Below are 449,718 nucleotides of genomic sequence, written 5' to 3'. Positions count from 1 at the left end.
TGCCTTCAAGGGCGCGCCGCACACCCATATCGCGACGCTGACGGAAGCCGGCGGCGACGCGGCCGGCGACGGCAAGATCATCAAGCAGGTTGCCGACGCCTATCCGATGGTGACGAGCGTGCGCGTGCGCGAGGTGATGGAGACGGTCGGTGCGGTCGTGACCAATCTGGCGCTTGCGATCCGCGGCGCCAGCGCCGTGACGTTGATTTCCGCGATCCTGGTGCTGGGCGGTGCGCTTGCCGCCGGTCACCGCCACCGGGTCTATGACGCGGTGATCCTGAAGACGCTGGGCGCGACGCGGCTGCGGCTGCTCGGCGCCTATGCGCTCGAATACCTGCTGATCGGGCTCGCCACCGCGGTGTTCGGCGTGATCGCCGGCAGCATCGCCGCCTGGATGATCGTGACGCGGCTGATGACGCTGTCATTCGTCTGGCAGGCCGGCAGCGCGGCCGGCGTCGTTGCGGCCGCCCTGGTCGTCACCGTCGGGCTCGGGCTCGCCGGCACGCTGCTGGCATTGAACAAAAAGCCCGCCACAGTGTTGCGCAATTTGTGACAAAAGGTAGCGGGTGGCGTTGTGGGAGCCAAATCGCACGCTTCCTGCGATTAACCACGTCGGCTCGTCAGGTTCTCGTCAGGATTGCGTGCCCGGGGCGACATTCAGCCGCGCGTGGACGGTTGCAGGGAATGTGTTAGTTTCCCACATATCGGATGGGTTCGGAGTCCCGATCGTTAGCCAAATTTAATGTCGGCCGACATCGGTATCCGAGATAGAATTGACGAACCGGCGGCATGGCGACCCCTCATGCCGGACCGGGCAACCAACGGGAATTCGACCATGTCGGACCTAGACCGCAATTACGCTTCTCCTTTCGGCAGGGCCGCCGGGCGTGTTGACGCCGCGACGGTCGACGCCGGCCTGCGCGCCTACATGCTGCGCATCTACAATTACATGAGCATTGGCCTCGCCATCACCGGCTTGGCCGCGCTCGGTGTCTACATGGCTGCCGTGACCGACGTCCCGACGGCCGAGGCCATCCGCGTCGGCAAGATGTTCCTGACGCCGTTCGGCTACGCGATGTTCGTGAGCCCGCTGAAATATCTGTTCATGCTGGCGCCGCTCGCCATGGTGTTCGTGATCTCGGCCGGCATCAACCGTCTTGCCCCCTCGACCGCTCAGATCCTGTTCTGGGTGTTCTCCGCGCTGATGGGCATCTCGCTGTCCTCGATCTTCCTGGTGTACACCCACACCTCGATCGTGCGGGTGTTCTTCATCACCGCGGCCACCTTCGGTGCGCTCAGCCTCTACGGCTACACCACCAAGCGTGACATGAGCGGCATGGGCTCGTTCCTGTTCATGGGCCTGATCGGCATCATCATCGCGAGCCTGGTGAATTTGTTCCTGGCGAGTTCGGTGCTGCAGTTCGTCGTATCGGTGGTCGGCGTGCTGGTGTTCGCGGGCCTCACCGCCTGGGACACCCAGCGGCTGAAGAACGACTACATCTACGGCTACGCCTCGGCCGGCGGTGACATCGCCGAGCGTGCGGCGATCTCCGGTGCGCTGTCGCTGTACTTGAACTTCATCAACCTGTTCACGCTGCTGCTGCAGCTCCTCGGCCAGCGCGACTAAGCGTTCGATCCGAGAGAACGGACACGAACCCCGGCCGAGAGGCCGGGGTTTTTGTTTGGCAATGAATGCCTCGTAGCCCGGATGGAGCGGAGCGCAATCCCAGGACTCATCTCCCCTTCCAGCGCTCGCGGGAAGGCTCTAATCTCGCCCCATGTCAGCACCCGAAATCAGGCTCACCACCGAGGCCGACCTTCCCGCCATCACCGCCATCTATCAGCAGGCCGTCCGCGAGGGCACCGCGACGTTCGAGCTGGAGCCGCCCGACCTCACGGAGATGACGCGCCGCTATCGCGCGCTGGTCGACGGCGGCTATCCCTATTTCGTCGCCCTCATCGACGGCCGCGTCGCCGGATACGCCTATGCCGGCGCCTACCGGCCCCGCCCCGCCTATCGCTTCACGGTCGAGAACTCGATCTATCTCGATCCCGCCTTCCACCGCCGCGGCATCGGCTCGCTGCTGCTGGAGCGGCTGATCAGCGAGTGCGAAGCGCGGGGCTACCGCCAGATGATCGCGGTGATCGGTGATTCCGCCAATGCCGGCTCGATCGGCGTGCACACCAGAGGCGGCTTCAAGATGATCGGTACGCATCCCAATGTCGGCCTGAAATTCGGCCGCTGGCTCGATACGGTAATGATGCAGCGCGACCTCGGCGAGGGCGCGAGCACGTTGCCGGGGACGTAAAACCTTGTAGCCGGGATGGAGCGCAGCGCAATCCAGGACAGGTTCATCCGCTGATACGACCGCCCCGGATTGCGCTGCGCTCCATCGGGCTACGAAGCGTCAGACCACCGCCAGTTTCCTATCGATCACCAGCAGCACCCGGTCGAGCTCATGGCCGCGGCGCAGGATCAGACCAGTCGCCGAGATCACGCTGTACATGCCCTGCTTGCGCGCGAGCCGGGGATCCTTCTCGATGCGATAGATCGGCACTTCGGAGGCGCGGCGGAAGACCGAGAACACTGCGCGGTCCTTCAGGAAGTCGATGGCATAGTCGCGCCACTCTCCGTCCGCGACCATGCGGCCGTAGAGATTGAGAATTCGGTTCAGCTCGAGCCGATTGAATGTCACCCGGCTCAGTTGGGTATTCGCAGCGGCGGAGCGCGCCCCTGCGCGCTGCTCGCTCGGATCGGCGTCCTCCGGCGTCAAACTCATGCAGCACCTCATGTCGCTCCAGCATGACCCTCCGTCAGCGAAGACCGTCCCCGGAGCTGCGGATCATGACAATTGCATGATCGCGCCAACTGTTCCCCGCTGCAAGAGGCTCTTAAGAGCCCTTGAACGGTCCTGACTCACCCGCTGAGTCGGTCACGACTCATGACACACGCAACGGTGGAACTTCTCAGCGGCAAACCGTCACGGGATCGTTAGCAGGAATCATAGTATCGCCGCTTTTCCGCCCACCGCCTGCCGCCCTGCATTGCCAAAAGAATTGTGTGCGTTGACCCGGTCCTTTCGGTTCCGGATTCCTCAGCCCCCAGCCCCCCGGGGTCGTTAGGATCGGGTCTGTACGCACGACAAGGAGGGCCAACGCGAGTTGGTCCTTTTTTGTTTGTGGCGGGATCTTTCTGTTTGTCGTCATTCCGGGGCGCGCGAAGTGCGAACCCGGAATCCATCGAACCCAATCCAAATCGCGAAATGGATTCCGGGCCCGCGCCAAGAGGCGCGTCCCTGAATGACGGAGACCAAATTTCCTGAGACGATCTTCGCCCGCTTCAGTGCAGCGACGTGTACGCCGCGCCGAGCATCGGGCCGGGCTTCTCGCGGCTGCCGTCCTGGACGTAGACCACCGCGCCATCGACGCCATCGCGCGTGAGGTTCTCGATCGGCACCGTCCAGCTTTCCGGACGTCCGTTCCAGTCGCCGACCTTGAGCAAATTGCGCACGACGTTGTGGTAGGTGATCTGCTGCCCGCGATTCTCGCCGCGGCTGATCTCGATCGGCACCGATTTCGCGATCGAGCAGATCCAAACCTCGCCATGCGAGACCGCCGGCTCCTTGCTCGCGGCCACCGACACGTTGATCTGCTTGCCTGCGAGCGACATCGTCACCGGCACGCTCATCACGCCCGTGCCCTTGTCGGTTTTACCGATCGCACTTTCGATGCCGGCGCGATCACTGCCAATGACATGCGCAGAACCGTTGACGACGACCTGCGGCGTATAGACCTCGCGATCGCCGCGCATGCGTGAATAAGCGCGCTGCCGCGCCGAGAAGCGGGAATCCGCCAGCGTGTCCTTCCAGCCGAGATAATCCCAATAGTCGATCGGCATGCTCAGCGCGATGACCGAAGGATCGTTGGCGAGATCGCCGATAATCTTGTCGGCCGGCGGGCAGGACGAGCAGCCCTGGGAGGTGAAGAGTTCGACCACGGCGCGGGGATCGGCCTCGGCCGGACGGATGACGGCGACGATCGCACAAATGCCGAGTGCTCCCGACCAGAGTGCCCCGGACCAGCGCGAAACGAGATTAGAAGCCATCATTCCAGTCATATCGAACGTCACACTAGGTCATTCGTTGAGGGGGATCTTATCGCCTGATGGTCACCGTAGTCTTGCGGGCGCAGCACATTCAACCGTCCGAGCAAACGCCAAAGCAACATCCAAGGCGCGCTTCTGCCGGACGGGCCCATCCAAAGCGTGTCGTAACGCAGAAAGGCGGCCTTGTGATAGGCCGCCTTTGTTTAACCTTCTACTCACGTCGCAGTGAGCCACCGTTCACAAATTCGCGCTTAGGCCGCGAGCTTGCGCAGCACATAGTGCAGAATGCCGCCGTTGCGGTAGTAATCGAGCTCGTCCAGCGTATCGATGCGGCAAAGCAGCGAAACGCGCTGCAACGAACCGTCGCCGGAGACGATTTCCGCGGTCAGCTTCTGGCGGGGCTTCAGATCACCGACGAGGCCACGCAGCGTGACCTTCTCGTCGCCCTTCAGACCGAGCGACGACCAGGAGGTGCCGTCCTCGAAGGTCAGCGGCAGCACGCCCATGCCGACCAGGTTGGAGCGGTGGATGCGTTCGAAGCTCTGGCAGATCACGGCGCGCACGCCGAGCAGGCGGGTGCCCTTCGCAGCCCAGTCGCGCGAGGAGCCGTTGCCGTATTCGGCGCCGGCGAACACCACCAGCGGTACCTGCTCCTGCTGGTACTTCATCGCGGCGTCGTAGATCGACATCTGCTCGCCGTCGGGCCAGTGCTTGGTGAGACCACCTTCAGGGATATTTCCATCCGCGCCCTTGAGCATGAAGTTCTTGATGCGGATGTTGGCGAAGGTGCCGCGCATCATCACTTCATGGTTGCCGCGACGCGTGCCGTACTGGTTGAAGTCGGCAGGACGCACCTGGTGCTCGCTGAGATATTTGCCAGCGGGCGAGGTGAGCTTGATCGACCCGGCCGGGGAGATGTGGTCGGTGGTGATCTTGTCGCCGAACATGGCGAGGATGCGCGCCTCGACGATGTCGGTGACCGGCTCCGGCTCCTTCTTCATGCCGTCGAAATAGGGCGGGTTCTGCACATAGGTCGAGCTCATGTTCCAGCGATAGGTCTCGCTCTCGACCGTCTTGATCTTGCGCCAGTTGGTGTCGCCCTTGAACACGTCGGCATACTTCTTCTTGAAGATCGCCGCGGTCACGAACTTCTTCATGAAGGCGTTGATTTCCTTCGTCGTCGGCCAGATGTCCTTCAGGTACACCGGCTTGCCATCCTTGCCTTCGCCGAGCGGCTCGACGGCGAGGTTCTTGGTCACGCTGCCGGCGAGCGCATGCGCGACGACCAGCGGCGGCGAAGCGAGATAGTTCGCCTGCACGTCCGGGGATACGCGGCCTTCGAAGTTGCGGTTACCGGACAGCACGGCCGCGGCGACGATGCCGTTGTCGTTGATCGACTTCGAGATCTCTTCCGGCAGCGGACCGGAATTGCCGATGCAGGTGGTGCAGCCGAAGCCGACCAGGTTGAAGCCGACCTTGTCGAGATCGGCCTGGAGACCGGAATCGGCGAGATAGCCCGCAACCACCTGGCTGCCCGGCGCGAGCGAGGTCTTCACCCACGGTTTTGCCTTCAGGCCCTTCGCAGCAGCGTTACGGGCAAGGAGCCCGGCGCCGATCAGAACGCTCGGGTTCGAGGTGTTGGTGCAGGAGGTGATGGCGGCGATGACGACGTCGCCATGACCGATCTCGAAGTTCTTGCCTTCGACGGCAAAACGCTTCGTCGGCGCCTCGGTCTTCTTGTACTCGGTGCCGAGCGCAAGCGAGAAGCCTTCGGCGACCGACGGCAGCGCGATACGGCCTTCGGGACGCTTCGGACCGGCCATCGACGGCACGACGTCGGCGAGGTCGAGCGTCAGCGTTTCCGTGAACACGGGATCAGCCGATTTGGCCGTGCGGAACAGGCCCTGCGCCTTGGCATAGGCCGCCACCAGCGCGACGCGGTGGGCCTTGCGGCCTGACGTCTTCAGATAGTCGATAGTGGCCGCATCGACTGGAAAGAAGCCGCAGGTCGCGCCGTATTCGGGCGCCATGTTGCCGATGGTCGCCTTGTCCGCGACCGAGAGATTGTCGAGGCCGGGGCCGAAGAACTCGACGAACTTGCCGACCACGCCGAGCTTGCGCAGCATCTGCGTCACGGTCAGCACGAGGTCGGTGGCGGTGACGCCTTCCTTGAGCTGGCCCTTCAGCTTGAAGCCGACGACGGTGGGCAGCAGCATGGACAGCGGCTGGCCGAGCATGCAGGCTTCCGCCTCGATGCCGCCGACTCCCCAGCCGAGCACGGCCAGACCGTTGACCATGGTGGTGTGGGAATCGGTGCCGACGAGCGAGTCGGGATAGGCGACCTCGAAGGTGCCGGTCTTCTTGCCGACCGTCATCTTCTCCTTCTTGGTCCAGACCGTCTGGGAGAGATATTCGAGATTGACCTGATGGCAGATGCCGGTGCCGGGCGGCACGACGGAGAAATTCGAGAACGCCTTCTGGCCCCACTTCAGGAACTCGTAGCGCTCCTGGTTCTGCTTGTACTCTTCGGTGACGTTCTTGCCGAAGGCCTTGTTGTCACCGAAGAAGTTCACGATCACGGAGTGGTCGATGACGAGATCGACGGGGACCAGCGGGTTGATCTTCTCGGCATCGCCGCCGAGCTTCTGCATGGCGTTGCGCATCGCGGCGAGATCGACCACGGCCGGCACGCCGGTAAAATCCTGCATCAGCACGCGCGCCGGGCGGAACGCGATCTCATGTTCCAGCGACCTCTTGCGCAGCCATTTCGACACTGCGACGATGTCTTCCTTCTTGACCGTGCGGCCGTCCTCGTTGCGGAGAAGGTTCTCGAGCAGGACCTTCATCGAATAGGGAAGTTTCGAAATTCCCTTCAGACCATTCTTCTCGGCCGTGGGCAGGCTGTAATAGACATAGGTCTTGGCGCCGACCTTGAGGGTCTTTTTGCATTTGAAGCTGTCGAGCGAGGTCATGTAGGAAATCCCAATTGTTAGTTATACCCGGCAAGGGGTATTTTAACACCGTCAGCGTAGCAGGCTGGGTCGCTTGCAGGGGCAGGTTGAGTTGCTGCATCAAGTAGTTCCGGGCTTATAGAAGCTTTCTAACCGCGCCGCCACAGCCACAATCGAACCCAGCAAGTCGCGAGCCAAAAATTCTGATGCGCTACCCCAAGAATTCCTGAGGCCCGGCTTTGAACGGGTTGGACCGAGGTCAGATGCAGCTGTGCGGACGCGGGGTGATTTGCGTGCGGGGCGGCCGCGAGGTGTTTTCCGGGCTCGATTTCGAGGCAGCCTCCGGCGAAGCCGTGGCGGTCGTGGGGCGCAACGGATCGGGCAAGACCTCGCTGCTGCGGCTGGTCGCAGGTCTGCTCATTCCGGCTGGCGGCACAATCGCGCTCGACGGGGGCGATGCCGAGCTGACGCTGCCCGAGCAATGCCACTATCTCGGCCACCGCGATGCGCTGAAACCGGCGCTGAGCGTGGCGGAAAACCTGTCATTCTGGGCCAATTTTCTGGGCGGAGAGCGTTTTGACGCGGTGGCAAGCCTCGCGGCCGTCGGCCTCGACCACGCCACCGATCTTCCCGCGGCCTTCCTGTCCGCCGGCCAGCGCCGCCGGCTGTCGCTGGCCCGGCTGCTGACGGTTCGCCGCCCGGTCTGGCTGCTGGACGAGCCAACCAATGCGCTGGATGTGGCCGGTCAGGACATGTTCGGCGCGCTGATGCGCGACCATCTGGCGCGCGGCGGCCTGATCATGGCCGCCACCCACATGCCGCTCGGGATCGAATCGCGAGAGCTGCGGATCGGGGGGACAGCATGAAGTGGATGGACCCTCAGTTTTCCAATCGGCCGGGCGCCGCCTTCGCGCCTGTCGGAGCCGCCCCATGACCGCCTGGTCCGCCCTCATCCGCCGGGACATCCGGATCGCGCTCCGCGTCGGCGGCGGGGCGCTGATCGGGGTGCTGTTTTTTCTGACCGTGGTGGTGCTGATGCCGTTCGCGGTGGGACCGGACCTGGCGCAGCTCGCGCGATTGGGGCCGGCGATCCTGTGGCTCGGCGCGCTGCTGGCCAGCCTGCTGACGCTGGACCGGCTGTTCATGGCCGATCATGAGGACGGCTCGCTCGACCTGATCACGATGAGCCGGACGCCGCTGGAACTGGCCTGCGCCGCCAAGGCGCTGGCGCATTGGCTGGCCGCGGGCCTGCCGCTGATCGTCGCAACCCCCGTGCTCGGCCTGCTGCTCAACCTCGACATGGTCGCCACGGCTGCGGTGGCGCTGACGCTGCTCGCCGGCACCCCCGCCCTGACCTTCACCGGCATGATCGGCGCCGCGCTGGCGGTGACCCTTCACCGGGGCGGACTGCTGATGGCGGTGCTGGTGCTGCCGTTGTCGATCCCCGTGCTGATTTTCGGGGTTGCGGCCTCGCAGGCCGCGATCACGGAGCCGTCGTCATTCGGCGCGCCGTTCTCGATCCTTTGCGCGCTGTCGCTGGTCAGCATGGTGATCGGCCCGTTCGCGGCGGCGGCGAGCCTGAAACATGGACTGGACTGAAATGGGCCGGCTGCCTTGACCCCGATCAACTTTCGCTGCGCGCTTTCATGCTGATTGCGTGAGCGCTGAGCTGTGATTATCAGGATACCATGACGCTGATCGACCTCGCCAACCCCACAAGGTTCCTTGCGTTGAGCGCGCGGGTGCTGCCGTGGCTTGCGGCTGCGACCGTCATCCTGCTCACGATCGGCCTCTATCAATCCGCGTACGCGCCCGACGATTATCAGCAGGGCGCGACGGTGAAGATCATGTTCATCCACGTGCCCAATGCCTGGCTGTCGATGTTCGTCTGGGGCGTGATGAGCATCGCCTCGCTCGGCACGCTGGTGTGGCGGCATCCGCTCGCCGACGTCGCCGCCAAGGCGGCCGCACCGATCGGCGCAGCCTTCACCTTCCTGGCGCTGCTCACGGGCTCGCTGTGGGGCCGGCCGATGTGGGGCACCTATTGGGAATGGGACGCGCGCCTGACCTCGGTGCTGATCCTTTTCCTGATGTATCTCGGCCTGATGGCGCTGTGGCGCGCGGTCGAGGATCCCTCGCGCGCGGCGCGCGCCGCCGCGGTGCTGACGCTGGTCGGCGCGATCAATCTGCCGATCATCAAATTCTCCGTCGATTGGTGGAACACGCTGCACCAACCGGCCTCGGTGATGCGCATGGGCGGATCGACGCTCGATAAGGCGTTCCTGATTCCGCTGCTGGTGATGGCGGTCGCATTCACGCTGCTGTTCGTCACGCTGCACATCGCGGCGATGCGCAACGAGATTTTGCGCCGGCGCGTGCGCTCGCTGCAAATGATGCAGGCGAGCCGCGTCGCGTTTTCGAGCGAAGTGGGTACCGGTTCGCGTCAAGAAAACGCGTCAAAAGGAACCGCATGATCATGTCGCTCGGTCCTTATGCATCCTTCATCGTGACATCTTACGTTGCAGTAGCCATCGTGGTCGCGCTCCTGATCGGCTGGGTGATCGTCGATTATCGCAACCAGACGGAGCGTTTGCGCGAGCTCGAGCGCAGCGGCGTCACCCGCCGCTCGGGCCGCAGTGCCGTGGACACACCATGAGCGATCAATCGACCTCCGCGACCCCGCAGCGCCGCACCTTCCTGATGGTACTGCCGCTGCTCGCCTTCATCGGACTGGCCGTGCTGTTCTGGTTCCGGCTCGGTAGCGGCGATCCCTCGCGGATTCCCTCCGCGCTGATCGGCCGGCCCGCGCCGCAAACCACGCTGCCGCCGCTCGAAGGATTGCAGGCCGACAGCGCACAAATCCCGGGCCTCGACCCGGCTGCCTTCAAGGGCAAGGTCAGCCTCGTCAACGTCTGGGCCTCCTGGTGCGTGCCGTGTCACGACGAGGCGCCGCTGCTGACGGAGCTCGCCAAGGACAAGCGTTTCCAGCTCGTCGGCATCAATTACAAGGATGCGCCCGACAACGCCCGCCGCTTCCTGGGGCGCTACGGCAACCCGTTCGGTCGCGTCGGCCTGGATGCCAACGGCCGCGCCTCGATCGAGTGGGGTGTCTATGGCGTGCCGGAGACGTTTGTCGTCGACCGCGAAGGCACCATCGTCTACAAGCTGGTCGGCCCGATCACGCCAGATAATTACCGGAGCGTGCTGCTGCCGGAGATGGAGAAGGCGTTGAAGTGATCCTCGTCATTGCGAGGAGCCCTTGCGACGAAGCAATCCAGAATCCGTCCGCTGAGACAGCTTGGATTGCTTCGCTTCGCTCGCAATGACGAACTGAGAAAAATCAGCCCTTCCGCACGTCCCCCGCCTCGGCCTCGCTGGTCTCCAGCGACACCGGCTCGACACCATAGCGCTTGGTCAGCGGCATCTGGGCGATGGCGAAGATCATGGTCAGCGGCGTCACGCCGAACACCTTGAAGTTCACCCAGAAATCCGTGCTCTGGGTGCGCCAGACGATCTCGTTCAGCACCGCCATGCCAGCGAAGAACAGCGCCCAGCGCAGCGTCAGGATGCGCCAGCCCTGCGGGGTCAGATTGAACATCTGGTCGAACATGACGGCGATGAAGGAGCGGCCGAACAACAGGCCGCCGCCGAGAATCGCGGCGAACAGGCCGTAGATGATGGTCGGCTTGACCTTGATGAAGGTCTCGTCGTGCAGAACCAGGGTCAGCGTGCCGAACACCAGCACGATGACGCCGGTCACGATCGCCATGATCGGGATGTGGCGCGTCACCACATAGGAGGCGATCATCGCCGCCACGATCGCGACCATGAAGGCGCCGGTCGCGGCGAACAGATTGAACTTCGCATTCACGAAGAAGAACACGAGCAGTGGACCGAGTTCGGTTGCAAGCTTGAACAGCGGGTGCGGCTGGGTCTTGTCCATACTCAACTTTCGATTCCGGCAATCGCGCGGGCGAAGTCGCGCGCGGTGAAGGGCGCGAGATCGTCGACGCCTTCGCCGACGCCGATGAAATGCACCGGCAGTTTGAATTTCTCCGCGAGCGCCACCAGGATGCCGCCGCGGGCGGTGCCGTCGAGCTTGGTCATCACGAGGCCGGTGACCCCTGCGGTGCGATGAAAGGCCTCGACCTGCGACAGGGCGTTCTGGCCGACGGTGGCGTCGAGCACGAGTAACACCGCGTGCGGCGCCGAAACGTCCACCTTTCGGATCACGCGCACGACCTTCTCGAGCTCGTTCATCAGCTCGGCCTTGTTCTGCAGCCGGCCGGCGGTGTCGATCAGGAGCACGTCGATGGCCTGCTCTTTCGCCGCCGTCAGCGCGTTGAAAGCAAGGCTCGCCGAGTCGGACCCCTGCGTGCCGGCGATCACCGGCGTCTTCGTGCGCTCGCCCCAGACCTTGAGCTGCTCGATGGCCGCTGCGCGAAACGTGTCGCCGGCCGCCAGCATCACCTTGCGGCCTTCTGAGGCGAATTTTTGCGAGAGCTTGCCGATGGTGGTGGTCTTGCCGGAGCCGTTGACCCCGACCACGAGGATGACGAACGGCTTATGAGCGGCGTCGATCTCGAGCGGCTTCGCGACCGGCGCCAGCACCTTCTCGACCTCGGTCGCGACCACGTGCTTGACCTCGTCAGCCGAGATCGCCTTGTCATAGCGTCCCGTGCCGACGGCGTCGGCGATCCGCACCGCGACCGAGGTACCGAGATCGGCACGCAGCAGCACATCCTCGATGTCGTCGAGCATGGCGCGGTCGAGCTTGCGCTTGGTGACGAGGTCGGCGACCGCAGTCCCGAGCGAGGACGAGGTACGCTTCAGCCCGTTGGACAGCCGGCGCCACCAGCTCAGCTTGGGGGTCTCGGAGGTGGTATCGTTCATGATGGCGGTGTGTTAGCCGTTCCGGCCCGTAAACGAAAGTCTTGAACGAAAGTCTTGCAATTGCTCGATGTTCCCGAATTGACCGCCGAGGAGATCCAGTCGCGCGTGCTTCATCGCGACGGGCTGATGCTGATCATCGACAAGCCGTGCGGCCTGCCGGTGCATCGCGGCCCCAAGGGAGGCGCCAATCTGGAAACCTCGTTCGACGCGCTCTGCTTCGGCCTGCCGCGGCCGCCGGTGCTGGCCCACCGGCTGGACAAGGACACCTCCGGCTGCCTCGTGCTCGGCCGCCATCGGAAAGCCACCGCCTCGCTCGGCCTCCTCTTCAAGCATGGCAAGATCGGCAAGACCTACTGGACCGTGGTCGAGGGCGGCCCGGCCGAGGACGAAGGCACCATCGACATGCCGCTCGGCCGGCTCAACGCCGAACGCGGCTGGTGGCAGAAGCCCGACCCGGAGGGGCAAAAGGCGATCACCAACTGGAAGGTGATGGGCCGGGGCGACGGGCTGACCTGGCTGGCCATGGAACCGGTGACCGGCCGGACCCATCAATTGCGGGTGCATTCGTCAGCGACGGGATGGCCGATTTTCGGCGATAACATTTACGGCAACGGGCCGCGCTTCGGCGAACCGCGGTTGCACCTGCATTCCCGCGAGATCGTGGTGCCGATCTCTCGGAACAAGGAGCCGATCCGCGTGGTGGCGCCGGCCCCGCTCCACATGCACGAGAAGCTCCGCGCCTGCGGCTGGAATGGGGAATAGGTGCCGCTGTCGTTCACCTCTCCCGCTCGCGGGAGCGGTCGCGCCGAAGGCGCTGCCGCAATTGAACCTGATCTCAACACGCTCAGGGCCATAGTTTACGAAACCTTCAGTGCTCGTCTCTAATGATAGCGGTTGCTTAGAACAAGCCTCCCATCCGCTCAGGACGAGCAACGCGTCATGTCCACGGCCGAACTATCGATTATCGACGAGGTCGAATCCGCCATTCGGATAGGCTCGGCGGAAAAGGGCCTCGAAACGGCCCGGCGCGTCACCGACCTGTTCCTGTCCTCGGCCGGAAGTTTTGACGACGAGCAGATCGCGCTGTTCGACGACGTGCTCGAGCGCCTGATCGGCACCATCGAGCTGCGCGCCATCGCCGACATGGGTGCGCGCGTCGCACTGGCCGAAATCAGCGCCCAGCTCGCACCGATCGCGCAAGCACCGCCCTCCGTGATCCGCCGCCTCGCCAACAATGACGAGATCCGCATCGCCGGTCCCGTGCTGCAGGAATCCGCCCGCCTCGACGAGGGCGAACTGGTAAAGATCGCCTCGACCAAGGGCGAGCCGCATCTGCTTGCGGTCGCGGGCCGCTGGTGGCTGAAGGAAATTGTCACCGACGCGTTGCTGGCGCGCCGCTATCCCAGCGTCAGCCGCCGCCTTGCCGGCAATCCCGGCGCGCGCCTCTCGGGTAACGGATTTGCCGTCATTGTCGGGCAGGCCGAGTCCGATCCCGAACTCGCGGTCAGCGTGGGCGTTCGCCTCGACCTCCCATCGGAGCTGCGCCGGCAATTGCTGCGCTCGGCGACGGATGTGGTTCGCACGCGGCTGTTGTCGCGCGCGCCACCGGATCTGTTCGAGGAGATCCACAGCGCGATCGCCGCTGTCACCGTCGGCGTCGAGCGCGAGATGTCGGGCGTCCGCGATTTCGAGGGCGCCAAGCGGGCGATCGCAAATCTCAAGGCATCCGGCCAGCTCAACGAGGCGACGCTGCTCGGCTTCGCCAGGCAGCGGCGTTATGAGGAGTCCGTGGCCGCCTTGGCGGCGTTATCCGGCTCAACGGTCGAAGTCATTCGCCCGCTGATGCAGAGCCTGCGCGAAGACGGCTTGCTGGTGCCCTGCAAGGCGGCACAGCTGAGATGGGAAACCACGGCCGCGGTGCTCGAAAGCCGCTTTGCGACCGGCGCGATGAAGCCGGCCGATCTTGTCCGGGCGCAAAGCAATTTTGCGCGCATGACGCCGGAGAATGCGCGGCGCACGCTGCGGTTCTGGCAGGTGCGGGCGTCGTAGCGGCGGATTATGTCGTTAGCCGTTCGCCATCGTTGCCGGCGATCCTGAGCGGCACGATGCTGCCGACGCTCGCGCCCGCAACCGCCACCGGCAGATAGTGCTCCGTGCGCCCCTGCCCCTCGCTCTCGATCAGCACATCGCGCGTCACGCCGATCTCGGCTTGCAGCCGCTGGCGCAACGCTGCCTCGCCCGCCGCGCGCAGCCGCTTCGCGCGCTCCTTGATCGCACCGCCCGCGACCTGCGGCATCCGCGCGGCCGGCGTGCCGGGGCGTGGAGAATACGGGAAGACGTGCAGAAACGTCAGGCCGCATTCCTCGACCAGATCGAGCGAGCGCGAGAACATCTCTTCCGTTTCGGTCGGAAAGCCCGCGATGATGTCGGCGCCAAAGGCGATGTCGGGACGCAGGCGGCGTACCTGGTCGCACAATGCGATCGCATCCTGTCGCGAATGCCGCCGCTTCATCCGCTTCAAGATCATGTCGTCGCCGGATTGCAGCGACAGGTGCAGATGCGGCATCAGCCGCGCATCGTCGGCGATGGCATCGAGCAGATCGGCATCCGCCTCGATCGAATCGATCGAGGAGATGCGCAGCCGCCTCAACTCCGGCACATGCCGCAAAATCTGCCTGGTCAACATCCCGAGCTTTGGCGCACCCGGCAGATCGGCGCCGTAGCTGGTGAGATCGACGCCGGTCAGCACGATTTCGGCATGGCCGCGGGCGACCAGCGTCCGCACCTGATCGACCACCGCGCCCATCGGCACCGAGCGCGAATTGCCGCGGCCGTAAGGGATGATGCAGAAGGTGCAGCGATGGTCGCAGCCGTTCTGCACCTGCACGAACACGCGCGGCAAACCACTTGCGTAGCCGGCGATGAGATGCGGCGCCATCTCCTTCACGGCCATGATGTCGCTCACCGCGATCTTCTCGCTGGCGCCGAGATCGAAGGCGTCGCGCGCCTGGCGCCACGCATCACCGCGCATTTTATCGTCGTTGCCGACGACGCGATCGACCTCAGTCATGTCGGCGAACATGCCACTTTGCGTCTGCGCCGCGCAGCCGGTGACGACGATGCGCGCACTTGGCCGCTCACGCTTCAACTTGCGGATCGACTGCCGCGCCTGCGCCACCGCCTCGTTGGTGACGGCGCAGCTGTTGACGACGATGGTGTCGGAGAGTCCCGCCCCCTCCGCCTCACGGCGGATCACCTCGGCCTCGAAGGAGTTGAGGCGGCAGCCGAAGGTGACGATGTCGACGGCCATCAGCCGACCGGCGCGAACAGCGCCGGATCGAAATTGCCTTCATACTCGAAGGTCGCCGTGCCCGTCATCAGCACGTGGTCGTCGCGCTCGCGCCATTCGATGCCGAGCTTGCCGCCGGGTAGCGTCATCTCGACCTTGCGCTCGGTGCGCTTCAAGCGCGCCGCCGCAACCGCGGTCGCACAGGCCGCCGAGCCGCACGCCCTGGTCAGCCCGGCGCCGCGCTCCCAGGTGCGCATCGTGATGTGGTCGCGATCGACGATATGGGCGAGCGTGATGTTAGCGCGGTCAGGGAAGATCGGATGATTTTCCAGCAGCGGACCAAAGCGCTCGAGATCATAGGCGTTGACGTCATCGACCCAGAAGATCGCGTGCGGATTGCCCATGCTGACCACGGAGGGCGAATGCAGGATCGGCTTGTCGATCGGCCCGATCTGCAATTCGATGTAGCGGGTGTCGCGGAATTCCTGGTCGAGCGGAATGTCCTTCCAGCCGAACTTCGGCGCGCCCATGTCGACGGTGTAGAGGTCGGGTGCCGGACCCTGCCAGGCATTGAGCAGGCCGGCTCGAGTCTCGAAGGTCACCGTGGTCTGCCCGCTCTTCTCGAAGATGCGCCGCACCACGCAGCGCATGCCGTTGCCGCAGGCGCCGGCTTCCGAGCCGTCACTGTTGTAGATGCTGATGAACGCTTCGGTGCCGTCGAGCCGCGGCTTCTGCAGCACCATGAGCTGGTCATAGGGCACGCCGCCCTCGGCCGACGCCACCGCGCGCGCATCGCCCGGCGTCACCGGGCCCGCGGAATCGCGCATGTCGACAACGACGATCTCGTTGCCGATGCCGTTCATCTTGGCAAATGCGTGGTTGGCCAGCGCGCTCATGAAAATTCCCGAATTTCGCCCGTGTTATATGGCGATCCTTGGCGGCTTGGCCAGTGATTTGGCGCCGGCAGCCAACGTGGACCCATGACGCATCTGTCATGGGACGAATTCGGCGCTCGCGTGTTAGAACGGCGCGGGACGCGCGAACCGGGACGCGCGGTCGGATTAAGGCCTTGGTGGATCAGGGCCTCGGGGAGAATAGATAGAATGAATCACTTTTGCCGTCTCGCTCTGGCCGCGCTGATCCCGACAGCGGTCTTGTCGTTTGGCCTGTCCGGCGCTCTGGCGCAGACGACGAGCCCGGCGCCCGCCGCGTCGGCAAGTCCTTCTCCGACAAGTCCTTCTCCGACAAGTCCCGCGCCGGCGCCTTCAGCCTCCCCGGCCGCGGGCGCTTCGCCCGCACCGGCGGCAACGCCGTCTCCGGCGGCCAGTGCCTCGCCCTTACCTGCAGCATCGCCATCCCCCGCAGCCAATGCCTCACCCAGCCCGGCGGTCCCGCCGCCCGCTGCTGCCGCCACGCCCGCCCCGGTGCAGAGCGCCGATCCCTTTGGCCTGGAGACCACGCTCGAGGCCAAGAAGGTCGTGATGATCAAGGGTACCGCCAATTGGGACTCGGCCTTCGACACCCTGGTCGACGCCTTCAAGACGCTGAACGCGCTGCTCGACAAGCAGGGCATCAAGCACGCGGGCAATCCGATGATCGTCTACACCTCCACGGACGACACCGGCTTCACCTTCCTCGCCGAAATCCCGGTCGAGCAGGATCCGAAGAACCTGACCAAGGACATGAGCATCGGCAAATCGCCCGAGGGCAAGGCGCTGAAATTCGTCCATCGCGGCTCCTACGACAACATGGACAACACCTATGAGGCGATCACCAATCACCTCGACGACAAGAAGCTCGAAGCCAAGGACACCTTCATCGAGGAGTACCTCACCGATCCCCTCAAGACGGCCGAGGACAAGCTCGTGATCAACGTGTTCGTACCGCTGAAGTGAGACCGATGAAAAAGCCTGTCGCCGTCGCCGCTATCCTCGCTGCCGCCACCCTGCTGGCAGCGCCCGCACTCGCCGATGATTTCCCCTCCGCCATCTCCGTGAGCGGCGAGGCGACCGTTTTGGCGGCGCCCGACCTCGCGCAGATCGATGCCGGCGTCGCCAACGACGCCAAGACGGCGAAGGAAGCATCCGACGCCAACAACGCCGCGATGGGCAAGGTGCTGCTGGCTCTCAAGGGCATCGGCATTGCCGAGAAGGACTACCAGACCTCGCGGCTGTCGCTTCAGCCGCAATACGGCCAGAACAAATCCACCGGTGCCTCGCCCGTGGTCGGCTTCCGCGCCTCCAACCGCGTCACCGTCAAAATTCGCGACGTGACCAAGGTCGCCGGCATCATCGACACGCTGGTCGGCGCCGGCGCGAACGACATCGGCAACATCTCCTTCGAAGTAACGCAGGCCTCAAAGCTGCTCGACGACGCGCGCGAGCAGGCGGTGGTGGACGCGCGTCGCAAAGCCGAGATCTACGCCAAGGCCACCGGCGTCACCTTGGGCGCGCCGCTCAGCGTTGTCGAAGGCGGGGCTCCGATGCCGTTGTTCAAGGGCCGCATGGCCGCTGCGCCGATGGCCGCACCCGCTGCCGTCGCACCCGGCGAGGAAACGCTGTCGGTGACGGTGAATGTGAGCTGGGCGATCAAGGCAAAAGAGCAATAGCTCTCTTGTCCCGGACGCGCTGCAGCGTGAAACGCTGCTGCGCTGAGCCGGGACCCAGAAAGCAACACTGCACTATACGGCGACATGGGCCCCGGCTCTGCATCGCACCGTCGTAGAGACGCTGCGATGCGTCCGGGGCACGAGCAGTTTGCCAGGACGCTAAATCTCCACCACCTGCCCCGGCTTCATCGCCACGAACCGCTCCTGCGAAATCTCGGCGGCATCGAGCGCCTCGACCAGCGCCTTGGCCGGCGCATCGATCGCTTCATCCGTCAGCTGGAACGTCCCGTGATGGTGCCCGAGCGCGGCTTGCGCGCCGCAATCGGCGAGCGCCTTCACGGCATCCTCCGGATTCATGTGCTGGTCGCGCATGAACCAGCGCGGTTCGTAGGCGCCGATGGGAAGGATCGCGAGCCGCAACGGCCCGTGCTGCTCGGCGACGCGACGGAAATGCCCGCCGTCGCCATAGCCGGAATCGCAGACCACGTAGATTTTCCCGGCCGGCGTCTCCAGCACGAAGCTCGCCCACAGCGCCTTGTTGCGATCGAACATGCCGCGTGCCGTCCAGTGCCGGGTCGGCACCAGCGTCACGGCCACGCCACCACCGAGCTCGACGCGATCGTGCCAGTCGAAGGCTTCCGCCTTGATCGCGGAATCAGCGCTGCGCATGGTGACGTCGTTGCCGAGCGGGGTAACCACGCGCGGTGCAAAATTCTTGGCGAGCCGCGCCAGTGTCGCGACGTCGAGATGATCGTAATGCCCGTGCGAGACCAGCACGACATCGATCTTCGGCAAATGATCGAAGGCAATACCGGGATCGTTGTGCCGCTTCGGCCCGGCCCACCCCACCGGCGAGACCCGCATTGACCAGACGGGATCGACAAGGATGTTGAGGCCGCCGGTCTGGATCAGCCAGCTGGCATGGCCGACAAAGGAAAGCCGCACCCTGTCGCCATCGACGCGTTCCGGCGGGGTGTCGGCATGGGAGTTCGGCACCCAATCCGGCCACGTCTCGCGCTTCCGCCCACCGCCGAACTGCCAGCGGAACACCTCGCCGAGCGATCTCGGCGGCGCGCCGTCCGGGTCAAAGAAGTGCAGGCCGTTGAAGTGGTCGGAGACGGGTCCGTCGTAGGTTTTCATGCGGGAGATCCAAGGGGATGGCACACCAACCATTGCTGCGCCCCGGCGAGCAGTAGCGGGTGACCGGCGCGGGGCGGACTTAGGGATGGTTAAGGCGGTAAGACATCACCGCCTATATGGGCGGAGCCAGCAGAAAAGGAACCCATCGCCAAAACGGTCATATTTTCAGGCTCTTGCCCTACCGGACGGCCCCCGGCACCCTAACTTTCCTTGACTTTTGGGCGTGAGCGGCGTTTAACCCCGCCACTTTCTCGGAAAGGCTTTCTTTTCGACCCGCCGACTGGCCCTGGAGGCCAGCGGTCAACGCCCGACAGCGCTATGCGCCCTCGGGCGCAAAAGTGTTTGGATTTTCTGCTCCCTCGCTCCGCTCTTGCGGGGAGAGGTTAAAAAGGACAACGGCATTGTTCGACAATCTGTCGGAACGGCTTGGCGGCATTCTCGATCGTCTGACGGGGCGCGGTGCGCTGACCGAAAAGGACGTCGACGCCGCGATGCGCGAGGTGCGCCGGGCGCTGCTGGAAGCCGACGTCGCGCTCGAAGTGGTACGCAGCTTCACTGAACGCGTCCGCGAGCAGGCGATCGGCGCCACCGTCGTCAAGTCGGTCACGCCCGGCCAGATGGTGGTCAAAATCGTCCACGACGAGCTGATCAACACGCTCGGCGCCGAAAGCCAGACCATCGACGTCAATTCCGTGCCGCCGGTGCCGATCATGATGGTCGGTCTGCAAGGCTCGGGTAAAACCACCACCACCGCAAAACTCGCCCGCCGCATGGTCCAGCGCGACAAGCGCAAGGTGCTGATGGCCTCGCTCGACATCTATCGGCCGGCGGCGATGGAACAGCTGGCCGTGCTCGGCCGCGACCTCGACATTCCGACCCTGCCGATCGTGGCGGGACAACAGCCGGCGCAGATCGCCAAGCGCGCGCTGGAAGCCGGCAAGCTCGGCGGCTACGACATCGTGCTGCTCGACACCGCCGGCCGCACCACACTCGACGAAGAGATGATGGCGGAAGCAGCAAGCATCAAGGCTGCCGCCAATCCGCATGAAGTGCTGCTGGTCGCCGACAGCCTCACCGGCCAGGACGCCGTCAATCTTGCCCGCGCGTTCGACGAGCGCGTCGGCCTCACCGGCATCGTGCTGACGCGCGTCGACGGCGACGGCCGCGGCGGCGCCGCGCTGTCGATGCGCGCGGTCACCGGCAAGCCGATCAAGCTGATCGGCACCGGCGAAAAGACCGATGCGCTGGAAGATTTTCATCCCGATCGTATCGCCGGCCGCATCCTCGGCATGGGCGACGTGGTGTCGCTGGTTGAACGTGCCGCCGCCAACATCGACGCCGAAAAGGCCGCGCGCACCGCCGAGCGCATGCGCAAGGGTCAGTTCGACCTCAACGACATGCGCGAGCAGCTCTCGCAGATGGCAAACATGGGCGGCATCAGCGGGCTGATGGGCATGATGCCCGGCATCGCCAAGATGAAGAACCAGATCGCGGCCGCCGGCATCGACGACAAGATTTTGAAGCGCCAGGTCGCGGTGATCGATTCGATGACGCGCGACGAGCGCCGTCATCCGGACCTCCTGAAGGCGAGCCGCAAGAAGCGCATTGCCGCAGGCAGCGGCCAGAGCGTCGAGCAAGTCAACAAGCTGCTGAAGATGCACCGGAACATGGCCGACATGATGAAGGCCATGGGCTCGGGCAAGCGCGGCCCGCTCGCCGGCATCGCGCAGGCGATGGGCTTTGGCGGCGGCATGAAGCCGCCTTCGCCGGAAGAGATGAAGGCTCTTCAGGAAAAGATGCAAGGCGGCGGACAGGGTTTGCCCAGCCTGCCGAAGGATTTGCCGGCCGGTCTGCGTACCGGCCTGCCGAACGTTCCTGGACTGACCGGGCTGAGCGGCAAGCCGACCTTGCCGGGTCTCGGCGGTTTTCCAGGCAAGAAGAAATGAGGAATTCGTCGCGCGGGATCGATAAGCGTCCCGCGCAACGCGGAATACCAATCAACCGAACAGACTGTACTTTAAAGGAGAACCAAATGTCCGTCGTTATCCGCCTCGCCCGCGCAGGCACCAAGAAGCGTCCCGTCTATCACGTCGTCGTCGCCGACTCGCGCTTCCCCCGCGATGGCCGCTTCATCGAGCGTCTCGGCTATTTCAACCCGCTGCTGCCGAAGGACAACGAGACCCGGCTGAAGCTCGACATGGACAAGGTCAAGGCCTGGCTCGCCAAGGGCGCGCAGCCCTCGGACCGCGTCTCGCGCTTCCTCGACGCCGCCGGCGTCAAGAAGCGCGAAGCGCGCAGCAACCCGGAGAAGGCCGTGCCGCGCAAGGAGCGCAAGGCGCAGGCCGAAGCCGCCGCGAAGAGTTAAGGTTCGATCATGTCGGCGCTGATCTGCGTCGCGCGGATCGGCGCCGCGCATGGGGTGCGCGGTGCGGTCAAATTGTGGACTTTTACGGAAGATCCCTTTGCCGTACGCAGCTACGGGCCGCTTGTTTCCAAGGACGGCAAGCGCCAGTTCGAACTGGCGCAGGCTCGCGAAGCCAAGGATCATCTGGTCGCGACGTTCAAGGGCGTCACGACCCGCGATGACGCCGAGCGTCTCAACGGAATCGAACTCTATGTCGCGCGCGAAAAACTGCCGGCGACGGATGAGGACGAATATTACCACGCCGATCTGATCGGGCTCGACGCCGTCACCACGGATGGCGATGCGCTCGGCCGCGTGCTGGCGATCCATAATTTCGGTGCCGGCGACATCATCGAGATCGCGCCGCTCAAGGGCGCGACGATGTTGTTGCCGTTCACCAACGCAGTTGTGCCGGAGGTCGACATCGCCGGCGGCCGCGTCGTGATCGCGCTGCCGCAGGAGATCGAGGGCGACAAGGACGGAGACGAAGACCTTTCCCCGAGTCGTCCCGGCGAAGGCCGGGACCCATAACCACAGGCCGTGGTTTTTGGCTAAGCTGGTGGCTCCGATCATCGCAAAATTGCCTGCGGTGGCTATGGGTCGCGGCCTTCGCCGGACGACGAGACGTTTTGGATACGATGACAACGCCCTGGCGCGCGACGGTGCTGACGCTGTTTCCGGAGATGTTTCCGGGGCCACTCGGCGTGAGCCTGGCCGGCCGGGCGCTGGCCACCGGGCTGTGGGAGATCGAGGCCTGCGACATCCGGGCTTCCGCGACCGACCGCCACCGCAGCGTCGATGACACCCCGGCAGGCGGCGGCCCGGGCATGGTGCTACGGGCGGATGTCTTGGCGGCCGCGATCGATGTCGCTGATATTCGGCCCGACCGGCCCCGCCTGCTGATGAGCCCGCGCGGTCGGCCATTGACCCAGGCCCGCGTCGTGGAGCTTGCCCAGGGACCTGGCCCCCTGATCGTCTGTGGGCGGTTCGAGGGGATCGACCAGCGGGTGATTGACGGGCGCGGCCTGGAGGAGGTCTCGATCGGCGACTACGTGCTCTCCGGGGGCGAAATCGCCGCTTTGGCCCTGATCGACGCCTGCGTGCGGCTGCTGCCGGGCGTCATGGGCAAGGAGGCCTCGGGAACCGAGGAGAGTTTTTCGGACGGCCTGCTCGAATATCCCCAATACACCCGTCCGCAGCTGTTCGAAGGGGTTCCGATCCCGGAGATCCTGACCTCCGGCGACCATGCCAAGGTCGCGGCTTGGCGGCGGGCCGAATCCGAGGCTCTGACGGCCGCCCGGCGGCCGGATCTGTGGGCCCAAATCCCGGCCAAAGCCCCGAATCGGCCCGGACGCCAAAAAACGCCAAAAAACAAGACAGACGGGTGACAAACGCTCCGGCTTGCCTTATAGGAGCGGCCACATCCGCAATGGCTGGATAAACGAATTTCGCGCGGCCCCCGTTTCGCAAGGCTGGGCGCGCCGATGGAGATTACCCCATGAACCTGATCCAACAGCTCGAAAAAGAGCAATTCGACAAGCTGTCCGCCGGCAAGGTCATTCCGGAGTTCGGTCCCGGCGATACCGTGATCGTCAACGTGAAGGTCGTCGAAGGCGACCGCACCCGCGTGCAGGCCTATGAAGGCGTCTGCATCGGCCGTTCCGGCGGTGGCCTCAACGAGAGCTTCACCGTCCGCAAGATCTCCTATGGCGAGGGCGTGGAGCGCGTGTTCCCGGTGATGTCGCCGATGATTGATTCGATCAAGGTGGTGCGTCGCGGCAAGGTGCGTCGCGCCAAGCTCTATTACCTCCGCAATCTCCGCGGCAAGTCGGCCCGCATCGTCGAGAAGACTGAGCACGCCAAGGCCGTCAACGAGTAAGCTTCGCTACCAGGCAAGTTTCTAGAAAGCGCGGGGCCAAACACCCCGCGCTTTTTTGTTGCCTCAGCCGTGCGCGTCAAAGCCCTCGCGCTTCCAAATCTCCCTGCTATATATTCCTGGAATGTTTCCAGATCCGACCAGCTTCGTAACCCCCCAGCGCGTCGTCATCGACGATCGCTCGCGGCTGCCTGGCCGGTTCTTCGGGCGCTTCGCGACCTCGGCAACGTCAGAGCTTAGTCCCGCAGCTTAAAGGCTGCGCTGAAGACGATTTTGTTGCCCCGCGCGCCACCCGCGCTCATCGCTGACACACATTGTTCGGAGCCTAAGCTCATGTCCAAGCCGACCACATTGTACGACAAGATCTGGAACGACCATCTGGTGCATGAAGCCGACGACGGCACCTGCCTGCTCTATATCGACCGCCATCTGGTGCACGAGGTGACCTCGCCGCAGGCGTTCGAAGGCCTGCGCGCCACGGGCCGCAAGGTGCATGCGCCCGAGAAGACGCTCGCCGTGGTCGACCACAACGTGCCGACCACCGATCGCAGCAAGCCCAATCCCGATCCGGAGAGCATCGAGCAGATCAAGGCGCTAGCCGACAACGCCAAGGAATTCGGCATCGAATATTACAACGAGTTCGACAAGCGCCAGGGCATCGTCCACGTCATCGGTCCCGAACAGGGCTTTACGCTGCCCGGCACCACCATCGTCTGTGGTGACAGCCACACCTCGACGCATGGGGCGTTCGGCGCGCTCGCGCACGGCATCGGCACCAGCGAGGTCGAGCATGTGCTGGCGACGCAGACGCTGATCCAGAAGAAGGCCAAGAACATGCGCGTCAGCGTCGACGGCAAATTGCCGGACGGCGTGACGGGCAAGGACATCATCCTGGCCATCATCGGCGAGATCGGCACCGCGGGCGGCACCGGCTACGTGCTGGAATATGCCGGCGACGCCATCCGCGCGCTGTCGATGGAAGGCCGCATGACGGTCTGCAACATGTCGATCGAAGGCGGCGCGCGCGCCGGTCTGGTCGCACCGGACCAGAAGGCGTTCGACTTCCTGCGTGATCGGCCGAAATCGCCGAAGGGCGCGGCCTGGGACGCGGCGATGCGCTATTGGGAAAAACTGCGTTCCGACGAAGGCGCGCATTTCGATCACGAGCTGCGCCTCGATGCCGCCAAGCTGCCGCCGATCGTGACCTGGGGCACGAGCCCTGAGGACGTGATCTCGGTGACCGGCTTCGTGCCCGATCCGGACAAGATCGCGGACGAGGCCAAGCGTCTCTCCAAGCATCGCGCCCTGAAATATATGGGCCTGACGGCGGGAACGAAGATCACCGACATCAAGCTCGACCGTATCTTCATCGGCTCCTGCACCAACGGCCGCATCGAAGACTTACGCGCCGCCGCCAAGATTGCGGAAGGCAAGCAGGTCGCAGGCACCGTCAACGCCATGGTCGTGCCCGGCTCCGGCATCGTGAAGGAGCAGGCGGAGGCTGAAGGCCTGGACAAGATCTTCATCAAGGCCGGCTTCGAATGGCGCGAGCCGGGCTGCTCGATGTGCCTCGCGATGAACCCGGACAAACTGAAGCCGGAGGAGCGCTGCGCCTCGACCTCGAACCGCAACTTCGAGGGACGCCAGGGTTTTAAGGGCCGCACGCATCTGGTGTCGCCGGCTATGGCGGCGGCGGCTGCGATCGCGGGTCACTTCGTCGACGTCCGGGAGTGGCGCTAAGCCGCTCCCTGCAATTTGACCTAAAGCGACAAACGGCCGTTAAGCCGCTTCGCCCACATTGCATCCTCGCGGCGGTTTCGCGGGGACGCATCTCATGGCCAACAAGCCCGACTATGTCGATCTGATCAGCGATGCGACCCGCCAGCACCGGCGGCGTACAACGCCGCTGCGCATCGTCGCCAAGCCCGAGGTCGAGGAGACGTCAAGGCTCAGCCGCTGGCCGCCCGCGATCTTCAGGCAGTGGAAGATCGAGAATCTGATGCCGTGGAAATCTGCGTCGCGGAAGCTGAAGGATTGGCTCTAAGCCGCGGGATGAACAAAGGGCGCCGCTGGGGCGCCCTTTTCATGTCGACCGTACTTACCAATAGCGATACGGATGGTGCCAGCGGTGCCAATGGTGCCAGTGGCAGATGCGGCGCGGGCCGTAATAGGTCCAGATGATCCGGCAGCGACGCGGATGGTGGTAGTAGGGATAGTAGCCACCGTAATAGCGCCGGTGGAAATGGCGATAGCCATAATGGGGCCGATAGACTCCAAAGCGGTGATATCCGCCATAGCGATGGAAGCCGCCGTAGCGATAGCCGCCACCATGGAAGGCCGGCGCGGCGCGGAAGCCGCCGCCATGAAAACCACCACCACGAAAGCCACCACCATGGAAGCCGCCAACGTGTCCTCCACCACCGTGGAAGCCACCGCCACCGCCGTGGAAACCTCCACCTCCACCATGTCCTCCGCCACCTCCGCCGCCGCCATGACGGACCTGCGTGATCATGTCGTCGCCCGCAGCCTTCGCTGCCGGCAACGCCGTCGGGTTGATCGGCGTCATCGCTTCAGCGCGACGCGCAGTCCCGGCCGCCATCATCAGCGTGGCAACGGCCGCAAGCCCGAGCAAGCGCAACGGGCTTGTCCCGGGATTCAACATCCTCAGCATGGAATTTCTCCCTGAATGTGAACAGCGACATTGCGGCGCAGCGTCGCGCGCCATCGCTGTTCATTGCGGTCGCTCCCGGGATTAAACTAGGAACAGCGAGTTGAACGTCCCATGAATGAACGCGTTCCTCGCGTCACCACCACGGTCCGTAGCCGAACACGAACGGCGCGGGCACGCCGTAAGGATAGGGACGATAATAGATGGGCCGTGCATAATAGTGCGGATCAGGACGCGGAGAGTACCGGGTCATGTCGCCGTCACGCACATGACGTCGCGCATCGAACACCGCGCGCCCGGCCGATGCATCGGGCAGCTTCGTCACCCTCTGCCTCGCGGACACATGCGGCAGGCTGGCGGCAAGCCCGACAATAACAGCCAATGCGATCCATCTCGTCATGACGACCTCCGCCCGACACTGTGCGCTCATCGTCGGCGCCGGACTGATCGGCGCGCTACCCGGACATGAGAGCGCGTCAGCCGCGACGCCAATAGCAGCTCATATGCGGCGTGATCACGGTGCCACTCGGCCTGTGTTCCTGCACATAGGCGACGTTGCACTCACGGACCGCGTCCGGGCCTGGGTTGTAGCGCGGATAGACGCCGTCCGGCGTGTAGTAGGGCGTGACGCGCAGACGCGTCTGGGGCCGCCTGCGTGGCGGCGGGACGTCGTCGGACGAGGCGGCCTGGGCGACACGGAGTTCTGTGCCAGCCGTCTGCGCTTGGGCACTACTCACGCCCAACTGCGAAAACAACCCCATGCACAGTAGCGTCAGTGCTGTTTTTGCTCGCATTTTACTGCCCACCTGAACCGTTCCCCATCGAGGCCCCAAGCTCCCCGTTTTGGCGGCGCCCGTCAACCTCACGCGCTTATAAAGCCGGATGCATCGGCGCGGAACCCGCGCTAAGACAAGCGCATGTGGACGGACCTGAAAGCGCCCTCGCTGGCCGAGATGGAAGTGACGGCGCACGACATTTTCGAGCGCCTGCCGGCGGAATTTCGCGGCCTCTGTGAGGGCCTGATCATCCGCGTCGAAGACTTCCCGACCGAGGAGGTCCTGGATGAGATGGAATGCGAGAGCGAGTTCGACCTGCTCGGCCTGTTCCAGGGCGTCGGCCTGCCCCAGCAAAGTCTTGGCGATGTGGCACGGCTGCCCAACATGGTCTGGCTCTACCGCCGGCCGATCCTGGATTACTGGGCCGAGCACGACGAAAGCCTCGGCCACATCGTCCGCCACGTCCTGATCCACGAGATCGGCCACCATTTCGGCCTCTCGGACGACGATATGGCTGATATTGAGGCTCAAGCAGAGTAGATCTGCCGAAATCGGCCTAGGATTCGGGCCCCGATCGCGATAAATACGCGGTCCCTAACCATTCCCGGGAAGCGCAACCATGGACAAGTTCACCACGCTGGAAGGCGTCGCGGCGCCGCTGAAGATCATCAATGTCGACACCGACATGATCATTCCGAAGCAGTACCTCAAGACCATCAAGCGCACCGGCCTCGGCAAGGGGCTCTTCTCCGAGCAGCGCTACAAGGACGACGGCAGCGAGAACCCGGATTTCGTGCTGAACCAGCCGGCCTATCGCAACACCAAGGTGCTGGTCGCCGGCGACAATTTCGGCTGCGGCTCGAGCCGCGAGCACGCGCCCTGGGCGCTGCTCGACTTCGGCATCCGCTGCGTGATCTCGACCTCTTTCGGCGACATCTTCTACAACAACTGCTTCAAGAACGGCATTCTGCCGATCCGCGTCAGCCAGGAAGACCTCGACAAGCTGTTCGACGATGCCGAGCGCGGCGCCAACGCGACGCTGACGATCGACCTGCCGAACCAGGAGATCCGCGGTCCCGACGGTGGCAAGGTCAAGTTCGAGATCGATCCGTTCCGCAAGCACTGCCTGATCAACGGCCTCGACGACATCGGTCTGACGATGGAGAAGAAGTCCTCGATCGATACGTATGAAGCGAAGCTCAAGACCGAACGCGCCTGGGCCTGAGATCGCTTTCTGTTTCGAGCCCCGGTGCGCGACGCGCGCCGGGGCTTTTTCTTTGCCCCGATTATCCCGTATAGCTCCCGCCCATGCTGCCCGAGATTGTCACCTTCTGGCATGGCCCGATGGACGCGCTGCGCCAGACCTGTCTGCGCTCGCAGCTGGCGGCCGGCCACAAGGTCACGGTCTATAGCTTCGACGCCATTCCAGGCCTTCCCGCCGGCGTCGGCAATGCGGACGCCGAAGCGATCCTGCCGCACGCCTTCTCCGAACGGTTGCGGCCGCCGCAGCCGGACGGCAGCTGGCGCGACTGGACCACGCTCCAGTTCAGCGACTTCTTCCGCATGAAGCTGATGGCGAAGGGTCTTGGCCTCTGGCTCGATGCCGATGTGCTGCTGCTCAGGCCCGCCACAATCGATCCGGCAAAGCCCTATTTCGCCTGGGAGCGGCCGCGCCAGCTCGGCAACTCCGTGATTTATCTGCCGCCACAGCACGGCATCGTCACGGCGTTCGAAGAGCTGATGGAGCAGGAGGAGCTGACGCCGGATTGGCTGTCGCTGCGCCATCGCATCGCCTTTGCGATGCGCCGCCTGCGCGGCGGCTCGAACCGCCTCTCTGATATTCGCGTCGCGATCTTCGGGCCCGCCGCGCTCAGCGCGCTCGCCCGCCGCACCGGTGAGTTGCAAAATGCGCTGCCGAAGCAGTCGTTCTACGCCGTGCACGCCGAGCCAAAACTGTTCTTCGATCCCTCGAGCTATCTTGGCCTCGTCACCAACCCCGACATCATCGGCCTGCACATCTCGCCCAAGGGGCGAGGCGGCGAGAAGCCGATCCCGGGGAGTTTGTATGCGTGGGCGACGGAGCGGTTCGCGTAGCACGACGCGCAGGCGGTGCGCCCCCTCTCTCGCTCGCGGGAGAGGGCGGGGGAGAGGGTGTCTCCACGTCGGGACAATCCCCTAGAGGAGAGAACCCTCACCCGCGCCTTCGGCGCGACCTCTCCCGCAAGCGGGAGAGGTGCAGCGGAGACCGCGGCCTCATTCTCAATTTGATCCAGCGCAACGCGCGTCTGCACCATTGTGCCTAGTGTCGCTCCAATTCCACGACCCGAATGGAGCCTCGCATGAGCACCGCAAGCAGGCCTTATCCCATCGTCCAGGACCTCATCGAATCCTTCGCGAACTGGCTCAAGCATCGCCGCGAGCTGAGCGAGTTGCGGCAGCTTGATCGCTCCGATTTCGACCGGATCGCCAACGATCTCAGGATCGCACCTGATGATCTTGAGGAACTGGTCCGCCACGGAAAGCACTCTGCCGACGAGCTGCCGAAAATGCTGGAGCAACTCGGCATCAGCACAGAGCGCCTCGGGCAAGCGCAGCCGCTGTTGCTGCGCGACATGGAGCGGGTCTGCTCGCTCTGCAGCCACAAGGCACAATGCGACCGCGATCTCGCCCACGGCACCGCCGTGGAAAACTACCACGGCTATTGCGGCAACGCCTCGACCCTGGAGTCGCTCGACCGCGCTGACGTGGCGCCGCGCTGAGGCGGCTCGCAGCTGCTCAGGTTCCTCAGCAGGGTCACCGATCCTGACGGTTTACAAGGTTAAGCACGGCTGTGGAGCAGCACACTCGGGGGTGCATTGACGCTTGCCCGAAGCGGCAGCCTTTTTCGCCTGACACCCAGCGCCTTGTTACGGTGCCTCGAAAAGCAAAGATTCTTAAGAACCAACGCTGAGCCACGCGGTTACACAGCAAACCCGCGAGGTGAACTCATGCGTCGATCAGACTTAGCAGCCATCCTGTTCCTAGCTTCCGGGTTCATTCCCGTCAGCGCGTCTGCTCAGCAGATGACGCCGGACACTAACCAATCTTCAAGTCAAATTGGCCCCGAGCGCACCCAACAACAGTCAGGCCAATCCCAAACCCAAAACACCCCAACTCAGCCGGAACGCACCCCGCAGCAGTCGGACCAAACCCGCGACCGAGACCGCCGCAGCGCCGAAGACACGCGGATCAATCGAGATTGGACGACGCGGCAGCGTGGCGAGGACCGCATGGACACGGATCGCATGCGTCAGCGCCAGATGGGGCGCATGATGGACCAGGATGAGGACCATCAGACCACCGGCCGAAATTGGCGGCGCGACGATGATGATATGGATCGCGGCCGCCGATATGGCTCTATGGACCGGAGCGAGGGCCGCTATTCCTATGAGCTCCCGCCTCGTGCTCGCGTAAAGACGTGTATCGAATACGAGAACGGGGACGAGTTCTGCCGGTACCGCGATTAGCTGATGGAGTCCGCCCTCAGCCCTTCCCCATCGCGGCAATCGCATCCGCGATCTCGATCGTGCGCCTTGCCATGTCGGCATGCAGGCGCTCCACCATCGCGCCGTCGAGGCGGATCGCGCCGCGCGACACGTTTTCCGGCAGCTCGAACGCCGCGATGATTTTTCGCGCGCGCGCGACGTCTTCTTCGGGCGGGGTGAAGATGGCGTTGCAGGCATCGATCTGCGACGGATGGATCAGCGTCTTGCCGTCGAAGCCGAGGTCTCGGCCTTGCGCGCATTCGGTGGCGAAGCCATCGGGGTTGGCGATGTCACTGTAGGGACCGTCGAGGATCTCGAGGCCATGGGCGCGCGTCGCCAGGATGCAATGGGTGATCATCGGGATCATCGCGGCGCGGCCGGGCAGCATCTTGATCCGTGTCTCGCGTGAGATGTCATTCGGGCCGAACACGAAACCGGAGAGGCGCGTCTTGGGATCGCGACCGGCCTCGGCCAGCTCCTCGGCATGCAGCACGGCGCGCGCGGTCTCGATCATGGCCCAGACCTTCACTGATGGCGCCGCGCCGAGCTCCGCAAGGCGGCTGCCGATCGCCTGAAGATCCTCGATGCTTGAAACTTTCGGAACCAGGATTCCATCCGGCGACGCCTTGGCCGCCATCGCGACGTCATCGGCCCACCATTGCGTATCGAGAGCGTTGGTCCGGATCAGGATCTCGCGTTTGCCGAACCCCTTGTCCGCGATCGCGGCGGCGATGCCGTCGCGCGCCACCGTCTTGGCGTCGGGGGCGACGGAATCTTCGAGGTCCAGGATCAGGCCGTCGGCGGCGAGATTCCGCGCCTTCTCCAGCGCGCGCGGGTTGGAGCCCGGCATGAACAGATGGCTGCGGCGGGGGCGGGTCATGCTACGTTCCTTCCGGTTTCCTCGTCTCCATGATGACCGAAGCCGATAGCATCTGGGCTGCCTATTCGAAAGGCTTGTTCGCACCAGCGGTATATGATTAGGCATAGGCCATGATGACATTCCCGAAGCAATTGCTGGACGGCTACAAGGCCTTCGCCACGCAGCGGCTGCCGACCGAGCAGAGCCGCTACCGCGAGCTGTCGGTGAAGGGGCAGTTCCCGGAAGTGATGGTGATCGGCTGCTGCGATTCCCGCGTCTCGCCCGAGGTGATCTTCGACGTCGGGCCCGGCGAGTTGTTCGTGATGCGCAACATCGCCAATTTGGTGCCGGTGTATCAGCCCGATGCCAATGCGCATGGCGTTTCGGCTGCGCTCGAATATGCGGTGACCGTGCTCAAGGTAAAGCACATCGTGGTGCTCGGGCACGCGCAATGCGGTGGCATCCGCGCCTTCGTCGACAAGATCGAGCCGCTCACGCCGGGCGACTTTATCGGCAAATGGATGCAGATGTTCATCAAGCCGGGCGAAGTGGTCGAGCAGCGCGACCACGAGACCATGGCGCAATTCGTCGAGCGCATCGAGAAGGCCGCGGTGTTCCGCAGCCTGGAAAACCTGATGACGTTCCCGTTCGTGCAGAAAGCGGTCGACAGCGGCCAGATGCAGACCCACGGCGCCTATTTCGGCGTCGCGGAGGGATCGCTGTTCGTGCTGGACAAGGACGCGAAGGAATTTCGCAGCGTCAGGGACGCGGCATAGCTCGGCTGCGTAGGGTGGGTTAGCCGAAGGCGTAACCCACCTCTTTAATCTCCGCGGTCGCAGAAGTGGTGGGTTACGCCGAGCGGTCTGCGCTTCGCGCAGTCCGCAGGGCTAACCCACCCTACGAGACCTTCTTTACGCCGCCTTCTTCTTCGCGGCTATCAGCTTGCGGTTGATCAGCACTTCCGCGATCTGAATCGCGTTGAGGGCGGCGCCCTTGCGCAGATTGTCGGACACGCACCAGAGAACGAGGCCGTTCTCCACCGTCGCGTCCTCCCGGATACGGCTGATATAGGTCGCGTCCTCGCCGGCCGCCTCATACGGCGTGGCGTAGCCGCCGGGTTCGTGCTTGTCGATGACGAGACAGCCGGGCGCCTTGCGCAGGATGTCGCGCGCTTCGTCGGCGCTGATCGGGTCCTCGAACTCGATGTTGACGGCTTCGGAGTGGCCGACGAACACCGGCACGCGTACGCAGGTCGCGGAGAGCTTGATCTTGGGATCAAGAATCTTCTTGGTCTCCATCATCATCTTCCACTCTTCCTTGGTGTAGCCGTCCTCCATGAAGACGTCGATCTGGGGGATGACGTTGAAGGCGATGCGCGCGGGGAATTTCTTGTTGACCAGTTCCTGGTTGGTGTAGACGGCCTTGGTCTGCGAGAACAATTCGTCCATCGCATCCTTGCCGGCACCCGACACCGATTGATAGGTCGAGACCACGACGCGCTTGATGGTCGCCTTGTCGTGCAGCGGCTTCAGCGCGACCACGAGCTGCGCGGTCGAGCAGTTCGGGTTGGCGATGATGTTCTTCTTCTTGAAGCCGGCGGTCGCATCCGCGTTCACTTCCGGCACGATCAGCGGGACGTCCGGATCCATGCGGAAGGCCGAGGAATTATCGATCACGACCGCGCCGGCGGCGCCGATCTTCGGCGACCATTCCTTCGACACTTCGCCGCCCGCCGACATCAGGCAGATGTCGACATCGGAGAAATCATAGTGCTCGAGCGCCTTGCACTTCAGGGTGCGGTCGCCATAGGAGACCTCGACGCCGACGCTGCGGCGCGACGCCAGCGCCACGACCTCGTCCGCGGGGAATTTGCGCTCATCGAGGATGCCCAGCATTTCCCGTCCGACATTGCCGGTCGCGCCGACGACTGCGACTTTGTAACCCATCGTTCACTCTCCGATGAAAAAGGCCTTCCCTCGAGCTGACGCTTAAACAGGAAGAGCAGCGCTTCTATGCGAGAACCGGCCTCAAGACAACGTTGGACCATGCGTGAAGGCCGTGGATGCAGTCGCCTGAGGCCGGCACGGCCGCAACTTCCACCCAGATCCATCTGGCGCTCGCCAATTTCGCCGACGAAATCGTCGGCACGCTGGCGCACCTGTTTGCCTATGTGGGGGCGCTGGTCCTGTTTGCCATCCTCGCGCTCGCGGGTCTCGACCAGCTACCGGATTTGCGCGACGATGAGTCCGTTTCGAGGCCGGGCTGGGCCGAGGCCTCCCGCTCGCATCCGGCCTTCGCCCTCAGTCGGCCTGAATCATCAGAAAAAACAGCGCCTTACACGATCTTCCGGCATCCCGAAGGAGGCCGCCGCGACGTGATGCGCTGGACCGGCGACGCCGACAAGCCGGTGGCTGAGCTCGAAATCTACCGGGAAGGCAGCGAGTTCGACGTGACGCGTCCGGCGACCGCAGACCTGGCTGTCCGGATGCGCCTCGACCCGACCGCCTCGCTCGAACAGGCCGGCATGATCGACACCAAATTTGGCCCCGTCGCCCTGTTCCGGCCGACCGGCACGGCAGAGGGGACACTGGCCTGCCTCGGCTACCTCAAGCGCAACGAGGAGCCCGGCTTGCAGATCTCCGGCTTCTCCTGCCAGAGCGACACCATGCCGGCCCGGCGTGCGGCGATCGCCTGCACGCTGAACCGGCTGACGCTGCTGACGTCCGGCAACGAGCCGAAGCTGGCGGAATTCTTCGCCCATGCGGAGCTGAAGCGCCGCTCCTGCGACGCAGGCGGCTCGGCGGACTGGCTGCTGGGCGCCGCGAACGCGCAATTGCGCGGCGCGCTTTGAGGCGCATCAAGCTCAAGTGGCTGGTATTCATGCAACTTTTGCCGGCGCACACGATTATTCCGGGCTGGTGTGACTGAATTGACCTAGTTGCGGCTGCCCCGTCCGGGCTAGTATGGGGTCGAAATCGACTGGCGGCTTGCCGCCTGAAGGGGACGTGATGACGAAATTCTCTGCCGCGAACACATTGGCTGCCTGGGTTGCGGCGGGCGCCGTGGTTGCTGTGGCCTTCGCTGCGCCGGCTTCGGCCGACACCAAGACCAAGCCACGCTATGATGATCGCGGCCGGCACTATTACGGCCCGAGCGGCCCCAATGCGGTCTACCAGCAGGGACGAACCCGTATCTATGTGAGCAAGCGCTCGTGGCTCGATGGCGGCACGGAGGTCAATCCGGGCGATCGCAAGTTCACCGACTACGCCTTCCCGCCGGCCGTCGGCTATCCATCCTTCGCGCGCGAGAACAACAACCGCCCGATCGATCGCCAGCCGCTCGCCACGCCGGCCGATGTCGGCGGCTATCCGCAGAATTTCCCGCTGTACTGAGGCGGACGGTATCGACCGAATCAAAGGCCGGGCTCACGCCCGGCCTTTTTGCTTGTGCGAGGTGTCGTAGGGTGGGTTAGCCGAAGGCGTAACCCACCACTTTCGTTTCCGCGGAGATAGAAGAGGTGGGTTACGCCAAGCGGTCTGCGCTTCGCGCAACCCGCATGGCTAACCCACCCTACGATTCAGCGGCCCGCCGCAAAAGCCGGGTCATAGCGCCTGCAAAAGTCCTCGATCGCCTCGGAGCGAAAATCGGCGAGGCGCTCGAAGATGAGCTCATCCGACCAATCCCACCAGGCGATGCGGCGCAGGCTTTCCGTGACGGACTCATCGAAGCGCTTGCGGATGGCGCGCGCGGGAACGCCGCCGACGATGGTGTAGGGCTCGACATCGCGGCTGACGACCGCGCCCGCGGCGATCACCGCGCCGTCGCCGACGGTGACGCCCGGCAGCAGGATGGCGGCGTGGCCGATCCAGACGTCATTGCCGACGACGACGCGATCACCACGGCGATCGGCGAAGAAATCGCGGTCGCGGCTCGCCGTCGCGTCGTAATATTCGGGGACATAGGTGAAGCGATGCTGCGACGGCCGGCCCATCGGATGGTTCGGCGCGCCAATCCGCACCGAATTGGCGATGGCGGTGAACTTGCCAATGACGGCGTCGGCGACGTCGCAGTTCTCACCGAGATAGGAGTAGTCGCCGAGCGAGGCATATTCGATGCGGGTATGGCCGAGGATCTCGCAGCGGCGCCCGATCTGCGCCTCGCGCCGGCGCACCGTCTCATGGATGATGGTTTCCGCGATCTTGGGGCGGGGTGAGGTGTCCATGGAGCGGCTCCTGAGATTTCGTAGGGTGGGTTAGCCGAAGGCGTAACCCACCACTTTAATTTCCGCGGAGACAGAAGAGGTGGGTTACGCCGAGCAGATGCGCTTCGCGCATCTGCAGGGCTAACCCACCCCACGATGGCGGTGCTTGCCGTTACGCGTGCAGCTTCTGCAATTCCTTCAGAATCGCTTCGCCCATCCGCGTGGTCGAGGCGGCCGTGGCGCCTTCCGACTTGATGTCGGCGGTGCGCAGGCCACTGGCGAGCACCGCGGCGATCGCGGCGTCGACCTTGTCGGCGAGCGCGCCCATGTCGAAGGAATAACGCAGCGCCATGCCGAAGGACGAGATCATCGCGATCGGATTGGCGAGGCCCTGGCCTGCGATATCAGGCGCCGAGCCGTGCACGGGCTCATAGAGCGCCTTGCGCTTCTTGCTCTTGACGTCGACCTCGCCGAGCGAGGCCGAGGGCAGCATGCCGAGCGATCCGGTCAGCATCGCCGCGATGTCGGACAGCATGTCGCCGAACAGATTGTCGGTGACGATGACGTCGAACTGCTTCGGCGCCTTCACCAGCATCATGCCGCCGGAATCGGCAAGCTGATGCTCAAGCGTGACGTCGGGATATTCGCGCTTGTGGATTTGGGTCATCACCTCGTTCCAAAGCACGCCCGACTTCATGACGTTGCGCTTCTCCATCGACGTCACCTTGTTCTTGCGCTTTCGGGCCAGCTCGAAGGCGACGCGGCCGATGCGTTCGATCTCATAGGTGTCGTAGACCTGGGTATCGATGGCGCGCTTCTGGCCGTTGCCGAGATCGGTGATGGTCTTGGGCTCGCCGAAATAGACGCCGCCGGTGAGCTCGCGCACGATGACGATGTCGAGCCCCTCGACCGCTTCGCGCTTCAGGCTGGAGGCATCCGCGAGCGCCGGATAGCAGACGGCGGGGCGGAGGTTGGCGAACAAAGCGAGATCCTTGCGCAGGCGCAGCAGACCGGCTTCGGGGCGCACCTCGTAGGGCACTGCATCCCACTTCGGGCCGCCGACCGCGCCGAAGATGATGGCGTCAGCTTCCATCGCCTTGGCCATGTCGCCCTCGGAGATCGAGACCTTGTGGGCGTCATAGGCCGAGCCGCCGACCAGGCCGGTGTCGGTCTCGAATTTGGCGATCCCGGCCGAATTGAGCCAATCGATCAGCCGCTTCACCTCGCCCATCACCTCGGGGCCGATACCGTCGCCGGGGAGCAGCAGCAATTTGTGGGTCGCCATGGTCGTTCTTCCTCCATTCGTCATGGCCGGCATAGCCGGCCAAAGGACGGCGTCGCTGCCGCTCGCCTATGTCCCGGCCATCCACGTTTCGCCTCACTCGCGCAAAAGACGTGGATGCCCGGCACAAGGCCGGGCATGACGGCATCTCGTGAATTTCGCCGGAGTGCTAGAGCGGCGTTGCGCGCTTGGCAAGACACCATTGCCGCGCCGCGGCTGTGCAAGGCGGGCGGGGCCTGCCACACTGCGGCCCGCCGGAGTACCCCTTTGCTCGCCCCAGACCGTCCCCCGTTAGAGGCCCATCCCGCGCGGCTGATCCTGACCCTGTCGCTGGCGGCGACCGTCGGGCTCGGCATCGGCCGTTTTGCCTACGCGCTGGTGCTGCCTGATATGCGCGAGGACCTCGGCTGGTCCTACTCGGCCGCCGGTTTCATGAACACCATCAACGCCGTCGGCTACCTCGTGGGCGCGCTTGTCGCATCCCGGCTGATCCAGCGCGTCGGCTGGTCGGCGGCGATCCGCGGCGGAACCGTGGCCTGCCTCGCCGCGCTCGCGACCTGCGCGCTGACCGGGAATTTCGTCGCGCTCAGCCTCGCACGCCTGGTGCTCGGCCTGGGTGCCGCAGCCGGCTTCGTCGCCGGCGGCGCGCTGGCTGCAACCATCGCGCAGTCGCGCCCGGACCGCGCCAATTTCCTGCTCAGCCTGTTCTATGCCGGTCCCGGCGTCGGCATTCTCGCATCCGGATTGATCGCGCCGTTCACGCTGCAGCATTTCGGGCCGGGCTCGTGGTGGATCGTGTGGTGGGCGTTGACGCTGCTCTCGGCCGTGATGACCGTGCCGCTGTTCCTGGTCCGCATCGAGAGCGAGGCGCGCTTCACCGAAGCCAGCCATGCTTCCTTCGCGCTTCGCCCCGTGCTGATTTATCTCGCGAGCTACTTCCTGTTCGGCGCCGGCTACATCGCCTACATGACCTTCATGATTGCCTATGTGCGCGACAGCGGCGGCGGAGCCGCGGCGCAGGCGGGTTTCTGGGGCTTGATCGGCATGAGTGCCTTCGTGACGCCCTGGGTCTGGCGTCGCGTGCTCGCGCTCGATCGCGGCGGCCTCGCCACCGCGATCATCCTCGGCACCAACGCGATCGGCGCCGGCTTGCCGATGCTGGGACATTCGACCGCATGGCTTGCGACCTCGGCAGTGGTGTTCGGCGTCGCCTTCTTCGCCGTGGTCGGCTCGACCACCGCCTTCGTCCGCTTCAATTATCCGCCCGAGACCTGGCCGCGCGCGATCGCGGCGATGACGATCTCGTTCGGCGTCGGGCAGACGCTGGGGCCGATCGTGGTCGGCGCCATCACGGATGCGCTGGGGAGTTTGAGTTACGCGCTCAATGTGTCGGCGGGGTTGTTGGCGCTAGGGGCAGTGCTGGCGCTGTGCCAGCGGAAGGTGGGGCCGAAGAACTCGGTGCCGTAGGGTGGGTTAGCCCTGCAGATGCGCGAAGCGCATCTGTTCGGCGTAACCCACCGCTTCTCGTGCGGTGACAAAGGTGGTGGGTTACGCCGTGCGAACTGCGCTTCGCGCAGTCGCAGGGCTAACCCACCCTACGAGTTCGGAGTTAGCTCCCGCTGAACGAATTATAGCCCTGGTCTTCCCAATAGCCGCCCTTGTACTCGTTGGTGACTTCCATCGAGACCACGTATTTCGGGTTCTTGAAGCCGAGCTTGGTCGGCACGCGGATCTTCATCGGGAAGCCGTAGGCGCGCGGCAACGTTTCGTTGGCGTATTTGAACGTCATCTGGGTCTGCGGATGCAGCGCGGTGCGCATGTCCAAAGGCGAGTTGTAGCCGTCCTTGTCGGCGCACTGGAACCAGACGTATTTCGCGCGCGTGTCAGCGCCGATCAGCTTGAGGAAATCGCGGAGCGGAGTGCCGGTCCAGCTGCCGATCGCGCTCCAGCCTTCGACGCAGATATGGCGGGTCACTTGCGTAAACTGCGGCAGCTTGGTGAGCTCGGGCAACGTCCACGACTTCTTGTTGTCGACGAGGCCGCGCACCTCGAGCTTCCAGTTGTCGCCATCGACTTCCGGCGCGTCGTCGAGATCATAATAGGCGTTGAACGGAAATGGCTTTGTAATCGCGCTCTCGGGGAAGGTCGGCGCCAGCGCATCGGGATTGAAAATGAAATCCTGCACCGCGTCGTTGAATTTCGAGACCTTCGCCAGCAAATTGTCGGCCGAGGACGAGTCGATCACGTCGCAGCCGGCGAGCAGCGTCAATGCGCCGAGACTGGCGCCGCCCGCGATGAAGCGGCGGCGGGCGATATCCGGCATCACCTTGATGGAGTCCTTGATCAGCAACCGCTTGTCGACGCCGGGGATCAGGAATGAACGCTTGGCCATGATAATCCTCCCTCAGCGACCGATGATCATCGCGCGCAGGCTCTTCGGCACCAGCAGCGCAAGCAGGACGTGGATGACGAGGAACGCGCAGATCGCCGCCATGCAGAAGAAATGGATGTAGCGCGCCGTCGGATAATCGCCGAACAGCGTCACCAGCCAATGCAGCTGCACCGGCTTCCACATCGACAGGCCGGACAGTACGATGAGCACACCGACCAATATGATGCCGGCATAGAGCGTGCGCTGCACGTAATTGTAGACGCTGAGGTCGTCGTGGCCGAGCTTGAAGGTCAGCGCCGCCCTGACGTCGTGGAGCACGCCTGACGGCGTGATCGGCAGCAGTTTTTTCCGGAAGCGACCGGTCGCAAAACCGGTGACGAGATAAGCGAGGCCGTTGATCATCAACAGCCACATCGCCGCGAAATGCCAGAGCAGCGCGCCGCCGAGCCAGCCGCCGAGCGTGATGTCGTGCGAGAAACGGAAATCGAACAGCGGCGAGGCGTTGTAGATCTGCCAGCCCGACATGATCATCAGGATCATGGCGACGGCGTTGGTCCAGTGCATGACCCTGACCCAGGCCGGCTGGATCACTTTGGCCGGGGTGGCGATCTGATCGTCGGTTACGGTGAGGCTCGACATCGTGGTTCCGTCCTGGGGATCGTGTGTCGATGATTATACGCGGATGCTTCCGCTTTCGTTACGCCCTCCCGGCCATCGAATCGATGCCCGTGGGCTATCCTGCTCACAATAATGCGAGCCGGGGGGCCCCGGCTCGCCGCTCCGCGCATCCTGTCAGGGGGATGAAACAGGGTTTGCGTGGTGTTACGTCGCCGGCATCAGCACGGTGTCGACCACATGGATCACGCCGTTGGACTGGTTGACGTTGGCAATCGTCACCATCGAGGTGCCGCCCTTGGCGTCGACGATCCAGGTCTTGCCGTCCTGCTTCTTGACGGTCAGTTCCTCACCCTCGACGGTCTTGAGCTTCTTGCCGTCGGTGAGGTCGGAGGCTTCGAGCTTGCCGGCCACAACATGGTAGGTGAGGATCTTGGTCAGGGTCGCCTTGTTCTCGGGCTTGACCAGGGTGTCGACGGTGCCGGCCGGCAGCTTGCCGAAGGCGGCATTGGTCGGCGCGAACACCGTGAACGGGCCCTTGCCTTCCAGCGTCGGCACCAGACCGGCGGCCTTCACCGCCGCCACCAGCGTGGTGTGATCCTTCGAATTGACCGCGTTCTGGACGATGTTCTTCGACGGGAACATCGCGGCGCCGCCGACCATGACGGTCTTCTCTTCGGCACAGGCGGGCGCAACGACGGTCGCGGTGATTGCCAGGGCACTGAAGGCTGCGGCGGTGAGATAGGCAATGCGCTTCGACATGGAGAGACTCCCGATTGGATTGTGACCGGCGATCACCGGTGATTAACCTGAGCAACAACGGCGGCTGCGACAGTTTGACGTGCGGCAGCAGTGACGTCGTTGGCCCGAGCTACGGGAGGCTCGGCGAAGTGGTTTCGAACAATAATTTATCGTGATGCGTGAAACTATGTGCGGGAGCGTTCGTGCGAGGGATGATTTCGTCGCAATCTCCGCTCGTCGTCCCGGCCAAGTGCGCAATTGCGCACGGGGCCGGACGACCGCCGAGTGTTACCCCGCCCGCTGCTTCTCATATGCCTTCAGATGCGTGTACGCGATGCGCAGCTTCGGCACCGGGACCTTGGCCGCGTCGCCGCGCGCGATGAGGTCGCCGATGACGTGATCGGCCTCGACCGGGAAGCCCGCCTTGACGTCGCGGAACATCGAGGCCGTCATCGGTGAGCCCTCGGTGGTGAGCATGCCTTTGACGCGCTCGAAGAACGGTCCGCCCGGCGTATAGCCCGACGCGGTGGCGATCGCGCTGGTCTCGTCCAATATGCCGAGCAAAAAGTCCCGCCCGCCGGGAGCGGCAAGGATGTTGCCGACCGAGGTGCGCATCAGGCTGGTGGAGGCCGCGAGCGAGGACAGGAACACCCATTTCTCCCACATGTCCTGCATGATGTTCTGGCTGGCGGTGGCCCCAACGATACCGCTCTTGAAGGCCTCGTCGATCGCCTTGACCCGGTCCGACAGCTTGCCGTCGCGCTCGCCGTAATTGATCGACTGCATCGGCTGCAGCTGCACCACCTCGCGCTTCTCGTTCAAGGTCGCGGCGATGGCGCAGAGACCACCGAGCACGCGCTCCTTGCCGAACTTGGCATCCAGCGTATCGAGATGCTTCATGCCGTTGAGCATCGGGATGATCGCGGTGTTCGGGCCGACTGCAGGGGCGAACGATTTGATGGCATCGTCGAGGTCGAACGCCTTGCAGCTGAGCAGCACGACGTCGACTTTTTCCGCGAGCTTGTCCGCTTGCACGGTCGGCGGATTCTCCAAGGTCACATCGCCATTCGGGCTCTTGATGACGAGACCTGCGCTTGCGAGCTCGCTGGCGCGGCGCGGCCGGACCAGGAAAGTGACGTCGCGGCCGGCCTGCAACAGCCTGCCACCGAAATAGCCGCCGATGGCGCCGGCGCCTACCACGAGGATACGCATGGGATCTTCCTTGTTATTGCTATTGGCCGTCTATCTATAGTCGTCATTGCGCGCGAAGCGAAGCAATCCAGAATGTTGCCGCGATCACATTCTGTCGCCCGAGAATGACGGGACTATTCGCCCGACACCATCTCCTCGACCTCGCGCAGCTGCTCCTTGCCGAAGAACATCTCGTTGCCGACGAAGAAGGTCGGCGAGCCGAAGGCGCCGCGGGCGACCGCCTCCTCGGTGTTCTTGATCAGCTTGCCCTTCACCTCGGGCTCCTGGGCGCGGGCGAACAGTTTTTGGGCATCGAGCCCGGAGGATGCCAGCGCCTTCGCCGCGACCTCGGGGTCGTCCATCTTCTTTGGCTCGCGCCACATGTGGTGAAAGGCGGCATCGACATACTTCTCGAACACGCCTTCGAGCTGCGCCGCGATTGCTGTGCGCATCAGGTTCAGCGTATTGACGGGGAAATTGGGATTGAAGACGTAGGGCTGGACCTTGAAGCGCTTGACGAAGCGCTCGGTCTCGACCTGGTGGAATTCGCGCTTGTTCCTGACGCCGGCCAGCGTCTCGGCCGGCGACTTGTTGTTGGTCGACTTGAAGATGCCGCCGAGCAGGATCGGCACATACTCGAATTTGACGCCGATGCGCTGTTCGATCGCCGGGATCGCGAGATGGCTGAGATAGGCGTTCGGGCTGCCGAAATCGAACAGGAATTGCGGGGCTGTGCGGGTCAAATTCATTCTCCCTGACCTGACTTTTGACCTGGCTTTTCATCCATTGTGGCGCAGGGCGCGCCACAGGTCCACCGTTTAATGACGGTCATAATATCTTGATCATCCCCTCAGATCAGACGCCGGATCGCACGCTTGCGCCACACCAGAAGGAAATAGCCCGCCTGCAAAATAAACATGGCGCAGAACACGATCGGATAGGCGGCCCACACGCCCTTCAGGCCGACGATGCGGCTTAGGATCACCGCGGACGGCAGCTCGATCGCGACAATGGCGAAGATCGACAGCAGCATTGGCATCAACGCCACGCCGGCTGCGCGCATCGCGCCGGAGAACACCGTGGCTAGCCCGAACGGCACCGAGCTCCACAAGGCGATGAAGAGCAGTCCGTTCGCCAGGTCGAGCACGGAGCCATCGGTGATGAAAATGCCGAGCGCGGCACGCGGCACCAGATAGATCAACGCCACCAGTCCGCCGGTCAGCACGAGGTTGAACGCGAGACCGGTGCGGACGATGCCATCGAGTCGCGCGCGATCGCCGCCGCCGATGGCTTGCGCGCCGAGGATCGAAACCGCGATCGAGATCGATATCGCCGTGAACTGGGTGTAGCCCATCACCTGGTTGACGGCGCCATAGGCGGCGGTCGCATCCGATCCAAAGCCATTGACGAGGCCGAGCAGCACAAGCTCGGCGATCGCCATCACCACCATGCCGATCGCACTTGGTAAGCCTATGCCGAGGATCTTTCCCAGTACCGCACGGTTGAGCCGCAGATGATGTAGCAGCGCGGCGTCCGGTGCCAGTGCATGCTTCTTCCGTCGCAGATAGGCACCCAGCGCGACCAGCGTGAGCGCATTGGCAATCGCAGCCGCCCAGGCCGGGCTGGTGATGCCGGCCGCCGGCAGGCCGAGCGCGCCGCGGATCAGCATCGGCGTCAGGATCAAACCGATCGTGGTCGACAACGCCAGCGCCAGTAGCGGCGTCAGCGCGTCGCCGACGCCGCGGATCATCGCCGTCATCAGCAGGAAGACGAAGCCAAGCGGCATGGTGAGCAGCATGACGCGCGCGTAAGCGCTGGCCTGGTCGAGAATGTCTGTGGGCGTGGCGAGAGCCATCATCAATTGCCGGCTGAACAGACCGCCAACCAGCGCCACCGATATCGAAAGCAGCAGGCCAACCGCGAGTGTCGTGCCGACAACGATCTTGATTCTGCCGGACTCGCCAGCGCCAAAGGCCTGCCCGATCAGCACGGTGGCGCCGGTGCTCAGGCCCATGACGAAGGCGAACAGGAAGAACATCACCGGGAAGAACACCGAGACCGCCGCGAGCGCGTCGACGCCGATCATCTGGCCGAGATAGACATTGCTGACGGTGCCGAACAGCGATTGCAGCGCGTTGCTCAGCAAGAGCGGTGCGAGGAAGCGCAGGAAATTGAGCCAGAGTGGCTTGGCAGCAGACATGGATGTACCTTTCATCAGGACGTGCGAAGCCGTTGCCGCGCAATGCGCGGCTCGACCGTTGATGGGGTTGTGAGAAGTTCTGCGCCTAGGCGCGGTCGCTATAGGCGAGCTTGACGATGTGGTCGCGGATGTCAGCCGGCCAGTCGGCGATCAGTCCGGCGAAGCGTCGCCGGTCATCCGCAAACAGCGCGCGCGAGGCCTCCTCGAACTGCGGCAGATTGCCGGCCATGGTCGACATGAAGTGATAGGCCGCGTCGCGTGCCTGCCGTTCGCGGTCCTTGTCGCCGCTCGCGCGCCGCGCCTCGTCGACGAGTTTCCGCAGCGCGACCGAGGCGCCGCCGGGTTGCGCATTGAGCCACTCCCAGTGCCGCGGCAGCAGCGTCACCTCGCGCGCGACCACGCCGAGCTTTGGCCGCCCGCGACCGCGCGGCTCGGGTGGTGGTGCGGTCTCCTCAACCGGAGGCGGGATGAGCTTCGCCAACCGCGCCAACACCTCGCGATCCCCGCCGCGCAGATCGAAGTCGATCGATCGGCCCGTGGCGTCCTCGAAGATGATGATGGGCTCGTCCGGCCTTGTCGCGATCCGCTTGACGACCAACGCGATCTCTCCCGCCGGGCCCGATGCCAGGCGGCATTGACCCTGGAAGGCCGTAAAAGTTCGCTGCATTGGAATCATTGCCATAATTGATGACGTTGGGGCATTTAATACCCGGGTAAATTATCGACGTCAATATACCCGGATGAAAATATCCATCCGGATGGCTCGACATTGCGATCCCGGGCTGGCAGGTACGCGGCCGACAGATCACGCCTAGCCTGGGGATTTCGCGATGCTGACCGTCCATCACCTCAACAATTCCCGATCGCAACGGGTGCTGTGGCTGCTCGAGGAGTTGGGCGTGCCCTACGAGATCGTGCGCTACGAGCGCCAGCCCGACATGCGGGCACCGAAAGAGCTGCGCGCGATTCATCCGCTCGGCAAATCGCCCGTCATCACCGACAACGGCAACACCATCGCCGAGTCCGGCGCGATCATCGAATATCTGATCGCGACCTACGGCAACGGCCGGCTGATCCCGCCGCCGAACACCCCGGAGCGGCTGCGCTTCACCTATTGGCTTCACTATGCCGAGGGGTCCGCGATGTCGCCGTTGCTGTTGAAGCTGCTGTTCACGCTGATGCCGAAGCGCGCACCGGCGCTGCTTCGCCCGTTGGTGCGCAAGGTCTCGAACCAGGCCCTCACCGCGCTGGTCAATCCGCAGCTCAAGCAGCACATGGATTATTGGGAAGGCGAGCTCGGCAAGAGCGAATGGTTCGCAGGCAATGAGTTCACCGCAGCCGACATCCAGATGAGCTTTCCGCTCGAAGCCGCGCAAGCGCGCGGTGGACTGGAGCAGGGCCATCCCAAGGCGATAGCGCTCCTGGAGCGCATCCACGCGCGGCCGGCCTATGCGCGCGCGCTGGAGAAGGGCGGACCGTATCAGGTGGGGCGGTAAGTTTTCTCACCGCCCCGGATGATGGGGGCCGCTAGTCCGCATGCAGCACGCGGCCGCGCGTCTCCGGCAACGCGAACGCAGCGATGAAGAACAGCGCGTAAGCCACGACCGCGAAGATGGCGATCGCATTCGCAAGCGACGTCGATGCCGACAGCGCACCGACGAGGAACGGAAACAGCGCACCGATGCCGCGGCCGAAATTGTAGCAGAAGCCCTGGCCGGAGCCACGCAGCCGCGTCGGATAGAGTTCGGTCAGGAACGCGCCGACCCCTGAGAAATAGCCCGAGGCGAAGAAGCCGAGCGGAAATCCCAGCACCCACAGGATTTCGTTGGTCAGCGGCAGCTGCGTGTAGAGCAGCACCACCGCGATGGCGCCGATGGAGAAGGTCAGGAATAGATTGCGTCGTCCGATCCGGTCGGCGAGCCAGGCGCCGACGAGATAGCCGATGAAGGAGCCGATGATCAGCGTCGAGAGATAGCCGGTCGAGCCGACGATCGACAGATGCCGCTCCTTGGTCAGAAACTGCGGCACCCAGAAGGTGATGGCGTAGTAGCCGCCCTGGCAACCCGTCGCGGCGAGTGACGCGAGAATCGTGGTCTTCAGGATCGGGCCCGAGAAGATTTCCCAGAGCGCCGGACGATCACCGCTGGCGGCCTGCTTCGCGCGGGCCTCGGCAGCGATCTCCGGCTCGGTGACGGAGCGGCGGATGTAGAACACCAGGAGCGCCGGCACCGCGCCGATCACGAACATCCAGCGCCACGCCGTCTCCGCCGGCATCAGCGAAAACAGAATCGCCTGCGACAGCACAGCGAGGCCCCAACCGACGGCCCAGCCCGATTGCACCGAGCCGACCGCGCGTCCGCGATATTGCGGCCGGATCGCCTCGCCCATCAGCACGGCGCCTGCGGCCCACTCGCCGCCGAAGCCGAGGCCCAGCACGGCGCGCGCGATCAGGAGCTGTTCGAAATTCTGCACCACGGCGCAGACCAGCGAGAAGATGGAGAACCAGATGATGGTGATCTGGAGTGTCCTGACCCGGCCGATATGATCGGAGAGATAACCGCCGAGCCAGCCGCCGATGGCGGATGCCAGCAGCGTCACCGTGCCGGCAAGACCGGCCGACGCCGCATCGACCTTCCACAGTGCGACAATGGTTCCGATCACCAGCGGATAGATCATGAAGTCCATGCCGTCGAGCGCCCAGCCCGCCGCGCAGGCCCAGAACGTCCGCCGCTCCGGTGCATTCATGTCACGGTAGAAGGCGAGAAGGCTGGTGTCCTCGATCTCGGCGCGCTCGATGCGCTGGAGCGGATCGGCTGCGGTCATGTGCGTTTCCCCGGCATTTTCTTCTGGCCGGGCGGTGGTAGCACGCGCGACGGCCGGCGCAAGCCGGGGCGTGCGGTCGCGCCATGCAAGGGCTGGGTTACTGTCCTGCTGCTTCCGCACCGCGCGTGCGTGGATCAGGCGCACCAAGCGGCCCGTTCGGCGTCACGAGAATCGAATTGGCCGAGGTCTGTCCCATCGGCTCGACGATGAGATGGTCCATCGCCTTCAGTTCGAACAGCACGTCGTTGGGAAAACCGCGCTCAACGCGCACCTCGTCCGGCAGCCATTGATGATGCAGCCGCGGCGCGGCTACGGCTGCCGCCACGTCCATTTTGTAGTCGAGCACGTTCACGATCACCTGGAGCACGGTGGAGATGATGCGGCTGCCGCCGGGCGAGCCCGTCACCAGCACCGGTTTGCCATCCTTCAGCACGATGGTCGGCGACATCGAGGACAGCGGCCGCTTGCCGGGCCCAGGCAAATTGGCCTCGTAGCCGACCAGGCCATAGGCATTGGAGGCGCCGACTGCCGCGGTGAAATCGTCGAGCTCGTTGTTCAGCAGCACGCCGGTGCCGTCGGCGACGAGGCCGACGCCGTAGCTGAAGTTCAGCGTATAGGTGTTGCTGACGGCGTTGCCGCGGCTGTCGACGACGGAATAATGCGTCGTGTTGCTGCCCTCGCGCGGCGAGCTCGCGTTGGAAACGAGATCCTTGGACGGCGTGGCGCGATCGGTGGAGATGCCGGCGCGCAGTTTGGCGGCGTAGTCCTTCGCAATGAGGGTTTCGATCGGTGCGTTGACGAAGGCGGGATCGCCGAGATAGCGCGCCCGGTCGGCATACGCGCGCTTCATCGCTTCGATAAGGAGATGCAGCGAGGCCGGCGAGCCCTGCTTCAGGTCTGCGAGCTGAAAGCCTTCGAGGATGTTGAGCGTCTCCACCAGCACCACGCCGCCGGAGGACGGCAGCGGCATCGAAACGACGTCGTAGCCACGATAGGTGCCGCGCACCGGTGCGCGGATCACGGCCCGATAGGCTTTCAGATCGGCCGGCGTCATGATGCCGCCAGCGTCGGACACCGCCTTGGCGAGCTTCTCCGCGACCGGACCCTCATAGAAGCCACGCGGTCCCTGCGCCGCGACGCTCGCCAGCGTGTCGGCGAGATCGCTCTGCACCAGCCGGTCGCCTTCGCCGAACGGCGTGCCATTGGGCTTCGCGAAAATTTTTGCCGAAGATGGCCAGTGCGCCAGCCGCGGATATAAGCCCGGAAGCGTGTCGGCGATGTCGTCCGTGACGATAAACCCGTCACGGGCAAGCGCGATTGCCGGCTCGAGCAATTGCGCCAGCGTGAACTGGCCCGAGCCGTATTTCTCGAGCGCCAGCGCGAGGCCTGCGACCGTGCCGGGCACGCCGATGCCAAGTCCGGAATCGCGCGACTTGGCGGCATCAGGCTTGCCATCGGGCCCAAGGAATATCTGCGCGGTCGTCGCCGCCGGCGCGGTCTCGCGATAATCAATCGCGATGTCCTCCTTGCGTTCGGCGGCGTGGATCACCATGAAGCCGCCGCCGCCGATATTGCCGGCACGCGGATAGGTCACGGCCATGGCAAAGCCGGTTGCGACCGCGGCATCGACGGCATTGCCGCCGCGCCGCAGGATGTCGGCGCCGACTTGCGCAGCGATCTTCTCCTGCGCCACCACCATGCCGTGCTCGGCAGGAACAGCGTGCACTGTGTCGAGCGCAGGCGGGACATAGAGCCGCCGCGCATCCTGCGCGGTTGCGGATGCAAGACCAAACGCCAGAGTGGCGATGAGTGCGAAAAAAGTCCGCCGTGTCGAAAATGACGCCATCATCAAATTGCCGCCGAGGCTTCAGCCCAGTTCAAACGCGTCGCTGTAATGCTATACGGTTTGCGCTAAGAGAGGCAAAACTGTTTGTGATGAGGACCGCGTGATGACGACGATCGCCCCGGATGTGCGCATGGCCGGCGCGCAGCGGACCTATCCGCCGCGCGCCGCCGTCATCAGCTGGATCTTCTTCGACTGGGCTGCGCAGCCGTATTTCACGCTGATCACGACCTTCGTGTTCGCGCCCTATTTCGCCACCAGCATCGCGCCAGATGCTGCCACCGGCCAATCGCTGTGGGGCTTTGCGATGGCAGCTGCGGGCCTGGCGATCGCGCTGCTGTCGCCGGTGCTAGGGGCCATCGCGGATGCCTCCGGCCGGCGAAAGCCCTGGATCGCCGCATTCGGTGCGCTCCTGGTGGTGGCCTCCTGCGCATTGTGGATCGGCAAGCCCGGCGACCACGCCATCATTCCGCCGCTGCTCACCGCGGTCGCGCTCGCCAGCGTCGGCGCGGAGTTCGCCACCGTCTTCAATAATGCGATGATGCCGACCCTGGTGCCGCCGGAGCGGATTGGCCGGCTCTCCGGCACCGGCTGGGCCACGGGTTACATCGGCGGCATCGTCAGCCTGATCATCGTGCTCGGCTTCCTCGCCGCCAATCCCGAGACCGGCCGCACACTGCTCGGCTTCACGCCGCTGTTCGGGCTCGATCCCGCAACCCATCAGGGTGACCGTGCGGCCGGGCCGTTGACCGGGCTGTGGTTCATCATCTTCGTGACGCCGATGTTCCTGTTCACGCCGGATTATCCAGCGAAGCTACCGGTGCGCGAGGCGTTGCATGAAGGCCTGGCCGACCTGAAGCAATCGCTGAAGGACCTGCCGCAGCAGAAATCGCTGGCGGCGTTTCTGCTCGCCAACATGATCTACACGGACGGCCTGGTGTCGCTGTTTGCGTTCGGTGGCATCTATGCCGCCGGCACCTTTGGCTGGCACACGATCCAGATCGGCACGTTCGGAATCATCCTCGCCATCGCTGGTACCTTCGGCGCGTGGATCGGCGGCAAGCTCGATGATTTCCTCGGGCCAAAGCGCGTCATCGCCGGCAGCATGCTGATCCTGCTGCTCTCGGTGGCGGCCATCCTGCTCGTCGACAAGGACAGCGTGCTGTTCGTCAAGGTCGCGCCGCCGGTGCCGGGGGGCCCGATGTTCGCTGCCGCCGCCGAGCGTGCCTATGTCGTGTTGGGCTGCCTGATCGGCGCGGCCGGTGGCCCGCTCCAGGCCGCCTCGCGCACGCTGCTGATCCACCTCGCGCCGAAGGATCGCATCGCGCAGTATTTTGGCTTGTTCGCGCTGACCGGAAAGGTGACGTCCTTCATCGGTCCGCTTCTGATAGGTGTTATCACCGCGGTAACCGCCAGCCAGAAGGCCGGCATGGCCGTGCTGGTGGTGTTCTTCGTCGCGGGGCTCGCGCTGCTGATGAGGGTGCGGGACTGACCGCGCTTGCACCTTGATGGATTAACACGGATCGATCGACCGCCATGGCCCAGACGCATCTGTTAAATTGGTCAAGAATCGTCCCCACAATACCTAGGCTTCTGGTGGCGGGCATCTATGTGGGTTCGATCTGGCTTGCTTCGGCAGCCTACTCGCAGTTTGCCCCTACCGATATTCCATCCGACGTGTTGGAACTCGTTGGTCGAAGCTATGCATGCGCCGAGTGGTCGAAAAGAGCATTCGATCCCGAACGCAAGGCTCAGCTCGCGGACATCGGGAGCATTTTGCAATCTCTGCATTGCGGCGAAGTCACGAACAGCGAGAGATCACTGCGTGGGAAATACGCAGGCGATCCAGGCATCTTGCGGGTGCTAGATTTGGCTTGGGTCAAGGTTGTGCAACGCGTGCCCCTGCAGATGCCTGTTTTGCCTGACGCGAATCGCTAGCTAGTGCCTGAAATGCCGCCTCCCCGTGAACACCATGGCGATGCCGTGCTCGTCGGCGGCCTTGATCACTTCGTCGTCGCGCATCGAGCCGCCGGGCTGCACCACGGCGGTGGCGCCGGCTTCGATGCAGGCGAGCATGCCATCGGCGAACGGGAAGAACGCATCCGACGCCACCACCGAGCCCTTGGTCAGTGGCTCCGCGAGCTTCAGTTCATTGGCTGCATCCTGGGCTTTCCGCGCCGCGATGCGGGCTGAATCCACCCGGCTCATCTGACCGGCGCCGATGCCGACGGTGGCGAGATCCTTGGCGTAGATGATGGTGTTGGACTTGACGTGTTTTGCCACGCGGAAGGCGAACTTCAGGTCGCGCATCTCGGAATCATCGGGTGCGCGCTTGGTGACAATCTTGAACGTCATGTCGTCGACGACGGCATTGTCGCGGCTCTGCACGAGGAGGCCACCGGCCACCGTCTTGGCGGTGAGGCCCGGTGCGCGCGGATCGGGCAGGCTGCCGGCGAGCAGCAGGCGCAGATTCTTGCGCGCGCCGATGATGGCGATCGCCTCTTCGCTGGCGCCGGGTGCGATGATCACCTCGGTGAAGATTTTCGTGATCTCGCGCGCGGTGTCGGCGTCGAGCGCGCGGTTCATCGCGATGATGCCGCCATAGGCCGAGGTCGAATCGCAGGCGAGTGCCTTGCGATAGGCCTCGACGAGGTTCGAGCCTTCTGCGACGCCGCAGGGATTGGCATGCTTGACGATGACGCAGGCCGCGGTGCGCGAAGTATCGAATTCGCCGATGCATTCATAGGCCGCATCGGTGTCGTTGATGTTGTTGTAGGAGAGCTCCTTGCCCTGCAGCTGTCGCGCAGTCGAGACGCCCGGACGCTTGTCGGGCGTGGCGTAGAACGCGGCGGTCTGGTGCGGGTTCTCGCCGTAGCGCAGCGACTGAATCAATCTGCCGCCGAAGGCGCGGAAATCGGGTGCGTCGATTTCGAGCTGCCGGTTGAACCAGTTCGAGATCGCAGCGTCATAGGCCGCGGTGCGTGCATAGGCCTTTGCGGCCAACCGCCGGCGCAGCTTGAGCGTGGTCGCGCCGTTGTTGGCGGCGAGCTCGTCGAGCACGGCCTTGTAGTCGTCCGCCTCGACCACGACGGCGACGTCGTCATGGTTCTTCGCGGCGGCGCGGATCATCGCGGGGCCGCCGATGTCGATGTTCTCGATGCAGTCTTCGAAGCCCGCGCCGTTCTCGACCGTCGCCTCGAACGGATAGAGGTTGACGACGAGAAGGTCGATCGGCGCAATGCCGTGCGCCTTCATCGCGTCCGCATGGTCCTTGTTGTCGCGGATCGCGAGCAGGCCGCCATGCACCTTGGGATGCAGCGTCTTGACGCGGCCGTCCATCATCTCAGGGAAGCCGGTCAGCTCGGAGACGTCTTTCACCTTGAGGCCGGCGCTCGCGATCGCCTTGGCGGTGCCGCCGGTCGAGACCAGCTCGACGCCATGGGTGGCAAGCGCCTTCGCGAACTCGATCAGGCCGGTTTTGTCGGAGACGGAAAGCAGGGCGCGGGTGACGCGGCGGGGATGGTCAGTCATGAGCAAGATCCTCTGTCTTAAGGAGTGTCTATGCCCAGGCGCGCGGCTCATATGTCTCGCGCTTCCCGATGGTGCTCCATCCAAGGTCGCCAGTCGCGCGAACGAGCGCTCGATAGCAGTTTTCAACGCCCTTCACAACGATCAGATAGGGCCGAATCGCAGCTCTTTACAGCGGCAGTTCCGGCTCGCGCCGCGCATTTCGGCGAGCATTGGTGACCGCAGGTGAGGCCGAGGAACGCACAAAACTCCAGCGGATCGAGGGCGCCTGGCGGGCATCCTGGCGAATCACGATCTGGGCGGTGCGCCGGGGGCCGTCATTGCCGGCCAGGAACACGCTGTCCTCGAGGTCGACCTTGTCGTCGAGCGCTTCGAAGGTCCAGACGTCGCGGTTCGGCAGCACCAGCATCACGCCGCGGGCATCCGACAGCCGGCTCGCCTTCACTGCGGGATGCAGATGAAAGCGCAACGCGAAATCGGCGTCAGCGCCCTTGAGCCGCGCCCCCTGCGGCGGCGACAACGTGTCCTCGCCGTCGATACGTCCGCCGTCATTGGCGATCATCAGCACGCGGCGATGAACGACGCCGAATTTGGCGAGATAGCCGTCATGCGAGGTCGTGAGCAGCGTGCCGTCCTGCACGATCTCGCGATAGCTCTCGACCTCGACCGGGCCGCTGATGATCGGCGCGCCGCGCAGCAATCGTTTCATCGCCGACATCTCGACGAACTGGCAGGTCGACGTGTCGTGATAGGTCAACGTCGAATGCGCCGCCGTCCCGCGCGCAAACGGCCGCCAATTGTCGCGCCCCGTGGTCGGCATGCCGCAATTGGTGACGATACGGCTGATGCCGGAGGACAGCTCGAACGACAGGCAGCCGGCATGCGCGTCATGGCTGACGCCGGGCGGCGGCGGCGGTCCGGTGTCGATGATCAGGGTGGTCGGGCCGGCATCGAGGCGCTGGAATCCGGTGTGCGGCATGTTCGCCATCGGCGCGCCATGGGCGTCGTCATAGGCGAGCAGCGTGGCGAGCAGGTCCGACGACGTCGCGCTCATGCCGTTGAACAGCGCGAAATTGCCGTCGCCGTGCCGAAAGAAGCGCAGCATCGGCATCATGCGATCGATCGCATTGAGCAGCGCCGGCGGCGGCGCGATGTTGCGCGCGGCAAAGGTCTGCCGCAGCGGCAACAGGTCGATCAGGAGCTCGATCAGCGCGCCTGGGTTGCGCGAGATGTGGCCGCCGTCGGGGAGAATCTGCCGCTGCAACTCGTCGGAGAGTTTTTTCGATGCGCTGCGGATATGACTTGCCTGGTTGGCGAGGCAGAGCGTCGTGTAGCACACCGCGATCAGCACCTGGAGCTTCGGCACTCCGTCGGGAATGTTGACCATGGTGTAGCGCAGGAAGCGGATCTCGCGTGCCAGCGCGCGCAAGTATCGTCGGTAGAATTTGTTATCGGTGTCGTTGAGCACCAGCGGCGCCTGCGACAGCAGCGAGATCACGCGCCGCGCCAGCACGTCGGCACGGCGGGCGACAGGCCGGCGCTTGTTGGCGGGGTTGCTGATCCAGTCCTCGACCAATGCGCGCGCATTCGCCCGGGTCAGCGCCGTGTCGGCGGCGCGCAGGTGTCGCAGCCAGCCGAAGCCGAGCAGTGCGACCTCCCAGTCCTCTGACGGCGGATCGAGATCGAAAATCGAGCGGCCGTGGCAGTTGACGATCTTGCCGGCGAAGACGAAGCGCCCGGCATAGATTTCGGCGGCGCGGGTCGCGTCCGCCGTGCGCAGATCATGCGGCGCAATGATCAGCCGGTCGGTACGGCCGGGCCAGACCCGCGACAGCGCAACGGAACCCCCGCTCGCGCGCGCGAGCATGTTCCGCGCGAAGCGGTTCATCACCAGCGTCGAGATACGTCTGCGTTGAGCGACCGACACGCCTTGCCTTGAAGGGGGAGAGGATTCCGACGAATCCTTATTAATCCCAAAATCGGCCTTCTGACACCACCTTGAAAGCCCCCGAATCAGTCCAGTGGTAGCAAAATCCGGTGCAAAATCAGGATTTAACGAGCCGGGCGGCGAAAAATCCGTCGAGCCCGCCGAGCTTCGGGTCGGCGTGCGGCAGGTGGCTCGGCAGGGTCCGGAGGTCGCCGTCGGTGGTGATGATCTCGCTCAGTCCGAAAACCTCACTGGCCTCGATCGGCACGCGGCGAAGCGCGGGCTCTGCGGAGAGCAGCGCGGCGACGGCCTGCTCGCCCTCCTCGGGTTCCAGCGAACAGGTGCAGTAGACCAGCATCCCGCCGGGCTTGAGCAGCGAGACGGATTTGCGCAGCAGCCGTTGCTGGAGGACGGTCATCGCGGCAACGTCGGAATCCTGCCGCAACCACGCGACGTCGGGGTGGCGGCGGATCGTCCCGGTCGAGGTGCAGGGCGCGTCGATCAGAATACCCTCGAAGCCGTCCGCCGGACCCGCCCATTCCACGGCGTCGGCGACGACAGTCTCGGCCTGGAGCGACAGCCGGCTGAGATTTTCGCGCAGGCGCGCGACCCGCGCGGGTGAGCGGTCGATCGCCGTGACATGCGCGCCGGCCTGCGCCAATTGCGCGGTCTTGCCGCCGGGCGCCGCACAGAGATCGGCGATGGATTTGCCGGCAATATCGCCGAACAGACGGACCGGCAGTGCGGCGGCGGCGTCCTGCACCCACCATTGTCCTTCGGCGAAACCGGGCAGCATGGTCACCGCACCGTGCAGGACCGTGCGGACCGATCCGGTCGGCAACACTTCCCCATGCAGCCGGCTCGCCCATTGCGCGGCGTCGGATTTCACGGTCAGGTCGAGCGAGGGTTCGTGGCCGAGCGCGAGCGCCATGTCCCGTGCGGTCGCCTCGCCGTAATGCGCGCTCCAGCGCGCCAGCAGCCAAGGCGGCAGGTCCAGCGATTGCGCGGCGACCTCCTCGACCAGCGCCTGGCCCTCGCGCGCGCAGCGGCGCAGCACGGCGTTGACGAGGCCGGCATAGCGCGCAGCGCGCCGGTCGGATTGCACCAGGCGAACGGAGAGATCGACCGCAGCGTGATCGGGCACGTCCATCCAGAGGATCTGGGCGGCGCCGATCAGCAGCGCGCTCTGCGCGCGCGGCGCGTCGGAGGGAATGCCCTTGTCGAGCAGGCGCGACAGCACATGGCCGAGCGTGCCGAGGCGGCGCAAAATGGTTGCCACCAGGCGCCGCATCAGCGCGCGGTCACGGTCGGCGAGCGTCTTCAGTCCGGGATGGGCGCCGGAGCCATCGAGCTGGTCGTCGAGCGTGCGGTGCTTGTGCAGGACACCGTCGACGATGTCGGCAGCGATCCGCCGCGCCGCGAGACCGGGCACTTCGGATGGAGGGGCGAAACGTTGAGATGGCATGCGAAAGTAAGGTTCTGAGCGAGCGGCAGTTCCGCCGATATGGGCGCATGCCTTGAGAGCCGCAGCTGTGGCATGCGAATATGCCAAATGTAAGAATGACCTCTGGCCATTTCAGCCCGTCGCGGCCATTTCAGCAATGCGTTATTGGACGTCGCGCGGCGTTTGATCCTGCGCTAGGACGCTCGACGATGAGTGACCAGACCACCGTTCCCGATCGCAAACCGCTGTCGCCGGCCGCCCAGCGCGCGCTGGCCGAGGCCGAGGCGCGCCGGCAAGCCGCCGCGGCCAATGCCAAAGCGAGGCCGAAAGAGCTTCAGGGACCGAAGGGGCTCGAGCCCACCCGCTACGGCGATTGGGAGACCAAGGGCATCGCCTCGGACTTTTGAGGCCGGTGGCCTCTCCAGGGTACTCCACCACCAGCCCTTACAGATAATGATGCTCCCGCAAGTAGCGGATGATGCGCTCGCAGGCCGCCTCCGTCGTCAATTCCGAGGTGTCGACCGTGATCTCGGGCGCCTGCGGCGTCTCGTAGGGATGGTCGATGCCGGTGAAGGCCGGCAGCTCGCCGGCGCGCGCCTTGCGATAGAGGCCCTTGGGATCGCGCCGTTCGCATTCGGCGAGCGGGGTTGCGACATGGATCTCGATGAACTCGCCCGCCTCGACCCGGTGCCGCGCCATGTCGCGCTCGCTGCGGAACGGTGAGATCAGAGCGACCAGCGCGATGATGCCGGCATTGACGAACAGCGCCGCGATCTCGGCGACGCGCCGGACGTTCTCCATCCTGTCCGCGCTGGAAAAGCCGAGGTCGCGGTTGATGCCGTGACGGAGATTGTCGCCGTCGAGCAGCGCGGCATGGCGTCCGAGTTCGGCAAGCCGCCGGTCGACCAGATCGGCGATCGTCGATTTGCCCGCGCCGCTCAGCCCCGTGAACCAGAGCACGCAGGGCCGCTGCTGCTTGAGCCGCGCGCGCATGGATTTGTCGACGGCAAGCTGTTGCCAGTGAATGTTGGTGGCGCGGCGCAGTGACAGGTCGATCATTCCCGCTGCGGCCGTGCGATGGCTGATCGGGTCGACCAGAATGAAGCTGCCCATCTCGCGATCGTCGCGGTAGGCCTCGAACACCAGCGCGCGGTCGAGGCTGAGATGGACGTAGCCGATCTGGTTGGCGTCGAGTGTGGTGGCGCTCTCCCGTGCCATGGTGTCGATGGCAATATTGTGCTCGAGCGTCGTGATCACCGCGCCGGTCGAGAAGGTGCCGCATTTGAGCGCGTAACGCCGGCCTGGGACCATGGCCTCGTCATCGAACCAGACCAGATGTGCCGCCAGCTGATCCGAGACAAGCGGTGCAGATCCTGATGTCAGCACGTCGCCCCGGCTGACGTCGATCTCGTCGGACAATATCAGCGTCACGGATTCGCCTGCCGCAGCCCGGTCGCGCTCGCCCCCCGGCGTGAGAATGCGCGCGATCTGGGTACGACGGCCCGACGGCTGCACGGTGATGGCCTCACCGGCTGCGATCGTTCCGCTCGTGATCCGTCCGCAGAAGCCGCGAAACTCCGCATGCGGCCGGTTGACCCACTGCACCGGCAGCCGGAACGGCCGTTGTGAGATGTCACCGGCGACGTCGACCGTTTCCAGATAGGCCGTGACCGTTGGCCCCGTGTACCAGGGCATACGCGCGCTGGCGACGGCGATGTTGTCGCCGTCGGGCGCCACGACCGGAATGCATTGGACCTGGGAGATTCCGAGCTGGCCGGCCAGAGTCAGATATTCGGCGGTGATGGCCGCGAATCGGTCGCCGTCGAAGCCGACCAGATCCATCTTGTTCACGGCGAGCACGACGTGGCGGATGCCGAGCAGCGACAGGATGTGGCTGTGGCGCCGGGTCTGCGTGATCACGCCCTTGCGGGCATCGACCAGCACCACGGCGAGTTCGGCATTGGAGGCGCCGGTGGCCATGTTGCGCGTATACTGCGTGTGTCCCGGCGTGTCGGCGACGACGTAGCGGCGCAGCTTCGTTGCGAAAAACCGGTAGGCGACGTCGATCGTGATGCCCTGCTCGCGCTCGGCCTGCAAACCGTCGACCAGCAGCGCGAAATCGAGATCGCCGCCGGTGGTGCCGACCGCCTTGCTCTCCGACGCCAGCGCGTCGAGCTGGTCGTCGAGCAGCGTCTTGGAATCGTAGAGCAGGCGGCCGACCAGCGTGCTCTTGCCGTCATCGACGCTGCCGCAGGTGACGAAGCGCAGCGTCGGGCGATCGTCCTGGCCGAGCCGCGGCGCATCGGCGGCAGCAATCGCGGGGGCCTCGTGATAGGACATCAGAAATACCCTTCCGCCTTCTTGCGCTCCATCGACGCGGGACTGTCGCGGTCGATCATGCGTCCCTGTCGCTCGGACGTGCGTGACGCCATCATCTCCCGGACGATCTCGGGCAGCGTTACCGCCGTCGAGACCGTTGCGCCGCTGAGGGGATAGCAGCCGAGGGTGCGAAACCTGACGGAGCGCCGACGCGGCTCTTCACCCGAATGCAGGGGCATACGCTCATCGTCGACCATGATCAGCGCGCCGTCGCGCTCGATCACCGGGCGCGGGGCTGCGAGATAGAGCGGGACGATCGGGATGTTCTCGAGCAGGATGTAGTCCCAGACGTCGAGCTCGGTCCAGTTCGACAGCGGAAACACCCGCATGCTCTCGCCGGGCGCAAGCATCGTGTTGTACAGGCCCCATAGTTCCGGCCGCTGGTTCTTCGGATCCCAGCGATGCGCCGCACTCCGGTGCGAGAACACGCGCTCCTTGGCGCGCGATTTCTCCTCGTCGCGCCGCGCACCGCCGATTGCGGCGTCGAAACCGTGCAGGTCCAGCGCCTGACGCAACGCCTGCGTCTTCATGACGTCGGTGTAGCGGGCCGAGCCGTGGGTGAAGGGAGTGATGCCCTGGTTCAGGCCGTCATGGTTGGTGTGGACGATCAGATCGAGGCCGAGTTCACGCGCACGGCGGTCGCGAAACGCGATCATCTCCCGGAACTTCCAGGTCGTGTCGACGTGCAGCAGCGGAAACGGGGGCTTGCCGGGATGAAACGCCTTCATCGTCAGATGCAGCAGGACCGACGAATCCTTGCCGATGGAATAGAGCAACACCGGTTTGCGGAATTCGGCGGCCGTCTCGCGCAGGATGTGGATGCTCTCCGCTTCCAGGCGCCGGAGATGGCTGGTGGCGCCGTGGTGCACCGGGGCCTCGTCCGGCGCATTGCGCGCCGGCGAGGCCTCCACGACGAGCTGGATCTTTGCGGTCATGCGGCTGTGCCCAGGCAATCGCCGAACAAGTGGGCGGCGGTGTCGGTATCCAGCGAGAGATCGCGCATGCAGGCCGCGACCGAGGCGCGGTACATGTCGTCGATGCCATAGCGCTCGATGACCTCCAGCTGCGCATCGGTCAGCGACGTCGTCTTGCGGCTGCGGTAGCGGTAGGCGGTGTCCGATCCGTGAAGACCGGTAACGGTGTAGATCTTGGGCTCGCTGAGGAAGGTGACGCCCGAGCTTTTCGATTCGATGTGCCCGCGTTCATTCCAGTCGGTGACTGCGCTTTCCGTGAAGCGTGCGCCAAGGCCGAGCCGGTCGAACAGCTTTCGCACCGAGCCGGTCGCATCCTTGCTGGCTTCGTAGACGTAACGGGTCACCGGTACGCCGTGCCGCCTTGCATAGCCCTCGACGCGAAGGGCGTTGAGTGTGGAGATGACGTAGTTCTGGATCAGCCGGTCCTCGGGAACGCGGTCCGACCATTTCTCGAGCCACGATGCGAGCGAGCACGCGGGATCGCGGTCGAGCATGATCATGTGGAGCTTGTCGGCAGGCCAACCAGCTTCGATCAGCGGCTCCAGCGGCAGGAACAGGCTCTCGGCCAGCACGTAAGGCCCCGCCATTTCCTTGCTGAAGATATGCGGCTGCTCCGACGCCTGCGGCACGGCCCAGGGTTCGCCTGCATGTCCGACCAGGCGATGGCGCAGGACCACCTTCACCGGCTGGAAGTAGGAGGGCATACCGGCGACGCCGAACAGATTGGTGAGTGCGGTCGAGCCGACGCGGCAGCGCCCCCATGCGCAATAGAGTGTCGGGAAGTCTTCAGGCGCCCGGTTCCGGAATGCCTCGCCGACGCAGTCCCTCACCTCCCACATCAATTCGTCCAGCGCTGCCGGCCTGGTCTGATATTTGCCGTCCGCTGCGAGTACCATCGTGTCGAGTGAGGGATGGTCGCGGCGCACGAGATCGGCGAGGCGGTCGGTTTCATCGATGGACGTCGTGATGGTGCTCATCTGCGAACCTTTCGGGTTGAGGATCGAATCGATCACGGCCTGGGCGCGGTGCATGTTGATGTCGACGGCGGCGGCGTAGAAGTGCGCGCCCTTGGTGGGACCGCCGACCGCATAGACGTTCGGATAGGGGGTGCCGTGCCGGTCGTGGACGCGGCTGTCGTCGTAGCCGCAGCGAACGCCCCCAAGCGCGTCGAGCGTCACCAGTCCCTGCCGCTGCATGTCGACATAGAGCGGGCTGGCGTCCAGCCGGTAGGATGGCCCCGTCGCGTCGATGACGTAGTCGATCTCGCGATGTCGACCTCCGCCCAGGATCACGCGAAACCGGCCGTCGATCTCGGTCACGTTGCGCAGCCTGCCGCAGGCCGACAGCCTCCCCGATCGCATCAGGTCGCGAATCCGTATTGCGTTGTCGCGGGGCATCGCTGACCGGTTGCGAAGCCAGCCGGAATTGTAGACCGCCATGAACCGCGTCTTTTCGACGTCGCTCATCCGGCTCCAGGCGTCGCACATGACGTTGATGACGCTGACGAGGTAAGAGTAGACGTTGGGCCCGCCGGTCTCGGCCTGCGCGATGTTGCGCTCGAGATCGGTCAGCGCATCGCGCTCGATGTCATGGCACGATAAATCGCAGCGAATGCCGGTGACCTCCAGCAGCAATTCGGAGAGGCGGGCGGCAAAGGCGTCCGCCTCGACCCGTTGCCGACCGATCACATAGCGATGCAGAGCGTCGCGAAAGTTGTTCGAGATTGCGGGAGCGGTGACCGGCTGAACCGTGGGGAACAGGCCGCTTCTGGAGAAGCAGGTCATCCTCACCGCCCGGTGGGTCTTGGCCAGCGCGGTCGCGGTGTCGACCGCGCTCAGTCCGCTTCCGAGGATGCCGACCGCCATGTCGTCGCGGTCCGCGAAGGAGAACGTGCCGTAAGGATCGCGAATGTAATTTGGACAGCCGTCAAGGCCGTAGTGATCATCGGGCGCATTGTGGCCGGTACAGAGGATCAGCACGGACGAGATATGCGTGACGTTGCGGTCGGTCGTCAGCAGCACGTCGCGATCCGGCGAGAACCGCATGCGGACCACCTCGGCATGTTCGACATGAACCGGCACTCCGGCGCTGTAGCATCGGGCGATCGCTGCCGACCGTATGGCGTCGAGATAGTCCCGATAGACCATGCGTGGCAGATGATCGTGGGCGCGGCAGTTGAGACCGCGGGCCTGGGCCCAGCGCAGAAATTCCTCCGCATCGCCCGGGCGGATCGACATCGTCGACGCCTTCATGTTGAGCAGATGACGGTCGCTCTGCGTGCGGTAGGCGACGCCCCCGTCGAAGCCGGATTTATCGAAGAGCTGGATGCCGCTGATGGCGCCTTGGTAGCGCTCTGATGCGATGAGCTCCGCCAGATGACGCAATGCCGTGATGCCGGTGGCGCCGCCGCCGACAATGCTGATGATCATCGCTCCACTCCCTGTTCGACCCAGGCGCGTGCAAGGGCTCGGCATGGGGGGCGTCCCCAAGCCGTTGTTGAATTCGAAGCATCAGAAAGAAGGCTTGCGGCCGGCCTCAGGTCGGCCGCACGAGGCGCGGCGCGTCAGGCGGCCCGCACCGTATCGAGGAATTTCGCGACCTCGTTCTTGAGGCGGCCACTCTCGGTCGAGAGTGAACGCGCGGATGCCAGCACCTGCGTCGAAGCCGAGCCGGTGGCGCTGGCGCCGTGACTGACCTGGGCGATCTTGTCTGCGACTTCGACCGTGCCCTTGGCGGCTTCACTGACGTTACGTGCGATCTCGGCGGTCGCGGTGCCCTGCTCCTCGATGGTGGCCGCAATCGTGGTCGAGATGTCTGAAATCCTGGCGATGGTCGCGCCGATCTCCTTGATCGCGCCGACGGAATCTTCAGTCGCAGTCTGCATGCCGGCGATCTGTGCACTGATCTCGTCGGTCGCCCGCGCGGTTTGGGCCGCGAGCGCCTTGACCTCGCTCGCCACCACGGCGAATCCGCGACCGGACTCGCCGGCGCGCGCCGCTTCGATGGTGGCGTTCAACGCCAGCAGGTTGGTCTGCTCCGCAATCGCGGTGATCAATTTGACGACGTCGCCGATCCGGCCCGCAGCCTTGAGCAACTCGTTGATCCGGACGTCGGTACGTTCGGCCTGCATCACCGCCTCGCCGGCGATGCGGCTGGAATCGTGGACCTGGCGGCCGATCTCGACGACCGACGCGCTCATTTCCTCAGCGGCGGATGCCACGGCTCCGACATTGGCGGACGCCTCCTCGGAGGCTGCGGCCACCATTCCGGAGAGCTGCTCGGTCTCCTCTGCGGTCCCCGACAGCGTGCCGGCGGCGGATTCGAGCTGCTGGGAGGCCGACGAAACCGAGTTGATAATGCCGCCAACCGCGTCCTCGAACGCGCCGGCGAGCTGCATCATCTCCTGCTTGCGCCGCGCGGCGGCTGCGGCCTCCTGATCCTTCTGCTCGGCTTCCATCTGCTCGATGCGGATCAGATTGTCCCGGAAGGTGCGGGCCGCGCGGGCATTGTCGCCGACCTCGTCGCCGCGCGCGGTGTAGGGAATCTCGACGGCCTTGTTGCCGCCGGCGAGTTGCAGCAGCACTTCGCCGATGCGCCGGATCGGCCGGGCGATGCTCAGCACCGAAAACAACGCGGAGCCGGCCAGAACCAGGATGACGAGGACGCCGACGGCCAGGCTGATCTGGGTCGCCTGTTCCAGCGCGGCCATGAGCTGACTCTGCCGCAGCGCCGTGTATTCGTTGTTGGCTGAGACCAGCTTGTCGATGCGCGTAGTGATTTCCTTGGCGGCCGGAAGCACCCGCTCGTCGAGAATGCGTCTCTTGGTTTCCTCCGCCTTCACGGCTGCGCCGGTTGCCGACTTGTAGCGTCCGGCGAGTGCGGCGAGCGCGTCGATACCGTCCGCGATGTCCTTGTCGCCGGCGGACTGACGGACCTGTTTCAAGACGCGGATCGTGGCGTCGGCGCGTCCGAAGACACGGTCCTTCTGCTCGACGTCGCCCGTTGCCGTGAAACGCCAATCGGCAGCGCTGACCGCCTTGAATAACGCGTCGGCTTCGCGCAACTCGACCCCGATGTTGAGCCGGTTCTGCGATGCGGCGATTGCGGGCGACGCCAGCAGTTTCTCGAGCGTTTTGTTCCAGGCCTCCTCGATCTGGCTTGCCGCGGCGAACTCGGCGACGGCGGTACCACGAGCCTCACCAAGATCGCTGCCGGCCTTCAGAGAGGCGTCGAGCAGGACCTTGACCTCGCGACAGAGCTCTTTGGCCTCGGCGCGCTTGGACCGCTCCAATGCGGCGCTTATTTCGGTCATGGCGCCGGCGATGGAGCTGCGCAGCACGACGAGATGTTTGGCGAGGCCGTCGGCGGAGAATGCAGATCCGATTTCCGCCATGGCCAGGCGTGCACGCGTCACTGCGAGCTCGGCGCCCTGGGCATTGGCCTTGTTGGCGGTGTTGATGACCACCAGTCGGCTCAGGTCCGCGATCTGCTCGTTGCGAACGAGCTGGTTGGCGAGCATGCCGCCGACGAGAAGGACCCCCGCACTCGCGGTCAGTCCCAACTTTGTACCGATGCGAAACCTGAACGAAGCCATGCTTACCGCCCCCACACGCAAACCGAGTACGCCGTACTATTACTAAATACCGCGTGAATATCAAACCCCGTACAACTACAGGAGGTATCGAATGGAGAGTGTCTGGAACGGCGTGCAGCGCATAGCTGCGATTTTCCGGTGCCTGTCCCCGCCTTGCCGAGTTCCCCGACTCAGTCCTAGCCTGACTTGATGCGCTTCCAGGATCGTCCCAACGCCTATCGGCCGCAGTTCGGCGGCGCGCCGTTTGGCCGCCGCTTCTCCGGATTGCTGCCGTGGATTTTCGTGGTCGGCGTCATGGTGGTGGTCGTGCTGGTCTTCCGGCACGGGACAAACTGGCCCATCCCGCACGCGGCTGATAGTCAATCGCGAGATGCCGAGATTATCCTCCAGCAGTCTGGCAATCCCGCCAGCCGCCAGCCGGTCGATGTCATTCGCACCATTGACGGCGACACCTTCCTCGCCCGTGTGCATCAGCGCGATGGACGCGATCTTGTCGCGCGGGTCCGCCTGCGCGGCATCGACGCGCCTGAGATGAAGGCGTCCTGTCAGCAGGAGCTGGACAAGGCGGAAGCGGCCACCGAAGCGCTGCGCAATCTGCTCGGCCAGGGCGGCGTCACGATCTACAATCTCGGCTCGGAAAAATATGGACGTGTCCTCGCCGATGTCGCGACCAGGCGCACGCCCAACGTGTCGGCGGTGATGCTCGCGGGCGGTTACGCGCGCAGCTACAACGGCGGTCATCGCGACGGCTGGTGCGCGCGGGGCTGGCGCTTCTGGTAACAAAAAGCCGCGTCGAGCGACGCGGCTTCGCCGTCCTCTTCGGATCTCGACGATCAGCGCGTCACGACCACCGTGGTGCCGACCGAGACGCGGCTGTAGAGATCGGTGATGTCGTCGTTGAGCATGCGGATGCAGCCGTAGGAGACGAAGCCGCCGACCGAGCCCGGCACGTTGGTGCCATGGATTGCGTATTCGCCGCCGGCCAGCGTCATCGCCGCGACGCCCATCGGATTGCGCGGAGAGCCGCCCGGAATGACGTCCGGTATGCTCGGCTTGTCGCGCTTCACTTCCGCGGGCGGCGACCAGGCGGGATTGCGATACTTGCCGTCAATGCGGGTGGTGCCGGCCCACTGCTTGCCGGACTTGCCGACGCCGACTGGATAGCGCACGGCGTGGCCGTCATCGAGAATGAGATAGAGCCGGCGCTCGTTGGTTTTGACCACGATGGTCCCCGGCGAATAGTCGGCCAGGTGCGCCCCGACCATTTCCGGCCTTGCCTCGGCGGTTCCCGACATCAAGACCCCGGCTCCGAAGGTGGCTGCCAGCGCCAGTGCAATCTTCATCGACATCGATGCTTCCCCTTGCCCCAAACGGATCGTCCAAAATTCACGCAGCACCGGCAATCGCCGGCTCGCCCAGAGATTCTTAACCGCACCCGTTAACCGGATGGTTTCCACGCGCGGCCGGCAAGGGCCAGCCAGCAGGGGAAGCAAAGGAAATGTTCGAAATAAAGTAAATGACCTGAAAACAACACTCGCCGGGAAAGATGCGGGCGTGGCGGGGTGCGCCCCTGACAAGTGCGTGAGGAGTGTGAACGGCGGTTGTTTCAGGAGGGGCAGATTGTCTCCGTGTCCCGGACGAGCTGCAGCGCGCACAAGCGCGTTCACGCGCGTCTTCGATACGCTATGGCGCTGCTGCGCAGAGCCGGGATCCAGGAGGTTACGCGTTCTGACGTTGTATGGACCCCGGCTCTGCAGCGCACCGCGAAGTGCGCGCTGCGCTGCGTCCGGGGGACGAGATTTGTGGCTTACGCCGACTTCTTGTTCTGCCGGTTGTTCACGAGATCATCGACCACGGCGGGATCGGCAAGAGTCGAAGTGTCGCCCAGGCTGCCCGGCTCGTCCTCGGCGATCTTGCGGAGGATGCGGCGCATGATCTTGCCCGAGCGGGTCTTGGGCAGGCCGGGCGAGAACTGGATCTGGTCGGGCGCAGCGATCGGGCCGATCTCCTTGCGCACCCAGGTGACGAGTTCCTTGCGCAGCTCGTCGCTCGGCTCGACGCCGGCCATCAGCGTCACATAGGCATAGATGCCCTGGCCTTTGATGTCGTGCGGGTAACCGACCACGGCGGCTTCCGACACCTTCTCATGCGCCACCAGCGCGCTCTCGACTTCCGCCGTGCCCATGCGATGACCGGAGACGTTGATGACGTCGTCGACGCGGCCGGTGATCCAGTAATAGCCGTCGGCGTCGCGGCGGCAGCCGTCGCCGGTGAAGTACTTGCCCTTGTAGGTCGAGAAATAGGTCTGCTCGAAGCGGGCATGGTCGCCATAGACCGTGCGCATCTGGCCGGGCCATGACCGGGTCAGACAGAGATTGCCCGATGTCTCGCCCTCCAGCACCTTGCCGTCGGCATCGACGATCTCGGGCACAACGCCGAAGAAGGGTTGTGTCGCCGAACCCGGCTTGAGTTTTGTCGCGCCCGGCAGCGGCGTGATCAAGATGCCGCCGGTCTCGGTCTGCCACCAGGTGTCGACGATCGGGCAGCGATCGCCACCGACGACCCGGTGATACCATTCCCAGGCTTCCGGATTGATGGGCTCGCCGACCGAACCGAGCAGGCGGAGCGAAGCGCGCGAGGTCTTGGTTACGGGCTCGTCGCCGGACTGCATCAGTGCGCGGATCGCGGTCGGCGCGGTGTAGAAGATGTTGACCTTGTGCTTGTCGATGACGTTCCAGAACCGCGAATTGTCCGGATAATTCGGCACGCCCTCGAACATCAGCGTGGTCGCGCCGTTCGCCAGTGGTCCATACAGAATGTAGCTGTGGCCAGTGACCCAGCCAACGTCGGCGGTGCACCAGTAGATATCGCCGTCGTGATAGTCGAAGACGTATTGATGCGTCATCGCCGCGAACACGAGATAGCCGGCTGATGTGTGCAGCACCCCCTTGGGCTGGCCGGTCGAACCTGAGGTGTAGAGGATGAACAGCGGATCCTCGGCGTGCATGTGCTCGACCGGGCATTCCGTCGTCACCATCGCAGCCGCCTCGTGATACCAGAGGTCGCGGGTCGGATTCATGTCGATCTTGCCGCCGGTGCGCTTGACCACGACGACCCAGTCGATGTCGTCGGCCTTGGCGAGCGCGGCGTCGACGTTGGCCTTCAGCGGCACCTTCTTGCCGCCGCGCAGGCCTTCATCCGCGGTAATGATGACCTTGGATTTGCAGTCGTTGATGCGCTGGGCGAGTGAGTCAGGCGAGAAGCCGGCGAACACCACGGAGTGGATCGCGCCGATCCTCGCGCAGGCCAGCATCGCGTAAGCCGCTTCCGGAATCATCGGCAGGTAGATGGTGACGCGGTCGCCCTTCTTGACGTTGCGGGTGCGCAGGATGTTGGCCATCCGACAGACCTCGTCGTGCAGCTCCTTGTAGGTGATGTGCCTGGACTGCGCGGGATCGTCGCCTTCCCAGATGATTGCGGTCTGGTTGGCACGCTTGGCGAGATGCCGGTCGATGCAGTTATGGGCGACGTTGAGGATTCCGTCCTCGAACCATTTGATCGAGATGTTGCCGGGTGCGAACGAGACGTTTTCGATTCTAGTCGGCGCGTGCATCCAGTCGATGCGCTTGGCCTGCTCGGCCCAGAAGGCGTTCGGGTCCGCGATCGAGCGAGCGTACATGTCCTTGTACTTGGCCTGGTCGACCCAGGCGCGCTTGGACCATTCCGCGGGGACGTCGTAGATCTTCTCGGGCATGTTTCCCTCCACATACGGCCAGCCCAGCCTAAGCGATGAGGCGAGCCGACTTGATCATTGGACCGATTATGCGTCGGGCTAACCGGGCCCGACAAGGTGCACAAGCTGGACCTTCGGTGGTTGGCCGGCCATGCGAAGGATCAAGCCGCGTCGGCGGGCTGTCGCAAATCTGAAACAGGCCGAGGTGCGGCCTTCGGGGGTCTTTACCCAAATCTTCGGAATGGGCCCGCGCAGGGCGCCCATGCGTCGCAAGCGGTATTTAGAAACCGTTTTTCACTGATTCGGGACTCGCAATGCGGTTCGGAACACCCTAAGTGGCTAACCCGGGTCCCAAGAGACCTTCCAAGCGACGCTTGGAACAAAAATCAGAACAGCGGCATTGAGCGATAACAGGCAGGCCAAGGCATAACACTATGATGGATCAGCAGAATCTCGGGACGATACGGCCCGCTTCGGCCGATCCTGCTGCCGTCGCCTTGGCCAAAGCCCTCGGACAATGGCCGAAGCCGGCCGTTTCCGGACGTCCCAGCCCGAAAAAAATGTTCGACACGGCGCCCGCGGCGACGGTCGAGGCCCTCGCCAGGGAGCTGGGCCTGCGGCTTGGCGACCAGAACGAGCTGACCATCCGCCGCATCAAGCGCGGCAAGGGCTATTCCTTCGTTCGCCCCAATGGCGCGCATATCCGCGACGCCCGCACCATCCGCCGGCTGCACGCCATGGCGGTGCCACCGGCCTATCGCGACGTGCGCTACTCGGCCGATCCGAGCACGCATCTCCAGGCGGTGGGTCGCGATGCTGCGGGCCGACTGCAATATCGCTATCACGCCGATTGGGAAAAGGTCCGCGAGCACCGCAAGGCGCATCGGCTGGAAAAGCTCGTCGGCGCGCTGCCAAAGATCCGTCGCAAGGTCTCGGCGTTCCTGTCGGGCGACGAGCCGACGCGCGAATTCGCACTCTCGGCGGTGATCGAATTGATCGCGCGCACCGCGATCCGTCCGGGCAATGAATCCTACGCCCGCCTCAACGGCACCCGTGGCGCCACCACGCTGCTGAAGTCGAACGTCACGCTGGAAGACGATTGCTTCGTGCTGACCTTCAAAGCCAAGGGCGGCAAGGCGGTGCGGAAGGAATGCGACGCAGCCAAGCTGGTGCGTGCCATCGGCATTTTGCAGAGTGTTCCGGGTAAGCGCATGTTCCAGTATCGCGACGCCTACGGCATCGTGCGCGCCGTCAGCACCACGCAGGTGAACGCGTTTCTGCGCGAGATCGCCGGCATCAAGATTTCGCTGAAGGATTTCCGCACGCTGATGGCCTCGGCCGTCGTCGTGGAATCGCTGTCGCGGATCACGCCGGCGAGCAGCCAGCGCGGCCGCAAGAAGCAGGTGCTGGACGCGATCCGCGCCGCGGCCGACAAGCTCTCCAATACGCCGGCGATTTGCCGCAAGAGCTATGTCCACGACACCATCGTCACCGCCTTCGAGGACGGCATCCTCGAGCGTTTTGCGGCGACCATGAAGGGACAGCGTTCGCAGGCCCGACGCGAGCAGCTCTTGCAGCAGGTGGTGGCGACCGCAGCCGTTTGACCGGCCACATCGCTACATTAGTTTGAAACACCCTTGTCGGGACCGGGATCGGCGCCAGCAGCTGCGGTCGTGAGCCGACCCAGATAATGCGCCCACCCTTTCGCGTGCGCAGCCATCTGTTCCTCCGTCGGCAGCCCACTATGAGTCATGCGCAGCAGCGTGCCGCCGTCGCGTTCGATCAGGTCGATTTCGATCAGGCTCGATCCTGGCGGCACTTCCTGGCCGCCATCCCAGCCAAAGGTATAGGCCAGACGATGCACCGGCACGACCTCGCGGAAGGCGCCGCGGGCGACACCGCCACGTGGACCGATGCCCTTGAGCAGATAGAGCCCGCCGGGATGCGGCTCGGTGGTCGCATCCGAGCCCATCCAGCTCAGGATTTTCTCGGGATCGGTCAAATAGGCGAAGACGGTGGCGCGCGGGGCTGCAATTTGGGTCTCGCGTCGCAATACGAATGGCTCGGTCATCGGCGATCATCCCTGGGCTGATACTGGCACATGGCGGCGCCAAAGCAGCCCGTCAAGGATTGCCCGTGACAAGGACGGTCCTCCTTCGCCATCATCGGATCATGCAACTCTCTCCGACCCTCGCCTGGCTTGTCGATGCCGCCTCAGATAGTCCCGGCGCCGATCGCCTGCTCGCGGAACTCGGCGCACGTCTGGTCGCCGACGGCGTGCCGCTCGCGGCCGGCGCCCTGACGCTGGAGGTGCCGCATCCCCTGATCGCGAAGCGGACCTGGCTGTGGCGTGCGGAGAACGGCCGGGTGATCGAAGCGCTCGGCTTTGCACCGGGAGGACTGGCGCCAGATCCGCCGAACGATGCCGGTCGGCGCTGGCTGCGTGACATCGCCGGCGGCGAGGTGCACGAGGATATCGTCGGAAGGCCCGATGGGCCACTGCTCGGCTGGATCGGACCGCGTCCGTTCACTGCCGGTGAAATTGCACAATTGCGCCAGGCCGCGCGTTTTGCCGCGACACCCCTTGCCCTGCTCGCGGCACGCGCGACGTTGCGGGCGACGCTGGATGCTTATCTCGGCAAGCGCAGCGCGGAGCGGGTACTGGCGGCGCCGTTACGGCGCGATCTCGGCGAGACCATTCAGGCCGCGCTGCTCTATGCGGATCTGCGCAATTTCACGTCTCTGTCGGAAACCAGTCCAGCGGCCGACGTCATCGCGGCGCTCGACGCCTGGTTCGATCGCATCGCCGGCGCCGTTCACGCATTCGGTGGCGAGGTGCTCAAATTCATCGGCGACGGCGTGCTCGCGATCTTTCCGGTTGTCGAGGCATCGCCGCGCCGCGCATGCGAAGCTGCTCTGCGGGCCGCCGGTGCGGCCGAAGCCGGGATGGCGTATCTCAACGCGGAGCGTGGTGCTCAAGGGTTGCCACCACTCGCGTTCGGTGCTGCGCTTCATCTCGGCGAGATGCTCTGGGGCAATATCGGCGCCGCCAACCGGCTGGACTTCACGGCGATCGGTCCCGCGGTCAATCTTGCCAGCAGGCTCGAAGGATTGTGCAAGCCGCTCGGCAGGACCGTGCTGGTGTCTGGTGCGCTCGCCGCTGAGACGAACATGCCTCTGGTCGCGCTCGGACAGCATTCGTTGCGCGGCATCGCCGCACCATGCGAGGTTTTCGCGCTGCCGGAGGCGTAGGCCCGAATCGTAGCCCGGATGGAGCGAAGCGTAATCCGGGGTCGTGCCCCAATCGAGACTTTCCCGGATTGCGCTTCGCTCCATCCAGGCTACGGCACCGGAGCCTAGACCCCGCCCATCTTGCAGACCAGCTTCCACTCCTCGGCCGTGACCGGCTGCACCGACAGGCGCGAATATTTCACCAGCGCCATGTCGGCGAGCTTCTTGTCGGCCTTGATCGCCGCCATCGTCACCGGTGTCTTCAGGGGCTTGTCGGCCTTGATGTCGACGCAGACGAACTTCTCGGTCTTGTCGGTCGGATCCCGATAGGCCTCCTTGATGATCTCCGCGATGCCGACGATCTCCTTGCCCTCGTTGGAATGATAGAAGAACGCCTTGTCGCCCTTCTTCATGTTCACGAGGTTCTGGCGCGCGGTGAAATTGCGCACGCCGGTCCAGGCCTCGCCCTTGGCGCCTTTCGCGACCTGCTGGTCCCAGGACCACACCGATGGTTCGGATTTCACCAGCCAGTACGCCATGTTCATTCCTCTGCCTTGAAGGGGCGCGTCAACAGCCCCGAGATCGCGGCGTCGACCGTGCTCCTGCCGCTCAGGATCGCCGCGACGGCTTCTGATACGGGCATCTCGATGTTTTGCGAAGCTGCGAGCTCAATCAGCACCGGCGCGGTGAACTCGCCCTCGGCGAGTTTGCCGGACGGTGGCTGCTCGCCGCGCCCGAGCGCAAGGCCGAGTGCAAAATTGCGTGACTGTAGACTTGAGCACGTCAGGATCAGATCACCGAGGCCTGAAAGGCCGGCGAGCGTCTCGCCGCGTGCGCCGAGCGCACGGCCCAGGCGTGTCAACTCGGCAAAGCCGCGGGTCGTGAGCGCCGCCTGGGCGGACGCGCCGAGCTTACGTCCGACCGCGATGCCAACCGCAATCGCCAGCACGTTCTTGGCTGCGCCGCCGATCTCGACGCCACGGACATCCGTGGTGTGATACGGCCGGAAGGTCGCCGAGCCCAGCGCCTGCACCAGGTGGCTCGCCAGCGCCTCGTCCTTTGCCGCCAACGTCACCGCCGTCGGCAGGCCGCGCGCGACGTCGTCGGCGAAGCTCGGGCCCGACAGGATCGCCGGTTGCGCGTGCGGCGCGGCCTCGGCGATCACATCGGTCATGAATTTGTGGGTGCCGTGCTCGATACCCTTGGCGCAGGCGATGATCGGCACGGGCGTCGTGACGTGCGAGGCCAGCATGTTGACCGCGCCGCGCAGATGCTGCGCCGGCGTTGCGATCAGCAGCATGTCGGCACGCGCGGCGAGCGACAGCTCGCTCGTTACCACGATCTCCGGCGCGAGCCGCACGCCGGGCAGCCGCGGATTGTCGCGGGTCGATGCGATCCGCGCGGCATGGTCGGCGTTGCGCGCCCACAGCGTTACGTTCCGACCGGCGCGCGCGGCCACCGTCGCCAGCGCCGTGCCCCAGGCGCCGGCCCCGATCACCGCGACGGATCGAAACGTGGTCATCGCGTGCTCTCTCCACTCCCTCTCCCCGCTTGCGGGGAGAGGGTTGGGGTGAGGGGGAGTCTCCTCAAGGGCGGTGACAGAGAGGCTCGCGGAGAGTCCCCCTCACCCGAATTCGATCTGCGATCGAATTCGACCTCTCCCCGCAAGCGGGGCGAGGTGAAGGGAAGCTCGTGGCGACGTTTCTGCATTCAGAACCCCGCTCGCGTCTTGCCGTAGCCCGCCGGCGCGGCCGCGTTGGCGTCGAGCAGCCAGCGCGCGCGCGGCTGCGCCTCCATCGTATCGGTGAGGCCGAGCGCGAGGCGTTCGGCGCCGGCCCAGGCGATCATCGCGCCATTGTCGGTGCAGAGCGCGGGCGGCGGCAAGATCAGCTGCGTCTGCGCCTGCCTGGCAACGTCATCCAGCGCGCCGCGGATCGTCTGATTGGCGGCGACGCCGCCGGCCGCGACCAGCGCGCGCGGCGCGCCGAACTGTTCGCGGAAAAGTCGGAGGCCGACGCTCAGCCGGTCGGCCGTCGAGTCCAGCACGGCGGCCTGAAAGCTCGCGCAGAGATCGCTCAAATCCTGCGGCGTGATCTCGGTGAGCCGGCTCGCTTCGGTGCGAACCGCGGTCTTCAATCCCGACAGCGAGAAATTTGCGTCGGGGCGTCCCTGCATCGGCCGCGGGAAAGCGAAGCGCGTGGCGTCGCCGCTTTCTGCCGCGCGCTCGACCTGGGGTCCGCCCGGATAGGGCAGGCCCAGCATCTTCGCGACCTTGTCGAAGGCCTCGCCGATCGCGTCGTCGACGGTGGTGCCGAGCCGTACATACTGGCCGACGCCGGTCACAGCGACGATTTGGGTGTGGCCGCCGGAGGCGAGGAACAGGCAATAGGGAAATTCGATGCCGTCGGTCAGGCGCGGGGTCAGCGCATGGGCCTCGAGATGGTTCACAGCGACCAGCGGCGTGTCGTGCACCATCGCGATCGCCTTCGCGGTGGTGAGCCCGACGATGACGCCGCCGATCAAGCCGGGCCCCGCGGCGGCCGCGACACCGTTGAGCTGGGCATAGTCAATGCCGGCCCCGTGCATGGCCTGGTCGATGATCCCGTCCAGCACGTCGACGTGGGCGCGCGCGGCAATCTCCGGAACGACGCCGCCGAAGCGGGCATGTTCCTCGACCTGCGACCGCACGATATTGGACAGGATCTTGCCGCTGCCGTCAGGCGCGCGCTCGATCACGGCCGCTGCGGTCTCATCGCAGGTGGTCTCGATGCCCAGTACCAGCATTGGCGAATTGTTATCCAATTTGCGCCCTTGCGCTCATTCGTAAAGCAGAGTTCTGGTACGTCCGGTAGCATTCCGAGCTCGGCTTGCGCAATCGTCACGCGCCGTCATCCCTGTCAATGCGTCACCGCCACGTGGTCCGGGAACACAAGCGATGTCCATTCTTGTCACACGGCCGCATCCCGACAATGAGGCGACGGCAAAAAATTTGCGTGCGCGGGGGCATGTGGTGCTGCTCGCGCCGGTGCTCAAGTTCGAGCCGGTCGCTTTTCATGATGAGAGCGAGGCGGGCTACAGCGCCATCATCGTCACATCCGCCAATGCGATCCGCGCCGTCGCACCGCTGCTGCCGGACCTCGGCCTGTTGAGGTTGCCGCTGTTTGCAGTCGGCGAGCATACCGCGGCTGCCGCGCGCGATACCGGGTTCACTGAGGTGATCGTCGCCGGCGGCGATGCCGCGGCCTTGCGCGATAAAGTGGTGCAGAGTGCGCGCGACAAGGTACTGAAGAAGAAAAGTACGCTGCTTTATCTTGCGGGTGCGGATCTGTCGCGGGACCTCGGCGGTGAACTCGGCGCACAAGGGTTTAGCGTGGTCACGCAGACGACCTATCGCATGGCTCCGGTCACGATCCTCCCGCGCGACGTCTGCGAGGGCTTTGCCGCGCATGGCATCGAGGCGGTGCTGCATTACTCCCGGCGCAGCGCGCGAGCCTTCCTGGATGCTGCGCGGGACGAAGGCGTCGAAATCTCGGCGCTGGCGATTCCGCAATGCTGCCTGTCCGAGACGGTCGCTTCCGTGCTGCGCGATGCCGGCGCGTCGCAGGTTCTGGTGGCCGCGACCCCGGACGAAAATGCCCTATTTGACGCCTTGGAGCGTGCTTTGCGGACCCGTTTGGCGTAAGAGGACGGGCCGAATCCGACGCAATCGGGCTCGTCTCTGGTATGAAAGTGTGAGGAACCGTCACGATGGCCGACGACAAGCCTGAAGACGCGGGATTGGCCCCCGAGTCCGGCCGTGCCAACCGCACCCCGCCGACCATCGACCTCGAGGCAACCGAAGTCTCCACCCAGCCGCAGGATTTGGCGGGTGAGCCCGAGGCGCAGCCATCGGCCGAGCAGGCAAACTCCGGGCAGGCCAGTACCGAAGAAGCCAAGATCGAGACAGCCGAGGCTGAAACTGCCAAGGCCGAGCCGGAGCATAGCGAGGCGCAGGCCGCCGTTGCATCGGCCGCCATTTCGCCTTGGGTCATCGCGCCATTTTCCGGTGCTGTCGCAGCCGCGGTCGTGATCGCGGTCGGCTGGGTACTGGGCTGGCCCGCGGTGCAGGCGCCGCCGGCCCCACCGCAAGTGACGAGCGCGACAGTCGATGCGCTGAGCGGTCGCCTCGCCGCGGTCGAAGCCAAGGCGGCCAAGCCCGCCGCCGATGCGGCCATGGTCGCGCGGCTCGATGCGCTGGAGAAATCTGTCGGCACATTACGCGGCGACATCGCCAATTTGCGCGCGCAGTCCGACAAGACCGCGAGCGCGTTGAATGATGTGAAATCCACGCCGCGCGATGGAGCGGCCTCGCCCGGCCTCGCCGCCCTCGACGACCGTATCTCCCAACTCGAGCGCGCCAGCACGACCGCCCGCGCCGAGCTCGCGCAACAGGGCGAAAAGATCGCCGATGCCAAGGTGCTGGACGACAAGCCGTTGCGCTATGTGGTGGTCGCCACCCTGCTCGACGTTGCCGTTCGCCATAATGATCCCTATGAGGCACAGCTCGCCGCCGCGCGGTCGCTCGCAGCCAAGCCCGAAGTGCTGAAACCGCTCGATATGTTCGCTGCCGGCGGCATTCCGACGCCGGTCGCGTTGAGCCGCGAGCTCCTCAATATCGTGCCGAAGCTGTCGCCGCCGCCGGAAGCACTGAGCAGCGATGCCGGCATCGTCGAGCGCCTTCAGGCGGGAGCGTCAAAGCTCGTCCGCATCGAACGCACCGACGGGGTCGGCAGCGACCGCGGCGCTATTGTCACGCGGGTCACGGCAGCGGCGCTGCGCAACGATTTCGTCGAGGCGCGGCGCGAGTTGAAGACGCTGTCCGAGGCCGATCGCGCGCCTGCGCAGGCCTGGCTCGACAAGGCCGACGCCCGCGATGCCGCGCTCGCGGCCTCCCGCAGATTAGCCGATGATGCCATGGCTGGTCTTGCCAAGTCCGATCCAGCCAAGCCTGCTCCAGCCAAGCCTGCTCAATAAGATTCGCGCAACAATCTGCGCGTATAGGGATTGCCATGCTTCGCATCATCCTCTTCCTCGTTCTGATTGCGCTCGCAGGCGCCGGCGCGGCCTGGGTTGCCGATCAGCCCGGCGATGTCGTGATGACCTGGGGCGGTTTTCGCGCCTCACCGAGCATTCCGGTGTTCGTGCTCTGCCTTGGCATGTTTGCGGTCCTGATCGTGTTGCTCTGGAGCGTCCTGACCGTGATCTGGCGCACGCCCGGACGGATGCGCCGCCGCCGGCATGAGAAGCGTCATGCCCGCGGCCGCCACGCCATCACCCACGGCCTGCTCGCGATCGGCCATGGCGATACGGCCCTCGCCCGCCGGCATGCGGAAGCGGCACGGCGCCATGCGCCCGACGATCCGCTCGCGCTTCTCTTGCATGCGCAGTCGGCGCAGCTCGACGGCAATCGCGACGAGGCGCAGCGCGCCTTCCGCGCCATGGCCGAGCGCGAGGATACGCGGCTGCTTGGTCTGCGCGGCCTGTTCATCGAGGCGCAACGCGCCGACGACGCAGTCGGTGCCGTGATGATCGCGGAGGAGGCGATCAAGCTGTCGCCGTCCTCGACCTGGGCCTCGCATGCGGTGCTCGGCTTCCGCTGCGCGCGCGGCGATTGGAGCGGTGCGCTCGCAATCCTCGATTCGAATCTGTCCGCGGGCCTGATCGACAAACAGGGCTACCGCCGGCAGCGTGGCGTGCTGCTCACGGCGCGCGCGCTGGAATTGGAGACGATGGACCGCGACGTCGCGCGCGAGAGTGTGATGGAAGCCGTCAAGCTCGCGCCGACTTTGGTGCCGGCCGCCGTGCTCGCCGCGAAATTCGAGAGCGAGGCGCATCAGGTGCGCCGCGCCATGAAGCTCGTTGAAGCCGCCTGGCTCGCCAACCCGCATCCCGATCTTGCCGACGCCTATGCGCATGTGAAGCTCGGCGATTCCGCGCGGCAGCGCTTGCAGCGGATCGAGACGCTCGCGGCCAAGACGCCCGCCGACAAGGCCGGTTATGTCGAGGGCCAGCTTGCGATCGCGCGCGCCGCGATCGACGCCTCCGAATTCGCCCGTGCGCGCGAGGTGCTCGCAGCTTACGTCAACGATCCGACCCAGCGCGTCGCGCTGCTGATGGCCGATCTCGAGCGCACCGAGCATGGCGATGGCGGCCGTGCCCGCGCCTGGACCTTGCGGGCGGTGCGCGCCCGCCACGATCCGGCCTGGACCGCGGACGGCTATGTCAGCGACCGCTGGCGTCCGATTTCCCCGGTCACTGGCCGTCTCGACGCCTTCCAGTGGCAGACGCCGGTGGCGAGCCTGCCCTCGGACAAGGGTACCACGATCGAGTCCTCGGCCTTCGAGGAAGCCATGCTCGCCGCCCCGCCGCCGAAGCGGGTGACGATGGCAAGCGACCCGCCGGCGGAACCAGTCGTGATCGCCCCCGCCCCGGCCGCGCAGGACAACGCACCCCCGGCGGCCAAGGAAGAGCTGGTGGTGACGCCCGCTGAGCCGGTCAAACCGGCCTCGGAGGCGTCCGAATCATCGCCGGTGCCAGCAACTCCGGTGTTCCGGACCCGTGCCGACGGCAAGCCGGTGCCGTCCCCGATTCCAGCCGTCATCCCGATCATCCGCGCTCCGGACGATCCCGGGATCGACGACGACGGGCCCAGCGATGAATTTACGGAACAAATCGGCACGTCCAGGGACCAAACAAGAGCCCAGGCCGGCGGTTGGCGTGGATTCTGGTCCCGCTGGGGCGCCTGAGCCACATTTCCAATCCCGCTTGTCCTTGCCAATTCGGGCCATGCCCGATATCAGAAGCGCGCATATCGGGGCCGGCATCGCCCAGGCCTCCGGCAGGGTTCGCCGCAATAGCTCAGTTGGTAGAGCACGTCATTCGTAATGACGGGGTCGGGGGTTCGAGTCCCTCTTGCGGCACCAGCGCCCCGATCCATCAGCTCATCACAAGCTAACTTCTTTCCTCAGGAAACCGGCAGGCGCGCGCGTTGCGCTCCGCGCGTGTGTCACTAGGATGCGCGGCCGAGACAGCTGCGTGACGGGGCAAGTGGTGGGTGCGGAGAGTAAGGCCGGGACGGATCAGAACGCATGGTTGCGACTCTCGGCTCTCGTCGTTCTTGCCGCGTGCGTCACCATCATCGTCGCCTCGCGATCGATTGAAGTCTCACGGCTGCACAGCCGGTTGTCGGTTCCGCCGCTCTACGACGACATCTCCTATTTCCTCGACGCCGCGCGGTGGATGAACGCCGCACGGGATCAAAGCATCTTCGCCAGCCTCTGGGATCTGCTGCGTCAGCATGCGCCGTTCTCGACTCTCGTGGCGATCATCGGGCTCGGGCTTTTTCCGGGCAGCTTCATCGGGCCCTATCTCGTCCACGCCGTGGTCGTTTTTGCTTTCCTGCTCGGAATCATCTGGCTGGTCTGGCGGCGGCCTGTGCTCGAGATCGCGGCGTGCTTGCTTGTGGTGCCCTGCGTGCCGGTGGTGTGGCACACGGTCACCGAAGCGCGACCGGATCTGCCCTCCGGACTTGCCATTGGTCTTGCCGCGGGAGCCATCGTTCACCGCGGCGTGCTCGCCCGCAGCGCGCGTGCCTTGGCCGCTCTGGGTGTTGCCTGTGCGCTGGCCGTCAGCATCAAGCCGACATCGTTTCCGGCCGCGCTGGCCCTGATTGGCGGTGCATTTGCGATTAGGCTGTTGGTCGATTGCATCGAAGCCGGCGGATTGCGCAATTCGATCGGCTCGGCACCGAGCGCGCTCCTGTGGTTCGTGCTGCCGCTGATCGCGACGACGGCCGCGCTGATTGGACCCGCCTTGGTCGAGACCATCACCTACATCCTGAATGTGTTCGTCGGCCAGCGCGATCTCTGGACCACAGGCGAAAGCTTTTGGGTCGGCTTTCTGCGCTTCTCGATCGGATGGGATGGACAGTTCGGCCTGCATTACTGGTTCGCCGTCGGCGTGGCCTTGATGTTGCTGCGCATCGTGCTTGCTGCAATTCACGGCACGGCTGCGTTGCTGGATGCCGTCGTTCTGCTCGCCGCCGTGTTGATCGCCTACACGATTCCGTCCGTCGCGGAGATCAAGACCTACTATTTCGGAGCGATGTTCTATGGCCTCTTCATCGTTGGGATGGTGTTGAATGGTTGCGCCAGCCTGGAGCTCATTCCGGCGCTGCTTGCTCGCTACGGTCTGGGCGCCGACACCCGCCGCCATGTGCTGACCGCAGGCCGGGTGCTTGCATTCGCACTTGTCGTTCAGCTGTTCGTCAGGGACGTCGTCACCGGCCAGATCAGCACGGCGACACCGCTGAGTGCGCAGCAGCAGGAAAGCATCCGCGTTGCGACCGAGCGGCTCTGGTCACTCTTGCGCGACATCAAGCCGGCGGAGCCCGGCCCTCTCATCGTCGCCTTCTCGAGCCCCTATCCGGTGACCTCGGCGACCATCCAACTCTACGCCGAGCAGGCGCGGATCAATCTCGTCGTGCGCAACGAGCTGTTTCACCGCACCGCGCAGGCAACGGGCGACGCGCTGCTGAAGTCGGAGATCCTCGTGCTGTCGAGTTCGATCCCGCATACGCTGGTCGGGCCGCGCGCCGGCGACGAGCTCATCGCCCGCATGGACGCGGAAAAGGGCCTCTGCCCGCTCGAAACCCAGACATTCCCCGACGTGACGCTGCGGGTCTACCGACGCGGATGCTGATCGCGGCCAGCCTGGTTTGAGACAGCGGGGCCGTCTACGTGACCTCGATCACACAACCTTGCGCGCGGCTCCCCTAGTGTCCCGGTCACGCAAACACGGGGAGATGTCACATGCGCAAGATCGTTCTGGTTGCCGCCATGGTTCTGGTCTCTGCATCCGCCCATGCAGGTGGCCGCGGACTGTCGCTGTCCACTGCAACGGCCGCTCCGCAAATCGCCGCGGCCACCACCCCGACGACGCAAATGAGCGAAGTCGCGCCAGCGGTCGAAGCGCCGAAATATGTCGACCGCCCGCCGGCGATCCCGGCTCCCGCCGTGACCGCGACAACGGCGACCTCAGGGCCGGTCACGACGGTCAAGCCTGCCACCAAGACCACGGCCAAGGCGGACAGGTCCAGGCACAAGCGCACCTGGACCGAAGCCCGCATCATCAGCGAGCTGCACCGCCACGGCGTTTATTGGTAAGCAGCGGCATGAAGCTCCCAAAATGGAAATGGCCGGGCTGAGCCCGGCCATCATGCTTGTCGAAACCTGACGCGCTCAGCGCTGCGAGACCGTCTGCACCACGCTCGAAACCGGGCGCGTGTTCGTCGCACTGGACGCGGGCACCTTCAGCTCCTTGAGCACCGCTTCGTCATACTCGGGCAGCGACTCGAACGTCGTCTTCGCCTTGATCTGCACAACCTTGTAGCCACCGGCTTTGAGGCGCGCGAGCAGCGTCGGCAGCGCTTCGCCGGTGCGCTTCTGGAAGTCGTGCATCAGGATGATGCCCTTGCCGAGCTTGTCGAGCTTGGTCATCACATTGCTGATGATCTTGTCCGGCGTGCTCTCCTTGCGGAAGTCGAAGGAGTCGAGGTCGGTCGAGAAGACCCCGACGTTGCGGCTGCCGAGATAGCTCACCAGCGCCGGATTCTGCTGAAGTTGCGGGAAGCGGAAGAACGGCGACGGATTGGTTCCGAGGGCCCATTTCACCGCGCTGAAGCCTTTCTCGATCTCGTCCTTGGCCTGCTGCTCCGTCATCTTCTTGCCGTTGAGATTGACGTGCGACCAGGTGTGCGCGCCCACCGTGTGGCCCTGGGCCAGAACCTGGCGCAGGATCTCCGGGTGCCAGCTGGCGTGCTTGCCGATCGAGAAGAACAGGCCCTTGGTGCATTCGTCGGCCAGTGCCTTCAGCACGGCCGGCGTGTTGTGCGGCCAAGGGCCGTCATCGAAGGTCAGCACGACCTCCTTGTCGGCGAGGAAATCAAACTGCTTGTACTGCTCGAAGCCGAAGCCCGGGCCGCCGGTCGTGTCGATCTCGACCACGCGCGAGACGCCCAATGCATTCGGATTGGTGCAGGTCGTCGTCTGCTGAACCGGTGCGGCTGCTGGCGCGGGGGCCGGAGCGGGCGCTACGGCAGGAGCGGCGGGCTTGCCCGCGAGCGCCGCAGTGGTCTCGACGTCGTCCTTGGCGGCGAGCTTCGCCGGCGCCGGTAGAGGATCGGCGGCACGGGCGGCTGTTGTCTTGGGGGCGCCCTGGTCGGCGCGCGAGGAATAAAAGTACCAACCTCCGGCGATCACGACCGCCGCAAGGACACTGGCCAGCATCAGGCCCAACGCATTACGCATCGCTGCTCTTTCCAAATACGCAACCAAACCAGCGGAATTTCCCGCGTCGCGAGCCATTAATGCGAAGGAAGAGTTAACGTGACACCAACACGACAGCGGTTGCGAAGGAATTTCAGGCAGGTGCGCCAAAGTGACCGATGTCACAGTTGGGGCGCGGCCTGTGACCGTCATCACTGTAGAAAGGTCTTTGCTGGAGCATCGTCATTCCCATTAACAACGGGCCCGTCTCGGCGGTGCCAATGGGAGCTTCAAATGACCAAGTCTTTCTCTGCCAAGTCTGTCTCCGCGAAGTCTTTCTCTGCCAAAATCCGCGATACCAGCCTGGCGCTGGGCTTTGCCGCCATCGTCTCGATCGTTTCGACGACCTCGAGCTTCGCCTTCTCGTCCGAGGCGCAGCAGCAGTGCACCGGCGACGCCTTCCGCCTGTGCTCGTCGGAAATCCCCAACATCCCGAAAATCACGGCGTGCATGGTGAAGCATCGCTCCGACCTGAGCGCCGGCTGCCGCGCGGTGATGGACAAGGACCTCGCCAAGGGCACGTCACACAAGGTCGCTGACGCCCAGGACGGACAGTAAGAGCGCGCGACGATCGCGTCGTTGCGTCGGTTAGCTCCCCTCGCGATGTGCCCCGGCGTCAAGCCGGGGCCCCCGCGGCGGCGCCAATCTGCCGACAAAGTCCTGCCAACAAAGCCGTTGCGGCTCAGGGACCGTCGCACTAGCTTCGCCCGCAAATCTTCCGGGTACGAGGCACTACGCGATGACCAGATTTCTTTTTATCATTTCCTTGATCCTGTGCGCATCGGGCGCATCCGCGCAGCAGCCCGGCCACGACGCCTGCGCGCGCGACGTTACGCGCTTCTGCCGCTCGGTGATGAACAATGGCGATAGCGCCGTGCTCGCCTGCCTGAAAGAGCACCGCGCCCGACTGACCAAGGCCTGCGACAAGGTGCTGACGGATCACGGACAGTAAGATGGTGGTGTCGTAGCCCCGATGGAGCGAAGCGAAATCCGGGGCCTATCCGCGCGGTGAGATCAACCCGGATTGCGCTTCGCTCCATCCGGGCTACGAAACAAGACCTACGTGCTGCTCCCCGCCGCGGTCGCGACCACCGGCAGCACTTCGGCACTGGCGCGGTCCGGGGTTGCCTCGTTCCAGCGCACCGATCCGAACGGCCGCTCCAGCATACGGCGGATTCGCACCGGCTCGGGGCCGATGTGAAAATCGATTGCCTGCTGATGCAGCGCGCGTTCGGACTGGGTCGAGCGGTTGCGCTGGCGCAGATAATCGAACCAGGTCGGGCAGTGATAGCGCTCGGTCCACAATTCGGGATCGGCGATGTCGCGCGCGATCGACCAGCCATAGGCGCCGTTGCGCTGCCTCGAGAGCTGCACGTCCTGCATCACGTTGTGGAACGGGCGGGCATTCTCCTGCGACACCCGATATTCGATCTCGACCACCAGCGGTCCACTGCGTCCCGTCAGCGACAGCTTGACCTCGGGATCGGCGAGCACGTCGGCATCCTCGTTGCGGGCGCCGACGCGCGGCATCGCAAGCCAGATTCCCAGCAGCGGTGAAATCAGCATCAGACCGGCGGCCGTCAGCAGCGCGACCTCGACGCCGGCATAGTCGGTGAGATGACCCCAGCCCCAGGCGCCGATGGCGATGCCGCCGGAAATCGAGGCCTGGAACGCGGCGAGCGATCGTCCGGCGACCCAGCGCGGCGCCGAGAGCTGCACGCCGATATTGAACAGCGCGACGGAGGCCATCCAGACCGCGCCGGCCAGCACCAGCGCGGCCGCGGTCAGCACCGGTTCGCTGGAGAGCGCCAGCGCCGCCATTGCGAACGCCATCGAGACGGTGCAGGCGCGGATCGCGGCCTCGCCGCTCATGCGCTTGCGCAGCTCGTGGATGTTGAGCGCGCCGACGACGGCGCCCATGCCGAAAGCGCCCAGCATGATGCCGTAGGTCTGCGCCCCGCCATGCAGCAGATCGCGCGCGACCAGCGGCATCAGCGCCATCACGGCGCCGCCAATCAGGCCCATCACCAGCGTGCGCAGCAGCACGATCTTGATCGGCGGCGAGTTGGTGATGTAGCGGAAGCCCGACACCATGGCCCGGTTGAGCTTCTCCCGCGGCAGCCGCGAGGGCTCGGTGGTCCGCCGCCAGAGCAGCAGCACCACCAGCAACGGCAGATAGAGGGTCGCATTGCAGGCAAACGCGGCTACCGCGCCGAGCGAGGCGACAATCACGCCGCCGACCGCAGGACCGAAGCTGCGCGCGATGTTGTAGCTGATGCCGTTCAGCGCGACGGCCGAAGGCAGCGCCTCGGGCGGCACCTGTTCGCTGACCGAAGACTGCCAGGCGGGCCCGAACAGTGCGTTGCCGCTGCCGACGACGAAGCAGAAGGCCAGCAGCGTTTCAGGGGTGATGAGGTTGAGCCCCGCCAGGATCGTGAGAGCGGACGCGCCGGCCAGCGCAATCATGAGCGCGATCAAGGTCACGATACGGCGGTCATACATGTCGGCTATGGCGCCGGCCGGCATCGAGATCAGCATGATCGGCAGCATCAACGCGGTCTGCACCAGCGCCACCTTGTCGGCGGAGGCCGCCATTTGCGTCATCGCCCAGGCCGCGCCCACGCCCTGGATCAGGAGGCCGAGATTGGAGAGCAGGCTGGCGAGCCAGATGCGCCGGAATACGGTGTACCGTAATGGTGCCGTGATGCCGTCGGTGGAACGCCTCTGACGGTTCGTCTGCTCGGTCATATCCTCTTCCAAATCGTCTGGCAGAAATGGCTTTAATGATTCCGGCAGGCTCAGTGATGCCCGCGAAAGTCCTTCGCTGTCCAGTGGTTAGGCCGGTATAAGCGGTGCAAAGACATGGTTTTACCGGGGAGGACCAGATGAAGCTGTCACGACGGACGATCCTGCAAGGTGCGGGTGGCCTGGCTTTCGCGGTTGCGAGCTTCCGGATCGAGGCGCTGGCGCAAACTCCGTCCGCGGCTCCGAGTTCGGATAAAAGCTCCGAGGTGCCGCCGATCCTGTTCGTCCATGGCAATGGCGATTACGACGCGCTCTGGATGACGACGCTGTGGCGGATGGAATCCAACGGCATCGCTCACGACCGCATGATGGCGATCAATTTCACCAATCCCACGGCGCGCACCGACGATACGGTCGAGCAGGCCAGCCGCTCCTCGACCGAGGATCAGCGGCGCGAGCTCTCTGCTGCCATCGCCGAGTTGAAACGCCGCACGGGTGCGGCGCGTGTGGCGCTGGTCGGCAATTCGCGCGGTGGCAATTCCATCCGCGACGTCATCAAGAACGGCGGCGCCGGCGATGTCAGCCATGCGGTCCTGTGCGGTACGCCCAATCACGGCGTGTTTGCGCTCGATGATCTGCTCGGCAGCGAGTTCAACGGACGCGGGCCCTTCCTGCGCGGCTTGAACGACGGCGATAGCGAGGTGACGCCGGGCACGGCTTTCCTCACCCTGCGCAGCGACGGCATGGACAAATATGCGCAACCCGATGGCCGCTTCATGGGCAAGCCCGGCGTGCCGACCAATGTCACCGCCGAGGGACCGGAGCTGAAGGGCGCGACCAATCTCGTCCTCGGCGCAATCGATCATCGCGAGACGGCCTATCACCCGCGCGCTTTCCGTGAGATCTACAAATTCATCGCCGGCCACGAGCCGACGCGTATCGCGATCACGCCGGAGCGGACCGTCCGCCTCGGCGGGTTGGTCACGGGCATGGCGGATGGCGTGCCGACCAACCGCCCCGTGGCCGGCGCGGTGGTGGAGATCCACCATGTCGACCGCGAGAGCGGGGAACGCAGGGGCGATATCGTGCATCGCTCGACGACGGGTGCTGACGGTCGTTGGGGCCCGGCCGAAGTCGAGTCCACCTGGCCGCTCGAAATCGTCCTGACCTCATCGGACGCGCCGACGACGCATTTCTATCGCTCGCCCTTCCCGCGCTCCTCCGATGTCGTGCATTTGCGCGCTGCGCGCCCGTTCATTCCAGCGGACAGGGATGCTGGCGCGGTGCTAATCATGTCGCGCCCACGCGGCTATTTCGGCCTGCCGCGCGACACCGTCCTGTTCGACGGCCAGGAGCCCGCCGACGTCCATCCGGGCGTGCCCACGGATGCGGCAGCGACCCTGCGCCTTCCGGCCAGCGAGGTCGGTCGCAGCGTCGTGGCAGAGTTCAACGAGGAACGAATTGTGGCACGCGCCTGGCCTGCCTCCGAGAACAGGATTGCGGTTGCCGAACTGACTTACTAGCTATTTGCCCTGCGCCAGATCTGCGGGAGAAAGCCATGAACATCGCCAGCGTGCGTCGGCCCGTCATCCCCCCGACCCCGCCGCGCGCGCCGGACAACATGTCGTTCTTCGGCCGGCTTGCGGTGATCAGGCAGAACATGATCGCCACTTGGGGGCAGCGCGCCTATGAGGAAGAGATCATCCAGGGTCGCTTCTTCCTGCACAAGAGCCTCATCCTGAACCAGCCGGACGCGATCCGGCACGTGCTGCTCAGCAATTACGAAAACTACACGCGGACGCCGGCGGGCATTCGCATGCTGCGTCCCGTGCTCGGCGAAGGTCTCCTGCTCGCCGAAGGCCACGCCTGGACGCATCAGCGCCGGACGCTCGCACCCGCCTTCACGCCGCGCGCCACCGCCAATCTCGTGCCGCACATGACGGCGGTGCTCGACGAGACCATTGCGAAGCTGGATGCACGCAGAAACGAGCCGGTCGATCTGCGCGAGATCATGCAGCGCATGACGCTGGAGATCGCCGGGCGCACGATGTTCTCGTTCGGCATGGACCGGCACGGCCCGACCCTGCGCAACTTCGTCATGGAATATGGCGAGCGGCTCGGACGCCCCTACTTTCTCGACATGGTGCTGCCGGTATCCTGGCCGACACCGATGGATCGTGCTCGCGCGCGCTTTCGCACCCGCTGGACCGAATTCGTCGCGATGCTGATCGCCGAGCGGCGTGCGGCGGGAAAGAAGGACGGTGCGCCGCCGAGCGATCTGTTCGATCTTATGGATAAGGCGCGCGACCCCGAGACCGGCAAGGGTTTTTCCGACGAGCAGCTCGTCGACGAAGTCGCAACCATGATTCTCGCAGGTCACGAGACCACGGCGACCGCGCTGTTCTGGGCGCTCTATCTGCTCGCACTCGATCCGGACGCGCAGGAGGAGGTGGCCTCCGAGACCCACGGCGAGCATCTCGACGGCATTGCCGATATCGACCGGCAGAAATTCACCCGCGCCGTGATCGAGGAGACCATGCGGCTCTATCCGCCGGCCTTCCTGATCGCGCGGGCGGCGCGCGACAAGGACAATGTGGCCGGAGCAGGGGTCAGCAAGGGCGACATCATCATGATCGCGCCCTGGCTGCTGCACCGGCACGAGAAGCTCTGGGATCAGCCGAACGCGTTCATTCCCAAGCGCTTCATGTCGAAAGAGCCGCCCGACCGTTTCGCTTATCTGCCGTTCGGCGCCGGCCCGCGCGTCTGCGTCGGCGCGCCATTCGCGCAGGCCGAATCGGTGTTGGCGCTGGCGCGACTGATCGGTGCGTTCCGCGTCGAGCTGGCAGACGCGATGCCGGTCATTCCGTGTGGCGTCGTCACGACCCAACCGGATCATTCACCCATGTTCCGCATCACGCGCCGGTGATAGGCATTCGTCTGGCCACTGGCGTGATCCGCCCTAGATAGAGTTGCGCCATGAGCGACATCCAGGCCCAGTTTTCCGTTCTGAAGCAGACCGCCGATGCCAAGGCGGTCGACGCGATTGCACGCCTGATCGAGGACGGCGAGGATCACGAGCTCAACCGCGTCAACGTCCTCGACTTCTCCAGGCAGCATGGCCTCGACGAGGAGCGGGCGATCTCGGCCTTCCTGCATTCGGCGCGTCTCGGCCTGTTCGATCTCGGCTGGAACGTGCTGTGCCCGGGATGCGGCGGCGTGCTTGGCGCGCATTCGACCCTGAAGGCGCTCAAGCCGGATGACTATCACTGCGCGCTCTGTGCCTGCGGGTACAAGGCGTCCGTCGACGATCAGGTCGAGGTCTCCTTCACGGTGAATCCGCGCGTCCGGCGCATCGCCGCACACGACCCCGACACACTTTCGGTGTGGGACTATTTCAGGCAGGTGTTCTGGAGTTCGGGCGTCGACTTCAACAAGGAATCGTTTGCGACCCTCGCCAACGAGGTCACGCTGGATACGATGGAGCTGCCGGCCGGCGAGAAGGCGACCATGTCGCTGCAACTGCCGAACGACTTCATCATCATCTTCGAGCCGGTGACGCACGCCGCCCACTTCATCGACGTGCAGGGCGAGCCGACCAAGGACCGCCAGCAGCTCGCTATCATGTACAATAGAGTGCAGGCCCCGACCGGGACCACCACGATGCGGCCCGGTCCGCTGCGGCTGTCGCTGGAGAACCAGGCCGGCGTGCGCGTACTGCCGTCGGTGTTCATCGCGGCCGAGGCGCTTCATCATCTCATCGGCAAGCGCAAGCCGTTCCTCACCGCCAAGCGGATGCTGTCGAACCAGACGTTTCGCGATGTCTTCAAGGCGGACAATCTCAGTCTCGACCAGCGGCTCCAGATCACGTCGCTGACCTTCCTGTTCACCGATCTCAAGGGCTCGACCGCGCTCTATGAGCGCGTCGGCGATCTCGCGGCGTTCGATCTCGTGCGCGCGCATTTCCATGCGCTGCTCGAAATCATCTCGTCGGAGAAGGGCGCCGTGGTGAAGACGATCGGCGATGCCGTGATGGCGACTTTCGTGCGTCCCGAGCACGCGATCGTCGCGGGCCTACGGATGCGTGCGGCGATGGACGAGCTCAACAAGCAGCGCGGCACCGCCGATCTCATCGTCAAGATCGGCATCCATGAAGGCCCGTGTCTCGCGGTGATGCTGAACGAGCGCCAGGATTATTTCGGCCAGACCGTCAACATCGCCGCCCGCGTGCAGAGCCTCTCGACCGCGCAGGAGATCCACATCACAGGCCCGGTGCTCGATGCGCCCGCGGTCGCCGAAGTCCTCAAGCAGCACGAGATCAGGCCGATCCAGAAGCAGGCGGCGCTACGTGGCATCGCCGACAAGATGGTGGTGTACGAGATACCGTAGTCTCATCTGACGCCAGATTGCCGAAACGTAATCAGCGCGCGGAACTGACGCACGTTGCGCCGGTTGGGTTTACCGCTCATATAATGCTGGTAACGGCCGCGCCCCGCGGCTTCATCGATTTCGGTAGGACTTCATGCTGGACGGCCTGCGCCAATTCATCGCCGAGATTGTGGCACCTCATGCCGGGGATCGCGCCTTCGGCGACAGCGACTATCGGCTGGCGGCGACCGCGCTGCTTGTCCACGTGATCTCGCTGGATGGCCAGCCGACGCAGGCCGAACAGGGCAAGCTGCATAGCCTCATCGAAAACCATTTCGGGCTCGATCGGGGAACCGCAGACCGGCTGATCGCAGATGCCACCCATGTCGAAGGCGAGGCGGTCGATCTCTATCATTTCACCAGCGTCATCATGCGCTCGCTCGACGAAGAAGGTCGCAAGCGCATTGTGCAGATGATGTGGGAGCTGGTCTATGCCGACGGCCAGGTGACCGAGTTCGAGGACAACGTGGTCTGGCGTGCCTCCGACCTGCTCGGAATTTCCCAGCGCGACCGGATCGACCTCAAGCACGCGGTTGCGGACCGTGCCGGCGGTCAGGTCAAGGACAGCGCCGTCGGTGGCTGAGCTATCGCCAGCGCGGCATGATTTCCGGTTGTACCGATCACATAACAAAACTTTAATGTAGCCCCCCGACCTCCCGGTTCCGGATTCCGCTGTAAATCCGCGGTTTTCCTGCCCTCCCTGTCGCCCCGTCAGGCAGCCATGCTGCCAGCGCCGCTTGCTTGTCGCGCGCGGCCTATGCTCTCGTTCCGGCATTGACGGCCAAAAACTTCAATTCGAGAGACTTCAATTCAAGTGACTTGGATCCAGAGACTGGGATCGTGACTGAGCGGGTGACGTTGATCACTGGTGCCTCGGCGGGCATCGGCACGGAGCTGGCGCGTGTGTTTGCCGCGAACGGACACCGGCTTGCGCTGACGGCGCGACGTGTCGACCGACTCGAGGCGCTTGCGAACGAGCTCACCGCCACGTGCGGCAAGAAGCCGATCGTGATCGCCTGCGATCTCCAGGAAGCTGATGCTGGCGAAAAGATCGCCGCCGCGCTCGCTGCCGAAGATGTCGAGCTCGATCATCTCGTCAACAATGCCGGCTTCGGCGTGTTCGGCGATGCCATCGAGCGTGACCGCGACGAACAGGTCGGCATCGTCGACGTCAACGTCCGGGCGCTGACCGATCTGTCGCTGCGCTTCGCCGATCAGCTCATCAGGAACAAGGGCGGCCTTCTCAACGTCGGCTCCGTTGCGGGCTTCCTGCCGGGTCCCGGCATGGCCGTCTATTACGCGTCCAAGGCCTATGTGATTTCGCTTACCGAGGCGTTGCGGGCGGAGCTCGCGCCGCGCGGCGTTCGCGTCACCGTGCTGTGCCCCGGTCCGGTGCCGACCGAATTCCAGGCGCGCGCCGGTGTTGGCTCAGGGCATGATACGGCCTTTCTCAACGTCTCGGCCGCCGATGTCGCACGGCAGGGCTATGGTGGCCTGATGGCGAACAAACGGGCAGTGCTGCCGGGTCTTGGCATCAAGATTGTGCCATTCGCGCTGCGATTCTTTCCGCGCGGTTTCATCCTGTTCGCCACCAGCCGGTTCCAGCGGCAGAGGCGCTAAGCAAGGCCCTCAGCGACCGTAATGGCCCGGAGCTTGCTCTGCTAACAGGCGCGTGTGTGCGCGAACTCACACGATGTTAACCATCGCTTAGCTATGCTGGCGACTTGAACCGATAGCACTCGCAGAGGCCATGTCGTTTCGGACGGACAGGTTTGGTGGCGCAGAAGTGGTGCCCTTCCCCGGAAGGACGCCAAGCGCGGCCGCCTCCGAACCTCGCCTGCCGGTTCTGATCGTCTTGCACCAGGAATCCTCGACGCCCGGCCGCGTCGGCAATGCGCTCCGCGCGCTCGGCCATCGCCTCGACATCCGCAGGCCACGTTTCGGCGACTCGCTGCCCGATACGCTCGACCGGCATGCCGGCGCCGTGGTCTTCGGCGGCCCGATGAGCGCCAACGATCCCGACGACTACATCCGCCGCGAGATCGATTGGATCGAAATTCCCCTCCGCGAACAGCGGCCGTTCCTCGGCATCTGCTTAGGCGCGCAGATGTTGGCGATGCAGCTCGGCGCACGGGTCGCGCCGCATGCGCAGGCGCTGACTCAGATCGGCTATTATCCGATCCGCCCGACGGCGGCAGGCCACGCGCTCAGCCCGGATTGGCCGGCGCAGGTGTATCACTGGCATCGCGAAGGCTTTGAGCTGCCGGTCGGTGCTGAGCTGCTCGCCGAAGGCGATGATTTTCCGATCCAGGCTTTCCGCGCCGGCAACGCGTTCGGCGTGCAGTTCCATCCTGACGTGACCTACGCGATGATGCATTGCTGGACCACGCGCGGTTATGACGGGCTCAGCGCGCCCGGCGCGCGCGAGCGGCATCACCATTTCGCGGATCGCGCCATCTACGATGCCGCGGAACGCGCCTGGCTCGATCATTTCATCGATGGCTGGCTGGCGCGCCGGCCGCTGCTGGCACAAGCCGCCGAGTAATCGCGCCTTTACGCAAGTTCCTTGGCGCAAAGTCCTTGGCGCAAGTCCTTGCCTCATCCCTGGATATGCTAGGCTCCTTGCCAACGAGCGCGCGCGAACGCGTGCCGGCAAGCAAAGGGAGAGCGCGATGGCCTATGAACACATTCTCTACGAGGTGAGTGACAAGATCGCGACCATCACGCTCAATCGCCCCGATCGCATGAACGCGTGGACGCCGACCATGGAGCGCGACGTGCGCCACGCGATGGAAGCATCGAGCGCCGACGACAATGTCCGCGTCATCGTGCTCACCGGCGCGGGCCGCGCCTTCTGCGCCGGCGCGGACATGGATGCGCTGAAAGGCCTCGATCCCAATGACGTCAGGCGCGCCTCGAACCTGCCGCCCTTCGACATGAACCGCCGGCCGGACTGGCAGACCCGCTACGGCTTCTATCCGTCGATTGGCAAGCCCGTCATTGCGATGCTCAACGGCGCGACCGCCGGCATCGGCCTTGTGCACGCGCTCTATTGCGACCTGCGCTTTGCTGCGGACAATACGGTGTTCACGACGGCCTTCGCGCGGCGCGGGCTGATCGCCGAGCACGGCATCAGCTGGATGCTGCCGCGCATCGTCGGCCACGCCCATGCGATGGACCTGCTGCTTTCGGCGCGACGCGTGGGAAGCGACGAGGCGTTGCGGATCGGGCTGGTCAACCGGCTTTGCCCGCCCGAGAAGCTGCGCGAGGAGACTTACGCCTATGCGCGCGACCTCGCCGATTTCGTCTCGCCGAGCGCCATGGCCGTGATCAAGCGGCAGCTCTACGAGGTGCCGTTCCAGACGCTTGGCGAGGCGACGATCGAGGCCAACCGGGAGATGATGGTAGCGCTGAATGGCAACGACTTCCGGGAGGGGGTCGCGAGCTTCATGGAGAAGCGGCCGCCAAGGTTTACGGGGAAGTAGGGGGGATCTTCCGGAGACGGTCCGTCTTCGCCCTGCGGGCTTCGCCGGACACCACGCTTCACCCTTCAGGCTTCTCGTGGCTGCGCCACGCGTAGCCTGAAGGGCGAAGCGTGGTGGAGCCAGGCGGGATCGAACCGCCGACCTCGTCATTGCGAACGACGCGCTCTCCCAGCTGAGCTATGGCCCCTTTTGCTGCCGCTCTGGTAAACGCGGCCGACAACCGGGCGCCATTTAAGTCCCCGCCAAGGTCAAGTCAAGGACGGGTGTAACCCGGTTTTAGCCATCCGGACGCCGACTTCCCTTGTTTGGGTCGGGGGGAACCGATATCTAGCCATGACCGCCCCAAACACTGCCCCAATGCCACAGGCCCAGAGAGTGTTTCGCTGATGCGCCCGATAGTCTTCATTCTGATCCAGATCATCAATCTCTACATCTACCTGCTGATCGCATCGGCAATTCTGTCCTGGTTGATCGCGTTCAATGTCGTGAACACCCGCAACCAGTTCGTCGGCGCGGTCTGGGAATTTCTCTATCGGATTACCGAACCGGTCCTCGGCCCGATCCGGCGGAGGCTGCCCGCCATGGGCGGGCTCGATCTGTCTCCGATCGTCGCCTTCTTCGTGCTCTGGTTGATCCAGCTCTATCTCGCCGAGTACGTCTATCCGAACGTGCCGTAGGCCCTGCGGAACCGTGACGGAGCCTTGATGGTCCCTTGACCGAACCTTGGCGCACATCCACCACGGGTGTCAGCATCGCATTGCGGGTGACGCCGCGTGGCGGACGTGACGGCATCGACGGGATCGAGCAACTCTCGGACGGCCGCAGCGTGTTGAAGGTGCGCGTGCGTGCCATCGCCGATGCCGGCGAGGCCAATCGGGCAGTGTTAGTGCTGCTGGCGAAATCGCTTCGTGTGCCCCAGGCCAGCGTCAGTCTCCTCTCGGGGGCGACGTCGCGGCTGAAGCAGGTCGCCGTCGAGGGGGATCCGGCACGGCTAACGCAAGCGTTGCGTGAGATCGCTTCAGCCAAATTGAAAGACTAAGGGAACCGACATGACGGCCAAGATCATCGACGGAAAAGTCATTGCCGCGGAACTTCGCGCCCGCGTTGCCAATGAGGTCGCCCGTGTCAAGCGCGAGCACAATCTGGTGCCGGGCCTCGCGGTTGTCCTGGTCGGCGCTGATCCCGCCAGCGAAGTCTATGTCCGCTCCAAGCATACGCAGACGCAAGCCGCCGGCATGACCTCGTTCGAGCACAGACTGCCCGCGGATGTCTCGCGAGCGGACCTGCTGGCGGTCGTCACAAAGCTCAACCGCGATCCCGCCGTGCACGGCATTCTGGTGCAATTGCCCCTGCCCAAGGGCCTGGACACCGAAGCCGTGATCAATGCCCTCGATCCCGCCAAGGATGTCGACGGTCTGCATCCGAACAATGCCGGCCGGCTTGCCGGCGGCTTCGAGGCGCTGTCGCCCTGCACGCCGCTCGGCTGCATCATCCTGACCAAGAGCGTGCACCCTTCCCTCGAAGGCATGAACGCCATCGTCATCGGCCGCTCCAATCTGGTCGGCCGTCCGCTGGTGCAATTGCTGTTGAACGAGAACGCCACGGTGACGATCGCGCATTCGCGCTCGCGCGACCTGCCCCGGCTCGTGAGGCAGGCCGACCTCGTCTATGCCGCGGTCGGCCGATCCGAGATGGTGCGCGGCGACTGGCTGAAGCCGGGTGCGACCGTGATCGATGTCGGCATCAACCGCATTCCGAAGGACGACGGCAAGACGAGGCTCGTCGGCGATGTCGCCTATCAGGAAGCGCTCGGGGTTGCCGGCGCGATCACGCCGGTGCCCGGCGGCGTCGGCCAGATGACGGTCGCCTGCCTGCTCGTGAACACGCTGCGGGCGGCTTGCGCGATTGCGGGTCTGCCGAAGCCGGCGGTGTAGCTCACGCTTTCGTGCCCTGGACGCAAGGCAGCGTGAAACGATGCGCTGCTGAGCCGGGATGCGAAAACCTACACCCTCTTCTTTTTCTCGCGCTCGATGCCTTCGAGGATCAGCTTCTGCGCGTCTTCCGGGCCACCCCAGCGCAGGATCTTCACCCACTTGCCCGGCTCGAGATCCTTGTAGTGCTCGAAGAAGTGCTGGATCTGCTGCAGCGTGATATCCGGCAGGTCGGCATACGACGTCACCTTGTCGTAACGCTGCGTCAGCTTTGACGAGGGCACCGCCAGGATCTTCTCGTCACCGCCGGCTTCGTCCTCCATGAACAGCACGCCGACCGGGCGCACGCTCATGACGGCACCGGGAATGATGGCGCGCGTATTGATGATCAGCACGTCGCAGGGGTCGCCGTCATCCGACAGCGTATGCGGGATGAAGCCGTAGTTACCGGGGTAACGCATCGGCGTGTAGAGGAAGCGGTCGACCACCAATGTGCCGGCTTCCTTGTCCATCTCGTATTTGATCGGCTCGCCGCCCACGGGGACTTCGATGACGACGTTGACGTCGTGGGGTACGTTTTTTCCGATCGAGATCGCATCGATACGCATTAAAAGGCTCCGTTATGGCCGACGTTAAATTTCGCCCGGCAGCGATTTTGGCGCTGTCATACGCGGGCTTGGCCCGCTGATCCATCGTGTTTGTGCGAAATAATGAATCCAGCGATCACCGGCTCGAAAGGCGACGGTATCGACGGATGGGAAACGCTGCCGATCAAGGTTTCAGCAGCTCAGTTGGTCCAGTCTTAGTTGGTCCAGGCGAAGGCAACTTTATCGAGCGCCTTCGGCCCGAACCGCTCCGACGAGCGCGCCACCATGCGGCCGCCCAGCGCCCGATAGAACTCGGTCGCCGGATCGTTGTCCGAGAGCGCCCACACCACCATGCTCTTCAGATTGCTCTGCATGAGGTCGCGGCGGGCGGCGGTGAACAGGCGGCGGCCGAAGCCGAGGCCTTGAAACTCGGGGCGCAGGTACAGCTCGTAGATCTCGCCGTCGAAATGCAGGCTGCGGGCGCGGTTGCGGCCGTAATTGGCGTAGCCTGCGATCTTGTCGCCGAACACCAGCACGCTGACGCGGCTGCCCTTGCGGATCGCGCTGTCCCACCACTGCGGACCGCGGCGGTTGATCAGCTTCTCCAGCTCGGCGCCGGGAATGATGCCCTGATAGGCTGAACGCCAGGCTTCGTCATGGGTGGACGCCACCGCAGTTGCATCTGCAGCTTTGGCCGGCCGGACCTCGATCAGGGTTGTGCTCATGGACGCGATCAAACCAAGTCGCCGCGCTGGCGGCAAGACCTATCGTTAATTATCGGTTAACCTGTGGACTTTCTGCATCAGTATTTTAACCATGTTGTACCGAAAAAAGACAAGGCGCCATTTTGAACGGCAGTGGTCTGCCGTGCGCCGGTGCAAAACTCCGGTGCGGCAACGAATGAACCGCGATGGCAACGCAGAAAGTCCGCCGAGAATGATTCGTTCCGACTAGTCTTGCGGCGCCATTCGCGCTCGCCCTCGGCAATTCATGCGGCTCCTCGACACCCTTGTTCTTCTTCCTTTGCTGTCCCTGCTGACGGCGTCGCCTCTGTGCGCTCAGGTCACGTTTGGGTCATCGGGCGCAGAAAGCGAGCCGTTCCGCCGCCAGGAATGGCGCGTGCCGTCGCCGGATACCGGCATCGCCGCGCGCGCGCTGCTGTTCCGCCCGCTCAGTGCCGGACCGTTCCGGCTTGCGGTGATTGCACATGCTTCGACGGAGAACGTGTTGCGTCGTGCACAAATGCCACAGCCGGACTATCGCGCCCTCACCGCATTTCTCGTCGCGCGCGGTTTTGCCGTGCTGGTGCCGGAGCGGCTCGGCCATGGTGCGACGGGCGGTCGCTATGTCGAGGATCAGGGCGGCTGTGACGAAGCGGACTACGCGCGCGCGGGCCGCGCGACCGCGGAGGAAATTTCGCTCGCACTGGATTATCTGCGCAAGCAGGATTTTGTTCGCAAGGATGCCGCAATCGTGCTCGGCCACTCTGCGGGTGGCTGGGGTGCGCTCGCGCTTGCCAATGCCGATCCGAAAGAGATCTCCGCGATCATCGCGTTTGCGCCCGGGCGCGGCGGCCACGCCAATGATGAGTCGAACAAGATCTGTGCTCCACATACGCTCGTCGCGGCAGCGAAGGAGTTCGGCAAGGCCGCGCGCATTCCCGTCACATGGCTTGTTGCGAGCAATGACAGCTATTTCGCGCCCGCGTTCTCGAAGGCATTGGCAGACGCGTTTCGTGGCGGCGGCGATAGAGTTGATTTTCGCGCGTTGCCCGCCATCGGCAGCGAGGGCCATTGGATGATCGAGACCGAGGCTGGCGTCAAAGCTGCAAGCAGCGAGCTCGATCGTGCGCTGAAGCCTGTGACGGCGAAGAAGCCATGACGGTGTATTTCCTAGTCAAATATCTGCACGTGCTCGGCGCCATCGTCATCCTCGGCACCGGAACCGGCATCGCCTTCTTCATGCTGATGGCACATCGCAGTGATAATGCCGAGTTCATCGCGCGCACCGCCTCGGTGGTCGTGATTGCAGATGCGATCTTCACGCTGTCGGCCGTGATCCTGCAGCCGGTCACGGGCGGCCTGCTGATGATGCTCTCGGCCACGGCGATCACCGCGCGCTGGATCCTCGCCTCGCTCGCGCTCTATGCCGTCGCCGGCGCGTTCTGGATCCCCGTCGTCTTCATGCAGATCGAGATGCGCGACCTCGCGCGCAAGGCCGCCCAGCAGCACGTCGCGCTGCCGGAGCGCTACTTCGTCCTGTTCCGCCGCTGGTTCGCGTTCGGCTTCCCCGGCTTCGGCGCCACGATGCTGATCCTCTGGCTGATGATCGCTAAGCCGTTCTGAGGGAGCCGATGAACCAGCGAACCATTTTGGTGCTCGGCGCCTCCGGCCTGATTGGCCGTTTCGTCACCGACGATCTGCGCGCGCGGGGTTTTCGTGTTGTCGGCGCTGCGCGCCGCCTGTCGCCGGCGCAGAAGATGAGCGCGCTCGATATCGAGCTGCCGATCCTGTGGCTCGATGCCGCCGCGCTGACACGCTTGCTGAGCGAGCATGCGGTGGGTGTTGCCGTGAACTGCCTCGGCGTGCTCCAGGACGGCCCCGGCAGCGACACCAACGCGGTGCATCGTGATTTCGTCAGCCGTCTGCTTCAAGCCATCGCCGGCAGCGGCCGTGCGATCCGGCTGGTGCACATCTCGATCCCCGGAACCGCCGAGACGGATCGGACCGCGTTCGCCACGACCAAGCGCGAGGCGGAGCGGCTGATTGGGGCCTCTGGCATTCCCCACGCGATCCTGCGGCCCGGCTTCGTGGTGGCGCCATCGGCTTATGGCGGCAGCGCCATGCTGCGCGCGCTCGCCGCCTTTCCGATCGAGCTGCCGATGGCGGAGATGGCAACGCCGTTCCAGCCCGTTGCGGTCGAAGATGTTTCGGCGACCATCGCCTGGCTCGCCGCGCGCGACATCAAGGATGCGTCCGTGAACGCAGTGAGCTGGGACCTGATGCGATCCGAGCCGATCACGATGGCCGGCGTCATCAAGCAGTTCCGGCACGCGTTCGGTACGGCCGGCTGGCCGCGGATCGCGATGCCGTCCTTCATGCTCGATCTCGGTGCAAGAATCGGCGATCTCGTTAATCATCTCGGCTGGATGCCGCCGATGCGCTCCACCGCTATCGCCGAGCTGCGCCGCGGCGTGAGCGGCGATCCCTCAGCGTGGATCGCTGCAACCGGCATTGCGCCGAAAACGCTGACGGATGCGATCGGACGCCACCCCGCCACCACCCAGGACAAATGGTTCGCGCGGCTGTTCATGGTCAAGGCGCTGATTGTCGCGAGCCTGGTCGCGTTCTGGCTCGTCTCCGGGTTCATCGCGCTGTTCGTGTCCTACCGCGCCGCCGCCGGCATCTTGTCCGCGCACGGCTTTCCGCCGGCGCTGGTCGCTCCCATCACTATCGGCACCAGCTTGATGGACATGAGCATCGGCGGGCTGATCGCCTTCCGCCGCACGGCAGCGGTCGGACTCGTTGCAGGCATCGTCGTCTCGCTCGGCTACATGTTCGGTGCTGCGATCCTGACGCCCGACCTCTGGATCGAGCCGCTCGGCGCGCTGGTGAAGACCGGGCCGGCGATCGTGCTGATGCTGGTTGCGCTCTTGATGTTGGACAATCGCTGATGCCCAAATGGCCCGATGACGACGTAATCCTGTTTGACGGTGTCTGCATCTTTTGCTCGCGCTGGATCCGCTTTGTCGCAAAACGCGACACGGCGAAGCGGTTTCGCTTCACGCCGATCCAATCGGATTACGGTGCGAGACTCGCGCGCACCTTCGGCATTGATCCGGATGATCCCGACACCAATGCAGTGGTTCACGATGGTGAGGTATTCATGAAATCCGACGCGGCGCTGACAGTGCTGTCGCATTTGCCGGGCTGGGCCTGGACCCGCGCGTTGTTCGCTATGCCAAAGCCACTGCGCAATGCGGTCTACAGCCTGATCGCGCACAACCGCTATCGCATCTTCGGCAAGTACGATGCGTGCTTCATACCCGATGCCGATTTGCGCGCACGGGTAATCGAGTGACGCGATAGCATCGCCTCAAAATCGGTGTCGTCCCGGCGAAGGCCGGGACCCATAGCCACAGGGCGAGGTTTTGCGAAGACTGGCAGTTTAGGAATCGCCGCCTGGTACTGATACTTCACTTCACCGATAGATCACGCGGTATGGGTCCCGGCCTTCGCCGGGATGACGCCGGAGGATGATGCGACAGCGATGGCGTTCGCTACGACTTGCTTAGAACCGCGAGCACTTCCTTCGCCGCCCGCTCTCCACTGTCTCTCGCCCCATGCGCCGTCGTGAAGAAATTCGGCGAGGTCGCTTCCCCTGCGAAGAACAATCGCCCATCCACCGGCGCGGCCAGCACGGCACGATCGCCCGCGTGGCCGGGCAGCGCGTGCGAATAGGAGCCCCGGGCAAATGGATCGTGTGCCCAGCGGGACTCGTACAGCGGCTTCAGCTTGCGCCTGATATCGTTGCCGAGAAAGCCGGCGATCTCGTCGATGCTCTGCGCGGCGAACGCGCCCTCGCCGGCATCTTCCAGCGCGCGGGCAAAGCTGCCGCCAAAGAAGCCTTCGATGCAGGGCTGGCCGAACGGGCGGATGTGGTAGGTGCCCATCTCGGTGCGCATGGTGGCGCCGCGCAGATTGCCCTCCTTCGGGAAGGCTTCGGTATCCTCCAGCGCCAGCGTCACCTTGTCGTCGACGCCGAGCGGCAGCCCGGCCGCCGCATCGACCTTGGCGGGGAGCCTTGGCGAGAAGCGGATTGCGTCGTCGGCGATCAGATTGGTCGGCACGGTGACGATCACCTTGTCCGCAGTTAGCGTGCCCTGTGACGTCTCGAGGCGGACACGCTTGCCGGAATGATCGATCAGCGTGACGTTGCAGTTCAGTGCCACCGGGCAGGGCGCGCCATAGACCGCGACCAGCGCGCCGTAGCCGCGGCGGACGCGCCAGTTGAGCTCGCTGTCCTCATAGGCGTCCCAGTCGAGCGTCGACATGTCCTTGAGTTCGCAGCCGTTGATGTAGGTCGAGATCGCGTCGATCATCGGATTCCAGCGATTGCCGGGCTCGAGGCTCCGGCTTGCGGGCTCATCCTTGCCCTTCTGCGCGGCCTTCCAGAGCCGCTCGTAGAACGCGTCCATCGCGCGCGTGAAATCGTCGCGCTCGATTTGCGGAAACGCGTTGCCGAAGACGCGCTCGCGCCAGGGCGGCAGATCCTTGTTGAGCTCGAAATCGAGCTGCCGCGCGATTGCGACAAAGGAGTTCTTGTCGGCGGAGTGCAGCCAGCCGCAGCCCACGTCGAAGGTGACGTGAGGAGAGGCCTGCACCGTCCAGGCGCGGCCGCCGACCCGGTCGCGCGCTTCCAGCACGATCATGGAGAGGTCGGAGCCACGCAGCGCGTGCGCCGCGCCGAGGCCAGCGGCACCAGCGCCGATGATCGCGATGTCGGCGGAGGAAGGGAGGGGAGCCATCTGCGGGCTCTAGCACGTTCGTGGAGCGTGCTGAAGCCATCACGCGCACAGGTGTCATCACCCGCGAAAGCGGGTGATCCAGTATTCCAGAGACGGTAGTGATCTACTGAGAAGCCGCGGCGTACTGGATGCCCCGCCTTCGCGGGACATGACAGCGAGACCGGTGGCCTTTACGCCACCACTTCCTTGGTCTTTTCCGCGCGCTTGCGCTCGTTCGGGTCGAGGTGCCGCTTGCGCAGGCGGATCGACTTCGGCGTGATCTCGACCAGCTCGTCGTCCTCGATATAGGCGAGCGCCTTTTCGAGCGTCATCCGGATCGGCGGGGTCAGGCGCACCGCTTCGTCCTTCGACGTCGTGCGGATGTTGGTGAGCTGCTTGCCCTTGAGCACGTTGATCTCGAGATCGTTGTCGCGGGTGTGCTCGCCGACGATCATGCCCTTGTAGACCTTCCAGCCCGGCTCGATCATCATCGGACCGCGGTCTTCCAGCTTGAACATGGCGTAGGCGACCGCGTCGCCCTGGTCGTTGGAGATCAGGACGCCGTTGCGGCGGCCCTGGATCTCGCCCTTGTAGGGCGCGTAGCCGTGGAACAGACGGTTCATGATCGCGGTGCCACGGGTGTCGGTGAGCAGTTCGCCCTGATAGCCGATCAGGCCGCGGGTCGGCGCGTAGAACACCAGCCGGAGGCGGTTGCCGCCAGACGGCTTCATCTCGATCAGCTCGGACTTGCGCTCGCTCATCTTCTGCACGACGACGCCGGAATGCTCCTCGTCGACGTCGATCACGACTTCCTCGATCGGCTCCAGGGTGGCGCCGGTGGCCTCGTCCTTCTGCAGCACGACGCGCGGACGCGACACCGAGAGCTCGAAGCCTTCGCGGCGCATGGTCTCGATCAGGATCGCGAGCTGCAATTCGCCGCGGCCGGAGACTTCCATCGCGTCCTTGTCCGACGCCTCGACGACCCGCAGCGCGACGTTGCCCTCGGACTCGCGCAGCAGGCGGTCGCGGATCATGCGGCTCGTCACCTTGTCGCCTTCGGTGCCGGCGAGCGGCGAGTTGTTGACGATGAAGGACATCGACACGGTCGGCGGGTCGATCGGCTGCGCCACCAGCGGGGTCTCGACGCTGGGATCGCAGAAGGTGTCGGCGACGGTGCCCTTGGTCAGGCCGGCGATCGCGACGATGTCGCCCGCGTCGGCTTCGTCGAGCGGGGTGCGCTCGATGCCGCGGAAGGCGAGGATCTTGGTGATGCGGCCCTGCTCGATCGTCTTGCCATCGGCGCCCAGCACCTTCACGGCCTGGTTCGGCTTGATCGAGCCTGAGGTGATGCGGCCGGTGATGATGCGGCCGAGATAGGGGTTGGCTTCGAGAATGGTGCCGATCATGCGGAACGGGCCTTCCTCGACGGTCGGCGGCGCGACATGGCGCACGATCAGGTCGAACAGCGGCTGCATGCCGGCCTCGTGCGATCCATCCGGGCTATCAGCCATCCAGCCCTGCTTGGCCGATCCGTACAGGATTGGGAAGTCGAGCTGCTCCTCGCTGGCGTCGAGCGCAGCGAACAGGTCGAACACCTCGTTGATGACTTCGGTCGCCCGCGCGTCGGGACGATCGACCTTGTTGATGACGACGATCGGCTTCAGGCCGACCTTGAGCGCCTTGGAGACCACGAACTTGGTCTGCGGCAGCGGGCCTTCGGCCGCATCCACCAGCACCAGCGCACCGTCCACCATGTTCAGGATGCGCTCGACCTCACCGCCGAAATCGGCGTGGCCGGGGGTATCGACGATGTTGATGCGGGTATCTTTCCACTGCACCGAGGCCGCTTTGGCCAGAATGGTGATGCCGCGCTCGCGCTCCAGATCGTTGGAGTCCATGGCGCGCTCGGTCACCTTCTGGTTCTCGCGATAGGTGCCGGATTGCTGGAGGAGGCGGTCGACGAGAGTCGTCTTGCCGTGGTCGACGTGGGCGATGATGGCGATGTTGCGAAGGTTCATGAGTGAGCTTCTTTGCGGTCGAACAATGGGTTAAGCGCGATCTCGCCGGTCAAGCCGGGACCTCTTCACGGACAACGCTGAAACGTGGAAAACGGGGCCTATTACGCCCAAAAGGGCCGCCCGGCTAGATCGACCGGGCACCCTGTGCGTTTGCAGCGCAATATATGCAGAAACCGCCAAAAAACAATGCGTTCTTTCGGGGTTGGTTGATTGAATTTTGTCCGGGAATTCCCGGGGGTTAGGGCCGGTTTCCGGCCAAATCGGCGCAATCCCGTACCCTCGACGTTCCGATCAGCCCCGCGCCGACCTGAGATCGACCTCCTCGGTCGGATAGACCCCGCGCAGCACCTCCTCGAAGTGCAGCTTCACGGCGTCGTTGCAGAGGCAGGCGCGCATGCGCAGGCCGTCATGGTTGCGGACCAGGATCGAGCCGCGGCGCGTGTCGAGCACGCCTTCGGCCTTGAACGACTGCAGCACGCGGCTCGCATAGCTGCGGCCGACGCCGAGCAACGTGGCGAGCTGTTCATGCGTCAGCGGCACGCTGCTCTCGTCCCCGGTGCGCTCCATCGCTGCCAGGATCCATTTTGCCGTGCGCTGCTCGATCGAGTGGATGGCGTTGCAGGCCGTGGACTGGAAGATCTGCGCCAGCAGGCAATCGGCATAGCGGGCAAAGATGTTGCGCAGCGACGGCGCGCGCAGCTTGGCCGCTTCCAGCTTGGCGACATTGATGCGCGCAAACGGTCCGCCGAATTTCACGCAGATGCGGGTGTAGGCCGGCAGAAATCCCTCGCTGACGATGCCGCCTACCGCGCCTTCGCGGCCGACCAGAATGGTTTCGACATCGCGGCCGTCCTCGTTGGGGACCAGAAACGTCGCCAGCGCCGGTCCACAGGGAAAGTGCACGACCTGAACGTTGTCGCCGGGGCTGTAGAGCAGATCGTTCGCGGCAGCGTCATCGACCGCGACATGAGGTGCGAGCAGCGCGTAGTCCGCCTGGTTCAGGCGCCGCAACAGATTGTTGGCGGGTCGGCTGTTGATCTCGGTTGCCGTGCCGGTGCGCGCGTCCATCGTGAACTCCCCATCCTCCGCGCCACATTAGCGAGTTCCGTCCACTGACTGTGTGCACATGTGGACAGACGTCAAAACTGTTCTGTGGTGAGTTTCGTTCCGGGAACCCTCTGATGCGCTGGGCGCAGGCGTCGTATGGGCTGTCCGGATCGGAAAAATACATGCAGCCCTCAACAGCCAGGATCATGATACCTGCCTCCCCGAATGGTTCGGCCGACGTCCCTGCCGACGTCCTGATCGTCGAGGACGATCCGATCATCGCCATCGATTTCGAGGATCGTCTGCTCGGATTTGGCGTGACGAGCGTGCGCACCGTGGGTTCGGTGGCACAGGCGCTGAACGTAATCGCGGCACGCGCACCCGACTTCGCGCTGCTCGACGTCGAGCTGATCCGTGAGAAGAGCTTTGCGATTGCCGAGCGGCTGGCGGCGCTGGACATTCCCTTCGTCTTCGTCACCGGCTACGGCGCGGAGACCAGCATTCCCCCGCAATTTGCCGCACGGCCGCGGCTACAAAAGCCATGCTCCAGCGACGCGCTGGAGGCAGCGTTGCAGGCGCGTGGCGCCTGACGGCGCTTTAGCTCAGGCGAGTTTCGGATCGAGCGTGGTCGACCACAGTGCGACGTCGGCGCGGTCGCGCAACGTCACCGTCATCTGGCCGGAGGCGCCGTCGATCTTGACGTGACCGAAGAACTGCATGCCGGCGGACGGCGGCAAGTTCTGCTTGTCGAGGCCGGGTGCCTTGATGAAGCGGACGTCGGGGCCGAACGTGTTGTCGAGCTCGTTCGGGCCGAACGTGCCGGCGTGCAGCGGTCCGGAGACGAATTCCCAGAACGGTTCGAAATCCTGGAATTGCGCCTTGTTCGGATCGTAATAATGCGCGGCGGCGTAGTGCACGTCCGCCGTCAGCCACACCGTATTTCTGATCGGCGCCATCTTGATGAAGCGCAGGATGTCGGCGATCTCGAGCTCGCGGCCGCGCGCCGGGCCGTCGCCTTGCGCGAAGGCTTCCGAGCCCTTCTTGTTGGCGCCATCGTCATAGACGATCAGGCTGAGCGGCATGTCGGAGGCGATGACCTTCCAGGTCGCGCGCGAATTGAGCAGGCCGCGCTTGAGCCAGGCCATCTGCTCCGGCCCGAGGAAGTAACTGGCAGGGCCGTAATCCGTATCGAGGTTGGCGCCGTTCGGGCCGCGATAGCTGCGCTCGTCGAGCACGAACACGTCGAGATGCGGACCGTAGGAGATCTGGCGATAGACCCGGCCCGGCTCGATGATACTTTCGCGCATCGGATACATCTCGTGGAAGGCGCGACCCGCGCGGGCCGCGAGCAGCGAGATGTCACGCACCTTGTAGGTCGCCGGCAGATCCTTCGACAGCGACCAGTTGTTGGTGACCTCGTGATCGTCCCACTGCACGAAGATCGGCACTTCGGCGTTGAAGGCGCGGACGTTGTCGTCGGTGAAATTGTATTTGTGCGCGGCGCGGTACTCGTCCAGCGTCTCGGCGACCTTGGCCTTCTCGGGAATCGTGACGTTCTTCCAGGTCTTGCCGTCGGCAAGCTTCACCTCGGCGGGGATCACGCCGTCGGCATAGATGGTGTCGCCCGAATGCAGCAGGAAATCCGGCCGGTGCTTGCGCATGGTGGAGAAGGTGAACATGCCGCCGTCATCGCGGTTGATGCCCCAGCCCTGGCCGGCGACATCGCCGCCCCAGACGAAGCTGACGTCGCGACGGTCGGCGGGCGCGGTGCGGAAGCGGCCGACCACCGGCTCGCCTTCGATCGCGGTGTGGGACAGATCGCGGAAGCGGACGCGGTAAAAGATGTCCTGGCTCGCTGGAAGATTCTCGATCAGCATTTTGGCGGTGAAGTCGCTCTCGGGCAGCGCTGCGATCGGCGGCAGCGCGCGGGCGTCCTTGAAGGATTCCGTCGTCGCCACCTCGACCAGCATCTGTGAAGGCCGGTCGGCGCGCGCCCAGACCACGCCGCCATCGACAGTGACGTCGCCGGATTGCACGCCATGGGTGACCGCAGGCCGGTCGGCTGCGCGCGAGAGATGCGGCATTGCAATCGCGCCGAGTGCACCGGCGCTGGTGGTGAGAAAATTGCGGCGGGAGAATTTGATCTTCATGGCGATGCTCTCGATATCGCGCGGCGCGCCGCCGCAGCGGTCGTCGCCAGGATGAAGACCGACGCTATATTGAGACAATGTGACGCGCCAATTACGCGCAGGCGCTTACGCGTTGCCGGCGGCCCGGAATTGCGCGCCCGCCCGTTGCAGGTTCTGCGGCATGCTGAACAGCACCGCCTTGCGATCGGCGACCGCGGCGTGGAACTGGTCGAGCACGATGTTGAAGGCGGTCAGCGCGCCCTCCTCGATCGCGCCGTGATCGAAGCAGCGCAGCGTGTCGCGCAAGATCTCGTCGGCCTCGGCCTGCATCTGATCGAGATCCTCGGTCGTCTCGCTTTTGCGTGCCGCGGCGAGCATGTCGAACAGGCGTTCGCGCAGATAGCTGTTGTTGTCGCGCTCGTCCTTCTTCAGATAGCCCGCGAACCAGGCGCCGATCGAGCCCGTGGCCGAGAGCGCCATCAGAGTCCACCAGATGTAATCGCTGTACTTGTCGAGGAAGGTCTTCTCCTCGCCGTCGACGAAGGCGGCAGCGCCCGGATGCACCGGGATCACCGCGTCCTTGTCGGTATCGGGCGTTTCGATCTTCGCCGCCTGCGGGAACTCGGTCAGCAATTGCTGGCGCACGGCGAAGAGCTGCCGGGTGAAGGCTGCAACCGTGGTTTCGGACAGGCCTTTACGCGCCACGACGTGATGCGAGAAGCTGATCGTCTTGACCTCGTCGTCAGGACGATCCGGCGAGCCGCCGTAAGTGCCGGCCGGAATGTCGGCCGATTCATAGACCGGATGGTTCTGCGCGATCGCGTCCGCCGAATCGATCGCGAGGAAGGTCAGCGCGCCGCCGTCCTTGGCGGAGGCGGCAATCGCGTCCGACGTGATCTTGCTGTTGACGGGGCCGGCCGCGAGATAGACGTCGGCCTTCTGTGCCTTGATCGCTTCAGCCGCTTCGTTGGCCGGGAATTGCACGATCTCGACCTTGGCGGGATCGACGCCGTATTGCTGCAGGATCACCTTGAGCAGATTGACGTTGGCCTGCGTCTTGCCCACCACGCCGACACGGTGGCCGGCGAGCTGCGCGATCTTGGTGATCTTCGCGCCCTTCTTCTTGCCCTTGCCGGGCACCGACCACAGCACGACAACGTTCTTGCGCAGTGTCGCGACGGCCTGTGCGTTCTTGGGCACGTCGAGGTCGCCTCGCACAATGGCGAGATCAGCCTTGCCCTCGGCGAGCAGATTCGCGCTGGCAGTGGCGCCGTCGGTCTGGATCGGGCGCAGCCGCACAAAGCCTTTGCTCTGCGCGAAGGCCTGCGTCAGCGCCTGCACCACTTTGACGTCGTCGCTGTTGGCGGGGCCGACCGCGACCTTCAGCGTCACCGGTCGCATCGCGAAATAATAGCCGCCAGCCAGCGCGCCGATGATTGCGAGCACCAGCGCCAGAGATACGAGCGCCGTCTTCCGCGCCGCGGATCGCGGCGAAGGCGGAGAGGGCGCTTCGGCCAGGTCCAATCCCCCGGTCATCGATCTCCCAAACAGGCGCTTCAGGCTCAGTTTCATCTTGGCCGGCGATCTACACCCGCAACTGTAGCAAATTTCTTGCGCCGCACGGGTTACATCTCCGTCATGGTTAGCGGATCGACGAAATCCCGTATGAACCCGGGCGGAAGCACGGTGTTAGGGTAAAGTTCCCCTGAAAACGGAGGCCATCATGGCAGAGCTTCTATCGGCGGATTCACGCAAGCAGGCGCTGGGCGGTATCCCGGGCTGGACCGAAACCCAGGGGCGCGACGCCATCAGGAAAACCTTTGTCTTCAAGGATTTCAACGAGGCCTTCGGCTTCATGACCCGGGCGGCGCTGGTCGCCGAAAAGATGGATCACCACCCCGAATGGCGCAACGTCTACAAGACGGTCGAGGTGGTGTTGTCGACCCATGATTCCGGCGGCGTCACTGGGCTCGATATCGAGCTCGCCGCGGCGATGAATGCCATCGCAAAGCTGACGCCGGCCTGACATCTTGCAGCGACCTGTGGCATCCCCATGTTGTGGCCAGCACTTGATGCGGCCATCCGCCGCGTCCGGCTGAATGGGAGTTTTCAAAGATGGCTGCCGAACACAGCGTCGGCTTCGAGCCAGCCGATCGGCTCGCGGAAGATCGTGAAAGCGTGCGCCGCCGTTTCTGGCGCAAGCTGAAGCGTGTCGCAGCACGTTTGCCGTTCGCGGAGGATCTGCTCGCCGCCTATTACTGCGCGTTCGACCGCCAGACCCCGCGCCATGTCCAGGCGTCGCTGTTGGGTGCGATCGCCTATTTCATCCTGCCGTTCGATTTCATCCCCGACGTGATGCCGGTGCTCGGCTTCACCGATGATGCCGCCGTGCTTGCCACCGCCCTTCGCATGGTTGCGAGCCACATCACCACCGAGCACCGCGAAGCCGCCCGCGCCGCGCTGAAGCGCGGCGTGGATGAGGCGGCGACGGCGCAGTAGACGTGCTGGCAGCACATCGTCGCCACATCCACCGCTGTCATTCCCCGCGAAGGCGGGGAATCCAGTACGCCGCGGCTTCTCGGTTCAATCACTGACGTCACGGAGTACTGGATCGCCTGGTCGAGCCGGGTGACGACAGTTGAGTGTGTGGCGGGCGTGCGCGCCGTCACCCCATCACTTCACGGATGCAGGATCACCTTGCCCATGGCCTGGCGTCCCGCGAGTACCTTCAGTGCGTCGGCGGTCTGCGCCAGCGGGAAGGTGCGGTCGACATGCGAGGAGATTTTTCCTTCCGCCGTCCACTTCACGAGCTTCTCGAGATTGGCGCGGTTCTTGGCCGGATTGAGCCGGGTCCACGCGCCCCAGAACACGCCGCGGATGTCGCAGCCCTTCAGCAGTGCAAGGTTCAGCGGCATCTTCGGAATGTCGCCGGCGGCGAAGCCGATCACGAGGAAGCGGCCCTCCCAGGCGATTGATCGCAGCGCCTGCTCGGCATAGGTGCCGCCAACCGGATCGAAGATGATGTCGACGCCCTTGCCGCCGGTGAGTTTGCGCAGGCCTTCCTTCAGATCTTCCTTGCCGTAGTTCAGCGTCAGTTCGGCGCCATGCGCTTTCGCGAATTCGAGCTTCTCGTCCGACGACGCGCAGGCAATCACCTTCAGCCCCATCAGCTTGCCGAGCTCGCAGGCCGCTAGACCCGTGCCGCCGGCAGCACCCAGCACCGCGAGCGTCTCACCCGGCTTCGGGCTGGCGCGATCTTCCAGCGCGTGCAGCGCCGTGCCGTAGATGATGATGATGCCGGCCGCGCGGTCATAATCGAGATTGTCGGGAATCTTCACGATCGATGCCGCCGGCAGCGCGATCTTTTCGCGCGCGCCATTGTGGCCGCAAGAAGCGACGACACGATCGCCGACTTTCACGTCAGTCACGCCGGGACCGATGCTCTCGATCACACCCGCAACTTCGGCGGCCGGCGAGAACGGGAACGGCGGTTTGACCTGGTACTTGCCCTGAATCATCAAGATGTCGAAGAAGTTCAGCGCCGCCGCCTTGATCGCAATCACGGCTTCGCCGGGACCTGCCACCGGATCCGGTACATCGGCAAGCACGAGATCGTCGGGCTGGCAATATTGCGAGCAGAGGATGGCTTTCATGGCGGCACCTTCTTGAGAACTAACGGCGTTTCGAGGTTGAATTATAGTTTGCCCGTTTCTGCCGGATTTAACGCGGCCCGACAATCCGGATTCTTTGTCGAAAGCGGCGCGCCGGCCTATCCTCGCGTTATTGCGAGCGCAGCGAAGCAACACACTATTTCCGTAGGACGGACTCTGTATTGCGTCGTTTCGCTCGCAATGACGAAAGAAGAAGAAAAACGGAGGATTCAAACGATGTTTGAAACAGGTTTGCTCAAGGACAAGCGCATCCTCGTCACCGGCGGCGGCTCGGGCCTCGGTGCCGCGATGGGGCGCCGCTTCCTCGCGCTCGGCGCGGAGCTCGTGATCTGCGGCCGCAAGCTTGACCGGCTGGACGCAACTGCGGTCGAGATGCGCAAAGCGACCGGCGGCAAGGTCACGACGATTGCGTGCGACATTCGTGATGGCGCTGCCGTCGATGACATGATGGACGCGATCTGGCGCGAAGCGCCACTCGACATCCTCGTCAACAACGCTGCCGCCACCTTCATCGCGCAGAGCGAGCACCTCTCCTTCCGTGCCGCGGATGCGATTCTGGCGCCGACACTGCATGGCACGATGTACTGCACGCTCGCCGCCGGCCGGCGCTGGATCGAGGGCAAGCACAACGGCGTCGTGCTCTCGATCCTCTCGACTTCGACCATCACTGGCCGCGCCTTCACCGTTCCGTCCGCAATGGCGAAATCGGCGGTGCTGGCGATGACCAAGAGCCTCGCGGTGGAATGGGGCCCGAAAGGCATCCGCACTGTCGCAATCGCGCCGGGACCGTTCCCGACCGCCGGTGCATCGGGGCAACTTCGCCCCGAGGGTCGCGATGAAGGCTGGACCGCGCGCAACCCAATGGGACGCACCGGCGAGCATAGCGAGCTCGCCGACCTCGCCAGCTTCCTGGTCTCGGACCGCGCCGGCTACATCAATGGCGAGATGGTGGTGATCGACGGCGGTGCCCATTTGCGCAGTTCCGGCGCCGAGGACCTGTTGCGATGGACTGACGCGCAATGGGCCGAGCAGCGTGCGGCTCGCACCAAGAGCTAGCCTTCAAGAGCTAGCCTTCAAGCGCCAGCCCTGTCGTCTCGCTAACTGCCTTCCCAAATTGAACTTTCCCGGCTATCCCTGCGCGGAGACAAATCGCGGCCGGGCCATCTTCCAGTCACAATATTGAGGGAACCACTGCAGCATGTGGCGGGCGCTCTTTTTGGCTTTGATGATTGGCATGACGGCGTGGGGACTCACTGAATCCGCGCGGGCGCAACCGGCGCCGAAAGCTCCGGCCAAACCTGCCGCCAAACCTGCGGCCAAGACGGCAGCCAAGTCTGAGAGCAAACCGGTCGCCCCTCCCGCGACGGTTGCGGGCGGCGCGGAGCCGACGCTGATCGGCCAGTTCGGCACCTGGGGCGCCTATTCGGCGACGCCCAACGGCAAGAAGGTCTGCTTTGCACTGGCCAAGCCGTCGTCGTCGAAGACCAATCCGCCGAACCGCCCACGCGATCCCGCCTATGCCTTCGTCTCGACCCGCCCGGCCGAGAAGGTAAACAACGAAGTCTCCGTCATGATCGGTTACGCGCTGAAGCCGGGCTCGGAATCCTCGGTCGAGGTCGGCGGCGCTGCTTACGCAATGTACACGCAGGGCGACGGCCTCTGGATCAAGAATGCAGCCGAGGAGGAGCGAATGGTCGAAGCCATGCGTAAATCCGCCGATCTCGTGGTCAAGGGCGTTTCAGCCAAGGGGACGGAGACAACCGACACGTTTTCGCTGAAGGGCCTTGCCCAGGCGCTGGACCGGATTTCGCAAGACTGCCGACGTTAAGGCTGCGGGCGGTGTCACGGTCGCAATCGGAGGTTCCGGTTGCTATATAGGGGTGGTTCCACAATTTAGGTCGTCATGGCCGGGCTTGACCCGGCCATCCACGCGCCTCCACGATTGACGAAAGACGTGGATGCCCGGGTCAAGCTCGGGCATGACGAGTTTAGACAGCACTGACCTTAGGTCCATTTTATGCAACCGACGACCGAGCCGCGCGACGCGATCCTGGTGGAGAAGACGCCACTTGAAACCTATGTGCCGCCGGCAAAACCATCGCTGATCGGCCTGTCGCGCAGCGAGATTGCCGATCGCCTCGGCGAAATCGGCGTGGCGCCCGCGCAGCGCAAGATGCGCGTGCAGCAGCTGTGGCACTGGATGTATTTCCGTGGTGCCCAAAACTTCGAGGAGATGACCTCGGTCTCGAAGGGCATTCGCGCCGAGCTAGCGCAGCATTTCACCGTCGACCGGCCCGAAGTGGTGGCCGAGCAGATCTCCAATGACGGCACCCGCAAATGGCTGCTGCGGCTGCCGAGCGGCGACAATGTCGAGCGTGCCCATGAGGTCGAGTGCGTCTACATTCCCGAAACCGATCGCGGCACGCTCTGCGTCTCCTCGCAGGTCGGCTGCACGCTGAACTGCTCGTTCTGCCACACCGGCACGCAGCGCCTGGTGCGCAATCTCACCGCGGGCGAGATCGTTGGTCAGATCATGGTCGCGCGCGATCGCCTCAATGACTGGGCCGATCGCGAGGACGGCACGCGCCGCGTCACCAACGTCGTGATGATGGGCATGGGCGAGCCGCTCTACAATTTCGACGCGGTGCGCGATGCACTGCTGATCGTCGGCGACAATGAAGGCATCGGCATCTCCCGCCGCCGCATCACGCTGTCGACCTCCGGCGTGGTCCCGAACATCGTGCGCGCCGGCGACGAGATCGGCGTCATGCTCGCGATCTCGCTGCATGCCGTGCGCGACGAGTTGCGCAACGAGCTGGTGCCGCTCAACCGCAAATATCCGATCAAGGAGCTGCTGCAGGCCTGTCGCGACTATCCCGGCGCCTCCAATGCGCGCCGCATCACCTTCGAATATGTGATGCTCAAGGGCGTCAACGATTCGCTCGATGATGCGAAACTGCTGGTGAAGATGCTCAAGGGCATTCACGCCAAGATCAATCTGATCCCGTTCAATCCCTGGCCCGGCACGGCCTATGAATGCTCGGACTGGGACCAGATCGAGAAATTCTCCGAATACATCTTCAACGCCGGCTATTCCTCGCCGGTGCGCACCCCGCGTGGCCGCGACATTCTCGCCGCCTGCGGCCAGCTCAAGTCGGAGACGGAAAAGCTCTCGGCCCGCGAACGCCAGGCGCTGCGCGCCATGGCGATGACGGACTGAGGGAATTCGTCATGGCGCAGCTCCGACGAGCGGCGACTATTCTGGCGGCGTTTATCGCAGCCAACTTCGTCGCCGTGCATATCTTGTTGGCGGGCAAGGTTCTCACCGATTTCAGCAATTTCGGCTATTACTTCCAGACGGACTTCTGGAGTCCACCTGCAATTTACGGGTTGACAGCTACCTTTGGTACTCTGGCCCTCTGTCTGATCGCGTTGATGCCCGCTCTGGTGATATTGCCGTTGACGGAGACGTTCAAAATTCGTCGCATCTGGTTTTACATCTTTGCGGCCGGTGCCGGGGCGATGACATTTGATATCCTGTGTACGCGATACGATCTTGTTCAAGCGAGATCATTTTGTCAGGTGCTAACTGTCAGCGAGTTGTTGATCGTCACCATTGCGGGTGCGGCCGCGGGTTACGTGTTCTGGAAACTTGCCGGCAACCGCGCCGGCGAATGGGGTTCCGGGGCGCGATCAGTGGCATCGCTACGAGACTAGCATGTCCCTGATCGGCCGCCTCATCGTCATCTTCATCGGTTTTCTCGCCGCCTGTTTCGTCGGCGGCATGATCGTCGTCGGCGCCCTGCTGTTTCCGGAATTTTCCGATCTCGGCGCCGGTCCCGTCGATCAGGGCACGATCGATATCCTGCTCGGCTTCGGCTTCATCTTCGTCTCGGGTTTTGCGCTGGTGCCGGCAGCTGTGATCGTCGCGATCACGGAGGCGCTCTATATCCGTAGCGCGCTTGCTTATGCCGTCGGTGGCGGCCTCGTTGGGCTCGCCTGCTATCTCGGCCTTGTTCCCTTCCACTCCGACACGCTGCAATTCGAAGGCATCGTGCGGCGCCACCTCGAAATCATGACCGGCGCGGGCATCGTTGCCGGCGTCGTTTATTGGTTGATTGCCGGCCGCAACGCCGGCGCCTGGCGTAACCCGCAACCTCCGCGCCAACCACCTCCGCCGCTGCCGTTGAGCTCGAGGCCGGATGCGCGTTGAGGCGCGCCGATTCCGGGGTTTTCATCCCGGCCTCACTCCGCTAAACCGCGCGCCATGAACCGTACCGGACTCTTCATCGCCCTGGCGCTGTGGCTCGTGATCGGCGTCGTTTTCGGCCTCTATCCCGAGCTCGATCTCAAACTCGCCGCGCTGTTCTTCGATCCCCAGACCAAGACGTTTCCGATCAAGCTGAACGAGTGGGCCGGCGTCGTGCGTGACGCTGCGATGTGGGTCTCTTGGGCGTTCGTGCTGCCGTCGCTTGTCGCACTCGTGGTCAAGATGGTGCGGCCAGACCGTCCCTTGATGATGTCGGGCCGCGCGATCGTTTTCCTGCTCGTGACGATCATCCTGTCGGCCGGCATTCTCACCAATCTCACCTTCAAGACCTATTGGGGCCGGCCGCGGCCGGTGGTGGTGACCGAGTTTGCCGGCGATCAGCAGTTCGTGGCGTGGTGGGATCCGCGCGGCGATTGCGAGCGCAATTGCTCGTTCTTCTCTGGCGAAGGGGCGACGGCGTTCTGGACGCTGGCGCCGGCTGCGCTGGCGCCACCGGCGTGGCGGCCGCTCGCCTATACTGCGGCTGTCGTGTTCGGCGCCGTGACCAGCGGGCTCCGCATGGCCTTTGGCGGGCACTTCTTCACCGATGTCGCGACCGCCGGCCTCGTCACCTTCGTCGTGATCTGGTTCGCTTACGCGTTGATCTACCGCTGGTCGCGGACCCGGTTCTCGGACGCGGCGGTCGATGCCGCGCTGACCCGGCTGAACATGCCGGCTTACCGGCTCCGCAAGCGCCTGTTCGGTGGCAAGACCGGTCCCGCACCGTCGCTTTGAGCCATTAAATGCGTGCCGAGCCCCGCGAAATTTGATATTCGCGCGGTCAAACCACTAGCGATCAGCCCCTTGCCATCAGCCCCCTGAGACCCGATTGGACGCGCCATGACCACGATCCTGAAAAGCCTGCCCAAGGGTGAAAAAGTCGGCATCGCTTTTTCGGGCGGCCTCGACACCAGCGCGGCGCTGCTTTGGATGAAGCAGAAGGGCGCGCGCTGCTACGCCTATACCGCCAATCTCGGCCAGCCGGATGAGGCCGACTACAACGAGATCCCGCGCAAGGCGATGGACTTTGGTGCGGAGAAGGCGCTGCTGGTCGATTGCCGCACGCAGCTCGTGCACGAAGGCATCGCCGCGATCCAGTCCGGCGCTTTCCACATCTCGACCGGCGGCATCACCTATTTCAACACCACGCCGCTCGGGCGCGCGGTCACCGGCACGATGCTGGTTGCCGCGATGAAGGAGGACGGCGTCAACATCTGGGGCGACGGTTCGACCTTCAAGGGCAACGACATCGAGCGCTTTTACCGCTACGGCCTGCTGACCAATCCGAGCCTGCGTATCTACAAGCCCTGGCTCGACCAGCAGTTCATCGACGAGCTCGGCGGCCGCGCCGAAATGTCGGCGTTCATGACCGCGCAGGGCTTCGCCTACAAGATGAGTGCCGAGAAGGCGTATTCGACCGACAGCAATCTGCTCGGCGCCACGCACGAGGCGAAAGATCTCGAAAGCCTCGACAGCGGCATCAAGATCGTCAACCCGATCATGGGCGTGCCGTTCTGGCGTGATGACTGCAACGTCAAGGCCGAGAAGGTCGTGGTGCGGTTCGAGGAAGGCCAGCCGGTTGCACTCAATGGCCAGACCTTCAGCGATCCCGTCGCGCTGTTCCTCGAGGCCAATGTCGTCGGCGGCCGTCACGGCCTCGGCATGAGCGACCAGATCGAGAACCGCATCATCGAAGCCAAGAGCCGCGGCATCTACGAGGCACCCGGCATGGCGCTGTTGCACATTGCCTATGAGCGTCTCGTCACCGGCATCCACAACGAGGACACGATCGAGCAGTACCGCATCAGCGGCATGCGCCTCGGCCGCCTGCTCTACCAGGGCCGCTGGTTCGACTCGCAGGCCCTGATGCTGCGCGAGACCGCGCAGCGCTGGGTCGCGCGCGCCGTCACCGGCGAGGTCACGCTCGAGCTGCGCCGCGGCAACGACTATTCGATCCTCAACACCGAAAGCCCCAATCTCACCTATGCGCCGGAGCGGCTCAGCATGGAGAAGGTCGAGGATGCGCCGTTCACGCCGGAGCACCGCATCGGCCAGCTGACCATGCGCAATCTCGACATCGCCGACACGCGCACCAAGCTGAAGCTCTACACCGACGCCGGCCTGCTCTCGGGCAGCGAAGGCTCCCAGATCTTCCGGCTGGAGAGCGACAAGGGCTGAGATCGTAGGGTGGGTTACGCTGCGCTAACCCACCCTACAAGAGAAACAAAATGGCCAGGATCGCTCCCGGCCATTTTACATTTGTATGTTGCGCTTACCGCGGCGGCGTGGTGCCGGGCGGGGGCGGCGGCAGCGAGGCCTGGCCGCCGTTGAGCAACGGCGTGATGCGGCGAACGGTGACGCGCCGGTTGATGCGGCTCGGGCCGTCCGTCTGCTCCTTCAGGTACTGCTTGCCGTAGCCCTGTGACGTCAGGTTCTCGGCAGGCACGCCGAACTGCTGGGTCAGCAGTTCGGCTGCGGACTGCGCACGGCGGTCCGACAGCGACAGATTGTCGACGTCGTTGCCGACCGCGTCGGTGTGCCCTTCGATCAGGAACACCTCGCGCGGGTTGCGCTGGATCGCACGGTTGAGGCCGTCGGCGATCGTTTGCAGCCGCGCCGCCTGGTCCGGCGGGATGACCCACGATCCCGTCTCGAAGTTGATGGTATTGACGTCGATGCTCGGCATCGCCATGCGGACGTTCGGCGAGTAGCGGATCTCGTCGAGCGAGTAGCGCCGTTCGATCCGCTGGACCGGCGGTGCCTCCATGGTCTCGTAGATCACGTCCGGCGACGCCTCCGCGGAGTCGACGATGTAGCGATCGTAGGGAATGTTGACCACCGGCGGCGGAACGTCGACATAGAAGCCGCCGACCGCGCGCGGATCGCGATAGCTGTTGTCGATGATCACGAGCTCCTGCCCGCGGGGGTCCCTGCGGATTCGCCACAGCAGCGAACCGTCCGGACCGACCACGGTGATCACCTGGCTGCCGTCGGGACGGATCACGACGGTGCGGGTCTCGCCGCCGACGGTCTCGGTACGGATGTCGCGGGCGCCGTAGCGGAAGCGATAGAGATCGTTGCCGCGGACATATTCCTGCCCGCCGGGGTCGCGGATGATGATGCGATCCGGCTCGGTGTAGATGGTGCGGCCGCCTTCGACGACTTCGTGCCGCTGGTTGCGGTAGTCGGCGATGGTGGCACCGATCACGGCGCCGGCCACCACGCCCGCACCGATCGCAAGCGGCGTCAGGTCACGCTGTTGCGGGCGCGGCGGAGGCGGCAGCGGCGCTGCGACTGTCGGCGCGGCGCGGAAGGCCGGAGTGACGGTCGGCGGAGTGTATTGCGCCTTGTTGGGCGGTGGCGTGGCCGCTGCCGAGCCAGGAACGACAGACGGCGCGACGGCGCCGGCGGGCGGCGCGGGTCGGGCCGGGACGCCAGCCTGCGGCGATGCAGGCGGTGCGCCTGCAGGAGATGTTCCGGCGGCCGCCGGCGCGCCGGCAGGCGACGTTCCACCCTGACGTCCGGGAGGCGGCGTCATCGCGCCGCCCGGCGCCGGCGTTGCCGTCGGGGTCGGGGCGGCACCTGGCGCCGGTGATCCTGCAGCCGGCGGAGCGCCGGGACGTCCGGGCCGCGTTGAGCCGGGCGCCGGTGTCGCGGACGGTGCGGGTGTGGTTGTCGAGGCAGGAGGCGTCGCCGGACGAGCTGCCGGTGCGGCGGGCGTCGGAGCAGGCGTTGCCGTCGGGGCTGGCGTTGCGGTGGGCGCAGGCCGTGCCGCTGGGGCCGCCGACGGCGGCGTGGTGGCCGGATGTGCCGGTGTGGCCGGATGTGCCGGGGCCGCGGGCGGCGGCGGTGTCGGCGCATGCTGCTGCGGGGCCGCCACAGGAGGCGGCGTCGGCGCCTTCGGCGCAGCAGGTGGCGGCGGAGGTGTCTGATGCGTCGCGGGCGGCGGAGGCGGCGGTGTCGGACGTGAAGGTGCCGCAGCCGGCGGCGGCGCGGCAGGCGGATGTGGCGGAGCGGCCGTCGGTGGCGGTGCGGTCGGGCGTGCAGGAGCCACGGGCGGCGGCGGCGCCGCCGGACGCGCGGCGGGTGGTCCCTTTGGCGCTTCCTTCGGAGGCTGCTTCGGCTTTCCGTCAGGGCCCGTCTCTTCTTTCTGAGCCTGCGCGATCACCAACGGCGGCGCGCTTTGCGCATGCGATGCGGAGCTTGCAAATTGCATTGCGGTCAGAGCCGTCGTGGCAAGCAGCACGAAACGAAGGTTGGTCATGTGGTTCAACTTCCCCGGAAGGTTCTTTGACGAAGTTTTGGATTGACGAAGTGCTGGAATGAACAGCTACGCGTTGGGCCGCATTGTGGCGGGCGAAGCGGTCGTGGCCCGATTTATTTCTGCACGCAAATCACGTCACTCTGGCGACGTTCATTGCGCATTCAGACGCTGGTTGCAATCGCCTCACCTGTGATCGTTTGCCTCATATGTGATCCCAGCGACGAATTGGCATCCGTCGCGGGATTCGGCGTGGGCGGTCCGTTCGGTCCGCGCGGTGGAATCTCTTCCGGCATGCGGCCCGGCAATTCATCGGGCCGCGGTGATTCGCCGGGCTCGCGCACCGGCGGCGTGATTTCAGGCTGCGGATTGCCCGGCGGAATGCCGGGCGGCGGCTCGGTGGGCGTGCCGGGTGTCGACGGCGGTATCTCGGGCGGTTCGATCGGCATCGGCATCATCGAGGTCAGTTGTCGGAAGAACGACAACGACGACGCCGCGCCGATGTTCCGCATCGCCTCGTTCTATTCTGGCGCGTGACAGACGGCCTCGATGTGGTTCGTGCTCAGCGTGACAGGAACGTATTGCTCCGCGTCTTGCGTGCGATCGTAAAGCCGCGTGCGACCATGTCGGCGATACAATCTTGCTGCCATTCGCTTTGTGACAGATGCTCGATCACGACCGCGCGCGGCCACAGCGATGGCGGCGCGTCGCGGAAGAAGCCGATCAGCACCCGGTCCTCGAAACCCTCGACGTCGATCTTGAGCGAATCGACTTGGCCGACGCCGGCCTCGTCGAGAATGCGCGTCAGCCGCAACGACGGCACCTTGATCGCCTCGGCGCTGGCCGCGCCGGTGACGACGTGCGTGGCGCCGAGATTGCCACCGCCGCTCTCGATCATCAGCTCGCCGTCGCGGTCACCCGCGGCGGCCTGCACCAGGCGCACCTGCACGGCTTTCGATGCGGCATGGTTGAACGCGAGCCGTCCAAACGTCAGTGGGTGCGGCTCGATCGCGACCACCTTGCCGGCGGCCCCGACATGCCGCGCCATCACCAGCGCAAAGGTGCCAACATTGGCGCCGACATCGACGAAGGTGCCGCCGGCCGGCGTGTGCTGGCGCAGGAAATCGAGCTCGTCGAGATTGTAGTCGGGGTTGAACAGCGCGCCGCGCTCGGTGGCGCTGCCCTGATGATAGAAGCGGAACGAGGCGCCCTGGTACTGCACGTCGACCGGGCCGCCGCGCAGCAGGTTGACCAGCCGCGACATCCACGGCCGGAACGCGCCGCGCTTCAGCCCCGACCCTTGGGCGAGGCGGATGATCGCGGCCTGCGCTGCATTCGGCGCAAACGTGCCGAACGGCGCGGACGAAAGGGCGTTGTCGGGCGTCAAGCAGGCGGTCCTCGTTGCAAGCGGCGCATGCATAGCCGGTTTTGCCGGGGACTCCAACAACGCCGCCGGCGCCGCTGTCCCTTCATTCGGCGGCGCCGTCGCGCACGCGTCGCAACCGCGTGGCCCGATGCAGCACGCGCGACAGCTCGTCGATCGCGTATGGCTTTTGCACGAGATCGAGGCCAATGACACCGTCCTGCGACAGCGCCTCGCTGTAGCCCGTGGTGAGCACGACCGGCACGCCGATGCAGCGATCGCGGATTGCCTGCGCCAGATCGAGGCCGGTCATCCCCGGCATCACCACGTCCGTGAACACGACGTCGAAACGGTCGGCGTCGCCGACCAGCTCGGCGAGCGCGTCGGTGGCGTTGTCAACCAGTGTGATGCTGTAGCCGAGCTCGGTGAGCCCGTCGGCGGCGAAATTGCCGAGCTCGATATTGTCCTCGACCATCAGCACCGACATGCCGCTGCCGGCTACCGCCGGGGCCGTGGTCGGCGCCTGGCTCCGGGGCAGGAGATCAGCCGGCACGCGCGGCAGATAGAGCGAGAAGGTACTGCCCTGGCCGACCTCGCTCGCCACCGTCACCTCCCCGCCGGACTGCCGGGCGAAGCCGAACACCTGCGAGAGGCCGAGGCCGGTACCCTGGCCGACCTCTTTGGTGGTGAAGAAGGGCTCGAAGATGCGGCCCAATCGTGTGGCGGGAATGCCGACCCCGGTGTCGCTCACGGTGACGCAGACGAAACCGAGATTTTTCGAGATCGGGCTGCCTGCGAGATGGGCCAGCGTGTCGGGAACGGTCGTCGCCGCATTGACCGTGAAGACGATCCGGCCCTTGCCCTGCATGGCGTCGCGCGCATTGGTTGCCATGTTGATCAGCGCGGTCTCGAACTGGCCGGCGTCGGCGTTGACGAGGCAGGGCTCGGTCGGCAGCTGCATGACGATTTCGATCGCCGGTCCGAGCAGTGTGGCGAGCATGTCGCGCAGGGGCTGCATACGATCGCCGACGTCGAACACCTCGGGCTTCAAAGTCTGGCGCCGGGCAAAAGCCAGCAGTTGCGAGGTCAGCTTGGCCGCGCGTGTGACCGCCTCCGCAATCGCCGTGATGTAGCGCTGCCGCCGCTCCTCGCTCAGTTGCGGCCGGTTCAGGAGGTCGACGGAGGCGCGGATCACGGTCAGGAGGTTGTTGAAGTCATGCGCGACGCCGCCGGTGAGCTGGCCCAGCGCCTCCAGCCGCTGGCTGTGCTTGAGCGCCTCCTCGGCTTCGCGCCGCTTTGCGGCCTCGGTCAGGAGATTCTGGGTGCGCCGGTAGGCGAAGGCCAGCAGCATGAACAGCAGCGCGGTGGCGGGCACGCCGAACACCAGATGCTGGCTCATCGTCGCGAGCCAGCGCGCGCGGATCGCGGAGGTCTCCAGCCCCGCGCTGACATAGATCGGATATTCGGCGACGCGCCGATAGCCGATGCGCCGCTCTAGGCCGTCCGACGGCCAGGCGACGGTCATGAGCCCATTATCGGGATGGATTGCGATGGTCCGGCCGACCGGACCGTTGGGGTCGAGCCGGAAGTCGCGGTCGAGCCGCGGGAATTGCGCCAGCAGCACGCCGTCGGTGCGTCCGATCGCGAAGAAGCTGCCGGGATCGGTGCCGATCCTGGCGTAAAAGCTCTCGAAATATTCCGGCAGGACGGACGCCTGAATGACGCCGATGAAGCTGCCGTCGTCGGAAGAGCGGCGACGGCTGACGCCGAAGAAACGCGCGCCCTGATAGGGCGGCCGCGGCGTCAGCGAGGCACCGATGAAGGTGCCGATGCTTTGGTCGACATGGGCATAGAAGTAATCACGGTCGGCAAAACTCTGCTCCGGCGGCGGCGAGACGAGGCTGTTGACCAGCGAGTTTCCGTTCGCATCGAAGATCCAGGCCGATTTGAGTTGCGGCAGCGCATCGGTCAGCTGCTTCAGGCGCCGGTGCAGTGCGGGTTCCCGTGACCGAATGACGTCGTCGGGAAGGTTGCGCACGACCTCGTTGAGCTCGGCCAGGCTGCGATCGATGGTCTCGAACACCTTGAGCGCGTGCTCATGCGCGACATCGAGCGTACGCTCGATCTCACGGTCGGCAATGTCGAGCGTCGAATTGTAGGAGATCATGGCGGCGATCGCGAACAGCGCAATCGGCAGCGCCAGGGATGCAGCCATCATCCACTGCAAGAGTCTCAGCGAATTGCGTTGCGCGCCCTGCACGGTCGCTCCGGTCCCCCGATCGGAAGCTTACTTGAAATTCGCGCCGGGAAGAAAGCGACTTGTGAACGTAATCGGAGGTTGCAATATGCCGATTCGCGCGTAGCACGGGATGGAGCAAATTTTACTGAAACCCGCGCCGGCCGTAGAACGCCCCGGCCATTCCGGCCGCGAATCGCAGCATGAATACGCCTAGATCTGGCGCTCGACCATCTTGAGCTTCAGCTCGGCGATGGCTTCGGCCGGGTTCAGGCCCTTCGGGCAGGCCTTGGAGCAGTTCATGATGGTGTGGCAGCGATAGAGCCGGAACGGGTCCTCGAGATTGTCCAGCCGCTCGCCGGTCGCCTCGTCGCGCGAATCAGACACCCAGCGGTTGGCCTGGAGCAATGCGGCGGGGCCGAGATAGCGGTCGCTGTTCCACCAGTAGCTCGGGCACGAGGTCGAGCAGCAGGCGCACAGGATGCACTCATAAAGGCCGTCGAGCTTCTCGCGGTCCTCGTGGCTCTGGCGCCATTCCTTCTGCGGCGTCGGCGATGTCGTCTTCAGCCACGGCTCGATCGAGGCGTACTGCGCGTAGAAATTGGTCAGATCAGGGACGAGATCCTTCACCACCGGTTGGTGCGGCAGCGGATTGATCTTGACCGCGCCGTCCTTCACGTCGTGCATCGAGCGGGTGCAGGCGAGCGTATTCTGGCCGTCGATGTTCATGGCGCAGGAGCCGCAGACACCTTCGCGACAGGAGCGGCGGAAGGTCAGCGACGGGTCGATGTGGTTCTTGATCCAGATCAGGCCATCCAGCACCATCGGACCGCAATCATGGGTGTCGACGTAGTAGGTGTCGACGCTCGGATTCTTGCCGTCGTCCGGATTCCAGCGATAGACGCGGAATTCGCGAACGTCTGTCGCCCCCGCGGGCTTCGGCCAGGTCTTGCCACCGGTGATCTTGGAGTTCTTCGGAAGTGCGAATTCAACCATTTCGATAAGGCTTTCGCTGTTCGCTCAGTACACGCGCGCCGTTTAGTAAACGCGGGCTTTGGGCGGAATGTACTGCACGTCGTTGGTCATGGTGTAGTCGTGAACCGGGCGGTACTCGATCTTGACCTTGCCGGAATCGTCCAACCAGGCCAGCGTGTGCTTCATCCAGTTCTGGTCGTCGCGCGCGGAGAAGTCCTCGCGGGCATGCGCGCCGCGGCTTTCGGTGCGGTTGGCGGCCGAGTTCATCGTTACCACCGCCTGCGAAATCAGATTGTCGAATTCGAGTGTCTCGATCAGATCCGAATTCCACACCAGTGAGCGATCGGACACGGCGATGTCGGTGATGCCGCTGTGGACCTTCTCGATCAGGTTCTGGCCTTCGCTCAGGATATCGCCTGTGCGGAACACCGCGCAATTGTTCTGCATCACGTGCTGCATGCCTTCGCGCAGCTTTGCGGTCGGGGTGCTGCCGGAGGCATAGCGGTAATGGTCGAGGCGGCCGAGCGCGAGCTCGGACGAGTTCGCCGGCAGCTCCGGCTGGCTGGCGTTCGGCGTCAGCTTCTCGGCAAGACGCAGCGCAGCGGCGCGGCCGAATACGACGAGGTCGATCAGCGAGTTGGAGCCGAGACGATTGGCGCCGTGAACGGAGACGCAGGCCGCTTCGCCGATCGCCATCAGGCCGGGGATGATGGCGTTGTCGTCGCCGTCCTTCTTGGTCAGCACTTCGCCGTGATAATTCGTCGGGATGCCGCCCATGTTGTAGTGTACGGTCGGCACGATCGGGATCGGCTCGCGCGTCACGTCGACATTGGCGAAAATCTTCGCGGATTCGGAGATGCCCGGCAGGCGCTCGGCCAGCACCGCGGGATCGAGATGGTCGAGATGCAGGAAGATGTGGTCCTTCTTCTTGCCGACGCCGCGGCCTTCGCGGATCTCGATGGTCATCGCGCGCGAGACGACGTCACGCGAGGCCAGATCCTTGGCGGAAGGTGCGTAGCGCTCCATGAAACGTTCGCCCTCGGAGTTGACGAGGTAGCCGCCTTCGCCGCGCGCGCCCTCGGTGACGAGGCAGCCCGAGCCGTAGATGCCGGTCGGGTGGAACTGCACGAACTCCATGTCCTGCATCGGCAGGCCGGCGCGCAGCACCATGCCGCCGCCGTCGCCCGTGCAGGTGTGCGCCGAGGTGCAGGAAGCATAGGCGCGGCCGTAGCCGCCGGTGGCGAGGATCACGGTCTGGGCGCGGAAGCGGTGCAGCGTGCCGTCATCGAGCTTGAGCGCGATGACGCCGCGGCAGGTGCCCTGGTCGTCCATGATCAGGTCGATGGCGAAGAACTCGATGAAGAACTCGGCCGCATGGCGCAGCGACTGGCCGTACATCGTGTGCAGCATGGCGTGGCCGGTGCGGTCGGCGGCGGCGCAGGTGCGCTGCGCCTGGCCCTTGCCGTAGTCCAGGGTCATGCCGCCGAACGGGCGCTGGTAGATCTTGCCGTCCTCGGTGCGCGAGAACGGCACGCCCCAATGCTCGAGCTCGTAGACCGCCTCGGGCGCGTTGCGCACCATGTATTCGATTGCGTCCTGGTCGCCGAGCCAGTCCGACCCCTTCACGGTGTCGTACATGTGCCAGCGCCAGTCGTCCTTGTGCATGTTGCCGAGCGAAGCGGAGATGCCGCCCTGCGCCGCGACCGTGTGCGATCGCGTCGGGAAAACCTTGGTGATGCAGGCGGTACGGAGGCCGGCCTCGCTGCAGCCGACCGTGGCGCGCAGGCCGGCGCCGCCGGCGCCAACGACGACGACGTCATAGGTGTGGTCTTCGATCGGATAGGCTTTGCCGTTGGTGGCGGGAGCGCCGTCGCCCTTGCCATTCGTCCCCGTGGCCGAGGTTCCGGTAACCATGGGTTACACTCCGGATGAAAGTTGGAGAATCGCGTAGATCGAGGCGAGCGCAACCGCGACAGCGAAGAAATTGTTGAGCATGATTGAAGCGAGCTTCAGCTTCTCGTTGTGCACGTAGTCCTCGATGACGACCTGCATGCCGATCTTCATGTGCCAGGCGCTGGCGACGATGAAGAGCAGCATGATGATGGCGACCGGCAGCGAGCCGAGGATCTGCTTGGCGCCGGCCTGGTTGCGGCCGAGCAGCATCATGATGATCACGATCACCGGGATCATCAGCAGCGTCATCGCAACGGCGGTGATGCGCTGGCGCCAGAAGTCGGATGTGCCGGAATGAGCGGCGCCGAGATTGCGGACGCGGCCGAGCGCGGTGCGCATGCTGCGCTTCGGGGTGTCGGCTGTGCTCATCGTCCGCCTCCGATCGCGTAGGCAATGATCCAGATCAGCACCGTCAGCACGATACCGCCGATCAGCGCGCCCCAGGTCAAGGCCTCGCGCTCATTGGCCTTGAAGCCGTAGCCGAGGTCCCAGACCAAGTGCCGGACGCCACTCAACATATGGTGCATCAGCGCCCAGGTGTAGCCGAACACGATCAGGCGTCCGATGATGCTGCTGGTGAAGGCCTGGATGTTGGCGTAGGCGGCGGGGCCCGAAGCCGCGGCAACCAGCCACCAGACCAGCAGCAGGGTTCCGGCATAGAGGGCGATACCGGTGGCGCGATGGACGATGGACAGCGCCATCGTCAAGGTCCAGCGGTAGACTTGCATGTGTGGTGAAAGCGGTCGTTCGATCCGTGCGGTCATGGGCTTTTGATGTTTGTTGCGGCCCAGCAGGGGCGCGCGGGGATCGCGAAAAGGTGGGCTCTATTTACGGAGTCGATTTCGCCTGCGCAATCACCAAATCGCCATAAATCGAACCTGTGTTCATCGCTACGGCATTGATGGCACAGCTCAATCAGGGGCTTGGTATACCAGGGCGGTGGCGCACCGACCAAGGAAAGAATATAAATTCATCTTCTGTGGTGTCCACCAAGGCGCGTTGAAATCACTATTGGAACGGCTCTAGGTCGGAGATCGGCGGCGACAGTTCGAACCAGTCAGTTCATGACGCTTGGGCGCACCCCAGCTGGCCGACGCGCCACTCGCAATTTCCGTCATGCGCATCGATTTTCCGCGTGGCGGCGGATATGCGCAGCCTGCATCCCACCCAAGACCGAAGACGCAGCGTGTCGACCACGGGAATCGGATCGCCTAAAGCTCGGCCGGCAGCTTTCCGAATCGACATCACGGAGAAGCTGAGACCAGTCGCCAGGGCAGATCTGGGGTGATTGCAGGTCTTGATATCAAGGAGCTGGTCGAGCTCGCGCTGCTGTTGATCGCAGTCGGTGCGCTCTCGGGATTCCTGGCCGGCGTGTTCGGCATCGGCGGCGGCGCGATTCTCGTGCCGGTGTTCTACGAATGCTTCCGCATCGCCGGCGTGCCGCTGGAGGTGCGGATGCCGCTCTGCGTCGGCACCTCCCTTGCGGTAATCATCCCGACCTCGATTCGCTCGTTCCAGGCGCATTACAAGCGCGGCGCCGTCGACATGTCGATCCTGCGCGTGTGGTGGCTGCCGATCCTGATCGGCGTCGTCGCCGGCAGCTTGGTCGCGCGCTACGCGCCGGAGCGGCTGTTCAAGATCGTCTTCGTCTGTGTCGCCTATTCGGCCGCCATGCGCCTGGTCTTCGCCCGCGAGACCTGGAAACTCGGCGACGATCTGCCGAAGGGCCTATTGATGCGCATCTACGGTTTCAGCGTCGGCATTCTCTCGACGCTGATGGGCATCGGCGGCGGCCTGTTCTCGAACCTGCTGATGACATTTTATGGCCGGCCGATTCATCAGGCGATCGCGACCTCGTCGGCGCTCGCGGTGCTGATCTCGATCCCCGGTGCGCTCGGCTACGTCTATGCCGGTTGGCCGGCGGCCGCGACCTACCCGAGCGTCACTGCGCTGCAAGTCCCGTTCGCACTTGGCTACGTTTCCCTGATCGGCGCCGTGCTGGTGATGCCAATGAGCCTCGTGACTGCGCCGCTGGGTGTGAGAGCCGCGCATGCGATGTCGAAGCGGACGCTCGAAGTGGCGTTCGGCTGCTATCTGTTCATTGTCGGCAGCCGGTTTGTGATGAGTTTGGTGGGCGGGCAGTGAGCGTGGCATCGTAGGGTGGGTTAGCGCAGCGTAACCCACCACTTCTGTCACCGCGGAAATCAAAGAGGTGGGTTACGCCTTCGGCTAACCCACCCTACGCGTGCTCCATCTCTACTTCTTCGCGTAAAGATCCTTGTACGTATCCCGCAGCACGTTCTTCTGCACCTTGCCCATGGTGTTGCGCGGCAGCTCGTCCACCACGAAGACGCGCTTGGGCATCTTGAACTTCGCGAGCCGGCCGTCGAGCGCCTTCAGCACGGCGGCCTCGGTGACATCGGCGCCCTTGTTGCAGACGAGCACCGCGGTGACGCCCTCGCCGAAATCGGCATGGGGCACGCCGATCACGGCGGATTCGATCACGCCCGGCATGGCGTCGATCTCGCTCTCGATTTCCTTCGGGTAGACGTTGAAGCCGCCGGAGATCACGAGGTCCTTGCCGCGGCCGAGGATGTGGACGTAACCCTTGCCGTCGATCTTGCCGAGGTCGCCGGTGATGAAGAAGCCGTCGGGCCGGAATTCGGCCTTGGTCTTCTCCGGCATGCGCCAATAGCCCTTGAAGACGTTCGGGCCCTTCACCTCGATCATGCCGATGTCCTCGCGCGGCAGTTCCTTGCCCGTTTCCGGATCGGTCACGCGCACGGAGACGCCGGGGAGGGGAAAGCCGACCGCGCCGGGGACGCGCTCGCCGTCATAGGGGTTCGACGTGTTCATGTTGGTTTCGGTCATGCCGTAGCGCTCGAGCACTGCGTGTCCCGTGCGCGCGGACCATTCGCGGTGGGTCTCGGCCAGCAGCGGTGCCGAGCCCGAGATGAACAACCGCATATGTTTTGTGGTTTCGCGCGACAGCGCAGGGTTCTGGAGCAGCCGCGTGTAGAACGTCGGCACGCCCATCAGCACCGTGGCGCGCGCCATCAGCTTGATGATCAAATCCGGATCGAGCTTCGGCAGGAAGATCATCGACGCCCGCGCAAACAGCGTCACGTTGGTTGCCACGAACAGGCCGTGGGTGTGGTAGATCGGCAGCGCGTGGATCAGCACGTCCTTGTCGGTGAAGCGCCAGTAGCCAACGAGCGAGAGCGAGTTCGAGGCGAGATTGTCATGCGTCAGCATCGCGCCCTTGGAGCGGCCGGTGGTGCCGGACGTGTAGAGGATCGCGGCGAGATCGTCGTTTTCGCGCGGCACCGTCGCAAATTCGCTGCCCGCCTTGTCGGCGGCCTCTGTGAGCGAACCCTTGCCGTCAGGCCCGAGCGTCTCGATCTTGGCCTTCACCTTGGCGGCGATCGGGGCGAGGCCTTCGGCCTTGGAGGGATCGCAGACCACCAGCGACGGCTCGGCATCGCCGATGAAATAGTCGAGCTCGTTGAGCGTATAGGCCGTGTTGAGCGGCAGATAGACCGCGCCGGCCCGCACCGTGCTGAGATACAGCACGATGTTGGCGACGGATTTCTCGACCTGCACCGCGACGCGGTCGCCGGGCTTGACGCCGCATGCGACCAGCACATTCGCCATTTGCCCGGCCCGCGCCATCAGATCGCCATAGCTGATATGGGCGCCGTCCTGCGTCTCGATCGCGAGGCGTTTGGGATCGTCGAGGCCATCGAACAGGCGGGAAAACAGATTGGCGTTGGCAGCTTGGTTCATGCAAGATTTCCTCGACCGCAAGGCTTGTAGATAGGCTTGTCAAACAAGGCCGGTCAAAACCGAGGGCTGGATTAGCAAAAACCGCCCCAATGAAGCAACGGAGACAGTTGGCATGGCAAAAAACGGGAAACGCGTGGCCTGGGTCACAGGCGGCGGCAGCGGGATCGGGGAGGCCGGCGCCGAGGCGCTGGCGGCCGACGGCTGGATCGTCGTGGTCTCCGGCCGCCGCAAGGACGCCCTGGAGACCGTGGTCGGCAAGATCACCGGGGACGGCCGGGCCGCCGAGGCGCTCGCGCTGGACGTGTCTGACGCCGCTGAGGCCCAGAAGGCGGCCGATCACATCGTCGCGAAGCATGGCCGCATCGACCTGCTCGTGAACAATGCCGGCATCAATGTCCCGAAGCGCAGTTGGAAGGACATGGAACTGGACGGCTGGGACAGACTGGTCCAGGTCAATCTCAACGGCGTGCTCTATTGCATGCAGGCCGTGCTGCCGACGATGCGCAAGCAACAGGACGGCTCGATCATCAACGTCTCGTCCTGGGCCGGCCGCCACGTCTCGAAGATGCCGGGGCCCGCCTACACCACCACCAAACATGCGGTGCTGGCGCTGACCCATTCCTTCAACATGGACGAATGCGTCAACGGACTGCGCGCCTGCTGCCTGATGCCGGGCGAGGTGGCGACCCCCATCCTGAAGCAGCGCCCGGTGGTGCCGAGCGAGGAAGAGCAGGCCATGATGCTGCAATCCGAAGATCTCGGCCGCACCATCGCCTTCATCGCGTCGATGCCGCCGCGTGTCTGCATCAACGAGCTGCTGATCAGCCCGACGCATAATCGCGGGTTCATCCAGACGCCGTTGAGCAGGGATTGAGGCGCAGCGCGCTCGACAATCTCCACTGTCGTCCGGGCGCAGGCCGGGACGACACTGGAGTTTGTCGCTATTGCAGATGCGCCAGATAGTGCGCGAGGGCCGTGATCTCTTCCTCGCTCAGCGAATATGCGACATCCGCCATCGCCGCACCGCCACCGCCGACGCGCTGGCTGGTTTTGTAATCGTGCAGCGCCTTGACCAGATATTCCTCGCGCTGGCCCGCGAGGCGCGCCACTGCCTTGGTCCCCGCAAAATTGTCCAGATGGCATGAGGCACAGCGGCGGCCGGCAGCGGCCTGCGCGCCCTTCTTCGAGAGATCAGGATCGTTGTCCTCCGCACCCTTTGGGGGCGCCAGCGAGGCGAAATAGGCGCCGAGATTGCGGATGTCCTCGTTGTTGATCTCCTCGACGATCGGCTGCATCTGCTCGTTCTTGCGCGAGCCGGCGCGGAAGAACACGAGCTGCCACTGGATGAATTGATCCGGCTGGCCGGCAATCGAGGGGATGTTGTCGGTCTGCGAAATACCGTTGTCGCCATGGCAGCCGGCGCAGATTTCGGCCTTGGCCTTGCCGGCCGCGACATCGGCGGCACTTGCGGGGAGGGAGCCGAGCGTGAGAAGCGCAACCGCGCCCATTGTGTGCGAGATGAAGTGCCGGCGCATGATGGAATTCCAAATCCAAGGCTTCAAACAAAGAGGCTGCGGTAGCGTTGCGGGCCACCGCAGCCTCTTGTCGTCGTGCGCTACTTCTTGCTGTAGCTGATGCGATAGATCGCGCCGGCCCAGTCGTCGGCGACGAGGATCGAGCCGTCCTTGGCGAGGATGATGTCATCGGGGCGGCCGAGATAGCCCTGGTCACCCTCGATCCAGCCGGAGGCGAACACCTCCTGCTTGGGGTTCTTGCCGTCGGGCCCGACGATCACGCGCATGATGCGGCCACCCTGGTACTTGTGGCGATTCCAGGAGCCGTGCTCGGCGATCAGGATGTTGTTCTTGTACTCGGCGGGGAACTGGTCGCCGGTATAGAACTTCATGCCGAGCGGAGCGACGTGGGCGCCGAGGTTCAGCACCGGCGGCGTGAACTCGGAACATTTGTGGCCCATCGCGAACTTCGGATCGGGCAGGTCGCCCTGGTGGCAATAGGGATAGCCGAAATGCTCGCCCATCTTCGAGATCATGTTGAGCTTGTCGCTCGGCAGATCGTCGCTGACCCAGTCGCGGGCATTCTCGGTGAACCAGTACTTGCCGGTGCGCGGATCGACGTCGCCACCGACCGAGTTGCGGACGCCGAGCGCCACGATTTCGGCGTTGCCGGTCTTCGGATCGACGCGCCGGATCTGCGACACGCTGGTCGGCGGAATGCCGATGTTGAAGGGCGGTCCGAACGGAATGTAGAACCAGCCGTCCTTGTCGGCCGCGAGGTACTTCCAGCCATGCGCGGCATAGGACGGCATGTCGTCATAGACGACCTTGCCCTCGCCGGGATTGTCGAGCTTGTTTTCGATGTCGTCGTAGCGGATCAACTTGTCGACCGCGATGACGTAGAGCGCGCCGTCCTTGACGGCCAGACCGGTGGGCATGTTCAGCCCCTTGAGGATGGTCTTGACCTCTTTCTTCCCGTTGTTGTCCTTGATGGCATAGACGTTGCCGAGACCGAACGAGCCGACGAACAGCGTGCCCTTGTCACCCCAGGCCATCTGCCGCGCGGCGAGGACGCCCGGCGCGTAGACTTCCATCTTGAAGCCCGGCGGTAGCTTGACCTTCTTGATGATGTTGGCGAGCTCGGATTCGGACGCGCCGGTCGGCGGGCCCGAGGGCGGCGCGAGGCCCTTCTGCGCCTCGGTCTCGTCGCCGAGGAACCAATCGTCCGGCGGATGGGTCCAGAATTCCTTGGTGCCGGATTCGTATTTCTTCAGCGCCCGGCCTTTGTCTTGCTGTTGCTGTGCGCTGACAACGCTGGTCCCGGCAAGAAGGACCACGGCCGCAAGCGCCAACACGGATCGATCGAACATCGATTTCATCGCGTCACTCCCCTAAGGCAGCCGTCAGGGCTGCACGTTATTTTATTTTGCTGTTCGAGTAGGCGAAGTTCGGAGTCTGTCGAGAGGCAGACGCGAAAAGGTTAGCACATCTGCGAGCGGTGAGAAGCGCGTCGCGCGCACCGCAGTTGCACTCCATCAAATTGAGACGGATTTTCTCTCGAACCGCACGCGGCGATAGCAACGCTCTCGCTGCAACGCGGAATCGCGATGACGCGCGCCTCATTTGCAGGCAGCAAATGGTCGACCAATCCAAAACCGCGAAAACAACCCCATGCACAGTAGAACGTCAGAGGCCCGATGGTGCGCGGTGACACCGGCCACGCATCTGAAACATCGTGCGAATTGACAAAAGCGGCGACTATTGGGCGACGGGATACGGCCCATCGTCAAATTGCGTGTCGTGGTAGCCTTTTGATCCCACCTCGCGCGCCAGGGTGCTGCGAAAATCGCGGCCCGCGCGAAGGCTGTTCAGCAGATGGGCGAAATCGAATTCCGGTTGCCAGCCGAGCTCGCGCCGCGCGCGGTCGTTGACATAGACACGGTCGATCTCGGGAAACAGCCGCCAGCCGCGCGCCGGATAGAGCTGCGCGCAATCCGGATAGAGCTCGCACACGACATCGGCCGCATCGCGCGACAGCGCCACGAGATGCTTCGGCTCGAAAGGGGTTGTAGCCGAAACGATATAGCGGGCGAAGCCAAGCTCCGGCGCACGCGCGGCAGCGAGCAGATGGGCGCTGACCGCATCCGCGAGGTCCAGCCGGCGATAGAGCAGCTCGTTGGCCTGTGCGTTGTCCAGCGTGTAAGCCGATCGCATTGCGGGATCGTCATCGTCCTCCGGAAAGAAGCGCGAGGTCCGCAGGATGATGACCGGCAGCCCTTGCTCGCGAAAGAACAGCTCGCACAGGTTTTCCGCCATCAGTTTTGTGGTGCCGTAGATATTCTTCGGGATCGCCGGCAGGTCCTCGGTGACCCACACTGCCGCCTGCCCGGCCTCCGGCCGAAGCTGCGAGCCGAACGCGCTGGTGGTGCTGGTGAAGACAAAACTCTTCACGCCGGCAGCCGAAGCTGCCTCGAGCAGATTGAGCGTGCCGGTGACGTTGGTGTCGACAAAGGCCTGCTTGCCGTGGGTCGCCACATGCGGCTTGTGCAGCGTCGCGGTGTGGATCACGGCGGTAATGCCATCCATCTGGCGCCGCACGAAATCGGGATCGACGACCGAGCCCACGGCATCGGTGAAGGGCGATGGCTTCAGATCGATCCCGCGCGCAGGGGATCCGCCTCGCCGAAGCGTCCGCAGAATAGCCTCTCCGAGGTGGCCAGCGCTGCCCGTGACCAGAATCATGTGAGACCAAATGCACCGGCCCGAGGGCGGAATGCCGCAAACCGAATGAGGTATTTAGGTAATGTTTGCTGCGAGGCCTGTCGAGGGGGGTGTGGATACTCCCATGTCAATCCTATATTGACTGGGTATCTCGATAGTGACGCAGATGAAAAGCCCTGTTCTAGTTCTGGCGACTGTAAATGCGCCGTATAGCGAGAAGCTAGACGCGCAGGAGCTCGTCCATTGCCTGCTGGACCCCCCTTCGGCGAGGGCGGCCTGCGGTCCGATGTCGTCGTTCTTTGGGGATGTTGAGCCCGAACTGCAAATTGCGTTCGCTGAGATGAATGGCATCAGCCACGACCAATTGGTTGCTGCAGCGAAGACGTTTGCCGAATTTTCGGGACAATCCTATCCGCTTGCGGCGTAACAGGTGAGCGCGCAATCAGACTGGGCGCAACTGTTTCGCATTGCCTGTGCGATGATCCGCCAAGTCAACGCTGAACAGAAAATCATTGATTGTTGGACGGTCGGCGGCGGCACAGCGATGATGCTGCAGATCGATCATCGGATAAGCCACGATGTCGATATCTTTCTCCCGGATCCTCAAGTTCTTCACTTTCTCGATCCACAGAAGCATGACTTCAATTTCGAGACTGGACCTGCCGACTACAAAGGAGATGGCGCACGGCTCCTGAAGCTCGGATTTGAATTTGGCGAGATCGATTTTATCGTCGCGCCGTCACTCACTTCCTCTCCGGCGACGCAAACGACAGTTGAGGGCGAAATAGTCCTCCTGGAGACAATCCCGGAAATCATTGCGAAGAAAATCTTTCACCGGGGCAGCAGCATCGCGCCGCGCGATATATTCGACATTGCGGCGGGCAGCGAAAAGTACGCGGAATCTATCATCAAGGAGCTGGGCAGCTATCGCGACAGCGTCGCAAGCGCACTGGCCGCAATCGACAGATTAAAGCCTGACTTTGTGAGCACAGCGATCAATCAACTCTCGATCAAAGATCCATATAGGCTGATCGCGAACGTAGCGCTGGAAAAGACTAAGGACCTCCTTCGCGCCGTATAAAATCACCCTGAGCTACGGGTTGACGTCCATTTCAGCCCAGGAACGTCGAGCAGCCCCCATCCGACCCGCACCAAAAAATCAGCGCAGCGACTCGGCCCCGGGCGGGATAGCCAACTCATTTGGATGCTCTGGAAAAAACTGGAGCGGGCGAAGGGGCTCGAACCCTCGACCCCGACCTTGGCAAGGTCGTGCTCTACCACTGAGCTACACCCGCATCCTGTGTCAGCCGCGTGAACGCGACTGACAACGGCTGTCGTATGCCAAAAGCGGGCGGCGAATGCAACAGCTACCGGCGGCATCAATTCGCATTCGGAGCCCCCACATGAGCCCGATCCCGGCCGAATCGACCAAAAATGGCCCGGAACCGCCGAATCGGCTGCCATGGATTGAAATTCGGCCGGGCCGGCCCAATTTTAGGGCCGACAGCGAAGCATATGGGATGGCGACGTGCTAAAGACCCGCCATTCCAGACATCAGACGAGGGGATCCCGTGACGATCATCGACCAGGGCAACGGAGCCGCAGTCCCGGCTGCGGCCGATCTGATCAAGGACACCACCACCCAGACTTTCGTGAAGGATGTCATCGAGGAATCGAAGCGCCAGCCGGTGCTGATCGACTTCTGGGCGGAGTGGTGCGGCCCCTGCAAGCAGCTCACCCCCGTGCTGGAAAAGGCGGTCAGGGCGGCCAAGGGCAAGGTCAAGCTGGTCAAGATGAACATCGACCAGCATCCGGCGATCCCGGGCCAGATGGGCATCCAGTCGATTCCGGCCGTGATCGCCTTCGTCAACGGCCAGCCCGCCGACGGCTTCATGGGCGCGGTGCCGGAAAGCCAGGTCAATGCCTTCATCGAAAAGGTGACCAAGGGTGTCACTGCGCCGGGCGAGCCGAACATCGCCGAGATTCTGCAGGAAGCGGAGGCCGTGCTCGCCGAGGGCGACGCCGCGGCCGCGGCCCAGATCTATGCCGAAGTATTGCAGCACGATGCCACCAACATCGCGGCCCTTGCCGGGCTCGCAAAATGCTACGCCACCTCCGGCGCGATGGAGCAGGCCAAGCAGACGCTGGCCATGGTGCCGGAATCCAAGCGCAACGATCCCGCGGTGAAGGCCGTGCAGACCGCGATCGATCTCGCCGAGCAGGCCGAGGCGCTCGGACCCGTCGCCGAGCTCGAGCAGAAAGTCGCCGCAGACCCGCTCGATCATCAGGCGCGCTTCGATCTGGCGACGGCGCTGAATGCGCAGGGCAACCGGGCGGCCGCGACCGAGCAGCTGCTCGCGATCATCAAGCGCGACCGCAAATGGAACGACGACGGCGCCCGCAAGCAGCTGGTGCAGTTCTTCGAGGCCTGGGGCGGCGCGGACGAAGCCACCGTCGAAGGCCGCAAGCGCTTGTCGATCATCCTGTTTTCGTAAGCTCGGGTCGCAAATCCACGCGGGGACCAGATGCCGATCAACATCGAATATCGCGGGGCCGCCGACCTTCCGGAGATCGTTCCGGTGTTTCCGCTGCCGGGCGCACTGCTGTTGCCGCGCGGCCAGATGCCGCTCAACATCTTCGAGCCGCGCTATCTCGCGATGGTCGACGACAGTTTTCGCGATGGCCATCGCCTGATCGGCATGATCCAGCCGGACGCGGCGCATTCGCCGAAGAATTCCGACAAGCCGGCGCTGTTCCGCGTCGGCTGCGTCGGCCGCATCACCCAGCTCGCCGAATCCGGCGACGGCCGCTACATCCTCGAGCTCACCGGCGTTGCGCGCTTCCGGGTGGTCGAGGAGCTGGAGGTGCTGACCGCCTACCGGCAGTGCAAGGTGGATTTCTTCGCCTTCGCCGACGACTTCACCCCACGCATGGGCGAGGACGCGGTCAATCGCGAGGCGCTGCTGGTGGCGCTGGCGGATTTTTTGAAGGCCAACAATCTCAAGGTCGACTGGGAGGGCGTCGAGAGCGCGCCCAACGAGGCGCTCGTCAACGCGCTCGCGATGATGTCGCCTTACGGCCCGGCCGAGAAGCAGGCCATGCTGGAAGCGCCCGACCTGAAGACCCGCGCCGAAATCCTGATCGCGGTCACCGAGATGGACCTCGCCAAGAAGCGCACCAGCGGCGATCCGCCGTTGCAGTGAGGGCGCGTCCTCACGGCGCAAACGCCATCATGCCCGGGCTTGTCCCGGGCATCCACGTTCTTGGTGCAGAAGGTAAGACGTGGATGGCCGGGTCGTCTAGCGCGAAGACGCGCTTCGCGCTTCTGCCCGGCCATGACGAGTATCGTATTTTACGAGTGACTACGGATGCGCTTGCGTCCGGTGAACATCGCGCGAATCAGGTTCTCGCGCTGAAGCAATCCCATCACCACCACGCCCACGACATGCAGCACGACCAGGACGATGACTGCGTCCGATGCGACGGCATGCGTATCCTCGATCCACCAGATGCCGAAGAACGTGACGGTCACCGACAACGCGCCCGTGATCACCGAGACGGCGAGCGACAACAGCAGCGCCACCAGCATCAGGGTGCCGGCGGGATTGAGCCCGATATAGCGGCCGGTGATGCCGCGACGCAGATTCCAGAGATAACCGGGCGCTGCGCGAAGCCGGACGCCGATCATGCGAAAGCGCGCATAGCGGCTGCCCCAAAATCCCCAGACCAGGCGGAAGGCCAATAGCCCGATCACGCCATAGCCGACGATGCGATGCAGGCTGTCATAGACTGTGGGCGTGAGCGACGCGACCAGAACGCTGGCCGCGAGGACCCAATGCCAGAGCCGCAGTGGAAGATCCCAGACGGCGACCGTCCGACCCGCGGAGGTCCGGTCGGACACCCCGCGCACATCTCGCACCGTTTTGTCGTTCAAGCCGAAATCACCCTCAGAGGCAAAGCCTTACTTGGCAATCGTGTGCTTCAGGCTGAGATCTTCCGGGCTGTAGAACAGCTCGTAGAGCTTGCCTTCCTTGACGCCGTAGACCTCATAGCATGAGCCTTCGATTTTGGAGCGGCGCACCTCGTAGCCGGCGGTCTTGGCCTTGGCTTCGGCGTCGCTCGCCGGCTTCCACGATGCCTTGTCGAGCTTGGTGCAATTCTTGAAACCATCGGCCATCGCCGTCGACCCCATGCCGATGCCGACCGTCAGTGCAATGGCAAGAACACGAATGACTCTCACGAATGTCTCCTCCCTGTCGTGTGCGCGAAGCGCGCCCGAAGGAAGCAAAGCAATGGGTGAAGTCAATTGCAGTTCGGATCCGCGACGTCTTAGAGATATTCTAACGGGAGCCAAAAGATCAGCGCCCTCCGCACGCAGCGTGCGTTTTGAGCGACGCTGCGGCCTTACGTCTCACGATGTCAGTAGCCGGCCACCGCCATCGCGACGACCGCACTGAGCGCCATCCAGCCGAAGTGGCGACCACGCGTCGCCCATGCGTTGGCGCAGGCGGAGAAGCCGAACACGCAGACCATCGTGATGACGATCCAGCGGCGCGCCGTAGCTGAATCCATCCAGGGCGTCGCGACCAGCAGCACGCCGCAGCCGATCCAGGCGACGGTCGAGGCCTGCCAGACCAGGCGAATCAGGGTGCGGAGCCGTTCCGGCTCGATGCGGGCGCGGGCGAAGACCTTGGTCTCGCCGAGGATGCCATGGATGAGAGCCACGACGATGGCCCCGACGCCGGCGCACTGGAGCAGGAGATCACGCATCAAAGCCTCCATACATCTGTGTATGGTGAGATAGACCCTGGCCTCCCGGCTGTCAATACACTAGTGTATGGCCGGATTCCGGAACCTGACATGTCCGAACAGCTCTCCGCCGATGACTGGATCTGCCAGGGCATCAAGGCGCTCACCAAAAGCGGCTTTACCGCGCTGAAGGCCGATCCATTGGCAAAGACCATGGGCGTTTCGCGCGGCAGCTTCTACTGGCATTTTTCCGATCTCGGCGCGTTCCACGCCGCCGTACTGAAGCGCTGGCGCGAGATTGCGGCCGAAGAGATCATTGCCGGCATCGAGGCCGACAGCGACGAGCCGCTGAAGGCGCTGCTGCGCAGGACCTTCGGCGCCCGGCTCGATCTGGAGCGCGCGGTGCGGAACTGGGCGGCGTTCGATCCGGCGGCGCAGGGCGCGGTCCGCGCGATCGACCGCCGCAGGCTCGACTATATCGAGGCGCTGCTGCAACGACGCGGGTTCTCCGGGACAACCGCGCAGGCGCGTGCGCAAATCCTGTACTGGACGTTTCTCGGCTTCGCGCTTTCGGCTGCGCCAGTACCGGCCGCGCGGCTCCAGGGCCTGCTCGACGAAATCCAGAAGATGATTTCCGCCTAAACCCCTGGCTGCCGTAATGGGCGGGAGCGATTTTCTATGCTACAGGCAGCCATCGCCGGAGACCACGATGAACGCGCCGACCGAACGCCCCGAAAACAGCGTCGATCCAAAACTGCTGGAGATCCTGGTCTGCCCGCTGACCAAGGGCCCGCTGGAATTCGACTCGGCCAAGCAGGAGCTGATCTCGCGCAGCGCCAGGCTCGCTTATCCGATCCGCGACGGCATCCCGATCATGCTGCCGGAAGAGGCGCGGAAGATCGATTGAGGTTTGGCGCGATGGCCGCGCAACGCTCTCGGTGTCGTCCTGGCGAAGGCCAGGACCCATAACCACAGGGTGTGGTGTGATGCGAAGCTGGTAACTCCGAATCTTCGCAAAACTATTGCTGCGGCGTATGGGTCCCGGATCGGCGCGCGCTTGGGGCGCGCTTGTCCGGGACGACGAGGAGAGAGTGGGGCGCGAACTACGCTTACAATGCCCCTACAGCGCCTCGCCCTTCAGCAATTTCGGTATCTCACCGGTCAGTCCAGCCGCCTGGCGGATAAACAAATTCTTCAGCGGCGGGGTGCGGTCGACGATGCCGAGGCCGATGTCGCGCATGGTGCGCAGCAAGGACGATTTGTTCGAGAACAGGAAGTTCAGCGAGTTGGTGGCAACGCCCATCGCCATGGTGTCGAAGCGGCGCCAGCGCTGGTAGCGCTCGAGCACATCGGCGCCGCCGAGATCCATGCCGAGCCGCGCGGCATCGACCACGACCTCGGCCAGTGCAGCGACGTCCTTCAGGCCCATGTTGAGGCCCTGTCCGGCGATGGGATGAATGACATGGGCGGAATCGCCGACCAGCGCCAGGCGCTCGGCGATGAAGGAGCGCGCCACGAAATAGGACAGCGGGAACGCGCGCGGCTTGTCGAGCGCCTTCACCTCGCCGAGATGCAGCCCGAAGCGCTGCTCGAGCTCGCTGTGAAATTCTTCTTCGCTCAGAGCAACGATGCGCGCAGCCTCGCTGCGGCGCTCGGTCCACACCAGCGACGACCGCTTGCCGGTGAGAGGCAGGATCGCGAATGGACCCGCGGGCAAAAAGTGTTCTTCGGCGCGGCCTTCGTGATCGCGCTCGTGGCCGACGGTGACGACGATGCCGGATTGATCGTACTCCCAGCCATGAGTGGCGATGCCGGCGCGCTCGCGCAGTTTCGACTTCGCACCGTCAGCTGCGATCAAAAGGCTCGCGGCGATCTTGCTACCATCGCCGAGGGTCACGTCAACGCCATCGGCGCTTGCGTCGTAAGAGGCAACGATGGTGGCGCGGAGCTCGACCCCCGCTGCTTCGGCGCGGACAACGAGCGCATCGATCAGATGGCGGTTCTCGACCATATGCGCAAAAGGCTCGCCCGGCGCGACATCGCCGGCGAAGTTCAGGAACGCCGGACGGGTGGCGTCCTCCAGCTTGGAATCGGTGACGACCATGTCGAGAATCGGCTGGGCCTCGGCCTTGACGTCGTCCCAGGCACCGAGCGCCTCGAACAACCGGCGGCAGGCCGCGACGATCGCGGTTGCGCGGGGATCGTGGCTCGGCCGTGTCGCGAGGGCGGGATCGGCGACGATGACGGGAATCTCAGGCCCGAGCCCCTGGCGCAGCGCCAGCGCCAGCGCCAGGCCAGCGAATGCGCCGCCACCAATGACAATGCCACCCTGTACAGACATACCAAAATTCCCGTCTAACTCTTGGTCTTGCTAGCAGACTTGAGGTGGGCGAAACAGTGCGGTGAAACAAGGGCAAAGCGCCCCCAAGAACTACTATGTGTCATTCCAGGGCGCCTCGCGGGAGCGAGGCCCGAGACGACGGCAGGAAAGTTCAACCCAAGAAAGTTCAATCCATGTCCAAAGGCCTGATCGACCTGATCGCGCTCCTCGACCTCGAGCAGCTCGAGGTGAATTTGTTCCGGGGCAACAGCCCGAAGACGAGCTGGCAGCGGGTGTTCGGCGGGCAGGTGATCGGACAGGCGATGGTGGCGGCCTGCCGCACCGTCGAGGGGCGGCTGCCGCATTCGCTGCATTGCTATTTCATCCTGCCAGGCGATCCGCAGATCCCGATCATCTACCAGGTCGAGCGCCTGCGCGACGGCAAGAGCTATTCGACGCGCCGCGTCACCGCGATCCAGCACGGCAACGCGATCTTCTCGATCATGGTGTCGTTCCATGCCGAGGAAGAGACTGCGTTCGATCACCAGGAGAAAATGCCGGACGTGCCGCCGCCGGAAAAGCTCACGGCGGAGGAGGTGGCGAAGCAGCCGATGTTCCGCGAGATGCCCGACTTCATCCGCCGCTATTACGAGTCCGATCGCCCGATCGAGCTGCGCCCGGTGGAGCTCGGCCGTTACTTCGGTGAGAGGATCGAGGACGGCCGCATTCATGTCTGGATCAAGACCGCCGCGACGCTGCCGGACGATCCGGCGCTGCACATGTGCGCGCTCGCCTATGCGTCGGACTTCTCGCTGCTCGATGCGATCATGGCGCGCTACGGCCGCACGCTGTTCGACAAGCGCATGATGCCGGCGAGCCTCGACCATGCCATGTGGTTTCACCGCCCGTTCCGCGCCGACGAATGGCTGCTCTACGCGCAGGATTCGCCGAGCGCGCAAGGCGGCCGCGGCCTGACCCGCGGCTCGATCTTCAAGCCCGACGGCACGCTGGTGGCGTCGGTGGCGCAGGAAGGCTCGGTGCGCGAGCGGCGGAGCTGATCACCTAAGCGCGATGAATCGCGCTTAGGCTTTTCGGCGCGTGTTTACATCGAACCGCGCGGCGCCAGCTCGGTCTGCGATGCGAACCAGTTCATGATCCAGCGATAGACCCACGGAATCGGGATGATGAAGCCGCACAGGATCGCCGCCACGATTCCGCGCCAGAGAATCCCGAGCCCGCTGCCCATGAAGATGATCTCGCGTCGCGTTCCCTGAACGTTGCGGCACATCCAGCGCAGCTGGGCTGCGGCGACCCAGGCCCATCCGATGATGGTGATGAGGGAGATCGCGAACAGCAGGTTCCAGCCGATATAGCCCCACACCGAGCCGGCGAAGCTGAGACCGAGCGGCTGCCCTTTGGAGGCCATGTTCGCGACCATCCATTTGAGCAGCAGCCAGTAGAGAACGATCTGGACGATATAGAGCGCGGTGCTCAACACCTGGATGCCGGTGTAGCCGATCACAATCGCCAGAACGATGAAGCCGAAGAACCAGGGCACGATCGCCATGGCGTTGCCGGTGAAAGAGAGGTTCGGCCGTCCCGGAACCTTCACGCAGGACACGATCCATTGCGTGTACCAGACGAACAGCCACGGAATCGGGATGATAAAGCACGAGCCGATCAGCAACACGAGCGATCGCCAGGTGAACTCGAGGATGCCGAAATCGACCGACAGCGATCCACCGGCAGCACTCCCGGCACCGGTATAGCCACCACCGCTCATCATCGGCGGGCCGCCGTCCGGCATCATCGGTGGCCCACCAGCCCCGCCAATCATACCGGGAATTTCGGCGGCCTTCTGCCAGCCGGCCATGCCCTCGGACCACACCAGCGTATCGGGGCGTACGACGCCCTGGGCGATCAGGTCGCGGAATTGCTCCTCCGGATAGGGCCCCTGCTGCTTGCCCTCGGATGCATAGAACCAACTCGCCATGACACGCCCCCCAAAATACTTTTGTACCGCCCGGCAGGCGCGGGTTCACCGCATCCATGCCAAAAATGCATTGTGAAGGATGAACCTTTGCCCTGTACAGAGGCGGCCGTTCACATGGCCGCCCTTGGCCAAACGTTTTTCCGCTTCAAACTGCAAGTTTTTTATGCCATTTGCCCGGAAAGATGCCAGATTGACGCGGCGCCGGGGACATGCGGCGCAGCGCATCCCGGGGGAATAGGCCTGACCATGAAACTCGTCGTCGCGATCATCAAACCCTTCAAGCTCGATGAGGTCCGCCAGGCTCTGACGGCGATCGGCGTCCACGGCATGACGGTGACCGAGGTGAAGGGCTATGGCCGCCAGAAGGGCCATACCGAGATCTATCGCGGCGCGGAATATGTCGTAAACTTCCTGCCCAAGCTGCGGATCGAGATCGCGGTCGCCTCCGACATCGCCGAGAAGGCGGTCGGCGTGATCACCGCGTCCGCGCGCACTGGACAGATTGGCGACGGCAAGATCTTCGTCACGCCGATCGACCACGCGCTGCGCATCCGCACCGGCGAAACCGACAGCGACGCGCTCTAAAGCTCAAATAAGCCTTCTTCGATCGCACCGGGCAACGACGCCATAGCGTGCGACGTAATTTTGATGCTGGGGGAAATGACATGGCGGGATCGTTGCGCCGCGTAGCCGCTATGGCTGCGCCGATCGGACTTGCGTCCATCATGGTATCGCCGGCACACGCCGCGAGTTCAGAAATCAACACTGCCGACACCGCCTGGATGATCGTCGCCACCGCGCTGGTGCTGATGATGACGATCCCGGGACTGGCGCTGTTCTATTCCGGCATGGTGCGCAAGAAGAACGTGCTCGCGACCATGGCGCAGAGCCTAGCCGCGGTGACGATCATCTCCATCCTCTGGGTCGCGTTCGGCTATTCGCTGTGCTTCGTCGGCGACGGCCCGTGGATCGGCTCGCTCGACCGCTGGTTCCTCGCCGGCATGACCATGGACAGTGTCAACCCGGCCGCGAAGACGATCCCGGAAGCGCTGTTCATGCTGTACCAGATGACGTTTGCGATCATCACGGTGGCGCTGGTCGCGGGCTCCGTGGCCGACCGGATGCGGTTCTCCGCCTACCTCTTGTTCTCCGTCGCCTGGTTCATCTTCGTCTACATTCCACTGGCGCATTGGGTGTGGGGCGGCGGCTTCCTCAACAGCATGGGCGTGCTGGATTTCGCCGGCGGCCTCGTCGTGCATCTGTCGGCCGGCACCGGCGGCCTCGTGGCGGCGAAGGTGATGGGGCGACGTCACGGCTACGGCACCGAAAATCTTTCGCCCTTCGATCTCTCGCTCGCCGTGATGGGCACCGGCCTGTTGTGGGTCGGCTGGTTCGGCTTCAACGGCGGCTCGGCCGGTGCTGCCAATTCGCGCGCGGTGATGGCGATCATCGCGACCCATCTCGCGGCCTGCTCGGGCGCGCTGACCTGGGGCGCGATCGAATGGTCGACACGGCGCAAGCCCTCCGTGCTCGGCATGATCTCGGGCGCGGTGGCCGGCCTCGGCACCATCACGCCGGCCTCCGGCTTCGTCGCGCCATGGCACGGCATCGTCATCGGCATCGCCGCCGGTGTGATCTGCTACTGGGCCTGCACCTGGCTGAAGCACCGCTTCGACTACGACGATTCGCTCGACGTGTTCGGCGTTCACGGCATCGGCGGGCTGACCGGCACGCTGCTCGCCGGCGTGTTCGCGACCAGCGCGATCGGCGGCACGGCCGGCCTGATCGAAGGCCATCCGCAGCAGCTGCTGATCCAGCTCTACGGCGTCGCCGTCACCTTCGTCTGGTCGGCGGGCGTGAGTTACGTGCTGCTCAAGCTGGTCGGCCTGTTCGTGCCATTGCGCGTCTCGCGTGAGCACGAGCTCGAGGGGCTCGATATCTCGCAGCACGGTGAAGCCCTTCAGTAAAAGGCTTGCGCAACACATAAGCATGTGCTTATGTGTTGTCATGATCAAAGCCGACATCTTCAAGGCGCTGGCCGACCCGACCCGCCGAAAAGTCTTTGAGAAGCTCGCTGGCGGAAGCCTGAATGCCAGCGCCTTGCGCGACGGACTGGAGATCAGCCAGCCGGCGATGTCGCAGCATCTTTCGGTGCTGCGCGCGGCAGGCCTGGTGCGCGAACAGCGGCAGGGCCGCTTTGTGAACTACGAAGTCGACCCGGACGGAATTGTTGCCATCGGGACGTGGCTTGCGCGCTATCGCGCCTATTGGCCCAAGCGCATGGAAGCCCTCGCCGACCTCTTGAAGGATATGGATCAATGAGCGATGCAGTGAAGCCTGATCCCGCCGACGAAGCCCTCGTGCTCGAAACAGATTTGGTGCTCGAATATGAATTCGATGCACCACCGACAAAGGTCTGGCGCGCCGTGACCATTCCTGAATTGCGCGAGCGCTGGCTGCCGGATTGCGATCTTGCGGGCGCCGAGCCGGAATCATCGATCCCTGGCGAAGAGGTGCGCTATCGGCTTCGCGATTCCGAACCGCCGTTTCGCGAGAGCCATGTCATCTTCCGGATCGAACCGAACGAGGACGGCGGCACCCGCTTTCGCATCATCCAGCAAGCCTGCGACATCAGCGCGAAACTGCCGCAGCCGGCCAACAGCAATTGCTGCCTGATGCGCGCAGCGGCCTGACGCAACGAGACTTCTATCACCTGTAGACATGGAGGTCGCCGATGCGCGACATGCTTCAGCTCGTCCCTATGGTCGTCGAACAATCCGCCCGCGGCGAACGATCCTTCGACATCTACTCGCGGCTGCTGCGCGAGCGCATCATCTTCCTCAACGGCGAGGTCAATGACGCGATGTCGGGCCTCGTCTGCGCGCAGCTGCTGTTCCTCGAGGCGGAGAATCCGCACAAGCCGATCAATCTCTACATCAATTCCTACGGCGGCGTGGTCACCTCTGGCCTTGCGATGTACGACACCATGCAGTTCATCAAGGCGCCGGTTCATACGCTGTGCATGGGCACCGCGCGCTCGATGGGCTCGTTCCTGCTGATGGCCGGCGAACCCGGTCACCGCGCCGCGCTGCCGAATGCAAGCCTCCACGTGCATCAGCCGCTCGGCGGCTTTCAGGGCCAGGCGTCCGACATCCTGATCCATGCCACCGAGATGCAGGAAACCAAGCGGCGTATCACCCGGCTCTATGCGCAGCATTGCGGACGCTCCGAGGCGGAGGTGGAACGGACCCTGGACCGCGACCACTTCATGACCGCGCAGCAAGGGGTCGAATGGGGATTGATCGACCGGGTCTTTGCAGTGCGCGACGCCGCCTGACGGTCCTCAGCCGGATCCCGCGCGGCAAGCCCCCGCCGCGCCCGGCTGGTTGGTTGCGCGCATCTCGTGAGCACAAGCGCGAAGGGCTCGATATTTCGCAGGGCGGCGACGCATCTCCCCTTAATTAGATACCTTTTGACTGCCCGACACGTGAGCAGCATTGTGTCGGCAGCCTGTCGTGCCTCATTTTTGCTCAGGCCTGACCATGGATTGAGCGCGACGTAATGGCGCACTGCAGCGCGGTACCCGTCAAACGCGAAAACACCCGTTTTCATAGTCCGTTAGCCAACAGACTCGATCTGGCACGGCATTTGATTCTAGAGGGCGTGGCTGTGCCCGCGTAGTGAACTTCTCCCTCGTGGCGAACCAGTCGAGAAACGCCCGGCCACGTCCGGACCGGGCCCAAGCGGGGATAGGACCCATGAAAATTGTTATGGCGATTATCAAGCCATTCAAGCTGGAAGAAGTCCGGGACGCCCTGACCGCCATTGGCGTTCACGGTCTCACGGTGACGGAAGTCAAGGGATATGGCCGTCAGAAAGGCCACACGGAAATCTATCGCGGCGCCGAATATGCCGTGAGCTTCCTGCCCAAGATCAAGATCGAGGTCGCTGTCGCCTCCGACCAGGTCGACAAGACCATCGACGCCATCACGTCCGCCGCGAAAACCGGACAGATCGGCGACGGCAAGATCTTCGTCATCAACCTCGACCATGCGGTCCGCATCCGCACCGGCGAGGCCGACGCTGCGGCCCTTTGATTTCGCGCTCAACCAAAATTCAATCAGGAGTAAATGAAATGACGTTTAAGCGTCCCTATGGCGCGGGATTGGCGGCTCTCGCAGTCGGCCTGTTCGCTGCGACCGCAGCCTATGCCGAGCCAACGGTCAACAAGGGAGACAACGCCTGGATGCTGACATCGACAGTGCTCGTGCTGTTGATGACGATCCCGGGTCTCGCGCTGTTCTACGGCGGCCTCGTTCGCTCCAAGAACATGCTCTCGGTCCTGATGCAGGTGTTCTACACCGTCTGCGTCGTCACCGTGATCTGGGCCGTGTACGGCTACAGCCTCGCCTTCACCGGCGGTTCCGACTTCATCGGCGGCTTCTCCAAGGCCTTCATGATGGGCGTCACCACCGACTCGAAGGCCGCGACCTTCTCGGTCGACGCCAATATCTCGGAGCTCGTCTATGTCTGCTTCCAGATGACCTTCGCGGCGATCACGCCCGCCCTCATCGTCGGCGCCTTCGCCGAGCGCATGAAGTTCTCGGCGATCGCCCTGTTCATCCCGCTCTGGGTCACGCTGATCTACTTCCCGATCGCGCACATGGTCTGGTACTGGCCCGGCCCGGACGCGATCCAGGATGCGGCCAAGGCTCTGGCTGCGGCGGCTGATGGTGCGGCGAAGACCGCGGCTCAGGCCAAGCTCGACGAGATCAACGCCGACGCCGGCTGGATCTTCAAGAAGGGCGCGATCGACTTCGCTGGCGGCACCGTGGTGCACATCAACGCCGGCATTGCAGGTCTCGTCGGCGCTCTGCTGATCGGCAAGCGCACCGGTTACGGCAAGGAGCTGATGGCTCCGCACTCGCTGACCATGTCGATGATCGGCGCCTCGCTGCTCTGGGTCGGCTGGTTCGGCTTCAATGCCGGCTCCAACCTCGAAGCCAACGGCGGCGCTGCGCTCGCCATGACCAACTCCTTCGTCGCCACCGCAGCCGCCGCGCTGTCGTGGATGTTCGCGGAGTGGATCATCAAGGGTCACCCGTCGGTGCTCGGCGTCATCTCCGGCGCTGTCGCGGGCCTCGTGGCCGTCACGCCTGCCGCCGGCTTCTCCGGCGTGATGGGTGCGATCGTCCTCGGCCTCGTGGTCGGCGTGGTCTGCCTGTTCTTCTGCACCGTCGTGAAGAACGCGCTCGGCTACGACGACTCGCTCGACGTGTTCGGCGTGCACTGCATCGGCGGCATCGTCGGCGCCCTCGGCACCGGCATCCTGGTCAATCCGGCTCTCGGTGGTGCGGGCATCATCGACTACACCGCGATCCCGCCCAAGGTTGCCGATTACGACTTCGCGGCGCAGATGATCTCCCAGATCGAGGCCGTCTGCACCACGCTGGTGTGGTCGGGCGTCGGTTCGGCGATCCTCTACAAGGTCGTCGATGTGATCGTTGGCCTCCGCGCCAATGTCGAGACCGAACGTGAAGGTCTCGACATCACCGAGCACACCGAGCGCGCCTACAACATGTAACCTCTCCTCCCGGACGCGGTCTCATCCGGGATCGCGCCCACAACTACGGTTTGGGCACATACCCGGCAATGCCCCGACCGTTGAGGGGCTCCAGCGCAAGCTGGAGCCCCTTTCTTTTTGTGCGGCGCCGCGCCGACCCAGCAGCGGGGGCCGCCGTAAGTCAAAATTGCAAAATGTCAGAGTCGGCGACTATCATGCTCCCGATCTGGAGCAGACTTTCATGCGTCTAGTGCAATTCCTGGCCTTTTGCTTCCTGTCGGTTGTCCTGCCGGCGCTCGACGCTCATGCCGACAAGCGCGTCGCCCTGGTGATCGGCAACGGCGCCTACAGGAACGTTCCCGCGCTACCCAATCCGACCAACGATGCGGCGGATGTCGGGGCGGCCCTGAAACGCGCCGGATTCGATCCTCTGGTCGCGACCGATCTCGACCAGGCCGTGATGCAGGAGACCGTCCTTCGCTTTGCGCGTGAGGCCCGCGGCGCCGACGTTGCCCTGTTCTATTACAGCGGGCACGCACTCCAATTCGGCGGCGTCAATTACCTCGTGCCCGTCGATGCCGTGGTCCGCGACGAAGTCGACTTGCGGCGCCTGGTGCGCGCCGATGAGATCCTTGCGGATCTGCAGCAGGCGAAGAACCTGCGAATCCTCGTGCTCGACGCCTGCCGCGACAATCCATTTGCCGACGAGCTGCGGCGTAACGTGGGGCAGGGCCGCAGCGTGACCGTGGCACGCGGGCTCGCCAAGATGGAGAGCCCGGACGGCACAATCATCTCCTATGCGACCCAGTCCGGGCGGACCGCCGATGACGGCGACGGCCGCAACAGTCCCTACACCAGCGCGTTCATCGAGCACATCCGCGACAGGGACAACGTCAATACGGTGTTTCAGACCATCAGCGCCGGCGTCTACCGGCGCACCAAGGGCACGCAGGTGCCCGAGCTCTCTTTGTCGTTCTTTGGCGAGTACTACCTGAACGGCAAGCCCGAGACGGCGGCCGCGGCCCCAACAGCGCCCCAGTCCGATCCCTGCGCGGATGCGGGAGGCCATTGGCGAAGCACGGAAACCCTCGGCACGCTTGCCGCCTTCAAGGATCACCTCGTGCGCTTCCCGGCCTGCGCGTTCGCCGACCTCGCAAGATCGCGCATCGCGGCGCTGGCAAAATCCGCAGACGACGAAAAGCGCACCACCGCGTTCGACGGAACCTGGATCGGCAAGGAAACCTGCGACAGCAAGCCACCATTTCTGGAGGGCTATTACCAATACGCCCTGCCGATCAAGGATGGAGTGCTTCACGCCGTCTTTGGCGACGAGGGTAAGCCCGGCTCGTTCGTCTTTGACGGAAGGATCGAGGCCGATGGCAGCGCCAGCATCATAGTCAAGGGTCTCTTTGCCGAAAACGACCCGTTGCGCCGCCCCCCCGGCAGTCCCTTTCAGTACAAGATCGTTCTCGCGCTGAAGGACGCGAGCGGAGCCGGCGTTCGCACCGAGACGGCGCGCCCCTGCCGGATGGAATTGTCGAAGCTGGGATCGCAAAGCCCGGATACAAGTCCGCCTCATGCCGATCCAAAACGAGCCACCAAGCCCGACGACAAGACCGCCGTGGTTTCGCCCGAACAGCGCGAAGGTGCAAAAGCCAGGCAGACCGGTGGCGGGCTGAGCTGCTCGGTGATGCGAGGCAGGTGCGTCACGGCATGTGTCTCCGGCGGCGCGAATTGCGCTTCAACCTTGTGCCCACGGTTGGAAGCAGAGTGCATGAGCAGCGGATGCTGGCACAGCCGAAGGTTCAGCGGCTGCGGGCTTGCCAGGAGATAGCTGCCGCAGGATTGTTGCGCGGCGGTATCTCTTTCGTCCGCTCGCGCAAAGGAAAAGGATTGCCATTCCAAGCGACCGGCGCAGAAATATCGACCACAACGAAAAACAATCGGGAGGTCGTCATGCGTTTGGAAGGTGGATGCTATTGCGGTGAAGTGTGCTACGTCGCCGAGGGCGATCCGATGATGCAGGCCCAATGTCACTGCCGCGAGTGCCAGTATATTTCGGGCGGCGCGCCCAACACGTTCATCGCGATGCCGGCGGCCGGCTTCAGCTACATCACCGGCCACCCCAAGCAGTTCACCCGCAAAGACCTCGAACGCACCGTGACGCGTGAATTCTGTGCCGAGCGTGGCACCCATCTGGTGACGAAGGTTCCGGGACTGCCAGCCGCGGTCCTCAAGGTCGGCACGCTCGACGAGCCCAAACAGTTCCATCCGCAATTGGCGATCTTCACGTGCGACAAGCAGGAATTCCACCAGATCCCCGCGGGCAAGCCGGCTTTTGAGAGAGTGCCGGGGCACTGAAGATCGGATCGGGCCACTAGGGCAGCGCGCTCCCTCTTCCGCTTGCAAGCGGGAGAGGTAAGAGCCGTCCCGCTGTTATCTGGTCCAACTATTCCGCTCTGGACGGACCCGCCGACCGATGGTTAATCGCGTCTTAACCTCGCCCTATCTATGGTGAACTGAACCATTTCCCGCCGGCGCCTTGGTGCGATCGGCTGTTCCAAGAGTGCTGGCGCCCAGAATGGCCATGACCGCTTCATCCCGTGCGCCGCTAGCCGGTGGAAGCTCCGACAGTGAACGCTCGCCTTTCGTCCGGTTGAACGAGCTGTTGGCGCCGCATCAGCCTGGCAAGCCCTTGATTTCGCTTGCGGTTGGCGAGCCCCAGCATCCGGTGCCCGACTTCGTCGGCCCGGTGCTGGCCAAGCACATCGCCGATTTCGGCCGTTACCCCGCAAACAAGGGGACCGACCCGTTCCGCAAAGCAGCAAGCGCCTGGCTGTCGTCGCGCTTCAAGCTGCCGCGGTCGCTCGACCCCGAGAGCGAGATTCTCGTCCTCAATGGCAGCCGCGAGGGTCTGTTCCTCGCCGCGATCGCGGCGGCACGTTATGTCGGCCCGCGTCCCGGCAAGCCTGCGATCCTGATGCCGAACCCGTTCTACCCGGTCTATGGCGCTGGCGCTGGCGCGGCGGCCTGCGAGCCGATCTATCTGCCGACCACCGTCGAAAACGGTTTCCTGCCCGATCTCGATGCGATCGACGAAGCGACGCTGGCGCGCACGGTGGCGTTCTATCTGGCTTCTCCCGCGAATCCACAAGGCTCGGTCGCCAAGCCGGACTATTTCAAGCGGCTGAAGCAACTCGCCGACCGCTATGGCTTCGTGATCCTCAGCGACGAGTGCTACTCCGAGATCTACACCCGCGAAGCGCCGGGTAGTGCGCTCGAATGCGCAGGCCCCGATTTCACCCGCGTGGTTGCGTTCCAGTCGCTGTCGAAGCGCTCGAACCTGCCGGGTCTGCGCGTCGGCTTCGCCGCCGGCGACAAGAATTTCATCGGCATGTTCCTCGAGCTGCGCAACATCGCAGCGCCCCAGGTGCCGGTGCCGCTCCAGCATGTCGCGACCGTTGCCTATGGCGACGAAGCGCATGTCGAGGAGAACCGCAGGCTCTACCGGCTCAAATTCGATCTCGCCGACCAGATCATCGGCAATCGTTACGGCTATCGCCGGCCCGACGCCGGCTTCTGCGTCTGGCTGAACACATCCGAGATCGGCGACGACGTATCGGTGTGCCTCAAACTCTTTAGGGAAGCCGGCGTGCGCGTGGTGCCCGGTTCCTATCTGGCGCGGCTTCAACCCGACGGCTTCAATCCCGGTGCCGGCTACATTCGCCTGGCTCTGGTGCAGGACAGTGAGACCACGGCGCAGGCGCTGCACCGGCTGGTCGAAACTCTGGGTTAGGCGGGCCCATGAGCATGTCGGCAATCGAACGTGTCATTCCCCTGGTCGGCCATCTGCCGCCATCGATCCGCGAGGCGTTGAGCCGGCGCGTGCGCGAGCTCACCGGCTTCGGCCTGATCGCGCTGTCAGGCACAGCGTCCGCCGCGCTGATGACCTGGTCGGTGCAAGACCCGAGCCTCAGCCACGCGACCTCGCGGCCGATCCGTAACATTCTCGGTTATGCCGGTGCGATCGGCGCCGATCTCGCGATGCAGATCCTCGGGCTCGGCGCGATCATGCTGATCCTGACGGTCGCGGTGTGGGGCTGGCGCATGATGACCCACCGTCCGTTCGACCGCGAGGCGCTGCGGCTCGGCTGCTGGATTCTCTGCACGGTGATCGCGGCAGGCTTTGTCAGCTGCTGGCCGCATGGCGGCGCCTGGCCGCTGCCGACCGGACTCGGCGGTGTGGTCGGCGACGCGCTGGTGCGGGCGCCCGCTGTGATCTTCGGGCCGCCCGGCGCAATCTATCGTCTGGTGCTCGGTGCCATCCTGTTCGTCGCGCTGGCCGCGACCTTTCTGATCGCCTGCGGGCTCGGCGCACGCGAGCATGACGCAGAGCTCGCAGAGATCGAGGACGACGACAAGCCGCTCGACGAGGACGAGGAGAGCGATCGCGGCTCGGTCTCGCTGGGCTGGCTGTTCCACGCTCTGATGAGCACCAAGGCGCGGCTGATCTGGTTGTTCGGCGCCGCTTACCGCTCGCTGGTCTCAAGCGGACCAAAGACCAAGGCCACTACGTTCAGCCGTCAGGAACCCAATCTCGGCGGCCGCGCCGCGCCCTCGATCTCGCCGCGATCCGAGGACGAGGATTACGAGGACGAGCACGAAGAAGAGGAAGACGAGGAGGAAGAGGAGGAGCCGGCCGCGCGTGCCCCGCGCAAAAAGGCCGCTCCGAAGGCGGCGTCCAAGAAATCCTCCGACAAGTTCGAGCTTCCGTCCGTGTCCGTGCTGGCCGCGCCCAAGGCCGGCGATCGCCAGCCGCTCAGCAAGGCTGAACTGGAAGCCAATTCGCGCGCGCTCGAAGGCGTGCTGCAGGATTTCGGCGTGCGCGGCGAAATCGTGAAGGCCAATCCGGGTCCCGTGGTCACGCTGTACGAGCTGGAGCCGGCGCCCGGTATCAAATCCTCGCGCGTGATCGGCCTCGCCGACGACATCGCCCGCTCCATGAGCGCGTTGTCGGCGCGCGTCGCCGTCGTGCCCGGCCGCAATGCCATCGGCATCGAACTGCCGAACGCGCATCGTGAAAAGGTCTATCTGCGCGAGCTGCTGGTCGCGAAGGAGACGATCGACACAGTCGCGAAGCTGCCGCTCTGCCTCGGCAAGACCATCGGCGGCGACCCCGTCATCATCGATCTCGCGCGCACGCCGCACATGCTGATCGCCGGCACCACCGGCTCGGGCAAGTCGGTCGCGATCAACACCATGATCCTCAGTCTGGTCTACCGGCTGCGCCCGGACCAGTGCCGGTTGATCATGGTCGATCCGAAGATGCTCGAACTCAGCGTCTATGACGGCATTCCTCATCTGCTCACCCCGGTCGTGACCGATCCGAAGAAGGCGGTGGTCGCGCTGAAATGGGCCGTGCGCGAGATGGAAGAGCGCTACAAGAACATGGCCAAGCTCGGTGTGCGCAACATCGACGGCTACAACACGCGCCTGCTCGAGTTGAAGGCCAAGGGCGAAGAGCCGACGCGCACGGTGCACACCGGCTTCGACAAGGAAACCGGCAAGGCGATCTACGAGGAAGAGAAGCTCTCGCTCGATCCGCTGCCCTACATCGTCATCATCGTCGACGAAATGGCCGACCTGATGATGGTCGCCGGCAAGGACATCGAAGGCGCGGTGCAGCGCCTCGCGCAGATGGCGCGCGCCGCCGGCCTGCATGTGATCCTCGCGACCCAGCGTCCGTCGGTCGACGTCATCACCGGCACCATCAAGGCGAACTTCCCGACCCGTATCGCCTTCCAGGTCACCTCAAAGATCGACAGCCGCACGATCCTGGGCGAGATGGGCGCCGAGCAGCTGCTCGGCCAGGGCGACATGCTCTACATGGCGGGCGGCGGCCGCATCAGCCGCGTGCACGGACCGTTTGCGTCCGACGAGGAAGTCGAGAAGGTGGTGCGCCACCTCAAGACGCAGGGCCAGCCGGAATATCTCGAAGCGGTCACCGCCGAAGAACCGACCGAGGACGAGGATGGCGGCGCCGTGTTCGACGCCAGCGGCATGGGCGGAGATGGCGGCGGCGACCTCTTCCAGCAGGCTGTCGCGATCGTGAAACGCGACCGCAAGGCCTCGACCAGCTACATCCAGCGCCGGCTGCAAATCGGCTATAACCGCGCCGCATCGCTGATGGAGCGCATGGAACTGGAAGGCATCGTCGGACCCGCCAATCACGCCGGCAAGCGCGAGATTTTGGTCGAGGAAGAAGACAGCCATATGTGAGGCGCGACGCCTCGGATGATATTTTCACGCAAAATCGATCTCTGCTTTTGCCCGAAATCACGCTAAAACGACGCCCAGCCACAGGACGACGCGTTGACCAGACATCCGGACATTCGATTCGCTGCCTCTCTCGCTGCGCGGTGCGCGTGCGTGGCGGGCGTGCTTCTCGTCACCACGACGATGGTGACCGTAGCGTCGTCTGCGCGAGCGGCGTCGTTCGCGCAAAACGTGCCCGTGCCGAAGCCGGCGCCGAAGGGCCGCGACAATGCTCAGCCCTCGGGGGGGCCGTCGATTACCGGCGCAACGCAGGCGCCGCCGAATCCGGTCATTCCGGATCCGCGCCGCAACGTGCCGACCAGCATCTTCCAGACCTTCGATGCGAACCAGAAGGCGCAGGCGGCCAAGGTCAGCGCCTATCTGTCGTCGCTGTCGACGCTGGTCGGGAATTTCGTCCAGGTCGGCCCCGACGGCAGCAAGACGCAGGGCGATTTCTACATCCAGAAGCCGGGCAAGGTCCGCTTCGAATATGATCCGCCGAGCCCGATCGACATCGTCGCCGACGGATCGTCGGTCGTGGTGCGCGACCGCAAGCTCGCGACGCAGGACGTCTATCCGCTGTCGCAGACGCCGCTGCGCTTCCTGCTCTCGGACCGCATCGACCTGATGAAGGACACCAACGTCGTCAACGTCACCGCCGACGATCTCTTCATCAGCGTCACCATCGAGGAGAAGCAGGCGCTGGTCGGCACCAGCCGTCTGCTGCTGATGATCGGCGCCAAGGACGGCCAGTTGAAGCAATGGACCGTCACCGATCCGCAGGGCTACGACACCACGATCGCGGTCTATAATCTCGATGCGGGCAAGAAGCTCGATCCGAGCATGTTCAAGATCGATTTCACCAATTACGGCCCGGCACCGGGTTGATATGCGTAGGTGGGTTAGGCGAAGCCGTAACCCACCATGCTTCGGCGAATGCGGAACGAAGTTGGTGGGTTACGCCGAGCAGATGCGCTTCGCGCACTGCAGGGCTAACCCACCCTACGATTCCGCGCCTGTGGACAAGCAATTTCCCTGCGCCAATCCATGCTAAGACGCATCCCTCATGCGTCTTTCCCTGACAACCTGGAACATCAATTCGGTGCGACTGCGCATCGATCTGGTCGCGAAGTTTCTCAAGAGCGCGCGGCCCGACGTGCTGTGCCTCCAGGAAACCAAATGCATCGACGACGCCTTTCCGCTGAAGCGCTTCAAGCGGCTCGGTTACGAGCATGTCGCGCTGAACGGGCAGAAGGGCTATCACGGCGTCGCCATCGTCTCGAAGATTCCGTTCGAATCCACAGATATCCGCACCTTCTGCGACAAGGTAGATTCGCGCCACATCTCGGTGTCGTTCGGCGAAAAGGCTGACATCGCAAAGCCGCTGGTGGTGCATAATTTCTACGTGCCCGCCGGCGGCGACATTCCCGATCCCGCGCTGAACGAGAAGTTCGACCACAAGCTTCGCTTCCTCGACGAGATGAAGGCGTGCGAGCCGCTGCATCCGCGCGGCGAAGATCGCCACATCCTGGTCGGTGACCTCAACGTCGCGCCGCATGAGAACGACGTGTGGTCGCACAAGCAGCTTCTGAAAGTGGTCTCGCACACGCCGGTCGAGACCGAAAAGCTGCAGGCGGCGCTCGCCGCCGGCGAATGGGTCGACGTCGCGCGCGATCGCATCCCGATGTCGGAGAAGGTCTACACGTGGTGGAGCTACCGGTCCGCCGACTGGACCGTCGGCGACCGTGGCCGCAGGCTCGACCACATCTGGGTCTCGCGCGCGCTGAAAGACGCGGTCCAGGATTTCAAGATTTTGCGCGAGGCGCGAAGCTGGGAGCGACCGTCGGACCATGTGCCGGTGACGGTGACGCTGGAGGTGTGATTTAGGAGAAGCCCGTAGCCCGGATGGAGCGAAGCGAAATCCGGGGCAGTCGTTCCGTTGGCGCGGCATCCCGGACTACGCTTCGCTCCATCCGGGCTACGAGGTCGAGAAACAGCTATGTACTCAGCTTCGCGCCGGCCATCAGGATATCGCTGGCGATTTGGCTGGAGCGAATCGCAAATTCGTCGCGGAGACGGACCGCGGCAGCGGGATCGCTCTCGAGCACGCGCTGAAACAGGCTGCGCGCGATGCGAATCACGGAGGAATGCTCCAGCGCGATCGCGCCCGACGGCCGCTTCATCGGCACGACCAGCGCGAGCTCGCCGATCAGCGTGCCGGGACCCGCGATCATTTCGGCGCCGGCGCCGTCATCGACGCGAAAGGCGCCGCGCTGGACCACGAAGCCGGCGTCGGCATCGTCACCGAGATTGAACAGGACGTCACCGTGGACGAAATCACGCTGCTCGGAGCCGATCGCCAGCATGCGCAACGAGGCGTCTCCCAACAGGCGCAGTGTCGGGACACGCTCGAGCAGCGCTACGTCATCGTCGATCGACATTCCGGTCCGAGGCTCGTGGAACGCGCCAATTTACGACGAATCGCGCGCTCCTGGAACGTATCACGGCACCAGCTTGTAGCCACCGGCTTCCGTCACCAGGATTTCCGGGTTGGCGGCATCCTTCTCGATCTTCTGGCGGAGGCGGTAGATGTGGGTTTCCAGCGTGTGGGTGGTGACGCCGGAATTGTAGCCCCAGACCTCCTGGAGCAGGGTCTCGCGCGAGACCGGCATCTGGCCGGCCCGGTAGAGGAAGCGCAGGATCGCGGTTTCCTTCTCGGTGAGGCGGACCTTGCGCGCATTGGCTGCGGTCAGCATCTTGGAGCCGGGACGGAAGGAGTAGGGGCCGACCGAGAACACCGCGTCCTCGCTGGCTTCGTGCTGGCGCAGTTGGGCGCGGATGCGGGCCAGCAGCACGGCAAAGCGGAAGGGCTTTGCGACATAGTCGTTGGCGCCGGATTCCAGGCCCAAAATCGTGTCGGAATCGGTGTCATGCCCGGTCAGCATGATGATCGGCGCCTTGAAGCCGCCCTTGCGCAAGGAGCGGACCACCTCGCGACCATCAGTGTCGGGGAGACCAACATCCATCAGGACGAGATCGGGAGCGTTGGCCTTTGCAGCGCTGGCGCCCTTGGCGCCAGTATCGACGGCGGAGGCTTCAAATTCTTCGTGTAGCGATAATTGCTCCACCAACGTATCGCGCAGATCGGTATCGTCATCCACGATCAGGATCTTGCGGGCATTGGCCATAGGGGGTCATCCTTTTGGGGTCGACCAGGCGCGCATGCATGCCGCACCCAGCCGTGATGAGAAGTTTGAGGGGTCGCTGTTTTTATTGTTGTTCGTGTTGAAGTAGTGGGCTGTTACCGATTCACAAGCCGGAATTACTCTAACCCAGAATAGCAGGGCGTTTTGATGAATGTCCTGTAATGAATTCGACACTGTGCGTTCACATGAAAAACAACACCAATTCAAATGCTTACCCGATGAATCGACGCTCCGGGCAGGTCTCGACGATCCGCGTGAAGCCTGCCGCCGGCAATCCGCGCCGGGGCTGGCTGACGGCTGGACCGCTGACGATTCCGGTGGCGCTGGGGCGCAGCGGCATTCTGGCGAACAAGCGCGAGGGCGACGGCGGCACTCCCAGAGGCCATTTTCGGCCGCGGCAATTGTGGTGGCGCGGCGACCGGCACAGCCGGCCCCAGACATTTCTGCCGGCGCGGACCATCGGCGACACGGACGCCTGGTGCGAGGATCCCGGCGATCGCCACTACAACCAGTGGATTCGACGCGGACAGGGGGAGGGCGGCGACCGGCTCAAGCGGGCCGACCACCTCTATGATTTCATCATCGAAATCGACCACAACACCAGACCATGCGTCGCCGGCCGCGGCAGCGCCGTGTTCCTGCATCTGGCGCGCGACAATTTCGGCCCGACCGCGGGCTGCGTCTCCATGACCAAGGCGGCGATGCTACAATTGCTGCGGCGGCTGGGACCAAGAACAAAAATCATCATCGGGTGAGGACACATGCTCGACAAGGATCAGATCGCTGCCGCATCGCGAATCCTCGTCCAACATTGGCGCGACGGCACCAAGCTTGATGCGCTGGAGCCGCGGCTGCGGCCGCAGAGCCGCGCTGAAGGTTACGCCGTCCAAGCCGCGCTCAGCGGTCAATTGTTCGGCTGGAAGATCGCGGCGACGAGCGAAGCGGGACAGAAGCACATCAATGTCGCGGGCCCCATGGCCGGACGCATCATGCGCGACACCGTCGTCGCCGATGGTGGCATCGCCGCGATGAAGGGCAACGCAATGCGCGTCGGCGAGCCGGAGTTCTGCTTCCGCATGGGACGCGACCTGGCACCGCAACCTTCGCTTTACACCGTCGACGAGGTGCTCGCCGCTGTCGCGACTTTGCATCCCGCAATCGAAATTCCTGATTCGCGTTTCGCCGATTTCGCCGGCGCCGGCGAGGCGCAGCTGATCGCCGACAATGCCTGTGCGCATCTTTTCGTACTCGGCGCGCCTGCCACGGCCAATTGGCGCGGGATGGATCTCGTCGAGGAACGGCCGCAGATCACGCTGCGTGGCGCGCGTTATATCGGTCACGGCAAGAACGTACTGGGTGATCCCCGCGTCGCACTCGCCTGGCTGGCGAACGAGTTGTCCGGGCTCGGCATCACCTTGCGGGCAGGGGAGGTGGTGACGACGGGCACCTGCCATCTGCCGTTGCCGATCGGGACGGGCGATCATTTCGCTGCGGATTTCGGCGTGTTGGGGAAGGTGTCGGTGAGGTTCGAATAGGCGTTGCCTCCACTGCGAGAGTCTCGTAGCGATGGAGCGAAGCGCAATCCGGGCTACGCATCAGCGCTCGTGATCCCTACCTGTGCCCGAAGATCGCGCTGCCCACGCGCACATGGGTGGCGCCGAGCATGATGGCGGTCGTATAATCCGCGCTCATGCCCATCGAGAGGTTCTGCAATCCGTTGCGCGCGGCGATCTTGGCGGTCAGCGCGAAATGAGCCGCCGGCGGCTCGTCCACCGGCGGGATGCACATCAGGCCGGAGATCGTCAGCCCATAGGTGTCGCGACAGCTCGCGAGGAAGGCGTCGGCCTCGCCGGGTGCGATGCCGGCCTTCTGCGGCTCCTCGCCGGTGTTGATCTGAACGAAGAGTTGCGGGTGCTTGTTCTGGGATTCGATTTCTTTGGCTAACGCCTGGCAAATGCTCGGACGGTCGACCGAATGGATGGCATCGAACAGCGCCACCGCCTCTTTAGCCTTGTTGGATTGCAGCGGCCCGATCAGATGCAGCGCGATATCCGGGTAAGCAGCCGTTAACTCAGGCCACTTGCCTTTGGCCTCCTGCACGCGATTCTCGCCGAACACGCGCTGTCCGGCCCCGATTACCGGGATAATTGCTGCCGCCGCAAACGTCTTGGATACCGCGATCAGCGTCACGGAGGCGCGATCGCGCCGTGCATCCTTGCAGGCGCGCACGATTTCCGCCTCGACGGCGGCGAGCCCGTTTGGTGAATGGCCGGTTACCGGCGCGGCGTTGGCTTCTGTCATCACATCGATCGGCTTGCAGGAGCAACAGAGGTAATTCTAATTTTACCCAGTTCAAGAAAGGGTTTTTGAACCCTTCGCTTTACCTTGCCCCATGGGGTGGGTAGCGCAGATGGCAAACGTCAGTTTCAACCGCAAACGAGCAAAACTCAAGCAGGTCCTGGGGATCAGGGCGCGGCTTGCGTTGCTCGCGGTGATTCTTGTCGCGCCCTTGATGCTCGAACGCATCCGTTCGCTCGAAGACACCCGCACCAAACAGATTGCACAGGCCACCACCGAGTTCACCACCGTCGCGAGGCATAGCGCCGATGCACAGCGCGAGGTGATCTCGTCGGTCGAGACCATCCTGAAATCGGAAGCCTTCATCCGCGCCTCTGCCGGCGGCGTCAGCAAGAGCTGCGACGTGCTGCGCGCGAGCCTGCCGACGAGCCTGCCCTGGATCCGCACGCTGCTGATCGCCGGCCAGGACGGCCGCATCCAGTGCGCGACCAACAACATGTATGTCGGCCTCGACCTCTCTGACCGACCTTACTTCCAACAGGCGCAGGAGACCGGCCGCTTCGTGCTGTCCGACTTCATCCTGTCGCGGCCCGTGCAGTCGCCGACCGTGATGGCGGTCTATCCCGTCTCCGCGTTCAGCGGCGTCGCCGACGCCGTCGTGATGGCAACCGTCAACCTCGACTGGATGTCGAAGGTGATGAACAATCTGGGCGGCCGCGCCGGCATCACGGCGGTGCTGGTCGACAGCGCCGGCACCGTGCTGGCCGCACCCGCCGATCAGCACAGCGCGGTCGGACGTCCGCTCGACAACATGCCGCTGATGTCGGCGATCGCCGACATGGCCTTGCGCTCGGACCAGGACGAAGGCTCCCTGTCCTTCCTCGCCGCCGACGGATCGCGGCGCGCGGTCAGCTTCATCCGCATCGCCGGTACCAACGCGCGCCTGATCGCCAGCATCGACGAAGACAAGGTGTCCGCCGCGGTGAGCCGCGATATCCGCACTGCCTATCTCCAGCTGGCTTTCGTCGTCATGTTCGTGCTGCTGGGCGCGCTGATCGCCGCCGAAAAACTCGTGATCAAGCCGATCGAGATGCTCGCGGACATGGCCAAGCGCCTCGGCGAGGGCGATTTGTCGGCCCGCGCGGCGCGCAACCGGCTGCCGTCCGAATTCGTGCCGCTGGCGCGCGCGTTCAACGCGATGGCCGCCCAGCTCAGCCAGCGCGAGCGCGAGCTGATCGCGAGCAATGACCGGCTGACCGTGATGGCCTCGATCGACATGCTGTCGGGGCTCGCCAACCGCCGCGGCTTCCAGAGCCGGCTCGACTTCGAATGGATGCGCGCCCAGCAATATGGCAGCGAGCTCGCGCTGCTGATGATCGACGTCGACCATTTCAAGCTCTTCAACGACACCTACGGCCATCTCGAAGGCGATTCCTGCCTGACCCGGCTCGGCGAATCGCTGTCCGGCATCGCCGCCGACACCATGGGCTTTGCGGCGCGCTATGGCGGCGAGGAATTCTGCCTGCTGCTGCCCAACACCGACGTGATGCGCGCCGTCGGGATCGGCGAGCAGGTGCGCGCCGCCGTGCTCAAGCTCTGCCTGCCGCACATCACCTCCGCTCACATGATCGTCACTGTCTCGATCGGCGTCGCCGCAACTCGGCCGAACGAGAGCCTGCGCCCGGGCGACCTGATCGAAGCCGCCGACGCTGCGCTCTACGCGGCGAAACACCGCGGCCGCAACACTGTCGTGGAACACGGCATCGTGCGCATCGAAGATGGCGCGGGCGAGATCGCGATGGCGGGCTAGACCGCAGCGATGTCGCGATCGAGCTCGCTCTCGGCGACCACGCGGTTGCGGCCGCTTCGCTTCGCAAGGTAGAGCGCCCGATCGCAGCGTTCGACGAGATCGTTCATGGCCTCTCCCGGCTGAAACTGCGCCGCTCCGACTGAGACCGTGATGGACGGAAGAATCTCGCCGGTCGACCGACGGGTGATCTGGCACTCGGCGATGGAGCGGCGGATGCGCTCGGCGATGACCGTTGCTGCGGCGAGATCGGCACCAGGCAGCACGGCGATCAGCTCCTCGCCGCCGTAGCGGGCCGGCAGATCGACCTCGCGAAGCTTGTCGCGCAGCACCTGCGCCATCAGGCGCAACACCTGGTCGCCGACGCCATGGCCGAAGCTGTCGTTGAATCTCTTGAAGTGATCGATGTCCAGCATCAGAAGGCTGAGCGGCTCGCCCTGCTCCATGGCGGCGATCTGCGTCTTGCGGAAGAACTCGTCGAGCGCGCGGCGATTGGGCAGGCCGGTCAGCGTATCGGTCCTGGCGCGTTCCTCCGATTTGCTCAAGGTTTCCCGTATCGACTCGAGCTCCTGCGTCTTCTCGGCGAAGCCGGCTTCGAGCTTCGCGGCGCGGCTGGCCGCCTTGGCAAGCTCGTTCATCAATCGCTGAACGAGCACCTTCGGATCGGAGCCGGACTGGCCCTGATCGGCGACATCATGGATCGCCCGTATCTGGGCATGATTGTCGGCAATGGCGGTTGCCAGGAAGACTTGGGCGGTGTCCATGACCGCGTGCAGCTGCTGGGAGACAAGGGCCGCCGCCGAGCCATCAGGCGCAGCCACATAGGTCGAAAACAGGTCCCGATTGATGGTCGCATCGAACTTGCGCTTGTTGCCGATCAGGATATCGATGGCCCGCTGCAAATCGCTTGGAACCCCCATCGAATAGACGAACCAGACGTTGAAATTGTCCGGTGTCGCGGGCACGCGCTGGGCTGCCATGCCCTGTAAGGCCTTTTGCGCGACCGATGCTGCGTAGTCGTAATCGAGCTCGTCGAAGGGGCTGTCGATCATCGTGAGAGGTCCCGGTCTCAGGCTTGGCTAGCTTGGCAGCCCCCACCTTAACCGCTCCTTGAGATCAGGCCTCCTCCGTAGTGAACCGGAGCCTTGATGCGCGCAGGATGGGATCCTATCGATTTTCGGCAACCCATTGACCCCTTGAGGACTTCTATGGCCTAGTCCGGCCTCTTTCGACGGCCCGAACTCACGAAACGCAACGATTGCATGACCTCCGAACGCTACAACGCCCGCGACGCCGAACCGCGTTGGCAACGCCAATGGGACGAACAGGCGATCTTCGTCTCCAAGAACGACGATTCGCGGCCGAAATATTATGTGCTGGAGATGTTCCCCTACCCATCCGGGCGCATCCATATCGGCCATGTCCGCAATTACACGCTCGGCGACGTGCTCGCCCGCTTCATGCGCGCCAAGGGCTTCAACGTGCTGCATCCGATGGGCTGGGACGCCTTCGGCCTGCCGGCCGAGAACGCCGCCATCGAGCGCAAGGTCGCGCCGAAAGCCTGGACCTACGACAACATCGCGGCGATGAAGAAGCAGCTCCGCTCGATCGGGCTGTCGCTGGACTGGTCACGCGAATTCGCGACCTGCGACCCCAGCTATTACAAGCATCAGCAGAAGATGTTCCTGGACATGCTCGGCGCAGGCCTCGCCGAGCGCGAGAAGCGCAAGCTGAACTGGGACCCTGTCGACATGACCGTGCTCGCCAATGAGCAGGTGATCGACGGTCGCGGCTGGCGCTCGGGCGCCGTTGTCGAGCAGCGCGAAATGAGCCAGTGGGTCTTCAAGATCACGAAGTACGCGCAGGAGCTGCTGGACGCGCTGGATACGCTCGACCGCTGGCCGGACAAGGTCCGGCTGATGCAGCGCAACTGGATCGGCCGCTCCGAGGGCCTGTTGGTCCGCTTCGCGCTGGATCCGGCGACCACGCCGGCCGGCGAAAGCGAGCTGAAGATTTTCACGACGCGGCCCGACACGCTGTTCGGCGCGAAATTCATGGCGATCTCGTCGGATCATCCGCTGGCGCAAGCAGCCGCCGCGAAGAATCCGAAGCTCGCGCAGTTCATCGCCGACATCAAGAAGATCGGCACCGCGCAGGAGATCATCGACACCGCCGAGAAGCAGGGTTTTGACACCGGCATCCGCGCGGTTCATCCGTTCGATCCCTCCTGGAAGCTGCCGGTCTATGTCGCTAATTTCGTGCTGATGGAATACGGCACCGGCGCGATCTTCGGCTGCCCCGCGCACGACCAGCGCGACCTCGATTTCGTCAACAAGTACAGCCTTGGCGTCACTCCGGTGGTTTGCCCCGAGGGCCAAGACCCCAAGACGTTCGTCATCACCGACACCGCCTATGACGGTGACGGCCGCATGATCAATTCCCGCTTCCTCGACGGCATGACCATCGGTCAGGCCAAGGAAGAAGTGGCGAAGCGTCTCGAAAGTGAACTGCGTGGCAATGCGCCGGTCGCCGAACGCCAGGTCAATTTCCGTCTGCGCGATTGGGGCATTTCGCGCCAGCGGTATTGGGGCTGCCCGATTCCGGTGATTCATTGCCCCAAGTGCGACGTGGTACCGGTGCCGGATGCCGACCTGCCGGTGGTGCTGCCGGAAGATGTGAGCTTCGACAGACCGGGCAACGCGCTCGACCATCACCCGACCTGGAAGCACGTCAACTGCCCGAAATGCGGCGGCAAGGCGCAGCGCGAAACCGACACCATGGACACGTTCGTGGATTCGTCCTGGTACTTCGCGCGCTTCACCGATCCCTGGAACGAGAACGCGCCGACGACGCCCGCGGTCGCCAACCGGATGCTGCCGGTCGACCAGTATATCGGCGGCGTCGAGCACGCGATCCTGCATCTGCTCTACAGCCGCTTCTTCACCCGCGCGATGAAGGCGACCGGGCACATCGCACTGGACGAGCCGTTTGCCGGCATGTTCACGCAAGGCATGGTGGTGCACGAGACCTACCAGAAGGCCGACGGCACCTGGGTGCAGCCGGCCGAGGTCAAGATCGAGGTCGGCGGCAACGGCCGCCGCGCGACGCTGCTCAGCACAGGCGAGGACATCCAGATCGGCGCGATCGAGAAGATGTCGAAGTCGAAGAAGAACACGGTCGACCCCGACGACATCATCGCGACCTATGGCGCCGACGTCGCCCGCTGGTTCATGCTGTCGGACTCGCCGCCCGACCGCGACGTGATCTGGAGCGACGAACGCGTCCAGGGCGCCTCCCGCTTCGTGCAGCGGCTATGGCGGCTGGTGAACGATGCCGAAGAACTCTGCAAGGAACTTGGCAAGAGTGCTCCCGCGGCCCGGCCGGCCTCGTTCGGTCCGGATGCCACCGCCTTGCGCAAGGCCGCCCACGGCGCACTCGACAAGGTCACGACCGGCGTCGAGCGGCTGCACTTCAACGTCTGCCTCGCCCATATCCGTGAATTCACGAATACATTTTCGGAGCTGATTCAGCGCTCCGGTCAGCCGTCCCCCGATTTGGCTTGGGCGATCCGGGAGGCCAGCCAGATCCTGGTCCAGCTGTTCTCCCCGATGATGCCGCACCTGGCCGAGGAGTGCTGGCAGGTTCTCGGCCAGCCCGGGCTGGTTTCCGAGGCCCATTGGCCGCAAATCGAACGCGATTTGCTGGTTGAAGACAGCGTGACCCTGGTGGTTCAGGTCAACGGCAAGAAGCGGGGTGAGGTCACGGTTGCAACAGCGGCCCAGAATCCGGAAATCGAGGCTGCCGCTTTGGCTCTCGATGCTGTAAAACTGGCCCTGGACGGCAAGCCCGTCCGCAAGGTGATCATCGTCCCCAAGAGGATCGTGAATGTTGTCGGCTAGGATCCGTATCGCAGCCCGCTTGCTGGCAGTGGCCGCATTGGCGGCGCTGACGGCCGGCTGCTTCCAGCCGATGTATGCCGAGCATACCGACGGCACCCCCGGCTTGCGTGAAAAGCTGATGGGGGTCGACCTTCCGCCGATCGCCAAGGCGAACGCCTCGCGCGAGGCCCGGGTTGGCGTGGAAGTCCGCAATGCGCTGGCCTTCAAACTGTACGGCACAGCCACCGGCATGCCACCAACCCACCGCCTGGAAATCCGCTTCAATACCAGCAAGTCGTCGCTGATCGTCGATCCCAACACCGGCCTGCCGAGCAGTGAAAACTACGGTATCGATTGCCAGTACAATCTGATCGAGGTCGTGAGCGGCAAGTCGGTCATGACCGGCACCACGTTCTCGCGCGTATCCTACGACATGCCGGGCTCCTATCAGCGCTTCTCCCGCAACCGCGCGATACGTGACGCCGAGGATCGTGCGGCCAACGAGATTGCCGAGAACATCTCGACCCGGCTCGCCGCATTCTTCACCGCCGGCACGTAGTTCATTTCCCGCTTGAGGCCCAATGGTCGCGCTGCGCGGAAAAGAGATCGATGCCTTCCTCGCGCGCCCCGACCCAGGCCGTTCGATCATCCTGCTCTATGGTCCCGATGCCGGCCTCGTGCGCGAGCGCGTTGACGCGCTGATTGCGTCCGCCGTCGACGACCCCAACGATCCCTTTTCGCTGGTGAAACTCGACGGCGACGAGCTCTCCGCCGAGCCGTCGCGCCTGGTCGACGAAGCCATGACCGTGCCGCTGTTCGGCAGCCGCCGCGCCATTCGCATCCGCGCCGGCTCGCGCAGCTTTGCCAGCGGCATCGACACGCTGGCCGAGATGTCGGTGAAGGATTGCCGCATCGTGATCGAGGCCGGCGAGCTCCGCCCCGAATCGCCGCTACGCAAAGCCTGCGAGCGCGCCAAGACGGCTGTGGCGATTGGCTGCTATCCCGACACCGAGCGCGATCTTGCCAAGCTGATGGAAGACGAGCTGCGCACCGCGAACCTGCGCATCGCGCAGGACGCCCGCGCCGCGCTGATGTCGTTCCTCGGCGGCGATCGCCAAGCTTCGCGCAACGAGCTGCGCAAGCTCACGCTCTACGCCCATGGCAAAGGTGAGATCACACTCGATGACGTGATGTCGGTCGTTGCCGATGCGTCCGAACTGAAGCTCGACCCGATCGTCGACGGCGCCTTCGCCGGCCGGCCCGACATCGTCGAGACCGAATTCGCAAAGGCCATGATCGCCGGCACCTACCCCGGCGTGATCATCTCAACCGCGCAGCGCCAGGCCGCCTGGCTGCACAAATCCGCGCTCGCCATCGCCGACGGCACGCCGGCGTCCACCGTGCTCGATGGCGGATTTCCGCGGCTGCATTTTTCGCGAAAGCCCGCGGTCGAAACCGCGCTCCGCAATTTTAGCGTGGCACGGCTTGCCGCCATCATCGAGCAGCTTGCGACCGCCGCACTCGACACCCGCAGGCAATCCACCCTCGCCGCCGCCATCGCCCAGCGCACGCTGATGGCGATCGCCGCGAATGCGAAGCGGCGGGGGTGAGGTGGTGGTCTCTCCGCGCGTCATTGCGAGCGCAGCGAAGCAACGACGATTTGGTCGGTATGCGCACCACATAACCAGCCGTCGTCCCGGCGAAGGCCGGGACCCATAACCACAGGGAGAAGTTTGGCGAAGACCCGTGGTCCGGTACTGCGACCTTCCGCAATCGATAAATCACGCGGTATGGGTCCCGGCCTTCGCCGGGACGACACCGAAGGTGGCTTAAAGCACGCCCTTCGCCAGCCGCTTCATCACCTCGTCGAGCTGATCGAGGTTGCGGTAGTTGATCTGGACCGAGCCGCCGGGATCGCGGTGGCTGACCGTAACCTTCAGTCCGAGCGCATCGCTAACGCGCTTTTCGAGATCGATCGTGTCGGGGTCCTTTTCCTTACCCCCGGTGGCGCGCGCCTTTTGCGGCTTGCGCTCCGGCACGCCCTCTTCATGCGCGAGCGCCTCAGTCTGACGGACGTTGAGGCCCTCCTCGACGATACGCTTGGCGGCGGCAAGCGGATCGGGCACGCCGATCAGCGCGCGGGCGTGACCGGCGGTCAGCTCGCCGGTCGCGATGAAGGCCTGCACCTCGGCCGGCAGCTTCGTCAGCCGCATCATGTTCGCAACGTGGCTGCGGCTCTTGCCGACGACTTTTGCGATGTCGTCCTGGCTGCGTTTGAACTCGTTGGCGAGTGCGTGATAGCCCTGCGCCTCTTCCATCGGGTTGAGGTCTTCGCGCTGCACGTTCTCGACGATCGCGAATTCCAGCGCATCGCTGTCGCTGATGTCGACCGGCACGATCGGCACTTCGTGCAGGCCTGCCATTTGCGAGGCGCGCCAACGCCGCTCGCCGGCAATGATCTCGAAGCGGTCCTGCGCGCCCTTGACCGGGCGCACCACGATCGGCTGAATCACGCCGTGCTGCCTGATGCTCTCGGAGAGCTCCTTGAGCTCGGTGTCCGAAAAGGTGCGGCGCGGGTTGCGCGGATTGGCCTTGATGAATTCGATCGGCACCTTGCGCTGCGCGCGCGGACGATCGACGTGCTGAGCCTCGCCGCCGACGTCACCGATCAGACTCGCAAGACCCCGGCCCAGTCGCGAACGTGCTTCGTCGGCCATTGCCAGCTCCCTTGGATTCACGCTGCAGCACTCCAGAACTGAATTGTCGAATTGTAGGGTGGGTTAGCGTCGCGTAACCCACCTCTTCTGTTTCCGCGGAGATAGACAGTGGTGGGTTACGCCTTCGGCTAACCCACCCTACGGCTCCTCAATGCGTGACGCGCAGCTCGCGCTCACGTTGAATCACTTCGGTGGCCAGGCGCAAATAGGCTTCGCTGCCGACGCATTTGAGATCGTAAACCAGCACCGGCTTGCCGTAGGACGGCGCTTCCGAAATGCGCACGTTGCGCGGGATCATGGTCTTGTAGACCTTCTCGCCCATGAACTGGCGGACGTCGGCGACGACCTGGTTCGAGAGGTTGTTGCGCGAGTCGAACATGGTCAGCACGATGCCGTGAATCGACAGGTTCGGATTGAGCGTCGAACGCACCTGCTCCACCGTCTGCAGCAATTGCGATAGACCTTCGAGCGCGAAGAACTCGCATTGCAGCGGCACCAGGATCGCATCCGACGCCGCCATCGCATTCACCGTGAGCAGGTTCAGCGAAGGCGGACAGTCGATCAGGACATAGGTGTAGTCGGCATCCGGCGAGACGTTGTTGTTGAGCGAGGCGATCGCATCGCGCAGCTTGAAGGCGCGGCCCGGCGTGGTGCCGAGCTCGAGCTCGAGGCCGGAGAGATCCATGGTCGAGGGCGCGATGTGGAGCCGCGGCACTGCGGTCGAGACCACCGCTTCGCGCAAGGCGGCTTCGCCGATCAGCACGTCATAGGTCGAGCAGGAGCGGTTGCGGCGATCGATGCCGAGGCCGGTCGAGGCATTGCCCTGGGGATCGAGATCGACGATCAGGACACGCTCGCCAATCGCGGCGAGTGCCGTTCCAAGATTAATCGCTGTGGTTGTTTTTCCCACCCCGCCCTTCTGATTCGCCAGCGCCAGGATGCGCGGGTGACCATGCGGGACTTCAGCCTTTTCTTGGTCGGCCTGCTCTCGCTGCGGCTCGTCAATCACGGTCATCGAAATTCCCCACTCAACCCCTGAACGTTCACCTGCGCCGCTCGACGGACGTCAGCTCCACAATCCAACCGTCCCCTGTGCGGCTTCGGTGGAGCTGCGGCTGAATATTCCAATATTTAGCGGCTTCGGTCAATTCAGCCTCTACATCTTGACCCTTTGGAAATAACGCTTTTACGCCTGGGCGCATTAGCGGCTCCGCAAAGCCGATGAGTTGATGTAGCGGAGCCAGCGCGCGCGCGGTGACGCAATCGACTGGGCCGGTGATTCTATCCACATTATCCCCGATCTCAGCGAGATGTACGACTCCCGGAGATGTGGTGATGCGGATCGCTTCGCGCAAAAAGGCGGCCTTCTTGGCGATTCGCTCGACGAGATGGACGCTCGCGTCCGGCGAGCCGGCCAGGACGCAGGCCAGGACGACGCCCGGAAAGCCGCCGCCGCTGCCGAGGTCGGCCCAGCGCTTTGCGGTCGGCGCGAGATCGACGAGCTGGAGCGAGTCGGCGATGTGTCGGGTCCAGAGCTGCGGCAAGGTCGAGGGCGCAACCAGATTGGTCTTGGCCTGCCACTCCCGCAGCAGCGCGATATAGCGATCGAGTCTGACCTCCGTTTCATGTGAAACGGGCGCGAGCTTCAGTGCCTCGCGCTTGTCGGCGGCGATGACGGAGTCGAGCGCCTGATCGTTGGCGCTGGCCTTGTCGATCTTCGGTCTGGCCGGCGTCGGCGTCGGTTCGGAGCGACGATCCCCTCCCTCACCCGCGCCGGGTCGTCGCGATAGTGGTCTGTCCCCGCCCGATCCGCGCTGTTTCACGTGAAACGCCTATGCGATTGCCTTGGAAGTCTTCCGTGCCTCGCGGCGGAGATAGGCGGCGAGGATACCGAGCGCGGCTGGCGTCATACCGTCGATCCGGCCGGCCTGGCCGACCGTGAACGGCCGCACCTTTTCCAGCTTGGCGCGAACCTCGTTGGAGAGACCGGGGACTTGCTGGTAATCGACTTCCGACAGGACCATCCCCTCGTCGCGCCTGAAGGCTTCGACGTCGGCACTCTGGCGCTCCAGATAGACATCGTATTTGGCGTCGATCTCAAGGTGGGTGGCGATGACGGGATCGATGGCCGACAGTTCCGGCCAGATCGCGCGAACCTGGCTCCAGCCGATGTCCGGGTAGGCCATCAGTTCGAATGCCGATCGGCGCTGGCCATCCCGGTTCAGAGTCAGCCCGCGCTTGATGGCCTCGTTCGGCGTAATCGTCAGCGATTTCGACAGTGTCCGGGCTGCATTGAGGGCGTCCATCTTGGTCCGGTGATGCTGGGTTCGGGCACTGCCGACGCATCCGAGAGCGATCCCCTTCTCGGTCAGGCGCTGGTCGGCATTGTCAGCCCGCAGCGTCAACCGGTATTCGGCCCTGGAGGTGAACATCCGATAGGGTTCGCTGATCCCGCGGGTGACGAGGTCATCGATCATCACGCCGAGATAGCCGTCCGCACGGTCGAACACGGTTGGTGCGGCTCCACTCGCGGACAAGGCCGCGTTCAGGCCGGCCACGATGCCCTGTCCGGCGGCTTCCTCGTATCCCGTGGTGCCGTTGATCTGTCCGGCCAGGAAAAGCCCCCGTAGACGCTTGGTCTGGAGGGTCGGATCGAGCTCGCGAGGGTCGATGTGGTCGTATTCGATGGCATAGCCCGGCCGCACCATCTTGGCCCGCTCCAGGCCGGGGATGGTGGCGAGGATCGCGAGCTGGACCTCTTCAGGCAGCGAGGTGGAGATGCCGTTGGGATAGACGGTTGTATCGTCGAGCCCTTCCGGCTCCAGGAAGATCTGGTGGCCGTCGCGATCGCCAAAGCGGACGATCTTGTCCTCGATCGAGGGGCAATAGCGCGGGCCGGAGCTCTTGATCTGGCCTGAGTACATCGGAGATCGATGCACATTGGCCCGGATCACCTCATGGGTCGCGGATGTGGTCCGGGTGATGCCACACTGGATCTGCGGCGTCGTGATCCGCTCCGTCAGGACCGAGAACGGCTCCGGGGGCTCGTCTCCGGGCTGCATTTCGACTGCGGCCCAGTCGATCGTGGAGCCATCGAGGCGCGGCGGGGTGCCGGTCTTCAGCCGGCCCAGCGAGAAGCCGGCACGTTCGAAGGAGGCCGACAGACCCATCGCAGGCGCCTCGCCGACGCGGCCGGCCGGCCAATTCTTCTCGCCGAGATGGATCAGACCGCGGAGGAAGGTGCCGGTGGTGACGACAATCGCCCCTGCCTGGAAGGTCCGGCCATCGGCCAGGCGCAGCCCGGTCACTTGGCCATCGACCACGATCAGTTCGTCGGCCTCACCTTCGATGACGGAGAGACCTTCGGTCTCCCGGATCGCGGCCTGCATCGCAGCGGCATAGAGCTTCCGGTCCGCTTGGGCCCGTGGACCACGAACGGCGGGACCTTTGCGGCGATTGAGCACCCGGAACTGGATGCCGCCGGCATCGGCCACGCGGCCCATCAGGCCATCGAGCGCATCGACCTCGCGGACCAAATGACCCTTGCCGAGACCGCCGATGGCGGGGTTGCAAGACATCGCGCCCACGGTAGAGAAACGGTGCGTCACCAGAGTGGTCGTCGCACCCATCCGGGCGGACGCAGCCGCGGCTTCACAGCCGGCGTGGCCGCCGCCAATCACGATGACGTCGAAACTCTCGCGCTCTGTTCGCATAGCCGGACTTCTAACTCAGGGACGAAAAAGCCGGAAGTGGAAACTGGGTGAGTCTGCTGTTTCACGTGAAACAGGCTCCATCGGCGTCGGAACAGATTTTTTGAAAACAACCCCATGCACAGTAGAGCCGGGCTTGAAATCATTACGTTTCACGTGAAACAGCCGGGACCCATCTGCTGGGGCTTGTTTCACGTGAAACACCAAGCAGTGGAACAAGCGCTAGTCCTAGAGTGAAGAACTCACACTACTTTCCGATACAAAACTTCTGGAAGATGGCCCCAAGCACGTCCTCGACGTCCACCCGGCCGAGCAGCCGACCCAAGGCATAGGCCGCAGTACGCAGCTCCTCGGCCGCCAGCTCCTCGCCCTCTTCTACTAGTTCCAAGCTCCGGCGCAAGCTGTCCGAAGCGCGGCGCAGCAAATCTCGCTGGCGCGCCCGGGTCACCAATGCGCCCTCGGTGGATCCGAAGAAGTCGGCCGCGAATTTTACCAGCGCATCGACCAGCTCCGGAATGCCATCGCCTCGGCTCGCCGAAATCCCGAACCCGTCGATCGACCCCGCTCCTCCGAGATCGATCTTGTTGCGCACGATCCAGACCTGGCCACCGGATAGATCGAAGGCCCGCTCGCCCTCCACGAGCCACAGCACGAGGTCGGCATCCTCAGCTCGCGCCCGCGCCCGCCGCACCCCTTCCTGCTCGACCGGATCATCGGTCTCGCGAATGCCGGCGGTGTCGATCACTGTGACGGGATAGCCGTCGAGATCGAGCTGCACCTCGATCACGTCGCGGGTGGTGCCGGCATGGGGCGAGACAATCGCAACCTCGCGGCGGGCCAGCTGATTCATCAGTGTCGACTTGCCGACGTTCGGCGGACCGGCGATTGCGACCACCAGTCCGTCACGCAGGCGTTCAGCTTGTCCCTGTGCCGCAAGCACATCCGCAATTTCGTCATGCAGCGCCTTGATCGCCTGCACCGCCGGCGCCATCAACTCGGCGGGCACGTCGCCCTCGTCCGAGAAATCGATGCCGGCCTCAATCAGTGCCGAGGCCTCGATGATGCGCTCGCGCCAGTCGCGGGCGCGGTTGCCGAGCAGGCCCTGCAACTGACGCAGCGCCTGACGCCGCTGCCGGTCTGTGTCGGCATGGATGAGATCGTCGAGGCCCTCCGCCTCGGTGAGATCGAGCTTGCCGTTCTCGAAGGCGCGCTGCGTGAACTCGCCCGGCTCAGCCGCTCGCGTATTCGGAATTAGAGAAATCGCGGCCAGCACCGCCGCCAGCACCGCGCGGCCGCCATGGACGTGCAATTCGGCGACGTCCTCGCCGGTCGCGCTGGCCGGCCCCGGAAACCAGAGCACGACCGAATCGTCGATCGGCTGGCCCGCACCATCACGGAGCAGCCGGCGGCTGGCCTGTCTTGGTGCCGGCAGCCTGCCCGCGAGTGTCGTCAGCACTTGGCCAGCTTGCGGACCCGAGACGCGCACCATTGCAATCGCGCTCGGAGGACGACCGGACGACAGCGCAAAGATGGTCTGATCTCGCGGATGCATGGCCTATTTGTCCGGCTGGCCAGGAAAAGGCAAACCTCACGTTCCGGGCGGCCGCGATCCTGTGTTGGTGAGTTCCAGCCCGCAGCAACCGTTATATTGCATCGCAGCACAAACACGGCTTTTGCTGCAAACCTCTGCCACCCGCGGGCCGGCCCCATGAATAAAGTCGAGCGTTACATTGATATATCAAGTTCTTACTAAGAAATCAGCTTCGCGATTTGGACGCTCACCATGCTGCACATTCGCCGCAGCAAAGCCGCACAACGAGAAGGGCGCCCGAAGGCGCCCTTTGGTGTCTTGCTGCACTGCACTTAGGTATTCATCGAGTCGAAGAACTCCGAGTTGCTCTTGGTCGAGCGCAGCTTGTCGAGCAGGAAGTCGATCCCGTCCATGGTGCCCATCGGGTTGAGGATACGCCGCAGCACGTACATCTTCTTCAGCACCAGCGGATCGGTAATCAGCTCCTCCTTGCGGGTGCCGGAGCGCGAAATATCGATCGCCGGGAAGGTCCGCTTGTCCGAGACCTTGCGGTCCAGGATCAGCTCGGAGTTACCGGTACCCTTGAACTCTTCGAAGATGACTTCGTCCATGCGGCTGCCGGTATCGACCAGCGCGGTCGCGATGATGGTCAGGGAGCCGCCCTCCTCGATGTTGCGGGCGGCGCCGAAGAAGCGCTTCGGCCGCTGCAGCGCGTTGGCGTCGACACCGCCGGTCAGCACCTTGCCGGATGACGGCACCACGGTGTTGTAGGCGCGGCCCAGACGCGTGATCGAATCAAGCAGGATCACGACGTCGCGGCCATGCTCGACCAGGCGTTTTGCTTTCTCGATCACCATCTCGGCGACCTGGACGTGACGCACCGCCGGCTCGTCGAAGGTCGAGGACACGACCTCGCCCTTCACCGAACGCTGCATGTCCGTGACTTCTTCCGGACGCTCGTCGATCAGGAGCACGATCAGATAGCATTCGGGGTGATTGTGCGCGATCGAATGCGCGATGTTCTGCATCAGCACGGTTTTACCGGTACGCGGCGGGGCGACGATCAGTGCCCGCTGGCCCTTGCCGATTGGCGCAACGATGTCGATCACCCTTGCAGACAAGTCTTTTCGCGTCGGATCCTCGAGTTCCATACGGAAACGCTGATTCGGAAACAGCGGCGTGAGGTTGTCGAAATTGACCTTGTGCTTGGCCTTTTCCGGGTCCTCGAAATTGAGCGTGTTGACCTTCAGCAGCGCGAAATAGCGCTCGCCCTCTTTCGGGCTGCGGATGTGGCCTTCGATGGTGTCGCCGGTGCGCAGGCCGAAGCGGCGGATCTGCGAGGGTGAAACGTAGATGTCGTCCGGGCCCGGCAGATAATTGGCATCGGGCGAGCGGAGAAAGCCGAAGCCGTCGGAAAGCACTTCGACGACGCCCTCGCCGACGATGTCGGTTTCAGCGAGTGCAAGCTGCTTGAGGATCGCGAACAGCAGCTCCTGCTTGCGCATCGTGCTGGCATTCTCGACCCCGTTCTCTTCCGCGAACGAGACGAGCTCGGCCGGCGTCTTCGACTTGAGGTCCTGGAGTTTAATTTCCCGCATTGGGGTGGTCCTGTGGGGTAACCTTGGGAGGGGTGCGAGGAGGCTCTGAAATGCGGACGCGAGAAGGTAAGGTCCGCAGGTCTGGCAAGGTGAGCGCCGGAGAGGCTTAAACCTGATGCGGTGTCCGGCCTTCAAAAAGCTCGGACACAACCACATCCGCCTGCGTTGGGTGGGATATCGCTAATATAGAAAATCGCTTCCCACTCCGCAAGCCGAAGCGCTGAGCGATCGTTCACGTTTGTTGCCTAGAATCTTGCCTAGAACGGCTTCACGACCACCATGATGACGATGATGATCATCAAAACGGTCGGCACCTCATTGATAATCCGAAAGAATTTCTGATTGTACGGGCGCCGGTCGGCGGCGAAGTCCTTGAGCCAGCGGGAAAAAAAGCCGTGGACCGCGGACATCGCCAGGACCAGTGCCAGTTTTACGTGCAGCCAGCCGAAGCTGAACCAGTGACCGGCCCAGGCGAGGTAGAGCCCGGCGAGCCAGGTCACGATCATGGCAGGGTTGATGATCGCCTTGAGCAGGCGCCGCTCCATGACTTTGAACGTTTCCGACTGCTTCGAGCCGATCTCGGCCTCGCAATGATAGACGAACAGCCGCGGCAGATAGAGCATGCCGGCCATCCACGAGATGACGGCAATCACGTGCAGTGCCTTGATCCAGAGGTAGACGTCTTCAAACATGTTTCGCTTCCGGCTTGGCCCAGCTCAGGGAACGCTGGGGATAGTAAGGACTCGTTAAGGTCTTACCTGCACACATATCCGTCCGGAGCGCCCTTCTTAAATCTAAGAATCTTAGATTCTTAAGGTTTGAGTCTATGTGACCGTGGATTGGACTCATGCAATTCCATCCGCCGGTTCACCCGCGCTTGTTCACATCCATCAACATATCCCGGATAGCTCTGGTGGCTCGCAATAAGCCAGCCAGCTTCAAAGGCTTGCGGGCTTCTGTCGGCAGCTTATCAAGGGGGTTGTCCGCATCATCCCGTTTCCCGCATCGAGAGGCGCCAGACTTGTTCCGATGGGCAGTGCTGTGAAGAAAATCGGCACTTATCCCGCCCCTGGTGTCGCGCATCCCTTTCCGAGGGGTTAAGGTCCACAGAAATCCACAAACCACACCGTCCCCATACAAAGAGTTTTTGTGCCGACATCGAACAATTATTTCCATCTGCACCTCGTCTCCGATTCGACCGGTGAGACCCTGATCACGGTCGCGCGTGCCGTCGCCGCACAGTACGCGAACGTCACGCCGGTTGAGCATGTCTATCCGCTGGTGCGCAGCCAGAAACAGCTCGATCGCGTGCTCGACGAGATCGAGGAAGCGCCGGGCATCGTGCTGTTCACGCTGCTGGAGAAGGATCTGGTCTCCAGGCTCGAGGACAAGTGCAAGGCGATCAATGTTCCGAGCCTGTCGATTATCGGCCCGGTCATGCAGCTGTTCGAAGCCTATCTCGGCGCTGCGACGACGGGTCGCGTCGGCGCCCAGCACGTGCTCAACGCGGAATATTTCAAGCGCATCGACGCGCTGAACTACACGATGATTCATGACGACGGCCAGCATGTCGATGGGCTCGAGGATGCCGACGTCGTACTGGTCGGCGTGTCCCGCACCTCGAAGACGCCGACGTCGATCTATCTCGCCAATCGCGGCATTCGCACGGCCAACGTGCCGCTGGTGCCGGGCATTCCGGTCCCGGCGCAATTGGAAACGCTGACCCGTCCGCTGGTCGTGAGCCTGCACGCGACGCCGGAGCGCCTGATCCAGATCCGCCAGAACCGGTTGCTCTCCATGGGAGCCGAGTCTGGCAGCGACACCTATACCGACAGACAGTCGGTGACCGAGGAGGTCGCGTTCGCGCGTAAGCTGAGCGCCAAGCACGATTGGCCGCTATTGGACGTCACGCGGCGCTCGATCGAGGAAACCGCGGCGGCGATCATGAAACTTTACAGCGATCGCCAGCGCCACCGGCCTTCTGAATAGTCTTTGGAATAATCTTGGGAATAGTTTCGCGATGGGTCTGTGGCGCGGCAAATCTCCGTTGGTCCTGGCCTCGCAAAGCGGCGCACGAAAAATGCTGCTGGCGAATGCCGGGCTCGAATTCGACGCTGTCACAGCCGACATTGATGAGCGCGGCATTCAGGCCGCTTCAAAACTTTCAAATCCGCGCGAGATCGGCTTGCTGCTGGCGCGGGAGAAGGCCAAGGCGGTCTCGGCTCATCGTCCCGGAAGCTATGTGATCGGCGCCGACCAGACGCTGGCGCTCGGCGATAGGCTCTTCAACAAGCCCGCCGGCCGCGTCCAGGCGTTGGCGCAGCTGCGCGATCTCGCCGGCCAAAGCCATGAGCTGAACTCGGCCGTCGCGGTGGCCCATGACGGCAAGATTATTTTCGAGGATGTGTCGGTCGCCCGCATGACCATGCGGCAAATGAGCGAGGCCGAGCTTTCAGCCTATCTCGACGCCGCCGGCGACGCCGTCACCACGAGTGTCGGCGCCTATCAGCTCGAAGGACTCGGCATCCATCTGTTCGAGCGCATCGAAGGCGACCATTTCACCATTCTCGGCCTGCCGCTGCTGCCGCTGCTTGCCTTTCTGCGGAGCGAACAGCTAATTGCGGTGTGACTGACAGATATGGTTCTGCGCTGATGCGGATTCTCGGACTGACCGGCTCGATCGGGATGGGCAAATCGACCACCGCAAAATTGTTCGCGGAGGCCGGCGTGCCCGTCTACGACGCCGATGCCGCCGTCCATCAGCTCTACGAGGGCGAAGCAGCACCAGCCATCGAAGCCGCCTTCCCCGGCACCACTGTTAACGGCAAGGTCGATCGTCCCAAATTGTCGGCGCGCGTTGTGCACGATCCCGCCGCCATCAAGCAGCTCGAGCAGATCGTCCATCCGATGCTCGGTGCTTCCCGGCAAAAATTCTTTGCCGATGCGGAAGCTGCCAACGCGCCGGTCGTGGTTCTCGATATTCCCTTGCTGTTCGAAACCGGCGGGGAGAAGCGGGTCGACGCCGTCGTCGTGGTCTCGACCTCGCCAAAACTTCAGCGCGAGCGCGTGCTGGCGCGGGGAACCATGGATGAGGCCAAACTCGACGCCATCATTGCCAAGCAGACGCCCGACGCCGAAAAGCGCAAGCGGGCCGATTTCGTGGTGGATACGTCACACGGAGTTGAGCCGGTGCGCGCGCAAATCACGCATATCCTGGCCGAGGTCGCTAAGATGCCGCAGCGGCGAGCCTGATTCGCCGGCTCACACGGCGTCTTGAAGTCCCTTAAATCATGCGCGAAATCGTCCTCGACACCGAAACCACCGGCCTTGATCCCCTGCGCGGCGATCGCCTGGTCGAAATCGGCTGCGTCGAGATTCTCAATCGCATGCCGACGGGGCAGACGTTCCACGTCTATATCAATCCCGAAAGGGACATGCCGGCGGAAGCATTCGCGGTGCATGGACTGTCGGCCGAGTTTCTCTCGACCAAACCGTTGTTCCATGAAGTCGTCGACGAATTTCTGGCGTTCATCGGCGATGCGCCGCTGGTGATCCACAACGCCTCGTTCGACATCAGCTTCATCAATGCCGAGCTCGACCGGATCAAGCGTGCCGCGATCCCGCGCGAGCGGCTGGTCGATACGCTGCTGCTGGCGCGGCGCAAGCATCCTGGCGTGTCGAACCGACTCGACGATCTCTGCTCGCGCTATGCGATCGACAATTCACGCCGCACCAAGCATGGCGCGCTGCTCGATTCCGAACTGCTCGCGGAAGTCTATGTCGATCTGGTGGGGGCGCGGCAGTCGCAGCTGCTGCTGGCTTCGGAAGCCGGAGATATCAGAGTCAATGCGGCCGGCGATGCGCCGCGGCGGCAACGGTCGACACCGCTCGCGCCGCGGGTTTCAGACGCCGAGCGCGAGGCCCACCGGGCCTTCATCGCAACGCTCGGCGATAAGGCGATCTGGAACGAGTTTTTGCCCGCTCCAGCTGCCGTCAATCCAGCTGGTTAAGCCTGCTGGTTAAGCCTGGCCCACCTGACCACCGGCGGCCATTTGCCGCTCCATGTTCTGGCGATAGAGACCGACGAAATCGACTGGGTCGAGCATCAGCGGCGGGAACCCGCCGTCGCGCACGGCGGTCGCAATGATCTCGCGGGCAAACGGGAACAGCAGCCGCGGGCACTCGATCATGACCAGCGGGTGCAGATTCTCCTTCGGCACGTTGGCGATACGGAACACGCCGGCATAGGCGAGCTCGAACGAGAACATCACCTTGCCTGCGTTCTCGGCCTTGCCCTCGACCGACAACGTCACCTCGAACTCGGTTTCGCTGAGGTTGTTGGCGCTGACGTTGATCTGGATGTTGATCTGCGGCGGCTGGCTCTGCTGCTGGAGAGAGCTCGGCGCATTCGGGTTTTCGAACGAGAGATCCTTGGTATATTGCGCCAGCACGTTGAGCTGGGGAGCCAGGGCCGCCTCGGGAGGGGTGCCGTTACCGTTGGTCATCAGAGTGTCTCCTTACCCGATTGGGCTGAATTTCGCGGCGGTTGGCTAACATAGGGCCGCCTCATTCCACAAGGACGAACGGCTCCGGATGGTGGATCCGGGCCGCGCCCACAACTGTGACATTTCACCCGCCACGGACACGAAATGGCACGTTAAACGCTTGAAGATGCGCGATTTCCGGCCAGGATCGGGTTTCCCCTTAAGCATAAAACGCGCTACACTTGGCGCTGTGCCAAAAGGCGCCATTGGCCGGGCATGATTTCGTGCCTACATCCGGCAGAGGTGACGCGCGGGCCTGAAACCGGTCCTAAAATGGTGATGTAGTCTTGCCGTTCCGGTACGGAACGGTCTACTGGCCGGATTGATTTTCCCGGCAGCGACCCCAAAGAAGACCTCAGTAAAGACCAGAAAGCGATACGACGTGGACATCTACACCATCATCTTCCTTGCGCTGGCGGTCTTTATTTTCCTGCGGCTGCGCAGCGTGCTGGGGCAGCGGACCGGCAATGAACGGCCGCCGTTCGACCGCACGGCTCGCAATGCGCTCGGGGGGGCCCCGGACAAGAACGTCGTGACCATGCCGGGTAAGGTGATCGACCAGGCGCCCTTAGCGCCGGCGGCAGAGCCGACCCCGCCCTCCGACCGCTGGAAGGGATTGACTGAGCCCGGCACCGTGCTCGCCCAGGGTCTCGACGCCATCGTCGACAAGGATTCCACCTTCGATCCCCGCCATTTCCTGTCCGGCGCCCGTGGCGCCTACGAGATGATCGTGCTGGCCTTTGCCAATGGCGACCGCCGCGCGCTGCGCGACCTGTTGTCGTCGGAGGTCTATGAAAGCTTCGATGGCGTCATCAGGGATCGCGAGAAGAACGAGCAGAAGACCGAGACGCGTTTCGTATCGATCGACAAGGCCGAGCTCGTCGGCGCCGAGCTGCGCGATCGCACCGCTCAGCTCACTGTGCGCTTCGTCTCGCAGATGATCTCGGCCACCCGCGACAAGGCCGGCAACATCGTCGACGGCAGCGCCGACACGGTCGCCGACATTACCGACATCTGGACTTTCGCCCGCGACATCACCTCTCGCGATCCGAACTGGAAGCTGGTTGGCACCGGAAGCGCGAATTAAGATTTTCCTGAGGACCAGCGCGACGGCGCTTTGCGCAGGTATCGTCGCGCTGGCTTCGTTTTCGCTCGGCGCCGAGGCTGCGCGGCGCCACTATCGCAGCCATTACCATCACCTTCCCGAAATGGCTGCGATCCCTCCGCGCGCCTTGCCCTATCCCCAGCTCCCTCTCCCGTTCGAGATTCCCGGCGCGCAATATCTGCCGCTGGCCTGGGCGGACGTGAAGGGCTGGAACGACGACGATCATCTCGCCGCCTACAAGACCTTTCGCGCCAGCTGCCGTTCGATCAATGCGCAGACCGGTGTCCCCGAATCCAAGGCGCTGGGCGGCTCGTTGAGCGAACCCTGCCGGGCCGCGAAATCGCTCGAGCCGACCGACGACGCCAAGGCCAAAAGCTTCTTCGAGCAAAACTTTTCGCCGCTGCGCATCTCGCGCCTCGGCGAGCCCGACGGCTTCGTCACCGGCTATTACGAGCCGGTGCTCGAGGGATCGCGCACCCAGACCGAAATCTACAACGTCCCGGTCTACCGACGACCCTCGAACCTGTTCGTGCGTGGCTTCAATCAGGCCTCCGTCAGCCTGCCCAACAAGGGGCCGGTCTACCGCAAGATCGGACGCCGCAAGCTCGTGCCTTATTACGACCGCGGCGAGATCGAGGACGGCAAGATCGCCGGCCGCGGGCTGGAGATCGCCTGGCTGAAGGATCCGACCGATCTTTTGTTTGCCCAGATCCAGGGCTCGGCGCGGATCAGGTTCGACAACGGCGCGACCCTTCGGCTCAACTACGATTCCTATAACGGCTATCCCTACACCGCCGTCGGGCGCGTCCTGATCGAGCGCGGCATCATTCCGAAGGAAGAGATGTCGATGCAGAAGATCAGGGAGTGGATGGCGCAGAACCCTGATGGCGCCAAGGAGTTGCGGCGCCAGAACCGCTCCTACATCTTCTTCCGCGAGGTCAATCTGTCCGACAAGGACGAGGCGGTCGGCGCGCAGGGCATTCCGCTGACCGCCGGCCGGTCGATCGCGGTCGACAAATCGCTCCATGTCTACGGCACGCCGTTCTTCATCGAGGGCGAACTGCCGATCGAGTCCGACCGCGCCAAGACGCCGTTCCATCGGCTGATGATCGCCCAGGACACCGGCTCGGCCATTATCGGCCCTGCGCGCGCCGATCTCTATTTCGGCGCTGGCGCGGACGCGGGCCGGGTCTCGGGGCGGCTGCGCCATCCCATGCATTTTGTCATTCTGGTGCCGAAGAGCCTCGATCCGGCCGTGCGCGCCGCGCGCCTGCCGGTGCCGGATCCGCGGCCGTCGGAGAAGATCGCAAGACTGTTCCCGCAGCCGGACCCAACCAAGGCGCCTGCCGCAGCGACGCCAGGCAAGGGCGAGACCGTTGCCATTGCTGCCCCGGTACCGCTGCCGGCGCCGCGTCCCGCGATAGAACCTGCCCGCGAACCGCGCAGGCACAAGAGCCGTTCCCACCAGCAATGAAACGGTCGTCCCGTCCGCCCGTGCTGGATCCCCGTCCGTCGCCGCGTCGTCGCGGCTTGAGCGAGGAAGACCGCGAGCTGTGGGAGCTCGTTGCAAAACAGGTCAAGCCGTTACGGAAGCATCGCGCGACGAAGGTGCACGCCGCACCGCGCACGGAGGCTTCGTCCGCTGCGCCGGCTGCCAAGCCTGCGCTGTCGCCGCGGCCATTGGCTCAAGCACCAGCCCCGCGTTCGTCAAAGCCGGCGATGCCGCCGCTCGGCAAGCGCGAGCGGACAAAGCTGTCGCGCGGCCGCAGCGAGATCGAGGCGCGGCTTGATCTCCACGGCATGACCCAGATGCGCGCCCACCGCGCCTTGAGCGGCTTCCTGCACCGCGCCCATCATGATGGGCTGACCTTTGTCCTCGTCATCACGGGTAAAGGAAGGAGTGGCGGGGAAAGCGGCGTGCTGCGCCGCCAGGTGCCGGAATGGCTGAGCCTGCCGGAATTCCGCGCCTTCGTGGTCGGGTTCGAGGAAGCCGGCATCGGCCATGGCGGCGAGGGCGCGCTTTATGTGCGGATCCGTCGGGCGAGGTTCTAAAACGGCCGCACGATCCCGACGCGTGGGATCAAGGTGAGGATCAGGCCGAAGATGTTGGTCTTCTGGTCCTCGGCCGGAATCAACGGCGTCTCCTTATCGGCCGGCAGCATCTTCACTGCATGCAGGATCAGGAACATGCAGACCGCCCAGTTCGAGATCCAGCGCGAATAATCGAACACCATCGCGAACATCACGAGATAGGCAAGGCTGACGCCGATCAATGCCGCGATCACGAGGCGGCAGTGCATGTCGTTTTCGAGAGCGCGAATCAGGGCGGAAAAACAGCGCCATAGCGGTGTGTGCAGCCAGATCAGCAGCGCGAACACGGGAATGCCGAGGCTGTTGTGCGGCAGCCAGGCCCAAGTGTCCGAAATCTCCTTCGACAGCGGCTGATACCAGATATAGGCAAATTGCAGCAGGTCGGTCCGCGAAGGGTCGGCCATCCGGGTCTTCAGGTAGGCGACGAAATCCGCGTCCGTGATCGGCATCGTTCCCAAAAACTGCGCGGCGAAGAACAGCGCGGAGACGACGAGGACTGCAATGATGCCAAAAGCAACGTTGGTGCGATTGCACCCGTAGATCAGGTAATGCCTGGTCACGACGATGGTGATGATCGTCGGCACATACATCAGGAGATGGATGTGGTGGATCAACACGAGGATGATCGAGAACAGCGCGGCCGTCGCCACGAACAGCAATGAGCTCGCCGGCATGAGCAGCAGGATGATCGCCAGCGCACAGCCATAGATGTCGAAATGGCCGAGCGTGTGCATGAAGTTCTTCAGGAAGAACGGCGAACCCGCGATGAAGACGAACAGCGGCAGTGTCGTCGCCGTGAAGCCGAATGTCTTCTGAAACAGTTTTGCGTAGAGCCCTGATGTCACCAGCCAGGTCGCGCCGCCCAGCGCGAACACCAGCCATACCGGCACCTTGGCCGCGAACAGCGCGACGATGGCGCCGATCAATGCGCGCTTGATGAAGCCGAAATGGTAGTCGACGAGGAGGTGGATGTAGGGGACGTAGGGCGGCAGCTGGATCTTGTGAACGAACAAGCCGACGATGACCGCCGCGTTGATCGCGAGCAGCAGCCGCCAGGGATTTTGCCTGAGCTCAGCGAGCACAGGGCACCCGAGGTGCAAAAAGCTCCGCCGTCGTCCCGGCGAAGGCCGGGACCCATAGCCACGAATGTTCGTTTTGATCCAAAGCTCGGGCCGCTATCTTTTCCGACAATAACCGCTTGTGGTTATGGGTCCCGGCCCCCCGTGCGCAATTGCGCACTAGGCCGGGACGACGGCTAATTGATAGCGGACCGGTCCAGAATTACAAAATAAACCGGCTCAGATCGGCGTTCTTGGCGAGATCGCCGACGTGCTTCTGCACGAAATCGGCATCGACCCGGACGGTCTCGCCGTTGCGGTCGGGGGCGGTGAAGGAGATCTCGTCCAGCACGCGCTCCATCACGGTCTGAAGCCGCCGCGCGCCGATGTTCTCGACGGTGGAATTGACGGCGACCGCGACGTCGGCGAGCGCGTCGACGGCGCTGTCGGTGATGTCGAGCGTGACGCCCTCGGTCTGCATCAGCGCGACATATTGCTTGATCAGCGAGGCCTCGGGCTCGGTCAGGATGCGGCGCATGTCGTCGCGGGTCAGGGCCTGCAACTCGACGCGGATCGGCAGCCGGCCCTGCAATTCCGGCAACAGGTCGGACGGCTTTGCGACGTGGAAGGCGCCCGAGGCAATGAACAGGATGTGGTCGGTCTTGACCGCCCCGTGCTTGGTCGAGACCGTGGTGCCCTCGATCAGCGGCAGCAGATCGCGCTGCACGCCTTCGCGCGAGACGTCGCCGCCGACGCGGCCGTCGCGCGCGCAGATCTTGTCGATCTCATCGAGAAACACGATGCCGTTGTTCTCGACGGCGCTGATCGCCTCCAGCGTCAGCTGGTCGGTGTCGAGCAGCTTGTCGGATTCCTCGTTGACGAGGATCTCGTGCGAACTCTCGACCGTCAGTCGCCGGGTCTTGCTGCGGCCGCCCATCTTGCCGAAGATGTCGCCGATCGAGATTGCGCCCATCTGCGCGCCCGGCATGCCGGGAATCTCGAACATCGGCATGCCGCCGCCGGACGACTGCGTCTCGATCTCGATTTCCTTGTCGTTGAGCTCGCCCGCGCGCAGCTTCTTGCGGAAGGAGTCCCGCGTAGCAGTGCTGGAATTGGCGCCGACCAGCGCATCGAGCACGCGTTCCTCGGCGGCGAGCTGGGCGCGCGCCTGCACGTCCTTGCGCTTCTTCTCGCGCACCTGGGCGATGGCGACCTCGACGAGATCGCGCACGATCTGCTCGACGTCACGGCCGACATAGCCGACTTCGGTGAATTTCGTCGCCTCGACCTTCAGGAACGGTGCGTTCGCAAGCTTGGCGAGCCGCCGCGCGATCTCGGTTTTGCCGACACCGGTCGGGCCGATCATCAGGATGTTCTTCGGCAGCACCTCCTCGCGCAAGGAGCCTTCGAGCTGCTGCCGCCGCCAGCGGTTGCGCAGCGCGATCGAGACGGCGCGCTTGGCGTCGGCCTGGCCGACGATGAAACGGTCGAGTTCGGAAACGATTTCGCGGGGAGAAAAGTCTGTCATGGCACCTTAGCTAGGGTCAGAAGCGGGCCGGGACAAGCCGCTTTTTTGGCCGTCAGATGATCGGCGGGCCCGATTGCCATTGTTTCACGGCCTCGTTCGGATGGATCAGCATCAGGATGTTGAGCGTCAGATTGTCGCGAATGTGCAGCGCCAGCATGATCTCGAAGGCGAGCCCGAGGGCGACGGTTGCCGTAACAGGCAACACGCGTGCGGTGAGGAACCCCAGTACCATGAACAGCGTGTCGGAGACCGAGTTGACGATGCTGTCGCCGTAATAATCCAGCGAGATCGTGCCGGCGCGGTAGCGTTCGATGATGAACGGCGAGTTCTCGACGATCTCCCAGGCGCCTTCGATCAGCATCGCGACGATCAGCCGGGCCGGCCACGATAGTCGGCGCGAAAACAGCAGCCACGTCAAGCCGTAGAACAGGAAGCCGTGCAGCACATGCGAGAAGCTGTACCAGTCGGCGATGTGCTGGGAGTTCTCCGAGCTGTTCACCACACCATGCCACAGCTTGACGTAGCCGCAGGTGCAGATCGGCACCCGCCCCATCGCGAGCAGGATCGAGGCCTGCAGCGCCAGCAACAGCAGTGCGATAGCGACCCACGCGAACGGCGGCAACGCGGGTTGGGTCGGGCTCGCGCTGCGGATCATCCCTTAGCCGGCCGACAGCGCTTCGATGGTGACGTTGCGGTTGGTGTAGACGCAGATGTCGGCGGCGATGTCGAGCGAGCGGCGGACGATGGTCTCGGCGTCCTTGTCGGTGTCGAGCAGGGCGCGCGCCGCGGCCAGCGCGTAATTTCCGCCGGAGCCGATCGCCATCACGCCGGCCTCGGGCTCGAGCACGTCGCCGGTGCCCGTCAGCACCAGGGAGACGTCCTTGTCGGCCACGATCATCATGGCCTCCAGCCGCCGCAGATAGCGATCGGTGCGCCAGTCCTTGGCAAGCTCGACCGCGGCCCGGGTTAATTGCCCCGGATATTGCTCGAGTTTCGCTTCCAGCCGCTCAAAGAGGGTGAAGGCGTCGGCGGTGGCGCCGGCAAAGCCGCCGATGACGTCGCCCTTGCCGAGTTTCCGGACCTTTTTGGCGTTGGACTTGATCACGGTCTGGCCGATCGAGACCTGGCCGTCGCCGCCGACCACCACCTTGCCGCCCTTGCGGACCGTCAAAATCGTGGTGCCGTGCCAGACCGGCGAGCTGTTCTGGGAATCCTGCATGAATGACCCTCGTTATCCGGCCTGATTTAGGCGGTCGGGGCCAAGGGCACAACAAGGGCACAACGGGCCGCTCCGGGCCCAATTTCGCTCACCATAGGTAGAAGTAGAGGCCCGGACGGCCGTTCCCGCAGTAGCGAAGGTGTCGTTTGGCTGTTAAGAGACTGGCGTTTTCGGCCTCAAGCTAGAATGGAAACCGATTTTCCATGCGCACCGCGACGATCAAGCGCAAGACCAAGGAAACCGAAATCGAGGTCACCGTGAACCTCGATGGCACCGGCGTGGCCAATATCGCGACCGGCATCGGCTTTTTCGACCATATGCTCGATCTCCTCGCCCGCCATTCCCGCATCGACCTCACGGTCAAGGCGGTGGGCGATCTGCACATTGACCATCATCATACCACCGAAGATACCGGCATCGCGCTTGGCCAGGCGGTCAAGCAGGCGCTCGGCAACATGGCGGGCATCACCCGCTATGCCGGCGTGCACATGCCCATGGACGAGACGCTGTCGCGCGTAGTCATCGACATCTCGGGCCGCCCGTTTCTGGTGTTCAAGGCCGACTTCCCCCGCGACAAGATCGGTGAGTTCGACACCGAGCTGGTGCGCGAGTGGTTCCAGGCCTTCGCCATCAACGCAGGCGTGACTCTCCACGTCGAGACCCTATATGGCGATAACAGCCACCATATCGCCGAGTCCTGCTTCAAGGGACTGGCGCGGGCGCTGCGCACCGCGGTCGCAATCGATCCCAAGACGGCGGGCGAAATCCCGTCCACCAAGGGCTCGCTTGGCGGCTGACATCTCCGCCGGCTAACGAAACGCCGCCGGCGGCATCGACTTTCATTCTCGAGAACGGGGCATCGAAAATGCCTGTCTACACAGTTCATGCTCCCATCCCAGGCGGGGCCGATCTGCGCGCGACCGACAGATTCGTGTTCGTGCGCGACGGCTTCCATTTCTGGGCGATGGTGTTCGGGCCGTTCTGGCTGGCCTGGAACCGGCTCTGGCTGGCGCTGATCGGCTGGATCGTCTTCCTGGCCGCCTTCGATGCCGGGCTGCACAGCCTCGGTGTCGGCCGCAGCTCGATCTTCTTCGCCAACTGCATCGTCGCACTGCTGATGGGTTTCGAGGCCTCCAGCTTGCGCCGCTGGACGCTGTCGCGCGGCAAATGGCGCCAGCTCGACGTCGTTGTTGCCGACGACGAGGACACCGCCGAGCGGCGCTTCTTCGAGCGCTGGAGCCAGAAGCAGCGCGGCATCGTCAACGATCAATGGGCCATCGATCGCGGCGGCCCGCCGCCGACCCGCGGCGTACCGGGTCAGCAATTCTCGAGTCCGCCGCCTTTGCCATCCGGCGGCATTATCGGATTGTTTCCAGAACCGGGAGGGTCAAGATGAGCGTCGCGATCATCGATTACGGTTCCGGTAATCTGCATTCCGCCGCGAAAGCCTTCGAGCGCGCCGCGCGTGGCCTGGAGAACGGTGAGAAGGTCTTCGTTACCAGCGACCCGGACCAGGCCTACGGCGCCGACCGTCTGGTGCTGCCGGGCGTCGGCGCCTTCGCCGATTGCCGGCGCGGGCTCGACGCCGTCAACGGCATGGTCGAGGCGATCACGGAGGCCGTACGCGTCAAGGCCCGGCCGATGTTCGGCATCTGCGTCGGCATGCAGCTGTTCGCCACCCGCGGCAAGGAGCATGTCATTACGCAAGGCCTGAACTGGATCGGCGGCGACGTCGAGAAGATCACACCGCGCGACGAAAGCCTGAAGATCCCGCACATGGGCTGGAATACGCTCGACGTGCTCAGGGAGCATCCGGTGCTGAACAAGCTGCCGCTCGGACCCAAGGGCCAGCACGCTTATTTCGTACACTCCTACCACCTCAATGCCGCCAATGAGGCGGACGTGCTCGCGCGCGCCGATTATGGCGGGCCCGTCACCGCGATCGTCGCCAAGGACACCGCCATCGGCACGCAGTTTCACCCCGAGAAGAGCCAGCGTTTTGGGCTGGCCCTGATCTCGAACTTTTTGCGATGGAAGCCGTGATTCTCTTTCCTGCCATCGACCTCAAGAACGGCCAATGCGTGCGCCTCGAGCAAGGCGACATGGCGCGCGCGACCGTGTTCAATCTCGATCCTGCCGCGCAGGCGCAAAGTTTTGCTGCGCAGGGCTTTGAATATCTTCACGTCGTCGATCTCGACGGTGCGTTTGCCGGCAAGCCGGTGAACGCGCAGGCGGTCGAAGGAATGCTGAAGACGATCAAGATTCCGGTACAGCTCGGTGGCGGCATTCGCGATCTCGCCACCGTCGAAGCCTGGCTCGAAAAGGGCATCACCCGCGTCATCATCGGCACGGCCGCCGTGCGCGATCCTGAATTGGTGAAGGTGGCCTCGAAGAAATTCCCCGGCCGCGTCGCGGTCGGGCTCGATGCCCGCGACGGCAAGGTCGCGGTCGAAGGCTGGGCCGAGACCTCGCAGGTGACGGTGCTGGAAATCGCGCAGCGTTTCGAGGATGCCGGCGTGGCCGCCATCATCTTCACCGACATTGCGCGCGACGGCCTGCTCAAAGGCCTGAACCTCAATGCGACCATCGCGCTGGCGGACGCCATTTCGATCCCGGTGATCGCTTCCGGCGGGCTCGCCTCGATCGAGGACGTCAAGGCCATGCTGACGCCGCCGGCCAAAAAGCTCGCCGGCGCGATTGCCGGCCGCGCGCTCTATGACGGCCGGCTCGATCCCACGGCCGCCCTCACCTTGATCCGCACTGCGCCCAGGAGCTGACACATGTTCAAGGTGCGCGTGATTCCCTGCCTCGACGTCAAGGACGGCCGCGTCGTCAAAGGGGTCAACTTCGTCGATTTGCGTGATGCCGGCGATCCCGTCGAGGCCGCGATCGCCTATGACGCCGCCGGCGCCGACGAGCTGACCTTCCTCGACATCACCGCGACCCACGAAAATCGCGGCATCATGCTGGATGTGGTCCGGCGCACGGCAGAGGCCTGCTTCATGCCGGTGACCGTCGGTGGCGGCGTGCGTGAGGTCAACGACATCAAGACGCTGCTGCGCGCCGGCGCCGACAAGGTCTCGATCAACAGCGCCGCGGTGTCGCGGCGCGAGTTCGTCAAGGAAGCCGCCGAAAAATTCGGTGAGCAATGCGTCGTGGTCGCCATCGACGCCAAGCGGGTCAAGCGCGCGGGCGGCGGCGAGCGCTGGGAGATTTTCACCCATGGCGGCCGCAACTCGACCGGTATTGACGCGATCGAATATGCCCAGGAAGTGGTCTCGCTCGGCGCTGGCGAAATTCTGCTCACTTCGATGGACCGTGACGGCACGCGGCAGGGCTTTGACATCCCGCTGACCCGGGCGATCGCCGACAGCGTTTCCGTTCCCGTGATCGCCTCGGGTGGCGTCGGCAATCTCGACCACCTCGTCGACGGGATCCGCGACGGCCGCGCCACCGCCGTGCTGGCCGCCTCGATCTTCCATTTCGGGGAATTCACCATCCGTGAAGCCAAGGAGCATATGGCCCGGCGCGGACTACCCATGCGCCTGGATGCCTGACGACTCCCGTTCATAAAAGTGCTACATCAACCGGCGAGGACTGGTTTTTCGGCTGGGCGTTTCGAGTATTTTGTATGCCGCGTTTCACGATCCACGATCTGGCCGCAACCATCGATGCCCGCGCGGCGTCCGGTGGCGAGGGCTCCTATACCCGCAAGCTCCTCGATAAGGGCGCTGAACATTGCGCCAAGAAGTTCGGTGAGGAAGCAGTCGAAACCGTCATCGCAGCAGTCGAAAACGATCGTGATCATCTGATCGCCGAGGGTGCTGACCTGCTCTATCACTTCCTTGTGCTGCTGAAGGCCCGCGGCGTGAAGCTGGAAGAGGTGGAAGCGGCGCTGGACAAGCGGACGAATATGTCTGGGTTGGAAGAGAAAGCTTCGCGTAAGGGTTAGTCGATCCCAACGGAGAAGGTCGCGTCATGGATATCCGCGCACCCGAGCAGCAATATAATCCATACCGCGTCTATTCGCGCGAAGAATGGGCGCGTCTGCGTGACGATACGCCGATGACGCTGGAGCCGGGCGAGTTCGACCGGCTGCGCTCGCTGCACGATCGCCTCGATCTCAAGGAAGTCGAGGACATTTATCTGCCGCTGTCCCGACTGCTCTCGATCTATGTCGATGCGATGCAGCGGCTGTATTACGCGGAGCGCCAGTTCCTCAACATCCGCGATCGTAAAGTCCCATACATCATCGGCGTTGCCGGCTCGGTCGCGGTCGGAAAATCCACCACGGCCCGCGTGCTCCAGGCGCTGCTGGCGCGCTGGTCGCCGCGGCCGAAGGTCGAGCTGATCACCACCGACGGTTTTCTTTACCCGAAGGCCCTGCTCGAGCAGCAAGGCATTTTGCAGAAGAAGGGCTTTCCGGAGAGCTACGACCTGCCGCTGCTGCTCAACTTCCTGTCCGACATCAAGGCTGGCCGCCGCCATGTGCGCTCGCCGGTCTATTCGCATTTGACCTACGACATTGTGCCGAACGAATGGGCCGAGATTGACCAGCCCGACATTTTGATCGTCGAGGGCGTCAACGTCTTGCAAACCGGCAAGCTGCCGCGAGACGGCAAGGCGGTGCCTGTGGTGTCCGACTTCTTCGACTTCTCCGTCTATATCGACGCCGACGAGGCGGCACTGCGGCGCTGGTACATCAAGCGCTTCCTGGCGCTGCGCGACACCGCGTTCACCAACCCGAAATCCTACTTCAACCGCTATGCGCTGTTGTCGGACGAGGAGGCGACCGCCACCGCCACCGCGATCTGGGAGCGCACCAACCTCGCCAATCTCGAGGACAACATTTTGCCGACCCGCCCGCGCGCGACGCTGATCCTGAAGAAGGGCGCGGATCACGCGGTGGAGAGCGTCGCGCTGCGAAGGTTGTAGTGGTTCGTAGGGTGGGTTAGCGAATCGTAACCCACCACGTCCATTTCCGCGGACGCAAAAGCGGTGGGTTACGCCTTCGGCTAACCCACCCTACGCACCGTCGGTTGCTGCTACACCGCCAGCTGCCGCGCCGCCGCCAATCCCGCCAGCGCCTCGTCCAGCTTCTCGCGATCGAGTGGCTTGATCAGAAATCCATTCATGCCCGCTTCGAAACAGGCGTAGCGATCTTCCACCAGCGTATTCGCCGTGAGCGCCAAGATCGGTGTGTGGTGACCGCTGATGGCGGCCTCGTGGGCGCGGATGCGCTTGGTGGCTTCGATGCCGTCGAGCTGCGGCATCTGGATGTCCATCAGAACCAGATCATAGGGCGTGCCGGCCGAGCTGGCCGCGAGCCAGGATTCCAGCGCTGCCTCGCCATGGACCGCAATGACGACACGGTGGCCGAGCTTCGTCAGCAGCGATCGCATCAGCAGTGCGTTGATCTCGTTGTCCTCGGCGACGAGGATCGAGAGGCCGTTGGCAGGCGTTCTCATCGTAGCCGGCTCGACCGGCTCGGGCGCGAGATCGGGCGAGGCAACCTCCGGCGTCAGCGCGAGACGCGCGGCGAGCGAGGCCGCACGCAGCGGCTTCACCAGAAAGCCGGTGAAGGCCGGCGACAGCGTGTCATGACGCGAGCTTGGCGTGAGCAGCACGAGGCGCTGCGTTGCATGGGCGCGGGCGACATCGCCCAGGCGATCGACAATGGCCGAACCGAGCGCACGATCGAGCAGCATCGCGTGCCACGGTCGCTCCGGCAGCAGCGCTTCGGCCACCGCCGCATCCGCAACCAGGCAGGTCTGGCCGCCCCAGCGCTCCAACCGCCGTGCGATCAACGATGCTTCGATGCCGCCGGCGACCAGGAGGATCGACTTGCCGTTGAGGTCCGGACTCGGAAAGGCCATCGCTCCGGCTCCGCCCTGCGATGGCGCCAGCGGAATCGCGACTTCGAAGGTCGAGCCTTTATCCGGCTCGCTCTCCAGCATGATGCGGCCGCCCATGCGCTTGACGATGCGCTCGCTGATGGCGAGGCCAAGCCCGGTGCCGCCATAGGTGCGGGCGACGCGGTCGTCGGCCTGCTCGAACTCGCGGAAAATGCGCGACTGCGCCTCGGGCGCAATCCCGATGCCGGTGTCGCGCACCAGGAAGCTGATCTCGTTTGGCCAGATGCCGGGCTCGACGATCAGCGCGACGCCGCCGCTTCCGGTGAATTTGATGGCGTTGCCGGCGAGGTTGAGCAGCACTTGGCGCAGCCGAGCAGCGTCGCCCGTGACCTCCAGCGGCAATCGCTCGTCGACATAGGACGCGATCTCGAGGTTCTTGGCCTGCGCACGCGGCGCCAGGAGCTCGGTGACCTCCTCGATCAGGGTCGAGAGCGCAAAGGGACGCTGATCGAGATCGAGCTTGCCGGCTTCGATCTTGGAATAGTCGAGCAGCTCCTCGATCAGCGCCATCAGCGCTTCGCCCGAGGTCTTCACCGCCCGGGCGTAAGTCGTCTGCTCCGGCGTCAGCGTGGTGTCGAGCAAGAGGCCGCCCATGCCGATGATGCCGTTGAGGGGCGTGCGGATCTCGTGCGAGGCCATCGCCAGGAAGCGCGATTTGGCGCGGTTGGCGGCGTCGGCCTGGTCGCGCGCGCCCGACAGCGCACGCTCGGTCTCGGTGCGGTCGGTGACGTCGCGTCCGACGCTCTGCAATTCGGCGGGCTGGCCGGCATCGCGCCGCACAAAGCCCTCCCGCCAGGCGATCCAGCGCGCCCCCACAGGCGTTGCGATTTTCTGATCATGGATCCGTGTGCCGTTGGTCTCGCGCGCGCTATCACCCTGCTCCAGCACGTCGAAATCAAAGCGGGTGCCGACCAGTGCGCTATGCGCCTGTCCGGCCAGCGCGCAATAGGCGTCGTTGGCGAAGGTGATGCGGCCCTGATGGTCGCGCAGCACGATCAGATCGCCTTGCGATTCGAACAGGCTGCGGGCGCGCTCTTCGGCTTCCTTCAGCTCCCAATTGCGGTCGATCAGCGCCTCGTTATGGGCGGCGAGCGTGCGCAGCCGCTTGGCGATGAAGCGCAGCCGCATGCTCAGCGTCGCGAGGCCAAGGCAGGCCAGCGCAAACAGGACGCTCGCGCCGATCGCAAAGGTGTTGGGGTCGTAGCCGGAGTTTTCCGAGCGGCTGCCGGTGACGAAGCCATAGGCGCCGCCGAACGTCGCCGAGAAAATCATGAACGAGCGGATCGCGAAGGCAATTTTCGGATAGCGGCGCCTGAAGCGGCGCATGCGTACCTTGATCCGGAACGTCCGACCCATCGCCACCGACCCTTATAACCCTGCAACCGCGGTGCGCGACGATGTCTCGCGGACCTTGCGAACAGCTTGAGGCTTCAGGGACGCCTCGAAACAGGGTTGACGAGGTGTTAACGCCTCAGAGCGAGGCGGCCTGGAGATGGCGGTGGCCACCGCGGGCGCCGACGATCAGCGCTGCGGCTTCCTTTTGCGAAAAGGACTTCGAGCGCACATAGATGCGGTAGTCGGCCGGGCCGTCGGTGGAGAGATAGATCGTCGCACGGTCCCCGCCCGGTTGCCCCGAAATCGCGATGAGTCGTGTCGACGGATTGCCCTCGCAGGCTCCCGGCTCGTCGCTGGCGCCGTCGTCGACCACGGCAAAGTCCGCAGCGTTCGCGTCGTCGGTGATCTGCACCCGGACCGTCGCCTGCGCGGGATCGTCGGTGAAGGCGACCTGGATGCCGGCCGTCCAGAACAGGGATGTCAGCTCGACCGAGGTGTCGCCGATGGCGATGCAGGGATGCGAGACCGATCCGATCTCGCTGCGGGCGAACACCGCAGCCGCCAACAGGGGAACCACCGAGGCCAGGACTTTGAAACGCAACATGACACGCTACTCGCCGGGCCCGTATGGACACTCGTGGGCCTTATGGTTTGCAGAGCGTAAAGGAAACTCGTTACCGCCGGGTTGATGCGCGCAAATGATCAGGCCAGCTGGCGCACATCCTCCGCGAGTGCGCGGTAGGACAGCGCCTCGGCGAGATGCAGCCGGCCGATCTTCTCGGCGCCGTCGAGGTCGGCGAGCGTGCGCGCCACCCGCAGCACGCGGTGATAGCCGCGCGCCGACAGCCGCATGGTCTCGGCGGCATCGCGCAGCAGCTTTTGTCCCTGAGCGTCCGGCTTGGCGATCTCCTCCAGCACGGAGGCCGGCGCCTCGGCATTGGTGCGGACCTGCGGCAGGCCCGCATCCGCGTAGCGCGCGAGCTGGATATCGCGCGCGGCTGCCACGCGTGCGGCGACTTCGGCGGAACCTTCAGCCGGCGGCGGCAGGATCAAATCGGCTGCGGTCACGGCCGGGACTTCGATGCGCAGATCGATGCGATCCATCAGCGGGCCGGAGATGCGTGCCTGATAGTCGGAGGTGCAGCGGTCGATGCGGCCGCGCTTGCAGGCATAGCCCGGCTCGAACGCATTGCCGCAGCGGCACGGGTTCATCGCCGCGACCAGCATGAAGCGCGCCGGATAAGTCACGCGATGGTTGGCGCGAGAGACCGAGACCTCGCCGTTCTCCAAGGGCTGACGCAGCGAATCCAGCACGCGCGGATCGAACTCGGGCAGCTCGTCGAGGAACAGCACGCCCTGATGCGCCAGCGAGATCTCGCCGGGCTTTGCCCGGATGCCGCCGCCGGTGAGCGCGGCCATGCTGGCCGAATGATGCGGGCAGCGGAATGGACGCTGCGACGTCAGCGCGCCGCCTTTGATCTCGCCGGCGACGGAGGCGATCATCGAGACTTCGAGCAATTCGCCCGGCGACAGCGGCGGCAGGATCGAGGGCAGGCGCGCGGCCAGCATCGATTTGCCGGCGCCCGGCGCGCCGATCATCAGCAGATGATGGCCGCCGGCGGCCGCGATCTCCAGCGCCCGCTTGGCGCTCTCCTGGCCCTTGATGTCGCGCAAATCGAGCATGGAGGTGGCCGCCTCATGCACCTTCGGGATGGGGCGCGACAGCACCTGCGTGCCCTTGAAATGGTTGGCGATCTGAATCAGCGAGTGCGCGGCGACGATCTGGATGTCCGGGCTCGCCCACGCCGCCTCCGAGCCGCAAGCCGCCGGGCAGATCAAGCCCTCCTCGCGGACATTGGCGCCGATCGCGGCGGGCAAGACGCCAGCCACCGGCGCGATCGAGCCGTCGAGGCCGAGCTCGCCAAGAACAGTGAAGCCGGTCAGCGCGTCCGGCGGAATCGCGCCGATCGCCGCCATCAGCCCGAGCGCGATCGGCAGGTCGTAATGGCTGCCTTCCTTGGGCAGGTCGGCGGGCGCCAGATTGACGGTGATCCGCCGCGCCGGCAGCGCCAGCCCCGAGGCGATCAGTGCCGAGCGGACCCGCTCGCGCGCCTCCGACACTGCCTTGTCAGGAAGACCGACGATGGCGAACGCCGGCAGGCCCGGTGCGACCTGCACCTGCACGTCGACCGCACGGGCCTCGATCCCCTCAAAGGCGACTGTCGAAACCCGCTGAACCATGCTGCCCCCTCGCACAATCGAGGGTAGCAGACGGTTGGCGCTCTGACAAGAACATTACGGGAACATAATTCGGCGTGCCGCGACCCCCCTAACCAATCGTAAACAGGGCGCCGACACTACGCCTCGAATGCGAGCGGCTCTCCTCAGCACATTCCAACGAATGTTCGCTACTCCTGGGGCTGCGGGATGGGCCGTGGTCTAACGGGTGAACAATTCAAATGCTTGCAAATCGCCGGAAAGCCGAACGTCGGGTGTGCAGCCGGCTCGCCAAGATTCATTTTGGTGCGGGCTCGCTGCCGCGGGACTGCACGATCACCGATATCTCGGATGGCGGCGTGAAAGTCGTGGCGGAATATCTTGAGGTGCCGCCGCAATTCACCATCATCTTCGCCCCGGACTATTCCCGCCAATGCCGCCTGCGCTGGCGCATCGGCTGCGAATTCGGTGCTGAGTTTACCGACTAGGCCACGAGCGCGCGTTTCCTTAACGGGAATTTAGCGTTAATCGGCAAAGCATCTCTAATCAGTCCGCCGGCGGTGATCAGAGTATGTCCAAGCGTTCGTCCCTCGTCGCTCCCCCGGCGAGATTGCTGCTTCCCGCACTGCTGGTGCTTGTCCTCGGTGGCTGCCAGACCACGAGCCTGGAGGACGTGACCGGCGCGCTCGGCGTCGGCGGCAAGTCGGAACCTGCCGCCATGGCGGACGCCAGGCCCGATATGGACGCCCTACGCGAACGCTATCGCGCCAAGCCGAGCGATCCCAACATCGCGCTCGACTACGGCAAGGCGCTGCGCGAGACCGGCCAGCGCGCCCAGGCGGTTGCGGTGATGGAGCAGGCCGTGCTCACCCATCCCAGCAACAAGGCGCTGCTCGCCGGTTACGGCCGCGCGCTCGCCGACAACGGCAATTTCCAGCAGGCCTTCGACGTGCTGAGCCGCGCGCACACGCCCGAGGATCCCGACTGGCGCATCCTGTCGGCGCAGGGCGCGGCGCTCGACCAGCTCGGGCGCAACGAGGAAGCCCAGCAATATTATGCAACGGCGCTGAAGATCGTGCCGGACGAGCCGCAGGTTTTGTCCAATCTCGGCCTGTCCTACACCCTCCAGAACAATCTGCCGAGGGCCGAAGAAACCCTGCGTCGCGCCTATCAGCGCAACCCCGCCAATTCGCGCGTGCGGGGCAATCTCGCGCTGGTGCTCGGACTGGAAGGCAAGCAGGCGGAGGCCGAGGCCATCGTGAAGGCCGATCTGCCGCCGGATCAGGCGGCGGCAAAGGTCACGGCGCTGCGCGAGTTGCTGTCGAAGAAACAGCAGCAACGGGCGGAAAAATAATTCGCCGCTGCCGAGCTTCTTGTTGGCTCGAAAACGCTCTCGCGCTTAGGACGCCTTGCGATGCGGAGCCGATCCGCGTCCCGTCCTGCCCTTCAGCTTCTTCAGGAGCGGGCCGAGCAGCGAACGCTTCGGCTTCTTCACCTCGCCGCGCCCGGCGATGCGGTTCGCCATGTTCTGGAACAGCTCGGTGGTGCGGTGGCTCTTGGAGACTTCCGCGATCATCTGGCCATTGTTCGCCGCGGTCGAGAACAGCTTCGAATCGAACGGAATCACCGCGAGCGGTTGGCTTTCCATCGTCTTGGCGAACGACTTGACGTCGATCTCGGCCCGCTTGTGCATGCCGACCTGGTTGATGCAGTAGAGCGGCGGCCGGTCGTTCGGCCGCGCCGTCTTGAGCACGGTCAGCATGTTCTTGGTGTTGCGCAGGTTCGCGAGATCGGGCTCGGCCACGATCACGATGTCGTCGGCGTTGACCAGCGCGCGCTTGGTCCAGGCCGACCATTGGTGGGGCACGTCGAGCACGATGCAGGGCGTGGTCATGCGCAGCGTATCGAAGATCGCGTCGAACGCTTCGGCGCCGAAATCATAGACGCGGTCGAGGGAAGCGGGTGCAGCAAGGAGGCTGAGGCGCTCGGTGCATTTGGCCAGCAGGCGCTCCATCAGCGCCGTGTCCGGCCGGTCCTGCGACAGCACCGCGTTGGCGATGCCCTGCGCTGGGTCCTGGTTGTAGTCGAGGCCGGCGGTGCCGAAGGCGAGGTCGAGATCGATCACCACGGAATCGAGTGCGAGATCGCGCGCGATGGTCCAGGCCAAATTGTGCGCGACGGTGGAGGCGCCGACGCCGCCCTTGGCGCCGACCACCGCGATGACACGGCCGGTGATGACGGCCTCGGAGGCCGAGAACAGGCTGCAGATCGAGCGCACGACATCGATGGTCTCGACCGGTCCGACCACGTAATCGTTGACGCCGCGGCGCACCAGCTCGCGATAGGGCGCGGTGTCGTTGGGATTGCCGATCACGACCACGCGGGTGCCGGGATCACAGACGCCGGCGAGGTCGTCGAGCCCTTCGAGGATGTCGCGCGTGCCATCGGATTCGATCACGATGACGTTGGGCGTCGGCATCGTGTCATAGACTTCGATCGCCGCGGCGAGACCGCCTTCCTTTGCGGTGAGATGCGCCTTGGCGAGACGGCGGTCCTGGCCGGCCGCAGTCATCGCGGCGAGCGTCTGCTCGGTCTCGCAAAAGGCCTGCACCGAGATACGGGGAACCGGTGCAATGTGTTCGTCGGGGTGCTGCGGATCGTCCGCTTCTTCGTGGTGGATGCCCGTCATTTGCCTGTATCGCTGAGTTTGGCCTTTTCAGCCTCGGGATAGGTGGTCGCCGTCGTGATACCCTTGCGGTAGCGTTCGAAGGCGATGTCGCGCCGCGCGGTATAGGCCGGCGTCTCCGCGCGCGGCTGCTCGAGGTCGGCGGGGTTGTCGATCATTGCGGCAAGATTGCGCTGGGTGGCGCAGCCGAGATTGAAGTAGGGCCGGTTCTCGTTGTAGCCGGGGTCGAGGATGGACGGGCCTACGTCCTCGGGCCACAGTCCGCAGGGGCCTGCGACCGCGGCAATCCTAGAATAGCTCAGCCGGATGGTCGGCAGCAGGGCGGGATCCTCGGGACGATAGGGATTCTGGACGATGGCGCGCGACGGCACGCCGCCGCTACCGAGCACGGCGCGGATTTCGTGATAGGTCGCAGCCGCCGCGCGCGAATTCGCGGTGTCGATAGGTACGTCGACGACGACGGCGCCGGTGCCTTCGCGCACCCAGTCCTGGGCAATGCCCATGACGTCCGCGTGCTGCGCGGTCGAGAGGCCGCCTCTCGCCTTCCCGACGAAGATCACGATCGAGCGCTTGGCTTCCTGCACCGCGATCGGGTGGCGCAGGCGATAGTCGGTCGGCACCGTCTGGGTGGTGACGACGTCGCCCGTGGTGTTGCAGGCTCCCAGCATGACGGAGAGCCCCGTCAGTGCGAGCGCAATGCGCAGGTTGCGGCGTCGATCGGATGATGTCTTCGTCATCGCCTGGTCCCCTCTTGCCCCGTGTCTTGCCTTGTTTCTTGCCCGGTCCCCAAACCGTTCGTCTCAGTCGATGATGAAGCCGAAATCGCCGCGATTGTCCTCGATCGGATCGATGCGGCGCGCGATGCCATAAAGGCGGTTCATGCGTCCGAGCAGCGCCGACTGCGCATCCGAGGACGGCGCGAAGCCGTCATCGGGCCGCGACAATTCCTTCTGGGCGACCGCGCGCACCACATAGGGGGTCACGATCACCATCAGTTCGGTCTCGTTGTTGACGAAGTCCTGGCTGCGGAAGAGGGCGCCGAGGATCGGCACCTGATCGATGCCGGGCAGGCCGTTGACGGCCTGCTTGGTCTGCTGCTGGATCAGACCGGCCATCGCCATCGAACCACCCGACGGGATTTCCAGCGTGGTCTCGGCGCGACGGGTCTGGACCGAAGGGATGGTGATGGAGTTGGTCGAGCTCGAGGACAGCGCCTGCGACACCGTGATGGAGTTCTGGCTCGACAGCTCCGAGACCTCGGTCATCACGCGCAGGCTGATCCGGCCCTCGCTGAGCACGACCGGGGTGAAGTTCAACGAGATGCCGAACTTCTTGTAGGTAATCTGGGTGGTACAGACATGCGTGGTCGGATCGCAGGAATAGCCACCGGGAATCGGAAATTCACCGCCCGCGATGAAGGTCGCCGATTCACCCGAGATCGCCGTCAGGCTCGGCTCGGCCAGAGTCCGCATCACGCCCGCGCTTTCCATCGCGCGCATCGTGGCGTTGACGGTGGCGACACCCTTGGCGAGGCCGGTGACGCCGAGCCCGTTGCCGCTGACCAGCGGTCCGCCGCTGGCCGAGAACGGGTTGGAATTGTTGAAATTCACCACCGCGGTGCCGGCATTCAGGCTGGCGCTGAGATCGACGCCCAGTTGCTTGACGATGTCGCGACGCACTTCGCCGACGACGACCTTCAGCATCACCTGGTCGCGGCCGCGCACGACGATGTTGTTGACGACCTTGTCTGCGCCCCCGACGAGTTTCGCGGCGACGTCGCCGGCCTGCTGGGCCTCGACCGGGCTCGACACCGAGCCGGTCAGCATTACGCTATCGCCGACGCCCTCGATCTGTACGCCCGGCAGCGACTGGCGCAGCGCCGTGCGTATGCCGTTGAGGTCGCGCTTCACCGCGATGTCGTAGGAGGCAACCTGCTGGCCGTCGGCGGAGAAGAACACGACGTTGGTCTGGCCGACCTGGCCGCCGATGATATAGGCGCGCTGTGCCGAGCGGATCACCGCATTGGCGATCTTGGGATCGGCCACCAGCACGTCCTTGACCTCGCGCGGCAGGTCGATGACGACCGACTTGCCGATACCGAGCGACAGCGAACGCGTCCGCGCCGGCGCGATGGTCGCGACCGGCGTCACGCCGAGGTCCGGCGCCTGTAACGGTGCCTGGTCTCCGACCGGCGCATCTGCAGCGCGAACCCAATCCGGGGCTGCGAGCAGCCCCAGCATCAGCATTGCCCCTGCCCAGAACGAGCCAGCGCGCTTCCCCCGAATGCGCAGGCCCATCCGATATTCCCCGTAATTCATGATGTCCCCATCACTTCTGTGACGTCATTTGTCGCGTCTGCACGCCGTAGCGGATCACGTTGACGCCGCCGGGACGCTTGGTTTGGTCTTCGACCGGAATCTCCGACGCGTTGGCATCGGCGATGCTCCGCAGCGCCAGCGACAGGGTGCCGCCCTGGCGGGACGCCGATAATGTGGCCACCTGGTCGGGCTTGAGCTCGAGCGTGACCGTCTTGCCGAGCACGGTGGTCTGGCCGTCCTTTTCCTTCGGCGCCTGGTCGATCGCGAGGACGCGGATGTTGGTGAGGACGACCTCCGACAGGATCAGGTCATTGCCGCCGGTCGGTCCGTTGGTGTCGGGATTCTTCAGCCGGCGCGTCAGCACGATGTCGACGCGGTCGTTCGGCAGGATAAAGCCGCCGGCGCCGGTCTCGGCGGAAATCTCGGTGGACACGGCCCGCATGCCCGACGGCAGGATCGCGGCCATGAAGCCGGAGCCGTCGGCTCTCACCAGCTTCTGCTCGCGGATCGGCTCGCCCTGCATCAACGGCACGCGTGCGATGGAGCCGGCGATCTGGGTCTGAGCGTCGGGCCTGCTGTCGCGGCGGATGAAGGCGCTGCTGGCGGTCGCTGACGGCCAGGTCTGCCATTGCAAATCCTCGGCCTTGACGGCCTGGCCGAGCTGGATGTCGGATTTGGCGACGAGCACCTCGACCGTCGGCAGCTTTTCGGCCACCGGGAGAGCGGGTGCGGGCTTGTTGTCGTAGCCGCTCGCCAGATACGCGGCGACGCCGCCGGCGCCCAGCGCAACGACGAGAACGACAATGCGTGCGGTGTTCATACGCTTCTACTCTTACGCGGGGCACTCGAACCGCACGTGGCGGGTTCCCCCGCATCGATGAGTAGGGAGTAAAAGTATAAGGGGTGTTGCGAGGCCGAGTGTGATGGTCCGTGACGCGGCGAGTTTTGGCCAGATGGTGAATGCCGCGTTATTCGGCAGGCCACGGCCCCGTAGAATCACGCAAGCGCGCTCTCGCGCTCCCACGTTCGCATGAGGCGCGGGGCGTCATGGTGAATGGGTGGTTAGCGACGGACGCGCAGTGTGTCCGTTGATGTCCGTAGCCCGAGAAGCGAAGCGACGGGCGCTTACTTCGCCCGCTTCTGCTCGATCACGTCCCAGATCTTCGCCGCGACGTCGGGCCCGCCGAGCCGCGCGATGGCGCGGATGCCGGTGGGCGAGGTCACGTTGATCTCGGTGAGATTGCCGTTGATGACGTCGATGCCGACGAACAGCAGGCCGCGCTCGCGTAGCGCCGGGCCGACGGTAGCGCAGATCTCGCGCTCGCGCGGGGTGAGCTCGGTCTCCTTCGCCGCGCCGCCGCGCACCATGTTGGAGCGGAGATCGTCGGCGGCCGGCACGCGGTTCACCGCACCGGCGAATTCGCCATTGACCAGGATGATGCGCTTGTCGCCGAGCTTCACCTCGGGGATGAACTGCTGGATCACCCAGGCCTCTTTGAAGGTGACCGAGAACATGTCGAACAGTGAGCCGAAATTCATGTCCTGCGGCATCACGCGGAACACCGCGGCGCCACCGTAGCCGTGCAGCGGCTTCATCACCACGGCGCCGTACTTGTCGCGGAAGGCGTTGATCTCGTCGAGGTCGCGCGAGATCAGCGTCGGCGGCATCAGCTGCGGAAAGTTCATCACGAAGAGTTTTTCCGGCGCGTTGCGCACGGAGGCGGGATCGTTGACGACCAGCGTCTTCGGGTGAATGCGCTCGAGCAAATGCGTGGAGGTGATGTAGGCGAGGTCGAACGGCGGATCCTGGCGCAGCAGCACCACGTCAAAGCCGTTCAGCGCCTCGCGCTTGGGTTCGCCGAGAGTGAAGTGATCGCCGGGCTCGTCGCGCACAGTGAGGAGCTGAACGGGAGCCACGATCTCCTCGCCGACCATCGACAGCTTGTCGGGCGTGTAATAGGACAGGCCGTGGCCGCGCTTCTGCGCCTCCAGGAGCAGCGCAAAGGTGGAATCGCCCTTGACGTTGATGCGGGCGATGGGGTCCATCTGGACGGCGACGTTCAGTTTCATGGTCTGCCTTTCAGGTCGAGGCGTCGAATGCCGCCAACACATGGCGCGGAAGTGACCGCGGCGCAATCAGCATGGCGTCGAATCGCAGTTCGAATTCTGCATGCTCGGGATGCGCCACGAGCCAGCCCCGCGCGGCATCGATGATGCGCTGCTGCTGGCGCGGCGTCACCGCATAGGCGGCCTCATCGAGGCTGGCACGGGCCTTGACCTCGACGAAGGCGATCAGGCTGCGGCGGCGCGCGACGATGTCGATCTCGCCGTGCGGCGTGCGGTAGCGCTTGGCGAGGATGCGGTAGCCCTTGGCCATGAGGAAGGCCGCGGCCCGGCTCTCGGCCGAGATGCCGGTGCGGAACGCGGCGAGGCGCTCGGGCGCGGCCACTTTCGATTCCTGTTTGGGCTCGTGTTTCGATTCTTGGGGGCCCTCAGTCTTCGCCATCGCCGCCCCGCAAATCCTTCGGCAGGTTCTTGGCGAGCTCGAGCGCGCGGGCATACACCTCGCGGCGGGGCCGCCCCGAGAGTTCGACGGCGTGCGCGACCGCGTCCTTGACGCTGTGTGTTGCGAGCTGGTCGCGCAGGAGCGCGTCGAGTGCATCCGAATTCATCACCTCGGCGTCAGCCGCGGGCGGAGCGATCACCAGCACGAATTCGCCGCGCGTCTCCAGCGTGTCGGCGGCGCGCGCCAGCTCGGTCAGCGGCGCGCGGGTGATTTGCTCATGCAATTTGGTCAGCTCGCGGCAAATCGCGGCTTCGCGCGTGCCCATGATCTCGGCGAGCTCGGCGAGCGTATCCTGCACGCGGTTGCCGGAGTCGAACATCACCAACGTCGCATCGATGCGGGCAAGCTCCGTGAGGCGCGACCGCCGCGCTGCGGATTTCGCCGGCAGAAAACCTTCGAAGAAGAAGCGGTCGGTCGGCAGCGCCGCGACCGATAACGCCGCCAGCACCGCGGACGGACCAGGCAACGCGTAGACCGCGTGGCCGGCGGCGCAGACCTCGCGTACCAGCTTGTAACCGGGATCGGAGATCAGCGGCGTGCCCGCATCCGACACCAGCGCAATCGAGCCGCCCTGCGAAAGCCGCTCGAGGATTTTTGGCCGCGCGGCCTCGGCATTGTGCTCGTGATATTGCTTGAGCTGCGCCGAGATGTCGTAACGCTCGGTCAGCCGCCGCGTGATGCGGGTGTCTTCGCAGGCGATGAAGTCGACCCCGGCCAGCGTCTGCAGCGCGCGCAGCGTGATGTCGCCGAGATTGCCGATGGGGGTCGCCACGAGATAGAGGCCCGGCGCCACCTTCGGCGCGGCGAGCCGGTGGGCGTCGATGGAAAAGCCGCGCGCGGCGGTGTCCGTAGCTTCAGTCGTATTTATCGGGGCCGGCTTTGCGCGCATAATAAGATGAACTTAGGCATGATCCCTGGGGCTGGGAACCGGTCTCCCGAAAAAGATCGTGCCGGGGCGAGATACTGAGACTTGAAACCGAGACTTGATACCGAGACTTGGGCGAGGAAGGACTGGAATGTGATCCATCCGGCATCACATTCCCGAGGGAATGAACGGTCGGCGCCATATTCGCGGCGGAAACACCGCCTTGATGCTTTCGTGACGGACGGCGGACAGCTAGCCAGAAGTTGAAGGGCGACCGCGTTAAGCGGTCATTATCCTTTTGTTTTGGTTAACTATTTGCCGACAATATGCCTGAATCCGCGGCTTCTATCGCGGCAAGATTTGCTGTGATCGGTCGGCGACGGACGGTCAGAAGAAGAGCTGCCATGGTGGGCCCGCGTGAATTGAAGTCTCCCGTTCAGGGACCCCGATTGTCGGGGGCGACCCGGCGGAGTGCGCTTGGCCTGCTGCTCGGTGCGCCGCTGCTGTCGGCCTGCGCCGGCGTGCAGCAGAGCCTCAGCCAGTTTTCCAGTCCGTTCTCGAGCTCCTCGCCGCCGCCCACCCAGCCGGCCGGTCCGCCGCAACAGGCCACGACCGCCGGAACCGGCGGCGTGAAGGTTGCCGTGATCCTGCCGCTCTCGGCCGCCGGCAATGCGGGGCTCGCCGCGCAATCCATGCGCAACGCCGCCGAAATGGCGCTGGCCGAGTTCCAGAACCCGAACATCCAGCTTCTGATCAAGGACGACAATGGCAGCCCGCAGGGCGCGCAAGCGGGCGCGCAGCAGGCGGTCGACGAAGGCGCCGAGATCATCCTGGGGCCGTTGTTCGCGCAGTCGGTGCCGGCGGTGGCGCAGGTCGCGCGTGCGCGCGGCATCTCGGTGATCGCGTTCTCGACCGATTCGAGCATCGCCGGCCGCGGCGTCTATCTGCTGAGCTTCCTGCCGGAGTCCGACGTCAACCGCATCGTCGAATATTCCACCAGCATCGGAAAGCGCTCGTTCGCCGTGCTGGTGCCGGACAATGCCTACGGCAATGTGGTCGAGGCCGCAGTGAAGGCCGCGGTGCCGCGGCGTGGCGGCCGCATCGTGGCGTTCGAAAAATACGGCGCCGATCGCGCGACCCCGGCGCGGACCGTGGCGCAGCAGCTCGGCAGCGCGGATGCGCTGTTCATTGCCGATGACGGCGATGCCGTCGTCACAGTGGCGGATGCGATGACCGCGGCGGGCGCAAATTTGCGCAACATCCAATTGCTCGGCACGGGTCTCTGGGACAGTCCGCGCGTCTATGCCAGTCCCGCGTTGCAAGGTGGCCTCTATGCCGCGCCGGACCCGGCCGGCTTCCGCGCCTTCTCCGGCCGCTACCGCACCAAATTCGGCGCCGAGCCGATCCGCACCGCAACGCTCGCTTATGACGCGGTCGCGCTGGTCGCAGCGCTCGCGCGCACGCAAGGCACCACGCGCTTCTCGGCCGACGTGCTCACCAACCCCTCAGGTTTTGCCGGCATCGACGGCCTGTTCCGCTTCCGCGCCGACGGCACCAATGAACGCGGGCTGGCGGTGATGAAGGTGACGACGGGTGGTGGCGTGGCAGTCGCGGGCTCGCCGAAGAGCTTTGGGGCGTGATGGTTTCGTAGCCCGGATGGAGCGCAGCGCAATCCGGGTTCTGTCTCCGCGGCCAGATCGCCCCGGATTGCGCTGCGCTCCATCCGGGCTACGGGATCTCGTTACGCCGCGAGATCTGCGACCACCGCATCCAGCACCGGAAATCCGCTGCTCGTCACGCGCAGGCGTCCCGTCGGATCGACGGTGATGGCGCCTTCCTCGCGCAGCAGCGCGATGCGCTTGGGATCGAGCGGGCGGCCCGACAGCGCGGTGTAGCGCTCGGGGTCGATGCCTTCGGCGAGGCGCAATCCCATCAGCAGAAATTCGTCGGCGCGCTCTTCGCTGTTGAGGAGATCGTCGGTGACGACGCCGTCGCCGTTCGTCTCGACCCGCATCAGCCAGGCTTCGGGGCGTTTCTCGGTGGCGGTGGCGTGGCGGATGCCATCGATATCGAGGCGGCCATGCGCGCCGGGACCGATGCCAGCATACTCGTCGCCGCGCCAATAGACCAGATTGTGCCGGCACTCGGCACCGCGCTGTGCGTGGTTGGAAATCTCGTAAGCCGGCAGGCCGAGCTTGTCGCAAGTCTCCTGCGTGACATCGTAGAGCGCGCGCGCGACCGCTTCGTCCGGCGTCTTCAATTTGCCGGCCTGGTGCAGGCCGAAGAACGGCGTGCCTTCTTCGATCGTCAATTGATAGAGCGACAGATGCTCGGCGGCTTCACCGATCGCGAGACGCAGCTCATCGGCCCACATCGCCGGCGTCTGGTCGGGACGGGCGTAGATCAGATCGAACGAATAACGGTCGAACGAGCGGCGCGCGATCGCCACTGCATCGAGCGCCTCGCGCGCGCTGTGCATGCGGCCCAGCGCTTTCAGCGAGGCATCGTCGAGCGCCTGCACGCCCAGTGAGACGCGGTTGACGCCGGCGGCGCGATAGCCGGCAAAACGTGTTGCTTCGACGCTGGTCGGGTTTGCCTCCAGCGTCACTTCGACGTCGGTGGCAACGTTCCAGTGCGTGCCGATCGCATCGAGCACCGCACCGACCGTCGCAGGCTGCATCAGCGACGGCGTGCCGCCGCCGAGGAAGATCGAGGTGACCTCGCGGCCGGACGAGCGCTCGGCCGTGGTTGCGATCTCGCGGGCGAAAGCGGCGGCAAAGCGCGCCTCGTCGATGGCGGCGTGGCGAACGTGGCTGTTGAAGTCGCAATAGGGGCACTTGGACAGGCAGAACGGCCAGTGCACGTAGACGCCGAAGGCTTCCTTAGCGCGGTTCAAGGCAGATCTCCGCCAGTTTCACGAAGGCGCGGGCACGATGCGACAGGCCGAGGCCGAGCGGCGGCAGGCCGTGCTTCTCGATGCTGGTCATCTCGCCGAAAGTGCGATCGTGTCCGTCCGGCAAAAACATCGGATCGTAGCCGAAGCCGGCGGTGCCGCGCGGCGGCCAGACCAGCGTGCCGTCGACGCGCGCCTCGACCTCTTCGAGGTGATTGTCGGGCCAGGCGACGCAGAGCGCGGAGACGAAATGCGCCTTGCGCTTGTCCGGCGTGGTGGCGCCGCGCTCCTGCAACAGGCGTTCAATCTGCGCCATCGCGGCAGTGAAATCTTTGGAAGGTCCGGCCCAGCGTGCGGAGAAAATGCCGGGCGCGCCGTCGAGCGCGTCGACCACGATGCCGGAATCGTCGGCGAAAGCGGGCAGCTTGGTCGCCTGCGCCGCCGCGATCGCCTTGATCGCGGCGTTGCTGCGGAAATCATTGCCAGTCTCGTCGGGCTCGCCCAGGCCGAGCTCGCCGGCCGACACCGCCTCGATGCCGTAAGGCGTCAACAGTTCCCGCATCTCGGCGAGCTTGCCGGGATTGTGGGTTGCGATGACGAGCTTTCCGGTGATTCGGCGGTGCATGGCTTATTGACTACGCGACCGCCAGTTTCTGCAAGTCGACAAGACGCGCGACGCCCTTGCGTGCCAGCGCCATCAGCGCCAAAAGCTCGTCCTGCGTGAACGGCTCGCGTTCCGCAGTGCCTTGCACCTCGATGATGCGGCCATCGCCGGTCATGACGAAATTGGCATCGGTCTCGGCCTCGGAATCCTCGGCATAGTCGAGGTCGAGCACGGGCGTGCGCTTGTAGATGCCGCAGGAGATCGCGGCGACGTTGTCGCGCATCACGTTGGCCTTGATCATGTTGCGCGTTTTCATCCAGTTGATGCAATCGGCGAGCGCGACCCAGGCGCCGGTGATCGAGGCCGTGCGGGTGCCGCCGTCGGCCTGGAGCACGTCGCAATCGACCGTGATCTGGCGCTCACCGAGCGCTTCGAGATCGACGATGGTGCGCAGCGAGCGGCCGATCAGGCGCTGGATCTCGACGGTGCGGCCGCTCTGCTTGCCGGCGGAAGCCTCGCGGCGGGTGCGCTCCGAGGTCGCGCGCGGCAGCATGCCGTATTCGGCAGTGACCCAGCCGCGGCCCTGACCCTTCAGCCACGGCGGCAGGCGCTCTTCCAGCGTGGCGGTGACCAGCACATGGGTGTCGCCGAATTTCACCAGGCAGGAGCCTTCCGCATATTTGACCACGCCGCGCTCCAGCGTCACGGGGCGCAATTCGTCGGGCGCACGGCGGCTTGGCCGCATGGGAAATCCTCCAAAACTCGCAGGGAATAGGCTGTTCGCGGTGCTTGTAGGGGGGGTGAGGGTGAGCATCAAGGCTTTTCGGTCCCCAACCAACTTTCGAGCAACCGCAAAACCCCGCTTGTCAGGGGCCTCCCGGATGGACAAATTACAAACAGCTGAGAGGAGTTACGTCTGTGGCCCATCACGATCCGATCCATCTGATCGCGCCGCGCGCAGGCCTCGCCCAGCTCAACGAGCGTTCCCGCGACATTTTTCGTCAAATTGTCGAAAGTTATCTCGCGACCGGCGAGCCGGTCGGCTCGCGCAACATCTCGCGTCTGATCGCGATGCCGTTGTCGCCGGCTTCGGTCCGCAACGTCATGGCCGATCTGGAACAACTCGGCCTGATCTATGCCCCACACACTTCCGCCGGCCGGCTGCCGACGGAACTCGGCTTGCGTTTCTTCGTCGATGCCCTGATGCAGGTCGGTGACCTCAATGACGCCGAGCGGCAGTCGATTCAGAGCCAGCTGACATCGGTGGGCCACGCCCAATCGGTCGAGGCGGCGCTGTCGGAAGCGCTGACGCGGCTGTCCGGCCTCACCCGCGCCGCCGCCGTGGTGCTGACGCCAAAATCCAATTCGCGGCTGAAGCATATCGAATTCGTCCGGCTGGAACCGGAAAAGGCGCTGGTGATCCTGGTCGGCGAGGACGGCCAGGTCGAAAACCGCGTGCTGACGCTGCCGCCGGGGGTTCCGTCCTCGGCCATCACCGAAGCCGGCAATTTCCTCAATGCGCGGATTCGCGGCCGGACGCTCGCCGAGGCGCGGCTCGAGATGGAAACCGCGCTCGGAGAGGCCCGCGCCGAGCTCGATCAGCTGACCCAGAAGGTGATTTCGGCCGGGATCGCGAGCTGGTCCGGTGGCGAGAACGAGGACCGCCAGCTCATCGTGCGTGGTCACGCCAATCTGCTCGAGGATCTGCATGCGTTGGAGGATCTGGAACGGGTGCGGCTGCTGTTCGACGATCTCGAGACCAAGCGCGGCGTGATCGATCTGCTCGGCCGCGCGGAAACCGCCGAAGGGGTGCGGATCTTCATCGGCAGCGAGAACAAGCTGTTTTCCCTGTCGGGCTCCTCCACCATCATCTCGCCCTATCGGGACGCCGCCGGCCAGATCGTCGGTGTTTTGGGGGTGATCGGGCCGACGCGGCTGAATTATGCCCGTGTGATCCCGACCGTGGATTACGCCGCCCGCATCGTCAGCCGTCTTCTGGGGGGCTGACCGGCGTTTGAGCCGATCACGGGCGCTTGATTTTCGGCGCCCGAAGCACGATATCCGGGCAAGAAAATCCTCACGAAAAATCCCTCGAGACCAGTTCGAAAAGAGAGCCGATGACCGATCGAGACCGGCAACCCGAAGACACGAGTGCTGCGGCCGGCGAGCCCGTGGTGTCGAAGCCCTACATCATGCCCGACGATCCCGAGCCCGGCTCGGTGGAATTGTTGCAGAAGGAAGTCGCCGAGGCGCGCGACCGCATGCTGCGGACGCTGGCCGAGATGGAGAATCTGCGCAAGCGCACCGCCAAGGAGGTCGCTGACTCCAAGCTCTACGGCGTCACCGGCTTTGCCCGCGACGTGCTCGACATCGCCGACAATCTCCAGCGCGCGCTCGATGCCATTCCGGCCGAGACCCGCGCCGCGGCGGATCCCGGCATGACCTCGCTGATCGAGGGCGTCGAGCTCACCGAGCGCGCGCTGCTCAACGCGCTGGAAAAGCACGGCGTGAAGAAGTTCGATCCGCTGGGCCAGAAGTTCGACCCGAACTTCCAGCAGGCCATGTACGAAGTGCCCGATGCGTCGGTGCCCGCGGGCATCGTCGTTCAGGTCATGCAGGCCGGCTACACCATCGGCGACCGCGTGCTGCGCCCGGCGCTGGTCGGTGTCGCCAAGGGCGGCGCGAAGGCCGCGCCTGCGGCGAACAGCAACGAGGCGAACTGAGCGGCGTAAGCGCCGCTTACGTGCTCACCGCGATATCCGCAGATTGGATCCGCTTCACGCCGGCCTTGGCCATATCGGCCCAGGCCTTGGCGAGCGAGCCCTGATTGTCGATGCCGCGGCAGGCGTCTTCCACGACATAGACCTCGAAGCCCGCCTTGCGCGCATCGAGCGCCGTCCAGGCGACGCAGAAATCCGTCGCCAGACCCGCCACGAACACGCGCTTGATCTTGCGGCCCCTGAGATAGCCGGCAAGCCCCGTCGAGGTCTTGCCGTCGGCTTCGAGGAACGCCGAATAGCTGTCGACGTCCTTGTGAAAGCCCTTGCGGATGACGAGCTCGGCCTGCGGGATCGAAAGATCCTTGGAGAGCGAGGCGCCGTCGGTGCCCTGGACGCAATGGTCGGGCCACAACACCTGCTTGCCGTAAGGAAGATCGATGGTCTCGAACGGCTTCTTGCCGGAATGCGCCGACGCGAACGAGATGTGGCCCGCCGTGTGCCAGTCTTGCGTCATCACCACGTTCGCAAACGCTTTTGCGATTCTGTTGATGACGGGCACCACCTGCTCGCCTTCCTTCACCGCGAGGCTGCCGCCCGGCAGGAAGCAGTTCTGCACGTCGATCACGAGCAGCGCGGAGGTGTCATCCGGCTTGATGGAGGCCGCCGCGAATAGTGCGGTGGGAGCGAGGGCTACGAGAGCGCTGGTCCCCAGCGCCGCCAACACTTGTCGCCGATCCAGCATCGTTCGTCTCCCTCTGATTGATCCACGAGGAGGGAGCCTAATTCCGTTCGTGTACGAACAGAAGCCCGAAAATGCAGCCGGTTCTGTCCAGCCCTTGGGCGCGTTAGCCTTTGGGCTGGATGCCGTCGCGCACGGCGCGGAAGCGGGTGAAGGCGTCCGACCACTGGTCGCGCGGCGCGCTGGCAATGATGCGCAGCGAGGCGCCGCCGCTCGAGAAGCGGATCCACTGCACCACGGTCACCGGGGTCTTGTCCTTGCCGCTGATGCCGTCGATCCGGGTCTCAAAACCCTGCTGGCCGGTGATGCGGATCGGCTCGGACATGGTGACGCGGGATTCGCGGACGCCGGGGATCTGGAGCGCCGCCTCCTGGGCGAAGCGGGCGCGGTCGTCGGCCTGCTGCGGGGTGGCGCCGATCAGGCCGAGGATCATGAACGGCTTCGATTCATAGCCTGTGCTCTCGTTGCCGTCGGCCAGGATGATGCTCGCGCCCGGGACCAGCGTTCGGATGTCCTTGAAACTGGCGAGATCGGTAATCTTGAACGGCATCAACCCGAGCTGCTCGTCGACCGCAACCTCCCTGCGGGTCACGGCGGTCGCAAACATCTGCCGCACCGCCTCGTCGGTGTAGATCTTCGAAGCGTTCTCGGGGACCTGCACCGCGACATAGCCGGAGAAGCCGGCGCCCGGCACGATCATCGAATAGCGCTTCACCGCCGTATCGCCGGCCTTGCCGCTCTCGGTGGTGAAATAGGCGAGGCCCGCCGGCGTCTCGATCTTGTCCGGCTTGACGCCGCTGCCGCCGGCCGGATTGGCGTTGAAGGCGCTCACGACCTCGCCATAGGCGGCCGGCGGCAGCTCGGTGATCAGCACCTTGACGTTGCCGTCCTCGCTCTCGAAGCCCGGAAAGGTCTTCGCCGTGTTCAGCCCGACCAACGGCACCATGCCGAGGCGCAAGCCTGGCGGATAGACGGCGTCGGCGGCGAGGGCCGGAAGTGCCGTGGCAACGAGGAGGGCGATCGCAGCGAGGGGGCGGGTCAGCTTCATGGGCACTCTGATTGGTTCACATTGAGGCCGTTCGATGGTTGGCCACTGGGCCGCTTTGTCGCGCGAAGCAGCCTCGCGGCGGCTGACCGGCCGCCCGCCTTTTAGCGGGTTTGGCGCGCCGGTAACAGGGCCGGGCGGGTCACGGCGGCGGGGTTGGCTGAGACCTGAACCTGTTAATGAATCCTCACCTGCAAGGGCGGTTCAGCCCGGATATGAACTTCCAAAACCCAATGTTTTCACGGCCGAAACTTGCGTTCGGTCCTTGCGGGCCCCACCCCCCCTCCTATATGAGCGTCAACCATCGCAATATCGCGAATGTTTGATCTTAGGGGGTTTCGGTTCGGGTGCCTTCTGGGCCCAGCCAACCTGCCGCAAAAACAAGGATACAGGACCATGGGAAAGGTCATTGGGATCGACCTCGGCACCACGAATTCGTGCGTCGCCGTGATGGATGGCAAGAACGCCAAAGTCATCGAAAATTCCGAAGGCATGCGCACGACGCCTTCGATCGTCGCCGTGACGGACGACGGTGAGCGCCTCGTCGGCCAGCCTGCCAAGCGCCAGGCCGTCACCAATCCCGAGCGCACCTTCTTCGCAGTGAAGCGCCTGATCGGCCGCCGCTACGACGACCCGATGGTCGAGAAGGACAAGAAGCTCGTTCCGTACAAGATCGTGAAGGCTTCCAACGGCGACGCCTGGGTCGAGGCCGACGGCCAGACCTACTCGCCCTCGCAGGTCTCGGCGTTCATCTTGCAGAAGATGAAAGAGACCGCGGAAGCCCATCTCGGCCAGAAGGTCGACCAGGCCGTCATCACCGTCCCCGCCTACTTCAACGACGCCCAGCGCCAGGCCACCAAGGACGCCGGCAAGATCGCGGGCCTTGAAGTGCTGCGCATCATCAACGAGCCGACCGCGGCTGCGCTGGCCTATGGTCTGGACAAGACCAAGGCCGGCACGATCGCCGTATACGACCTCGGCGGCGGCACGTTCGATATCTCCATTCTCGAAATCGGCGACGGCGTGTTCGAGGTGAAGTCGACCAACGGCGACACCTTCCTCGGCGGCGAAGATTTCGACATGCGCCTCGTTGGCTATCTGGCCGACGAATTCCAGAAGGAGCAGGGCATCAACCTGCGCAACGACAAGCTTGCGTTGCAGCGCCTGAAGGAAGCCGCTGAAAAGGCCAAGATCGAGCTGTCGTCGACGACGCAGACCGAGATCAACCTGCCCTTCATCACCGCGGACCAGACCGGCCCGAAGCATCTGACGATGAAGCTCACCCGCGCCAAGTTCGAAGCGCTGGTCGACGACCTCGTCCAGAAGACCGTCGAGCCCTGCCGCAAGGCGCTGAAGGATGCCGGCCTCACCGCCGCCGAGATCGGCGAAGTGGTTCTGGTCGGCGGCATGTCGCGCATGCCGAAGGTCCAGGAGGTCGTGAAGCAGCTGTTCGGCAAGGAGCCGCACAAGGGCGTCAATCCGGACGAAGTCGTGGCGATCGGCGCTGCGATCCAGGCCGGCGTGCTCCAGGGCGACGTCAAGGACGTGCTGCTGCTCGACGTGACCCCGCTGTCGCTGGGCATTGAGACGCTGGGCGGCGTGTTCACCCGCATCATCGACCGTAACACCACGATCCCGACCAAGAAGAGCCAGGTGTTCTCGACCGCCGAGGACAGCCAGAACGCGGTCACCATCCGCGTCTTCCAGGGCGAGCGTGAAATGGCGGCCGACAACAAGATGCTCGGCCAGTTCGATCTGATGGGCATTCCGCCGGCCCCGCGCGGCATGCCGCAGATCGAGGTGACCTTCGACATCGACGCCAACGGCATCGTCAACGTCTCGGCCAAGGACAAGGCCACGGGCAAGGAGCAGCAGATCCGCATCCAGGCCTCCGGCGGCCTGTCGGAAGCCGACATCGACAAGATGGTCAAGGACGCCGAGGCCAATGCCGCGGCCGACAAGCAGCGCCGCGAAGCGGTCGATGCCAAGAACCATGCCGACGCGCTGGTGCATTCCACCGAGAAGGCGCTCGCCGAGCACGGTTCGAAGGTCGCCGAGACCGAGCGCCGCGCCATCGAGGATGCCGTCAGCGATCTCAAGGAAGCGCTGAAGGGCAGCGATGCCGAGGCGATCAAGACCAAGACCAACACGCTGGCCCAGGCTTCGATGAAGCTCGGTGAAGCGATGTATACCCAGCAGGCCGAGGCCGACGCCAAGAGGGATGCGGCCAAGGACGACGTCGTCGACGCGGAGTTCACCGAAGTCGACGACGACAAGAACAACAAGAAGTCCGCCTGATCCCCAAGAGGGTCATGATGCGGACGGCTTGGATCCCACACGCTCAATCGGCCTCTCCCCTCAGGGGGGAGGCCTTCGTGTCGGGCTCGACGGGCGGTTTGCCCGTTACGATCGATCAATTCCCTATAGCTATGCTCAATGCAGCCATGCAGCCCTCTGCCGATCAGCGGAAGGCCGCCTATATCGTCGCGTGGCGACGTCGTTTCGCTCCGACTTGAATCGCGATTGGATAGACCGGGTCAGACATGTCCACCAAGCGCTGCTATTACGAAACCCTCGAAGTCGAACGCTCTGCCGACGATTCCGCCTTGAAATCGTCCTTCCGCAAGCTTGCGATGAAATTTCATCCCGACCGCAATCCGGGGGATGACACCAGCGAGGTCAAGTTCAAGGAAATCAACGAGGCCTACGAGGTCCTGAAAGACAAGGACAAGCGCGCGGCCTATGACCGTTTCGGCCATGCTGCCTTCGAGCAGGGTGGTCCCGGTGGCGGCGCCGGCTTCGGCGCGGGCTTCGCCTCCTCCTTCTCAGACATCTTCGAAGATCTGTTCGGCATGGCCGGACAGCGCGGCCGTGGCGGCCGCGAGCGTGGCGCCGATTTGCGCTACAACATGGAAATCACCCTCGAGGAAGCCTTCGGCGGCAAGACCGCGCAGATCGAGATTCCGGTCTCCGTCACCTGTGAAGCCTGCTCGGGGATCGGCGCCAAGGCCGGTACAAAGCCGAAGGCCTGCTCGACCTGCGGCGGCGCCGGCCGCGTGCGACAGTCGCAGGGCTTCTTCACCCTCGAGCGCACTTGCCCCGGCTGCCAGGGCCGCGGCCAGATGATCGAGGATGCCTGCCCGTCCTGTTCGGGTCAGGGCCGGGTCACCCGCGAACGGAATCTGTCGGTCAACATTCCGCAAGGCGTCGAGGATGGCACCAGGATCAGGCTCGCCGGCGAAGGCGAAGCCGGCGTCCGCGGCGGCCCGCCCGGCGACCTCTACATCTTCCTGTCGCTGGCCCAGCACCAGTTCTTCCAGCGCGACGGCGCCGATTTGCATTGCCGCGTGCCGATCTCGATGGTGACCGCGGCGCTCGGCGGCGAATTCGAGGTGCCGACCATCGACAAGGGCAAGGCCAAGGTGAAGGTGCCCGCCGGCACCCAGTCCGCCCGTCGATTCCGCATTGCATCAAAAGGCATGCCCGTGCTGCGTTCGCGCCAGATGGGCGACATGTACGTCCAGGTCGTGGTCGAGACTCCGCAGAACCTCACCAAGAAGCAGCAGGAATTGCTGGCCGAGTTCGACAAACTTTCCTCCGGTAACACCCAACCGGAATCCGAGGGCTTCTTCACCAAGGTCAAGGATTTCTTCGGTAATCGGGCGAGTTGAGCCGGCTTGACCGTACCGCCTTCGGGCTATACCTGTTTATGACCATTTTCTGACACGCCGCGGTCACGCGGTCCCGGCCGGTCCTGACATGCCATTGCCATCGTCCGCGCGTGCGTTGAAGAAGCCCCGTCTTGACGACGAGGTGCGCTTTCTAAGATCGTGGATCGAAAAGCCCCTCCACATGGGCGCGGTGATGCCGTCAGGCAAGCTGCTCGCCCGGACCATGGCCCGTTACGTCGATATCAATTCGGATGCACCGGTGGTCGAGCTCGGGCCCGGCACCGGCGCCATCACTTCGGCGCTGGTTCAGCGTGGCGTCGACCAAAAGCGTCTCGTCCTCGTCGAATACAATCCAGGCTTCTGCGCGCTGCTGCGCGACCGCTATCCGCAGGCCAAAGTGGTGCAGGGCGATGCCTATCGTCTGCGCGACACGCTCTGGAATGTGCTGAGTGCCCCGGCATCTGCGGTGGTTTCCGGCCTGCCGCTGGTCACGAAACCGATGCTGACGCGGCTGCGGCTCATTCGCGACGCCTTCACGGCGCTCGCGCCCGGCGCGCCCTTCGTCCAGTTCACCTATGCCGTGGTGCCGCCGATCCCGAAATCGCTGCCAGGCGTGTCCACAGAGGCCTCGGAACGGATCTGGATGAACCTTCCGCCGGCCCGCGTCTGGGTGTATCGCAAGGACTAATTCCGCCGGCTTCCTCTCATGCGCGGCGGGCTCGTTTCGCCGAACGTATGGAAGCGGATGTCCGCACCCAAAATCCTGGTCATTCCCGGCTCGCTCCGCACCGGCTCGCACAACGCGAAGCTGGCGGCGGTAGCGAGCTATGAATTCGCCCAGGCCGGCGTCGACACCACCCGCATCTCGCTCGCCGATTTTCCGCTGCCGATCTACGACGGCGACATCCAGGCCAAGTCCGGCGTGCCCAAGCACGCGATCAATCTCAAGCGCATGATCGGCGCGCATCATGGCGTGCTGATCGTCTCGCCTGAATACAACGCCTCGGTGCCGCCGCTCCTGAAGAACGCGATCGACTGGGTGAGCCGCGTGCAAGATCCGCACGAGGCGCGCGGCGACGTCTTCCGCAGCCGTGCCTTCGCGCTCGCCGGTGCCTCGCAGAGCCGGCTCGGCGCCGCCCGTGCGCTGCAGGCGTTGCGGCTGATCCTGACCTCCTGCCACGCCAATGTGATCGCCAGCCAGCTCACGCTCGCCTTTGCCGACCAGGCCTATGACGATATGGACAGGCTCAAGAACCAGGCCGACAGCGACGGGCTGAAGGAGATGGTGCGGCAGTTGATCGACATTTCCCAACGCATGATGTGAGGTGACATGACGCCAGCCGAAATCGTCCCGAAGGACCGCCTGATCGTTGCGCTCGATTTGCCCAGCGTTGATGCCGCGGAGGCGATGATCAACTGGCTCGGCGACAGCGTCACTTTCTACAAAATCGGCTATCGCCTCGCTTATGCCGGCGGCTTGCCGCTGGTCGCGAAGCTTGCCGACAAGGGCAAGAAAGTCTTTCTCGATCTCAAGCTGCACGACATCGGCAACACCGTGACGCAAGGCGTCGAGAGCATCACAAAGCTAGGTGCGACCTTCCTCACCGTGCATGCTTATCCGCAGACCATGAAGGGCGCCGTCGAAGGCCGCGGCAGCTCGAAGCTGAAGATCCTCGCCGTCACGGTGCTGACCTCGTACAATGAGGACGATCTGCACGCGGCCGGCTACCGGCTCGGCGTCTCCGAGCTCGTCGAAGCCCGCGCGCAGCAGGCGCAGGTGCTTGGCATTGACGGGCTGGTGTCCTCGCCTGAGGAAGTAGGTCACCTGCGCAAGATCGTCGGCCACCAGATGCGTCTCGTCACGCCCGGCATTCGCCCGGCGGGTTCGGCAACCGGCGACCAGAAGCGCATCATGACGCCCGGTCGTGCAATTGCCGCGGGCGCCGATTATCTCGTCGTCGGTCGGCCGGTGGTGGAAGCCTCGGACCCGAAGGCGATCGCGGAGGCCATTCAAGCCGAGATTGCGCAAGCACTTGGCTGAGTAACGACCAAGGAGAACAACAATGGCAAAAGGCTACTGGATCGGGCGCGTCGATGTCAGCAATGACGAGGGCTATAAGCCCTACGCCGTCGCCAACGGTCCGATCTTCAAGAAATGGGGTGGCCGCTTCGTCGTCCGCGCCGGCAAGTTCACCACCGTCGAGGGCGCCAGCCGCACCCGCAACGTCGTGATCGAATTCCCGGACTACAAGACCGCGATCGCCTGCTACAATTCGCCGGAATACCAGGCCAACATCAAGGTGCGTCAGCCGCACGCGATCGCCGACCTTATCATCATCGAGGGCTATGACGGCCCGCAGCCGTCGGACGGCTGAGGCGCCTTCACCCTCCCCTGGAGGGTCCCTGGAGGGGGAGGGTGAAGGCGCGACCCTGCCCAATCCCCCTCGGTTGCCGGAACTGCCTCCCCCCGCTACAACGCATCTGAGAGGATCGCACCATGTCAGACATGCGCTTGATTGTTGCTGGGGCCGGCGGCCGGATGGGCCGCGCGCTGACGCGGGCGATTGCCGACAGCAAAGGCGCGGTTGTGGTGGGCGCCCTGGAGGCGCCGGGCTCCGAGTTGCTCGGCAAGGATGCCGGCATGCTCGCAGGCCTGCCTGCCAACGGGATCAAGGTGTCCGCCGACCTCTGGGCGATGTCGAAAGACGCCGACGGCATTCTGGATTTCACCGTGCCGGCCGCGACCATCGCCAATGTCGCGATCGCCGCCGAACGCGGGCTCGTCCATGTCATCGGCACCACCGGGCTGTCGGGCTCCGACAACGCCGTGATCAAGAGCGTCACCAACCGCGCGGTCGTGGTGCAGTCCGGCAATATGAGCCTGGGCGTCAATCTGCTCGCCGCGGTGGTCAAGCGCGTCGCCAAGGCGCTCGACGAGAGTTTTGACATCGAGATCGTCGAAGCCCATCACCGCATGAAGATCGATGCGCCCTCCGGCACCGCGTTGATGCTGGGGCAGGCGGCGGCGGCCGGCCGCGGCATCTCGCTCGAGAACAATGCGGAACGCGGCCGCGACGGCATCACCGGCGCGCGCAAGCCGGGCGCGATCGGCTTTGCCAGTTTGCGCGGCGGCACCGTCGCCGGCGAGCACAGCGTCACCTTCCTCGGCCCGTTCGAGCGCTTGACGCTGTCGCATCTCGCCGAAGACCGCATGCTGTTCGCGCACGGCGCGCTGAAGGCGGCCCTGTGGGCACATGGCAAGAAGCCGGGGCATTATTCGATGGCCGACGTGCTCGGCCTTGCAGATATCTGAAATCAGCCAACGGAAAGCAGTCTATGAGCGAACGTCTTCTCGTGCTGGTGCGGCACGGCCAGAGCGAATGGAATCTGAAGAACCTGTTCACCGGCTGGAAGGATCCAGACCTCACCGAGCTCGGCGTCAAGGAAGCCTCCGAGGCCGGCCGCAAGTTGAAGGCACAGGGACTCGTGTTCGACGTCGCCTACACCTCAGTGCTGACGCGCGCGCAGCACACGCTCGACCTCATCCTCGATGAGCTCGGCCAGAAAGGCCTGCCGACATCGAAGAACCTCGCGCTGAACGAGCGCGACTATGGCGATCTCTCCGGCCTCAACAAGGACGACGCGCGCAAGAAATGGGGCGAGGACCAAGTGCTGATCTGGCGCCGCTCCTACGATGTGCCGCCGCCCGGCGGCGAAAGCCTGAAGGATACGCTGGCGCGGGCGCTGCCGTATTACGTTCAGGAGATCCTGCCCGGCGTGCTCAATGGCAAGCGCACCCTGGTTGCCGCCCACGGCAACTCGCTGCGCGCGCTGATCATGGTGCTGGAAAAGCTCTCGCCCGAAGGCATCTTGAAGCGCGAGCTCGCGACCGGTGTGCCGATTATTTATCGGCTCAATGCGGATTCGACGGTGGCCTCGAAGCTGGACCTGGCGGGGTAGCTCTTCGCCTCTCCCCGCTTGCGGGGAGAGGCCGGATTGCATCGAAGATGCAATCCGGGTGAGGGGGACTCTCCGCGAGTCCGACTGTCACCGTCGCTGCGGAGACTCCCCCTCACCCCACCCCTCTCCCCGCAGGCGGAGCGAGGGAGAAGGGTCACTGCATCCCCAGCTGCCCGGCCTCCCAGCCCAGCATCGCCTGTTTGCGGGTGATGCCCCAATGGTAGCCGGTGAGCGTGCCGCTCTTGCCGAGTGCGCGGTGGCAGGGCACGACGAAGGAGACCGGGTTCTTGCCGACGGCAGCACCGACGGCGCGCGACGCCTTCGGGTTTTTGATGTTGCAGGCGATATCGGAATAGGACACGGCGCGTCCCATCGGAATCCGGAGCAGCGTCTCCCACACCCGCACCTCGAAATCGGTGCCGATCAGCACCACGCGCAGCGGCTGGTCCGGCCGCCACAGTTTGGTGTCGAAGATGCGCTGCGCCAGCGGCGCGGTGCCTTCATGGTCCTCGACGTAAGTGGCGTTCGGCCAGCGCCGCGTCATGTCGGCAAGCGCAGCCTTCTCCTCGCCGGGATCGGCAAAGGCAAGGCCCGACAGGCCGCGATCGGTCGCGATCACGATCGCGGTGCCGAACGGACACGGATGAAAGCCGTAGCGCAAGGTCAATCCGGCGCCGCCGTTCTTCCATTCGCCCGGCGACATCGCCTCATGGGTGACGAAGAGATCGTGCAGCCGGCCCGGGCCGGAGAGCCCAGAATCGAGTGCCGCGTCGAGAATGCTCGCGGAGTCCCGCAGCAGGCCCTTCGCGTGGTCCAGGGTGAGCGCCTGCATGAAGGCCTTCGGTGTGATCGACGCCCAGCGACGGAACAGATGGTGCAGCTCGTCCGGCGTCACGCCGGCCGCATCCGCCATCGCCTCGATGGTCGGCTGCGCGCGCCACTTCTCCGAGATGAAGGCGATGGCCCGGCGCACGGAATCATAGTCGCGTAGCGCGGCGTTCTGGGGGCCCGGCTTGGCCAGGCGCTGGTCATGTATGGCGAGTGTCATCATGACCGGAAATGTAGGAGAGGGGAGGCTTCGAAACCACCCGATTTCCGACTGCGCTCAGTTGACCGGATTATAGGTCGGCCCGCGCCTGGCGGCGTTCAGCGCTTCGACCAAGGCTTTGTAAAAACTAGCCTTTTCTTCCGGTCCCAAAAAACCGGCGATCTGGATCCGGCGGCCGCGCGAAATCAGATAGAGGTGTTCGAGGCCAAAGTCCTCGTCGACCTCCTGGTCGAGCCGGACCCAGAGCGGATTGAAGGTCCATTCGGCGACCTGGCCGCGGTAGCTGACACGTCGCACGCGCAACTCGGTCGGAGTGACCACGATCTCTTCGCTCGCACGCGCGGCGCGGAAATTGACCTTGAAAGCCCACCAGATCACCAGCACGTCGAGGCCGAAGAAGCCGAACACCGGCCAAGCCCCCATCATCAGGAACGCGATGCCGGTGACGAAGCTGACCACGCTCAAAAACAGCATTACGGCGAGAAAGCCGGTGCGGTTCAGCGAGCGATGTGGCGTCAGCCGCGCGGACAGGATCTGCACGTCCTCCTCGCGCTCAATTTCGTTGCCTGTGCTCATCATCCCTCAGTATATCCCGATCATGGCGAAAATCATCCGCAAGCCGGTCCCGCGCAAGGCGGCCGCGACGAAGAAGACGGCAAAAATGGCCGCGGCAAAGCCCGAGTCTTCCGCTAAGAAATCGGCGCCGGTGAAGACCAAGGCCGCAAAACCCAAACCTACAAAATCGAAGTCCACAAGACCTTGGACGCCGGCGGAGATCCACGAGGTCTTCAGCCGTTTCCGCAAAGCCAATCCGGAGCCGAAAGGCGAGCTCGAGCACGTCAATCCTTTCACACTGTTGGTCGCCGTGGTGCTCTCGGCGCAGGCGACCGACGCCGGGGTCAATAAGGCGACACGCACATTGTTCGAGGTCGCCGACACCCCGCAGAAGATGCTCGATCTCGGCGAAGAGCGTTTGCGCGACTACATCAAGACCATCGGCCTCTACCGCACCAAGGCGAAGAACGTGATCGCACTGTCGGCCAAGCTGCTCGCCGAGTTCGGCGGCGTGGTGCCGCGGACACGCGCGGAGATCGAGTCGTTACCGGGCGCCGGCCGCAAGACAGCCAATGTCGTGCTCAACATGGCCTTTGGCGAGCACACCATGGCGGTCGACACGCATGTCTTCCGTGTCGGCAATCGCACCGGGATCGCGCCCGGCAAGACGCCGCTCGAAGTCGAGCTCGGGTTGGAAAAAGTGATCCCGTCCGAATTCATGCTGCATGCCCATCATTGGCTGATCCTGCATGGCCGCTACACCTGCCTCGCGCGCAAGCCGCGCTGCGAGGTATGCCTGATCAACGATCTTTGCCGATGGCCGGAGAAGACGGTCTGAGGCAGTATTCGCCCGTCTTTCCGGAACGATGTGAAGCAAGTCAGTTTTGGGGCACGCAGCTCACGCATGATTGAGCGCGGGAAGATTTCGCCGGCATCGTCCTGCTGCAAGTGGTTGGGCAGTCGACGACGCCGCTGATCATCATCGCGCGATGGCCGCGCTCGGCTTCATCGCGCTGATCACCCGCGCGCCGCCGGGCCCGTTCACGCCGGCGCCGTTTGGTTTCGCCAAGATGCTGCTGCGAAAGTGCGGGGTAAAGGTGGCCTGATAAGTCTCACCGCATCGAGCGCGCCGGCTCGATCAGCTCCGGCCGCGAGCCCGACAGGCGCTTGTGCATGTGGACCATGAAGGCCATTGCGAAGATCGGCGTCGCCAAGTTCACAACCGGGATCGAGACGAAGGCCGCGATGAAGAGACCCGCGGTGAAAATCGTCGCGGCATTGTCGCGCCGCATTGCCTTGGCGTCCTCCGGTGAGCGGAAGCGCATTGCGGCAAGCTCGAAATATTCGCGTCCCAACAGCCAGGCCGCGGCGAGGAAGAAGACCAGGAAACCGGCGCCGGCCAGGAACACCAGCGGGAGCGCGATGAGATAGACCAGAATCGTCAGCAGCGCGGTCTTGATGCCCTCGGCGATCGCCTGGTTGAACGGCAACGCTGTGCCCGGCCGCTCGGCGGGATAATATTCGCGTTCGACGATGTCGGCGACGTCGTCGACGAAGAAGCTCGCCACCAGCGAGGTGATGGCGGGCATCAGGAACACGCTGCCGAACACGACGCCGAGACCCGCCGCGATCGAGATGATCCAGGCCAGCACGTCGAGCGACGTGTGCCAGCTCGGTCCGAGCAGGCCTTCCAGCCAAACCTCGCCATAGGTCGCGAACCAGCTCAACAGCCGCTGCAACCCGATCGCCAGCACGACGATCAGCACCAAGGCGAGCCCGATCGATCGCCACAGGATCGAGCGCATCGGCGGCGACAACATTTGCGACAGCGCCTTGATGGCGGCATCCAGCATGGAACTACCCCTCACGAAACCACCCGCGAGAGGTAGACACCCCAGACCGCTTCGGCAAGGGACGCTGACCTTGTCTCGCCTCCGGCCTAAGGCTCCGCGACGATGCTGGCCCAGCAAGTGATGGCGCTACAGACCGTGCTCCAGCGGCCGAACCCCTTGTAGATCTGGGCGGCGACCTGCTCCTGCTGCTTCAGCGTGCCTTCGGCCTTGATCTGCGGATCCGAGACGTTGCGGATCGCAAGCCAGCGCGGCGCCTTGGCGCCCATCTCCTGCGCCACGAGGCCGAGGATGGCGTCGCCCATCTCGGAGACGTCTCCGAGCCCCTGCAGCTTAAAATGATTATCCGAGGTGTCGAAGCCGAAGAAATCGGTGGTCACGACGGACGACGACAGCTCGCTCGGCTTGGTGATGAAGATCTTCGGCGCGCGGGTGTTGGTCTTCGGCAATTGCCCGGCATTGGCCTTGAACAGGGTCTTGGCCTGCGCGAATTTCGCCGTCTTGGCCGGCTCGCTGGAAAAATGCCCCTGCGCAAAGGGCTGCTTCTTGAACTTCGACAGGCAGTCGAAGCGCACGATCGGGCTGACGATGACGTCGCCGACCTCGACCGCCTTGCCGATGCCGCCGGCCGTGCCCGTGGTGATGACGAGCGTGGGCTGCACCTCGGTGAGGATCTGGCGCCAGACGTCGATGTTCGGCAGCTGCGGGCCATCCTGCGACATGTGCGAATCGGACTTGAAGACCACGACCGTCTTCTTGCCGATCGTCGTGGTCCAGAAGGCGCCGAGCCGTTTCAGCTCCTTGGCCGGGCAGCCGTTGCGCATCTTCATGGAGATCGTTGCGTAATTGTGCGTGTAGGGCAAATAGTCGTTGCGCGAATCCTTGCCCGGCGTCAGCACCCGGCTGAGCGCGTGGCCCTCGTCGACGGTCCAGGTCACGACCAGCACGTCGGCGCGCGGCAGCGGGCCATTGCCGTCACCTGCGGGCTTCGGCCCGGTCTGCGGCGCAAGGCCCTTGGGCCACGGAATGTCGGTGAAGCGCGACAGCCCGGTCGCGGTCGAGAAGGCCAGGAATTCGCGGCCTTCGGTCGATTCGGAATCGAAATCGATGATCTCGCGCTGAAAGTCTTCCGGCGTGACCTTCGCGGTCTTCTTCACGGCGGCATCCGCGATGCGCTTGACCACGAAGGTCTCGCGTGGCGGCGGTGTGGTGATCGGATCGAACCCGAGATTTCTCTCAACCCATTTGCGGTCAGCAGGCATCGCGCGGTCTCCGCCAATTATTTCGGACAAGCGTCTTTCATTGGTCGGCCAAGCAGGCCAACGGTTGCAATCTTAGATCGAAATCGTAGGCACCGAATGGTCCGGGCTATTGACCGATTTCGTGCCGATATGAGGCGAGGGAGGTTTGGCTCTGCCAAACTAGAGTACTTCTGAAAAAAATCGATCAATCGTCTGAACCAATTCGTCGCTGAGATTACACCTATAGTTGAGATGTGACAATTCGCCTTCCAATCACAAACGGAGGAAGTCATGGCAAGCTCGACCAGGAAAGTCGCGTTGGTGAACAGCGCCCGGAAATTGCCGAAGGGGGCCAAGCTCGTCGGCGCGGCCGATCCCAAACAGGAAATCGAGATCAGCGTCCGCCTGCGTGCCAAGCGCGCCGACGACGCGCAGGTGATGGCGCTCGGCGCGCAACCGCCGCGCGAGCGGGACTATCTTTCCCGCACCGAGTTCGCCCAGCAGATGGGCGCCGATACGGCCGACGTCGCCAAGATCGACGAATTTGCCCATCACCACGAGCTCAACGTCAAGAGCGTGCACCTGGCCTCCCGCACGGTGAAGCTCACCGGGACTGTGAAGGCGATGAGCGCGGCCTTCGGCGTCAAGCTCAACAAGGTCCGGCATGACGGCGCGATGTACCGGATGCGCAAGGGCAATGTGCAGATCCCGGCCGAGCTCGAAGGCATCGTGGTCGGCGTGCACGGCCTGGACAATCGGCCGGTGGCGCAGCCGCACTTCCGGCGCACGATGGCGAAAAAAAACGCGACGGCGCGCGCGGGGCAGGGCGGCAGCTTCTCGGTCGAACAGATTGCCCAGCTTTACAACTTCCCGGGTGACGAGACCGGCGCAGGCCAGTGCATCGCCATCATCGAACTCAACGACATCGACCAGAAGGGCCATCCCACCGGTGCCGGCTACAAGACCTCGGACCTGAAGAGCTTCTTCAAGAAGGCCGGCATTCCGATGCCGCAGATCGCGCCCGCGAGCGTCGACGGCGGCGCCAACAAGCCCGGCCATTCCGATGCCGACGGCGAGGTCGTGCTCGATATCGAGGTCGCCGGCGCGATCGCGCCCGGTGCCAGGATCGTGGTCTATTTCGCGCCCAACACCACCAACGGCTTCATCGATGCGGTGAAGGCCGCGGTCCACGACACCGCGCGAAAACCCTCGGTGATCTCGATAAGCTGGGGCGGACCGGAAGATCCGGCGGGCTCGCAGCAGTTCGTCGATGGCCTCAACGAGGCGATCCGTGATGCCGCCGCGATGGGCGTCACCGTTTGCGTCGCCGCCGGCGACAAAGGCTCGGCGGACATGGCGCAGGGCTGGGACGGCAAGCCGCACGCAGACTTCCCGGCTTCCAGCCCATTTGCACTGGCCTGTGGCGGCACCAATCTGAGGGCGTCGAACGGCACGATCACCGAAACGGTCTGGAACGGTGGCCCGCAGGATGGCGCGGGTGGCGGCGGCGTCAGCATTGTATTCCCCAGGCCGCAATACCAGGCCAACGCCCATGTGCCGAAATCACCATCGCACTCGGTCGGGCGCGGCGTGCCCGACGTTTCCGGCGATGCCGATCCCGCGACCGGCTACCAGATCTTCCTCAACGGCGTCATGACCACGATCGGCGGCACCAGCGCGGTGGCGCCGCTGATGGCCGGACTGATCGCCCGCATCAACGAGGCCACGACCAAGAAATTCGGCAAGACGGTCGGCTTCATCAACCCGCTGATCTACGCCTCGCACGCGCAAGGCGTGTTCCGCGACATCACGATCGGCAACAACGACATCACCGGCTCCCTGCACGGCATGTACAAGGCCGGCCCCGGCTGGGACGCGTGTTCCGGCCTTGGCGTCCCCAACGGCGCCGCGTTGCAGAACCTGCTGGCCGCGTGAGTTCGCAGACGCTCTTCTCCCTCTCCCCGTTCTGACGGGGAGAGGGGTTTGCACCGTCTATGTGATTTGAAGCCTATTCGTGCCGGTGCCCGTGCTTGCGTGGTTTCGCCGGCTTCCTCTCGTCCGTCGGGATCATCACCACACGGCCGTAGCGCACGCCGCGTTCGGCGATGATGTGGTCGGCGAAATGCTTGACCTCGCCGGCTGTGCCCTTCAGCGCCGTCATCTCCATGCAATTGTTGTCGTCGAGATGGACGTGCAGGGTTGCCAGCGCGAGGTCGTGATGGCCGTGGAATTCCTGCACCAGGCGCTTTGAGAGATCGCGCGCGGCGTGGTCGTAGACATAGACGAGGCCGGCGACGCAGTGACCGCTCTGCGCGGTGTCCTCGGTCGATTGCTGAAGCCCGGCGCGCGCGAGATCGCGAATGATCTCGCTGCGGTTCTGGTAGCCGCGCGCTTCGGCTGCGGCATCGATCTCCGCCAGCAAATCGTCCTCGATCGTGATGGTGATGCGTTGCATGAATGCCCCTACGCCTTCAGCCGGTCTCTCTTACCTCGCCCCGCTCGCGGGGAGAGGTCGGAATTCAAGCGTAGCTTGAATTCCGGGTGAGGGGGACTCTCCGCGAATGCAACTCTTACCGTCCCTGTGGAGACTCCCCCTCACCCCAACCCTCTCCCCGCAAGCGGGGCGAGGGAGCGCACCTCCATATCACAGCCGGGTTGCGCGCAGCCGCAGCGCATTGCCGACCACGCTCACCGAGGACAGCGCCATCGCGGCGGCCCCGATGATCGGCGACAGCAGCACGCCGAAGGCGGGATAGAGGATGCCGGCGGCGATCGGAATGCCGGCGGCGTTGTAGATGAAGGCAAAGAACAGGTTTTGCCGGATATTGCCCATCGTCGCCTGCGACAGCTTTCGCGCGCGGACGATGCCGGTGAGGTCGCCCTTCAGCAGGGTGATGCCGGCGCTCTCCATCGCCACATCGGTGCCGGTGCCCATGGCGATGCCGACATCGGCCGCCGCCAGCGCCGGGGCGTCGTTGACGCCGTCGCCGGCCATCGCGACGCTGCGACCGGCCTTTTGCAGTTTTGTAACGACTGCGCTCTTCTGGTCCGGCAGCACCTCGGCCTCGACATCGGCGATGCCGAGCCGGCGCGCGACGGCTTCCGCCGTGGTGCGGTTGTCGCCGGTCAACATGATCACCTTGATGCCCTCGGCGGCGAGCGCCTTCAGCGCCTCCGGGGTCGAGGCCTTGACCGGATCGGCGATCGCGAACAGGCCGGCGAGCACGCCGTCGATCGCCATGTTGATGACGGTCGCGCCGTCGCCGCGCAGACGTTCGGCCTCGGCGTCGAGCGCCCGGGTGTCGATTCCGATCGACGACAGGTATTTTGCGTTGCCGAGCACGATGGTCTTGCTGTCGATCTTGCCGGTCGCGCCCTTGCCGGTTGGCGAATCGAACTCTTCCACCTGGCTCAGCGAAAGCTGCTTCTCCTTCGCCGCGCGCAGGATGGCGTCAGCGAGTGGATGTTCGCTGGCGCGCTCGACGCTGGCCGCAAGCCGAAGGACGTCGTCCTCGGCAAAGCCGGCCGCCGGCATGATCGACACGACTTTGGGCTTGCCTTCGGTCAGCGTGCCGGTCTTGTCGACCACGAGCGTGTCGATCTTCTCCATCCGCTCCAGCGCTTCGGCATTCTTGATCAGGACGCCGGCATGCGCGCCGCGGCCGACGCCGACCATGATCGACATCGGGGTCGCCAGCCCCAGCGCGCAGGGGCAGGCGATGATCAGCACGCTGACGGCGGCGACGAGGCCGAAGGCGAGCCGCGGCTCCGGCCCGAACCAGGCCCAGGCTGCGAACGCAACGACAGCGACGGCGATGACCGTCGGCACGAACCAGCCCGCGACCTGGTCGGCCAGCCGCTGGATCGGCGCGCGCGAGCGCTGCGCGTCCGCGACCATCTGGACGATCTGCGACAGCAGCGTCTCGCGCCCGACCTTGTCCGCGCGCATGATGAAGCTGCCGGACTGGTTGAGCGTACCCGCGATCACCTTGGCGTCGACCTCCTTGGTGACCGGCATGGATTCGCCTGTCACGAGGGATTCATCGAGCGAGGAGCGGCCCTCGAGAATGATGCCATCGACCGGCACCTTCTCGCCGGGACGAACGCGCAAGCGGTCGCCGGCATGGAGCGTATCGATCTCGACCTCGTGCTCGTTGCCATCAGGCTCGACGCGGCGCGCGGTCTTCGGCGCGAGCTGTAGCAGCGCCTTGATTGCGCCGGACGTCGCGTCACGGGCGCGCAGTTCCAGCACCTGGCCGAGCAAAACCAAGACGGTGATGACGGCGGCCGCTTCGAAATAGACAGAAACCGCGCCGCCATGGCCGCGGAAGGTGTCGGGGAAAATCTGCGGCGCGATGGTGCCGATCAGGCTGTAGACATAGGCGACGCCCGTGCCCATCGCGATCAGCGTGAACATGTTGAGGTTGCGGGAGAGCAGCGACTGCCAGCCGCGGACGAAGAACGGCCAGCCGGCCCAGACCACGACGGGCGTGGCGAAGACGAGCTGGATCCAGTTCGACAGCGTCGGGTCGATCCAGTTGTGCGGACCGGCGAGATGGCCGCCCATTTCCTGCACCACCGCGGGCAGCGCCAGTGCGCCGCCGATCCAGAATCGCCGTGTCATGTCGGCGAGTTCGGGATTGGGGCCGGTTTCCAGGCTCGCCACTTCCGGCTCCAGCGCCATGCCGCAGATCGGGCAGGTGCCGGGTCCGACCTGGCGGATCTCCGGATGCATCGGACAGGTGTAGATAGTGCCTGTCGGCATCTCCGGCTCGGGCGCTTTCGTTTTAGCAAGATACTTTGCGGGATCGGCGGCGAATTTCGTGCGGCAGCCGGCCGAGCAGAAATGGAAGGTCTCGCCGTGATGCTCAAAGCGGTGCTTTGAGGTCGCGGGATCGACCGTCATGCCGCAGACGGGATCGAGGGCTTTTGTCGCGGCTGCGCCGTGCTCACGATGATGGGCATGGCCGGCATGATCGCCGTGGCCGCCGCAACAGGATGAGGCCTCGGGCTTGGGAGCGGGCGGTGTCGTCTTGGAAGAACAGCCGCATCCGGAAGCAGCGTCTGAATTGTGGTGATGATTGTGTTTGGCGTCGTTCATCCCAATGCTCCGGCCTTGCAACATATACCCTAGGGGGGTATATAGGCCCCATGCGCAAGGACATCAAGGCATCAGTCGGAAAACGTCTCGGCCGGATCGAGGGCCAGGTTCGCGGCCTCTCAAAAATGGTCGAGGAGGACCGCTATTGCATCGACATCGTCACGCAGATCTCGGCCGTGCGCGCCGCGCTGCGCCGGGTTGAGGAAGAGGTCTTGAAGGATCACGTCGCCCATTGCGTCGAGCACGCTATCTCGAGCGGCGACAAGGCCGATCAGCGCGAGAAGATCGCGGAGCTGATGGCAGTGATCGGGCGGGCGGAGCGGTAGGGTTCTCGTCCTGGCTTTCCCGGGACGACCCGGACTGACCTACGCTGCCCTCTCGCGCGTTCGTCCCCGCCGTCTTGGGCGGTACATCGCGAGCCGTTTCAGCAGCGGGAAATGCCCGGAGACGGTGATGGGCTCGACCATCTCTGCGCCCTGCGCGCTTACTTGCTCAGCCGGAACTTGACCCGGCGCTTCTTCGTCAATCGCTTCAGGAACGAGCGGCGGCGCACTGATCGTTTCTGGAAACACCCCGAAGGAGCCCGCTACCTCCTCGAGCGGCTTTTGCTTGTCGGCCCAGTGCAAGGCTGTGTAGTCGAAGCCATGCACGATGGTGGGTTTGACCACTTCGAAATAGGGCGAGATGTCGAAGTCGCGGGGCATGTAGAGCGAGGAATCGCGGATGTGCAGGATCTCGCGGCGAGCAGCGCGGCTGCCCGCCTTGGTGATCTTCGGCAGGATCGGATAACGCACGGCGTCGAACGCCTGCGCGATCAGCGCCGAGCAGATGATCTTGGTCGGATCGCCCGAGCCGATCGCGATCATGCGCCGCCGCCAGCGCTGCGGCACCGGTAGCGGGAACAGGAAGCGCATCAAATCGATGATGTTCTTGGTGTCGTAGCCGAAGCCGATGCGATTGATCGCGTAACGGCAGACCGTGGTGCGGTCCTCGTAGGACAGCCCGACCGGGCGGCAGATGCGGGTGTGATAGGGAAAATATTTCGATAGCGGCGCGGAGGTGACGCCCTCGCCGATATTGGCCTCGATCAGCACATGCGGTTCGCCGTCAGGCTCCGATGCGCCCTCGACCGGGCCGACATAGAGCGCGGCATGCGACCAGGTCGACTGCGTCAGATATTTGATGATGCCGGAGATGCGGTTGTTGCCCTCGACCAGAATCACGTCGCCGGGCTGGATCACGCCGCGCAGGTGCTCGGGGTCGCTCGGCGTGAACGGCTCGTAGCCCGGCACCTCCTTCGAGAGGTACGCGGCTATCACCTTGCCGACTGAATCTAGGACCGTCCCCATGAACTCTCCCCAACGGTCTTTTCCGGCCGTCTTTTTTCCATCTGTAGCATGGTCGAAACCTGTTGCAATTCGGTTCATGGCTCTGTGAGCTCAAGCATGATTGATTCACCATGATGGTTGCTGCGCAACATCAGATGCGGCAAGGTTCTGGGGCTGTTCCCGTTCGCCGCAAGTCTCCGGAAACCATGACATGACAATCACGCGCCGCAGCTTCCTATCGGCGTCGGCGGGCTTCGCCGCGATGCCGGTCCTGGGCGCCACGGGCGCGCCGCTGCCGCGCGAAGCTGACATTGTCGTGATCGGTGCGGGTGCGGCCGGCATCGCTGCGGCGCGGCGCATCATGGCGGCCAATCGCAGGGTCGTGGTGGTCGAAGCCGCATCGCGGATCGGTGGGCGTTGCATCACCAATAGCACGACCTTTGACGTGCCGTTCGATCTCGGCGCGCGCTGGATGCACAATCCCGACACCAATCCGATGATCCGCCTCGCGCGCAGCCTCGGGCTCGACGTCTCGCCCGCGCCGGCCGGTCAGAAGATGCGCATCGGCCGCCGCAACGCCCGCGCCGGCGAGACCGAGGAGTTCTTGGCAGCGCTGGTGCGCGCCAATCGGGCCATCGACGACGCCGCGCGTGGCAAGCTCGATACCGCGTGCGCGTCGGTGCTGCCGAAGGATCTCGGCGATTGGGCGGGCGCGGCCGAGTTCGTGCTCGGTGCGAGCTTCGCGGGCAAGGATCTGAAGGAGCTGTCGGCGATCGACAAGGCGCGCGCGCAGGATCGCAATGCCCCGATCGCCTGCCGCCAGGGTCTCGGCACTCTAATCGCCAAGCTTGGCGAGCCGGCGCCGGTCGCGCTGGCGACGCCGGCGAGCCGGATCGTCTGGAGCAATCGCGACGTCAGCGTCGAGACCCAAGCCGGCAAGATCGCCGCGCGCGCCGCCATCGTCACGGTCTCGACCAATGTGCTCACGAGCGGCGCGATCAAGTTCGCGCCCGACATCCCCAAGCGCACGCTCGATGCGGCGTCAAAGCTCACGCTCGGCAGCTACGATCACATTGTGCTGCAGCTGCCGGGCAATCCGCTCGGCCTCTCGCGCGATGACATTCTGATCGAGCAGAGCAACTCGACGCGCACCGCACTGATGTTCGCCAATATCGGTGGCTCCTCGCTCTGCGCTATCGATGTCGGCGGCTCGTTCGGCCGCGATCTCTCCGCGCAGGGCGTGCCGGCGATGGCAGCCTTCGCGAAGGAGTGGATCACGAAGCTGTTCGGCAGCGAGGCGGCGGCCAACGTGCAGAAGACCGCTGCGACGCGCTGGAACGCCTCGCCCTATGTCATGGGCGCGATGTCGGCGGCCTCGCCCGGCGGACAGCTCTCGCGAAAAGTCTTGACCGAGCCGATCGGCAACATTTTCCTCGCCGGTGAGGCCACGCATGAGACGCTCTGGGGCACGGTCGACGGCGCCTGGGAAAGCGGCGAGCGTGCGGCGGACGCAGCGCTGCGCAAGATCGGCGCGCTGAGGGACGAGCCGGCGGACGTGCCGACGCAGTCAACGAAGCGTCGCCGCGCGCCGCGGCCGCGGGCGAATTGAGTTATTCGTCGTCCTGGACAAGCGCAGCGCAGATCCAGGACTCATTACCCCAGGGAGTGGTTTGGCGAAGACTCGTGTTCGCAGTTTTCGGTATCATGCCCTCAACGTACCGCCGGTTTTCTTCGTGACCTCGGCCACGATCTTCGTGGCGACGGCGTCGATCTCCTGGTCGGTCAGCGTCTTCTCGCGCGGCTGGATCGTCACCGCGATGCCGATCGACTTCTTGCCGTCGTCGATGCCCTTGCCTTCATAGACGTCGAACACGTTGACGCCGGTGATCAGCTTCTTGTCGACGCCCCCGGCGGCGCGCACGATGTCGCCGGCCTTCACGGTGCGGTCGACGATGAAGGCGAAATCGCGTGACACCGGCTGGAATGCCGACAGCTCGATCAACGGCTTGGCGCGAGTCGGCTTCTTCTTGGCCTCGGGGACGCGGTCGAGGATCACCTCGAACACGACAAGTGGGCCGTCGGCGCCAAGCGCTTCCAGCGCGCGCGGATGCATCTCGCCGAAAGTGCCGAGCACGTTTTGCGGTCCGATCTGGATCGTGCCGGAGCGGCCCGGATGCAGCCAGGCGGGGCCGCCGGCGACGATCTGGAGCGCCTGCATCGGCGCGCCGGCGGCAGCCAGCACCGCTAGCGCATCGGCCTTGGCGTCGAACACATCGGCCTGCGCCGAACCCGACCAGTGCCGTCCCAGGCCTTCCGACGACGCCAGGCCGCGGCGCATGCCGCTCGCGGCCATGAACTGATCCTGCGGGCGATCGCCCTTGAAAACCTGGCCGACCTCGAACAGCACGACGTCGCCGAAACCGCGATCGGCATTGGCCTGTGCGGCTGCGACCAGGCCCGGCAACAGGCTCGGCCGCATGTCGGAGAGATCAGCGGCGATCGGGTTGGCGACTTCAAGCTCGCGCTGCCCGCCGCCGAACAGTCTTGCCGCAGGCTTGGTGATGAACGACCACGTCACGGCCTCGGTCATGCCGCGGCTTGCGAGCGCGCGCCTGGTGCGGCGGGTACGAAGCTGCAGCGGCGTCAGCACCGGCTTGCGCGCGTCTTCGCCACGCTCGAACGGCGTCATCGGCACCTTGTCGACGCCATAGATGCGGACGACCTCCTCGACGATGTCGGCCTTGCCGTGCACGTCCGTGCGCCACGACGGCACCGCGACCTTCACGACGGGGCCGGGTCCGGCCATCATGAAGCCGAGACGGGTCAGGATGAGCTTCATCTCGACCTGCGGCACCTCGATGCCGGAGAGACGCTTGACCTCGGTGAGCGGGAAATCGATCACGCGATCGTCGCCAAAGGTCTTGCCGACCACGACGTTCTCCGACGGCGCGCCGCCGCACAGCTCCATCACCAGCCTGGTGGCGAGCTCCAGCCCGGGCACCATGAAGGCCGGATCGACGCCGCGTTCGAAACGATAGCGCGCATCCGAATTGATGCCGAGCTTGCGGCCGGTCTGGGCGACGTTGATCTCGTTCCACAGCGCCGATTCGATCAGCACGTCGGTGGTGTTTTCGTCGCAGCCCGAGGCCTCGCCGCCCATGATGCCGGCGAGCGATTCGACGCCGTGCTCGTCTGCGATCACGCAGATCGAGGGATCGAGATTGTAGGCGTGGCCGTCGAGTGCGAGCAGCGCCTCGCCGTCGCGGGCGCGGCGCACGACGAGATTGCCCACCACCTTCTTGGCGTCGAACACGTGCAGCGGACGCGCGCGGTCGTAGGTCATGAAGTTGGTGATGTCGACCAGCGCATTGATCGGGCGCAGTCCGACCGCGGTCAGCCGCTTCTGCAGCCATTCCGGCGACGGACCGTTCTTGACGCCGCGCACGAGGCGCAGCGCAAAACCCGGGCACAGCGCGGCGTCCTCGACCGTCACCTTCACCGGACACGGGAATTCGCCCTTGATCGGCTTGATGGAGGGATCTTTGAACTTGCCCATGTCGGCGGCGGCGAGGTCGCGCGCGATGCCGTGCACGCCGGTGCAGTCCTGCCGGTTCGGCGTCAGGTTGATCTCGATCACGGGATCGCCAAGCGCGGCCCATTCGGCGTAGCCAGCACCGATCGGCGCATCAGCCGGCAATTCCATGATGCCGTCATGGTCGTTGGAGATATGCAACTCGGCGGCCGAGCACAACATGCCGCGGCTCTCGACGCCGCGAATGGTGCCGACACCGAGGGTGATGTCCTTGCCGGGAATGTAGGTCCCGGGCGGCGAGAATACGCTGACGAGCCCCGCGCGCGCATTCGGCGCGCCGCACACCACCTGCACCGGCGCGCCACCGTCACCGGTGTCGACCATGCAGACGCGCAGCCGATCGGCATTGGGATGCTGCTCGGCCGAGATCACCTTCGCGATGGTGAAAGCCTTCAGCGCCTTCGCCTTGTCCTCGATGTTCTCGACCTCGAGCCCGATCATGGTGAGCTTGTCCGCGAGCTTGTCCAGCGGCGCGTCGGTGTCGAGATGATCCTTCAGCCAAGAGAGGGTGAATTTCATGGCTGTTTTTTCTCCACGGAGACGGTCTGCTCCCTCTCCCGCTTGCGGGGGAGGGTTGGGGTGGGGGCTCTCTCCGCGATGGTGGTCGCGATTGTTTCGAGAACGCCGGCACGGTTGGACATGACGTCGAGATTGCTGAAGCGGAGTACCTTGAAGCTCTTCGCTTCGATCGCAGCGGATCGCCGTGCATCGGCGCGCTCGCCCTTATCCGAGAAGTGTTGGCCGCCATCGAGTTCGATGACGAGCTTGGCCGCGTGGCAGATGAAATCGGCGACGTAGCGCTCGATCGGCACCTGGCGACGAAAGCTTGCGCCATTCAGCCGGTTACCGCGCAGCTCCGACCACAGGATTCGTTCGGCATCAGTCGAGTCGCGTCTAAGTGCGCGTGCATTTGCACGCAAATGTGCTGACACCTTCCAGTCCGGATGTTCAGGATCAACCATTAGCAACCCCATCGTGGAGAGACCCCCACCCCAACCCTCCCCCGCAAGCGGGAGAGGGAGTCCGAGCGCCGGCGTAGCTGGAGCGATCGTATCCCAGCAGGCCATCACGAGCTCAGCCCTCCCGCCAGTGTCGGCACTTCGAGTGGCTTGAAGCCGTAATGGTTGAGCCAGCGGATGTCGCTGTCGAACAGCTGGCGCAGATCGGCGATGCCGTATTTCAGCATGGCGATGCGGTCGATGCCCATGCCCCAGGCAAAGCCCTGGTACTCGTCGGGATCGATGCCGCAGGCGCGCAGCACGTTCGGATGCACCATGCCGCAGCCGAGAATCTCCATCCAGTCCTCGCCCTCGCCGAAGCGGATATCGTTCTTGTCGCGGCGGCACTGCAAGTCGACTTCCAGCGACGGCTCGGTGAACGGGAAGAACGAGGGACGGAAGCGCATGTTGATGTGGTCGACCTCGAAGAACGCCTTGCAGAACTCGTGCAGGATCCATTTGAGGTGGCCGAGATGCGAATGCTTGTCGATAACGAGGCCTTCGACCTGGTGGAATTGCGGCGTGTGGGTTGCGTCCGAATCGATGCGATAGGTGCGGCCCGGGCAGATCACGCGAATCGGCGGCTTCTGGGTCAGCATGGTGCGCACCTGCACCGGCGAGGTGTGGGTTCTGAGCAGCATGCGCGAGCCGTCCTCCTTCGGGTGGAAGAAGAACGTGTCGTGCATCTCGCGCGCCGGATGGCCTTCCGGAAAATTCAGCTTGGTGAAGTTGTAATCGTCGGTCTCGATGTCGGGACCTTCGGCGACCGAGAAACCCATGTCGGCGAAGATCGTGGTGAGCTCGTCCCAGACCTGGCTCAGCGGATGGATGCGGCCGGCATCGGCCTGGGCATCGCGCAGCGGCAAGGTCACGTCGATGGTCTCGGACGCCAGCCGCGCATCGAGCGCCGCGGACTTCAGCAGATCGCGCCGTGCGGCGAGCGCCTCGGTGACCTTGTCCTTGGCCTGGTTGATCGCCGCGCCTTGGGTCTTGCGCTCGTCGGGCGACATCTTGCCGAGGGTGGCAAGCAGCGCCGAGATCGAGCCCTTCTTGCCGAGGGCTGCGACGCGCACCGCTTCGAGAGCGGCTTCATCGCCGGCGGCGGCGATCTGGTCGAGGATGGATGTTTCAAGCGTTGCGAGGTCGGACACAGTCAAATCCTTAGCTCCAAATTCGGCTGGGTTGTCGCCGCCCGAAGGCGGTAACGTCAAGCAAAAAGCCGGTCATTTCGGGCTCTCGACCAGCTGGGTTGAACCTTGCGCGGAGGCCGGGCACCAAGGGGCATACGAGGAGACGTCCGCGATGCTTTCGAAATGCTGGCTTGCTGTTGTTCTTGCCGTTGTGGCCGTCGTTCTGTCGGTCGCAGGCCACCCGGCGCGTGCCATGGTCTGCATGGACAAATCCATGACGCTGGATGAGGTGGCCGACACCATCAGCGCCCAGATGGGCTGCGAAAGCGCGATGAAGGTGTTCAGGGATTGCGAATTGACCGCGAGCGGCGACGTCGAACTCGGTGCCGCCGTCGAGAAGAAATGCGAGGCGGACTTCAAGCCCGGCCTCAGCGCCGCGCAGAATCAGGCCTACAAGCACGAGATGCACGCATGCGACATCAAGTACCGGAACAAGTCCGGCACCATGTATCTCTCGTTCACGGCATTCTGCCGGGCGGAGGTCGCCCAGCGTTACGCGCAACGCGCGTTGAAGGCTGCGGGCCGGAAGGCCCGCTAGCACGAGCCTCAGGCCGCGCGAGAGCGGCCTTGACCATTTAGGCCGCGAGCGCGGCCTTGGCCTTCTCGGCGATCGCCTGGAACGACGCGGGCTCGTGGATCGCGAGATCCGACAGCACCTTGCGGTCCACGGTGATGCCGGACTTGGCCATGCCGTCGATAAATCGGCTGTAGGTCAGGCCGAACGGACGGACCGCAGCGTTGATGCGCTGGATCCAGAGCGCGCGGAAGGTGCGCTTCTTGCGCTTGCGGTCACGGAAGGCGTACTGCTGGGCCTTCTCGACGGCCGGCTTGGCGGTGCGGATGGTGTTCTTGCGGCGGCCGCGGAAACCTTTGGCGGCCTTGTAGACTTTCTTATGCTTGGCGTGGGCGGTCACACCGCGTTTGACGCGAGCCATGACAAAAATCCTTCAGAGATGACTTGGTTTTCGGATCGCCGCGCTGAGCGCGGCGCAATTGGCAATGATCTTGGACGAGATCAGGCGTTCGGCAAGAAGTACTTCTTGACGTTGTCGCCGTCGGTCTTGAACAGCACAGCCGTGCCGCGAAGCTGACGGATCTGCTTCTTCGTCCGCTTGATCATGCCGTGACGCTTGCTGCGATGAGCGAACATCACTTTGCCGGTGGCAGTCACCTTGAAGCGCTTTTTAGCGCCCGACTTGGTCTTCAGCTTGGGCATTTTGCTCTCCTATGGCCACAACAGAATGCCGCCCGCGAAGGCGGCTGGCCGTCTAAAATGCTCGTTAGAGCGTTGATTGTGCTCAGGTTTTTACGAACTAGCGCAAAACCCGCACGGACACCGCCACGGCAGCCCTTAATCAGCCGGGCAATGAAGGCTGGGCTTATGACAGAGGACGGGCGAATTGGCAACGATGAACCGCCAGAACCTGGCCGGCGACTATTCGGAATTGCTACTTTCATTTCCAAGCCATGTCGCCTGGAGCAGGACCCAAATGACCAATTTCCCGCAATCGCTTCTCTTTTTGACTGATATCGCCCGCCCGCGCCGTCTGGCGCTGCTGGTTGTGCTCGCCACGGCCGCTTTGCCCTCGACCGCCGACGCCCGTCTCGGCGGCTATGACGGCGTCTGGAACGTCACTTTCGCCACCACTCGGGGCAATTGCAGCTCGGGCTACAGCGTTCCCTTCACCGTGACCGGCAACCGGGTCTCGTCTGCCGGCGGCGGTCGGGTCTCGGGCACCATCAATCGCGGTGGTGCCGTCGCGGTCCAGGTGTCGGTCGGCGCGTCTCATGCAGCCGGCGGCGGTCGGCTCGGCGGCGCAGCCGGGGCCGGTTCCTGGAAAGGCATCATTTCCGGAGACCAGTGCAGCGGCACCTGGCAGGCGACGCGGACCTGAAAAAACAAAACGGCCCGCCGGAGATCCGGACGGGCCGTTGAATTCTCGAATCCTTGAGGGAGCCGACGTCAGCGCGGCGCCAGCACCATGACGACCTGACGGCCCTCGAACCGGGCGTCCTGCTCGACCTTGGCGAGCTCGGCGACGTCGGTCTTGATCTTGTCCAGCAGTTTGGTGCCGATCTCCTGGTGCGCCATTTCGCGGCCGCGATAGCGCAGAGTGATCTTGACCTTGTCGCCCTCTTCGAAGAACCGCAGCATCGCGCGCATCTTCACGTCATAATCATGATCGTCGATCATCGGGCGGAGCTTGATCTCCTTGATCTCGACGGTCTTCTGACGCTTGCGGGCTTCGGCGGCTTTCTTCTGGGCGGAATACTTATACTTCCCGTAATCCATGATCTTGCAGACGGGAGGGCTGACATTCGGCGAAATCTCGACGAGATCCATGCCGGCTTCCTGGGCCATCTTGATGGCAAGCATCGTCTCGACGGTGCCTTTGTTGTCACCGGTCTGATCGATCAGCTGGATCTGCGCATTGCGAATATCATCATTGATGCGCGGCCCGTCTTTGCTGGCAACGGGCGGGGCTCTATTGGGACGGCGAATGGGTGGTTCTCCGAAGTTGTGAAAGGAAGCGGCTATTTTGAAGGAAGATGCGTTTGCCGGCAAGCAAGTCGCTCGTGTGAGAGGCGAAAAACCCTCAAATGCGAGACATTTTGGCCACGCCCATCGGCACGGTGCTCGACATAGACACCTTGCCCCTGTTCCGCAAGCGTCCCAAAGGGGTCAATACCAATATAGGGTTTCTGTCGGAAGGCGTCCTGACAGCTCAAACCGTACAGCCAGAGTAAACGTTCCATGACCCCAGCAATTCCCGATGCCGTGCTCGACTTCATCGATGTTGGCGAGGGTCCGTCAGCGCGCAGGATCGCGGTGCGCAGCCGCGCCGGCCAAGGATCTGGCCAAGGGCCCGGCCTGGTGTGGCTCGGCGGCTTCAAGTCGGACATGCAGGGTGGCAAGGCGGTGGCGCTGGATGGCTGGGCCGGGGAGCATGGCCGGGCCGCGGTCCGGTTCGATTATTCCGGCCATGGTGAATCCAGCGGCGATTTCGCTGATGGAACCATCGGAGGCTGGCTCGAGGACAGCGTGGCTGTGTTCGAGCGGTTCTGCACCGGCCCGCAAATCCTGATCGGCTCCTCCATGGGCGGCTGGATGGCGCTGCTGCTCGCGCGCGAGATCAGGAAGCGTCAAGAGAATCAGCAAGGCAAGGCGTCGCTGGCGGGCCTGGTGCTGATCGCGCCGGCGCCCGACTTCACCGAAGAGCTGATGTGGAAGAAGTTTTCGCCCGAGGTGAAGCAAGAGATCGAGACCAAAGGCTTCTGGCTCAGGCCATCCGAATATGGCGATGGCTCGCCCTATCCGATCACGCGCAAGCTGATCGAGGAGGGACGCAACCATCTGGTGCTCGGCAGCGCCATCGATCTCGGTTGTCCGGTCCGCATCCTCCAGGGCGCGCAGGATCCCGACGTGCCGTGGCAGCACGCGTTTGCCTTGACACATCGCCTGCCGGCCGACGACGTCGTGCTCACCATGATCCAGGACGGCGATCACCGCCTGTCCCGCCCGCAGGACATCGCACGCATTCTTGCCGCGGTGGCGGAGATCGGGTGATTGTTCTCTTCCTTCTCCCCTTGTGGGAGAAGGTGCCTTGCCGAAGGCAAGGCGGATGAGGGGTTCTCTCCGCGGAGACAGACCCCTCACCCAAGCGAATGCGCATCAGCGAGCGGAGCTGCCCTCTCCCACAAGGGGCTAGCTTGGGCACAGATCTCTTGCACAGAATGAATCGCCTGTGATTCTGTGTAGGCCGTCGTGATTCTGGCAGCGGAGCGATGGCGGAGATGGATATCGGCTATTTCGGCGACGAGCGTCTTAAAAAAATGGCGCTCTGTTGCTTGCGCGTGTCTGCGAGCGACAGACGGTTTGTCTGCGCAAACTTGGCGAGGATCGCGCCGAGAAGGTCAAATTTCGGCGCTTTTTGATGAATGAGCGGGTCACGGTCGACAAGATGGTGATCCGCGCGCGAGCGCGTCTGCGTGAGATTGCGGCCGGCCGGCACGTCCTGGCGATCCAGGATACCAGCGAGATCAACTATGAGGCCAAGCGAGGGCGCAAGCGCGATCTCGGCCGGGTGGGCAATGGCCGTGACGTCGGCCTGTTCGTGCATCCCGTTCTGACGGTTGATGCAGAAACAGGTCACTGTCTGGGCCTGGCCGACGTGCAGGTCTGGCGCCGCTTTAAAACCAAGGCCGCCGACTATCGCAAGCAGCCGATTGAGGAAAAGGAATCCTATCGATGGGTGAAGGGCCCGCGGCGGGCCAAATGGGGCCTGACCAAGGCGAGCATGATCACAGTGATCGACGATCGCGAAGGAGACATTTATGAGAAGTGGGCTCGCCTGCCGGATCGTCGCACGCATCTGTTGAGCCGCGCGTGCCGGGATCGTGCAACAACAGGCGACCGCGCTCTGTTTGCGACCATGGCGGCACTGCCCGAGCAACATCGCTTGGCGATCGATCTGCCGGCGCGGGCAGGCAAGCGCCAGGCTCGTCAAGCGCAGTTGGCGGTGCGGTTCGGAACGGTCGTCGTCTGTCGGCCAGCATCCTGCTCCGATCCCCACGCGCCGCGCCAAATTGAACTCTCCGCGGTCGAAGTCCGCGAGATTGATCCGCCGAGCGGCGAGGAACCTGTCCTGTGGCGTTTGCTGACCACCCATGATGTCGAAACTGTCGAACAGGCTGTCACGGTGATCGGCTGGTACCGCCAGCGCTGGCATGTCGAACAATTGTTCAGGACCGTGAAGCGCCAAGGCCTTGATCTCGAGGCGAGCGTTCTTGCCGAAGGCGCGGCGCTGGAAAAGCTCGCCGTTATCGCTCTCATCGCCGCGTGCCAAACCATGCAACTCGTGCTCGCGCGCGCCTCGCTCGACGATAGCCAACCTGCCTCGCACGTCTTTGACGATCGCGAAATGCAGGTTCTATCGGCCTTGCAGGAACGTTTGCGGGGCCGCACCGCCAAACAGCAAAATCCCCATATACCAAGCAGCCTTGCTTGGGCCGGCTGGACCATCGCCCGCCTCGGTGGCTGGACCGGTTACGAGAGCGACAAATCCAACGGCCCAATCACAATGCGCGACGGGCTCGAACGCTTCCGAGCCATCGCCCAAGGCTTCTTCCTCGCCAAAAATGTGTGCCCAAGCTAGCCCACAAGGGGAGAGGGCACAACAACAAACACCGGGAGGCAATTCGATGTCCATCACCGCCATGCTGCGCGCCTTCTGCGACGCGGTCGAACAGCGCAACGGCCGTGCCTTCGCCGACCTCTTCACCGAGGATGGCGTCTATCACGACGTCTTCTACGGTGCTTTCGCAGGCCGCGACAACATCGCAGGGATGGTCGACGACTTCTTCTATCGCACGGCGACGGATTTCCGTTGGGACATGCATGACCCCGTCACCAACGGCACCACGCTCTATGCGCGCTACACCTTCAGCTACAAATCGACCCTGCCGGAAGCGAACGGCGCGCGGGCCATGTTCGAAGGCGTCGCGATCATGACGTTGCGCGACGGCAAGATCGCTGGCTATCACGAGGTCGCCAACACCGCGCCTGCGTTTGTCGATCTGAAGTTTGCAGCCGAACGGATTGCGAAGATCATCGGCAAGCAGGGTGCCGAGCTGAAGGCGCGGGCGGAGATGAAGCGGCATTTGGCCTGATCGCGCCGAACTACGGCGGCGGCGGCTTTGCCATCGGCTTGCGCTGCGCAAGTGCTGCGACCGTCGCGGTGCCGATCGGGCCTTGCTCGTCGTAGAGCCAGCATTCGCCGATCGCGACGCCGTCGGTGGCCTGGTGGTTCACCACATCGAACCCGATCCAGTTCGTCACCGGCAGGCGGTGCAGATAGATCGTCACGTCGCTGTTGATGTAGCCGAGCCCCTTGTCGCCGGCATTGGCGAACGGACTGGCGAAGTCGGAACCAACGGCGACATGGACGAACGGCGTCATCGGCACGCCCGCAACGAGCTCGCGCACCTCGCTCATCCAGAGCCGGCGTGGCCCAAGCGAGCCCATGTGGCCGACGATCGGCCGCGTCGTCCATTTGCCGTTCATGCCGAGCCGCGGATCGGTCGGCTTTGGAATGTCAGCCGGCTTCGGCACGTCCCAGTTCGGCGGCGACCAGACATTGCCGTCGGGGTTTTGCGTCCGCCGCAACAATTGGCATGAGGCGCGCGCCATGCCGACGCCGCCCGAGAAAAATTCCGCTTCCACCATGCGGATACGCAGGCCGTCGCGGACCAGCCGCGTCGTCACCTCGATCGGTTTGTCGATGGTCGGCAGCCGAAACATGTCGACGGTCAATCGCGCCGGCACGAATTCAGGACCCGAATGGCGCTCCTCGATGGCGAAGCCGAGCAGGCCGACGATGACGCGTCCGTGCAGCGATTTCGGATCCCACGGCCCATTGGCAACTTCCGTCGGATGGAATGTGTCGCCCTCGCGGGTGAAGAAAGGCATGTTTGTCATGACGCGCGACCTTGAAGGAACGCGCGGGGAAATCAAGGGTAGTGAGACGCGCGGCGGTCGGCCACACAACAGGTGTCATCGCCTGGGGCATGACGGTGGAGTGTTAGGGGACGATCTCCCACTCCTTGCGCACGGACTCATCGCGCTCGGTGGCAATCGCATGACGCTTGATCGCCGCGATCTCATCCCGCGACATCAACTGCCCCAGTGCCCACACTGCGGCGCCGCGCACCAGCGGGCTCGCATCATCGAGCAATCGCCGCGCGTCCTCCGCCAGCGTCACATCGCCGGAGTTGCCGATCGCGATCAGCACGTTGCGCAAGAAGCGGTCGCGGCCGATGCGCTTCACCGGCGACTTCGTGAACAACGCACGGAACGCGGCATCGTCGAGCCGCGCTAGTTCGGCGAGCGATGGTGCGCGCAGCTCGTCGCGTGCAGCGAGCTTGGCTTCGCGTCCCTCTTGCGCAAACTTGTTCCAGGGGCACGCTGCGAGGCAGTCGTCGCAGCCGTAGGTGCGGTTGCCGATCGCTTTGCGAAACTCGCTTGGGATCGGCCCCTTGTTCTCGATGGTGAGATAGGAAATGCAGCGCCGCGCATCGAGCCTGTAGGGCGCGGGGAACGCTGCGGTCGGGCAGATGTCGAGGCAGGCCTGGCATGAGCCGCAATGATCGATCTCGGCATCATCGCGCGGCAGTTCGAGCGTGGTGTAGATCGCGCCGAGAAACAGCCATGAGCCGAATTCGCGCGAGACGAGATTGGTGTGCTTGCCCTGCCAGCCGAGATGTGCCGCCTGCGCGAGCGGCTTTTCCATCACCGCCGCGGTGTCGACGAACACCTTCACGTCCGACGGCGCGGTCGCGACCAGCCAGCGCGCCAGCGCCTTCAGCCGCTTCTTGATGAGATCATGATAGTCGTCGCCCTGGGCATAGACCGAGATCGCCGCGCGCGTGCGCTGCTGCAGGATCGCGAGCGGATCCTGGTCGGGACCGTAATTGACGCCGAGCATGATCACCGAGCGCACGTCAGCCCACAGCCCGCGCGGATCGACGCGGCGCTCCGGCTGCGCGGCGAGCCAGTCCATATCACCGTGGCCGCCCGCGGCGATGAATTCGAGAAAATGCTTTCCGGCGCTTTCGATCGTGCCGGGCTCGGTGATGCCGATGCAGTCGAAGCCGAGCGCGCGTGCTTCGCGCGCGAGCGCTGCCTTCAGTTCAATTGGATCGGAATTCAGAAATCCAGGTCCACATAGGTCCGCGACGCCGGCACGCCGGCCAGCCATTCGCTCAGCAGCGGGCGGAACGACGGGCGGGATTTCACCCGCGCGTACCACGCCTTTGCCGCGTCGTCCTCGCTCCATGGCACGTCGCCCAGATAGTCGATCGCCGAGAGATGCGCCGCGGCGGCGAGATCCGCGTAGCTGAGCCGGTCGCCGGCGAGGAAGTTGCGCGTCTGCGCCAGCCAGCCGATATAGGCCAGATGATAGCGCACATTGGCCTTCGCCGCGCGCATCACGTCGGCCGAGGGCGCACCGCCGCCGTTGTCCTCGCTCATGAAGCGCTTGTAGATGCGTTCGGTGACGAGAGGGTGGGAGACTTCCTCGAAGAATTTTTCGTTGAACCATGCCATCAGCCGGCGCACCTCGACGCGCTCGGCGATCGCCTCCGGCATCAGGCGCTTGGGTCCCATCTCGGCGCCGTAAGCCTCGTCGACATATTCGGCGATGATGGCCGCGCCCGGGATCGGGGGCTGTTCGTCGTCCACCAGGACCGGCGTCGTGCCGGCCGCATTGAGCAGCAGAAACGCCTCGCGCCGTTCCCAGCTGCGTTCTTCGACCAGCTTCGGTTCGAGCCCGTATTCGCCCGCGATCAGACGGATGAAGCGCGAATGCGGACAGAACGGATGATGAAACAGCGTAAACATGAAGCCTTTGACTATTTGATGGTGCTTAAGAATCCATCAATATTTGTGCGGCGCCACACTAGTCCTTCAAAACCGCGAGGCAAGGGCGGGAGGGCGCATTTTGCGATTGCGAGAGAAGGACGAATAGGCGAGAAGAGCCCCGCTTTTCCAGCGGAAATGGACCGTAAATATGTCAGATGCAATACGGGCAGTGATCCTCGGCATCATCGAGGGTGTGACCGAGTTCCTTCCCGTTTCCTCGACCGGCCACCTGCTGCTCGCGGAGCGTTTCTTCGGCCTCGGCGAAGGCGCCTTCTGGGATTCGTTTACGGTCCTGATCCAGCTCGGTGCGATTCTCGCGATCGTCGTGCTGTACTTCAAGAAATTGTGGGACGTCGCGATCGGCATGTTCACCGGCGATGCCTATGCGCGCCGTTTCGTGATCGGCGTGCTGGTCGCGTTCCTGCCCGCGGTGGTCGTCGGCCTCATTGCCGGCAAATACATCAAGGCCATGCTGTTCAATCCGTGGGTGGTCTGCTTCTCGCTGATCGTCGGCGGCGCCATCCTGCTGTGGGTCGACAAGCTCGATCTCAAGGCGCGCGAGCATGACGCCACCAAATTTCCGCTGCTGATGTATCTCTATATCGGCATCGCACAGTGCGTCGCGATGATCCCGGGCGTGTCGCGCTCCGGCGCCAGCATCGTCGCCGCGATGTTTCTGGGCGCCGACAAGCGCGCCGCGGCGGAGTTCTCGTTCTTCCTCGCGATTCCAACCATGATCGGCGCGTTCGCCTACGACTTCTACAAGAGCCGCGCCGAGATGACGATGGACCACATGGGCATCGTCGCGATCGGTTTCGTGGTGTCGTTCATCACCGCTGTTATCGTGGTGAAGGCGTTCCTCGACTACGTCACCCGCCACGGCTTCGTGGTGTTCGCCTGGTGGCGCGTCATCGTCGGCACCCTCGGCCTGATCGCACTGGCGCTCGGCCATTAACCTTTGGCCCCGTAGCCCGGATGGAGCGCAGCGCAATCCGGGATCGTGCCAGAAGCGATCCCGGCCCCGGATTGCGCTTCGCTCCATCCGGGCTACGACTCCACGGCTCTTCAACGCAAGATCAGCTTTTGAGCGCCAGGCAGTGTCCGGAGCGGGTGGCCTGCAGGCGGTCAGGACCATCGCCATGACCGCCTTCGACCGGGTCAGGTCATTCGCTGGGACCATCCGCTCGAAACTTTCACAACGCCTGTTTGACGGGGTTTAAGACGTAACGTCACGCAAGACCTTATTGGTGCTCGGCGGCTCCTCCGATATCGGCCGCGCCGCGGCGCGCGCCTTTGCCAAGACCGGATACGATGTCGGCCTCGCCGGCCGCGACGTTGCTGTGCTCGAACCTGACGCGGCCGATCTGCATGCGCGCTACGAGATCGAGGCCAGTCTCTACAAATTCGACGTGCTCGACACCGCTTCGTTCGATGGCTTTGTCGGCAGTCTTCCGGCGTTGCCTGACGTCGTCATCTCGATCATCGGCCTGCTGGGCGTGCAGCCAAGTGCCGAGAGCGACCTCGCCCACGCCACCACGATCATGCGCCCCAATTACGAAGGTCCATCGCTGATCCTCGGCCTGCGCCTGTCGTCGGCGATGCGATCCTCGCAGCGGTCGAGAAGAAGACCGACGTCATCTATGTCAGTGGCAAATGGCGCCTCGTGATGCTCGTCATCAAGACGCTGCCCGGAGGCGGTGTCCAAGAAGCTGAAGTTTTGACGCCGTCGCGGCTCGCACTACAGTCTCGTCATGCCCGGCCTTGTGCCGGGCATCCACGTTCTTGGCGCCCGCGTTAAGAAAGACGTGGATGGCCGGGTCAAGCCCGGCCACGACGGCTTGAATGTCCTACGCGCTCTTGCGCTGGAACTGGCCGGCCGCGCGAAAGCGCCAGAGATATAGCGGAGCGATCGCTTCCAGCGAATCGGCTGTGATACCGAGACCTTCGAGCGTCAGGCCGGCGGCCTTGGCCGCATCCGACACGACATTGTTGCGCTCGAGCAGCGTCACCTGGTCCGGCGTCAGCTTCAGCATGCCCGGGGCGAATTGCAGGAAGGTGGCCTTGAGGCGGGCGAGGCCGAACGACAGCGGCACCAGCATCGGCTTGCGGTCGGCGATGGCGACGATGGCCTCGATGATCTCGCGCATGGTCAGCACTTCCGGACCGCCGAGCTCGTAGGTGGCGCCCGCCTTGGCCTTGCCGTCGACGGCATCCGCGATCCCTGTGGCGACGTCGCCGACATAGACCGGCTGCATCTTCGTTTCGCCGCCGATCAGCGGCAGCACCGGCGACATCCGCGCCAGCGCGGCAAAGCGGTTGGTGAACTGGTCCTCGGGGCCGAACATCACCGAGGGGCGGAAGATCGTGGCCGACGGCACGGAAGCCGTCACCGCAGCTTCGCCGGCCGCCTTGGCCCTGGCATAGCGCGAGGGCGACGAGGCATCGGCGCCGATCGCCGAAACATGGATCAGGCTGGCGCCAGCGGCGGCGGCCGCCTTGGCGACGGTCTCGGCGCCCTTGGCCTGCACGGCGTCGAAGGTCTGCGCGCCGCCCTCGGCGAGGATGCCGACCAGATTGATGATGACGTCCGAATCACGCACCGCCGCCTCGACCGAGGCCGGATAGCGCAAATTGGCCTGGACGGTGTGGACCTGCCCGACCTTGCCGGAGGGCTGGAGGTATCCGGCCAGTTCAGGCCGCCGTACCGCGACCCGGACGCGATAATCGCGCTTGCACAGCGCACGGACGACATTCCGGCCCAAAAACCCCGATCCGCCGAAAACCGTGACAAGAGTTTCCAGATTCGATGCCATGGGGGTCGATTCCTCAAGGAGAGTGCGTGTTATCAGGCTTGTATCGGCCCGGTTTGCAATGCGCAATCCGCATCCCCAAACCCGACCCAAGCTTGAATTGACAACCGCGTCACCGAACCGTAGTAACCGCCTCCGTGCCCCAAACGGCATGCCCAGGTGGTGGAATTGGTAGACGCGCTGGCTTCAGGTGCCAGTGGCTTAACGGCCGTGAAGGTTCGAGTCCTTTCCTGGGCACCATTTTGCGGGATTTGGTCCCCGAATCGGGCTGCTTCCGATCAGTGGAGATCGCCGTTACGACGGCCTAAGGCCGGCTAACCGGCCCCGCCGCTCCCCTCACACGACGCTCCTCCCCGCCCTCTCCACCACCGATTTCTGCACGAAATACATCGCGACCAGCGTAATGATCGTCGTTGTGACGACGACATAGCCGATCCGGTCGAAGTGGAGCAGCGAACCATCAGGTTGCTGCGAGATGATCGCTGCGGCGAACACCGAGCCGAGCCCGCCGGAGAGCTGCTGGAGCGAGGCGCTGACCGCGCTGAACGCGCCGCGCTGGCTCGGGTCGGGGATCGCCGATATCAGCGCCTGCGACGGGATCATGCGCGAGAAGATGCCGACGAACATCAGCACGTTGACGATGATCGCGGTCACCAGCGAGACGTGGCCGAGATGGGTGTAGATCAGCACCATGACGATCGTCATCGCGCAGCCGAACACGAAGGTCGGGTACTTGCCGAAGGCATCGCTGGCGCGGCCGACCAGCGGCCCCGTGACGATGCTGAACAGGCCGGAGACGAGGTAGATCGTCGGCAGATGCACGATGTCGATGCCGATATTGTTCACGGTGAAGGCGCTGGAGTACGGCATCAGCATGTAGCCGCCGGTCGCCAGCAATGTCGTGACCGCGAAGGCCAGCGTGTAGCGCGGCTCCGCGATCGTCGCGATGAGATGATGGAACGGGTTTCTGTCTGACTTCAATTTCAGATGCGCGTCGACCGGCTCCATGGCGAAGGCGATGATGGCGATCGCGATGATCGACAGGCCGACGATCGCAATGAAGCAGACATGCCAGCTCCAGTGGTTGGCGAGAAACAGGCCGGCCGGAACGCCGAGCACCTGGCTTGCGGCAAACGCCGTCTGCACGAAGCCCATCACGCGGCCGCGCAGATGCAGCGCGAACAAATCGGTGACGATGGCGAGCACGATCGAGCCGATCACGCCGCCGAACAATCCGGTCACGATCCGGCCGAGCAGCAGCACGTGATAATTCTGCGCCGTGGCGCAGAGCGCGGTGCCGAGCGTGAAGCCGACATAGAAGAACAGCAGCAGGCGCTTGCGATCGAAGCGATCGGCAAAGCCGGCGGCCAGGATGCCCGAGAGTCCGGCACTGAACGCATAGGCCGACACCGCGACGCCGAATTGCCCGGCCGTGATGTCGAGCGAGGGCATCAGGATGGCGCCGAGCGGCGACATGATGATGAAATCGAGGATGATCGAGAATTGCGCGAACGCGAGCAGCGCCACGAGGAGTGACTGGTAGCGCGTAAAGCCGCGCTGGCGTTGCTGTTGATCGTCGATAGGCGCGGCGAGCGTCTGTTCGGTCATGACACCTGGTTCGTGGTACTGGATTCGTGGTGAATGGGGCTGGCATCACATAGGGTGGGCCGGGACGATTTCCACGGCCGCGCGCGCCAAGTTCCGCTGGTATATCGAGTGCGCGGCGGATTGTGGGATCCCTGCAACAGCCCGGCGGCCGGTCCCTCCCGCCCCTCGTTCCTGGCGTTCTCGGCCTGTGCGTCCGGCGCCTATCTGATGAACGATCTGTTCGATCTCGCCGCCGACCGCGAGCATCCCACCAAGCGCCATCGCGCGCTTGCGGCCGGTGATCTCAAAATTTCGTCGGCGCTATTAGCAATCCCCGCGCTGTGGACTTTCGCCGTCGCCGCCGGCCTCTATTCCCTGCGCATCGGCGCCGGCGCCGTAGCGGCCGGCGTCGTGCTGTCAGAATGACTGATGGTGTTCTCGCTGTTCGTGCTCACCTCGCTGGCGCTGATCAAGCGCTTCAGCGAGCTCAGCATGCGCCAGGACGAAGGTCTCGCCGATCCCTCCAACCGCGATTACCGTATCAGCGACCTGCAGATCATCGCCGCGATGGCGGCGGCGAGCGCCATGAATGCGGTGACGGTGTTCGCGCTCTACGTGTCGTCCTCCGCGGTCAAGCCGCTCTACAGCCGTCCCTGGATGCTCTGGCTGCTCGCGCCGCTGCTGCTCTACTGGTTCGGCCGGGCCCTGATGATCGCGCACCGCCGCGAGATGCCCGACGATCCCATCATCTACGCCTTCCGGGACGGCGCGAGCCGCACCACCGTGGCGGCGATCGTCTGCATCATGCTGGCGGCAACGCCTGTCTTGTCCCCATCCGGCGCTTGCGCAGGCCCCCGGCAGTGGATACATCGCGGGCCATCCGATTAGCCTATGATACCGACGCGACCGATTCGACCCGAGGTTTTGAAACGCCATGACCGTACGCCTGCATCGCGGCGACCTGCCTGATCTCACCCGCTACACCGGAGCGGTGGCGATCGACACCGAGACCATGGGCCTGAACCCGCATCGCGACCGGCTCTGCGTGGTCCAGCTCTCGCCCGGCGACGGCAGCGCCGACGTGGTGCAAATCCCCAAGGGCCACACCGACGCGCCGAACCTGAAGGCGCTGCTGGCCAATCCCGCCATCACCAAAATCTTCCATTTTGCGCGCTTCGACGTCGCGGTGCTCTACCAGACTTTCGGGGTGATGACCGGGCCGATCTACTGCACCAAGATCGCCTCCCGCCTGACCCGGACCTATACCGACCGCCATGGCCTCAAGGACCTCGTGCGCGAGGTGCTCAATGTCGATCTCTCCAAGCAGCAGCAATCGAGCGATTGGGGGTCCGACAGCCTGACCGAGCCGCAGCTCGCCTACGCCGCCTCCGACGTGCTGCACCTGCACGGCTTACGCGAGCGGCTCGACGCCATGCTGGTCCGGGAAGGCCGCACTGCGCTGGCAAAAGCCTGTTTCGACTTCCTGCCGACCCGCGCTTTGCTCGACCTCCAGGGCTGGGAGGAAGAGGACATTTTCGCTCACTCTTGAGCCCTTAGGGAATGTCCAGCTTTAACGTTGCCGCCCCGTTTCGGACACTTTCGTAAGGGCCTGTCGAAAGCTGATATGCCCAAGGCTGTCTAATCCAAAGGGTGCCTGTTCCAAAGGCTGCATATTCCTGAGGTCGCGGGTACAATGGGGCGCCCTCGATTGGAGCCTTCTGACCAGGCAAGCGATGCCCCCGGAGCAGCGGTGAACTCGGCCCAGTTTCCAACCTACGATGCCGCGCTGGCGGCGAAGTTTGCCACCGCGGCGCGGCACAGCCGCCTGGTGCGAATTCTGCGCATCGCGGTGCCGGTGACCGTGATTCTGGCCATGGCCTCGATCGTCGTCGTCTCGACCTTCCTCAATCCCTTCAAGATTCCCCTGAAGCTCGACTCCGGAACTCTCGTGGTGACGGGCACCAAGATCACGATGGAATCGCCGCACCTGTCGGGCTTCACGCCGGACCAGCGGCCCTACGAGCTCTGGGCCAAGACCGCGACGCAGGACATTACCGATCCCGATCATGTCGATCTCAATGATTTGCGCGCGAAGGTGCTGATGGAAGATCAATCGACCGTGTTCCTCGATGCCCGCACCGGCCGCTTCGACAACAAGCAGCAGCAGCTCGACCTGCACAAGGACGTCTTCCTGCGCACCTCGACCGGCTATGAAGCGCGGCTGAATTCGGCTTTCGTCGACATGAACAAGGGCACGGTCTCTTCGGATGACCATGTCGACGTCAAGCTGACCAACGGCACGCTGACTGCGGAGAGGCTGCGCATCACGGAGGGCGGCGACGTCATCCGCTTCGAGGGCAATGTGGTGATGCATCTGGACAAGATTAGCACGGATGACGCGACGCCCGCGCCGGTCGAGCAGCCTGCACCACCGCCGCCGCCGACGAAATCAAAGAACAAGTCTGCGAACTCAAAGTGATTTTCATGGCTCATTTTTTTCCGCACAGCGATAGCAAATGGTGCGCCATCCTCCGCGCGGCTTCGCTCGTTGTGGGGCTCACGCTAGTCACAACGGCGTCGGCGTTTGCGCAAGGTGTGGCGCAGGGCGTGCCGAATGCGATGCAGGGATTTTCGCAGAACCGCGACCAACCGATCCAGATCGAGGCCGCCTCGCTCGAGATGCGCGACAAGAAAAAGGAGGCGACCTTCTCCGGCGATGCGAAGAGCAACGTGAAGGTCGTCCAGGGCGACACCACCATGACCTCGAAGACGCTGGTGGTGTTCTACGAATCGAGCAGCGACAAGCAAGCCGCGCCGCAGGCGCCTCCAGCCAAAGGCGCGAAGGCGGCGGCGCCGATGCAGTCGGCGACGCCGGGACCGGGCGGCGCCTCCTCGATCAAGCGGCTGGAAGCCCGCGGCAATGTCGTCGTTACCCAGAAGGACCAGGTGGTCACAGGCGAGACCGCTGTTTTCGACACCAAGACCAATCTCATCACCATGCTCGGCGGAGCGGGGGGGCAGGTGGTTCTGACCCAGTGCCAGAACGTGCTGCGCGGCGACCGCCTCATGGTCGACATGACCACCGGCGTCTCCCGGGTGGAATCCGATAGCGGCAAGGGCGTCCAGGGGCTGTTCATCCAGACCCAGGGCGGCGCCAACGGCAAATGCGGGACGCCGGTCGCCCCTGGCACGGCGGCTCCGCCCTTGCAATTGCCTGGTTCAGGTAAACAGAAGTAAACTCAATAGCTTAATGCGAATGCTCCCGATCCGAGGTTGAAGCTTGCCGGGCGAGACTGTATCTAGCGGGCAGGGCTTTCGAAGCGGGGTCCGCCGCTTTTCGGGCGTGTTTCACTGGGCATGAGATATCCCTTCAATCATGCTGCGTCGGCGAATCCTGAGGCCGGCGAGCACCGTGCAGGTCACCGTGCAGGTGACCGTGAAAGGCTAGAAGGCGGGGATGGTCGATCTCTTCAGCATGTTCCGTCGGCGCCCCGCCAAGCGTGGCCGGCCAGGATTTGCGCGTCAGGACATCACTGCACTCGGTGACAGCGTCGGCGGCCTGGTGGCGAACCCGGTCCGGGACGCGCCGCCAATTGCCCGTGACCAGCCGATGCAGGCCTCCGACCCGTACGGCGTCGAGGCCCCGCCGCGGTCGCGCCCGGCGGGTCCTCAGCCACCCAAAGCCGCTGCCAAAGCCAGACCGAACGGCGCGGGCGGACCGCAGCTGCTGCGGCGGCCGGGCTTCCTGGCTGTGCATAGCGTGGAAAAGAGTTTTGGCAGCCGCCAGGTCGTTCGCGGCGTCAGCATCTATGTGCGCCGCGGCGAAGCCGTCGGCCTGCTCGGCCCGAACGGCGCCGGCAAGACCACCGTGTTCTACATGATCACCGGCCTGATCAAGGCCGATCGCGGCGCGATCGAGCTCGATGGTCACGACGTCACCAAGCTGCCGATGTATCAGCGCGCGCGGCTCGGCATCGGCTATCTGCCGCAGGAGGCCTCGATCTTCCGCGGCCTCACCGTCGAGCAGAACATCCGTGCCGTGCTCGAAGTGGTCGAGCCCTCGCGCAAGAAGCGCGAGCAGCAGCTCGACTCCCTGCTCGACGAATTCAACATCACGCGCCTGCGGAAATCGCCGTCGATCGCGCTGTCCGGCGGCGAGCGCCGCCGCGTCGAGATCGCGCGCGCGCTGGCGACGCGTCCGAACTACATGCTGCTCGACGAGCCCTTCGCGGGCATCGATCCGATCGCGGTCGGCGACATTCAGGACCTCGTCCGCCATCTCACCAATCGCGGCATCGGCGTGCTGATCACCGACCACAATGTCCGCGAGACGCTCGGCCTGACCGACCGTGCCTATATCGTCTATGCCGGTGAAATCCTGACCGAGGGGAGCCCGGACGAGATCGTCGCGGATCCCGACGTTCGCCGGCTTTACCTTGGCGAGGAATTCCGCCTCTAGCCCTTTTTTCGGTTTCGTCAAGGCGTGTACATCGGGGCAGGACTAAGATAAGCAAGAATCGGACCAATTTTGAGAACGGTTCTTGTTAGATGGCGCTTACGCAGAGATTAGAGTTCCGGCAATCGCAGTCGCTGGTGATGACGCCGCAGTTGATGCAGGCGATCAAGCTGCTGCAATTGTCCAATCTCGATCTCACGACCTTCGTGGAAGAGGAACTCGAGCGTAATCCCCTCCTGGAGCGGGCCAATGACGAGGCCCCCGCGGGCGAAGCCCCGGCCGAGGCCGGCCAGTTCAACGATTCCGACGGCGGCCACAATGACGAACCGGGCGGCGGCCCGGGCGAGGCCTTCGAGCCCGGCCAGGAAGAATGGATGAGCAAGGATCTCGGCACCCGCGCCGAGATCGAGCAGACCCTGGACACGGGCCTGGACAACGTCTTCTCCGAGGAGCCGGCCGAGGCGGCTGCGCGCAACGCCCAGGATGCGGCGCCGACCACCTACACGGAATGGGGCGGCGGCGCCTCCGGTGACGAGGACTACAATCTCGAAGCCTTCGTCGCCGCGGAAACCACGCTCGGCGACCATCTTGCCGAGCAGCTATCGGTCGCCTTCACCGGCGCGGCGCAGCGCATGATCGGGCAGTACCTGATCGACCTCGTCGACGAAGCCGGCTATCTGCCGCCCGATCTCGGACAAGCCGCCGAGCGGCTTGGCGCAACGCAAGCCGACGTCGATCACGTTCTTGCCGTGCTGCAAAAATTCGACCCGCCCGGCGTCTGCGCACGTAATCTGAGCGAATGCCTCGCAATCCAGCTCCGCGAGCTCGATCGTTACGATCCGGCGATGCAGGCCCTCGTCGAGCATCTCGATCTCCTCGCCAAGCGCGACATTGCAGGCCTTCGCAAGGTCTGCGGCGTCGACGACGAGGACATCGCCGATATGATCGGCGAGATCCGCCGGCTCAACCCCAAGCCCGGCATGAAGTTCGGCTCGGCGCGACTTCAGACCATGGTGCCGGACGTCTATGTCCGCCCGGGTCCGGATGGTGGCTGGCATGTCGAGCTCAACAGCGACACCTTGCCGCGCGTGCTGGTCAACCAGACCTATTATTCCCAGCTCTCGAAGAAGATCGGCAAGGACGGCGACAAGTCGTATTTCACCGATGCGCTGCAGAACGCGACCTGGCTGGTGCGCGCGCTCGACCAGCGCGCCCGTACCATCCTGAAGGTCGCAACCGAGATCGTGCGCCAGCAGGACGGCTTCTTCACCCATGGCGTGGCGCATTTGAGGCCGCTGAATCTGAAGGCCGTCGCCGACGCCATCCAGATGCATGAATCCACGGTGTCGCGCGTCACCGCCAACAAATACATGGCGACAAATCGCGGCACATTCGAGTTGAAATATTTCTTCACGGCGTCGATCGCCTCGGCCGACGGCGGCGAGGCGCATTCGGCGGAAGCGGTGCGTCACCACATCAAGCAGCTGATCGATTCGGAAGCGCCTGCCGCGATCCTGTCGGACGACACCATCGTGGAACGCTTGCGCGCCTCGGGCATTGATATTGCCCGCCGCACGGTCGCGAAGTACCGCGAAGCCATGCGCATTCCGTCCTCGGTGCAACGCCGCCGCGACAAGCAGAGCGCTCTTGGTAACGTCCTTGCTACCGCAATGTCCGATCGCTCCCGCAACACCGAGCCGGCCTGATTGCGCTGGCGCGAAATCGCGCTACTCTCATCTCCCCATCGAGGCCGATCCATGCGCGCGCATGATCCGGAAAAATCTGCAACGGTTTTCCCTCCCGACAAACGCGGCACGCGTTTGCGGGAGATCATGCGCAGCCAAGAACCTAACCAAGCGAGGTTCACATGACTCTCCGCATTTCGGGCAAGAGCGTCAGCGTCGGAGAGGCCCTGCGCGGCCGTGTTTCCGACCGGACCGAAGAGGTCCTCCGTAAATATTTCGACGGCAATTATTCCGGCCACATCACGCTCTCCAAGGACGGCTTCGGATTCCGCACCGACTGTGCGCTGCATCTCGATTCGGGAATCACGCTCGAAGCCGATTCGAACGCGCAGGACGCCTATGCCAGCGCCGACCAGGCGCTCGTGATGATCGAGAAGCGCCTCAAGCGCTACAAGAGCCGGCTCAAGGACCGCTCGGCGCGCAAGGCCCACGTCGCCTCCGCGGCGCTGGCCGCGCTCGACGCCACCAGCTACGTGCTGGAAGCCCCCGGCGAGGGCGACGACGAGGACGAGGTCACCGGCTACAGCCCCGTGATCATCGCTGAGGCAACGACGTCGCTGAAGCAGCTGTCGGTCAGCGAAGCCGTCATGGAACTGGATCTCAGCGGGGCACCCTGCCTGGTATTCCAGCATGGTTCCTCGGGCCGGGTGAACATCATCTACCGCCGGGCCGACGGCAATGTCGGCTGGATCGACCCGCCCGGCGCCAAATCGGGCGGTTAGAGCGTTTTCGGGCGAAGTGTATGCCGGTTCGCGTCAAGAAAACGCGTCAAAACAAGAAATCCAGCCCCGGAAAACGGTGACCCCGTATCAACCACAGCCCTTAACAATGACGGTGGCAAAGCCGCACGCGGGAGTTGGCACCGGGATTGCGTTGGAGTAGAAGCGCCCCACATCTGGACTTGCCGAACTTTGGCTAAGTCCGCTTCCTGCTTCATCTTCTTGACTCCGGCCGGGCTCGATTGATCGAGCCGGCCAATTCGGAACCTGACGGTTTAATTCACCTCGGAACACTTCCATGCCGATTACCGATCTGGTCGCGCCCGAGGCGATACTTCCGGCATTGAAGGTCAACAGCAAGAAGCAGGCGCTCCAGGAACTCGCGGCCAAGGCCGCCGAGCTGACCGGCCAGAACGAGCGCGCGGTGTTCGAGGTGCTGCTCCAGCGTGAGAAGCTCGGCACCACCGCGGTCGGTTACGGCGTCGCCATTCCCCATGGCAAGCTGCCCAAGCTGGAAAAGATCTTCGGCCTGTTCGCCCGGCTCGATCGCCCGATCGATTTCGAGGCGATGGACGGCCAGCCGGTCGATCTGGTGTTCCTGCTGCTCGCTCCCGAAGGCGCCGGCGCCGATCATCTCAAGGCCCTCGCCCGCATCGCCCGCCTGCTGCGCGACCAGGACATCGCCAAAAAACTCCGCGCCTCGCGCGATGCCCAGGCGATCTATTCCGTGCTCGCCCTGCCGCCGGCGACGGCGGCATAACGGCTCGCATTGCGGCCATTCCCGGACAGAAATTTTTGGCCACGCCTTGGTGGGCGCCGCTCGTGCGCCTCAGCAGACCGTCGGCAGCAGGCGCCGGACTTCGTCGAGCAGTTCGGGAATCGCCGTCTTGTCACCCGCGAGCTGCTTGAGCAGCGCACTCTGGAATAGACCGTCGAACAGGGCATAAAGCGCGGCTGGCGATGCCGCCGGCCGCTTGCCGCCGAGTTCGGCAAAGCGGGAGGTGATGCGCCAGATCATCGCCTCCAGGCTCTTGTCGATCTCAAGGACATCCTTGCGAAACGCGGCCTCGAACATCGCCTGCGAGCGCAGGTCGTACCAAAGGCGGTGCATGCGGGCTTCGTTCTGCAGCGTTGCTGCGAGCTTGGCGAGGAAACCCTCCGTCAATTCGTCGCGGCTCGTTGCGGTCGCGACGACATCGTCATATCGCGTCACGCACTTCGCCTTGTAGTGGCGGACGCAGCAGCAGATCAGATCGAGCTTGTCGCTGAAATAATAGTGGAACACGCCGTGCGTGAACGCCGAGTTCTGCGCGATTTCACGCAGGCTGGTGCGTGCGAAGCCGAGCTCTCCAAGCGTTTCGAGTGCGGCCTCGGCAAGCTCAACGCGTCGGGCGTTGAACTTCTCGTCGCGCAGCACCTCGGCCGCATCAGCCACACGCCGGGCCGCTCCCGTCACCTGCCGCGCCATCTCGTCCTTTCCTCAGTCCCGTTCTTTCAAGGACTTATACCGCGTCGACCGCGGAATAGCTCCACCCCCTCACAACCACCTCCTTTGACAACTGTCAAATTCGTTCTTGACAAGTGTCAAGTTTTTGGCGGAGGTTCGCACCAAGAATTTGGACACTCGTCAAGACGTCCGATCATGGAGGAACGCTTCGCTGGGTGCGGCCAAAAGGCCTGCGCCCACCGATCTGGCGCGCGCCCATCGGCGCAGCACGAATCAATCACCAGCAACGGAGGAGTGCGTCATGAGTGGAAAGAGCCTTGCAGGCAGGAAAGCCCTGGTCACCGGCGGTGCTAGAGGAATCGGCGCGGCCATCGCGCAAGCATTGGCGCGTGCCGGCGCCTCGATCATGATCGCCGACATTCTGGAGGAGACCGGCCGTGCCAGCGCAGCCGCTATCGCAAAGGAAGACGTCGCGACGGGCTTCGTCCAGCTCGACGTCACCGACGACGCTCAATGGGAGCGTGCTGTTGCCAAGACCATCGCAACCCTCGGCGGCTACGACATTCTGATCAACAATGCCGGCATCGAGATCACGTCGCTTATCTCCGAGGTCAAGGCTGAGGACGCGCGGCGGATGTGCGACGTCAATATCGTCGGCACCGTGCTCGGCATGAAGCACGCCTTCCGTGCGATGCGCCCGGCCGGGCCGGCTGGCAAGGGTGGCGCCGTCGTCAACATCGCCTCGGTTGCGGCAACGATCGCTTTTCCCGGCATCGCGGTCTATTCGGGCACCAAATCCGCGGTCGACCGCATGACGCGAGTCGGAGCGATGGAAGCCGGCAAGCTCGGTTTCGGCGTGCGCGTGAACTGCATCTATCCCGGCCTGATCCCGACCGATATGGGCATGCAGCTCGCCAACGACATCGTCAAGGTCGGGCTCGCGCCTGACGTCAACGCCGCGGTCGGCTCGGTGGTGGAGCAAACCCCGCTCGGCCGTCTCGCCGAGGTCACGGACATTGGCGATGCCGCGGTGTTCCTGTGCTCGAACGAGTCGCGCTTCATCACCGGCATCGGACTGCCGGTCGATGGTGGCATGGGCATGTAGCAAAGAACCCGGCAACGAACGTTTCGGAGGAACGCAATGAGTGCGAAGAAGCCCGTCATCGTCTATGGCGCTTCCGGCTATACTGGCCGGCTGGTCTGTGAATATCTGCGTGAGTACAACATCCCCTTCATCGCCGCCGGCCGTAGCGCCGAGAAGCTCAACGCTGCAATGAAGGCGAACGTGGCCGGTATCGAGACCGCCGACTACGAGGTGGTGGAAGTACCGCACACCGTGAGCGCGCTGACAGAGTTGTTCAACGGTGCCTCAGTGGTGCTCAACACAGTCGGCCCCTTCGCCAAGTTCGGCGGTGAGGTGGTGCAGGCCTGTTGGGCTTCCAGATGCCACTACACCGACACCACCGGCGAGCAGGACTGGCTGATCACGCTCGAGCAGGAGTGGGGAACGAAGTTCGCCAATGCCGGCCTGCTGTTAGCGCCGGGCATCGCGCAGATGTACACCACCGGCGAGATCGCCGCGCAGCTGTGCCTGGAGACGCCCGGCCTCGATACGCTTGATATCGCCGTGTTCTGGGGCGGGAGCCCGACCATCGCCTCGACACAGACCATCCTGGTCAACGCCGCGATGGCCAAGGCCTACTACCTGGAGCAGAACAAATACGTCGAGCATCAGCCCGATGCCGGCCTCACCAACCTCGCCATCCCCGGGCAGCACGAATTGGCGCTGGCGCTGCCCTGGGGCGGCACTTCGCATCCGGTGTGGTTCAAGCGCGATCCGCGCGTCGCCAACGTGAAGGTGCTGGGTGGCGTGTTCAACCGCGCGCTGATGCTGGGCGTGCCGCAGATCGTCGCTGCCGCGCTGGAGGCGACAAAGGACATGAATCCCGACGATCGCTACGCCGCGTTGGCGCAGACTGCGGCCGGTGTGATGAACACCATGCCACCGCGCGAGAATCCGCGCGTCAACAAGTCGATGGATTCGGTGCATGCCTCCGGTCCATTAGGGCGCGCGCACTGCGTCATCAACGGCAACAGCAACTACAAGCAGACCGGCCTGCTGCAGGCCTATGCCGCCGCGCACCTGCTGCAGCAGCCACCAAAGCGCGTCGGCTTCGCCTCCGGCTGCCAGGCGTTCGGCCACCACGAGTTGCTCGGTCAATTGCGCAGCTTCGGGCTCGTCAGCAAACCGATTCTGACTGTGCACGATTAGGTAAATCATGGGTGGCGCGGTCCTCCGCGTCACCCGCTGCCGCTTCGGGTGTTGATCATGCGCTTCATCGATTACCTCGACAAAGGTGCCTCGCTCGGCCCCGACGCGTTATGCCTCACCATGGATGGACGCGATCTCAGCTATCGCGAAGTGCAGTCGCTGAGCTACCGCGTCGCGCGCGGCCTTGCGCGATCGGGCATTGGTGCCGGCGAGAAGGTCGCAATCCTTTCCGGCAACGATCCGGTCGCGTTTGCTTGCGTGTTCGGCATTTCCCGCGCGGGCTCGGTCTGGTGCCCGATCAATCCGCGCAACGAGGCGGCCGAAAATCAGATCATCCTCGACCAATTCGACTGCAGCCTGCTGCTGTTTCATTCAAGCTTCGCGGCGATGGTCGAGGCGGTGCGTGCAGAGCTGCCAAAGCTGCGCGCCCTCGTCTGCCTCGATGCAGAGTTACCCTTCGCGCCCTCGTTCGACAGCTGGCTCGCCGGCCTTGCCGGCGACCGCTATCAACGCGAGACGGTCGACGATCTCGCGATGATTCCCGGCACCGGCGGCACCACCGGCAAGCCGAAGGGGGTCATGCTGTCGGGCCGCAACATCGAGGCCATGACGGCACTCACGCTGATGGGCTATCCCTTCAAGGGCCGTCCGATCTATCTCGCGCTTGCGCCGCTGACCCACGCGGCCGGCGTGCTGTGTTTCCCGATCATGGCGCTCGGCGGCCGCATCGTGATCATGCATCACCCCGACATCGCTCAATTTCTCGATTTGATTGAGCGCTATCGCGTCACGCACACCTTCCTGCCGCCGACCGTGATCTACATGCTGCTCGATCATCCGAAGCTCGACCCCGCGAAGCTCGGGTCGCTGCAATGCTTCTGGTACGGCGCGGCGCCGATCTCGGCCACGCGGCTTGCCGAGGCGCTCCAGCGTATCGGGCCGATGGCGCAGTTGTTCGGTCAGACCGAGGCGCCGATGATGATCTCGATGATGGCGCCGGACGAGCATTACAATGCCGACGGCACGATCGCGATGGAGCGTCTCGCCTCGGCCGGGCGGATCAGCCCGCTGGTGCAGGCCGGCATCATGGATGGCGACGGTAATTTGCTGCCGACCGGCGCACGCGGTGAGATCGTGGTCCGCGGTTCGCTGGTGATGGAGGGCTATTACAAAAATCCAGAGGCCACGGCGGAGGCCTCCGCGCATGGCTGGCACCATACCGGCGACGTCGGCTACATCGACGAGGACGGCTACCTCTATATCGTCGATCGCGCCAAGGACATGATCATCACCGGCGGGTTCAACGTCTACTCGATCGAGGTCGAGAACGCGCTGCGGGCGCATGAGGCGGTGCAGGATTGCGCCGTGATCGGGCTGGCGGACGAGAAATGGGGTGAGCGGATCGTCGCCGTGGTCCAGCCCCGCGCCGACCAGAGCGTCGATGTGACGGCGCTCGCGGCCTTCGTCAAGCAGCGAATCGGCAGCGTCAAGACGCCGAAGCAGATCGAAGTCTGGGATGATCTGCCGCGCTCCAAGGTGGGCAAGGTGCTGAAGCCGGATATCCGTGCGCGGCTGGCAGATCGCTCAGACGACTAGCATACGCCTGCCAAGCGCTCAAAGAAAACGCGGGCGTGCCTCGATCGAAACACGCCCGCGCATTTGAATTCGCAGATGTCGCGCTAAGCGCGTGTCAGTGCACGCTCACCGCTTGCAGCTCGTTGCTCCAGGCATTCGCGACCGCGGCTTCGCGGCTGTCGGTCAGCATGATCGGCGTGCCGTCGGCGGAATGGAGCGCGAAAAGCTTGAGGCCGGGCGCAATCTTCGGCGCTTCGGGAAACAGGCCGGGCACATCCTCGGAGCGGATCTGTTTCACATAGGCGATGTGACCTTCGCCGAGGGTTGCCAGCGTCTCGGGCGAGACGGCCTTGGCTTCATATTCGAACGCAACGTGACCTTCACTCATGGTCTCGACTCCTTCACAGAAACTAAGCGGTCGAGTCCGCTACTCGTTCCATTATTCGTGCTCATTGATAGCGATTGTCTTAACGATCCTCTCCGGTTCAGGCCGGGCAAGATCGACCGACAACAGCCCGTTCTTCAGATCCGCACCCAACACCAGCATCCCCTCTGCCAGCACGAAGGTGCGCTGGAAGTGGCGCGCGGCGATGCCGCGATGGATGTATTGCCGGGTCTTGTCGTCCTGCTGCCGCCCGCGAATGACGAGCTGGTTTTCCTCAATGGTTACATCGAGTTGGTCGCGGGTGAATCCGGCGACCGCCAGCGTGATGCGCAGGCGCTCGGGCTGGCCGTCCGATCCGCTGCACCTCTCGATATTGTAGGGAGGGTAGCCGTCGGCGCCTTTGACGACGCGGTCGAGCACGCGCTCGATCTCGTCGAAGCCCAGAAGGAACGGACTGGAAAGCGTGGGAACACGAGACATAGTTTACAAAGTCCTCTCGAAGCGACTTTGACATTTCAGGGCCCGGAAGCGGCACCCCTTGGTCAGCAATATGGTCATATCCCCGTGCGGGTTCAAGGACGTAGCCGAGGGCTGTGGATTCGCCGCTGCCGCGGCGGTCATGACGAATCTGTCGGGCGATTTATCCCAATGAAAACAGCCCCCGGGCTACTGTGCATGGGGTTGTTTTCCCGTTTTGACCGGCTGGTTCCGAAAGCGTCAGACTTCGATCCGTGTCCGTCCATCGCCGCTGAACAAATGCAGCTTTTGGCGTACCGCCGCGACCCGGATTTTTTGGCCGATCGGCGGCGCCTCGGAACCGGGAATGCGGACGATGACTTCGCCAGGGGGCAGTTCGCCGGGATTGGCGGCGATGCGCTGCTCGTCCTGAGCCCGCGAGCCGTAGACGAAGGTTTCGGCGCCGACGCGCTCGATTGCCTCGACGGTCAGTGGCAGCGCAACGCCGCCGGCCGGCGTCTGGTCGGTGATGACGAAATCCTCCGGGCGGATGCCGAGGATGCCGGCATCGCCGGCGCTGCCGAGCTGCGACTTGATCTCGTCCGCACGGATCGACATCAGATTCATCGGCGGTGCCCCGATGAAGGAGGCGACGAAGGTCGTCGCCGGCTTCTCGTAGATGGCAAGGGGATTGCCGACCTGCTCGACCTGGCCGCCATTCATCACGACGAGAATGTCGGCGAGCGTCATTGCTTCCAGCTGGTCGTGGGTGACGTAGATCGACGTCGTGTTGAGCCGGCGCTGCAATTTGCGGATCTCGACGCGCATCGCGATGCGCAGTTTTGCATCGAGATTGGAGAGCGGCTCGTCGAACAGGAACACTTTTGGCTGGCGCACGATGGCGCGGCCCATGGCGACGCGCTGGCGCTGGCCGCCGGAGAGCTGGCGTGGCTTGCGCTCCAGCATTGGTGCGAGCTCGAGCACGCGGGCGGCTTCCTCGACGCGGGTCTTGACCTCGGCTTCCTTCATGCCGCGGTTGCGCAGGCCGTAGGCCATGTTGTTGAAGACGCTCATATGCGGATAGAGCGCGTAGTTCTGGAACACCATCGCGATGTCGCGATCGGCGGGCTCGACCTGATTGACGATCCGGCCGCCGATGTCGATCTCGCCGCCGGTGACGGTCTCAAGCCCCGCGACCATGCGGAGCAGCGTCGACTTTCCGCAGCCGCTTGGTCCGACCAGCACGCAGAACTGACCGTCGCCGACATCGACGTTGACGCCCTTGATGGCTTCGAAGCCGCCGGTGTAGGTCTTGCGGACGTTGCGCAGGGTGACGTTGGCCATAGCTCTCTACTTCTCGGCCTCGACCAGGCCGCGCACGAACAATTTCTGCATGGCGACGACGACGAACACTGGCGGCAGCATGGCCAGCACGGCGGTCGCCATCACCACCGGCCATTCGGTCAGCGCGTCGGTGGTGGTGATCATCTTGCGGATGCCGACCTGGATGGTCTGCATGTCGTCGCGGGTGGTGATCAGCAGCGGCCAGAGATATTGATTCCAGCCGAGGATGAAGAGGATCACGAACAGCGCGGCCATGTTGGTGCGCGACAGCGGCAGCAGCGTGTCCCAGAAGAAGCGCAGGGGACCGGCACCGTCGATGCGCGAGGCCTCCAATAGCTCATCCGGTACGGTCATGAAGAATTGCCGGAACAGCAGCGTCGCGGTGGCTGACGCGATCAGCGGCAGCGCGAGGCCCGCATAGCTGTCGAGCATGTGCAGATCGGCGACGATCTTGTAGGTCGGATAGATGCGGACCTCGACCGGCAGCATCAAGGTGATGAAGATGATCCAGAAGATCGGCATCCGGAACGGAAAGCGGAAATACACGATGCCATAGGCCGAGATGATCGAGATCGCGATCTTGCCGACCGCGATCAACAGCGCCATCACCAGCGAATTGAGCATCATGTTGTAGACCGGCTCGCGGGTCGATCCGCTCGTGCCGACGAAAATGGTCTGGTAATAGACCTCGAAGAAATGCCCGCCCGGCAACAGCGACATCTGCCCGTTCGCGATCAGCGCGTTGTCCTGGGTCGAGGCGACGATGGCGATGTAGACGGGGAACGCGACGATCGCGATCCCGATCCAGAGGATGAAATGGGCGACGTAGCGCCGGAAGCCCTCGTCTTCGACCATCAGTAGGTCACCTTGCGTTCGACGAAGCGGAACTGGATTCCGGTGAGCACGATGACCATGACCATCAGGATCACCGACTGCGCTGCCGAGCTGCCGAGATTGCCGCCGAGCAGGCCGTCGGAATAGACCTTGTAGACCAGCGTCACTGTCGACGTCCCCGGCCCGCCACGGGTCATGGTGTCGATGATGCCGAAGGTGTCGAAGAAGGCGTAGACGATGTTGACGACCAGCAGGAAGAAGATGGTCGGCGACAGCAGCGGGAAGGTCACGGTCCAGAACCGCCGCATCGGGCGCGCGCCGTCGATCGCGGCGGCCTCGAACACGCTCTTCGGGATGGCCTGCAGGCCGGCGAGGAAGAACAGGAAATTATAGGAGATCTGCTTCCAGGCGGCGGCGAGGATGATCAGTGTTGCGGCCTGGTTGCCATCGAGCAGCGGATTCCAGTCGACGCCCATATTCCGCAGGTAACGCGCGAGCACGCCGAGCGAGGGATGCAGCATGAAGATCCAGAGCACGCCGACGACGGGCGGCGCGACCGCATAGGGCCAGATCAGCAGCGTGCGATAGAGCATCGAGCCGCGCAGCGGCTTGTCGGCCATCACGGCGAGCAGCAGCGCAAAGGACAGCGACGACACCGCGATCGCGAACGAGAAGAAGAAGGTTCGGACGATCGCCTCGAAATAAGCAGCGTCCTTGAACAGCTCGATGTAATTGTCGAACCAGACGAAGCTCGACGACAGACCGAAGGCGTCCTGGAGCAGGAAGGACTGGATCACCGCCTGCAGGGCCGGCCAATAAAAGAAAATCAGGACGATCGCGAGCTGCGGGGCAACCAGCGCGTAGGGCAATAGCTTTGATTGGAAAATGGCTTGCTTTTGCATGATGGGGTGGCGCCGGCAGGCCGCTCGTGGTGCGGCCTGCCGGCGCCTTCGCCTTACTTTACGGCGGTCTTTTCGAACTGACGCAGCATGATATTGCCGCGCTCGACGGCGGCATCCAGCGCCTGCTTGGCGGTCTTCTTGCCGGCCAGCGCCTGCTCGATCTCTTCCGACCAGACGTCACGCAGCTGAACCATGTTGCCGAGCCGCAGACCGCGCGAATTCTCGGTCGGCTCCTTGTTGGTCAGCTCGAGCAGCGGGGTCTCGAGATAGGGCTGATCCTTGTAGAAGCCCTCGGCCTTGGCCTTCTCATAGGCCGCCTTGGTGATCGGCAGATAGCCCGACGCCTTGTGGATGTAGACTTGGCGATCGGTGTCCGAGAGGAAGGTCAGGAATTTTGCAACGCCCTTGTACTCCTCGGCCGACTTGCCGCCCATGACCCAGAGCGAAGCGCCGCCGATGATCGAGTTCTGCGGAGCGCCCTTGACGTCGGGATAGTAAGGCATCGGCACGGCGTTGAAGTTGAACTTGGCCTGCGCCTTGACGTTGCCGAAGAAGGCCGACGAGGTCAGGTAGATCGCGCATTCACCCGAGGTGAAACGGCCTTCGCCGGTGTTGGTGCGGCCGGCGTAGTCGTAGGTCTTGTCCTTCTGCAACTCGACCAGCTTTTCGAGATGCCTGACCTGGACCGGTCCGTTGAACTCGAGCACGGTGTCGAAGCCGTCGAGGCCGTTGGCCTTGCTGGCGAGCGGAACGTTGTGCCAGGCGGAGAGCTGCTCGAGGTTGACCCAGGTCACCCAGGAGCCGGAGAAGCCGCAGGTCGGATGACCGTTGTCGTGCAGCTTCTTGGCGGCCGCGAAGGTTTCAGGCCAGGTCTTCGGGATCTCGACGTTCGCCTTCTTGAGCTCGTCGAGGTTGACCCACATCACGGTCGACGACGAGTTGAAGGGGAAGGACAGCATTTCGCCCTTCGAGGTCGAATAGTAGCCAGTAATGGCCGGCAGGTAGATCTTGGGATCGAACTTCTCGCCGGCTTCGACCATCAGCTTATAGACCGGCTTCACTGCGCCGGTCGCCGCCATCATGGTCGCGGTGCCGACTTCGAACACCTGCATGATGTGCGGGGCGTTGCCGGCGCGGAAGGCGGCGATGCCGGCATTCATCGTGTCGGCGTAGTTGCCCTTGTAGGTCGGAATGACCTTGTAGTCGCTCTGCGACGCGTTGAAGTCGTTGGCGAGCTTGACGATGACGTCGTTGTTGGCGCCGGTCATCGCGTGCCACCACTGGATCTCGGTCGCAGCGAGCGCCGGCGACACGCCCATGCCAACCGTGAGTGCAAATGCGGCAGCCGCCCCAAAGTGTCGAAGAGCCATCAAGTAAACCTCCCTTGGCCGTCAAAAAGATCGCTTGCGCTAGCAGTGCGGTATGACGTTCACATGACTGTGTAAGCGGCCGATACGAAAGCGGCAAGCGCTGCCAAAAGGAAAGCCATCAAATAGGCGAACGCGGCGCAGGCAGCCTTATCCGTTCGCGTTGCACTCGCGTGCCCGCGCCGCACTGCGGCATGGATTGTCGGATGCGGGAGACGAGGGCCTTAGCGCTTGCGCTCGGGCCCGCAGACCACGCCCTTCTCGACCATCGCGTCGATCTCCGACTTGGAGTAGCCGAACTCGCCCAGTACCTCCTGGGAGTGCTGGCTGAACTTCGGCGGCAGCCGGCGCAGGCTCGGCTTGCTGCGATCGAGCCGGATCGGCGAAGCCACGCCCTTGTACCAGTCCTTCTCGATGACGTCGCCGCGCGCGATCGTGTGCGGGTTGGTCAGCGCCTGGTCGATCTTCTGCACGGGACCTGCGGGCAGGCCCGCGGCCAGCAGGCGATTGCACAGCGGCTCGGCCTCGTGCTGGCTGAACACAGCGGCGAGCTCGGCGCGCAGAGCGTCGCGATTGGCGATGCGGTCCTTGTTGCGGGCAAAGCGCGGATCGGTACCCAGCTCGGGCTTGCCGATTTCTTTGGCGAGCTTGCGGAAGGTGCCGTCATTGCCGACACCGATGAAGATATTGTCGGTCTTGGTCGGGAAGATCGCATAAGGCACGAGGTTCGGATGCTCGTTGCCGGTGAGGCCGGGCGGCTTGCCATGCATGAAATAATTTGCGGTGTGCGGATGCATGATGGCGAGACCGGTCTCGTACAGCGTCGTCTCCAGGAACTGGCCCTGGCCCGAACGCTGCCGCTCCGACAGCGCCATCAGGATGCCGATCGCCGCATAGAGGCCGGTGGTGATGTCGACCAGCGGCACGCCGATCCGCATCGGCCCGCTCTCGGGCGAGCCGGTTGCCGCGATCATGCCGGTCATGGCCTGGATGATGGCGTCATAGCCGGGATTGCCGCCGCGCGGGCCGTCGGCGCCGAAGCCGCAGATCCGGCAATGCACGAGGCGCGGAAATTTCTTGCTGAGCACATCGTTGCCGATGCCCCATTTCTCCAGCGTGCCCGGCTTGAAATTCTCGATCAGGACGTCGGCCGTCTCCAGCATCTTCAGCAGCACGGCGCGGCCACCCTCGGAGGCGAGGTCGAGGCCGATCGAGCGCTTGTTGCGGTTGATGCCGACGAAGTAGGCGGCGTCTTCCTCGTGGAAGGGAGGGCCCCAGTCGCGCACCTCGTCGCCTGCGGGCGGCTCGACCTTGATCACGTCGGCGCCATGGTCGGCGAGGATCTGGGTGCAGTAGGGACCGCCGAGCACGCGCGTGAGATCGATGACGCGCAGTCCGCTCATTGCGCCCGTAACGGCTTCAGTCATGCGTTCGCTTCCCCGTGTCGATATTTGACACAGGCCTAGCGAGGTTCGTCCACGCCAGCAATGGCCTGTTGCGTGGGGCCGTATGCGCAGCAGCCGTGCAATCCGTGGCGTGGTCAAATCCAACGAAGGGCCGGCCCGAGGGGATCTCAGGCCGGCCAATCCATCAGATCAGACGACCGTCAGGCGGACGTCGACATTGCCGCGCGTCGCGTTGGAGTACGGGCAGACCTGGTGTGCCTTCTCGACCAGCGCCTCGGCCTCCGCACGGGCGAGGCCCGGCAACGAAACGGCCAGATCGATATCGAGGCCGAAGCCGCCGGCCGCGCGCGGGCCGATGCCGACGGTCGAGGTGACGGAGGCGTCGGCGGGGACCTTCGGGCCGCCCTGCGAGGCCACGAACTTCATCGCGCCGATGAAGCAGGCGGCGTAGCCGGCCGCAAACAGCTGTTCGGGATTATTGCCCGTGCCGCCGCCGCCGCCGAGCTCCTTCGGTGTGGTGAGCTTGACGTCGAGTGCGCCGTCGAGGGTTGCTGCGTGGCCGTCGCGGCCACCTGTGGCTTTGGCGCTGGTCTTGTAGAGGACGTTCACGGACATTTTCGTCTCCTCAGGGGGCTTCGAGTTGGGGTCTGACCTGTATCGCAAGCAATTAGATTGCGCGCAATTGAAATTCGCATGCTTCACATTTAATTGTTCGCAATTGAATGTACGGCCGCCCGGTCCCACAATACGGGCAAATTTCGTGAGATTCTCTATGCCTCGGAAATCATCGGCCCTGGATCCGCAACGCCTCGACAACCAGATCTGCTTCGCGATCTATTCGGCGGCGCATGCCTTTAACCGCGTCTACAAGCCGCTGCTCGACCGGCTCGGCCTGACTTACCCGCAATATCTGGTGATGTTGGTGCTGTGGGAGCGCGACGACGTGCCGCTCAAGGACATCGGCGAAAGGCTGTTTCTGGATTCGGGCACGTTGACGCCGCTGCTCAAGCGGCTCGAAGCCGCCCATCTGGTCAAGCGCACGCGCTCGAGCGAGGACGAGCGTCAGGTCCTGATCGCGCTGACCCCGCAGGGCCATGCGCTGAAGGACAAGGCGCGCAGCGTCCCGCAGTCGATCCTGGCGGCGTCGGACTGTTCGGTGTCGGAGCTGGTCGCCATGAAAGACGAGATCGTCGCGCTACGCGACCGGCTCAATGCGGTGATCGGGGAGTAGGGGGGAACTCAGTAGAGGCGCTTCTTCGAAAATGCGCGGCCCGAATGAAACTTGAGGTACTTTTCGAACGCGAGCGCTTTCATCTTGCCGGGGAAAGCGCAGTACCAGATCAAAGTCCATGGCTTGAATTTGGCGGTATGCGGCGACTTGCCGGCATTGTGCTCAGGAAGCCGCCGCTTCAAATTCTCGGTCGTGCCAATGTATTCCTGGTCGGGAAACTCAATGCTGAAGATGATGTAGACGCACCAGATCGATGGCTCGCACGGAGGAGGAAGTGTGGTGGAGCCAGGCGGGATCGAACCGCCGACCTCTTGCATGCCATGCAAGCGCTCTCCCAGCTGAGCTATGGCCCCTTAAGTCTTCCAGTTGGGAGGACCCTGGGGGATCCGTCCCGGCCGGCGAGCCCTATGTGACTCGCGCGGTGCACCCTTTTTCACAGATCAGGGCTGATCTCAAGTCTCTTCGTCGCCCCCGACATCACCAATGATGTCGGTCACGTCCTCATCGCCCTCTTCGTCGTCGGCGATAAAGGTCGAATCATCATCGTCGTCGTCCTCGATGGTCTCGTCGACCTCGATGTCGTCCTCGGATTCGGGCACAACGGCCTTGACCTTGCCGGTGTTCTCCTCGGCATCGGCCTCCTCGAGCGAGACCTCCTCGACCTCCGCCGGCTCCGGCGTGGTGTCGGCGGCCGGCGCGTGCCGGGGTTCGGCGCCACGGCTTGCGCGCGCCGGCGCAACCGGGGCGATCGGCACCACTTCGCCGGTATAGGGCGAGATCACCGGGCTCTTGTTGAGGTCGTAGAACTTCTTGCCCGTAGTTGGGCAAATACGTTTGGTTCCGAGTTCGGACTTGGCCACGGCAGAGGAATCCTGGGAATGTCTGAAAAGCGGTGTTTCACTTGGCTAGTTGGCGGCCCGCTGTCAATAGCGCATTACGGGAGAAAGACATGCCCGTGACGGGGCACGGCCCATGTGGTACCTGCGCGCCACCCCAACAGGGTACATCCAAGGACACAATCTTGACCCATTCCGACAAGCCGACACCGCTCAAGTCGCGCTCAAGCGGTGCCCTGACCGGAAAGGTACGGGTGCCCGGAGACAAGTCGATCTCCCACCGCGCCCTCATCCTGGGCGCGCTTGCGGTTGGCGAGACCCGGATTTCGGGCCTTCTCGAGGGCGAGGATGTCCTCAATACCGCTAAATCCATGCAGGCGCTCGGCGCCAAGGTCGAGCGCACCGGCGATTTTGCCTGGAAGGTGCAGGGCGTGGGCGTCGCTGGCTTCGCCCAGCCCAAGGCCCCCCTGGATTTCGGTAACTCCGGCACCGGCTGTCGGCTCGTGATGGGCGCCGTCGCCGGCTGCCCGATCTCGGCGGTGTTCGACGGCGACGCCTCGCTGCGCACCCGGCCCATGCGCCGGATTCTGGACCCGCTCGAAAAGTTGGGGGCCAAGGTCGTATCGGGCGGCGAGGGCGGCCGCCTGCCGCTGACCCTCCAGGGCGCGCGCGATCCGCTGCCGATCACCTACAAAACCCCGGTTGCCTCGGCTCAGATCAAATCAGCGGTGCTGCTCGCCGGCCTGGCCGCGCCGGGCGTCACGACCGTGATCGAAAACGAGGCGAGCCGCGACCACACGGAACTGATGCTGAAGCACTTTGGCGCCGAGATCACCTCGACGCAGGAAGGTCAGCACGGCCGCCGCATTACGCTGCTGGGCCAGCCTGAGCTGCATGGTGCAACGGTCGTCGTGCCCGCCGATCCCTCCTCTGCGGCCTTCCCTATGGTCGCGGCGCTGATCGTCGAGGGGTCCGACATCGTCTTGTCCGACGTCATGACCAATCGGCTGCGCACCGGGCTTTTCACAACGTTGCGTGAAATGGGCGCTTCCATAGAGGAAAGCGAAGTACGCGGCGACGCCGGCGAGCCGATGGCGCAATTGCGCGTGCGGGCTTCAAAATTGCGCGGCGTCGAGGTGCCGCCGGAGCGCGCGCCTTCGATGATCGACGAATATCTGGTGCTGGCGGTGGCGGCCGCCTTCGCCGAGGGCACGACCATCATGCGCGGCCTGCAGGAGCTGCGTGTCAAGGAATCCGACCGGCTCAAGGCCACCGCCGACATGCTCCGCGTCAACGGCGTCAAAGTCGAGGTCTCCGGCGATGATTTGATCGTCGAGGGCCGCGGTCACGTTCCCGGCGGCGGCACTGTCGCCACGCATATGGACCACCGCATCGCGATGTCCGCCCTGGTGATGGGCTGCGCGTCCGACCAGCCCGTGACGGTCGACGACACCGCCTTCATCGCCACCAGCTTTCCGGACTTCATTCCGATGATGCGGTCGCTAGGGGCCGATTTTTCATGATCATCGCGATCGATGGACCCGCCGCTTCGGGCAAGGGCACGCTCGGCAAGCGCCTCGCCCATCACTACGGTTATCGTCACCTCGATACCGGTGTGATCTATCGCGCGGTCGCCTACGCCCTGATGCAGTCCGGCCATGATCTCCGGGACGAGGCGGCTGCGGTGCAGGCCGCGCTGGAACTCGATCCTGAAAAGTTCGGCAATCCGGCCCTGAAGACCCAGAAGGCGGGTGAGGGCGCCTCGATTGTCTCGGCAATCCCCAGGGTCCGCGAGGCCCTGGTCGATTTCCAGCGGCAATTCGCCGCCGGTCCGCCGGGCGCCGTGCTGGACGGCCGGGACATTGGAACCGTGATCTGCCCCGATGCCGACGTGAAGATCTTTGTCGTCGCCGACCCCAAGGTCCGCGCCCGCCGACGCACCATGGAGGCCAAGGCGCGGGGCGAGGAGGCGGACGAGGCGGCCGTGCTCGCCGACATCATTCAGCGCGACGAACGGGACAAGAACAGGCCGATTGCACCTTTGAAGCCGGCCCCGGATGCTTACTTGCTAGATAACTCCCAACTGGATATAGAAGGCGGCGTCCGGGCCGCCATCGACATTATCGAGGCCGTCCGAGCGGGCCGTCCGCGGGGTTAAGCCGCGGTCGTCATTGGAGGAAGCGCCCGCTCCCGCTCTTTGAGGTCGATACTCTCGGTCCCTGCTTCGGGGCCGACGCGATCCAGGCTCCGGACAAAAATTTCCACGTCTCGAACGTGCGGGCCTCAGCCGGCCCGCTTCCGCTGTTCCGGCTTCAGGCCGGAGCAACGAGCGGTCGCTCGAAGGTTTTGTGGACCTTCCGACACTGCACGCCCGATACGCCCAAAAACCCAACGGCCGGCAAGACGTCCGCAACTGGAGAACAAATGGCTTCGATTTCCGCTGATACCTATAGCCCCTCGCGCGATGATTTCGCCGCGATGCTCGACGAGTCCTTCGCAGGTGGCAACCTGCAGGAGAGCTCCGTCGTCAAGGGCAAGGTGGTTGCAATTGAAAAGGACATGGCCGTCATCGACGTCGGCCTGAAGACCGAGGGCCGTGTTGCCCTGCGCGAATTTTCCGGCCCCGGTCGTGAGAGCGAGATCAAGGTCGGCGACGAGGTGGAAGTGTTCCTCGATCGCATCGAGAATGCCCTCGGCGAAGCCGTGCTGTCGCGCGACAAGGCGCGCCGCGAGGAGAGCTGGGGCAAGCTGGAGAAGGCGTTCCAGAACAACGAGAAGGTCACGGGCGTCATCTTCAACCAGGTCAAGGGCGGCTTCACCGTCGACCTCGACGGTGCCGTTGCCTTCCTGCCGCGCTCGCAGGTCGACATCCGTCCGATCCGCGATGTTGCACCGCTGATGAACAACGCGCAGCCGTTCCAAATCCTCAAGATGGACCGCCGCCGCGGCAACATCGTCGTCTCCCGCCGCACGGTGCTCGAAGAGACCCGCGCCGAGCAGCGTCAGGAGCTGGTGCAGAACCTCGAAGAGGGCCAGGTCATCGACGGCGTGGTCAAGAACATCACCGATTACGGTGCCTTCGTTGATCTCGGCGGCATCGACGGCCTGCTGCACGTCACCGACATCGCGTGGCGCCGCGTCAACCACCCGACCGAGGTGCTCTCGATCGGCCAGACCGTGAAGGTCAAGATCATCAAGATCAACCACGAGACGCACCGCATCTCGCTGGGCATGAAGCAGCTGCTGGACGATCCGTGGCAGGGCATCGAAGCCAAGTACCCGCTGGGTGCGCGCTTCACTGGCCGTGTCACTAACATCACCGACTACGGCGCCTTCGTCGAGCTCGAGCCGGGCATCGAAGGTCTGATCCACGTCTCCGAGATGTCGTGGACCAAGAAGAACATGCACCCCGGCAAGATCGTGTCGACCTCGCAGGAAGTCGACGTGCAGGTGCTGGAAGTCGATTCCGTCAAGCGCCGCATCTCGCTCGGCCTCAAGCAGACGATGCGCAACCCGTGGGAGGTCTTCGTCGAAGGTCATCCGACCGGTTCGACGGTCGAGGGCGAAGTCAAGAACAAGACCGAGTTCGGTCTGTTCCTGGGCCTCGAGGGCGACGTCGACGGCATGGTCCATCTCTCCGACCTCGACTGGAAGCTTCCGGGCGAGCAGGTGATCGACAACTACAAGAAGGGCGACGTGGTCAAGGCCGTGGTGCTCGATGTGGACGTCGAGAAGGAGCGCATCTCGCTCGGCATCAAGCAGCTCGAAGGCGACCCATTCGCCGAGCCGGGCGATGTCAAGAAGGGCGCGGTCGTGACCTGCGAAGTGCTCGAAGTGAAGGAAAGCGGTATCGAGGTGAAGATCGCCGGTACCGACTTCACCACCTTCGTCAAGCGCTCGGAGCTCGCGCGTGACCGCAACGATCAGCGCGCCGAACGCTTCGCCGTCGGCGAGAAGGTCGATGCCCGCGTGATCCAGTTCGACAAGAAGGCCCGCAAGGTCCAGGTGTCGATCAAGGCGCTCGAAGTCGCCGAAGAGAAGGAAGCCATCGCGCAGTACGGCTCCTCCGATTCGGGGGCGACGCTCGGCGACATCCTGGGCACCGCGCTCAAGAACCGCGACAGCAAGTAAGCGAACCTTTCGGTTCGCCAGACATCGAAGCCCCGGCGCGAGCCGGGGCTTTTTTGTTGTGGCCTTGTCCGGGCGATGCGGGGCCTTGTTTTCTTCAAATTGCGCCGCAATTGATGTATCCAGACAAGCCATTGGTCACGTTGTGACGGCACAACGCCCGCGGCCTTTCACTTGGAGATATCTCGATGTCGCTCGATTCGGACATCATCGTCGATCGCCGCAGGATCCGCCGCAAGCTGACGTTCTGGCGTGTGATGGCCGCGCTGATCGCGATCGCGGCGATCGCGGGCTTTGCGCTGGTCGTGACACCGGGCGCGCGCGGCAGCTTCGCTTCCGCCGGCTCAATCGCGCGCGTGCAGATCGAGGGCCTGATCCGCAGCGATGCCGAGCGCACGCGGGCGCTGGAGCGACTGGAGAATTCGCAGGCCGCAGCCGTTATCGTTCACATCAATTCGCCCGGTGGCACCACCGCAGGATCCGAGCAGCTCTACGACTCGCTGACGCGGCTGAAGGCGAAGAAGCCGCTGGTTGTCGTGGTCGAGGGGCTTGCGGCGTCGGGCGGCTACATCACCGCGATTGCGAGCGACCACATCATCGCCCAGCAGAGTTCGCTGGTCGGCTCGATCGGCGTGCTGTTCCAATTTCCGAACGTCTCGGAACTCTTGAAGACCATCGGCGTCAGGGTCGAGGAAGTGAAGTCCACGCCCTTGAAGGCTGCGCCCAACGGCTTTGAGCCGACCAGCCCGGAAGCGCGCGCCGCGCTGGATGCGCTGGTGAAGGATTCCTATGCCTGGTTCAAGGATCTGGTGAAGCAACGCCGTGGCATGGATGACACGCAGCTCGAAAAAGTTGTCGATGGCCGCGTCTTTACTGGCCGCCAGGCGATCGATCTCAAGCTGATCGATCAGCTCGGCGACGAGAAGACCGCCGTGGCCTGGCTCGAGGAGCAGAAGGGCGTCAAGAAGGGCCTTTCGGTGCGCGATTACAAGCTCGAGCCGCGCTTTGGCGATCTGCCGTTCCTCAAGGCGGCTGCCGCCGTGACGCTGGAAGGGCTTGGATTAGGCTCGATTGCGCATCAGATCGCGCAAACCGGCGTTGCGCAGGCGGTCGATCGCGTCGGGATGGATGGCATGCTGGCCTTGTGGCAGCCGGCTGCGTCGAATTGACCGGAAAAGGTGGCGCCAGGCGAGCTTCGGACCTTTTTCCCGTCTTGCGGGTAGGCGCCCAGCCCGCTTTCTCGGCATTTGTCACGCATTTTCACGACGCTCAACCTTCATTTAGCGTCTTGACAGATCACGGTATTTTCACGGAAATGGTCATCCGCACGCTCCCGGGTCCTATCTCTCGATGATCAAATCCGAACTTGTTCAGCGTATCGCCGAGCACAACCCGCATCTGTACCAGCGGGATGTCGAGAACATTGTGAATGCGATTCTCGAGGAGATCGTAGCGGCACTTGCGCGCGGTGACCGCGTCGAGCTGCGCGGCTTCGGCGCCTTCTCGGTCAAGCACCGCCCCGCGCGTGCCGGTCGCAATCCGCGCACCGGCGCTCATGTCCCCGTCGATCAGAAGAGCGTCCCGTTCTTCAAGACCGGCAAGGAAATGCGCGAGCGGCTCAATCGCGACCATCCGGATCCGGGCGCGCCGGACTAAAGAAGCCGCTGTCGTCCGGGCTTAACCGAACGGCCGCATGATGCGGCAGCAAGCTTGATTCAAGACGAGCGATCGCGATGCGAAAGTTCCTGACCGCGTTGATCGTGATTCCGCTGGGCCTGATCCTGGTGACCTTTGCGGTTGCCAACCGGCATTTCGTCACCGTCTCTTTCGATCCCTTCATGGCGGCTGATCCGGCCCTGTCGGTCACGCTGCCGCTGTTCCTGCTGCTGATCCTGGTGGCCGCCTTGGGCGTCATCGTCGGCGGCTGCGCCGTCTGGTTCGGCCAGCGGCATTGGCGGCGTGCCGCGCGCCGGCATGAGGCGGATGCGAGAGCCGCCCGGGTCGAGCTGACCGATCTGCGGGCCCAGACGGCCCCAGCAAAGCCCGAGTCCCAGCGCCTGCCGGTGCCCTCCGGGGTGGGCCTTTACGGGCCCGTCGGGCGAGACAAGCAGCGCGCGACGTTGTAGAAGCGGCCCCGACCGAAAACCCTGTTTTCCGGCCGCGCATCCGCAGCCTTCACCCGTTTTGAGCCCATACCTTCGAGATCATGTCCCTGCTCGTCAAAATCTGTGGCCTGTCTACGCGCGAGACGCTCGAAACGGCGCTCGACGCGGGCGCCGACATGGTGGGGTTCGTGTTCTTTCCGCCGTCGCCGCGGCATGTGTCGCTGGAGACGGGGCGTGATCTCGGCCGCCAGGTGAAGCGGCGCGCGCTCACGGTCGCGCTCACGGTCGATGCCGACGATGCCACCCTCGACAACATCATGGACGCGCTGTCGCCGGACATGTTTCAACTCCACGGCAAGGAGAGCGTGGCGCGGCTGCGCGACATCAGGCAGAGATTCGATCGCCCCGTCCTGAAGGCGGTCCCGGTCGCAACCGCAGTCGATCTTGCGGTGCTGCCTGGCTATGCCGCGGTGGCCGACCGCATCCTGTTCGACGCGCGCGCGCCGAAAGAGGCGACCCGGCCCGGCGGTCTCGGCGAGCCCTTCGACTGGCACCTGCTCGAAAATCTCGATCTCAAGCTGCCCTACATGGTCTCCGGCGGGCTTCATGCCGACAACGTTGCGGAGGCCCTCCGCGTCACCGGTGCTGGCGGTGTCGACGTGTCCTCGGGTGTCGAGAGCACCCCGGGCGTCAAGGATCCGGAGTTGATCAAGGCCTTCATTCGCGCCGCGCGCGTCACCCAAGAGTTGAGCGTTCGATGAACATCGCCAAGCCAAATTCCTACCGTAGCGGGCCCGACGAGCGCGGCCATTTCGGCATTTTCGGCGGACGCTTCGTTGCCGAAACCTTGATGCCGCTGATCCTCGATCTGGAAAAGGCCTACACCGCGGCCAAGGCCGACCCGGCATTCCAGGCCGAGATGAACGGCTATCTCAAAAATTATGTCGGGCGGCCCTCGCCGCTCTATTTCGCCGAGCGCCTCACCGACCATCTCGGCGGCGCCAAGATCTACCTCAAGCGCGAAGAGCTCAACCACACCGGTTCGCACAAGGTCAACAACGTGCTGGGCCAGATCATGCTGGCGCGGCGCATGGGCAAGAAGCGCATCATCGCTGAGACCGGCGCCGGCCAGCATGGCGTCGCCACCGCGACGCTGTGCGCGCGCTTCGGCCTCGACTGCGTGGTCTATATGGGCGCCGTCGACGTCGAGCGGCAGCAGCCCAACGTGATCCGCATGGAGATGCTGGGCGCCAAGGTGATGCCGGTGCAGTCGGGCACGCGCACGCTGAAGGACGCCATGAACGAGGCGCTGCGCGACTGGGTCACCAACGTGCACGACACATTCTACTGCATCGGCACGGTGGCCGGCCCGCATCCCTATCCGACACTGGTGCGCGACTTCCAATCCATCATCGGCAACGAGACCAAGGTGCAGATGCAGGAGGTCGAGGGACGCCTGCCGGATTCGCTGGTTGCCTGCATTGGCGGCGGCTCGAATGCGATGGGCCTGTTTCATCCCTTCCTCGACGATTCCACCGTCGAGATTTTTGGCGTCGAAGCCGCAGGGCACGGGCTGACGCAATTGCATGCCGCATCGATCGCCGGCGGGCGCCCCGGCGTGCTGCACGGCAACCGCACCTATCTGCTGATGGATGCCGACGGCCAGATCCAGGACGCGCATTCGATCTCGGCCGGCCTCGACTATCCCGGCATCGGCCCCGAGCATTCCTGGCTGCACGAGATCGGGCGCGTCAACTATCTCTCCGCGACCGATGACGAGGCGCTCGCCGCGTTCCAGCTGCTCTCGAAGCTCGAAGGCATCATTCCCGCGCTCGAGCCTGCCCACGCCATCGCCAAAGTGATGGAGCTCGCGCCGAAGCGGCCGAAGGATCACCTGATGGTCGTCAATCTCTCCGGCCGCGGCGATAAGGACGTCCCGCAGGTCGGCGATATCCTGAAGGGCAAGAGCAAGTGAGGCGAGTGTCGCACTCTCTTCACCTCTCCCCGTCGGGGAGAGGTCGGCTGCGAAACAGCCGGGTGAGGGGCCTCTCCACTCACTCGAACCTTAGTGATGTCCGGACGAGCTCGAGCACGCCCTCGAGATTTTCGTACACATCCGTGTTCGAGACGCGCAGGACGAAGAACCCGCAGGCCTCGAGCACCTTGGTCCTGGCTTCATCGCGTTCGATCTCGGTCGGGCTGGAATGCGTGACGCCGTCGACCTCAATGATCAGTTTTCCGTCCAGCGTCACGAAATCAACGACGTATCGATCGACAGGGTGCTGGCGGCGAAACGTCCAGCGAGCGAGCTGCCGGTTGCGTAGCGCCTGCCAAAGCTTCGCTTCTGCGCTTGTCTGCGACTCGCGGAGCCTTCGTGCTCTCGACTTGAACCTTTCCATCCCCCTCACCCGGCTGCTTCGCAGCCGACCTCTCCCCGACGGGGAGAGGTATAGCACAGCGGCCGCGGAATCATGACCACGCGTATCGACACCCGTTTCGCCGAGTTGAAGAAAGCGGGCCGCTCGGCCTTTGTCACCTATGTGATGGCCGGTGATCCCGATCTCACGACGTCGCTCAATATCGTCAAGGCGCTGCCCAAGGCCGGCGCCGATGTGATCGAGCTCGGCATTCCCTTCACCGACCCGATGGCGGATGGTCCCTCGATTCAGGCTGCGGGCTTGCGCGCGCTCAAGAACGGAATGACGTTGAAGAAGACGCTCGACCTCGTGCGCGGCTTCCGCAAGGACGACAATGTCACGCCGCTGGTGCTGATGGGCTATTACAATCCGATCTACATTTACGGCGTCGACAAGTTTTTGGCTGATGCCAAGACGGCCGGCGTTGACGGCCTGATCATCGTCGATCTGCCGCCGGAGGAAGACGACGAGCTTTGCATTCCCGCGCTGAAGGCGGGCCTGAACTTCATTCGCCTCGCGACCCCGACCACCGACGACAAGCGCCTGCCCGCGGTGCTCGCGAACACGTCAGGCTTTGTCTATTACGTCTCTATCGCCGGCATCACCGGTGCCGCGGCTGCGGATGCGAATACTGTCGGTGAAGCTGTCGCGCGCATCAAGCGGCATACCAAGCTGCCGATCTGCGTTGGTTTCGGCATCCGCACGCCGGAGGCGGCGCGCGCCATTGCCGAGAAGGCCGATGGTTCGGTGGTCGGTACCGCGCTGGTTGATGCGCTCAAGAACAGCCTCGATGCGGACGACCGCGCGACCGCCAAAACCGTCAACGCCGTGGCTGAGCTGACGGCGGTCCTGGCCCAGGGCGTCAAGGGCGCGCAACAGACGGCCGAATAAGCCACAATTCCGCTGCCAAGGCGGGCGACACGGCGGCTTGCCGGGCAATGGCCCGGTCGCCATATATATCCCTTCAGGCGGTCCCCACTGGGGCCAGCACATCGGAGCAAACCATGAACTGGCTTACCAATGTGGTCCGGCCGAAGATCCGCAACATGCTGCGGCGGGAGACGCCGGAGAATCTGTGGATCAAGTGTCCGGATTCCGGGCAGCTCGTGTTCTACAAGGACGTCGAGGCCAACCAGTTCGTCATCCCCGGCTCGAACTACCACATGCGCATGGGCGCGGTGGCGCGGCTCAAGTCGATCTTCGACAACGAGACCTGGTTCGATGTCGCCTTGCCCGACGTCACGCCCGACCCGCTGAAGTTTCGTGATGAGAAGAAGTATGTCGATCGCATCAAGGATGCGCGGGCGCGCACCAATCTGAACGACGCGGTCAAGATCGGCTATGGCAAGCTCGAAGGCGCCGCCGTCGTCGTCGCCGTGCAGGATTTCGATTTCATGGGCGGCTCGCTCGGCATGGCTGCCGGTGAAGCCCTCGTGCGCGGGCTCGAGCTCGCGGTCGAGAAGAAGTCGCCCTTCATCGTGTTCGCCGCATCCGGCGGCGCGCGCATGCAGGAAGGCATCCTGTCGCTGATGCAGATGCCGCGCACCACGGTCGGCGTGCAGATGCTGCGCGAGGCCAAGCAGCCCTATATCGTCGTGCTGACCAACCCGACCACCGGCGGCGTCACAGCGTCCTACGCGATGCTCGGCGACGTGCAGATCGCCGAGCCCGGCGCGCTGATCGGCTTTGCCGGCGCGCGCGTGATCGAGCAGACCATTCGCGAAAAGCTGCCTGAGGGCTTCCAGCGCGCCGAATATCTCAAAGAGCACGGCATGGTCGACATGGTCGTGCATCGCCATGAATTGCGTCCGACCTTGGCGCGGCTATGCCGCCTGCTGACCAGGGCGCCAGCGCAGGAGAATGCGTCGAAATCAATGCAGCCCGTCGTCAGCCCTGCGCAGATCGTATCGGCCGCTGAGACGGCGCCGGCTGCGCCGCACGCGTGAACGCGTCCTCCGACAGCGCAAAGCCGTCGCTCGACGAATTGATCGGGCGGCTGTCGGCCCTGCATCAAAAGCGCATCGATCTCGGGCTCGAGCGGATGCACCGCCTGCTCGAGCGGCTCGGTCATCCCGAACGCAAGCTGCCGCCGGTGATCCACGTCGCCGGCACCAACGGCAAGGGCTCGACGGTTGCCTATCTGCGCGCGACGCTGGAGGCGGCGGGCTTGCGCGTCCACGCCTACACCTCGCCCTATCTGGTTCGCATCAACGAATGTTTCCGCCTCGGCCGCCCCGGTGGCGGCGTGCTCGTTAGCGACGACGAATTGTGCGCGGCGCTGCAAGAGGTCGAGCGCGTCAATGCCGGCGAGCCCGCCACTGTCTTTGAGCTGAAGACCGCGGCCGCCTTCCATCTGTTCGCGCAAAATCCCGCCGATGCCGTGTTGCTTGAAGTCGGGCTCGGCGGCCGGCTCGACTCGACCAATGTGGTCGATCAGCCTGCGGCCTGCGTGATCACGCCGATCAGCATGGACCACATGGACTTCCTCGGCGATACGCTGACGTCGATTGCGGGCGAGAAGGCGGCGATCATCAAGCGCGGCGTACCCGTGGTTTGCGCCGAGCAGATGCCTGAGGCGATCGCGGTCATTGAGGCGGAGGCCAAGCGAATGCGCGCGCCGCTGTTTGCGGCCGGCGAAAGCTGGCATGTCAATGTCGAGCGTGGCCGTCTGGTCTATTCCGACGAGCGCGGCCTGATGGATCTGGCGGCGCCGCGCCTGTTCGGCCGTCATCAGTTCGACAATGCCGGCCTTGCGATCGCGACGCTGCGCGCGATTTCGACTTTCAAGGTCAACCAGGCGGCATTCGAGGCCGGCATTGTCGGTGCCGAATGGCCGGCGCGGATGCAGCGCATCACCTCGGGCGAACTGCTCTCCTGGGGGCCGCAGGGGTCAGAGATCTGGCTCGATGGCGGCCACAATGCCGAGGGCGGCCGGGTCGCCGCCGCCGCACTCGGCGATCTCGAAGAGCGGGTGTCGCGGCCGCTGGTCGTCATCGCCGGCATGATGGCCAACAAGGACGCGCGGGCGTTTCTCGCCAATTTCGCCGGTCTCACCCGCCACATCATCGCGGTGCCGATTCCCGACACCGAGAATGCGATGCCGGTGGATCGTCTCGCCGACGCCGTCCGCAGCCTCGGCATGCGCGTCGAGATCGCGCCCGGCATCGAAGCCGCGCTGCGGGCCTTGTCGAAACTCGCCTACGAAGTGCCGCCGCGCATCCTGATCACCGGCTCGCTCTATCTCGCCGGTCACGTGCTCGGCCTCAACGGCACGCCTCCTGCATAGTCGGTCTCGTGTCCCGGACGCGGTGCGGCGCGAAGTGCCGCTCCGCAGAGCCGGGACCTACCCTCGCCACCTGGGCCCCGGCTCAGCGGTGCATCATTTCATGCTGCGCCGCGTCCGGGCCACGAGATCGCAGTGTCGGCAGCCCCGGCTATCGTGACGTGCATCCGTTCCCGCATGTCGTCGAAGCCGGCACGCCGGATGCGCGCTACGCGGTTCTCGAGTCGACGGTTGGTGGCTGGCAGGTGACGTTTCGCCACGTCGCTTATGATCACGAGGCGATGGCCGAGTTGGCGCGCCGCAACGGCCAGCCGGAGCTAGCGAACGCGCTCGCGACCGGGTGGATCAAGTAGTGCCGCTTCGCTCCATCCGGGCCATGGTTTGACTTCCTTATGAGTGTGCTTGTTATAGGCGTACATATCAAAGAGGGAGCGCGCCATGAACGACGGACATGTCTGGCGATACGAATATGCCATCGAGACGTCTGCAACCGCAGCGACGATCTGGAGCATTTTTCGCGATGTGCCCGGCTGGAAAGACTGGAACGCAGGCATCGAGCGGATTGCCATCGACGGACCGTTTGCGGCAGGCACCTGGTTCACGATGAAGCCCCCCGGCGAGGAGGCGCTACGTTCGCAATTGATCGAGGTTCGCGAGGATGTATGCTTCGTCGACGAGACGCGGGTCGGCGATCTCGCCATCAAGGTCGCCCATCGTATCGAGCCGCTCGGACCGGCGCGCACGCGCATCGTTTACGCCGTCGACGCCCAAGGGCCGCAAGCGGCCGAAATCGGTCCGGCCGTTGCGTCAGATTTTCCAGAGGTTCTCGCCAGTCTCGCTAAACTCGCCGAAACGAGATCGGCATGATTGCGGTCCGCAAAAATGAAACGGCCGGCGCTGAGCCGGCCGTTTCGAAATAATCTTCTGCGACGTGAATCAAACCGCCGACGTGATCCACTGCTGAAGCTTCGCCTTCGGCGCCGCGCCGACCTGGCGGGAGGCCATCTCGCCGCCCTTGAAGATCATCAGGGTCGGGATCGACATCACGCCATACTTGGACGCGGTCTTCGGGCTCTCGTCGACGTTGAGCTTGACGATCTTGACCTTGTCGCCCATCGCGCCGGCGATCTCGTCGAGAGCGGGTGCGATCATGCGGCAGGGGCCGCACCACTCGGCCCAGAAATCGACGACCACGGGGCCGTCCGCCTTGAGCACTTCGGCTTCGAAATCGGTGTCGGAAACCTTGCTAACGGCCATTGGAGTACCTCACTCGGTTAAACGAATCGGCGCGACGTGGAATCGCGCCCGGGATCATGCCGTCAACCTATGAACGGCCCCTTGCCGGGTCAAGGACGCTCACACTGAGATGAAGGGATGCCAGCGCCGCGTCCAGCGCGGGGGCTGAAATCTCCATGTATTCAAGGGCCTCAGTCCAGAGCAGGACGGCGCGGATCGGCTTTTGGGGATAAAGCCGCGCCAGCACCGCCCGGTACAGCGCAAGCTGTCGGACATAGGCGGCGGGCGCCTCGGCCGCGCTCTTCGGCGCCATCTGATTGGTCTTGAAATCGACGATCAAAACCTCGTCCGGACCAACGACCAGCCGGTCGATTTGCCCCGACACCAGTGCCGGCGACCTTCCTGGCCGGTCGAGTTTACCGACGATGGCGACCTCCGCCCGGCTGCCGGCGGCAAAGACGGGCGCAAAGCGCGGCTCGGCGATCAAAGCGAGCACCTTGTCGGCCAGCGTGACGCGGTCGGCCTCGCTCCACTCCGAAGCATTGCGCGCCATGAAGCCGAGCGCGGCGTCGCGCCGGCGCTCTGCGGCGATGTCCGGCAGGGATTGCAGCAGCCGGTGCACCAGGGTGCCGCGTTGCAGCGCCAGCGCGCGCGACTGGACTGATTCGCCTGATCGTACCGCGCGGCCTTCCTCGGCGGACTGGCCGGACGGGCGCACCAGATCATCGTCGATGGTCTCGCGCGGTGCCGGCGTCCGCAGCCAGTCAGGCAGCGCGATCGTCTGGTCCACGGACATCGCTGGCGTGCCGACCGCAGCGACATCCTCTGCCCGGGCGAATCGGGTCACCTTGCCGAGCGGCGTTTCTATTGTCTGCTTGTCCAGGCCGGAGCCGGTGAGCCCGGTGTCGATCAAATCGTACCAGCAGAGCTTGCGGACCGTCCTCATGTTGCCGGGTATGCAGCCGCCGACGATCAGCCGATCGGCCGCACGCGTCATCGCGACATAGAGCAGGCGGCGGTATTCGTCCTCGGTCTCCTCGAGCATCGCTTTGCGCGCCTCGACCACCGGCTTGGGATCGTCGGCCTTGCGCCCGGCCCAGACCACGACCTCGCCGCCATTGCCGCGCGGCACGTGGATCAGCCGAACCCGCTGCGAGTCCGCGGGCGACGACGTGGTGTCGACCATGAACACGACCGAAGCTTCGAGACCTTTGGCGCCGTGCACCGTCATCACCCGCACCTCGTCGCGCGTGATCTCCATGTCGCGCTTCACTTCGGTGTCGGCCGAGCGCAGCCAGGCCACAAAACCCTGCAGCGAGGCCGGTCCCTTGCGCTCGCAGTTCAGCGCCAGCTCCAAAAATTCGTCGAGCGCGTCATTGGCCTCATGGCCGAGTCGGCGCAGGATGCGCGCACGACCGCCATCGCCGCCGAGCAGCCAGGCGTAGAAGGCGAACGGCGTTTCGTCGCGCGCACGGGTCTCGCAGACTTCCAGGCGTCGCAGCGCGGCCGCGAACTTCTCGCTCCCAGCCGCATGCTCGCCGAGCGCGCGGCGCAGCGATCCCTTGCGGTCATGGGCAAGCCTGAACAAATCGTCCTCATCGAGACCGAACAGCGGGCTCTTCAGCGCCACCGCAAGCGCGAGATCGTCCTGCGGCAGCAGCAGCGCGTCCGCGAGGTTCATCAGGTCGATGATCGCGATGTGCTCGGTGAGCTTCAGCCGGTCGGCGCCGGCGACGGGAACGTTGGCGTGCTTCAGCGCCTGGATCACCGCGTCGAACGCATTGCCGCGCCGGCGCACCAGGATCAGCATATCCCCGTAACGAAGCGGGCGACGTTCGCCTTCGTGCCCCGTCAGCGTGCCGCTCTCGACCAGCCGCTTGATCTCGTTCTGGATCCGGCGTGCGAGCTTGACCTCGGGACTGGTGACCGCGACGCCGTCGAACGGTGCGCGCCAGCCCTCGATCTCCTGCCGGTCATCGGCCTCGGCAAGGTCCCACAGTTCGATCACGCTCGGGCCGGCGTCGGCGAGCGCATTGTGCAGGGGATGGCCGATCTCGATCGAATGGATGCTCTTGTAGATCGCGGGATCGCGGAAGACGTGGTCGACCGAATGCAGGATGGTGGCGCCCGAGCGGAACGAATAGGTGAAGGCGACCGGATCGAATTTCAGTCCAGCGGCGGTGAATTTACGATGCAGCTCGCGCCGGCGTGCGTCGAATTCGTGTGGCGCCGCGCCCTGGAACGAGAAGATCGACTGCTTCTCGTCACCGACGGCGAAAACCGTGCGGTTCAGCCCCTCGCGCGCGCCTTCGCCTGCGGTGAATTCGGAAATGATATGCGCGACGATGTCCCACTGCCGCGGGCTCGTGTCCTGCGCCTCGTCGATCAGCACATGATCGACGCCGCGGTCGAGCTTGTAATGCACCCAGCCCGAAGCGACGCGGTTGAGCATCGCCAGCGTCTTGTCGATGAGATCGTCGTAGTCGAGCAGCCCGCGCTCCTGCTTCTCGCGGCGGTAATTTGCGGCGGCGGCGGTCGCGATGTGCAGCAGAGCCGCGGTGCGGTCGCGCATGGTGACCGCGCGGCGCTTCTCGATCAGCCCACTGACGCGCTGCGCCTCGTTTTCGAACAGGCGGGCGACGGACGGGTTGTGATCGCAAAACTTCTTGGTCAACACCGCCTTGCGCGGCAGCTTTTCGTCGGTGAGGAAGACGCAGAGATAGGCGTCGACCTGCGCAGCGCCGGAGAACACCTTGGCCTCGCGAAGGCGGCTGGCCTGATCGTTGTCGGACTTGCTGCCGTCCTCCAGCGCGAAGGCGATGTCGTCCCAGCGCGCGCGTGGCAGGAACGGGCCGTCGAGAATCTCGGTCTCGACATCCTCGATGCGGTCGCTCGCATCGACGCCCAGCACGGCCGCCATCTGCTCGGCCGCGGCGCCCGCGTTGCCGGCCTCGTCGGTCCAGGCCATGAAATGGTCGCGGCTGAGACAGGCCTCGCGCACGACCTCCTTGAAGGTGACGTCGGCGGCGCTGGCCATCGCGGTCAGCAGCGCGCGGCCGGTGACGCTCTCCGGATCGTGCGCGGCCTCCAGCAGCACTTTTAAATTGGCACGCTCCATCATGTCGGTCTGGTCGCGCTCGTCGATCACGGAAAAGCGCGCCGGTACGTTGGCCTCGAACGGGAATTGCTGGAGCAGGCGCGTGCACAGCGCGTGGATGGTCTGCACTTTCAGCCCGCCCGGCGTCTCCAATGCGCAGGCGAACAGTTTTCGCGCCTCGCGGCGCAGCTTTGGGCTGGGATGCGGAATGCCGACGGCGCGGATCGCGGCATCGAGCGCGGTATCATCAAGCGTCACCCAATGGCCAAGCGTCGTGAACACGCGCTCGGCCATGTTGGCGGCGGCGGCCTTGGTGAAGGTGATGCAGAGGATCTTTTCCGGCGGCACGCCCGACAGCAAAAGGCGAATCACGCGCTGCACCAGCACATGGGTCTTGCCCGAGCCGGCATTGGCCGACACGAAGGCCGACGCGGTGGGATCCGACGCACGCGCCTGGCGCGCGCGCACTTCATCCGGGATGGGTCGGGGCGCCTTCACCATTCCTCGATCCCCAGGCCGCCGGCCGCGGACCATTCCTTGATGCGGGCGAGATCGTCATAGGCGCCGTAGCGGTTGGACCACATCGGCAGGTTCAGCGAGGTATACGGCTGATTCTCGTCGTCAAACGCCCGGATCAGCGCCTCGAGCTTGGCGCGTGCTTCAGCGGCGGCCGTGTCCGGCGGAATTGGCTCGTCACCTTTATTTATCTTGAGCTCGAGGATGCGCTCCTCGCCCGGCGGATTGTTGCCGCTGAGGCGGACATAGACCAGCTGGCTCACGCACGAACCAGCGTCGATATCGGGAAATCCGCCCTCGCGCAGGATCGCCGCCTCCAGCGTCAGTTGCGGCGACAGGCCCATGCGGACCTGCTTGCCGGTCGGCGGCTGCCCGGTCTTGTAGTCGAGGATGGCATAACCGCCGCCCTGGCGCCGCTCGATGCGGTCGGCGCGGGCGGAGAGGCGGAAGCTGCGCTCGGGACCGAGCGGGATCGAGATCTCGCCGCGGGTTTCCGCCGTAATCGACTCGATCGCACCGCGCCGCGCGCTCTCCCATTCGCCGAACCAGCGCGCGATGCGCTGAAAGCGCGGCCACCACAGCGCGCGCGCTTCAGGGCGCTCCATTAGCGGTGCAAAATACTTCTCGCCGATCGCGCGCAGCACGCGCGCGGGATCATCAGGCAGATGCGCGGCGAAGGTTTCGGTGAACTCGCCGAGCGCGTCGTGGATCGCGGAGCCGCGATCGGCGGCCGACAGCGGCATGTCGACGGGATCGAGGGCGTCGAGCCGCAAAATGTGCTTGGCGTAGATCGTGTAGGGATCGCGCAGCCAATCCTCGATTGCGGTGACCGACATTTTCAGCGGCCGCGTCGCGCGCGGCGGTCGCGGCTCCGGCTGCTGGATCGGCTTGACCTCGGCGGGCTGATCCAGCGCGCTGGCGAACTGCACGTATGTTTCGCCGGCGCGAATGGCGGCCTTCCAGAGCTCTTCGCCCGCCACTGCCTCCAGCCGGTGCAGGAAGCGCGAAGCCACCGCCGGCGCGCCGCCGGCCTTGGCGGAATGGGTGAGGATGACTTCGTCGCCGCCGAGCAGCTGCGCGAAGTCGTGCGCGGAGAGGCCGATGCGGCGCTCCGGCAGGTCGAGGCCAAGCTCGTGCCGCATCGGCCGGCTCAGCCAGGGATCGATGCGCGGCGCCGGCGGCCAGACGCCTTCGATCAGGCCGCCGGTGATGATTCGGTCGACCTGCATCAGACGTGATTCCAGCGGGCCATAGATCTGCAGGCGCGCGCCGGGCTTGTCACGCCGGCGCACGGCGCGATCGTTGAATGCGGTCTGGAAAACGTCGGCGTAGTCGGGCAGCGGCACCATCAATCCGCTGGTCGTGCCGCCGCGCAGGAGATCGTCGAAGGCGCCGGCGAGCGCGAGGCCTTCGCGCTCCTCGAAAGCGAGTGGAATGCCCTGCTCGTCGCGCGACAGCTCGATCAGGATCTTGCGATGGCGATGCGCAAGCTCGGCGAAATCAAATGGTTTCGACGATGCCAAGCTCTCGATCGGCGCCAGGACTCTCTGCAAGGCATCGACCAGGGCCTGAATACGATCGAGATCCTCCGCCTTGAGACGGGCGCGCGGCTCCGCGCGATGGAGCGCGGACACCTCGCTGCGCCACAGCTTGGCCAGCTCCTCGCGAAAGCGATTGAATTCGCGCAGCAGGCCGCTCGTCCCCGCAGGCGGGCGTGTGCCGCGCAGGACCGCAAGCTCGAGATCTTCGATCGCCGTCTTCCATGCGCCCGATGCGCGGCCGAGCCGGCATAGCGGATGCTTCAGCATCGCCAGCAGCGTCGGCGGCTCCAATCCCCTGGTTGCGGCTTCCGCCGCGAGGCGGGCAAAGACGCCGGCCGAGGTTTCCATCAGCACGTCGCCGCCGGAATCATCGAATGCGAGATCCCATCGGGTCAGCGCCGCCATCACCCGCCGCGCCAGCGCGCGATCGGGCGTCACCAGCGCCGCCGATTTGTCGAGATGCCGCGCCTCGCGCATGGCGATGGCAATGGCGAGCGCTTCCATCTCGGGGTTGGGCGCTTCGACCACGGCGAGATTTTTCATGCCGCCCGCGATCTTCGCGGCGACCTCCGGCTGCTTCAGCCGGTCGTGCCAAACTTCCGTCTTAGCGGATGGCCGCATTGATTCGGATGCGAGCAGGTCGCGGCCGCCCTCCGCCGGCGGCTGCAGGATCTCGACGTCGCCGCGCTTGATGCCAAAGCGATCCAGCAACGCGTGCATCGCATATTGCGGATGGTTCGACGCCGGATGCTCCGCCAATTTGCCGAGCGAATCGCGCACGCCGCCGATGGTCCGCCAGGCGTCGTCGTCGAGATCGGTGTCGAGCCCCGGCAGCGCCACCGCGCCATGGGGAAGCGAAGCAACCGCATGCAGGAATTTTGCGGTGGCCGGCATCGAGCCGGTCGAGCCGGCCGCGATCACGGGACCATGGGGATGCGCGGTCAGCCGTTTGGCTTCCGCCGCGATCAGGAGGTCGCGGCGTGCAGCGGGCTCGATCCGGTTGATCTCGGCGAGATGGTTCGGCCAGGCGATGCGCGCGATGCGCAAAAATTCGAGCGAATGTTGCCAGTAGCGGTCGAGGTTATCAGGCACGAGGCCATCGAGCGCGCTCCAGTCGACGCCACGCGTGACCATGTCGTCGATCAGGCGCGCGAGGTCACCGGCCAGCGCCAGTGTCGAGGCGGGGCCGCCGACCACCAGCGGCGCCAGCACGGGGCCCTTGGCCCAGGCCGCGACGAGTTGCGCCAGCGTCAGCCTCCGTTCGAGCTCGCCCAGCCGCGGCGGAATCTCGAGCGGCGTCGCGCCGGAAAACTGTTCGCCCTCGTCGGCGAAGGCCAGCTCGTCCTCGTCGATATCGCCGAGCGCGACGATGCGCGGCAGCACCACCGCGTCGGTCTTCATCTCGTCGAGGAAGATCTCGCGGACGACGCGCATGGCGCGCCGTGTCGGCAGGTACAGCGTCGCATCCGCAAGCCGCGCCGGTTCCTTGCGCGCCTCGAAGCCGTCGACCAGCCGGCCGTCGAGCAGGCTCGATACGATCGTGCGCAGGAACGGAACTGAGACTGGAACGCTGAAAACGCGCATGGGCTGCCTGATTCGAGGATCAGGCGCCAATATAGGGATGCGGGGTCAAATGGTCATGGGGAGAGGCGGAGTCGTCCCCGCTGTTCGCTCGACCGGGACAGGTCTCGTAGGGTGGGTTAGACGGCGGCTGCGCGAAGCGCAGTCCGATGGCGTAACCCACCCTACGGCACCGTGTTTGGAGCAGCCTTACGCCACGCTCTCCAGAAACGCCTCTTCCGCGGCGTGCACCGCATCCGGCGTGCCGACATGCATCCAGACGCCGTCGAGGCGAAGGCCGAACAGGCGTTCCTGCTCATTGGCGCGGTCGAACATTTTGGTCAGCGAGAACTCGCCCTGCGGCGCGTCGGCGAAGATCGAAGGCGACAGGATGGCCGCGCCCGCATAGACGAACGGGACGATCTCCTTTTCCTTGCGCTTGCGCAGCGCACCGTCGGGCAGCATGCCGTAATCGCCGCGGCCGCTATAGCCGATGCTTGTCGCCGTCGGCGCCATCAAGAGCAGGATGTCCATGCGCTCGGGGTCGAAGGTTTCCGCAAGCCGCGCCAGATTGGAGCGCACACCGTCGATCCACAGCGTGTCGGAATTGACGTGGAAGAACGGCGCATCGCCGAGCAGCGGCAGCGCCTTGACCACGCCGCCACCGGTGCCGAGCACCTGGTCGCGCTCGTCCGAGATGGTCACGCGCGGATGCTGACGCAATGCGGTGTGGTTGATGATCTGGTCCGGGAGGTAGTGCACATTGACCACCGCCTCGGTCACGCCCGCCCGGCCGAGCTTGTCGAGCACGTGGTCGAGCAGCGGTTGTCCCGCCACCGGCACCATCGGCTTCGGCATGTTATCCGTCAACGGACGCATGCGCAGGCCAAACCCTGCGGCGAGCACCATGGCCTTGGTCGGTTCGACGGACATCCTCTGCTTTCTCAGACTTGGCTTTCTCAGACATCAGAATTTCGCGTTCACAGCAATCCTAGCACGAGGATCAAGCCGCCGCACCGCATCTCAGCCGCCTTAGCCAGCCGCCGTGACGGTTGTACGACGTGTGTTGCCGTCACGCCCCGACGGCTGTGGACCGCGGCTTTTTCTTCCTGTCGCCTTGCTTGAGAAAATTGACGCCGATCTGGTCGCCATTGACCCAGGCCAGTTCGCAGCGCCGGTACGCAAGTCCGGTGGACGACAGCACCAGAAAAAATTCCTTCAGGTGCAGACCTTCGACGGAGCCGTCGATGGTCAGCTTCGCGCCGCTTTCGGAGACATCCTCCATCGTGCATTCGCGCCGCCAGGTGCCGTCGATGCCCATCATCTGGGCCGGCATCCCACGCTCGAAAATAACCCGACTGTTCCCGCGATGGTCCGTTTTGACCGCCATCTGCCCTTGCTCCAGCCCGGATCTGTCCGGCTGCCTGCGGGCGATGATACTGGCGCGATGGCTAACAGCCGGTAAACCGGTTCCGGCTCAGGATCGGGGCGGCGGGACGTTGGCGAGGTACCAGTCGCGCAGATGCTGAAGCGCCGGATGCGCCAGCGAACGCTGGAGATAGGTCCAGATCCGCGGCTGGTGGCGCAGATAATGCGGCTTGCCGTCGCGGCGGTTGAGGCGGGCGAAGGTGCCGAGCAGGCGCGTGTTGCGCTGCGCCGACATGATGGCATAGAGCTCGGCAAAGCCGGCCGGATCGAAGCTCGCATCCTCGGTGCGGCGCGCCTTGATGTAGCGCGACAGCAGCGTCAGCTCGAGGGCTTCGGGCACATCGATACGGGCATCCTGCAGCAGCGACACCACGTCGTAGGAGTGCGGTCCGAGCACGGCGTCCTGGAAGTCGATCACGCCGACGCGCGCGATGCCGGCGCGGTCCGCGAGCCAGATCAGATTGGGCGAGTGGAAGTCGCGGATGATCCACGTCTTCGGCGCGGCCAGCGGTTTCCTGAGCAGCTCGCGCCACATCGCGAAGAACTCCGCGCGCTTCTCCTCGCTTAGCGGCGCGTTGCGATCGGGCAGATACCATTCCGGCATCAAGCCGATCTCGATCAGCAGCGCATCGGTGTCGAACGCGGGAATGGCGTAGGTCTGCCCGTCCAGCGGCAGCATCTCCGGCAGCGTCTTGCCGTGAAGTGTGGCCAGCACGTCGGTTGCGGCCTCATAGCGCTCGGTGATCGGGCGCGGCGGATCGCCTTCGATCATACCTTCGCTGCCAAAGTCTTCCGAGATCAGAAAGCCATGGTCGAGATCGGAATGGTGGATCGCGGGTGCGGAGATTCCCTGCGCGCGCAGGCCTTCGTCGATGGCGACGAAAGGTTTGATGTTCTCGGCGAGATGGACGGCGGCGCTGTACGCCTTTCCGTTGTAGATCGCCGCGCCATCGGGACGCTGCGGAGAGTTCATGAGGATGACGGTGCGATCGTCGCGGATCAGCCGCGCATAGGAGCGCGTCGAGGCGTCGCCGGCCATCCGCTTGCGCGTCGCGTCGATGTAGCTAGAGGCGTCGAGAAATTCGCGCAGCGCCTTCAGCCGGGCGACGGCGGCGGCCGACTTGCCGTAGCCGGTGATGTCGGCAGCCCTTGCGTTCGAACCCAACGCCGGACGATGCGTCAGCGCGATGTCGATGCGGTCCGCGGGCATTGCCGACGGCGCCCGCTCGGGCCACTCGATCAGAATCAGCGTGGCATCCGGCAGCGGCGACAGTCCGATCTCCTCGAGCTCGCTCTCGTCTTCCACGCGATAGAGATCGGTATGCATCACGGGAAACGCTGGCAGCTCGTAACTCTGCACCAGCGTGAAGGTCGGGCTCGGCACTTCCAGGTCGTCGTCGCCGGCGAGGTAACGGATCAGGCTGCGTGCAGCGGCAGTCTTGCCGGCGCCAAGGTCGCCGGTGAGCGTGATGACGTCGCCCGGACTGACCAGCAGCGCGAGATCGGCCATCAGCTGGGCTGTGGCCGTCTCGTTGTGAAGCGCGACGGAGAATGTAGCGGGCGCGATCATTCGGCGGCGTCGCGATGCGCCGCCTGGTCGGTCGGGAAGTCGCAGATCACGACGGTGCCTTTACCGACGGCCGAATCCACCTGCACCTTGCCGCCATGCAGCTCGACGAAGGAGCGCACCAGCGACAGCCCGAGGCCGGCGCCGCGATGACGCGAGCCCTGCGAGCGGCTTTCGAACCAGTTGAACACCTTGTCCTTCATGTCGGCCGGGATTCCAGGTCCGGAATCTGTCACAATGAAGACCACGCTGCGCTCGGTGCGCCGCGCGCTGATCCCGACGGTCGAATCCTGCGGCGAGAAGCCGACGGCGTTGGCGAGCAGGTTATAGAGCACCTGCACCACGCGCTTCTCGTCGCCGATGAAGCTGCCGACATCGGGCGCGATCTCGACCTTGAGGCGGATGCGGTCGGTGGCGAGCCGGTCCTGGATGCCTTCGGCGGCAAGCTCGATGGTCTTGCTGACATCGACCGGGCCGAGCTCCAGCTTCATGGCGCCGGCGTCGATGGTGGCGAGATCCAGGATGTTGTTGGTCAGCGCCAGCAGCGCATTGGTCGATTTGGTGACGTAGTCGAGATATTCGGCCTGCTTCGGCGTCAGCGGCCCGGTCGAGGGATCGCTGAGGAAATGCGCGAAGCCGATGATGGTGGTGAGCGGCGAGCGCAGCTCGTAGGAGACGTGGTGGACGAAATCCACCTTCATCTGGTCGGCGGTCTCCAGCGCTTCGTTGCGCTCGCGTAGCGCGCGCTCGACGTTCTCGGTATCGGTGATGTCCAGGAAGGTCAGCATGGTCGCGCCGTCATGCAGCGGACGGATCATGCCGTCGAGCACGCTGCCGTCCTTGCGCTCCAGCTTCAGCGGCACGTCGGCGCGGTTCTCGATCGAGGTGATGGCCTCGCGGATCTGGCGCCAGACGGCGGGAGCGTCGAACAGTTGCTGGCACCAGCCCTCGACGGTCTGGATATGCGGCTCCTCGCGCATGGCGTCATTGGACAGCTTCCACATACGGAGGAAGGCCGGATTGAACAGCTGCGCCCTGCCGTTGCTGCCGAACACGGCGACGCCCTCGGCGAGGCTGTCCAGGGTCTCGCGCTGGACCCGGATCATGCCGTCGAAGCGGCGGGCGAGCTCGAGGCTCTCGGTGACGTCGTCGAACAGATAGGTAACGCCGCCTTCGGGATTCGGCGTGGTGACGACGGACACTGCGCGGCCGTCGGGCAGGTACCAGGTGTCTTTCGCGGCCTCGACCGCGCGATAGGCTTCGTGCAGTTTTGCTTTCCAGGCACGGAAGTCAGGTTGCTCCGGCAGTTTTCGAGCGGCGCGAAGCTTGTCGAGCACGCTGGAATCATCGGGATTGGCCTCGAGGAAGGTGCGGTCGAGGTCCCACAGCCGCCGGTAGGAATCATTGTAGAAGGCAAGCCGGCGCTGGCCGTCGAACACGGCAACGCCGGAGGAGAGCTGGTTGAGCGTGCGGCGATGCGCCTCCGCCATCCGCACCAGGGCGGCGCTCAGCGCATCCGCCTCGCTGGCGTCGATCGCGACGCCGACGCTGCCGCTGCCGACATTGACGGCGCGCACGTCGTAGATACGCCGCTCGCCGCCGGTCACGATCGGCAGCCGCGAGGTGAAGTGAGCGGCGTCCTTCAGGCTGCGCTCCATGGCGGATCGGTCGGCGCTGTCGAGCAGCTCGAGCTTGCGCGCCTGGGCGTCGATGATGCTGGTCGCTTCCGTCGCGCGCACATAGGCCGGATTGGCGAAGGTCAGCGCGCCGTTCTCGCCCTTGGCCCAGATCGGCCATGGCGCTGCGGCCGCGAAGCCGCGCAGCATCTCGGTCTCGTCGGAGAGCGCCTTGAAGCGCAGATTGGTCTCGGCCAGATCGCGCCGCAGTCCGGAGAGTTCGCGAATCCGGACAATGGCTTGGCCGCCGATGGCGCGGCCGATCGCTTCCAGCGTGTGGCCGTTGGCGGTGGTCAGTGTGATCTGGAAGCCGTCGCCGCGTTCGCGCAGCGCATCGACGGCGTGATCCATCTGCAGCGCCGGTTCCGGCGGCAGCCAGGTTCCGAAGGCGAGGACACGCTGCGGCGACGAATCGCGCGGCAGCACCATCGAAATGTCGCCCGAGATCTGCGCGCGATCGTCGCCGGCCGGCCAGGAGATCAGGACCTGCGGCTCGGCGAACAGCAGCGCGCCGAAGCGATCGGCCTGCAACTGGAGTTCCCGGATCCGGAGGCGAAACCCCGCCTCGTTCTTGGCCGTGCGCACGCGCGTGCGCATCAGCAGGATCGCGGCCACGACCGTGAAACCGAGCAGAGCGAACGCGGTGGCCAGCACCGCGAGTTCCTGCCGGTTGAAGTCCAGCAATATCGAGAGAGTGTCGACGAGGTCGGCGGCTTGAGCCGGCGCAGCCGGCAGCAGCGCTGCGAGAGCGCCTCCCAACAAGCCGTTGCGCGCCAACGATGTGCACGACAACAGCGCCCGACGCATCGACACGATCACGCCTGACATAGTTGCCCCAAGACCGCACGGATTTGCACGCGACGACCCCCGTCGCGCGCGAATCAAAAGACAATACCCTCACCGTGACTCCACCGGTAAGAGTCCAGATCGTGAACGCAAAGGCGGCCCCACAAAAATGCCGGGCACGGGGGTTCCAATCACGTAGTTCTTCGGGATGATTCGCTTGGGATTGCCGCGCGTTGGCGAGCAATGAGGTGAGGTCGTGACCACGAAGCCGGTGCGCTCCCTCTCCCGCTTGCGGGAGAGGGTTGGGGAGAGGGTGTCTCCGCAACGGGACAATCTCCCAAGAGGAGAGAGCCCTCACCCGCCACGCTCTGCGAGCGCGTCGACCTCTCCCGCAAGCGGGAGAGGTAAGAAACTAACGACCCGTCGAGCCGAAGCCGCCGGCGCCGCGATCGGTCGACGACAGCGTCGCGACGGGAACCAGCGCGGCCTGGACCACCGGCGCGATCACCATCTGCGCGATGCGCTCGCCGCGCTTGATCACGAAGGGGGTGGCACTGTGGTTGATCAGGATCACCTTGATCTCGCCGCGGTAGTCGGCGTCGATCGTGCCGGGCGAGTTCAGGATGGTGACGCCGTGCTTGGCCGCAAGTCCCGAGCGCGGCCGCACCTGGGCCTCATGTCCGGGCGGAAGGGCGATCGCAAGCCCGGTCGGCACCAGCGCATATTGGCCGGGCGCGAGCGTCATCGGTTCGCTGTCCGGAACCGCAGCCATCAGGTCGACGCCGGCGGCTTCCGCGGTCTGATAGGCCGGCAGCGGCAGGCCGTCCGCGTGGGGCAGGCGTTGCAGTTCGACCGTGATTGTCGTGCTCAAGGTGCCGGCTCCAAGGATTTGTCGACGGATTTGTCGGTCACGCGCTTTGCGATATGCGCGACCAGCTCGATAGCGACCTGTTCCTTGGTCATCACCGGCCAGGAATCAACAATGATCTCGCCGTTGTTCGCAGCATTCTTGCTGATGAGATGGACGGTGTTGCGATCGCCGCCCATCACGCCCGTGGCCGGCGAGACGTCATTGGCGACGATCCAGTCGCAGCCCTTGCGGGCAAGCTTGGTCTTGGCGTTGTCGATGAGATGCTCGGTCTCGGCGGCAAAGCCGATCACCAGCGGCGGGCGTTTGTCGGCGAGTTTCGAGATGGTGGCGAGAATGTCGGGGTTTTCGACCAGCTGCAGCGGCGGCATGCCGGCCGAAGTCTTCTTCAGCTTCTGCCCGCCTTCATTGGCAACGCGCCAGTCGGCGACCGCGGCGGCGAAGATCGCGATGTCGGCGGGAAGGGCAGCCTGCACCTGCTCCAGCATCTGCCGCGCCGATTCGACGTGCTTCACCGTGACGCCCTGGGGATCTCCGAGGTCCACGGGGCCGCTTACCAGAATCACTTCTGCCCCCGCGGCCTGCGCCGCCGCGGCAATGGCAAAGCCCTGCTTGCCGGAAGAGCGGTTGGCGATATAGCGCACCGGATCGATCGGCTCGTGGGTCGGGCCCGCAGTGATCAGCACGCGCTTGCCGGCGAGTGGCCGCGGCACCGGCGGCCGCAAGAGCCGCTCGGCCGCGGTGGCGATCTCGATCGCCTCGGACATGCGGCCGATGCCGGCCTCGCCCGCTTCGGCCATCTCGCCGGAATTGGGGCCGATCAGCACTACACCGTCGCGCTGGAGCAAGCCGACATTGCGCCGCGTCGCCGCGTTGTTCCACATCAGCGGATTCATTGCCGGCGCCAGCAGGATTTTGCGGTTGGTCGCGAGCAGGATGGCACTGGCGAGATCGTCGGCATGGCCGTTCGCCATCTTGGCCATCAGGTCGGCGGTGGCCGGCGCCACCACGATCATGTCGCAGTCGCGTGCGAGGCGGATGTGGCCAGCGTCGAACTCGCTCTGGGGGTCGAACAGATCAGTATAGACACGCTCATGCGAGAGCGCGCTCACCGCCAGCGGCGTGACGAATTGCTGCGCCGCCTTGGTCAGCACGCAGCGGACCTCGATGCGGCGCTCCTTGAGCCTCCGGATCAGGTCGAGCGATTTATAGGCCGCGATCCCGCCACCGATGATCAGGGTGACGCTGGTCTCGGGAAGGGCGCCGGTGCGCAAAGACGCGGGCGCGGGGGATGCCTCGGGTGGTACCGCAAACGGCGTCAGCGGCTCCTCGCGGCCCTCGATCAGCTCCCGCAGGATGACCCGGACCTCTTCCTCGACCGACCTGTGGTTCTTGGCCGACCGCAGCCGCAAATAGGTTTTGACGTGTTCGTCGAGCTTGCGGATGGTCAGGCTTGCCATGGCAGCATTCCCTCAAAATGATAGCATTGCTATCATTTATGCGACTGCATTGCAATCACATGCGCAGCAGGGCGATTAGAATGCCGATGGAGGCGGCAGCGATGACGCAGAGCGCGATCGTGCTCACACGGGCTTTCTTCGCCTCCTTGCGACCCAAGGCCTCGATCGTGTCCGGCGACAGGAAGTGACCCTCGCGACTCATGTCTTCCATCTGCTCCAGCAAGGTGACGGTGCGGCTCGCGATCTCGGGCAGTTTCGAAAGCAGGTGACCCAGTACACCGGCGCCGGACATCGCGCCCTGGATGCGGCCGAGCGGTCCGAGATTGCGCTCGATCCATTCCCGCACCACGGGGTCGGCGACCTTCCAGATGTCGAGCTTGGGGTCGAAGCCGCGCGCCACGCCCTCGACCACGACCATGGTCTTCTGGAGCAGAATCAGCTCGGGCCGCGTCGTCATGTCGAACAGGCCGGTGACCTCGAGCAGCAGCGTCAGCAGCCGCGCCATCGAGATTTCCTCGGCGGTGCGGTTGTGGATCGGCTCGCCGATGGCGCGGATGGCTTGCGCGAAATTCTCGACCGAGTGATGCGCGGGCACGTAGCCCGCCTCGAAATGCACTTCGGCGACGCGGCGATAGTCGCGGGTGATGAAGCCGAGCAGGATTTCGGCGAGGAAGCGCCGCTCCTTCATCCCGAGCCGGCCCATGATGCCGAAATCGACCGCGACGAGGCGGCCGGCATCGTCCAGGAACAGATTGCCCGGATGCATGTCGGCGTGGAAGAAGCCGTCGCGCAGCGCGTGACGGAGGAAACTCTGGATCACCTTGCGGCCAAGATCAGGCAGATCGACCTGCGCCTCTTCCAGGCGCTTGTGATCGTTCAGCGCGATGCCGTCGATCCACTCCATCGTCAGCACGTTGTGCGTGGTGCGGTCCCAGTCGACGGTCGGCACGCGGAAATCGGGATCGCCCTGCGTGTTCTCGGCCATCTCCGACAGCGCAGCCGCTTCCAGCCGCAAATCCATCTCCATCGCGACCGAGCGCGACATGGTGTTGATGACTTCGATCAGGCGCAGTCGTCGTGCCTCGCTCGAATAGGCCTCCGCCTTGTGCGCGACGAAGAAGAAGTCGGAGAGGTCGCGGCGGAAGCGTGAAGCCACATTGGGCCGCAGCACTTTCACGGCGACCGCCTTGCGGATGCCGTCGCGCTCGACCTCGCCGCGATGCACCTGTGCGATCGAGGCGGCTGCGACCGGGGGACTGAGACTTACGAACACATCCTTCAGCGGCCGTTCCAGCGACGTCGAGATCGCCGCTTCCGCTTCCGCTTGCGAAAACGGCGGCAGGCGGTCCTGGAGGCTTTCAAGGTCGCGCGCCATGACGACGCCGACGACGTCAGGACGGGTCGCCAGAAACTGTCCGAGCTTGAGATAGGCCGGGCCCATCCGGGTCAGCGCGCGCGACATCCGTGGCCCATCCTTGGGCCCGCGGCGCTCGATGATGCGCGCAAGTTTCAGCGCAAGCTGCCCGGGCGGCGGCACCAGGCTCGGATCGACGGAGCCGAACACGCCCTCGCGCGCAAACACGAACGCGGCGCGGATCAGGCGCGACATGTGGGTGATGGCAGAGATCACAAACGCCAGCCCGAATGCAGTGCGACGATGCCGCCGGTCAATGTCTGCCAGCTGACGCGGGAAAAGCCGGCCGCCCGGATCATGTCGGCGAAGGCGTTGGGCTTGGGAAACTTGCGGATCGATTCGACCAGATATTGATAGGATTCGGCGTCGCCCGTGACCATGCGGCCGAGCGGCGGAATCACCTTGAACGAGAAAAAATCGTAGAGCTTGTCGAGGCCGGGCATCTCGACGGTGGAGAATTCCAGGCACAGGAAGCGGCTGCCGGGCTTGAGCACGCGATAGGCCTCGCGCAGCGCAAGGTCGATCTGCGGCACATTGCGAATGCCGAAAGCGATCGTATATGCGTCAAAGCTGCGGTCGGCGAAGGCGAGCGCTTCGGCATTGCCTTCGACGAAATCGACCTGGGTCTCGAGATGGCGCTTGGCGGCACGCTCGCGGCCCACCGCCAGCATGTCGGAATTGATGTCGCAGACGGTGGCATGGAAGCCGGGACCCGCCGCCTTGGCAGCCCGGAACGAGATGTCGCCGGTGCCGCCGGCGACATCGAGCAGCGCGAACGGCCGGTCACTCCGCGGCGGGTCGAGCGCGTTGATCATGATGTCCTTCCAGACCCGGTGCAGGCCGCCGGACATCAAATCGTTCATCAAATCATAGCGCGACGCCACGCTGTGAAACACATCGTTCACCAGCGTCTGCTTGTCCCCCAGGGGAACGTCTTTGAAGCCAAAATGCGTGGTTTCGCCTGGCCGATCCATTACTCTACTCCACAGTGACGACCATAGCGCGGCCGCCACAATGGCGCTATCACACCGCCCTCATAAGGTGAATGCCTGACCATGCCCGAATTGCCCGAAGTCGAGACCGTCCGCCGCGGCCTTCAGCCGGTCATGGAGGGCGCGAAAATCGTCGTCGCGGAGGCCCGCAGGCCCGATCTGCGCTTCCCGTTCCAGCCGGATTTCGTGGCCCGGCTCCAGGGGCAGATCGTCACGGGGCTCGGCCGCCGTGCAAAATATCTCATGGCCGATCTCGCCTCCGGCGACGTGCTGTTGATGCATCTGGGTATGTCGGGCTCGTTCCGTGTCATCAAGCCCGACAAGGAGGCTGCGCCCGGCGAGTTTCACTATCCGCGCGGTAAGGACTCTGCGCATGACCACGTGCTGTTTCGGATGTCCTCGGGCGCCGACATCGTGTTCAACGATCCGCGCCGCTTCGGTTACATGAAAGTGATCGCGCGCAGCGCACTGGACGACGAGCCGCTCTTGCGCGACCTCGGCCCCGAGCCGCTCGGCAACGAGTTCGACGCCGCGATGTTGGCGCGGTCCTGCCAGGACAAGACCACCAGCCTGAAGGCCGCGCTGCTCGATCAGCGCGTGGTCGCAGGCCTTGGCAACATCTATGTCTGCGAAGCCCTGCATCGCTCGCATCTGTCGCCGCGGCGGATTGCCGCGACATTGTCGACCAAGTCCGGACAACGCAAGGGCGTTGCCGGGGGCGAGCCGACCGACCACGCCAAGCGGCTGGTCGGCGCGATCCACACCGTGCTCAACGACGCCATCAAGGCCGGCGGCTCGTCATTGCGCGACCATCGCCAGACCTCTGGCGAGCTCGGCTATTTCCAGCATTCCTTCAAGGTCTACGACCGCGAAGGCGAAATCTGCAAGACACCGCGCTGCGGCGGCATCGTGAAGCGCTTCACCCAGAACGGCCGCTCGACCTTCTGGTGTTCGAAATGTCAGAAGTGACGTAGCACCGTAGCCCGGATGAGCGCAGCGAAATCCGGGACCGTCGCACGACAGGTGCAGGTGCCTCGGATTGCGCTACGCTCCATCCGAGCTACGAAAGCTCGCGCATCGCCGTTTTGCCTGATCAGTCAGTTGCCTGCGCGCTCTCGCCGAGTGCCTTCGCCGGGAGCGGTTCTACTGTGCATGGGGTTGTTTTCGAGATTTTTTGTTCGAGAGCGCGGCTGCCATCGTCCAAAACGCGAAGCGAAGCAATCCGGCCGGGCTGGTGGCCGGATTGCTTCGTCGCTTGAGCTCATTCACCGGATAGCGATGAGCCCGTCTGCGGCCTGAGCGATTGCCGCGCTCAGGACGCAAGAGTGGTGGTTTCGTCCGCCGAAATCTCGGCAGCGGCATGCAGCATTCCGTCGGCCGCCGACATGACCTGGTCGATCAGCAGATTGCCGGCGGAGAGTTCGAGCCGGGTCTCGATCCAGCGCCAGAGGCCGCGGACTTCCTCGGTCGACTTGCCGTTCGGCGCGAATTCGCTGACGGCGAGGCCGGAGGCGAGCGAGTCCTGGTGATCGTTGCGCATCACAATCAGCGGGCGCGCGAGCACGTCAGCGAGATCGAGCGCGCCTTCTTCGGCGAGCGTGTTGGCTGCGTTGTCGATGCGCTGGCCGCGGATCGGGGTCTGGTTCAGCACGAAGCTGTAGGGCCGCTTCCAGGCGCGCGCGACGCTGAGGGTGGAGACGGTCGCCTCGATGTCGGCGACGCTCGGGCGCGCCGGAATCAGGCAGAGGTCGGAATGACGGATCGCAGCGGTGGTCGTGGCGCTGAGGCCGGCCGCGGTGTCGACGATCGCGAGCTGGAGACCGCTGTCGGCCAGCATCTTCAGCCGCGGTTCGAAATCGGCGGCGTGATAGATCGGCTCGACGACGATATCGTCGTTGTTGCGGCGGCGCTGCCAGTTGGACAGGGTGCCCTGTGGGTCCGTCTCGATCAGGCGGACGGTGAAGCCGGCCTGCTTGGCTGCCAGCGCGAGGCCGATGGCGAGGGTGCTCTTGCCACTGCCGCCCTTTTGGGTGGCGAGTACGATCGTGTGCATTGGAAGATGAATCCTTTGGAGTGCCGGGGTCTAGGGGTAACGCCACGCGAACGTGCATCGATGGGGATGCTGAGCTCTTCTCGCTCAGGACGTGCCCGGCCCGATCCAAAGGGGATCGCGGATGTCCGAATCAGCAGTAACAATGATGGCAGAATCGGGAATGCCAGCTAATCCGTACCATTACTGGACCCGTAATCCTGCGTGTGATGTGCTAGCCGCCGTGAATAAGAGGGACAGGCGGCATGAGCGGCAATTGGCGCGATCGGACGGCGACGACCTTTGAATGTCAGAAAATGCCGGCGGTCTCGAGCCGCGGCATGGTGGTCAGCAACCACCCACTGGCCTCCAGTGCCGGCGCCGAGATGCTGGCGGCCGGCGGCAACGCCATCGATGCTGCGATCGCGACCTTGTTCACGCTGACCGTGGTCGAGCCCATGATGGTCGGCATCATCGGCGGCGGCATGGCACATATCCGTCTCGCAGATGGCAGCCACCGCTTCATCGACGGCCAGAGCACGGTGCCTCGGCGGTCCGCGACACCACTTACACCTCCAAGCCGGGCTCGGCGCATGACGTGTTCGACACCGTCGGCAACGAGAACCTCAACAGAGCGAAGGCCGTCGCCACGCCGGGCTCGCTCAAGGCCTGGTGCGAGACGCTGCGCCGGTTCGGCACCATGAGCCTCGCCGATGTCATGCAGCCCGCGATCAAGCACGCCGCGCGCGGCTATGTGGCGACGCCCTATCTTCACGAATGCATCAGCGAGAGCGCCGCCGAGATGCGCAAGGACAAGCCGATCGCGGCGATCTATTTGCCGAACGGCGAGCCGTTGAAGGTCGGTGAGCGCGTGGTGCAGGCCGAATATGTCGAGACGCTCCGCACCATCGCCGATCACGGCGAGAAGGCGCTCTATGAGGGGCCGCTCAGCGACATCCTGGTCGACTACATGGAGAAGGCCGGCGGTTTCATCCGCCGTAACGATCTCACGGCCTACAAGACGGTCGAGCGCCAGCCGATCCGCGCCGACTATCGCGGCTGGACTATTTTTGGGCCGCCGCCGCCCGCGGCCTCCGGCGGGCACATCGCGCAGATGCTGAACATTCTGGAAGGCTACGACATCGGCAGCCTCGGCTTCGGCACGCCCGAGACGATTCACTATCTCGCCGAGGTCCTGAAGATCGCCTTCGCCGATCGCGCCGCGGCCAGTGGCGATCCCGACTTCGTGGGCGTGCCCGTGGAGAAGCTGACGTCGAAGGCTTACGCCGAGGTGCGCCGTCGCGCGATCGATCCGGCGCGGGCTCAGACCTGGGGCGCCGGTGTGACGCAGCTCGAAGGCGCACACACCACGCACATGACCGCGGCGGATGCTTTCGGCAATGTGGTCGCGACCACGCAGACCATCAACAATCTGTTCGGCGCCAAGATCATGATCCCGGGCCTGGGGGCGATCGCCAACAATTACATGAACCTGTTCGATCCGCGTCCCGGCCACGCGCTGTCGCTGGCGCCGGGCAAGCGCGTCACCACCTCGATGTCGCCGATGATGGCGCTGCGCGATGGCAAGCTGCGCTACGCGCTGGGACTGCCCGGCGGCAAGCGCATCTTCCCGAGCGCGATGCAGGCACTGGTCAATCTGATCGACCACGGCATGTGCCTGCAGGAAGCGGTCGAGGCGCCGCGGGTCTGGACCGAGGGCAACGCGCTCGAGGTCGAGCAGAAAGTGCCGGAGGCCGTTCGGACGAAGCTCGCGGCGCTCGGCCACAAGGTCCAGCCCGTCGCAACGGTCGCCGGCGGCATGAACGGCATCGCCTTCCACGACGACGGCACCATGACTGGCGCCGCCTGCTGGCGCGCGGACGGCACGCCGGTCGGGATGTCCGGCGGCCTCGCGAAGAGCGGGGTGAGGTTTAGGCTCGCTTAGTCTCGTGCCCCGGACGCGGCGCAGCGCGAAGCGGTGCGCTGCAGAGCCGGGGCCCAGCATTGGTTGCACGGAATGTGGATGCATGGGTCCCGGCTCTGCGCAGCAACGCTACGCGTTGCAGCGCGTCCGGGACACGAAAGTTATTTGCGCACGCAGATCACGCGCACGATGGCGGCTTTCGCGTCCGTCGACGCGCCGTTCGCGCTGACGCCGTTTGCTTTCAGGAAATCGCGCACCGTCTCCGCTGCGACCATCACCGCCTGTGACGACGGCACTGCTGTCGCGGGACCCGCGACCATTGCCGGCTTCAACAACGTAACGCCAGCGAACTTGCCGTCGCCGTCGATCGCCGCGCTGCCGGAAAATCCAACGGCCGGCGGTGGCGACAGCGCGGAATCGCTGCCACCGACCGATGCCAGCGCGGCCTTGACACTCGACACGCCGGCCGCGCCGCCCTGGCTCTGCGGATCTGCGATACCGACGACCTCGACACTCGTCTTCGCCGTGCCGCCAGTCAGGCTGAGCGGCTTCAGGCCACGTGCGCCATAGACATGCAGCAGCGCGAGATCGTGCGCCTTGTCCTCGGCGAGACGATCGGCATTGCCGTAGCCGCCGATGGTGATGGCGAGACAGGAATCCGTGACAAGGCGATCGGTGATGATCGCGCCGTCGTCACTGACGACAATGCCGGTGCCGTATTCGACGGTCTTGCGCGGCGCAGGCCCGGCCTGCGGCCCCGTGGGAAACGCATTGAACGCGCTCGACATCGCGATCACGACCGGCTCGACCGTGTTCTCGGTGGCCTGGTCGTACAAAATCGTCATGACGCGAACTTCATCGCCCTTAAATGTGCCGCGCACGTAAAACTTCTTCAGGCCTTGCAATCCCGACAGCACGAAGAAGTCGGGCTTCACCACGGTGTAATCGACCTTGCGCCCGGCCGGCTCCTTCTTCTCCGCGTCCGCGAGCTTGGCGGTGGTCGGGTTGGCTTCCTTGCGACGGCTGAGCAGCACCTGCACCGTGCCGGTCGGCGAGGTCCATTTGGAGCCATTGGCATCGGTCGCCTGATTCGGCGCTAGTTTTGCGGGTATGCCGAGCCGCGCGCCGCTGGTCATCTCGGTCACGATCTTCCAGCCGACGCTGTCCTGCTTGCGCCGCGCGGTCTCGGCGAGCGCGGCGCGTTGCTGCGGATTGAGCACGCCGGTCGGCTTGCCACCCTTCTTCTTCTGGTACTCCTTGATGGCGTCGACCATGCGGGAGCTAATGTCGCCGGTGATGGCGCCGTTATATTCGCCGACCCAGGCGAGGTCGGATTGGAGCGACAGCCGCTCGGCCTGCGCCATGGCATCTGCCGTCTCCGATGCCGTCTGCAGGGCGGGCGGCTTGATCGGAACGGTCTGGACCACCTTCGGCTTGTTGCCGGGGACCTGCGGCGCCGTCATCTGGGCGCTGGCGCCTGTGGCAGACGCCAACATCAGTGTTGCCGCAAGCATCGATCTCATGACAAATCCAGCCAGCCCATTGAACGCGCTGCCATTGAAGCACATCTCGTTGGTCGCGAACAATGTTGCGGTGGTTCAGGAGTCAAAGAACTTGCTCAGCCCGGACGAACTCGAACGTTATGCCCGCCATATCGTGCTGCGCGATGTCGGTGGTCCCGGCCAGGCTGCGCTGAAACGCGCCTCCGTGCTGGTGATCGGCGCCGGCGGGCTCGGTGCGCCCGCCCTGATGTATCTGGCCGCCGCCGGCGTCGGCACGCTCGGTGTGGTCGATGACGACGTCGTGTCGCTGTCCAATTTGCAGCGCCAGGTGATCCACACCACGCCCGATATCGGCCGGCACAAGATCGAGAGCGCCGCCGAGCGGATCGCGGCGCTCAATCCGCATGTCCGCTTCGTCGGCCACGCCACCTGGCTCAACGCCGACAATGCGCTAAGCCTGATCAGCGATTACGATCTCGTGCTCGACGGCTCCGACAATTTCTCGACGCGCTATCTGGCCTCCGATGCCTGCTTCTTCGCGAAGCGGCCGCTGATCACGGCTGCGCTCGGCACCTTCGACGGCTCGCTCACCACCATCCGCGCGCATGAGACAAACGAGCAGGGCGTCTTCAACCCGACCTATCGCTGCCTGTTTCCGGAGGCGCCGCCGCCGGGCACCGTGCCGGCCTGCGCGGAGGCCGGCGTCATGGGCGCGCTTGCGGGCGTGATGGGCTCGATGATGGCGCTGGAGGCGATCCGCGAGATCGTCGGTTTTGGTGAGGGCCTGGTCGGCCGCCTCCTGATGATAGATGCGCGTGCGATGCGGTTCGAGACCTTGCGCTATGCGCGCGATCCGGCCAATCCGCTCAATGGCGATGGGCCGGTGATGTCAGATCTCAGCGCCCATCGTGCCTGATGACGGCCGTTACGCGCTGGCCGGCTTCTCGCTGTCGAGATGTGCCATCTGTTCGGCCGCGTAGCGCGTGCCGGCGGCAACGTTCGGCGGGAAAGCTTTTGCCAGCGCAGCCAGATGCGCCGGCGTCAGCGTCACCTTGGTTGTGCCGAGCGCCTCAGTCAGACGGGTACGGGTGCGGGCGCCGATCAGTGGTATGATTTCCTGGTCGTGTTCTTGGCCCTGCGCCGCCACCCAGGCGATCGCGACCTGCGCCGGTGTTGCGCCGATCTCGCTGGCGATCGCGCGCAGCTGCTCCACCAGCGCGAGATTGGCATCGAGATTCGATCCCTGGAAGCGCGGCGTCATCAGCCGGTAATCGCGGCCGGCCTTGCCGGAATCCTTCGACCAATGGCCGCTGATCAAGCCGCGCGCCAGCACGCCGTAGGCCGTAATGGCAATGCCGAGCTCACGGCAGGTCTTCAGGATATCGCGCTCGATGCCGCGCTCGATCAGCGAATATTCGATCTGGAGATCGGCGATCGGATGCACCGCGTGTGCGCGCCGGATGGTGTCGGAGCCGACCTCGGACAGGCCGATATGCCTGACATAGCCGGCCTTCACGAGATCAGCGAGGCCGCCGATCGTCTCCTCGATGGGAATGCCGGGATCGAGCCGCGCCGGTCGATAGACATCGACGTAGTCGGTGCCGAGGCGTTGCAGCGAATAGGCCAGAAAATTTTTCGTCGCAGCCGGCCGTGTGTCCATTCCGACGAATTCGCCGGCGGGACCGCGCAGCGCGCCGAACTTGACGCTGATCTGCACTTTTTCACGCGCGACACCCTTCAGTGCGTCGCGCACCAGCATCTCGTTGTGGCCCATGGCGTAGAAATCGCCGGTGTCGAGCAGCGTGATGCCGGCATCAAGTGCGGCATGGACCGTGGCGATGCTCTCGCCGCGATCGGCCGGGCCATAGACCTCGGACATGCCCATGCAGCCAAGACCGAGGCTTGAAACGGTGGGGCCGGTTGAACCGAGTTTGCGCTGTTCCATGATGGCTCTCCTCGAAAAGGCGGCGGCTGATGGCGCCGCGTGACGAGGGCACATATGCGCCTGCTCCATTGCTGCGATAAGCTGGACAATCCGGAATAGCTTGTTCAAAATATCGAACAATGGCTGATCCCGATCTACGCGATCTCGATGCCTTCGTGGCGGTCGCCCGCACCCGCAATTTCCGCCGCGCGGCGGTCGAAATTCGCGTGTCGGTGTCGAGCCTTAGCCAGCGGCTACGAGATCTGGAGGAGCGCCTCGGCGTCCGTTTGATGAACCGCACCACCCGCAGTGTCGCGCTGACCGAGGCCGGCGAGCTGCTGCTGTCACGGGTGGCGCCGGCGCTGCGCGACGTCGGCGATGCCCTGGATCAGGTCCGGGGCTTGCGCGAGGTCGCCTCAGGCCGTCTGCGCATCAACGCGCCGCCACCGGCGGTGGACCTGGTGCTGGCGCCGATGGTCGTCCCGTTCTTGCAGGCACATCCTCAGGTCGATTTCGACATCGCCTCCGAGAGCGGTTTCGTCGACATCGTCAGCGCGGGTTACGATGCCGGCGTGCGCTATGGCGAACATCTCGCGCAGGACATGGTGGCTGTTCCGCTCAGTGGTCCGCAGCACTATGTCCTCGTCGCATCGCCCGATTATGTCGCGCGCCGTGGCAGGCCGAAGCATCCGAAGGATTTGCTCGACCACGACTGCATCCGCGCGCGCTATTCGAGCGGCGTCATGCATGATTGGGAATTTGAAAAGGCCGGCCAGATCGTCAAGGTCGATCCGCCGGCAAAACTGATCTCGACCAATATGGGCCTCGCCATGCGCGCCGCGCTCGACGGCGCGGGCATCTGGGCATCGCTCGATGGCTATGTCGGCGAAGCCGTGAAGTCGGGCGCGCTGATCAGCCTGGTGGAAGACTGGTGCGAGCCGTTTCCCGGCCCGTTCCTCTACTATCCAAGCCGCCGTCAAGTGCCGCCGGCGCTGCGTGCCTTCATCGATTTCGTCGCCGACTGGCGCAAGCGCGAATCGCGCAGCAAATAACCTCAGAGCATGCTCGGCAGCACGCGATCCGGCGGCTTGTGCGCGTCGAGGAAGGTGCGGATGTTGATGATCACCTTCTCGCCCATTTCGACGCGGCCCTCGATCGTGGCCGAGCCCATATGCGGCAGCAGGGTCACCTTGCCGGCCTTGGCGAGCCGCACCAGCTTCGGATTGACCGCCGGCTCGTGCTCATAGACGTCGAGGCCGGCGCCGCCGATCTCGCCACCCTCAATCAGCTTGATCAGCGTGTCCTCGTCGGTCACCCCGCCGCGCGCGGTGTTGACGATGTAGGCGTCCTTCCGCATCAGCTTCAACCGCCGGGCCGAGAGCAGGTGATAAGTCGCCGGCGTGTGCGGACAGTTGACCGAGATGATGTCCATCCGCGCCAGCATCTGGTCCAGGCTTTCCCAATAGGTCGCGCCAAGCTCTTCAGCAATCTTCGGCGCCACGGGACGGCGGTTATGATAGTGGATCTGCAGGCCGAAGGCGCGGGCGCGGCGGGCGACCGCCTGGCCGATGCGGCCCATGCCGATGATGCCGAGGCGCTTGCCGCCGATGCGGTGGCCGAGCATCCAGGTCGGCGACCAGCCCGCCCAGGGCTTTCCTTCCGTCAGCACCGAGGCGCCTTCGATCATCCGGCGCGGCACCGCCAGGATCAGCGCCATGGTCATGTCGGCGGTGTCTTCGGTGAGAACTTTCGGGGTGTTGGTGACGGTGATGCCGCGGGCGTGCGCAGCCTCGACGTCGATATTGTCGACGCCGTTGCCGAAATTCGCGATCAGGCGAAGCTTGCAGTCAGGCTGGTTGACGATGTCGGCGCTGATATGGTCGGTGACCGTCGGAACCAGGACGTCGGCAGTGCGCGCGGCTTCTGCGATCTGCTCGGCCGACATCGGCGTGTCGTCGAGATTGATGCGCGCGTCGAACAGTTCGCGCATCCGGGTCTCGATCGAGTCCGGTAGCTTGCGCGTCACCACGACGAGGGGCTTTTTCTTCACCGACATGTCCTGCCCTCATGAGGCGTTGCAGGCCGCCTCTGTCACCAAAGGCCGGCCGTTGAGGCCTCATTAACCCGGTTGTTCGACACTAGCCTTGCCGTGTCGTCCCCGGCGTTTCCTTCAAGCTTTCCCGAGATTTCCAGCCGGAAAATCGGGGCAAACTGGTTGTTCAGACGTCCGTCCTCTCTAGCAGAAGACCGGGCCAAGACAAGAACCACGGGTTAAGGCTTGCAGATGGATTCGGGAACACCCGCGTGGGGCGGGAGAGGGGATTACGCGGCAGGTTTTGGAATTTGGGGTGAGGACCGGGCTTTGAGCCCAGGTCTTCGACAGGAGACGGGTTGATGGCGTTGGGGCGTTTTTGTTCGGTGATGACGCTCGTTTGCACCTGGTTGAGCGCCTCGGTCAGCCCTGGGCATTCGGCGAAGGATGGCACCCCCCAGACCGCCAGCGGCCTCCCGGTGCCGCGCTATGTCAGCCTCAAATCGGATCACGTGAACGTCCGCGCCGGCCCGACCAAGGACAATGACGTGGCCTGGGTCTACACCCGTTCCGGCTTGCCGGTCGAAATCACCGCCGAGTTCGAGAACTGGCGCCGGGTGCGCGATTCCGAGGGCGCCGAGGGCTGGGTCTATCACTCGCTGCTGTCGGGCCGCCGCACTGCGGTGGTCACCATGAAGCACAAGGACGAGCTTGCGCCGATCTACGACCGCGCCGATTCCGATAGCGCGGTGGCCGCAAAGCTCCAGGCCGGCGTCGTCACGACAGTGAAAAAGTGCACCACAAGCTGGTGCCACGTCACCGGCAACGGCTTTGATGGCTGGATCCAGCAGGAGCGGCTCTGGGGCGTCTATGCCGACGAGCAGGTGAACTGACGCCGCAAAACGATAATGGCCGGGACGAAGCCCGGCCGTAACGGCGTCTCTCTTAGCTTAGGGAAATATCAGCGCTTCTTGCGCAGGCGCACGACCATGTCGATGCGCGCGATTTCGTAACCTTCCGGCACCTCCGGCATCTTGGACAGCGCCAGATGCGGATCCTCGATATCGACCAGTTCGTGGCTGTTCTCGAGGTAGTAGTGATGGTGGGTGGTGACGTTGGTGTCGAAATAGGTCTTGGTGCCGTCGACACTGACCTGGCGCAGCAGGCCGGCATCGGTCAGCTGGTTCAGCGTGTTGTAGACGGTCGCGAGCGAGACCGGGACCTTGGCCAGCGTTGCTTCCTCATAGAGCATTTCAGCCGTGAGGTGGCGCGCACCCTTGCCGAACAGCAGCCAGCCGAGCGCCATGCGCTGGCGCGTCGGGCGGAGGCCGGCGGACTGGAGCATTTCGTTGACGTCGTGCCAGGGACAGCCGGTCAGGGCCGGCTGGCGGCCGGACAGAAGGGCCGCCGCATGGGCGTCTTCGTCGTGATGGATCGCGTTGTTTTCGCTCATTTCCAGAATTCGGGCACGCGTGAACACTATCTAGCGGCAATATATGGACAGATAGATGCAGATGCAAGTTTCTCGCAACTAGAGCGGTTCTAATCAAGCGAGGAACCGGGCGGAGCCCCCGTCATTTTACCTTCATGAGACTGCTTTGCCACCCGAAATGCCCTGTGTTAGAGAGCGCGCGGTTCCGCTTAACCGATTTTGGCGCAGCCAGGCATTGAGGCTTGGCCCGCAGTCCATCCGGGCTCCGGTATTCACGCCTGACGACGGCAAGTGGTTTGCTTTCCGAACGGGGCCGATTTTTGCCAGAAACGCCGTTCAATCGGGGTTCAAACAGAGGCTTCCGCATGCTGAACAGGCGCAACGGCTACGAGTACGAAGATCTGCTGGCGTGTGCCCGGGGCGAGATGTTCGGTCCGGGCAATGCACAATTGCCTCTGCCGCCGATGCTTATGTTCGACCGCATCGCCGAAATTAACGAAAATGGCGGCGAGTTCGGCAAGGGCGTGGTGCGCGCCGAGCTCGACGTGAAGGCCGACCTCTGGTTCTTCGGTTGCCATTTCAAGAACGATCCCGTCATGCCCGGCTGTCTCGGTCTCGATGCGCTGTGGCAAATGGTCGGATTCTACCTGGGCTGGATCGGCGGCGAAGGTCGCGGCCGCGCGCTTGGCCTGAGCGAGTTGAAGTTCGGCGGCCAGGTGCTGCCCGAGGCCCGCAAGGTTGTGTACAACGTCGACATGAAGCGCGTGATGCGTTCAAAGCTGGTGCTCGGCATTGCCGACGGGTGGCTTTCGGTCGACGACCAGATTATCTATCGCGCGAAGGATCTGAAGGTCGGCCTGTTCAAGCAGGGCACGAGCCTGGGCTAACGCGCATCACCAAGAAGACAACGACATAGGCGAGGCTGTCATGAGGCGGGTTGTGGTCACCGGGATGGGCATCGTCTCGTCGATCGGAAACAACACCCAGGAAGTGCTTGCGAGCCTTCACGAGGCAAAGTCGGGCATTTCGCGGGCTGAGAAATATGCCGAGCTCGGCTTCCGTTCGCAGGTGCAGGGTGCACCGACGCTCGATCCTGCGACGATTGTCGACCGGCGTGCGATGCGCTTCCTCGCCCAGGGTGCGGCGTGGAATCACATTGCGATGGAGCAGGCGATCCAGGACTCCGGTCTCGGCCCCGACGAAGTCTCCAACATCCGCACCGGCATCATCATGGGCTCCGGCGGACCGTCCGCGCGGACCATCGTCGAGGCCGCCGACATCACTCGCACCAAGGGACCGAAGCGCGTCGGTCCGTTTGCAGTGCCGAAGGCGATGTCATCGACGGCATCCGCGACGCTTGCGACCTGGTTCAAGATCAAGGGCGTGAACTATTCGATCTCCTCGGCCTGCGCGACCTCGAACCACTGCGTCGGCAACGCCTATGAGACGATCCAGATCGGCAAGCAGGACGTCATCTTCGCCGGCGGCTGCGAGGAGCTGGACTGGTCGCTGTCGGTGCTGTTCGACGCGATGGGCGCGATGTCGTCCAAGTACAACGACACGCCCGCCACTGCGTCGCGTCCCTATGACGTCAACCGCGACGGCTTCGTCATCGCCGGCGGCGCCGGCGTGCTGGTGCTGGAAGAGCTCGAGCATGCCAAGGCGCGCGGCGCGCGCATCTACGGCGAGATCGTCGGCTATGGCGCGACGTCGGACGGCTACGACATGGTCGCGCCGTCAGGCGAAGGCGCCGAGCGCTGCATGCGCATGGCGATGTCGACCGTGAAGACCAAGGTCGACTACATCAATCCGCACGCGACCTCGACTCCGGCCGGCGATCCGCCGGAGATCGACGCGCTCCGCCGCGTGTTCGGCGCCGGCGAGAAGTGCCCGCCGATTTCGGCGACCAAGGCGCTGACCGGCCACTCGCTGGGCGCGACCGGCGTGCAGGAAGCGATCTATTCGCTGCTGATGATGAACAACGGCTTCATCTGCGAGAGCGCGCACATCCAGGAGCTCGACCCCGTGTTCGCCGACATGCCGATCGTGCGCAAGCGCATCGACAACGTCAAAATCGGCACCGTGCTGTCGAACTCGTTCGGCTTCGGCGGCACCAACGCCACGCTGGTGTTCAGCCGGCTGGATGTGTGAGGCCTTGCGCGCACACTGGCAGTTTCGTCATGGCCGGGCTCGTCCCGGCCATCCACGTCTTTGTTACCGGTTGCGGAAGAACGTGGATGCCCGGGACGAGCCCGGGCATGACGGACAGCGGAGAGTAGTCGAGAGATGGAAGGTTTGATGAAGGGCAAGCGCGGTCTGATCATGGGCATCGCCAATGATCATTCGATCGCCTGGGGCATGGCGAGGACGCTGCATGCCCACGGCGCCGAGCTCGCCTTCACCTTCCAGGGCGAGGCTTTGGGCAAGCGCGTCAAGCCGCTGGCGGAATCGCTTGGCGTGGATCTGGTGCTGCCCTGCGACGTCGAAGACATCGCCAGCGTCGATGCCACTTTCGCTGTGCTGCGCGAGACATGGGGCAAGCTCGATTTCGTCATCCACGCCATCGGCTTCGCCGACAAGAACGAGCTGAAGGGCCGCTATGCCGACACCAGCCGCGAGAATTTTTCGCGCACCATGGTGATCTCCTGCTTCTCGTTCACGGAGGTCGCCAAACGTGCCGCCGAGCTGATGATGGAGGGCGGCAGCATGATCACGCTGACCTTCGGCGCCTCGGAGCGCGCGATGCCGAATTACAACGTGATGGGCGTGGCCAAGGCGGCGCTGGAAGCCTCGGTGCGATATCTCGCCTCCGACTTCGGGCCGCGCGGCATCCGCGTCAACGCGATCTCAGCCGGCCCCATCCGCACGCTCGCCGGTTCCGGCATCGGCGAGGCGCGCGCGATGTTTGCATTCATGCAAAAACATTCGCCGCTCCGCCGTGGCGTCACGCTCGACGATCTCGGCGGCTCCGCGCTGTATCTGTTGTCGGATCTCTCCGGCGGCGTCACCGGCGAAATCCATTATGTCGATTCCGGTTACAACACCGTCCTGATGCCGAGGCCGGACGACCTGAAGGCGGAAGGCTAACCGGCCGCGATCTTCTCCGCACGCTGGAACGCCGGCCGTGCCACGCAGCGCGCAATGTAAGCATCGAAAGCCGGACGCGGCGCCACCATCTTGAACAGGCGGACCGCGAAATTCAGACCCGAACCGACCGTGATGTCGGCGGCTGAAAATTCCCCGCCGAGAATCCATGGCCCCTTGGCGAGCGCCGCCTCGAGCACGTCGAACACTTGCGTCGCGCTCCCCCAGGCTGCGGTCGAACTCGGCACCTCGATCTTGGTGAAGATCTGGATGATCGCCGGCTCGATGCAGCTCGGCGAGAAGAACAGCCATTGCAGATAGCGCGCGCGGCGCGGATCGGTCACATCTGGCGCGAGCTTCGTCTCCGGATAGCGGTCGGCGATATAGGCGCAGATCGCGGCAGCCTCGCCGAGGGCAGCATCGCCGTCGGCGAGCGCCGGCACCTTGCCCATCGGATTGACCTTCAAATAGTCCGGCGCCTTCTGCGCGCCCGTCGAAATGTCGGTCAGTATGCGCTCGTAGGGAAGGCCGCTCTCTTCCATCAGCCAGAGCGTCGAGAACGAGCGCGAGCGAGGTGACCAATAGAGCTTGATCATGGTGCGAAACCTTCCATCGGCGAGAAACGAGTGGCGCGCAATTCGTGGCGCGTTTGCAGCGCATTCGCAACGCACTACGCCTAAAAGGAAGCGCCGCTCTGCGAGCGATAACTTGATCAACGCGACGAAGGCGATGTCTCACGTTGCAACAGGGCCGGAAGCGTCTTGTCGAGACTCCTGATAATCATCGTTCGCACCCCGTTGCGCATCACCGTGTTGTTGACCACTTCCGCTGGCTTTTCGGGAAACATCGCAGGATCCAACTGCATCGAGGGGCCGCCGAGAAAATTGTGCGTCATGCGCGCGATATAGGTGTCTTCGGTCATCAAGGCCGGCGCCTCCTTGATCAGCTCGAAAGTCCGGCCGTCATAGATGCGGACGAGCATCATCGCGAAGAGATGCACGGGCCCGCCATAGGGGTATTGTGAGATGCCAATACCGTATTCCCGCTGCGTTCCGCCGTGCCGGTGGACGACGAGGTAGCGATCACAGCGGACCTTTGGCGCTAGAAATTGAACAAAGCCCTTCACGTCGGCTTCGGCACGATAGAACTATGGATTCTGCTTTTGTCGGCCCCCGGACCTAAGTTCCTCCCGCGTGTAAGGAATCCTGCGTACGGAAATGCCGGGTGCAGCGGCACGAACGCGGGAGACGACGAGGTCGTCGAGCGCCCACGCCGTGACCGACGTGCGCATGTACTTGTCGAGAAACTTTAGGGGACCGAATTTCTCGACCATGAACAGGTCGCCTGCGATCGGGATCACGCCGATCTGACAAGGGCCCGCGTCTGCGGGCGCACGAGGAGCGACAGTCGGCTTCTTAGCGGCCGGTCTGACCGCCTCCGGTCTTGGCCCAAACTGCACCTGTCCGCCGCTCGGGGACAGCAGCGCATATGAGGCCATTGCGACAACGGCGAGAATATTCATTGTCACACGCCAACGCGTCTCATTGCGCGAAATACGGGGGCAGGATCTTGTCCAGCCGTTTTGTCAGAAAGTCGCGCGTGGTGTCGCGCAAGACGGTATTGTTGGCGGCGTCCGCCGCCGTCTCCGGGAAAGTGGATTTGTCCACTTTCCGCAGGAATTCATTGTCGACAAAGTTATCGGCCAGATGCTTCATGACACCCTCGACTGTCACGGCGGGACCCTTCCTGATTTCGAATGTGTGGCCGTCGACCACGATCACGCCGACATGGATGAAGACATAGGCGTAAGAGATCATGCCGACGCCCCGGCTGAAGATGCCGACACCGTTGAGGGACTGATTGGTCCCGTCAAGCTGGCCTTCGCTGCGCATGACGACGACATAGCGCTCGCAGCCGGCATTGCCGGCAATTCCGCGGACCAGGTTCGAAAGCTCCTCGCGCCGGTTGCGAAACAGGCCACCCTTCGGATGATAATAGGAATCGAAGGCGCCCTTGGCGTAAGGGATCCGGCGTACCGGCGTTGTCCCGGCGGCCGCGCGCACTCGCGCGAAGGTGAGGTCGTCGAGACCCCATGACACCGGCACTTCGGCGTAATCGTTGCCGAACACGGTGAGGCCGATCTTCTGGACGACGAACAGGTCCTGCGTGGCAGCAATCACGCCGACGCCGCAAGGACCGGCAGTCGCAGGCTCTGCGAGCTTGGCTGGCGCCTTCGGCTTCGCCGCCTTCTTGGCCGCCGGTTTTGCCGGTGTCGCAGTTTGAGCGGGAGGGGCGGTGGTTGCGGGAGGAGCTTGCGCGGTTGCCTGGGTTAAAAGGGACAACAGGGCGATGACCGAGATAGCAATTCGAACCATGGATTCCGGGGATCGGCGGCAGGAGGTTATCGGACACGCCACACTAGGTTGAGATTGTGACAACCGCAAGCTGCATCCAGCCGCCACCGCCTATCCGGTGGGCTGCCGCTTCCACCGATAATACTTCATCACGAACCCGTTCGACGGTTCGATCTTTTCCTTCTCGAACACAAAACCTTCGCGCTCGTACCAGCGCCAGGCCTTTTCGTTCTCACGGATGCAGCGGAGGCAGATTTCGTCGGGCATCCGCGTGCGCGTGAAGGCGAGCAACTTCCGCCCGAGCGATTGCCCCTGATAGGCGGGCCCGACGAAAAGCATATCGAGATAGCGTTTTGGCAGATGCAGCGCGAGCATCGCGGCGATCGTACCGTTGTCGTCGGCGACGAACAGGCTCCAGCCGTCCTCCATCTCTCGCCTGATGCGTGCACGCAAATTTGCCAGCAGGAAGTCGCTGGCCTCGCCAAGTCCGGTCGAGACCCAGCTTTCCATCCAGACACGGCCGATCTCGTCATATTCCTCAGCGCGCGCAGGGCGGATGATCGGATCTGACATTGACGCCTCAAGCCCGCGGGCTGCGTGCAGCCTGCTTTGGCCGCGCCTTGCCGGCCGACAGGCACACCACCTCGGAGATCTGCAGCAGCTGCCGCGCCAGCGGACTGGTCTTGCGCCAGACCATGCCAATGGTGCGCGAGGGCTCGGGATCGCGGAAGCGCGACAGCGAGACCGAGGCCGATCGCGTTTCCACCGACACTGCCATCTCCGGAATCAGGGTGACGCCGATGCCGGCGGCTACCATCTGCACCAGCGTCGACAGCGAATTCGCGTCCAGCATCTCGCGCGGCGGCGCCGATTGCATGTTGCAGAACGACAGCGCCTGGTCGCGAAAACAATGTCCTTCTTCGAGCAGCAGCAGCCGCATCTCCCGCATCATCTCGCGCGACGGCACCGGCGTGCCCGCATCCGTGCCCGGCCGCACCAGCAGAAATTTCTCCTCGAACAGGGCGACCTCGGTGAGCGAGGGCTCAGACACCGGCAGCGCGACGATCGCGGTGTCGAGCCGGCCCTCGACCAGTTCCTGGATCAGCCGCGGCGTCATCGTCTCGCGCACGCGGATATCGAGCTCGGGATGCATGCGTGTGAGATTCTTGGTGATCTTGGGCAGCAGATACGGCGCGATCGTCGGAATCATGCCGATCCGCAGTCGGCCCGCAAAGCGGTCCTGCGAGGCGCGGGCGAAATCGCCGAGTTCGTCGACCGAGCGCAGGATGTCACGGACGCGCGGGGCGAGTTCCTCGCCGAACCGGGTCAGCGCGACCTGCCGGGCGCTGCGCTCCAGCAGCAGTCCGCCGAGCGCTTCCTCCAGTTCCTTGATCTGCATCGACAGCGCCGGCTGCGAGATGGAACAGGATTCTGCCGCCCGGCCAAAATGACCATGCCGTGCCAGCGCGTCGAAATATCGCAGCTGGCGCATCGTGACGTTGATCATCAGAAAATCCTATCGCAGCGATCATTAAAGTCAACTTCCCCTGATCGAACGCGGCGCTTAGAGTGCTCCTACCTGGTCAATGGCGCGAGTTCGACGCCACCAGAGGAGGTATTCATGGACGACTCTTCAAAGTGCCCGTTTTCGGGCGGCAAACGCGTGCCAGCGAACCGCGATTGGTGGCCCACCAATCTCAGCATCGAGATGCTGCACAAGAATTCCGGCCTGTCCGATCCGATGGGCGAGGCGTTCGACTACGCCAAGGAGTTCAAGACGCTCGATCTGAACGCGGTCATCAAGGATCTGACCGCGCTGATGACGGATTCGCAGGAATGGTGGCCCGGCGATTTCGGCCACTATGGCGGCCTCATGATCCGCATGGCCTGGCACAGCGCAGGCACCTATCGCATTACCGACGGTCGCGGCGGCGCCGGCGCCGGTCAGCAGCGTTTCGCCCCGCTCAACAGCTGGCCTGACAACGCCAACCTCGACAAGGCGCGCCGGCTGCTCTGGCCGATCAAGCAGAAATACGGCCGCAAGATTTCCTGGGCCGATCTGATGGTGCTGGCCGGCAACGTCGCCCTGGAGTCGATGGGCTTCAAGACCTTCGGCTTTGCCGGTGGCCGTGCCGACGTCTGGGAGCCGGAAGAGCTTTATTGGGGTCCTGAAGGCACGTGGCTGGGCGATGAACGCTACAGCGGCGAACGCCAGCTCGCCGAGCCGCTCGGTGCGGTGCAGATGGGCCTCATCTACGTCAATCCGGAAGGTCCGAACGGTAAGCCCGATCCGGTCGCTGCGGCCAAGGACATCCGCGAGACCTTCTTCCGCATGGCGATGAACGACGAGGAAACCGTGGCGCTGATCGCCGGCGGTCATACCTTCGGCAAGACCCATGGTGCCGGCGATCCGTCGCTGGTCGGACCGGAGCCGGAAGCGGGCGCGCTGGAAGATCAGGGCCTCGGCTGGAAGAGCAAGCACGCGTCTGGCCTGGCGGGCGATTCCATCACCAGCGGTCTCGAGGTGACGTGGACGACGACGCCGACGAAGTGGAGCAACAACTTCTTCGAGAACCTGTTCAAGTACGAATGGGAGCTGACGAAGAGCCCGGGCGGTGCGAACCAGTGGACGGCCAAGGGCGCCGATGCCATCATTCCGGATGCCTTCGACAAGTCGAAGAAGCATCGACCGACGATGCTGACGACCGACCTCTCGCTGCGCATGGATCCGGCCTATGAGAAGATCTCGCGCCGCTTCTACGAGCATCCCGATCAGTTCGCGGACGCCTTCGCCCGCGCCTGGTTCAAGCTCACTCATCGCGACATGGGTCCGGTCGTGCGCTATCTCGGCCCGTTGGTGCCGAAGGAGACGCTGATCTGGCAGGATCCGATTCCGGCCGTGAATCACGAGCTGGTCAGCGACCAGGACATCGCCGCGCTGAAGACCAAGATCCTGGGCTCCGGCCTCTCGGTCTCCGAGCTGGTCTCGACCGCTTGGGCGTCGGCCTCGACGTTCCGTGGCTCGGACAAGCGCGGTGGTGCCAACGGTGCGCGTATCCGTCTTGCCCCGCAAAAGGACTGGGAAGTCAACGAGCCGGCCCAGCTCTCGAAGGTGCTCGGCAAGCTCGAAGCGATCCAGAAGGACTTCAACGCGTCATCCGGCGCGAAGAAAGTCTCTCTCGCGGACCTCATCGTTCTCGGCGGTTCTGCCGCGGTCGAGAAGGCTGCGAAGGATGCCGGTGTCGACGTGAAGGTCGCCTTCACGCCGGGCCGCATGGATGCTTCGCAGGAGCAGACCGATGCTGCTTCCTTCGCACCGCTGGAGCCGCGGGCCGATGGCTTCCGCAACTTTGTCGGCAAGAAGCAGCAGTTCCTGCAGCAGGAAGAAGCGCTCGTCGATCGCGCGCAGCTTCTGAAGCTGAGCGGACCTGAACTCACCGTGCTGGTCGGTGGCCTGCGCGTGCTCGGCGCCAATGCCGGTGGTTCGAAGAACGGCGTCTTGACCTCGAAGGTCGGTACGTTGAGCAACGACTTCTTCGTCAATCTGCTCGACATGAGCACGCAGTGGACGCCGGCGGCCGACGGCACCTATGAGGGCCGCGACCGCAAGACCAATGCGGTGAAGTGGACCGGCACGCGCGCCGATCTGATCTTCGGCGCGCACTCGCAGCTCCGCGCCTTCGCCGAGGTCTATGCCTCGTCGGATGCCAAGCAGCAGTTCGCGAAGGACTTCGCGAAGGCCTGGACCAAGGTGATGAACCTCGACCGGTTCGATATCGCGGCGTGATCCCTGAGTTCAGCGAGCGACAAACAAAAAGGGCGGCCGAGAGGCCGCCCTTCGTGTTTCTGATGGTGTGCGGAGCGATTACTCGCCGGCTGCTTCGCGCGGGGCCTTCTCGCCCTCGCCGCCCTTGGCCTCGAGGTCCTCGCCGGTCTCCTGGTCGACCGCCTTCATCGACAGGCGGGTCTTGCCGCGATCGTCGAAGCCGAGCAGCTTGACCTTGACCTTGTCGCCTTCCTTGACGACGTCGGAGGTCTTCTGCACGCGCGCCGAAGCGAGCTGGCTGATATGGACCAGGCCGTCCTTGGCGCCGAAGAAGTTCACGAAGGCGCCGAACTCCATCACCTTGACGACGGTGCCTTCATAGATCTGGCCGACTTCCGGATCCGAGGCGATCGACTTGATCCACTTGATCGCCGCCTTCATCGCCTCGCCGTCGCTGGAGGCGACCTTCACGGTGCCGTCGTCCTCGATGTTGACCTTGGCGCCGGTCTTCTCGACGATTTCGCGGATCACCTTGCCGCCGGTGCCGATCACTTCGCGGATCTTGTCGGTGGCGATCTTGAAGGTCTCGATGCGCGGCGCGTATTCGCCGAGCTCGGCGCGGGCATTGGTGAGCGCCTTGGCCATCTCGCCGAGGATGTGGATGCGCCCATCCTTGGCCTGGCCGAGCGCGACCTTCATGATCTCCTCGGTGATGCCCTCGATCTTGATGTCCATCTGGAGCGAGGTGATGCCCTGCTCGGTGCCGGCGACCTTGAAGTCCATGTCGCCGAGATGATCCTCGTCACCGAGGATGTCCGAGAGGACCGCGAAGCGCTTGTCTTCGAGGATCAGGCCCATCGCGATGCCCGCGGTCGGCCGCTTCAACGGCACGCCGGCGTCCATCAGCGCGAGCGAAGCGCCACAGACCGAAGCCATCGACGACGAGCCGTTGGATTCGGTGATCTCCGACACCACGCGCGTGGTGTAGGGGAATTCGTGGTACGGCGGCAGCACGGGGTGGATCGCGCGCCAGGCCAGCTTGCCGTGGCCGATTTCGCGACGCTTGGTGCCGCCGAGGCGGCCGGTCTCACCGACCGAGTAGGGAGGGAAGTTGTAGTGCAGCAGGAACGTCTCTTTGTACGTTCCGGACAGCGCGTCGATGTACTGCTCGTCCTCGCCGGTGCCGAGCGTGGTGACGACCATCGCCTGGGTTTCACCGCGGGTGAACAGCGCCGAACCGTGGGCGCGGGGCAGCACGCCGACTTCGGCGACGATGTTGCGCACGGTCTTGCTGTCACGGCCATCGATGCGCTTGCCGGTGTCGAGGATGTTCCAGCGAACGATCTTCGCCTCGAGCTCCTTGAACACGCCGCCGATGCGCAGCTTGTCGTATTTCGGCTCCTGCCCGTCGGGGAAGTAGTGGGCGATCACCTTTTCCTTGACCTTGCCGACCGCGGCGTAGCGATCCTGCTTGACCGGAATGGCGTAGGCTGCGCGCAGCTCCTGCTCGACGAGGCCGAGCATTTCCTTCTCGAGCGCGGAATTGTCGATGACGGTGACTTCGCGCGGCTCCTTCGCGGCCTTCTCGGCGAGCTCGATGATCGCGTTGATGACCGGCTGGAAGTGGCGGTGACCGAACATCACCGCGCCGAGCATGATGTCTTCGTTCAGCTCCTTGGCTTCCGATTCCACCATCAGCACGGCGTCGGCGGTGCCGGCGACGACGAGGTCGAGCTGGGTGTCGACCATCTCGTCGAGCGTCGGGTTGAGCACGTATTCGTCATTGACGAAGCCGACGCGGGCGGCGCCGATCGGACCCTTGAAGGGAGCGCCCGACAGGGTCAGCGCGGCCGAGGAGGCCACCAGTGCGACGATATCGGGATCGTTCTCCATGTCGTGCGAGAGCACGGTGACGATCACCTGGGTCTCGTTGCGCCAGCCGTCGACGAACAGCGGACGGATCGGACGGTCGATCAGGCGGGAGACCAGCGTCTCCTTCTCGGTCGGACGTCCTTCGCGCTTGAAATAGCCGCCGGGAATGCGGCCGGCTGCGTAGGTCTTTTCCTGGTAGTCGACGGTCAGCGGCAGGAAATCGACGCCTTCACGCGGCGACTTCGCCGCAACGACGGTGGCGAGCACCACGGTCTCGCCATAGGTGGCAACGACGGCGCCGTCGGCCTGGCGTGCGATCTTGCCGGTTTCAAGCTTGAGAGGGCGTCCGCCCCAGTCGATCTCGACTGAATGCTTATTGAACATAGAGGTCTTCTTTCATGGGTTCTCGAAAGAAGGGACGGCTCGAAAAACAAAAACCATGTCAAGATTGCGGGACGCTGATCGGAGCGGGCGATCAGCGTCCTGCGATCCTGCCATGGTTTTTGGATGTCGGATGGCGTCCATCCTTTCGGGTCATACGGGCGCCTTGCCCGTTGCGCCCAGCCGCCGGATTGCCGCTGGACTGTCAGTCGGCACGAACGCGAACACCGAGTAGCGGTCTTCGCTCATCATGCCTCGGATACGAAACATCATTCGAGTATGATCCGGAAAAGTGCGAAGCGGTTTTCCGACAAGATCATGCTCAAACAACAATCCAAAGTGCGATTCTTATCGCGCTTTGGGCCCGCACCCGACATGCGCGTGAGCCTCGATCAAAAACCCTAAAATAGGCGCTTTCGTTCGAAGCCACGCGCCAAAACGCGCGCCGGTGGCGCGCGCAGGAACACTTAACGACGAATGTTGTGCTTCTCGAGCAGCGCCTTGTAGCGCGCCTCGTCCTTCTTCTTCACATAGTCGAGGAGCGAGCGGCGGGTCGACACCAGCTTCAAGAGGCCGCGACGCGAATGGTTGTCCTTCACGTGAGTCTTGAAATGGCTCGTGAGGTTGGCGATGCGTTCCGACAGGATCGCAACCTGCACCTCGGGCGAACCGGTGTCGCCGACTTTGTTGGCATTCGTCTTGATGACTTCCGCTTTGCGTTCTGCGGCAATCGACATCGTCAATTTCTCTCGTTGCGACCGGTTGAGGCAGTCAGGCCGGTCAGGTTGAACACACGCTTGGGGATGATTTCGCCATTGCCAACTTCGGCAAGCGCGAGAAGTCGGCCTGCCACCGTGACATAGACTGTGCCGCTACTAGTGGGCGCATCCCGTCCGCGCAACAAAACGGCCTGGCCCCGATGGAGCCTTGCCGCATCAGCCCGAGTGACGGCCAGTGCCGGGATGTCGTCCAGCGCGGTCTCAACGGGCATCAGCGCGTCGGCGAGGCTTCCCTCGCCGGACGCGGCTCTATCGCACAAAGCCTCCAGCTGATCCAGCGGAATCATATCGTTCTCGTCAAACGGGCCGACCAGGGTCCGCCGCAGCGCGCAGATGTGGCCGAAAGTGCCCAGAATCCGGCCCATATCGCGGGCCAGCGCCCGGACATAGGTGCCCTTGCCGCACTCGGCTTCGAACACGGATCGGTCGCTATCTGGTTGATCAACAAGGGTTAAATGGTGAATTTCGACCGGGCGCGGCGCCAGTTCCACGACCTCGCCGTCGCGGGCCAGGTCATAGGCGCGCTCGCCCTGGACCTTGATCGCCGAATAGCGCGGCGGAACCTGCTCGATCACCCCCGTGAAACGGGGCAGCAGGGCCTCGATGGCCTCGCGGGTCGGGCGCTGGTCGGAGGTCGCGGTGACTTGGCCCTCGATGTCGTCGGTGTCGCGCTCCTCGCCCCAGCACACGGTGAACTGGTAGCGCTTGCGGCCGTCCATCACGAAAGGAACCGTCTTGGTGGCCTCTCCAAGTGCGATCGGCAAGCCGCCGGAGGCGAGCGGGTCGAGCGTACCGGCGTGGCCGGCGCGCTTGGCGTTGAACAGGCGTTTGAGCACGGCAACGGCCTGCGTCGAGGTCATGCCGATCGGCTTGTCGAGCACGACCCAGCCGTGCACGTCGCGCCGGTCGCGGCGCGGTTGATTGCCCTTCTGCTTGGCCGCGCGCGGATCGTTGTTGACGCGACGCACCTCCTGCTGCGGCTGAGCATCGCCGCCGACCTCTGCAAAATTATTTTTCTGCATGTCGCGCATATCGGGCTCTTCGCTGCCGATCGTGCCGTGAGCCGGGTCCATCATCATTGCTCTTCTTCCCGATCCGAATCCGGATCCTGTTCCAAGTCCTGTTCCAAGTCCTGTTCCAAGTCCTGTTCCAAGTCCTGTTCGAGGTCCTTCTGCACCGCAGGTGTTCGCAAAAGCTTCTCGATCCGTTCCGCTTCGTCGAATCGCTCGTCGACGCGGAAACGAAGATCAGGTGCAAATTTCAGGTTAACGCGCCGCGCGACTTCGCCGCGCAGGAATTTCTTGTTGCGCTCGAGCGCAGCGATGACGAGCTCGGTGTCGCGGCCACCGAGCGGCATCACGTAAACCGTCGCGAGCTTCAGGTCGGGCGACATCCGCACCTCCGGCACGGTGATGATGTGACCTTCGAGGTCCGCATCATGCACGCTGCCTTGCGCCAGAATCTCGGCTATCGCGTGGCGAACCTGCTCACCGACGCGCAGCTGGCGCTGCGAGCCGCCGGGCGCGGAACTTTTCTTCTGGTGGTGGCGGGGCATGGTCTGGAAATCACCTCGTCATGCCCGCATTCGGACACGGGCATTGTCATTTGTCCTGTTGGAGCGAATGAGGCGTGGATGGCCGGAAAAATCCGGCCATCGCACTCTCGCAATTGCAGTTCAAAAAGATCCGCGCGCTTCGGTAAGATTTGGACTTACAGGGAGCGCTGGATCGTCTCCACGCGATAACACTCGATCACGTCACCGGCGCGCATGTCGTGGTAGTTCTCGAAGGCCATGCCGCATTCCTGACCGGACTGGACTTCCTTCACTTCGTCCTTGAAGCGCTTCAGGGTCGACAGCTTGCCTTCGTGCACGACGACGTTGTCGCGGATCAGGCGCACATTGGCGCCGCGTTCCACGGTGCCGTCGGTGACCCGGCAGCCGGCAACCTTGCCGACCTTGGAGATGTTGAAGATCTCCAGGATCGCGGCATTGCCCAGCATGGTTTCGCGCAAGGTCGGCGCGAGCAGGCCGCTCATGGCCTTCTTCACGTCGTCCACGAGGTCGTAGATGATGTTGTAGTAGCGGATCTCGATGCCGTTGCGCTTGGCGGCCGCAGCCGCCTCCTTGTTGGCACGAACCGAGAAGCCGATGATCGCGGCGTTGAAGCCTTCTGCGAGCGTCACGTCGGATTCCGAGATGCCGCCGACGCCGGCATGCAGGATGCGGGCGGCGACTTCGTCGGTGCCGAGCTTTTCCAGCGAGCCGAGGATGGCTTCCAGCGAGCCCTGTACGTCGGCCTTGATGATCAGCGGGAATTCCTTGCGGCCCGCCGTCTTCAACTGCGACATCATCTGCTCGAGCGAGCCGCGCATGCCGGAGATCGAGGCAGCCGCGTTCTCGCGCTTCTGGTGCGCGCGGTAGCTGGTGACCTGGCGGGCGCGGGCTTCGTTCTCGACGACGGCGAGACGATCGCCGGCCTCCGGCGGACCGTTGAAGCCGAGCACCTCGACCGGTACGGAAGGACCGGCTTCCTGCACCGTTTCGCCCTGATCCGAGATCAGCGCGCGGACGCGGCCCATCTCGGCGCCAGCGACGATGATGTCGCCGACACGAAGCGTGCCGCGCTGGACCAGCACGGTCGCAACCGGACCGCGGCCGCGATCGAGCTTGGCTTCGATCACGGTGCCTTCGGCCGGACGTTCCGAATTGGTCTTCAGGTCGAGGATGTCGGCCTGGAGCGCGATCATCTCGAGCAGCTTGTCGAGATTGGTCTTGTTCTTGGCGGACACTTCGACGTCGACGACGTCGCCGCCGAACGATTCCACCTGCACCTCGTGCTGGAGCAGCTCGGTGCGCACGCGCTCGGGCTTCGCGTCGGGCTTGTCGATCTTGTTGATGGCAACAATGATCGGCACGCGTGCGGCCTTGGCGTGGTTGATGGCTTCGATCGTCTGCGGCATGACGCCGTCATCGGCCGCGACCACCAGCACGACGATGTCGGTGACCTTGGCGCCGCGGGCGCGCATCGCGGTGAATGCGGCGTGGCCGGGCGTATCGATGAAGGTGATCTTCTTGCCGCTTTCGGGCGACAGCACCTGATAGGCGCCGATATGCTGGGTGATGCCGCCGGCTTCGCCGGAGACGACGTTGGCATGGCGGAGCGCGTCGAGCAGCGAGGTCTTGCCGTGGTCGACGTGGCCCATCACGGTGACGACCGGCGAACGCGTCTCGGTGTCGTTGGAATCGTCGACGGCGTCGAACAGGCCTTCTTCAACGTCGGACGCGGCGACGCGCTTGACGGTGTGGCCGAGTTCTTCGGCAATCAGCTGCGCAGTGTCGGCGTCGATCACGTCGGTGATCTTGTGAATCGCGCCCTGCTTCATCAGCATGCGGATGATTTCCACCGCACGCTCGGCCATGCGGTTGGCGAGCTCCTGGATGGTGATCGCTTCCGGAATGACCACCTCACGGATGAGCTTTTCCTTCGGCTCGTTCGCGGCATGGCCCTTCAGGCGCTGGGTGCGGCGGCGGAACGAGGCGATCGAGCGCTCGCGGACCTCGTCGGCATTGAGCGCGGTGACGACCGTCAGGCGCCCGCGCTCCTTCTGCGGGCCGGGCTTGTGGGTGGGCTTGGGGGCCACCACGGGACGCGCGGCGCCGCCGGGACCGCGGCGGATCTGGCGCGGACCGTCATCCTCGTCCGGTCCGGCTGCGACGCCGGGGGCACGAGCGGCGGGGCCGGCCGGCCGCGCAGCGGTGGTTGCCGGGCGAGCGGTCGTCGTGCCCGGGCGCGGAGCGGCCGTCGTGGGCCGCGGCACGGGAGCGGCCGGTGCCGCCGTTGCGGGGCGCACGGCCGATGCCGGCTGTTCGCCTTCGCCAAAACGCTTCTTGGCCTCGGTCTCGGCCTTGCGCTTGGCCTCGTCCTCGTGACGATGGCGCTCTTCCTCGGCCTTGCGGCGGGATTCGGCGGCCTCGCGCTCGGCGCGCTCAGCGGTTTCGCGGACGGTGCGGCGCTGGGCCTCTTCCTCGGCCTGGCGGCGCTCTTCGACTTCGCGAACCTTGGCGTCGGCGAGCGCGCTGGCGCGGGCGGAGCGTTCGTCCTCGGTCAGCGTGCGCAGCACGACGCCGGAGCCGGAGTTGCGCGGCGGCGCCGGGCGTGATGGGGCGGGCGCGGGTGCAGCTGGCGCCGGCTTAGCAACAACCGTGGGTGCCTGCGGCTCAGGGCTGCCGTCGATGCGGCGCTTGCCGCGCTTCTCGACCACGACCTGCTTGCTGCGGCCATGGCTGAAGCTCTGACGCACAGTGCCCGTTTCGACGCGCGGCTTGAGCGATAGCGTCTTGCTCGGAACGCTCAGCTTCTTGTCGTCAGGGGTCTTGGTATCAACCATTCAGCAGTCCTAATCCTGATTTGTCAGTGTTGTGCGTTGCCGCACCATCCTATCGGGTCGTCGTTGTCTCTCAGAAATCCTGGCCGGGCTGTTCGGCAGTCTTGTCATCGTCCGCCAGCCGGTATCGGACCAGCATCTGGCTACGTGACAGGAATGACTTGCTCGCCGGGCCCGCGAGCAGGGCAGCATGTATCACATTTGACCGGGTAAGTGCCAAATCCAATTCTATCGATTTCAGTGCGGTGACGACGGGAATCGGCGGCTGGACACCGCGATTTCCGTCATTTTGCCGCGCCAGCATGTCCAATTTGCGGATTCCGTCCGCGGCCCCGTCGCTGGCATGGATCAGGACCTCGACCGTGCCTTCCCGCAGGGCGCTCTCGACCTTGCCGAAGCCGGCGACGACCTGCCTCGCCTTGGCAGCAATCCCAAGGGCTTCGGTCACGCTCCGTACCAGGAGCGCCTCGATGTCGGCGGGAAGCGTCTTGGGAATGCGCAGGTCGCGCCTGAAGGCTTTGGTAAATTGGTGACGACGGACGGCTTCCGCAACCACCTGGTGCGATGCCGTCACCCACATGCCCCGTCCGGGCAGCTTTCGCTTGAGATCGGGAACTATGTCGCCCTGGGGCGATACAACGAAGCGGATCAGTTCGTCGATCGGCCGGACCACGCGGCTGACAGCGCACATCCGCATGGTCGCGGACCTTTCGGTCCGCGGTCCATGGTCGAGTTCGTTGTCAGTGCTGGCAAGCATCCGGGCGACATCCTCCTTCGCCCTTAAGCCGGCTGATCTTCGGCCGCCTCAGCCTCTTCGGCCGGCTTGGCCAAATCAGCCTCGGTGATCCAGCCGGCCCTGACGCGAGCCTGCATGATCATGGCCTCCGCATCGTCGCGGGAGACGCCGAGACCGTCGAGCGCGCCGGCAAACTTGGTCTGCTCGCCGCCTTCCTTGCGCTCGGTCCAGCCGACCAGATCGTCGGTGGCGCAGCCGGCGAGGTCCTCGACCGACTTGATGTCGTTCTCGCCGAACTTCACCAGCATCTTCGAGGTCACGCCGGGCACGTCCTTGACCGCGTCCTCGACGCCGAGTTCCTTGCGCCGGCCCTCGATCTCGGCTTCCTGCTGATCGAGATATTCGCTGGCGCGGTTCTGCAGCTCCTGCGCAGTCTCCTCGTCAAAACCCTCGATACCGGCGAGTTCCTTGAGGTCTACCATCGCGAGTTCCTCGACCGAGGTGAAGCCTTCGGACGCGAGTAGCTGGCCGACCACTTCGTCGACATTGAGCGATTCCATGAAGACGCGGGTGGAGTTCTCGAAGTCGGCCTGGCGGCGCTCCGATTCCTCCTGTTCGGTCAGGATGTCGATGTCCCAGCCGGTGAGCTGCGAGGCGAGGCGGACGTTCTGGCCGCGACGACCGATCGCCAGCGAGAGCTGGTTGTTGGTGTCGGGCACCACGACCTCGATGCGCTCGCGGTCCTCGTCGATGACGACCTTGGAGACTTCGGCCGGCGCCAGCGCGTTGACCACGAAGGTCGCGATGTCGGGCGACCACGGAATGATGTCGATCTTCTCGCCCTGCAATTCGTTCACCACGGCCTGCACGCGCGAGCCGCGCATACCGACGCAGGCGCCGACCGGATCGACCGAGGAATCGCGGGAAATCACGCCAATTTTCGCGCGCGAGCCCGGATCGCGGGCGACCGCCTTGATCTCGACGATGCCGTCATAGATCTCCGGCACTTCCTGCGCGAACAACTTCGCCATGAACTGCGGGTGGGTGCGGGAGAGGAAGATCTGGGGACCGCGGGTCTCGCGGCGGACGTCGAAGATGTAGGCGCGGACGCGGTCGCCGTTGCGAAACACTTCGCGCGGCAGCATCTCGTCGCGGCGGATGATGGCTTCGCCACGGCCGAGGTCGACGATCACGCTGCCATATTCGACGCGTTTGACGACGCCGTTGACGATGTCGCCGATGCGGTCCTTGAACTCCTGATATTGCCGGTCGCGCTCGGCCTCGCGCACCTTCTGCACGATCACCTGCTTGGCCGACTGCGCGGCGATGCGGCCGTATTCCAGCGGCGGCAGCGTGTCGGCAATGGTGTCACCGACCTGGGCGCCGGGATTGGCGCGCTGCGCGTCGACCAGCGAGATCTGGTTGGAGTGGTTTTCGACCTTGTCGACGACCAGCATGTGGCGCGACAGCCGCAGCTCGCCCTTCTTCGGATCGATCTCGGCATGAACGTCAGTCTCGCTGCCGTAACGGGCCCGCGCCGCCTTGGCGATGGCATCTTCCATCGCCGCGATGACGATGCCGCGGTCGATTGATTTCTCGCGGGCGACGGCGTCGGCGATCTGGAGCAATTCAAGTCGATTGGCGCTGACTGCCATGGCTAGTCTCCTTCGTCAGGCTCGATCTCGCCGCGCCGCGCGCGTTCGGCGGCAAGACGATGTTTCTTGGTATTGGTCGGGGCCGGCTTCTTCATCGGCTTGGTGTTCTTGGTGGTCTTCGCACTGATCTCCGCGTGCGGTGCCTGCGGCGGCGCGATGCCGAGATCGCGGCGCATCTGGCGTTCCTCGGCCTTGCCGCGGCGCATGGATTCCGCGATCAGCTCGTCGGTCAGCACCAGTCGGGCCTCGCCGATATCTTCCATCGTCAGGAGCACGTCGACATCGTCGTTTGCCTTGGCGTCGTCGCGACGCAGATGCACGCGGTCGCCTTCGACGGCCCCGAGCGTGCCGCGGAACCGTTTGCGTCCCTCATGAGCGACCGCCATCTCGATCTTCACCAGATAGCCGGAATAGCGCTCGAAATCGGAGCGGCGCACCAGCGGGCGGTCGATCCCCGGCGAGGAGATTTCCAGCCGGTAGGCGCGATCGATGGGGTCGGCGACGTCGAGCACGGGCGACAGGGCCCGCGAGATCGCCTCGCAATCCTCGAGCTGCATCGAGCCGTCCGGCCGCTCGGCCATGATCTGCACGGTGCAGCCGGCCTCGCCCGAGATGCGGATTCGCACCAGGCGGTAGCCCATGCCCTCGAGCACCGGACCTGCGACCGCAGACACCCGTGCCGCGGCGCCCGGCTCGACCACGAGCCTCGGCTCGGCCAGCAACTCGGCATCGGTGGAACCAGTGTTCGGTTCGGTCATATCAGGGGTCAAGGCGCTCGATGGTCTCGATGGTTAAGGCTTGGTTAAGACGTCAAAGCCCGCTTCGGAACTTTCCCGACAGTCGGTCGGGCCGCATCTTCCGCCAAGCCGCGCTCAGGTAATAAAAAAGAGCGGGTCCTTTCGGGCCCACTCTCACTACGCGGATCGTATGAGAAGATGAATTGGCGGTGATATAGCGCTTTCCACCCGCCCGGACAAGGCCCATCGCAGCCGGATGCGGGCTTTTTGCGCCCCGGCCGGCAGCGCCGGAGCAACGCTTCCTTCACGAAACGGGGCTAAATTCCCCGATTGTGGGGCGGCTTGAGCCTATGGCGCGCCCACGGCGTGCCAGATTCGAGTTGCGTTTCATGACCGTTGCCACGTCGCTCATTCCCGGACTGGACGATATCGTCAAACGCGGTGATCCCCGGCGCCGTGGCGAGATCGCGCGCGCCATCGCCGCGCTGTTCTTTCAGGACGCCGCAAATCTTCGTCCCGACCTCGTCGATCTCTTCGACAATCTCCTGATCGATCTCGTCCCGCACGCGGAGCTTGCCTCGCGCGTCGATCTGGCCGAGCGATTCTCGCAGCTGGACAATGCTCCGCCGCATCTGGTGGGCCAGCTCGCCCGCGAAAACGAAATCCTGGTGGCGGGCCCGGTGCTGCGCCGCTCGCCCGTGCTCGATGAAGCCGCACTCGTCGAGATCGCCCGGCTGAAGGGCCAGGGCCATCTGTTGGCGATGACGGAGCGGCCGACCCTGTCGACGCAAATCACCGACGTTCTAGTCGAACGCGGCGATCGCGACGTGGTGCGCCGCGCCGCCGGCAATGCCGGTGCGATCTTCTCAGCCGACGGCTATTCGGAGCTGATCAAGCGCGCGAGCCAGGACGGCGTGCTGACGCTCAAGATCGGCCAGCGCGAGGATCTCTCCGGCGAGCACCTCAAACAGCTTCTTGACGGCACGCTCGACGTCATTCGGCGTCGTCTCTCCAGCGTGGTCCATCCGGCGCGCCAAGTCGAGATCAAGCGCGCCATGGCCGCGATCGAGGAGGCCGCGCTGCCGCCTGGTCCGCGGCGCGATTTCTCCGCCGCGCAACGCACGGTGCTCGGCCTGCATCGCGGCGGTCATCTCGGCGAGAGCGCGTTGCTCGGCTTCGCCAAGGCGCTCAAATACGAGGAATCGGTCGCCTCACTCTCGGCGATGGCCGGCGTCAGGCTCTCGATCCTCGACCGCCTGATCGCGGGCGACCGCTATGATCCGATCCTGATCCTCGGCCGGGTCCTGAATCTCGGCTGGCCCACGGTGCGCGCGCTGGTCCTGATGTGGTACGGCCCGCATCGCATGCCGGCCGATGCCGATCTGGAGCAGGCGCGCGTAAACTTCACGCGCCTGATGCCGACGACCGCCGAGCGCGTCGTGAATTTCTGGCGCAACCGGCGAACGATCTAGCGCATCCGAAAAAATCATGCTCAAGCAATAATCAGAGTCGCTTGAATCGCAGATATGCCGCCTTGCGCCCCTCGCGCGCGGCTTTTCGTCCATAGCGCGTCATGGTGTAGTCGGCCCAGGGCTGACGAAAATCGTCGGCGCGTTCCGCAAGCCACTGAAAATCAGACGCGCGCGCTAGATGCGACAGCGTCCAGGCGCAGTAATCGTCGATATCGCAGACGAAGCGGAACTCACCGCCCGGCTTCAGCACGCGCGCCATCGCGGCGATCGTGCGGTCCTGAACGAAGCGCCGCTTCCAGTGCCGCCGTTTCGGCCAGGGATCGGGATGGATCAGATCGATCCGCGACAGCGACGCGTTCGGCAGCCAGGCCAGCAGCTCGGCGGCGTCGCCGGCAAACAGGCGGATGTTGGCGATGTTGGCGGCCTCGATCTGCGCGAGGATCTTGGCCATGCCGTTGACATAGGGCTCGCAGCCGATGAAGCCGGTCGTCGCGAAGGTCTGCGCTTCCGCCGCGAGATGTTCGCCGCCGCCGAAGCCGATCTCGAGTCGCGCGTCTTCCGCCGCTGGATCGAAGATCTCGGCGGCGTTCGCGGGCCTCTCCGTCGTGATGTCGAGCGAAAGATGCGGCAGCAGATGATCGACCAGCTCGGCCTGGTGCTGCCTGAGCTTGTGGCCCTTGCGCCGTCCGAAGAAGGCCCGCTCGCTATCGTCGCGATCGGGATCTGATTTGCGCTCGCTCATCGCAGCGTCTGGTACAGGCGATAGAGCAGCCGGGCGCGCGGCTCGAGCGAGGAGACGTAGAGCTGCTCATAATGGGTGTGTGCGCCCTTGCCGTCGACGCCGAGTCCGTCGAGCGTGCCGGTATGCGGCGCGGTGAAATTGCCGTCCGAGCCGCCGCCGGTGTGGGTGTCGATCAGCTCGAAACCGATCTCCGCGGCCAGCGTCTTCGCGTGCTCGTACAGCGAGGCGCCGGCATTGCCTTTCTCGTAGGGCGGACGGTTGAGCTCGCCGGTGACGGTGACGGTCACGCCGTCGGTCTTCGACGTCAGTCCAAGGATCTTGCCGACGAATTCTTCCGCGTCATTGAAGCTCGGCACGCGCAGATCGACTTCGGCATAGGCCTCTTCCGCCGTGACGTTGGGACGCGTGCCGCCGCGCACCACGCCGACATTGACGGTGACGCCGCGCTTCAAATCGTTCATCCCTTCCAGCGTCTGGATGACGTTGGCGAGCTCGCGCACGGCGCTGCGACCGTCTTCGGGCCGCGAGCCGGCATGTGCGGGCACGCCCTTGATGTAAATCTTGAAACGCCCGACGCCCTTGCGCCCGGTGACGATCTTGCCGCCGTCGCGCGCCGGCTCCGTCACCAGTACGTATTTGGCCTTGCGCCCTTCCTGCTCGATGAGAGCGCGCGAGGTGGGACTGCCGATCTCCTCGTCGGAGGTGAACATGTGGGTGATGCCAAGCGGCGGACGGTCGGGCCTGGCGCAAAGCTCGCGAAAAGCGTGATAGGCGATGTAGGCGCCGCCCTTCATGTCGTAGATGCCGGGGCCGAACGCGCTGTCGCCTTCGACCTTGAAAGGCAGGCGCGCGATGAAGCCCATCGGATGAACGGTATCGAGATGACTCAGCACCAAGATACCGGGGCGGTCCTGGCCCCAGGTCGAACGCACCACGAGATGATCGCCGCAGCCATCGACGCCGGCGACGCGCTCGAGCGTGACGGGCAGATCGCGATAATGGTCGGCGACCACCGAGGTCAGCTTGTTGACCTGTTCAGGCACTTCCGTCGGCGTCTCGATCTCCACCCAGCGGCGGATACCAGCGAGGATAGTTTGGGAATCGAACGAATTGGAGCTCGCCATGGACGTATCTGTGCCTTCGAATCGTATCATTTCGGCGGAGGCCGCGCAAAGCGCGTCCGCAAATGACGACATAGGCCAGATTTGGCGCAGTCTCAAATCGGAATGAAGTGGCGTGTCAGCGCTTGTCCGGACCTTCGCGGGCGGCGATCTGCTCGACGAGATCGACGATCGAACGGCGCAGCTTCGAATCGGTGATTCGGGTGAAGGCCTTGGTCAGCGCGAGCCCTTCGGAGGTCGCGAGGAAATCGGAGACGTAGGAGGGCGAAGCGCCTTCGGCGAAGCCGTTAGGGCCGGCCACGCCGCTCGGACCGCCCTCGAACAGGAACGACACCGGCACCTGGAGAATCTCGGCAATCTGCTGGATACGGCTCGCACCGACGCGGTTCGTGCCCTTCTCGTACTTCTGAATCTGCTGGAATGTCAGGCCCAAAGCTTCACCGAGCTTTTCCTGGCTCATGCCCAACATGATGCGGCGCATACGCACGCGACTGCCGACATATCTGTCAACAGGGTTGGGCGCTTTCGACATTTCCTCAGCCCTCCAAACACCACCCTCGGCGCAATAGAAAGTATTCCTCAGGTGCCAGCGACGTCAAAACTTCACCCTGATTGGGGAAACATTGCGGAGAAATTTAGCAATGCACCGCTGTCTTTTGCAGCGGGTGCAGAATGGGGAGCCCGTGTGCAGTCTGTCAACCGTGCGACCACGATTGTCAAAAGTTTCCCCGCCGCCTCGCCGGAAACCGCTAGCGACGGCGTAATCAGGGGTGCCGTTTGGCCAAACGGCGTCGCACCGCCAGAATCACAGCCAGCGCGACGAGCATCGCTGCGGGGATGTCACCGACTCTCGCATAGATTGTGGGCGGGATTGCGGTGGGCAGGTTTGCGTCCAAAATGCCTTCGATTCCGAGACCGAGGCTCGCCACCGTGCGGCCTACCGGATCGACCACGGCCGAGATGCCGGTGTTTGCGGAGCGGACCAGCGGCAGCCCAAGTTCGATGGCGCGCATCCGCGCCTGCTCCAGATGCTGGTACGGCCCGGTCGAGATGCCGAACCAGCCGTCATTGGTGAGGTTCACCATCCAGCCCGGACGCTCGTCGCGCGTCCCAACCTCGCCGGGGAAGATCGCCTCGTAGCAGATCAGCGGCAGCGCGGGCGGCGCCCCCGGCACCGGCAGCACGTGCCGCACCGTGCCGGCAATGAAGCCGCCGCGCATGCGCGTCAGTTGCTCGAAGCCGAGCTTCTCCATCGTGTCCTGGAACGGGAGATATTCTCCGAACGGAACCAAATGCAGCTTGTCGTAGACCGCGAGCACGCTGCCGTCGTGGTCGATCACGTAGATCGAATTATAGGCCCGCGTGATCGGCGTGCGCGGAGGTAGGTCGGGGGCGCGGACCGACCCGGTGATCAGCACCGTGCCCTTGGGCAACAGCTCGGCGATCTCGGCCATCACATCGGCTTCGCGGGTCAGGAAGAACGGAAACGCGGATTCCGGCCAGATCAGAATGGTGGCATCGCGCACGCCGGTCGATTGCGGTCCGGAGGAGCGATCCGACAGCGCCAGATACTTCTTCATCACCTCCGCCTTGGCGGAGTAGTTGAACTTTGCATCCTGCTGGAGGTTCGGCTGCATCAGTCGCAGCCTGGTGCCCGCGACCATGGTGGTCGGATGCAGCGACAGGCGGATGGCGCCGAAGATGCCCATGACGACCAGCAACGCAATGGCCGCGGCCGGCATGCGCCATGCCATGCGGCGATCGCGCGTGCGGTCGATCAGCACGGCAGGGCTCGCAAAGATCGCGACCGTGAGGAACGTCATGCCCCACTGGCCGATCAGCGATGCCGTCTGTGCCAATGCGAGCGGCTCCGACAGCGCATAGCCGAAAGCGTTCCAGGGAAAGCCCGTGAGCACGTGCCCGCGCAACCATTCGCTCACCGTGAGGCTCGCGGCGAGCGCGAGGATGCGGGTGGCATCCTTGGTCCAGAGCAGACGGGCCAGCGCGAAACCGATGGCCGTGAAAATGGAGAGATAGGCCGGCAAGCCCAGCACGGCGAAGGGCGTCAGCCAGGCGAACACGTCGGCGTCGACGAAGAAGGCGATGCCGATCCAGTAGAGGCCGGGAATGAAATAGCCGAGCCCGAACCAGTAGCCGGTCAGCGCCGCCGCGGGGACACCGCCATATCGTCCGGCGCCGGCGCCGTCGATCAGCCAGACCATCACGGGGAAGGTGATGAACAGCACCGGCCAGGCATTGAACGGTGCCAGCGCCAGCACCGACAGCGCGCCGCACGCCATCGCGAGGAGCGCGCGCTTCCATCCCCAAGTCAGGATGATGGCAAGGGCAATCTGGCGGAGTCGCTGGAACGGGCTCACTGCGGGCCGGTCCCGTCGGCAGGCGGCGGAGTTGGCGTGTCGCCGGCCGGCGGTTGCCCACTCTCCGGCGCGGCCTCGCGGCGGCGGCTCTCGCGCTGGGTGCGCGGCGCGGGGCGTTCCTTCCGCGTCGCGATGCGCAACCGCTTGACGCGGCGCGGATCGGCATCGAGCACCTCGACTTCGTAATGACCGGGACCCGAGATCACTTCACCGCGCACGGGCAGGCGGCCGACGAAGCTGACGAGATAGCCGCCCAGGGTCTCCACTTCCTCGCCGGCCTCGCCGGTGACGAAGTCCTCGCCGATCACTGTACGGACGTCGTCGAGGCTGGCGCGGGCATCGGCAATGAAGGCATTGTCGGGCAGGCGGACGATCGACGGCGGCTCGTCGCTGTCATGCTCGTCGTCGATTTCGCCGACGATCTGCTCGACGATGTCCTCGAGCGAGACCAGCCCGTCGCTGCCGCCATATTCGTCAACGACCAGCGCAAGGTGAATGCGCGTGGCCTGCATTTGCGCGAGCAGATCGATCGCCCGCATCGACGGTGGCACATAGAGCAGCTTCCGGATGATGCGCGCGTCCTGCAGCGGCAGCGCGAGATCGACGCTGCGCAGGTCGAGGCCGGCCGGCAGCGGCTTCTTGCGCTTGGTCTTGGTGGCTTCCGACACGCGCGCACGCACGGTCATGAAGGCGAGCAGGTCGCGGATGTGGACGATGCCGACGGGATCGTCGAGCGTCTCGTTGTAGACGACGAGGCGCGAATGGCCGGCGCTCTCGAACCGGTCCATCAATTCGCCGAGCGGGATGTCGCGCTTCACTGCGATGACGTCGGCGCGATGCACCATGACGTCGGCGATGCGGCGCTCGTGCAGGCCGAGGATGTTGCGCAGCATGGTGCGCTCGACCGCGGAGAAGCCGGTGTCGCCAGGCGTCGTCGCGTCGAGCACGACCTGGAGATCGTCGCGCACCGATCCGGCCTTCCAGCCGAACAGCGTGCGGATGGCGCGCAGCAACCAGCCGTCTGCGGTCGGGCGCAGGGCTTCGCCGGGCGTCACTACGGCCGGGAGATTGGCCGTGTTGCGCGGATTGTCGTGAATAGGGTCTGAATCCGGCATCTCAGTGCGCCCCCGCGCGATCTGCATAGGGGTCGGGGATGCCGAGATGAGCCAGGATCTCGGTTTCGAGCGCTTCCATCTGTTCCGCGTCGCCGTCGTTCTCGTGATCGTAGCCGATCAAATGCAGGAAACCATGCACGGCGAGATGGCTCAAATGATGATCGAACGGCTTGTGTTCCTCGTCCGCCTCGCGCTGCATGGTCTCGTAGGCGATCGCGATGTCGCCGAGCATGCGCGGTGCGTCGCCCGGCTTCCATTCACCCTCCGGCTGGAGCGCGGGAAACGACAGCACATTGGTCGGCTTGTCGATGCCGCGCCAGTTGCCGTTGAGCGTGCGGATGCCGGCATCATCGGTCAGCATGACGGCCACTTCCGCTTCCGCAACGTCGTCGTCGACGGATTCGGCGGCGGCCGCCAGGGCGCGCTGGATCACGGCTTCGGCGTCGGGCTCGCGCTGCCAGCAATCGGCGACGACGAGAACCTCGGTCATGGGAAGGTTGGGGTGTGACATTGTCTTTGTTCGGAACGAAAAGGCGCCGTATCCGCGCCCGCAGGGTCCGGCTGTTGTCCCGTCAGGTTTTTTTGCCGGCGGCCGGCCGCTGTGGCAAGCCTTCGTAGGCCGAGACGATCCGCGCCACGAGCTCGTGGCGGATCACGTCTTCCGCGGTGAAATGAACTTGCGCAATGCCTTCGACGCCGCTCAGCAACTTGGTCGCTTCCGCGAGCCCCGAGGTCTGGCCGTTCGGCAAATCGATCTGCGAGGGATCGCCGGTCACGATCATGCGGCTGTTCTCGCCGAGACGGGTCAGGAACATCTTCATCTGCATCGATGTGGTGTTCTGCGCCTCGTCGAGGATAATTGCGGCGTTGGTCAGCGTGCGGCCGCGCATGAAGGCGAGCGGCGCGATCTCGATCTCGCCGGTCTGGAGTGCGCGCTCGACGATGCGCGCATCCATCAGGTCGTAGAGCGCGTCGTAGATCGGGCGCAGATAAGGATCGACCTTCTCGCGGAGGTCGCCGGGCAGGAAGCCGAGCCGCTCGCCGGCCTCCACCGCTGGACGCGACAGGATGATCTTGTCGACTTCCTTGCGCTCGAACAATTGCGCGGCATGCGCGACTGCGAGCCAGGTCTTGCCGGTGCCGGCGGGGCCGATGCCGAACACCAGCTCATGGCGCTTCAGCGCGCGGATGTACGAATCCTGCGCCGCCGTGCGCGCGCGCACCGGGCGCTTGCGCAAGTTAATGCTGTCGAAGACGGACTTCGCCGACTTGGCGTCGAACTCGAACAGGGAGCCTTGCGCGATGACGGCGCGAATCGCGCCTTCGACCTCGCCCTGGTCGACATCCTGCCCCTTCACGGCGTGCGCGTAGAGCGTTTCCAGCACGCGGCGCGCCGCGTCGCAGCCGTCGCGGGTGCCGCCGATGGTGATGTGGTTGCCCTTGGAGTCCACGACCACGCCGAGCCGCCGCTCGATCTGCGCCAGGTTCTGGCCGTAAGGTCCGACCAGCGCGGATGCGGCGCGGTTGTCGTCGAAGTCGATGACGACCTGGGTCTCGGGTGGAACTTGCATGTCGCGATCAAATTTGCGGCTGGGAGCAATAGAAGAAGAATCCGATGCGCTTTTTGGCAAGGGTTCAGGCTCCAGTGGCGATGGATGATAAAGCGGGCTCGCGCGCAAGATGTGGCGTGGCGAGCTCGCCGAGGAAACTGTAACGTTCGAGGCTGTCGATCCGCACCGGCAGGATTTGTCCGATGATGTCGGGCGAGGCCATCACATGCGCGGGCTGGAGAAATGCGGTGCGGCCGACGATCTGGCCGGCCTTGCGCGCCGGGCGCTCGAACAGAACATCGATCGTTGTGCCAATCCCGGCCTTGTTGAAGGCCGATTGCTGGCTGTCGATCAGTTCCTGGAGCCGCTCCAATCGCTGGTCCATCTCGGCTGGGGACACCGTCTCCTGCATATCCGCGGCCGGCGTTCCCCGCCGGGCGGAGTATTTGAACGAATACGCCGCAGCGTAGCCGATTTGCGTGACAAGCGCGAGTGTGGCGAGAAAATCTTGCTCGCTCTCGCCCGGGAAGCCCACGATAAAATCTGATGAAAAAGCAATGTCTTGGCGCGCGGCCCGGAATCGGTCGATGACACGCCGGTAATCATCGGCGGTATGTTTCCGGTTCATGGCGGCCAGGATTCGGTCCGAGCCCGACTGCACCGGCAGGTGCACGAACGGCATCAGGGCGTCGAGATCGCGGTGGGCGGCGATCAAGGTGTCATCGACGTCGCGGGGATGGCTGGTCGAATAGCGCAGCCGCGCGATGCCGGGAATCAGCGCCAGATGTTCGAGCAGCCTGCCGAGCCCCCAGCTTTTTCCGTCAGGGCCGTCGCCGTGATAGGCGTTGACGTTCTGCCCGATCAGGGTGAGCTCGCGCACGCCGTTGTCGGCGAGCCGCTTCACGTCGTCGACGATCTTTGCCACGGGGCGCGAGACCTCCGCGCCGCGCGTATAGGGCACGACGCAGAAGGTGCAGAACTTGTCGCAGCCTTCCTGCACTGTAACGAAAGCGGAAATGCCGCGGGCGCGGATCGCTTCGGGTTTCGGCTGGGCGAGATAGCCGAACTTGTCGGCGGCCGGAAACTCGGTCTCGATCGCGCGGCCTTCTTTGCCGGCGCGCTTCAACAATTCGGGGAGATGATGATAGCTCTGCGGCCCGACCACGACGTCGACCGCCGACGCGCGGCGCACGATCTCCTCGCCCTCGGCCTGCGCGACGCAGCCTGCCACCGCGATCTGCATGGCGCGGCCCCCGCGTACGGCCTCGTCCTTGGCGACGCGCAGGCGGCCGAGCTCGGAATAGACCTTTTCGGAGGCCTTCTCGCGGATGTGGCAGGTGTTGAGGATGACGAGGTCGGCATCCTCGGCGCTGGCCGTCTCCACGAATCCTTCCGGAGCCAGCGTGTCCACCATGCGCTGGGCATCGTAGACGTTCATCTGGCAGCCATATGATTTGATGTGCAGCTTGCGCGGCGGCTTCATGGAACCCGGAATTGAGGTGGAGGACAGCCCTCAGATATAGCCTGGGAGGCCAGAAATCCAGCGATTGGGGCCCCTTCTAGACCGTCATTCCGGGTTCAATTGTCCCGCGTACGCCCAAAATGACGCTAAATGGCCGATATCAGCCTTTCAGGGACTCCGCCGCGACCTGCCGGACCAGCTCGGGCAATTGCCGCATATCGTCGAAGGTCAATCCGGCGCCGGCAGCGCGTAGCCTTTCCGCGTGACCCGGCGGGCAGTGGCTGCCGCCGTGGAAGCCGAGCACGGTCATCCCGGCGGCACGTGCGCCGGTGACCCCGGGGACGCTGTCCTCGATCACGACGCATCGTTCCGGCGCGGCCTTCATCTGCTCGGCGGCAAACAGGAACAGATCGGGCGCGGGCTTGCCGCGTGCGACCTGGCTCGCTGAAAAGATGTGCGGAGCGAGCAAGTCATACAGCCCGGCGCAGGTCAGCCCGTGGAGGATCTTGTCGGGTGTGCCGCTCGATGCAACGCATTTTGGCAAATCGATTGCACCGATTGCTGCGGCCACGTGGGTGATCGGTTGCAGGTCACCGGCGTAAAATTTCAGCGTGGCCGCATTCACCTGGCTCTCAAGATCGTCGGGGAGGCTGCGGCCGATTTCCTGTTCGACCATTCGCCGCGCGTCTTTCTCGGATACACCGAGGAAGCGGACCAGGACCTGCTCCGATGTGATCGGATAGCCGTGCTTCGTCAACACGTCCGCATGCGCGCGACAGGAGATGACCTCGCTGTCCACGAGCACGCCGTCACAGTCGAAAATAATCAGGTCGATGGGCACTAAGACGACGGCTTGTCGTCGTCGAGCGGGACGCAATAGAGCTCGAGCCGGTGATCGACCAGCTTGTAGCCGAGCTTGCGGGCGATCTCCGCCTGCAGCTTCTCGATCTCTTCCGAGGTGAACTCGATCACCTTGCCGTCGCGCAGGTTGATGAGATGGTCGTGATGGCTGTCGCGCATCGTCTCGTAGCGGGCGCGGCCCTCGCGGAAATCGTGGCGTTCGATGATGCCGGCATCCTCGAACAGTTTGACGGTGCGATAGACGGTCGAGATCGAGATCTTGTCGTCGACGGCGACGCAGCGCCGGTACAATTCCTCGACGTCGGGGTGATCCACTGCTTCTGCAAGCACGCGGGCAATGACGCGGCGCTGCTCGGTCATGCGCATGCCGGTGGCGGCACAGCGCGCCTCGATGCCGGACGCCTTGGATGCGGAGGAGGGTTTAAGTCCAGTCATCTTGTGTCTGCCTGACGGGGCTTGTGTCTGTCTAACGGGGCGCTTTCTGCCATCAATGTTACGCCAAGTCGCGCCGCATCAAAAGTGCGTTCAGCTGTTCCCCGTTGGCCTGCTTATAGTAGCGTTCGCGGCGCCCGACCACCACGAATCCGCCTCTCGCATAGAGCCGCCGCGCCGGCTGGTTGTTCTCCTCGACTTCCAGAAATATCGTGCGCACACCCCGCCCTGCGAGGTGACCGAGATGGGTCATCAGCAGCGTGCGGGAGAGACCGCGGCCGCGATGGGATCGGTCGACCGCGACCGAGAGAATTTCCGCTTCGTCCGCGCCGATGCGCGACACCGCAAAGCCGATCGTCTTGCGCCCCACGCGCAAACGGTGGACCAGCGTGTTACGCTCGCTGAGCATGGTTTCGAATTCGCCTTCGCCCCAGCCGTGCGCGAACGACGCGCCGTGCAACTGCGCCAGCCGTGCCGCGTCGCGCGCAGTGGCGGGCTCGACGGCGGCCGTGCCGCCGCGCCACCATTCCGAAAACCATCTCATCATGAGCTTCCGGCTTGTGCGAGCGGCTTCTGTACGGCCGGCTTTGCATCGGGCGCCTTCAGATAGAACGGACGCGCGGGATTGGTGGCGGGATCGGCGGCGGCTCCCAGCCATGCGACCCAGCCGATGTCGGGCGCGGGCTGCGCGTCGACCGAGACCGGTTGTGGCGCGTCCTTCGGCCAGCGCTCGGCAAGAATTTCGGCGGCATTGCCGACCAGATGCGGTGCACCGAATTGCGAGGCCGCGATCGCCTCCTCGATACCGGCGATCTTCGGCCGCACCAATTGGCCGCCGTCGCCGCCGACGATCTGGAAATAGACGTGATCATGCCGCGCATCGATCGCCGATATCACCGGCGCCGATCCACTCTGGCCGACAATGGCGGACGCATAGGCCGACAAGGTCGTCAGTCCGACGGCCGGCCGCTTGGCCGCGAGCGCAAGACCCCGGGCCGCCGAAATGCCGACGCGCAAGCCGGTGAAGCTGCCGGGGCCAACCGTGACCGCGATGCGGTCGAGTGCGGTGAAGGCGAGATCGGCCGATTGCATGACGCGCGCGATCATCGGCATCAGGGCCTCGGCATGGCCGCGCTTCATGAGCAGCTGCTCCTGGGCAAGGAGCTCGCCGGCGTCGGTGTCGAGGACGGCGGCCGCGCACGCCTCCAGCGCGGTATCGAGGGCAAGGATCAGCATGGGCAATCATATCATTGGCAATCGGAAGATTCTTCAAGTTCTGGCCGTCATGGCCGGGCTTGACCCGGCCATCCACGACTTTAGCCAATTCAAAATCCGGCTCCAAGAACGTAGATGCCCGGGACAAGCCCGGGCATGACGCCGTTCGATCGATGCGCCGATCGTGCAATCTACATCGGCCGGACTTCGACCACGTCGGGTACGAAGTGCTTCAGCAAGTTCTGGATGCCGTGCTGGAGCGTCGCGGTCGATGACGGGCAGCCGGAGCAGGCGCCCTTCATGTTGAGATAGACGATCCCGTCCTTGAAGCCGCGGAAGGTGATGTCGCCGCCGTCATTGGCGACTGCCGGCCGCACGCGCGTCTCGATCAGATCCTTGATCATGTCGACCGTCTCGGCGTCCTGCTCGTCGAAGAACTCGTCTTCGTCGTCGCGATCGGCATCGCTCCCCGCCGCACCGTCGGCGAGCAGCGGCGCGCCCGACATGTAGTGCTCCATGATGGCACCCAGGATCGCGGGCTTGAGTTGCTGCCATTCACCGTTCGCCTTGGTGACGGTGATGAAATCCGACCCATAGAACACGCCGGTGACACCGGGCACGTCGAACAGTTTTTCGGCGAGCGGCGAACGCGCAGCGGTCTCGCGGCTCGAAAATTCCATCGGGTTGCCGTCGACCACGACGCGGCCGGGAATGAATTTCAGGGTGGCGGGATTGGGGGTGGCTTCGGTCTGAATGAACATGGTTTTCTCCGGACGTCGCCGGTTCAAGGCCGGCGCGTGCTCTATCCAGTAGCAGATGGCGACAGCAAACGCACGGTCAAGGGGTGAGGCCGGGTTCGCCTAGAGATTTCAGCGGGTTAAGGCGTTCCTTACGCTCTTCCAGAGAGGATCAGCGCCGGCGGATGAAGCCGACGATGTCCTTCGAGAGGTTCATGGTCTCTTCGGCGATGGCGCGAGCCCGGTCGGCGCCGCCGTTCAGGATGGTGTCGATATGACCGGGGTCTGCGACCAAGCGCTTCATCTCACCGGCGATCGGCGCGAGCTTGGTGACGCACAGCTCCGCCAGCGCGTTCTTGAAGCTGGAGAACTGGCCACCGCCGAATTCGCTGAGCACGCTGGCCTTGGGGCGGCCGGAGAGGGCGGCGAAAATGCCGACGAGATTGTCGGCTTCGGGGCGCGCCTCCAGGCCTTTCTCTTCGGTCGGCAGCGGCTCCGGATCGGTCTTCGCCTTGCGGATCTTCTGCGCGATGGTGTCGGCGTCGTCGGTCAAATTGATGCGCGAATTGTCCGACGCATCCGACTTCGACATCTTCTTGGTGCCGTCACGCAAGCTCATCACGCGCGTCGCAGGTCCCGTGATCAAGGGTTCCGGCAGTGGGAAGAACAGGCCGTCATGGGCGCCGCGGCTGCGGATCGAGTCGCCGAAATCATTGTTGAACTTCTGCGCGATGTCGCGCGAGAGCTCGAGATGCTGCTTCTGGTCCTCGCCGACCGGAACGTGAGTGGCGCGATAGAGCAGGATGTCGGCGGCCATCAGCACGGGATAGTCGAACAGCCCGACCGAGGCGTTCTCGCGGTCCTTGCCGGCCTTCTCCTTGAATTGGGTCATGCGGCCGAGCCAGCCCATGCGCGCGACGCAATTGAAAATCCAGGCGAGCTCGGCATGGCCCGAGACCTGGCTCTGGTTGAAGACGATGTGCGTCTTCGGATCGATGCCGCTGGCGATGAACGCTGCGGTCACCTCGCGGGTGTTGCGTGCGAGCTCGGCCGGGCCGCCCCAGACCTCCACGCCCTGCGTGATCGCGTGCATGTCGACGACGCAATAGATGCAGTTGTGGGTTTCCTGCATCTTCACGAAGTTGACGATGGCGCCGAGGTAATTGCCGAGGTGCAGATTGCCCGTCGGCTGGACGCCCGAAAAAACCCGTTCAACGAATGGCATGGCAACCTGTCCTGGCAAGCCTTCCCAAAGATATTGGCCGTCGTTTCCAACAGCGGCGGCGTCCCGTCAAGGGCAATTCGATTGGCTTGCACGCGGGGACCGGCTAGGTGGGCCGCTCCAGAGCGCGAACCGCCTCGCGCAACGCGACGACGCCGAGAAATTGCAGGAGCAGGCCATAGACGGCGATGCCTGCCCCGATCTGCAGGCCCAGCACAACGAAACGGATGAGGCCATGGGTTTCGGCCGGCATCAGCCCCGCCGTCAGCCAGAGCAGGGCGCCCATGGCGGCTGCTGCGAGCAGGATCCGCGGCAGCCGCTTGCGGGCGGCGGCATCGACCGAGAAGCCGAATTCGCTGGTGCCCTTGCGGAGCAAAGAGACTGCGCTGCTCCAGGCGCCGGCGGCGATGCTGGCGGCGATCCCGCTCGCCCCGAAGAAATGGCCGAGCAGGACGGCGAGCGCGATTGCGACCACAAAGCCTTTGGCGGTTGCGAGCAGCGGGGTCATCGTGTCGCTGCGGGCAAAGAACGCCGGCGACAGCGCCTTGATCAGCACATGCGCCGGCAGGCCGAGCGCCAGCCACGTCAACGCATGCGCAGTGGCCGCGCTGTCCTCCGCGCCGAACGCGCCGTGCTCGAACAGCAGCCGCACGATCGGCTCGGCCAGTACGGCAAGGCCCAGCGTGGCGGGCAGTGCCAGCCCGGTCGCGAGTTCCAGCGCGCGCGATTGCGCATGCGCGACTGCCTCACGGTCGCTGCTTCCCACCGCGCGCGTCAATTCCGGCACCAGCACCGTGCCCATGGCGACGCCGACGATGCCGAGCGGCAGCTCGATCAGGCGGTTGGCGAAATAGAGCCAGGACACAGCGGACGGCGTCGCCGAGGCGATGATCGCGCCGGCCACCATCAGCCATTGCGGTCCAGAGCTCGCGATCATGCCGGGGACCGCCTTGGCGAAGAAGCCGCGCATCTCCTTGTCGAAGCTTACGCGCAAGGGTGTCGCAAGGCGTCCGCTTCGCTGCGACAGCAGCATCACGAGTTGCAGGAGGCCGGCGATGCCGACGGTCGCCGCCAGCATCCACGCGGCGACGGACGCATCGCCGTGCCACGGCAGGAGCGCGGCGATTGTCGCGATCAGCGCGATGTTGAACAGCAGCGGCGAGAACGCCGTCAGCGCAAATCGCCCCTGCGCATTCAGCAATCCCATCAGCACCGTGACCGGGCCGGCAAAGGCGAGATAGGGCAGCATCAGCCGCGCGTTCTGGACCGCGAGATCGAGCGTGCCGGTACTGACGAAGCCCGGCGCGATGATCATGATGATCACCGGCATTGCGATAGCAATGCCAATCGAGATCACGATCAGGGCCGCGCTGACCGTGCCGAGCACGCGTCCCGCAAAGGCGGAGGCGGCCTCCGCGCCATCGCGATCACGGACGCGGAGCCAGGCCGGGATCAGTGCCGCATTCAGTGCCCCTTCGCTGAGCAGCCGGCGCACCACATTGACGAGCTGGAAGGCGGCCAGAAAGGCATCCGCCACGGCGCCGGTGCCGAGCAGCGCCGCGATCAGGGAATCGCGGGCAAAGCCCAGCAGCCGCGAAGCCAGTGTTCCCGTGGAGACGGTCAGGAAGGAGCGGATCATCGGACGTACATAATACCGTTGCTTGCCCGTAGCGGCCCGGTCGTGATAGGCCGCGAGCCAGATTTCAGGCCGACAGGAAGCGGATTTCCTCGGGGTTCGCAATCCGGCAAACAGGATCAAGGTGAATGGCTGACGTGAAATATGACGTTCTCGGCATCGGCAATGCACTGTTCGACGTGCTGGTCCGGACCGACGAGGCTTTTCTCGCCAAGCACGGCATGACCAAGGGCAGCATGTCCCTGATCGACGAGGCGCGGGCCGCCGCCATTTACAACGACATGGGGCCGGCGATCGAAGTCTCGGGCGGCTCGGCCGCCAACACCATCGTCGGCATCGGCAGCCTGGGCGCGCGCGCCGCCTATGTCGGCAAGGTCAAGGACGACCAGATCGGCAAGCTCTATGTCCACGACATCCGCTCGGCCGGCGTCGCCTTCAACACGCCCGCCGCCAAGGACGGCCCGGCCACCGGCTGCTCCTACATCCTGGTCACGGGCGATGGCGAGCGCACCATGAACACCTATCTCGGCGCCGCGCAGGATTTGTCGCCCGCCGACATCGACCCGGCCGAGATCGCGGCCGCCAAGATCGTCTATCTCGAAGGCTATCTCTGGGATCCGCCCGGCGCCAAGGAAGCCTTCCTCAAGGCCTCCAAGATCGCCCACGAGGCCGGCCGCAAAGTGGCGCTGACGCTGTCGGACTCCTTCTGCGTCGGCCGCTATCGCGACGAATTTCTGGGGCTGATGCGCAACGGCGTTGCCGACATCGTGTTCGCCAACGAGTCGGAGCTGCGCTCGCTGTACGAGACCTCCGACTTCGACACCGCGCTCAAGCAGTTGCGCAGCGACGTCAAGCTCGGCGTGGTCACCCGCAGCGAGAAGGGCTGCGTGGTGGTGACGCCGACGGACGCCGTCGCTGCTCCGGCCTCGCCGATCGCCCAACTGGTGGACACCACCGGCGCCGGCGATCTCTTCGCGGCCGGATTCCTGTACGGCCTCTCGCGCGATCTGTCGCACAAGCAGTGCGGCGAGCTCGGTGCACTTGCGGCGGCCGAAGTGATCCAGCACATCGGCGCGCGTCCGCAGGTGTCGCTGAAGGAGCTAGCCCAGCAGCGCGGGTTGACGGTTTAACTCCGCTCTCTCCTCGTCATTGCGAGCGACGCGAAGCAATCCAGTCTGCCTCCGCAGAAGGATTCTGGATTGCTTCGCTGCGCTCGCAATGACGGTGTGGGCTCACGCCGTCTTCGCCGCCTTCAGCCCCAGCCGCTGCTCGACTGCCTCGCGCATCACGAATTTCTGGATCTTGCCGGTCACGGTCATCGGAAATTCGTCGACGAACTCGACGTAGCGCGGGATCTTGTTGTGGGCGATCTGACCCTCGCAGAAGGCGCGCACCTCCTCGGCCGTCAGCGTCTCGCCGGACCTGACGCGGACCCAGGCGCAGAGCTCCTCGCCATAGCGGCTGTCCGCGACGCCAAAGATCTGCACGTCCTGGATCTTGGGGTGGCGGTACAAAAATTCCTCGATCTCGCGCGGATAGAGGTTCTCGCCGCCGCGGATCACCAGATCCTTGATGCGGCCGACGATGTTGCAATAGCCTTCGTCGTCGATGGTGGCGAGATCGCCTGTATGCATCCAGCCGTTGGCGTCGAGCACGTCGCCGGTCTTTTCCTTTTCCTCCCAATAGCCCAGCATGACGCTATAGCCGCGAGTGCAGAGCTCGCCGCGTTCGCCGCGCTTGACGATCCTGCCTTCGAGATCGACGACTTTCACTTCGACGTGCGGATGAATCCGCCCGACGGTGGAGACGCGCCGTTCGAGTGGGTCGTCCGTCGCGCTCTGGAAGCTGACCGGGCTGGTCTCGGTCATGCCGTAGGCGATGGTGACCTCGCGCATGTTCATCTCGGTGTTGACGCGCTTCATCACCTCGATCGGGCAGGGCGCTCCCGCCATGATGCCGGTGCGCAATGATTTCAGATTGAACGTCTTGAATTCGGGATGGTCGAGCTCCGCGATGAACATGGTCGGCACCCCGTACAGTGCGGTGCATTTCTCCTGCTCGATCGCGCGTAGCGTCGCGAGTGGATCAAAACCCTCGCCGGGATAGACCATGGTCGTGCCGAGCGTGACGGATGCGAGGTTGCCCATCACCATGCCGAAGCAATGGTAGAGCGGCACGGGGATGCAGATGCGATCCCGCTCGGTCAGGCGCATCGCGCGGCCGGTAAAATAGCCATTGTTGAGGATGTTGTGGTGGGTCAGCGTCACGCCTTTGGGCGAGCCCGTAGTGCCGCTGGTGAACTGGATGTTGACGGGATCGTCGAACTGAAGCGCCGCGCCGAGCGCAGCGAGTTGCTCGCGATGCTCGGCTCCGCCCATGCGCGCGACCTCCTCGAAGGCGATCGTGCCCGGTGCCGAAGGGCCGCCGATCTGGATCACCATCCGTAAGGCCGGCAGTCGCGCCGCCTGCAACTGTCCGGGCCTGGCGCTCGCGAGTTCGGGCAGCAGCGTGTTGAGCATCTCCACGTATTGGCTTGTCTTGAACGCGGTCGCGGTGACGATCGCGGCGCAGCCGACTTTCTTCAGCGCGAATTCCAATTCGCTGAGCCGATAGGCAGGATTGATCGTCACCAGGATCAGGCCGGCCTTGGCGGCGGCGAACTGAGTCAGTGTCCATTCCGGCCGGTTCAGCGACCAGATGCCGATCCGCTCACCGCGTTCGAGACCGAGCGCGAGAAATCCCGCGGCGAGCGCATCGACCCGCTCGGCGAATTCGCTCCATGTCCATCGCACGTCGTGGCTGGGCGAGACCAGCGCCTCGCGCTGGCCCCAGCGCCGCACCGCGTGGTCGAGGCTGCGGCCGATCGTGTCGCCGAGCAGCGGCGTGTCCGAGATGCCGCAAACGTAGCTGTCGGCTTTGTTCGCCAAGATCGTCTCCTTCGGCTCGGTCAACATGCATACGCGCCCCGAGGCGCTGGCCTTCGGGGCGCGAGAATACATCCAGCTGCGAGCAGGCGCGACAAGGCGTGCATCATACTAATAGCTAGGCCGCCTTCTTCCCGCTGCTCGCGTCGAGCCCGGCATAGACGCCACGCTCGAAGCCCGCGAACGCCTGCAGGCATTTCGCATCCGCGAACGGCAACAGCTGCATCAGGATCACGCCGGTGACGTCGCGCGCCGGGTCGATCCAATAATAGGTGTTGGCGAGGCCCGCCCAGGCGAGGCTGCCCGCGCTGCGGCCTTCCGCGGTCTTGGCGGTGTTGATCATGAAGCTGAGGCCCCACTTCTTCACCTGATCCGGATAGAGATCGACGTCGTTGGTATACATCGGCGCAGCCGTCGCCAGCTTGGTCATGTTTAGATCGCCCATCTGGTTCTGGCTCATCACGGCGATCGTCTCAGCCTTCAGCACCTGGTTGCCGTTGCCGCGGCCCTTGTTCAAGATCATCTGGGTAAACTTGATGTAGTCGCCCGCGGTCGAATAGAGGCCACCACCACCCATGTGGAATTCCGGATCCTGCTCGAGCTCGAACGGAATCGCGGCGAGCTGGCCATCCTCGCTGCGGGCATGCATGCCGACCAGGCGCTTGCGCATGTTGTCGGTAATCTTGAAGCCGGTGTCGGACATGCCGAGCGGACCAAAAAGATTGTCGCGCAGATAAGCATCGAGCCGCTTGCCGCTGACGGCTTCCACGGCCTTGCCGACGAAATCGATATTGGTGCCGTATTCCCAGCGCGTGCCGGGATCGGTCATAACAGGCGTCTTCAGCGCCGCATTCTGGCAGGTGGTAATGGCAGGCGTGCCGGTCTTTTCGAGATAGACCGCGAGATCGCCGTTCCACATGTTGTAGGCGAAGCCGGCGGTGTGGGTCATGAGCTGGCGCAACGTGATCGCGCTCTTCGCCGGCCGCAACTTCGGCTCGCCCTTGGCATCGAAGCCGTCCAGCACCTGCGGGTTGGCGAGATCGGGCAGCAGCGATCCGATCGGCGCATCCAGCGACAGCTTGCCTTGCTCGACCAGTTGCATCGCGCCGGCACCCGTCACCGCCTTCGTCATCGAGGCGATCCAGAATATGCTGTCACCAGTCATCGGATCGGGCTTGGAGAGATCGCGCTTGCCGAACGCGCCCTGATACAGCACGTCGTTACCGCTGGCGGCGATCGCAACGATTCCTGGAATCTCCCTGGCGCCGCTTGTCTTGCGCAGAGTCTCGTCGATCTGGGCTTTGCTTTGCATACGCGTTTCCTCCGGTTTGATTATTGTTGGAAGCGACCGATTGTCCTCCCGCGGGTCGCGTGCCGCAAGCGTGGCCACGTGCTTGCGTCGGTCGCGATGTCGTGACTTGACGGTCTGCGCGCCACGCAGGACGACTGAATTGCGACACTTCAGCGCAATCTGCGGTGGATGGCCGCACTTCGCGGTGACCGTAGATGGGCTCCGGCGATATGTTTCGAGTGTTTGAAGCACTTGAAACATTTCGTGCGTTGCGGCGTTCAGCTCTCGGCCCAATCGGCGGCTGACGCCAAGACTTTGACGTCAAGACTTTGACGCTAAGACTTGATGCAAATTTTGCGGTCCCGATCGGCCCGCAAGGGGACCTGAGATGATTTCGACCTGGAGCGAATGGAAGCGCTATCCCCGTGCCGGACGGGGCGAAAATCTGGAGGCGCCGATTTCGCCGGGTATCTACGAGGTCCGGATCGCCGGTACCGGCGCGCTCTATTCCTTCGGCGCTGTCGACAATCTGGCGCAGGCCTTGGCGCTTCTGCCGGTCGGCTCAAAATCCTGGTTCGGTCGCCGCGACACCTCCGACGCCCCCGATCTCGAATATCGCACCTGCGCGACCTCATCCAAGGCCGACGCCAAGGCGGCCGCCGAGCGCATGATCGGCCGGCGTGAGACCTATATGAGCGGCGCGGCGTAACCTTCCCGCTCCGAGTTTTGCTCCCAGCAGATGTGCGTTGCGGGGCGGTGCATTGCACGCCGGTTGCCCCTATATTCCGGGCGAACCTGAAAGCCCCCAGGGAGTAACGCCATGACCCCGACCGCCGCCGCTCGCGCCCAGCACGCCACCTCAACCCTGCGTGACCGGTTGAAGGACCCTTCGCTTCTGAAGGAGGCCTGCTACATCGACGGCACCTGGGTCGGCACGCCCGTTTTTGCCGTGAACAATCCCGCGACCGGTATCGAGATTGCAAAGGTCCCGCAGCTTGGGGCGGATGATACCACCAAGGCGGTCGAAGCCGCCCAGCGCGCCTTTCCGGCCTGGGCCAAGCACACCGCCAAGCAGCGCTCGAACATTTTGCGCAAATGGTTCGAGCTGATCACCGCCAACCGCGAGGACCTCGCGCTGATCCTGACCTCCGAGCAGGGCAAGCCGCTGTCGGAAGCGCTCGGCGAGGTCGACATCGGCGCCGCCTATATCGAATTCTTCGCGGAAGAGGCTCGCCGCGTCTATGGCGAGACGATCCCGACGCAGCGGCCCGATGCGCGGCTACTCGCGATCAAGCAGCCGATCGGGGTCTGCGGCGCCATCACGCCGTGGAATTTCCCGAACTCGATGATCACGCGCAAGGTGTCCCCGGCGCTGGCCGCGGGCTGCACCGTGGTGCTGAAGCCGGCCAACGAGACGCCGCTCTCGGCCCTCGCGCTGGCCGTGCTCGCCGAGAAGGCCGGCATCCCCAAGGGCGTGCTCAACATCATCACGGGTGACGCGCCGCCGATCGGCAAGGTGCTGTGCGAGCATCCGGCGGTGCGCTTCGTCGGCTTCACCGGCTCGACCGCCGTCGGCAAGATTCTCTACCAGCAGGCCTCGGTCGGCGTGAAGCGGCTCGGCCTCGAGCTCGGCGGCAACGCGCCGTTCGTGGTGTTCGACGATGCCGATATCGATGCCGCGGTCGAAGGCGCGATCGTCTCGAAATATCGCAACATGGGCCAGACCTGCGTCTGCGCCAACCGCATCTACGCCCAGGACAAGATCTACGACGAGTTCGTCAAGAAGCTGTCGGCGAAGGTCGCGGCGATGAAGATCGGCGACGGCACCGAGAGCGGCATCACACAGGGCCCGCTGATCAACATGAAAGCGATCGACAAGGTCGAGCGCCACATTGCGGATGCCGTCAAGCGCGGTGCCAAAATCGTCACCGGCGGCAAGCGCAGCGAGCTCGGTCGCTCCTTCTTCGAGCCGACGGTCCTCTCCGACGTCAAGCCGGACTCGCTGGTGTCGCAAGAGGAAACGTTCGGCCCGCTCGCCGCGGTGATCCGCTTCAAGGACGAAGCCGATGTGATTGCGATGTGCAACGCCTCGCCGTTTGGCCTGGCCTCCTACTTCTACTCCCGCGACCTCGGCCGCGTCTGGCGCGTCGCCGAAGCGCTGGAATCCGGCATGGTCGGCGTCAACACCGGCCTGATCACGACGGAAGTCGCGCCCTTCGGCGGCGTCAAGGAAAGTGGTCTCGGCCGCGAAGGCTCGCGTCACGGCATGGAAGAATATGTCGAAATCAAATACGTGATGATGGCTGGGGTGTAGGCCGAGTTGTCTCCACGCCGTCATGGCTGGGCTTGACCCGGCCATCCACGTCGTAGCTCCGCTGCACAGAGAACGTGGATGCCCGGGACAAGCCCGGGCATGACGACCTTCTGAATGCGTTCCCGGATTTCGCTTCGCTCCATCCAGGCTACGAGCGCTCTCAGCGCCGCAGCACCGAGATCGTCCGGTTCGCAAACGTCAGCCGTTCAGCCATGACTGACACGAAATAGGTCAGGAGCTTGTGGCTGAGCGCGGGGGTCTCTTCCTTGATTTCATCGAACTGCAGCGTGTTCAACACGTAGAGCACGCTGTCGACCTCGGCCTGGATCGTCGCGCTGCGCGGGGTCTGTGACACCAGGCCCATCTCGCCGATCGTGGTGTAGCGCCCCAGGCTGCGCACGCGCGTGGTGCGGTCGTCTTCGGCGGGAATCATGATGCCGACGCGGCCGTCGAGGATGAAGTGCATGGAATCGGCGGGATCGCCGGCCTGCACGATGATGTCGCCGGCCTCGACCTCGAGGCGCTGGCAGCGGCGGATCAGCTCGTCGGCGTCGTCCTCGCTGTCGAGAATTCCCGTGAACCAGTCGCGCAGGCTGGCCTGTTCCTGTGCCAGTCCCTGATGCTGCGAGATCAGCTCGTTCTCGCACCATTCCAGCGCCCGATCGAGTTCGGGAACAATGGTGACGCCTTCGCCGATGAAGTCACTGGAGCGCAGCACCTTTTCGGCCCCAGCCGACAGGTGCACCAGAATCAGCTCGACGCCGAGATCGGCTGCGCTGCGCTTGATCTGCGCAAAGCTGTAGGCGGCCGAGGAATCGACGCCGGTGACGAGCTTGAAATCGAACAGCAAATAGCGGCACTCCGGGCGTTCCTGGAGCAGTTGCTTGACGTGCTGGTAGAGCCGGTTGGCGGAGCCGAAGAACAGATAGCTCTGGAGATTGAGGCCCTGGATCTTGCCGCCATGGGCCAGCAGCACCTCCTGGTCGTCGCGCGAGCGGTCGAGCGAGGAGCGATATTCGGAGCCGTCAAAACTGTACTTGATCGATTCGACCCGCGCCGCGCTGAACGCGAACGTCGCGCAGCCGATGATCACGCCGATCAGGATGCCCGGCACGAAACCCCAGACGACGATGATCGCGATAATGGCGAGCAGCGACAGATATTCGAGTTTCGAAAGCCGCTTGCGCGATTCGATGATCCATTTGTGCAGCTGGTCGGCGCCGAGATAGAGCAGCAGGCCGCCGAGCACGAATTTCGGCATGAAGCCAAGCAGCTCGGGCGCGAGCGCGAGCATCAGCAGCGAGACGGCCGCGACCGTAAAGCCGGACAGGCGTCCGCGGCCGCCAGTGCTGAAATTGAGGACCGAGCGGCTGACTGAAATGCAGCCGGCATAGCCGGCCAGCATGCCGGTGAGGATGTTCGCGGCGCCGGTGACGTTCAGTTCGCGCTCCAGATTGGCCTCGCGATGCATGGCGACCTCGATCCCCGTGGTGCTGAACAGCGTGCTGGAGGCCGTGACGAAGATGACGGCGACGACGTTGCCGAGCAGGTCCGGGACGGCGGACCAGGGATAGCGGACGAGATCGTCGGTGTGCCAGGGCAGCATGAAGGCTGCTGGCGGCGGAGGCTGGAAGGTCCAGCCCATGGCGCGTGCTTCCTCTGGCGAAATGCCGGCGATCCAGAACGCCAGATGTGCCGTCAGCATGCCGCCGACCAGGATGATCGGCAATCCGAATGGACTGCGCGAACGGTGCCAGGTCAGATACAGCACCAGCGCCATCGCGCAGGCGGCGCCGAGTTCCGACAGCGTCATGCCGTTGGTGAAGCGCAGCAGTGTTGCGAATTGCACCGGATAATCGGTGATCACCCGGATCGCGCCCATGACGATCAGGAGCCCGGTGGCGCCGAGGAAGCCGCCGACCACGGGATAGGGCACGTAGCGGATGGCGCGGCCCATCCGCGTCAGGCCCAGCCCGCACAGCACGACCCCGGTGAGCACGGTCGACAGGCCGAGCGTGATCAGGACCGGCGCGAGCAGGGGAGCCGACTGATTGGCCGCTTCGATATGCTCGACCAGCGAGGCCGCCAGAATTCCGGTCACGGCGGCGGTCGAGCTGTCGGGGGCGGCGATGGCAAAAGGCAGGGAGCTGCCGAGCCCGATCACGGCGGCGAGCACCGCCGAGCTGATGAAGGTCGCGGCGATGCCGTAGGACAGGTAGGGCGAGAGCGGGCCGGCGAAGATCAGCAGCGCATAGGACAGCCCGAACGTCACGGTGAGGATGCTCGCCGCTCCTCCCCCCAGCATATCATTCAGCGCACGTTTGACGGATGGATTGACCGTGGTGACCGGATCGAAGCCAATTGCAGGATCTGTCACGCCGTGACACTCGCTCATGAAAATTCCTGTCCGGAGAGGTAGACGACTGCGAGCCTAGCGCAACAGGATTCTTGCAAGTATGAAGTATCTGACAGTTCCGCGGCGCGCCGCGTGTGAACGGTCAATCATATGGTTGACGGAAAAGCCGAAATCCGTACCGCACACTCGCTGTCGTCCCGGCGAAGGCCGGGACCCATAACCACAGGGAGTAATTTGGTGAAGATTGGTGGTTCGGGATTAACACCGCTCGCGATCGATAGACCTCGCGGTATGGGTCCCGGCCTTCGCCGGGACGACGGTAAAGAGCTAAATCTTCAGCTCTTTCCCTGTCACCCGTCGATACGCTTCCAGATACCGCTTGCTGGTCGCATCCACGACGCTGGCGGGCAGTGGCGGCGGCGGGGCGTCGCCGTTCCAGCGGCCGGCGCGGCGCTCGACGTCGAGATAATCGCGCAAGGGCTGCTTGTCGAAGCTCGCCTGCGGCTGGCCGGGCCTGTAGGCATCGACGGCCCAGAAGCGCGACGAATCCGGCGTCATCACCTCGTCGATCAGGATGATGCGGCCGTCCTTGTCGCGGCCGAACTCGAACTTGGTGTCGGCGATGATGATGCCCTGCTCGCGCGCCAGCTCCTCGCCGAGTGTATAGATCGCGCGGGTCATGCTCTCGAGCGTATAGGCTGTCTCGTCACCGACCACGTCCCGCATCTTCGCGATCGTGATGTTCTCGTCATGGCCGGTCTCGGCCTTGGTCGCCGGGCTGAAGATCGAAGGCTCCAGCTTCTCGCTCTCGACGAGGCCGGCCTTCAGCCGCTCGCCGGCGAGCGTGCCGCTTGCCGCATATTCCTTCCAGGCCGAACCGGAGAGGTAGCCGCGGATCACGCATTCGATCGGAAATACGGTGGTGTGGCGGCACAGCATGGCGCGGCCGAGGATCTCGGCACGATGCGGCTTCAGCACGGGCACGGCCGCGATGATCTCGTCGGTATCGGCGCTGATCATGTGATGCGGCACGACGCCTTCGAGCTCGCCAAACCAGAACGCGCTGATCTGGGTCAGCACCGCGCCCTTCATCGGGATGGTCTCGCCCATCACGACATCGAAGGCGCTGATGCGGTCGGTGGTCAGCAGCAGCAGGCGGTCGTCGTCGACGGCGTAGATATCGCGCACCTTGCCACGTCCGATCTTGGGCAGCGGCAGGTCGCTGGAGAGCATGGGGGTCATCGCAAAGCTTTCGCAGACTTGGCTTTCGCAGAATTGGCTTTCAGGCAGGAAATCCGGCCGCGCCGGACAGCACGGCCGGAAGTCGGATTAGCCTATTCCGGCAGCGGAATGAACTCATGTTCCTGCGGAACCGCGGCAAAGCGGCCGGTTTTCCAGTCCTGCTTGGCCTGTTCGATCCGCTCCTTGCTGGAGGAGACGAAATTCCACCAGATGTGGCGCGGGCCCTCCAGCGCATCGCCGCCGAGAAACATCATGCGCGTGGGTCTGAGCGCCTTCACGGTGATGCGGTCGCCGGGGCGGAAGATCAGCAGCCGCGGCCCCTCATAGTGCTCGCCCGCGATCTCGACCTCGCCATCGACGACGTAGATCGCGCGTTCCTCGTGGTCGGGGTCGAGCGGCACGCTGGCGCCCGCCACCGCCGTGACCTCGGTGTAGAACCAGGGCGACACCATCGTCACAGGCGAGGTGATGCCGAAGGCCGAGCCTGCGATCACCCGCGCAGTAAAATCGCGCTCTGAAATCATCGGCAGGTCACCCGCGCCGTAGTGCTGGAACGACGGCTCGATCTCTTCGGAGCCAGCCGGCAGCGCGATCCAGCTTTGCAGGCCGAGCATCTGCTGGCCGGAGGCGCGCTGCGCATCCGGCGTGCGCTCGGAATGCGCGATGCCGCGGCCCGCGGTCATCAAATTCATCGCGCCGGGCGCGATCTCCTGCACGTTGCCCTCGCTATCGCGATGCATGATGGACCCGTCGAAGAGATAGGTGACGGTGGCGAGACCGATATGCGGATGCGGCCGCACGTCCATGCCCTTACCGGAGACAAACTGCACCGGTCCGAAATGATCGAAGAAGATGAAGGGTCCGACCATCTGCCGCTTGCCATGCGGCAGCGCGCGCCGCACCGCGAAGCCATCGCCGAGATCGCGGGTCCGCGGCACAATGACGAGATCGAGCGCATCGCAGGACATGGGATCGCCGAGCACGGGATCGTTGGAGGGTTGCCAGCTCATGGTGGACTCCTATTTCTTGCTGGTATGATCGTAGCAGAACAATCATGGGAACGGGAGGAGACCGATGATTCCGCCACTCAAGCCTGGTGCCAGGCTGCTTGAGGTGTCCGGCCCCAGGATCGAGACGGAACGCCTGATCCTGCGCCCGTGGCACGCAAGCGACATCGCGCCGAATAGCGCGATGTTGGGCCACCCCGGCACGGCGCGTTTCATTACAGTGGACGGCAGGCCGGTCACCACCGAGATCGCCGGCTGGCGCAACGCGGCCGTGATGACCGGGCACTGGGCGCTCCACGGCTTCGGCATGTTCGTGGTGGAGGAAAAGTCGAGCGGCAACTATGTCGGGCGCGTCGGCCCGTGGTGTCCGCCAGGCTGGCCCGGTTTCGAGGTCGGCTGGGGGATCGCACCCGAATTTCGCGGCAAGGGCTATGCCGTGGAGGCGGCACGGGCGGCGATCGACTGGTCGTTCGCGGCGTTCGAGATCGACCGGATCATCCACTGTATCGACCGCGAGAACGTTGCCTCGCAAGGCGTGGCGCGGCGGCTCGGCGCCCGAAAGGATGGCGAGATCGACCTGTTCGGCCATGTCGGGGATGAGTGGGTGACCGAACGCGCCGTGTGGATGCAATCGCAAAATTGAACGGGAATGCGATCTGAATTAGAAGATATCCATGTCGCTTGCTTCGATCGATCTCGCCTTTCGTTCCGCGACCGTAGCTTTGCTGCTGATGCTGGCGGCCTCGCTGTTGCGCGACTTCCGCCATAGCGTGGCGGGACGCCTCACCATTGCGCTGGCGCTGGGGACGATCGCGCACGCCGCCACCTCGGAGATCGGCTCGACCGCGCCGGTCTCGATATGGCATGCGCCGCTGATCGCGCTGTCGACCGGCGATGCCGTGGTGCTGTGGCTGTTTACGCGCGCGTTGCTCGACGATTCATTCGTGCCGCGCTGGTGGCACGCGCTGATCTGGGCGGCGGTCTTGGCCTACAGCTTTGTCAGTTGCCTGTGGATCGCGCCGGCGGTCCACGGCCGTCCGGCTATTATCGCGGTCAATCTGCTGGCGCTTTGCTTTATCGTGCTGGCGATAGTCCAGACCATGACCTCCTGGTCGGCCGATCTGGTCGAGCGCCGGCGTAACTTGCGGGTTTTCATCGTCTGTGCAGCCTTGCTCTATGGCGGCGTCAATGTGGTGCTGCAGATCTCGATATGGGGCAGGGATGACGCTGGGATCGCCAATGTCGCGAATGCGGTCATTCTCGCCGGTCTCGTCGCCGCGATCTGCTATGCGATGATGCAGGTGAATGCCGCGGATTTGTTTCCGGCGCCCGTCGAAGCCGCAGCAAACCTTGCCGCCCCGGCCGCAATTGCCCGGGATTCCGGCGCGGATCAGAAACTGGTCGATGCGCTGATGCGGCTGATGGCTGACGAGCGCATCTATCGCCACGACAACATCAGCATCGGCACGCTCGCCACAAAGCTCGGAATTCCGGAATACCGGCTGCGGCGGCTGATCAACCAGCGGCTCGGCTACCGCAACTTCAATGTCTTTCTCAACAACCACCGGATCGAGGAAGCCAAAGCGGCCTTGGCCGATCCGTCGCAGGCCGAGGTTCCCGTCATCACCATCGCGATGGATGCCGGCTTCCAGTCGCTCGGCCCGTTCAACCGTGCCTTCAAGGCCACCACCGGCGTGACGCCGACGGAGTATCGACGGCTCAAGGCCGATGCGGCCTAGATTTTTAGGCTGTTGAAATCACAAGATAATTTTGGAATCGGCGAGCCCCGATCGGTTTCGACGAGGCGATTTCCAAATCCGGCGAGCGCGCATCGCCCGCGTCCGGCTTCCTCTCGGCACACGCCTCGAAGCCGGAGAAAGCCCGTGACCCGCCGCCGCAAGATCCTCCTCCTCACCACCACCATCGCCTGCGCCGGTCTCGCGCTCGGCGTCGCGCGAGCCCGCGATGTGCCGAAGGTTGCGACCGGATTCATCGCCGACACGATCTGCGCCGAGACGTTCGTCTCCGGCCTCGATCCCAAGCGGAACCTTGCCGAGACCACCGATGCGATGCCGGGCGTGGGTCTGCTGACCTGGGCGATGGATTTTCAGGTCGATCGCGTCCACAAGGATGTCACGGTGACGCTGTTCGGCATCGGCCGCAGCCATGCCGTCTATCGCGAGGGGCTCGGCTGTACCCTCGAGCACGGCCGGGGGATCGCCGACGTCGCGTTGCCGCCTGACGACAAGCAGGTCGCCTTGCTGCCCGAGATCGCCGGTCCGGAACTCGTGCCGCCGCAAAGCGAGGGACTATCCGCCGCGCTCGACCGTGCCTTCACCGAGCCCGCGCAGCCGCCCTATCGCCGCACCCGCGCGATCGTCGTCATGAAGGCCGGCCGCATCATCGCCGAGCGCTATGCCGATGGCATCGGGCCGGAGACGCAGCTGCTCGGCTTCTCCATGACGAAGTCGGTAATGTCGGCGCTGACAGGCATTCTCGTGCGCCAGGGCAAGCTCAAGCTTGATGGGCCGGCGCCGGTTGCCGCCTGGCAAAATCCTGATGATCCGCATCATGCCATCACCATCGATCAGTTGCTGCGTCACACCGCAGGCATTGCGCTTGGAAGCTCGTTGCAGGCCTCGCTCGGCTCCGCGCTCGAGCCGGTCAATGCCATGAAGTTTGCCGAGGACGACATGGCCACCTATGCCGAAACCGTGCCGCTCGCGACCGCGCCGGGCACGGTCTGGAATTATCACGACGGCAACACGATCATCCTCGCGCATCTGATCCGCAACGCCGCCGGCGGCAAGCCGGCCGATGCGCTCGCCTTCGCGCGCCGCGAATTGTTCGCGCCGCTCGGCATGCGCCACGTCACGCTCCAGCTCGACGGCGCCGGCACGATCGAGGGCGCCAGCAACATGCTCGCATCCGCGCGCGACTGGGCGCGCTTCGGCCAGCTCTATCTCGATGATGGTGTCGCCGGTGGCAAGCGCATCCTGCCCGAAGGCTGGGTCAATTATTCCGCGACCGCGACGCCGAATGCGTGGGTCGGCATCGGTGCCGGCTTCTGGACCAATCAGGGCGACAGTTTTGGCGCGAAGTTTCGCGTGGAGCACGGCTGGCCGCGCGACGCCTTCTTCGCCAAGGGCACGATCGGGCAGTACGCGATCGTGATTCCGTCGGAACGCCTCGTGATCGTGCGCCTCGGCCGCTCGCCAAACGCGCCGCCGCAAGCGGATGGCGTATTCGACCTCGTACGCGATGTCGTTGCGACAACGCGCGAGAAAGGGAAGCTGGCGGGGGTAAATTAGGCGGCTACTGCCGACCCAGCTCCGTCGCCTTCGCCACGCGATCGAACCGCTCCAGCGTCATGATCGCATCTGCGAACTTGTCGGCCCGTGCATTCAGCACGGGCCGCGCCAGCGTCAGGAATTTCTGCTGCATCGCCTGCGCATCCGGGAACGAGGCCGGTTCGCCGGAGGGATCGGCGTAGAGCCGCTCGTGCACGCCATCGTCGGTGGTGATGCTGACGCGCGCGCCGAACGGATGGGTGCGGCCGACCTCCAGCTGGTCGTCCTGGACCACGTCGAACTTGTCGGCGAGCGCGTCGATCGCGGCATCGCCGAGACGGTTGTAATCGTCCCAGCCGAATGAGCCCTGGTCGAGCGCGAGCGCGCCGGTGAAGAACATCGAGAACTGGCCGCCAACGATCGAGGTGGGATGCCGCTTGGTGGCGGCATCGCCGGTCAGCGTAATGCCGTTGCGATGCAGACCGATCTCGACGCGCTTGACCTGGTCGGGCGTCAGATTGTGCTCGCGCCGCATCGCGATCAGCGCGTCGATCGCGGCGTGGGTGTAGCGGCAGCTCGGATACGGCTTCACGCCGATCTTCATGGTCTCATAGGTCTTGCCGAGCCCGGCGACGGCCTTATCGGGATGCGCATCGTCGGTGTAGCCGGCGAGCAGCCCATGCTTGCCTTCGACCGATTCTGTTGCGCCGACGAAATCGTTGCGCGCGAGCGTCGCGGCGATCACGCCGTTCATGGCGGCGGCACCGACCTGGTAGCGCTTGTTCCAGGCGCCGTTCATCAAAAATTGCAGCGAGCCCGCCGCCTGGCTGCCGGCGACGCCGAAGGCGGCGATGATCTGTGTTTCGGACAGACCGAACAGTTTGGCGGCCGCCGCCGCGGCACCATAGGTGCCGGCGGTCGCGGTCGGGTGGAAGCCGCGCGCATAATGCGAGGTCGGGTCGAGCGCATTGCCGAGCCGGCAGCAGACCTCATAGCCGGCGACGATCGCCGTCAGCACGTCGCGGCCGGAGGCGCCGACCATCTCGCCGACAGCGAAGGCAGCCGGAACCACCGGCGCGCTCGGATGCAGCGAGGAATCCGCATGCGTATCGTCGAAATCGAGGGAATGGCCGAACGCGCCGTTGAGCAGCGCCGCCACCGCCGGCGTCCAGGTCTTGGCATCGCCGAACACGGTGGAGCAGCCCTTGGTGTCGAGCGCCAGCGCTTCCAGCATCTTCAGGATCGAGGGGGTGGATTCCGCTTCGCTGCGGGCGCGGATGGCGCTGCCGAGGAAATCCAAGGTCAGCACCTTGGCGCGATCCAGCACCTCCGCTGGAATATCGGCGAATTTCAGGTTGGCGACGTAGGCGGCCAGCGTTGCGGTTTCGTGAGCCATCGTGTTTCCTCGTTTTGGCCGGCAAGTTAGGCGGGCTGATTTTCCCTTTCAAGCAGCCTTGGGGCGGTGGGCATCAGCTATGCTTTTGATCGGTTGGCGCGAATTGGACCGGGACTTTTGACGATGGCACTCGCAAGACAGCTGTTCGACCGGGTCTGGTCGCGAAAAACGCAATTGGGGCTTGCGGTTCGGGTCACGGTGGCGGCCACCGCGGCTTATGCACTTGCCACCGCTCTGCATTTGTTGCTGCCGCTCTGGGCCGTCCTCACCTCCATCATCGTGACCCAGATGAGCGTCGGACGCTCGCTGAAGGCGACGCGCGACTACATGCTCGGCACGATAGGCGGCGCGGTGTATGGTGGCGCTATCGCAATCCTGATCCCCTATTCCGGCGAACTGGGCCTTCTGGGCTTGCTGGTGCTGGCCGTCGCGCCGCTTGCCTTTGTCGCGGCAATCTATCCGAACCTGAGCTCTGCAACGGTGACGGCCGTGATCGTGCTCGTGCTTCCGACCATGCATCATGCCGATCCCATGGCCTCGGCGATCGACCGCGTCAGCGAGGTTTCGGTCGGCGCCATCACCGGACTGCTGGTCTCTTTCCTGGTGCTGCCCTCGCGCGCGGTGCGGCAGATCCGCGCCAGCGCGGCGAAGCTGCTCGAGCTGATTGCCGAGGCTTTTACGGAGCTGCTCGCGGGCCTCACGCGCGGTCGCGACAACGACGCGCTGCATCGGATTCAGGACGGCATCGGCACTGCCATGGTCGGGATGAATGCGATCGGCGCCGAGGCTGAGCGCGAGCGTTCGGCACGGCTGTCGGGTGGCCCCGACACCGGGCCGCTGCTGCGCACGATTCTGCGGCTGCGCCACGACGTCGTGATGATCGGCCGCGCCACCGTGGTGCCGCTGCCGGTCGAAGTGCAGGTCAGGCTTGCCGCGCCGCTGGCCGAAGTCAGCGCGGCGATCGTCCGCTTCCTGAAATCGGCGGCCGAAGCCATCCGTGAGGGCGCCGGCGCGCCACCGATCCATCCGGTGCACGTCGCGCTCCAGCATTACGCCGAGGCGGTCGCGGCCGTGCGTCAGGATGGGCTGATCCGCGGCCACGCGAGCGACACCGCGGAACGCTTCTTCGCGCTCGGCTTTTCGCTGGAGCAGATGCACCAGAATCTCTGCGATCTCGATCGCGTCGTCGGCGAATGGTCGGAGGCCACAGCCGACAAGTCTGCGCGCGTGGCGGAGTAACGCAGGGGCGTGTACTCGGATGAGCCGGCGTCCGACAGCACGTCGCACACGTTCGGCAACGTCCAGCGCCCGCAAGGGAGTGAAACGACTTCAACAAAGGTGAGATCATGCTAGGGAACGCGAAGGTGGCAACCCGGCTTCCGGCCAAAGACCTGAACCGCGCGCGAGCGTTTTACTCCGAGAAACTCGGGCTCGAGCCGGTTGAAGAGCGTGCGGGCGGACTCCGCTATGTCTGCGCCGGCGGCGAGTTTGCGCTATTCCTCTCAGCCGGAATGCAATCCGGGACGCACACGCAGATGGGTTGGGAGGTCGAGGACATCGAGGCAACCGTGCGCGAGCTTCGCGCCCGGGGAGTCAAGTTCGAGGAGTACGATCTGCCCGGCTTGAAGACCGTCGACGGAATTGCGGACATTACCGGGAATTATCCCAGCAAAGGAATTGGTGAGCGAGGCGTCTGGTTCCGCGATAGCGAAGGCAACTTGCTGGGGATCGGGCAGCCGGTGCGGACTTGACGGGCGGTCGCGTCGCCAGTCAGGAATTCATGCTCGTCATCGCGCCGGCTCCGCGATGTCTCCCATCATGCTGCGGGCCACGAGCTTGTGGAACGGTACGATCAGCGTGAGATAGGCGCGCCCGAGCAGATTGTTGGTCCGCACCAACGTCGTCAATGTCACCCGCCGGTTCGCCGCGTCGCCGGCGACGTCGACCACGACGCGGAAATCGAGATGGTAGTCGTCAAAACCGGCGATCAGCCGTTCCGGTGTTTCGCTCAGCACTGGAAACAGGCCGATCATCCCGTGCGGAGCCGGAGCACCTTCGCCCGATGTCTTCAGCCCGAAGGGTTTCACCAGGATGTTGCGCAAGCGCGTCAGCGCATCGATCCAGCGCGGCCCGTGCAGCATCATTCGGGTGCAGGCCTCGCGGGCACTCAATTGCGTCGTGCCGACCTTCACACGAAACGCGTCGATGAACTGGGCACCTGATAGCACGGTGCCGGCATCGACATCGGGGGTGACTTCGCGAACGGGTCCTGTCATCCCGCCAGTCTGCGCGTCAGCATGCGGAAGCGCAAGATCAAGAGTCCGGCATAGACGAACGATCCGATCGACAGCCCGATCCAGACGCCGACCGCGCCGAGATGGGCGTGGAAGGCCAGCGCCCAGGCGATCGGAAAGCCGACGCACCAATAGCCGATGGCGGCGAACACCAGCGTCATCCTTGTGTCATTGATGCCGCGCAGCGCGCCGCCCATGATGGTCTGCAGCGCATCGGCGATGAAGAAGGTCGCGCCGACCAGGAGAAGTGTTGCGGTCAGCTCGACGGTGGATGCGTTGGCCTCGGTGCTGCCGAAGAACAGCCGGCCCAGCTCATAGCGGCCGAGAATGATGGCGATGGTCAGGCCCGAGACGAACGCGACCCCGAGCACCGCTGCGACGAGGCCCGCGCGCCGGATGCCGGCCGGCTCGTTGCGGCCAAAAGCGTGGCCGACCCGCACCGTCGCGGCCATGCCGATGCCGAGCGGGACCATGAACAGGACGGCCGTCACCTGGAGCGCGATCTGGTGCGCGGCCAGCGCGGTGGTCGAGATCAGCCCCATCAACAGCGCGGCCGAGGAGAACAGGCCGTATTCCATCAGCATCGCAAACGAGATCGGTGCGCCGAGCCCGACGAGCTCACGCAGCAGCGGCCAGTCGATCCGCCAGAGATAAGCGAGCGGGCGATAGCCGGCAAACGGCTTTCGCCATGCGACGATTGCGAGCGCGGCGACGAAGGTGCCGAGATTGACCAGCGTGGTCGCAAGCCCCGCGCCGAGCAGTCCAAGCTCGGGCAGGCCGAACAGGCCGTGGATCAGCGCATAGACCAAAGCGGCGTTGGCGGGGATCGCGGCAAGCGTGATCCACAGCGGCGATTGCGGCCGGTTCATCGCGCTCATCAGGCCGCGCAGCGCGACGAAGCCGAGCGCCGGCGCAATGCCCCAGGCAAGCCCGTTCAGATAGTGCTGAGCCAGCTGCGCCGAATGCGGCGCCTGCCCGAGCGTCAGCAAAATATGCTCGCCATAGAGCGGCGAGGCCATCATCGGCAGCGAAATCACGAGCGCGACCCACAGGCCGACGTGCAAGGTCCGTCGCATCCGCCCGACATCGCCGGCGCCGAACGCCTGCGCGGCCAGCGGCGATACCGCGACGACCAGCCCGAGCCCGAAGGTGAAGCTGACGAAGTAAACGGTGTGCGCAAGTGCCGCAGCCGCGACCGCATCCTCGCCGAGCCGGCCGATCAGGGCGAGATCGGTCGTCATCATCGCCATCTGCCCGAGCTGCGTCAGCATCATCGGCACGGCCAGCCGCAACGTCTCGACGAACTCTTGCGCGAGATGGTTGGCGTGCACGCCGTGTTGCGGTGGCGAATGAGGTTCGACGCTGTCGAGCATGGCTGGTCAATAGCACGGCCACACGTCGAAAACATGGCCCGGCTGTTCTCCCTCTCCTGTTCTTACGGGGAGAGGGTTGGGATGAGGGGCTTTCTCTGCAATCACGGTGAGAGTTGGACTCGCGGAGAGTCCCCCTCACCCGGAATCCGCGCTAGCGCGCGTATTCCGGCCTCTCCCCGCAAGCGAGGCGAGGCGAAGAAAAAACCCTCAGCCCTTCCGTTCCGGCACGCGCCGGATCTTCGCGCCGAGCGCGTTCAGCCTTTCGTCGATGCGTTCATAGCCGCGCTCGATCTGGTCGGCGTTGTTGATGGTGGAGGTGCCTTCGGCGCAGACGGCGGCGAGCAGCATAGCCATGCCGGCGCGGATGTCGGGCGAGATCATCGATGCGCCGCGGAGCCGGCTCGGGCCTGCGATGATGGCGCGATGCGGATCGCACAGCACGATGCGCGCGCCCATCCCGATCAGCTTGTCGACGAAGAACATCCGCGATTCGAACATCTTCTCGAACATCAGGATCACGCCTTCGCATTGCGTGGCGGTGACGATCGCGATCGACATCAGATCGGCCGGGAAGGCCGGCCAGGGCTGGTCCTCCAGCTTCGGCACGTGGCCGCCGAAATCGTCCTGGATCTTCAGCGTCTGGTTCGACGGCACGATGAGGTCGTCGCCCTCGACGCGGCAGACGATGCCGAGCCGCTCGAACCCCATGCGGATCGAGCGCAGATGCTCGACGCCGGCGCGGACGATGCGCAGCGGCGAGCGCGTCACGGCGGCAAGCCCGATCAGCGAGCCGACCTCGATATGGTCGGGCTGAATCCTGTAGGTTGCTTCCCCCAGCATCGCCGGCCCATGCACGATCATGGTGTTGGTGCCGATGCCCTCGATCTTCGCGCCGAGCGCGACCAGGAAGTTGGCGAGGTCCTGCACATGCGGCTCGGACGCCGCGTTGCGCAAGAACGTCGTGCCTTCGGCGGCGACGGCCGCGACCAGCGCGTTCTCGGTCGCGGTGACGCTCGGCTCGTCCAGGAACACGTCGGCGCCGGCGAGCTTTGCTGCGCGGAATTCGAGCCGGTCGGTCGCAGTGACCTTGGCCCCTAACTGCTCCAGCGCCAGCATATGCGTGTCGAGGCGGCGCCGGCCGATGACGTCGCCGCCAGGCGGCGGCAGCATCACCTCGCCGCAGCGGGCGAGCAGGGGGCCGGCGAGCAGGATCGAGGCACGGATGCGGACGCAGAGCTCAGGGTCCAGATCGGCGGCGCGGATGCTCTTGGCGTGGATGTGAAGCGTGTTGCGGGCGGTCCATTCGGCCGCGGCGCCGACCGAGCGGATCAGTTCGACCAGTGTCTCGGTGTCGCGGATCCGCGGCACATTCTCCAATGTCACTGGATGCTCGGTGAGCAGCGCGGCCGCGATGATCGGCAGCGCCGAATTCTTGTTGCCGGCCGGCTCGATCGAGCCCGAGAGCCGGTGACCGCCCTCGACGATATACTGAATGGGGGCCACTGAGATCTCTCGGTCCTGTTTCGGTTGAGGCGGGCTGCTTTGAGCAGAAACTACCGAGAATCGATCGCGGTAGCAATTCAGGCTTGATGGTCGCCGCGAAGGAGGTGGGCTCCCTCTCCCGCTAGCGGGAGAGGTGCAGCGAGAGCGTGGTTAGCAGACGTGATCTAACGCTATTTCGCCTCAGATATCGATCGTCGCGCTCAGCGAATGTTCCTGGATGAAGTCACGGCGCGGCTCGACCACATCGCCCATCAGCTTGGTGAAAATGTCGTCGGCCTCATCGACCTCCTTGACCTTCACCTGCAGCAGCGAGCGCGCATTGATATCCAGCGTCGTCTCCCAGAGCTGCTCCGGGTTCATCTCGCCCAGTCCTTTGTAGCGCTGCAGCGTGACGCCCTTGCGGCCCGCGTCGGTGACCGCTTCGAACAGGTCGACCGGACCGTAGACCATGTGCTCGACGTCCTTGCGCCGCAGCTTGCCGGGGCGGGCGTACACGTCCTGGAGCTTCGTGGTGTAATCGTCGAGTTTGCGCGCTTCGACCGAGCCGAGGAAGGCGTCGTCGACAACTGCGGCTTCCTTGACGCCCCGTACCGTCCGTTCGAACTGGAATCCCTGGCCTTCCACGTACTGGCCGATCCAGCCGCGCTCGACCTCGTCGGCCAGGATGTCCAGCCGGGTCGCGATGTACTGCGCGGCGGCAGCCGCTTTTTCCGGATCGCCGTAGATCGCTTTGTTGAGCACGCCGGTGATGGCGGCCTGCTCGATCACCTTGCGATTATAGCGGCTATGCAGATTGCGAAGGACGCCGCGAACGATACGGGCGTCGTCGACTAGTGAACGCAGGTCGCGGCCGGTGCGATCGCCGCCGGTGCCGGGAATGTAGACGCAATCATCCAGCCCGGTATCGATCAGGTAATCCTCCAGCGCCCGCTCGTCTTTCAGGTACTGCTCGGACTTGCCGCGGTTGACCTTATAGAGCGGCGGCTGGGCGATATAGAGATAGCCACCGTCGATGATCGCAGGCATCTGCCGGTAGAAGAAGGTGAGCAGCAGGGTGCGGATATGGGCGCCGTCCACGTCGGCGTCCGTCATCACGATGATCTTGTGGTAGCGCAGCTTCTCGATCGAGAATTCGTCGCCGATGCTGGTACCGAGCGCGGTGATCAGCGTGCCGATCTGCTCGCTGCCCAGCATCTTGTCCGGGCGGACCCGTTCCACATTCAGAATTTTGCCGCGCAGCGGCAGCACGGCCTGGAATTCGCGGTTGCGGCCCTGCTTCGCACTGCCGCCTGCCGAGTCGCCCTCGACGATGAACAGTTCGGATTTTTCCGGGTCCTTCTCCTGGCAGTCGGCGAGCTTGCCGGGCAGCGAGGAGACCGAGAGCGGGCTCTTGCGCGTCAGCTCGCGCGCCTTGCGCGCCGCTTCGCGTGCGGCCGCCGCCTGGATCACCTTGCCGACGATCATCTTGGCCTCAGACGGGTGCTCCTCGAACCAGGCCTGGAGCGCCTCGTTGAGCACGTTCTCGACCACGGGCCGCACTTCCGAGGACACCAGCTTGTCCTTGGTCTGCGACGAAAATTTCGGATCGGGCACCTTCACCGACAAGACGGCGGTGAGGCCTTCGCGGCAATCGTCGCCGGTGAGCGCGATCTTTTCCCTCTTCGCGTTGGCCTCGGCATAGCCGTTGACCTGGCGCGTCAGCGCGCCGCGGAAGCCGGCCAGATGGGTGCCGCCGTCGCGCTGTGGGATGTTGTTGGTGAAGCACAGCACGTTCTCATGGTAGCTGTCGTTCCACCACAAGGCGGCCTCGACGCCGATGCCGTTGGCCTCCGCGCGCACCATGATCGGCGCCGGCACGATCGCCTTCTTGTTGCGGTCGAGATATTTGACGAACTCCTCGACGCCGCCGGAATAGTGCATTTCCTCGCGCTTCTCGACCGCGTGACGCATGTCGGAAAGCGCGATATTGACGCCGGAATTGAGGAAGGCGAGCTCGCGCAGCCGATGCTCCAGCGTGGCGAAATCATACTCGATGTTCTTGAAGGTCTCGGACGAGGCGTGGAACGTCACCTCGGTGCCGCGCCGGCCCGGCGCGTCGCCGACGACTTTCAGCGGTGCGACGGCATCGCCATGGGCAAATTCAATGGTGTGCTCCTTGTTATCGCGCCAGATGCGCAACACGAGCTTGCTCGACAGCGCGTTGACGACGGAGACGCCGACGCCGTGCAGGCCGCCGGAGACCTTGTAGGAGTTCTGGTCGAATTTTCCGCCGGCATGGAGCTGGGTCATGATGACCTCGGCCGCCGAGATGCCTTCGCCCTTGTGGATGTCGACGGGAATGCCGCGGCCGTCGTCGCGCACGGTGACGGAGTTGTCGGCGTTCAGCACGACATCGACGCGCGTGGCATGGCCCGCCAGCGCCTCGTCGATCGCGTTGTCGACGACCTCGTAGACCATGTGGTGCAGGCCCGAGCCGTCGTCGGTATCGCCGATATACATGCCCGGGCGCTTGCGCACGGCATCGAGACCCTTGAGCACGCGGATCGATTCCGCCCCGTAATCGCTCGGATTTGAGGGTTCGTTTTCGGCAGGCGTCTGCCGAGCAGGTTCTGTCATGAGAGGCCTTCGAAATGTCGCCCGAATCAGCCGCGCAAAAGGCGCTGATGAGAGGCTATTTGTGCCACGAAAGAGAGATTGCGCCTAGCGCAAAGTATCCCCTCGCAACCCTTTGATCAGATGGGGATTTTCGGCCGGCTTTCAAGGTCTGCGGAGGCCGATTCTGGGCACGGCAAAAAGCCCGATTCGAGGGACCGTTTCGGGCCTCCGAAGGCGTGGATTTTGCGGGGACGGAAGGCGGGTTCCGAGGCGCAAGCGGGAGAGGGAGCGCACCTGTTTCGTGGCGGCTCAGTACATCTGCAGCGGCAGCATCTCGCCGGTCGGCCCCACTGTCAGGCCCCAGGCATCGCCCGCGGCGATGTCGATGGTGTCGTTGCGGGCGGGGCGGCCCGCCATTTTCAGCGAGTACAGGTACTTGCCCGGCGGCAGATCGAGCGTGGGCCCCTTCGGTGACTGCGGACCGCCGGCGCCGGCCGCAACCTTGATGGTCTGCTTGTTGATCGTCAGCTGCGCGTCCTTGTCGCCCATATTGCCGAGCACCAGCTTGGCCTGACCCGGCTTCGGCATGATGTCCGCCTTGGTCGCGGCGTCCGGATTCTTCTGCACGAGATTGACCGATGTTTCGTCATTGGTGCGGCCGAGCTTCAGCATGGCCGGGCCCTGCGGCGAGGCGAAGGCGAGCTCGACGCGATCGGCGGCGACGATCGCGCCGTCCGGCTTTTCCCGCCAGCCGAGCCTGGTCAGCTCCGCACGGTAGAAGGCGAGCACGTCACTGAGCTCGGCCGGAATGCTGGCCGCGAGCTCGCGGCGGAACGGCGCCTCGATGCCGGGCAGTTTTGCGGTGGCAAGCGAGGTCGAACTGTGCTGTTTCGGCACGGGCAGGGCGGATTCCGCATCTGCCTCGAGCGGCCCGGCCGACTTGGGTGAGGCAGCGGCCTGATTGCTGCGCGCCGGCTTGCCCCCGGACGCGGGCTTGGCGGCGGCCATCACCAGGCCCGATCCGTCGGCGCTGACATTCACCTTCGCCCCCATCTGCATCACGGTCATCGAGATCGACTTGCCGGCCTTGGAAAACTCCATCACCGCCATGTTGGGCTGGTTGATCACCGAGGGCTGCTCCTTCCAGCCGGCCGGCTTCAGCGCCGCGCGGTAGAAGGCGGTCAACGCCTTGACGCTGGAGGTCGCGTTGAATTCGAGCCGGCCGCCGTCGCCGTCGAACTCCACCTCCTGCGCGTTCTCGGGCAGCGGCACCGGCGTGGTGCCGCCGGCCTGTGCCTGCAACGGTGCATCGGACAGCGTCGCGGCCTGCGCCTTGCGACGGACTTCGTCGGCGGCGATGACCTGTTTCGCCATCGCTTCGGCGTCACTCATGAACTTGTCGTCGGCATCCTTCTTCGCCCTGGCGCGCGCGGCGAGCACGGATTCCTTCACCTGCGCGGTCAGATAGACCATCGTGAAGTCGTATTTGCGGGCGAGCCGCAGCAAGCCGGTTTCCTCGGGCGAGGAGAATTTGAACGCGACTTCGTCGCCCGCGGCAAGAGGTGCATTTCCCTGTTCCGTCCAGCCGCGCGCCGCAAGTTCGCGATGGTAGAACGCGAGCACGGCGGGCAGATCGGCCAGGGCTGCGATGGTCAGTTCGCGCCGGTTCGATCTGGCGTCGCCGCCTCTGCCCGCCGCCGACTTGTACGGCTTCGGCGCCGGCAGGCCGGACATCTCTTCCGACGGAAGATCGGTCGGCAAGGCGAACGGCGCGACCTTGATTTCGACATTGGTCCGGCCGTCGTCGCGGCGCGTCAAACTCAACATCACCGGCTTCTGATGATAGAAGCCGCCGCGGTCGTCATCGTCATGGCCATAGAAGGCGCGCACGCCGTTTGAGATGGTTTCGCTGATATCCGCGTTCGGCCAGCGCGCGGCGCTCTCGGCCGTGAGCTTCCGCCAGCCGATGGCGGTCATTTCCCTGGCGTAGAAATCCCGTGTCGCCTCGAGCGCAACCGGCGCGATGCAGGCGAGATAGGGCCGGGTCTCGTCGAACACGAGATCGATCGCGCCCTCGGGGAACGGGACATTCGAATAGATGCGGTTCGGGGTGTAGGAGACCGATGATTGATCGGGCCGGCCGAGGCCCTGCGTGAAGGAGACGGAAAGTCCCTGCCGCCCCTTCTTGAACACGAGTTCGGTGGTGGCCTCGTCAAGCGGGCGGACATAGGGCACCCAGCCGTCGGCGCGGAGCATCTTCTTCGCGGCGGCGGTCACCGCGACCACAGTCGGCACGCCATATTGCATCCGGTAAGGATCGGGGTGCGAATTTTCGTCGATCGCACCTTGCAGCTTCGGCAGTGCGTGCACGTCGACGATGCCCTCGTCCGTCGGAGCCGCGAGCGCAGGGCTCGCCATCAACAGAAGGCCGCATGCGAACAGCCGCCAGCGTGCCGGGGCTCGCGTCCCGCGCGTGATCGTCGACATCGACCAAACTCCCGGATTTCGCGCGGATCGTTCCATTGCGCGATTGCAGGCTGCGACACCCCCGACGCCGCCTCAGACAGCTAGTCGCGGCGGGAACCGGGCAGGTTCAATTGGGTGCTGCCTTGCAGCCGCGGCGCCGCAAGCGAGCAATGTGAGGCCGCACACGAACAGCCGCCATCGTGCCGGGACTCTCGTCCCGGACCTTACCGTCGTCATGGACACTCTCCAAGGAAATCGCGCGCGTTTCGAATTCATCGCCGCGATTGCAACGGCTGCGACACCGACGGTGCGGCCTCAGGGAGCTAGTCGCGACCTGAACGAGGCGGGTTCAATGGCGCTACCGCCGCGCCGAAACCTGCCCGCTCTCGACGTCAAAGACCTCGCCGCCAGCGTCGATTTCGGCAAACGCAGCCGGGTCCGCGCCGGTCAACCAGACCTGCGCGCCGAGCTTGCGCAGCTCGTCGAACAGCGCGGTGCGACGGTTCGGATCGAGATGGGCGACGACCTCGTCGAGCAGCAGCAGCGGCACGATGCCGGTCATCTCGGCGACCAGCGTCGCATGCGCCAGCACCAGCCCGATCAGCAGCGCCTTCTGCTCCCCCGTGGATGCGTCGCGCGCGGGCATGCTTTTCGGCGCGTAGATCACCTGGAGATCGGTGAGATGCGGCCCGTCGGTGGTGCGGCCGGCGATGGCGTCGCGGGGGCGGTTGTCGCGCAGGATCTGGCGGTAGCGGTCCTCGACCGAGGTTGCGGTCTCGCTCAGCAGCGCGTTCTCCATCCAGCCGTCGAGTGCGATCTGCGCCGACGGAAACGCGGATTGTTGCGCGCGCGCGTTCAGCATGCCGGTCAGCCGCGCCGCGGTCTGGCCGCGCGTCGCGGCGACTGCGACCGCAAGTTCGGCGGTCTCGCGCTCGATCGCATCACACCAATGGTCGTCGTAATTGCGCGTCTCGAGCAGGCGATTGCGCGAGCGCAACGAACGTTCCAGTGCGGAGATGCGGCTGGAGTGCTGGCTGTCGATCGCGAGCACCAGGCGGTCGAAGAAGCGCCGCCGTTCGGAGCCCGCGCCCAGGAACAATCCGTCCATCGCCGGCGTCAGCCACACCATGCGGATGTGGTCGCCGAAGGCGGTGGCCGAATTGACCGGCTCGCGGTCGATGCGGCAACGCCGGCTGATGGCGCTGTCGGCCTGCGGCGGCTCGATGCCGGTGCCGAGGGTGGCGAGCCCCAGCGCGCCCTCGACCTGCGCGGAGACCGCCCAGGAGCCGTCGCCCTGGTTGTCGGCGACGTCGTCCAGCGTGGCGCGCCTTAAGCCGCGCCCCGGCGACAGGAACGAGATCGCCTCGATGCAATTGGTCTTGCCCGCCCCATTCGGCCCGACCAGCGCCACCATGTCAGCCGCCGTCTCGAGCCCCGCCGCCCGATAATTGCGAAAATGCGTCAGCGTCAGGCGATGAATGCGGGAGGGGGTCATATTTATTCGTGATGGACGCGATTCTTCCCCTCTCCCCTTGTGGGAGAGGGTGGCGCCTCACGAAGTGAGGCGACGGGTGAGGGGTATCTTACCGCCCGGCAAGCTTTGCAAGAATATCCTCTTGGACGGAAGTGGATTGCTTCAGCACGTCGTTGTTCCAGTAACGGGCTATCAGAAATCCCTCGGCTGCGAGGATTGCATCCCGGGTCGCATCGCTTTGCGAATCGGCATGCTGACTTCCGTCGATCTCGATCACAAGGCGCTTATCGAAACAGACAAAATCGAGAATGTAGTTCTTGAAAGGGATCTGCCTACGAAACTTGAAGTCCGATAGGCGCCGTTCCCTGAGCAGCCGCCACATTGCAGTCTCCGCATCAGTTGGCTCATGCCGCATGTTCTTCGCGAATTGGCGGAGATGTCTGGGGTCTTGCCGATGGGACGGCTCTTGCGGCACAAACCCCTCACCCAACCGAGTGCGTGTCTGCCAGCGGAGTAGCCCTCTCCCACAAGGGGAGAGGGCACAGCAATGGGCATCGCGTTAGGCATCAGAGGTAGGGTGTGCTGCGGAGGGGGCACCTCCCTCACACCCGCATCGGCATCAGCACATACAGCGCGCTCTTGTCGTCCTTGTCCTGGACCAGGGTCGGCGAGCCCGGATCGGCGAGCTTCAGCGTGGCGACGTCGCCTTCGATCTGGGCGGCGATGTCGAGGAGGTAGCGGGAGTTGAAGCCGATATCGAGCGCGTCGGAGGCGTACTCGACCTCGATCTCTTCGGTGGCGCTGCCGGAATCCGGATTGGTCACCGACAGCACCAGCTTGCCCGGCGACAGCGACAATTTCACCGCGCGACCGCGCTCGCTCGATATCGTCGAGACGCGGTCGACCGCGTTCTCGAAATCCTTCTTGTCGACAATGAGCTCCTTGTCGTTGCCCTGCGGAATGACGCGGCCATAATCGGGGAAGGTGCCGTCGATCAGTTTCGAGGTCAGCACGACGTTGCCGATCGTAAAGCGGATCTTGGCCTGCGACAGCTCGATCGTGACTTCGGCTTCGGTGTCCTCGATCAGCCGCTGCACCTCGCCGACGGTCTTGCGCGGCACGATCACGCCGGGCATGCCCTCGGCGCCCTTGGGCTGCACCAGATCGAGCTGGGCGAGGCGGTGGCCGTCGGTGGCGACGCCGCGCAAGGTCGCGGCCGTCGCCGTGCCCGCGGCATGAAGATAGATGCCGTTGAGATAATAGCGCGTTTCCTCGGTGGAGATCGCGAACTGGGTCCGGTCGATCAGCCGCTTGACGTCCTTGGCGGCGAGCGAGAACGAATGCGACAGGTCGCCGGTGGCGAGATCCGGGAAATCATTCTCCGGCAGCGTCTGCAGCGTGAAGCGCGAGCGGCCGGCGCGGATCGCCAGCACCGCGCGGTCGCCGTCGGCTTCCAGCACGATCTGCGAACCATCCGGCAGCTTGCGCACGATGTCGTAGAACATGTGCGCCGGCACGGTGGTCGAGCCCGCGGTCGCGGTTTCCGCAGGCAGCGTCTCCGTCACTTCGAGGTCGAGGTCGGTCGCCTTCAGCGACAATTTCGCGTTCTCGGCGCGGACCAGCACGTTGCCCAGGATCGGAATCGTGTTGCGCCGCTCGACCACGCGGTGGACATGGCCCAGCGATTTCAGGAGTTGCGCGCGTTCGACCGTAACTTTCATTGCACCACTCGCCCGATCCCCAAAGATTGAAAAAGCCGGGCGGAGGAAAGCGCGCCGCGGCACCGAAGACCCCGGAAGCCGGGTGATCCAGCCGATATGACCAAAGCCGCCAGGGTCGCGCAAGGTGGCGCGGATGGCCCCCGGATTCAAGGGATGGCGGGGTAGTTCCCCACGATTTACAGGCAGAAACACGACCGCCGCCCGGGCATGGCCGGGGCGGCGGGAAGGGGGAGGAAAGCTTAGGCGTTTATTCCTGAAGCTGGCGCTTCAGCGACTCCACTTCCTCGGACAGCGCATTGTCCTTGGAAACCAGGGCCTCGATCTTGCGCACCGCGTGCAGCACCGTGGTGTGGTCGCGGCCACCGAAACGGCGGCCGATCTCGGGGAGCGAGCGCAGGGTCAGGGTCTTGGCGAGGTACATCGCCACCTGGCGCGGACGCACCACATTGGCGGTCCGGCGCGAGGACAGGAGGTCGGAGCGGCTGACATTATACTGCCGTGCCACCACGCGCTGGATGTCCTCGATCTTGATCCGCTTCGGCTCCTGCGGTCGGATCAGGTCGCGCACTTCGTGCTCGGCCATCTCCAGCGTCACCGGCCGGTTGTTGAGCTTCGAATGCGCCAGCAGGCGGTTGATCGCGCCTTCGAGATCCCGGCCGTTATGGGTGATGGCGCGGGCGAGATAGGTCAGCACCTCCTCCGGCACGTCGAAGGTCGCATGGTGGGTGCGGGCGGCCGCGACGCGCGACTTGAGAATGCCGAGCCGCAGCTCTTCGCCGAGCGAGCCCATCTCGACCACGAGGCCGCCGGCGAGCCGGGAGCGGACGCGGTCGTCGAGGCTTTCCAGATCGGACGGCGGACGGTCGGCTGCGATCACGACCTGGCGGCCGGCATCGATCAGCGCATTCAGCGTGTGGCAGAACTCGGCCTGCGTCGACTTGCCCTGCAGGAACTGGAGATCGTCGATGACCAGCACGTCGATGCCGCGCAGCGCTTCCTTGAAGGCCAGCGCCGTCTGCGTCTTCAGCGCGGCGACGAAGCCGTACATGAATTTTTCCGCGGTGAGATAGAGCACCTTGCGCTCGTTGCCGGAATTGCCGGCCCAGGTCACCGCCTGCAGCAGATGCGTCTTGCCGAGGCCGACACCGGCATGGATGTAGAGCGGGTTGAACATCACGGGATCGCCGCGGCGCCCCTCGGCGACCTGGCGTGCCGCCGCATGCGCCAGCGTGTTGGAGCGGCCGATGACGAAGCTCGCAAAGGTCAGGCGCGGATCGAGCGGCGAGCCGCCGAGCGCATCATGGTTGGCGGAGACCGGCGCGGTCGCGGTCGAACGCAGCTCGGGCGCGGGGGTGCGACGCGTCTCGACCGGCACCGGCGCTTCCTTCGGCTGCACCACGGGGCGCACCGCGGTGCGAACGGTGAGGTCGATGCGATGCACTTCCGGCATTTCGGCCTGCCAGCACGACAGCACGCGCTCGGCGTAATGGGCCTGGATCCAGCTCTTCAGGAAGCGGGTCGGGACCGAGAGACGCACGCTCTCCTCCTGCACGCCTTCGAGATCCATGCGCGCAAACCAGCTCGTGTAGACGTCTTCGCCGACGTTCGAGCGCAGCCTGCTCTTCACGCGCGACCAGCGATCCTGTTCCGGTGTTGTCATCATGAGAAAACTTTTCTTGAGAGATTAAGGTTGCTTCGTGAGCGCCATGCAGAGTTCCTGCCAGGACTCTAGAATGGCGCGACCTCTAGCGAGTTCATCATCGGACATAGCTCGACCGTTCGGCGGAAACGCCGCGGTCAGATCAGCGATGTCAGAGATGGAGGGGTCGCGAGGTCAGCGCGTACTCAGCGCTTCGTCACATGCGGGAGGCTGGAAGTCCGACAGACCCAGAACGGCATCGTTCGAAAAAGAGATTTGTTTCAATACCGCGTTGAGTCCGTAAGACATGATACCTCCCCGTCCTGCCGTGATTGCGCACGGCAAGGTCCTGCGTGTCCTAGAAGACAACTACGACCAAGGTCGCCGATGCCCAGCCCGTCTGCACTGTTCGTCCGCTCGGCTTCGCCATTCGCGTGTCGGGGCAGTTTGACGATGTCTCTCACGAGCGCTTGACGCGAGCGGGATCGGAAAGATCCCGCTTGGAGACATTCAGACAAAGAGCTACCATCCCCACATTGCTGTAGGGTTTGAACCGACAATCGCTTGTTGAAGCGTCGCCAACGTGCACACCGCCGCCGATTTGCACGCTCGCCCCGTTTTCTAAAACCGCGCTGGTCTCAAGATCGTGGGCGCTGCGGACGGCTTAAGAAATACACTAAGCGGAAAGACTCGCAACGGAATTGATTCAGACTTGAGGCGATTAAAAACTTGATCTGCGTTAACGCCGCGCGCGAGTTGTTCACAGGCTTCGGAGCAAGTTTTTGGATTCGTGCACAGATTCGAAAGAGCGGCGCGTCATGTGACAATTCCTCGCCACCGCCAAAAATTTTTTACAAAAGCGTCACGCGCGTGCCGCGCGCGCGAATTTTCCAAATGCTTGGCGCCGCTATGTCGATAAGTGATTAGCGAGACACCGCTTTTTGAGTCGCGTTTCGCAGGGTAACCCGACGCGAAACATATTCCGGTGAAACTACGGTGTGCAGAACTCGCGCGCGCGCGAATGCAAGTTTGCGCCACCCTGCAGGGGTTTTTCGCAGCGCGGTGAAAAGTTTCAGCTGTTGCAAAAACAACGGCAAGTAGAATTACGGAATGCTGCGTGGCGACCACGACGAAAGTCTGCCAACGAAAGATTGGTCACCCAACGACCGCAAGCGTGACTTGTGACACGCAACAAAAAGCCCGGCGTAAAAGCCGGGCTGATTGAGAGCGCGATGCTCGATTGCCTCACCCGATCGAATGACTCGATCGCTTGGTGGGCTTACTCAGCGAACTTACTTGCCGAGCTTACTTGGCGAGCTTGGCGATCTGCGCGGTGAGGCGCGAGACTTTGCGGCTGGCGTTGTTCTTGTGAATGATGTTGCGCTGCGCGGCGCGCATCAGCTCGGGCTCGGCACTGGCCAGCGCCTTGACGGCGGCGGCGCGATCGCCGGTCTTGATGGCTTCTTCGACGTTACGCACGGCACCGCGCATCTGGGTGCGGCGCGACTTGTTGACGGCGGTGCGGCGGGCGATCTTGCGCGTCGCCTTCTTGGCGGAAGTGGTATTGGCCATGGTCTCAATGTCCTTATGCGGTACCGGTCGCGTCTTGGTCGGGTGGCGCCGGCAGCGTGACCGCGGAATCGACGCTCGGATTCAGGGGGTTCGGTTGCTGGGCTGTTCCCGGAACATGAGCGACGGACTTGCGGCCATCTCTGAGGCTCAAACAAAAGAGCCTGCAACTGCTCAAAGAACAGCGGCGGCAGGATTGCGCCCGCCGCCAGTTGGCGCCCTTATAGAGGGGGTCTTTGGCACCGTCAACGCTTTCCAGGTCTGGAAAATGGGCATTGGGCGCGCCGAGCGCGGCCCGTAACGCCCTGATGAGGTTGAATTTCTGCCGTCTCTTGGCTATTGGCTGACGGCGCTTATTGGGGTCGCCCGTTCGGACGACCATAGAGGGTGGGGCATGATCCGCGGCTTTTTCCGACTAATTGGCTTGTTGCTGCTGGCCGGCGGGTTCTTCTTCATGGTCTATGACGGCGCCCGCTGGGTCGCCGACCAGACCCTGCGATTCACCCGGTTCGGCCAGTTCTGGAATGATATCAATCAGACCAGCCAGACGGCGTTCCGGACCTGGGTCGAGGCCAAGGCGCCCTGGCTCTGGACCTCGGTGATCCGCCTGGTGCTGGACCAGCCGGTCTTCGCCGTGCTGGGCATTTTGGGCATCCTGCTGATGATCCTGTTCCGCCCCCGCAAGCCGCTGATCGGCTATTCCCGGGATTGATCTTCAATTCCCGCCGGGATTGATCTTCAATTCCCGCCGGGATTGAGCTGCAAATAAGGGGCGCCGTAACGAGGCTGCGCCTTTCTGCGTAAAGACTTATATTCCCACTCGATCGCGAGCACGCCGCCTGAGCGCCTGGTTCAGGCGACCGACAGCTCGTTTCTCGGAGATCCGTCCATGCTGTTCATGCGCAAGACCACCGCATTGCCGAGCGCAGCTGAAGCGCTGCCCGGCCGTGCGCAAGCCATTCCGACCGCGACCAGCCATTTCGTCAACGGCGCGAAGTTGCAGCCGCCTTATCCCGCAGGCCTCGAGCAGGCCGTGTTCGGGCTCGGCTGCTTCTGGGGCGCCGAGCGCAAATTCTGGGAGCTTGGCGACGGCATCTATGCGACCGCTGTCGGCTATGCCGGCGGCCACACGCCGAACCCGACCTATGAAGAGACCTGTTCGGGACGCACCGGCCACACCGAACTGGTGCTGGTCGTGTTCGATCCGAAGAAGATTTCCTACGAGAAGCTTCTGAAGACGTTCTGGGAGAGCCACAACCCGACGCAGGGCATGCGCCAGGGCAACGACGTCGGCACGCAGTATCGCAGCGCGATCTACACGTACTCCGAGGCGCAGAAGACAGCGGCCGACGAGTCGAAGAAGCTCTATCAGAAGGCGCTCGCGGCAAAGGGCCTCGGCGCCATCACCACCGAGATCGCGCCGGCCGGCGAATTCTACTTCGCCGAGGACTATCATCAGCAATATCTGGCGAAGAACCCCGCCGGCTATTGCGGCCTCGGCGGCACCGGCGTGTCGTGTCCCATCGGCGCGGGCGTGAGCGCGTAAGGCCAGCCACAACCCCTCGTCATGCCCGGGACAAGCCCGGGCATGACGGAGTGTGCGGTCCGCATTGTCGCGCCAAGACGCCTCTCAACCCTTTATTAACCATAACCGGTGCATCACTGGAGCTGTCTCGTTCCGAGGGATGGCTCCGGTGCCGGTTGCGCGCGCGTTTCGATGGTCGATCTTGGCAGCGTCCTTGGCAGCGTCCGCCGCGCTGACCCTGGGCGGCTGCATGCAGACTGCCGGTCCCGTCGCCTACATGCAGCCCCGTCCTGATCTCGACACCATGGCCTATGGCCAGCCCTATAGCGCTCCGCCTCCGGTCATCGTTGCCAACAACGGCGGCGGCGCCATTGATGCGCTCACCAATTCCTTTGCCTCGGGCCCCGCACCCGTGCCGGTCGCCTATGCCGCGCCGATGGTGGCAGCACCCGCGCGCTACGACGCCTCCTATCACCTCGACGCCGGCGACAAGCTGCGCGTCGTGGTCTACGGCCAGGAAGGCCTCACCAACAGCTACGCCATCGATGCCGGCGGCTCCATCACCATGCCGCTGATCGGTGCGGTGCCGGCGCGTGGCCGCACCCCCGCGGGATTAGCGGGCGAAATCGCCGCGCGCCTGCGCAACGGCTATATCCGCGAGCCGTCGGTGGCGGTGGAGATCGAATCCTATCGCCCGTTCTTCATTCTCGGCGAAGTCGCCGCGCCCGGCCAATATCCTTACGTGCCGAACATGACGGTCGAGAGCGCGGTTGCGATCGCCGGCGGCTTCTCGCCGCGCGCCAAGCGCGACGTTGTGACCGTCACGCATACCGAAGGCGGTGGCGCCATGCGCGCGGTCGTGCCGCTCGGCACGCCCGTCAGCCCCGGCGACACCGTGTTCGTCGGCGAGCGCTGGTTCTAGTTTCAGCCCAAGTCTCTCCCCCTCGTCATTCCGGGGCGCGCGCAGCGCGAGCCATGGTGCGCAATTGCGCACCAGAGAATCCATTGCGCTTCAATCTCTGCTGCTAAATGGATTCCGGGCCCGCGACTTCGTCGCGTCCCGGAATGACAGCGGAGAGTCATCTCCGAAAATCGAGCCGCCCGTTCGGAAAGCAGCCGTCGATCCTTGCGGCGTCGATCACAACGCCGATCCATGGCCGCGTGATCACAGGGTTGGTCAGGTTGATGTACTTGCCGACGAGGCGATCCGTGCCCTCGCGCGCGGCGTCGATCAGGCCATGCCGGCGGCCGTCGTCCCAATCGAACCGCAGATAAATCCGCTCACCCACGATACGGACCTCCGCGCGGCCCTGCTTCCATTTGTCCGGCGTGTCGCCGGCAATGGTCGGATCGGCGCCGCCGTTCCAGCGGCTCGCCCAGATACCCTCGAGCGGATCGGATGATGCGAGAATGGTTGCCCAGTGCGCCGCGTTTGCGTCGGCGGCATCGCCGGCGAGCCTGGCACTCGCGGCGTAATCCATCACCTCGGAATCATCAGGCTCCGGCACGTCCATGGTGCCGAACGGATTGCGGATGACGATGTTCGTATTGGCCTGCTGCATGATGCTCTCCCGGCGTGAACTGGCATGATCAGCCAGCTCTATCGCCGCGCGCCACGCCGCGCCCACCCGATTTCTGTCAACCTCTCCCCATCATTCCGGGCCTGCGCCTGTCGGCGCATCCCGGAATGACGGAGGGAGAGTTGCGCGCTACTTCGCCAAATGCTTCGCGAAAAACGCCAGGCTGCGACGCCAGGCGATCTCGGAGCTGGTCTTGTCGTAGCTCGGCCGCTCGTCGCAATGGAAGCCGTGCTGGGCGCCGGGATAGATGAAGACCTCCACGTCCGGCCGCTTCGCCTTGACGGTCTCGACGTCGGCCAGGGGAATGCCTGCGTCCTTTTCGCCGAAATGCAGTTGCGTCGGCACCTTCGGTTTCTCGTCGGCGTAACGCACGAGGGCGCCGCCATAATAGCCGATCGCGGCCTTCAGGCCGGTCCGCCGCGTGGCCGCGACAAAGGCGACGCTGCCGCCAAGGCAGAAGCCGATGATGCCGACGGGGCCAACGCTCTTCACCGCATCGATCGCGGCCTGGGTGTCGCGCAGCATCGCGTCCCAGTCGGGATTGGCGACGAATTTGCGGGCTTCCGCGATCTCATCGGGCGTATAGCCTGACTGGAAGCCCGGCGAGGTGCGATCGAAAATCGACGGCGCGATCGCGACATAGCCTTCGCCGGCGAGGCGGTCGCAGACCGAACGGATGTGGTGATTGACGCCAAAAATCTCCTGGATCACCACCACTGCGCCCTTCGGCGCGTCTGACGGATCGGCGCGATAGGCGCCGAGCTGGAAATTGTCCGACGCCGTCAGTTTGATGTCTTGTCCCACGCGGGTTGTCCTTCTTGCTTGATTGTCGATCTGGGAGTTCGCTCTCGCCTCACTCCCACATCCAGTTCTCGCCGTAATCCTCTTTCCATCCCGCCAGCCGTCCATGACGGAATTGCAGGAACAGGCGGTGGCGGTACGGCACCAATCCACTGCCGCCGATGTCGCGGAGCGCAAGATAGATCTCGCTGCCGGGGCGCCCTTTGACGTATTGCAGGGGCTGTCCGAGGGCGTGCGCGGTCTGCTCTGCGTCCATCCCGAACGCCAAAGGCGCATTGTTCGACAAGGTCTCGACGAAGGGGCGGCGCAGCGGCACGGTGCCGAATGGCTCGGCCTGCACCGACGCTGCCATTGAGAGAAGCGCTACGCCCGCAGCCAAGATTGCCCGCCTCATCGTCGTGATCCTCGTCTCGCCGTCTATCCCGGCAAGTTCTTCAGGAAAGGCAGCACGGCGTCAACAAAAGCCTGCGGCTGATCGATGTTGACGGCGTGTCCGGCCGCAGGGATCACGCGTTTTTGTGCGCCGGGGATTTTTGCCGCCATGTAGTCGGACGCTGCCAGGAACGGGGTGTCGTCGGCGCCGACCACGATCAGCGACGGCACTTTGATCTCGGGCAGCAGCTCCATCACTTTGGCATCGCGCTGGGTCAGCATGCCCCGCGCGGCGAGCGCCAGTCCCTTGGCGTTGCGATGGCTGGCGGTGGCGCGCTCGCGCGTTGCCGCGTTCAGTACGTCGAGACCTTCGCAATCGAGCCTGTCGGCGGTGGCAAGCGCACGCGCATTCCAGGCCTCGCGCGCGTCATCTTTCTTGAAGCCGGGGCCGGTGTCGATGATCAGCAGCGCGCGCGTGCGCTCTGGATGAGCGCGATAGAACGCGAGCAACATGTAGCCGCCGAGCGACAGCCCGCCGACGATGGCACGCTTGGCGCCGACCGCATCGAGGATCGCCGCCATGTCGCCGACGGTGAGCGCCTCGCTATAGGCTTTGGCATCGTCGGGATAATCGGATTGCCCGTGGCCGCGCATGTCCCACAGCACGAGCTTGTGGTCACGTGCGAGCGCGTCGACCTGGCCGTGCCACATCGCCGAGGTCGAGGCATAGCCATGGGTGAGCAGCAGCGGCGGTCCATCGCCATGAACCTCGTAATAGATCCCGACGCCGTCCCGATCGATCCTCGGCATTGTTTCCGCCCTTCATTTTGTTTTGTCATGGTCGGCCAGCGAGCGCGGTTCACCTCTCCCGAAGGGAGAGGTGAGGATCCGGCGACATCCGCTACTCATCTCATCAGACACTTTAGCCGCCGGGTTACTCGGAGGAAACCATCGCGATCGCGATGGCATGCATGCATGCCGAACGTGTTGCTTGTTGCGTTCAGTCGCTAACGTCAGCGCTGTTGTCGCAACGCACAACAAGCCGCTGCCGAGATGGTTTCGATCGATTCCAAATTGCATTTGCCTCCGCGCGCGAACGCGATCATTCTTGCGGGCAAGGCGGCCGCCGGCCCGGTGGGCGTCCGCCGCATCAGTGTTGCCGCCGTAAGCGGCTTCATGCACCGGCAGGGGAAGACGCCTATGCCAACGCTCACGATCAACGGGCGGAGTCTGGCCGTGGATGCGGCAAACGACACGCCGCTCCTTTGGGCCATCCGCGAACAATTGCAGATGACCGGCACGAAATTCGGCTGCGGTGCCGGCCTGTGCGGTGCCTGCACCGTGCATGTCAACGGCGAAGCCGTACGCTCGTGCCAGACCATGGTCGGCGACGTTGCCGGCAAGAAGATCACTACCATCGAAGGCCTCTCGGCCAAGGGCGATCATCCCTTGCAGAAGGCATGGATCGCCGAGCAGGTGCCGCAATGCGGCTACTGCCAGTCCGGGCAGATCATGCAGGCGGCCTCGCTGCTGGCGAAGAATTCCAATCCGACCAAGGAAGAGGTCGTGGCCCATATGGACGGCAATCTCTGCCGTTGCATGACCTATTCGCGGATCCAGAAGGCAATCATGCGCGCCGCCACCGAGATGCGTACCGCATCCGCCGCCGGCAACGAGCGGAGGCCCACATGAACAAGCACGTCAAAAACGTAACTCCCGAGACATCGGATCTCAGCCGCCGTTCCTTCCTGGTCGGCACCGCTGCAACCGGCCTCGTGCTCGGCTATGCCGGCGTGCCCGGCATCGGTGAAGCGCTCGCTGCGGCTCCCGCCAATTTCGAGCCGAGCGTCTGGTACGCGATCTCGCCCGATGGTCTGGTCACCGTGACCTGTGGCAAGGCCGACATGGGCCAGCACATCGCCTCCACCATGGCGCAGATCGTCTGCGAGGAGCTGGGCGCGAAGTGGAGCGACATGCGGGTCAATCTCGCGTCCAACGATCCGAAGTTCAACGACCCCGTGCTGGGTGCGCAGATCACCGGCGGAAGCTGGTCGACCATGATGAACTTCGACGCGATGAGCCGGGCTGGTGCCGCCGGACGGATGGCGTTGACGGAAGCGGCGGCCGCCGCCATGGGCTTGCCGCCCTACTTCAAGGACCAGCTCGTCGTTCGCGACTCCATGATCTCGCATCCGAAATCGAAGAAGCAGATGAGCTTTGCCGACATCGTCAAGAGCGGCAAGGCGACCAAGACCTTCACGCCGGACGAGCTGAAGGCGATCAAGCTGAAGACGCCGGATCAATACACCATGATCGGTGTATCGGTGCCGCAGATCGACATCCCCTCCAAGACCAACGGCACGGCCAAATACGGCATCGACGTGATGATTCCGGGCATGGCCTATGGCGCAGTGGTGACGCCTCCGGTGCGCTATGGCGCCACGGTAAAATCGGTCGACGATTCGGCTGCGAAGTCCGTGCCCGGCTTCATCAAGGCCGTCATCCTCGACGACAAGACCCAGACCACGACGGGCTGGGTGGTTGCGGTTGCCAACACCTATGCCAATGCCAAGAAGGCGGCAGCAGCGCTGAAGGTCAGCTATGACGGCGGCCCGAACGCGAAGGTGTCGAGCGAATCGCTGTACGCGGAAGCCAAGCGGCTTCAGGGCCTCGACGATTCCGGCCAGTTCTTCGTCAAGGACGGCGATCCCGCGGCGGCCCTTGGCACGGCGGCCAAGGTGCTGGAGGCGGAATACACCACCAGCATCAACATCCATGCGCCGATGGAGCCGATGAACGCCACCGCGGAGTTCAAGGGCGACATCCTGCACATCTATTCCGGTAACCAGTTCGCGACGCGCTCCGGCGCCATCGCAGCCGGTGCCGCCGGAATCGATCCAAAATTCGTGGTGATGCACCAGATGTGGCTCGGTGGCGGCTTCGGCCGCAGGTTAGACGCCGACATGATGGTGCCGGCGGTGCAGGCGGCGAAGGCCGTGGGCAAGCCGGTGAAGGTAATCTACACGCGCGAAAACGACATGACGATGGATTTCTCGCGTCCGCTCACCTACCAGAAAGTGAAAGCCGGCGTGGACGGCGACGCCAAGCTCATAGCGCTCAGCCACGACGTAGTCTCGGCCTGGCCGACCCAGCGCTGGGGTATTCCGGACTTCCTGTCGCCCTCGGTCGACAAGAAGGGACCGCTCGATGCCTTCACGGTGAACGGGTCGGACTTCTTCTACACCGTGCCCAACCATCATGTGCGGGCGATCAAGAACGAGATGGCGCACAACGCCACCCCGTCGGGTCAGCTCCGTTCGGTGGCGCCGGGTTGGACCTTCTGGGCGGTCGAGAGCATGATCGACGAGATTGCGGTCGCGACCGGCAAGGATCCGGCGCAATTCCGCATCTCGCTGCTCGACGGCTCCGGCAAGAACGACGGCGGCGCGCAGCGGCTGCGCAACACCCTGCTCGCCGCGATGGGCCTTGCCGGTTACGGCACCAAGAAACTGCCGAAAGGTGAAGGCATGGGCGTGGCCTGCGTGTCGTCGCAGGAGCGTGCGACGGCAAGCTGGACCGCTTGCGTCGCGCATGTCGCCGTAGCACCGTCGGGCGAGGTGACCGTGAAGAAGCTCACGGTCGCAACCGACGTCGGCACGCAGGTGCATCCCGACAACATCCGCGCCCAGGTCGAAGGTGCGGCGTTGTGGGGCCTGTCGCTGGCGCTGTACGAGAAGGCAACACTCAAGGACGGTGGCATCGAACAGACCAACTTCGACAGCTATACGCCCTTGCGCATGAGCCAGGTGCCGGAGGTCGCGGTCGCCGTGATCGCCAATGGCGAAAAGGCCACCGGCGTCGGCGAGCCGGCGGTGACAGTGGTCGCGCCCGCCATCGGCAACGCCATCTTCAACGCCTCCGGCGCCCGCATCCGGGCGCTGCCGATCACGGCCGAAGCCGTGAAGAGCGCGATGAAGGCGTAAGGCCGGCATCATTGCGAGCAAAACGATCCGCCGGAGGGCAATCTCCGGCGGATTTTTTTATTGCAAAAAGTCCAGCATTTTCAATGGCCATCCTACTGTGCATGGGGTTGTTTTTCCCGCTTTGACGGGAACCGTATCCGTAAAATTGCGCGCAATTCCGGCAGGTTCCATTGAGCATGCCTCTTAAGGCCCGGAGAACCTGATCCGGCTTAGGCTGACGCCAAATCCAGTCCCGTGCTCTTGGGGAAGCCATGAACGCGCCAGCCAAATCCGCCGCCAAACGCCGGCTTCTGCTCGCCTCCGACCGGAGCGATGCGAGCACCGAGCTCGCCAGTATCCTGAAGGCGGTCGGCGACGTCTCGACGGTGACGACGCAGGGGATTCCCGAGCAGCCGTCGCGCGAGCTCTCCGGCCTCGTGGTCGACATCAATCTGCGCTCGCCCGAGAGTGTGCAGCGGGTGCGCAACAAGCTGCGCGGCGCCGCCTACCATTCGATGCCGCGGCTGTTCGTGCTGGCCGATTCGCTTCACCACGGCTCGATGCAGGCCTGGGCATTAGGGGCCACCGACACCATCGCGCGGCCGCTGCAGCCCGAGGCGATCCTGCAGCGCATCCGCGCCGCGTTTCCGGACACCGCGATGTACGACGCGACCGATCGCGGCAAGACGCTCAACCGCGGCGTCGAGGCAGCGCATGCGGTGCTGAAGAAGATGTTCGAGAAGCTGCCGCTCGGCGTGCCGCTGACCTTCGATGAGATCATCGCCGCCGAGGCCAAGATCCTGAAGGCGATCAAGCACTCCTCGCTGCGCGAATGGCTCACCACCGTCGGCTGCCACCATGTCGGCAGCTATCGCCACTGCCTGTTCGTTACCGGCTTCGCCGTCGCCTTCGCGCAGCATCTCGGCATGCGCGAGGACGACCAGCGCCGCCTGACCCGCGCCGCGCTGCTGCACGATGTCGGCAAGGCCTTCGTTCCCTCGGTGCTGCTCGACAAGCCCGGCAAGCTCACCGACGAGGAGATGGACGAGGTCCGCCAGCATCCGCGCCGCGGCTATGACGCGCTCGCATCGAAAGGCGGCTTCCCGCCGGAGATGCTCGACGTCGTACTGCATCACCATGAATTCCTCGATGGCTCCGGCTATCCGAACGGGCTGTCGTCGAACCAGATCAGCGACATTGTGCGGCTGACGACCATCGTCGACATCTACGCGGCCCTGGTGGAGAAGCGTGCCTACCGCATGCCCTTCACCCACTCCCGTGCGTTCACGATGATGGAAGGCATGGGCGGCAAGCTCGACCAGCAGCTGTTGCAGGCGTTCCGCCCGGTGGCGCTGGGGTCGTTCTGACGCGGCGACGTCACTCCACCAACTTCCGCAGCTCCGCCTTCGCCACCTTCTCCAGCGTCGAGCGCGGCATGTCGTCGACGAGCCTGATCTCGCGCGGCACCTTGAAGTCGGCGAGGCCCCTGCGGCAGGCCGCCATCACGCGGTCATGCAGGTCTGGCGCGGCGCCCGCGACGCCGCCGTGCGGGATGACGAAGACCACCGGCACCTCGTCCAGCATCGGATGCTTCTTCGCCACCACCGCGGCCTCGCGCACGCCGGGGACGATGGCGATCACCTGCTCGATCTCGGAGGCCGCGACGTTCTCGCCGCCGACCTTCAGCATGTCCTTGGCGCGGTCGCCGAACTTGATGAAGCCGTTCTCCAGCCGCGTGACCCGATCGCCGGTGAGGAAGAAGCCGTGTTCGTCGAAGCTCTCGCGCGTGGCCTTATCGTTGTGCAGATATTCGGCGAACAGCGACAGGCCGACGATGCCCTTGATCGAGAGATTGCCGGTGTCGCCGACCGCGGTCGGCTGACCGTCATCGTCGGCGATGCGGATCTGATATTCGCTCGCGGCGCGGCCGATCGACATCGGGATGTTCGGCTGGTCGACCTCGCCGATGATGCCGTGGGTGATGGTCTCGGTCATGCCCCACCAGCCGATCATCTTGATGCCGAACGCGGCAAAGGCCGGCGGCTCGTTGATCGCGGTGCCCCACAGGCGGAATTTGTGATCCGGGGGGATCTCCTGCTCGAGCAGCGCCTTCATGCAGAACGGAATGGTCGAGGTCCAGGTCGAACCATGCTCCCGCGCGACGCCCCAGAACCGGCTCGCAGAGAAGCGCGGCTGGATCACGCAAGATCCGCCGACCCACAGCGTTGCCAGCATGGAGTAGGCCAGCGCATTGGTGTGGAACAGCGGCAGATAAGTCTGATGCACGTCGCTGGCGTGCAAATCCTCATGCGCGGCGTTGATCTTGGCGCCCCACAACGCGTTGGCATGGGTCCAGAGGACTGCTTTCGGGCGCGACGTCGTGCCCGACGTGTACTGCACGCTGCATGGCGCGAGTGGATCGATCGCGCGCCGGGGACGGTCGGCACTATCCGCGAACAGCTCCTCAAAACTGTCGCCGCGCGAGACCGCTTGCGCGGACGCCGCCCCCGCATCGTGCGAGGTCACTGCCATCCAGCGAATGTTGCGGCAGTTTTGCGCAATGATCTCCGCATAGGCCGGTTGCGTAATCGCGGCGACGGCGCCGCAATGATCCGCGAAATATTCGATCTCCGCCGGCGCCGAGCGCGTGTTGGTGGTGACGGCGATGGCGCCCAACTCGACACAGGCAAACCAGGCCAGCAGCGCCTCGATGCAATTGTCCAGATGGATGAGCACATACTCGCCCGGCTTGATGCCGCGACCGGCGAGCCCTGCCGCGAGCGCGCCGACCCGCTCGTGAAACTCGCCATAGCTCCAGCGCCGCGCCGGCGCGTCGAATGGTGCCCAAATCAGGAATGGATGCGAGCTGCGCACCTCGGCGCGCATCCTGAGCAGCCAGGGCACGTCGAGCCCGTCGAACGGGCCCACGATACCGGCGGCGCCTTGTGAATTCGGCATATGTCCTCCCGTGCAGCCTGCATCTTGATGGCGGATGCCTTTGGATTATTGCGTCTTCCTGCCACCGGATGGCGTGGGGCGCAAATCGGGGAGGGGGCGTCGTGCGCCGCTTAATCTTCGTACGACGAAATCTCGATCAGGCTCCCGTCCGGATCCCTGCAGTAGACCGAGCGCAACGTGCCGCGAGCGCCTTGCTTGGGGACCGGGCCTTCCTCGATCGCGACGCCATGTGCCCGCAAATGCGCCACCACCTCGTCCGGCGTGGCCGAGGTGAGGAAGCACAGATCCTCGCTGCCGGCGGTCTGGTGGTCGGCGGTGAACCACTCCACCTTGTCGGCATGGCGCGGCCGGACGTTGATCTTCTGTTGACCAAATTGCAGTGAGGTCCGCGGCGCTTTGCCGCCGCCGGGGTCGAACACCTTGACTTCCATGCCGAGGATCTTCCGATACCACTCGGAGGTCACTGCGACGTCGGCGACGTTGATCACGAGGTGATCGAGGGCCTGAACCTTGACCGGCATGCTTTATCCTTTCCCCGCCATGAGGCTTGCGCACTTTCCGCGCGAGGCGGGCTTTGTTACAACGCCGCTGACGCCGCTTTCAAGATAACCGGCTTTTAAGAACACACCTGGGAGAACCCTTGAGATGATCACCCGCCGTACCGCGCTCGGCCTGCTCGCCGCCACCCCGCTTGCAGCCAGTCCACTGTCGAAGGCTTTTGCAGCGGACTATCCGTCCCGGCCGGTGAAATTCGTGGTCGGCTATCCGCCGGGCGGCGCCACCGACATCCTGGCGCGGTTGATCGGTCAGCGCCTGTCGGAGCGGCTCGGCCAGCAATTCGTGATCGAGAACAAGCCGGGCGCCGGCAACAATATCGGCACTGAATCCGTGGTGAACGCCGAACCCGACGGCTATACCGTGCTGCTGATCAATCCGGCGAACTACATCAACGCGACGCTCTACGCCAATCTCAAGTTCAACTTCGTCCGCGACATCGCGCCGATCGCCGCGTTCCAGCGCGTGCCGAACGTGATGACCGTCAACAACGACGTGCCGGCCAAGACCGTCGCCGAGTTCATCGACTATGTGAAGGCCAATCCCGGCAAAGTGAACATGGCCTCCTCCGGCAACGGCACTTCGGTGCATCTGTCCGGCGAGATGTTCATGGCGCTGACCGGCTGCAAGATGCAGCACGTGCCCTATCGCGGCGCGGCGCCAGCGATCACCGACATGCTCGGCGGCCAGGTGCAGGTGATCTTCGACAACATGCCTTCGATCATCCAGCACATCCGTTCCGGCAGCTTGCGCGCTCTCGGCGTCACCACGGCCCAGCGCTCGCCGCAACTGCCGGACGTGCCCGCGATCGGCGAGACCGTGAAGGACTACGAGGCGAGCGCGCTGTTCGGCATGGGTGCACCGAAGAACATGCCCAAGGACATGATCGCCAAGCTCAACAACGAGATCAACACCCTCATGAAGGAGCCCGACATGACCAAGCGCCTGGTCGAGCTCGGCGGCGATCCGCTGGTGCTGACGCCGGAAGCGTTCGGCCGAGAGATCGAAACCGAGACCGCCAAATGGAGGAAGGTCGTCGAGTTCGCCGGGCTGAAGGTCGAGTAGCGAACTTGTGATGAGTGGGAATGGAGCCCTGCCGTTCGGCAGGGCCTTTTTCTTGCGTGGTTTGTCGCCGCGACCTGGAATAAAATGGCGCGATGAAACCTGATGATACATGGCGCGTATCTCGCGTCGTGAATAGAGGAGTTGGGATCATGCGCAAGACGCAATTGGCGCTGCTGACACTGGGCGCGACGGTCCTTGCCGGCTTCGTCACCGTCACCCCCGCCGCGGCCCGCGATTATCCCTGGTGTGCCCAGGGCAGGCAATATGACTATCCCGGCGAATGCGCCTACAGCACCTACGAACAATGCCAGGCCAGCGTCTCCGGTCGGCTGCTGTTCTGCGGTCCCAATCCGCGCGTCGCCTATGGGCAGGCACCGCAGCCGCAACCTCGGCCGCATCGTCGCGCGCGGCAAGCTGCGCCGTATTGATCGCGCCTCGCTGATCGCCATCTGATCGCGCGCCGTCGTGCGGGTTTCCACTTGACGTCATTGCGCTCACGCCTATACTAAACCTTATGGTTAAGTATCAAGACGAGGCGCTCGACCGCACCTTTGCGGCGCTGTCCGATCCGACGCGGCGCGCGCTGCTCGCGCGTCTCGGCGAGAAGGAGAGCCTGTCGGTGAGCGAACTGGCGGAGCCGTTCTCGATTTCGCTGCCGGCGATCATGAAGCATCTCGACGTGCTTACGGATGCGGGCCTGATCTTGCGTGAGAAGACCGGGCGCACGGTCGCCTGCCGGCTCACTGCGCAGCCGATGGAGCAGGCGATGAACTGGCTCAATCGCTACGCACAATTCTGGTCCGAGAGTTTCGATCGCCTTGCCGCCTTTGTGGAGGACAGTCCATGGCCAACGCAGCCGTCAACGCCGATTCCAGCAGTGCCGAAAGTGCAACCCAAGGTCCAAGCCTCACGCTCACGCGTCGGCTCCGCGCGCGGCCGGAAAAAATCTTCGCCGCCTGGACGCAAGCCGAGCAGTTAGTGCAATGGTTCGGCCCGCCGAACATGCAGCCGACGACGCTGAGTGCCGAGCTCGACGTCCGCACCGGCGGCCGCTACCGCATCTCTTTCACCCGCGATGACGGCGAATATTTCGAAGCCGGGGGCATCTACCGCGAGGTGGTGCCGAACGAGCGGCTCGTCTTCACCTGGGCCTGGCATTCGACGCCGGATCGGGAGTCGCTGGTGACGATCACGCTGAAGCCCGACAGCGCAGGTACGCTGATGATCTTTCATCACGCCCAGTTTTTCGACGTAACCGCGCGCGACAACCATCAGCGTGGCTGGAGCTCATTCTTCGACAAGCTCGACACCTTCGTCGCTTGATCCCTGTCAGAGGAGGATACCATGCAGCAACATCAGATCGTCTCGCGCGAGCAATGGGTCGCCGCCCGCAAAGCCCATCTGGCGCATGAGAAGGAAGTTAGCCAGGCCCGCGAGCGCCTCGCAGAGGAGCGCCGCGCATTGCCCTGGGTGAAGGTCGACAAAAGCTATGTGTTTGACGGGCCGAACGGCGCGGTGACGCTCGGCGATCTCTTCAAGGGCCGCCCGCAACTCGTGGTCCAGCACGTGATGTTCGCGCCGGATTGGGAGGCCGCTTGCAAGAGCTGTTCGCTCTGGGCCGATGGCTTCGAGCGAATGGTGCCGCATCTGGCGGCGCGCGACACCACGATGGTGGCGATCTCGCTGGCGCCCAGCGCGAAGCTCGAGGCGTTCAAGCGGCGGATGGGTTGGAGCTTCGATTGGGTGTCTTCAGGCAGCAACGACTTCAACTATGACTACGAGGTCTCGTTTACGCGCGAGCAGGTCGAAAAGGGCGTACCGAAATATAATTTCGGCACCACGCCGTTCTATGGGCCCGAGCTGCCCGGCATCAGCGTGTTTTATCGCATCGAGGCGGGCGAGATCTTTCACACCTATTCCTGCTTCGCCCGCGGCCTCGACATGATGAATGCGGCCTATCAATATCTCGACCTCACCCCGCTGGGACGTCACGAGGATGGCCTACCCTACCCGATGGACTGGGTCCGCCTGCGCGACGAGTACGAGCCGCAAGCGAAGGGCGCGTGCTGCCACGGGTGAGGGGCAGTCTTGATGCGTAGCCCGGATGGAGCGAAGCGAAATCCGGGGCGTTGCGAGGCGTCGGACCACCCCGGATTGCGCTTCGCTCCATCCGGGCTACGAGACCGGCTTTGCCGCTACTTCTTCGCGTCAGCCTGCTCCGTGCCGTTGCACGAGATCAGCATCGTATAGGCGCGGGCGTTGCCGGCGATGTCGGTGGTCTTGAGCTCGCCCTTCGGTTCGACCGTCTGGTACGGCACGACCGAATTGTCGAGGAAGTCGCGCAACGCGCCAGTCTTGATCGCGAAGTTGATGTTTTCGGGGATGTTGCCGGTTACCGCAGCGATGCGCAATCCGGGGAGCTTTCCCGTGACCACGCCCACGATCTGACCGCTGGTGTCGAACAGCGGGCCGCCGCTATTGCCGGGCTGCACTGGCGCACTGATTTGCAGGAAACGCGTGTCGTTGTGCATGCCGCTGAGCGAGCTCACGATGCCGGTCGTCACGGTGAAGTCCGAAGTGAGCAAACCATGGTAGGGAAAGCCGATCGCGACGACGGAATCGCCGGAGCGGAACGAGCGGTCGCGGATTCGGGCGAACTCCTTGAATGTCGCAGTCGACGGCGCCTGCAACAAGGCGAGATCGTTGTTCGCGTCGCTCGACACGACGCGCAACACCATCGCGGCCTCACCGGTGAGATTGCCCTTGAGCTCGCTGCAACCGTCGATCACGTGGTTGTTGGTGACGATGTGACCGTTAGCGCTGACCACGAATCCGGTGCCGAAGCCACTCTTGGCCCCTCGACCGGCTTTGCCGGCTGGCGGCGCACCTTGCTTGTCGGCCACGGCTGCCGGCTTCGCAGCGCCTTTGGTGAAGTCTCCGGCCTTGTCGAGCCCGTCAGCTTTCACCTTGGTCACGCAATTGGCCAATGCGGCGATCACCGGTCCGGTCGAGGTCAGATCGAAATTCAGAACGGCGCGGCCGGCTGTAGCCACCATCAGGCCCGCTTTCTGAAAGGTACGCACGACATTGAGCGGCATGATGGCCGTGAGCATGTTGGTCTGGTACGCCGTGGCGAACAGCCTGGCTTGCTCCTGCCCGTCAAAGGTCACGTCGATCGCTGCATTTTCGCCCTTGTTGAAATGGTAGCTGGGACTCGCAAAAGCCAGCGACCATGTGCCGGCGGCATTTTGGCTCACGACAAGGATCACACCGTTCGCATACGGCGTCGTTGCGGCGCAATGCGAAAAGGCGCCAGTCTGATCGTTGCTGAAGGCGCCGCCGATCCAGTTGCCGACATTGACGGAGCCGAACGGTCCCGCCGCATACGCCAGTCCGGCAAGGCTCAGCTGCAACAGAGCCGCAGCGACAAACGACTTCAACCACATGACTTCCCCCCAGACCGCTTCGGCCGCATCTTATCTGCGCAGGCAGGTCTCGTGCAACCGACAGTTGTCCGGCCGGGACGCATCCGCTGCGGACGAGTTTCGGGCTTGCCTTTACTTTGCCGCGCGGTATACTTTGCGATACAAAGTGACCGGGAGAGCCGGTCCGTGGGCTGGGGTGGAGCAGAGTTTTGGCGTTGCCGATGCGCGATCTCGACAAGGCGCTGGCCGACATCGTGGCGATCCGCAGCCAGATTGCGGCCGGCACGGCGTTCCGCGGTTACGGCCCGGCGACGATGGCTGCGACCGGTGCGGTCGCCCTTGTCACCGCGATCCTGCAATTCTGGCTGCTCGGCGATCCCACGGGCGAGCCGCTCGGGTTCTTTTTCGGCTGGCTGGTTGCGGCGACGCTGTCCGGCCTGATGATCTGGATCGAGATGCGCGCGCGTTCGCGCCGGCATCATTCGGGCTTGGCAGATGCCATGATCCACCAGGCGGTCGAGCAGTTTTTGCCCGCGGGCGTTGCCGGAATCCTGCTTGCAGTGGTGATGTGGAAGTTCGCGGCCGAAACGCTGTGGCTCCTGCCGGGGCTGTGGCAGATCCTGGTGTCGCTCGGCATTTTTGCGTCCGCCCGCTCGCTGCCACGCAGCGTGGCGTTTGCCGGGGCCTGGTACTTCATCTCGGGCTTTGCGGTCGTGGTGCTGGCGAGCCGGACCCACATGCTGTCGCCATGGACCATGGGACTGCCCTTCGTGATCGGCCAGTCGGTGATGGCGGCCATTCTGTATTTCGCGTCCGGAGACAATGATGTCGAAGACTGACAGCGCGCCGTTCTCCTACGAGGGGCTCGACCGTGTGATCCACGAGAAGGCGAGGCTCGGGCTTCTGACCTCGCTGATGGCCCATCCGAAGGGGCTTGCGTTTGCCGATCTCAAGCAGCTTTGCGGCCTCACTGACGGCAATCTCAGCCGGCATCTCGCCGTGCTCCAGGAGGCCGGCCTCGTCGAGGTCACCAAGGGTTATGAGGGCAATCGCCCGCACACCACCTGCCGTCTGACCAAAACCGGACGCCGCCGCTTCCTCGACTATCTCGCCGTGCTCGAGCGTCTCGTGCGCGACGCCGCCAAAGCTGCCGGCCGCGAGGCGCTCCCGCTCGGCCGTCTCGGCATTCTCTCGACCTGATCGTCCCCCCTTTTTGACTGGAGACTTTGCGATGCAAAGTGACGTCACGTTCCACCACGAGAAGCTTCATGTCGGCATCATCATGGACGGCAATGGAAGATGGGCGACGCGGCGCGGGCTGTCACGTTTGCGCGGCCACGAGGCCGGCGTCGAGACGATCCGCCGCATCGTCGAGGCCGCGCCCAAACAGGGCATCGGCACGCTGACGCTCTATGCGTTCTCCACCGACAATTGGCGCAGGCCAAAGGCCGAGGTCGCCGCGCTGATGACGCTGCTGCGTTTCTATGTTGCCAATGAGGTGCAGAGCCTGGTGAAGAATGGTGTGCGCCTCTCCGTGATCGGCCGTCGCGACCGTCTACCTGATGGTATCGCCACCGCCATCGCGCGTGCCGAGGACGCGACCGCCCACGGCCACACGCTGCATCTGCGCATCGCCGTCGACTATTCCGCGCGGGATGCCATCCTCAACGCGGCGGCGAAGGCGGCCGCGCTGACCAGCCTGACCCGCGAAGCCTTCGCGCAGCTCGTCACCGGCGAGGCAGGCCTGCGCGACGTCGATCTCATCATTCGCACCTCCGGCGAAAAGCGGCTGTCGGACTTCCTGCTCTGGGAAGGCGCCTATGCCGAGCTGCATTTCACCGAACGGATGTGGCCCGAATTCGAGGCGGGCGATCTCGCCGAGGCGCTGGCCTCGTTCCACGGTCGCGAGCGCCGTTTCGGTGGCCTTCAGGCCATCGTGCCGGAGGAGGTGCCGTCGCTCTCGCGCGTCTGACGCGCAGCACGGAGAAGCGAGCGGTTCGTTTTCAGCCGCATGATTGGCGGGAATGTCCAAGCGGCGCGTGTGCAGTCTCGGTTAGGTGTGCAGTCCACGCAACCTGCCGAGAGCGCCGTGCATGTCACAGATATTTCCGGACGCCGTCGTCGAGCTCACGACATTGGCCGAACTGGAAGGAGCGGTCTGCATCAGGGCCGCCGATGCGTCCGATGTGAAGAGCCTCTCGATCTATTTCACGGGCCTTTCCACGACAACGCGCAACAAGCGCTTCATGGGTGCGCGGACGGACTTTGCCGTTGTCGCGGCCGAGTGCGTCGCCAAGGCCAACCATGCCGATCACTTCACATTGCTCGCCGAGCTCAGGCAGGAGGGGCAGGGCACGATTATCGGCGAGACGCGATACGTCTATGATGCGGGTGCACGGCATGGTGAGTTTGCCATCTCCGTCGCCGATGTCTTTCAGCGCAGAGGCCTCGGCTTGCAGATGATGACGGCGATGGAGCGGCGTGCGAGCGATCTCGGTCACGAGATGATCGCGGCCGAGACCGCACGGGCCAATGCCGAGATGCGCGGGCTTGCGAAGAAGGCGGGGTTCACGGATACCGGCCTTGGAGACTGGCAGTCCGTGAATCTCGCGAAGCGCCTGTCGCGCCAGCCGGGCTTGCCGCAAACCTGAGCAGCCGAGTGGCGCTCTCGAAACCCGCTGCAAGTTTCCACGGATCGTGCTCTACTGTCCGTTCGCGACGGGAGCTTTCGCAGGATGCGCGCAGTTCTGGATCATTGCACAGGTGGGACGAAGCGGCAGGTTCCGGCCGGCGCGCTCGTCGTCAGCGAGGGCGGCATCAGCAGCGGTCGCCTCTACGTGCTCCTGGAGGGCAAGCTGGAGGTGCTCAAGAGCGACATGGTGGTTGCGAGCATCGCCGATCCCGGCGCGGTGTTCGGCGAGATGTCCGTGCTGCTGGGGCTGCCGCATACCGCAACGGTGCGGGCCTGCTCGGATTCGGTCATCTACGAATTCGAGGACGCGGCGTCATTCCTCTTGCAGAAGCCGGACGTCGCGTTGCTGCTCGCGCGCACGCCGGCGCGGCGGCTCAACATCGCCAACACCTATCTCGCCGCTCTCAAGCGGCAATATGCCGGTCACGGCACGTACCTCGCCATGGTCAGCGAGGTGCTCCAGAGCATGATCAACCTGCCGCCGGTCGAGGTCTCGCCAGGCTCGGATCGGCAATCCGACCCAAGGATGTGAGCCAGTCCGGCGGCTCCTCGACATAAGCAGCCGGCCGCTTCAGCGGCGCACCGAGATCGATCCACTGCGGCATCGCCCGCGAAGATCACCAGGTCGAATTGCGGCGCCGCGCTGACCAGCCAGTCGAGCTGCGGCAGCGAGCAATGCAGGTCGGCCACGACCAGGCAGCGCATTGAGGATCCGTCGGCGAGAGAGTGAAAATGGTTGGGAATTCCAAAATATTATAAGCAAGAAGCAGACCAGCATGGACGCAAATCCATCGGCCGACCGAAGCATGCTGCGGCGTGGTCATGGACGCAAGTGTCGGTGCGTCGCAGGGCTGGACCGGATCGTCGAATTCTGGTGTCGTGGCGCGCCTTCAATGCGGGTGATCGCATGACGTCCTTCAAGACCATCCGTGCCCGCGCCGAAAAGCGCAAGGGTGGCCCCAAGGCGCTTGAAAAACTGATGCCTGACAAGCCCGATCTGAAGGGGCTGGCAAAACTCGGCGACGGTCGCATCCTGGCTGAGATGACCAAGCGAGTGTTCTGTGCGGGCTTTGCCTGGAGCGTGATCGATGCGAAATGGGACGGCTTTGAAGACGCCTTCCTGCGCTTCCAGCCAGCCAAGCTCGGCTTCCAACCCGAAGATTATTGGGAGGGTCTGCTGCGCGACGCGCGGATCGTGCGCAACGGCGCCAAGATCATGTCGGTGCGCGACAACGCCGCCTTCGTGCAGGAGATTGCGAAAGAGCACGGCAGCTTCGGCAAGTTTCTGGCGAAATGGCCGCCCTCCAACGAGATCGGGCTGCTCGATCTCCTCGCCAAGCGCGGCAGCCGGTTGGGGGGCAACACCGGACAGATGCTGCTGCGCTTCGTCGGCTGGGATGGCTTTGTCACCTCGAAGGACGTCGTCGCCTGCCTGCGTGATGCCGGCCTCGACATCGCCGAAGAGGTCAAGTCGAAGGGCGATCTCGCCAAGGTGCAGGCGCAGTTCAACGCCTGGGCCGGGGAGACCGGTCTGCCCTACACGCATCTGTCACGCATCTGCGCGCTCTCGGTCGGCGAGAACCGGAGCGAGCATTAGTCCACGAGGAACGAGATCAGCGCCGTCGACTGCCGGATCGTGAACATCGTGTGGCGATGTCGTGCCGCGAGCGCGGCAGACGTCGCGAGCGATCACGAAATGTATTTTGCAGGAACATTTGTGCGCAGCACCCGTTCGAGGATTGGAGCCAGGCGACCCTGGCGCAGGGAACGCGCGTGCCCCGGCTCAAGCCCATGAAACCCGAAATGACAGAACGGAGCAGCTCATGAAGCTCACATCCGAACAGGTGAAGCAGACCGTCAACCAGCTCGGCGCCCAGGTGCTGCCCGATGAGCATCCAGCCATGCCCCAGCTCAACAGCATGTTCGGCGAACACACTTTCTTCGTCGACGAGATGGGATTGAAGGTGCTCGAGCCGACCCCGTCGCTCAGTGCGGAACGCCAGACCGGTGAAGTCGTCAGCCTCGCCGACTGGAGCGATGCGGATCTGACGCGCCTGATGGCGCACGAGCCCGAGCCGACCGGCGTGATCGTGGTGTTCGAGCACGTGAGGCACTGATTCAGCGTGGACCAGGGCCGCGTCCGGCCGCGGGGCGCACAAGCGAACGACCACCCCTCGGGTGTCGAAGGGTGGTTTGACCACGCTACGATCGTTGCCGGATATCAGATCCGGTCGTTGAGAAGGACGCCGGACAGCGAAGGGTCGGGGGGATTGGCCGTGCCGTTTGATCCCGTCCCGCTGCAGGTGGAATCCGTCAGCGGGGCTTTCAACGACTCCAGGAATTTTTCAAGCACGGCCGTCGTCGAATTGCCGGTCGACGAACTGTCCGTTCCGGTGGTCGAAGACCACGTGCTCGAATTGGTCGTCTCGCCCGAGCTCCTGGCGGCAGAAGAGATCCAATCCCTGAGAGTGCTTGTGCGGCTCTAGCCATCTGGACAGCGAGGCATCTTACGTAGGAACCAGGGCACTCATCAGCAGTTGCGGGCGGTATAATCAGCTGTATCGGAGGGTCTCTTGGTTCCTCTCTGGCTGCATGGCCTTTCCATGGCTGCGTTGGCTCTCGGCGCGGTTTGCGCGGCGATTGTCGGGCTCGACGTCGCTCGGCATCCGCAACACATGTGGATCATGGCCATCGTCTGGCCCGTTACTGCCCTGTTCGGGACCATCTGGGTCGTTTGGCAGTATTTCTCCTTCGGCCGGCTGGCGACCCGCGAAGCAGCGCAGAAAGCCAAGCAGCAGAACCAAGATCCGCCCAACAAGCGATTGACGCCATTTGCCGTGAAGGTGGCGAACGGATCGCTTCACTGCGGCAGCGGGTGTACGTTGGGCGACATCGTCGCGGAATGGCTCGCATTCGGCTTTCCCGCGGTCGCCATCGCATTCGGCTGGCAGAGCATCTTCCAGGAAAAGATCTTCGCCGTCTGGATACTGGACTACCTCGTCGCCTTCGCCTTCGGAATCCTGTTCCAGTATTTCACGATCGCCCCGATGCGCGGACTTTCCGTGGGTCGAGGGCTGATCGCGGCCGTGAAGGCGGACACGGTCTCCATCACCGCTTGGCAGATTGGTATGTACGGCTTTATGGCTTTCGCCTACTTCTACATCTTTCGGCACGTTCTCGGCACGAAGCTGGAGGTGGATAGCTTCGAATTCTGGTTCATGATGCAGATCGCGATGCTGTTCGGCTTCGTCACGTCCTATCCCGCAAACTGGTGGCTGCTGCGGGCGGGACTGAAGGAAAAGATGTAGGACATCTTCAGCCGAATTCCGGGCCCGAAGTCACTTTTTTGACTGCGCCCCGCGCGATCCCATGCTGCACGAGCGTCTACTTTGCAACCTGACCGAGGATCTCGACTTTCGCGTCGTTCACCGCTCCGCGAGATGGCGCACCCGACACGATTCGAACGTGTGACCTTTGCCTTCGGAGGGCAACGCTCTATCCAGCTGAGCTACGGGTGCAACGAGGGTTCATTTAGCCGATTGGCGAGGGGTCGGCAACCGGTCTCGCCGCGGCAATCTAGGCTGATTTGCGGGCCGTCGGGCCAGGAACCGGGCCGCTAACCGGCACATTCTCGCGGCCGAGGCCTGCCAATTCGGCCAGCACCCGCTCGGCGCAGACGACACGGTTGCGGCCGAGGCGTTTGGCGGCGTAGAGCGCCTGGTCGGCCGCACCTAGCAGTCGGTCGGGGGCGCCGTCGGCCTCGCCGGGGACGTGACTGGCGACACCGACACTGAGCGTGACGTGATGGCCGGCTCCATTGGCGCCATGGGCGATCGCCAACGCCATCACGGCACCGCGGATCTCCTCGGCGATGAGACGGGCATCGTCGCAACTCATGTCGGGCAGGATCAGCGCGAATTCCTCGCCGCCATAGCGGCTGGCAAGGTCGAGCGGGCGCAGCGCATGGCGGCTGACGACGGCGGCGACCGCGCGCAGGCACTCGTCGCCGGTCTGGTGGCCGTGCTCGTCGTTGAACAGCTTGAAATGATCGACGTCGACGAACAGCAGCGCCAAGGGCTTCTGCGTCCGCTCCGCGCGCGCCCATTCGGTCATCAGCTTCTGGTCGAAGGAGCGGCGGTTCGAAAGCCCGGTCAGCCCGTCCTTGGTGGCGAGCTCCTTCAGCGCCGTCTCGGCGCGCTTCTGGTCGGTGAGGTCGCGCAGCGTCTCCACCACGGCGATCAGATTGCCAGCCTCGTCATGGATGGGGCCCGCGTCGATCGCGAGATAGAGCTGGCTGCCGAGCTTCGGCATCACGCACCAGTTCTCCGCGCTGAAGCCGAGCCCGTTGTGGCCGCGCGCGGCATATTCCGAATAGAACTCCGGCAGCTGCTCGGGGCGGTCGAGTGCGACCAGATCGGCGAGGCAGGGACGCTTCGTGCCATAGAAGGCCTGCCAGTGCTTGCTGGTGCCGATCACTTCCGATGCGGCAACGCCGGTCAGCCGCTCGCAGGCTCGGTTCCAGATCACCACGCGGCGCTTTGGATCGATCACAAAGGTCGGCACCACCAGATGCTGCATCAGCCGCACCGCGTAGGAATCCGCGACGTCGATGGTTTTGGTGGACTTTGCCATCTCAGGCCACCGCCGCCACGGGCATGGCGTCGCCCAGGCCGAACAGCTGCCGCACCTCGGCCGCCGGCTTCGGTTTGCTGAACAGATAGCCCTGCATCTCTGTGCAGCCGAGCGCGCGCAGCATCTCGCGCTGGGCCTCGGTTTCGACGCCTTCGGCGACCGTCGTCATGTTGCTGGCGGCGGCGATGTTCACCACGGCCTGCACGATCACGGGTGCGCCGCTGGACTCGGCGATGTCGGCGACGAAGCAGCGGTCGATCTTGATCTTGTCGAACGGGAAGCGCTTCAGATAGCTCAGCGAGGAATAGCCGGTGCCGAAATCATCGAGCGCGATGCGCACGCCGATGGCGCGGAGCTGATGCAGGATCGAGAGTGCCGCCTCGTCGTCGCGGATCAGAACGGCCTCGGTGATCTCGAGCTCGAGCCGTCGCGGCTCCAGCCCGGAGGCGGCGAGAGCGCCGGCGATCCGGAGCGCCAGCGTGTCGCATTTGAGCTGCACCGGCGAGACGTTGACGGCGAGGCAAACATGCGCGGGCCAGGTCGCGGCCTCGTTGCAGGCCGTACGCAGCACCCAGTCGCCGAGCTCGTTGATGATGCCAGTATCCTCGGCGATCGGAATGAATTCGGCCGGCGATACCATGCCGCGTTCGGGATGACGCCAGCGCAGCAGCGCCTCGCAGCCGGAGACCTCCCCCGAACGCAGATTGACCAGCGGCTGGTAGTGGATCTCGAAGCCGCCATCGATCAGCGCCTGGCGCAGATCCTGCTCCATGGTGAGACGGGCCTTGGCGCACGCATCCATCTCCGGCACGAAGAAGCGGTAGGTGCGCCGCCCTTCCGCCTTGGCGCCGTACATCGCAAGGTCGGCGTTCTTGATGAGCTGGTCGAGGTCGGCGCCGTCCTGCGGCGCCAGCGCGATGCCGATGCTGGCGTCGGTGGAGAGCTGGTGGCCGAGGCAGTGATAGGGCAGGCGGATCGCCTCATGGACCCGTGTCACGAAGGATAGAACGTCGGCAGACGATTCGATTTTGGTCTGGATCACGGCAAACTCGTCGCCGCCGAGCCGCGCGATCAGGTCGCCCGGCTTGAGGCAGGCGCGGATGCGGCTCGCGATGGCCTTCAACAGCTCGTCGCCGACATGATGGCCGAGTGAATCGTTGATACCCTTGAACTCGTCGATGTCGACATAGAGCAGCGCGAATTGCTCGCCGTCCGCGGCCTTCTCCAGCTCGCGCTCGATCTGCTCGCGGAACAGCGCGCGGTTCGGCAGGTCGGTCAGCGCGTCGTAATGCGCCATATGTGCGATCTTCTCGTCGGCCTTTCGCTGTTCCGTGATGTCCTCGATGACGTTGATGATGTAGCGCGGCTCGCCTGCCTTGTCGCGGATGCCGATGCGTTTCGAGATGGTATGGCGCTGGCCATCGGTCCGGGTTGTCCAGGTTTGCTCCTTGAGCAACAGTCGATCGGGTGTTCGCAGCAGAGCGTCATCATCGCAGGTGACGATTTCGGCGTCGGGCCTTGGCAGAATATCGGCGGCAGTCTTTCCAACGATCGTCTCGCCCGTTTTCCCGAACACGTTCTCGGCAATCCGGTTGACCAGAAGATAGCGCCGGGTGTGGGCATCCTTCACCGTGATCTGCGACGGGATATGGTCGATGATCTCGCGGAGGAAAGTGTAGTTGCGGTCGCGCTCCTGTTCCAGGCTGCGCCGCTCGGTGATCTCCTCGATCGTGGCGACCCATCCGCCGTGCGCGAGCGGGGTGTTGATGACCTGGAAGGCGCGGCCGTTCGGCAGCTCGTGCGATCTGGTCGAGACCTTGCCTTCGGCGACGATCCTCATGACGTCGGCGCAGAATGCCTCGACATCGCCATTGAACGCGCCGCGCTCCTTGCGGTGATGCATCGCCTCATGGATGTGGCAGCCGGGCTTGATGACGTCGCTGGACAGGCCGAACATGTCGGCATAGCGCCGGTTACAGGTGACGATGTAGCCCGCCGCGTCGTACAGGATCAGTCCTTGCGACATGTTGTTCAGGGCGGTGTCGAGCCGTTGCCGCTCCGATTCGATCCGCGCCTGGGCGTCGCGGTTCTGCCGGTTGATCAAGCGGATGATCAGGAACAGGATCAGCGCGATCACGGCCGCCGACAATGTCGCGGTGGTGACCATGAAGCCCGTCTGCTGCCGCCAGTCCGCGAGCGCGGCCGACGTGGTGTTGGTCGCCATGATGACCAGTGGGAAGTGCGTCAGCGACGCGGCCGAGCCGAGCTTTTCCTCGCCGTCGACCGGGCTCCTGACGCGGAGCGTGTGCAGTCCGCCCCGGGTCAACACCTTCTGCATCAGCGGCGCGTTCTTGTAGCTGGTCCCGATCATCGATTCGACATGCGGGTAGCGCGCCAGCATGATGCCTTCGCGGTCGAACAGCGTGATGGCGGCGCCATCGGCCAGGGCGACGGAGGCGAAATAGCGTTGGTAGCTGTCGGGATCGATCCGCCGAACCAATGCGCCGACGAATGTGCCATCCGGCAGGCTGAGCCGGCGCGCGACGACCGTGGTCCATTTGCCGATCAGGAAGCTGCGCACGGATTGCAGCAGCACCGGTTCCGACATCGGGTTCGATTTGAACGTCTGGAAATAGGCGCGCGAGGAGACGTTGATCTTGGGAAGCGGCTGGGCGCGTGACCAGGAAATCAACTCGCCGTCGGCATCGTAGATCGCGATGTCGCCGAGATAGGAGACCGCGCCGATCTTGCCCCTCAGCATCCGGTTGGCGTCGGGCCCCGACATGCGCTCGCGGAACATCTGCGGCGAGGCGATCTCCGCCAGGTGCATCTGCCCGATCAGATCGGCCGCGACGACGTCGGAATCTTCAAACTGCTGATCGAAGTGCCGCGCGATCAGCTGCACGGTGTTTTCCAGCTCGCGCTCGCGGTTGGTCAGTGTGCGTTCGCGAAACTCACCGACGGCCATCGCGGTCACGGCGAAGATGCCGGCGACCAGCAATGCACCGCACAGGGTCAGCCATAGCACCGGTCCGCGTCGAATCGCTGCCTCCCAGCCGTTCTTCATGGCTAGGGACATTCCGGTTGCGATCCCTGCAAAGACCTGGCGCATTTCCCCCTCCCTGAGGGACCAGGAATCCACCGCACAAATGGCGCAAACCTTAGGAAATCCAGTTACCTAAGCATTAATCCGATTGCGGAGCGGTGCCGAGCGTCTAGCTCGGCGGAAATCACGTCGCGGTTGCACGATGGTCGCAGCAGCTGCTGTGCTGCACCATGAATCTCCGGTTAATGCGAGGTGCCCACGTTCTCCTCAGCCACGCTTGCGCGGCCACGGTTAACGCCGATAGCCGCTCGCCCGCGAATAGCCCTGGCGGTTTTGCTGCGTCGGACGGGCCGACACGCTGGCCCGGGACTCGCTTGAGGCGGGGGTCGCGAGCTTCAGCTCTTCCAGGAAGATCGGGCGGGCGAAATAATAGCCCTGCGCATAGCGGATCCTGGTTGCGGCCTGGAGATAGGCGAGCTCCTCGTAGGATTCGATGCCCTCGGCGATCACGGTCATGCCGAGCGCTTCGCTCAGGGATTCGATTGCGCGCAAAATGCCCTGGCTGCGCGGACGCTTATGGATGTCGGTGATGAAGGAGCGGTCGATCTTGATCTCGTCGGCGGTGATGTCGGCGAGCGCCGACAGCGACGAATAGCCGGTGCCGAAATCGTCGATCGAGATACCGACGCCGAGCTTGCGGAACATCGGCAGGATCTCGGCCTGGAAATGATTCTTGGCGACGAAGGCGTCTTCGGTCACCTCGATCATGAAGCGCTGCGGAAAGCCGGTGTCGTCGAGAGCCTGCGCGAAATTGCGCATGAATTCGGGATTGCCGGCCTGCTTGGCGGCGACGTTGATGCTGATGGTCGCTTCCGCGCCAAAGGTCTCGTTGATCGGGTCGATCGACTTGACGATCTCCGCCAGCACGAGATGGGTCAGCTCGTCGATCAGCCCGAGCTCGCTCGCGAGGTTGATGAACGAGCCCGGTGCCTGGATCACGCCCTCGTCGTCGCGCAGGCGCACCAGGGCTTCGATGCCCGTCACGGCCTGCGTGCGGATGTCGACCTTGGACTGGAAGGCGCAGCAGAATCGCTTTTCGAGGATGGCCTGCCGCAACGACTGCTCGATCTTCATGCGCGCGAGTGCCTCGCGCTCCATGCCGGAATCAAAGAAGGCGGCAGATCCCTTGCCGTTGTTCTTGATGCGGTACATCGCGATGTCGGCATTTTGGCGCAGCGTCTCGAAGCTGCGGCCATGGTCGGGATAGAGGCTGACGCCAACGGAAGTGGAGGCGAACACTTCCGAATTGTCGATGAAGAAGGGGGCGGTCAGCCGTTCCAGCGTCGACTGCATGAATTCGGCGACTTCCTCCTGGCTCTGGATCGGCGAGAGCAGCAGCAGGAATTCGTCGCCGGAGATACGCGACAGCACGTCGGAATCGCGCAGGTCGCGGCCGAGCCGTTTCGACAGCTCGACCAGCAGCGCGTCGCCGACGGCGTGGCCGTAATAGTCGTTGATGTGCTTGAAATTGTCGACGTCGAGAAAGGCAAGCGCAAAGCGCTCTCCCTCGCGATCGCGCCCGAGCAGGCTGTTAGCGCGATGCTCGATCACGCGCCGCGAGGGAAGGCCGGTCAGCTCGTCGAAATAGGCCGAGCGGAACAGCTGGTCCTCGAAATTCTTCTGTTCGGTGATGTCGGAGGAAGCCGAGATCAGCAAGGCGCGTCCGGCAACGCTGACCGGCCGATGTGTGGTGAGCAATACCTGGCGCGCGGGTCCGTCGTGAAGCGCTTCCTCGGTGACGACGGCCTGGCCGGCCGTCAGCGCCCGCTGGCAGGCGTCCCGCCGCTGCGCGAGGTCGGGCGACGGCCGGCGGCCGTCCATGCCGAGCTGGGTTGCCGCGGTGTCGTTAACCAGAAGAAGTTGGCCTTGCGCGTCCTGCACGGTCAGGCCGGCCGGCAGCAATTTAACGATTTCCTTGAGAAATCCGAGCTCGGCCTCGGTCGCGCCGGTATGTTTACTGTCGTTCATAGAAGTCATGAATCTTGTTGTTTCAGCGCGCATTTGCAATGGACGCGATCTTGCGCGGTTCCCTCTTAGGTTTGGTTAAAGGGTCGGCAGAAATACGGGGGTGTTTTGGTGGAAACTTGCAGCGTCGCGAGACGCGCAGCCGATCGTCATTAACAGAAGGTCAACGGCGCTTGCGAAAGCGCGAGCGAAGCGCGCGAGTCTCTTTCGTTCGAATCGATGCGATCCGGGTGAGGGGTTAAAGTCTCACCGAACAGTGCGGCCCCTCACCCGGATTACTATGCAATCCGACCTCTCCCCGTTGGGGAGAGGTGATCCGAGCGTCATCACCTTCATTCGCTCTTGGGGATGCGGCATTGCATGATGCAATGCAGGCCGGTCTTCAAATACGAGATCTCGGTCTTGCCGTCGAAGGCTGACAGAGCCGACTTCAGCAGTTTGGTGCCGAAGCCGGGCGCGGAGATTTCGCCAATGCTCGGCCCCTCGTTTTCCTCCCAGGTGATGGTCAGGCGGTCGTCGCTGACTGTCCATGACACCTGCAACAATCCGCGCGGCGCGGAGAAGGCGCCGTATTTGCCGGCATTGGTGGCGAGCTCGTGAAACATCAGCGACAATGTGACCGCAAGCTTTGGTGGCAGGAACAGCCGGTCGCCGTTGAGGGTGAAGCGAACGTGACCGTAAGGGCCGAGCTCCGAGATCAGGAGGTCGCGGATGTCGCAGCCAGCCTTGTCGATCTTTGAGATCAGATCGTCGGTCGCGGCCAGCGAGCGCAGCCGCGGGTCGATCCGGGCCCAGACCTGCGGCTGGTCGTGCAACACCTGGTGCATCACCGCGTGCACGGTCGACAGCTTGTTCTTCAGCCGGTGCTGCAGCTCGTCGACCAGGATCTTGCGATAGTCCTCTTCCTCGATCAGGCGCTTGGAGATCCGGCGCTGCTCTGCCAGCATCGTGCGATAGTGCTCGACGCCCCAGATGGTGAGTGCAGAGACGCCCCAATAGAGTGTCAGCAGGACAAATCGCGAGCGATCGGCAAGCGCATCGCCGAAATTCACGACCACGCCAAGCACGCCGCCGACCAGCGCCGTGATGACGCCGATCCGCAAGCCTCCGAAGGCAGCGGCAAAGAACACGGCCGGGAAGTACGGCGAGAAGTAGACGTCGGGGCGCACATGCGCGAGACCCCAGCGGGCCAGGGTCGAGATCAGCAGGCAGGCTACCGCAAAGACGATGCTCAGGCCGAGCGATGGCGGCGCCACGCCTTGCCAGCCTTTGCGGAATTCGTCGATCAGTTTCCCCATGCGCAGCCCGGTTGCGATCCCCGTTCGAAATTCGAAAGGCAGACCAGAATGTTACGCATGTCCCTCGCGCAAGCAACGCTTGCCTTGTTCGGAGCCGGCAGGAATAGTGGTTGTCGCGGTGCAGAACTGCCGCGGCGACGTCATCGATCGGCGTCCGTTATTTGATATCAAATCATTGGAAAACAGGGACATTCCATGGGCAGGCTGGATGGCAAGGTTGCCGTGATTACAGGTGCGACGAGCGGGATCGGATTGCGTACCGCAGAAGTCTTCGTTGCCGAAGGTGCCAAAATTGTGATCGCGGGCCGGCGTATACCGGAAGGCGAGGCTCTGGCGAAGCAGTTGGGCGCATCCTGCGTTTTCCGCCAGACGGATGTGACCGTCGAAGCGCAGATACAGGCGGTGATCGCGCTTGCGGTGGAAAAATTCGGCCGGATCGACTGCCTCTTCAACAATGCCGGGGGGCCGGCGCAGACCGGCGGCATCGAAGACCTCGAGGTCCAGCGCTTTGATGCGGCGATGGCGACCCTGGTGCGCGGCGTCATGCTCGGCATGAAGCATGCGGCGCCCTATATGAAGAAGCAGGGGTCTGGCAGCATCATCAACAATGGCAGCATCGCCGGCCGCCTTGCCGGCTTCTCCTCCTCGGTCGTCTATGGCGCGGCCAAGGCGGCGGTGATCCATCTCACCAAATGCGTGGCGATGGAGCTCGGCGAGTCCAATGTGCGCGTCAACTCGATCTCGCCCGGCGCGATCGCGACCGGCATTTTTGGCAAGGCGTTGGGGTTGACGATCGAGGCGGCGGAGAAGACTCCGGCGGTGATGCGTGACGTCTACAAGACCGCGCAGCCGATCCCGCGCGCCGGCATCCCTGACGATATCGCCCATGCCGCGGTGTTCCTGGCCAGCGACGAATCCAGCTTCATCAACGGCCACGACCTCGTCATCGACGGCGCCATCACCGGCGGCCGCAACTGGAGCCAGCAGCAGCAGGGCTATGTGGCGCTGCGCAAGGCGTTCGATCAGGGGCTGTAGGAGGAAGTAAAGGTGCCGTAGGGTGGGTTAGACGGCGGCTGCGCGAAGCGCAGGCGCCGACGTAACCCACCACCTCTGTCACCGTGGAGATCAAAGAGGTGGGTTACGCCTAGCGGTTTGCGCTTCGCGCAATCCGCGGGGCTAACCCACCCTACGAAGTCACGAAGGCGAAGCTCAAACCGCCTTCACCCGCACCCTCAACCCATCCCGCGGCTTCGGGATCGGCCACATCTGCCAGTCCGGCTTGTAGCTCTCTTCCAGCGACACCTCGATGTTCTGCAAGAAGTGTCGCGCAAAACACTTCGCCTGCATGTAGGCGAAGTGCAGGCCGAGGCACATATGCGCGCCGCCGCCGAACGGCACCCAGGCGAAGCGGTGGCGGTTGCGCTGGGCTTCCTCGGTGAAGCGGAGGGGATCGAAGTGATCCGGCTCCGGCCAGATGTCCTTCATGTGATGCGTGTAGAGCGGATTGACGCCGACCGCGGTGCCGGCCGGAATCGTATAGCCCTTGAAGCTGAAATCGCGCATCGCGCGGCGCGGCATCGAGGGCACCGGCGGCTTGATCCGCAGCGCTTCCTTGAACGCCATCTCCGACAGCGGCATTTTTTCGAGATCATCGAAGCTGGTCGGCGCATCCGCAGCAAGGCCGAGCGCAACAACCTCCTCGCGCAGCTTGCTCTGCCAGTCCGGATTTGCGGCGAGCTCGCCGATGAACGACGTCAGCGACGAGGTCAGCGTGTCGTGGGCGGCCATCATCAGGAAGCTCATATGGTCGATGATGTCCCGCTCGGAGAGCAGCGCACCATCCTCATGGGTGGCGCGGCAGAGCTGCGAGAACAGATCGTCGCCGCCATGATTGCCGCGGCGAAGTGGAATCTGCTCGCGGAAATAGGCGACGATGCGTTTGCGCCCCTTGACGCCGCGCGCCATCTGGGTGCCCGGCAGGGGCTTACGGATCGGCGCAACGGCGGCTGCGACCATGTCGACGAAGGCGCGGTTGATCTCGTCGACCTCCGGCCCGATATTGGCGCCGAGAAAGGAGACTGCAGCAAGATCGAGCGTGAGCTGCTTCATCGCCGGATAAAGCTGCATCTCGCCGGGCTTCGCTTTCCACTGCGCCACCCGTGCCGAAATGCCGCGGTCGAGATCGCTGAGATATGACTTCATCGGCCCCGACTTGAACGCGACCGACAGCGCCTTGCGATGTAGCCTATGCTCCTCGAAATCGAGCAGCATCAATCCGCGCGGAAACAACAGGCCGAGCACATGGTTCCAGCCGTGCGTCGACGAGAACAGCTTTTGCTGGTCGAACAGCACGAGCTCGTTGGCTTCGGGCCCGAGCAGCACGATATTGGTCTCGCCGAAAATGTGGGTGCGGTAGACCGGGCCGTATTTGGCGCCGTTCCTCTCGATATGTCCCTTGGGGTCGGCGAGCACCTGAAAGGTCTTGCCGATGATCGGCCAGCCTTCGTCGCCGGGGATGTGCGTCAGCTGGTTGCGCTTGGGTGAGGTGTAGCCAGGCGGAGGCGTGGGCACATTCTGCATCGACATGACGATTGCTCCGGTTGGCTGACCGAACAGCGCGCGAGCGAACGACGCTTGCGGCCGGCGCCGGCTGACCCGTGTCGACATTAGCACAGGCCGACATGTCTGGCTTGTGAACGTCGTTATCAGCGTAGCACCGACGAGGCCTACCTCTTCGCCGCTTCCTTCTGCAAATCCGGCGCGTTGACGGCGGGAATGGCGACGCGGCCGGGGCCGGTCACCTTGAGCGCCTCGGCGGCCTTCTCGTTCTGCATGATCTTGGCCATCACGGCCTGACCGGCACGTTCGAAAATCGCGCGGTTCTCGATCACGAATTTTTGCGACTTGCGCAGGCCGTCGACATAGCCGTTGATCTCCGGCACGACGTAGCGCGCGACCATGTCCCAGCTCCGGCGCGTGGCTTCCGGATTGGCCCAGTCGTGCACGAAGCCGATGATGGCGCCGACGCCGCCGGACACCTGCATCACGTTCTTGATGGTCTTGACCAGATCGTCGGGTGTGCCGATGGTGGAGGCCGCGCCCTCGACGAAGGCGGTCTTGTCCACGGCCTCGTCGGGTGACGAGAATGCGGTCAGGCCCGGCCGCTGCAGCGTACCGACGTTATATTCGTTGTGCCAGCGCATCAGCCCGGCGCCGGCCTCCTTACGGGCCTGCTCGCGGCTTTCGGCGATGTGGAAGGTCAGGAGCACGCGCCAGTCGGCGCGGTTGACATTGGTGCCGTGCTTCTTGGCGGCATCCTCGGCGAACTGCCATTGCTGCTGCAGCGACATCAGCCCCTGCGTCGTCATCGAGCCCAGCGAGATGATGCCGATGCCGTATTTGCCGGCGAGCGTCATGCCCGACGGTGAGATCTGCGAGGCCACCACGAACGGCATCTCCTCCTGTAACGGCAGGATCTGGAGCGCGGCGTCGTTCATGGTGAACCAGTCGCTCTTGGCAGTGACGCGCTGGCCGTTGAAGAGACGGCGGATCACGCCGATCGCCTCGTCCTGGCGGTCGCGCTGCGTCATCGGGTCGATGCCGAGCGTGTGCGCGTCGGAGGCCAGCGCGCCGGGGCCGGAGCCGAAGATGGCGCGGCCGCCGGTCATGTGGTCGAGCTGCACCATGCGCTGCGCGACGTTGTAGGGATGGTGATAGGGCAGCGATACCACGCCGGTGCCGAGCTTGATTCGCTTGGTGCGCTCGCCGGCCGCGGCCAGAAACATCTCGGGCGAGGCGATCATCTCCCAGCCGGAGGAATGATGCTCGCCGCACCAGAACTCGTCATAGCCGAGGCTATCTAACTGCTCGACCAGGTCGAGATCGCGCCGGAACTGGAGCATCGGATGCTCCCCGATCGGGTGATGCGGGGCAAGGAAGGCTCCGAACTTCAGGCGCGCCATGGCGTTCTCTCCGGCTGTCATTTTCTGTTTGTTAGGTAGCGGAGGCTACGTGCCCGATGCCACGAACGCAATCGCGCGATCTCCCGCATGGCGGAATGCAGGCATGCGTAACAAAGGACCGCTCCCGTCTCCCTCTCCGTTCACCGTCATGGCCGGGCTTGTCCCGGCCATCCACGACCTTTGTCGCAGCCCTAAGAACGTGGATGCCCGGGACAAGCCCGGGCATGACGAGAATTCGGTGAGGTGAGGTGCGCTACCGCGTCATCCTGTTCCACGCATCGAGGCCGGCGATCTTGTAGGCCTCCGCCAGCGTGGGATAGTTGAACGTGTTCTGGATGAAATAATCGATTGTGCCTTTGAGGTTGAGCACGGCCTGGCCGATATGGATCAGCTCGGTGGCGCCTTCGCCGAGAATATGGACGCCGAGCAGGCGGCGGGTCTTGGTCGAGAAGATCATCTGATGTGCCCGCGCGAGGTCTCGCGAAAGCGCACGATGCCGACCTCGTAGGGAATGCCGCGCGTGCGCACCTCTTCTTCGGTGAGGCCGGCGGTCGAGATCTCCGTCGCCGGCGGCCTAGATGTGCGGCACGCTGGTCTGCAAGGTGACGGGATCGACCTTGATGCGGCCGCGATGGTCGACCGCGATGCCGGCGGCCTCGAGGTTGAGCCGGTCGGTAGCGCCGACGCGGCCCGCCGCGAACAGCAGCATATCTGTGGTGACGTGCCGCCCATCGGACAGATGCGTGACGATGCTGCCCTGCGCCGTCTTCTCGATCGAGTTGACCTTGGCGCCGAGCCGCAGCGCGACATTGCGGTCGCGCAGTTCATGCATGAACTCGTCGATCAATTCCTTGTCGATGAAATCAAGGAAAGTCGGCCTCGGCTCGATCAGGTCACGGGCACGTCGAGCGCGCTGAAGATGGTGGCATATTCGACGCCGATCACGGCGAGGCCAATGCGGCAAGGCCTACCTCGGAGGTAATCGCAGGGATGACGCCGATCTGCGAGCATCAGTCGCAAATAAATCCCGGAAGGCTCGTGCGCCAATGCATCAAACCGTCACAAAGCCAATCGATTCGACCCGCCGCTGGCGGGTGCTCGCGATCGTCGTCGCCGCGCAGTTCATGTTCGGCGTCGACGCCTTCATCGTGAACGTCGCCATCCCGACTATCGCGATCGACCTGCATGCGTCGCCGGCGCAGGTCGAATCCGTGATCGCGATCTATCTGATCGCCTATGCAACCCTGGTCGTCACCGGCGGCCGCCTCGGCGATATCTATGGCACTAAGAACGTCTTTCTGGCCGGTGTGCTCGGCTTCACGGTGACATCGCTGTGGTGCGGCCTGGCACAATCCGGCTTCGAGTTGATCATCGCCCGGCTGGCGCAGGGCGCCACCGCGGCGCTGATGGTGCCGCAGGTGCTGGCGACGCTGCATCTGCTCTTCACCGACAAAACGCGCAGCCGCGCCTTCGCCATCTATGGCGTCGTGCTCGGGCTTGCGGGTGCCGCTGGCTTCCTGCTCGGCGGGCTGTTGGTGACGCTCGATCTCGCCGGCACCGGTTGGCGTTCGGTGTTTTTCGTCAACGTGCCCTGCGGCCTCCTCATCGCCGCTGGCGCCTGGCGCATCATGCCGTCAGTGCCGCGCCGAGCCGGAACAAAACTCGACATCAAGGGCAGCGTCGTGCTGTTCGCGGGATTGCTGTGCCTGATCGGGCCGTTGCTGTTCGGCCATGACGTCGGTTGGGCGCCGTGGCTGTGGGCCGTGATGATAGGCGGCGGCGTGATTCTCGCGGGATTCCCAAAGCTCGAGCATGCCATTGCGCGTGGCGGCGGCATGCCGCTGATCGATCTCACACTGCTGGTGGATGCCGCCTTCCTGCGCGGGCTCGGCGCCGCCTTCTTTTTCTTCGTTGCCAATCTCTCGTTCTATCTGGTGATGACGCTGTTCATGCAGCGTGGCCTGAAGATTCCGCCGCTCGCCGCCAGCCTGGTCTTCGTTCCGCTCGCGCTTGCCTTCGTCGTGGCGTCACGCCACAGCGGCGCGCGGGCACGACATCGTGGCACCAAAGTGTTGATCGAAGGCTGCGCGCTCCAGATCGCAGGTCTCGCCGCGCTCGCGCTTGTTGCAGGATGCAGCGACGCGCCGACACCGATCGCGCTTGCGCTGATCCTGCTCGTCTTCGGCTACGGCCAGGGGATGGTGATGGCACCGCTGTCCGGCGCGGTGCTCTCGACCGTCAGGCCTGCCGCCGCAGGCTCGGCCTCCGGCATGTACGGCACCACCGCGCAGATCGGAAATGCGGCCGGAGTGGCCGCAATCGGCGCGGTGTTCTTCGCGGTTGAAGCACTGCAATCAGCGCGCGCAGGTTTCTTCATCTCGCTCGCGCTGTTTGTGACATTAATCATGATCAGCGCCGCATTCCTGACGTGGATGCGCCGCGCCGCTGCACGAAGTTGAGGCATTGCGGTTAATATTTGCGGATTCTCGCAGATTCCTGCGGGATTCTGCGCGATTGCGGAGGGATCGACAGCACACGGTCTTTTCATTTTGCACTGCAGCAACTATCTGGTCTGGGTAAACGTTGAAAGCCGCCCACCAGGAAATTGCCGTGTCATTAGCCCGTAATGTCGACCTCTTGAGACGCCTACCAAGGCTGGACGGTCTGCGCTTGCCTGACTTTGGTGCGAGCGCTGATGTCTCCAGTCCGCTGGAGGAGGTCACCGGCTTCGGCGACAATCCCGGCGCGTTGCGCATGTACGCGTTCGTGCCGGCGCAATTGCAGAAGCCGCGCGCGCTCGTCGTCGTGCTGCATGGCTGCGGCCAGACAGCTGCGGCCTACGATCTCGGTGCGGGCTGGTCGACGCTGGCGCGTCACTACGGCTTTGTGCTGGTGATGCCCGAGCAGCAGCGCATCAACAACGGCAACACCTGCTTCAACTGGTTCAATCCGGAGGACACCGCGCGCGATTCCGGCGAGGCACGTTCGATTCGCGAGATGATCGCGCATATGGTCGACACGCACCGCATCGATCCCAGGCGCGTCTTCATCACCGGCCTCTCCGCCGGCGGCGGCATGACCTCGGTGATGCTTGCGACCTATCCGGAAGTCTTCGCGGCCGGCGCGGTCATCGCCGGCTTGCCTTACGGCATTGCGTCGAATTTGCGTGAGGCGTTGGACGGCATGTTTCATTCGCCCGCGCGCCCCGAGCGCGAGCTCGGCGATTTCGTGCGGCGCGCCTCGAATCATCGCGGGCCCTGGCCGAAGATCTCAGTGTGGCACGGCAGCGTCGACCGCACCGTCAATCCCGGCAATGCCAACGAGATCGTCAAGCAGTGGCTCGACCTGCACGAGCTGCCGGCGGCGCCGATGGCCGAGACCAATGTCGACGGCTATCCGCGCCAGGCCTGGTGGAACAAGGACGGCGAGACGCTGGTCGAGTCCTACGCCATCACCGGCATGGCGCACGGCACGCCGCTCGGTCTTGCCGACAACGACCAGCGCTACGGCGTCGAAGGCGCGTTCCTGATCGAGGCCGGCATCTCCTCGTCCTACCACATCGCAAAGTTCTTCGGCCTCACCGGATGGATTCCGGACGCTTCGAAGAAGAAGGCGGAAGCAAAGCCCGCAGCCCCGGCAAAGCCCGCGCCAGCGCGCTCACCCGCACCGCATCTCGCCCGCTCGATCCGCGCAGCGATTGCCGAAGAGCCGGCCGAGCGGAAGCGCGAGCAGGCCCGCGGCTTCGATCTCGGCCAGATCATCACGCGTGCGCTCACCGCCGCGGGATTGATGAAGTAGTTCAGGTCGTCTGATCGATCATCTCGATCGGGGTCACCGTGACCTCGCCGCCGGCGGCAACCTTCCGCGTCATCTCCGTGTAGTGCTTGAAGAAGTCGCGCGATTGCAGCGTTTTCTGCACGGCATCGTCCGCGACGCTGGCGAGATGGAAGTAGTGGCCGTGGTCGCGGTTCTTCAGGACGCGGTAGCTGAGCCGGCCTTTCAGCTCCGGATCGCTGTCGATTGCCTTGATGAAGCGGCCGATCTCCTGGTGCCAGGCTTCCGTCGTGCCGTTCCTGAATTCGTACTTGATCATGAAGTGCTTCATGTGACGCTCCCTATTCGCTGAGCACCATCATCTGCGCCTTGGGAGCGATCCTGCAAGTACGGACAAAATTGATAGTATGGACTTTCTTGGAGCCGCTCGTATCCTCCTCTCCACGGAGGAGACGATATGGCAAAGGCAACTCACGCACGTACCTGTCCGGTCGCGGCCTTTCAAAAAATGATCAGCGGCAAGTACAAGCTGCGTATCGTCTGGGATCTCAAGGACGGGCCGCGCCGCTATGGCGAGATCCGCAGCGGTCTGTTGCGCGGCGTGGAAGGCAGCACGGAGATCACGCCGCGCGTGCTCAGCCGTGAGTTGAAGGCGCTGACAGCGAGCGGCCTGATCGACCGCAAGGATTTTGGCGAGGTGCCGCCGAAGGTCGAGTACCGCCTGACGCGGAAGGGTAAGAGCTTCGTGCCAGTCGTCGCGGCCATCCGCGAATGGGGCGACCGCAATCTCGCCGAGCCGGCGGCGTTGGCGGACGCCGCCGAATAATCCGCGCTACATCTCGCCGGTGACGAACGGATTGGTCATCCGCTCCTGGCCGATGCTGGAGCCGGCGCCGTGGCCGCAGATGAAGCCGACATCGTCGCCGAGCGGCAAGAGCTTGGTCTTGATCGAGGAGATCAGCGTCGCATGACTGCCGCCGGGCAAATCAGTGCGGCCCACCGAACCCGCGAACAAGACGTCGCCGACATGGGCGAAGCGCAAATCCTTGTTGAAGAACACCACGCTGCCGGGCGAGTGACCGGGGCAGTGCAGAATGTCGAACTGCAAGCCGCCGATCGACACCGTGTCGCCCTCGTCGAGCCAGCGGTCGGGCTCGAAATTGCGCACGCCGGTCATGCCGAAGCGCGCACCGCTCTCGACCACGTTGTCGAGCAGATATTTGTCGGCGACATGCGGGCCCTCGATCGGCACCTTTAGTGCGTCGCGCAATTCGGCCGCGCCGCCGACATGGTCGATATGACCGTGGGTCAGCCAGATCTTCTCGACGGTGACGCCGGCCTGCTTGATTGCTTCCAAAATCTTCGGCACGTCCCCGCCGGGGTCGATCACGACCGCCCGCTTGCTGGGCTCGTCCCAGATGATGGTGCAGTTCTGTTCGAACAGCGTCACGGGAACGATGATCGCGCCGGCTTTGGCCTGCTGGGACTCTTGGGTGTCATTTTGCTCGGTCATGGCCTCACAATGCCGATTTTCGATGCGCCGCCAAGCAAAATAGTCGTGCTGGGACCTGCGGAACAGCCGCCCCGACCGTCACATAGCCGTCCCAATTCGCTTGCTGGTTTGAACCGGAGCGTTGCTTCCGCGTTCTCTCGCGCAAGGCTTATTCCAACAAGGCTTATTCCAGGGTGGGCTTCCGACATGGCTCAGGGCGACGAGAACTGGTGGCGCGACGGCATCTTCTATCAGATCTATCCGCGCTCCTTTCAGGACAGTGACGGCGACGGCGTCGGCGACCTCGCCGGCATTTTGCGGCGGCTGCCTTATGTCAAATCGCTCGGCGTCGACGCGATCTGGCTGTCGCCGATCTTCCCCTCGCCGATGGCCGATTTCGGCTACGACATCTGCGACTATACCGGCATCGATCCGCTGTTCGGCACGATGGCGGATTTCGATGCGCTGCTCGCGGCCGCGCATGAGGACGGCCTCAAGCTGATCCTCGACCTCGTTCCGAACCACACCTCCGACCAACATCCCTGGTTCGTCGAGAGCCGATCCGCGCGCGACAATCCCAGGCGCGACTGGTACATCTGGCGTGATCCGGCGCCCGATGGCGGCGTGCCGAACAACTGGCTGTCCGAGTTCGGCGGCAGCGCGTGGCGGTTCGACGCGGCGACAGGTCAATATTACTACCACGCTTTCCTCGCCCAACAGCCCGACCTCAATTGGCGCAACCCGGAGGTCCGCGCCGCGATCTACGACGTGATGCGATTCTGGCTGGAGAAAGGCGTCGACGGTTTTCGCGTCGACGTGATCTGGCACCTGATCAAGGATGCCGAGTTTCGCGATAACCCGCCCAACCCGCATTACGTGGAGGGACGGCCGCCGAACGAGAAGATCATGACGCAGTACTCCACCGATCAGGCGGAGGTGCACGACGTCATCGCCGAGATGCGGCGCGTCACCGATGGCTTTGGTGCACGCGTGCTGATCGGCGAGGTCTATCTGCCGCTGCACCGGCTCATGGCCTATTACGGCAATGATCTCACCGGTGCGCAGATGCCGTTCAACTTCGCGCTGCTCTCGACCTTCTGGAGCGCGCGCTCGATCGAGACAATCATCGACGACTATGAGAAGGCGCTGCCGAAAGGCGCCTGGCCGAACTGGGTGCTCGGCAATCACGATCGTCCGCGCGTCGCCAGCCGCGTCGGACCCGAACAGGCCCGAATCGCCGCCATGCTGCTGCTGACGCTGCGCGGTACGCCGACGCTGTACTATGGTGACGAGATCGGCATGCATCAGCTCGCGATCGCGCCCGAGGATGTCCGCGATCCCTTCGAGAAGAACGTCCCCGGCATCGGGGTGGGGCGCGATGGTTGCCGCACGCCGATGCAATGGGACTCGTCGAATTTCGCCGGCTTCTCGGAGGTCAGGCCGTGGCTGCCGCTGCCGGACGATCACAACCGCGAGAACGTCGTCAATCTCGACGCCGATACCCGCTCGATCCTCAGTCTCTACAGGCGGCTGATTGCCTTGCGAAAAACCTGCCGGCCGCTGGTGACGGGCGACTATCACCCGATCGCCGCGCAAGGCGATCTCCTGATCTATCGCCGCGAGGCCGAGGGCAGGAGTGTGATCGTGGTGCTCAATCTCGGCCCCGAGCCAATTGCGGTGACCACCAGCGCGATCAGGTTCGGCAGCGAGATTTTGCTGTCGACATTTTTGGATCGCGAGGGTGAGCAGCTCGAGGGCGTGCTGGATTTGCGGGGGAATGAGGGCGTGGTGGTGGTGCCGCCATCTTAGCTGTCGTCCCGGCGAAGGCCGGGACCCATACCGCGTGATCTATCGATTGCGGTTGGTAGGTGTACCGAACGGCGGGTCTTCGCCAAACCACTCCCTGGGTTATGGGTCCCGGCCTTCGCCGGGACGACAGCGGTGTGTGTGGATGCAGCTATCCGGAGAGCTACCCCGGATGCTTGTTGCCCGCGGTATCGCCGTCGATATCGCTCCGCTTCAAAAGGTAATCCAGGCCGCCGACCCGGTACCAGCGATAGCCGTAAGGCTCCAGCACGACGCGGTGCTGGCCGCGCTTGTCGGCGTGGCTGTGGTCTTCCGCGAGCAGATTGATCAGGTGCTTGCCGGCATCGCCCGGCAGCCCCGTCGAGAACGCCGTCTCGCGCGGCTTCTCATCGAGATTGTGCACGAACAGCACGGAGTTGTTGCGCCAGTCGTAGCGCATGATCAAGACGGCGGGATCGCGCGTCGAAATGATGGCAAAATCGCCCCAGCCGATCTCCGGCACCTCCTTGCGCATGCGGACGATGCGCTCGGTCCAGTTCAGCATGGAGTTGGGATCGCGCCGCTGCTTGGCGACATTGACATGCTCGTAGCCGTAAGGGCCTTTGTCGATCACGGGGATGGCGGGCCTGTCGCTCTTGGTGAAGCCGCCCTTCGGTTCGGTCGACCATTGCATCGGCGTGCGCGCACAGTTGCGTTCCGGCAGCGAGAGATCGTCGCCCATCGCGATCTCGTCGCCATAGCGGATCACGGGCGTTCCCGGCAGCGTGCACATCAGGCTGTAGGCGAGCTCGAGCCGCCTCCGATCGCCGCCGAGCATCGGTGCAAGCCGGCGGCGGATGCCGCGGTCGTAGAGCTGCATGTTCTTGTCGGGACCGAACGCTCTGAACACGGCCTCGCGCTGCGCCTTGGTCAGCCGCCCGAGATCGAGCTCGTCGTGATTGCGCAGGAACAGGCCCCATTGCGCGGAGGCCGGACGTGGCTTGGTGTCCTTCAATGCCTTCGCCAGCGGGCGCGAATCGCTGGAGGCCAGCGCATAGAACAAATGCTGGTTGACGTGGAAGTTGAACATCATGTGCATGCGGTCGGCATCGCGGCCGAAATACTCCATGTCGCTGTTCGGCAGCACATTGGCCTCGGCCAGGATGATGGCGTCGCCCTCCCGCCATTGCAGGAATTCACGGAAGTCGCGCAGCATGCTGTATTGCTCGACCGGCGTCTTCACCTTCGCCCCCTTGGTGGCGATCACGAAGGGCACGGCGTCCATGCGAAAGCCGGAGACGCCGAGCTGGATCCAGAAGCCCATGATCTTTAAAATCTCCGCCTGCACATCCGGGTTCGAGGTGTTGAGGTCGGGCTGGAAATCGTAGAAGCGATGGAAGTACCAGGCACCCGCTTCCTTGTCGCGGGTCCAGGTCGATTTCTGCACGCCGGGAAACACCATGCCCTTGTTGGCGTTGGCCGGCTTCTTGTCTGACCACACATACCAGTCGCGATAGGGCGAACTCTTGTCGCGCCGCGCCTCTTTGAACCAGTGGTGCTGATCGGAGGTGTGGTTGACGACGAGGTCGATAATGATTCGGATGCCGCGCTGCTCGCAGCCATGGGTGAATTCGACGAAGTCGCCGAGCGTGCCGTAGCGGGAATCGACGCTGTAGTAATCGGCGATGTCGTAGCCGTCGTCACGCCCTGGCGAGGTCTGGAACGGCATCAGCCAGATCGTGGTGATGCCGAGACCATGCAGATAATCGAGCCGGCGCAATAGGCCCTTGAAGTCGCCGACGCCGTCGCCGTTGGCATCCATATAGGTGCCGACGGAGAGGCAATAGATGATGGCGTTCTTGTACCAGAGATCTTCGATCATGCCGGGGCAGCCTCATGCTCCCGCCGAGGTGCGGCGGCTGCGTGATAAGTGCGAGGGGAGGGGGAGGTTCCGCGCTCCTCCCCCTTGCTGTCGTCCCGGCGAAGGCCGGGATCCATACCGCGTGATCTATCAATTGCGGTCAGTAAGAGCACCGAACGACGAATCTTCGCCAAACTACTCTCTGTGGTTATGGGCCCCGGCCCCCCGTGCGCAATTGCGCACTAGGCCGGGACGACATCGAGAATGGAATCGGCTAAGCTCTCCCCATGGACAGCACCGCCCGCATCACCCTCGTGCCGCCACCCGACCGTCGACAATCCGAGACGGCGCTCGCGATTGCGCGCGGCACGGCGCGGCTGCTGCGTTCGCTCGGGTTTTCCTGCATCAGTGAATTGCCGCTGCCGTCGGGACGTCGCGCCGATCTGGTGGCGCTGAACGAACGTGGCGAGATCTGGATCGTCGAGATCAAATCGTCGGTGGAGGATCTGCGCGCCGACCCGAAATGGCACGAATACCGCGCCCATTGCGACCGGCTGTTCTTCGCCTTCACGCAGGATCTGCCTTGCGAGATCTTTCCGCAAGACACTGGCTTGATCATCGCGGACGCCTATGGCGCGCACATGCAGTGCGAAGCACCCGAGCACAAGATCGCGGCGGCCACGCGCAAGCAGATGACGGTGCGGTTTGGAATGGCGGCGGCGCTGCGGATCAACCGCCTGGTCGATCCGCAAGGGCACGCGGAGTTTTGGGAGTAGCTTTCGTAAGCTTGTAGGGTGGGTTAGCCGAAGGCGTAACCCACCTCTTCTGTATCCACGGCACTCGACAGTGGTGGGTTACGCCGAGCGGTTTGTGCTTTGCGCAATCCGCGCGGCTAACCCACCCTACGACACCGTCACCTCGGCGCGCGCTTCGCCAGGATCCGCTGCAAGGTCCGCCGGTGCATATTGAGCCGGCGCGCCGTTTCCGAGACGTTGCGGTTGCACATCTCGTAGATGCGCTGGATGTGCTCCCAGCGGACGCGATCGGCCGACATCGGGTTCGCCGGCAGCTCGGATTTATCCGTGTTGGTGGAGAGCAGCGCTGCGACGACGTCGTCGGCATCGGCGGGCTTCGAGAGGTAATCGATCGCGCCCATCTTCACCGCGGTGACGGCGGTAGCGATGTTGCCATAGCCGGTCAGCACGATCGCGCGCGCATCGGGGCGCTTTTTCTTCAGCGCGGACACCACGTCGAGACCATTGCCGTCGCCGAGCCGCAAATCGACCACGGCGAATGCGGGCGCCGACTTGCCGATCTGTGCGAGACCATCCGAGACGGTGTCGCAAGAGGTCACCGCAAAGCCGCGCGTTTCCATGGCGCGCGACAAGCGCTCCAGGAACGGCTTGTCGTCCTCAACAATGAGAAGCGAGCGGTCGGCCTGTTCGTTCAGTTCGGCGATGGCGTTCAAGGTTTTGTCCTCTGTCTGCGCATCCACATATGGCGTCGCAATCAGGCGGTGCCAAGGCCGCCAATAGTCGATCGGGCCTCACGTGCGACGCAAGGTCGCGGCCTATCCTATTGTCTCCTCTAAGCTCTCGATAGCCTCAAAACGCTCGCGCGGCCACGCGATCTGCACCACGGCACCGTGTTCCGGAAAGGTCCGATTGGTAAACGAGACCTTGGCGCCGGTGCGCTCCAGCAGCGTGCGGGCGATGAACACGCCGAGACCCAGGCCGCCGCCGGCATCCTGGGTACGCCGCCGCGACAGATAGGGCTCACCGATCCGCTTTATGAGGTCGGGCGGAATGCCGGGGCCGTCGTCGGAGATCACGATCTCGATCGTGTCGTTGTTCCACCACGCGTTCACCTCGACCGTGGTGCGGGCGAAATCGACGGCGTTCTCGACGATGTTGCCGACGCCGTAGAGCACCGCCGGATTGCGCGATCCGACCGGCTCGGCCGTGACGGCCACTGCGATCCGGACCTTGATGTCGACGCCGAAATCGCGATGCGGCGCCACCACTTCCTCGATCAGCTCGGACAGTTTCATGCGGTCGAACGGCGCGCCCGTGGAGGAGAGCTGGGTGATCTTGCTCAAAATGTCGCGGCAGCGCTGCGTCTGCTCGCGTAGGGTCTTGAGGTCGGCGGCGAAGACCGGATCCTTCACCGTCTTTTCCAGCTCGCGCGAGATCAGGAAGATGGTCGCGAGCGGCGTGCCGAGCTCGTGCGCGGCGGCCGCAGCCAATCCGTCGAGCTGGGTCAGATGCTGCTCGCGCGTCAGCACCAGCTCGGTCGCGGCCAAGGCGTCGGCAAGCTTGCGCGCCTCCTCGGTCACCTGGAAGGAGTAGAGGCTGGTGACGCCGATCGCGAGCACGATCGAAAGCCACACGCCGACGAGATAGATCGGCGGCAGCACCACGGGATCTTCCGAGTCCCATGGCAATGGCAGATGGAAAAAGAACAGGATCGAGGCGCAGGCCACCACGAGGACGCCGAGCGCGAAGGTGAGCCGGGCCGGAAGCGCGGTCGCCGAGATCAGCACCGGCGCCAGGAACAGGAACGAGAACGGGTTCTGCAATCCGCCGGTGAAGAACAGCAGTCCGGCCAGTTCCGCGATGTTCAGCGCCAGCAGCCCGGCCGCATGGATCGGCTCCAGCCGCTGCATCGGATTGGCCACGGTTTGCAGCGCAAGGTTGAGCGCCGCCGACAGGCCGATGATGCTGACGCAGGGAACGATCTCGACCTCGAACTCCAGCCCCTGCGCCACGATGAAGATCGCGGCGAGCTGGCCCAGCACCGCGAGCCAGCGCAGCCGCAGGATGGTGTCCAGGCGGATGTGCCGTTGCGAAGGGCGGAAGTCGGAAGCAGCGGTCTCGGTCATCACAGGCCAATCTAGCGGTGCGCGTGTCCGATCACAAACACGCTGGCCCGCACATTCGGTCAGCTTGCAAGCCATGTTACGTCAAGCCATTCTACATCAAGTCATTTTACGTCAACTCTTGCACTCGACGGTGCAATGGCGGAAGAACGCCTCTAGCATGACTGAGAACTTCAAGGCTTCAAGTCGGCCGACTGTCGCGGGTGGCACATTGTCCGCGGCCATCGAGGTCGATCGCCTGGTCAAGGTCTACAAGCAGACCCGCGCAGTGGACGGCATCTCCTTCTCGCTTCCCCGCGGCAGCATCACCGGGCTACTCGGCGGCAATGGCGCCGGCAAGACCACCACCATCGCGATGATCATGGGGCTGGTGCTGCCGACCTCCGGCCGCGTCCGCGTGCTCGGCCATCGCATGCCGGAGGAAAGTGCCGCGGTGCTGGGACGGATGAATTTCGAGAGCCCCTATGTCGACATGCCGATGCGGCTCACGGTGCGGCAGAACCTCACCATCTTCGGCAAGCTCTATGCGGTGACGAATCTTCGCGACCGCATCGCCAAGCTGGCCGACGATCTCGATCTCACCGAATTCATCGATCGCGCCAACGGCAAGCTCTCTGCCGGGCAGAAGACCCGGGTTGCGCTTGCAAAGGCGCTGATCAACCAGCCGGAGCTGTTGCTGCTGGACGAGCCGACCGCATCGCTCGACCCGGATACGGCCGACTGGGTGCGTGCGCATCTGGAGCGTTACCGGAAGGACAACAACGCCACCATCTTGCTGGCGTCGCACAACATGCTCGAGGTCGAGCGGCTCTGCGACCGCGTCATCATCATGAAGCTCGGTCGGATCGAGGACGACGATACGCCCGATGCCATCATGGCGCGCTACAACCGCACCACGCTGGAGGAGGTGTTCCTGGACGTCGCGCGCGGCCGGGTGAACGGTGAGAAGGAGGGGGCGAGGTGAGCAAGCTCCCATGTTTCGCCCGTAGCCCGGATGGAGCGCAGCGCAATCAGGGGTTCTCGCGTCTGGATAGACTGGTCCCGGATTACGCTTCGCTCCATCCGCGCTACGCGGTGCCACGATGAGCGATTTCGCCCTCCATCGCGGCATTTCCGTGCAGCGCATCGGCGCAATGATCCTGCGCTACTGGTATCTCCTGATGTCGTCCTGGCCGCGGCTGCTCGAGCTGCTGTACTGGCCGGCGCTTCAGGTCATCACCTGGGGCTTCATCCAGTATTATATCGCGCAGAACGCCAGTTTCTTCGCGCGCGCGGGCGGAACGCTGATCGGTGCCGTCATCCTCTGGGACATCCTGTTCCGTGGCCAGCTCGGCTTCTCCATCTCGTTCCTGGAGGAGATGTGGGCGCGCAACCTCGGCAACCTCATGATGAGCCCGCTGAAGCCGATCGAGTTTCTGCTGTCGCTGACGGTGATGAGCCTGATCCGGCTCGCCATCGGCGTCATCCCGATGACGCTGCTGGCGCTATTTCTGTTTCACTTCAATTTTTACAGCCTCGGCCTGCCGCTGATCGCCTTCTTCTGCAATTTGATCTTCACCAGCTGGTCGGTCGGAATCTTCGTGTCGGGCCTGGTGTTGCGAAACGGGCTGGGGGCCGAATCCATCGTCTGGACGCTGATGTTCGCGATCATGCCGCTCGCCTGCATCTACTATCCCGTGAGCGTGCTGCCCGGCTGGCTGCAATATGTCGCCTGGTCGCTGCCGCCGACCTACGTGTTCGAGGGGATGCGCGCGCTCCTGATCGAGAACACCTTCCGGATCGATCTGATGGTGGATGCGTTGGCCATCAATGTCGTGCTGCTGGTTGCATCTTTTGGGGCATTCCTTGCCCTTTTGCGCAGCGCCAAGAAGCACGGCTCGCTGCTGTCGGGCGGCGAATAACGTCACTTTCTCGTGGATTCAGGCTGATTTATTCGTCTCCGCTACGTAGATGTACGGAACCATGCATTGACGCAATATTACGCATTCGGCAGTATGCTGCGATGCGAAGAGGATTATGATTATGCCGATTGGTGAGTTTGGCGGCGCACCGCCTCTGGCGAGCGAAGGCAGTCCGGTCCTGACCACGCCGATGTACTGGATGTACGAGATGGCGCAGGCCTCTCTCAATCCAGCGCGCGCCGTCACCGACGCGACCAAGCTGCTGTTTCAGAATCCCCTGAATCCCTGGGCGCGCACCGAGGTCGGCAAGTCGGTCGCCGCGGCCTGCGAATTGTTCGAGCGCACCACGCGCCGTTACGGCAAGCCGGAATGGGGCCTCAACGACACCGAGGTCAACGGCATCCGCGTTCCCGTCGAGGTTCGTTCGGTCTGGGAGAAGCCGTTCTGCAAGCTACTCTACTTCGATCGCAAGTTCGCCCGTCCCCTGCGCAGCCCGCAGCCGCGCGTGCTGATCGTGGCGCCGATGTCCGGCCATTATGCGACGCTGTTGCGTGGCACGGTCGAAGCCTTCCTGCCGGCGCATGAGGTCTACATCACCGACTGGGCCGACGCCCGCATGGTGCCCTTGAGCGAAGGCCGCTTCGATCTCGACGATTACATCGACTACGTCATCGAGATGCTGCACGTCCTCGGCGGCAACACCCATGTGATCGCGGTGTGCCAGCCTTCCGTTCCCGTCGTCGCTGCCGTCTCGATCATGGAAGCGCGGCGCGATCCGTTCGTGCCGACCTCGATGACGCTGATGGGCGGCCCGATCGACACCCGCCGCAATCCGACCGGGGTGAACGACCTCGCCCAGGAGCGCGGCATCGACTGGTTTCGCAACCACGTCATCACCAAGGTGCCATTTCCGCATCCGGGCATGATGCGCGACGTCTATCCCGGCTTTTTGCAGCTCAACGGCTTCATCAGCATGAATCTCGACCGGCACATGGACGCCCACAAGCAGCTCTTCGCCAATCTGGTGAAGGGAGATGGCGACCTCGTCGACAAGCATCGCGACTTCTACGACGAATATCTCGCGGTGATGGATCTCTCGGCCGAGTATTACCTGCAGACCGTCGACACCGTGTTCGTGAAACATTCGCTGCCGAAGGGTGAAATGACCCATCGTGGAACTCGCGTCGATCCCTCCAAGGTCACGCGCGTTGCGCTGATGACGGTCGAAGGCGAGAACGACGACATCTCGGGTCTTGGTCAGACCGAGGCAACGCACGGATTGTGCAGCTCGATCCCCGACCATCGGCGTGTTCATTACGTCCAGAAGGGCGTCGGACATTACGGCGTGTTCAACGGATCGCGTTTCAAGTCGGAGATCGTGCCGCGGATTCATGACTTCATGGTCTCGGCCGCGAATCCGAGCTCGTTGCAGGCTCTCGCAGCCGAGTAGAGCGTTTTCGAGCGGAGTAGGGACCGGTTCGCGTCAAGAAAACGCGTCAGAATTGGAATCTAGAGCCACGTCCGTGGCTCTGGTCGCGCTTTTCGGCTTTCCCGTCGAAAATTCAGACCCTGCTAGAGGCTCCAGCGGGGATCGGAACTCGCCAGATTCGAGGTATTTAGGTAGCTTTATAGGAGTGAGTCCCCCCTCACCCCTTGGGGATGCCGCATGCGTCCAGCGGGGGCGAAAAAAGCGGGTTCCGACCCCAGTCTGTAGGGTCTCCCGGACGCCAGACCCCTGTATGTTGGGCAAATGATTTGTTTTTGCGCCGAGCGCTTTCCCTGGCAGCGGTTATGGCAGAATCCGGGCGAACTCCTGCTCCCCGGACTGACAGACATGGCCACTCGCGCGCTCCTCTACCGTCGGCCCCACGAACCAAAGACCCTCCTGATCACCCATGGATCGCAATTTTTCGCGATTCGCTTGCGCAGGCATCGCCGCGCGCGCCGTTACACGCTCAGAATTCATCCGAGCGACCGCGAAGCGATCCTCACGATCCCGCCGCGCGGCACGCTCGCCGAAGCCAAGGACTTCGCGCAGCGTCACGGCGCATGGATCGCCGCACGTCTCGGCCGTTTGCCGAAGGCCGCGCCATTCCAGCCTGGCACAGTGATACCGCTACGCGGTGTCCCCCATCGCATCGTTCATCGGGCAGGCAGCCGCGGCACGGTGTGGACGGAGACGCGCGATAGCGGCGAACGCATTCTCTGCGTCGCCGGTGGAATCGAACATACCGACCGCCGTGTGCATGACTTTCTCAAGCGCGAGGCGCGCAGCGATCTGCAACGCTCCGCGGAAGCCCATGCCGACGAGCTCGGCGTCAAAGTGAAGCGGCTCTCGATCCGGGATCAGTCCAGCCGCTGGGGCTCCTGCACCTCGGCGGGCTCGCTGTCGTTCTCCTGGCGCCTGATCCTCGCACCGCCCTTCGTGCTCGACTATCTCGCCGCCCACGAGGTCGCCCATCTCGTCGAGATGAACCACTCGGCGCGGTTCTGGCGCGTGTGCGGAAAAGCCTGTCCGTCGATGGAGCGCGCCAAGAAGTGGCTCGACACCTACGGCAATGATCTGCACCGGTACGGGGTCGAGGATTAGGGCGGCCTTGTCCAACATACTCAAAGTCGTCCCGGCGAAGGCCCTAGGGCGAAGGCCGGGACGACGCTGAACGAGAGTTACTGATCCTCTCGCGCCTTTCTCGCTGATTCCTCCGAGGGATCAACGATCTCGCAAATTCCATCGCGCATCACGCCGCAACACCCAGCCTACTGTGCATGGGGTTGTTTTCGCGCTTTTGTTTTGGTTCTACCGATTTCCGCCAAACAGCCGGTCCATCAGCCAGCCATCCAGCCCGGCGGCAGCCTGCGGCCGCACATTGGCGCGCATCGGCGGTGGGGCACGATAGCCGCCATTGCCGACCGGCGCAGATGCGGGTCCGGGCGCCGCCTGTGTCGGCGCCGACACCTGCGATGAGATCTGCACGAGGTTCGCCGGCCCCCAATTGCTTTGCAGGTTCGGCAGGGCTGCCACCGGGACGCCCTCGTGGGCGGTGCGCATGAAGCGGGACCAGACTTCCACCGGCAGGCCGCCGCCGGTCGCCTTTTTGGTCGGCGAGTTGTCGTCATTGCCGAGCCAGACGCCGGTGACGAGGTTGGCGGTATAGCCGATGAACCAGGCGTCGCGGTAATCCTGGCTGGTGCCGGTCTTGCCGGCCGCCTGCCAGCCGGGGATCTCGGCCTTCTTGGCGGTGCCGGAGATCAGCGTCTCCCGCATCATCGTGTTCATCATGCCGACATAGCGCGGCTCGATCACCTGGTTGTGCTCGTCGGCCGGCCGCATGTAGAGCAGCTTGCCGTCGAGCGTCTTGATCCGCGTCACCACGTGGGGCGTTGCTGCGAAGCCGCCATTGGCGAACGGTGCATAGGCGCCGACCATTTCGACCACCGAGACTTCCGAGGTGCCCAGCGCGATCGAGGCGTTCGGCTCGAGCTTCGAGGAGATGCCGAGCCGGTGCGCGGTGCGCACCACGTTCTTCGGCCCGACCTCGAGGCCAAGGCGGATCGCGACGGTGTTGAGCGACATCGCCAGCGCCTGCGTCAGCGTCACCGCGCCGAAATATTCATGGGTGTAGTTCTCGGGCTTCCAGCCCTTGACCTCGATCGGCGCGTCCTGGCGGACGGTGTCGGGCGTCAGGCCCTGCTCCATCGCGGTCAGATAGACGAACGGCTTGAACGAGGAGCCCGGCTGGCGCTTGGCGGTGACCGCGCGGTTGTACTGGCTTTCGGAGTAGTTCCGGCCGCCGACCATGGCGCGCACGGCGCCGTCGGGCGTCATCGCCACCAGCGCGCCCTGGCTGACATTGAACTTCACGCTCTTGGCCGCGAGCTCGTCGATGACCGCGGCCTCGGCGGCGCTCTGCAGCTTTGGATCGATCGTGGTCTCGACCTTGATGCTCTCGTCGATCTGGCCGACGAGATCGTCCAGCACCTCGCCAATCCAGTCGGCGACGTAGTTCACGGTGCCGGCGCCGACCGGCTTCACATTGTAGGAAGGATGGCCGATCGAGGCTTGCGCCTGCGCTTCCGTGATGAATTTGGCGTCCGCCATCGCCGCGAGCACGATTTTCGCGCGCTCCTCGGCGCCTTCGGGATTACGGTTCGGCGCCAGGCGCGAGGGCGATTTGACGAGACCGGCCAGCATCGCGGCTTCTGCGATCGTGACGTTCTTCGCCGGTTTGCCGAAATAGCGCTGGGCTGCGGCCTCGACGCCGTAGGCGCCGGAGCCGAAATAAACGCGGTTGAGATAGAGCTCCAGGATCTCGTTCTTGGTATGCTTGCGCTCCAGCCAGATCGCGAGCTCCGCCTCCTGCAGCTTGCGCGCCATGGTGCGTTCCTGGGTCAGGAACAGGTTTTTGGCGAGCTGCTGCGTCAGCGTCGAGCCGCCCTGCGACACGCCGCGATGGAGCACGTTGGTGACCAAAGCGCGCAGGATGCCGATCGGGTCGATGCCGAAATGCGAATAGAAGCGGCGGTCCTCGATGGCGATGAAGGCCTTCGGCAGATAGGGCGGCAGATCCTTCAGGGACACGTTGGCGCCGGCCATCTCACCGCGCTGCGCCAGCAGGCTGCCGTCCATGCCGACGATCTGGATCGTCGGCGGGCGTTTTGGGATTTCGAGCGACTGGATCGGCGGCAGATGGGCGCCGACCCAGATCACGACGCCGATCACGGCGATCACGCCCCACAGGCTCAGCACGGCGCCCCAATAGACGAGGCGGCCGAGGCCGGCGCTGATGGATGATTTCGACCGCCGCTTGGCGCCGCTGCGGCTCGGCTGCGCCTTCCGCTCGCGCGGCGGTTCGTCGTCGGACGTTTCGGTCTTGCGCTTGGCGGACTTTTTCGGCTTGTCGTCGCCGCCGGGAACGCGGTCCGCCGCGGTCAGGCGCAGATCGGCGAGCGCTGCAGGCAAGCCGAACAGCGGCTCTTTCCGCCCGCCCTTTTTCTTTCCCGACCCCATACGCAAACGCCCGGTCACCCCGCCCCGCCGCACGCTAGCGGTGGCTGTTTAAGGCCCGGTTACGCAAAACTTAACGCGCGATTAGGAGGTGCGGCATTCCCTCGCCGCAGTTCCGCTGGTCTGGCGGCGGGGCTAAGATCGCCGGCACAAAACGAGAGGGAACCCGCATGGGCCATATAGATCCGACCAAGGAGATCTTTGCGCAATTCCGGGACAACGACCGGCCGGGCCCGATCCACATGCTGAACTTGGTGCGCTTGCGCAAGGAGGCGGCCTATCCCGACGGCCGCAAGGCCAGCGGCGCGGAAGCCTACGCGGCCTATGGTCGCGAGAGCGGCCCGGTGTTCGAGCGCCTCGGCGGCCGCATCGTCTGGCAGGGCAAATTCGAGCTGATGCTGATCGGCCCCGAGGCAGAGTGCTGGGATCACTGCTTCATCGCCGAATATCCAAGCGTTGCCGCCTTCGTCGAGATGATCCGCGATCCCGTCTATCGCGAAGCGGTGAAGCACCGCAAGGCGGGGGTGGAGGATTCGCGCCTGATCCGGTACGCAGTGCTGCCGGTGGGGAAGAACTTTGGGGAGATACCGGAGTAGCTGCCTTCCAAAAAAATCGGCGGCCCGAAGGCCGCCGATCGCAATTCAGAATTCAACCACTAGCCCGCCGGGCCACTATCCTCGAGGATCGGACCGAACAGCTCCCAGCGCTCGCCGTTGAACTTCATCATCTGAAGCTGCTTGTTGACGCGGTAGTCGGTCGGGGAGGTGTTGGCGACGATGCCGGGCAGCGACAGGTCGAGCTGCACGTTCTTCAGGCTGGTGGCCACCTTCATGACGTTCTCGCGCGTGAGGTTGTCGCCGCACCGCTGGAGTACGTAGATCATCAATTGCGAGGTCGAGTAGCCGTAGCTGTTGAAGCTCGAATCCTTGTCGCCATCCGGATAATATTTCGCCATGAACGCGAAATACTTCTTCATGCCGGCGTCGTCCTTCCAGGTCGGATCGAGCGGATCCTTGCCGTAGTTGACGCTGATCACGCCCTTGGAGGCTTCCAGACCCGCCGGCTTCATCACCGCGCCGACCGACGTCGCGTTGATGTCGAGGATCTGCACCGGATGCCAGCCGAGCTCGGCGATCTTCTTGATCGCCTGCGCCGCCTGCTTCGGCGTGGTCGCGCTGAAGAACAGGTCCGCGCCCGCGTCCTTGATCTTGAGGATCTGCGAATCGATCGTCGGATCGGACACCTCGTAGGAGGCTTCCGCCACGATCATGGCGGTAGCTTTGTCGCCGAGACCGGCCTTGATGCCATTCAGATAGTCCTTACCCAGATCGTCGTTCTGGTAGAGGATGCCAATCTTGGCGGTCGGATGGTTCTTGATGATGTACTGACCGTAGATTCGTCCTTCGACGAAATAGTTCGGGTTGAAGCCCATCGTCCACGGGAAGTTCTTCGGATCGGTGAACTTCGACGCGCCGGTCGCGGCGAACAGCTGCGGCACTTTCTTCGCATTGAGATATTTCTGAACGGCTGCGTTTGACGGCGTGCCGAGAAGCTGAAAGGTCAGCAGCACCTCGTCGCTCTCGACGAGCTTGCGCACCTGCTCGACCGCCTTGGGCGGCGAATAGGCATCGTCATACTGGATCAGGTTGATCTTGCGGCCGTTCACGCCGCCCTGATCGTTGATCATCTTCATATAGGCGGCCTGGGTCTTGCCGATCGTGGCATAGGCGGAGGCCGGTCCGCTGAAGGGGTTGGTTTGGCCGATCTTGATCTCGGTATCGCTCGCGCCGGGGTCGTATTTCTTTTGCGCGTAGGCCGACGATGCCGATAGCGCGATCGCCAGTACCGTTCCCGTGACCAGATGGAAAATGCCGTTCCTCATTCGCTCTCTTCTCCCGTGATTGTTGCCGGCGGTCTGTTTTGCCGCCGCTGGGCGGAATAGTGGCGGAACCGTTGCTGCGACGCAAGGTCGATGCTTGCCCAAAAGGCAAGCGACGTTAATGCGGCCATGGTGGTCGTGCCTGACCGCGCCGTTAGTTGGAAGTGACTGACGAGGTCCTTGGCGACGTCGCGGCGAAAGAGGGGGTGGGTCAGGGGTTTCTGACCCACCTTGCGATCGAAGATGCGGCGCCGTCAGCCCGATGTCCCGTTGTCCTCGATGATCGGGCCGAACAGCTCCCAGCGTTCGCCGTTGAATTTCATCATCTGCATCTGCTTGTTGACGCGATAATCGTTCGGCCCGGTGTTGACCTTGATGCCGGGCAGCGCGAAGCTCGGGGTGAAGTCCTTGATGTTGGCGACCTGCTTCATGACGTTCTCACGCGTCAGGTCGCCGCCGCATTGCTTGAGCACCTGGTCAGCAGCTCGGCCACCGAGTAGCCATAGGTATTGACGGTGTTGAGCTTGTCGCCTTCCGGGAAATACTTGTCCATGAAGGCGAAAAAGGCCTTGACGCCGGGGTCGTCCTTCCACTGGGGATCGCCCGGCTCCTTGCCGTATTGCGTCGAGATGATGCCCTTGGAGATATCGAGGCCGGCAGGTTTCAGCGTCGCCGAAATGGGGCTCGCATTGATGTCAAGAATGTGCACCGGCGTCCAGCCGAGCTCGGCGACTTTCTTGATTGCCTGCGCCGCGAACTTTGGTGTCGAGGCATCGTAGAAAAGATCGGCGCCCAACGACTTCAGCTTGACGACCTGGGAGTCCACCGTCGGATCGGTAACCTCGTACGACACTTCGCCGACGATCATGCTGGCGGCCTTGTCGCCCAGTCCGCTCTTGAGCCCGGCGAGATAGTCGCGGCCCATGTCGTCATTCTGGTAGAGCACGCCGATCTTGGCATTCGGATGCTCCTTGAGAATGTATTTGGCGTAGATGCGTCGCTCGGAGATGTAGTTCGGGTTATAGGCGATGGTCCAGGGATAGTTCTGCGGATCGTTGAAGCGCGCGGCGCCGGTGGAGGCCAGTAGCTGCGGGATCTTCTTGCCGTTGAGATATTTTTGCACCGCGGCGTTCGCGGCCGTGCCGATGATCTGGAAAGTGAACAGCACCTCGTCGCCTTCGACGAGCTTGCGCACCTGCTCGACCGTCTTCGGCGGCGAATAGGCATCGTCATACTGGATCAAATTGATCTTGCGGCCGTTGATGCCACCCTGATCGTTGATCATCTTGAAGTAGGCGGCCTGGGTCTTGCCGATATTGGCGTAGACGGAATAAGCGCCGGAGAACGGCACGGTCTGGCCGATCTTGATCTCGGTGTCGCTCGCGCCGGTGTCGTATTTCTTCTAGGCGAGAACTTGGTTGGCGGAGAACGTCAAGGCGAGCGCCGCCGTGGCGGCTAGGAAGACTCTGCGATTGCTCATGGTGGGTTGTTCCTCCTGACGGAATTTTCCGGTCGATGGTCTTTTCCCGTGGTTGCAACGGTCGCCATCGCTGCCGAAGAGTCTGGAAGAAGGGCAGGCCGCGTACAAGGATCGCGGCGTTGCGCCGAGGCGTCTCAGGCCAAGGTCTTAGGTTAAGGGCCCCAAGCCAGGAACAATGCAACCAGTGCAATCGCCGCGGGCAGCGCCTGCACCATCAGGATGCGTGTGCTGACGGTCGCCGCGCCGTAAGCGCCTGCAATGATCACGCAGAGCAGGAAGAACACCTTGATCTGGAACGCGAAGGCCGGATTGCCGTGGACGAGCCCCCAGATCAAGCCCGCGGTGAGGAAGCCGTTATAGAGTCCCTGATTGGCGGCCAGCACCTTCGTGATTTCGGCCTTCTCCGGCGTATTGCGGAAGGTCTTCAAGCCAAGCGGTTTGTCCCAGAGAAACATCTCCAGGATCAAGAAGTAGGCGTGCAGTGCGGCGACAAGCGCCACCAGGATGTTGGCGATCCAGATCAAGTTGAGCTCCCCAGCTTTCGGGTGGACGTTAGCACGGCCGGCATGGCAAACGCGATGATGTGTTTCGATGCCATGGTGCCGCAATGCCCGCTCGATCAACCAAGACGCCTGAACGCTTCAGTCTCGATCGTCTGGCGACGCCGATCGGGATCGCGCTGCTCGTCACCGATGCCGAGGGCGCGTTGCGCGCACTCGACTGGGACGACTATGAGCACCGCATGCACGAGCTGCTGCGGCTGCATTATGGTGCGGTGGATCTGGTTGATCAGTCCGCGCCGACGGAGATGAAGACCACGCTATCGGCTTATTTCGAGGGTGATCTCGGTCAGCTCTCACGGGTCGCATGGCGCACCGCCGGCACGCCGTTCCAGCAGAAGGTCTGGTCCGCGCTGGCCCAAATTCCCGTCGGCGCCACGATGAGCTACGGCGCGCTCGCCGCAAAGATCGGCATGCCGAAAGCCATCCGCGCCGTCGGCCATGCCAACGGCTCCAACCCGATTAGTGTGGTGTTGCCGTGCCATAGGCTGATCGGTGCCGATGGCTCGCTGGTGAAATATGGCGGCGGCCTCGAGCGCAAGCGCTGGCTGCTCAGGCATGAGGGCGTGGAGATTTAACGTCCTGCCTCACGCCGCCGGCTGGATCGCCTTGTCGCCGGCCATCACATGGGTCAATGCGCTCTTGATCGCCGACTGGCGGGTCGGGGCGTTGATCTGCGCGCCGAGCAGGTCGGTGACGTAGAACACGTCGCGGGCACGCTCGCCAAACGTTGCGACATGGGCCGAGGCGATGTTGAGATTGAGCTTGGAGATCGCGGTGGTCAGCTCGTAGAGCAGGCCGGGGCGGTCGAGGCCGGACACTTCGATCACGGTGTAGCGGTCGGACCATTGGTTGTTGATGGTCACCTCTGGCTCGATCACGAAGGGCCGCGCCTTGCTGCGCACGGTGCGACGCGCCACCACTTCGGGCAGGCGCAGCTTGCCTTCGAGCACGTCCTCGATCATCTCTCCGATGCGGGTGGCGCGCCTTCCCTCGTCCTCGTCGCGGTCGTATTCCCGTGAGATCGAGATCGTGTCGAGCGCGCGGCCGTCGGTCGTGGTGTAGATCTGGGCGTCGACGATGTTGGCGCCGGCAGAGGCACAGGCGCCCGCGATGATCGACAGCAGCCAGGGATGGTCGGCGGCGAAGATCGTGAGCTCGGTGACACCGCGCACCTCGTCGAAGCCGACATTGATCGCGAGCTTGTGGCCGGCCTGCTCGCTGGAGCGGACGAAGCGGGCGTGGCGGATCTTTCGCGGCAGCTCGACCTTGAGCCAGTAGGCCGGATAGTGCCGGCCGAGATAGGCATCGAGCTCGTCGGCCGGCCATTCGGCGAAGGCCATGCGGAATTCGGCGTGCGCGGCCACGAGGCGTTTGCCGCGGTCGACTTCCGAGAAACCCCCGGTCAACACCGGTTCGGTCTCGTAATAAAGTGAGCGCAAGAGCTGCGCCTTCCAGCCGTTCCACACGCCGGGACCGACGCCGCGGATGTCGGCGGTGGTCAGGATCGTCAGCAGCTTCATCTGCTCGACCGACTGCACCACGGCAGCAAAATTCTCGATGGTCTTGCGGTCGGAGAGGTCGCGCGACTGGGCGACCGTCGACATCGTCAGATGTTCCTCGATCAGCCATGCCACGAGCTCGGTGTCGGCCGCGCTGAAGCCGAGCCGCGGGCAGAGCCGCCGCGCCACCTTGGCCCCTGCGATCGAATGATCCTCGGGCCTTCCCTTGGCGATGTCGTGCAGCAGCGTCACGATGTAGATCACCGAACGGTGCTCGGGCCGGATCTTGCGCATCAAATCGCTGGCGAGCGTGAACTCCTCGATGCCGCCGCGCTCGATGTCTTGCAGGAAGCCGACGCAGCGGATCAGATGCTCGTCGACGGTGTAGTGATGATACATGTTGAACTGCATCATCGAGACGATCTTGCCGAAAGCGCGGATGAAGTGGCCTAGCACACCGGTCTCGTTCATCCGCCGCAACACGATCTCCGCGTTGTCGGAGGTCAGGATCTCCATGAACAGCCGGTTGGCTTCGGGGTTTTCACGCATGCTCGCGTTGATCAGGCCGAGCGAGCGCGTCACATCGCGCATCGCGTCCGGGTGGAAGGCGAGGTTGTTCTTCTGCGCCAGGCGGAAGATGCGGATCAGATTGACCGGATCATGCTTGAAGATGTCAGGCGCGGCGACGTTGATGCGATTGTTGTCGACGATGAAGTCGTCGCTGTCGGGCACACGCCGTTTGACCTGGGCTGGGCGCAGCCGCGCCATCATCCGGCTCAGCACCGGGGCGGGCTTGGCCTGCTGGTCCTCGAGCTTGGCGCAGAGGATGGCGGTGAGGTTGCCGACTTCCTTGGCGACGAGGAAGTAGTGCTTCATGAAGCGCTCGACGTCCTGCATGCCCGGATGCGAGGTGTAGCCGAGCCGGATCGCAATCTCGCGCTGGAGGTCGAAGGACAGGCGCTCCTCAGGCCGTCCGCAGTAGAAATGCAGATTGCAACGCACCGACCAGAGAAAGTCCGCGCAGCGGCGGAAGGTGCGGTACTCCTGTGCGTCGAATACGCCGCGCTCGACCAGCTCGTCGGTATCGCGGACGCGATAGACGTATTTGGCGATCCAGAACAGCGTGTGCAGATCGCGCAGCGCGCCCTTGCCATCCTTGACGTTGGGCTCGACCAGATAGCGCGACTGACCGCCACGCCGATGCCGCTCTTCGCGCTCGGCGAGTTTTGCCGTGACGAATTCGGATGCGGTGCCCTGCACGACGTCCTTGTCGAAGCGCTCGACCAGCTCGTTATAGAGCGGCTGATCGCCGGTGAGGAAGCGCGTCTCCAGGATCGCGGTACGGATGGTCATGTCGCCGCGCGCCTGGCGGATCGATTCATCGACCGAGCGCGTGGCATGGCCGACCTTCAGCCCCATGTCCCAGAGGCAGTAGAGGATCGCTTCCGCGACCTGCTCACCCCAGGCGGTCTGCTTGTAAGGCAGGATGAAAAGCAGATCGATATCGGATTCCGGCGCCATCAGGCCGCGGCCATAGCCACCGGTCGCGACCACAGCCATGCGCTCGGCTCCGCTCGGGATCGGCGAGCGGTAGAGATGACGGGTCGCCGCTGAATAAAGGATGCGGATGATCTCGTCCTGCACGTGACACAGCCGCTCGGCGCAGCGGCGGCCGTGGCGGTCCTTCAGCAGGATCGCCTGCGCCGCGGCGCGCGCCGCAATCAGCTCGGCCTTGAGCAGTTGTGCGACCGCGGTGCGGAACGTGTCCTCGCGGCCCTGATGCTTTTCGGCAAGCGCATCGATCGCGGCGGTGATCCGCGCGGTGTCGAAGCGATCGTCCACCTCTGGTCTGTGCTCGGTCGTGACGCTGTCCATGGATTACCGGATATAAGAGGCGATGAGCACTGTCACGAGACATTAATATAGAACTAGAGATACGCGCCGGACGACGGATTTGGAAGGGCACGCGCCCAATTCGGGTTGTGCCCATAACATATTGGATATTATGAATTTTTAAGCGACGATGGCGACGTTCATAGCAGCCCTCCGTCAATCATGGGCTGACACCAAACGGATCGGCTTCTATACCGCTGCTGACGTCACGATATTGGGGAGAGAACAAGATGGACGCCGCAGAACTGCGCCAGATGCAGGTCCCGATCAAGGAACGCTACAAGACCGATCCCAAGACCGCGATGATCACGCTGAAGGCCAAGGGCTCGACCGACAGCGACGGCATCGCCTGCAAGGTCGACACCGGCCGCGCCATCGCGATGGCGGGGCTGCATCCGGCCACCGGCGGCTCCGGCCTCGAGCTCTGCTCCGGCGACATGCTGCTCGAGGCGCTGGTCGCCTGCGCCGGCGTCACGCTGAAATCAGTCGCGACCGCGATCGAGGTGCCGCTCAAGACCGGCAACGTCTACGCCGAAGGCGATCTCGATTTCCGCGGCACGCTCGGTGTCGACAAGGAGACGCCGGTCGGCTTCGCCGAGATCCGCCTCCGCTTCGAGGTCGACACGGATGCTCCGCAAGACAAGCTCGATCTGCTGCTCAAGCTCACCGAACGCTATTGTGTGGTCTATCAGACCATCAAGAACGGTCCGAAGGTTTCGGTGTCGATGCAGCGGATGTGAGTTTCTAGCCTCCCCCCCAGGGGAGGCAAAAAAGAAAAAAATGCCCGCCGAACTCTCCTACATTCTCTTCCTTCTCTTGCGTATGGCGGTCGCGGCCGCGTTCGTGGTGTCGGCCTCTGTCATTACCGAGCGCTCCGGTCCGGTGATAGGTGCGTTGGTGGCGACGCTGCCAATCTCGGCAGGTCCGTCCTACGTTTTCCTCGCGATCGACCACGACGCCGCTTTCATCGCACAGGGTGCGCTGTCGAGCCTTCCGGTCAACGCCGCGACGATCTTCCTGGGGCTGACCTACGTCGTGCTGGCGCAGCGGCATAGCTTGGCCGTGAGTGTCGGAAGCGCGGTCGCGGTGTGGATCGTGCTGGCGTCCATTATCCGCCTGTTCGACTGGACCTTGACGGCCGGGCTCGCCGTCAATTTGGTCGCCTTCGGCATCTGCATTCCGCTGCTTGCGCAATACCGCCATGTGAAGATGCCGCTGGTGACGCGCCGCTGGTACGACATTCCGTTCCGTGCCTCACTTGTCGCAGCTCTCGTCGCAATCGTGGTCTCGACTTCAGGATGGGTCGGCCCGCGCGTCTCCGGCATCATCGCGCTGTACCCGATCGTCTTCACCAGCATGATGGTGATCCTCCATCCGCGCATCGGTGGACCGCCGACGGCCGCCGTGCTCGCCAACTCCGCCTGGGGCCTGCTCGGCTTCGGCATGGCGATCGCGGTGTTGCATGTGGGGGCCGCCAATTTCGGCTCGGCCATCGGCTTAAGCCTCGCGCTCATGACCTGCATCGTGTGGAATCTGACGCTGTGGTGGAACGGGCGACCGAAGCGGCTTGAGCTTCGTAGGGTGGATTAGCGAAACGTAATCCACCACTTTGCTTTCCACACGGATCGACCGCGGTGGGTTACGCCAGCGGACTGCGCTTCGCGCAGCCGCAGGGCTAACCCACCCTACGGCACCGTCACGGCTTCGGCAGCTTGGCCTTCAACGCATAGAGCGCATCGAGTGCCTCGCGCGGCGACATCTCGTCGGGGTGCAGCGCCTTGACGGCACCCATCAGCAGCTCAGCCTCGCTCGGCGGCGCGGCTTCAGCGGCGGCACGCGAGGGCACGGCGAACAGCGGCAGATCTTCGGCCAGCGCGCGTGCGGTCTGGCCACGGTCCTGGGCTTCGAGTTTCGCCAGCACGGATTTGGCGCGCGTGATCACGGCCGGCGGCAGACCGGCGAGTTTTGCCACCTGGATGCCGTAGGAGCGATCGGCCGAGCCCGGCAGCACCTCATGCAGGAATACGACGTTGCCCTGCCATTCCTTCACCCGCACGGTGGCGTTGAACATCCGCGGCAGTTTTGCGGATAGCGCGGTCAGTTCGTGATAATGCGTCGCGAACAGCGTCCGGCAGCGGTTGCTTTCATGCAGGTGTTCGATCGCGGCCCAGGCGATCGAGAGCCCGTCGAAGGTCGCGGTGCCGCGTCCGATCTCGTCGAGGATCACGAGCGCGCGCTCGCCGGCTTGGTTCAGGATCGCCGCGGTCTCGACCATCTCCACCATGAAGGTGGAGCGGCCGCGCGCGAGATCGTCGGCGGCGCCGACGCGCGAGAACAGCCGGTCGATGATGCCGATCCGCGCGCGGGTGGCCGGCACGAAGCTGCCGATCTGGGCGAGCAGCGCAATTAGCGCGTTCTGGCGCAGGAAGGTCGACTTGCCGGCCATGTTCGGACCGGTCAGCAGCCAGAGCTGCCCGGATTTTTGCATGGGCCCTGGCGAGAGATCGCAGGCATTGGCGATGAACGGCTCGCCATTGCGCTTCAGGGCCTGCTCGACAACCGGATGGCGGCCGGCTTCGATGGCAAAGCCGAGGGAGCCATCGACCTCGGGCCGCACATAATTGTCATCGACCGCGAGCTTGGCCAGCGAGGTCGCGACGTCGAGCAGCGCGAAAGCATGGGCGGCGGCGCGCAAATCGTCGCTGATCGCCAGTGCTTTCGCGGACAGCCGCTCGAAAATCTCGAGCTCGAGCCCGAGCGCGCGGTTGCCGGCGTTGGCGATCTTGGCTTCGATCTCCCCTAACTCGGAGGTGGTGAAGCGCACCTGGCCTGCCAGCGTCTGGCGATGGATGAAGGTTGCATTCAGAGGCGGCGACATCAGCTTGTCGCCGTGCTGCGCGGTGACCTCGACGAAATAGCCGAGCACGTTGTTGTGGCGTATCTTGAGGCCCTTGACGCCCGTGTTGTCGGCGTAGCGCGCCTGCATCGAGGCGACCACGAGGCGGGAGGCGTCGCGCAGGTTCCGGGTTTCGTCGAGCGCAGGCTCGTAGCCCTGGCGAACGAAGCCGCCGTCGCGCTTGATCAGCGGCAGCTGTTCGTCGAGCGCACTGGCAAGTTCGGATGCGAGATCTCGCGAGGGCTGTCGCAGCGCCGCCATCACGGCGGTGATTTCCTGCGGCGGCTGGTCGAGTTCCCCGAGCCGTGCCAGCGCCTGATCGGCGGCCATGATGCCGTCGCGCAGACCGGCGAGATCGCGCGGCCCGCCGCGGCCGACCGAGAGACGGGCCAGTGCCCGCGACATGTCGGGCGCGCCGCGCAGGATGCTGCGGATATCTTCGCGCGCGGCCGAATCGGCAACGAAGCTGCTGACGGCATCGAGCCGCCGCGCGATCGCCGCCGCATCCGTGAGCGGCGCTGCGAGCCGCTGCGCCAGCAAGCGCGAGCCGGCCGAGGTCACCGTGCAGTCGATCGCGTCCAGCAGCGAGCCGCGGCGTTCGCCGGCGAGCGTCCGCGTCAATTCGAGATTGGCGCGGGTGGCTGGATCGATCGCCATGGTGGCGCCGGAGGCTTCGCGCGCCGGCGGCGACAATGGTGGATGCTTGCCGACCTGGGTGCGGTCGACATAGGTGACGGCGGCGGCCGCGGCCGTGGCTTCCAGCCGCGTCAGTTGCGCCAGCCCGTCCATGGTTGCGACCGCGAAATAATCGCACAGGCGCTTCTCGGCGGTTGCGCCGTCGAAGACGTCACGGGTGAGCGGCGTCACCGCCGGCAGCTCGCGCAAGGTCTGTGCGAGTTCGCTGTCGTTATAGAGCGCGTCGGCGACGATCGCCTCGTTCGGATTGATGCGCGCCAGCGTCGCGGCAAGCTCTCCACCCGAACATTCCGTGACCGAAAATTCGGCGGTCGAGATGTCGATCCAGGCCAGCCCAAAGCGATCGCCGCCGGCGGACGAACGCGCCCGCGCAATCGCCAGCAGATAATTGTTGGCGCGGGCGTCGAGCAGCGTGTCTTCGGTCAGCGTGCCCGGCGTGACCAGCCGCACCACGCCGCGGCGGACCACGCTCTTGTTGCCGCGCGCTTTTGCAGCCGCAGGATCCTCGGTCTGCTCGCAGACCGCGACCCGGTGGCCGGCCATGATCAGGCGATGCAGATAGTCCTCGGAGCGCTCGACCGGCACGCCGCACATCGGGATATCGTTGCCCTGATGCTTGCCGCGCTTGGTCAAGACGATGCCGAGCGTCTTGGAGGCGATCTCGGCGTCCTCGAAGAACAGCTCGTAGAAATCACCCATGCGGTAGAACAGCAGCAGGCCCTGATGCGCCGCCTTGATCTCCAGGTACTGTTCCATCATCGGCGTGACGCGCGCGGCAGATTCCGCTGGCTGTGCGGGCGTCGGTTCGGGTTCTGGCGCGGGAATGGGCTGCTGCATGGTCATGGGCGGCGCAACCTACAAAATTTCGCTTCCTGCTCCTATCGCTTTGGCCGGGGAGAGGAGGTTTTCCACGTTGTCCGCACCGCGGCATGCGCTCGCGGCGTGCGGGCCCTTCGGAACACGCAAGAAACCGTCAATTGACCTGCCGCGGGCGCCCTCCTAAAACTCCGCGGACATTGAAGAATTTGGGCCGGACCGCGGCATTCAGGGAGAACAACGATGCGTGACGTCTTTATCTGCGATGCCGTGCGGACGCCGATCGGCCGTTTCGGCGGTTCGCTCGCCAAGGTGCGCGCCGACGATCTGGCCGCGGCCCCGATCAAGGCGCTGATGGCCAGGCATCCCAATCTCGACTGGGCGCAGGTGGATGAAGTCTTTTTCGGCTGCGCCAACCAGGCCGGCGAGGACAATCGCAATGTCGCGCGCATGGCGCTCTTGCTCGCGGGTCTCCCGGACTCGGTTCCCGGCCAGACCCTGAACCGCCTTTGCGCCTCAGGCCTCGACGCTGTCGGTGCGGCGGGCCGCGCCATTCGCTCCGGCGAGATCGAACTCGCGATTGCCGGCGGCGTCGAATCCATGACCCGCGCGCCGTTCGTGATGGGCAAGGCGCAGGAAGCCTTCTCGCGCTCAGCCGAAATCTTCGACACCACGATCGGCTGGCGCTTCATCAATCCGCTGCTCAAGGCGCAATATGGCGTCGATGCGATGCCGGAGACCGGCGAGAACGTCGCCGAGGAATTCCAGGTTTCGCGCGCCGACCAGGACGCCTTCGCGATCCGCTCGCAGCAGCGCGCGGGCGCTGCGATTGCGGCGGGCTATTTCGCCGAAGAGATCACCCCGATCACCATTCCCGGCGGCAAGGCCGGTCCTGTTACCATCGACAAGGACGAGCATCCGCGTCCCGAGACCACGCTGGAAGCCCTCACGAAGCTGAAGCCGATCGTGCGCAATCCCGGCACGGTCACTGCCGGCAACGCCTCGGGCGTCAATGACGGCGCGGCCGCGATGATTCTTGCCTCCGAAGCCGCTGTGAAGAAGCACGGTCTCACGCCTCGCGCCCGCATCCTCGGTCTTGCCTCGGCCGGCGTGCCGCCGCGCATCATGGGCATTGGTCCGGTGCCGGCGACCCGCAAGCTGATGGAGCGTCTTGGCAAGAAGATCAGCGATTTCGACCTGATCGAGCTCAACGAGGCCTTCGCATCCCAGGGCATCGCCTGCATGCGCCAGCTCGGCGTCAAGGACGATGCCGACTTCGTCAATCCGCATGGCGGCGCCATCGCGCTCGGCCATCCCCTCGGCATGAGCGGCGCGCGCCTCGTGCTCACCGCCGTGCACGGCATGGAGAAGCGCGGCGGCAAGCTCGCACTCGCCACCATGTGCGTCGGCGTCGGCCAGGGTGTTGCGGTTGCGATCGAGAAGCTGAACTAACGGACCGGGTGCCACAGACTCGTCATGCCCGGGCTTGTCCCGGGCACCCACGTTCTCGGTGCCGCGAGAAGAAGATCGTGGATGGCCGGGACAAGCCCGGCCATGACGCAAGGTGAGGGATCATTCCATGATGATCGAGCGTGAGCAGGACGTCACGGCCGCGGCGTTGGCCGTGATGGAGCAGACCTCCGATCCGCGGCTTCGCCAGATTATGATCTCGCTGGTCAAGCACCTGCACGGCTTCGTCCGCGACGTCTGTCTGACCGAGAAGGAATTCCGCGACGCCACGGCCATCGTTGCCGAACTCGGCAGGCTCACGACCGACACCCACAATGAAGTCGTGCTGATGGCGGGCTCGCTCGGCGTGTCCCCGCTGGTGTGCCTGCTGAACAACGGCGATCAAGGCAACACGGAAACCGACCAGTCGCTGCTCGGACCGTTCTGGCGCTTGAACTCGCCGCGGGTCGAGAATGGCGGATCGATCGTCCGCTCCGAGACCCCGGGTGCGCCGCTGTTCGTCAGCGGACGCGTCACCGACAAGGACGGCCGACCCGTCGCGGGCGCAGAGGTCGATGTCTGGCACGCCTCGCCGGTCGGATTCTACGAGAACCAGGACCCGGAGCAGGCCGACATGAACCTGCGCGGAAAGTTCCTGACCGACCAGGACGGACGCTTTTCGTTCCGCTCGGTGATGATGGTCGGTTATCCCATCCCGACCGACGGCGTCGTTGGCCGCCTCCTGAAGGCGCAGGGCCGGCACCCCTATCGTCCTGCGCATCTGCATGCCCTGATCTTCAAGCCCGGATTCAAGGTGCTGATCTCGCAGGTCTATGATCCCGCCGATCCGCATATCGACACCGATGTGCAGTTCGGTGTGACCAAGGCGTTGATCGGCAACTTCCTGCGCCATGATACGCCGCATCCGACCGAGCAGGACGTCACCGCGCCCTGGTATTCGCTCGACCATTGCTACCGGCTCGAAGCCGGCGAGGCCGTGCTGCCGCGTCCCCCGATCAAATAGCCAATGCCCGACGGATGGGGGCAGGAAGGCCGCCAAACCCGCTTCCCTAAATTAGTTATATTCTATAATGAATGGCGGAAGCGTTGACCGGTCGGACCGAAATGGCCGGGGAGGAGTTCGCCGATGACATTCATCTATCCCGTCGACAGCAACAAGTCGCATCCGCTGCCGCTGTCGCCCGAGTACAAAAGCTCGATCAAGCGTGCGCCGAACAAGCCCTTGATCCCGATGCGCCATACGCTCTCCGAGCTGACCGGCCCGGTCTACGGCCACGAAACCGTGCGCGAGGGCGACAGCGACCTTACCACCCAACACACGGGCGAGCCGATCGGCGAACGCATCATCGTCCACGGCCATGTCCGCGACGAGGACGGCCGCGGCGTGCCTGATACGCTGGTCGAGATCTGGCAGGCCAATGCCTGCGGCCGTTACGTCCATGTTCGCGACCAGCACCCGGCGCCGCTCGATCCGAACTTTACAGGCGCGGGCCGCACCGAGAGCGACGCCTCCGGCTACTACCGCTTCGTCACCATCAAGCCCGGCGCCTACCCCTGGGGCAATCACCACAACGCCTGGCGCCCCGCCCACATCCATCTCTCGGTGTTCGGCTATTCCTTCGTCACGCGCCTGGTGACGCAGATGTATTTCCCGAACGATCCGCTGTTCCCGTTCGACCCGATCTTCAACTCGGTGCCGGACGAGAAGGCGCGGGCACGGATGGTGTCGTCGTTCGACCTGGAGAATACCAAGCCCGAATGGGCGCTGTGCTACCGCTTCGACATCGTACTGCGCGGCAAGAACGCCACTCCCATGGAGACCAAGTGACGTGCAGGACTCTACTAAGCCCTCTGTGAAGCCCACCGGTATCACCCCCTCGCAGACCGTCGGTCCGTTCTTCAAATACGGCCTGACGCCGAGCGGCGACTACGCCTGGAACGACGCCTTCACCAACTCGACGCTGACGCCTGACGTCACGGGCGACCGGGTCCGCATCGAGGGTCGCGTGTTCGACGGCGACGGCGTCGTTGTGCCGGACGCCATGCTCGAGATCTGGCAGGCGGACGCGCAGGGCCGCTTCGCCGACCCGCAGGACAAGCGCGCGCTGCCGAATGCCAGCTTCCGTGGCTTCGCCCGTTGCGGCACCGACAAGGATGGCAACTATTCCTTCGACACCATCAAACCAGGCGTCGTGCCCGATCCCGACGGCAAGCCGCAGGCGCCGCACATCGTCCTGGCGGTGTTCGCGCGCGGCATGCTGCGGCATCTCTATACCCGCATCTATTTCAGCGACGAGGCCGGCAACGCCGCCGATCCCGTGCTGACGCTGGTGCCGGCCGACCGCCGCGCCACGCTGATCGCGGTACGCGAGGCGGGTAAAGCGGTCTATCGGCTCGACCTGCGTTTGCAGGGCGACGACGAGACGGTGTTTTTCGATGTGTGACGCTGGACCGGCCGGTTAGGGCCGATGCGGCTGGCGCTTCCCCGTGTGATCATGCAGTATGGCTGCGGCACCGGGGGGCGCTTCATGACATCCTCACAACTGCCGGCGATCGCTGAGCCCAGTTACCTCACAGCCGCACTGCGCAAAGCTGGCGCGTTGGACCGCGGCGCGGTCCGTGAAGTGAAGGTGCTGCATGAGCGCGACACTATCCTGTCGCATATCGTTCGCCTCGGTCTGCGTTATGTCGGGGAGTCCGCCGGTGCGCCGCAATCCCTGATCCTCAAGACGGCGCATTCCGCCTTCGCCAAGACGCTGTCGAATGCCGGCCGGCACGAAGTCGCCTTCTACACGCAACTCGCGCCAAAAATGCCGCCAGGGCTCGTGCCGCGTGGCTTCGATGGGCATTTTGACGAAGAGAGCCAGACCTGGCATCTCCTGCTCGAAGACCTCACTGACAGCCACGAGGTCGCGACGCAATGGCCGCTACCACCCTCGCGCGAGCACGCGATGGCGATCGTCACGACGCTCGCGCGCATGCATGCAGCCTGGTGGGACCATGCTAGCTTCGGCGAGACGGTCGGCAGCTGGATGAGCACAGACGACAGCGCGAGACTGCTGGAGACGTTTGCCGGACATTACGATCGGTTCGCCGATTTGCTTGGCGATCGTCTGAGTGAGGAGCGGCGTGTCCTCTACCGCCGCTTCATCGAACAGTCTGGCCGGCTATTCCAGCGCTACCATTCGCGCCGAAACGTAACCATTGTCCATGGCGATGCCCATATCTGGAATTTCCTGCTGCCCCGCGCTGGAATTTCCGACACCGTGCGCATTTTCGACTTCGACCAGTGGCGCATCAACGTGCCGACCGGCGATCTCGCCTACATGATGGCGACACAATGGTATCCGGAGCGCAGGCAGGCGCTCGAACGTCAGCTGCTCAATCACTATCACGAGACGCTGCTCGCCCACGGCGTGGTCGGCTACACGCGCGGCGCGCTCGACCAGGACTATCGCAGGTCGGTGCTCTGGCACATCACCAAACCGGTCTGGCAATGGGCCATCAACATCCCGCCGCTGATCTGGTGGAATAATCTGGAGCGGGTGATGATGGCGGTCGAGGATTTGGGGTGTGAGGAGCTGTTGTAGTAACTCGCGCCGCCAATTCGGTGTCGTCCCGGCGAAGGCCGGGATCCATAACCCCAGGAAGAGGTTGTGGCGCGAGCGGCCAACCACGAGTGTTCGCCAAATGCAAACCCGTGGCTATGGGTCCCGGCCTTCGCCGGGACGACAGCAAGCTACTCCATCACCGCATGTTCCGGCCCCGTCGACTGCTTGCGCAGCGAGGCCTTGGTCGAGCCGATCATCAGGGCCAGCGGGATGGTGCAGAGGATGAAGATCATCACCAGCATATAGTCGTGCGCGAACGCGATGATCTGGGCCTGCACGCCGACCATGCGGTCGGCCATGGCGCGGCCGGCGTCGGTGGAGAGGTTGATCATGCTGCGCACGTCCGGCATCTGCAGCGCGTGATTGAACGGGTTGATGTACTCGGACAGGATGGCGTAGGTCCCGCGCGTGCCCTGCGTCAGCTGGGCGATCACGATCGAGATGCCGACCGAGCTTGCGACATTGCGCAAGAGCGTCAGCATCGAGGTCCCGTCGGTACGCAATTGATTCGGCAGCGTCAGGAACGCGACCGTCGAGAGCGGCACGAAGACGAGGCCGAAGCCAAAGCCCTGCATGACGCTGACGACGACGATTTCAGGCACCTGGGTCTGGTCGGTCCAGCCGGTCATCTGGAACAGCGAGGCCGCGGTCAGCGTCAGGCCGGTGATGATCAGCGTGCGCGCCTCGATGTAGCGCATGATGCGGCCAACCATCATCATCGCGAAGAAGGTGCCGAAGCCGCGGCTGGCGAGCAGGCCGCCGGCGGTCATGATCGGATAGCCGATGACGTTTTGCAGGTACGGCGAGGCCAGCGCCATGGTCGAGTACAGCACCAGGCCCATCACGGTCATGAAGATGCAACCGGTGAGGAAGTTGCGGTCCTTGAATAGCGCGAACTGGATGAAGGGACGCGAGGTCGTGAACGAGTGCACGAAGAAATAATAGAAGGCGATTCCTGAGATCACGAACTCGGTCACGATCTCGGCCGATTCGAACCAGTCGAGCTGTTCGCCGCGGTCGAGCGCAAGTTGCAGCGCGCCGATGCCGATCGCCAGCGCGGCAAAGCCGAACCAGTCGAATTTCAGGCTGAGATTCTTGTCGGTCTCGTCCATGAAGACGCCGAGCCCGAGCACGGTGATCGCGCCGAACGGCAAATTGACGAAGAACACCCAGTGCCAGGAATAGGTCTCGGTCAGCCAGGCACCAAGTGACGGCCCCATGATCGGACCCATCATCACGCCCATGCCCCAGATCGACATCGCCGTGGCGCGTTCCTGAAGCGTGTAATAGTCGAGCATCACCGACTGCGACAGCGGCACCAGCGCCGCGCCGAACACGCCTTGCAGCAGGCGGAACAGCACCATCTGATTGATGTCCTGTGCGAGCCCGCACAGCACCGACGCCAGCGTAAAGCCGGCCGCGCAGCCGATGAAGATGCGCTTGCGGCCGAAGCGGTTGGATATCCAGCCCACCGGCGCCGTCATGATGGCGGCGGCGACGATGTAGGAGGTCAGCACCCAGTTGATCTGGTCCTGCGAGGCCGACAGCGTGCCCTGCATGTAGGGCAGCGCGACGTTGGCGATGGTGGTGTCCAGCGCCTGCATGATGGTCGCAGTCATGGCGCAGATCGTCACCATGTTGCGGCGCAGGCCGGGAACCATCAGGGCGGGATTGGACTCCGCCATCGGATCAGTCCTTGTCCTGGTCTTTATCTTGGCTCGCGGTCGCCGACAGGCCGAACAGGCCGGCGAGCGAGCGCTTGTGGCCGGTGTCGATGGTGGCATAGACGCTCATGCCGGCCTTCAGCTTCTTCACGTATTTGTCGGTCTCGTCGAAATAGATCCGGATCGGCACGCGCTGCACCACCTTGACGAAGTTGCCGGTGGCGTTCTGCGGCGGCAGGATCGCGAATTGCGCGCCGGTGCCGGGCGAGAGCGACCCGATCTTGCCCTTGAAGAGGTGGTTCGGGAATGCGTCGACCTCGAGCGTGACCGGCTGCCCCTCGGTGACGTAGGTGAGATCGCTCTCCTTCGGATTGGCGTCGACCCAGGGGTGGGCGATGTCGATGATGGAGAACACCGGCGTGCCGGCGGTGACATAGCGGCCGAGCTGGATCTGCTCGACCTGGGTTGCGACGCCGCCCATCGACGCCCGCACCACGGCGTGATCGAGATTGCGCTCGGCATTCTCGAGCTTGGACTTGGCCTCTGCGTAAGGCGGGAATTTCTCCAGCGGCAGGTCGGTATCGCCGAGCAGCTGGGTCTTGGCCGTCGAGATCTGCTGCTTCACGTACTGCGCGATCGAGCCTGACGTGACCAGCGCGTTCGAGGCGTTGTCGAGATCGAGCTGCGAGCCGTAGTTGTTCTTGACCAGCGCCTGCTTGCGCTCGACATCGCGCTGCTTCAGGTCGACGCCCTTCTGGGCGAGATCGAGCATGTCGCCGTAGATCTTGATGTTGGCGCGGAGATTGTCATAGGTCGATTGCGCCTGCATGACCTGCGCCTTGGCTTCGTCCACCGCGAGGCGGAACGGCACGGGGTCGATCTCGAATAGCTCGTCACCCTGCTTGACGACCTGGCCCT

The 449,718-nt window shown here is 64.3% G+C and carries 424 protein-coding genes, 6 tRNA genes, 5 pseudogenes and 1 riboswitch (2 of these 436 only partly in view); of the genes and pseudogenes, 216 read left to right on the top strand and 219 right to left on the bottom strand.

What is annotated here, in order from left to right; translation table 11 throughout:
- The 3 genes from JJE66_RS11360 to JJE66_RS11350 form a co-directional block, all read left to right on the top strand.
- Positions 1-553, top strand: partial view of an ABC transporter permease gene (locus JJE66_RS11360; RefSeq protein WP_200514355.1) — the 3' portion only. The gene continues 2,018 nt to the left of window position 1, outside the view; only the last 553 of its 2,571 coding nucleotides appear in the window; the start codon falls outside the window, past its left edge; it ends in the stop codon at positions 551-553.
- Positions 554-835: 282 nt separating this feature from the next.
- Positions 836-1,627: a Bax inhibitor-1/YccA family protein gene (locus JJE66_RS11355; protein WP_200514354.1), complete on the top strand. Its 792-nt coding sequence runs from the start codon at positions 836-838 to the stop codon at positions 1,625-1,627.
- Between the two features lie 151 nt (positions 1,628-1,778).
- A complete protein-coding gene (locus JJE66_RS11350; protein WP_200514353.1) occupies positions 1,779-2,309 on the top strand; it encodes a GNAT family N-acetyltransferase in 531 nt (176 codons plus the stop codon).
- Between the two features lie 99 nt (positions 2,310-2,408).
- Here the strand turns inward: JJE66_RS11350 and JJE66_RS11345 are convergent, their stop codons facing one another.
- From JJE66_RS11345 to acnA, 3 genes are all read right to left on the bottom strand, one after another.
- Positions 2,409-2,780 carry a DUF2794 domain-containing protein gene (locus JJE66_RS11345; RefSeq protein WP_200514352.1) on the bottom strand — a complete coding sequence of 124 codons (372 nt, stop codon included), beginning with the start codon at positions 2,778-2,780 and terminating at the stop codon, positions 2,409-2,411.
- A gap of 560 nt (positions 2,781-3,340) precedes the next feature.
- Entirely contained in the window at positions 3,341-4,117 is a 777-nt protein-coding gene (locus tag JJE66_RS11340; protein WP_200515330.1) for a thioredoxin family protein, read from the bottom strand.
- Between the two features lie 239 nt (positions 4,118-4,356).
- On the bottom strand, positions 4,357-7,077 hold the full coding sequence (gene acnA / locus JJE66_RS11335; protein ID WP_200514351.1) for an aconitate hydratase AcnA: 2,721 nt from the start codon (positions 7,075-7,077) through the stop codon (positions 4,357-4,359).
- 242 nt (positions 7,078-7,319) lie between these two features.
- Between acnA and ccmA the strand changes: the two genes are divergently transcribed.
- The 5 genes from ccmA (at position 7,320) to JJE66_RS11310 (ending at position 10,293) form a co-directional block, all read left to right on the top strand.
- The gene (ccmA, locus tag JJE66_RS11330) at positions 7,320-7,922 is read left to right on the top strand and encodes a heme ABC exporter ATP-binding protein CcmA (protein WP_200514350.1); all 603 of its coding nucleotides are present in this window, start codon (positions 7,320-7,322) and stop codon (positions 7,920-7,922) included.
- 64 nt (positions 7,923-7,986) lie between these two features.
- Positions 7,987-8,655, top strand: a complete 669-nt coding sequence (ccmB, locus tag JJE66_RS11325; protein WP_200514349.1) for a heme exporter protein CcmB — start codon at positions 7,987-7,989, stop codon at positions 8,653-8,655.
- An 89-nt stretch (positions 8,656-8,744) separates the two neighbouring features.
- Entirely contained in the window at positions 8,745-9,530 is a 786-nt protein-coding gene (locus JJE66_RS11320) for a heme ABC transporter permease (protein WP_200514348.1), read from the top strand.
- Positions 9,527-9,712, top strand: coding sequence for a heme exporter protein CcmD (gene ccmD / locus JJE66_RS11315; protein WP_200514347.1), 186 nt, complete (start codon positions 9,527-9,529; stop codon positions 9,710-9,712). Before JJE66_RS11320 ends, ccmD begins: the two co-directional genes overlap by 4 nt.
- Entirely contained in the window at positions 9,709-10,293 is a 585-nt protein-coding gene (locus tag JJE66_RS11310; RefSeq protein ID WP_200514346.1) for a DsbE family thiol:disulfide interchange protein, read from the top strand. Before ccmD ends, JJE66_RS11310 begins: the two co-directional genes overlap by 4 nt.
- Before the next feature lie 103 nt (positions 10,294-10,396).
- Here the strand turns inward: JJE66_RS11310 and JJE66_RS11305 are convergent, their stop codons facing one another.
- Together JJE66_RS11305 and ftsY are read right to left on the bottom strand one after the other, a co-directional pair.
- Positions 10,397-10,999, bottom strand: coding sequence for a septation protein A (locus JJE66_RS11305; RefSeq protein WP_148778471.1), 603 nt, complete (start codon positions 10,997-10,999; stop codon positions 10,397-10,399).
- Positions 11,000-11,001: 2 nt separating this feature from the next.
- Positions 11,002-11,949, bottom strand: coding sequence for a signal recognition particle-docking protein FtsY (ftsY, locus tag JJE66_RS11300; protein ID WP_200514345.1), 948 nt, complete (start codon positions 11,947-11,949; stop codon positions 11,002-11,004).
- Between the two features lie 60 nt (positions 11,950-12,009).
- On the opposite strand from ftsY, the gene JJE66_RS11295 reads away from it, so the two are divergent.
- Both JJE66_RS11295 and JJE66_RS11290 read left to right on the top strand, forming a co-directional pair.
- Complete coding sequence (locus JJE66_RS11295) at positions 12,010-12,711, top strand: RluA family pseudouridine synthase (RefSeq protein ID WP_200514344.1); 702 nt, start codon at positions 12,010-12,012, stop codon at positions 12,709-12,711.
- A gap of 177 nt (positions 12,712-12,888) precedes the next feature.
- Positions 12,889-13,998 carry a DUF2336 domain-containing protein gene (locus tag JJE66_RS11290; RefSeq protein WP_200514343.1) on the top strand — a complete coding sequence of 370 codons (1,110 nt, stop codon included), beginning with the start codon at positions 12,889-12,891 and terminating at the stop codon, positions 13,996-13,998.
- Positions 13,999-14,005: 7 nt separating this feature from the next.
- Here the strand turns inward: JJE66_RS11290 and mtaB are convergent, their stop codons facing one another.
- On the bottom strand, positions 14,006-15,259 hold the full coding sequence (mtaB, locus tag JJE66_RS11285; RefSeq protein ID WP_200514342.1) for a tRNA (N(6)-L-threonylcarbamoyladenosine(37)-C(2))-methylthiotransferase MtaB: 1,254 nt from the start codon (positions 15,257-15,259) through the stop codon (positions 14,006-14,008).
- Positions 15,259-16,134 carry a diaminopimelate epimerase gene (gene dapF, locus JJE66_RS11280; RefSeq protein ID WP_200514341.1) on the bottom strand — a complete coding sequence of 292 codons (876 nt, stop codon included), beginning with the start codon at positions 16,132-16,134 and terminating at the stop codon, positions 15,259-15,261. Before dapF ends, mtaB begins: the two co-directional genes overlap by 1 nt.
- Before the next feature lie 207 nt (positions 16,135-16,341).
- Here dapF and JJE66_RS11275 point away from each other — a divergent pair, with 207 nt between their 5' ends.
- Positions 16,342-17,133, top strand: coding sequence for a GyrI-like domain-containing protein (locus JJE66_RS11275; protein WP_200514340.1), 792 nt, complete (start codon positions 16,342-16,344; stop codon positions 17,131-17,133).
- Positions 17,134-17,138: 5 nt separating this feature from the next.
- The gene (locus tag JJE66_RS11270) at positions 17,139-17,846 is read left to right on the top strand and encodes an SIMPL domain-containing protein (RefSeq protein ID WP_200514339.1); all 708 of its coding nucleotides are present in this window, start codon (positions 17,139-17,141) and stop codon (positions 17,844-17,846) included.
- Positions 17,847-18,005: 159 nt separating this feature from the next.
- On the opposite strand, the gene JJE66_RS11265 is transcribed toward JJE66_RS11270, so the two are convergent.
- The gene (locus JJE66_RS11265; RefSeq protein ID WP_200514338.1) at positions 18,006-19,019 is read right to left on the bottom strand and encodes an MBL fold metallo-hydrolase; all 1,014 of its coding nucleotides are present in this window, start codon (positions 19,017-19,019) and stop codon (positions 18,006-18,008) included.
- A gap of 368 nt (positions 19,020-19,387) precedes the next feature.
- Between JJE66_RS11265 and ffh the strand changes: the two genes are divergently transcribed.
- The 7 genes from ffh to JJE66_RS11230 all read left to right on the top strand — a co-directional run bounded on the left by ffh (position 19,388) and on the right by JJE66_RS11230 (position 25,310).
- Positions 19,388-20,932, top strand: coding sequence for a signal recognition particle protein (gene ffh, locus JJE66_RS11260; RefSeq protein ID WP_200514337.1), 1,545 nt, complete (start codon positions 19,388-19,390; stop codon positions 20,930-20,932).
- 86 nt (positions 20,933-21,018) lie between these two features.
- Positions 21,019-21,351, top strand: a complete 333-nt coding sequence (gene rpsP, locus JJE66_RS11255; protein WP_200514336.1) for a 30S ribosomal protein S16 — start codon at positions 21,019-21,021, stop codon at positions 21,349-21,351.
- Between the two features lie 9 nt (positions 21,352-21,360).
- Positions 21,361-21,921 (top strand): ribosome maturation factor RimM, encoded by a 561-nt coding sequence (gene rimM / locus JJE66_RS11250; protein ID WP_200514335.1) that lies wholly within the window; start codon positions 21,361-21,363, stop codon positions 21,919-21,921.
- A gap of 107 nt (positions 21,922-22,028) precedes the next feature.
- Entirely contained in the window at positions 22,029-22,778 is a 750-nt protein-coding gene (trmD, locus tag JJE66_RS11245; RefSeq protein ID WP_200514334.1) for a tRNA (guanosine(37)-N1)-methyltransferase TrmD, read from the top strand.
- A gap of 110 nt (positions 22,779-22,888) precedes the next feature.
- The gene (gene rplS, locus JJE66_RS11240) at positions 22,889-23,269 is read left to right on the top strand and encodes a 50S ribosomal protein L19 (protein ID WP_200514333.1); all 381 of its coding nucleotides are present in this window, start codon (positions 22,889-22,891) and stop codon (positions 23,267-23,269) included.
- 330 nt (positions 23,270-23,599) lie between these two features.
- Positions 23,600-25,006 carry a 3-isopropylmalate dehydratase large subunit gene (gene leuC, locus JJE66_RS11235; protein WP_200514332.1) on the top strand — a complete coding sequence of 469 codons (1,407 nt, stop codon included), beginning with the start codon at positions 23,600-23,602 and terminating at the stop codon, positions 25,004-25,006.
- A gap of 94 nt (positions 25,007-25,100) precedes the next feature.
- Entirely contained in the window at positions 25,101-25,310 is a 210-nt protein-coding gene (locus tag JJE66_RS11230) for a hypothetical protein (protein WP_200514331.1), read from the top strand.
- A gap of 54 nt (positions 25,311-25,364) precedes the next feature.
- On the opposite strand, the gene JJE66_RS11225 is transcribed toward JJE66_RS11230, so the two are convergent.
- The 3 genes from JJE66_RS11225 to JJE66_RS11215 all read right to left on the bottom strand — a co-directional run bounded on the left by JJE66_RS11225 (position 25,365) and on the right by JJE66_RS11215 (position 26,695).
- The gene (locus JJE66_RS11225; protein ID WP_200514330.1) at positions 25,365-25,937 is read right to left on the bottom strand and encodes a hypothetical protein; all 573 of its coding nucleotides are present in this window, start codon (positions 25,935-25,937) and stop codon (positions 25,365-25,367) included.
- Between the two features lie 133 nt (positions 25,938-26,070).
- Entirely contained in the window at positions 26,071-26,334 is a 264-nt protein-coding gene (locus JJE66_RS11220; protein ID WP_200514329.1) for a hypothetical protein, read from the bottom strand.
- A gap of 76 nt (positions 26,335-26,410) precedes the next feature.
- Complete coding sequence (locus JJE66_RS11215; RefSeq protein WP_200515329.1) at positions 26,411-26,695, bottom strand: hypothetical protein; 285 nt, start codon at positions 26,693-26,695, stop codon at positions 26,411-26,413.
- 156 nt (positions 26,696-26,851) lie between these two features.
- Between JJE66_RS11215 and JJE66_RS11210 the strand changes: the two genes are divergently transcribed.
- From JJE66_RS11210 to JJE66_RS11195, 4 genes are all read left to right on the top strand, one after another.
- Complete coding sequence (locus JJE66_RS11210) at positions 26,852-27,250, top strand: metallopeptidase family protein (protein WP_200514328.1); 399 nt, start codon at positions 26,852-26,854, stop codon at positions 27,248-27,250.
- A 79-nt stretch (positions 27,251-27,329) separates the two neighbouring features.
- Complete coding sequence (gene leuD, locus JJE66_RS11205) at positions 27,330-27,935, top strand: 3-isopropylmalate dehydratase small subunit (RefSeq protein WP_200514327.1); 606 nt, start codon at positions 27,330-27,332, stop codon at positions 27,933-27,935.
- Positions 27,936-28,018: 83 nt separating this feature from the next.
- Positions 28,019-28,804: a hypothetical protein gene (locus JJE66_RS11200; RefSeq protein WP_200514326.1), complete on the top strand. Its 786-nt coding sequence runs from the start codon at positions 28,019-28,021 to the stop codon at positions 28,802-28,804.
- Between the two features lie 245 nt (positions 28,805-29,049).
- Positions 29,050-29,469 carry a hypothetical protein gene (locus tag JJE66_RS11195; RefSeq protein WP_200514325.1) on the top strand — a complete coding sequence of 140 codons (420 nt, stop codon included), beginning with the start codon at positions 29,050-29,052 and terminating at the stop codon, positions 29,467-29,469.
- A gap of 363 nt (positions 29,470-29,832) precedes the next feature.
- Here JJE66_RS11195 and JJE66_RS11190 read toward each other — a convergent pair whose 3' ends face one another.
- Together JJE66_RS11190 and JJE66_RS11185 are read right to left on the bottom strand one after the other, a co-directional pair.
- Positions 29,833-30,042 (bottom strand): hypothetical protein, encoded by a 210-nt coding sequence (locus JJE66_RS11190; protein WP_200514324.1) that lies wholly within the window; start codon positions 30,040-30,042, stop codon positions 29,833-29,835.
- 190 nt (positions 30,043-30,232) lie between these two features.
- The gene (locus tag JJE66_RS11185) at positions 30,233-31,114 is read right to left on the bottom strand and encodes a CoA ester lyase (protein WP_200514323.1); all 882 of its coding nucleotides are present in this window, start codon (positions 31,112-31,114) and stop codon (positions 30,233-30,235) included.
- Between the two features lie 110 nt (positions 31,115-31,224).
- On the opposite strand from JJE66_RS11185, the gene JJE66_RS11180 reads away from it, so the two are divergent.
- Complete coding sequence (locus JJE66_RS11180; RefSeq protein WP_200514322.1) at positions 31,225-31,869, top strand: carbonic anhydrase; 645 nt, start codon at positions 31,225-31,227, stop codon at positions 31,867-31,869.
- A 135-nt stretch (positions 31,870-32,004) separates the two neighbouring features.
- Here the strand turns inward: JJE66_RS11180 and JJE66_RS11175 are convergent, their stop codons facing one another.
- Positions 32,005-33,039, bottom strand: coding sequence for an aspartate-semialdehyde dehydrogenase (locus JJE66_RS11175; RefSeq protein WP_200514321.1), 1,035 nt, complete (start codon positions 33,037-33,039; stop codon positions 32,005-32,007).
- Between the two features lie 116 nt (positions 33,040-33,155).
- On the opposite strand from JJE66_RS11175, the gene JJE66_RS11170 reads away from it, so the two are divergent.
- The gene (locus JJE66_RS11170; protein WP_200514320.1) at positions 33,156-33,944 is read left to right on the top strand and encodes a hypothetical protein; all 789 of its coding nucleotides are present in this window, start codon (positions 33,156-33,158) and stop codon (positions 33,942-33,944) included.
- 112 nt (positions 33,945-34,056) lie between these two features.
- The gene (locus JJE66_RS11165) at positions 34,057-34,485 is read left to right on the top strand and encodes a hypothetical protein (protein WP_200514319.1); all 429 of its coding nucleotides are present in this window, start codon (positions 34,057-34,059) and stop codon (positions 34,483-34,485) included.
- Positions 34,486-34,670: 185 nt separating this feature from the next.
- Here JJE66_RS11165 and JJE66_RS11160 read toward each other — a convergent pair whose 3' ends face one another.
- Entirely contained in the window at positions 34,671-35,315 is a 645-nt protein-coding gene (locus JJE66_RS11160; RefSeq protein WP_200514318.1) for a DapH/DapD/GlmU-related protein, read from the bottom strand.
- A 151-nt stretch (positions 35,316-35,466) separates the two neighbouring features.
- Positions 35,467-36,579: a 3-isopropylmalate dehydrogenase gene (gene leuB / locus JJE66_RS11155; RefSeq protein ID WP_200514317.1), complete on the bottom strand. Its 1,113-nt coding sequence runs from the start codon at positions 36,577-36,579 to the stop codon at positions 35,467-35,469.
- 264 nt (positions 36,580-36,843) lie between these two features.
- Between leuB and JJE66_RS11150 the strand changes: the two genes are divergently transcribed.
- Positions 36,844-38,043, top strand: a complete 1,200-nt coding sequence (locus JJE66_RS11150) for a YbfB/YjiJ family MFS transporter (RefSeq protein ID WP_200514316.1) — start codon at positions 36,844-36,846, stop codon at positions 38,041-38,043.
- 142 nt (positions 38,044-38,185) lie between these two features.
- Here the strand turns inward: JJE66_RS11150 and JJE66_RS11145 are convergent, their stop codons facing one another.
- From JJE66_RS11145 to JJE66_RS11115, 7 genes are all read right to left on the bottom strand, one after another.
- A complete protein-coding gene (locus tag JJE66_RS11145) occupies positions 38,186-38,968 on the bottom strand; it encodes a molybdopterin-dependent oxidoreductase (RefSeq protein ID WP_200514315.1) in 783 nt (260 codons plus the stop codon).
- Between the two features lie 12 nt (positions 38,969-38,980).
- Positions 38,981-39,607 (bottom strand): cytochrome b/b6 domain-containing protein, encoded by a 627-nt coding sequence (locus tag JJE66_RS11140; RefSeq protein ID WP_200514314.1) that lies wholly within the window; start codon positions 39,605-39,607, stop codon positions 38,981-38,983.
- Positions 39,608-39,790: 183 nt separating this feature from the next.
- A complete protein-coding gene (locus JJE66_RS11135) occupies positions 39,791-40,345 on the bottom strand; it encodes a fasciclin domain-containing protein (protein WP_200514313.1) in 555 nt (184 codons plus the stop codon).
- A 267-nt stretch (positions 40,346-40,612) separates the two neighbouring features.
- The gene (gene panE, locus JJE66_RS11130) at positions 40,613-41,536 is read right to left on the bottom strand and encodes a 2-dehydropantoate 2-reductase (protein ID WP_200514312.1); all 924 of its coding nucleotides are present in this window, start codon (positions 41,534-41,536) and stop codon (positions 40,613-40,615) included.
- 113 nt (positions 41,537-41,649) lie between these two features.
- Positions 41,650-42,258 carry a 2-hydroxychromene-2-carboxylate isomerase gene (locus tag JJE66_RS11125; RefSeq protein ID WP_200514311.1) on the bottom strand — a complete coding sequence of 203 codons (609 nt, stop codon included), beginning with the start codon at positions 42,256-42,258 and terminating at the stop codon, positions 41,650-41,652.
- Between the two features lie 107 nt (positions 42,259-42,365).
- Positions 42,366-43,715 (bottom strand): MATE family efflux transporter, encoded by a 1,350-nt coding sequence (locus JJE66_RS11120; protein WP_200514310.1) that lies wholly within the window; start codon positions 43,713-43,715, stop codon positions 42,366-42,368.
- A gap of 85 nt (positions 43,716-43,800) precedes the next feature.
- On the bottom strand, positions 43,801-44,397 hold the full coding sequence (locus tag JJE66_RS11115; RefSeq protein WP_200514309.1) for a DUF2239 family protein: 597 nt from the start codon (positions 44,395-44,397) through the stop codon (positions 43,801-43,803).
- A 148-nt stretch (positions 44,398-44,545) separates the two neighbouring features.
- Here JJE66_RS11115 and JJE66_RS11110 point away from each other — a divergent pair, with 148 nt between their 5' ends.
- The gene (locus JJE66_RS11110) at positions 44,546-45,211 is read left to right on the top strand and encodes a glutathione S-transferase family protein (RefSeq protein WP_200514308.1); all 666 of its coding nucleotides are present in this window, start codon (positions 44,546-44,548) and stop codon (positions 45,209-45,211) included.
- Between the two features lie 31 nt (positions 45,212-45,242).
- Here the strand turns inward: JJE66_RS11110 and JJE66_RS11105 are convergent, their stop codons facing one another.
- Both JJE66_RS11105 and ggt (JJE66_RS11100) read right to left on the bottom strand, forming a co-directional pair.
- The gene (locus JJE66_RS11105) at positions 45,243-46,538 is read right to left on the bottom strand and encodes an MFS transporter (RefSeq protein WP_200514307.1); all 1,296 of its coding nucleotides are present in this window, start codon (positions 46,536-46,538) and stop codon (positions 45,243-45,245) included.
- Between the two features lie 97 nt (positions 46,539-46,635).
- Entirely contained in the window at positions 46,636-48,387 is a 1,752-nt protein-coding gene (gene ggt, locus JJE66_RS11100) for a gamma-glutamyltransferase (protein WP_200514306.1), read from the bottom strand.
- A 100-nt stretch (positions 48,388-48,487) separates the two neighbouring features.
- On the opposite strand from ggt (JJE66_RS11100), the gene JJE66_RS11095 reads away from it, so the two are divergent.
- Both JJE66_RS11095 and JJE66_RS11090 read left to right on the top strand, forming a co-directional pair.
- Entirely contained in the window at positions 48,488-49,873 is a 1,386-nt protein-coding gene (locus JJE66_RS11095; RefSeq protein WP_200514305.1) for an MFS transporter, read from the top strand.
- A gap of 44 nt (positions 49,874-49,917) precedes the next feature.
- Positions 49,918-50,319 (top strand): hypothetical protein, encoded by a 402-nt coding sequence (locus JJE66_RS11090; protein ID WP_200514304.1) that lies wholly within the window; start codon positions 49,918-49,920, stop codon positions 50,317-50,319.
- Here JJE66_RS11090 and purH read toward each other — a convergent pair whose 3' ends face one another.
- The 3 genes from purH to JJE66_RS11075 all read right to left on the bottom strand — a co-directional run bounded on the left by purH (position 50,320) and on the right by JJE66_RS11075 (position 55,301).
- On the bottom strand, positions 50,320-51,912 hold the full coding sequence (purH, locus tag JJE66_RS11085) for a bifunctional phosphoribosylaminoimidazolecarboxamide formyltransferase/IMP cyclohydrolase (protein ID WP_200514303.1): 1,593 nt from the start codon (positions 51,910-51,912) through the stop codon (positions 50,320-50,322).
- A gap of 25 nt (positions 51,913-51,937) precedes the next feature.
- Positions 51,938-52,019, bottom strand: a riboswitch (ZMP/ZTP riboswitch).
- Between the two features lie 59 nt (positions 52,020-52,078).
- A complete protein-coding gene (locus JJE66_RS11080) occupies positions 52,079-53,797 on the bottom strand; it encodes a heparinase II/III family protein (protein ID WP_200515328.1) in 1,719 nt (572 codons plus the stop codon).
- Positions 53,798-53,954: 157 nt separating this feature from the next.
- Complete coding sequence (locus tag JJE66_RS11075) at positions 53,955-55,301, bottom strand: RsmB/NOP family class I SAM-dependent RNA methyltransferase (protein ID WP_200514302.1); 1,347 nt, start codon at positions 55,299-55,301, stop codon at positions 53,955-53,957.
- A gap of 188 nt (positions 55,302-55,489) precedes the next feature.
- Here JJE66_RS11075 and JJE66_RS11070 point away from each other — a divergent pair, with 188 nt between their 5' ends.
- A complete protein-coding gene (locus tag JJE66_RS11070) occupies positions 55,490-55,687 on the top strand; it encodes a DUF1674 domain-containing protein (RefSeq protein WP_200514301.1) in 198 nt (65 codons plus the stop codon).
- 37 nt (positions 55,688-55,724) lie between these two features.
- On the opposite strand, the gene cysC is transcribed toward JJE66_RS11070, so the two are convergent.
- The 4 genes from cysC to JJE66_RS11050 form a co-directional block, all read right to left on the bottom strand.
- A complete protein-coding gene (cysC, locus tag JJE66_RS11065) occupies positions 55,725-57,620 on the bottom strand; it encodes an adenylyl-sulfate kinase (protein WP_200514300.1) in 1,896 nt (631 codons plus the stop codon).
- Positions 57,620-58,594 carry a sulfate adenylyltransferase subunit CysD gene (gene cysD, locus JJE66_RS11060; protein WP_246756153.1) on the bottom strand — a complete coding sequence of 325 codons (975 nt, stop codon included), beginning with the start codon at positions 58,592-58,594 and terminating at the stop codon, positions 57,620-57,622. The genes cysC and cysD overlap by 1 nt, the downstream gene beginning before the upstream one ends.
- Positions 58,591-61,062: an FAD/NAD(P)-binding protein gene (locus tag JJE66_RS38620; RefSeq protein ID WP_200514299.1), complete on the bottom strand. Its 2,472-nt coding sequence runs from the start codon at positions 61,060-61,062 to the stop codon at positions 58,591-58,593. Before JJE66_RS38620 ends, cysD begins: the two co-directional genes overlap by 4 nt.
- Before the next feature lie 134 nt (positions 61,063-61,196).
- The gene (locus tag JJE66_RS11050; RefSeq protein WP_200514298.1) at positions 61,197-63,227 is read right to left on the bottom strand and encodes a methyl-accepting chemotaxis protein; all 2,031 of its coding nucleotides are present in this window, start codon (positions 63,225-63,227) and stop codon (positions 61,197-61,199) included.
- 189 nt (positions 63,228-63,416) lie between these two features.
- Between JJE66_RS11050 and JJE66_RS11045 the strand changes: the two genes are divergently transcribed.
- The gene (locus JJE66_RS11045; protein ID WP_200514297.1) at positions 63,417-64,007 is read left to right on the top strand and encodes a thermonuclease family protein; all 591 of its coding nucleotides are present in this window, start codon (positions 63,417-63,419) and stop codon (positions 64,005-64,007) included.
- Positions 64,008-64,060: 53 nt separating this feature from the next.
- Here JJE66_RS11045 and JJE66_RS11040 read toward each other — a convergent pair whose 3' ends face one another.
- Positions 64,061-64,576: a L,D-transpeptidase gene (locus JJE66_RS11040; protein ID WP_200514296.1), complete on the bottom strand. Its 516-nt coding sequence runs from the start codon at positions 64,574-64,576 to the stop codon at positions 64,061-64,063.
- A 458-nt stretch (positions 64,577-65,034) separates the two neighbouring features.
- Complete coding sequence (gene acs / locus JJE66_RS11035; RefSeq protein ID WP_200514295.1) at positions 65,035-66,981, bottom strand: acetate--CoA ligase; 1,947 nt, start codon at positions 66,979-66,981, stop codon at positions 65,035-65,037.
- Positions 66,982-67,394: 413 nt separating this feature from the next.
- On the opposite strand from acs, the gene JJE66_RS11030 reads away from it, so the two are divergent.
- A complete protein-coding gene (locus JJE66_RS11030; RefSeq protein ID WP_200514294.1) occupies positions 67,395-68,564 on the top strand; it encodes a DNA topoisomerase IB in 1,170 nt (389 codons plus the stop codon).
- 17 nt (positions 68,565-68,581) lie between these two features.
- Here the strand turns inward: JJE66_RS11030 and JJE66_RS11025 are convergent, their stop codons facing one another.
- On the bottom strand, positions 68,582-69,031 hold the full coding sequence (locus tag JJE66_RS11025; RefSeq protein ID WP_200514293.1) for an SRPBCC domain-containing protein: 450 nt from the start codon (positions 69,029-69,031) through the stop codon (positions 68,582-68,584).
- Positions 69,032-69,132: 101 nt separating this feature from the next.
- Between JJE66_RS11025 and JJE66_RS11020 the strand changes: the two genes are divergently transcribed.
- Positions 69,133-70,212: an adenylate/guanylate cyclase domain-containing protein gene (locus JJE66_RS11020; protein ID WP_200515326.1), complete on the top strand. Its 1,080-nt coding sequence runs from the start codon at positions 69,133-69,135 to the stop codon at positions 70,210-70,212.
- A 104-nt stretch (positions 70,213-70,316) separates the two neighbouring features.
- Here the strand turns inward: JJE66_RS11020 and JJE66_RS11015 are convergent, their stop codons facing one another.
- The 3 genes from JJE66_RS11015 to tsaD form a co-directional block, all read right to left on the bottom strand.
- Positions 70,317-70,730: an EVE domain-containing protein gene (locus JJE66_RS11015; protein WP_200514292.1), complete on the bottom strand. Its 414-nt coding sequence runs from the start codon at positions 70,728-70,730 to the stop codon at positions 70,317-70,319.
- Positions 70,731-70,732: 2 nt separating this feature from the next.
- The gene (locus tag JJE66_RS11010; RefSeq protein ID WP_200514291.1) at positions 70,733-71,713 is read right to left on the bottom strand and encodes an NAD(P)H-dependent glycerol-3-phosphate dehydrogenase; all 981 of its coding nucleotides are present in this window, start codon (positions 71,711-71,713) and stop codon (positions 70,733-70,735) included.
- Between the two features lie 188 nt (positions 71,714-71,901).
- Complete coding sequence (tsaD, locus tag JJE66_RS11005; protein ID WP_200514290.1) at positions 71,902-72,975, bottom strand: tRNA (adenosine(37)-N6)-threonylcarbamoyltransferase complex transferase subunit TsaD; 1,074 nt, start codon at positions 72,973-72,975, stop codon at positions 71,902-71,904.
- Between the two features lie 151 nt (positions 72,976-73,126).
- Here tsaD and JJE66_RS11000 point away from each other — a divergent pair, with 151 nt between their 5' ends.
- The 6 genes from JJE66_RS11000 to JJE66_RS10975 all read left to right on the top strand — a co-directional run bounded on the left by JJE66_RS11000 (position 73,127) and on the right by JJE66_RS10975 (position 79,394).
- Complete coding sequence (locus JJE66_RS11000) at positions 73,127-73,873, top strand: uroporphyrinogen-III synthase (RefSeq protein ID WP_200514289.1); 747 nt, start codon at positions 73,127-73,129, stop codon at positions 73,871-73,873.
- 65 nt (positions 73,874-73,938) lie between these two features.
- Entirely contained in the window at positions 73,939-75,204 is a 1,266-nt protein-coding gene (locus JJE66_RS10995; RefSeq protein WP_200514288.1) for a COG4223 family protein, read from the top strand.
- A 35-nt stretch (positions 75,205-75,239) separates the two neighbouring features.
- Entirely contained in the window at positions 75,240-76,976 is a 1,737-nt protein-coding gene (locus JJE66_RS10990; protein WP_200514287.1) for a heme biosynthesis HemY N-terminal domain-containing protein, read from the top strand.
- 101 nt (positions 76,977-77,077) lie between these two features.
- Positions 77,078-77,153: transfer RNA gene (locus JJE66_RS10985), tRNA-Thr, on the top strand.
- A gap of 112 nt (positions 77,154-77,265) precedes the next feature.
- Positions 77,266-78,930 carry a hypothetical protein gene (locus JJE66_RS10980; RefSeq protein ID WP_311979846.1) on the top strand — a complete coding sequence of 555 codons (1,665 nt, stop codon included), beginning with the start codon at positions 77,266-77,268 and terminating at the stop codon, positions 78,928-78,930.
- A 110-nt stretch (positions 78,931-79,040) separates the two neighbouring features.
- Positions 79,041-79,394: a hypothetical protein gene (locus tag JJE66_RS10975; RefSeq protein WP_200514286.1), complete on the top strand. Its 354-nt coding sequence runs from the start codon at positions 79,041-79,043 to the stop codon at positions 79,392-79,394.
- Positions 79,395-79,469: 75 nt separating this feature from the next.
- Here the strand turns inward: JJE66_RS10975 and JJE66_RS10970 are convergent, their stop codons facing one another.
- Positions 79,470-80,537, bottom strand: coding sequence for a polysaccharide deacetylase family protein (locus tag JJE66_RS10970; protein WP_200514285.1), 1,068 nt, complete (start codon positions 80,535-80,537; stop codon positions 79,470-79,472).
- A 252-nt stretch (positions 80,538-80,789) separates the two neighbouring features.
- On the opposite strand from JJE66_RS10970, the gene JJE66_RS10965 reads away from it, so the two are divergent.
- Positions 80,790-81,113, top strand: a complete 324-nt coding sequence (locus JJE66_RS10965) for a hypothetical protein (RefSeq protein ID WP_200514284.1) — start codon at positions 80,790-80,792, stop codon at positions 81,111-81,113.
- Positions 81,114-81,294: 181 nt separating this feature from the next.
- Complete coding sequence (locus tag JJE66_RS10960) at positions 81,295-81,507, top strand: hypothetical protein (RefSeq protein WP_200514283.1); 213 nt, start codon at positions 81,295-81,297, stop codon at positions 81,505-81,507.
- A 107-nt stretch (positions 81,508-81,614) separates the two neighbouring features.
- Here JJE66_RS10960 and JJE66_RS10955 read toward each other — a convergent pair whose 3' ends face one another.
- On the bottom strand, positions 81,615-83,303 hold the full coding sequence (locus JJE66_RS10955; protein WP_200514282.1) for an MFS transporter: 1,689 nt from the start codon (positions 83,301-83,303) through the stop codon (positions 81,615-81,617).
- A gap of 137 nt (positions 83,304-83,440) precedes the next feature.
- On the opposite strand from JJE66_RS10955, the gene JJE66_RS10950 reads away from it, so the two are divergent.
- The 7 genes from JJE66_RS10950 to JJE66_RS10920 all read left to right on the top strand — a co-directional run bounded on the left by JJE66_RS10950 (position 83,441) and on the right by JJE66_RS10920 (position 91,210).
- Positions 83,441-84,823 carry a hydrolase gene (locus tag JJE66_RS10950; protein ID WP_200514281.1) on the top strand — a complete coding sequence of 461 codons (1,383 nt, stop codon included), beginning with the start codon at positions 83,441-83,443 and terminating at the stop codon, positions 84,821-84,823.
- A 35-nt stretch (positions 84,824-84,858) separates the two neighbouring features.
- Positions 84,859-86,226, top strand: a complete 1,368-nt coding sequence (locus JJE66_RS10945) for a cytochrome P450 (RefSeq protein ID WP_200514280.1) — start codon at positions 84,859-84,861, stop codon at positions 86,224-86,226.
- A gap of 50 nt (positions 86,227-86,276) precedes the next feature.
- Positions 86,277-87,686 carry an adenylate/guanylate cyclase domain-containing protein gene (locus JJE66_RS10940; RefSeq protein ID WP_200514279.1) on the top strand — a complete coding sequence of 470 codons (1,410 nt, stop codon included), beginning with the start codon at positions 86,277-86,279 and terminating at the stop codon, positions 87,684-87,686.
- 133 nt (positions 87,687-87,819) lie between these two features.
- Positions 87,820-88,308, top strand: coding sequence for a TerB family tellurite resistance protein (locus tag JJE66_RS10935; RefSeq protein WP_200514278.1), 489 nt, complete (start codon positions 87,820-87,822; stop codon positions 88,306-88,308).
- A 257-nt stretch (positions 88,309-88,565) separates the two neighbouring features.
- On the top strand, positions 88,566-89,345 hold the full coding sequence (locus JJE66_RS10930) for an SDR family oxidoreductase (RefSeq protein WP_200514277.1): 780 nt from the start codon (positions 88,566-88,568) through the stop codon (positions 89,343-89,345).
- A 130-nt stretch (positions 89,346-89,475) separates the two neighbouring features.
- Complete coding sequence (locus JJE66_RS10925; protein ID WP_200514276.1) at positions 89,476-90,270, top strand: glutamine amidotransferase; 795 nt, start codon at positions 89,476-89,478, stop codon at positions 90,268-90,270.
- Positions 90,271-90,397: 127 nt separating this feature from the next.
- Positions 90,398-91,210: an enoyl-CoA hydratase gene (locus JJE66_RS10920; RefSeq protein WP_200514275.1), complete on the top strand. Its 813-nt coding sequence runs from the start codon at positions 90,398-90,400 to the stop codon at positions 91,208-91,210.
- Between the two features lie 111 nt (positions 91,211-91,321).
- Here JJE66_RS10920 and JJE66_RS10915 read toward each other — a convergent pair.
- Positions 91,322-91,397: transfer RNA gene (locus JJE66_RS10915), tRNA-Ala, on the bottom strand.
- A gap of 199 nt (positions 91,398-91,596) precedes the next feature.
- Here JJE66_RS10915 and JJE66_RS10910 point away from each other — a divergent pair.
- From JJE66_RS10910 to folD, 3 genes are read left to right on the top strand one after another with little or no spacing between them, the layout of a single operon-like run.
- Positions 91,597-91,887 carry a YggT family protein gene (locus JJE66_RS10910; protein WP_148752825.1) on the top strand — a complete coding sequence of 97 codons (291 nt, stop codon included), beginning with the start codon at positions 91,597-91,599 and terminating at the stop codon, positions 91,885-91,887.
- A 35-nt stretch (positions 91,888-91,922) separates the two neighbouring features.
- Positions 91,923-92,249 (top strand): DUF167 domain-containing protein, encoded by a 327-nt coding sequence (locus tag JJE66_RS10905; protein WP_200514274.1) that lies wholly within the window; start codon positions 91,923-91,925, stop codon positions 92,247-92,249.
- Positions 92,250-92,259: 10 nt separating this feature from the next.
- The gene (gene folD / locus JJE66_RS10900; RefSeq protein WP_200514273.1) at positions 92,260-93,144 is read left to right on the top strand and encodes a bifunctional methylenetetrahydrofolate dehydrogenase/methenyltetrahydrofolate cyclohydrolase FolD; all 885 of its coding nucleotides are present in this window, start codon (positions 92,260-92,262) and stop codon (positions 93,142-93,144) included.
- Positions 93,145-93,212: 68 nt separating this feature from the next.
- On the opposite strand, the gene ppa is transcribed toward folD, so the two are convergent.
- Positions 93,213-93,749, bottom strand: a complete 537-nt coding sequence (gene ppa, locus JJE66_RS10895; protein ID WP_200514272.1) for an inorganic diphosphatase — start codon at positions 93,747-93,749, stop codon at positions 93,213-93,215.
- A 194-nt stretch (positions 93,750-93,943) separates the two neighbouring features.
- A complete protein-coding gene (locus JJE66_RS10890; RefSeq protein WP_128963308.1) occupies positions 93,944-94,453 on the bottom strand; it encodes a GNAT family N-acetyltransferase in 510 nt (169 codons plus the stop codon).
- Between the two features lie 265 nt (positions 94,454-94,718).
- Between JJE66_RS10890 and JJE66_RS10885 the strand changes: the two genes are divergently transcribed.
- Genes JJE66_RS10885 through JJE66_RS10870 form a run of 4 tightly spaced genes read left to right on the top strand, consistent with a single transcriptional unit; the run spans position 94,719 to position 97,808 of the window.
- Positions 94,719-95,609 carry a S9 family peptidase gene (locus JJE66_RS10885; protein ID WP_200514271.1) on the top strand — a complete coding sequence of 297 codons (891 nt, stop codon included), beginning with the start codon at positions 94,719-94,721 and terminating at the stop codon, positions 95,607-95,609.
- The gene (locus JJE66_RS10880; RefSeq protein WP_200514270.1) at positions 95,606-96,073 is read left to right on the top strand and encodes a DUF2269 domain-containing protein; all 468 of its coding nucleotides are present in this window, start codon (positions 95,606-95,608) and stop codon (positions 96,071-96,073) included. Before JJE66_RS10885 ends, JJE66_RS10880 begins: the two co-directional genes overlap by 4 nt.
- Before the next feature lie 8 nt (positions 96,074-96,081).
- Positions 96,082-97,401, top strand: a complete 1,320-nt coding sequence (locus JJE66_RS10875; protein WP_200514269.1) for an SDR family oxidoreductase — start codon at positions 96,082-96,084, stop codon at positions 97,399-97,401.
- Complete coding sequence (locus JJE66_RS10870) at positions 97,401-97,808, top strand: thiol-disulfide oxidoreductase DCC family protein (protein WP_200514268.1); 408 nt, start codon at positions 97,401-97,403, stop codon at positions 97,806-97,808. The genes JJE66_RS10875 and JJE66_RS10870 overlap by 1 nt, the downstream gene beginning before the upstream one ends.
- Before the next feature lie 199 nt (positions 97,809-98,007).
- Here the strand turns inward: JJE66_RS10870 and JJE66_RS10865 are convergent, their stop codons facing one another.
- From JJE66_RS10865 to JJE66_RS10855, 3 genes are all read right to left on the bottom strand, one after another.
- On the bottom strand, positions 98,008-99,255 hold the full coding sequence (locus tag JJE66_RS10865) for an NAD(P)/FAD-dependent oxidoreductase (RefSeq protein WP_200514267.1): 1,248 nt from the start codon (positions 99,253-99,255) through the stop codon (positions 98,008-98,010).
- 170 nt (positions 99,256-99,425) lie between these two features.
- Positions 99,426-101,252, bottom strand: a complete 1,827-nt coding sequence (gene typA / locus JJE66_RS10860; protein ID WP_200514266.1) for a translational GTPase TypA — start codon at positions 101,250-101,252, stop codon at positions 99,426-99,428.
- Positions 101,253-101,543: 291 nt separating this feature from the next.
- On the bottom strand, positions 101,544-102,320 hold the full coding sequence (locus JJE66_RS10855) for a Crp/Fnr family transcriptional regulator (RefSeq protein ID WP_200514265.1): 777 nt from the start codon (positions 102,318-102,320) through the stop codon (positions 101,544-101,546).
- A 161-nt stretch (positions 102,321-102,481) separates the two neighbouring features.
- On the opposite strand from JJE66_RS10855, the gene JJE66_RS10850 reads away from it, so the two are divergent.
- Positions 102,482-102,889: a response regulator gene (locus tag JJE66_RS10850; RefSeq protein WP_246756151.1), complete on the top strand. Its 408-nt coding sequence runs from the start codon at positions 102,482-102,484 to the stop codon at positions 102,887-102,889.
- 12 nt (positions 102,890-102,901) lie between these two features.
- On the opposite strand, the gene JJE66_RS10845 is transcribed toward JJE66_RS10850, so the two are convergent.
- Positions 102,902-104,449: an alkaline phosphatase gene (locus tag JJE66_RS10845; protein ID WP_200515324.1), complete on the bottom strand. Its 1,548-nt coding sequence runs from the start codon at positions 104,447-104,449 to the stop codon at positions 102,902-102,904.
- Between the two features lie 105 nt (positions 104,450-104,554).
- The gene (locus tag JJE66_RS10840; RefSeq protein WP_200514263.1) at positions 104,555-106,000 is read right to left on the bottom strand and encodes a TAXI family TRAP transporter solute-binding subunit; all 1,446 of its coding nucleotides are present in this window, start codon (positions 105,998-106,000) and stop codon (positions 104,555-104,557) included.
- 151 nt (positions 106,001-106,151) lie between these two features.
- Between JJE66_RS10840 and JJE66_RS10835 the strand changes: the two genes are divergently transcribed.
- Both JJE66_RS10835 and JJE66_RS10830 read left to right on the top strand, forming a co-directional pair.
- Entirely contained in the window at positions 106,152-106,454 is a 303-nt protein-coding gene (locus tag JJE66_RS10835) for a 4a-hydroxytetrahydrobiopterin dehydratase (RefSeq protein WP_200514262.1), read from the top strand.
- Between the two features lie 89 nt (positions 106,455-106,543).
- Positions 106,544-106,927 (top strand): YkvA family protein, encoded by a 384-nt coding sequence (locus JJE66_RS10830; RefSeq protein ID WP_200514261.1) that lies wholly within the window; start codon positions 106,544-106,546, stop codon positions 106,925-106,927.
- A gap of 179 nt (positions 106,928-107,106) precedes the next feature.
- On the opposite strand, the gene JJE66_RS10825 is transcribed toward JJE66_RS10830, so the two are convergent.
- Positions 107,107-108,081: an NADPH:quinone oxidoreductase family protein gene (locus tag JJE66_RS10825; protein ID WP_200514260.1), complete on the bottom strand. Its 975-nt coding sequence runs from the start codon at positions 108,079-108,081 to the stop codon at positions 107,107-107,109.
- A 234-nt stretch (positions 108,082-108,315) separates the two neighbouring features.
- Between JJE66_RS10825 and JJE66_RS10820 the strand changes: the two genes are divergently transcribed.
- From JJE66_RS10820 to argG, 7 genes are all read left to right on the top strand, one after another.
- Entirely contained in the window at positions 108,316-109,155 is an 840-nt protein-coding gene (locus JJE66_RS10820) for an SDR family oxidoreductase (protein WP_200514259.1), read from the top strand.
- Between the two features lie 142 nt (positions 109,156-109,297).
- On the top strand, positions 109,298-109,927 hold the full coding sequence (locus JJE66_RS10815; RefSeq protein ID WP_200514258.1) for an invasion associated locus B family protein: 630 nt from the start codon (positions 109,298-109,300) through the stop codon (positions 109,925-109,927).
- A 189-nt stretch (positions 109,928-110,116) separates the two neighbouring features.
- On the top strand, positions 110,117-111,319 hold the full coding sequence (gene rlmN / locus JJE66_RS10810) for a 23S rRNA (adenine(2503)-C(2))-methyltransferase RlmN (protein WP_200514257.1): 1,203 nt from the start codon (positions 110,117-110,119) through the stop codon (positions 111,317-111,319).
- 11 nt (positions 111,320-111,330) lie between these two features.
- Complete coding sequence (locus JJE66_RS10805) at positions 111,331-111,816, top strand: hypothetical protein (protein ID WP_200514256.1); 486 nt, start codon at positions 111,331-111,333, stop codon at positions 111,814-111,816.
- A 1-nt stretch (position 111,817) separates the two neighbouring features.
- Positions 111,818-112,312, top strand: coding sequence for a hypothetical protein (locus JJE66_RS10800; RefSeq protein ID WP_200514255.1), 495 nt, complete (start codon positions 111,818-111,820; stop codon positions 112,310-112,312).
- A 54-nt stretch (positions 112,313-112,366) separates the two neighbouring features.
- Positions 112,367-113,143, top strand: coding sequence for a phosphatase PAP2 family protein (locus JJE66_RS10795; RefSeq protein ID WP_200514254.1), 777 nt, complete (start codon positions 112,367-112,369; stop codon positions 113,141-113,143).
- 105 nt (positions 113,144-113,248) lie between these two features.
- Positions 113,249-114,586 carry an argininosuccinate synthase gene (gene argG / locus JJE66_RS10790; RefSeq protein ID WP_200514253.1) on the top strand — a complete coding sequence of 446 codons (1,338 nt, stop codon included), beginning with the start codon at positions 113,249-113,251 and terminating at the stop codon, positions 114,584-114,586.
- Between the two features lie 94 nt (positions 114,587-114,680).
- Here argG and JJE66_RS10785 read toward each other — a convergent pair whose 3' ends face one another.
- The 8 genes from JJE66_RS10785 to sdhC form a co-directional block, all read right to left on the bottom strand.
- Positions 114,681-116,672 carry an OmpA family protein gene (locus JJE66_RS10785; RefSeq protein WP_200514252.1) on the bottom strand — a complete coding sequence of 664 codons (1,992 nt, stop codon included), beginning with the start codon at positions 116,670-116,672 and terminating at the stop codon, positions 114,681-114,683.
- A 161-nt stretch (positions 116,673-116,833) separates the two neighbouring features.
- Positions 116,834-117,118: a hypothetical protein gene (locus JJE66_RS37935; protein WP_246756333.1), complete on the bottom strand. Its 285-nt coding sequence runs from the start codon at positions 117,116-117,118 to the stop codon at positions 116,834-116,836.
- Positions 117,119-117,231: 113 nt separating this feature from the next.
- On the bottom strand, positions 117,232-118,056 hold the full coding sequence (locus tag JJE66_RS10775; protein ID WP_200514250.1) for an FkbM family methyltransferase: 825 nt from the start codon (positions 118,054-118,056) through the stop codon (positions 117,232-117,234).
- A gap of 82 nt (positions 118,057-118,138) precedes the next feature.
- A complete protein-coding gene (locus JJE66_RS10770; protein WP_200514249.1) occupies positions 118,139-120,292 on the bottom strand; it encodes a hybrid sensor histidine kinase/response regulator in 2,154 nt (717 codons plus the stop codon).
- Between the two features lie 189 nt (positions 120,293-120,481).
- Positions 120,482-121,264, bottom strand: a complete 783-nt coding sequence (locus tag JJE66_RS10765; RefSeq protein ID WP_200514248.1) for a succinate dehydrogenase iron-sulfur subunit — start codon at positions 121,262-121,264, stop codon at positions 120,482-120,484.
- A 42-nt stretch (positions 121,265-121,306) separates the two neighbouring features.
- Positions 121,307-123,157 carry a succinate dehydrogenase flavoprotein subunit gene (gene sdhA / locus JJE66_RS10760; RefSeq protein WP_200514247.1) on the bottom strand — a complete coding sequence of 617 codons (1,851 nt, stop codon included), beginning with the start codon at positions 123,155-123,157 and terminating at the stop codon, positions 121,307-121,309.
- 3 nt (positions 123,158-123,160) lie between these two features.
- Complete coding sequence (gene sdhD, locus JJE66_RS10755) at positions 123,161-123,565, bottom strand: succinate dehydrogenase, hydrophobic membrane anchor protein (protein ID WP_200514246.1); 405 nt, start codon at positions 123,563-123,565, stop codon at positions 123,161-123,163.
- A complete protein-coding gene (sdhC, locus tag JJE66_RS10750; RefSeq protein WP_200514245.1) occupies positions 123,562-123,960 on the bottom strand; it encodes a succinate dehydrogenase, cytochrome b556 subunit in 399 nt (132 codons plus the stop codon). The genes sdhD and sdhC overlap by 4 nt, the downstream gene beginning before the upstream one ends.
- A gap of 520 nt (positions 123,961-124,480) precedes the next feature.
- Between sdhC and JJE66_RS10745 the strand changes: the two genes are divergently transcribed.
- Positions 124,481-125,341: a sulfite exporter TauE/SafE family protein gene (locus tag JJE66_RS10745; protein WP_200514244.1), complete on the top strand. Its 861-nt coding sequence runs from the start codon at positions 124,481-124,483 to the stop codon at positions 125,339-125,341.
- A 111-nt stretch (positions 125,342-125,452) separates the two neighbouring features.
- Here JJE66_RS10745 and JJE66_RS10740 read toward each other — a convergent pair whose 3' ends face one another.
- Positions 125,453-126,982 carry a malonyl-CoA synthase gene (locus JJE66_RS10740; RefSeq protein WP_200514243.1) on the bottom strand — a complete coding sequence of 510 codons (1,530 nt, stop codon included), beginning with the start codon at positions 126,980-126,982 and terminating at the stop codon, positions 125,453-125,455.
- A 112-nt stretch (positions 126,983-127,094) separates the two neighbouring features.
- On the opposite strand from JJE66_RS10740, the gene JJE66_RS10735 reads away from it, so the two are divergent.
- Entirely contained in the window at positions 127,095-127,856 is a 762-nt protein-coding gene (locus JJE66_RS10735; protein ID WP_200514242.1) for an SDR family oxidoreductase, read from the top strand.
- Between the two features lie 67 nt (positions 127,857-127,923).
- Here JJE66_RS10735 and JJE66_RS10730 read toward each other — a convergent pair whose 3' ends face one another.
- The 3 genes from JJE66_RS10730 to JJE66_RS10720 form a co-directional block, all read right to left on the bottom strand.
- Positions 127,924-128,517: a cytochrome c gene (locus JJE66_RS10730; protein WP_200514241.1), complete on the bottom strand. Its 594-nt coding sequence runs from the start codon at positions 128,515-128,517 to the stop codon at positions 127,924-127,926.
- Positions 128,518-128,597: 80 nt separating this feature from the next.
- Entirely contained in the window at positions 128,598-129,875 is a 1,278-nt protein-coding gene (locus tag JJE66_RS10725) for a sorbosone dehydrogenase family protein (RefSeq protein ID WP_200514240.1), read from the bottom strand.
- A 379-nt stretch (positions 129,876-130,254) separates the two neighbouring features.
- Positions 130,255-131,238, bottom strand: a complete 984-nt coding sequence (locus JJE66_RS10720) for an NAD(P)-dependent oxidoreductase (protein ID WP_200514239.1) — start codon at positions 131,236-131,238, stop codon at positions 130,255-130,257.
- A 145-nt stretch (positions 131,239-131,383) separates the two neighbouring features.
- Between JJE66_RS10720 and JJE66_RS10715 the strand changes: the two genes are divergently transcribed.
- Together JJE66_RS10715 and JJE66_RS10710 are read left to right on the top strand one after the other, a co-directional pair.
- Complete coding sequence (locus JJE66_RS10715) at positions 131,384-131,644, top strand: hypothetical protein (RefSeq protein ID WP_200514238.1); 261 nt, start codon at positions 131,384-131,386, stop codon at positions 131,642-131,644.
- A gap of 3 nt (positions 131,645-131,647) precedes the next feature.
- Entirely contained in the window at positions 131,648-132,298 is a 651-nt protein-coding gene (locus JJE66_RS10710) for a nucleotidyl transferase AbiEii/AbiGii toxin family protein (protein ID WP_311979845.1), read from the top strand.
- A gap of 139 nt (positions 132,299-132,437) precedes the next feature.
- Here the strand turns inward: JJE66_RS10710 and JJE66_RS10705 are convergent.
- A tRNA-Gly gene (locus JJE66_RS10705) sits at positions 132,438-132,512 on the bottom strand.
- 276 nt (positions 132,513-132,788) lie between these two features.
- On the opposite strand from JJE66_RS10705, the gene trxA (JJE66_RS10700) reads away from it, so the two are divergent.
- Positions 132,789-133,712, top strand: coding sequence for a thioredoxin (gene trxA, locus JJE66_RS10700; protein WP_200514237.1), 924 nt, complete (start codon positions 132,789-132,791; stop codon positions 133,710-133,712).
- A 30-nt stretch (positions 133,713-133,742) separates the two neighbouring features.
- Positions 133,743-134,420 carry an LON peptidase substrate-binding domain-containing protein gene (locus JJE66_RS10695; protein ID WP_200514236.1) on the top strand — a complete coding sequence of 226 codons (678 nt, stop codon included), beginning with the start codon at positions 133,743-133,745 and terminating at the stop codon, positions 134,418-134,420.
- 149 nt (positions 134,421-134,569) lie between these two features.
- Here the strand turns inward: JJE66_RS10695 and JJE66_RS10690 are convergent, their stop codons facing one another.
- The 3 genes from JJE66_RS10690 to JJE66_RS10680 form a co-directional block, all read right to left on the bottom strand.
- Complete coding sequence (locus JJE66_RS10690; protein WP_200514235.1) at positions 134,570-135,151, bottom strand: cytochrome b/b6 domain-containing protein; 582 nt, start codon at positions 135,149-135,151, stop codon at positions 134,570-134,572.
- Between the two features lie 27 nt (positions 135,152-135,178).
- Positions 135,179-135,457 (bottom strand): PepSY domain-containing protein, encoded by a 279-nt coding sequence (locus JJE66_RS10685; RefSeq protein WP_200514234.1) that lies wholly within the window; start codon positions 135,455-135,457, stop codon positions 135,179-135,181.
- A 179-nt stretch (positions 135,458-135,636) separates the two neighbouring features.
- Positions 135,637-135,987, bottom strand: a complete 351-nt coding sequence (locus JJE66_RS10680) for a hypothetical protein (RefSeq protein WP_200514233.1) — start codon at positions 135,985-135,987, stop codon at positions 135,637-135,639.
- Between the two features lie 90 nt (positions 135,988-136,077).
- On the opposite strand from JJE66_RS10680, the gene JJE66_RS10675 reads away from it, so the two are divergent.
- Together JJE66_RS10675 and JJE66_RS10670 are read left to right on the top strand one after the other, a co-directional pair.
- Positions 136,078-136,608: a TetR/AcrR family transcriptional regulator gene (locus JJE66_RS10675; RefSeq protein ID WP_200514232.1), complete on the top strand. Its 531-nt coding sequence runs from the start codon at positions 136,078-136,080 to the stop codon at positions 136,606-136,608.
- A 67-nt stretch (positions 136,609-136,675) separates the two neighbouring features.
- Positions 136,676-136,873 carry a Trm112 family protein gene (locus tag JJE66_RS10670; RefSeq protein WP_200514231.1) on the top strand — a complete coding sequence of 66 codons (198 nt, stop codon included), beginning with the start codon at positions 136,676-136,678 and terminating at the stop codon, positions 136,871-136,873.
- A gap of 213 nt (positions 136,874-137,086) precedes the next feature.
- Here JJE66_RS10670 and JJE66_RS10665 read toward each other — a convergent pair whose 3' ends face one another.
- The gene (locus JJE66_RS10665) at positions 137,087-138,307 is read right to left on the bottom strand and encodes a ubiquinone biosynthesis hydroxylase (RefSeq protein WP_200514230.1); all 1,221 of its coding nucleotides are present in this window, start codon (positions 138,305-138,307) and stop codon (positions 137,087-137,089) included.
- 173 nt (positions 138,308-138,480) lie between these two features.
- Between JJE66_RS10665 and tesB the strand changes: the two genes are divergently transcribed.
- The gene (tesB, locus tag JJE66_RS10660; RefSeq protein WP_200514229.1) at positions 138,481-139,344 is read left to right on the top strand and encodes an acyl-CoA thioesterase II; all 864 of its coding nucleotides are present in this window, start codon (positions 138,481-138,483) and stop codon (positions 139,342-139,344) included.
- Between the two features lie 44 nt (positions 139,345-139,388).
- On the opposite strand, the gene JJE66_RS10655 is transcribed toward tesB, so the two are convergent.
- A complete protein-coding gene (locus JJE66_RS10655; protein WP_200514228.1) occupies positions 139,389-140,279 on the bottom strand; it encodes a DUF4339 domain-containing protein in 891 nt (296 codons plus the stop codon).
- A gap of 246 nt (positions 140,280-140,525) precedes the next feature.
- Between JJE66_RS10655 and JJE66_RS10650 the strand changes: the two genes are divergently transcribed.
- From JJE66_RS10650 to xth, 13 genes are all read left to right on the top strand, one after another.
- Positions 140,526-140,864, top strand: coding sequence for a P-II family nitrogen regulator (locus JJE66_RS10650; protein WP_014438868.1), 339 nt, complete (start codon positions 140,526-140,528; stop codon positions 140,862-140,864).
- 80 nt (positions 140,865-140,944) lie between these two features.
- A complete protein-coding gene (locus tag JJE66_RS10645) occupies positions 140,945-142,246 on the top strand; it encodes an ammonium transporter (RefSeq protein ID WP_200514227.1) in 1,302 nt (433 codons plus the stop codon).
- Between the two features lie 40 nt (positions 142,247-142,286).
- The gene (locus JJE66_RS10640) at positions 142,287-142,601 is read left to right on the top strand and encodes a helix-turn-helix transcriptional regulator (protein ID WP_200514226.1); all 315 of its coding nucleotides are present in this window, start codon (positions 142,287-142,289) and stop codon (positions 142,599-142,601) included.
- Positions 142,598-142,972: an SRPBCC domain-containing protein gene (locus tag JJE66_RS10635; protein ID WP_200514225.1), complete on the top strand. Its 375-nt coding sequence runs from the start codon at positions 142,598-142,600 to the stop codon at positions 142,970-142,972. Before JJE66_RS10640 ends, JJE66_RS10635 begins: the two co-directional genes overlap by 4 nt.
- A gap of 41 nt (positions 142,973-143,013) precedes the next feature.
- Positions 143,014-143,616 carry an ATP-dependent Clp protease proteolytic subunit gene (locus tag JJE66_RS10630; RefSeq protein WP_200514224.1) on the top strand — a complete coding sequence of 201 codons (603 nt, stop codon included), beginning with the start codon at positions 143,014-143,016 and terminating at the stop codon, positions 143,614-143,616.
- Positions 143,617-144,037: 421 nt separating this feature from the next.
- On the top strand, positions 144,038-144,376 hold the full coding sequence (locus JJE66_RS10625) for a P-II family nitrogen regulator (RefSeq protein ID WP_008142813.1): 339 nt from the start codon (positions 144,038-144,040) through the stop codon (positions 144,374-144,376).
- A 38-nt stretch (positions 144,377-144,414) separates the two neighbouring features.
- Positions 144,415-145,863 carry an ammonium transporter gene (locus tag JJE66_RS10620; RefSeq protein WP_200514223.1) on the top strand — a complete coding sequence of 483 codons (1,449 nt, stop codon included), beginning with the start codon at positions 144,415-144,417 and terminating at the stop codon, positions 145,861-145,863.
- Complete coding sequence (locus tag JJE66_RS10615) at positions 145,814-147,676, top strand: caspase family protein (protein ID WP_311979844.1); 1,863 nt, start codon at positions 145,814-145,816, stop codon at positions 147,674-147,676. The genes JJE66_RS10620 and JJE66_RS10615 overlap by 50 nt, the downstream gene beginning before the upstream one ends.
- Positions 147,677-147,798: 122 nt before the next feature.
- A complete protein-coding gene (locus JJE66_RS10610) occupies positions 147,799-148,203 on the top strand; it encodes a GFA family protein (protein WP_200515321.1) in 405 nt (134 codons plus the stop codon).
- Positions 148,204-148,423: 220 nt separating this feature from the next.
- A complete protein-coding gene (locus JJE66_RS10605) occupies positions 148,424-149,638 on the top strand; it encodes an aminotransferase class I/II-fold pyridoxal phosphate-dependent enzyme (protein ID WP_200514222.1) in 1,215 nt (404 codons plus the stop codon).
- An 8-nt stretch (positions 149,639-149,646) separates the two neighbouring features.
- Positions 149,647-152,121 carry a DNA translocase FtsK gene (locus JJE66_RS10600; protein ID WP_200514221.1) on the top strand — a complete coding sequence of 825 codons (2,475 nt, stop codon included), beginning with the start codon at positions 149,647-149,649 and terminating at the stop codon, positions 152,119-152,121.
- A 150-nt stretch (positions 152,122-152,271) separates the two neighbouring features.
- Complete coding sequence (locus JJE66_RS10595; protein WP_200514220.1) at positions 152,272-153,045, top strand: outer-membrane lipoprotein carrier protein LolA; 774 nt, start codon at positions 152,272-152,274, stop codon at positions 153,043-153,045.
- 178 nt (positions 153,046-153,223) lie between these two features.
- Positions 153,224-154,039: an exodeoxyribonuclease III gene (xth, locus tag JJE66_RS10590; protein ID WP_200514219.1), complete on the top strand. Its 816-nt coding sequence runs from the start codon at positions 153,224-153,226 to the stop codon at positions 154,037-154,039.
- Between the two features lie 115 nt (positions 154,040-154,154).
- Here xth and JJE66_RS10585 read toward each other — a convergent pair whose 3' ends face one another.
- Complete coding sequence (locus tag JJE66_RS10585) at positions 154,155-154,598, bottom strand: cyclic nucleotide-binding domain-containing protein (RefSeq protein WP_200514218.1); 444 nt, start codon at positions 154,596-154,598, stop codon at positions 154,155-154,157.
- 60 nt (positions 154,599-154,658) lie between these two features.
- The gene (locus tag JJE66_RS10580; protein WP_007598630.1) at positions 154,659-155,345 is read right to left on the bottom strand and encodes a response regulator transcription factor; all 687 of its coding nucleotides are present in this window, start codon (positions 155,343-155,345) and stop codon (positions 154,659-154,661) included.
- Positions 155,346-155,548: 203 nt separating this feature from the next.
- Here JJE66_RS10580 and JJE66_RS10575 point away from each other — a divergent pair, with 203 nt between their 5' ends.
- Positions 155,549-156,118, top strand: a complete 570-nt coding sequence (locus JJE66_RS10575) for a L,D-transpeptidase (RefSeq protein ID WP_409362802.1) — start codon at positions 155,549-155,551, stop codon at positions 156,116-156,118.
- A 6-nt stretch (positions 156,119-156,124) separates the two neighbouring features.
- Positions 156,125-156,898: a 2-keto-4-pentenoate hydratase gene (locus JJE66_RS10570; RefSeq protein ID WP_200514216.1), complete on the top strand. Its 774-nt coding sequence runs from the start codon at positions 156,125-156,127 to the stop codon at positions 156,896-156,898.
- A gap of 76 nt (positions 156,899-156,974) precedes the next feature.
- Here the strand turns inward: JJE66_RS10570 and JJE66_RS10565 are convergent, their stop codons facing one another.
- A complete protein-coding gene (locus JJE66_RS10565; RefSeq protein ID WP_200514215.1) occupies positions 156,975-157,664 on the bottom strand; it encodes a YggS family pyridoxal phosphate-dependent enzyme in 690 nt (229 codons plus the stop codon).
- Positions 157,665-157,773: 109 nt separating this feature from the next.
- Here JJE66_RS10565 and JJE66_RS10560 point away from each other — a divergent pair, with 109 nt between their 5' ends.
- Positions 157,774-159,471 (top strand): diguanylate cyclase domain-containing protein, encoded by a 1,698-nt coding sequence (locus JJE66_RS10560; RefSeq protein ID WP_200514214.1) that lies wholly within the window; start codon positions 157,774-157,776, stop codon positions 159,469-159,471.
- Here the strand turns inward: JJE66_RS10560 and JJE66_RS10555 are convergent.
- Entirely contained in the window at positions 159,468-160,448 is a 981-nt protein-coding gene (locus tag JJE66_RS10555; RefSeq protein WP_200515320.1) for a GGDEF domain-containing protein, read from the bottom strand. The genes JJE66_RS10560 and JJE66_RS10555 overlap by 4 nt on opposite strands.
- 282 nt (positions 160,449-160,730) lie before the next feature.
- Between JJE66_RS10555 and leuS the strand changes: the two genes are divergently transcribed.
- Genes leuS through holA form a run of 3 tightly spaced genes read left to right on the top strand, consistent with a single transcriptional unit; the run spans position 160,731 to position 164,956 of the window.
- A complete protein-coding gene (gene leuS / locus JJE66_RS10550; protein WP_200514213.1) occupies positions 160,731-163,367 on the top strand; it encodes a leucine--tRNA ligase in 2,637 nt (878 codons plus the stop codon).
- Positions 163,354-163,905, top strand: coding sequence for an LPS assembly lipoprotein LptE (locus JJE66_RS10545; protein WP_200514212.1), 552 nt, complete (start codon positions 163,354-163,356; stop codon positions 163,903-163,905). Before leuS ends, JJE66_RS10545 begins: the two co-directional genes overlap by 14 nt.
- 22 nt (positions 163,906-163,927) lie before the next feature.
- Positions 163,928-164,956, top strand: coding sequence for a DNA polymerase III subunit delta (gene holA, locus JJE66_RS10540; protein ID WP_200514211.1), 1,029 nt, complete (start codon positions 163,928-163,930; stop codon positions 164,954-164,956).
- A gap of 219 nt (positions 164,957-165,175) precedes the next feature.
- Here the strand turns inward: holA and JJE66_RS10535 are convergent, their stop codons facing one another.
- From JJE66_RS10535 to hemJ, 7 genes are all read right to left on the bottom strand, one after another.
- On the bottom strand, positions 165,176-166,063 hold the full coding sequence (locus JJE66_RS10535) for a ParB/RepB/Spo0J family partition protein (protein ID WP_200514210.1): 888 nt from the start codon (positions 166,061-166,063) through the stop codon (positions 165,176-165,178).
- Between the two features lie 148 nt (positions 166,064-166,211).
- Entirely contained in the window at positions 166,212-167,078 is an 867-nt protein-coding gene (locus JJE66_RS10530) for a ParA family protein (RefSeq protein ID WP_200514209.1), read from the bottom strand.
- A gap of 28 nt (positions 167,079-167,106) precedes the next feature.
- On the bottom strand, positions 167,107-167,886 hold the full coding sequence (gene rsmG / locus JJE66_RS10525) for a 16S rRNA (guanine(527)-N(7))-methyltransferase RsmG (protein ID WP_200514208.1): 780 nt from the start codon (positions 167,884-167,886) through the stop codon (positions 167,107-167,109).
- Between the two features lie 9 nt (positions 167,887-167,895).
- A complete protein-coding gene (mnmG, locus tag JJE66_RS10520; RefSeq protein WP_200514207.1) occupies positions 167,896-169,776 on the bottom strand; it encodes a tRNA uridine-5-carboxymethylaminomethyl(34) synthesis enzyme MnmG in 1,881 nt (626 codons plus the stop codon).
- Between the two features lie 244 nt (positions 169,777-170,020).
- Positions 170,021-171,325 carry a tRNA uridine-5-carboxymethylaminomethyl(34) synthesis GTPase MnmE gene (gene mnmE / locus JJE66_RS10515; protein ID WP_200514206.1) on the bottom strand — a complete coding sequence of 435 codons (1,305 nt, stop codon included), beginning with the start codon at positions 171,323-171,325 and terminating at the stop codon, positions 170,021-170,023.
- A gap of 311 nt (positions 171,326-171,636) precedes the next feature.
- Positions 171,637-172,902 carry a transcription termination factor Rho gene (rho, locus tag JJE66_RS10510; protein WP_200514205.1) on the bottom strand — a complete coding sequence of 422 codons (1,266 nt, stop codon included), beginning with the start codon at positions 172,900-172,902 and terminating at the stop codon, positions 171,637-171,639.
- Positions 172,903-173,159: 257 nt separating this feature from the next.
- Complete coding sequence (gene hemJ / locus JJE66_RS10505) at positions 173,160-173,594, bottom strand: protoporphyrinogen oxidase HemJ (protein WP_200514204.1); 435 nt, start codon at positions 173,592-173,594, stop codon at positions 173,160-173,162.
- A 457-nt stretch (positions 173,595-174,051) separates the two neighbouring features.
- Here hemJ and JJE66_RS10500 point away from each other — a divergent pair, with 457 nt between their 5' ends.
- Genes JJE66_RS10500 through dnaQ form a run of 4 tightly spaced genes read left to right on the top strand, consistent with a single transcriptional unit; the run spans position 174,052 to position 176,912 of the window.
- On the top strand, positions 174,052-174,891 hold the full coding sequence (locus JJE66_RS10500) for a pyruvate, water dikinase regulatory protein (protein ID WP_200514203.1): 840 nt from the start codon (positions 174,052-174,054) through the stop codon (positions 174,889-174,891).
- Between the two features lie 31 nt (positions 174,892-174,922).
- Positions 174,923-175,531, top strand: a complete 609-nt coding sequence (locus JJE66_RS10495) for a Maf family nucleotide pyrophosphatase (RefSeq protein WP_200514202.1) — start codon at positions 174,923-174,925, stop codon at positions 175,529-175,531.
- 23 nt (positions 175,532-175,554) lie between these two features.
- Positions 175,555-176,154: a dephospho-CoA kinase gene (gene coaE, locus JJE66_RS10490; protein ID WP_200514201.1), complete on the top strand. Its 600-nt coding sequence runs from the start codon at positions 175,555-175,557 to the stop codon at positions 176,152-176,154.
- Positions 176,155-176,192: 38 nt separating this feature from the next.
- Positions 176,193-176,912 (top strand): DNA polymerase III subunit epsilon, encoded by a 720-nt coding sequence (dnaQ, locus tag JJE66_RS10485; protein WP_200514200.1) that lies wholly within the window; start codon positions 176,193-176,195, stop codon positions 176,910-176,912.
- Positions 176,913-176,921: 9 nt separating this feature from the next.
- Here dnaQ and secB read toward each other — a convergent pair whose 3' ends face one another.
- Positions 176,922-177,407, bottom strand: coding sequence for a protein-export chaperone SecB (secB, locus tag JJE66_RS10480; protein WP_200514199.1), 486 nt, complete (start codon positions 177,405-177,407; stop codon positions 176,922-176,924).
- A 421-nt stretch (positions 177,408-177,828) separates the two neighbouring features.
- Between secB and JJE66_RS10475 the strand changes: the two genes are divergently transcribed.
- From JJE66_RS10475 to JJE66_RS10465, 3 genes are read left to right on the top strand one after another with little or no spacing between them, the layout of a single operon-like run.
- A complete protein-coding gene (locus tag JJE66_RS10475) occupies positions 177,829-178,533 on the top strand; it encodes a Tim44/TimA family putative adaptor protein (RefSeq protein WP_200514198.1) in 705 nt (234 codons plus the stop codon).
- Positions 178,511-180,025, top strand: a complete 1,515-nt coding sequence (locus JJE66_RS10470; protein ID WP_200514197.1) for a murein transglycosylase A — start codon at positions 178,511-178,513, stop codon at positions 180,023-180,025. The genes JJE66_RS10475 and JJE66_RS10470 overlap by 23 nt, the downstream gene beginning before the upstream one ends.
- A complete protein-coding gene (locus JJE66_RS10465; RefSeq protein WP_200514196.1) occupies positions 180,022-180,603 on the top strand; it encodes a Smr/MutS family protein in 582 nt (193 codons plus the stop codon). Before JJE66_RS10470 ends, JJE66_RS10465 begins: the two co-directional genes overlap by 4 nt.
- On the opposite strand, the gene JJE66_RS10460 is transcribed toward JJE66_RS10465, so the two are convergent.
- The 4 genes from JJE66_RS10460 to hslV all read right to left on the bottom strand — a co-directional run bounded on the left by JJE66_RS10460 (position 180,600) and on the right by hslV (position 184,447).
- Positions 180,600-181,724, bottom strand: coding sequence for a hypothetical protein (locus tag JJE66_RS10460; protein ID WP_200514195.1), 1,125 nt, complete (start codon positions 181,722-181,724; stop codon positions 180,600-180,602). The genes JJE66_RS10465 and JJE66_RS10460 overlap by 4 nt on opposite strands.
- 199 nt (positions 181,725-181,923) lie before the next feature.
- Positions 181,924-183,228, bottom strand: coding sequence for an ATP-dependent protease ATPase subunit HslU (gene hslU / locus JJE66_RS10455; RefSeq protein WP_200514194.1), 1,305 nt, complete (start codon positions 183,226-183,228; stop codon positions 181,924-181,926).
- Between the two features lie 52 nt (positions 183,229-183,280).
- Entirely contained in the window at positions 183,281-183,883 is a 603-nt protein-coding gene (locus JJE66_RS10450; protein WP_200514193.1) for a DUF2585 domain-containing protein, read from the bottom strand.
- 3 nt (positions 183,884-183,886) lie between these two features.
- On the bottom strand, positions 183,887-184,447 hold the full coding sequence (hslV, locus tag JJE66_RS10445) for an ATP-dependent protease subunit HslV (protein WP_092027657.1): 561 nt from the start codon (positions 184,445-184,447) through the stop codon (positions 183,887-183,889).
- Between the two features lie 203 nt (positions 184,448-184,650).
- Between hslV and hisB the strand changes: the two genes are divergently transcribed.
- The 7 genes from hisB (at position 184,651) to coaA (ending at position 189,382) form a co-directional block, all read left to right on the top strand.
- Positions 184,651-185,244 (top strand): imidazoleglycerol-phosphate dehydratase HisB, encoded by a 594-nt coding sequence (gene hisB, locus JJE66_RS10440; RefSeq protein ID WP_200514192.1) that lies wholly within the window; start codon positions 184,651-184,653, stop codon positions 185,242-185,244.
- Positions 185,245-185,312: 68 nt separating this feature from the next.
- The gene (locus JJE66_RS10435; RefSeq protein ID WP_200514191.1) at positions 185,313-185,843 is read left to right on the top strand and encodes a DUF2628 domain-containing protein; all 531 of its coding nucleotides are present in this window, start codon (positions 185,313-185,315) and stop codon (positions 185,841-185,843) included.
- On the top strand, positions 185,840-186,490 hold the full coding sequence (gene hisH / locus JJE66_RS10430) for an imidazole glycerol phosphate synthase subunit HisH (protein ID WP_200514190.1): 651 nt from the start codon (positions 185,840-185,842) through the stop codon (positions 186,488-186,490). Before JJE66_RS10435 ends, hisH begins: the two co-directional genes overlap by 4 nt.
- Positions 186,478-187,224 (top strand): 1-(5-phosphoribosyl)-5-[(5-phosphoribosylamino)methylideneamino]imidazole-4-carboxamide isomerase, encoded by a 747-nt coding sequence (gene hisA, locus JJE66_RS10425; protein WP_200514189.1) that lies wholly within the window; start codon positions 186,478-186,480, stop codon positions 187,222-187,224. Before hisH ends, hisA begins: the two co-directional genes overlap by 13 nt.
- A 3-nt stretch (positions 187,225-187,227) precedes the next feature.
- A complete protein-coding gene (gene hisF, locus JJE66_RS10420; protein ID WP_200514188.1) occupies positions 187,228-188,004 on the top strand; it encodes an imidazole glycerol phosphate synthase subunit HisF in 777 nt (258 codons plus the stop codon).
- Positions 188,005-188,078: 74 nt separating this feature from the next.
- Positions 188,079-188,399: a phosphoribosyl-ATP diphosphatase gene (locus JJE66_RS10415; protein WP_200514187.1), complete on the top strand. Its 321-nt coding sequence runs from the start codon at positions 188,079-188,081 to the stop codon at positions 188,397-188,399.
- Positions 188,400-188,425: 26 nt separating this feature from the next.
- The gene (gene coaA / locus JJE66_RS10410) at positions 188,426-189,382 is read left to right on the top strand and encodes a type I pantothenate kinase (RefSeq protein ID WP_200514186.1); all 957 of its coding nucleotides are present in this window, start codon (positions 188,426-188,428) and stop codon (positions 189,380-189,382) included.
- A gap of 110 nt (positions 189,383-189,492) precedes the next feature.
- Here coaA and JJE66_RS10405 read toward each other — a convergent pair whose 3' ends face one another.
- From JJE66_RS10405 to JJE66_RS10395, 3 genes are all read right to left on the bottom strand, one after another.
- Positions 189,493-191,718, bottom strand: a complete 2,226-nt coding sequence (locus JJE66_RS10405) for an ATP-binding protein (protein ID WP_200514185.1) — start codon at positions 191,716-191,718, stop codon at positions 189,493-189,495.
- Positions 191,719-191,833: 115 nt separating this feature from the next.
- On the bottom strand, positions 191,834-192,301 hold the full coding sequence (locus JJE66_RS10400) for a hypothetical protein (protein ID WP_200514184.1): 468 nt from the start codon (positions 192,299-192,301) through the stop codon (positions 191,834-191,836).
- Positions 192,302-192,399: 98 nt separating this feature from the next.
- Positions 192,400-193,938 carry a YifB family Mg chelatase-like AAA ATPase gene (locus JJE66_RS10395; protein ID WP_200514183.1) on the bottom strand — a complete coding sequence of 513 codons (1,539 nt, stop codon included), beginning with the start codon at positions 193,936-193,938 and terminating at the stop codon, positions 192,400-192,402.
- Positions 193,939-194,156: 218 nt separating this feature from the next.
- On the opposite strand from JJE66_RS10395, the gene JJE66_RS10390 reads away from it, so the two are divergent.
- Positions 194,157-194,402 carry a PilZ domain-containing protein gene (locus JJE66_RS10390; RefSeq protein ID WP_200514182.1) on the top strand — a complete coding sequence of 82 codons (246 nt, stop codon included), beginning with the start codon at positions 194,157-194,159 and terminating at the stop codon, positions 194,400-194,402.
- Between the two features lie 83 nt (positions 194,403-194,485).
- Complete coding sequence (locus JJE66_RS10385) at positions 194,486-195,268, top strand: tetratricopeptide repeat protein (RefSeq protein ID WP_200514181.1); 783 nt, start codon at positions 194,486-194,488, stop codon at positions 195,266-195,268.
- A gap of 45 nt (positions 195,269-195,313) precedes the next feature.
- On the opposite strand, the gene JJE66_RS10380 is transcribed toward JJE66_RS10385, so the two are convergent.
- The 7 genes from JJE66_RS10380 to rsmI all read right to left on the bottom strand — a co-directional run bounded on the left by JJE66_RS10380 (position 195,314) and on the right by rsmI (position 202,373).
- Positions 195,314-196,603 (bottom strand): AAA family ATPase, encoded by a 1,290-nt coding sequence (locus JJE66_RS10380; protein ID WP_200514180.1) that lies wholly within the window; start codon positions 196,601-196,603, stop codon positions 195,314-195,316.
- Positions 196,600-197,337 carry a CpaD family pilus assembly protein gene (locus JJE66_RS10375; RefSeq protein ID WP_200514179.1) on the bottom strand — a complete coding sequence of 246 codons (738 nt, stop codon included), beginning with the start codon at positions 197,335-197,337 and terminating at the stop codon, positions 196,600-196,602. Before JJE66_RS10375 ends, JJE66_RS10380 begins: the two co-directional genes overlap by 4 nt.
- A gap of 63 nt (positions 197,338-197,400) precedes the next feature.
- Positions 197,401-198,918, bottom strand: a complete 1,518-nt coding sequence (locus JJE66_RS10370) for a type II and III secretion system protein family protein (protein WP_200514178.1) — start codon at positions 198,916-198,918, stop codon at positions 197,401-197,403.
- Between the two features lie 10 nt (positions 198,919-198,928).
- Positions 198,929-199,738 (bottom strand): Flp pilus assembly protein CpaB, encoded by an 810-nt coding sequence (gene cpaB, locus JJE66_RS10365; protein ID WP_200514177.1) that lies wholly within the window; start codon positions 199,736-199,738, stop codon positions 198,929-198,931.
- 305 nt (positions 199,739-200,043) lie between these two features.
- Positions 200,044-200,988: a glutathione synthase gene (gene gshB, locus JJE66_RS10360; RefSeq protein WP_200514176.1), complete on the bottom strand. Its 945-nt coding sequence runs from the start codon at positions 200,986-200,988 to the stop codon at positions 200,044-200,046.
- A gap of 10 nt (positions 200,989-200,998) precedes the next feature.
- Positions 200,999-201,424: a YraN family protein gene (locus JJE66_RS10355; RefSeq protein ID WP_200514175.1), complete on the bottom strand. Its 426-nt coding sequence runs from the start codon at positions 201,422-201,424 to the stop codon at positions 200,999-201,001.
- The gene (gene rsmI, locus JJE66_RS10350; protein ID WP_200514174.1) at positions 201,411-202,373 is read right to left on the bottom strand and encodes a 16S rRNA (cytidine(1402)-2'-O)-methyltransferase; all 963 of its coding nucleotides are present in this window, start codon (positions 202,371-202,373) and stop codon (positions 201,411-201,413) included. Before rsmI ends, JJE66_RS10355 begins: the two co-directional genes overlap by 14 nt.
- A 380-nt stretch (positions 202,374-202,753) precedes the next feature.
- Between rsmI and JJE66_RS10345 the strand changes: the two genes are divergently transcribed.
- Positions 202,754-203,989 carry a penicillin-binding protein activator gene (locus JJE66_RS10345; protein WP_200514173.1) on the top strand — a complete coding sequence of 412 codons (1,236 nt, stop codon included), beginning with the start codon at positions 202,754-202,756 and terminating at the stop codon, positions 203,987-203,989.
- 101 nt (positions 203,990-204,090) lie between these two features.
- On the opposite strand, the gene hemW is transcribed toward JJE66_RS10345, so the two are convergent.
- Genes hemW through rph form a run of 3 tightly spaced genes read right to left on the bottom strand, consistent with a single transcriptional unit; the run spans position 204,091 to position 206,591 of the window.
- Positions 204,091-205,245: a radical SAM family heme chaperone HemW gene (hemW, locus tag JJE66_RS10340; RefSeq protein ID WP_200514172.1), complete on the bottom strand. Its 1,155-nt coding sequence runs from the start codon at positions 205,243-205,245 to the stop codon at positions 204,091-204,093.
- A complete protein-coding gene (gene rdgB / locus JJE66_RS10335) occupies positions 205,232-205,867 on the bottom strand; it encodes an RdgB/HAM1 family non-canonical purine NTP pyrophosphatase (RefSeq protein WP_200514171.1) in 636 nt (211 codons plus the stop codon). The genes hemW and rdgB overlap by 14 nt, the downstream gene beginning before the upstream one ends.
- A 10-nt stretch (positions 205,868-205,877) precedes the next feature.
- Complete coding sequence (gene rph, locus JJE66_RS10330) at positions 205,878-206,591, bottom strand: ribonuclease PH (RefSeq protein WP_200514170.1); 714 nt, start codon at positions 206,589-206,591, stop codon at positions 205,878-205,880.
- Positions 206,592-206,764: 173 nt separating this feature from the next.
- Between rph and hrcA the strand changes: the two genes are divergently transcribed.
- Both hrcA and grpE read left to right on the top strand, forming a co-directional pair.
- Positions 206,765-207,853 (top strand): heat-inducible transcriptional repressor HrcA, encoded by a 1,089-nt coding sequence (gene hrcA / locus JJE66_RS10325; RefSeq protein ID WP_200514169.1) that lies wholly within the window; start codon positions 206,765-206,767, stop codon positions 207,851-207,853.
- Between the two features lie 110 nt (positions 207,854-207,963).
- Positions 207,964-208,569: a nucleotide exchange factor GrpE gene (grpE, locus tag JJE66_RS10320; RefSeq protein ID WP_200514168.1), complete on the top strand. Its 606-nt coding sequence runs from the start codon at positions 207,964-207,966 to the stop codon at positions 208,567-208,569.
- Between the two features lie 16 nt (positions 208,570-208,585).
- Here grpE and pncA read toward each other — a convergent pair whose 3' ends face one another.
- Both pncA and JJE66_RS10310 read right to left on the bottom strand, forming a co-directional pair.
- Positions 208,586-209,308: a bifunctional nicotinamidase/pyrazinamidase gene (gene pncA, locus JJE66_RS10315; protein ID WP_200514167.1), complete on the bottom strand. Its 723-nt coding sequence runs from the start codon at positions 209,306-209,308 to the stop codon at positions 208,586-208,588.
- A 103-nt stretch (positions 209,309-209,411) separates the two neighbouring features.
- A complete protein-coding gene (locus JJE66_RS10310; protein WP_200514166.1) occupies positions 209,412-210,353 on the bottom strand; it encodes a hypothetical protein in 942 nt (313 codons plus the stop codon).
- A gap of 393 nt (positions 210,354-210,746) precedes the next feature.
- Here JJE66_RS10310 and dnaK point away from each other — a divergent pair, with 393 nt between their 5' ends.
- From dnaK to JJE66_RS10270, 8 genes are all read left to right on the top strand, one after another.
- Positions 210,747-212,648, top strand: a complete 1,902-nt coding sequence (gene dnaK / locus JJE66_RS10305; RefSeq protein ID WP_200514165.1) for a molecular chaperone DnaK — start codon at positions 210,747-210,749, stop codon at positions 212,646-212,648.
- A 245-nt stretch (positions 212,649-212,893) separates the two neighbouring features.
- Positions 212,894-214,021, top strand: coding sequence for a molecular chaperone DnaJ (gene dnaJ, locus JJE66_RS10300; protein WP_200514164.1), 1,128 nt, complete (start codon positions 212,894-212,896; stop codon positions 214,019-214,021).
- A gap of 88 nt (positions 214,022-214,109) precedes the next feature.
- The gene (locus JJE66_RS10295; protein ID WP_200514163.1) at positions 214,110-214,709 is read left to right on the top strand and encodes a class I SAM-dependent methyltransferase; all 600 of its coding nucleotides are present in this window, start codon (positions 214,110-214,112) and stop codon (positions 214,707-214,709) included.
- A gap of 57 nt (positions 214,710-214,766) precedes the next feature.
- Positions 214,767-215,345: an NADPH-dependent FMN reductase gene (locus JJE66_RS10290; RefSeq protein ID WP_200514162.1), complete on the top strand. Its 579-nt coding sequence runs from the start codon at positions 214,767-214,769 to the stop codon at positions 215,343-215,345.
- 6 nt (positions 215,346-215,351) lie between these two features.
- A complete protein-coding gene (gene pyrF, locus JJE66_RS10285) occupies positions 215,352-216,062 on the top strand; it encodes an orotidine-5'-phosphate decarboxylase (protein WP_200514161.1) in 711 nt (236 codons plus the stop codon).
- Between the two features lie 22 nt (positions 216,063-216,084).
- Positions 216,085-216,396 carry a DUF1330 domain-containing protein gene (locus JJE66_RS10280; protein WP_200514160.1) on the top strand — a complete coding sequence of 104 codons (312 nt, stop codon included), beginning with the start codon at positions 216,085-216,087 and terminating at the stop codon, positions 216,394-216,396.
- A 122-nt stretch (positions 216,397-216,518) separates the two neighbouring features.
- Positions 216,519-217,334, top strand: a complete 816-nt coding sequence (gene dapB, locus JJE66_RS10275; RefSeq protein ID WP_200514159.1) for a 4-hydroxy-tetrahydrodipicolinate reductase — start codon at positions 216,519-216,521, stop codon at positions 217,332-217,334.
- Positions 217,335-217,357: 23 nt separating this feature from the next.
- Positions 217,358-217,981 (top strand): 2,3-bisphosphoglycerate-dependent phosphoglycerate mutase, encoded by a 624-nt coding sequence (locus JJE66_RS10270; protein ID WP_200514158.1) that lies wholly within the window; start codon positions 217,358-217,360, stop codon positions 217,979-217,981.
- 154 nt (positions 217,982-218,135) lie between these two features.
- Here the strand turns inward: JJE66_RS10270 and JJE66_RS10265 are convergent, their stop codons facing one another.
- Both JJE66_RS10265 and JJE66_RS10260 read right to left on the bottom strand, forming a co-directional pair.
- Positions 218,136-219,032, bottom strand: a complete 897-nt coding sequence (locus JJE66_RS10265) for a bifunctional helix-turn-helix domain-containing protein/methylated-DNA--[protein]-cysteine S-methyltransferase (protein ID WP_200514157.1) — start codon at positions 219,030-219,032, stop codon at positions 218,136-218,138.
- A 54-nt stretch (positions 219,033-219,086) separates the two neighbouring features.
- Positions 219,087-219,605, bottom strand: coding sequence for a DUF2244 domain-containing protein (locus JJE66_RS10260; protein WP_200515319.1), 519 nt, complete (start codon positions 219,603-219,605; stop codon positions 219,087-219,089).
- Between the two features lie 22 nt (positions 219,606-219,627).
- Here JJE66_RS10260 and nth point away from each other — a divergent pair, with 22 nt between their 5' ends.
- On the top strand, positions 219,628-220,422 hold the full coding sequence (gene nth, locus JJE66_RS10255; RefSeq protein WP_200514156.1) for an endonuclease III: 795 nt from the start codon (positions 219,628-219,630) through the stop codon (positions 220,420-220,422).
- Between the two features lie 274 nt (positions 220,423-220,696).
- Here nth and JJE66_RS10245 read toward each other — a convergent pair whose 3' ends face one another.
- Together JJE66_RS10245 and JJE66_RS10240 are read right to left on the bottom strand one after the other, a co-directional pair.
- A complete protein-coding gene (locus JJE66_RS10245) occupies positions 220,697-221,437 on the bottom strand; it encodes a sulfate transporter family protein (protein WP_200514155.1) in 741 nt (246 codons plus the stop codon).
- A gap of 86 nt (positions 221,438-221,523) precedes the next feature.
- Positions 221,524-222,696 (bottom strand): hypothetical protein, encoded by a 1,173-nt coding sequence (locus JJE66_RS10240; RefSeq protein WP_200514154.1) that lies wholly within the window; start codon positions 222,694-222,696, stop codon positions 221,524-221,526.
- Positions 222,697-222,966: 270 nt separating this feature from the next.
- On the opposite strand from JJE66_RS10240, the gene JJE66_RS10235 reads away from it, so the two are divergent.
- On the top strand, positions 222,967-224,610 hold the full coding sequence (locus JJE66_RS10235) for a protease pro-enzyme activation domain-containing protein (RefSeq protein WP_200514153.1): 1,644 nt from the start codon (positions 222,967-222,969) through the stop codon (positions 224,608-224,610).
- Positions 224,611-224,683: 73 nt separating this feature from the next.
- Here the strand turns inward: JJE66_RS10235 and nikR are convergent, their stop codons facing one another.
- Positions 224,684-225,130 carry a nickel-responsive transcriptional regulator NikR gene (gene nikR / locus JJE66_RS10230; protein ID WP_200514152.1) on the bottom strand — a complete coding sequence of 149 codons (447 nt, stop codon included), beginning with the start codon at positions 225,128-225,130 and terminating at the stop codon, positions 224,684-224,686.
- A gap of 189 nt (positions 225,131-225,319) precedes the next feature.
- On the bottom strand, positions 225,320-227,776 hold the full coding sequence (locus JJE66_RS10225; protein WP_200514151.1) for a heavy metal translocating P-type ATPase: 2,457 nt from the start codon (positions 227,774-227,776) through the stop codon (positions 225,320-225,322).
- Positions 227,777-227,826: 50 nt separating this feature from the next.
- Here JJE66_RS10225 and JJE66_RS10220 point away from each other — a divergent pair, with 50 nt between their 5' ends.
- Positions 227,827-228,102: a metal-sensitive transcriptional regulator gene (locus JJE66_RS10220; RefSeq protein ID WP_063685637.1), complete on the top strand. Its 276-nt coding sequence runs from the start codon at positions 227,827-227,829 to the stop codon at positions 228,100-228,102.
- A 39-nt stretch (positions 228,103-228,141) separates the two neighbouring features.
- Here the strand turns inward: JJE66_RS10220 and JJE66_RS10215 are convergent, their stop codons facing one another.
- A complete protein-coding gene (locus JJE66_RS10215; RefSeq protein WP_200514150.1) occupies positions 228,142-229,125 on the bottom strand; it encodes a YiiX/YebB-like N1pC/P60 family cysteine hydrolase in 984 nt (327 codons plus the stop codon).
- Between the two features lie 190 nt (positions 229,126-229,315).
- Between JJE66_RS10215 and JJE66_RS10210 the strand changes: the two genes are divergently transcribed.
- On the top strand, positions 229,316-230,713 hold the full coding sequence (locus JJE66_RS10210) for an NAD(P)/FAD-dependent oxidoreductase (protein WP_200514149.1): 1,398 nt from the start codon (positions 229,316-229,318) through the stop codon (positions 230,711-230,713).
- A 93-nt stretch (positions 230,714-230,806) separates the two neighbouring features.
- Here JJE66_RS10210 and pheT read toward each other — a convergent pair whose 3' ends face one another.
- The 3 genes from pheT to pheS form a co-directional block, all read right to left on the bottom strand.
- Positions 230,807-233,215, bottom strand: a complete 2,409-nt coding sequence (gene pheT / locus JJE66_RS10205; RefSeq protein ID WP_200514148.1) for a phenylalanine--tRNA ligase subunit beta — start codon at positions 233,213-233,215, stop codon at positions 230,807-230,809.
- Positions 233,212-233,658, bottom strand: coding sequence for an endonuclease domain-containing protein (locus JJE66_RS10200; RefSeq protein ID WP_200514147.1), 447 nt, complete (start codon positions 233,656-233,658; stop codon positions 233,212-233,214). The genes pheT and JJE66_RS10200 overlap by 4 nt, the downstream gene beginning before the upstream one ends.
- A 104-nt stretch (positions 233,659-233,762) precedes the next feature.
- Positions 233,763-234,845, bottom strand: coding sequence for a phenylalanine--tRNA ligase subunit alpha (gene pheS / locus JJE66_RS10195; protein ID WP_200514146.1), 1,083 nt, complete (start codon positions 234,843-234,845; stop codon positions 233,763-233,765).
- Between the two features lie 151 nt (positions 234,846-234,996).
- Here pheS and JJE66_RS10190 point away from each other — a divergent pair, with 151 nt between their 5' ends.
- Positions 234,997-235,422 carry a hypothetical protein gene (locus JJE66_RS10190; RefSeq protein WP_200514145.1) on the top strand — a complete coding sequence of 142 codons (426 nt, stop codon included), beginning with the start codon at positions 234,997-234,999 and terminating at the stop codon, positions 235,420-235,422.
- Between the two features lie 37 nt (positions 235,423-235,459).
- Here JJE66_RS10190 and rplT read toward each other — a convergent pair whose 3' ends face one another.
- Together rplT and rpmI are read right to left on the bottom strand one after the other, a co-directional pair.
- Positions 235,460-235,819, bottom strand: a complete 360-nt coding sequence (gene rplT, locus JJE66_RS10185) for a 50S ribosomal protein L20 (protein WP_200514144.1) — start codon at positions 235,817-235,819, stop codon at positions 235,460-235,462.
- An 80-nt stretch (positions 235,820-235,899) separates the two neighbouring features.
- The gene (gene rpmI / locus JJE66_RS10180) at positions 235,900-236,100 is read right to left on the bottom strand and encodes a 50S ribosomal protein L35 (protein ID WP_007598540.1); all 201 of its coding nucleotides are present in this window, start codon (positions 236,098-236,100) and stop codon (positions 235,900-235,902) included.
- Positions 236,101-236,374: 274 nt separating this feature from the next.
- Between rpmI and JJE66_RS10175 the strand changes: the two genes are divergently transcribed.
- Positions 236,375-236,779 (top strand): hypothetical protein, encoded by a 405-nt coding sequence (locus JJE66_RS10175; RefSeq protein ID WP_200515318.1) that lies wholly within the window; start codon positions 236,375-236,377, stop codon positions 236,777-236,779.
- Between the two features lie 68 nt (positions 236,780-236,847).
- Here JJE66_RS10175 and infC read toward each other — a convergent pair whose 3' ends face one another.
- Positions 236,848-237,387 carry a translation initiation factor IF-3 gene (gene infC, locus JJE66_RS10170; protein WP_084293167.1) on the bottom strand — a complete coding sequence of 180 codons (540 nt, stop codon included), beginning with the start codon at positions 237,385-237,387 and terminating at the stop codon, positions 236,848-236,850.
- Positions 237,388-237,639: 252 nt separating this feature from the next.
- Here infC and JJE66_RS10165 point away from each other — a divergent pair, with 252 nt between their 5' ends.
- From JJE66_RS10165 to JJE66_RS10155, 3 genes are all read left to right on the top strand, one after another.
- Entirely contained in the window at positions 237,640-238,452 is an 813-nt protein-coding gene (locus tag JJE66_RS10165; RefSeq protein ID WP_200514143.1) for a carboxylesterase, read from the top strand.
- Between the two features lie 367 nt (positions 238,453-238,819).
- Complete coding sequence (locus JJE66_RS10160) at positions 238,820-240,040, top strand: IS4 family transposase (RefSeq protein ID WP_200514142.1); 1,221 nt, start codon at positions 238,820-238,822, stop codon at positions 240,038-240,040.
- 46 nt (positions 240,041-240,086) lie between these two features.
- Complete coding sequence (locus tag JJE66_RS10155) at positions 240,087-240,554, top strand: nuclear transport factor 2 family protein (RefSeq protein WP_200514141.1); 468 nt, start codon at positions 240,087-240,089, stop codon at positions 240,552-240,554.
- A gap of 10 nt (positions 240,555-240,564) precedes the next feature.
- Here the strand turns inward: JJE66_RS10155 and JJE66_RS10150 are convergent, their stop codons facing one another.
- From JJE66_RS10150 to JJE66_RS10140, 3 genes are all read right to left on the bottom strand, one after another.
- Positions 240,565-241,362 carry an acyl-CoA thioesterase domain-containing protein gene (locus tag JJE66_RS10150; RefSeq protein ID WP_200514140.1) on the bottom strand — a complete coding sequence of 266 codons (798 nt, stop codon included), beginning with the start codon at positions 241,360-241,362 and terminating at the stop codon, positions 240,565-240,567.
- 103 nt (positions 241,363-241,465) lie between these two features.
- Positions 241,466-242,641, bottom strand: coding sequence for a tRNA epoxyqueuosine(34) reductase QueG (queG, locus tag JJE66_RS10145; RefSeq protein ID WP_200514139.1), 1,176 nt, complete (start codon positions 242,639-242,641; stop codon positions 241,466-241,468).
- Entirely contained in the window at positions 242,590-243,282 is a 693-nt protein-coding gene (locus JJE66_RS10140) for a glutathione S-transferase family protein (protein WP_200514138.1), read from the bottom strand. The genes queG and JJE66_RS10140 overlap by 52 nt, the downstream gene beginning before the upstream one ends.
- A gap of 169 nt (positions 243,283-243,451) precedes the next feature.
- Between JJE66_RS10140 and JJE66_RS10135 the strand changes: the two genes are divergently transcribed.
- The gene (locus tag JJE66_RS10135; RefSeq protein WP_200514137.1) at positions 243,452-244,258 is read left to right on the top strand and encodes an undecaprenyl-diphosphate phosphatase; all 807 of its coding nucleotides are present in this window, start codon (positions 243,452-243,454) and stop codon (positions 244,256-244,258) included.
- A gap of 292 nt (positions 244,259-244,550) precedes the next feature.
- Positions 244,551-244,970 carry a hypothetical protein gene (locus tag JJE66_RS10130; RefSeq protein ID WP_311979843.1) on the top strand — a complete coding sequence of 140 codons (420 nt, stop codon included), beginning with the start codon at positions 244,551-244,553 and terminating at the stop codon, positions 244,968-244,970.
- Between the two features lie 180 nt (positions 244,971-245,150).
- Here JJE66_RS10130 and JJE66_RS10125 read toward each other — a convergent pair whose 3' ends face one another.
- The gene (locus tag JJE66_RS10125; protein WP_200514136.1) at positions 245,151-246,116 is read right to left on the bottom strand and encodes a complex I NDUFA9 subunit family protein; all 966 of its coding nucleotides are present in this window, start codon (positions 246,114-246,116) and stop codon (positions 245,151-245,153) included.
- Between the two features lie 150 nt (positions 246,117-246,266).
- Between JJE66_RS10125 and JJE66_RS10120 the strand changes: the two genes are divergently transcribed.
- Positions 246,267-246,353: transfer RNA gene (locus JJE66_RS10120), tRNA-Leu, on the top strand.
- 96 nt (positions 246,354-246,449) lie between these two features.
- Here JJE66_RS10120 and JJE66_RS10115 read toward each other — a convergent pair.
- Positions 246,450-247,721 carry an MFS transporter gene (locus JJE66_RS10115; RefSeq protein ID WP_200514135.1) on the bottom strand — a complete coding sequence of 424 codons (1,272 nt, stop codon included), beginning with the start codon at positions 247,719-247,721 and terminating at the stop codon, positions 246,450-246,452.
- 108 nt (positions 247,722-247,829) lie between these two features.
- On the opposite strand from JJE66_RS10115, the gene JJE66_RS38430 reads away from it, so the two are divergent.
- From JJE66_RS38430 to ptsN, 9 genes are all read left to right on the top strand, one after another.
- Positions 247,830-248,126, top strand: a complete 297-nt coding sequence (locus JJE66_RS38430) for a UbiA family prenyltransferase (RefSeq protein ID WP_311979842.1) — start codon at positions 247,830-247,832, stop codon at positions 248,124-248,126.
- Positions 248,127-248,129: 3 nt separating this feature from the next.
- Positions 248,130-248,588, top strand: coding sequence for a hypothetical protein (locus JJE66_RS10110; protein ID WP_246756144.1), 459 nt, complete (start codon positions 248,130-248,132; stop codon positions 248,586-248,588).
- Positions 248,589-248,634: 46 nt separating this feature from the next.
- A complete protein-coding gene (locus JJE66_RS10105) occupies positions 248,635-249,249 on the top strand; it encodes a ribonuclease D (protein WP_200514134.1) in 615 nt (204 codons plus the stop codon).
- 201 nt (positions 249,250-249,450) lie between these two features.
- Entirely contained in the window at positions 249,451-250,179 is a 729-nt protein-coding gene (lptC, locus tag JJE66_RS10100; protein ID WP_200514133.1) for an LPS export ABC transporter periplasmic protein LptC, read from the top strand.
- Between the two features lie 5 nt (positions 250,180-250,184).
- Complete coding sequence (locus JJE66_RS10095; protein WP_200514132.1) at positions 250,185-250,937, top strand: LptA/OstA family protein; 753 nt, start codon at positions 250,185-250,187, stop codon at positions 250,935-250,937.
- Between the two features lie 220 nt (positions 250,938-251,157).
- Positions 251,158-252,159 (top strand): LPS export ABC transporter ATP-binding protein, encoded by a 1,002-nt coding sequence (lptB, locus tag JJE66_RS10090; RefSeq protein ID WP_200514131.1) that lies wholly within the window; start codon positions 251,158-251,160, stop codon positions 252,157-252,159.
- A gap of 89 nt (positions 252,160-252,248) precedes the next feature.
- Positions 252,249-253,862, top strand: a complete 1,614-nt coding sequence (gene rpoN / locus JJE66_RS10085) for an RNA polymerase factor sigma-54 (protein ID WP_200514130.1) — start codon at positions 252,249-252,251, stop codon at positions 253,860-253,862.
- A gap of 161 nt (positions 253,863-254,023) precedes the next feature.
- The gene (gene hpf, locus JJE66_RS10080; protein ID WP_200514129.1) at positions 254,024-254,623 is read left to right on the top strand and encodes a ribosome hibernation-promoting factor, HPF/YfiA family; all 600 of its coding nucleotides are present in this window, start codon (positions 254,024-254,026) and stop codon (positions 254,621-254,623) included.
- Positions 254,624-254,918: 295 nt separating this feature from the next.
- Positions 254,919-255,380: a PTS IIA-like nitrogen regulatory protein PtsN gene (gene ptsN / locus JJE66_RS10075; RefSeq protein ID WP_063681444.1), complete on the top strand. Its 462-nt coding sequence runs from the start codon at positions 254,919-254,921 to the stop codon at positions 255,378-255,380.
- A 69-nt stretch (positions 255,381-255,449) separates the two neighbouring features.
- Here ptsN and JJE66_RS10070 read toward each other — a convergent pair whose 3' ends face one another.
- On the bottom strand, positions 255,450-256,088 hold the full coding sequence (locus JJE66_RS10070) for a TetR/AcrR family transcriptional regulator (RefSeq protein ID WP_200514128.1): 639 nt from the start codon (positions 256,086-256,088) through the stop codon (positions 255,450-255,452).
- 280 nt (positions 256,089-256,368) lie between these two features.
- On the opposite strand from JJE66_RS10070, the gene JJE66_RS10065 reads away from it, so the two are divergent.
- From JJE66_RS10065 to JJE66_RS10055, 3 genes are read left to right on the top strand one after another with little or no spacing between them, the layout of a single operon-like run.
- On the top strand, positions 256,369-257,172 hold the full coding sequence (locus tag JJE66_RS10065) for an SDR family NAD(P)-dependent oxidoreductase (RefSeq protein WP_200514127.1): 804 nt from the start codon (positions 256,369-256,371) through the stop codon (positions 257,170-257,172).
- A gap of 36 nt (positions 257,173-257,208) precedes the next feature.
- Positions 257,209-258,339: a DUF5938 domain-containing protein gene (locus tag JJE66_RS10060; protein ID WP_200514126.1), complete on the top strand. Its 1,131-nt coding sequence runs from the start codon at positions 257,209-257,211 to the stop codon at positions 258,337-258,339.
- Positions 258,340-258,396: 57 nt separating this feature from the next.
- A complete protein-coding gene (locus JJE66_RS10055; protein WP_200514125.1) occupies positions 258,397-259,935 on the top strand; it encodes an AMP-binding protein in 1,539 nt (512 codons plus the stop codon).
- A gap of 94 nt (positions 259,936-260,029) precedes the next feature.
- Here JJE66_RS10055 and JJE66_RS10050 read toward each other — a convergent pair whose 3' ends face one another.
- The 8 genes from JJE66_RS10050 to JJE66_RS10015 form a co-directional block, all read right to left on the bottom strand.
- The gene (locus JJE66_RS10050) at positions 260,030-260,302 is read right to left on the bottom strand and encodes a DUF1150 domain-containing protein (RefSeq protein ID WP_200470844.1); all 273 of its coding nucleotides are present in this window, start codon (positions 260,300-260,302) and stop codon (positions 260,030-260,032) included.
- Between the two features lie 51 nt (positions 260,303-260,353).
- The gene (locus tag JJE66_RS10045) at positions 260,354-260,779 is read right to left on the bottom strand and encodes an Hsp20 family protein (RefSeq protein ID WP_200514124.1); all 426 of its coding nucleotides are present in this window, start codon (positions 260,777-260,779) and stop codon (positions 260,354-260,356) included.
- Between the two features lie 237 nt (positions 260,780-261,016).
- On the bottom strand, positions 261,017-262,099 hold the full coding sequence (locus JJE66_RS10040; RefSeq protein ID WP_200514123.1) for a sn-glycerol-3-phosphate import ATP-binding protein UgpC: 1,083 nt from the start codon (positions 262,097-262,099) through the stop codon (positions 261,017-261,019).
- 6 nt (positions 262,100-262,105) lie between these two features.
- Positions 262,106-262,954: a sn-glycerol-3-phosphate ABC transporter permease UgpE gene (ugpE, locus tag JJE66_RS10035; RefSeq protein ID WP_200514122.1), complete on the bottom strand. Its 849-nt coding sequence runs from the start codon at positions 262,952-262,954 to the stop codon at positions 262,106-262,108.
- The gene (ugpA, locus tag JJE66_RS10030; protein WP_200514121.1) at positions 262,954-263,835 is read right to left on the bottom strand and encodes a sn-glycerol-3-phosphate ABC transporter permease UgpA; all 882 of its coding nucleotides are present in this window, start codon (positions 263,833-263,835) and stop codon (positions 262,954-262,956) included. Before ugpA ends, ugpE begins: the two co-directional genes overlap by 1 nt.
- A gap of 53 nt (positions 263,836-263,888) precedes the next feature.
- A complete protein-coding gene (gene ugpB / locus JJE66_RS10025) occupies positions 263,889-265,205 on the bottom strand; it encodes a sn-glycerol-3-phosphate ABC transporter substrate-binding protein UgpB (protein ID WP_200514120.1) in 1,317 nt (438 codons plus the stop codon).
- 221 nt (positions 265,206-265,426) lie between these two features.
- Positions 265,427-266,629 (bottom strand): CaiB/BaiF CoA-transferase family protein, encoded by a 1,203-nt coding sequence (locus JJE66_RS10020; RefSeq protein WP_200514119.1) that lies wholly within the window; start codon positions 266,627-266,629, stop codon positions 265,427-265,429.
- A gap of 168 nt (positions 266,630-266,797) precedes the next feature.
- Positions 266,798-267,223, bottom strand: a complete 426-nt coding sequence (locus JJE66_RS10015; protein ID WP_200514118.1) for an organic hydroperoxide resistance protein — start codon at positions 267,221-267,223, stop codon at positions 266,798-266,800.
- Between the two features lie 157 nt (positions 267,224-267,380).
- On the opposite strand from JJE66_RS10015, the gene JJE66_RS10010 reads away from it, so the two are divergent.
- Positions 267,381-267,839: a MarR family winged helix-turn-helix transcriptional regulator gene (locus JJE66_RS10010; RefSeq protein WP_200514117.1), complete on the top strand. Its 459-nt coding sequence runs from the start codon at positions 267,381-267,383 to the stop codon at positions 267,837-267,839.
- Between the two features lie 8 nt (positions 267,840-267,847).
- Here JJE66_RS10010 and JJE66_RS10005 read toward each other — a convergent pair whose 3' ends face one another.
- From JJE66_RS10005 to JJE66_RS09995, 3 genes are all read right to left on the bottom strand, one after another.
- On the bottom strand, positions 267,848-268,156 hold the full coding sequence (locus JJE66_RS10005) for a GIY-YIG nuclease family protein (RefSeq protein WP_200515317.1): 309 nt from the start codon (positions 268,154-268,156) through the stop codon (positions 267,848-267,850).
- A tRNA-Ala gene (locus JJE66_RS10000) sits at positions 268,117-268,192 on the bottom strand. Before JJE66_RS10000 ends, JJE66_RS10005 begins: the two co-directional genes overlap by 40 nt.
- A gap of 99 nt (positions 268,193-268,291) precedes the next feature.
- Positions 268,292-268,699, bottom strand: a complete 408-nt coding sequence (locus tag JJE66_RS09995) for a TIGR02300 family protein (protein ID WP_200514116.1) — start codon at positions 268,697-268,699, stop codon at positions 268,292-268,294.
- A 161-nt stretch (positions 268,700-268,860) separates the two neighbouring features.
- On the opposite strand from JJE66_RS09995, the gene aroA reads away from it, so the two are divergent.
- The 8 genes from aroA (at position 268,861) to trpB (ending at position 276,883) form a co-directional block, all read left to right on the top strand.
- Complete coding sequence (gene aroA, locus JJE66_RS09990) at positions 268,861-270,198, top strand: 3-phosphoshikimate 1-carboxyvinyltransferase (protein WP_200514115.1); 1,338 nt, start codon at positions 268,861-268,863, stop codon at positions 270,196-270,198.
- The gene (gene cmk / locus JJE66_RS09985) at positions 270,195-270,833 is read left to right on the top strand and encodes a (d)CMP kinase (protein WP_200514114.1); all 639 of its coding nucleotides are present in this window, start codon (positions 270,195-270,197) and stop codon (positions 270,831-270,833) included. Before aroA ends, cmk begins: the two co-directional genes overlap by 4 nt.
- A gap of 266 nt (positions 270,834-271,099) precedes the next feature.
- On the top strand, positions 271,100-272,806 hold the full coding sequence (rpsA, locus tag JJE66_RS09980) for a 30S ribosomal protein S1 (protein ID WP_200514113.1): 1,707 nt from the start codon (positions 271,100-271,102) through the stop codon (positions 272,804-272,806).
- Between the two features lie 185 nt (positions 272,807-272,991).
- On the top strand, positions 272,992-273,972 hold the full coding sequence (gene sppA, locus JJE66_RS09975; RefSeq protein WP_200514112.1) for a signal peptide peptidase SppA: 981 nt from the start codon (positions 272,992-272,994) through the stop codon (positions 273,970-273,972).
- 181 nt (positions 273,973-274,153) lie between these two features.
- Complete coding sequence (locus JJE66_RS09970) at positions 274,154-274,459, top strand: integration host factor subunit beta (RefSeq protein ID WP_007598410.1); 306 nt, start codon at positions 274,154-274,156, stop codon at positions 274,457-274,459.
- A gap of 77 nt (positions 274,460-274,536) precedes the next feature.
- Positions 274,537-274,929, top strand: coding sequence for a lipopolysaccharide assembly protein LapA domain-containing protein (locus tag JJE66_RS09965; RefSeq protein ID WP_200514111.1), 393 nt, complete (start codon positions 274,537-274,539; stop codon positions 274,927-274,929).
- Positions 274,930-275,009: 80 nt separating this feature from the next.
- Complete coding sequence (locus tag JJE66_RS09960; RefSeq protein ID WP_200514110.1) at positions 275,010-275,669, top strand: phosphoribosylanthranilate isomerase; 660 nt, start codon at positions 275,010-275,012, stop codon at positions 275,667-275,669.
- Complete coding sequence (gene trpB, locus JJE66_RS09955) at positions 275,666-276,883, top strand: tryptophan synthase subunit beta (RefSeq protein WP_200514109.1); 1,218 nt, start codon at positions 275,666-275,668, stop codon at positions 276,881-276,883. The genes JJE66_RS09960 and trpB overlap by 4 nt, the downstream gene beginning before the upstream one ends.
- 79 nt (positions 276,884-276,962) lie before the next feature.
- Here trpB and JJE66_RS09950 read toward each other — a convergent pair whose 3' ends face one another.
- Positions 276,963-277,307: an endonuclease domain-containing protein gene (locus tag JJE66_RS09950; protein ID WP_200514108.1), complete on the bottom strand. Its 345-nt coding sequence runs from the start codon at positions 277,305-277,307 to the stop codon at positions 276,963-276,965.
- Positions 277,308-277,379: 72 nt separating this feature from the next.
- Here JJE66_RS09950 and trpA point away from each other — a divergent pair, with 72 nt between their 5' ends.
- From trpA to JJE66_RS09925, 5 genes and pseudogenes are all read left to right on the top strand, one after another.
- A complete protein-coding gene (gene trpA, locus JJE66_RS09945; RefSeq protein WP_200514107.1) occupies positions 277,380-278,216 on the top strand; it encodes a tryptophan synthase subunit alpha in 837 nt (278 codons plus the stop codon).
- A gap of 113 nt (positions 278,217-278,329) precedes the next feature.
- Positions 278,330-279,271, top strand: coding sequence for an acetyl-CoA carboxylase, carboxyltransferase subunit beta (gene accD / locus JJE66_RS09940; protein ID WP_200514106.1), 942 nt, complete (start codon positions 278,330-278,332; stop codon positions 279,269-279,271).
- On the top strand, positions 279,268-280,611 hold the full coding sequence (locus tag JJE66_RS09935) for a folylpolyglutamate synthase/dihydrofolate synthase family protein (RefSeq protein ID WP_200514105.1): 1,344 nt from the start codon (positions 279,268-279,270) through the stop codon (positions 280,609-280,611). The genes accD and JJE66_RS09935 overlap by 4 nt, the downstream gene beginning before the upstream one ends.
- 131 nt (positions 280,612-280,742) lie before the next feature.
- Positions 280,743-280,961: pseudogene (locus JJE66_RS09930) on the top strand (metallophosphoesterase); the annotation flags it as partial.
- An 85-nt stretch (positions 280,962-281,046) separates the two neighbouring features.
- Positions 281,047-281,475, top strand: a complete 429-nt coding sequence (locus tag JJE66_RS09925; protein ID WP_200514104.1) for an SRPBCC family protein — start codon at positions 281,047-281,049, stop codon at positions 281,473-281,475.
- A 69-nt stretch (positions 281,476-281,544) separates the two neighbouring features.
- Here JJE66_RS09925 and trxA (JJE66_RS09920) read toward each other — a convergent pair whose 3' ends face one another.
- The 11 genes from trxA (JJE66_RS09920) to ubiE form a co-directional block, all read right to left on the bottom strand.
- Positions 281,545-281,865 (bottom strand): thioredoxin, encoded by a 321-nt coding sequence (gene trxA, locus JJE66_RS09920; RefSeq protein WP_195801363.1) that lies wholly within the window; start codon positions 281,863-281,865, stop codon positions 281,545-281,547.
- Between the two features lie 67 nt (positions 281,866-281,932).
- Positions 281,933-285,442, bottom strand: coding sequence for a double-strand break repair helicase AddA (addA, locus tag JJE66_RS09915; RefSeq protein WP_200514103.1), 3,510 nt, complete (start codon positions 285,440-285,442; stop codon positions 281,933-281,935).
- A complete protein-coding gene (addB, locus tag JJE66_RS09910) occupies positions 285,436-288,582 on the bottom strand; it encodes a double-strand break repair protein AddB (RefSeq protein WP_200514102.1) in 3,147 nt (1,048 codons plus the stop codon). Before addB ends, addA begins: the two co-directional genes overlap by 7 nt.
- Positions 288,583-288,768: 186 nt before the next feature.
- Complete coding sequence (locus tag JJE66_RS09905) at positions 288,769-289,491, bottom strand: nucleotidyltransferase family protein (RefSeq protein WP_200514101.1); 723 nt, start codon at positions 289,489-289,491, stop codon at positions 288,769-288,771.
- 139 nt (positions 289,492-289,630) lie between these two features.
- Positions 289,631-289,948: a PilZ domain-containing protein gene (locus JJE66_RS09900; RefSeq protein ID WP_200514100.1), complete on the bottom strand. Its 318-nt coding sequence runs from the start codon at positions 289,946-289,948 to the stop codon at positions 289,631-289,633.
- An 87-nt stretch (positions 289,949-290,035) separates the two neighbouring features.
- Positions 290,036-291,556 carry a tRNA (adenosine(37)-N6)-threonylcarbamoyltransferase complex ATPase subunit type 1 TsaE gene (gene tsaE / locus JJE66_RS09895; protein ID WP_200514099.1) on the bottom strand — a complete coding sequence of 507 codons (1,521 nt, stop codon included), beginning with the start codon at positions 291,554-291,556 and terminating at the stop codon, positions 290,036-290,038.
- On the bottom strand, positions 291,553-294,057 hold the full coding sequence (locus JJE66_RS09890; RefSeq protein WP_200514098.1) for a PAS domain-containing sensor histidine kinase: 2,505 nt from the start codon (positions 294,055-294,057) through the stop codon (positions 291,553-291,555). The genes tsaE and JJE66_RS09890 overlap by 4 nt, the downstream gene beginning before the upstream one ends.
- Before the next feature lie 370 nt (positions 294,058-294,427).
- Positions 294,428-294,886 carry a dUTP diphosphatase gene (gene dut, locus JJE66_RS09885; protein ID WP_200514097.1) on the bottom strand — a complete coding sequence of 153 codons (459 nt, stop codon included), beginning with the start codon at positions 294,884-294,886 and terminating at the stop codon, positions 294,428-294,430.
- Positions 294,883-296,343: a bifunctional phosphopantothenoylcysteine decarboxylase/phosphopantothenate--cysteine ligase CoaBC gene (gene coaBC, locus JJE66_RS09880; RefSeq protein ID WP_200514096.1), complete on the bottom strand. Its 1,461-nt coding sequence runs from the start codon at positions 296,341-296,343 to the stop codon at positions 294,883-294,885. Before coaBC ends, dut begins: the two co-directional genes overlap by 4 nt.
- A 55-nt stretch (positions 296,344-296,398) precedes the next feature.
- Positions 296,399-297,973, bottom strand: coding sequence for a 2-polyprenylphenol 6-hydroxylase (ubiB, locus tag JJE66_RS09875; protein ID WP_200514095.1), 1,575 nt, complete (start codon positions 297,971-297,973; stop codon positions 296,399-296,401).
- Positions 297,970-298,731, bottom strand: a complete 762-nt coding sequence (gene ubiE, locus JJE66_RS09870) for a bifunctional demethylmenaquinone methyltransferase/2-methoxy-6-polyprenyl-1,4-benzoquinol methylase UbiE (protein ID WP_200514094.1) — start codon at positions 298,729-298,731, stop codon at positions 297,970-297,972. Before ubiE ends, ubiB begins: the two co-directional genes overlap by 4 nt.
- Before the next feature lie 81 nt (positions 298,732-298,812).
- On the opposite strand from ubiE, the gene mutM reads away from it, so the two are divergent.
- Positions 298,813-299,718, top strand: coding sequence for a bifunctional DNA-formamidopyrimidine glycosylase/DNA-(apurinic or apyrimidinic site) lyase (gene mutM, locus JJE66_RS09865; protein ID WP_200514093.1), 906 nt, complete (start codon positions 298,813-298,815; stop codon positions 299,716-299,718).
- Positions 299,719-300,061: 343 nt separating this feature from the next.
- Here the strand turns inward: mutM and JJE66_RS09860 are convergent, their stop codons facing one another.
- Positions 300,062-300,802 (bottom strand): ParA family protein, encoded by a 741-nt coding sequence (locus JJE66_RS09860; RefSeq protein ID WP_200514092.1) that lies wholly within the window; start codon positions 300,800-300,802, stop codon positions 300,062-300,064.
- A gap of 242 nt (positions 300,803-301,044) precedes the next feature.
- Here JJE66_RS09860 and ggt (JJE66_RS09855) point away from each other — a divergent pair.
- A pseudogene (gene ggt, locus JJE66_RS09855) lies at positions 301,045-302,723 on the top strand (gamma-glutamyltransferase).
- Positions 302,724-302,863: 140 nt separating this feature from the next.
- On the opposite strand, the gene JJE66_RS09850 reads toward ggt (JJE66_RS09855), so the two are convergent.
- Positions 302,864-304,225, bottom strand: coding sequence for a serine protease (locus tag JJE66_RS09850; RefSeq protein ID WP_200514091.1), 1,362 nt, complete (start codon positions 304,223-304,225; stop codon positions 302,864-302,866).
- A gap of 91 nt (positions 304,226-304,316) precedes the next feature.
- On the opposite strand from JJE66_RS09850, the gene JJE66_RS09845 reads away from it, so the two are divergent.
- Positions 304,317-305,120: a molybdopterin-synthase adenylyltransferase MoeB gene (locus JJE66_RS09845; RefSeq protein WP_200514090.1), complete on the top strand. Its 804-nt coding sequence runs from the start codon at positions 304,317-304,319 to the stop codon at positions 305,118-305,120.
- A gap of 9 nt (positions 305,121-305,129) precedes the next feature.
- Here the strand turns inward: JJE66_RS09845 and JJE66_RS09840 are convergent, their stop codons facing one another.
- Positions 305,130-306,149 (bottom strand): aldo/keto reductase, encoded by a 1,020-nt coding sequence (locus tag JJE66_RS09840; protein WP_200514089.1) that lies wholly within the window; start codon positions 306,147-306,149, stop codon positions 305,130-305,132.
- Positions 306,150-306,268: 119 nt separating this feature from the next.
- Here JJE66_RS09840 and JJE66_RS09835 point away from each other — a divergent pair, with 119 nt between their 5' ends.
- Positions 306,269-307,180, top strand: a complete 912-nt coding sequence (locus JJE66_RS09835) for a LysR family transcriptional regulator (protein ID WP_200514088.1) — start codon at positions 306,269-306,271, stop codon at positions 307,178-307,180.
- Positions 307,181-307,182: 2 nt separating this feature from the next.
- Here the strand turns inward: JJE66_RS09835 and JJE66_RS09830 are convergent, their stop codons facing one another.
- On the bottom strand, positions 307,183-308,184 hold the full coding sequence (locus JJE66_RS09830; protein ID WP_200514087.1) for a D-glycerate dehydrogenase: 1,002 nt from the start codon (positions 308,182-308,184) through the stop codon (positions 307,183-307,185).
- 338 nt (positions 308,185-308,522) lie between these two features.
- On the opposite strand from JJE66_RS09830, the gene JJE66_RS09825 reads away from it, so the two are divergent.
- Positions 308,523-309,053: an SH3 domain-containing protein gene (locus JJE66_RS09825; RefSeq protein WP_200514086.1), complete on the top strand. Its 531-nt coding sequence runs from the start codon at positions 308,523-308,525 to the stop codon at positions 309,051-309,053.
- A 68-nt stretch (positions 309,054-309,121) separates the two neighbouring features.
- Here JJE66_RS09825 and irrA read toward each other — a convergent pair whose 3' ends face one another.
- Positions 309,122-309,613 (bottom strand): iron response transcriptional regulator IrrA, encoded by a 492-nt coding sequence (irrA, locus tag JJE66_RS09820; RefSeq protein ID WP_200514085.1) that lies wholly within the window; start codon positions 309,611-309,613, stop codon positions 309,122-309,124.
- A 344-nt stretch (positions 309,614-309,957) separates the two neighbouring features.
- Here irrA and fabA point away from each other — a divergent pair, with 344 nt between their 5' ends.
- From fabA to fabI, 3 genes are all read left to right on the top strand, one after another.
- Positions 309,958-310,479, top strand: a complete 522-nt coding sequence (gene fabA, locus JJE66_RS09815) for a bifunctional 3-hydroxydecanoyl-ACP dehydratase/trans-2-decenoyl-ACP isomerase (RefSeq protein ID WP_200515316.1) — start codon at positions 309,958-309,960, stop codon at positions 310,477-310,479.
- 40 nt (positions 310,480-310,519) lie between these two features.
- Positions 310,520-311,743 (top strand): beta-ketoacyl-ACP synthase I, encoded by a 1,224-nt coding sequence (gene fabB, locus JJE66_RS09810; RefSeq protein ID WP_200514084.1) that lies wholly within the window; start codon positions 310,520-310,522, stop codon positions 311,741-311,743.
- A 135-nt stretch (positions 311,744-311,878) separates the two neighbouring features.
- Positions 311,879-312,679: an enoyl-ACP reductase FabI gene (fabI, locus tag JJE66_RS09805; RefSeq protein ID WP_200514083.1), complete on the top strand. Its 801-nt coding sequence runs from the start codon at positions 311,879-311,881 to the stop codon at positions 312,677-312,679.
- Here fabI and JJE66_RS09800 read toward each other — a convergent pair.
- The 6 genes from JJE66_RS09800 to JJE66_RS09775 form a co-directional block, all read right to left on the bottom strand.
- Positions 312,676-313,272, bottom strand: coding sequence for a glutathione S-transferase family protein (locus JJE66_RS09800; RefSeq protein WP_200514082.1), 597 nt, complete (start codon positions 313,270-313,272; stop codon positions 312,676-312,678). The genes fabI and JJE66_RS09800 overlap by 4 nt on opposite strands.
- 116 nt (positions 313,273-313,388) lie before the next feature.
- On the bottom strand, positions 313,389-313,802 hold the full coding sequence (locus JJE66_RS09795; RefSeq protein WP_200514081.1) for a hypothetical protein: 414 nt from the start codon (positions 313,800-313,802) through the stop codon (positions 313,389-313,391).
- A 21-nt stretch (positions 313,803-313,823) separates the two neighbouring features.
- On the bottom strand, positions 313,824-314,198 hold the full coding sequence (locus JJE66_RS09790; RefSeq protein WP_200514080.1) for a hypothetical protein: 375 nt from the start codon (positions 314,196-314,198) through the stop codon (positions 313,824-313,826).
- A gap of 19 nt (positions 314,199-314,217) precedes the next feature.
- Positions 314,218-315,051 carry a hypothetical protein gene (locus JJE66_RS09785; protein ID WP_200514079.1) on the bottom strand — a complete coding sequence of 278 codons (834 nt, stop codon included), beginning with the start codon at positions 315,049-315,051 and terminating at the stop codon, positions 314,218-314,220.
- Between the two features lie 90 nt (positions 315,052-315,141).
- A complete protein-coding gene (locus tag JJE66_RS09780; RefSeq protein WP_200514078.1) occupies positions 315,142-315,603 on the bottom strand; it encodes a GNAT family N-acetyltransferase in 462 nt (153 codons plus the stop codon).
- Positions 315,604-315,610: 7 nt separating this feature from the next.
- On the bottom strand, positions 315,611-316,537 hold the full coding sequence (locus JJE66_RS09775) for a hydrogen peroxide-inducible genes activator (RefSeq protein WP_200514077.1): 927 nt from the start codon (positions 316,535-316,537) through the stop codon (positions 315,611-315,613).
- Between the two features lie 114 nt (positions 316,538-316,651).
- Between JJE66_RS09775 and katG the strand changes: the two genes are divergently transcribed.
- On the top strand, positions 316,652-318,817 hold the full coding sequence (gene katG, locus JJE66_RS09770) for a catalase/peroxidase HPI (protein ID WP_200514076.1): 2,166 nt from the start codon (positions 316,652-316,654) through the stop codon (positions 318,815-318,817).
- 78 nt (positions 318,818-318,895) lie between these two features.
- Here the strand turns inward: katG and pnp are convergent, their stop codons facing one another.
- The 8 genes from pnp to rimP form a co-directional block, all read right to left on the bottom strand.
- Positions 318,896-321,052 carry a polyribonucleotide nucleotidyltransferase gene (pnp, locus tag JJE66_RS09765; RefSeq protein ID WP_200514075.1) on the bottom strand — a complete coding sequence of 719 codons (2,157 nt, stop codon included), beginning with the start codon at positions 321,050-321,052 and terminating at the stop codon, positions 318,896-318,898.
- 464 nt (positions 321,053-321,516) lie between these two features.
- Entirely contained in the window at positions 321,517-321,786 is a 270-nt protein-coding gene (gene rpsO, locus JJE66_RS09760) for a 30S ribosomal protein S15 (RefSeq protein ID WP_200514074.1), read from the bottom strand.
- Between the two features lie 2 nt (positions 321,787-321,788).
- Positions 321,789-322,907, bottom strand: coding sequence for a tRNA pseudouridine(55) synthase TruB (truB, locus tag JJE66_RS09755; RefSeq protein ID WP_200514073.1), 1,119 nt, complete (start codon positions 322,905-322,907; stop codon positions 321,789-321,791).
- Positions 322,904-323,383, bottom strand: a complete 480-nt coding sequence (gene rbfA, locus JJE66_RS09750; protein ID WP_200514072.1) for a 30S ribosome-binding factor RbfA — start codon at positions 323,381-323,383, stop codon at positions 322,904-322,906. The genes truB and rbfA overlap by 4 nt, the downstream gene beginning before the upstream one ends.
- Positions 323,384-323,538: 155 nt before the next feature.
- On the bottom strand, positions 323,539-326,217 hold the full coding sequence (gene infB, locus JJE66_RS09745; RefSeq protein WP_200514071.1) for a translation initiation factor IF-2: 2,679 nt from the start codon (positions 326,215-326,217) through the stop codon (positions 323,539-323,541).
- Between the two features lie 70 nt (positions 326,218-326,287).
- Positions 326,288-326,971 carry an RNA-binding protein gene (locus JJE66_RS09740; protein WP_200514070.1) on the bottom strand — a complete coding sequence of 228 codons (684 nt, stop codon included), beginning with the start codon at positions 326,969-326,971 and terminating at the stop codon, positions 326,288-326,290.
- 23 nt (positions 326,972-326,994) lie between these two features.
- Positions 326,995-328,605 carry a transcription termination factor NusA gene (nusA, locus tag JJE66_RS09735; RefSeq protein WP_200514069.1) on the bottom strand — a complete coding sequence of 537 codons (1,611 nt, stop codon included), beginning with the start codon at positions 328,603-328,605 and terminating at the stop codon, positions 326,995-326,997.
- Between the two features lie 2 nt (positions 328,606-328,607).
- Positions 328,608-329,363, bottom strand: a complete 756-nt coding sequence (gene rimP, locus JJE66_RS09730; protein WP_200514068.1) for a ribosome maturation factor RimP — start codon at positions 329,361-329,363, stop codon at positions 328,608-328,610.
- A 368-nt stretch (positions 329,364-329,731) separates the two neighbouring features.
- Between rimP and JJE66_RS09725 the strand changes: the two genes are divergently transcribed.
- Entirely contained in the window at positions 329,732-330,814 is a 1,083-nt protein-coding gene (locus tag JJE66_RS09725) for a DUF2336 domain-containing protein (RefSeq protein WP_200514067.1), read from the top strand.
- 31 nt (positions 330,815-330,845) lie between these two features.
- Here JJE66_RS09725 and trmB read toward each other — a convergent pair whose 3' ends face one another.
- The 15 genes from trmB to murJ form a co-directional block, all read right to left on the bottom strand.
- The gene (gene trmB / locus JJE66_RS09720; protein WP_200514066.1) at positions 330,846-331,556 is read right to left on the bottom strand and encodes a tRNA (guanosine(46)-N7)-methyltransferase TrmB; all 711 of its coding nucleotides are present in this window, start codon (positions 331,554-331,556) and stop codon (positions 330,846-330,848) included.
- Positions 331,553-332,710, bottom strand: a complete 1,158-nt coding sequence (locus tag JJE66_RS09715) for a M20 family metallopeptidase (protein ID WP_200514065.1) — start codon at positions 332,708-332,710, stop codon at positions 331,553-331,555. Before JJE66_RS09715 ends, trmB begins: the two co-directional genes overlap by 4 nt.
- Positions 332,711-332,795: 85 nt before the next feature.
- Positions 332,796-333,209 carry a helix-turn-helix domain-containing protein gene (locus JJE66_RS09710; RefSeq protein WP_200514064.1) on the bottom strand — a complete coding sequence of 138 codons (414 nt, stop codon included), beginning with the start codon at positions 333,207-333,209 and terminating at the stop codon, positions 332,796-332,798.
- Positions 333,210-333,441: 232 nt separating this feature from the next.
- Positions 333,442-335,055, bottom strand: coding sequence for an apolipoprotein N-acyltransferase (gene lnt, locus JJE66_RS09705; protein ID WP_200514063.1), 1,614 nt, complete (start codon positions 335,053-335,055; stop codon positions 333,442-333,444).
- On the bottom strand, positions 335,052-336,170 hold the full coding sequence (locus JJE66_RS09700; RefSeq protein ID WP_246756143.1) for a hemolysin family protein: 1,119 nt from the start codon (positions 336,168-336,170) through the stop codon (positions 335,052-335,054). The genes lnt and JJE66_RS09700 overlap by 4 nt, the downstream gene beginning before the upstream one ends.
- A 1-nt stretch (position 336,171) precedes the next feature.
- Positions 336,172-336,660 (bottom strand): rRNA maturation RNase YbeY, encoded by a 489-nt coding sequence (ybeY, locus tag JJE66_RS09695; RefSeq protein WP_246756141.1) that lies wholly within the window; start codon positions 336,658-336,660, stop codon positions 336,172-336,174.
- Positions 336,661-336,742: 82 nt separating this feature from the next.
- On the bottom strand, positions 336,743-337,741 hold the full coding sequence (locus JJE66_RS09690; protein ID WP_200514060.1) for a PhoH family protein: 999 nt from the start codon (positions 337,739-337,741) through the stop codon (positions 336,743-336,745).
- A gap of 64 nt (positions 337,742-337,805) precedes the next feature.
- A complete protein-coding gene (gene miaB / locus JJE66_RS09685) occupies positions 337,806-339,203 on the bottom strand; it encodes a tRNA (N6-isopentenyl adenosine(37)-C2)-methylthiotransferase MiaB (RefSeq protein WP_200514059.1) in 1,398 nt (465 codons plus the stop codon).
- Between the two features lie 139 nt (positions 339,204-339,342).
- Positions 339,343-340,023 (bottom strand): HAD family hydrolase, encoded by a 681-nt coding sequence (locus tag JJE66_RS09680; protein ID WP_200514058.1) that lies wholly within the window; start codon positions 340,021-340,023, stop codon positions 339,343-339,345.
- A complete protein-coding gene (locus JJE66_RS09675) occupies positions 340,023-340,478 on the bottom strand; it encodes a Fur family transcriptional regulator (RefSeq protein WP_200514057.1) in 456 nt (151 codons plus the stop codon). Before JJE66_RS09675 ends, JJE66_RS09680 begins: the two co-directional genes overlap by 1 nt.
- 58 nt (positions 340,479-340,536) lie before the next feature.
- Positions 340,537-341,022, bottom strand: a complete 486-nt coding sequence (rimI, locus tag JJE66_RS09670; RefSeq protein WP_200514056.1) for a ribosomal protein S18-alanine N-acetyltransferase — start codon at positions 341,020-341,022, stop codon at positions 340,537-340,539.
- A complete protein-coding gene (gene tsaB / locus JJE66_RS09665; RefSeq protein WP_200514055.1) occupies positions 341,019-341,711 on the bottom strand; it encodes a tRNA (adenosine(37)-N6)-threonylcarbamoyltransferase complex dimerization subunit type 1 TsaB in 693 nt (230 codons plus the stop codon). The genes rimI and tsaB overlap by 4 nt, the downstream gene beginning before the upstream one ends.
- A gap of 170 nt (positions 341,712-341,881) precedes the next feature.
- Positions 341,882-342,451 carry a NifU family protein gene (locus JJE66_RS09660; protein WP_200514054.1) on the bottom strand — a complete coding sequence of 190 codons (570 nt, stop codon included), beginning with the start codon at positions 342,449-342,451 and terminating at the stop codon, positions 341,882-341,884.
- A 148-nt stretch (positions 342,452-342,599) separates the two neighbouring features.
- Positions 342,600-343,652: a tryptophan--tRNA ligase gene (trpS, locus tag JJE66_RS09655; protein ID WP_200514053.1), complete on the bottom strand. Its 1,053-nt coding sequence runs from the start codon at positions 343,650-343,652 to the stop codon at positions 342,600-342,602.
- 103 nt (positions 343,653-343,755) lie between these two features.
- On the bottom strand, positions 343,756-345,288 hold the full coding sequence (murJ, locus tag JJE66_RS09650) for a murein biosynthesis integral membrane protein MurJ (RefSeq protein WP_200514052.1): 1,533 nt from the start codon (positions 345,286-345,288) through the stop codon (positions 343,756-343,758).
- A gap of 125 nt (positions 345,289-345,413) precedes the next feature.
- Between murJ and JJE66_RS09645 the strand changes: the two genes are divergently transcribed.
- Positions 345,414-346,415 (top strand): adenosine kinase, encoded by a 1,002-nt coding sequence (locus JJE66_RS09645; protein WP_200514051.1) that lies wholly within the window; start codon positions 345,414-345,416, stop codon positions 346,413-346,415.
- 102 nt (positions 346,416-346,517) lie between these two features.
- Here the strand turns inward: JJE66_RS09645 and JJE66_RS09640 are convergent, their stop codons facing one another.
- Both JJE66_RS09640 and JJE66_RS09635 read right to left on the bottom strand, forming a co-directional pair.
- Positions 346,518-348,212: an AMP-binding protein gene (locus JJE66_RS09640; protein WP_283818443.1), complete on the bottom strand. Its 1,695-nt coding sequence runs from the start codon at positions 348,210-348,212 to the stop codon at positions 346,518-346,520.
- A gap of 115 nt (positions 348,213-348,327) precedes the next feature.
- Positions 348,328-349,521: a serine hydrolase gene (locus JJE66_RS09635; RefSeq protein WP_200514049.1), complete on the bottom strand. Its 1,194-nt coding sequence runs from the start codon at positions 349,519-349,521 to the stop codon at positions 348,328-348,330.
- Between the two features lie 367 nt (positions 349,522-349,888).
- Between JJE66_RS09635 and JJE66_RS09630 the strand changes: the two genes are divergently transcribed.
- Both JJE66_RS09630 and JJE66_RS09625 read left to right on the top strand, forming a co-directional pair.
- On the top strand, positions 349,889-350,209 hold the full coding sequence (locus JJE66_RS09630) for a hypothetical protein (protein WP_200514048.1): 321 nt from the start codon (positions 349,889-349,891) through the stop codon (positions 350,207-350,209).
- Between the two features lie 111 nt (positions 350,210-350,320).
- Positions 350,321-351,814 carry an NAD-dependent succinate-semialdehyde dehydrogenase gene (locus JJE66_RS09625; protein ID WP_200514047.1) on the top strand — a complete coding sequence of 498 codons (1,494 nt, stop codon included), beginning with the start codon at positions 350,321-350,323 and terminating at the stop codon, positions 351,812-351,814.
- Positions 351,815-351,974: 160 nt separating this feature from the next.
- Here JJE66_RS09625 and JJE66_RS09620 read toward each other — a convergent pair whose 3' ends face one another.
- The 3 genes from JJE66_RS09620 to JJE66_RS09610 form a co-directional block, all read right to left on the bottom strand.
- Positions 351,975-354,191: an SLC26A/SulP transporter family protein gene (locus tag JJE66_RS09620; protein WP_200515315.1), complete on the bottom strand. Its 2,217-nt coding sequence runs from the start codon at positions 354,189-354,191 to the stop codon at positions 351,975-351,977.
- Positions 354,192-354,497: 306 nt separating this feature from the next.
- Entirely contained in the window at positions 354,498-355,412 is a 915-nt protein-coding gene (locus JJE66_RS09615; protein ID WP_200514046.1) for a phosphoribosylaminoimidazolesuccinocarboxamide synthase, read from the bottom strand.
- 92 nt (positions 355,413-355,504) lie between these two features.
- A complete protein-coding gene (locus tag JJE66_RS09610; protein WP_200514045.1) occupies positions 355,505-356,422 on the bottom strand; it encodes a pirin family protein in 918 nt (305 codons plus the stop codon).
- A 64-nt stretch (positions 356,423-356,486) separates the two neighbouring features.
- On the opposite strand from JJE66_RS09610, the gene JJE66_RS09605 reads away from it, so the two are divergent.
- The 3 genes from JJE66_RS09605 (at position 356,487) to JJE66_RS09595 (ending at position 359,730) form a co-directional block, all read left to right on the top strand.
- Entirely contained in the window at positions 356,487-357,062 is a 576-nt protein-coding gene (locus tag JJE66_RS09605) for a GNAT family N-acetyltransferase (protein ID WP_200514044.1), read from the top strand.
- A 31-nt stretch (positions 357,063-357,093) separates the two neighbouring features.
- A complete protein-coding gene (locus JJE66_RS09600; RefSeq protein WP_200514043.1) occupies positions 357,094-358,158 on the top strand; it encodes a helix-turn-helix domain-containing protein in 1,065 nt (354 codons plus the stop codon).
- A 144-nt stretch (positions 358,159-358,302) separates the two neighbouring features.
- Positions 358,303-359,730 (top strand): serine hydrolase, encoded by a 1,428-nt coding sequence (locus tag JJE66_RS09595; RefSeq protein ID WP_200514042.1) that lies wholly within the window; start codon positions 358,303-358,305, stop codon positions 359,728-359,730.
- A 4-nt stretch (positions 359,731-359,734) separates the two neighbouring features.
- Here the strand turns inward: JJE66_RS09595 and JJE66_RS09590 are convergent, their stop codons facing one another.
- Complete coding sequence (locus tag JJE66_RS09590; RefSeq protein ID WP_200514041.1) at positions 359,735-361,105, bottom strand: MmgE/PrpD family protein; 1,371 nt, start codon at positions 361,103-361,105, stop codon at positions 359,735-359,737.
- A gap of 123 nt (positions 361,106-361,228) precedes the next feature.
- Between JJE66_RS09590 and JJE66_RS09585 the strand changes: the two genes are divergently transcribed.
- A complete protein-coding gene (locus tag JJE66_RS09585) occupies positions 361,229-362,344 on the top strand; it encodes an aromatic acid exporter family protein (RefSeq protein WP_200514040.1) in 1,116 nt (371 codons plus the stop codon).
- A 125-nt stretch (positions 362,345-362,469) separates the two neighbouring features.
- A complete protein-coding gene (locus JJE66_RS09580) occupies positions 362,470-362,856 on the top strand; it encodes a VOC family protein (RefSeq protein WP_311979839.1) in 387 nt (128 codons plus the stop codon).
- A 36-nt stretch (positions 362,857-362,892) separates the two neighbouring features.
- Here JJE66_RS09580 and JJE66_RS09575 read toward each other — a convergent pair whose 3' ends face one another.
- The 10 genes from JJE66_RS09575 to rpsT form a co-directional block, all read right to left on the bottom strand.
- Positions 362,893-363,381, bottom strand: a complete 489-nt coding sequence (locus JJE66_RS09575) for a DUF2867 domain-containing protein (RefSeq protein ID WP_200514038.1) — start codon at positions 363,379-363,381, stop codon at positions 362,893-362,895.
- On the bottom strand, positions 363,378-364,772 hold the full coding sequence (locus JJE66_RS09570) for an MATE family efflux transporter (protein WP_200514037.1): 1,395 nt from the start codon (positions 364,770-364,772) through the stop codon (positions 363,378-363,380). The genes JJE66_RS09575 and JJE66_RS09570 overlap by 4 nt, the downstream gene beginning before the upstream one ends.
- Before the next feature lie 207 nt (positions 364,773-364,979).
- Complete coding sequence (gene murA, locus JJE66_RS09565) at positions 364,980-366,275, bottom strand: UDP-N-acetylglucosamine 1-carboxyvinyltransferase (RefSeq protein WP_200514036.1); 1,296 nt, start codon at positions 366,273-366,275, stop codon at positions 364,980-364,982.
- Positions 366,276-366,455: 180 nt separating this feature from the next.
- Entirely contained in the window at positions 366,456-368,891 is a 2,436-nt protein-coding gene (gyrB, locus tag JJE66_RS09560; protein WP_200514035.1) for a DNA topoisomerase (ATP-hydrolyzing) subunit B, read from the bottom strand.
- Positions 368,892-369,179: 288 nt separating this feature from the next.
- Entirely contained in the window at positions 369,180-371,357 is a 2,178-nt protein-coding gene (locus JJE66_RS09555) for a hypothetical protein (protein ID WP_200514034.1), read from the bottom strand.
- A gap of 337 nt (positions 371,358-371,694) precedes the next feature.
- The gene (recF, locus tag JJE66_RS09550; protein ID WP_200514033.1) at positions 371,695-372,831 is read right to left on the bottom strand and encodes a DNA replication/repair protein RecF; all 1,137 of its coding nucleotides are present in this window, start codon (positions 372,829-372,831) and stop codon (positions 371,695-371,697) included.
- An 88-nt stretch (positions 372,832-372,919) separates the two neighbouring features.
- Positions 372,920-373,285 carry an endonuclease domain-containing protein gene (locus JJE66_RS09545; protein ID WP_200514032.1) on the bottom strand — a complete coding sequence of 122 codons (366 nt, stop codon included), beginning with the start codon at positions 373,283-373,285 and terminating at the stop codon, positions 372,920-372,922.
- A 127-nt stretch (positions 373,286-373,412) separates the two neighbouring features.
- Complete coding sequence (dnaN, locus tag JJE66_RS09540; protein WP_200514031.1) at positions 373,413-374,531, bottom strand: DNA polymerase III subunit beta; 1,119 nt, start codon at positions 374,529-374,531, stop codon at positions 373,413-373,415.
- Positions 374,532-374,778: 247 nt separating this feature from the next.
- On the bottom strand, positions 374,779-376,191 hold the full coding sequence (gene dnaA / locus JJE66_RS09535; RefSeq protein ID WP_200515314.1) for a chromosomal replication initiator protein DnaA: 1,413 nt from the start codon (positions 376,189-376,191) through the stop codon (positions 374,779-374,781).
- A gap of 1,284 nt (positions 376,192-377,475) precedes the next feature.
- On the bottom strand, positions 377,476-377,742 hold the full coding sequence (rpsT, locus tag JJE66_RS09530) for a 30S ribosomal protein S20 (RefSeq protein ID WP_200514030.1): 267 nt from the start codon (positions 377,740-377,742) through the stop codon (positions 377,476-377,478).
- 391 nt (positions 377,743-378,133) lie between these two features.
- Between rpsT and JJE66_RS09525 the strand changes: the two genes are divergently transcribed.
- From JJE66_RS09525 to JJE66_RS09515, 3 genes are all read left to right on the top strand, one after another.
- Complete coding sequence (locus tag JJE66_RS09525) at positions 378,134-378,451, top strand: hypothetical protein (protein WP_200514029.1); 318 nt, start codon at positions 378,134-378,136, stop codon at positions 378,449-378,451.
- A gap of 177 nt (positions 378,452-378,628) precedes the next feature.
- Positions 378,629-379,285, top strand: a complete 657-nt coding sequence (gene msrA / locus JJE66_RS09520; protein WP_200514028.1) for a peptide-methionine (S)-S-oxide reductase MsrA — start codon at positions 378,629-378,631, stop codon at positions 379,283-379,285.
- Between the two features lie 148 nt (positions 379,286-379,433).
- Positions 379,434-380,186: a polysaccharide biosynthesis/export family protein gene (locus JJE66_RS09515; protein ID WP_200514027.1), complete on the top strand. Its 753-nt coding sequence runs from the start codon at positions 379,434-379,436 to the stop codon at positions 380,184-380,186.
- A 157-nt stretch (positions 380,187-380,343) separates the two neighbouring features.
- Here JJE66_RS09515 and JJE66_RS09510 read toward each other — a convergent pair whose 3' ends face one another.
- The 4 genes from JJE66_RS09510 to JJE66_RS09495 all read right to left on the bottom strand — a co-directional run bounded on the left by JJE66_RS09510 (position 380,344) and on the right by JJE66_RS09495 (position 382,827).
- A complete protein-coding gene (locus tag JJE66_RS09510) occupies positions 380,344-380,826 on the bottom strand; it encodes a hypothetical protein (RefSeq protein ID WP_200514026.1) in 483 nt (160 codons plus the stop codon).
- 147 nt (positions 380,827-380,973) lie between these two features.
- Positions 380,974-381,648, bottom strand: a complete 675-nt coding sequence (locus JJE66_RS09505) for a dienelactone hydrolase family protein (protein WP_200514025.1) — start codon at positions 381,646-381,648, stop codon at positions 380,974-380,976.
- Positions 381,649-381,697: 49 nt separating this feature from the next.
- Entirely contained in the window at positions 381,698-382,039 is a 342-nt protein-coding gene (locus tag JJE66_RS09500) for a hypothetical protein (protein ID WP_200514024.1), read from the bottom strand.
- 23 nt (positions 382,040-382,062) lie between these two features.
- Positions 382,063-382,827, bottom strand: a complete 765-nt coding sequence (locus JJE66_RS09495; protein WP_200514023.1) for an alpha/beta fold hydrolase — start codon at positions 382,825-382,827, stop codon at positions 382,063-382,065.
- A 390-nt stretch (positions 382,828-383,217) separates the two neighbouring features.
- On the opposite strand from JJE66_RS09495, the gene JJE66_RS09490 reads away from it, so the two are divergent.
- The 3 genes from JJE66_RS09490 to JJE66_RS09480 all read left to right on the top strand — a co-directional run bounded on the left by JJE66_RS09490 (position 383,218) and on the right by JJE66_RS09480 (position 387,346).
- On the top strand, positions 383,218-383,709 hold the full coding sequence (locus JJE66_RS09490) for a (2Fe-2S)-binding protein (protein WP_200514022.1): 492 nt from the start codon (positions 383,218-383,220) through the stop codon (positions 383,707-383,709).
- Positions 383,706-386,000, top strand: a complete 2,295-nt coding sequence (locus tag JJE66_RS09485) for a xanthine dehydrogenase family protein molybdopterin-binding subunit (protein WP_200514021.1) — start codon at positions 383,706-383,708, stop codon at positions 385,998-386,000. The genes JJE66_RS09490 and JJE66_RS09485 overlap by 4 nt, the downstream gene beginning before the upstream one ends.
- A gap of 251 nt (positions 386,001-386,251) precedes the next feature.
- Positions 386,252-387,346 (top strand): HD-GYP domain-containing protein, encoded by a 1,095-nt coding sequence (locus tag JJE66_RS09480; RefSeq protein WP_200514020.1) that lies wholly within the window; start codon positions 386,252-386,254, stop codon positions 387,344-387,346.
- 10 nt (positions 387,347-387,356) lie between these two features.
- Here the strand turns inward: JJE66_RS09480 and JJE66_RS09475 are convergent, their stop codons facing one another.
- Both JJE66_RS09475 and JJE66_RS09470 read right to left on the bottom strand, forming a co-directional pair.
- Positions 387,357-388,937, bottom strand: a complete 1,581-nt coding sequence (locus JJE66_RS09475; protein WP_200514019.1) for an AMP-binding protein — start codon at positions 388,935-388,937, stop codon at positions 387,357-387,359.
- Between the two features lie 110 nt (positions 388,938-389,047).
- Positions 389,048-389,458, bottom strand: coding sequence for a VOC family protein (locus JJE66_RS09470; RefSeq protein ID WP_200514018.1), 411 nt, complete (start codon positions 389,456-389,458; stop codon positions 389,048-389,050).
- 124 nt (positions 389,459-389,582) lie between these two features.
- On the opposite strand from JJE66_RS09470, the gene JJE66_RS09465 reads away from it, so the two are divergent.
- The 5 genes from JJE66_RS09465 to JJE66_RS09445 all read left to right on the top strand — a co-directional run bounded on the left by JJE66_RS09465 (position 389,583) and on the right by JJE66_RS09445 (position 392,636).
- Positions 389,583-390,557, top strand: coding sequence for a tripartite tricarboxylate transporter substrate binding protein (locus JJE66_RS09465; RefSeq protein WP_200514017.1), 975 nt, complete (start codon positions 389,583-389,585; stop codon positions 390,555-390,557).
- Between the two features lie 149 nt (positions 390,558-390,706).
- Positions 390,707-390,985 carry a DUF3551 domain-containing protein gene (locus JJE66_RS09460; RefSeq protein ID WP_200514016.1) on the top strand — a complete coding sequence of 93 codons (279 nt, stop codon included), beginning with the start codon at positions 390,707-390,709 and terminating at the stop codon, positions 390,983-390,985.
- A gap of 86 nt (positions 390,986-391,071) precedes the next feature.
- Positions 391,072-391,536 carry a helix-turn-helix transcriptional regulator gene (locus JJE66_RS09455; protein WP_200514015.1) on the top strand — a complete coding sequence of 155 codons (465 nt, stop codon included), beginning with the start codon at positions 391,072-391,074 and terminating at the stop codon, positions 391,534-391,536.
- On the top strand, positions 391,536-391,880 hold the full coding sequence (locus JJE66_RS09450; protein WP_311979838.1) for an SRPBCC domain-containing protein: 345 nt from the start codon (positions 391,536-391,538) through the stop codon (positions 391,878-391,880). The genes JJE66_RS09455 and JJE66_RS09450 overlap by 1 nt, the downstream gene beginning before the upstream one ends.
- A 21-nt stretch (positions 391,881-391,901) precedes the next feature.
- A complete protein-coding gene (locus tag JJE66_RS09445; protein ID WP_200514014.1) occupies positions 391,902-392,636 on the top strand; it encodes a thioredoxin family protein in 735 nt (244 codons plus the stop codon).
- Positions 392,637-392,752: 116 nt separating this feature from the next.
- Here the strand turns inward: JJE66_RS09445 and JJE66_RS09440 are convergent, their stop codons facing one another.
- Positions 392,753-394,003 carry a S1C family serine protease gene (locus JJE66_RS09440; protein ID WP_200514013.1) on the bottom strand — a complete coding sequence of 417 codons (1,251 nt, stop codon included), beginning with the start codon at positions 394,001-394,003 and terminating at the stop codon, positions 392,753-392,755.
- 200 nt (positions 394,004-394,203) lie between these two features.
- Here JJE66_RS09440 and JJE66_RS09435 point away from each other — a divergent pair, with 200 nt between their 5' ends.
- The 5 genes from JJE66_RS09435 (at position 394,204) to JJE66_RS09415 (ending at position 397,206) form a co-directional block, all read left to right on the top strand.
- A complete protein-coding gene (locus JJE66_RS09435) occupies positions 394,204-394,821 on the top strand; it encodes a hypothetical protein (RefSeq protein ID WP_200514012.1) in 618 nt (205 codons plus the stop codon).
- The gene (locus JJE66_RS09430) at positions 394,808-395,182 is read left to right on the top strand and encodes a transcriptional regulator (protein ID WP_200514011.1); all 375 of its coding nucleotides are present in this window, start codon (positions 394,808-394,810) and stop codon (positions 395,180-395,182) included. The genes JJE66_RS09435 and JJE66_RS09430 overlap by 14 nt, the downstream gene beginning before the upstream one ends.
- A gap of 31 nt (positions 395,183-395,213) precedes the next feature.
- Complete coding sequence (locus tag JJE66_RS09425; RefSeq protein WP_200514010.1) at positions 395,214-395,954, top strand: di-trans,poly-cis-decaprenylcistransferase; 741 nt, start codon at positions 395,214-395,216, stop codon at positions 395,952-395,954.
- A gap of 121 nt (positions 395,955-396,075) precedes the next feature.
- Positions 396,076-396,633: a GNAT family N-acetyltransferase gene (locus JJE66_RS09420; protein ID WP_200514009.1), complete on the top strand. Its 558-nt coding sequence runs from the start codon at positions 396,076-396,078 to the stop codon at positions 396,631-396,633.
- Positions 396,634-396,717: 84 nt separating this feature from the next.
- The gene (locus tag JJE66_RS09415) at positions 396,718-397,206 is read left to right on the top strand and encodes a Crp/Fnr family transcriptional regulator (protein ID WP_200514008.1); all 489 of its coding nucleotides are present in this window, start codon (positions 396,718-396,720) and stop codon (positions 397,204-397,206) included.
- A 68-nt stretch (positions 397,207-397,274) separates the two neighbouring features.
- Here JJE66_RS09415 and JJE66_RS38850 read toward each other — a convergent pair.
- A pseudogene (locus tag JJE66_RS38850) lies at positions 397,275-397,379 on the bottom strand (phosphohydrolase); the annotation flags it as partial.
- Between the two features lie 202 nt (positions 397,380-397,581).
- Here JJE66_RS38850 and JJE66_RS09410 point away from each other — a divergent pair.
- From JJE66_RS09410 to JJE66_RS09395, 4 genes are all read left to right on the top strand, one after another.
- A complete protein-coding gene (locus JJE66_RS09410; RefSeq protein WP_200514007.1) occupies positions 397,582-398,271 on the top strand; it encodes a DNA-3-methyladenine glycosylase I in 690 nt (229 codons plus the stop codon).
- Positions 398,272-398,497: 226 nt separating this feature from the next.
- On the top strand, positions 398,498-398,791 hold the full coding sequence (locus tag JJE66_RS09405) for a hypothetical protein (protein ID WP_194465094.1): 294 nt from the start codon (positions 398,498-398,500) through the stop codon (positions 398,789-398,791).
- A 159-nt stretch (positions 398,792-398,950) separates the two neighbouring features.
- Complete coding sequence (locus JJE66_RS09400) at positions 398,951-399,160, top strand: hypothetical protein (protein WP_200514006.1); 210 nt, start codon at positions 398,951-398,953, stop codon at positions 399,158-399,160.
- A gap of 87 nt (positions 399,161-399,247) precedes the next feature.
- On the top strand, positions 399,248-399,982 hold the full coding sequence (locus tag JJE66_RS09395) for a DUF4396 domain-containing protein (RefSeq protein WP_200514005.1): 735 nt from the start codon (positions 399,248-399,250) through the stop codon (positions 399,980-399,982).
- 133 nt (positions 399,983-400,115) lie between these two features.
- Here JJE66_RS09395 and JJE66_RS09390 read toward each other — a convergent pair.
- The 5 genes from JJE66_RS09390 to JJE66_RS09370 all read right to left on the bottom strand — a co-directional run bounded on the left by JJE66_RS09390 (position 400,116) and on the right by JJE66_RS09370 (position 407,675).
- Positions 400,116-400,192, bottom strand: a tRNA-Arg gene (locus JJE66_RS09390).
- Between the two features lie 58 nt (positions 400,193-400,250).
- A complete protein-coding gene (locus tag JJE66_RS09385) occupies positions 400,251-401,306 on the bottom strand; it encodes a diguanylate cyclase (protein ID WP_200514004.1) in 1,056 nt (351 codons plus the stop codon).
- A gap of 1 nt (position 401,307) precedes the next feature.
- Positions 401,308-404,385: an EAL domain-containing protein gene (locus JJE66_RS09380; RefSeq protein ID WP_409362801.1), complete on the bottom strand. Its 3,078-nt coding sequence runs from the start codon at positions 404,383-404,385 to the stop codon at positions 401,308-401,310.
- 258 nt (positions 404,386-404,643) lie between these two features.
- Positions 404,644-406,389, bottom strand: a complete 1,746-nt coding sequence (locus JJE66_RS09375; protein WP_409362800.1) for a putative bifunctional diguanylate cyclase/phosphodiesterase — start codon at positions 406,387-406,389, stop codon at positions 404,644-404,646.
- A gap of 320 nt (positions 406,390-406,709) precedes the next feature.
- The gene (locus JJE66_RS09370) at positions 406,710-407,675 is read right to left on the bottom strand and encodes a sensor histidine kinase (RefSeq protein WP_200514001.1); all 966 of its coding nucleotides are present in this window, start codon (positions 407,673-407,675) and stop codon (positions 406,710-406,712) included.
- 195 nt (positions 407,676-407,870) lie between these two features.
- On the opposite strand from JJE66_RS09370, the gene JJE66_RS09365 reads away from it, so the two are divergent.
- A complete protein-coding gene (locus JJE66_RS09365; RefSeq protein ID WP_200514000.1) occupies positions 407,871-408,710 on the top strand; it encodes an SDR family NAD(P)-dependent oxidoreductase in 840 nt (279 codons plus the stop codon).
- A gap of 174 nt (positions 408,711-408,884) precedes the next feature.
- Here JJE66_RS09365 and JJE66_RS09360 read toward each other — a convergent pair whose 3' ends face one another.
- The 3 genes and pseudogenes from JJE66_RS09360 to JJE66_RS09350 all read right to left on the bottom strand — a co-directional run.
- On the bottom strand, positions 408,885-410,261 hold the full coding sequence (locus JJE66_RS09360; protein WP_200513999.1) for a cytochrome P450: 1,377 nt from the start codon (positions 410,259-410,261) through the stop codon (positions 408,885-408,887).
- A gap of 140 nt (positions 410,262-410,401) precedes the next feature.
- Positions 410,402-411,637 carry an LLM class flavin-dependent oxidoreductase gene (locus JJE66_RS09355; RefSeq protein WP_200513994.1) on the bottom strand — a complete coding sequence of 412 codons (1,236 nt, stop codon included), beginning with the start codon at positions 411,635-411,637 and terminating at the stop codon, positions 410,402-410,404.
- A gap of 253 nt (positions 411,638-411,890) precedes the next feature.
- Positions 411,891-412,594: pseudogene (locus JJE66_RS09350) on the bottom strand (FAD-dependent oxidoreductase); the annotation flags it as partial.
- 89 nt (positions 412,595-412,683) lie between these two features.
- Here JJE66_RS09350 and JJE66_RS09345 point away from each other — a divergent pair.
- Together JJE66_RS09345 and JJE66_RS09340 are read left to right on the top strand one after the other, a co-directional pair.
- A complete protein-coding gene (locus tag JJE66_RS09345; RefSeq protein WP_200513992.1) occupies positions 412,684-414,096 on the top strand; it encodes an MFS transporter in 1,413 nt (470 codons plus the stop codon).
- A 151-nt stretch (positions 414,097-414,247) separates the two neighbouring features.
- Positions 414,248-415,435: a PHB depolymerase family esterase gene (locus JJE66_RS09340; protein WP_200513990.1), complete on the top strand. Its 1,188-nt coding sequence runs from the start codon at positions 414,248-414,250 to the stop codon at positions 415,433-415,435.
- Between the two features lies 1 nt (position 415,436).
- Here the strand turns inward: JJE66_RS09340 and JJE66_RS09335 are convergent, their stop codons facing one another.
- Positions 415,437-415,742: a hypothetical protein gene (locus tag JJE66_RS09335; protein WP_200513988.1), complete on the bottom strand. Its 306-nt coding sequence runs from the start codon at positions 415,740-415,742 to the stop codon at positions 415,437-415,439.
- A gap of 126 nt (positions 415,743-415,868) precedes the next feature.
- Between JJE66_RS09335 and JJE66_RS09330 the strand changes: the two genes are divergently transcribed.
- Positions 415,869-416,237, top strand: coding sequence for a helix-turn-helix domain-containing protein (locus JJE66_RS09330; protein ID WP_200513986.1), 369 nt, complete (start codon positions 415,869-415,871; stop codon positions 416,235-416,237).
- A 6-nt stretch (positions 416,238-416,243) separates the two neighbouring features.
- Here JJE66_RS09330 and JJE66_RS09325 read toward each other — a convergent pair whose 3' ends face one another.
- A complete protein-coding gene (locus tag JJE66_RS09325; protein ID WP_200513984.1) occupies positions 416,244-416,924 on the bottom strand; it encodes an MBL fold metallo-hydrolase in 681 nt (226 codons plus the stop codon).
- 186 nt (positions 416,925-417,110) lie between these two features.
- On the opposite strand from JJE66_RS09325, the gene JJE66_RS09320 reads away from it, so the two are divergent.
- On the top strand, positions 417,111-418,712 hold the full coding sequence (locus JJE66_RS09320) for an alpha-amylase family glycosyl hydrolase (protein WP_200513982.1): 1,602 nt from the start codon (positions 417,111-417,113) through the stop codon (positions 418,710-418,712).
- Positions 418,713-418,872: 160 nt separating this feature from the next.
- Here JJE66_RS09320 and JJE66_RS09315 read toward each other — a convergent pair whose 3' ends face one another.
- The gene (locus JJE66_RS09315; protein WP_200513980.1) at positions 418,873-420,570 is read right to left on the bottom strand and encodes an alpha-amylase family protein; all 1,698 of its coding nucleotides are present in this window, start codon (positions 420,568-420,570) and stop codon (positions 418,873-418,875) included.
- A 266-nt stretch (positions 420,571-420,836) separates the two neighbouring features.
- On the opposite strand from JJE66_RS09315, the gene JJE66_RS09310 reads away from it, so the two are divergent.
- Complete coding sequence (locus JJE66_RS09310; RefSeq protein WP_200513978.1) at positions 420,837-421,325, top strand: MmcB family DNA repair protein; 489 nt, start codon at positions 420,837-420,839, stop codon at positions 421,323-421,325.
- Between the two features lie 137 nt (positions 421,326-421,462).
- Here JJE66_RS09310 and JJE66_RS09305 read toward each other — a convergent pair whose 3' ends face one another.
- Both JJE66_RS09305 and JJE66_RS09300 read right to left on the bottom strand, forming a co-directional pair.
- Complete coding sequence (locus tag JJE66_RS09305; RefSeq protein WP_200513976.1) at positions 421,463-422,017, bottom strand: ActR/PrrA/RegA family redox response regulator transcription factor; 555 nt, start codon at positions 422,015-422,017, stop codon at positions 421,463-421,465.
- A 102-nt stretch (positions 422,018-422,119) separates the two neighbouring features.
- Entirely contained in the window at positions 422,120-423,430 is a 1,311-nt protein-coding gene (locus JJE66_RS09300; protein ID WP_200513967.1) for an ActS/PrrB/RegB family redox-sensitive histidine kinase, read from the bottom strand.
- A 157-nt stretch (positions 423,431-423,587) separates the two neighbouring features.
- Here JJE66_RS09300 and JJE66_RS09295 point away from each other — a divergent pair, with 157 nt between their 5' ends.
- The 4 genes from JJE66_RS09295 (at position 423,588) to JJE66_RS09280 (ending at position 427,918) form a co-directional block, all read left to right on the top strand.
- A complete protein-coding gene (locus tag JJE66_RS09295) occupies positions 423,588-424,391 on the top strand; it encodes an ABC transporter ATP-binding protein (protein WP_200513961.1) in 804 nt (267 codons plus the stop codon).
- A gap of 118 nt (positions 424,392-424,509) precedes the next feature.
- The gene (locus JJE66_RS09290) at positions 424,510-425,328 is read left to right on the top strand and encodes an ABC transporter permease (RefSeq protein WP_200513959.1); all 819 of its coding nucleotides are present in this window, start codon (positions 424,510-424,512) and stop codon (positions 425,326-425,328) included.
- Between the two features lie 121 nt (positions 425,329-425,449).
- A complete protein-coding gene (locus JJE66_RS09285; protein WP_200513957.1) occupies positions 425,450-426,778 on the top strand; it encodes a polyhydroxyalkanoate depolymerase in 1,329 nt (442 codons plus the stop codon).
- Between the two features lie 300 nt (positions 426,779-427,078).
- Complete coding sequence (locus JJE66_RS09280) at positions 427,079-427,918, top strand: M48 family metallopeptidase (RefSeq protein WP_200513956.1); 840 nt, start codon at positions 427,079-427,081, stop codon at positions 427,916-427,918.
- A 207-nt stretch (positions 427,919-428,125) separates the two neighbouring features.
- On the opposite strand, the gene JJE66_RS09275 is transcribed toward JJE66_RS09280, so the two are convergent.
- On the bottom strand, positions 428,126-430,336 hold the full coding sequence (locus JJE66_RS09275) for a transglycosylase domain-containing protein (protein ID WP_200513954.1): 2,211 nt from the start codon (positions 430,334-430,336) through the stop codon (positions 428,126-428,128).
- 167 nt (positions 430,337-430,503) lie between these two features.
- Here JJE66_RS09275 and JJE66_RS09270 point away from each other — a divergent pair, with 167 nt between their 5' ends.
- Positions 430,504-430,929, top strand: coding sequence for a DUF1330 domain-containing protein (locus JJE66_RS09270; protein ID WP_200513952.1), 426 nt, complete (start codon positions 430,504-430,506; stop codon positions 430,927-430,929).
- Positions 430,930-430,988: 59 nt separating this feature from the next.
- Here JJE66_RS09270 and JJE66_RS09265 read toward each other — a convergent pair whose 3' ends face one another.
- From JJE66_RS09265 to JJE66_RS09255, 3 genes and pseudogenes are all read right to left on the bottom strand, one after another.
- Positions 430,989-432,215 (bottom strand): ABC transporter substrate-binding protein, encoded by a 1,227-nt coding sequence (locus JJE66_RS09265; protein ID WP_200513950.1) that lies wholly within the window; start codon positions 432,213-432,215, stop codon positions 430,989-430,991.
- Positions 432,216-432,466: 251 nt separating this feature from the next.
- Positions 432,467-433,581, bottom strand: a pseudogene (locus JJE66_RS09260) (ABC transporter substrate-binding protein).
- Between the two features lie 263 nt (positions 433,582-433,844).
- A complete protein-coding gene (locus JJE66_RS09255; RefSeq protein WP_409362828.1) occupies positions 433,845-434,147 on the bottom strand; it encodes a DUF1304 domain-containing protein in 303 nt (100 codons plus the stop codon).
- Positions 434,148-434,299: 152 nt separating this feature from the next.
- On the opposite strand from JJE66_RS09255, the gene JJE66_RS09250 reads away from it, so the two are divergent.
- Positions 434,300-434,830, top strand: a complete 531-nt coding sequence (locus tag JJE66_RS09250) for a methylated-DNA--[protein]-cysteine S-methyltransferase (RefSeq protein ID WP_200513947.1) — start codon at positions 434,300-434,302, stop codon at positions 434,828-434,830.
- 9 nt (positions 434,831-434,839) lie between these two features.
- On the opposite strand, the gene JJE66_RS09245 is transcribed toward JJE66_RS09250, so the two are convergent.
- The gene (locus JJE66_RS09245) at positions 434,840-437,629 is read right to left on the bottom strand and encodes a [protein-PII] uridylyltransferase (RefSeq protein ID WP_200513945.1); all 2,790 of its coding nucleotides are present in this window, start codon (positions 437,627-437,629) and stop codon (positions 434,840-434,842) included.
- Between the two features lie 248 nt (positions 437,630-437,877).
- On the opposite strand from JJE66_RS09245, the gene JJE66_RS09240 reads away from it, so the two are divergent.
- Both JJE66_RS09240 and JJE66_RS09235 read left to right on the top strand, forming a co-directional pair.
- A complete protein-coding gene (locus JJE66_RS09240) occupies positions 437,878-438,387 on the top strand; it encodes an OsmC family protein (RefSeq protein WP_200513943.1) in 510 nt (169 codons plus the stop codon).
- A gap of 40 nt (positions 438,388-438,427) precedes the next feature.
- Positions 438,428-439,237: a hypothetical protein gene (locus JJE66_RS09235; RefSeq protein WP_200513941.1), complete on the top strand. Its 810-nt coding sequence runs from the start codon at positions 438,428-438,430 to the stop codon at positions 439,235-439,237.
- Positions 439,238-439,343: 106 nt separating this feature from the next.
- Here the strand turns inward: JJE66_RS09235 and mutS are convergent, their stop codons facing one another.
- Entirely contained in the window at positions 439,344-442,082 is a 2,739-nt protein-coding gene (gene mutS, locus JJE66_RS09230) for a DNA mismatch repair protein MutS (protein WP_200513939.1), read from the bottom strand.
- 216 nt (positions 442,083-442,298) lie between these two features.
- On the opposite strand from mutS, the gene pcaF reads away from it, so the two are divergent.
- The 5 genes from pcaF to JJE66_RS09205 all read left to right on the top strand — a co-directional run bounded on the left by pcaF (position 442,299) and on the right by JJE66_RS09205 (position 447,115).
- On the top strand, positions 442,299-443,507 hold the full coding sequence (gene pcaF / locus JJE66_RS09225; protein ID WP_200513938.1) for a 3-oxoadipyl-CoA thiolase: 1,209 nt from the start codon (positions 442,299-442,301) through the stop codon (positions 443,505-443,507).
- A gap of 127 nt (positions 443,508-443,634) precedes the next feature.
- On the top strand, positions 443,635-444,528 hold the full coding sequence (locus tag JJE66_RS09220; protein ID WP_200513937.1) for a dioxygenase: 894 nt from the start codon (positions 443,635-443,637) through the stop codon (positions 444,526-444,528).
- A 123-nt stretch (positions 444,529-444,651) separates the two neighbouring features.
- Positions 444,652-445,353: a protocatechuate 3,4-dioxygenase subunit beta gene (gene pcaH, locus JJE66_RS09215; RefSeq protein WP_200513935.1), complete on the top strand. Its 702-nt coding sequence runs from the start codon at positions 444,652-444,654 to the stop codon at positions 445,351-445,353.
- 25 nt (positions 445,354-445,378) lie between these two features.
- Entirely contained in the window at positions 445,379-445,969 is a 591-nt protein-coding gene (pcaG, locus tag JJE66_RS09210; RefSeq protein ID WP_200515312.1) for a protocatechuate 3,4-dioxygenase subunit alpha, read from the top strand.
- Between the two features lie 84 nt (positions 445,970-446,053).
- Positions 446,054-447,115, top strand: a complete 1,062-nt coding sequence (locus JJE66_RS09205; RefSeq protein ID WP_200513934.1) for a phosphotransferase — start codon at positions 446,054-446,056, stop codon at positions 447,113-447,115.
- 149 nt (positions 447,116-447,264) lie between these two features.
- Here the strand turns inward: JJE66_RS09205 and JJE66_RS09200 are convergent, their stop codons facing one another.
- Both JJE66_RS09200 and JJE66_RS09195 read right to left on the bottom strand, forming a co-directional pair.
- Positions 447,265-448,821 carry an MDR family MFS transporter gene (locus JJE66_RS09200; RefSeq protein ID WP_200513932.1) on the bottom strand — a complete coding sequence of 519 codons (1,557 nt, stop codon included), beginning with the start codon at positions 448,819-448,821 and terminating at the stop codon, positions 447,265-447,267.
- Positions 448,822-448,825: 4 nt separating this feature from the next.
- On the bottom strand, positions 448,826-449,718 hold the 3' portion of the coding sequence (locus JJE66_RS09195) for an HlyD family secretion protein (protein WP_200513931.1). 283 nt of this gene lie beyond the right edge of the window; 893 of the gene's 1,176 nt are visible here — the last part of the coding sequence; its start codon lies off the right edge, out of view; the stop codon is at positions 448,826-448,828.

It is taken from the genome of Bradyrhizobium diazoefficiens (genome assembly GCF_016612535.1).
GTDB lineage: Bacteria > Pseudomonadota > Alphaproteobacteria > Rhizobiales > Xanthobacteraceae > Bradyrhizobium > Bradyrhizobium diazoefficiens_C.
Note: the sequence above shows the minus strand (reverse complement) of the source record. Positions and strands in the feature narration are given on the sequence as shown.

Excerpts from the sequence above, each read along its gene's own strand:
- JJE66_RS10010 (WP_200514117.1), top strand. The coding sequence starts at position 267,381 with ATGCCTCGGAAATCATCGGCCCTGGATCCGCAACGCCTCGACAACCAG.
- JJE66_RS09335 (WP_200513988.1), bottom strand. The coding sequence starts at position 415,742 with ATGAAGCACTTCATGATCAAGTACGAATTCAGGAACGGCACGACGGAA.
- ugpB (WP_200514120.1), bottom strand. The coding sequence starts at position 265,205 with ATGGCTCTTCGACACTTTGGGGCGGCTGCCGCATTTGCACTCACGGTT.
- JJE66_RS10220 (WP_063685637.1), top strand. The coding sequence starts at position 227,827 with ATGCGCAAGGACATCAAGGCATCAGTCGGAAAACGTCTCGGCCGGATC.
- JJE66_RS10600 (WP_200514221.1), top strand. The coding sequence starts at position 149,647 with ATGAGCATGTCGGCAATCGAACGTGTCATTCCCCTGGTCGGCCATCTG.
- JJE66_RS11230 (WP_200514331.1), top strand. The coding sequence starts at position 25,101 with ATGGCCAACAAGCCCGACTATGTCGATCTGATCAGCGATGCGACCCGC.
- JJE66_RS10970 (WP_200514285.1), bottom strand. The coding sequence starts at position 80,537 with ATGCGTAATGCGTTGGGCCTGATGCTGGCCAGTGTCCTTGCGGCGGTC.
- JJE66_RS09245 (WP_200513945.1), bottom strand. The coding sequence starts at position 437,629 with ATGGACAGCGTCACGACCGAGCACAGACCAGAGGTGGACGATCGCTTC.
- JJE66_RS11175 (WP_200514321.1), bottom strand. The coding sequence starts at position 33,039 with ATGGGTTACAAAGTCGCAGTCGTCGGCGCGACCGGCAATGTCGGACGG.
- pnp (WP_200514075.1), bottom strand. The coding sequence starts at position 321,052 with ATGTTCAATAAGCATTCAGTCGAGATCGACTGGGGCGGACGCCCTCTC.
- JJE66_RS09430 (WP_200514011.1), top strand. The coding sequence starts at position 394,808 with ATGTCGAAGACTGACAGCGCGCCGTTCTCCTACGAGGGGCTCGACCGT.
- rho (WP_200514205.1), bottom strand. The coding sequence starts at position 172,902 with ATGCGGGAAATTAAACTCCAGGACCTCAAGTCGAAGACGCCGGCCGAG.
- grpE (WP_200514168.1), top strand. The coding sequence starts at position 207,964 with ATGACCGATCGAGACCGGCAACCCGAAGACACGAGTGCTGCGGCCGGC.
- JJE66_RS10655 (WP_200514228.1), bottom strand. The coding sequence starts at position 140,279 with ATGGCGAGTTGGTTCTATGCATCCGAGGGCAAGCAGCAGGGGCCCTAT.
- JJE66_RS09970 (WP_007598410.1), top strand. The coding sequence starts at position 274,154 with ATGATCAAATCCGAACTTGTTCAGCGTATCGCCGAGCACAACCCGCAT.
- JJE66_RS10045 (WP_200514124.1), bottom strand. The coding sequence starts at position 260,779 with ATGTCTCGTGTTCCCACGCTTTCCAGTCCGTTCCTTCTGGGCTTCGAC.
- rpsP (WP_200514336.1), top strand. The coding sequence starts at position 21,019 with ATGTCCGTCGTTATCCGCCTCGCCCGCGCAGGCACCAAGAAGCGTCCC.
- JJE66_RS10635 (WP_200514225.1), top strand. The coding sequence starts at position 142,598 with ATGAGCGATGCAGTGAAGCCTGATCCCGCCGACGAAGCCCTCGTGCTC.
- JJE66_RS10210 (WP_200514149.1), top strand. The coding sequence starts at position 229,316 with ATGACAATCACGCGCCGCAGCTTCCTATCGGCGTCGGCGGGCTTCGCC.
- JJE66_RS09465 (WP_200514017.1), top strand. The coding sequence starts at position 389,583 with ATGATCACCCGCCGTACCGCGCTCGGCCTGCTCGCCGCCACCCCGCTT.
- JJE66_RS37935 (WP_246756333.1), bottom strand. The coding sequence starts at position 117,118 with ATGCCGATCGAACCGCCCGAGATACCGCCGTCGACACCCGGCACGCCC.
- coaE (WP_200514201.1), top strand. The coding sequence starts at position 175,555 with ATGCGGATTCTCGGACTGACCGGCTCGATCGGGATGGGCAAATCGACC.
- JJE66_RS09950 (WP_200514108.1), bottom strand. The coding sequence starts at position 277,307 with ATGGAAAGGTTCAAGTCGAGAGCACGAAGGCTCCGCGAGTCGCAGACA.
- JJE66_RS10160 (WP_200514142.1), top strand. The coding sequence starts at position 238,820 with ATGAATGAGCGGGTCACGGTCGACAAGATGGTGATCCGCGCGCGAGCG.
- JJE66_RS09435 (WP_200514012.1), top strand. The coding sequence starts at position 394,204 with ATGCGCGATCTCGACAAGGCGCTGGCCGACATCGTGGCGATCCGCAGC.
- JJE66_RS11225 (WP_200514330.1), bottom strand. The coding sequence starts at position 25,937 with ATGCTGAGGATGTTGAATCCCGGGACAAGCCCGTTGCGCTTGCTCGGG.
- JJE66_RS10570 (WP_200514216.1), top strand. The coding sequence starts at position 156,125 with ATGCTCGACAAGGATCAGATCGCTGCCGCATCGCGAATCCTCGTCCAA.
- sdhC (WP_200514245.1), bottom strand. The coding sequence starts at position 123,960 with ATGACCGCACGGATCGAACGACCGCTTTCACCACACATGCAAGTCTAC.
- JJE66_RS10555 (WP_200515320.1), bottom strand. The coding sequence starts at position 160,448 with ATGGCAGCCCAGCGCGTGCCCGCGACACCGGACAATTTCAACGTCTGG.
- JJE66_RS10385 (WP_200514181.1), top strand. The coding sequence starts at position 194,486 with ATGTCCAAGCGTTCGTCCCTCGTCGCTCCCCCGGCGAGATTGCTGCTT.
- typA (WP_200514266.1), bottom strand. The coding sequence starts at position 101,252 with ATGAACCTTCGCAACATCGCCATCATCGCCCACGTCGACCACGGCAAG.
- dnaK (WP_200514165.1), top strand. The coding sequence starts at position 210,747 with ATGGGAAAGGTCATTGGGATCGACCTCGGCACCACGAATTCGTGCGTC.
- JJE66_RS10835 (WP_200514262.1), top strand. The coding sequence starts at position 106,152 with ATGGCAGAGCTTCTATCGGCGGATTCACGCAAGCAGGCGCTGGGCGGT.
- JJE66_RS11115 (WP_200514309.1), bottom strand. The coding sequence starts at position 44,397 with ATGGCAATGATTCCAATGCAGCGAACTTTTACGGCCTTCCAGGGTCAA.
- cysC (WP_200514300.1), bottom strand. The coding sequence starts at position 57,620 with ATGTCCTATCACGAGGCCCCCGCGATTGCTGCCGCCGATGCGCCGCGG.
- JJE66_RS09250 (WP_200513947.1), top strand. The coding sequence starts at position 434,300 with ATGCCCGCTCGATCAACCAAGACGCCTGAACGCTTCAGTCTCGATCGT.
- JJE66_RS09410 (WP_200514007.1), top strand. The coding sequence starts at position 397,582 with ATGACGTCCTTCAAGACCATCCGTGCCCGCGCCGAAAAGCGCAAGGGT.
- cpaB (WP_200514177.1), bottom strand. The coding sequence starts at position 199,738 with ATGAACACCGCACGCATTGTCGTTCTCGTCGTTGCGCTGGGCGCCGGC.
- JJE66_RS09715 (WP_200514065.1), bottom strand. The coding sequence starts at position 332,710 with ATGATACGATTCGAAGGCACAGATACGTCCATGGCGAGCTCCAATTCG.
- ftsY (WP_200514345.1), bottom strand. The coding sequence starts at position 11,949 with ATGAACGATACCACCTCCGAGACCCCCAAGCTGAGCTGGTGGCGCCGG.
- JJE66_RS09290 (WP_200513959.1), top strand. The coding sequence starts at position 424,510 with ATGAGCGATTTCGCCCTCCATCGCGGCATTTCCGTGCAGCGCATCGGC.
- tsaE (WP_200514099.1), bottom strand. The coding sequence starts at position 291,556 with ATGATCGCGCCCGCTACATTCTCCGTCGCGCTTCACAACGAGACGGCC.
- panE (WP_200514312.1), bottom strand. The coding sequence starts at position 41,536 with ATGCGTATCCTCGTGGTAGGCGCCGGCGCCATCGGCGGCTATTTCGGT.
- acs (WP_200514295.1), bottom strand. The coding sequence starts at position 66,981 with ATGCCCGAGAAGATCTACGACGTCCCCGCGGAATGGTCCAAGCGCGCC.
- JJE66_RS10875 (WP_200514269.1), top strand. The coding sequence starts at position 96,082 with ATGAACCAGCGAACCATTTTGGTGCTCGGCGCCTCCGGCCTGATTGGC.
- hslU (WP_200514194.1), bottom strand. The coding sequence starts at position 183,228 with ATGACAGACTTTTCTCCCCGCGAAATCGTTTCCGAACTCGACCGTTTC.
- JJE66_RS10345 (WP_200514173.1), top strand. The coding sequence starts at position 202,754 with ATGGTGGGCCCGCGTGAATTGAAGTCTCCCGTTCAGGGACCCCGATTG.
- rpsO (WP_200514074.1), bottom strand. The coding sequence starts at position 321,786 with ATGTCGATTGCCGCAGAACGCAAAGCGGAAGTCATCAAGACGAATGCC.
- JJE66_RS09800 (WP_200514082.1), bottom strand. The coding sequence starts at position 313,272 with ATGATCAAGCTCTATTGGTCACCTCGCTCGCGCTCGTTCTCGACGCTC.
- JJE66_RS10115 (WP_200514135.1), bottom strand. The coding sequence starts at position 247,721 with ATGACCGAACAGACGCTCGCCGCGCCTATCGACGATCAACAGCAACGC.
- JJE66_RS10765 (WP_200514248.1), bottom strand. The coding sequence starts at position 121,264 with ATGGTTGAATTCGCACTTCCGAAGAACTCCAAGATCACCGGTGGCAAG.
- JJE66_RS09405 (WP_194465094.1), top strand. The coding sequence starts at position 398,498 with ATGAAGCTCACATCCGAACAGGTGAAGCAGACCGTCAACCAGCTCGGC.
- JJE66_RS10135 (WP_200514137.1), top strand. The coding sequence starts at position 243,452 with ATGTCAGATGCAATACGGGCAGTGATCCTCGGCATCATCGAGGGTGTG.
- rlmN (WP_200514257.1), top strand. The coding sequence starts at position 110,117 with ATGCAACCGACGACCGAGCCGCGCGACGCGATCCTGGTGGAGAAGACG.
- JJE66_RS10870 (WP_200514268.1), top strand. The coding sequence starts at position 97,401 with ATGCCCAAATGGCCCGATGACGACGTAATCCTGTTTGACGGTGTCTGC.
- JJE66_RS09710 (WP_200514064.1), bottom strand. The coding sequence starts at position 333,209 with ATGTCGAAAGCGCCCAACCCTGTTGACAGATATGTCGGCAGTCGCGTG.
- JJE66_RS10670 (WP_200514231.1), top strand. The coding sequence starts at position 136,676 with ATGAACGCGCCGACCGAACGCCCCGAAAACAGCGTCGATCCAAAACTG.
- JJE66_RS10280 (WP_200514160.1), top strand. The coding sequence starts at position 216,085 with ATGGCAAAAGGCTACTGGATCGGGCGCGTCGATGTCAGCAATGACGAG.
- JJE66_RS10880 (WP_200514270.1), top strand. The coding sequence starts at position 95,606 with ATGACGGTGTATTTCCTAGTCAAATATCTGCACGTGCTCGGCGCCATC.
- addA (WP_200514103.1), bottom strand. The coding sequence starts at position 285,442 with ATGGTGAAGGCGCCCCGACCCATCCCGGATGAAGTGCGCGCGCGCCAG.
- JJE66_RS11195 (WP_200514325.1), top strand. The coding sequence starts at position 29,050 with ATGAGCACCGCAAGCAGGCCTTATCCCATCGTCCAGGACCTCATCGAA.
- JJE66_RS10245 (WP_200514155.1), bottom strand. The coding sequence starts at position 221,437 with ATGCTGGATGCCGCCATCAAGGCGCTGTCGCAAATGTTGTCGCCGCCG.
- JJE66_RS11000 (WP_200514289.1), top strand. The coding sequence starts at position 73,127 with ATGTCCATTCTTGTCACACGGCCGCATCCCGACAATGAGGCGACGGCA.
- JJE66_RS09330 (WP_200513986.1), top strand. The coding sequence starts at position 415,869 with ATGGCAAAGGCAACTCACGCACGTACCTGTCCGGTCGCGGCCTTTCAA.
- JJE66_RS10390 (WP_200514182.1), top strand. The coding sequence starts at position 194,157 with ATGCTTGCAAATCGCCGGAAAGCCGAACGTCGGGTGTGCAGCCGGCTC.
- JJE66_RS10920 (WP_200514275.1), top strand. The coding sequence starts at position 90,398 with ATGGCCTATGAACACATTCTCTACGAGGTGAGTGACAAGATCGCGACC.
- JJE66_RS09365 (WP_200514000.1), top strand. The coding sequence starts at position 407,871 with ATGGGCAGGCTGGATGGCAAGGTTGCCGTGATTACAGGTGCGACGAGC.
- JJE66_RS10820 (WP_200514259.1), top strand. The coding sequence starts at position 108,316 with ATGTTTGAAACAGGTTTGCTCAAGGACAAGCGCATCCTCGTCACCGGC.
- JJE66_RS09425 (WP_200514010.1), top strand. The coding sequence starts at position 395,214 with ATGCAAAGTGACGTCACGTTCCACCACGAGAAGCTTCATGTCGGCATC.
- JJE66_RS09840 (WP_200514089.1), bottom strand. The coding sequence starts at position 306,149 with ATGGAACAGCGCAAACTCGGTTCAACCGGCCCCACCGTTTCAAGCCTC.
- rdgB (WP_200514171.1), bottom strand. The coding sequence starts at position 205,867 with ATGCACCGCCGAATCACCGGAAAGCTCGTCATCGCAACCCACAATCCC.
- JJE66_RS10310 (WP_200514166.1), bottom strand. The coding sequence starts at position 210,353 with ATGAAGCTGACCCGCCCCCTCGCTGCGATCGCCCTCCTCGTTGCCACG.
- JJE66_RS10845 (WP_200515324.1), bottom strand. The coding sequence starts at position 104,449 with ATGAAGATCAAATTCTCCCGCCGCAATTTTCTCACCACCAGCGCCGGT.
- JJE66_RS10290 (WP_200514162.1), top strand. The coding sequence starts at position 214,767 with ATGTCCGCACCCAAAATCCTGGTCATTCCCGGCTCGCTCCGCACCGGC.
- JJE66_RS09555 (WP_200514034.1), bottom strand. The coding sequence starts at position 371,357 with ATGTCGACGATCACGCGCGGGACGCGAGCCCCGGCACGCTGGCGGCTG.
- JJE66_RS09445 (WP_200514014.1), top strand. The coding sequence starts at position 391,902 with ATGCAGCAACATCAGATCGTCTCGCGCGAGCAATGGGTCGCCGCCCGC.
- JJE66_RS09835 (WP_200514088.1), top strand. The coding sequence starts at position 306,269 with ATGGCTGATCCCGATCTACGCGATCTCGATGCCTTCGTGGCGGTCGCC.
- JJE66_RS11010 (WP_200514291.1), bottom strand. The coding sequence starts at position 71,713 with ATGACCACGTTTCGATCCGTCGCGGTGATCGGGGCCGGCGCCTGGGGC.
- JJE66_RS09890 (WP_200514098.1), bottom strand. The coding sequence starts at position 294,057 with ATGTCAGGCGTGATCGTGTCGATGCGTCGGGCGCTGTTGTCGTGCACA.
- JJE66_RS11050 (WP_200514298.1), bottom strand. The coding sequence starts at position 63,227 with ATGGCTTCGTTCAGGTTTCGCATCGGTACAAAGTTGGGACTGACCGCG.
- JJE66_RS11160 (WP_200514318.1), bottom strand. The coding sequence starts at position 35,315 with ATGGACACCTCACCCCGCCCCAAGATCGCGGAAACCATCATCCATGAG.
- ugpE (WP_200514122.1), bottom strand. The coding sequence starts at position 262,954 with ATGGTCGAAGACGAGGGCTTCCGGCGCTACGTCGCCCATTTCATCCTC.
- JJE66_RS09700 (WP_246756143.1), bottom strand. The coding sequence starts at position 336,170 with ATGCCGGATTCAGACCCTATTCACGACAATCCGCGCAACACGGCCAAT.
- JJE66_RS10560 (WP_200514214.1), top strand. The coding sequence starts at position 157,774 with ATGGCAAACGTCAGTTTCAACCGCAAACGAGCAAAACTCAAGCAGGTC.
- JJE66_RS10585 (WP_200514218.1), bottom strand. The coding sequence starts at position 154,598 with ATGTCGATCGACGATGACGTAGCGCTGCTCGAGCGTGTCCCGACACTG.
- trpA (WP_200514107.1), top strand. The coding sequence starts at position 277,380 with ATGACCACGCGTATCGACACCCGTTTCGCCGAGTTGAAGAAAGCGGGC.
- JJE66_RS11140 (WP_200514314.1), bottom strand. The coding sequence starts at position 39,607 with ATGTCGAGCCTCACCGTAACCGACGATCAGATCGCCACCCCGGCCAAA.
- JJE66_RS10400 (WP_200514184.1), bottom strand. The coding sequence starts at position 192,301 with ATGTTGCGTTTCAAAGTCCTGGCCTCGGTGGTTCCCCTGTTGGCGGCT.
- JJE66_RS11210 (WP_200514328.1), top strand. The coding sequence starts at position 26,852 with ATGTGGACGGACCTGAAAGCGCCCTCGCTGGCCGAGATGGAAGTGACG.
- JJE66_RS10960 (WP_200514283.1), top strand. The coding sequence starts at position 81,295 with ATGACCAGATTTCTTTTTATCATTTCCTTGATCCTGTGCGCATCGGGC.
- JJE66_RS10235 (WP_200514153.1), top strand. The coding sequence starts at position 222,967 with ATGGCAAGCTCGACCAGGAAAGTCGCGTTGGTGAACAGCGCCCGGAAA.
- JJE66_RS09320 (WP_200513982.1), top strand. The coding sequence starts at position 417,111 with ATGGCTCAGGGCGACGAGAACTGGTGGCGCGACGGCATCTTCTATCAG.
- nusA (WP_200514069.1), bottom strand. The coding sequence starts at position 328,605 with ATGGCAGTCAGCGCCAATCGACTTGAATTGCTCCAGATCGCCGACGCC.
- JJE66_RS09675 (WP_200514057.1), bottom strand. The coding sequence starts at position 340,478 with ATGACTGGACTTAAACCCTCCTCCGCATCCAAGGCGTCCGGCATCGAG.
- hisA (WP_200514189.1), top strand. The coding sequence starts at position 186,478 with ATGGAAGCCGTGATTCTCTTTCCTGCCATCGACCTCAAGAACGGCCAA.
- hemJ (WP_200514204.1), bottom strand. The coding sequence starts at position 173,594 with ATGTTTGAAGACGTCTACCTCTGGATCAAGGCACTGCACGTGATTGCC.
- ubiE (WP_200514094.1), bottom strand. The coding sequence starts at position 298,731 with ATGGATCGGCCAGGCGAAACCACGCATTTTGGCTTCAAAGACGTTCCC.
- JJE66_RS09790 (WP_200514080.1), bottom strand. The coding sequence starts at position 314,198 with ATGAATATTCTCGCCGTTGTCGCAATGGCCTCATATGCGCTGCTGTCC.
- JJE66_RS09495 (WP_200514023.1), bottom strand. The coding sequence starts at position 382,827 with ATGCCGAGGATCGATCGGGACGGCGTCGGGATCTATTACGAGGTTCAT.
- JJE66_RS11090 (WP_200514304.1), top strand. The coding sequence starts at position 49,918 with ATGGCCCAGACGCATCTGTTAAATTGGTCAAGAATCGTCCCCACAATA.
- JJE66_RS10580 (WP_007598630.1), bottom strand. The coding sequence starts at position 155,345 with ATGGCCAATGCCCGCAAGATCCTGATCGTGGATGACGATACCGATCTG.
- JJE66_RS09345 (WP_200513992.1), top strand. The coding sequence starts at position 412,684 with ATGCATCAAACCGTCACAAAGCCAATCGATTCGACCCGCCGCTGGCGG.
- JJE66_RS10675 (WP_200514232.1), top strand. The coding sequence starts at position 136,078 with ATGTCCGAACAGCTCTCCGCCGATGACTGGATCTGCCAGGGCATCAAG.
- JJE66_RS11305 (WP_148778471.1), bottom strand. The coding sequence starts at position 10,999 with ATGGACAAGACCCAGCCGCACCCGCTGTTCAAGCTTGCAACCGAACTC.
- purH (WP_200514303.1), bottom strand. The coding sequence starts at position 51,912 with ATGACTGACCATCCCCGCCGCGTCACCCGCGCCCTGCTTTCCGTCTCC.
- JJE66_RS09510 (WP_200514026.1), bottom strand. The coding sequence starts at position 380,826 with ATGCAGCAGGCCAATACGAACATCGTCATCCGCAATCCGTTCGGCACC.
- JJE66_RS11135 (WP_200514313.1), bottom strand. The coding sequence starts at position 40,345 with ATGTCGAAGCGCATTGCCTATCTCACCGCCGCAGCCTTCAGTGCCCTG.
- JJE66_RS10065 (WP_200514127.1), top strand. The coding sequence starts at position 256,369 with ATGAGTGGAAAGAGCCTTGCAGGCAGGAAAGCCCTGGTCACCGGCGGT.
- JJE66_RS09570 (WP_200514037.1), bottom strand. The coding sequence starts at position 364,772 with ATGCTCGACAGCGTCGAACCTCATTCGCCACCGCAACACGGCGTGCAC.
- dapF (WP_200514341.1), bottom strand. The coding sequence starts at position 16,134 with ATGAGCGCGCTGGCCAACCACGCATTTGCCAAGATGAACGGCATCGGC.
- JJE66_RS10535 (WP_200514210.1), bottom strand. The coding sequence starts at position 166,063 with ATGGCCGACGAAGCACGTTCGCGACTGGGCCGGGGTCTTGCGAGTCTG.
- JJE66_RS11290 (WP_200514343.1), top strand. The coding sequence starts at position 12,889 with ATGTCCACGGCCGAACTATCGATTATCGACGAGGTCGAATCCGCCATT.
- JJE66_RS09615 (WP_200514046.1), bottom strand. The coding sequence starts at position 355,412 with ATGACCCCCATGCTCTCCAGCGACCTGCCGCTGCCCAAGATCGGACGT.
- murJ (WP_200514052.1), bottom strand. The coding sequence starts at position 345,288 with ATGATCCGCTCCTTCCTGACCGTCTCCACGGGAACACTGGCTTCGCGG.
- JJE66_RS11025 (WP_200514293.1), bottom strand. The coding sequence starts at position 69,031 with ATGACCGAGCCATTCGTATTGCGACGCGAGACCCAAATTGCAGCCCCG.
- JJE66_RS10165 (WP_200514143.1), top strand. The coding sequence starts at position 237,640 with ATGACCCCAGCAATTCCCGATGCCGTGCTCGACTTCATCGATGTTGGC.
- rplT (WP_200514144.1), bottom strand. The coding sequence starts at position 235,819 with ATGGCTCGCGTCAAACGCGGTGTGACCGCCCACGCCAAGCATAAGAAA.
- JJE66_RS09470 (WP_200514018.1), bottom strand. The coding sequence starts at position 389,458 with ATGCCGGTCAAGGTTCAGGCCCTCGATCACCTCGTGATCAACGTCGCC.
- hslV (WP_092027657.1), bottom strand. The coding sequence starts at position 184,447 with ATGCAGGATTCCCAGAACAGCTCGCCGGTCTGGCACGGCACCACGATT.
- rimM (WP_200514335.1), top strand. The coding sequence starts at position 21,361 with ATGTCGGCGCTGATCTGCGTCGCGCGGATCGGCGCCGCGCATGGGGTG.
- JJE66_RS11275 (WP_200514340.1), top strand. The coding sequence starts at position 16,342 with ATGAATCACTTTTGCCGTCTCGCTCTGGCCGCGCTGATCCCGACAGCG.
- pcaF (WP_200513938.1), top strand. The coding sequence starts at position 442,299 with ATGCGTGACGTCTTTATCTGCGATGCCGTGCGGACGCCGATCGGCCGT.
- JJE66_RS10190 (WP_200514145.1), top strand. The coding sequence starts at position 234,997 with ATGCTTTCGAAATGCTGGCTTGCTGTTGTTCTTGCCGTTGTGGCCGTC.
- JJE66_RS10620 (WP_200514223.1), top strand. The coding sequence starts at position 144,415 with ATGACGTTTAAGCGTCCCTATGGCGCGGGATTGGCGGCTCTCGCAGTC.
- JJE66_RS10840 (WP_200514263.1), bottom strand. The coding sequence starts at position 106,000 with ATGAAACTGAGCCTGAAGCGCCTGTTTGGGAGATCGATGACCGGGGGA.
- leuS (WP_200514213.1), top strand. The coding sequence starts at position 160,731 with ATGACCTCCGAACGCTACAACGCCCGCGACGCCGAACCGCGTTGGCAA.
- JJE66_RS09610 (WP_200514045.1), bottom strand. The coding sequence starts at position 356,422 with ATGAGCTGGCAACCCTCCAACGATCCCGTGCTCGGCGATCCCATGTCC.
- JJE66_RS09905 (WP_200514101.1), bottom strand. The coding sequence starts at position 289,491 with ATGTCCGTCGAACCGACCAAGGCCATGGTGCTCGCCGCAGGGTTTGGC.
- JJE66_RS09380 (WP_409362801.1), bottom strand. The coding sequence starts at position 404,385 with ATGTCCCTAGCCATGAAGAACGGCTGGGAGGCAGCGATTCGACGCGGA.
- JJE66_RS09525 (WP_200514029.1), top strand. The coding sequence starts at position 378,134 with ATGATCCGCGGCTTTTTCCGACTAATTGGCTTGTTGCTGCTGGCCGGC.
- JJE66_RS10605 (WP_200514222.1), top strand. The coding sequence starts at position 148,424 with ATGGCCATGACCGCTTCATCCCGTGCGCCGCTAGCCGGTGGAAGCTCC.
- JJE66_RS10665 (WP_200514230.1), bottom strand. The coding sequence starts at position 138,307 with ATGTCTGTACAGGGTGGCATTGTCATTGGTGGCGGCGCATTCGCTGGC.
- JJE66_RS10435 (WP_200514191.1), top strand. The coding sequence starts at position 185,313 with ATGCCTGTCTACACAGTTCATGCTCCCATCCCAGGCGGGGCCGATCTG.
- nikR (WP_200514152.1), bottom strand. The coding sequence starts at position 225,130 with ATGCAACGCATCACCATCACGATCGAGGACGATTTGCTGGCGGAGATC.
- lptB (WP_200514131.1), top strand. The coding sequence starts at position 251,158 with ATGGTCGATCTCTTCAGCATGTTCCGTCGGCGCCCCGCCAAGCGTGGC.
- JJE66_RS10125 (WP_200514136.1), bottom strand. The coding sequence starts at position 246,116 with ATGGCATCGAATCTGGAAACTCTTGTCACGGTTTTCGGCGGATCGGGG.
- JJE66_RS11020 (WP_200515326.1), top strand. The coding sequence starts at position 69,133 with ATGCAACTCTCTCCGACCCTCGCCTGGCTTGTCGATGCCGCCTCAGAT.
- JJE66_RS10175 (WP_200515318.1), top strand. The coding sequence starts at position 236,375 with ATGACCAATTTCCCGCAATCGCTTCTCTTTTTGACTGATATCGCCCGC.
- JJE66_RS09375 (WP_409362800.1), bottom strand. The coding sequence starts at position 406,389 with ATGACTTCTATGAACGACAGTAAACATACCGGCGCGACCGAGGCCGAG.
- JJE66_RS10815 (WP_200514258.1), top strand. The coding sequence starts at position 109,298 with ATGTGGCGGGCGCTCTTTTTGGCTTTGATGATTGGCATGACGGCGTGG.
- JJE66_RS10645 (WP_200514227.1), top strand. The coding sequence starts at position 140,945 with ATGGCGGGATCGTTGCGCCGCGTAGCCGCTATGGCTGCGCCGATCGGA.
- rimP (WP_200514068.1), bottom strand. The coding sequence starts at position 329,363 with ATGACCGAACCGAACACTGGTTCCACCGATGCCGAGTTGCTGGCCGAG.
- JJE66_RS10260 (WP_200515319.1), bottom strand. The coding sequence starts at position 219,605 with ATGAGCACAGGCAACGAAATTGAGCGCGAGGAGGACGTGCAGATCCTG.
- JJE66_RS11110 (WP_200514308.1), top strand. The coding sequence starts at position 44,546 with ATGCTGACCGTCCATCACCTCAACAATTCCCGATCGCAACGGGTGCTG.
- JJE66_RS10995 (WP_200514288.1), top strand. The coding sequence starts at position 73,939 with ATGGCCGACGACAAGCCTGAAGACGCGGGATTGGCCCCCGAGTCCGGC.
- JJE66_RS09275 (WP_200513954.1), bottom strand. The coding sequence starts at position 430,336 with ATGGGGTCGGGAAAGAAAAAGGGCGGGCGGAAAGAGCCGCTGTTCGGC.
- JJE66_RS09360 (WP_200513999.1), bottom strand. The coding sequence starts at position 410,261 with ATGTCGATGCAGAATGTGCCCACGCCTCCGCCTGGCTACACCTCACCC.
- JJE66_RS11350 (WP_200514353.1), top strand. The coding sequence starts at position 1,779 with ATGTCAGCACCCGAAATCAGGCTCACCACCGAGGCCGACCTTCCCGCC.
- JJE66_RS10465 (WP_200514196.1), top strand. The coding sequence starts at position 180,022 with ATGAAACGGTCGTCCCGTCCGCCCGTGCTGGATCCCCGTCCGTCGCCG.
- JJE66_RS10095 (WP_200514132.1), top strand. The coding sequence starts at position 250,185 with ATGGCTCATTTTTTTCCGCACAGCGATAGCAAATGGTGCGCCATCCTC.
- hisB (WP_200514192.1), top strand. The coding sequence starts at position 184,651 with ATGCGCACCGCGACGATCAAGCGCAAGACCAAGGAAACCGAAATCGAG.
- pheT (WP_200514148.1), bottom strand. The coding sequence starts at position 233,215 with ATGAAATTCACCCTCTCTTGGCTGAAGGATCATCTCGACACCGACGCG.
- JJE66_RS11185 (WP_200514323.1), bottom strand. The coding sequence starts at position 31,114 with ATGACCCGCCCCCGCCGCAGCCATCTGTTCATGCCGGGCTCCAACCCG.
- rimI (WP_200514056.1), bottom strand. The coding sequence starts at position 341,022 with ATGATGAGATGGTTTTCGGAATGGTGGCGCGGCGGCACGGCCGCCGTC.
- hisH (WP_200514190.1), top strand. The coding sequence starts at position 185,840 with ATGAGCGTCGCGATCATCGATTACGGTTCCGGTAATCTGCATTCCGCC.
- JJE66_RS09635 (WP_200514049.1), bottom strand. The coding sequence starts at position 349,521 with ATGCAAAGCAAAGCCCAGATCGACGAGACTCTGCGCAAGACAAGCGGC.
- JJE66_RS09660 (WP_200514054.1), bottom strand. The coding sequence starts at position 342,451 with ATGTTCATTCAGACCGAAGCCACCCCCAATCCCGCCACCCTGAAATTC.
- JJE66_RS10240 (WP_200514154.1), bottom strand. The coding sequence starts at position 222,696 with ATGCCTGCTGACCGCAAATGGGTTGAGAGAAATCTCGGGTTCGATCCG.
- JJE66_RS09455 (WP_200514015.1), top strand. The coding sequence starts at position 391,072 with ATGGTTAAGTATCAAGACGAGGCGCTCGACCGCACCTTTGCGGCGCTG.
- JJE66_RS09960 (WP_200514110.1), top strand. The coding sequence starts at position 275,010 with ATGTCCCTGCTCGTCAAAATCTGTGGCCTGTCTACGCGCGAGACGCTC.
- tsaB (WP_200514055.1), bottom strand. The coding sequence starts at position 341,711 with ATGCTGATCCTTGCCCTCGATACCGCGCTGGAGGCGTGCGCGGCCGCC.
- rpoN (WP_200514130.1), top strand. The coding sequence starts at position 252,249 with ATGGCGCTTACGCAGAGATTAGAGTTCCGGCAATCGCAGTCGCTGGTG.
- mnmG (WP_200514207.1), bottom strand. The coding sequence starts at position 169,776 with ATGCGAACAGAGCGCGAGAGTTTCGACGTCATCGTGATTGGCGGCGGC.
- JJE66_RS10945 (WP_200514280.1), top strand. The coding sequence starts at position 84,859 with ATGAACATCGCCAGCGTGCGTCGGCCCGTCATCCCCCCGACCCCGCCG.
- JJE66_RS09480 (WP_200514020.1), top strand. The coding sequence starts at position 386,252 with ATGAACGCGCCAGCCAAATCCGCCGCCAAACGCCGGCTTCTGCTCGCC.
- JJE66_RS10850 (WP_246756151.1), top strand. The coding sequence starts at position 102,482 with ATGCAGCCCTCAACAGCCAGGATCATGATACCTGCCTCCCCGAATGGT.
- JJE66_RS09220 (WP_200513937.1), top strand. The coding sequence starts at position 443,635 with ATGATGATCGAGCGTGAGCAGGACGTCACGGCCGCGGCGTTGGCCGTG.
- JJE66_RS10650 (WP_014438868.1), top strand. The coding sequence starts at position 140,526 with ATGAAACTCGTCGTCGCGATCATCAAACCCTTCAAGCTCGATGAGGTC.
- JJE66_RS10925 (WP_200514276.1), top strand. The coding sequence starts at position 89,476 with ATGTCGTTTCGGACGGACAGGTTTGGTGGCGCAGAAGTGGTGCCCTTC.
- JJE66_RS10890 (WP_128963308.1), bottom strand. The coding sequence starts at position 94,453 with ATGAGCACAACCCTGATCGAGGTCCGGCCGGCCAAAGCTGCAGATGCA.
- mtaB (WP_200514342.1), bottom strand. The coding sequence starts at position 15,259 with ATGGCCGTCGACATCGTCACCTTCGGCTGCCGCCTCAACTCCTTCGAG.
- JJE66_RS10610 (WP_200515321.1), top strand. The coding sequence starts at position 147,799 with ATGCGTTTGGAAGGTGGATGCTATTGCGGTGAAGTGTGCTACGTCGCC.
- JJE66_RS09830 (WP_200514087.1), bottom strand. The coding sequence starts at position 308,184 with ATGTCGGTGAAGAAAAAGCCCCTCGTCGTGGTGACGCGCAAGCTACCG.
- JJE66_RS10575 (WP_409362802.1), top strand. The coding sequence starts at position 155,549 with ATGAAAAACAACACCAATTCAAATGCTTACCCGATGAATCGACGCTCC.
- JJE66_RS09575 (WP_200514038.1), bottom strand. The coding sequence starts at position 363,381 with ATGACAGGACCCGTTCGCGAAGTCACCCCCGATGTCGATGCCGGCACC.
- JJE66_RS10630 (WP_200514224.1), top strand. The coding sequence starts at position 143,014 with ATGCGCGACATGCTTCAGCTCGTCCCTATGGTCGTCGAACAATCCGCC.
- JJE66_RS11265 (WP_200514338.1), bottom strand. The coding sequence starts at position 19,019 with ATGGTTGGTGTGCCATCCCCTTGGATCTCCCGCATGAAAACCTACGAC.
- JJE66_RS09285 (WP_200513957.1), top strand. The coding sequence starts at position 425,450 with ATGCCGATTGGTGAGTTTGGCGGCGCACCGCCTCTGGCGAGCGAAGGC.
- JJE66_RS09850 (WP_200514091.1), bottom strand. The coding sequence starts at position 304,225 with ATGAGATCGATGCTTGCGGCAACACTGATGTTGGCGTCTGCCACAGGC.
- JJE66_RS10020 (WP_200514119.1), bottom strand. The coding sequence starts at position 266,629 with ATGACTGAAGCCGTTACGGGCGCAATGAGCGGACTGCGCGTCATCGAT.
- ccmB (WP_200514349.1), top strand. The coding sequence starts at position 7,987 with ATGACCGCCTGGTCCGCCCTCATCCGCCGGGACATCCGGATCGCGCTC.
- JJE66_RS09825 (WP_200514086.1), top strand. The coding sequence starts at position 308,523 with ATGGCGTTGGGGCGTTTTTGTTCGGTGATGACGCTCGTTTGCACCTGG.
- leuD (WP_200514327.1), top strand. The coding sequence starts at position 27,330 with ATGGACAAGTTCACCACGCTGGAAGGCGTCGCGGCGCCGCTGAAGATC.
- JJE66_RS10680 (WP_200514233.1), bottom strand. The coding sequence starts at position 135,987 with ATGCGTGATCTCCTGCTCCAGTGCGCCGGCGTCGGGGCCATCGTCGTG.
- rpsA (WP_200514113.1), top strand. The coding sequence starts at position 271,100 with ATGGCTTCGATTTCCGCTGATACCTATAGCCCCTCGCGCGATGATTTC.
- coaBC (WP_200514096.1), bottom strand. The coding sequence starts at position 296,343 with ATGGCAAGCCTGACCATCCGCAAGCTCGACGAACACGTCAAAACCTAT.
- JJE66_RS09965 (WP_200514111.1), top strand. The coding sequence starts at position 274,537 with ATGCGAAAGTTCCTGACCGCGTTGATCGTGATTCCGCTGGGCCTGATC.
- addB (WP_200514102.1), bottom strand. The coding sequence starts at position 288,582 with ATGCGCGTTTTCAGCGTTCCAGTCTCAGTTCCGTTCCTGCGCACGATC.
- mnmE (WP_200514206.1), bottom strand. The coding sequence starts at position 171,325 with ATGCATCCGCGAGATCAGACCATCTTTGCGCTGTCGTCCGGTCGTCCT.
- JJE66_RS11080 (WP_200515328.1), bottom strand. The coding sequence starts at position 53,797 with ATGAACCGCTTCGCGCGGAACATGCTCGCGCGCGCGAGCGGGGGTTCC.
- JJE66_RS10695 (WP_200514236.1), top strand. The coding sequence starts at position 133,743 with ATGCCGATCAACATCGAATATCGCGGGGCCGCCGACCTTCCGGAGATC.
- JJE66_RS10990 (WP_200514287.1), top strand. The coding sequence starts at position 75,240 with ATGCTTCGCATCATCCTCTTCCTCGTTCTGATTGCGCTCGCAGGCGCC.
- JJE66_RS10940 (WP_200514279.1), top strand. The coding sequence starts at position 86,277 with ATGAGCGACATCCAGGCCCAGTTTTCCGTTCTGAAGCAGACCGCCGAT.
- JJE66_RS10955 (WP_200514282.1), bottom strand. The coding sequence starts at position 83,303 with ATGACCGAGCAGACGAACCGTCAGAGGCGTTCCACCGACGGCATCACG.
- JJE66_RS10725 (WP_200514240.1), bottom strand. The coding sequence starts at position 129,875 with ATGAAATCGATGTTCGATCGATCCGTGTTGGCGCTTGCGGCCGTGGTC.
- JJE66_RS09300 (WP_200513967.1), bottom strand. The coding sequence starts at position 423,430 with ATGACCGAGACCGCTGCTTCCGACTTCCGCCCTTCGCAACGGCACATC.
- ugpA (WP_200514121.1), bottom strand. The coding sequence starts at position 263,835 with ATGCAAAAGCAAGCCATTTTCCAATCAAAGCTATTGCCCTACGCGCTG.
- JJE66_RS10855 (WP_200514265.1), bottom strand. The coding sequence starts at position 102,320 with ATGGACGCGCGCACCGGCACGGCAACCGAGATCAACAGCCGACCCGCC.
- gyrB (WP_200514035.1), bottom strand. The coding sequence starts at position 368,891 with ATGACAGAACCTGCTCGGCAGACGCCTGCCGAAAACGAACCCTCAAAT.
- JJE66_RS09590 (WP_200514041.1), bottom strand. The coding sequence starts at position 361,105 with ATGGCTCACGAAACCGCAACGCTGGCCGCCTACGTCGCCAACCTGAAA.
- infB (WP_200514071.1), bottom strand. The coding sequence starts at position 326,217 with ATGGTTGATACCAAGACCCCTGACGACAAGAAGCTGAGCGTTCCGAGC.
- JJE66_RS10060 (WP_200514126.1), top strand. The coding sequence starts at position 257,209 with ATGAGTGCGAAGAAGCCCGTCATCGTCTATGGCGCTTCCGGCTATACT.
- mutS (WP_200513939.1), bottom strand. The coding sequence starts at position 442,082 with ATGACCATGCAGCAGCCCATTCCCGCGCCAGAACCCGAACCGACGCCC.
- JJE66_RS10105 (WP_200514134.1), top strand. The coding sequence starts at position 248,635 with ATGACCGTACGCCTGCATCGCGGCGACCTGCCTGATCTCACCCGCTAC.
- JJE66_RS10715 (WP_200514238.1), top strand. The coding sequence starts at position 131,384 with ATGAAAAGCCCTGTTCTAGTTCTGGCGACTGTAAATGCGCCGTATAGC.
- JJE66_RS10740 (WP_200514243.1), bottom strand. The coding sequence starts at position 126,982 with ATGAACCAAGCTGCCAACGCCAATCTGTTTTCCCGCCTGTTCGATGGC.
- JJE66_RS09860 (WP_200514092.1), bottom strand. The coding sequence starts at position 300,802 with ATGCACACGATCGTACTCGCCACCCAAAAGGGCGGCAGTGGCAAGAGC.
- JJE66_RS11040 (WP_200514296.1), bottom strand. The coding sequence starts at position 64,576 with ATGTCGATGAAGATTGCACTGGCGCTGGCAGCCACCTTCGGAGCCGGG.
- JJE66_RS09315 (WP_200513980.1), bottom strand. The coding sequence starts at position 420,570 with ATGATCGAAGATCTCTGGTACAAGAACGCCATCATCTATTGCCTCTCC.
- rpsT (WP_200514030.1), bottom strand. The coding sequence starts at position 377,742 with ATGGCCAATACCACTTCCGCCAAGAAGGCGACGCGCAAGATCGCCCGC.
- JJE66_RS09740 (WP_200514070.1), bottom strand. The coding sequence starts at position 326,971 with ATGCTTGCCAGCACTGACAACGAACTCGACCATGGACCGCGGACCGAA.
- JJE66_RS09265 (WP_200513950.1), bottom strand. The coding sequence starts at position 432,215 with ATGAGGAACGGCATTTTCCATCTGGTCACGGGAACGGTACTGGCGATC.
- JJE66_RS10965 (WP_200514284.1), top strand. The coding sequence starts at position 80,790 with ATGACCAAGTCTTTCTCTGCCAAGTCTGTCTCCGCGAAGTCTTTCTCT.
- tsaD (WP_200514290.1), bottom strand. The coding sequence starts at position 72,975 with ATGCTGGTACTGGGCATCGAGACCACCTGCGATGAGACCGCAGCGGCC.
- JJE66_RS10935 (WP_200514278.1), top strand. The coding sequence starts at position 87,820 with ATGCTGGACGGCCTGCGCCAATTCATCGCCGAGATTGTGGCACCTCAT.
- JJE66_RS09280 (WP_200513956.1), top strand. The coding sequence starts at position 427,079 with ATGATTTGTTTTTGCGCCGAGCGCTTTCCCTGGCAGCGGTTATGGCAG.
- leuB (WP_200514317.1), bottom strand. The coding sequence starts at position 36,579 with ATGGCGACCCACAAATTGCTGCTGCTCCCCGGCGACGGTATCGGCCCC.
- JJE66_RS10565 (WP_200514215.1), bottom strand. The coding sequence starts at position 157,664 with ATGACAGAAGCCAACGCCGCGCCGGTAACCGGCCATTCACCAAACGGG.
- JJE66_RS10545 (WP_200514212.1), top strand. The coding sequence starts at position 163,354 with ATGTTGTCGGCTAGGATCCGTATCGCAGCCCGCTTGCTGGCAGTGGCC.
- JJE66_RS09780 (WP_200514078.1), bottom strand. The coding sequence starts at position 315,603 with ATGTCAGATCCGATCATCCGCCCTGCGCGCGCTGAGGAATATGACGAG.
- JJE66_RS09605 (WP_200514044.1), top strand. The coding sequence starts at position 356,487 with ATGATTCCGCCACTCAAGCCTGGTGCCAGGCTGCTTGAGGTGTCCGGC.
- JJE66_RS10200 (WP_200514147.1), bottom strand. The coding sequence starts at position 233,658 with ATGGTTGATCCTGAACATCCGGACTGGAAGGTGTCAGCACATTTGCGT.
- JJE66_RS10975 (WP_200514286.1), top strand. The coding sequence starts at position 79,041 with ATGCGCAAGATCGTTCTGGTTGCCGCCATGGTTCTGGTCTCTGCATCC.
- argG (WP_200514253.1), top strand. The coding sequence starts at position 113,249 with ATGACCACGATCCTGAAAAGCCTGCCCAAGGGTGAAAAAGTCGGCATC.
- JJE66_RS11310 (WP_200514346.1), top strand. The coding sequence starts at position 9,709 with ATGAGCGATCAATCGACCTCCGCGACCCCGCAGCGCCGCACCTTCCTG.
- trmD (WP_200514334.1), top strand. The coding sequence starts at position 22,029 with ATGACAACGCCCTGGCGCGCGACGGTGCTGACGCTGTTTCCGGAGATG.
- recF (WP_200514033.1), bottom strand. The coding sequence starts at position 372,831 with ATGACCCCCTCCCGCATTCATCGCCTGACGCTGACGCATTTTCGCAAT.
- JJE66_RS09235 (WP_200513941.1), top strand. The coding sequence starts at position 438,428 with ATGCCCGCCGAACTCTCCTACATTCTCTTCCTTCTCTTGCGTATGGCG.
- JJE66_RS10530 (WP_200514209.1), bottom strand. The coding sequence starts at position 167,078 with ATGACCGTGATTGACGAGCCGCAGCGAGAGCAGGCCGACCAAGAAAAG.
- JJE66_RS10865 (WP_200514267.1), bottom strand. The coding sequence starts at position 99,255 with ATGGCTCCCCTCCCTTCCTCCGCCGACATCGCGATCATCGGCGCTGGT.
- JJE66_RS09420 (WP_200514009.1), top strand. The coding sequence starts at position 396,076 with ATGTCACAGATATTTCCGGACGCCGTCGTCGAGCTCACGACATTGGCC.
- dnaJ (WP_200514164.1), top strand. The coding sequence starts at position 212,894 with ATGTCCACCAAGCGCTGCTATTACGAAACCCTCGAAGTCGAACGCTCT.
- pcaH (WP_200513935.1), top strand. The coding sequence starts at position 444,652 with ATGACATTCATCTATCCCGTCGACAGCAACAAGTCGCATCCGCTGCCG.
- JJE66_RS09925 (WP_200514104.1), top strand. The coding sequence starts at position 281,047 with ATGAACGACGGACATGTCTGGCGATACGAATATGCCATCGAGACGTCT.
- JJE66_RS09490 (WP_200514022.1), top strand. The coding sequence starts at position 383,218 with ATGCCAACGCTCACGATCAACGGGCGGAGTCTGGCCGTGGATGCGGCA.
- accD (WP_200514106.1), top strand. The coding sequence starts at position 278,330 with ATGAACTGGCTTACCAATGTGGTCCGGCCGAAGATCCGCAACATGCTG.
- acnA (WP_200514351.1), bottom strand. The coding sequence starts at position 7,077 with ATGACCTCGCTCGACAGCTTCAAATGCAAAAAGACCCTCAAGGTCGGC.
- JJE66_RS10830 (WP_200514261.1), top strand. The coding sequence starts at position 106,544 with ATGGCTGCCGAACACAGCGTCGGCTTCGAGCCAGCCGATCGGCTCGCG.
- fabB (WP_200514084.1), top strand. The coding sequence starts at position 310,520 with ATGAGGCGGGTTGTGGTCACCGGGATGGGCATCGTCTCGTCGATCGGA.
- JJE66_RS09500 (WP_200514024.1), bottom strand. The coding sequence starts at position 382,039 with ATGAGGCGGGCAATCTTGGCTGCGGGCGTAGCGCTTCTCTCAATGGCA.
- JJE66_RS11105 (WP_200514307.1), bottom strand. The coding sequence starts at position 46,538 with ATGACCGCAGCCGATCCGCTCCAGCGCATCGAGCGCGCCGAGATCGAG.
- JJE66_RS10885 (WP_200514271.1), top strand. The coding sequence starts at position 94,719 with ATGCGGCTCCTCGACACCCTTGTTCTTCTTCCTTTGCTGTCCCTGCTG.
- JJE66_RS10015 (WP_200514118.1), bottom strand. The coding sequence starts at position 267,223 with ATGTCCGTGAACGTCCTCTACAAGACCAGCGCCAAAGCCACAGGTGGC.
- JJE66_RS10950 (WP_200514281.1), top strand. The coding sequence starts at position 83,441 with ATGAAGCTGTCACGACGGACGATCCTGCAAGGTGCGGGTGGCCTGGCT.
- katG (WP_200514076.1), top strand. The coding sequence starts at position 316,652 with ATGGACGACTCTTCAAAGTGCCCGTTTTCGGGCGGCAAACGCGTGCCA.
- hpf (WP_200514129.1), top strand. The coding sequence starts at position 254,024 with ATGACTCTCCGCATTTCGGGCAAGAGCGTCAGCGTCGGAGAGGCCCTG.
- JJE66_RS38620 (WP_200514299.1), bottom strand. The coding sequence starts at position 61,062 with ATGATCATCAGCATTGTCGGCGGCGGCGCCACCGGCATCACGGCATTG.
- tesB (WP_200514229.1), top strand. The coding sequence starts at position 138,481 with ATGTCCAAAGGCCTGATCGACCTGATCGCGCTCCTCGACCTCGAGCAG.
- msrA (WP_200514028.1), top strand. The coding sequence starts at position 378,629 with ATGCTGTTCATGCGCAAGACCACCGCATTGCCGAGCGCAGCTGAAGCG.
- JJE66_RS10295 (WP_200514163.1), top strand. The coding sequence starts at position 214,110 with ATGCCATTGCCATCGTCCGCGCGTGCGTTGAAGAAGCCCCGTCTTGAC.
- dnaQ (WP_200514200.1), top strand. The coding sequence starts at position 176,193 with ATGCGCGAAATCGTCCTCGACACCGAAACCACCGGCCTTGATCCCCTG.
- JJE66_RS09240 (WP_200513943.1), top strand. The coding sequence starts at position 437,878 with ATGGACGCCGCAGAACTGCGCCAGATGCAGGTCCCGATCAAGGAACGC.
- JJE66_RS11340 (WP_200515330.1), bottom strand. The coding sequence starts at position 4,117 with ATGACTGGAATGATGGCTTCTAATCTCGTTTCGCGCTGGTCCGGGGCA.
- JJE66_RS10730 (WP_200514241.1), bottom strand. The coding sequence starts at position 128,517 with ATGCGCCGGCACTTCATCTCGCACACAATGGGCGCGGTTGCGCTTCTC.
- ccmA (WP_200514350.1), top strand. The coding sequence starts at position 7,320 with ATGCAGCTGTGCGGACGCGGGGTGATTTGCGTGCGGGGCGGCCGCGAG.
- JJE66_RS11030 (WP_200514294.1), top strand. The coding sequence starts at position 67,395 with ATGATGGATCAGCAGAATCTCGGGACGATACGGCCCGCTTCGGCCGAT.
- dapB (WP_200514159.1), top strand. The coding sequence starts at position 216,519 with ATGTCAGACATGCGCTTGATTGTTGCTGGGGCCGGCGGCCGGATGGGC.
- JJE66_RS10825 (WP_200514260.1), bottom strand. The coding sequence starts at position 108,081 with ATGAAAGCCATCCTCTGCTCGCAATATTGCCAGCCCGACGATCTCGTG.
- JJE66_RS10225 (WP_200514151.1), bottom strand. The coding sequence starts at position 227,776 with ATGAACGACGCCAAACACAATCATCACCACAATTCAGACGCTGCTTCC.
- mutM (WP_200514093.1), top strand. The coding sequence starts at position 298,813 with ATGCCCGAATTGCCCGAAGTCGAGACCGTCCGCCGCGGCCTTCAGCCG.
- JJE66_RS09440 (WP_200514013.1), bottom strand. The coding sequence starts at position 394,003 with ATGTGGTTGAAGTCGTTTGTCGCTGCGGCTCTGTTGCAGCTGAGCCTT.
- rph (WP_200514170.1), bottom strand. The coding sequence starts at position 206,591 with ATGCGGCCAAGCCGCCGTGCGCCCGACGAATTGCGCCCCGTGACGCTG.
- trpB (WP_200514109.1), top strand. The coding sequence starts at position 275,666 with ATGAACATCGCCAAGCCAAATTCCTACCGTAGCGGGCCCGACGAGCGC.
- sppA (WP_200514112.1), top strand. The coding sequence starts at position 272,992 with ATGTCGCTCGATTCGGACATCATCGTCGATCGCCGCAGGATCCGCCGC.
- JJE66_RS10735 (WP_200514242.1), top strand. The coding sequence starts at position 127,095 with ATGGCAAAAAACGGGAAACGCGTGGCCTGGGTCACAGGCGGCGGCAGC.
- JJE66_RS09625 (WP_200514047.1), top strand. The coding sequence starts at position 350,321 with ATGACCCCGACCGCCGCCGCTCGCGCCCAGCACGCCACCTCAACCCTG.
- fabI (WP_200514083.1), top strand. The coding sequence starts at position 311,879 with ATGGAAGGTTTGATGAAGGGCAAGCGCGGTCTGATCATGGGCATCGCC.
- JJE66_RS10405 (WP_200514185.1), bottom strand. The coding sequence starts at position 191,718 with ATGGGTCGGACGTTCCGGATCAAGGTACGCATGCGCCGCTTCAGGCGC.
- JJE66_RS09775 (WP_200514077.1), bottom strand. The coding sequence starts at position 316,537 with ATGATCAACGTCACGATGCGCCAGCTGCGATATTTCGACGCGCTGGCA.
- trmB (WP_200514066.1), bottom strand. The coding sequence starts at position 331,556 with ATGAGCGAGCGCAAATCAGATCCCGATCGCGACGATAGCGAGCGGGCC.
- JJE66_RS11145 (WP_200514315.1), bottom strand. The coding sequence starts at position 38,968 with ATGGCCAAGCGTTCATTCCTGATCCCCGGCGTCGACAAGCGGTTGCTG.
- JJE66_RS11075 (WP_200514302.1), bottom strand. The coding sequence starts at position 55,301 with ATGCCATCTCAACGTTTCGCCCCTCCATCCGAAGTGCCCGGTCTCGCG.
- JJE66_RS09270 (WP_200513952.1), top strand. The coding sequence starts at position 430,504 with ATGGGCCATATAGATCCGACCAAGGAGATCTTTGCGCAATTCCGGGAC.
- ggt (WP_200514306.1), bottom strand. The coding sequence starts at position 48,387 with ATGATGGCGTCATTTTCGACACGGCGGACTTTTTTCGCACTCATCGCC.
- JJE66_RS10720 (WP_200514239.1), bottom strand. The coding sequence starts at position 131,238 with ATGATTCTGGTCACGGGCAGCGCTGGCCACCTCGGAGAGGCTATTCTG.
- JJE66_RS10005 (WP_200515317.1), bottom strand. The coding sequence starts at position 268,156 with ATGCAAGAGGTCGGCGGTTCGATCCCGCCTGGCTCCACCACACTTCCT.
- JJE66_RS10380 (WP_200514180.1), bottom strand. The coding sequence starts at position 196,603 with ATGACGGGCATCCACCACGAAGAAGCGGACGATCCGCAGCACCCCGAC.
- ccmD (WP_200514347.1), top strand. The coding sequence starts at position 9,527 with ATGATCATGTCGCTCGGTCCTTATGCATCCTTCATCGTGACATCTTAC.
- JJE66_RS11345 (WP_200514352.1), bottom strand. The coding sequence starts at position 2,780 with ATGAGTTTGACGCCGGAGGACGCCGATCCGAGCGAGCAGCGCGCAGGG.
- irrA (WP_200514085.1), bottom strand. The coding sequence starts at position 309,613 with ATGAGCGAAAACAACGCGATCCATCACGACGAAGACGCCCATGCGGCG.
- JJE66_RS10495 (WP_200514202.1), top strand. The coding sequence starts at position 174,923 with ATGGGTCTGTGGCGCGGCAAATCTCCGTTGGTCCTGGCCTCGCAAAGC.
- JJE66_RS10050 (WP_200470844.1), bottom strand. The coding sequence starts at position 260,302 with ATGAGTGAAGGTCACGTTGCGTTCGAATATGAAGCCAAGGCCGTCTCG.
- JJE66_RS10450 (WP_200514193.1), bottom strand. The coding sequence starts at position 183,883 with ATGATCCGCAGCGCGAGCCCGACCCAACCCGCGTTGCCGCCGTTCGCG.
- JJE66_RS10215 (WP_200514150.1), bottom strand. The coding sequence starts at position 229,125 with ATGGGGACGGTCCTAGATTCAGTCGGCAAGGTGATAGCCGCGTACCTC.
- JJE66_RS11270 (WP_200514339.1), top strand. The coding sequence starts at position 17,139 with ATGAAAAAGCCTGTCGCCGTCGCCGCTATCCTCGCTGCCGCCACCCTG.
- JJE66_RS11200 (WP_200514326.1), top strand. The coding sequence starts at position 28,019 with ATGCTGCCCGAGATTGTCACCTTCTGGCATGGCCCGATGGACGCGCTG.
- JJE66_RS10375 (WP_200514179.1), bottom strand. The coding sequence starts at position 197,337 with ATGACGAAGACATCATCCGATCGACGCCGCAACCTGCGCATTGCGCTC.
- hisF (WP_200514188.1), top strand. The coding sequence starts at position 187,228 with ATGTTCAAGGTGCGCGTGATTCCCTGCCTCGACGTCAAGGACGGCCGC.
- JJE66_RS09785 (WP_200514079.1), bottom strand. The coding sequence starts at position 315,051 with ATGGTTCGAATTGCTATCTCGGTCATCGCCCTGTTGTCCCTTTTAACC.
- JJE66_RS10800 (WP_200514255.1), top strand. The coding sequence starts at position 111,818 with ATGTCCCTGATCGGCCGCCTCATCGTCATCTTCATCGGTTTTCTCGCC.
- JJE66_RS10155 (WP_200514141.1), top strand. The coding sequence starts at position 240,087 with ATGTCCATCACCGCCATGCTGCGCGCCTTCTGCGACGCGGTCGAACAG.
- dnaN (WP_200514031.1), bottom strand. The coding sequence starts at position 374,531 with ATGAAAGTTACGGTCGAACGCGCGCAACTCCTGAAATCGCTGGGCCAT.
- JJE66_RS10370 (WP_200514178.1), bottom strand. The coding sequence starts at position 198,918 with ATGAATTACGGGGAATATCGGATGGGCCTGCGCATTCGGGGGAAGCGC.
- JJE66_RS11190 (WP_200514324.1), bottom strand. The coding sequence starts at position 30,042 with ATGGTCCTCATCCTGGTCCATCATGCGCCCCATCTGGCGCTGACGCAT.
- JJE66_RS09690 (WP_200514060.1), bottom strand. The coding sequence starts at position 337,741 with ATGCAAGTTCCACCCGAGACCCAGGTCGTCATCGACTTCGACGACAAC.
- JJE66_RS09255 (WP_409362828.1), bottom strand. The coding sequence starts at position 434,147 with ATGTTTCTCTGGGACAAACCGCTTGGCTTGAAGACCTTCCGCAATACG.
- nth (WP_200514156.1), top strand. The coding sequence starts at position 219,628 with ATGGCGAAAATCATCCGCAAGCCGGTCCCGCGCAAGGCGGCCGCGACG.
- fabA (WP_200515316.1), top strand. The coding sequence starts at position 309,958 with ATGCTGAACAGGCGCAACGGCTACGAGTACGAAGATCTGCTGGCGTGT.
- JJE66_RS11320 (WP_200514348.1), top strand. The coding sequence starts at position 8,745 with ATGACGCTGATCGACCTCGCCAACCCCACAAGGTTCCTTGCGTTGAGC.
- ptsN (WP_063681444.1), top strand. The coding sequence starts at position 254,919 with ATGCCGATTACCGATCTGGTCGCGCCCGAGGCGATACTTCCGGCATTG.
- folD (WP_200514273.1), top strand. The coding sequence starts at position 92,260 with ATGACGGCCAAGATCATCGACGGAAAAGTCATTGCCGCGGAACTTCGC.
- ppa (WP_200514272.1), bottom strand. The coding sequence starts at position 93,749 with ATGCGTATCGATGCGATCTCGATCGGAAAAAACGTACCCCACGACGTC.
- JJE66_RS11170 (WP_200514320.1), top strand. The coding sequence starts at position 33,156 with ATGCAGTCGCCTGAGGCCGGCACGGCCGCAACTTCCACCCAGATCCAT.
- JJE66_RS09645 (WP_200514051.1), top strand. The coding sequence starts at position 345,414 with ATGGCTGACGTGAAATATGACGTTCTCGGCATCGGCAATGCACTGTTC.
- JJE66_RS10040 (WP_200514123.1), bottom strand. The coding sequence starts at position 262,099 with ATGGCCAACGTCACCCTGCGCAACGTCCGCAAGACCTACACCGGCGGC.
- JJE66_RS10150 (WP_200514140.1), bottom strand. The coding sequence starts at position 241,362 with ATGACAAACATGCCTTTCTTCACCCGCGAGGGCGACACATTCCATCCG.
- trxA (WP_195801363.1), bottom strand. The coding sequence starts at position 281,865 with ATGGCCGTTAGCAAGGTTTCCGACACCGATTTCGAAGCCGAAGTGCTC.
- JJE66_RS10070 (WP_200514128.1), bottom strand. The coding sequence starts at position 256,088 with ATGGCGCGGCAGGTGACGGGAGCGGCCCGGCGTGTGGCTGATGCGGCC.
- pyrF (WP_200514161.1), top strand. The coding sequence starts at position 215,352 with ATGACGCCAGCCGAAATCGTCCCGAAGGACCGCCTGATCGTTGCGCTC.
- JJE66_RS11045 (WP_200514297.1), top strand. The coding sequence starts at position 63,417 with ATGCGCTTCCAGGATCGTCCCAACGCCTATCGGCCGCAGTTCGGCGGC.
- trpS (WP_200514053.1), bottom strand. The coding sequence starts at position 343,652 with ATGCCATTCGTTGAACGGGTTTTTTCGGGCGTCCAGCCGACGGGCAAT.
- JJE66_RS09355 (WP_200513994.1), bottom strand. The coding sequence starts at position 411,637 with ATGGCGCGCCTGAAGTTCGGAGCCTTCCTTGCCCCGCATCACCCGATC.
- JJE66_RS10640 (WP_200514226.1), top strand. The coding sequence starts at position 142,287 with ATGATCAAAGCCGACATCTTCAAGGCGCTGGCCGACCCGACCCGCCGA.
- truB (WP_200514073.1), bottom strand. The coding sequence starts at position 322,907 with ATGATGATGGACCCGGCTCACGGCACGATCGGCAGCGAAGAGCCCGAT.
- JJE66_RS11215 (WP_200515329.1), bottom strand. The coding sequence starts at position 26,695 with ATGGGGTTGTTTTCGCAGTTGGGCGTGAGTAGTGCCCAAGCGCAGACG.
- JJE66_RS10355 (WP_200514175.1), bottom strand. The coding sequence starts at position 201,424 with ATGGCGAAGACTGAGGGCCCCCAAGAATCGAAACACGAGCCCAAACAG.
- ybeY (WP_246756141.1), bottom strand. The coding sequence starts at position 336,660 with ATGACCGAGGTTCTCGTCGTCGCCGATTGCTGGCAGCGCGAGCCCGAC.
- rsmI (WP_200514174.1), bottom strand. The coding sequence starts at position 202,373 with ATGCGCGCAAAGCCGGCCCCGATAAATACGACTGAAGCTACGGACACC.
- JJE66_RS10415 (WP_200514187.1), top strand. The coding sequence starts at position 188,079 with ATGCCGCGTTTCACGATCCACGATCTGGCCGCAACCATCGATGCCCGC.
- JJE66_RS09600 (WP_200514043.1), top strand. The coding sequence starts at position 357,094 with ATGTCGCTTGCTTCGATCGATCTCGCCTTTCGTTCCGCGACCGTAGCT.
- miaB (WP_200514059.1), bottom strand. The coding sequence starts at position 339,203 with ATGAAGCCGCCGCGCAAGCTGCACATCAAATCATATGGCTGCCAGATG.
- JJE66_RS09370 (WP_200514001.1), bottom strand. The coding sequence starts at position 407,675 with ATGGGGAAACTGATCGACGAATTCCGCAAAGGCTGGCAAGGCGTGGCG.
- JJE66_RS09310 (WP_200513978.1), top strand. The coding sequence starts at position 420,837 with ATGGACAGCACCGCCCGCATCACCCTCGTGCCGCCACCCGACCGTCGA.
- JJE66_RS11015 (WP_200514292.1), bottom strand. The coding sequence starts at position 70,730 with ATGGCGTACTGGCTGGTGAAATCCGAACCATCGGTGTGGTCCTGGGAC.
- JJE66_RS09475 (WP_200514019.1), bottom strand. The coding sequence starts at position 388,937 with ATGCCGAATTCACAAGGCGCCGCCGGTATCGTGGGCCCGTTCGACGGG.
- JJE66_RS10395 (WP_200514183.1), bottom strand. The coding sequence starts at position 193,938 with ATGGTTCAGCGGGTTTCGACAGTCGCCTTTGAGGGGATCGAGGCCCGT.
- JJE66_RS09585 (WP_200514040.1), top strand. The coding sequence starts at position 361,229 with ATGGCACTCGCAAGACAGCTGTTCGACCGGGTCTGGTCGCGAAAAACG.
- rplS (WP_200514333.1), top strand. The coding sequence starts at position 22,889 with ATGAACCTGATCCAACAGCTCGAAAAAGAGCAATTCGACAAGCTGTCC.
- pncA (WP_200514167.1), bottom strand. The coding sequence starts at position 209,308 with ATGCTGGATCGGCGACAAGTGTTGGCGGCGCTGGGGACCAGCGCTCTC.
- JJE66_RS09205 (WP_200513934.1), top strand. The coding sequence starts at position 446,054 with ATGACATCCTCACAACTGCCGGCGATCGCTGAGCCCAGTTACCTCACA.
- JJE66_RS11180 (WP_200514322.1), top strand. The coding sequence starts at position 31,225 with ATGATGACATTCCCGAAGCAATTGCTGGACGGCTACAAGGCCTTCGCC.
- secB (WP_200514199.1), bottom strand. The coding sequence starts at position 177,407 with ATGACCAACGGTAACGGCACCCCTCCCGAGGCGGCCCTGGCTCCCCAG.
- cysD (WP_246756153.1), bottom strand. The coding sequence starts at position 58,594 with ATGACCGCAAAGATCCAGCTCGTCGTGGAGGCCTCGCCGGCGCGCAAT.
- JJE66_RS11355 (WP_200514354.1), top strand. The coding sequence starts at position 836 with ATGTCGGACCTAGACCGCAATTACGCTTCTCCTTTCGGCAGGGCCGCC.
- JJE66_RS10910 (WP_148752825.1), top strand. The coding sequence starts at position 91,597 with ATGCGCCCGATAGTCTTCATTCTGATCCAGATCATCAATCTCTACATC.
- JJE66_RS09485 (WP_200514021.1), top strand. The coding sequence starts at position 383,706 with ATGAACAAGCACGTCAAAAACGTAACTCCCGAGACATCGGATCTCAGC.
- dnaA (WP_200515314.1), bottom strand. The coding sequence starts at position 376,191 with ATGACAACACCGGAACAGGATCGCTGGTCGCGCGTGAAGAGCAGGCTG.
- JJE66_RS09460 (WP_200514016.1), top strand. The coding sequence starts at position 390,707 with ATGCGCAAGACGCAATTGGCGCTGCTGACACTGGGCGCGACGGTCCTT.
- JJE66_RS09630 (WP_200514048.1), top strand. The coding sequence starts at position 349,889 with ATGATTTCGACCTGGAGCGAATGGAAGCGCTATCCCCGTGCCGGACGG.
- JJE66_RS09325 (WP_200513984.1), bottom strand. The coding sequence starts at position 416,924 with ATGACCGAGCAAAATGACACCCAAGAGTCCCAGCAGGCCAAAGCCGGC.
- cmk (WP_200514114.1), top strand. The coding sequence starts at position 270,195 with ATGATCATCGCGATCGATGGACCCGCCGCTTCGGGCAAGGGCACGCTC.
- JJE66_RS10795 (WP_200514254.1), top strand. The coding sequence starts at position 112,367 with ATGAACCGTACCGGACTCTTCATCGCCCTGGCGCTGTGGCTCGTGATC.
- JJE66_RS09725 (WP_200514067.1), top strand. The coding sequence starts at position 329,732 with ATGACCGTTGCCACGTCGCTCATTCCCGGACTGGACGATATCGTCAAA.
- JJE66_RS09900 (WP_200514100.1), bottom strand. The coding sequence starts at position 289,948 with ATGGCGGTCAAAACGGACCATCGCGGGAACAGTCGGGTTATTTTCGAG.
- rpmI (WP_007598540.1), bottom strand. The coding sequence starts at position 236,100 with ATGCCCAAGCTGAAGACCAAGTCGGGCGCTAAAAAGCGCTTCAAGGTG.
- JJE66_RS11095 (WP_200514305.1), top strand. The coding sequence starts at position 48,488 with ATGACGACGATCGCCCCGGATGTGCGCATGGCCGGCGCGCAGCGGACC.
- JJE66_RS10140 (WP_200514138.1), bottom strand. The coding sequence starts at position 243,282 with ATGTTTACGCTGTTTCATCATCCGTTCTGTCCGCATTCGCGCTTCATC.
- JJE66_RS11120 (WP_200514310.1), bottom strand. The coding sequence starts at position 43,715 with ATGTCTGCTGCCAAGCCACTCTGGCTCAATTTCCTGCGCTTCCTCGCA.
- JJE66_RS10270 (WP_200514158.1), top strand. The coding sequence starts at position 217,358 with ATGAGCGAACGTCTTCTCGTGCTGGTGCGGCACGGCCAGAGCGAATGG.
- JJE66_RS10110 (WP_246756144.1), top strand. The coding sequence starts at position 248,130 with ATGGTGTTCTCGCTGTTCGTGCTCACCTCGCTGGCGCTGATCAAGCGC.
- JJE66_RS11165 (WP_200514319.1), top strand. The coding sequence starts at position 34,057 with ATGGGGTCGAAATCGACTGGCGGCTTGCCGCCTGAAGGGGACGTGATG.
- JJE66_RS09415 (WP_200514008.1), top strand. The coding sequence starts at position 396,718 with ATGCGCGCAGTTCTGGATCATTGCACAGGTGGGACGAAGCGGCAGGTT.
- JJE66_RS10625 (WP_008142813.1), top strand. The coding sequence starts at position 144,038 with ATGAAAATTGTTATGGCGATTATCAAGCCATTCAAGCTGGAAGAAGTC.
- gshB (WP_200514176.1), bottom strand. The coding sequence starts at position 200,988 with ATGAAACTGAACGTCGCCGTCCAGATGGACCCCATCGCCCGCATCAAC.
- JJE66_RS10055 (WP_200514125.1), top strand. The coding sequence starts at position 258,397 with ATGCGCTTCATCGATTACCTCGACAAAGGTGCCTCGCTCGGCCCCGAC.
- JJE66_RS09385 (WP_200514004.1), bottom strand. The coding sequence starts at position 401,306 with ATGGCAAAGTCCACCAAAACCATCGACGTCGCGGATTCCTACGCGGTG.
- JJE66_RS09295 (WP_200513961.1), top strand. The coding sequence starts at position 423,588 with ATGACTGAGAACTTCAAGGCTTCAAGTCGGCCGACTGTCGCGGGTGGC.
- JJE66_RS11220 (WP_200514329.1), bottom strand. The coding sequence starts at position 26,334 with ATGACGAGATGGATCGCATTGGCTGTTATTGTCGGGCTTGCCGCCAGC.
- JJE66_RS11070 (WP_200514301.1), top strand. The coding sequence starts at position 55,490 with ATGAGTGACCAGACCACCGTTCCCGATCGCAAACCGCTGTCGCCGGCC.
- holA (WP_200514211.1), top strand. The coding sequence starts at position 163,928 with ATGGTCGCGCTGCGCGGAAAAGAGATCGATGCCTTCCTCGCGCGCCCC.
- JJE66_RS10805 (WP_200514256.1), top strand. The coding sequence starts at position 111,331 with ATGGCGCAGCTCCGACGAGCGGCGACTATTCTGGCGGCGTTTATCGCA.
- coaA (WP_200514186.1), top strand. The coding sequence starts at position 188,426 with ATGGATATCCGCGCACCCGAGCAGCAATATAATCCATACCGCGTCTAT.
- queG (WP_200514139.1), bottom strand. The coding sequence starts at position 242,641 with ATGGCTGGCCGGCGTGCCGGCGTCGCGGACCTATGTGGACCTGGATTT.
- xth (WP_200514219.1), top strand. The coding sequence starts at position 153,224 with ATGCGTCTTTCCCTGACAACCTGGAACATCAATTCGGTGCGACTGCGC.
- sdhA (WP_200514247.1), bottom strand. The coding sequence starts at position 123,157 with ATGGTTACCGGAACCTCGGCCACGGGGACGAATGGCAAGGGCGACGGC.
- leuC (WP_200514332.1), top strand. The coding sequence starts at position 23,600 with ATGTCCAAGCCGACCACATTGTACGACAAGATCTGGAACGACCATCTG.
- JJE66_RS10265 (WP_200514157.1), bottom strand. The coding sequence starts at position 219,032 with ATGATGACACTCGCCATACATGACCAGCGCCTGGCCAAGCCGGGCCCC.
- sdhD (WP_200514246.1), bottom strand. The coding sequence starts at position 123,565 with ATGAGCACAGCCGACACCCCGAAGCGCAGCATGCGCACCGCGCTCGGC.
- rbfA (WP_200514072.1), bottom strand. The coding sequence starts at position 323,383 with ATGCCCCGCCACCACCAGAAGAAAAGTTCCGCGCCCGGCGGCTCGCAG.
- JJE66_RS09200 (WP_200513932.1), bottom strand. The coding sequence starts at position 448,821 with ATGGCGGAGTCCAATCCCGCCCTGATGGTTCCCGGCCTGCGCCGCAAC.
- JJE66_RS10785 (WP_200514252.1), bottom strand. The coding sequence starts at position 116,672 with ATGACCAACCTTCGTTTCGTGCTGCTTGCCACGACGGCTCTGACCGCA.